General features: G+C 33.7%; 578 protein-coding genes, 9 tRNA genes and 2 pseudogenes (2 of these 589 cut by a window edge). 305 read left to right on the forward strand and 284 right to left on the reverse strand.

The genetic code is table 11. The features are described 5' to 3' along the window. The 3 genes from O5639_RS01200 to O5639_RS01210 all read right to left on the reverse strand — a co-directional run. Positions 1-3,082, reverse strand: the 5' portion of a protein-coding gene (locus O5639_RS01200) for a DUF4214 domain-containing protein (RefSeq protein ID WP_269624696.1). The gene continues 791 nt to the left of window position 1, outside the view; 3,082 of the gene's 3,873 nt are visible here — the first part of the coding sequence; it begins with the start codon at positions 3,080-3,082; the stop codon falls past the left edge of the window. Positions 3,083-3,637: 555 nt separating this feature from the next. Continuing rightward, positions 3,638-3,832, reverse strand: coding sequence for a hypothetical protein (locus O5639_RS01205; protein WP_269624697.1), 195 nt, complete (start codon positions 3,830-3,832; stop codon positions 3,638-3,640). A 492-nt stretch (positions 3,833-4,324) separates the two neighbouring features. Further along, complete coding sequence (locus O5639_RS01210) at positions 4,325-5,005, reverse strand: GIY-YIG nuclease family protein (RefSeq protein WP_269624698.1); 681 nt, start codon at positions 5,003-5,005, stop codon at positions 4,325-4,327. Between the two features lie 262 nt (positions 5,006-5,267). Here O5639_RS01210 and O5639_RS01215 point away from each other — a divergent pair, with 262 nt between their 5' ends. The 3 genes from O5639_RS01215 (at position 5,268) to O5639_RS01225 (ending at position 7,374) form a co-directional block, all read left to right on the forward strand. Next, the gene (locus tag O5639_RS01215; protein WP_269624699.1) at positions 5,268-6,092 is read left to right on the forward strand and encodes a M28 family peptidase; all 825 of its coding nucleotides are present in this window, start codon (positions 5,268-5,270) and stop codon (positions 6,090-6,092) included. Further along, on the forward strand, positions 6,092-6,724 hold the full coding sequence (locus O5639_RS01220) for a hypothetical protein (protein WP_269624700.1): 633 nt from the start codon (positions 6,092-6,094) through the stop codon (positions 6,722-6,724). The genes O5639_RS01215 and O5639_RS01220 overlap by 1 nt, the downstream gene beginning before the upstream one ends. Positions 6,725-6,789: 65 nt before the next feature. Continuing rightward, positions 6,790-7,374 carry an RDD family protein gene (locus tag O5639_RS01225; RefSeq protein ID WP_269624701.1) on the forward strand — a complete coding sequence of 195 codons (585 nt, stop codon included), beginning with the start codon at positions 6,790-6,792 and terminating at the stop codon, positions 7,372-7,374. A 10-nt stretch (positions 7,375-7,384) separates the two neighbouring features. Here the strand turns inward: O5639_RS01225 and O5639_RS01230 are convergent, their stop codons facing one another. The 8 genes from O5639_RS01230 to O5639_RS01265 all read right to left on the reverse strand — a co-directional run bounded on the left by O5639_RS01230 (position 7,385) and on the right by O5639_RS01265 (position 12,544). Further along, positions 7,385-7,825: a hypothetical protein gene (locus tag O5639_RS01230; protein WP_269624702.1), complete on the reverse strand. Its 441-nt coding sequence runs from the start codon at positions 7,823-7,825 to the stop codon at positions 7,385-7,387. Positions 7,826-8,126: 301 nt separating this feature from the next. Beyond that, positions 8,127-8,203 (reverse strand) — tRNA-Met (locus O5639_RS01235). 26 nt (positions 8,204-8,229) lie between these two features. Next, positions 8,230-9,918, reverse strand: coding sequence for a glycosyltransferase family 4 protein (locus O5639_RS01240; RefSeq protein ID WP_269624703.1), 1,689 nt, complete (start codon positions 9,916-9,918; stop codon positions 8,230-8,232). 38 nt (positions 9,919-9,956) lie between these two features. Then, positions 9,957-10,033 (reverse strand) — tRNA-Met (locus O5639_RS01245). Positions 10,034-10,085: 52 nt separating this feature from the next. Next, positions 10,086-11,048: an asparaginase gene (locus O5639_RS01250; RefSeq protein WP_269624704.1), complete on the reverse strand. Its 963-nt coding sequence runs from the start codon at positions 11,046-11,048 to the stop codon at positions 10,086-10,088. Positions 11,049-11,051: 3 nt separating this feature from the next. Next, positions 11,052-11,549 carry a CGLD27 family protein gene (locus O5639_RS01255; RefSeq protein ID WP_269624705.1) on the reverse strand — a complete coding sequence of 166 codons (498 nt, stop codon included), beginning with the start codon at positions 11,547-11,549 and terminating at the stop codon, positions 11,052-11,054. Then, the gene (gene rsfS / locus O5639_RS01260; protein ID WP_269624706.1) at positions 11,542-11,916 is read right to left on the reverse strand and encodes a ribosome silencing factor; all 375 of its coding nucleotides are present in this window, start codon (positions 11,914-11,916) and stop codon (positions 11,542-11,544) included. The genes O5639_RS01255 and rsfS overlap by 8 nt, the downstream gene beginning before the upstream one ends. After that, on the reverse strand, positions 11,909-12,544 hold the full coding sequence (locus tag O5639_RS01265) for a DUF3318 domain-containing protein (RefSeq protein ID WP_269624707.1): 636 nt from the start codon (positions 12,542-12,544) through the stop codon (positions 11,909-11,911). Before O5639_RS01265 ends, rsfS begins: the two co-directional genes overlap by 8 nt. 120 nt (positions 12,545-12,664) lie before the next feature. Here O5639_RS01265 and carB point away from each other — a divergent pair, with 120 nt between their 5' ends. Continuing rightward, positions 12,665-15,973 carry a carbamoyl-phosphate synthase large subunit gene (gene carB / locus O5639_RS01270; RefSeq protein ID WP_269624708.1) on the forward strand — a complete coding sequence of 1,103 codons (3,309 nt, stop codon included), beginning with the start codon at positions 12,665-12,667 and terminating at the stop codon, positions 15,971-15,973. Positions 15,974-16,196: 223 nt separating this feature from the next. After that, positions 16,197-17,303 carry a magnesium-protoporphyrin IX monomethyl ester (oxidative) cyclase gene (gene acsF / locus O5639_RS01275; RefSeq protein ID WP_269624709.1) on the forward strand — a complete coding sequence of 369 codons (1,107 nt, stop codon included), beginning with the start codon at positions 16,197-16,199 and terminating at the stop codon, positions 17,301-17,303. 15 nt (positions 17,304-17,318) lie between these two features. On the opposite strand, the gene O5639_RS01280 is transcribed toward acsF, so the two are convergent. The 3 genes from O5639_RS01280 to O5639_RS01290 form a co-directional block, all read right to left on the reverse strand. After that, positions 17,319-17,705 carry a 2Fe-2S iron-sulfur cluster-binding protein gene (locus O5639_RS01280; RefSeq protein ID WP_269624710.1) on the reverse strand — a complete coding sequence of 129 codons (387 nt, stop codon included), beginning with the start codon at positions 17,703-17,705 and terminating at the stop codon, positions 17,319-17,321. Between the two features lie 7 nt (positions 17,706-17,712). Then, a complete protein-coding gene (locus O5639_RS01285) occupies positions 17,713-18,048 on the reverse strand; it encodes a hypothetical protein (RefSeq protein WP_269624711.1) in 336 nt (111 codons plus the stop codon). Between the two features lie 201 nt (positions 18,049-18,249). Next, positions 18,250-18,468: a hypothetical protein gene (locus O5639_RS01290; protein ID WP_036907367.1), complete on the reverse strand. Its 219-nt coding sequence runs from the start codon at positions 18,466-18,468 to the stop codon at positions 18,250-18,252. 136 nt (positions 18,469-18,604) lie between these two features. Here O5639_RS01290 and O5639_RS01295 point away from each other — a divergent pair, with 136 nt between their 5' ends. Next, entirely contained in the window at positions 18,605-19,468 is an 864-nt protein-coding gene (locus tag O5639_RS01295) for an NAD(P)-dependent oxidoreductase (protein ID WP_269624712.1), read from the forward strand. A 98-nt stretch (positions 19,469-19,566) separates the two neighbouring features. Further along, complete coding sequence (locus O5639_RS01300) at positions 19,567-19,695, forward strand: hypothetical protein (RefSeq protein WP_269624713.1); 129 nt, start codon at positions 19,567-19,569, stop codon at positions 19,693-19,695. Here O5639_RS01300 and O5639_RS01305 read toward each other — a convergent pair. Further along, the gene (locus O5639_RS01305; RefSeq protein WP_269624714.1) at positions 19,687-20,091 is read right to left on the reverse strand and encodes a hypothetical protein; all 405 of its coding nucleotides are present in this window, start codon (positions 20,089-20,091) and stop codon (positions 19,687-19,689) included. The genes O5639_RS01300 and O5639_RS01305 overlap by 9 nt on opposite strands. Before the next feature lie 96 nt (positions 20,092-20,187). Here O5639_RS01305 and O5639_RS01310 point away from each other — a divergent pair, with 96 nt between their 5' ends. From O5639_RS01310 to O5639_RS01320, 3 genes are read left to right on the forward strand one after another with little or no spacing between them, the layout of a single operon-like run. After that, positions 20,188-21,186, forward strand: coding sequence for an ABC transporter ATP-binding protein (locus O5639_RS01310; RefSeq protein ID WP_269624715.1), 999 nt, complete (start codon positions 20,188-20,190; stop codon positions 21,184-21,186). Further along, on the forward strand, positions 21,183-21,980 hold the full coding sequence (locus O5639_RS01315; RefSeq protein WP_269624716.1) for an ABC transporter permease: 798 nt from the start codon (positions 21,183-21,185) through the stop codon (positions 21,978-21,980). Before O5639_RS01310 ends, O5639_RS01315 begins: the two co-directional genes overlap by 4 nt. Before the next feature lies 1 nt (position 21,981). Then, a complete protein-coding gene (locus O5639_RS01320) occupies positions 21,982-22,770 on the forward strand; it encodes an ABC transporter permease (RefSeq protein ID WP_269624717.1) in 789 nt (262 codons plus the stop codon). A 58-nt stretch (positions 22,771-22,828) separates the two neighbouring features. Here the strand turns inward: O5639_RS01320 and O5639_RS01325 are convergent, their stop codons facing one another. Continuing rightward, the gene (locus O5639_RS01325; protein ID WP_269624718.1) at positions 22,829-24,142 is read right to left on the reverse strand and encodes an NRAMP family divalent metal transporter; all 1,314 of its coding nucleotides are present in this window, start codon (positions 24,140-24,142) and stop codon (positions 22,829-22,831) included. A gap of 149 nt (positions 24,143-24,291) precedes the next feature. On the opposite strand from O5639_RS01325, the gene O5639_RS01330 reads away from it, so the two are divergent. Next, positions 24,292-24,798, forward strand: coding sequence for a josephin (locus O5639_RS01330; RefSeq protein WP_269624719.1), 507 nt, complete (start codon positions 24,292-24,294; stop codon positions 24,796-24,798). 4 nt (positions 24,799-24,802) lie between these two features. Here the strand turns inward: O5639_RS01330 and O5639_RS01335 are convergent, their stop codons facing one another. Both O5639_RS01335 and O5639_RS01340 read right to left on the reverse strand, forming a co-directional pair. Beyond that, positions 24,803-25,189 carry a phosphoribosyltransferase gene (locus tag O5639_RS01335; protein WP_269624720.1) on the reverse strand — a complete coding sequence of 129 codons (387 nt, stop codon included), beginning with the start codon at positions 25,187-25,189 and terminating at the stop codon, positions 24,803-24,805. 327 nt (positions 25,190-25,516) lie between these two features. Continuing rightward, positions 25,517-25,684: a hypothetical protein gene (locus tag O5639_RS01340; RefSeq protein ID WP_269624721.1), complete on the reverse strand. Its 168-nt coding sequence runs from the start codon at positions 25,682-25,684 to the stop codon at positions 25,517-25,519. A gap of 136 nt (positions 25,685-25,820) precedes the next feature. On the opposite strand from O5639_RS01340, the gene O5639_RS01345 reads away from it, so the two are divergent. Next, positions 25,821-26,111: a hypothetical protein gene (locus O5639_RS01345; RefSeq protein ID WP_269624722.1), complete on the forward strand. Its 291-nt coding sequence runs from the start codon at positions 25,821-25,823 to the stop codon at positions 26,109-26,111. A gap of 1 nt (position 26,112) precedes the next feature. On the opposite strand, the gene O5639_RS01350 is transcribed toward O5639_RS01345, so the two are convergent. Together O5639_RS01350 and O5639_RS01355 are read right to left on the reverse strand one after the other, a co-directional pair. Then, complete coding sequence (locus tag O5639_RS01350; protein WP_269624723.1) at positions 26,113-26,511, reverse strand: DUF2862 domain-containing protein; 399 nt, start codon at positions 26,509-26,511, stop codon at positions 26,113-26,115. Between the two features lie 125 nt (positions 26,512-26,636). Further along, a complete protein-coding gene (locus O5639_RS01355) occupies positions 26,637-26,831 on the reverse strand; it encodes a hypothetical protein (RefSeq protein WP_269624724.1) in 195 nt (64 codons plus the stop codon). A gap of 154 nt (positions 26,832-26,985) precedes the next feature. On the opposite strand from O5639_RS01355, the gene O5639_RS01360 reads away from it, so the two are divergent. Beyond that, positions 26,986-27,195 carry a hypothetical protein gene (locus tag O5639_RS01360; RefSeq protein WP_269624725.1) on the forward strand — a complete coding sequence of 70 codons (210 nt, stop codon included), beginning with the start codon at positions 26,986-26,988 and terminating at the stop codon, positions 27,193-27,195. A gap of 49 nt (positions 27,196-27,244) precedes the next feature. Continuing rightward, positions 27,245-28,018, forward strand: coding sequence for a sulfite exporter TauE/SafE family protein (locus tag O5639_RS01365; protein ID WP_269624726.1), 774 nt, complete (start codon positions 27,245-27,247; stop codon positions 28,016-28,018). Between the two features lie 22 nt (positions 28,019-28,040). On the opposite strand, the gene O5639_RS01370 is transcribed toward O5639_RS01365, so the two are convergent. Beyond that, positions 28,041-29,228 (reverse strand): glycosyl transferase, encoded by a 1,188-nt coding sequence (locus O5639_RS01370; RefSeq protein ID WP_269624727.1) that lies wholly within the window; start codon positions 29,226-29,228, stop codon positions 28,041-28,043. 72 nt (positions 29,229-29,300) lie between these two features. On the opposite strand from O5639_RS01370, the gene O5639_RS01375 reads away from it, so the two are divergent. The 4 genes from O5639_RS01375 (at position 29,301) to O5639_RS01390 (ending at position 33,370) form a co-directional block, all read left to right on the forward strand. After that, positions 29,301-31,052, forward strand: coding sequence for a sugar phosphorylase (locus tag O5639_RS01375; protein WP_269624728.1), 1,752 nt, complete (start codon positions 29,301-29,303; stop codon positions 31,050-31,052). Between the two features lie 4 nt (positions 31,053-31,056). Then, positions 31,057-31,863 (forward strand): mannosyl-3-phosphoglycerate phosphatase-related protein YedP, encoded by an 807-nt coding sequence (gene yedP, locus O5639_RS01380; RefSeq protein WP_269624729.1) that lies wholly within the window; start codon positions 31,057-31,059, stop codon positions 31,861-31,863. Then, the gene (locus O5639_RS01385; RefSeq protein ID WP_269624730.1) at positions 31,853-32,857 is read left to right on the forward strand and encodes a uridine kinase; all 1,005 of its coding nucleotides are present in this window, start codon (positions 31,853-31,855) and stop codon (positions 32,855-32,857) included. The genes yedP and O5639_RS01385 overlap by 11 nt, the downstream gene beginning before the upstream one ends. A 135-nt stretch (positions 32,858-32,992) precedes the next feature. Continuing rightward, positions 32,993-33,370: a GIY-YIG nuclease family protein gene (locus O5639_RS01390; RefSeq protein WP_269624731.1), complete on the forward strand. Its 378-nt coding sequence runs from the start codon at positions 32,993-32,995 to the stop codon at positions 33,368-33,370. Positions 33,371-33,649: 279 nt separating this feature from the next. On the opposite strand, the gene O5639_RS01395 is transcribed toward O5639_RS01390, so the two are convergent. Next, a complete protein-coding gene (locus O5639_RS01395) occupies positions 33,650-33,931 on the reverse strand; it encodes a hypothetical protein (RefSeq protein ID WP_269624732.1) in 282 nt (93 codons plus the stop codon). 87 nt (positions 33,932-34,018) lie between these two features. On the opposite strand from O5639_RS01395, the gene O5639_RS01400 reads away from it, so the two are divergent. Next, entirely contained in the window at positions 34,019-34,858 is an 840-nt protein-coding gene (locus O5639_RS01400) for an undecaprenyl-diphosphate phosphatase (protein WP_269624733.1), read from the forward strand. A 233-nt stretch (positions 34,859-35,091) separates the two neighbouring features. Here the strand turns inward: O5639_RS01400 and O5639_RS01405 are convergent. The 5 genes from O5639_RS01405 to O5639_RS01425 form a co-directional block, all read right to left on the reverse strand. Beyond that, positions 35,092-35,165 (reverse strand) — tRNA-Pro (locus O5639_RS01405). A gap of 8 nt (positions 35,166-35,173) precedes the next feature. Then, the gene (locus tag O5639_RS01410) at positions 35,174-35,530 is read right to left on the reverse strand and encodes a hypothetical protein (RefSeq protein ID WP_269624734.1); all 357 of its coding nucleotides are present in this window, start codon (positions 35,528-35,530) and stop codon (positions 35,174-35,176) included. A gap of 204 nt (positions 35,531-35,734) precedes the next feature. Then, on the reverse strand, positions 35,735-36,484 hold the full coding sequence (msrA, locus tag O5639_RS01415) for a peptide-methionine (S)-S-oxide reductase MsrA (RefSeq protein ID WP_269624735.1): 750 nt from the start codon (positions 36,482-36,484) through the stop codon (positions 35,735-35,737). 4 nt (positions 36,485-36,488) lie between these two features. Beyond that, complete coding sequence (locus O5639_RS01420) at positions 36,489-36,734, reverse strand: hypothetical protein (protein ID WP_269624736.1); 246 nt, start codon at positions 36,732-36,734, stop codon at positions 36,489-36,491. A gap of 90 nt (positions 36,735-36,824) precedes the next feature. Then, complete coding sequence (locus O5639_RS01425) at positions 36,825-38,576, reverse strand: ABC transporter ATP-binding protein (protein WP_269625500.1); 1,752 nt, start codon at positions 38,574-38,576, stop codon at positions 36,825-36,827. 74 nt (positions 38,577-38,650) lie between these two features. Between O5639_RS01425 and O5639_RS01430 the strand changes: the two genes are divergently transcribed. The 9 genes from O5639_RS01430 (at position 38,651) to O5639_RS01470 (ending at position 48,913) form a co-directional block, all read left to right on the forward strand. Then, a complete protein-coding gene (locus tag O5639_RS01430) occupies positions 38,651-38,962 on the forward strand; it encodes a DUF3288 family protein (RefSeq protein ID WP_269624737.1) in 312 nt (103 codons plus the stop codon). Between the two features lie 111 nt (positions 38,963-39,073). Then, positions 39,074-40,111, forward strand: a complete 1,038-nt coding sequence (gene trpD / locus O5639_RS01435) for an anthranilate phosphoribosyltransferase (RefSeq protein ID WP_269624738.1) — start codon at positions 39,074-39,076, stop codon at positions 40,109-40,111. Between the two features lie 29 nt (positions 40,112-40,140). Continuing rightward, positions 40,141-41,295 carry a glutamine-hydrolyzing carbamoyl-phosphate synthase small subunit gene (gene carA / locus O5639_RS01440; RefSeq protein ID WP_269624739.1) on the forward strand — a complete coding sequence of 385 codons (1,155 nt, stop codon included), beginning with the start codon at positions 40,141-40,143 and terminating at the stop codon, positions 41,293-41,295. A 51-nt stretch (positions 41,296-41,346) separates the two neighbouring features. Continuing rightward, the gene (locus O5639_RS01445) at positions 41,347-41,712 is read left to right on the forward strand and encodes an STAS domain-containing protein (RefSeq protein ID WP_269625501.1); all 366 of its coding nucleotides are present in this window, start codon (positions 41,347-41,349) and stop codon (positions 41,710-41,712) included. Beyond that, on the forward strand, positions 41,709-42,107 hold the full coding sequence (locus tag O5639_RS01450; protein ID WP_269624740.1) for a Mini-ribonuclease 3: 399 nt from the start codon (positions 41,709-41,711) through the stop codon (positions 42,105-42,107). The genes O5639_RS01445 and O5639_RS01450 overlap by 4 nt, the downstream gene beginning before the upstream one ends. Before the next feature lie 17 nt (positions 42,108-42,124). Beyond that, positions 42,125-43,375, forward strand: a complete 1,251-nt coding sequence (gene rlmB, locus O5639_RS01455) for a 23S rRNA (guanosine(2251)-2'-O)-methyltransferase RlmB (RefSeq protein WP_269624741.1) — start codon at positions 42,125-42,127, stop codon at positions 43,373-43,375. A gap of 227 nt (positions 43,376-43,602) precedes the next feature. Continuing rightward, entirely contained in the window at positions 43,603-43,833 is a 231-nt protein-coding gene (locus O5639_RS01460) for a DUF1816 domain-containing protein (RefSeq protein WP_269624742.1), read from the forward strand. Between the two features lie 29 nt (positions 43,834-43,862). Next, positions 43,863-45,323, forward strand: a complete 1,461-nt coding sequence (gatA, locus tag O5639_RS01465) for an Asp-tRNA(Asn)/Glu-tRNA(Gln) amidotransferase subunit GatA (RefSeq protein WP_269624743.1) — start codon at positions 43,863-43,865, stop codon at positions 45,321-45,323. A gap of 71 nt (positions 45,324-45,394) precedes the next feature. Beyond that, positions 45,395-48,913 (forward strand): DNA polymerase III subunit alpha, encoded by a 3,519-nt coding sequence (locus O5639_RS01470; protein ID WP_269624744.1) that lies wholly within the window; start codon positions 45,395-45,397, stop codon positions 48,911-48,913. Positions 48,914-48,921: 8 nt separating this feature from the next. Here O5639_RS01470 and O5639_RS01475 read toward each other — a convergent pair whose 3' ends face one another. From O5639_RS01475 to O5639_RS01495, 5 genes are read right to left on the reverse strand one after another with little or no spacing between them, the layout of a single operon-like run. Then, positions 48,922-49,362: a PAM68 family protein gene (locus O5639_RS01475; protein ID WP_269624745.1), complete on the reverse strand. Its 441-nt coding sequence runs from the start codon at positions 49,360-49,362 to the stop codon at positions 48,922-48,924. A 27-nt stretch (positions 49,363-49,389) separates the two neighbouring features. Beyond that, a complete protein-coding gene (gene rpsO, locus O5639_RS01480) occupies positions 49,390-49,659 on the reverse strand; it encodes a 30S ribosomal protein S15 (RefSeq protein WP_011293801.1) in 270 nt (89 codons plus the stop codon). A gap of 50 nt (positions 49,660-49,709) precedes the next feature. Continuing rightward, positions 49,710-50,384 (reverse strand): Holliday junction branch migration protein RuvA, encoded by a 675-nt coding sequence (ruvA, locus tag O5639_RS01485; RefSeq protein WP_269624746.1) that lies wholly within the window; start codon positions 50,382-50,384, stop codon positions 49,710-49,712. A gap of 39 nt (positions 50,385-50,423) precedes the next feature. Further along, positions 50,424-50,810 (reverse strand): cAMP phosphodiesterase, encoded by a 387-nt coding sequence (locus tag O5639_RS01490; RefSeq protein ID WP_269624747.1) that lies wholly within the window; start codon positions 50,808-50,810, stop codon positions 50,424-50,426. Beyond that, positions 50,807-51,715, reverse strand: coding sequence for a DMT family transporter (locus tag O5639_RS01495; RefSeq protein ID WP_269624748.1), 909 nt, complete (start codon positions 51,713-51,715; stop codon positions 50,807-50,809). The genes O5639_RS01490 and O5639_RS01495 overlap by 4 nt, the downstream gene beginning before the upstream one ends. Positions 51,716-51,763: 48 nt before the next feature. On the opposite strand from O5639_RS01495, the gene dnaG reads away from it, so the two are divergent. Next, a complete protein-coding gene (gene dnaG, locus O5639_RS01500; RefSeq protein ID WP_269624749.1) occupies positions 51,764-53,791 on the forward strand; it encodes a DNA primase in 2,028 nt (675 codons plus the stop codon). 19 nt (positions 53,792-53,810) lie between these two features. Then, positions 53,811-54,110, forward strand: coding sequence for a hypothetical protein (locus O5639_RS01505; RefSeq protein ID WP_269624750.1), 300 nt, complete (start codon positions 53,811-53,813; stop codon positions 54,108-54,110). A gap of 13 nt (positions 54,111-54,123) precedes the next feature. Here O5639_RS01505 and O5639_RS01510 read toward each other — a convergent pair whose 3' ends face one another. The 5 genes from O5639_RS01510 to O5639_RS01530 form a co-directional block, all read right to left on the reverse strand. Beyond that, positions 54,124-54,582 carry a serine hydroxymethyltransferase gene (locus O5639_RS01510; protein WP_269624751.1) on the reverse strand — a complete coding sequence of 153 codons (459 nt, stop codon included), beginning with the start codon at positions 54,580-54,582 and terminating at the stop codon, positions 54,124-54,126. 95 nt (positions 54,583-54,677) lie between these two features. After that, positions 54,678-55,955, reverse strand: a complete 1,278-nt coding sequence (locus O5639_RS01515; protein WP_269624752.1) for a Y-family DNA polymerase — start codon at positions 55,953-55,955, stop codon at positions 54,678-54,680. A gap of 2 nt (positions 55,956-55,957) precedes the next feature. Then, a complete protein-coding gene (locus O5639_RS01520) occupies positions 55,958-56,392 on the reverse strand; it encodes a LexA family protein (protein WP_011293809.1) in 435 nt (144 codons plus the stop codon). Positions 56,393-56,454: 62 nt separating this feature from the next. Beyond that, entirely contained in the window at positions 56,455-56,892 is a 438-nt protein-coding gene (locus O5639_RS01525; RefSeq protein WP_269624753.1) for a 23S rRNA (pseudouridine(1915)-N(3))-methyltransferase RlmH, read from the reverse strand. Between the two features lie 10 nt (positions 56,893-56,902). Further along, positions 56,903-57,268 carry a hypothetical protein gene (locus O5639_RS01530; protein WP_269624754.1) on the reverse strand — a complete coding sequence of 122 codons (366 nt, stop codon included), beginning with the start codon at positions 57,266-57,268 and terminating at the stop codon, positions 56,903-56,905. 110 nt (positions 57,269-57,378) lie between these two features. Here O5639_RS01530 and rsmA point away from each other — a divergent pair, with 110 nt between their 5' ends. The 6 genes from rsmA to secF all read left to right on the forward strand — a co-directional run bounded on the left by rsmA (position 57,379) and on the right by secF (position 63,202). Continuing rightward, on the forward strand, positions 57,379-58,254 hold the full coding sequence (gene rsmA, locus O5639_RS01535) for a 16S rRNA (adenine(1518)-N(6)/adenine(1519)-N(6))-dimethyltransferase RsmA (RefSeq protein WP_269624755.1): 876 nt from the start codon (positions 57,379-57,381) through the stop codon (positions 58,252-58,254). Beyond that, the gene (gene ispE, locus O5639_RS01540) at positions 58,232-59,191 is read left to right on the forward strand and encodes a 4-(cytidine 5'-diphospho)-2-C-methyl-D-erythritol kinase (RefSeq protein WP_269624756.1); all 960 of its coding nucleotides are present in this window, start codon (positions 58,232-58,234) and stop codon (positions 59,189-59,191) included. The genes rsmA and ispE overlap by 23 nt, the downstream gene beginning before the upstream one ends. Continuing rightward, positions 59,178-59,540 (forward strand): DUF3082 domain-containing protein, encoded by a 363-nt coding sequence (locus tag O5639_RS01545; RefSeq protein ID WP_269624757.1) that lies wholly within the window; start codon positions 59,178-59,180, stop codon positions 59,538-59,540. The genes ispE and O5639_RS01545 overlap by 14 nt, the downstream gene beginning before the upstream one ends. Positions 59,541-59,734: 194 nt before the next feature. After that, positions 59,735-60,724 (forward strand): alpha-ketoacid dehydrogenase subunit beta, encoded by a 990-nt coding sequence (locus tag O5639_RS01550; protein ID WP_269624758.1) that lies wholly within the window; start codon positions 59,735-59,737, stop codon positions 60,722-60,724. 2 nt (positions 60,725-60,726) lie between these two features. Next, on the forward strand, positions 60,727-62,217 hold the full coding sequence (gene secD / locus O5639_RS01555) for a protein translocase subunit SecD (RefSeq protein WP_269624759.1): 1,491 nt from the start codon (positions 60,727-60,729) through the stop codon (positions 62,215-62,217). A gap of 19 nt (positions 62,218-62,236) precedes the next feature. Then, positions 62,237-63,202, forward strand: coding sequence for a protein translocase subunit SecF (gene secF, locus O5639_RS01560; RefSeq protein ID WP_269624760.1), 966 nt, complete (start codon positions 62,237-62,239; stop codon positions 63,200-63,202). A gap of 310 nt (positions 63,203-63,512) precedes the next feature. Here the strand turns inward: secF and O5639_RS01565 are convergent, their stop codons facing one another. Further along, positions 63,513-63,710, reverse strand: a complete 198-nt coding sequence (locus O5639_RS01565) for a hypothetical protein (protein ID WP_269624761.1) — start codon at positions 63,708-63,710, stop codon at positions 63,513-63,515. A gap of 342 nt (positions 63,711-64,052) precedes the next feature. Between O5639_RS01565 and O5639_RS01570 the strand changes: the two genes are divergently transcribed. Together O5639_RS01570 and O5639_RS01575 are read left to right on the forward strand one after the other, a co-directional pair. Further along, positions 64,053-65,507 carry an ArnT family glycosyltransferase gene (locus O5639_RS01570; RefSeq protein WP_269624762.1) on the forward strand — a complete coding sequence of 485 codons (1,455 nt, stop codon included), beginning with the start codon at positions 64,053-64,055 and terminating at the stop codon, positions 65,505-65,507. Positions 65,508-65,547: 40 nt separating this feature from the next. Further along, complete coding sequence (locus O5639_RS01575; protein ID WP_269624763.1) at positions 65,548-65,706, forward strand: hypothetical protein; 159 nt, start codon at positions 65,548-65,550, stop codon at positions 65,704-65,706. Here O5639_RS01575 and O5639_RS01580 read toward each other — a convergent pair. Further along, entirely contained in the window at positions 65,703-66,047 is a 345-nt protein-coding gene (locus O5639_RS01580; protein WP_269624764.1) for a hypothetical protein, read from the reverse strand. The genes O5639_RS01575 and O5639_RS01580 overlap by 4 nt on opposite strands. 223 nt (positions 66,048-66,270) lie before the next feature. On the opposite strand from O5639_RS01580, the gene O5639_RS01585 reads away from it, so the two are divergent. After that, positions 66,271-66,540 carry a hypothetical protein gene (locus O5639_RS01585; RefSeq protein WP_269624765.1) on the forward strand — a complete coding sequence of 90 codons (270 nt, stop codon included), beginning with the start codon at positions 66,271-66,273 and terminating at the stop codon, positions 66,538-66,540. Positions 66,541-66,899: 359 nt separating this feature from the next. Here O5639_RS01585 and O5639_RS01590 read toward each other — a convergent pair whose 3' ends face one another. Then, positions 66,900-67,202: a DUF2103 domain-containing protein gene (locus O5639_RS01590; RefSeq protein ID WP_269624766.1), complete on the reverse strand. Its 303-nt coding sequence runs from the start codon at positions 67,200-67,202 to the stop codon at positions 66,900-66,902. A gap of 103 nt (positions 67,203-67,305) precedes the next feature. On the opposite strand from O5639_RS01590, the gene petN reads away from it, so the two are divergent. Then, on the forward strand, positions 67,306-67,407 hold the full coding sequence (petN, locus tag O5639_RS01595; protein WP_071841048.1) for a cytochrome b6-f complex subunit PetN: 102 nt from the start codon (positions 67,306-67,308) through the stop codon (positions 67,405-67,407). A gap of 147 nt (positions 67,408-67,554) precedes the next feature. Here the strand turns inward: petN and psb29 are convergent, their stop codons facing one another. Then, positions 67,555-68,154 carry a photosystem II biogenesis protein Psp29 gene (gene psb29, locus O5639_RS01600; RefSeq protein ID WP_269624767.1) on the reverse strand — a complete coding sequence of 200 codons (600 nt, stop codon included), beginning with the start codon at positions 68,152-68,154 and terminating at the stop codon, positions 67,555-67,557. A gap of 58 nt (positions 68,155-68,212) precedes the next feature. Here psb29 and clpP point away from each other — a divergent pair, with 58 nt between their 5' ends. Continuing rightward, complete coding sequence (gene clpP / locus O5639_RS01605) at positions 68,213-68,830, forward strand: ATP-dependent Clp endopeptidase proteolytic subunit ClpP (protein WP_269624768.1); 618 nt, start codon at positions 68,213-68,215, stop codon at positions 68,828-68,830. Between the two features lie 10 nt (positions 68,831-68,840). On the opposite strand, the gene ftsH (O5639_RS01610) is transcribed toward clpP, so the two are convergent. From ftsH (O5639_RS01610) to pyk, 3 genes and pseudogenes are all read right to left on the reverse strand, one after another. Next, positions 68,841-70,763, reverse strand: a complete 1,923-nt coding sequence (ftsH, locus tag O5639_RS01610) for an ATP-dependent zinc metalloprotease FtsH (RefSeq protein WP_269624769.1) — start codon at positions 70,761-70,763, stop codon at positions 68,841-68,843. A gap of 140 nt (positions 70,764-70,903) precedes the next feature. Next, a complete protein-coding gene (locus O5639_RS01615; protein WP_269624770.1) occupies positions 70,904-72,133 on the reverse strand; it encodes an ABC transporter permease in 1,230 nt (409 codons plus the stop codon). A 36-nt stretch (positions 72,134-72,169) separates the two neighbouring features. Further along, positions 72,170-73,597, reverse strand: a pseudogene (gene pyk, locus O5639_RS01620) (pyruvate kinase); the annotation flags it as partial. Positions 73,598-73,675: 78 nt separating this feature from the next. On the opposite strand from pyk, the gene O5639_RS01625 reads away from it, so the two are divergent. After that, on the forward strand, positions 73,676-74,005 hold the full coding sequence (locus O5639_RS01625) for a nucleoside triphosphate pyrophosphohydrolase family protein (protein ID WP_269624772.1): 330 nt from the start codon (positions 73,676-73,678) through the stop codon (positions 74,003-74,005). Between the two features lie 11 nt (positions 74,006-74,016). Here O5639_RS01625 and O5639_RS01630 read toward each other — a convergent pair whose 3' ends face one another. The 3 genes from O5639_RS01630 to ilvA are packed head-to-tail and all read right to left on the reverse strand — an operon-like array spanning position 74,017 to position 76,439. Then, positions 74,017-74,316, reverse strand: coding sequence for a YggT family protein (locus O5639_RS01630; protein WP_269624773.1), 300 nt, complete (start codon positions 74,314-74,316; stop codon positions 74,017-74,019). Between the two features lie 24 nt (positions 74,317-74,340). Then, entirely contained in the window at positions 74,341-74,847 is a 507-nt protein-coding gene (gene scpB, locus O5639_RS01635) for an SMC-Scp complex subunit ScpB (protein ID WP_269624774.1), read from the reverse strand. Positions 74,848-74,894: 47 nt separating this feature from the next. Continuing rightward, the gene (gene ilvA / locus O5639_RS01640) at positions 74,895-76,439 is read right to left on the reverse strand and encodes a threonine ammonia-lyase, biosynthetic (RefSeq protein ID WP_269624775.1); all 1,545 of its coding nucleotides are present in this window, start codon (positions 76,437-76,439) and stop codon (positions 74,895-74,897) included. 119 nt (positions 76,440-76,558) lie between these two features. Here ilvA and dxs point away from each other — a divergent pair, with 119 nt between their 5' ends. Next, positions 76,559-78,445 (forward strand): 1-deoxy-D-xylulose-5-phosphate synthase, encoded by a 1,887-nt coding sequence (gene dxs / locus O5639_RS01645; RefSeq protein ID WP_269624776.1) that lies wholly within the window; start codon positions 76,559-76,561, stop codon positions 78,443-78,445. Positions 78,446-78,513: 68 nt separating this feature from the next. Here the strand turns inward: dxs and psaK are convergent, their stop codons facing one another. From psaK to O5639_RS01685, 8 genes are all read right to left on the reverse strand, one after another. Continuing rightward, positions 78,514-78,774: a photosystem I reaction center subunit PsaK gene (psaK, locus tag O5639_RS01650; RefSeq protein ID WP_269624777.1), complete on the reverse strand. Its 261-nt coding sequence runs from the start codon at positions 78,772-78,774 to the stop codon at positions 78,514-78,516. Between the two features lie 70 nt (positions 78,775-78,844). Further along, the gene (locus tag O5639_RS01655; protein WP_269624778.1) at positions 78,845-79,189 is read right to left on the reverse strand and encodes a DUF3593 domain-containing protein; all 345 of its coding nucleotides are present in this window, start codon (positions 79,187-79,189) and stop codon (positions 78,845-78,847) included. Beyond that, positions 79,186-79,494 carry a DUF2499 domain-containing protein gene (locus O5639_RS01660; RefSeq protein ID WP_269624779.1) on the reverse strand — a complete coding sequence of 103 codons (309 nt, stop codon included), beginning with the start codon at positions 79,492-79,494 and terminating at the stop codon, positions 79,186-79,188. Before O5639_RS01660 ends, O5639_RS01655 begins: the two co-directional genes overlap by 4 nt. After that, entirely contained in the window at positions 79,487-80,041 is a 555-nt protein-coding gene (locus tag O5639_RS01665) for a peroxiredoxin (protein WP_269624780.1), read from the reverse strand. Before O5639_RS01665 ends, O5639_RS01660 begins: the two co-directional genes overlap by 8 nt. 18 nt (positions 80,042-80,059) lie before the next feature. Then, positions 80,060-80,296, reverse strand: a complete 237-nt coding sequence (rpmB, locus tag O5639_RS01670; RefSeq protein ID WP_269624781.1) for a 50S ribosomal protein L28 — start codon at positions 80,294-80,296, stop codon at positions 80,060-80,062. Positions 80,297-80,341: 45 nt separating this feature from the next. Next, complete coding sequence (gene htpG, locus O5639_RS01675) at positions 80,342-82,246, reverse strand: molecular chaperone HtpG (protein WP_269624782.1); 1,905 nt, start codon at positions 82,244-82,246, stop codon at positions 80,342-80,344. A 129-nt stretch (positions 82,247-82,375) separates the two neighbouring features. Beyond that, entirely contained in the window at positions 82,376-83,551 is a 1,176-nt protein-coding gene (locus tag O5639_RS01680) for an ATP phosphoribosyltransferase regulatory subunit (RefSeq protein WP_269624783.1), read from the reverse strand. 42 nt (positions 83,552-83,593) lie between these two features. Then, positions 83,594-84,460 (reverse strand): inositol monophosphatase family protein, encoded by an 867-nt coding sequence (locus tag O5639_RS01685; RefSeq protein ID WP_269624784.1) that lies wholly within the window; start codon positions 84,458-84,460, stop codon positions 83,594-83,596. Positions 84,461-84,676: 216 nt separating this feature from the next. Here O5639_RS01685 and O5639_RS01690 point away from each other — a divergent pair. Continuing rightward, positions 84,677-84,763: transfer RNA gene (locus tag O5639_RS01690), tRNA-Ser, on the forward strand. A gap of 36 nt (positions 84,764-84,799) precedes the next feature. Here the strand turns inward: O5639_RS01690 and pstB are convergent. Genes pstB through pstC form a run of 3 tightly spaced genes read right to left on the reverse strand, consistent with a single transcriptional unit; the run spans position 84,800 to position 87,503 of the window. Next, complete coding sequence (pstB, locus tag O5639_RS01695; protein ID WP_269624785.1) at positions 84,800-85,603, reverse strand: phosphate ABC transporter ATP-binding protein PstB; 804 nt, start codon at positions 85,601-85,603, stop codon at positions 84,800-84,802. A 31-nt stretch (positions 85,604-85,634) separates the two neighbouring features. Further along, on the reverse strand, positions 85,635-86,549 hold the full coding sequence (pstA, locus tag O5639_RS01700) for a phosphate ABC transporter permease PstA (RefSeq protein WP_269624786.1): 915 nt from the start codon (positions 86,547-86,549) through the stop codon (positions 85,635-85,637). Further along, positions 86,550-87,503, reverse strand: a complete 954-nt coding sequence (gene pstC / locus O5639_RS01705; RefSeq protein ID WP_269624787.1) for a phosphate ABC transporter permease subunit PstC — start codon at positions 87,501-87,503, stop codon at positions 86,550-86,552. Between the two features lie 150 nt (positions 87,504-87,653). Here pstC and dnaK point away from each other — a divergent pair, with 150 nt between their 5' ends. From dnaK to O5639_RS01730, 5 genes are all read left to right on the forward strand, one after another. Further along, complete coding sequence (gene dnaK, locus O5639_RS01710) at positions 87,654-89,654, forward strand: molecular chaperone DnaK (protein ID WP_269624788.1); 2,001 nt, start codon at positions 87,654-87,656, stop codon at positions 89,652-89,654. Then, complete coding sequence (locus tag O5639_RS01715; RefSeq protein WP_269624789.1) at positions 89,638-90,564, forward strand: DnaJ domain-containing protein; 927 nt, start codon at positions 89,638-89,640, stop codon at positions 90,562-90,564. Before dnaK ends, O5639_RS01715 begins: the two co-directional genes overlap by 17 nt. 56 nt (positions 90,565-90,620) lie before the next feature. Further along, on the forward strand, positions 90,621-91,013 hold the full coding sequence (locus O5639_RS01720) for a DUF3110 domain-containing protein (RefSeq protein ID WP_269624790.1): 393 nt from the start codon (positions 90,621-90,623) through the stop codon (positions 91,011-91,013). Beyond that, the gene (gene murQ / locus O5639_RS01725) at positions 91,010-91,942 is read left to right on the forward strand and encodes an N-acetylmuramic acid 6-phosphate etherase (RefSeq protein ID WP_269624791.1); all 933 of its coding nucleotides are present in this window, start codon (positions 91,010-91,012) and stop codon (positions 91,940-91,942) included. Before O5639_RS01720 ends, murQ begins: the two co-directional genes overlap by 4 nt. Before the next feature lie 90 nt (positions 91,943-92,032). Beyond that, on the forward strand, positions 92,033-92,473 hold the full coding sequence (locus O5639_RS01730; protein WP_269624792.1) for a peptidylprolyl isomerase: 441 nt from the start codon (positions 92,033-92,035) through the stop codon (positions 92,471-92,473). A 15-nt stretch (positions 92,474-92,488) separates the two neighbouring features. Here the strand turns inward: O5639_RS01730 and ribBA are convergent, their stop codons facing one another. Continuing rightward, positions 92,489-94,174 (reverse strand): bifunctional 3,4-dihydroxy-2-butanone-4-phosphate synthase/GTP cyclohydrolase II, encoded by a 1,686-nt coding sequence (gene ribBA / locus O5639_RS01735; RefSeq protein WP_269624793.1) that lies wholly within the window; start codon positions 94,172-94,174, stop codon positions 92,489-92,491. Positions 94,175-94,261: 87 nt separating this feature from the next. Between ribBA and argC the strand changes: the two genes are divergently transcribed. After that, positions 94,262-95,341 carry an N-acetyl-gamma-glutamyl-phosphate reductase gene (argC, locus tag O5639_RS01740; protein ID WP_269624794.1) on the forward strand — a complete coding sequence of 360 codons (1,080 nt, stop codon included), beginning with the start codon at positions 94,262-94,264 and terminating at the stop codon, positions 95,339-95,341. Here argC and purN read toward each other — a convergent pair. Beyond that, positions 95,325-96,023 (reverse strand): phosphoribosylglycinamide formyltransferase, encoded by a 699-nt coding sequence (gene purN, locus O5639_RS01745; RefSeq protein ID WP_269624795.1) that lies wholly within the window; start codon positions 96,021-96,023, stop codon positions 95,325-95,327. The two genes, argC and purN, sit on opposite strands and share 17 nt — an antisense overlap. Positions 96,024-96,307: 284 nt before the next feature. Here purN and O5639_RS01750 point away from each other — a divergent pair, with 284 nt between their 5' ends. Continuing rightward, a complete protein-coding gene (locus O5639_RS01750; RefSeq protein ID WP_420063664.1) occupies positions 96,308-97,906 on the forward strand; it encodes a glucose-6-phosphate isomerase in 1,599 nt (532 codons plus the stop codon). Between the two features lie 3 nt (positions 97,907-97,909). Here the strand turns inward: O5639_RS01750 and leuS are convergent, their stop codons facing one another. Further along, the gene (leuS, locus tag O5639_RS01755; protein ID WP_269624796.1) at positions 97,910-100,498 is read right to left on the reverse strand and encodes a leucine--tRNA ligase; all 2,589 of its coding nucleotides are present in this window, start codon (positions 100,496-100,498) and stop codon (positions 97,910-97,912) included. A 135-nt stretch (positions 100,499-100,633) separates the two neighbouring features. On the opposite strand from leuS, the gene dapF reads away from it, so the two are divergent. Genes dapF through O5639_RS01775 form a run of 4 tightly spaced genes read left to right on the forward strand, consistent with a single transcriptional unit; the run spans position 100,634 to position 104,553 of the window. Then, positions 100,634-101,488 (forward strand): diaminopimelate epimerase, encoded by an 855-nt coding sequence (dapF, locus tag O5639_RS01760; protein ID WP_269624798.1) that lies wholly within the window; start codon positions 100,634-100,636, stop codon positions 101,486-101,488. A 12-nt stretch (positions 101,489-101,500) separates the two neighbouring features. Further along, entirely contained in the window at positions 101,501-102,682 is a 1,182-nt protein-coding gene (locus O5639_RS01765) for a cysteine desulfurase family protein (RefSeq protein ID WP_269624799.1), read from the forward strand. A gap of 7 nt (positions 102,683-102,689) precedes the next feature. Further along, positions 102,690-103,313, forward strand: a complete 624-nt coding sequence (locus O5639_RS01770) for a DUF1995 family protein (protein ID WP_269624800.1) — start codon at positions 102,690-102,692, stop codon at positions 103,311-103,313. A gap of 4 nt (positions 103,314-103,317) precedes the next feature. Further along, on the forward strand, positions 103,318-104,553 hold the full coding sequence (locus O5639_RS01775) for a D-alanyl-D-alanine carboxypeptidase (RefSeq protein ID WP_269624801.1): 1,236 nt from the start codon (positions 103,318-103,320) through the stop codon (positions 104,551-104,553). On the opposite strand, the gene coaD is transcribed toward O5639_RS01775, so the two are convergent. After that, positions 104,550-105,026: a pantetheine-phosphate adenylyltransferase gene (gene coaD / locus O5639_RS01780; RefSeq protein ID WP_269624802.1), complete on the reverse strand. Its 477-nt coding sequence runs from the start codon at positions 105,024-105,026 to the stop codon at positions 104,550-104,552. The genes O5639_RS01775 and coaD overlap by 4 nt on opposite strands. Positions 105,027-105,093: 67 nt before the next feature. Between coaD and O5639_RS01785 the strand changes: the two genes are divergently transcribed. The 4 genes from O5639_RS01785 to O5639_RS01800 all read left to right on the forward strand — a co-directional run bounded on the left by O5639_RS01785 (position 105,094) and on the right by O5639_RS01800 (position 108,838). Continuing rightward, positions 105,094-105,576, forward strand: coding sequence for a flavin reductase family protein (locus O5639_RS01785; protein WP_269624803.1), 483 nt, complete (start codon positions 105,094-105,096; stop codon positions 105,574-105,576). 18 nt (positions 105,577-105,594) lie between these two features. Continuing rightward, a complete protein-coding gene (gene uvrC, locus O5639_RS01790; protein ID WP_269624804.1) occupies positions 105,595-107,517 on the forward strand; it encodes an excinuclease ABC subunit UvrC in 1,923 nt (640 codons plus the stop codon). Between the two features lie 92 nt (positions 107,518-107,609). Further along, positions 107,610-108,173 carry a protoporphyrinogen oxidase HemJ gene (hemJ, locus tag O5639_RS01795; protein ID WP_269624805.1) on the forward strand — a complete coding sequence of 188 codons (564 nt, stop codon included), beginning with the start codon at positions 107,610-107,612 and terminating at the stop codon, positions 108,171-108,173. Positions 108,174-108,178: 5 nt separating this feature from the next. After that, the gene (locus O5639_RS01800) at positions 108,179-108,838 is read left to right on the forward strand and encodes a PHP domain-containing protein (RefSeq protein ID WP_269624806.1); all 660 of its coding nucleotides are present in this window, start codon (positions 108,179-108,181) and stop codon (positions 108,836-108,838) included. Between the two features lie 5 nt (positions 108,839-108,843). On the opposite strand, the gene cobN is transcribed toward O5639_RS01800, so the two are convergent. Further along, complete coding sequence (gene cobN, locus O5639_RS01805; protein ID WP_269624807.1) at positions 108,844-112,617, reverse strand: cobaltochelatase subunit CobN; 3,774 nt, start codon at positions 112,615-112,617, stop codon at positions 108,844-108,846. A gap of 71 nt (positions 112,618-112,688) precedes the next feature. Between cobN and O5639_RS01810 the strand changes: the two genes are divergently transcribed. Together O5639_RS01810 and metH are read left to right on the forward strand one after the other, a co-directional pair. Further along, positions 112,689-113,603: a branched-chain amino acid transaminase gene (locus O5639_RS01810; protein WP_269624808.1), complete on the forward strand. Its 915-nt coding sequence runs from the start codon at positions 112,689-112,691 to the stop codon at positions 113,601-113,603. Positions 113,604-113,666: 63 nt separating this feature from the next. After that, on the forward strand, positions 113,667-117,215 hold the full coding sequence (gene metH / locus O5639_RS01815; protein WP_269624809.1) for a methionine synthase: 3,549 nt from the start codon (positions 113,667-113,669) through the stop codon (positions 117,213-117,215). A gap of 34 nt (positions 117,216-117,249) precedes the next feature. Here the strand turns inward: metH and O5639_RS01820 are convergent, their stop codons facing one another. Then, on the reverse strand, positions 117,250-117,477 hold the full coding sequence (locus O5639_RS01820; RefSeq protein ID WP_269625503.1) for a hypothetical protein: 228 nt from the start codon (positions 117,475-117,477) through the stop codon (positions 117,250-117,252). 511 nt (positions 117,478-117,988) lie between these two features. On the opposite strand from O5639_RS01820, the gene O5639_RS01825 reads away from it, so the two are divergent. After that, entirely contained in the window at positions 117,989-118,825 is an 837-nt protein-coding gene (locus O5639_RS01825; protein ID WP_269624810.1) for an ATP adenylyltransferase, read from the forward strand. A gap of 20 nt (positions 118,826-118,845) precedes the next feature. Here the strand turns inward: O5639_RS01825 and O5639_RS01830 are convergent, their stop codons facing one another. Next, positions 118,846-119,025, reverse strand: a complete 180-nt coding sequence (locus tag O5639_RS01830; RefSeq protein WP_269624811.1) for a hypothetical protein — start codon at positions 119,023-119,025, stop codon at positions 118,846-118,848. A 192-nt stretch (positions 119,026-119,217) separates the two neighbouring features. Here O5639_RS01830 and O5639_RS01835 point away from each other — a divergent pair, with 192 nt between their 5' ends. Then, positions 119,218-120,255 (forward strand): molecular chaperone DnaJ, encoded by a 1,038-nt coding sequence (locus O5639_RS01835; protein WP_269624812.1) that lies wholly within the window; start codon positions 119,218-119,220, stop codon positions 120,253-120,255. Between the two features lie 713 nt (positions 120,256-120,968). On the opposite strand, the gene pheT is transcribed toward O5639_RS01835, so the two are convergent. Next, the gene (pheT, locus tag O5639_RS01840) at positions 120,969-123,443 is read right to left on the reverse strand and encodes a phenylalanine--tRNA ligase subunit beta (protein ID WP_269624813.1); all 2,475 of its coding nucleotides are present in this window, start codon (positions 123,441-123,443) and stop codon (positions 120,969-120,971) included. 116 nt (positions 123,444-123,559) lie between these two features. Between pheT and rpmG the strand changes: the two genes are divergently transcribed. From rpmG to lptC, 5 genes are all read left to right on the forward strand, one after another. Continuing rightward, positions 123,560-123,757, forward strand: coding sequence for a 50S ribosomal protein L33 (gene rpmG / locus O5639_RS01845; RefSeq protein ID WP_011823694.1), 198 nt, complete (start codon positions 123,560-123,562; stop codon positions 123,755-123,757). 27 nt (positions 123,758-123,784) lie between these two features. Then, positions 123,785-124,006: a 30S ribosomal protein S18 gene (gene rpsR / locus O5639_RS01850; protein WP_038652622.1), complete on the forward strand. Its 222-nt coding sequence runs from the start codon at positions 123,785-123,787 to the stop codon at positions 124,004-124,006. 23 nt (positions 124,007-124,029) lie between these two features. Continuing rightward, positions 124,030-125,316 (forward strand): ribonuclease catalytic domain-containing protein, encoded by a 1,287-nt coding sequence (locus O5639_RS01855; protein ID WP_269624814.1) that lies wholly within the window; start codon positions 124,030-124,032, stop codon positions 125,314-125,316. A gap of 64 nt (positions 125,317-125,380) precedes the next feature. After that, positions 125,381-126,925: a methionine--tRNA ligase gene (metG, locus tag O5639_RS01860; protein ID WP_269624815.1), complete on the forward strand. Its 1,545-nt coding sequence runs from the start codon at positions 125,381-125,383 to the stop codon at positions 126,923-126,925. Continuing rightward, positions 126,925-127,584 (forward strand): LPS export ABC transporter periplasmic protein LptC, encoded by a 660-nt coding sequence (gene lptC / locus O5639_RS01865; RefSeq protein WP_269624816.1) that lies wholly within the window; start codon positions 126,925-126,927, stop codon positions 127,582-127,584. Before metG ends, lptC begins: the two co-directional genes overlap by 1 nt. Here lptC and O5639_RS01870 read toward each other — a convergent pair. Continuing rightward, positions 127,570-128,187, reverse strand: a complete 618-nt coding sequence (locus tag O5639_RS01870; RefSeq protein WP_269624817.1) for a cofactor assembly of complex C subunit B — start codon at positions 128,185-128,187, stop codon at positions 127,570-127,572. The genes lptC and O5639_RS01870 overlap by 15 nt on opposite strands. A 135-nt stretch (positions 128,188-128,322) precedes the next feature. Here O5639_RS01870 and O5639_RS01875 point away from each other — a divergent pair, with 135 nt between their 5' ends. Beyond that, positions 128,323-128,880 carry a bifunctional adenosylcobinamide kinase/adenosylcobinamide-phosphate guanylyltransferase gene (locus O5639_RS01875; protein WP_269624818.1) on the forward strand — a complete coding sequence of 186 codons (558 nt, stop codon included), beginning with the start codon at positions 128,323-128,325 and terminating at the stop codon, positions 128,878-128,880. Further along, positions 128,877-129,377 carry a tRNA (cytidine(34)-2'-O)-methyltransferase gene (locus O5639_RS01880; RefSeq protein WP_269624819.1) on the forward strand — a complete coding sequence of 167 codons (501 nt, stop codon included), beginning with the start codon at positions 128,877-128,879 and terminating at the stop codon, positions 129,375-129,377. The genes O5639_RS01875 and O5639_RS01880 overlap by 4 nt, the downstream gene beginning before the upstream one ends. 10 nt (positions 129,378-129,387) lie before the next feature. On the opposite strand, the gene O5639_RS01885 is transcribed toward O5639_RS01880, so the two are convergent. Beyond that, complete coding sequence (locus O5639_RS01885) at positions 129,388-129,573, reverse strand: hypothetical protein (protein WP_269624820.1); 186 nt, start codon at positions 129,571-129,573, stop codon at positions 129,388-129,390. A gap of 231 nt (positions 129,574-129,804) precedes the next feature. On the opposite strand from O5639_RS01885, the gene O5639_RS01890 reads away from it, so the two are divergent. Further along, positions 129,805-129,984 (forward strand): hypothetical protein, encoded by a 180-nt coding sequence (locus O5639_RS01890; protein WP_269624821.1) that lies wholly within the window; start codon positions 129,805-129,807, stop codon positions 129,982-129,984. A gap of 525 nt (positions 129,985-130,509) precedes the next feature. After that, positions 130,510-130,725: a hypothetical protein gene (locus O5639_RS01895; RefSeq protein ID WP_269624822.1), complete on the forward strand. Its 216-nt coding sequence runs from the start codon at positions 130,510-130,512 to the stop codon at positions 130,723-130,725. Between the two features lie 1,160 nt (positions 130,726-131,885). Here the strand turns inward: O5639_RS01895 and O5639_RS01900 are convergent. Then, on the reverse strand, positions 131,886-132,041 hold the full coding sequence (locus tag O5639_RS01900; protein WP_269624823.1) for a hypothetical protein: 156 nt from the start codon (positions 132,039-132,041) through the stop codon (positions 131,886-131,888). Between the two features lie 747 nt (positions 132,042-132,788). On the opposite strand from O5639_RS01900, the gene O5639_RS01905 reads away from it, so the two are divergent. Both O5639_RS01905 and O5639_RS01910 read left to right on the forward strand, forming a co-directional pair. Beyond that, positions 132,789-132,995: a hypothetical protein gene (locus O5639_RS01905; RefSeq protein ID WP_269624824.1), complete on the forward strand. Its 207-nt coding sequence runs from the start codon at positions 132,789-132,791 to the stop codon at positions 132,993-132,995. A 16-nt stretch (positions 132,996-133,011) separates the two neighbouring features. Next, entirely contained in the window at positions 133,012-133,152 is a 141-nt protein-coding gene (locus O5639_RS01910; RefSeq protein ID WP_269624825.1) for a hypothetical protein, read from the forward strand. 777 nt (positions 133,153-133,929) lie between these two features. On the opposite strand, the gene O5639_RS01915 is transcribed toward O5639_RS01910, so the two are convergent. Beyond that, entirely contained in the window at positions 133,930-134,121 is a 192-nt protein-coding gene (locus O5639_RS01915; RefSeq protein ID WP_269624826.1) for a hypothetical protein, read from the reverse strand. A gap of 461 nt (positions 134,122-134,582) precedes the next feature. Here O5639_RS01915 and O5639_RS01920 point away from each other — a divergent pair. Further along, positions 134,583-134,656: transfer RNA gene (locus tag O5639_RS01920), tRNA-Met, on the forward strand. 122 nt (positions 134,657-134,778) lie between these two features. Here O5639_RS01920 and O5639_RS01925 read toward each other — a convergent pair. Beyond that, positions 134,779-135,192: a hypothetical protein gene (locus O5639_RS01925; RefSeq protein ID WP_269624827.1), complete on the reverse strand. Its 414-nt coding sequence runs from the start codon at positions 135,190-135,192 to the stop codon at positions 134,779-134,781. Between the two features lie 123 nt (positions 135,193-135,315). On the opposite strand from O5639_RS01925, the gene O5639_RS01930 reads away from it, so the two are divergent. Continuing rightward, positions 135,316-135,912, forward strand: a complete 597-nt coding sequence (locus O5639_RS01930; RefSeq protein WP_269624828.1) for a peroxiredoxin — start codon at positions 135,316-135,318, stop codon at positions 135,910-135,912. A gap of 18 nt (positions 135,913-135,930) precedes the next feature. Here O5639_RS01930 and ftsH (O5639_RS01935) read toward each other — a convergent pair whose 3' ends face one another. Continuing rightward, a complete protein-coding gene (gene ftsH, locus O5639_RS01935; RefSeq protein WP_269624829.1) occupies positions 135,931-137,658 on the reverse strand; it encodes an ATP-dependent zinc metalloprotease FtsH in 1,728 nt (575 codons plus the stop codon). A 172-nt stretch (positions 137,659-137,830) separates the two neighbouring features. On the opposite strand from ftsH (O5639_RS01935), the gene rpmF reads away from it, so the two are divergent. Beyond that, complete coding sequence (gene rpmF / locus O5639_RS01940; protein ID WP_269625504.1) at positions 137,831-138,010, forward strand: 50S ribosomal protein L32; 180 nt, start codon at positions 137,831-137,833, stop codon at positions 138,008-138,010. A gap of 5 nt (positions 138,011-138,015) precedes the next feature. On the opposite strand, the gene O5639_RS01945 is transcribed toward rpmF, so the two are convergent. Then, entirely contained in the window at positions 138,016-138,345 is a 330-nt protein-coding gene (locus tag O5639_RS01945) for a DUF565 domain-containing protein (protein WP_269624830.1), read from the reverse strand. A 3-nt stretch (positions 138,346-138,348) separates the two neighbouring features. Further along, complete coding sequence (locus O5639_RS01950) at positions 138,349-139,095, reverse strand: HAD-IA family hydrolase (RefSeq protein WP_269624831.1); 747 nt, start codon at positions 139,093-139,095, stop codon at positions 138,349-138,351. A gap of 61 nt (positions 139,096-139,156) precedes the next feature. On the opposite strand from O5639_RS01950, the gene recJ reads away from it, so the two are divergent. Then, positions 139,157-141,046: a single-stranded-DNA-specific exonuclease RecJ gene (gene recJ, locus O5639_RS01955; RefSeq protein WP_269624832.1), complete on the forward strand. Its 1,890-nt coding sequence runs from the start codon at positions 139,157-139,159 to the stop codon at positions 141,044-141,046. A gap of 4 nt (positions 141,047-141,050) precedes the next feature. Here recJ and psb30 read toward each other — a convergent pair whose 3' ends face one another. After that, positions 141,051-141,134 carry a photosystem II reaction center protein Ycf12/Psb30 gene (psb30, locus tag O5639_RS10705; protein ID WP_071813363.1) on the reverse strand — a complete coding sequence of 28 codons (84 nt, stop codon included), beginning with the start codon at positions 141,132-141,134 and terminating at the stop codon, positions 141,051-141,053. Positions 141,135-141,418: 284 nt separating this feature from the next. Here psb30 and O5639_RS01960 point away from each other — a divergent pair, with 284 nt between their 5' ends. The 9 genes from O5639_RS01960 to fmt all read left to right on the forward strand — a co-directional run bounded on the left by O5639_RS01960 (position 141,419) and on the right by fmt (position 150,205). After that, positions 141,419-141,766: a TMEM165/GDT1 family protein gene (locus O5639_RS01960; protein WP_269624833.1), complete on the forward strand. Its 348-nt coding sequence runs from the start codon at positions 141,419-141,421 to the stop codon at positions 141,764-141,766. 14 nt (positions 141,767-141,780) lie between these two features. Further along, complete coding sequence (locus tag O5639_RS01965) at positions 141,781-142,074, forward strand: TMEM165/GDT1 family protein (protein WP_269624834.1); 294 nt, start codon at positions 141,781-141,783, stop codon at positions 142,072-142,074. A gap of 80 nt (positions 142,075-142,154) precedes the next feature. After that, complete coding sequence (locus O5639_RS01970) at positions 142,155-144,443, forward strand: RNB domain-containing ribonuclease (protein WP_269624835.1); 2,289 nt, start codon at positions 142,155-142,157, stop codon at positions 144,441-144,443. Between the two features lie 10 nt (positions 144,444-144,453). After that, entirely contained in the window at positions 144,454-145,062 is a 609-nt protein-coding gene (locus O5639_RS01975; RefSeq protein ID WP_269624836.1) for a flavin prenyltransferase UbiX, read from the forward strand. After that, positions 145,059-145,613, forward strand: coding sequence for a hypothetical protein (locus tag O5639_RS01980; RefSeq protein ID WP_269624837.1), 555 nt, complete (start codon positions 145,059-145,061; stop codon positions 145,611-145,613). The genes O5639_RS01975 and O5639_RS01980 overlap by 4 nt, the downstream gene beginning before the upstream one ends. A 73-nt stretch (positions 145,614-145,686) precedes the next feature. Then, positions 145,687-146,229: a DUF2996 domain-containing protein gene (locus O5639_RS01985; RefSeq protein WP_269624838.1), complete on the forward strand. Its 543-nt coding sequence runs from the start codon at positions 145,687-145,689 to the stop codon at positions 146,227-146,229. 207 nt (positions 146,230-146,436) lie between these two features. Next, positions 146,437-147,807, forward strand: a complete 1,371-nt coding sequence (locus O5639_RS01990; protein ID WP_269625505.1) for a TldD/PmbA family protein — start codon at positions 146,437-146,439, stop codon at positions 147,805-147,807. 2 nt (positions 147,808-147,809) lie between these two features. Further along, a complete protein-coding gene (locus tag O5639_RS01995) occupies positions 147,810-149,198 on the forward strand; it encodes a TldD/PmbA family protein (RefSeq protein ID WP_269624839.1) in 1,389 nt (462 codons plus the stop codon). Further along, a complete protein-coding gene (gene fmt / locus O5639_RS02000) occupies positions 149,195-150,205 on the forward strand; it encodes a methionyl-tRNA formyltransferase (RefSeq protein WP_269624840.1) in 1,011 nt (336 codons plus the stop codon). Before O5639_RS01995 ends, fmt begins: the two co-directional genes overlap by 4 nt. Here fmt and O5639_RS02005 read toward each other — a convergent pair. Then, entirely contained in the window at positions 150,202-150,918 is a 717-nt protein-coding gene (locus O5639_RS02005; protein ID WP_269624841.1) for a TerC family protein, read from the reverse strand. The genes fmt and O5639_RS02005 overlap by 4 nt on opposite strands. Before the next feature lie 87 nt (positions 150,919-151,005). On the opposite strand from O5639_RS02005, the gene O5639_RS02010 reads away from it, so the two are divergent. The 3 genes from O5639_RS02010 to O5639_RS02020 all read left to right on the forward strand — a co-directional run bounded on the left by O5639_RS02010 (position 151,006) and on the right by O5639_RS02020 (position 155,521). After that, complete coding sequence (locus tag O5639_RS02010) at positions 151,006-151,674, forward strand: hypothetical protein (protein ID WP_269624842.1); 669 nt, start codon at positions 151,006-151,008, stop codon at positions 151,672-151,674. Between the two features lie 62 nt (positions 151,675-151,736). Then, the gene (gene mfd, locus O5639_RS02015) at positions 151,737-155,255 is read left to right on the forward strand and encodes a transcription-repair coupling factor (protein ID WP_269624843.1); all 3,519 of its coding nucleotides are present in this window, start codon (positions 151,737-151,739) and stop codon (positions 155,253-155,255) included. 17 nt (positions 155,256-155,272) lie between these two features. After that, a complete protein-coding gene (locus tag O5639_RS02020) occupies positions 155,273-155,521 on the forward strand; it encodes a hypothetical protein (RefSeq protein WP_269625557.1) in 249 nt (82 codons plus the stop codon). 7 nt (positions 155,522-155,528) lie between these two features. Here the strand turns inward: O5639_RS02020 and O5639_RS02025 are convergent, their stop codons facing one another. The 4 genes from O5639_RS02025 to O5639_RS02040 all read right to left on the reverse strand — a co-directional run bounded on the left by O5639_RS02025 (position 155,529) and on the right by O5639_RS02040 (position 157,904). Next, positions 155,529-155,837: a TlpA family protein disulfide reductase gene (locus tag O5639_RS02025; RefSeq protein WP_269624844.1), complete on the reverse strand. Its 309-nt coding sequence runs from the start codon at positions 155,835-155,837 to the stop codon at positions 155,529-155,531. Positions 155,838-155,889: 52 nt separating this feature from the next. Further along, positions 155,890-156,540, reverse strand: a complete 651-nt coding sequence (locus tag O5639_RS02030; RefSeq protein WP_269624845.1) for an SAM-dependent methyltransferase — start codon at positions 156,538-156,540, stop codon at positions 155,890-155,892. Positions 156,541-156,689: 149 nt separating this feature from the next. Further along, complete coding sequence (locus O5639_RS02035) at positions 156,690-157,298, reverse strand: DUF4335 domain-containing protein (protein WP_269624846.1); 609 nt, start codon at positions 157,296-157,298, stop codon at positions 156,690-156,692. A 9-nt stretch (positions 157,299-157,307) separates the two neighbouring features. Then, the gene (locus O5639_RS02040; RefSeq protein ID WP_269624847.1) at positions 157,308-157,904 is read right to left on the reverse strand and encodes a DUF3038 domain-containing protein; all 597 of its coding nucleotides are present in this window, start codon (positions 157,902-157,904) and stop codon (positions 157,308-157,310) included. Positions 157,905-157,985: 81 nt separating this feature from the next. On the opposite strand from O5639_RS02040, the gene O5639_RS02045 reads away from it, so the two are divergent. After that, the gene (locus tag O5639_RS02045; RefSeq protein ID WP_269624848.1) at positions 157,986-158,504 is read left to right on the forward strand and encodes an adenine phosphoribosyltransferase; all 519 of its coding nucleotides are present in this window, start codon (positions 157,986-157,988) and stop codon (positions 158,502-158,504) included. Here the strand turns inward: O5639_RS02045 and O5639_RS02050 are convergent. Genes O5639_RS02050 through dapB form a run of 4 tightly spaced genes read right to left on the reverse strand, consistent with a single transcriptional unit; the run spans position 158,501 to position 161,388 of the window. Further along, on the reverse strand, positions 158,501-158,710 hold the full coding sequence (locus O5639_RS02050) for a DUF2949 domain-containing protein (protein WP_269624849.1): 210 nt from the start codon (positions 158,708-158,710) through the stop codon (positions 158,501-158,503). The two genes, O5639_RS02045 and O5639_RS02050, sit on opposite strands and share 4 nt — an antisense overlap. 16 nt (positions 158,711-158,726) lie before the next feature. Continuing rightward, on the reverse strand, positions 158,727-159,839 hold the full coding sequence (locus O5639_RS02055; protein ID WP_269624850.1) for an FAD-dependent monooxygenase: 1,113 nt from the start codon (positions 159,837-159,839) through the stop codon (positions 158,727-158,729). Positions 159,840-159,871: 32 nt separating this feature from the next. Further along, a complete protein-coding gene (locus O5639_RS02060) occupies positions 159,872-160,519 on the reverse strand; it encodes a hypothetical protein (RefSeq protein ID WP_269624851.1) in 648 nt (215 codons plus the stop codon). 20 nt (positions 160,520-160,539) lie between these two features. Further along, the gene (dapB, locus tag O5639_RS02065; RefSeq protein ID WP_269624852.1) at positions 160,540-161,388 is read right to left on the reverse strand and encodes a 4-hydroxy-tetrahydrodipicolinate reductase; all 849 of its coding nucleotides are present in this window, start codon (positions 161,386-161,388) and stop codon (positions 160,540-160,542) included. A gap of 113 nt (positions 161,389-161,501) precedes the next feature. On the opposite strand from dapB, the gene O5639_RS02070 reads away from it, so the two are divergent. Continuing rightward, positions 161,502-165,515, forward strand: coding sequence for a magnesium chelatase subunit H (locus O5639_RS02070; protein ID WP_269624853.1), 4,014 nt, complete (start codon positions 161,502-161,504; stop codon positions 165,513-165,515). A 7-nt stretch (positions 165,516-165,522) separates the two neighbouring features. On the opposite strand, the gene folP is transcribed toward O5639_RS02070, so the two are convergent. The 3 genes from folP to O5639_RS02085 are packed head-to-tail and all read right to left on the reverse strand — an operon-like array spanning position 165,523 to position 167,311. Then, positions 165,523-166,302 (reverse strand): dihydropteroate synthase, encoded by a 780-nt coding sequence (gene folP / locus O5639_RS02075; RefSeq protein ID WP_269624854.1) that lies wholly within the window; start codon positions 166,300-166,302, stop codon positions 165,523-165,525. A gap of 37 nt (positions 166,303-166,339) precedes the next feature. After that, positions 166,340-167,083 (reverse strand): triose-phosphate isomerase, encoded by a 744-nt coding sequence (gene tpiA / locus O5639_RS02080; protein ID WP_269624855.1) that lies wholly within the window; start codon positions 167,081-167,083, stop codon positions 166,340-166,342. A gap of 9 nt (positions 167,084-167,092) precedes the next feature. Further along, a complete protein-coding gene (locus O5639_RS02085; protein ID WP_269624856.1) occupies positions 167,093-167,311 on the reverse strand; it encodes an RNA-binding S4 domain-containing protein in 219 nt (72 codons plus the stop codon). A gap of 38 nt (positions 167,312-167,349) precedes the next feature. On the opposite strand from O5639_RS02085, the gene O5639_RS02090 reads away from it, so the two are divergent. The 6 genes from O5639_RS02090 (at position 167,350) to O5639_RS02115 (ending at position 171,029) form a co-directional block, all read left to right on the forward strand. Continuing rightward, on the forward strand, positions 167,350-169,086 hold the full coding sequence (locus O5639_RS02090) for an ABC transporter ATP-binding protein (protein WP_269624857.1): 1,737 nt from the start codon (positions 167,350-167,352) through the stop codon (positions 169,084-169,086). 45 nt (positions 169,087-169,131) lie between these two features. Further along, entirely contained in the window at positions 169,132-169,359 is a 228-nt protein-coding gene (locus O5639_RS02095) for a DUF6447 family protein (protein ID WP_269624858.1), read from the forward strand. Between the two features lie 197 nt (positions 169,360-169,556). Next, complete coding sequence (locus O5639_RS02100; protein ID WP_269624859.1) at positions 169,557-169,847, forward strand: DUF1330 domain-containing protein; 291 nt, start codon at positions 169,557-169,559, stop codon at positions 169,845-169,847. 39 nt (positions 169,848-169,886) lie between these two features. Continuing rightward, positions 169,887-170,114 carry a DUF2862 domain-containing protein gene (locus tag O5639_RS02105; protein ID WP_269624860.1) on the forward strand — a complete coding sequence of 76 codons (228 nt, stop codon included), beginning with the start codon at positions 169,887-169,889 and terminating at the stop codon, positions 170,112-170,114. A gap of 98 nt (positions 170,115-170,212) precedes the next feature. Next, entirely contained in the window at positions 170,213-170,353 is a 141-nt protein-coding gene (locus O5639_RS02110; protein ID WP_269624861.1) for a hypothetical protein, read from the forward strand. Between the two features lie 61 nt (positions 170,354-170,414). After that, positions 170,415-171,029: a uridine kinase family protein gene (locus tag O5639_RS02115; RefSeq protein WP_269624862.1), complete on the forward strand. Its 615-nt coding sequence runs from the start codon at positions 170,415-170,417 to the stop codon at positions 171,027-171,029. A 58-nt stretch (positions 171,030-171,087) separates the two neighbouring features. On the opposite strand, the gene O5639_RS02120 is transcribed toward O5639_RS02115, so the two are convergent. Beyond that, complete coding sequence (locus O5639_RS02120) at positions 171,088-171,237, reverse strand: hypothetical protein (protein WP_011823748.1); 150 nt, start codon at positions 171,235-171,237, stop codon at positions 171,088-171,090. A gap of 290 nt (positions 171,238-171,527) precedes the next feature. Further along, the gene (locus tag O5639_RS02125) at positions 171,528-171,749 is read right to left on the reverse strand and encodes a hypothetical protein (RefSeq protein ID WP_269605689.1); all 222 of its coding nucleotides are present in this window, start codon (positions 171,747-171,749) and stop codon (positions 171,528-171,530) included. Between the two features lie 245 nt (positions 171,750-171,994). Here O5639_RS02125 and O5639_RS02130 point away from each other — a divergent pair, with 245 nt between their 5' ends. Beyond that, entirely contained in the window at positions 171,995-172,396 is a 402-nt protein-coding gene (locus O5639_RS02130) for a hypothetical protein (RefSeq protein WP_269624863.1), read from the forward strand. 20 nt (positions 172,397-172,416) lie between these two features. Here O5639_RS02130 and O5639_RS02135 read toward each other — a convergent pair whose 3' ends face one another. Beyond that, entirely contained in the window at positions 172,417-172,617 is a 201-nt protein-coding gene (locus O5639_RS02135) for a hypothetical protein (protein ID WP_269624864.1), read from the reverse strand. Positions 172,618-172,840: 223 nt separating this feature from the next. Between O5639_RS02135 and O5639_RS02140 the strand changes: the two genes are divergently transcribed. Continuing rightward, complete coding sequence (locus O5639_RS02140) at positions 172,841-173,878, forward strand: NmrA/HSCARG family protein (protein ID WP_269624865.1); 1,038 nt, start codon at positions 172,841-172,843, stop codon at positions 173,876-173,878. A 30-nt stretch (positions 173,879-173,908) separates the two neighbouring features. On the opposite strand, the gene O5639_RS02145 is transcribed toward O5639_RS02140, so the two are convergent. Continuing rightward, positions 173,909-174,079, reverse strand: coding sequence for a hypothetical protein (locus O5639_RS02145; protein WP_269624866.1), 171 nt, complete (start codon positions 174,077-174,079; stop codon positions 173,909-173,911). Positions 174,080-174,627: 548 nt separating this feature from the next. Here O5639_RS02145 and O5639_RS02150 point away from each other — a divergent pair. Both O5639_RS02150 and O5639_RS02155 read left to right on the forward strand, forming a co-directional pair. Then, the gene (locus O5639_RS02150; protein ID WP_269624867.1) at positions 174,628-174,795 is read left to right on the forward strand and encodes a hypothetical protein; all 168 of its coding nucleotides are present in this window, start codon (positions 174,628-174,630) and stop codon (positions 174,793-174,795) included. A 403-nt stretch (positions 174,796-175,198) separates the two neighbouring features. After that, a complete protein-coding gene (locus O5639_RS02155; protein WP_269624868.1) occupies positions 175,199-175,450 on the forward strand; it encodes a hypothetical protein in 252 nt (83 codons plus the stop codon). 23 nt (positions 175,451-175,473) lie between these two features. Here O5639_RS02155 and O5639_RS02160 read toward each other — a convergent pair whose 3' ends face one another. The 4 genes from O5639_RS02160 to O5639_RS02175 all read right to left on the reverse strand — a co-directional run bounded on the left by O5639_RS02160 (position 175,474) and on the right by O5639_RS02175 (position 178,982). Continuing rightward, entirely contained in the window at positions 175,474-175,656 is a 183-nt protein-coding gene (locus O5639_RS02160) for a Nif11 family protein (RefSeq protein ID WP_269624869.1), read from the reverse strand. 111 nt (positions 175,657-175,767) lie between these two features. Next, positions 175,768-176,985, reverse strand: coding sequence for a fatty acid desaturase (locus tag O5639_RS02165; protein WP_269624870.1), 1,218 nt, complete (start codon positions 176,983-176,985; stop codon positions 175,768-175,770). 482 nt (positions 176,986-177,467) lie between these two features. Beyond that, the gene (locus tag O5639_RS02170; protein ID WP_269624871.1) at positions 177,468-178,160 is read right to left on the reverse strand and encodes a peptidase E; all 693 of its coding nucleotides are present in this window, start codon (positions 178,158-178,160) and stop codon (positions 177,468-177,470) included. A 102-nt stretch (positions 178,161-178,262) separates the two neighbouring features. Next, positions 178,263-178,982 (reverse strand): short-chain dehydrogenase, encoded by a 720-nt coding sequence (locus O5639_RS02175; RefSeq protein ID WP_269624872.1) that lies wholly within the window; start codon positions 178,980-178,982, stop codon positions 178,263-178,265. A 309-nt stretch (positions 178,983-179,291) separates the two neighbouring features. Here O5639_RS02175 and O5639_RS02180 point away from each other — a divergent pair, with 309 nt between their 5' ends. Further along, positions 179,292-180,041 (forward strand): MBL fold metallo-hydrolase, encoded by a 750-nt coding sequence (locus O5639_RS02180; protein WP_269624873.1) that lies wholly within the window; start codon positions 179,292-179,294, stop codon positions 180,039-180,041. Positions 180,042-180,046: 5 nt separating this feature from the next. On the opposite strand, the gene O5639_RS02185 is transcribed toward O5639_RS02180, so the two are convergent. The 3 genes from O5639_RS02185 to O5639_RS02195 all read right to left on the reverse strand — a co-directional run bounded on the left by O5639_RS02185 (position 180,047) and on the right by O5639_RS02195 (position 181,162). After that, positions 180,047-180,229 carry a hypothetical protein gene (locus O5639_RS02185; RefSeq protein WP_269624874.1) on the reverse strand — a complete coding sequence of 61 codons (183 nt, stop codon included), beginning with the start codon at positions 180,227-180,229 and terminating at the stop codon, positions 180,047-180,049. A gap of 59 nt (positions 180,230-180,288) precedes the next feature. Beyond that, positions 180,289-180,621, reverse strand: a complete 333-nt coding sequence (locus O5639_RS02190; RefSeq protein WP_269624875.1) for a hypothetical protein — start codon at positions 180,619-180,621, stop codon at positions 180,289-180,291. Between the two features lie 325 nt (positions 180,622-180,946). Then, the gene (locus O5639_RS02195; protein WP_011293933.1) at positions 180,947-181,162 is read right to left on the reverse strand and encodes a Nif11-like leader peptide family natural product precursor; all 216 of its coding nucleotides are present in this window, start codon (positions 181,160-181,162) and stop codon (positions 180,947-180,949) included. 158 nt (positions 181,163-181,320) lie between these two features. Here O5639_RS02195 and O5639_RS02200 point away from each other — a divergent pair, with 158 nt between their 5' ends. Beyond that, positions 181,321-181,557 (forward strand): hypothetical protein, encoded by a 237-nt coding sequence (locus tag O5639_RS02200; protein WP_269624876.1) that lies wholly within the window; start codon positions 181,321-181,323, stop codon positions 181,555-181,557. Between the two features lie 49 nt (positions 181,558-181,606). On the opposite strand, the gene O5639_RS02205 is transcribed toward O5639_RS02200, so the two are convergent. Next, the gene (locus O5639_RS02205) at positions 181,607-181,804 is read right to left on the reverse strand and encodes a hypothetical protein (protein ID WP_269624877.1); all 198 of its coding nucleotides are present in this window, start codon (positions 181,802-181,804) and stop codon (positions 181,607-181,609) included. Between the two features lie 84 nt (positions 181,805-181,888). Here O5639_RS02205 and O5639_RS02210 point away from each other — a divergent pair, with 84 nt between their 5' ends. Further along, entirely contained in the window at positions 181,889-182,089 is a 201-nt protein-coding gene (locus O5639_RS02210) for a translation initiation factor IF-2 N-terminal domain-containing protein (RefSeq protein ID WP_269624878.1), read from the forward strand. Between the two features lie 121 nt (positions 182,090-182,210). Here O5639_RS02210 and O5639_RS02215 read toward each other — a convergent pair whose 3' ends face one another. Then, positions 182,211-182,432, reverse strand: coding sequence for a hypothetical protein (locus O5639_RS02215; RefSeq protein WP_269624879.1), 222 nt, complete (start codon positions 182,430-182,432; stop codon positions 182,211-182,213). A 157-nt stretch (positions 182,433-182,589) separates the two neighbouring features. Here O5639_RS02215 and O5639_RS02220 point away from each other — a divergent pair, with 157 nt between their 5' ends. The 4 genes from O5639_RS02220 to O5639_RS02235 all read left to right on the forward strand — a co-directional run bounded on the left by O5639_RS02220 (position 182,590) and on the right by O5639_RS02235 (position 185,105). Then, positions 182,590-183,630: a potassium channel family protein gene (locus O5639_RS02220; RefSeq protein ID WP_269624880.1), complete on the forward strand. Its 1,041-nt coding sequence runs from the start codon at positions 182,590-182,592 to the stop codon at positions 183,628-183,630. Between the two features lie 100 nt (positions 183,631-183,730). Beyond that, entirely contained in the window at positions 183,731-183,982 is a 252-nt protein-coding gene (locus O5639_RS02225) for a hypothetical protein (RefSeq protein ID WP_269624881.1), read from the forward strand. A gap of 265 nt (positions 183,983-184,247) precedes the next feature. Next, complete coding sequence (locus O5639_RS02230; RefSeq protein ID WP_269624882.1) at positions 184,248-184,499, forward strand: hypothetical protein; 252 nt, start codon at positions 184,248-184,250, stop codon at positions 184,497-184,499. A 252-nt stretch (positions 184,500-184,751) separates the two neighbouring features. Next, entirely contained in the window at positions 184,752-185,105 is a 354-nt protein-coding gene (locus O5639_RS02235) for a DUF7326 family protein (protein WP_269624883.1), read from the forward strand. Positions 185,106-185,162: 57 nt separating this feature from the next. On the opposite strand, the gene O5639_RS02240 is transcribed toward O5639_RS02235, so the two are convergent. The 3 genes from O5639_RS02240 to O5639_RS02250 all read right to left on the reverse strand — a co-directional run bounded on the left by O5639_RS02240 (position 185,163) and on the right by O5639_RS02250 (position 187,418). Continuing rightward, positions 185,163-185,705 carry a GIY-YIG nuclease family protein gene (locus O5639_RS02240; protein ID WP_269624884.1) on the reverse strand — a complete coding sequence of 181 codons (543 nt, stop codon included), beginning with the start codon at positions 185,703-185,705 and terminating at the stop codon, positions 185,163-185,165. A gap of 40 nt (positions 185,706-185,745) precedes the next feature. After that, the gene (locus tag O5639_RS02245; protein ID WP_269624885.1) at positions 185,746-187,038 is read right to left on the reverse strand and encodes a DUF2130 domain-containing protein; all 1,293 of its coding nucleotides are present in this window, start codon (positions 187,036-187,038) and stop codon (positions 185,746-185,748) included. A 146-nt stretch (positions 187,039-187,184) separates the two neighbouring features. Further along, positions 187,185-187,418 carry a hypothetical protein gene (locus tag O5639_RS02250; RefSeq protein WP_269624886.1) on the reverse strand — a complete coding sequence of 78 codons (234 nt, stop codon included), beginning with the start codon at positions 187,416-187,418 and terminating at the stop codon, positions 187,185-187,187. A gap of 233 nt (positions 187,419-187,651) precedes the next feature. Between O5639_RS02250 and O5639_RS02255 the strand changes: the two genes are divergently transcribed. Next, on the forward strand, positions 187,652-187,819 hold the full coding sequence (locus O5639_RS02255; protein WP_269624887.1) for a hypothetical protein: 168 nt from the start codon (positions 187,652-187,654) through the stop codon (positions 187,817-187,819). Between the two features lie 291 nt (positions 187,820-188,110). After that, positions 188,111-188,512, forward strand: coding sequence for a DCC1-like thiol-disulfide oxidoreductase family protein (locus tag O5639_RS02260; RefSeq protein ID WP_269624888.1), 402 nt, complete (start codon positions 188,111-188,113; stop codon positions 188,510-188,512). A gap of 525 nt (positions 188,513-189,037) precedes the next feature. Here the strand turns inward: O5639_RS02260 and O5639_RS02265 are convergent. The 4 genes from O5639_RS02265 to O5639_RS02280 all read right to left on the reverse strand — a co-directional run bounded on the left by O5639_RS02265 (position 189,038) and on the right by O5639_RS02280 (position 192,147). Continuing rightward, positions 189,038-189,253 (reverse strand): hypothetical protein, encoded by a 216-nt coding sequence (locus O5639_RS02265; protein WP_269624889.1) that lies wholly within the window; start codon positions 189,251-189,253, stop codon positions 189,038-189,040. A 539-nt stretch (positions 189,254-189,792) separates the two neighbouring features. Then, a complete protein-coding gene (locus O5639_RS02270; protein ID WP_011293945.1) occupies positions 189,793-190,149 on the reverse strand; it encodes an AbrB family transcriptional regulator in 357 nt (118 codons plus the stop codon). A gap of 1,059 nt (positions 190,150-191,208) precedes the next feature. Beyond that, the gene (locus O5639_RS02275; RefSeq protein WP_269624890.1) at positions 191,209-191,379 is read right to left on the reverse strand and encodes a hypothetical protein; all 171 of its coding nucleotides are present in this window, start codon (positions 191,377-191,379) and stop codon (positions 191,209-191,211) included. Between the two features lie 135 nt (positions 191,380-191,514). Then, positions 191,515-192,147 carry an NAD-dependent DNA ligase gene (locus tag O5639_RS02280; protein ID WP_269624891.1) on the reverse strand — a complete coding sequence of 211 codons (633 nt, stop codon included), beginning with the start codon at positions 192,145-192,147 and terminating at the stop codon, positions 191,515-191,517. Between the two features lie 277 nt (positions 192,148-192,424). Here O5639_RS02280 and O5639_RS02285 point away from each other — a divergent pair, with 277 nt between their 5' ends. The 3 genes from O5639_RS02285 (at position 192,425) to O5639_RS02295 (ending at position 193,268) form a co-directional block, all read left to right on the forward strand. Next, entirely contained in the window at positions 192,425-192,679 is a 255-nt protein-coding gene (locus tag O5639_RS02285; RefSeq protein WP_269624892.1) for a hypothetical protein, read from the forward strand. 67 nt (positions 192,680-192,746) lie between these two features. Continuing rightward, positions 192,747-193,001 carry a hypothetical protein gene (locus tag O5639_RS02290; protein ID WP_269624893.1) on the forward strand — a complete coding sequence of 85 codons (255 nt, stop codon included), beginning with the start codon at positions 192,747-192,749 and terminating at the stop codon, positions 192,999-193,001. Between the two features lie 39 nt (positions 193,002-193,040). Beyond that, positions 193,041-193,268, forward strand: coding sequence for a hypothetical protein (locus O5639_RS02295; RefSeq protein WP_269624894.1), 228 nt, complete (start codon positions 193,041-193,043; stop codon positions 193,266-193,268). A 671-nt stretch (positions 193,269-193,939) separates the two neighbouring features. On the opposite strand, the gene O5639_RS02300 is transcribed toward O5639_RS02295, so the two are convergent. The 8 genes from O5639_RS02300 to O5639_RS02335 all read right to left on the reverse strand — a co-directional run bounded on the left by O5639_RS02300 (position 193,940) and on the right by O5639_RS02335 (position 196,132). After that, the gene (locus O5639_RS02300; RefSeq protein ID WP_269624895.1) at positions 193,940-194,059 is read right to left on the reverse strand and encodes a chlorophyll a/b-binding protein; all 120 of its coding nucleotides are present in this window, start codon (positions 194,057-194,059) and stop codon (positions 193,940-193,942) included. Beyond that, positions 194,059-194,205, reverse strand: a complete 147-nt coding sequence (locus O5639_RS02305) for a high light inducible protein (protein ID WP_269624896.1) — start codon at positions 194,203-194,205, stop codon at positions 194,059-194,061. Before O5639_RS02305 ends, O5639_RS02300 begins: the two co-directional genes overlap by 1 nt. Then, a complete protein-coding gene (locus O5639_RS02310; protein WP_011294648.1) occupies positions 194,205-194,351 on the reverse strand; it encodes a high light inducible protein in 147 nt (48 codons plus the stop codon). Before O5639_RS02310 ends, O5639_RS02305 begins: the two co-directional genes overlap by 1 nt. Then, the gene (locus O5639_RS02315) at positions 194,351-194,470 is read right to left on the reverse strand and encodes a high light inducible protein (RefSeq protein WP_269624897.1); all 120 of its coding nucleotides are present in this window, start codon (positions 194,468-194,470) and stop codon (positions 194,351-194,353) included. The genes O5639_RS02310 and O5639_RS02315 overlap by 1 nt, the downstream gene beginning before the upstream one ends. A gap of 20 nt (positions 194,471-194,490) precedes the next feature. Beyond that, the gene (locus tag O5639_RS02320; protein ID WP_011125327.1) at positions 194,491-194,598 is read right to left on the reverse strand and encodes a high light inducible protein; all 108 of its coding nucleotides are present in this window, start codon (positions 194,596-194,598) and stop codon (positions 194,491-194,493) included. Positions 194,599-194,847: 249 nt separating this feature from the next. Continuing rightward, positions 194,848-195,120, reverse strand: coding sequence for a DUF4090 family protein (locus tag O5639_RS02325; RefSeq protein WP_269624898.1), 273 nt, complete (start codon positions 195,118-195,120; stop codon positions 194,848-194,850). An 86-nt stretch (positions 195,121-195,206) separates the two neighbouring features. Next, a complete protein-coding gene (locus O5639_RS02330) occupies positions 195,207-195,839 on the reverse strand; it encodes a DUF938 domain-containing protein (protein ID WP_269624899.1) in 633 nt (210 codons plus the stop codon). Continuing rightward, complete coding sequence (locus O5639_RS02335) at positions 195,827-196,132, reverse strand: hypothetical protein (protein ID WP_269624900.1); 306 nt, start codon at positions 196,130-196,132, stop codon at positions 195,827-195,829. The genes O5639_RS02330 and O5639_RS02335 overlap by 13 nt, the downstream gene beginning before the upstream one ends. 61 nt (positions 196,133-196,193) lie before the next feature. On the opposite strand from O5639_RS02335, the gene O5639_RS02340 reads away from it, so the two are divergent. The 5 genes from O5639_RS02340 (at position 196,194) to O5639_RS02360 (ending at position 198,761) form a co-directional block, all read left to right on the forward strand. Next, a complete protein-coding gene (locus tag O5639_RS02340) occupies positions 196,194-196,880 on the forward strand; it encodes a hypothetical protein (protein ID WP_269624901.1) in 687 nt (228 codons plus the stop codon). Then, positions 196,880-197,026, forward strand: a complete 147-nt coding sequence (locus O5639_RS02345) for a hypothetical protein (protein ID WP_269624902.1) — start codon at positions 196,880-196,882, stop codon at positions 197,024-197,026. The genes O5639_RS02340 and O5639_RS02345 overlap by 1 nt, the downstream gene beginning before the upstream one ends. Positions 197,027-197,139: 113 nt before the next feature. Next, positions 197,140-197,577, forward strand: coding sequence for a hypothetical protein (locus O5639_RS02350; RefSeq protein WP_269624903.1), 438 nt, complete (start codon positions 197,140-197,142; stop codon positions 197,575-197,577). Between the two features lie 524 nt (positions 197,578-198,101). Beyond that, a complete protein-coding gene (locus tag O5639_RS02355; RefSeq protein ID WP_269625506.1) occupies positions 198,102-198,392 on the forward strand; it encodes an MTH1187 family thiamine-binding protein in 291 nt (96 codons plus the stop codon). A 228-nt stretch (positions 198,393-198,620) separates the two neighbouring features. After that, positions 198,621-198,761, forward strand: a complete 141-nt coding sequence (locus O5639_RS02360) for a hypothetical protein (RefSeq protein ID WP_269624904.1) — start codon at positions 198,621-198,623, stop codon at positions 198,759-198,761. Positions 198,762-198,792: 31 nt separating this feature from the next. On the opposite strand, the gene O5639_RS02365 is transcribed toward O5639_RS02360, so the two are convergent. Then, a complete protein-coding gene (locus O5639_RS02365) occupies positions 198,793-198,963 on the reverse strand; it encodes a hypothetical protein (RefSeq protein WP_269624905.1) in 171 nt (56 codons plus the stop codon). A gap of 253 nt (positions 198,964-199,216) precedes the next feature. After that, a complete protein-coding gene (locus O5639_RS02370) occupies positions 199,217-199,357 on the reverse strand; it encodes a hypothetical protein (RefSeq protein WP_269624906.1) in 141 nt (46 codons plus the stop codon). A gap of 871 nt (positions 199,358-200,228) precedes the next feature. Here O5639_RS02370 and O5639_RS02375 point away from each other — a divergent pair. Further along, positions 200,229-200,375 (forward strand): hypothetical protein, encoded by a 147-nt coding sequence (locus O5639_RS02375; RefSeq protein ID WP_269624907.1) that lies wholly within the window; start codon positions 200,229-200,231, stop codon positions 200,373-200,375. 435 nt (positions 200,376-200,810) lie between these two features. Next, entirely contained in the window at positions 200,811-201,080 is a 270-nt protein-coding gene (locus O5639_RS02380) for a hypothetical protein (protein ID WP_269624908.1), read from the forward strand. A 46-nt stretch (positions 201,081-201,126) separates the two neighbouring features. Here O5639_RS02380 and O5639_RS02385 read toward each other — a convergent pair whose 3' ends face one another. Then, positions 201,127-201,630, reverse strand: coding sequence for an alternative oxidase (locus O5639_RS02385; RefSeq protein WP_269624909.1), 504 nt, complete (start codon positions 201,628-201,630; stop codon positions 201,127-201,129). A 109-nt stretch (positions 201,631-201,739) separates the two neighbouring features. Further along, on the reverse strand, positions 201,740-201,916 hold the full coding sequence (locus O5639_RS02390) for a hypothetical protein (protein ID WP_269624910.1): 177 nt from the start codon (positions 201,914-201,916) through the stop codon (positions 201,740-201,742). A 517-nt stretch (positions 201,917-202,433) separates the two neighbouring features. Here O5639_RS02390 and O5639_RS02395 point away from each other — a divergent pair. Together O5639_RS02395 and O5639_RS02400 are read left to right on the forward strand one after the other, a co-directional pair. Beyond that, positions 202,434-202,646: a hypothetical protein gene (locus O5639_RS02395; protein WP_269624911.1), complete on the forward strand. Its 213-nt coding sequence runs from the start codon at positions 202,434-202,436 to the stop codon at positions 202,644-202,646. Positions 202,647-202,937: 291 nt separating this feature from the next. Continuing rightward, entirely contained in the window at positions 202,938-203,198 is a 261-nt protein-coding gene (locus O5639_RS02400; protein ID WP_269624912.1) for a hypothetical protein, read from the forward strand. A 395-nt stretch (positions 203,199-203,593) separates the two neighbouring features. Here O5639_RS02400 and O5639_RS02405 read toward each other — a convergent pair whose 3' ends face one another. Further along, positions 203,594-203,749, reverse strand: coding sequence for a high light inducible protein (locus O5639_RS02405; protein ID WP_187152595.1), 156 nt, complete (start codon positions 203,747-203,749; stop codon positions 203,594-203,596). A gap of 149 nt (positions 203,750-203,898) precedes the next feature. Further along, a complete protein-coding gene (locus O5639_RS02410) occupies positions 203,899-204,006 on the reverse strand; it encodes a high light inducible protein (protein ID WP_011294533.1) in 108 nt (35 codons plus the stop codon). Between the two features lie 165 nt (positions 204,007-204,171). Here O5639_RS02410 and O5639_RS02415 point away from each other — a divergent pair, with 165 nt between their 5' ends. From O5639_RS02415 to O5639_RS02425, 3 genes are all read left to right on the forward strand, one after another. Further along, positions 204,172-204,348, forward strand: a complete 177-nt coding sequence (locus tag O5639_RS02415) for a hypothetical protein (protein ID WP_269624913.1) — start codon at positions 204,172-204,174, stop codon at positions 204,346-204,348. 2 nt (positions 204,349-204,350) lie between these two features. Further along, positions 204,351-204,527: a hypothetical protein gene (locus O5639_RS02420; protein ID WP_269624914.1), complete on the forward strand. Its 177-nt coding sequence runs from the start codon at positions 204,351-204,353 to the stop codon at positions 204,525-204,527. A 108-nt stretch (positions 204,528-204,635) separates the two neighbouring features. After that, a complete protein-coding gene (locus tag O5639_RS02425) occupies positions 204,636-204,773 on the forward strand; it encodes a hypothetical protein (protein ID WP_269624915.1) in 138 nt (45 codons plus the stop codon). A 224-nt stretch (positions 204,774-204,997) separates the two neighbouring features. Here the strand turns inward: O5639_RS02425 and O5639_RS02430 are convergent, their stop codons facing one another. Both O5639_RS02430 and O5639_RS02435 read right to left on the reverse strand, forming a co-directional pair. Continuing rightward, positions 204,998-205,216, reverse strand: a complete 219-nt coding sequence (locus O5639_RS02430) for a hypothetical protein (protein WP_219045868.1) — start codon at positions 205,214-205,216, stop codon at positions 204,998-205,000. Between the two features lie 90 nt (positions 205,217-205,306). Beyond that, positions 205,307-205,636 (reverse strand): ArsR/SmtB family transcription factor, encoded by a 330-nt coding sequence (locus tag O5639_RS02435; protein ID WP_269624916.1) that lies wholly within the window; start codon positions 205,634-205,636, stop codon positions 205,307-205,309. A gap of 138 nt (positions 205,637-205,774) precedes the next feature. Between O5639_RS02435 and O5639_RS02440 the strand changes: the two genes are divergently transcribed. Together O5639_RS02440 and arsJ are read left to right on the forward strand one after the other, a co-directional pair. Next, positions 205,775-206,806 (forward strand): ArsJ-associated glyceraldehyde-3-phosphate dehydrogenase, encoded by a 1,032-nt coding sequence (locus O5639_RS02440; protein WP_269624917.1) that lies wholly within the window; start codon positions 205,775-205,777, stop codon positions 206,804-206,806. A 4-nt stretch (positions 206,807-206,810) separates the two neighbouring features. Then, a complete protein-coding gene (arsJ, locus tag O5639_RS02445; protein ID WP_269624918.1) occupies positions 206,811-208,073 on the forward strand; it encodes an organoarsenical effux MFS transporter ArsJ in 1,263 nt (420 codons plus the stop codon). 41 nt (positions 208,074-208,114) lie between these two features. Here the strand turns inward: arsJ and O5639_RS02450 are convergent, their stop codons facing one another. Next, on the reverse strand, positions 208,115-208,294 hold the full coding sequence (locus tag O5639_RS02450) for a hypothetical protein (protein ID WP_269624919.1): 180 nt from the start codon (positions 208,292-208,294) through the stop codon (positions 208,115-208,117). Positions 208,295-208,412: 118 nt separating this feature from the next. Beyond that, entirely contained in the window at positions 208,413-209,384 is a 972-nt protein-coding gene (gene pstS / locus O5639_RS02455) for a phosphate ABC transporter substrate-binding protein PstS (RefSeq protein WP_269625507.1), read from the reverse strand. A gap of 474 nt (positions 209,385-209,858) precedes the next feature. On the opposite strand from pstS, the gene O5639_RS02460 reads away from it, so the two are divergent. The 9 genes from O5639_RS02460 (at position 209,859) to O5639_RS02500 (ending at position 213,867) form a co-directional block, all read left to right on the forward strand. Next, positions 209,859-210,089, forward strand: coding sequence for a TIGR02450 family Trp-rich protein (locus tag O5639_RS02460; protein ID WP_011294554.1), 231 nt, complete (start codon positions 209,859-209,861; stop codon positions 210,087-210,089). A 716-nt stretch (positions 210,090-210,805) separates the two neighbouring features. Continuing rightward, positions 210,806-211,000, forward strand: coding sequence for a hypothetical protein (locus O5639_RS02465; RefSeq protein ID WP_036904235.1), 195 nt, complete (start codon positions 210,806-210,808; stop codon positions 210,998-211,000). Beyond that, a complete protein-coding gene (locus O5639_RS02470) occupies positions 211,001-211,177 on the forward strand; it encodes a hypothetical protein (protein ID WP_011294556.1) in 177 nt (58 codons plus the stop codon). 33 nt (positions 211,178-211,210) lie between these two features. Continuing rightward, entirely contained in the window at positions 211,211-211,345 is a 135-nt protein-coding gene (locus tag O5639_RS02475; protein ID WP_011294994.1) for a hypothetical protein, read from the forward strand. Between the two features lie 128 nt (positions 211,346-211,473). Continuing rightward, positions 211,474-211,719 carry a hypothetical protein gene (locus O5639_RS02480; protein WP_269624920.1) on the forward strand — a complete coding sequence of 82 codons (246 nt, stop codon included), beginning with the start codon at positions 211,474-211,476 and terminating at the stop codon, positions 211,717-211,719. Between the two features lie 69 nt (positions 211,720-211,788). After that, entirely contained in the window at positions 211,789-212,199 is a 411-nt protein-coding gene (locus O5639_RS02485) for a DUP family protein (RefSeq protein WP_269624921.1), read from the forward strand. A gap of 87 nt (positions 212,200-212,286) precedes the next feature. Continuing rightward, positions 212,287-212,628 (forward strand): DUF1330 domain-containing protein, encoded by a 342-nt coding sequence (locus O5639_RS02490; RefSeq protein WP_269624922.1) that lies wholly within the window; start codon positions 212,287-212,289, stop codon positions 212,626-212,628. A 93-nt stretch (positions 212,629-212,721) separates the two neighbouring features. Then, positions 212,722-213,570, forward strand: a complete 849-nt coding sequence (locus O5639_RS02495) for an LOG family protein (RefSeq protein ID WP_269624923.1) — start codon at positions 212,722-212,724, stop codon at positions 213,568-213,570. A gap of 15 nt (positions 213,571-213,585) precedes the next feature. Further along, positions 213,586-213,867 (forward strand): hypothetical protein, encoded by a 282-nt coding sequence (locus tag O5639_RS02500; RefSeq protein WP_269624924.1) that lies wholly within the window; start codon positions 213,586-213,588, stop codon positions 213,865-213,867. Here O5639_RS02500 and O5639_RS02505 read toward each other — a convergent pair. Continuing rightward, positions 213,844-214,254, reverse strand: coding sequence for an MAPEG family protein (locus tag O5639_RS02505; RefSeq protein WP_269624925.1), 411 nt, complete (start codon positions 214,252-214,254; stop codon positions 213,844-213,846). The genes O5639_RS02500 and O5639_RS02505 overlap by 24 nt on opposite strands. 207 nt (positions 214,255-214,461) lie before the next feature. Between O5639_RS02505 and O5639_RS02510 the strand changes: the two genes are divergently transcribed. Together O5639_RS02510 and O5639_RS02515 are read left to right on the forward strand one after the other, a co-directional pair. Then, complete coding sequence (locus O5639_RS02510) at positions 214,462-214,626, forward strand: hypothetical protein (RefSeq protein ID WP_269605828.1); 165 nt, start codon at positions 214,462-214,464, stop codon at positions 214,624-214,626. A gap of 8 nt (positions 214,627-214,634) precedes the next feature. After that, positions 214,635-214,832, forward strand: a complete 198-nt coding sequence (locus tag O5639_RS02515; RefSeq protein WP_269624926.1) for a hypothetical protein — start codon at positions 214,635-214,637, stop codon at positions 214,830-214,832. Positions 214,833-214,844: 12 nt separating this feature from the next. On the opposite strand, the gene O5639_RS02520 is transcribed toward O5639_RS02515, so the two are convergent. Then, positions 214,845-215,009: a hypothetical protein gene (locus O5639_RS02520; RefSeq protein WP_269624927.1), complete on the reverse strand. Its 165-nt coding sequence runs from the start codon at positions 215,007-215,009 to the stop codon at positions 214,845-214,847. Between the two features lie 158 nt (positions 215,010-215,167). Next, positions 215,168-215,329 (reverse strand): hypothetical protein, encoded by a 162-nt coding sequence (locus O5639_RS02525; protein WP_269624928.1) that lies wholly within the window; start codon positions 215,327-215,329, stop codon positions 215,168-215,170. A 191-nt stretch (positions 215,330-215,520) separates the two neighbouring features. Here O5639_RS02525 and O5639_RS02530 point away from each other — a divergent pair, with 191 nt between their 5' ends. Continuing rightward, complete coding sequence (locus O5639_RS02530) at positions 215,521-215,655, forward strand: hypothetical protein (protein ID WP_269624929.1); 135 nt, start codon at positions 215,521-215,523, stop codon at positions 215,653-215,655. A gap of 124 nt (positions 215,656-215,779) precedes the next feature. On the opposite strand, the gene O5639_RS02535 is transcribed toward O5639_RS02530, so the two are convergent. Further along, a complete protein-coding gene (locus O5639_RS02535) occupies positions 215,780-216,046 on the reverse strand; it encodes a hypothetical protein (protein WP_269624930.1) in 267 nt (88 codons plus the stop codon). Positions 216,047-216,686: 640 nt separating this feature from the next. Here O5639_RS02535 and O5639_RS02540 point away from each other — a divergent pair. Then, the gene (locus O5639_RS02540) at positions 216,687-216,854 is read left to right on the forward strand and encodes a hypothetical protein (protein ID WP_269624931.1); all 168 of its coding nucleotides are present in this window, start codon (positions 216,687-216,689) and stop codon (positions 216,852-216,854) included. Positions 216,855-216,924: 70 nt separating this feature from the next. Beyond that, entirely contained in the window at positions 216,925-217,221 is a 297-nt protein-coding gene (locus tag O5639_RS02545) for a hypothetical protein (protein ID WP_269624932.1), read from the forward strand. A 113-nt stretch (positions 217,222-217,334) separates the two neighbouring features. Here the strand turns inward: O5639_RS02545 and O5639_RS02550 are convergent, their stop codons facing one another. Both O5639_RS02550 and O5639_RS02555 read right to left on the reverse strand, forming a co-directional pair. Beyond that, the gene (locus O5639_RS02550; RefSeq protein WP_269624933.1) at positions 217,335-217,853 is read right to left on the reverse strand and encodes a hypothetical protein; all 519 of its coding nucleotides are present in this window, start codon (positions 217,851-217,853) and stop codon (positions 217,335-217,337) included. Between the two features lie 439 nt (positions 217,854-218,292). After that, positions 218,293-218,493 carry a hypothetical protein gene (locus O5639_RS02555; RefSeq protein WP_269624934.1) on the reverse strand — a complete coding sequence of 67 codons (201 nt, stop codon included), beginning with the start codon at positions 218,491-218,493 and terminating at the stop codon, positions 218,293-218,295. A gap of 710 nt (positions 218,494-219,203) precedes the next feature. Here O5639_RS02555 and O5639_RS02560 point away from each other — a divergent pair. Further along, a complete protein-coding gene (locus tag O5639_RS02560) occupies positions 219,204-220,064 on the forward strand; it encodes a PD-(D/E)XK nuclease family protein (RefSeq protein WP_269624935.1) in 861 nt (286 codons plus the stop codon). Positions 220,065-220,121: 57 nt separating this feature from the next. Continuing rightward, the gene (locus O5639_RS02565; protein ID WP_269624936.1) at positions 220,122-220,760 is read left to right on the forward strand and encodes an SOS response-associated peptidase; all 639 of its coding nucleotides are present in this window, start codon (positions 220,122-220,124) and stop codon (positions 220,758-220,760) included. A gap of 58 nt (positions 220,761-220,818) precedes the next feature. On the opposite strand, the gene O5639_RS02570 is transcribed toward O5639_RS02565, so the two are convergent. Further along, the gene (locus O5639_RS02570; RefSeq protein WP_187152579.1) at positions 220,819-220,992 is read right to left on the reverse strand and encodes a hypothetical protein; all 174 of its coding nucleotides are present in this window, start codon (positions 220,990-220,992) and stop codon (positions 220,819-220,821) included. A 380-nt stretch (positions 220,993-221,372) separates the two neighbouring features. On the opposite strand from O5639_RS02570, the gene O5639_RS02575 reads away from it, so the two are divergent. Continuing rightward, positions 221,373-221,876, forward strand: a complete 504-nt coding sequence (locus tag O5639_RS02575; protein WP_269624937.1) for a hypothetical protein — start codon at positions 221,373-221,375, stop codon at positions 221,874-221,876. A gap of 125 nt (positions 221,877-222,001) precedes the next feature. On the opposite strand, the gene O5639_RS02580 is transcribed toward O5639_RS02575, so the two are convergent. Both O5639_RS02580 and O5639_RS02585 read right to left on the reverse strand, forming a co-directional pair. After that, positions 222,002-222,199, reverse strand: a complete 198-nt coding sequence (locus tag O5639_RS02580; protein ID WP_269624938.1) for a hypothetical protein — start codon at positions 222,197-222,199, stop codon at positions 222,002-222,004. 744 nt (positions 222,200-222,943) lie between these two features. Continuing rightward, positions 222,944-223,255, reverse strand: coding sequence for a DUF3764 family protein (locus O5639_RS02585; RefSeq protein WP_269624939.1), 312 nt, complete (start codon positions 223,253-223,255; stop codon positions 222,944-222,946). Between the two features lie 104 nt (positions 223,256-223,359). Between O5639_RS02585 and O5639_RS02590 the strand changes: the two genes are divergently transcribed. The 9 genes from O5639_RS02590 to O5639_RS02630 all read left to right on the forward strand — a co-directional run bounded on the left by O5639_RS02590 (position 223,360) and on the right by O5639_RS02630 (position 227,010). Beyond that, positions 223,360-223,581 (forward strand): hypothetical protein, encoded by a 222-nt coding sequence (locus O5639_RS02590; RefSeq protein WP_269624940.1) that lies wholly within the window; start codon positions 223,360-223,362, stop codon positions 223,579-223,581. A gap of 158 nt (positions 223,582-223,739) precedes the next feature. Next, positions 223,740-224,657, forward strand: coding sequence for an AEC family transporter (locus tag O5639_RS02595; RefSeq protein ID WP_269624941.1), 918 nt, complete (start codon positions 223,740-223,742; stop codon positions 224,655-224,657). 63 nt (positions 224,658-224,720) lie between these two features. After that, the gene (locus O5639_RS02600; RefSeq protein WP_269624942.1) at positions 224,721-224,921 is read left to right on the forward strand and encodes a hypothetical protein; all 201 of its coding nucleotides are present in this window, start codon (positions 224,721-224,723) and stop codon (positions 224,919-224,921) included. A gap of 268 nt (positions 224,922-225,189) precedes the next feature. Beyond that, entirely contained in the window at positions 225,190-225,381 is a 192-nt protein-coding gene (locus O5639_RS02605; protein WP_269624943.1) for a hypothetical protein, read from the forward strand. Between the two features lie 181 nt (positions 225,382-225,562). After that, positions 225,563-225,754, forward strand: coding sequence for a hypothetical protein (locus O5639_RS02610; protein WP_269605861.1), 192 nt, complete (start codon positions 225,563-225,565; stop codon positions 225,752-225,754). A gap of 28 nt (positions 225,755-225,782) precedes the next feature. After that, complete coding sequence (locus O5639_RS02615) at positions 225,783-226,085, forward strand: hypothetical protein (RefSeq protein WP_269624944.1); 303 nt, start codon at positions 225,783-225,785, stop codon at positions 226,083-226,085. Between the two features lie 59 nt (positions 226,086-226,144). Continuing rightward, positions 226,145-226,357, forward strand: a complete 213-nt coding sequence (locus tag O5639_RS02620; protein WP_269624945.1) for a hypothetical protein — start codon at positions 226,145-226,147, stop codon at positions 226,355-226,357. 51 nt (positions 226,358-226,408) lie between these two features. Further along, positions 226,409-226,612, forward strand: coding sequence for a hypothetical protein (locus tag O5639_RS02625; RefSeq protein ID WP_269605866.1), 204 nt, complete (start codon positions 226,409-226,411; stop codon positions 226,610-226,612). Between the two features lie 179 nt (positions 226,613-226,791). After that, positions 226,792-227,010: a hypothetical protein gene (locus O5639_RS02630; protein WP_269624946.1), complete on the forward strand. Its 219-nt coding sequence runs from the start codon at positions 226,792-226,794 to the stop codon at positions 227,008-227,010. Between the two features lie 91 nt (positions 227,011-227,101). Here O5639_RS02630 and O5639_RS02635 read toward each other — a convergent pair whose 3' ends face one another. Then, positions 227,102-227,689 carry a rhomboid family intramembrane serine protease gene (locus O5639_RS02635; RefSeq protein ID WP_269624947.1) on the reverse strand — a complete coding sequence of 196 codons (588 nt, stop codon included), beginning with the start codon at positions 227,687-227,689 and terminating at the stop codon, positions 227,102-227,104. Positions 227,690-227,862: 173 nt separating this feature from the next. Between O5639_RS02635 and O5639_RS02640 the strand changes: the two genes are divergently transcribed. Then, the gene (locus O5639_RS02640) at positions 227,863-228,189 is read left to right on the forward strand and encodes a hypothetical protein (RefSeq protein ID WP_269624948.1); all 327 of its coding nucleotides are present in this window, start codon (positions 227,863-227,865) and stop codon (positions 228,187-228,189) included. A gap of 73 nt (positions 228,190-228,262) precedes the next feature. Here O5639_RS02640 and O5639_RS02645 read toward each other — a convergent pair whose 3' ends face one another. Continuing rightward, on the reverse strand, positions 228,263-228,880 hold the full coding sequence (locus O5639_RS02645) for a hypothetical protein (protein ID WP_269624949.1): 618 nt from the start codon (positions 228,878-228,880) through the stop codon (positions 228,263-228,265). A gap of 581 nt (positions 228,881-229,461) precedes the next feature. Here O5639_RS02645 and O5639_RS02650 point away from each other — a divergent pair. The 8 genes from O5639_RS02650 (at position 229,462) to O5639_RS02685 (ending at position 235,378) form a co-directional block, all read left to right on the forward strand. After that, positions 229,462-230,223, forward strand: a complete 762-nt coding sequence (locus tag O5639_RS02650) for a PAP/fibrillin family protein (RefSeq protein WP_269624950.1) — start codon at positions 229,462-229,464, stop codon at positions 230,221-230,223. Between the two features lie 93 nt (positions 230,224-230,316). Next, a complete protein-coding gene (locus O5639_RS02655; protein WP_269624951.1) occupies positions 230,317-231,846 on the forward strand; it encodes a phytoene desaturase family protein in 1,530 nt (509 codons plus the stop codon). A 43-nt stretch (positions 231,847-231,889) separates the two neighbouring features. Next, a complete protein-coding gene (locus tag O5639_RS02660; RefSeq protein WP_269624952.1) occupies positions 231,890-232,153 on the forward strand; it encodes a hypothetical protein in 264 nt (87 codons plus the stop codon). Between the two features lie 134 nt (positions 232,154-232,287). Continuing rightward, positions 232,288-232,461, forward strand: a complete 174-nt coding sequence (locus O5639_RS02665) for a hypothetical protein (RefSeq protein WP_269624953.1) — start codon at positions 232,288-232,290, stop codon at positions 232,459-232,461. 214 nt (positions 232,462-232,675) lie between these two features. Beyond that, a complete protein-coding gene (locus tag O5639_RS02670; protein ID WP_269624954.1) occupies positions 232,676-233,236 on the forward strand; it encodes a CIA30 family protein in 561 nt (186 codons plus the stop codon). 199 nt (positions 233,237-233,435) lie between these two features. Then, positions 233,436-234,911, forward strand: a complete 1,476-nt coding sequence (locus O5639_RS02675) for a glycosyl hydrolase family 57 (protein ID WP_269624955.1) — start codon at positions 233,436-233,438, stop codon at positions 234,909-234,911. Positions 234,912-235,002: 91 nt separating this feature from the next. Continuing rightward, positions 235,003-235,194 carry a hypothetical protein gene (locus O5639_RS02680; protein ID WP_269624956.1) on the forward strand — a complete coding sequence of 64 codons (192 nt, stop codon included), beginning with the start codon at positions 235,003-235,005 and terminating at the stop codon, positions 235,192-235,194. 49 nt (positions 235,195-235,243) lie between these two features. Continuing rightward, positions 235,244-235,378 carry a hypothetical protein gene (locus O5639_RS02685; protein WP_269624957.1) on the forward strand — a complete coding sequence of 45 codons (135 nt, stop codon included), beginning with the start codon at positions 235,244-235,246 and terminating at the stop codon, positions 235,376-235,378. Positions 235,379-236,363: 985 nt separating this feature from the next. Here the strand turns inward: O5639_RS02685 and O5639_RS02690 are convergent. From O5639_RS02690 to O5639_RS02705, 4 genes are all read right to left on the reverse strand, one after another. Next, on the reverse strand, positions 236,364-236,543 hold the full coding sequence (locus O5639_RS02690) for a hypothetical protein (protein WP_269624958.1): 180 nt from the start codon (positions 236,541-236,543) through the stop codon (positions 236,364-236,366). 1 nt (position 236,544) lies between these two features. Further along, positions 236,545-236,808 (reverse strand): hypothetical protein, encoded by a 264-nt coding sequence (locus tag O5639_RS02695; RefSeq protein ID WP_269624959.1) that lies wholly within the window; start codon positions 236,806-236,808, stop codon positions 236,545-236,547. A gap of 5 nt (positions 236,809-236,813) precedes the next feature. Next, entirely contained in the window at positions 236,814-237,017 is a 204-nt protein-coding gene (locus O5639_RS02700; protein WP_269624960.1) for a hypothetical protein, read from the reverse strand. A 171-nt stretch (positions 237,018-237,188) separates the two neighbouring features. Next, positions 237,189-237,341, reverse strand: coding sequence for a hypothetical protein (locus O5639_RS02705; protein WP_269610529.1), 153 nt, complete (start codon positions 237,339-237,341; stop codon positions 237,189-237,191). 214 nt (positions 237,342-237,555) lie between these two features. Here O5639_RS02705 and O5639_RS02710 point away from each other — a divergent pair, with 214 nt between their 5' ends. Together O5639_RS02710 and O5639_RS02715 are read left to right on the forward strand one after the other, a co-directional pair. Next, on the forward strand, positions 237,556-237,717 hold the full coding sequence (locus O5639_RS02710) for a hypothetical protein (protein WP_269624961.1): 162 nt from the start codon (positions 237,556-237,558) through the stop codon (positions 237,715-237,717). A 99-nt stretch (positions 237,718-237,816) separates the two neighbouring features. Continuing rightward, positions 237,817-238,114, forward strand: a pseudogene (locus O5639_RS02715) (DUF3764 family protein). Here the strand turns inward: O5639_RS02715 and O5639_RS02720 are convergent. From O5639_RS02720 to purT, 7 genes are all read right to left on the reverse strand, one after another. Continuing rightward, positions 238,111-238,284 (reverse strand): hypothetical protein, encoded by a 174-nt coding sequence (locus O5639_RS02720; protein ID WP_269624962.1) that lies wholly within the window; start codon positions 238,282-238,284, stop codon positions 238,111-238,113. The pseudogene O5639_RS02715 and the gene O5639_RS02720 overlap by 4 nt on opposite strands. A gap of 79 nt (positions 238,285-238,363) precedes the next feature. Then, positions 238,364-238,696, reverse strand: a complete 333-nt coding sequence (locus O5639_RS02725) for a DUF1499 domain-containing protein (protein WP_269624963.1) — start codon at positions 238,694-238,696, stop codon at positions 238,364-238,366. Between the two features lie 258 nt (positions 238,697-238,954). Further along, positions 238,955-239,506 carry a nitroreductase family protein gene (locus O5639_RS02730; protein ID WP_269624964.1) on the reverse strand — a complete coding sequence of 184 codons (552 nt, stop codon included), beginning with the start codon at positions 239,504-239,506 and terminating at the stop codon, positions 238,955-238,957. A gap of 152 nt (positions 239,507-239,658) precedes the next feature. After that, positions 239,659-239,928 (reverse strand): hypothetical protein, encoded by a 270-nt coding sequence (locus tag O5639_RS02735; protein ID WP_269624965.1) that lies wholly within the window; start codon positions 239,926-239,928, stop codon positions 239,659-239,661. A gap of 721 nt (positions 239,929-240,649) precedes the next feature. Continuing rightward, on the reverse strand, positions 240,650-240,820 hold the full coding sequence (locus tag O5639_RS02740) for a DUF4278 domain-containing protein (protein ID WP_269624966.1): 171 nt from the start codon (positions 240,818-240,820) through the stop codon (positions 240,650-240,652). Positions 240,821-241,439: 619 nt separating this feature from the next. Then, entirely contained in the window at positions 241,440-241,631 is a 192-nt protein-coding gene (locus tag O5639_RS02745) for a hypothetical protein (RefSeq protein WP_269624967.1), read from the reverse strand. Between the two features lie 58 nt (positions 241,632-241,689). After that, positions 241,690-242,853: a formate-dependent phosphoribosylglycinamide formyltransferase gene (gene purT, locus O5639_RS02750; protein WP_269624968.1), complete on the reverse strand. Its 1,164-nt coding sequence runs from the start codon at positions 242,851-242,853 to the stop codon at positions 241,690-241,692. Positions 242,854-243,296: 443 nt separating this feature from the next. On the opposite strand from purT, the gene O5639_RS02755 reads away from it, so the two are divergent. The 3 genes from O5639_RS02755 to O5639_RS02765 all read left to right on the forward strand — a co-directional run bounded on the left by O5639_RS02755 (position 243,297) and on the right by O5639_RS02765 (position 244,340). Further along, a complete protein-coding gene (locus tag O5639_RS02755; RefSeq protein ID WP_269624969.1) occupies positions 243,297-243,512 on the forward strand; it encodes a hypothetical protein in 216 nt (71 codons plus the stop codon). Between the two features lie 144 nt (positions 243,513-243,656). Next, the gene (locus O5639_RS02760; protein WP_269624970.1) at positions 243,657-244,049 is read left to right on the forward strand and encodes a DUF3804 family protein; all 393 of its coding nucleotides are present in this window, start codon (positions 243,657-243,659) and stop codon (positions 244,047-244,049) included. 114 nt (positions 244,050-244,163) lie between these two features. Then, a complete protein-coding gene (locus O5639_RS02765) occupies positions 244,164-244,340 on the forward strand; it encodes a hypothetical protein (RefSeq protein ID WP_269624971.1) in 177 nt (58 codons plus the stop codon). Between the two features lie 145 nt (positions 244,341-244,485). Here the strand turns inward: O5639_RS02765 and O5639_RS02770 are convergent, their stop codons facing one another. The 9 genes from O5639_RS02770 to O5639_RS02810 form a co-directional block, all read right to left on the reverse strand. Further along, a complete protein-coding gene (locus O5639_RS02770; RefSeq protein ID WP_011294605.1) occupies positions 244,486-244,611 on the reverse strand; it encodes a chlorophyll a/b-binding protein in 126 nt (41 codons plus the stop codon). Beyond that, positions 244,611-244,757, reverse strand: a complete 147-nt coding sequence (locus tag O5639_RS02775) for a high light inducible protein (protein WP_038653026.1) — start codon at positions 244,755-244,757, stop codon at positions 244,611-244,613. Before O5639_RS02775 ends, O5639_RS02770 begins: the two co-directional genes overlap by 1 nt. After that, positions 244,757-244,876 (reverse strand): high light inducible protein, encoded by a 120-nt coding sequence (locus tag O5639_RS02780; protein ID WP_269624972.1) that lies wholly within the window; start codon positions 244,874-244,876, stop codon positions 244,757-244,759. Before O5639_RS02780 ends, O5639_RS02775 begins: the two co-directional genes overlap by 1 nt. Before the next feature lie 20 nt (positions 244,877-244,896). Then, positions 244,897-245,103 (reverse strand): high light inducible protein, encoded by a 207-nt coding sequence (locus tag O5639_RS02785; protein ID WP_269624973.1) that lies wholly within the window; start codon positions 245,101-245,103, stop codon positions 244,897-244,899. Positions 245,104-245,235: 132 nt separating this feature from the next. Next, positions 245,236-245,436, reverse strand: a complete 201-nt coding sequence (locus O5639_RS02790; protein ID WP_219045872.1) for a hypothetical protein — start codon at positions 245,434-245,436, stop codon at positions 245,236-245,238. A gap of 34 nt (positions 245,437-245,470) precedes the next feature. Continuing rightward, positions 245,471-246,202, reverse strand: a complete 732-nt coding sequence (locus O5639_RS02795; protein ID WP_269624974.1) for a type 1 glutamine amidotransferase — start codon at positions 246,200-246,202, stop codon at positions 245,471-245,473. A 7-nt stretch (positions 246,203-246,209) separates the two neighbouring features. Next, complete coding sequence (locus O5639_RS02800) at positions 246,210-246,380, reverse strand: non-structural protein (NS2)-like protein (protein ID WP_269613092.1); 171 nt, start codon at positions 246,378-246,380, stop codon at positions 246,210-246,212. A 235-nt stretch (positions 246,381-246,615) separates the two neighbouring features. Continuing rightward, complete coding sequence (locus O5639_RS02805) at positions 246,616-246,861, reverse strand: hypothetical protein (RefSeq protein WP_269624975.1); 246 nt, start codon at positions 246,859-246,861, stop codon at positions 246,616-246,618. A gap of 190 nt (positions 246,862-247,051) precedes the next feature. Continuing rightward, complete coding sequence (locus O5639_RS02810; RefSeq protein WP_269624976.1) at positions 247,052-247,420, reverse strand: hypothetical protein; 369 nt, start codon at positions 247,418-247,420, stop codon at positions 247,052-247,054. A 193-nt stretch (positions 247,421-247,613) separates the two neighbouring features. On the opposite strand from O5639_RS02810, the gene O5639_RS02815 reads away from it, so the two are divergent. Continuing rightward, the gene (locus O5639_RS02815; RefSeq protein WP_219045883.1) at positions 247,614-247,898 is read left to right on the forward strand and encodes an inward rectifier potassium channel; all 285 of its coding nucleotides are present in this window, start codon (positions 247,614-247,616) and stop codon (positions 247,896-247,898) included. 66 nt (positions 247,899-247,964) lie between these two features. On the opposite strand, the gene O5639_RS02820 is transcribed toward O5639_RS02815, so the two are convergent. The 3 genes from O5639_RS02820 to O5639_RS02830 all read right to left on the reverse strand — a co-directional run bounded on the left by O5639_RS02820 (position 247,965) and on the right by O5639_RS02830 (position 249,205). After that, positions 247,965-248,441 carry a hypothetical protein gene (locus O5639_RS02820; RefSeq protein WP_269624977.1) on the reverse strand — a complete coding sequence of 159 codons (477 nt, stop codon included), beginning with the start codon at positions 248,439-248,441 and terminating at the stop codon, positions 247,965-247,967. A 347-nt stretch (positions 248,442-248,788) separates the two neighbouring features. After that, positions 248,789-248,995, reverse strand: a complete 207-nt coding sequence (locus tag O5639_RS02825; protein ID WP_269624978.1) for a hypothetical protein — start codon at positions 248,993-248,995, stop codon at positions 248,789-248,791. Positions 248,996-249,001: 6 nt separating this feature from the next. Next, positions 249,002-249,205, reverse strand: a complete 204-nt coding sequence (locus O5639_RS02830) for a hypothetical protein (protein ID WP_269613101.1) — start codon at positions 249,203-249,205, stop codon at positions 249,002-249,004. A 235-nt stretch (positions 249,206-249,440) separates the two neighbouring features. Between O5639_RS02830 and O5639_RS02835 the strand changes: the two genes are divergently transcribed. The 3 genes from O5639_RS02835 (at position 249,441) to O5639_RS02845 (ending at position 250,734) form a co-directional block, all read left to right on the forward strand. Beyond that, positions 249,441-249,611 (forward strand): hypothetical protein, encoded by a 171-nt coding sequence (locus tag O5639_RS02835; protein ID WP_269624979.1) that lies wholly within the window; start codon positions 249,441-249,443, stop codon positions 249,609-249,611. A gap of 191 nt (positions 249,612-249,802) precedes the next feature. After that, complete coding sequence (locus O5639_RS02840) at positions 249,803-250,216, forward strand: DUF1499 domain-containing protein (RefSeq protein WP_269624980.1); 414 nt, start codon at positions 249,803-249,805, stop codon at positions 250,214-250,216. A 137-nt stretch (positions 250,217-250,353) separates the two neighbouring features. Further along, complete coding sequence (locus O5639_RS02845) at positions 250,354-250,734, forward strand: hypothetical protein (RefSeq protein ID WP_269624981.1); 381 nt, start codon at positions 250,354-250,356, stop codon at positions 250,732-250,734. Between the two features lie 66 nt (positions 250,735-250,800). Here O5639_RS02845 and O5639_RS02850 read toward each other — a convergent pair whose 3' ends face one another. Beyond that, entirely contained in the window at positions 250,801-250,962 is a 162-nt protein-coding gene (locus tag O5639_RS02850) for a hypothetical protein (protein ID WP_269624982.1), read from the reverse strand. Positions 250,963-251,323: 361 nt separating this feature from the next. On the opposite strand from O5639_RS02850, the gene O5639_RS02855 reads away from it, so the two are divergent. From O5639_RS02855 to O5639_RS02865, 3 genes are read left to right on the forward strand one after another with little or no spacing between them, the layout of a single operon-like run. Continuing rightward, complete coding sequence (locus O5639_RS02855) at positions 251,324-251,653, forward strand: hypothetical protein (RefSeq protein ID WP_269624983.1); 330 nt, start codon at positions 251,324-251,326, stop codon at positions 251,651-251,653. A 22-nt stretch (positions 251,654-251,675) separates the two neighbouring features. Next, entirely contained in the window at positions 251,676-251,924 is a 249-nt protein-coding gene (locus O5639_RS02860; protein WP_269624984.1) for a hypothetical protein, read from the forward strand. Beyond that, entirely contained in the window at positions 251,924-252,064 is a 141-nt protein-coding gene (locus O5639_RS02865; protein ID WP_269624985.1) for a hypothetical protein, read from the forward strand. Before O5639_RS02860 ends, O5639_RS02865 begins: the two co-directional genes overlap by 1 nt. 200 nt (positions 252,065-252,264) lie before the next feature. Here the strand turns inward: O5639_RS02865 and O5639_RS02870 are convergent, their stop codons facing one another. Continuing rightward, positions 252,265-252,543 carry a hypothetical protein gene (locus tag O5639_RS02870; RefSeq protein ID WP_269624986.1) on the reverse strand — a complete coding sequence of 93 codons (279 nt, stop codon included), beginning with the start codon at positions 252,541-252,543 and terminating at the stop codon, positions 252,265-252,267. Between the two features lie 187 nt (positions 252,544-252,730). Then, complete coding sequence (locus O5639_RS02875) at positions 252,731-252,964, reverse strand: DUF1651 domain-containing protein (RefSeq protein ID WP_269624987.1); 234 nt, start codon at positions 252,962-252,964, stop codon at positions 252,731-252,733. Positions 252,965-253,253: 289 nt separating this feature from the next. On the opposite strand from O5639_RS02875, the gene O5639_RS02880 reads away from it, so the two are divergent. Beyond that, complete coding sequence (locus O5639_RS02880) at positions 253,254-253,400, forward strand: hypothetical protein (protein ID WP_269624988.1); 147 nt, start codon at positions 253,254-253,256, stop codon at positions 253,398-253,400. A gap of 24 nt (positions 253,401-253,424) precedes the next feature. Here O5639_RS02880 and O5639_RS02885 read toward each other — a convergent pair whose 3' ends face one another. Continuing rightward, the gene (locus O5639_RS02885) at positions 253,425-253,601 is read right to left on the reverse strand and encodes a hypothetical protein (protein WP_269624989.1); all 177 of its coding nucleotides are present in this window, start codon (positions 253,599-253,601) and stop codon (positions 253,425-253,427) included. A 711-nt stretch (positions 253,602-254,312) separates the two neighbouring features. Here O5639_RS02885 and O5639_RS02890 point away from each other — a divergent pair. Further along, positions 254,313-254,537 (forward strand): hypothetical protein, encoded by a 225-nt coding sequence (locus O5639_RS02890; protein ID WP_269624990.1) that lies wholly within the window; start codon positions 254,313-254,315, stop codon positions 254,535-254,537. 92 nt (positions 254,538-254,629) lie between these two features. Here the strand turns inward: O5639_RS02890 and pip are convergent, their stop codons facing one another. Then, a complete protein-coding gene (pip, locus tag O5639_RS02895; RefSeq protein WP_269624991.1) occupies positions 254,630-255,580 on the reverse strand; it encodes a prolyl aminopeptidase in 951 nt (316 codons plus the stop codon). A 100-nt stretch (positions 255,581-255,680) separates the two neighbouring features. Here pip and O5639_RS02900 point away from each other — a divergent pair, with 100 nt between their 5' ends. Both O5639_RS02900 and O5639_RS02905 read left to right on the forward strand, forming a co-directional pair. Next, positions 255,681-255,902, forward strand: coding sequence for a hypothetical protein (locus O5639_RS02900; protein WP_269624992.1), 222 nt, complete (start codon positions 255,681-255,683; stop codon positions 255,900-255,902). 116 nt (positions 255,903-256,018) lie between these two features. Further along, entirely contained in the window at positions 256,019-256,336 is a 318-nt protein-coding gene (locus O5639_RS02905) for a hypothetical protein (protein ID WP_269624993.1), read from the forward strand. A 777-nt stretch (positions 256,337-257,113) separates the two neighbouring features. Here O5639_RS02905 and O5639_RS02910 read toward each other — a convergent pair. The 5 genes from O5639_RS02910 to O5639_RS02930 all read right to left on the reverse strand — a co-directional run bounded on the left by O5639_RS02910 (position 257,114) and on the right by O5639_RS02930 (position 258,683). Then, positions 257,114-257,290, reverse strand: coding sequence for a DUF4278 domain-containing protein (locus tag O5639_RS02910; protein WP_332299737.1), 177 nt, complete (start codon positions 257,288-257,290; stop codon positions 257,114-257,116). Between the two features lie 241 nt (positions 257,291-257,531). After that, positions 257,532-257,795: a DUF1651 domain-containing protein gene (locus O5639_RS02915; protein ID WP_269624994.1), complete on the reverse strand. Its 264-nt coding sequence runs from the start codon at positions 257,793-257,795 to the stop codon at positions 257,532-257,534. A gap of 2 nt (positions 257,796-257,797) precedes the next feature. Beyond that, positions 257,798-258,013 (reverse strand): hypothetical protein, encoded by a 216-nt coding sequence (locus O5639_RS02920; protein WP_269624995.1) that lies wholly within the window; start codon positions 258,011-258,013, stop codon positions 257,798-257,800. Between the two features lie 31 nt (positions 258,014-258,044). Beyond that, positions 258,045-258,257, reverse strand: coding sequence for a hypothetical protein (locus O5639_RS02925; protein ID WP_269624996.1), 213 nt, complete (start codon positions 258,255-258,257; stop codon positions 258,045-258,047). A 279-nt stretch (positions 258,258-258,536) separates the two neighbouring features. Next, on the reverse strand, positions 258,537-258,683 hold the full coding sequence (locus O5639_RS02930) for a hypothetical protein (RefSeq protein WP_269624997.1): 147 nt from the start codon (positions 258,681-258,683) through the stop codon (positions 258,537-258,539). Positions 258,684-259,497: 814 nt separating this feature from the next. On the opposite strand from O5639_RS02930, the gene O5639_RS02935 reads away from it, so the two are divergent. Next, a complete protein-coding gene (locus O5639_RS02935) occupies positions 259,498-259,650 on the forward strand; it encodes a hypothetical protein (RefSeq protein ID WP_269624998.1) in 153 nt (50 codons plus the stop codon). Between the two features lie 28 nt (positions 259,651-259,678). After that, positions 259,679-260,476 (forward strand): TIGR01548 family HAD-type hydrolase, encoded by a 798-nt coding sequence (locus tag O5639_RS02940; protein WP_269624999.1) that lies wholly within the window; start codon positions 259,679-259,681, stop codon positions 260,474-260,476. 159 nt (positions 260,477-260,635) lie between these two features. Here the strand turns inward: O5639_RS02940 and O5639_RS02945 are convergent, their stop codons facing one another. From O5639_RS02945 to O5639_RS02955, 3 genes are all read right to left on the reverse strand, one after another. Next, complete coding sequence (locus tag O5639_RS02945; protein WP_269625000.1) at positions 260,636-260,920, reverse strand: hypothetical protein; 285 nt, start codon at positions 260,918-260,920, stop codon at positions 260,636-260,638. 56 nt (positions 260,921-260,976) lie between these two features. Continuing rightward, the gene (locus tag O5639_RS02950) at positions 260,977-261,159 is read right to left on the reverse strand and encodes a hypothetical protein (protein WP_269625001.1); all 183 of its coding nucleotides are present in this window, start codon (positions 261,157-261,159) and stop codon (positions 260,977-260,979) included. A 197-nt stretch (positions 261,160-261,356) separates the two neighbouring features. Further along, positions 261,357-261,569 (reverse strand): hypothetical protein, encoded by a 213-nt coding sequence (locus tag O5639_RS02955; protein ID WP_269625002.1) that lies wholly within the window; start codon positions 261,567-261,569, stop codon positions 261,357-261,359. Between the two features lie 391 nt (positions 261,570-261,960). Here O5639_RS02955 and O5639_RS02960 point away from each other — a divergent pair, with 391 nt between their 5' ends. The 7 genes from O5639_RS02960 (at position 261,961) to O5639_RS02990 (ending at position 265,861) form a co-directional block, all read left to right on the forward strand. Beyond that, on the forward strand, positions 261,961-262,410 hold the full coding sequence (locus O5639_RS02960) for a hypothetical protein (RefSeq protein WP_269625003.1): 450 nt from the start codon (positions 261,961-261,963) through the stop codon (positions 262,408-262,410). Positions 262,411-262,520: 110 nt separating this feature from the next. After that, positions 262,521-262,685, forward strand: a complete 165-nt coding sequence (locus O5639_RS02965) for a hypothetical protein (protein WP_269625004.1) — start codon at positions 262,521-262,523, stop codon at positions 262,683-262,685. Between the two features lie 63 nt (positions 262,686-262,748). Continuing rightward, positions 262,749-262,820, forward strand: a tRNA-Gly gene (locus O5639_RS02970). 106 nt (positions 262,821-262,926) lie between these two features. Then, positions 262,927-263,271, forward strand: coding sequence for a hypothetical protein (locus O5639_RS02975; protein WP_269625005.1), 345 nt, complete (start codon positions 262,927-262,929; stop codon positions 263,269-263,271). A gap of 140 nt (positions 263,272-263,411) precedes the next feature. Continuing rightward, on the forward strand, positions 263,412-263,696 hold the full coding sequence (locus tag O5639_RS02980) for a DUF3764 family protein (RefSeq protein WP_269625006.1): 285 nt from the start codon (positions 263,412-263,414) through the stop codon (positions 263,694-263,696). Between the two features lie 7 nt (positions 263,697-263,703). After that, on the forward strand, positions 263,704-263,955 hold the full coding sequence (locus O5639_RS02985) for a hypothetical protein (protein WP_269625007.1): 252 nt from the start codon (positions 263,704-263,706) through the stop codon (positions 263,953-263,955). Positions 263,956-264,166: 211 nt separating this feature from the next. Next, entirely contained in the window at positions 264,167-265,861 is a 1,695-nt protein-coding gene (locus O5639_RS02990) for a protein adenylyltransferase SelO (protein WP_269625008.1), read from the forward strand. A 180-nt stretch (positions 265,862-266,041) separates the two neighbouring features. Here the strand turns inward: O5639_RS02990 and O5639_RS02995 are convergent, their stop codons facing one another. Then, on the reverse strand, positions 266,042-266,173 hold the full coding sequence (locus O5639_RS02995; RefSeq protein WP_269625009.1) for a hypothetical protein: 132 nt from the start codon (positions 266,171-266,173) through the stop codon (positions 266,042-266,044). A gap of 8 nt (positions 266,174-266,181) precedes the next feature. Here O5639_RS02995 and O5639_RS03000 point away from each other — a divergent pair, with 8 nt between their 5' ends. Then, positions 266,182-266,316, forward strand: a complete 135-nt coding sequence (locus O5639_RS03000) for a hypothetical protein (protein ID WP_269625010.1) — start codon at positions 266,182-266,184, stop codon at positions 266,314-266,316. Further along, the gene (locus tag O5639_RS03005; RefSeq protein ID WP_269625011.1) at positions 266,316-266,480 is read left to right on the forward strand and encodes a hypothetical protein; all 165 of its coding nucleotides are present in this window, start codon (positions 266,316-266,318) and stop codon (positions 266,478-266,480) included. The genes O5639_RS03000 and O5639_RS03005 overlap by 1 nt, the downstream gene beginning before the upstream one ends. 108 nt (positions 266,481-266,588) lie before the next feature. Here the strand turns inward: O5639_RS03005 and O5639_RS03010 are convergent, their stop codons facing one another. Then, on the reverse strand, positions 266,589-266,834 hold the full coding sequence (locus O5639_RS03010; RefSeq protein ID WP_269625012.1) for a hypothetical protein: 246 nt from the start codon (positions 266,832-266,834) through the stop codon (positions 266,589-266,591). Between the two features lie 53 nt (positions 266,835-266,887). Next, positions 266,888-267,061, reverse strand: a complete 174-nt coding sequence (locus O5639_RS03015) for a hypothetical protein (RefSeq protein ID WP_269625013.1) — start codon at positions 267,059-267,061, stop codon at positions 266,888-266,890. A 194-nt stretch (positions 267,062-267,255) separates the two neighbouring features. Between O5639_RS03015 and O5639_RS03020 the strand changes: the two genes are divergently transcribed. Further along, the gene (locus O5639_RS03020; protein WP_269625014.1) at positions 267,256-267,468 is read left to right on the forward strand and encodes a hypothetical protein; all 213 of its coding nucleotides are present in this window, start codon (positions 267,256-267,258) and stop codon (positions 267,466-267,468) included. Between the two features lie 50 nt (positions 267,469-267,518). On the opposite strand, the gene O5639_RS03025 is transcribed toward O5639_RS03020, so the two are convergent. The 4 genes from O5639_RS03025 to O5639_RS03040 all read right to left on the reverse strand — a co-directional run bounded on the left by O5639_RS03025 (position 267,519) and on the right by O5639_RS03040 (position 268,866). Next, positions 267,519-267,701, reverse strand: a complete 183-nt coding sequence (locus tag O5639_RS03025) for a hypothetical protein (RefSeq protein WP_269625015.1) — start codon at positions 267,699-267,701, stop codon at positions 267,519-267,521. Between the two features lie 224 nt (positions 267,702-267,925). Then, a complete protein-coding gene (locus O5639_RS03030) occupies positions 267,926-268,177 on the reverse strand; it encodes a hypothetical protein (protein ID WP_269625016.1) in 252 nt (83 codons plus the stop codon). Between the two features lie 10 nt (positions 268,178-268,187). Continuing rightward, positions 268,188-268,343: a hypothetical protein gene (locus O5639_RS03035; protein ID WP_269625017.1), complete on the reverse strand. Its 156-nt coding sequence runs from the start codon at positions 268,341-268,343 to the stop codon at positions 268,188-268,190. A gap of 58 nt (positions 268,344-268,401) precedes the next feature. Next, a complete protein-coding gene (locus O5639_RS03040; protein ID WP_269625018.1) occupies positions 268,402-268,866 on the reverse strand; it encodes a hypothetical protein in 465 nt (154 codons plus the stop codon). A 160-nt stretch (positions 268,867-269,026) separates the two neighbouring features. On the opposite strand from O5639_RS03040, the gene O5639_RS03045 reads away from it, so the two are divergent. Continuing rightward, a complete protein-coding gene (locus O5639_RS03045) occupies positions 269,027-269,194 on the forward strand; it encodes a hypothetical protein (RefSeq protein WP_269625019.1) in 168 nt (55 codons plus the stop codon). A gap of 14 nt (positions 269,195-269,208) precedes the next feature. Here the strand turns inward: O5639_RS03045 and O5639_RS03050 are convergent, their stop codons facing one another. Next, positions 269,209-269,349, reverse strand: coding sequence for a hypothetical protein (locus O5639_RS03050; RefSeq protein ID WP_269625020.1), 141 nt, complete (start codon positions 269,347-269,349; stop codon positions 269,209-269,211). Between the two features lie 252 nt (positions 269,350-269,601). Here O5639_RS03050 and O5639_RS03055 point away from each other — a divergent pair, with 252 nt between their 5' ends. Next, positions 269,602-269,790, forward strand: coding sequence for a hypothetical protein (locus tag O5639_RS03055; RefSeq protein WP_269625021.1), 189 nt, complete (start codon positions 269,602-269,604; stop codon positions 269,788-269,790). A gap of 148 nt (positions 269,791-269,938) precedes the next feature. Here O5639_RS03055 and O5639_RS03060 read toward each other — a convergent pair whose 3' ends face one another. Then, positions 269,939-270,271, reverse strand: coding sequence for a hypothetical protein (locus tag O5639_RS03060; RefSeq protein ID WP_269625022.1), 333 nt, complete (start codon positions 270,269-270,271; stop codon positions 269,939-269,941). A gap of 531 nt (positions 270,272-270,802) precedes the next feature. Between O5639_RS03060 and O5639_RS03065 the strand changes: the two genes are divergently transcribed. Then, positions 270,803-270,964, forward strand: coding sequence for a DUF3303 family protein (locus O5639_RS03065; RefSeq protein ID WP_269625023.1), 162 nt, complete (start codon positions 270,803-270,805; stop codon positions 270,962-270,964). Between the two features lie 259 nt (positions 270,965-271,223). On the opposite strand, the gene O5639_RS03070 is transcribed toward O5639_RS03065, so the two are convergent. After that, a complete protein-coding gene (locus tag O5639_RS03070) occupies positions 271,224-271,397 on the reverse strand; it encodes a hypothetical protein (RefSeq protein ID WP_269625024.1) in 174 nt (57 codons plus the stop codon). 121 nt (positions 271,398-271,518) lie between these two features. Next, entirely contained in the window at positions 271,519-272,073 is a 555-nt protein-coding gene (locus tag O5639_RS03075; RefSeq protein ID WP_269625025.1) for a hypothetical protein, read from the reverse strand. A gap of 679 nt (positions 272,074-272,752) precedes the next feature. Here O5639_RS03075 and O5639_RS03080 point away from each other — a divergent pair. Next, positions 272,753-272,923, forward strand: coding sequence for a hypothetical protein (locus O5639_RS03080; protein ID WP_269625026.1), 171 nt, complete (start codon positions 272,753-272,755; stop codon positions 272,921-272,923). Between the two features lie 47 nt (positions 272,924-272,970). Here the strand turns inward: O5639_RS03080 and O5639_RS03085 are convergent, their stop codons facing one another. Beyond that, positions 272,971-273,132, reverse strand: a complete 162-nt coding sequence (locus tag O5639_RS03085) for a hypothetical protein (protein WP_269625027.1) — start codon at positions 273,130-273,132, stop codon at positions 272,971-272,973. Between the two features lie 671 nt (positions 273,133-273,803). Between O5639_RS03085 and O5639_RS03090 the strand changes: the two genes are divergently transcribed. Continuing rightward, positions 273,804-273,968 (forward strand): hypothetical protein, encoded by a 165-nt coding sequence (locus O5639_RS03090; RefSeq protein ID WP_269625028.1) that lies wholly within the window; start codon positions 273,804-273,806, stop codon positions 273,966-273,968. Positions 273,969-273,990: 22 nt separating this feature from the next. Here the strand turns inward: O5639_RS03090 and O5639_RS03095 are convergent, their stop codons facing one another. From O5639_RS03095 to O5639_RS03140, 10 genes are all read right to left on the reverse strand, one after another. Next, positions 273,991-274,311, reverse strand: coding sequence for a hypothetical protein (locus O5639_RS03095; RefSeq protein WP_269625029.1), 321 nt, complete (start codon positions 274,309-274,311; stop codon positions 273,991-273,993). 310 nt (positions 274,312-274,621) lie between these two features. Continuing rightward, on the reverse strand, positions 274,622-274,819 hold the full coding sequence (locus tag O5639_RS03100; RefSeq protein ID WP_269625030.1) for a hypothetical protein: 198 nt from the start codon (positions 274,817-274,819) through the stop codon (positions 274,622-274,624). A gap of 152 nt (positions 274,820-274,971) precedes the next feature. Beyond that, positions 274,972-275,100 (reverse strand): hypothetical protein, encoded by a 129-nt coding sequence (locus tag O5639_RS03105; protein ID WP_269625031.1) that lies wholly within the window; start codon positions 275,098-275,100, stop codon positions 274,972-274,974. A gap of 69 nt (positions 275,101-275,169) precedes the next feature. Then, positions 275,170-275,301: a hypothetical protein gene (locus O5639_RS03110; protein ID WP_269625032.1), complete on the reverse strand. Its 132-nt coding sequence runs from the start codon at positions 275,299-275,301 to the stop codon at positions 275,170-275,172. A gap of 63 nt (positions 275,302-275,364) precedes the next feature. After that, positions 275,365-275,661: a DUF3303 domain-containing protein gene (locus O5639_RS03115; RefSeq protein ID WP_269625033.1), complete on the reverse strand. Its 297-nt coding sequence runs from the start codon at positions 275,659-275,661 to the stop codon at positions 275,365-275,367. A gap of 143 nt (positions 275,662-275,804) precedes the next feature. Continuing rightward, positions 275,805-276,194: a hypothetical protein gene (locus O5639_RS03120; protein WP_269625034.1), complete on the reverse strand. Its 390-nt coding sequence runs from the start codon at positions 276,192-276,194 to the stop codon at positions 275,805-275,807. A gap of 238 nt (positions 276,195-276,432) precedes the next feature. Continuing rightward, positions 276,433-276,636 (reverse strand): hypothetical protein, encoded by a 204-nt coding sequence (locus O5639_RS03125; protein ID WP_269625035.1) that lies wholly within the window; start codon positions 276,634-276,636, stop codon positions 276,433-276,435. Positions 276,637-276,807: 171 nt separating this feature from the next. Further along, positions 276,808-276,939 (reverse strand): hypothetical protein, encoded by a 132-nt coding sequence (locus O5639_RS03130; RefSeq protein WP_269625036.1) that lies wholly within the window; start codon positions 276,937-276,939, stop codon positions 276,808-276,810. Positions 276,940-277,099: 160 nt separating this feature from the next. Continuing rightward, positions 277,100-277,297, reverse strand: a complete 198-nt coding sequence (locus O5639_RS03135; protein ID WP_269625037.1) for a hypothetical protein — start codon at positions 277,295-277,297, stop codon at positions 277,100-277,102. Positions 277,298-277,459: 162 nt separating this feature from the next. Next, positions 277,460-277,750, reverse strand: coding sequence for a cytochrome oxidase (locus O5639_RS03140; protein WP_269625038.1), 291 nt, complete (start codon positions 277,748-277,750; stop codon positions 277,460-277,462). 983 nt (positions 277,751-278,733) lie between these two features. On the opposite strand from O5639_RS03140, the gene O5639_RS03145 reads away from it, so the two are divergent. Both O5639_RS03145 and O5639_RS03150 read left to right on the forward strand, forming a co-directional pair. Next, positions 278,734-279,006 (forward strand): DUF3303 domain-containing protein, encoded by a 273-nt coding sequence (locus O5639_RS03145; RefSeq protein WP_269625039.1) that lies wholly within the window; start codon positions 278,734-278,736, stop codon positions 279,004-279,006. A 244-nt stretch (positions 279,007-279,250) separates the two neighbouring features. Continuing rightward, a complete protein-coding gene (locus tag O5639_RS03150; protein ID WP_269625040.1) occupies positions 279,251-279,532 on the forward strand; it encodes a hypothetical protein in 282 nt (93 codons plus the stop codon). 76 nt (positions 279,533-279,608) lie between these two features. Here the strand turns inward: O5639_RS03150 and O5639_RS03155 are convergent, their stop codons facing one another. The 4 genes from O5639_RS03155 to O5639_RS03170 are packed head-to-tail and all read right to left on the reverse strand — an operon-like array spanning position 279,609 to position 280,226. Then, positions 279,609-279,734, reverse strand: coding sequence for a chlorophyll a/b-binding protein (locus tag O5639_RS03155; RefSeq protein ID WP_011294605.1), 126 nt, complete (start codon positions 279,732-279,734; stop codon positions 279,609-279,611). Continuing rightward, complete coding sequence (locus O5639_RS03160) at positions 279,734-279,880, reverse strand: high light inducible protein (RefSeq protein ID WP_038653026.1); 147 nt, start codon at positions 279,878-279,880, stop codon at positions 279,734-279,736. The genes O5639_RS03155 and O5639_RS03160 overlap by 1 nt, the downstream gene beginning before the upstream one ends. Beyond that, positions 279,880-279,999 carry a high light inducible protein gene (locus tag O5639_RS03165; RefSeq protein WP_269624972.1) on the reverse strand — a complete coding sequence of 40 codons (120 nt, stop codon included), beginning with the start codon at positions 279,997-279,999 and terminating at the stop codon, positions 279,880-279,882. Before O5639_RS03165 ends, O5639_RS03160 begins: the two co-directional genes overlap by 1 nt. 20 nt (positions 280,000-280,019) lie before the next feature. Beyond that, entirely contained in the window at positions 280,020-280,226 is a 207-nt protein-coding gene (locus O5639_RS03170; protein ID WP_269624973.1) for a high light inducible protein, read from the reverse strand. Positions 280,227-280,512: 286 nt separating this feature from the next. On the opposite strand from O5639_RS03170, the gene O5639_RS03175 reads away from it, so the two are divergent. Further along, on the forward strand, positions 280,513-280,641 hold the full coding sequence (locus O5639_RS03175; RefSeq protein WP_269625041.1) for a hypothetical protein: 129 nt from the start codon (positions 280,513-280,515) through the stop codon (positions 280,639-280,641). A 170-nt stretch (positions 280,642-280,811) separates the two neighbouring features. Further along, positions 280,812-281,438: a hypothetical protein gene (locus tag O5639_RS03180; protein ID WP_269625042.1), complete on the forward strand. Its 627-nt coding sequence runs from the start codon at positions 280,812-280,814 to the stop codon at positions 281,436-281,438. 735 nt (positions 281,439-282,173) lie between these two features. Here O5639_RS03180 and O5639_RS03185 read toward each other — a convergent pair. From O5639_RS03185 to O5639_RS03195, 3 genes are all read right to left on the reverse strand, one after another. Beyond that, positions 282,174-282,560 (reverse strand): putative quinol monooxygenase, encoded by a 387-nt coding sequence (locus tag O5639_RS03185; RefSeq protein WP_269625509.1) that lies wholly within the window; start codon positions 282,558-282,560, stop codon positions 282,174-282,176. A gap of 540 nt (positions 282,561-283,100) precedes the next feature. Further along, complete coding sequence (locus O5639_RS03190) at positions 283,101-283,460, reverse strand: hypothetical protein (RefSeq protein WP_269625043.1); 360 nt, start codon at positions 283,458-283,460, stop codon at positions 283,101-283,103. A gap of 651 nt (positions 283,461-284,111) precedes the next feature. Continuing rightward, positions 284,112-284,348, reverse strand: coding sequence for a hypothetical protein (locus tag O5639_RS03195; RefSeq protein WP_269625044.1), 237 nt, complete (start codon positions 284,346-284,348; stop codon positions 284,112-284,114). Positions 284,349-284,544: 196 nt separating this feature from the next. Here O5639_RS03195 and O5639_RS03200 point away from each other — a divergent pair, with 196 nt between their 5' ends. Further along, positions 284,545-284,919, forward strand: coding sequence for a cupin domain-containing protein (locus tag O5639_RS03200; protein ID WP_269625045.1), 375 nt, complete (start codon positions 284,545-284,547; stop codon positions 284,917-284,919). Between the two features lie 275 nt (positions 284,920-285,194). Beyond that, a complete protein-coding gene (locus O5639_RS03205) occupies positions 285,195-285,377 on the forward strand; it encodes a hypothetical protein (protein ID WP_269625046.1) in 183 nt (60 codons plus the stop codon). Between the two features lie 227 nt (positions 285,378-285,604). Here the strand turns inward: O5639_RS03205 and O5639_RS03210 are convergent, their stop codons facing one another. The 6 genes from O5639_RS03210 to O5639_RS03235 all read right to left on the reverse strand — a co-directional run bounded on the left by O5639_RS03210 (position 285,605) and on the right by O5639_RS03235 (position 289,127). Continuing rightward, a complete protein-coding gene (locus O5639_RS03210; protein ID WP_269625047.1) occupies positions 285,605-286,147 on the reverse strand; it encodes a hypothetical protein in 543 nt (180 codons plus the stop codon). A 58-nt stretch (positions 286,148-286,205) separates the two neighbouring features. After that, positions 286,206-286,547, reverse strand: a complete 342-nt coding sequence (locus O5639_RS03215; protein WP_269625048.1) for a hypothetical protein — start codon at positions 286,545-286,547, stop codon at positions 286,206-286,208. A 1,437-nt stretch (positions 286,548-287,984) separates the two neighbouring features. Further along, a complete protein-coding gene (locus tag O5639_RS03220) occupies positions 287,985-288,413 on the reverse strand; it encodes a hypothetical protein (protein WP_269625049.1) in 429 nt (142 codons plus the stop codon). 94 nt (positions 288,414-288,507) lie between these two features. After that, complete coding sequence (locus tag O5639_RS03225) at positions 288,508-288,765, reverse strand: DUF3104 domain-containing protein (RefSeq protein WP_269625050.1); 258 nt, start codon at positions 288,763-288,765, stop codon at positions 288,508-288,510. After that, a complete protein-coding gene (locus O5639_RS03230) occupies positions 288,752-288,910 on the reverse strand; it encodes a hypothetical protein (RefSeq protein WP_269625051.1) in 159 nt (52 codons plus the stop codon). Before O5639_RS03230 ends, O5639_RS03225 begins: the two co-directional genes overlap by 14 nt. A gap of 91 nt (positions 288,911-289,001) precedes the next feature. Next, a complete protein-coding gene (locus O5639_RS03235) occupies positions 289,002-289,127 on the reverse strand; it encodes a hypothetical protein (RefSeq protein WP_269625052.1) in 126 nt (41 codons plus the stop codon). A gap of 378 nt (positions 289,128-289,505) precedes the next feature. On the opposite strand from O5639_RS03235, the gene O5639_RS03240 reads away from it, so the two are divergent. Continuing rightward, a complete protein-coding gene (locus tag O5639_RS03240) occupies positions 289,506-289,793 on the forward strand; it encodes a hypothetical protein (protein WP_269625053.1) in 288 nt (95 codons plus the stop codon). On the opposite strand, the gene O5639_RS03245 is transcribed toward O5639_RS03240, so the two are convergent. Further along, positions 289,775-289,996 carry a DUF2839 domain-containing protein gene (locus O5639_RS03245; protein WP_269625054.1) on the reverse strand — a complete coding sequence of 74 codons (222 nt, stop codon included), beginning with the start codon at positions 289,994-289,996 and terminating at the stop codon, positions 289,775-289,777. The genes O5639_RS03240 and O5639_RS03245 overlap by 19 nt on opposite strands. A gap of 96 nt (positions 289,997-290,092) precedes the next feature. On the opposite strand from O5639_RS03245, the gene O5639_RS03250 reads away from it, so the two are divergent. The 3 genes from O5639_RS03250 (at position 290,093) to O5639_RS03260 (ending at position 290,999) form a co-directional block, all read left to right on the forward strand. Beyond that, the gene (locus O5639_RS03250) at positions 290,093-290,248 is read left to right on the forward strand and encodes a hypothetical protein (protein WP_011294667.1); all 156 of its coding nucleotides are present in this window, start codon (positions 290,093-290,095) and stop codon (positions 290,246-290,248) included. Positions 290,249-290,590: 342 nt separating this feature from the next. Then, positions 290,591-290,755 carry a hypothetical protein gene (locus O5639_RS03255; protein ID WP_269625055.1) on the forward strand — a complete coding sequence of 55 codons (165 nt, stop codon included), beginning with the start codon at positions 290,591-290,593 and terminating at the stop codon, positions 290,753-290,755. Positions 290,756-290,810: 55 nt separating this feature from the next. Next, the gene (locus O5639_RS03260) at positions 290,811-290,999 is read left to right on the forward strand and encodes a hypothetical protein (RefSeq protein ID WP_269625056.1); all 189 of its coding nucleotides are present in this window, start codon (positions 290,811-290,813) and stop codon (positions 290,997-290,999) included. Here O5639_RS03260 and O5639_RS03265 read toward each other — a convergent pair. The 4 genes from O5639_RS03265 to O5639_RS03280 form a co-directional block, all read right to left on the reverse strand. Next, complete coding sequence (locus O5639_RS03265; RefSeq protein ID WP_269625057.1) at positions 290,994-291,143, reverse strand: hypothetical protein; 150 nt, start codon at positions 291,141-291,143, stop codon at positions 290,994-290,996. The genes O5639_RS03260 and O5639_RS03265 overlap by 6 nt on opposite strands. Positions 291,144-291,224: 81 nt before the next feature. Further along, entirely contained in the window at positions 291,225-291,557 is a 333-nt protein-coding gene (locus O5639_RS03270) for a hypothetical protein (RefSeq protein WP_269625058.1), read from the reverse strand. A gap of 729 nt (positions 291,558-292,286) precedes the next feature. Next, positions 292,287-292,643 (reverse strand): hypothetical protein, encoded by a 357-nt coding sequence (locus O5639_RS03275; RefSeq protein ID WP_269625059.1) that lies wholly within the window; start codon positions 292,641-292,643, stop codon positions 292,287-292,289. 246 nt (positions 292,644-292,889) lie between these two features. Beyond that, entirely contained in the window at positions 292,890-293,072 is a 183-nt protein-coding gene (locus O5639_RS03280; protein ID WP_269625060.1) for a hypothetical protein, read from the reverse strand. 201 nt (positions 293,073-293,273) lie between these two features. Here O5639_RS03280 and O5639_RS03285 point away from each other — a divergent pair, with 201 nt between their 5' ends. Both O5639_RS03285 and O5639_RS03290 read left to right on the forward strand, forming a co-directional pair. Then, positions 293,274-293,567, forward strand: coding sequence for a hypothetical protein (locus O5639_RS03285; protein ID WP_269625061.1), 294 nt, complete (start codon positions 293,274-293,276; stop codon positions 293,565-293,567). 68 nt (positions 293,568-293,635) lie between these two features. After that, complete coding sequence (locus O5639_RS03290; protein ID WP_269625062.1) at positions 293,636-294,118, forward strand: cupin domain-containing protein; 483 nt, start codon at positions 293,636-293,638, stop codon at positions 294,116-294,118. Between the two features lie 286 nt (positions 294,119-294,404). Here O5639_RS03290 and O5639_RS03295 read toward each other — a convergent pair whose 3' ends face one another. Further along, a complete protein-coding gene (locus O5639_RS03295) occupies positions 294,405-294,587 on the reverse strand; it encodes a hypothetical protein (protein WP_269625063.1) in 183 nt (60 codons plus the stop codon). 643 nt (positions 294,588-295,230) lie between these two features. On the opposite strand from O5639_RS03295, the gene O5639_RS03300 reads away from it, so the two are divergent. The 3 genes from O5639_RS03300 to O5639_RS03310 all read left to right on the forward strand — a co-directional run bounded on the left by O5639_RS03300 (position 295,231) and on the right by O5639_RS03310 (position 296,701). After that, entirely contained in the window at positions 295,231-295,449 is a 219-nt protein-coding gene (locus O5639_RS03300) for a hypothetical protein (RefSeq protein ID WP_269625064.1), read from the forward strand. Positions 295,450-295,612: 163 nt separating this feature from the next. Continuing rightward, on the forward strand, positions 295,613-295,801 hold the full coding sequence (locus O5639_RS03305) for a hypothetical protein (RefSeq protein WP_269625065.1): 189 nt from the start codon (positions 295,613-295,615) through the stop codon (positions 295,799-295,801). Positions 295,802-296,527: 726 nt separating this feature from the next. After that, on the forward strand, positions 296,528-296,701 hold the full coding sequence (locus O5639_RS03310) for a hypothetical protein (protein WP_269625066.1): 174 nt from the start codon (positions 296,528-296,530) through the stop codon (positions 296,699-296,701). Between the two features lie 905 nt (positions 296,702-297,606). Here the strand turns inward: O5639_RS03310 and O5639_RS03315 are convergent. Then, the gene (locus tag O5639_RS03315; protein ID WP_269625067.1) at positions 297,607-297,831 is read right to left on the reverse strand and encodes a hypothetical protein; all 225 of its coding nucleotides are present in this window, start codon (positions 297,829-297,831) and stop codon (positions 297,607-297,609) included. 635 nt (positions 297,832-298,466) lie between these two features. On the opposite strand from O5639_RS03315, the gene O5639_RS03320 reads away from it, so the two are divergent. Together O5639_RS03320 and O5639_RS03325 are read left to right on the forward strand one after the other, a co-directional pair. Continuing rightward, positions 298,467-298,637, forward strand: coding sequence for a hypothetical protein (locus tag O5639_RS03320; protein WP_269625068.1), 171 nt, complete (start codon positions 298,467-298,469; stop codon positions 298,635-298,637). A 55-nt stretch (positions 298,638-298,692) separates the two neighbouring features. Then, complete coding sequence (locus tag O5639_RS03325) at positions 298,693-298,989, forward strand: hypothetical protein (RefSeq protein ID WP_269625069.1); 297 nt, start codon at positions 298,693-298,695, stop codon at positions 298,987-298,989. A 314-nt stretch (positions 298,990-299,303) separates the two neighbouring features. Here O5639_RS03325 and O5639_RS03330 read toward each other — a convergent pair whose 3' ends face one another. The 6 genes from O5639_RS03330 to O5639_RS03355 form a co-directional block, all read right to left on the reverse strand. Next, positions 299,304-299,762, reverse strand: coding sequence for a hypothetical protein (locus O5639_RS03330; protein WP_269625070.1), 459 nt, complete (start codon positions 299,760-299,762; stop codon positions 299,304-299,306). A gap of 440 nt (positions 299,763-300,202) precedes the next feature. Beyond that, complete coding sequence (locus O5639_RS03335) at positions 300,203-300,397, reverse strand: hypothetical protein (RefSeq protein ID WP_269625071.1); 195 nt, start codon at positions 300,395-300,397, stop codon at positions 300,203-300,205. 141 nt (positions 300,398-300,538) lie between these two features. Beyond that, complete coding sequence (locus O5639_RS03340; protein WP_269625072.1) at positions 300,539-300,685, reverse strand: hypothetical protein; 147 nt, start codon at positions 300,683-300,685, stop codon at positions 300,539-300,541. Positions 300,686-301,254: 569 nt separating this feature from the next. Then, the gene (locus O5639_RS03345; RefSeq protein WP_269625073.1) at positions 301,255-301,437 is read right to left on the reverse strand and encodes a hypothetical protein; all 183 of its coding nucleotides are present in this window, start codon (positions 301,435-301,437) and stop codon (positions 301,255-301,257) included. Positions 301,438-301,452: 15 nt separating this feature from the next. Then, positions 301,453-301,617, reverse strand: coding sequence for a hypothetical protein (locus O5639_RS03350; protein WP_269625074.1), 165 nt, complete (start codon positions 301,615-301,617; stop codon positions 301,453-301,455). 175 nt (positions 301,618-301,792) lie between these two features. Continuing rightward, entirely contained in the window at positions 301,793-302,140 is a 348-nt protein-coding gene (locus tag O5639_RS03355; RefSeq protein WP_269625075.1) for a hypothetical protein, read from the reverse strand. 158 nt (positions 302,141-302,298) lie between these two features. On the opposite strand from O5639_RS03355, the gene O5639_RS03360 reads away from it, so the two are divergent. The 6 genes from O5639_RS03360 (at position 302,299) to O5639_RS03385 (ending at position 304,880) form a co-directional block, all read left to right on the forward strand. After that, positions 302,299-302,496 carry a hypothetical protein gene (locus O5639_RS03360; RefSeq protein WP_269625076.1) on the forward strand — a complete coding sequence of 66 codons (198 nt, stop codon included), beginning with the start codon at positions 302,299-302,301 and terminating at the stop codon, positions 302,494-302,496. Positions 302,497-302,719: 223 nt separating this feature from the next. After that, a complete protein-coding gene (locus O5639_RS03365) occupies positions 302,720-302,848 on the forward strand; it encodes a hypothetical protein (RefSeq protein WP_269625077.1) in 129 nt (42 codons plus the stop codon). Between the two features lie 333 nt (positions 302,849-303,181). Continuing rightward, positions 303,182-303,394 carry a hypothetical protein gene (locus tag O5639_RS03370; protein ID WP_269625078.1) on the forward strand — a complete coding sequence of 71 codons (213 nt, stop codon included), beginning with the start codon at positions 303,182-303,184 and terminating at the stop codon, positions 303,392-303,394. 255 nt (positions 303,395-303,649) lie between these two features. Beyond that, positions 303,650-303,814, forward strand: coding sequence for a hypothetical protein (locus tag O5639_RS03375; RefSeq protein WP_269625079.1), 165 nt, complete (start codon positions 303,650-303,652; stop codon positions 303,812-303,814). Positions 303,815-304,190: 376 nt separating this feature from the next. Beyond that, positions 304,191-304,331: a hypothetical protein gene (locus tag O5639_RS03380; protein WP_269625080.1), complete on the forward strand. Its 141-nt coding sequence runs from the start codon at positions 304,191-304,193 to the stop codon at positions 304,329-304,331. Continuing rightward, a complete protein-coding gene (locus O5639_RS03385; protein WP_269625081.1) occupies positions 304,332-304,880 on the forward strand; it encodes a S41 family peptidase in 549 nt (182 codons plus the stop codon). A gap of 91 nt (positions 304,881-304,971) precedes the next feature. On the opposite strand, the gene def is transcribed toward O5639_RS03385, so the two are convergent. Then, on the reverse strand, positions 304,972-305,505 hold the full coding sequence (def, locus tag O5639_RS03390) for a peptide deformylase (protein WP_269625082.1): 534 nt from the start codon (positions 305,503-305,505) through the stop codon (positions 304,972-304,974). 160 nt (positions 305,506-305,665) lie between these two features. On the opposite strand from def, the gene O5639_RS03395 reads away from it, so the two are divergent. The 4 genes from O5639_RS03395 to O5639_RS03410 all read left to right on the forward strand — a co-directional run bounded on the left by O5639_RS03395 (position 305,666) and on the right by O5639_RS03410 (position 307,003). Then, positions 305,666-305,944: a DUF3764 family protein gene (locus O5639_RS03395; RefSeq protein WP_269625083.1), complete on the forward strand. Its 279-nt coding sequence runs from the start codon at positions 305,666-305,668 to the stop codon at positions 305,942-305,944. Positions 305,945-305,949: 5 nt separating this feature from the next. Beyond that, positions 305,950-306,213: a hypothetical protein gene (locus tag O5639_RS03400; RefSeq protein ID WP_269625084.1), complete on the forward strand. Its 264-nt coding sequence runs from the start codon at positions 305,950-305,952 to the stop codon at positions 306,211-306,213. A 181-nt stretch (positions 306,214-306,394) separates the two neighbouring features. Then, positions 306,395-306,649 carry a hypothetical protein gene (locus O5639_RS03405; RefSeq protein ID WP_269625085.1) on the forward strand — a complete coding sequence of 85 codons (255 nt, stop codon included), beginning with the start codon at positions 306,395-306,397 and terminating at the stop codon, positions 306,647-306,649. Between the two features lie 174 nt (positions 306,650-306,823). Continuing rightward, positions 306,824-307,003 (forward strand): hypothetical protein, encoded by a 180-nt coding sequence (locus tag O5639_RS03410; protein WP_269625086.1) that lies wholly within the window; start codon positions 306,824-306,826, stop codon positions 307,001-307,003. Between the two features lie 567 nt (positions 307,004-307,570). Here O5639_RS03410 and O5639_RS03415 read toward each other — a convergent pair. Then, a complete protein-coding gene (locus O5639_RS03415; RefSeq protein ID WP_269625087.1) occupies positions 307,571-307,786 on the reverse strand; it encodes a hypothetical protein in 216 nt (71 codons plus the stop codon). A gap of 34 nt (positions 307,787-307,820) precedes the next feature. Continuing rightward, complete coding sequence (gene clpS / locus O5639_RS03420; RefSeq protein WP_269625088.1) at positions 307,821-308,117, reverse strand: ATP-dependent Clp protease adapter ClpS; 297 nt, start codon at positions 308,115-308,117, stop codon at positions 307,821-307,823. 168 nt (positions 308,118-308,285) lie between these two features. On the opposite strand from clpS, the gene O5639_RS03425 reads away from it, so the two are divergent. Continuing rightward, entirely contained in the window at positions 308,286-308,588 is a 303-nt protein-coding gene (locus O5639_RS03425) for a DUF3303 domain-containing protein (protein WP_269613288.1), read from the forward strand. Positions 308,589-308,766: 178 nt separating this feature from the next. On the opposite strand, the gene O5639_RS03430 is transcribed toward O5639_RS03425, so the two are convergent. Both O5639_RS03430 and O5639_RS03435 read right to left on the reverse strand, forming a co-directional pair. Beyond that, complete coding sequence (locus O5639_RS03430) at positions 308,767-308,916, reverse strand: hypothetical protein (protein WP_269625089.1); 150 nt, start codon at positions 308,914-308,916, stop codon at positions 308,767-308,769. Between the two features lie 81 nt (positions 308,917-308,997). Continuing rightward, positions 308,998-309,294 (reverse strand): DUF1330 domain-containing protein, encoded by a 297-nt coding sequence (locus tag O5639_RS03435; protein ID WP_269625090.1) that lies wholly within the window; start codon positions 309,292-309,294, stop codon positions 308,998-309,000. A gap of 250 nt (positions 309,295-309,544) precedes the next feature. On the opposite strand from O5639_RS03435, the gene O5639_RS03440 reads away from it, so the two are divergent. From O5639_RS03440 to arfB, 7 genes are all read left to right on the forward strand, one after another. Beyond that, positions 309,545-309,820 (forward strand): cupin domain-containing protein, encoded by a 276-nt coding sequence (locus O5639_RS03440; RefSeq protein ID WP_269625091.1) that lies wholly within the window; start codon positions 309,545-309,547, stop codon positions 309,818-309,820. A gap of 131 nt (positions 309,821-309,951) precedes the next feature. Beyond that, entirely contained in the window at positions 309,952-310,125 is a 174-nt protein-coding gene (locus tag O5639_RS03445; protein WP_269625092.1) for a hypothetical protein, read from the forward strand. Next, a complete protein-coding gene (locus O5639_RS03450; RefSeq protein ID WP_269625093.1) occupies positions 310,122-310,262 on the forward strand; it encodes a hypothetical protein in 141 nt (46 codons plus the stop codon). The genes O5639_RS03445 and O5639_RS03450 overlap by 4 nt, the downstream gene beginning before the upstream one ends. After that, on the forward strand, positions 310,263-310,472 hold the full coding sequence (locus O5639_RS03455; protein ID WP_269625094.1) for a hypothetical protein: 210 nt from the start codon (positions 310,263-310,265) through the stop codon (positions 310,470-310,472). A 5-nt stretch (positions 310,473-310,477) separates the two neighbouring features. Further along, complete coding sequence (locus tag O5639_RS03460) at positions 310,478-310,663, forward strand: hypothetical protein (RefSeq protein ID WP_269625095.1); 186 nt, start codon at positions 310,478-310,480, stop codon at positions 310,661-310,663. Between the two features lie 396 nt (positions 310,664-311,059). Beyond that, complete coding sequence (locus tag O5639_RS03465; RefSeq protein ID WP_269625096.1) at positions 311,060-311,209, forward strand: hypothetical protein; 150 nt, start codon at positions 311,060-311,062, stop codon at positions 311,207-311,209. 50 nt (positions 311,210-311,259) lie between these two features. Continuing rightward, a complete protein-coding gene (arfB, locus tag O5639_RS03470; protein WP_269625097.1) occupies positions 311,260-311,682 on the forward strand; it encodes an alternative ribosome rescue aminoacyl-tRNA hydrolase ArfB in 423 nt (140 codons plus the stop codon). Between the two features lie 55 nt (positions 311,683-311,737). Here arfB and O5639_RS03475 read toward each other — a convergent pair whose 3' ends face one another. Next, positions 311,738-311,908, reverse strand: coding sequence for a hypothetical protein (locus O5639_RS03475; protein ID WP_269625098.1), 171 nt, complete (start codon positions 311,906-311,908; stop codon positions 311,738-311,740). A 1,342-nt stretch (positions 311,909-313,250) separates the two neighbouring features. On the opposite strand from O5639_RS03475, the gene O5639_RS03480 reads away from it, so the two are divergent. After that, a complete protein-coding gene (locus tag O5639_RS03480) occupies positions 313,251-313,358 on the forward strand; it encodes a high light inducible protein (protein ID WP_011125327.1) in 108 nt (35 codons plus the stop codon). Positions 313,359-313,591: 233 nt separating this feature from the next. On the opposite strand, the gene O5639_RS03485 is transcribed toward O5639_RS03480, so the two are convergent. Then, the gene (locus O5639_RS03485) at positions 313,592-313,984 is read right to left on the reverse strand and encodes a hypothetical protein (protein WP_269625099.1); all 393 of its coding nucleotides are present in this window, start codon (positions 313,982-313,984) and stop codon (positions 313,592-313,594) included. Between the two features lie 85 nt (positions 313,985-314,069). Here O5639_RS03485 and O5639_RS03490 point away from each other — a divergent pair, with 85 nt between their 5' ends. Then, the gene (locus O5639_RS03490) at positions 314,070-314,408 is read left to right on the forward strand and encodes a hypothetical protein (protein WP_269625100.1); all 339 of its coding nucleotides are present in this window, start codon (positions 314,070-314,072) and stop codon (positions 314,406-314,408) included. Between the two features lie 112 nt (positions 314,409-314,520). Here O5639_RS03490 and O5639_RS03495 read toward each other — a convergent pair whose 3' ends face one another. Both O5639_RS03495 and O5639_RS03500 read right to left on the reverse strand, forming a co-directional pair. Next, positions 314,521-314,670, reverse strand: a complete 150-nt coding sequence (locus O5639_RS03495; RefSeq protein ID WP_269625101.1) for a hypothetical protein — start codon at positions 314,668-314,670, stop codon at positions 314,521-314,523. 69 nt (positions 314,671-314,739) lie between these two features. Continuing rightward, positions 314,740-314,958, reverse strand: a complete 219-nt coding sequence (locus O5639_RS03500) for a hypothetical protein (RefSeq protein WP_269625102.1) — start codon at positions 314,956-314,958, stop codon at positions 314,740-314,742. 1,308 nt (positions 314,959-316,266) lie between these two features. Between O5639_RS03500 and O5639_RS03505 the strand changes: the two genes are divergently transcribed. Both O5639_RS03505 and O5639_RS03510 read left to right on the forward strand, forming a co-directional pair. Continuing rightward, a complete protein-coding gene (locus O5639_RS03505) occupies positions 316,267-316,413 on the forward strand; it encodes a hypothetical protein (protein ID WP_269625103.1) in 147 nt (48 codons plus the stop codon). Beyond that, a complete protein-coding gene (locus O5639_RS03510; protein WP_269625104.1) occupies positions 316,414-316,554 on the forward strand; it encodes a hypothetical protein in 141 nt (46 codons plus the stop codon). It abuts the gene before it with no gap. A 211-nt stretch (positions 316,555-316,765) separates the two neighbouring features. Here O5639_RS03510 and O5639_RS03515 read toward each other — a convergent pair whose 3' ends face one another. The 3 genes from O5639_RS03515 to O5639_RS03525 all read right to left on the reverse strand — a co-directional run bounded on the left by O5639_RS03515 (position 316,766) and on the right by O5639_RS03525 (position 317,882). Next, positions 316,766-316,900, reverse strand: coding sequence for a hypothetical protein (locus tag O5639_RS03515; protein ID WP_269625105.1), 135 nt, complete (start codon positions 316,898-316,900; stop codon positions 316,766-316,768). A gap of 557 nt (positions 316,901-317,457) precedes the next feature. Beyond that, positions 317,458-317,592 (reverse strand): hypothetical protein, encoded by a 135-nt coding sequence (locus O5639_RS03520; protein WP_269625106.1) that lies wholly within the window; start codon positions 317,590-317,592, stop codon positions 317,458-317,460. 2 nt (positions 317,593-317,594) lie between these two features. After that, positions 317,595-317,882: a DUF3104 domain-containing protein gene (locus tag O5639_RS03525; protein ID WP_269625107.1), complete on the reverse strand. Its 288-nt coding sequence runs from the start codon at positions 317,880-317,882 to the stop codon at positions 317,595-317,597. 311 nt (positions 317,883-318,193) lie between these two features. Between O5639_RS03525 and O5639_RS03530 the strand changes: the two genes are divergently transcribed. Beyond that, positions 318,194-318,502: a hypothetical protein gene (locus O5639_RS03530; protein ID WP_269625108.1), complete on the forward strand. Its 309-nt coding sequence runs from the start codon at positions 318,194-318,196 to the stop codon at positions 318,500-318,502. An 82-nt stretch (positions 318,503-318,584) separates the two neighbouring features. On the opposite strand, the gene O5639_RS03535 is transcribed toward O5639_RS03530, so the two are convergent. After that, the gene (locus tag O5639_RS03535) at positions 318,585-319,376 is read right to left on the reverse strand and encodes an SIMPL domain-containing protein (RefSeq protein WP_269625109.1); all 792 of its coding nucleotides are present in this window, start codon (positions 319,374-319,376) and stop codon (positions 318,585-318,587) included. A gap of 280 nt (positions 319,377-319,656) precedes the next feature. Here O5639_RS03535 and O5639_RS03540 point away from each other — a divergent pair, with 280 nt between their 5' ends. After that, positions 319,657-320,313: a hypothetical protein gene (locus O5639_RS03540; RefSeq protein WP_269625110.1), complete on the forward strand. Its 657-nt coding sequence runs from the start codon at positions 319,657-319,659 to the stop codon at positions 320,311-320,313. After that, on the forward strand, positions 320,313-320,867 hold the full coding sequence (locus tag O5639_RS03545) for a hypothetical protein (protein ID WP_269625111.1): 555 nt from the start codon (positions 320,313-320,315) through the stop codon (positions 320,865-320,867). The genes O5639_RS03540 and O5639_RS03545 overlap by 1 nt, the downstream gene beginning before the upstream one ends. A 156-nt stretch (positions 320,868-321,023) precedes the next feature. On the opposite strand, the gene O5639_RS03550 is transcribed toward O5639_RS03545, so the two are convergent. Further along, on the reverse strand, positions 321,024-321,506 hold the full coding sequence (locus tag O5639_RS03550) for a hypothetical protein (protein ID WP_269625112.1): 483 nt from the start codon (positions 321,504-321,506) through the stop codon (positions 321,024-321,026). A gap of 242 nt (positions 321,507-321,748) precedes the next feature. Here O5639_RS03550 and O5639_RS03555 point away from each other — a divergent pair, with 242 nt between their 5' ends. Both O5639_RS03555 and O5639_RS03560 read left to right on the forward strand, forming a co-directional pair. Then, positions 321,749-322,651: a GIY-YIG nuclease family protein gene (locus O5639_RS03555; protein WP_269625113.1), complete on the forward strand. Its 903-nt coding sequence runs from the start codon at positions 321,749-321,751 to the stop codon at positions 322,649-322,651. A 124-nt stretch (positions 322,652-322,775) separates the two neighbouring features. Next, a complete protein-coding gene (locus O5639_RS03560; protein ID WP_269625114.1) occupies positions 322,776-322,925 on the forward strand; it encodes a hypothetical protein in 150 nt (49 codons plus the stop codon). 98 nt (positions 322,926-323,023) lie between these two features. On the opposite strand, the gene O5639_RS03565 is transcribed toward O5639_RS03560, so the two are convergent. Next, positions 323,024-323,097: transfer RNA gene (locus tag O5639_RS03565), tRNA-Pro, on the reverse strand. A gap of 1,021 nt (positions 323,098-324,118) precedes the next feature. On the opposite strand from O5639_RS03565, the gene O5639_RS03570 reads away from it, so the two are divergent. From O5639_RS03570 to O5639_RS03600, 7 genes are all read left to right on the forward strand, one after another. Next, on the forward strand, positions 324,119-324,517 hold the full coding sequence (locus O5639_RS03570) for a hypothetical protein (protein ID WP_269625115.1): 399 nt from the start codon (positions 324,119-324,121) through the stop codon (positions 324,515-324,517). Between the two features lie 472 nt (positions 324,518-324,989). Then, positions 324,990-325,490: a hypothetical protein gene (locus tag O5639_RS03575; RefSeq protein ID WP_269625116.1), complete on the forward strand. Its 501-nt coding sequence runs from the start codon at positions 324,990-324,992 to the stop codon at positions 325,488-325,490. Positions 325,491-325,860: 370 nt separating this feature from the next. Then, positions 325,861-326,154 (forward strand): hypothetical protein, encoded by a 294-nt coding sequence (locus tag O5639_RS03580; protein WP_269625117.1) that lies wholly within the window; start codon positions 325,861-325,863, stop codon positions 326,152-326,154. Between the two features lie 611 nt (positions 326,155-326,765). Beyond that, positions 326,766-327,011 (forward strand): hypothetical protein, encoded by a 246-nt coding sequence (locus tag O5639_RS03585; RefSeq protein WP_269625118.1) that lies wholly within the window; start codon positions 326,766-326,768, stop codon positions 327,009-327,011. A gap of 528 nt (positions 327,012-327,539) precedes the next feature. Continuing rightward, on the forward strand, positions 327,540-327,812 hold the full coding sequence (locus O5639_RS03590; protein ID WP_269625119.1) for a hypothetical protein: 273 nt from the start codon (positions 327,540-327,542) through the stop codon (positions 327,810-327,812). A 236-nt stretch (positions 327,813-328,048) separates the two neighbouring features. After that, the gene (locus O5639_RS03595) at positions 328,049-328,294 is read left to right on the forward strand and encodes a hypothetical protein (protein WP_269625120.1); all 246 of its coding nucleotides are present in this window, start codon (positions 328,049-328,051) and stop codon (positions 328,292-328,294) included. Positions 328,295-328,398: 104 nt separating this feature from the next. Continuing rightward, positions 328,399-328,542, forward strand: a complete 144-nt coding sequence (locus O5639_RS03600; protein WP_187152606.1) for a hypothetical protein — start codon at positions 328,399-328,401, stop codon at positions 328,540-328,542. 420 nt (positions 328,543-328,962) lie between these two features. On the opposite strand, the gene O5639_RS03605 is transcribed toward O5639_RS03600, so the two are convergent. The 6 genes from O5639_RS03605 to O5639_RS03630 all read right to left on the reverse strand — a co-directional run bounded on the left by O5639_RS03605 (position 328,963) and on the right by O5639_RS03630 (position 332,435). Further along, positions 328,963-330,507, reverse strand: a complete 1,545-nt coding sequence (locus tag O5639_RS03605; protein ID WP_269625121.1) for a SulP family inorganic anion transporter — start codon at positions 330,505-330,507, stop codon at positions 328,963-328,965. A 79-nt stretch (positions 330,508-330,586) separates the two neighbouring features. After that, complete coding sequence (locus O5639_RS03610; protein ID WP_269625122.1) at positions 330,587-330,766, reverse strand: hypothetical protein; 180 nt, start codon at positions 330,764-330,766, stop codon at positions 330,587-330,589. Positions 330,767-330,880: 114 nt separating this feature from the next. Continuing rightward, positions 330,881-331,177, reverse strand: a complete 297-nt coding sequence (locus O5639_RS03615) for a DUF3303 domain-containing protein (protein ID WP_269625123.1) — start codon at positions 331,175-331,177, stop codon at positions 330,881-330,883. A 36-nt stretch (positions 331,178-331,213) separates the two neighbouring features. Next, a complete protein-coding gene (locus O5639_RS03620; RefSeq protein ID WP_158466806.1) occupies positions 331,214-331,537 on the reverse strand; it encodes a hypothetical protein in 324 nt (107 codons plus the stop codon). Positions 331,538-331,976: 439 nt separating this feature from the next. Further along, complete coding sequence (locus tag O5639_RS03625) at positions 331,977-332,327, reverse strand: hypothetical protein (RefSeq protein WP_269625124.1); 351 nt, start codon at positions 332,325-332,327, stop codon at positions 331,977-331,979. Between the two features lie 36 nt (positions 332,328-332,363). After that, positions 332,364-332,435 (reverse strand) — tRNA-Lys (locus tag O5639_RS03630). A gap of 212 nt (positions 332,436-332,647) precedes the next feature. Between O5639_RS03630 and trmFO the strand changes: the two genes are divergently transcribed. Next, the gene (gene trmFO / locus O5639_RS03635) at positions 332,648-334,051 is read left to right on the forward strand and encodes an FADH(2)-oxidizing methylenetetrahydrofolate--tRNA-(uracil(54)-C(5))-methyltransferase TrmFO (protein ID WP_269625125.1); all 1,404 of its coding nucleotides are present in this window, start codon (positions 332,648-332,650) and stop codon (positions 334,049-334,051) included. A 17-nt stretch (positions 334,052-334,068) separates the two neighbouring features. Further along, entirely contained in the window at positions 334,069-335,631 is a 1,563-nt protein-coding gene (crtH, locus tag O5639_RS03640; protein ID WP_269625126.1) for a carotenoid isomerase, read from the forward strand. A 22-nt stretch (positions 335,632-335,653) separates the two neighbouring features. Here the strand turns inward: crtH and O5639_RS03645 are convergent, their stop codons facing one another. Next, the gene (locus O5639_RS03645; protein WP_420063665.1) at positions 335,654-336,418 is read right to left on the reverse strand and encodes a response regulator transcription factor; all 765 of its coding nucleotides are present in this window, start codon (positions 336,416-336,418) and stop codon (positions 335,654-335,656) included. Positions 336,419-336,506: 88 nt separating this feature from the next. Between O5639_RS03645 and O5639_RS03650 the strand changes: the two genes are divergently transcribed. Next, a complete protein-coding gene (locus O5639_RS03650; RefSeq protein WP_269625127.1) occupies positions 336,507-336,773 on the forward strand; it encodes a DUF6761 family protein in 267 nt (88 codons plus the stop codon). A gap of 24 nt (positions 336,774-336,797) precedes the next feature. Here O5639_RS03650 and grxD read toward each other — a convergent pair whose 3' ends face one another. The 3 genes from grxD to O5639_RS03665 form a co-directional block, all read right to left on the reverse strand. Beyond that, complete coding sequence (grxD, locus tag O5639_RS03655) at positions 336,798-337,121, reverse strand: Grx4 family monothiol glutaredoxin (protein ID WP_269625128.1); 324 nt, start codon at positions 337,119-337,121, stop codon at positions 336,798-336,800. A 10-nt stretch (positions 337,122-337,131) separates the two neighbouring features. Beyond that, positions 337,132-337,362, reverse strand: a complete 231-nt coding sequence (locus tag O5639_RS03660; protein ID WP_269625129.1) for a BolA family protein — start codon at positions 337,360-337,362, stop codon at positions 337,132-337,134. 79 nt (positions 337,363-337,441) lie between these two features. Then, a complete protein-coding gene (locus O5639_RS03665) occupies positions 337,442-338,122 on the reverse strand; it encodes a lysophospholipid acyltransferase family protein (RefSeq protein WP_269625130.1) in 681 nt (226 codons plus the stop codon). Between the two features lie 138 nt (positions 338,123-338,260). Here O5639_RS03665 and O5639_RS03670 point away from each other — a divergent pair, with 138 nt between their 5' ends. The 8 genes from O5639_RS03670 to O5639_RS03705 all read left to right on the forward strand — a co-directional run bounded on the left by O5639_RS03670 (position 338,261) and on the right by O5639_RS03705 (position 352,527). After that, the gene (locus O5639_RS03670) at positions 338,261-338,998 is read left to right on the forward strand and encodes a pyridoxine 5'-phosphate synthase (protein WP_269625131.1); all 738 of its coding nucleotides are present in this window, start codon (positions 338,261-338,263) and stop codon (positions 338,996-338,998) included. 27 nt (positions 338,999-339,025) lie between these two features. After that, positions 339,026-342,319, forward strand: a complete 3,294-nt coding sequence (locus tag O5639_RS03675; protein WP_269625132.1) for an exodeoxyribonuclease V subunit gamma — start codon at positions 339,026-339,028, stop codon at positions 342,317-342,319. A 13-nt stretch (positions 342,320-342,332) separates the two neighbouring features. After that, positions 342,333-342,893 carry a methyltransferase family protein gene (locus O5639_RS03680; RefSeq protein WP_269625133.1) on the forward strand — a complete coding sequence of 187 codons (561 nt, stop codon included), beginning with the start codon at positions 342,333-342,335 and terminating at the stop codon, positions 342,891-342,893. 96 nt (positions 342,894-342,989) lie between these two features. Beyond that, positions 342,990-346,778: a UvrD-helicase domain-containing protein gene (locus O5639_RS03685; RefSeq protein ID WP_269625134.1), complete on the forward strand. Its 3,789-nt coding sequence runs from the start codon at positions 342,990-342,992 to the stop codon at positions 346,776-346,778. Positions 346,779-346,786: 8 nt separating this feature from the next. Next, positions 346,787-348,496, forward strand: a complete 1,710-nt coding sequence (locus tag O5639_RS03690; RefSeq protein WP_269625135.1) for an AAA family ATPase — start codon at positions 346,787-346,789, stop codon at positions 348,494-348,496. A 148-nt stretch (positions 348,497-348,644) separates the two neighbouring features. Continuing rightward, positions 348,645-350,411 (forward strand): DEAD/DEAH box helicase, encoded by a 1,767-nt coding sequence (locus O5639_RS03695; protein ID WP_269625136.1) that lies wholly within the window; start codon positions 348,645-348,647, stop codon positions 350,409-350,411. 46 nt (positions 350,412-350,457) lie between these two features. Then, the gene (locus O5639_RS03700) at positions 350,458-350,715 is read left to right on the forward strand and encodes a hypothetical protein (protein ID WP_269625137.1); all 258 of its coding nucleotides are present in this window, start codon (positions 350,458-350,460) and stop codon (positions 350,713-350,715) included. A gap of 21 nt (positions 350,716-350,736) precedes the next feature. Beyond that, on the forward strand, positions 350,737-352,527 hold the full coding sequence (locus tag O5639_RS03705) for an ABC transporter ATP-binding protein (protein ID WP_269625138.1): 1,791 nt from the start codon (positions 350,737-350,739) through the stop codon (positions 352,525-352,527). Between the two features lies 1 nt (position 352,528). Here O5639_RS03705 and psbP read toward each other — a convergent pair whose 3' ends face one another. After that, positions 352,529-353,074 (reverse strand): photosystem II reaction center PsbP, encoded by a 546-nt coding sequence (gene psbP, locus O5639_RS03710; RefSeq protein WP_269625139.1) that lies wholly within the window; start codon positions 353,072-353,074, stop codon positions 352,529-352,531. Between the two features lie 119 nt (positions 353,075-353,193). Between psbP and recR the strand changes: the two genes are divergently transcribed. After that, a complete protein-coding gene (gene recR, locus O5639_RS03715; RefSeq protein ID WP_269625511.1) occupies positions 353,194-353,793 on the forward strand; it encodes a recombination mediator RecR in 600 nt (199 codons plus the stop codon). 11 nt (positions 353,794-353,804) lie between these two features. Further along, positions 353,805-354,728, forward strand: coding sequence for a lipoyl synthase (lipA, locus tag O5639_RS03720; protein WP_269625140.1), 924 nt, complete (start codon positions 353,805-353,807; stop codon positions 354,726-354,728). Here the strand turns inward: lipA and O5639_RS03725 are convergent. From O5639_RS03725 to lysA, 6 genes are all read right to left on the reverse strand, one after another. Beyond that, positions 354,725-355,249, reverse strand: coding sequence for a hypothetical protein (locus O5639_RS03725; RefSeq protein WP_269625141.1), 525 nt, complete (start codon positions 355,247-355,249; stop codon positions 354,725-354,727). The genes lipA and O5639_RS03725 overlap by 4 nt on opposite strands. Then, positions 355,246-356,205, reverse strand: a complete 960-nt coding sequence (locus O5639_RS03730; RefSeq protein ID WP_269625142.1) for a rhodanese-related sulfurtransferase — start codon at positions 356,203-356,205, stop codon at positions 355,246-355,248. The genes O5639_RS03725 and O5639_RS03730 overlap by 4 nt, the downstream gene beginning before the upstream one ends. 6 nt (positions 356,206-356,211) lie before the next feature. Beyond that, a complete protein-coding gene (bioB, locus tag O5639_RS03735; RefSeq protein WP_269625143.1) occupies positions 356,212-357,255 on the reverse strand; it encodes a biotin synthase BioB in 1,044 nt (347 codons plus the stop codon). A gap of 93 nt (positions 357,256-357,348) precedes the next feature. Next, positions 357,349-358,119, reverse strand: a complete 771-nt coding sequence (locus tag O5639_RS03740) for an isoprenyl transferase (protein WP_269625144.1) — start codon at positions 358,117-358,119, stop codon at positions 357,349-357,351. Next, the gene (gene cdaA, locus O5639_RS03745) at positions 358,116-359,018 is read right to left on the reverse strand and encodes a diadenylate cyclase CdaA (RefSeq protein WP_269625145.1); all 903 of its coding nucleotides are present in this window, start codon (positions 359,016-359,018) and stop codon (positions 358,116-358,118) included. The genes O5639_RS03740 and cdaA overlap by 4 nt, the downstream gene beginning before the upstream one ends. Before the next feature lie 29 nt (positions 359,019-359,047). Continuing rightward, positions 359,048-360,412 (reverse strand): diaminopimelate decarboxylase, encoded by a 1,365-nt coding sequence (gene lysA / locus O5639_RS03750; RefSeq protein ID WP_269625146.1) that lies wholly within the window; start codon positions 360,410-360,412, stop codon positions 359,048-359,050. A 97-nt stretch (positions 360,413-360,509) separates the two neighbouring features. On the opposite strand from lysA, the gene rimI reads away from it, so the two are divergent. The 5 genes from rimI (at position 360,510) to O5639_RS03775 (ending at position 366,407) form a co-directional block, all read left to right on the forward strand. After that, positions 360,510-360,965 (forward strand): ribosomal protein S18-alanine N-acetyltransferase, encoded by a 456-nt coding sequence (rimI, locus tag O5639_RS03755; RefSeq protein WP_269625147.1) that lies wholly within the window; start codon positions 360,510-360,512, stop codon positions 360,963-360,965. Positions 360,966-361,153: 188 nt separating this feature from the next. Next, positions 361,154-363,721, forward strand: coding sequence for an ATP-dependent Clp protease ATP-binding subunit (locus O5639_RS03760; protein WP_269625148.1), 2,568 nt, complete (start codon positions 361,154-361,156; stop codon positions 363,719-363,721). Between the two features lie 19 nt (positions 363,722-363,740). After that, positions 363,741-364,859 (forward strand): iron-containing alcohol dehydrogenase family protein, encoded by a 1,119-nt coding sequence (locus tag O5639_RS03765; RefSeq protein ID WP_269625149.1) that lies wholly within the window; start codon positions 363,741-363,743, stop codon positions 364,857-364,859. A 5-nt stretch (positions 364,860-364,864) separates the two neighbouring features. Then, positions 364,865-365,773: an alpha/beta fold hydrolase gene (locus tag O5639_RS03770; protein WP_269625150.1), complete on the forward strand. Its 909-nt coding sequence runs from the start codon at positions 364,865-364,867 to the stop codon at positions 365,771-365,773. 1 nt (position 365,774) lies between these two features. After that, positions 365,775-366,407: a hypothetical protein gene (locus O5639_RS03775; RefSeq protein WP_269625151.1), complete on the forward strand. Its 633-nt coding sequence runs from the start codon at positions 365,775-365,777 to the stop codon at positions 366,405-366,407. A 4-nt stretch (positions 366,408-366,411) separates the two neighbouring features. Here O5639_RS03775 and O5639_RS03780 read toward each other — a convergent pair whose 3' ends face one another. Together O5639_RS03780 and O5639_RS03785 are read right to left on the reverse strand one after the other, a co-directional pair. Continuing rightward, a complete protein-coding gene (locus tag O5639_RS03780) occupies positions 366,412-367,299 on the reverse strand; it encodes a phosphatidate cytidylyltransferase (RefSeq protein ID WP_269625152.1) in 888 nt (295 codons plus the stop codon). A gap of 98 nt (positions 367,300-367,397) precedes the next feature. Beyond that, positions 367,398-368,792: a lysine decarboxylase gene (locus O5639_RS03785; RefSeq protein ID WP_269625153.1), complete on the reverse strand. Its 1,395-nt coding sequence runs from the start codon at positions 368,790-368,792 to the stop codon at positions 367,398-367,400. A 95-nt stretch (positions 368,793-368,887) separates the two neighbouring features. Here O5639_RS03785 and O5639_RS03790 point away from each other — a divergent pair, with 95 nt between their 5' ends. Next, on the forward strand, positions 368,888-370,534 hold the full coding sequence (locus O5639_RS03790) for an ABC1 kinase family protein (protein ID WP_269625154.1): 1,647 nt from the start codon (positions 368,888-368,890) through the stop codon (positions 370,532-370,534). A 144-nt stretch (positions 370,535-370,678) separates the two neighbouring features. On the opposite strand, the gene O5639_RS03795 is transcribed toward O5639_RS03790, so the two are convergent. Continuing rightward, a complete protein-coding gene (locus tag O5639_RS03795; RefSeq protein ID WP_269625155.1) occupies positions 370,679-370,963 on the reverse strand; it encodes a hypothetical protein in 285 nt (94 codons plus the stop codon). A gap of 160 nt (positions 370,964-371,123) precedes the next feature. Between O5639_RS03795 and O5639_RS03800 the strand changes: the two genes are divergently transcribed. Next, entirely contained in the window at positions 371,124-371,837 is a 714-nt protein-coding gene (locus O5639_RS03800; RefSeq protein ID WP_269625156.1) for a pseudouridine synthase, read from the forward strand. Between the two features lie 14 nt (positions 371,838-371,851). Beyond that, complete coding sequence (locus O5639_RS03805; protein ID WP_269625157.1) at positions 371,852-372,385, forward strand: helix-turn-helix domain-containing protein; 534 nt, start codon at positions 371,852-371,854, stop codon at positions 372,383-372,385. Here the strand turns inward: O5639_RS03805 and malQ are convergent. Next, the gene (gene malQ / locus O5639_RS03810) at positions 372,370-373,884 is read right to left on the reverse strand and encodes a 4-alpha-glucanotransferase (protein ID WP_269625158.1); all 1,515 of its coding nucleotides are present in this window, start codon (positions 373,882-373,884) and stop codon (positions 372,370-372,372) included. The two genes, O5639_RS03805 and malQ, sit on opposite strands and share 16 nt — an antisense overlap. Positions 373,885-374,510: 626 nt before the next feature. Between malQ and O5639_RS03815 the strand changes: the two genes are divergently transcribed. Then, a complete protein-coding gene (locus O5639_RS03815) occupies positions 374,511-375,506 on the forward strand; it encodes a ribose-phosphate pyrophosphokinase (RefSeq protein WP_269625159.1) in 996 nt (331 codons plus the stop codon). A gap of 10 nt (positions 375,507-375,516) precedes the next feature. On the opposite strand, the gene pepN is transcribed toward O5639_RS03815, so the two are convergent. The 3 genes from pepN to O5639_RS03830 all read right to left on the reverse strand — a co-directional run bounded on the left by pepN (position 375,517) and on the right by O5639_RS03830 (position 379,303). After that, positions 375,517-378,138, reverse strand: a complete 2,622-nt coding sequence (pepN, locus tag O5639_RS03820; protein ID WP_269625160.1) for an aminopeptidase N — start codon at positions 378,136-378,138, stop codon at positions 375,517-375,519. A gap of 48 nt (positions 378,139-378,186) precedes the next feature. Continuing rightward, positions 378,187-378,654 carry a hypothetical protein gene (locus O5639_RS03825; RefSeq protein ID WP_269625161.1) on the reverse strand — a complete coding sequence of 156 codons (468 nt, stop codon included), beginning with the start codon at positions 378,652-378,654 and terminating at the stop codon, positions 378,187-378,189. Between the two features lie 91 nt (positions 378,655-378,745). After that, on the reverse strand, positions 378,746-379,303 hold the full coding sequence (locus O5639_RS03830; protein ID WP_269625162.1) for a hypothetical protein: 558 nt from the start codon (positions 379,301-379,303) through the stop codon (positions 378,746-378,748). A gap of 107 nt (positions 379,304-379,410) precedes the next feature. On the opposite strand from O5639_RS03830, the gene O5639_RS03835 reads away from it, so the two are divergent. The 6 genes from O5639_RS03835 (at position 379,411) to O5639_RS03860 (ending at position 386,549) form a co-directional block, all read left to right on the forward strand. Beyond that, positions 379,411-380,556, forward strand: coding sequence for a histidine kinase (locus tag O5639_RS03835; protein ID WP_269625163.1), 1,146 nt, complete (start codon positions 379,411-379,413; stop codon positions 380,554-380,556). Positions 380,557-380,605: 49 nt separating this feature from the next. After that, positions 380,606-380,678, forward strand: a tRNA-Glu gene (locus O5639_RS03840). Positions 380,679-380,990: 312 nt separating this feature from the next. Next, positions 380,991-382,142 carry an FAD-binding oxidoreductase gene (locus O5639_RS03845; protein WP_269625164.1) on the forward strand — a complete coding sequence of 384 codons (1,152 nt, stop codon included), beginning with the start codon at positions 380,991-380,993 and terminating at the stop codon, positions 382,140-382,142. Between the two features lie 169 nt (positions 382,143-382,311). Continuing rightward, the gene (zwf, locus tag O5639_RS03850) at positions 382,312-383,835 is read left to right on the forward strand and encodes a glucose-6-phosphate dehydrogenase (RefSeq protein ID WP_269625165.1); all 1,524 of its coding nucleotides are present in this window, start codon (positions 382,312-382,314) and stop codon (positions 383,833-383,835) included. 37 nt (positions 383,836-383,872) lie between these two features. Then, positions 383,873-385,180 carry a glucose-6-phosphate dehydrogenase assembly protein OpcA gene (locus O5639_RS03855; protein ID WP_269625166.1) on the forward strand — a complete coding sequence of 436 codons (1,308 nt, stop codon included), beginning with the start codon at positions 383,873-383,875 and terminating at the stop codon, positions 385,178-385,180. Positions 385,181-385,193: 13 nt separating this feature from the next. After that, entirely contained in the window at positions 385,194-386,549 is a 1,356-nt protein-coding gene (locus O5639_RS03860) for a cobyrinate a,c-diamide synthase (protein WP_269625167.1), read from the forward strand. Between the two features lie 33 nt (positions 386,550-386,582). On the opposite strand, the gene O5639_RS03865 is transcribed toward O5639_RS03860, so the two are convergent. The 4 genes from O5639_RS03865 to folD are packed head-to-tail and all read right to left on the reverse strand — an operon-like array spanning position 386,583 to position 390,405. Next, positions 386,583-388,043 (reverse strand): ATP-dependent DNA helicase, encoded by a 1,461-nt coding sequence (locus tag O5639_RS03865; RefSeq protein WP_269625168.1) that lies wholly within the window; start codon positions 388,041-388,043, stop codon positions 386,583-386,585. Beyond that, entirely contained in the window at positions 388,040-388,555 is a 516-nt protein-coding gene (locus O5639_RS03870) for a divergent PAP2 family protein (RefSeq protein WP_269625169.1), read from the reverse strand. The genes O5639_RS03865 and O5639_RS03870 overlap by 4 nt, the downstream gene beginning before the upstream one ends. Continuing rightward, on the reverse strand, positions 388,552-389,451 hold the full coding sequence (gene crtE / locus O5639_RS03875) for a geranylgeranyl diphosphate synthase CrtE (protein WP_269625170.1): 900 nt from the start codon (positions 389,449-389,451) through the stop codon (positions 388,552-388,554). The genes O5639_RS03870 and crtE overlap by 4 nt, the downstream gene beginning before the upstream one ends. Before the next feature lie 42 nt (positions 389,452-389,493). After that, positions 389,494-390,405 carry a bifunctional methylenetetrahydrofolate dehydrogenase/methenyltetrahydrofolate cyclohydrolase FolD gene (folD, locus tag O5639_RS03880; protein WP_269625171.1) on the reverse strand — a complete coding sequence of 304 codons (912 nt, stop codon included), beginning with the start codon at positions 390,403-390,405 and terminating at the stop codon, positions 389,494-389,496. A gap of 73 nt (positions 390,406-390,478) precedes the next feature. On the opposite strand from folD, the gene O5639_RS03885 reads away from it, so the two are divergent. Next, complete coding sequence (locus O5639_RS03885) at positions 390,479-392,566, forward strand: HDIG domain-containing metalloprotein (RefSeq protein WP_420063666.1); 2,088 nt, start codon at positions 390,479-390,481, stop codon at positions 392,564-392,566. Between the two features lie 33 nt (positions 392,567-392,599). Here the strand turns inward: O5639_RS03885 and O5639_RS03890 are convergent, their stop codons facing one another. The 3 genes from O5639_RS03890 to O5639_RS03900 all read right to left on the reverse strand — a co-directional run bounded on the left by O5639_RS03890 (position 392,600) and on the right by O5639_RS03900 (position 395,034). After that, positions 392,600-392,977, reverse strand: a complete 378-nt coding sequence (locus tag O5639_RS03890) for a hypothetical protein (RefSeq protein ID WP_420063667.1) — start codon at positions 392,975-392,977, stop codon at positions 392,600-392,602. A gap of 65 nt (positions 392,978-393,042) precedes the next feature. Continuing rightward, entirely contained in the window at positions 393,043-393,282 is a 240-nt protein-coding gene (locus O5639_RS03895) for a hypothetical protein (protein WP_269625173.1), read from the reverse strand. A 132-nt stretch (positions 393,283-393,414) separates the two neighbouring features. Then, positions 393,415-395,034 (reverse strand): 2-isopropylmalate synthase, encoded by a 1,620-nt coding sequence (locus tag O5639_RS03900; protein ID WP_269625174.1) that lies wholly within the window; start codon positions 395,032-395,034, stop codon positions 393,415-393,417. 316 nt (positions 395,035-395,350) lie between these two features. Between O5639_RS03900 and O5639_RS03905 the strand changes: the two genes are divergently transcribed. Continuing rightward, the gene (locus tag O5639_RS03905; RefSeq protein WP_269625175.1) at positions 395,351-396,916 is read left to right on the forward strand and encodes a glycoside hydrolase family 57 protein; all 1,566 of its coding nucleotides are present in this window, start codon (positions 395,351-395,353) and stop codon (positions 396,914-396,916) included. Here O5639_RS03905 and crtL read toward each other — a convergent pair. Beyond that, entirely contained in the window at positions 396,913-398,154 is a 1,242-nt protein-coding gene (gene crtL, locus O5639_RS03910) for a lycopene beta cyclase (RefSeq protein WP_420063668.1), read from the reverse strand. The genes O5639_RS03905 and crtL overlap by 4 nt on opposite strands. Further along, the gene (gene gyrA, locus O5639_RS03915; protein WP_269625177.1) at positions 398,151-400,772 is read right to left on the reverse strand and encodes a DNA gyrase subunit A; all 2,622 of its coding nucleotides are present in this window, start codon (positions 400,770-400,772) and stop codon (positions 398,151-398,153) included. The genes crtL and gyrA overlap by 4 nt, the downstream gene beginning before the upstream one ends. 253 nt (positions 400,773-401,025) lie before the next feature. On the opposite strand from gyrA, the gene O5639_RS03920 reads away from it, so the two are divergent. The 4 genes from O5639_RS03920 to rsmD all read left to right on the forward strand — a co-directional run bounded on the left by O5639_RS03920 (position 401,026) and on the right by rsmD (position 404,051). Next, the gene (locus O5639_RS03920; protein ID WP_269625178.1) at positions 401,026-402,189 is read left to right on the forward strand and encodes a GuaB3 family IMP dehydrogenase-related protein; all 1,164 of its coding nucleotides are present in this window, start codon (positions 401,026-401,028) and stop codon (positions 402,187-402,189) included. A gap of 216 nt (positions 402,190-402,405) precedes the next feature. Next, entirely contained in the window at positions 402,406-402,729 is a 324-nt protein-coding gene (trxA, locus tag O5639_RS03925) for a thioredoxin (protein ID WP_038653576.1), read from the forward strand. A 55-nt stretch (positions 402,730-402,784) separates the two neighbouring features. After that, positions 402,785-403,414, forward strand: a complete 630-nt coding sequence (gene hisH, locus O5639_RS03930) for an imidazole glycerol phosphate synthase subunit HisH (protein WP_269625179.1) — start codon at positions 402,785-402,787, stop codon at positions 403,412-403,414. Between the two features lie 13 nt (positions 403,415-403,427). Continuing rightward, on the forward strand, positions 403,428-404,051 hold the full coding sequence (rsmD, locus tag O5639_RS03935) for a 16S rRNA (guanine(966)-N(2))-methyltransferase RsmD (protein ID WP_269625180.1): 624 nt from the start codon (positions 403,428-403,430) through the stop codon (positions 404,049-404,051). Here rsmD and petG read toward each other — a convergent pair. Beyond that, positions 403,999-404,118 (reverse strand): cytochrome b6-f complex subunit V, encoded by a 120-nt coding sequence (gene petG, locus O5639_RS03940; RefSeq protein WP_011294783.1) that lies wholly within the window; start codon positions 404,116-404,118, stop codon positions 403,999-404,001. The genes rsmD and petG overlap by 53 nt on opposite strands. 55 nt (positions 404,119-404,173) lie before the next feature. On the opposite strand from petG, the gene O5639_RS03945 reads away from it, so the two are divergent. From O5639_RS03945 to O5639_RS03995, 11 genes are all read left to right on the forward strand, one after another. Then, entirely contained in the window at positions 404,174-404,563 is a 390-nt protein-coding gene (locus O5639_RS03945) for a c-type cytochrome (protein WP_269625181.1), read from the forward strand. A 3-nt stretch (positions 404,564-404,566) separates the two neighbouring features. After that, positions 404,567-405,304, forward strand: coding sequence for an RNA methyltransferase (locus O5639_RS03950; RefSeq protein WP_269625182.1), 738 nt, complete (start codon positions 404,567-404,569; stop codon positions 405,302-405,304). 53 nt (positions 405,305-405,357) lie between these two features. Beyond that, positions 405,358-406,431 (forward strand): serine hydrolase, encoded by a 1,074-nt coding sequence (locus tag O5639_RS03955; RefSeq protein ID WP_269625183.1) that lies wholly within the window; start codon positions 405,358-405,360, stop codon positions 406,429-406,431. Positions 406,432-406,542: 111 nt separating this feature from the next. Further along, positions 406,543-407,631, forward strand: a complete 1,089-nt coding sequence (gene bchI, locus O5639_RS03960) for a magnesium chelatase ATPase subunit I (RefSeq protein ID WP_269625184.1) — start codon at positions 406,543-406,545, stop codon at positions 407,629-407,631. Then, positions 407,632-408,096, forward strand: coding sequence for a crossover junction endodeoxyribonuclease RuvC (gene ruvC, locus O5639_RS03965; RefSeq protein WP_269625185.1), 465 nt, complete (start codon positions 407,632-407,634; stop codon positions 408,094-408,096). 27 nt (positions 408,097-408,123) lie between these two features. After that, on the forward strand, positions 408,124-408,720 hold the full coding sequence (locus O5639_RS03970; protein WP_269625186.1) for a 5-formyltetrahydrofolate cyclo-ligase: 597 nt from the start codon (positions 408,124-408,126) through the stop codon (positions 408,718-408,720). Positions 408,721-408,762: 42 nt separating this feature from the next. Further along, complete coding sequence (locus O5639_RS03975; RefSeq protein WP_269625187.1) at positions 408,763-409,227, forward strand: SufE family protein; 465 nt, start codon at positions 408,763-408,765, stop codon at positions 409,225-409,227. A 34-nt stretch (positions 409,228-409,261) separates the two neighbouring features. Further along, the gene (locus O5639_RS03980) at positions 409,262-410,578 is read left to right on the forward strand and encodes a homoserine dehydrogenase (protein ID WP_269625188.1); all 1,317 of its coding nucleotides are present in this window, start codon (positions 409,262-409,264) and stop codon (positions 410,576-410,578) included. A 91-nt stretch (positions 410,579-410,669) separates the two neighbouring features. Then, complete coding sequence (locus tag O5639_RS03985) at positions 410,670-410,888, forward strand: hypothetical protein (RefSeq protein ID WP_269625189.1); 219 nt, start codon at positions 410,670-410,672, stop codon at positions 410,886-410,888. A gap of 42 nt (positions 410,889-410,930) precedes the next feature. Next, positions 410,931-412,508, forward strand: a complete 1,578-nt coding sequence (locus O5639_RS03990) for an ABC transporter substrate-binding protein (protein WP_269625190.1) — start codon at positions 410,931-410,933, stop codon at positions 412,506-412,508. A 2-nt stretch (positions 412,509-412,510) separates the two neighbouring features. Continuing rightward, a complete protein-coding gene (locus O5639_RS03995; protein WP_269625191.1) occupies positions 412,511-413,533 on the forward strand; it encodes an ABC transporter permease in 1,023 nt (340 codons plus the stop codon). Here O5639_RS03995 and O5639_RS04000 read toward each other — a convergent pair. After that, positions 413,527-415,128: an alpha/beta hydrolase gene (locus O5639_RS04000; protein ID WP_269625192.1), complete on the reverse strand. Its 1,602-nt coding sequence runs from the start codon at positions 415,126-415,128 to the stop codon at positions 413,527-413,529. The two genes, O5639_RS03995 and O5639_RS04000, sit on opposite strands and share 7 nt — an antisense overlap. Between O5639_RS04000 and O5639_RS04005 the strand changes: the two genes are divergently transcribed. Further along, positions 415,107-416,345: an MFS transporter gene (locus O5639_RS04005; protein WP_269625193.1), complete on the forward strand. Its 1,239-nt coding sequence runs from the start codon at positions 415,107-415,109 to the stop codon at positions 416,343-416,345. The genes O5639_RS04000 and O5639_RS04005 overlap by 22 nt on opposite strands. A 7-nt stretch (positions 416,346-416,352) precedes the next feature. Here the strand turns inward: O5639_RS04005 and O5639_RS04010 are convergent, their stop codons facing one another. After that, positions 416,353-416,721 carry a DUF2834 domain-containing protein gene (locus tag O5639_RS04010; RefSeq protein WP_269625194.1) on the reverse strand — a complete coding sequence of 123 codons (369 nt, stop codon included), beginning with the start codon at positions 416,719-416,721 and terminating at the stop codon, positions 416,353-416,355. A 132-nt stretch (positions 416,722-416,853) separates the two neighbouring features. On the opposite strand from O5639_RS04010, the gene O5639_RS04015 reads away from it, so the two are divergent. Then, entirely contained in the window at positions 416,854-417,696 is an 843-nt protein-coding gene (locus O5639_RS04015) for a PfkB family carbohydrate kinase (protein WP_269625195.1), read from the forward strand. A gap of 396 nt (positions 417,697-418,092) precedes the next feature. Next, entirely contained in the window at positions 418,093-418,362 is a 270-nt protein-coding gene (locus O5639_RS04020; RefSeq protein ID WP_269625196.1) for a hypothetical protein, read from the forward strand. Positions 418,363-418,608: 246 nt separating this feature from the next. Here the strand turns inward: O5639_RS04020 and O5639_RS04025 are convergent, their stop codons facing one another. Both O5639_RS04025 and O5639_RS04030 read right to left on the reverse strand, forming a co-directional pair. Continuing rightward, positions 418,609-418,848: a hypothetical protein gene (locus tag O5639_RS04025; protein WP_269625197.1), complete on the reverse strand. Its 240-nt coding sequence runs from the start codon at positions 418,846-418,848 to the stop codon at positions 418,609-418,611. Positions 418,849-418,946: 98 nt separating this feature from the next. Next, positions 418,947-419,513 carry a pentapeptide repeat-containing protein gene (locus O5639_RS04030; protein WP_269625513.1) on the reverse strand — a complete coding sequence of 189 codons (567 nt, stop codon included), beginning with the start codon at positions 419,511-419,513 and terminating at the stop codon, positions 418,947-418,949. Between the two features lie 494 nt (positions 419,514-420,007). Between O5639_RS04030 and O5639_RS04035 the strand changes: the two genes are divergently transcribed. Further along, positions 420,008-420,349 (forward strand): phenylpyruvate tautomerase MIF-related protein, encoded by a 342-nt coding sequence (locus O5639_RS04035; protein ID WP_269625198.1) that lies wholly within the window; start codon positions 420,008-420,010, stop codon positions 420,347-420,349. A 65-nt stretch (positions 420,350-420,414) separates the two neighbouring features. Here the strand turns inward: O5639_RS04035 and O5639_RS04040 are convergent, their stop codons facing one another. Beyond that, positions 420,415-420,747: a DCC1-like thiol-disulfide oxidoreductase family protein gene (locus O5639_RS04040; RefSeq protein WP_269625199.1), complete on the reverse strand. Its 333-nt coding sequence runs from the start codon at positions 420,745-420,747 to the stop codon at positions 420,415-420,417. 200 nt (positions 420,748-420,947) lie between these two features. Here O5639_RS04040 and O5639_RS04045 point away from each other — a divergent pair, with 200 nt between their 5' ends. Next, on the forward strand, positions 420,948-421,607 hold the full coding sequence (locus O5639_RS04045) for a hypothetical protein (protein ID WP_269625200.1): 660 nt from the start codon (positions 420,948-420,950) through the stop codon (positions 421,605-421,607). Between the two features lie 74 nt (positions 421,608-421,681). On the opposite strand, the gene O5639_RS04050 is transcribed toward O5639_RS04045, so the two are convergent. The 3 genes from O5639_RS04050 to O5639_RS04060 form a co-directional block, all read right to left on the reverse strand. Next, on the reverse strand, positions 421,682-422,737 hold the full coding sequence (locus O5639_RS04050) for a chlorophyll a/b binding light-harvesting protein (RefSeq protein WP_269625201.1): 1,056 nt from the start codon (positions 422,735-422,737) through the stop codon (positions 421,682-421,684). A gap of 178 nt (positions 422,738-422,915) precedes the next feature. After that, positions 422,916-424,028: a chlorophyll a/b binding light-harvesting protein gene (locus tag O5639_RS04055; protein WP_269625202.1), complete on the reverse strand. Its 1,113-nt coding sequence runs from the start codon at positions 424,026-424,028 to the stop codon at positions 422,916-422,918. Positions 424,029-424,410: 382 nt separating this feature from the next. Next, a complete protein-coding gene (locus O5639_RS04060) occupies positions 424,411-425,457 on the reverse strand; it encodes a chlorophyll a/b binding light-harvesting protein (RefSeq protein ID WP_269625203.1) in 1,047 nt (348 codons plus the stop codon). A 178-nt stretch (positions 425,458-425,635) separates the two neighbouring features. Between O5639_RS04060 and O5639_RS04065 the strand changes: the two genes are divergently transcribed. Both O5639_RS04065 and O5639_RS04070 read left to right on the forward strand, forming a co-directional pair. Beyond that, entirely contained in the window at positions 425,636-425,830 is a 195-nt protein-coding gene (locus O5639_RS04065) for a hypothetical protein (RefSeq protein ID WP_269625204.1), read from the forward strand. A gap of 115 nt (positions 425,831-425,945) precedes the next feature. Then, positions 425,946-426,152 (forward strand): hypothetical protein, encoded by a 207-nt coding sequence (locus O5639_RS04070; RefSeq protein WP_269610939.1) that lies wholly within the window; start codon positions 425,946-425,948, stop codon positions 426,150-426,152. Between the two features lie 93 nt (positions 426,153-426,245). On the opposite strand, the gene O5639_RS04075 is transcribed toward O5639_RS04070, so the two are convergent. Further along, entirely contained in the window at positions 426,246-427,334 is a 1,089-nt protein-coding gene (locus O5639_RS04075) for a chlorophyll a/b binding light-harvesting protein (protein ID WP_269625205.1), read from the reverse strand. Positions 427,335-427,600: 266 nt separating this feature from the next. Next, on the reverse strand, positions 427,601-428,665 hold the full coding sequence (locus O5639_RS04080; protein WP_269625206.1) for a chlorophyll a/b binding light-harvesting protein: 1,065 nt from the start codon (positions 428,663-428,665) through the stop codon (positions 427,601-427,603). Between the two features lie 482 nt (positions 428,666-429,147). Here O5639_RS04080 and O5639_RS04085 point away from each other — a divergent pair, with 482 nt between their 5' ends. From O5639_RS04085 to O5639_RS04110, 6 genes are all read left to right on the forward strand, one after another. Continuing rightward, positions 429,148-429,390: a TIGR03643 family protein gene (locus O5639_RS04085; RefSeq protein ID WP_269625514.1), complete on the forward strand. Its 243-nt coding sequence runs from the start codon at positions 429,148-429,150 to the stop codon at positions 429,388-429,390. Beyond that, positions 429,387-429,518, forward strand: coding sequence for a DUF2256 domain-containing protein (locus O5639_RS04090; protein ID WP_269625207.1), 132 nt, complete (start codon positions 429,387-429,389; stop codon positions 429,516-429,518). Before O5639_RS04085 ends, O5639_RS04090 begins: the two co-directional genes overlap by 4 nt. A gap of 103 nt (positions 429,519-429,621) precedes the next feature. Continuing rightward, positions 429,622-431,112 (forward strand): cryptochrome/photolyase family protein, encoded by a 1,491-nt coding sequence (locus O5639_RS04095; protein WP_269625208.1) that lies wholly within the window; start codon positions 429,622-429,624, stop codon positions 431,110-431,112. A gap of 124 nt (positions 431,113-431,236) precedes the next feature. Then, positions 431,237-431,701, forward strand: coding sequence for a peroxiredoxin (locus O5639_RS04100; protein WP_269625209.1), 465 nt, complete (start codon positions 431,237-431,239; stop codon positions 431,699-431,701). 13 nt (positions 431,702-431,714) lie between these two features. Continuing rightward, positions 431,715-432,827: an FAD-binding domain-containing protein gene (locus O5639_RS04105; RefSeq protein WP_269625210.1), complete on the forward strand. Its 1,113-nt coding sequence runs from the start codon at positions 431,715-431,717 to the stop codon at positions 432,825-432,827. A gap of 101 nt (positions 432,828-432,928) precedes the next feature. Further along, a complete protein-coding gene (locus tag O5639_RS04110; RefSeq protein ID WP_269625211.1) occupies positions 432,929-433,831 on the forward strand; it encodes an oxidoreductase in 903 nt (300 codons plus the stop codon). Between the two features lie 55 nt (positions 433,832-433,886). On the opposite strand, the gene O5639_RS04115 is transcribed toward O5639_RS04110, so the two are convergent. The 5 genes from O5639_RS04115 to O5639_RS04135 form a co-directional block, all read right to left on the reverse strand. Further along, on the reverse strand, positions 433,887-434,432 hold the full coding sequence (locus O5639_RS04115; protein WP_269625212.1) for a hypothetical protein: 546 nt from the start codon (positions 434,430-434,432) through the stop codon (positions 433,887-433,889). Positions 434,433-434,590: 158 nt separating this feature from the next. Next, entirely contained in the window at positions 434,591-435,439 is an 849-nt protein-coding gene (locus tag O5639_RS04120) for a transglutaminase family protein (RefSeq protein ID WP_269625213.1), read from the reverse strand. Then, positions 435,436-436,410 carry an alpha-E domain-containing protein gene (locus O5639_RS04125; RefSeq protein WP_269625214.1) on the reverse strand — a complete coding sequence of 325 codons (975 nt, stop codon included), beginning with the start codon at positions 436,408-436,410 and terminating at the stop codon, positions 435,436-435,438. The genes O5639_RS04120 and O5639_RS04125 overlap by 4 nt, the downstream gene beginning before the upstream one ends. Before the next feature lie 5 nt (positions 436,411-436,415). After that, positions 436,416-437,849, reverse strand: coding sequence for a circularly permuted type 2 ATP-grasp protein (locus O5639_RS04130; protein WP_269625215.1), 1,434 nt, complete (start codon positions 437,847-437,849; stop codon positions 436,416-436,418). Between the two features lie 287 nt (positions 437,850-438,136). Next, a protein-coding gene (locus tag O5639_RS04135; protein ID WP_269625216.1) for a DUF4214 domain-containing protein crosses the window boundary here: on the reverse strand, positions 438,137-441,966 show its 3' portion. The gene runs 1 nt beyond the window's last position; 3,830 of the gene's 3,831 nt are visible here — the last part of the coding sequence; only part of the start codon is in view: it crosses the right edge, with 2 bases visible at positions 441,965-441,966; the stop codon is at positions 438,137-438,139.

Here is a 441,966-nt window from a genome sequence, read left to right on the forward strand (position 1 = left end):
TGTCATTACCAGATGTTCCTGAAATGATTCCTTCTATTTCTTCAACATCGGCCACTGAGATGGTGACTGTTTGATCGGAGGTATTACTAGCTGAGTCGGTTGCTCTTACGACAACGACATAGTTGTTGCCTGAATCACTATCAGTTGGAGATTCATAGTTAGGAGCGGAACTAAAACTTAAAGCACCCGTTGAGGTATTGATTGCGAATTTAGAAGCATCGGCGCCACCATTAAGAGACCAGGTAACGGTTTCATTGGCAGAAAAGGTATGAACAGTAGTTGTGTTTTCATTGATGGATTTTGTACTGGATGAATCACCAGCACTACCAGAGGGACCAGTGATATTAGGATCTAGTTCATCAACATCGACCACTGAGATGGTGACTGTTTGATCGGAGGTATTACTAGCTGAGTCGGTTGCTCTTACGACAACGACGTAGTTGTTGCCTGAATCACCATCAGTTGGAGATTCATAGTTAGGAGCGGAACTAAAACTTAAAGCACCCGTTGAGGTATTGATTGCGAATTTAGAAGCATCGGCGCCACCATTAAGAGACCAGGTAACTGTTTCATTGGCGGAAAAGGTATGAACAGTAGTTGTGTTTTCATTGATGGATTTTGTGCTGGATGAATCACCAGCACTACCAGATGGTCCATCAATATTTGGATCTATAACATCAAGAATGGATTCATCAACATCGGCCACTGAGATGGTGACTGTTTGATCGGAGGTATTACTAGCTGAGTCGGTTGCTCTTACGACAACGACATAGTTGTTGCCTGAATCACTATCAGTTGGAGATTCATAGTTAGGAGCGGAACTAAAACTTAAAGCACCCGTTGAGGTATTGATTGCGAATTTAGAAGCATCGGCGCCACCATTAAGAGACCAGGTAACGGTTTCATTGGCAGAAAAGGTATGAACAGTAGTTGTGTTTTCATTGATGGATTTTGTGCTGGATGAATCACCAGCAATACCAGATGGTCCATCAATATTAGGATCTAGTTCATCAACATCGGCCACTGAGATGGTGACTGTTTGATCGGAGGTATTACTAGCTGAGTCGGTTGCTCTTACGACAACGACATAGTTGTTGCCTGAATCACTATCAGTTGGAGATTCATAGTTAGGAGCGGAACTAAAACTTAAAGCACCCGTTGAGGTATTGATTGCGAATTTAGAAGCATCGGCGCCACCATTAAGAGACCAGGTAACGGTTTCATTGGCAGAAAAGGTATGAACAGTAGTTGTGTTTTCATTGATGGATTTTGTACTGGATGAATCACCAGCACTACCAGAGGGACCAGTGATATTAGGATCTAGTTCATCAACATCGGCCACTGAGATCGTGACTGTTTGATCGGAGGTATTACTAGCTGAGTCGGTTGCTCTTACGACAACGACATAGTTGTTGCCTGAATCACTATCAGTTGGAGATTCATAGTTAGGAGCGGAACTAAAAGTTAAAGCTCCGGTGGAACTGTTGATTGCGAATTTAGAAGCATCGGCGCCACCATTAAGAGACCAGGTAACGGTTTCATTGGCAGAAAAGGTATGAACAGTAGTTGTGTTTTCATTGATGGATTTTGTACTGGATGAATCACCAGCACTACCAGAGGGACCAGTGATATTTGGTTCTGTTCCGTCCTCCTCTGAAGTATCTGAGATCGTAACCGTTGAAGTGCTACCAACTTGATTAGTGCGATTTGAATCAGAAAAGAGTTTGATATTTAATGTCTCATTCCCTTCTGTAGTGACATCACTGGCAAGTGTATGAGAGAAAGAGAAATCACCATTACTATCAACCGTTCCAGAACCTAACAATGCACCACTTGAAAAATCACTACTGGTGATTCCCGTGCCACTTAATGAGTAATAAAGTGTCGTACCAGTAAAAACGTTTGTACTATTGACGCTTGTAGTTAAGGTGTCTCCTTCATTGATAGAACCACTTGAGGTCGATAATGAATATGAAGGTGCAGGAGCAGATGTGTCATTAATGGGGACACTTACTGATGCAACTTGAGTTGTTCTATCTGAATCGGTGAAGCATTTTATAACTAAGGTCTCAGGCCCCTCAACTTTGTTATCGCTTACTAGACCAGCAAATGTACTAAATTCTCCATCATCATCCCAGCCTTCGAAAGGGCTACTAAAGTCAGCACTATCAATTCCAGTTCCACTGTATGACCAATAGAGAGGGGCAACTCCATCGCCACTTCCAGGTTGTCCAAATGTGACAGTAAATCCTGAACCTTCATCAAGAGAAGAAACTACCTGACCACCACTTGTTACTTCAATCGAATATCCCTCAATCGTGATAGTTGCGTTCCCATCAGTAATTTGTGCGGGAACAGTATCTGTATTTGAAGCAGTTAATGTAAGAGCAAAAGTTTCATTACTTTCATTAGAACTATCTTCTGTTGTTGATATCGAGAATGTTTTAGATGTTTCTCCCGCCGCAAAGGAAATCGTCGTATTAATTGCGGTGTAGTCAGAACCAGCAGTAGCTGTCCCATTACTAGAAACCAAACTTAAGGTTTGAGCTGAATTTGTTCCTCCTGTTCTGGAAATAGTTACGTTGCCACTATTTCCCTCTGTAATCGTGAGATCGGAAATAGAGAAATAAGAAAGAGGAACCTCGGCGATTCCGTAGTTGTATAACCAATAATCAGTGCCATAATAATCGGGTCCAGATATTGGCTCTACCCACCAATATCCATCACCCGCCCCTCCTGGCTCTAACATTATAAAAATGTAACCACCATGATAGGACAAGGTTTCAATATCTTGACTTGCATGAATATTGGAATAACTACTGGTTTCACCAGAAGACCAACTTCTATTTTCTTTCGATATATTTTGATTTAATCCAATCCAAGCGCCAGCTCGTGGTTGATTGCTCCAGTTTTTATCAGATACAGATAATGAGCTCTGAAAGTTAGTAATTAAGAAATTATGCTCAGATTCACTATTAATAGTTACTAAGTTTCCTCCAATGGATAAAGCATTATTCTTTGCTGTAGTCCAGGAAGAACCTGCTACTAATTGATAATAACTACTGCCATTTATGACTCCCATTTAAAAACGAGATCTTTTTAGTCTCTAAAAAAATAGATCGTATAGATACTTTATTCCAAAGAGGGCAGGATTAACCATTACAAATTTTGCAGCACTATTTCCGTCTTAGCTAAGTACTTATCTATTAAGTGATATAGCATTAAAAAGTCAGCCAGAGACTGGCTTTTAATTGGTGGAGGGGAGAAGATTTGAATTTCAGTCCTTCGGGCTAATAGCCCGACGAGGTTAATTTAAAGATGTCAGTCGCAGAGATGTTTTTGGGATAATCAGATGATTTTGTTGAACAAGAAGTGTACATTTAGAAAAACCCGATCAAGTTATGACTTACATCTCTCATGTTTTATTCTTTATATAATTCCCTCTCTTATGTATAAAAAATAGCATTAAAAAAGCCCGTTAGGGCTTGGTTTTTAATTGGTGGCGGGGGGAAGATTTGAACTTCCGACCTTCGGGTTATGAGGGTTTCTCCTACACGTTTTTTTGAAGCTATGACTGGTCTGTAAAACAAAGTGAGTATTTTTTTTGAGTTTTTATTTTTTTTTCAGGGTTTGTTTTTTAAGTTTGAACCCGACTAACTTTTCTCCTGAGAACGTTGTCTGGTTGTGAAAGCATCTGATCAACGGCAGCCCGTTTCCACATCTTGTGGCTTTTGGGGTTTAGAGGATCTTTGAATCGATAATGAGTACCTTTAGAAAAATATTTTTCATTGCGCTTTAAAGTTCTTGTGCTAATTCCCAAGTACTTACTCATTTCCGAGTTAGAAATCCAAGGTTCTAAATTTCTCACGACCATTGATCTCCTAAGTAATATTCATTGGATCTAATGTGCATTAAAATAATAATTTTTCAAGTCTCAAAATATTAAATTATTGTATAAATAGTGCCTGCTATTTATTAATCAATTTGCAAGATATATCTTGCAAAATATTAGTAAATACTTATTCTAGGTCTCCTTTCCTGACTCTTTCCTTGATCAATTTGATAAGTGTTTTGGCATTTTCTTCTGGACCATCACTGTATCCACCTCCCCACTTTTCAGCTCTTTGTTGAAAAAATAACGCACAACGAAGTTCAGTTAAGTTTGCATTCGAAGGGTCCTTTAAAACTTTTTTTGATAAATCAGCACAGGCTTCTGATCCACCTGAAACGTCATATCCATTAATCGTAAATGCAAATTTAATCCAGTTCCAAGAAGGATCTTCTGGATTAGGAATCTTTTCTAAAACAAGCTCATGATTAGAAATCAGTTTTTGGTTTCCGTTAGTGTGTGGTTTTTTTTTTCTGATCTATCTGGAAAGCCCGCATCCTCCCATTCGTCATATAACTCGCTTAATGTTTGTCCCTTATATGTCCAAAATGGTTTGATATTTGGTCTTGCATCGGATGGAAGAGATAGCAATTGTTTTGTATAGCCTGTTAATGAAACTTTCCCGTCTTCTTCTTTATAACCTTCTGGTTCTATCCAGCCGTCATAAACGACTTTGGCTTTTGTCGTTCCATCTTTAAAGACAATTTGTTCTCCCATATATCCCATTGTCCAGAGATTCACGTTAGGTCTTCTAGCTTTTTTGAATTTCTCAGTTGATGCTTTGGCTTCTATATCGACATTTTCTGCTTCTTCTTGAACGACTGGAGTGACATCTTCCAATGCCATCAATTTAAGCAAAGTAATTGCTTGTTCTGGCTCGATATTGAAAAACTCTCTTCTTGGATTCACTCGATAAGGTCCAAAAGCCAAATGAAAAGCTGATTCAACCTCATTTTGATCTTTGACTCTTGCTGCATATTCACATTCAAAAGGAAGTGGGACTCCAGTTGTATATAAATCAGATAATCGGGCACCAATTTCTCTTCCTGTCCTGCCAATTTTCACCATCCTTGGCATTGCAGGATTAGTTAATACGTAGACAATTCCTTCGCTCATATCTTTATTATGCCTTTTGGTTCAAAACTTGTTGATACCAATCCAAAATATTTGTTTCCCTTTAGAGAAATGCTTAAACAACAATTTGTATAGCTAAAAAATGACAAATTCAAACCAAGTAATACATAATCGACTCACAGAAAATCTTTTAAAAGCAAATTCAAAATCTAATCACTCTTAAGTGAGCCCTCTTTGCGAGGGCTTTTTTTATTGCTCAAATCCTAACGCCTAAATCTAGTAGCTATTTCATTAGTAATTAATCATGAATAAAAAACAGCTCCTGGAGGACATAAAGCAGATAGCTATTCCTCGTCATTCAAAATGGGATCCTCTTGGATTAATGAGTGTTCGTATTTATGTCAAAAATCGCCTCTCTTCTTATGGCAAAGTTCTAGAACATTCATTTAAAGAAGGTTCAGAAGAAGGAATTAATTACATTCTTAAAATTCAAGGAATAAATCCAAAACTAGATCCCCTTCTTATAGGTGCACACTATGACGGACCAATTAAATCTCCAGGTGCCGATGACAATGCAAGTGGATTAGCTGCATTATTTGCACTTGTTGAACATTGCAGAAAAACACCTCATGATAGACCTATTTGGTTTGTGGCTTTTGATCAAGAGGAATGGGGACTACTTGGAAGTAAAGCGCTATCAAAAGAGTTAAAAGCAAAAGGTCAAAAGCTCAAGCTAATGATCAGTCTTGAGATGCTTGCCTTCACATCTGATAAACAGGATTATCCATTGCCTGTAATGAAAAAGTTGTTTGGTGAAAAAGGAGATTTCATTGCATTAGTTGCGAATACGGGTTGTTCTTTAATGTTGCCTAGTTTGTCGTCAAGCATGGGTAAGTTTCTTCCAACTAAAGTTCTCCCTGTACCTTTGAAAGGTGATGTTCTGGCTGATGTTCGTCTTAGTGATCACAGTCCTTTTTGGGATCAAGGTTTTAACGCGATGATGATTACTGATACCTCATTCTTGAGGAATCCTAATTATCACGAGCCTACGGATACTGTTGAAACTCTTGATTTGGACTTCTTTTATAATGTGGTTAGAGGATTAACTGAAAGTTTGGAGAAAATATAATGAAACGCTTCTTTCTTCTTGCTTTAAGTGCAGGCCTTTTGGTTAAACCTGTATTTAGTGATTCCTCTTTGAAAGAGAAAGCATATGCTGCAGGGACTTTAGGTGCAGCACTTTGTCATCATTCCAATGGTTTAATATCTATGTCCGAAGTATTATTTTTGACAAGGAAGAATTTAAATAAAAAAGGTTATAGCACTGAAATTATTAATAACCCTAAAGTTAAAGAAGCAGCTGAATATATAAAGAATTTTTCAGGTGATGATTGTTTTAATTCGCCAGGATATGATCCAGAATTTAATGCCAATTTAATGAATATATTGCAATCTAACGTAGACTATTTTAGGGATAAATCATATTTTAATAAAGACGAGAAAGTAGTTTATTGTAAGGAGCCTCTTCCTCAGTTCACATTAAATTATTACTCAAATCCAAATGATAATGAAGTTTCTAATCTTTGTACCTGTGTATGGAATAAGTTTCCTGATACAAGTTGGCAGAAAAAAGAAATGTTAAATGGCTTTAATGTTATGAGAAAGGCTAAAGAAGATTCTTGGCGTGCAAAATCTCTGCAAGCAGGGTTCTCAACAATGTTTGGTAAAGCGATTAAAGAATGTGGAGGAAATCAATTATAGAAAAGATTAGCCAGCTAATCTATAAGTTTTTAGGTTACTATTAGAGAATAAACAAATGAAAAGCTATGCCTGTTAGAGATATTGATAGTGATGATTCTTCTAATGATAGTTCAAGTGAGAAAAAGTCTTTAAATAATAGAACAATACCCTGGGCTAGATATTTTGCTCGATTATTTGATTTGATTTTAGTTGGTTTTATATGTTATGTCCCAGTACTCATTATTTGGGGATCTAGAAATACAAATATTACACTATTTCAATTCCTAATTGTAATACCATTTATCTACATATTCTTTGAACCTTTTTGTTATGTGCTTTGGGGTGCGACACCTGGTAAGTTTTTATATTCAATTAAAGTTCTCAACGAAGATGGTTCTAAATTAAGTCTAAGGAAAGCTGTTAAACGTTCTTTACAAGTTTTGATTAGGGGTAATGCTTTTGGAATACCTTTTCTTATTGTTCTAGCAAATTTTATTGCTTTTAGGTATTACGAGGATAACAAACAAACTCCTTGGGATAAGCAGCTGAGAATTAAATATGCGATTGGAAATATTAGTAATCAAAGAATATTAATCACGAATATTATTATCTTACTTTTATCTTCCTTTCTTAGATTTATTGGCCAGTATTCTAAAGACTATATTAGTTAAAAAATTTTTCTTACTTCTCTTCTGGTTTAAAGATTAAACTAAATATTGAACCTATAGCTGAAAGTATTCCTATGAATAAGGACACTTGAATTGACCATATAAAACCACCAGCGATTGCTCCAACTAGAGCCCAAATAATTAAATTACCTCCAAAATAATTATAAACAATTGGAGATAGCTTTACTCCTAGTGGTCCTCCTCCTAGAAAGCCAAGTAACTGTTGTGTTCCTTTGGATACTGAGTCTTTATTTTGTCTTTCGTAGTTAATTTTTTCAGTTTGTTGTTTATTGATATTGAATTCTGCATCTCGCTCTTTGTCGTTAAGTTGAAGATCGTAATCCCAATCTTTAATGTATTTTTGTTGATTTAAGTTCGCATTCGCTTCACCAATAAAGAAAGTTACCGACAAGGCAGTTGTTAGAGCAATTTTTTTAAAAATATTATTTAGCATAATTTTTTTTTCTATTTTAGCTATCTTGCCTATTTTTCCAATAATTGTCGTAATTCGTTCTAAGAAGACTTTGAACTAATTTCTCTTTTTATAGGGAGTTTTTTACTCCAGACCTTCGGGTTGCGAGCCCGACGAGATGATCATTTTATATAATTAGCTATTAATCCAATTGCTGGAATAGGTCTACTATTGCTAATTACTATATTTTTAATTCTATAGAGCTCAAAATATATATATTTAACGAGTCTAAAAGTATCATATATGCATAAAAAAAGCCTGTCATAACAGGCTTTTTTGGAATTGGTGGCGGGGGGAAGATTTGAACTTCCGACCTTCGGGTTATGAGCCCGACGAGCTACCAGACTGCTCTACCCCGCGAAGATTAAAAATATTCTATAGCAGAATCAGACTCGTTTGGATTTATTTTTTGCAATACCTAATTTTTCTATTAATGCCATTACTTCCTGCCGCTTATCTTTTTCAATCCCAATAATCTCTAATTCTTTTTCTTTAATAGATTTGTTCTGCTTGATTAATTCTATTATTTGCTTTGTTTTTTTACTTGTAATAATTTCAACCAATTTTGAATGTAAGGGGAATAATAACATTTCTGGTTTTGTAGAATCGCTATCAACAAATAACTCTTTCTCATTATAGATTGCAGTTGAATAGTCTTTAAAGATGTAGTCGATAGAAGGATGAAAACGAATAGAAGTATTTATTTCATTGTAACTATCTCTTCTTTCTTTTAAGTTAAGCCATAGTTTTCGATATTGATGGCTTACAACTTGCCAACTAAATAATTCTTTCCACCTTTGCTTACTTTTATAGCCCATATTTTCTCTGATTTCTTTGTTATCAATTAGAAACTTTAATTTATCATTTAAAGCGTTCTCATCTATAACCGTTTTCATTGATTTTAGACCTATCATATAATCAAAGTTTATTTTTTCGATTTTATAATCTAATTCTATATGATTTATTGCTTCTTTAGATCCAACGGCATATTTAGTCGGGATAAGATATCCAGTTTCGTTCTCTTTTACTAAGTCTTTATATCCATTCCAATCACTCACAATACATGGAAGCTCCGCAGCCATCGCTTCAATTACTGTAAGGCCAAATGTTTCTTGAATATTATCTGACAGTGAAATAAAAATATTTGCGGCATTAAGTGAGTCTATCTTTGCCTCTTCTGTCGCTTGTTCTATACCTCCGACTCTTTTTATGGTTAGATTTCTAAATGAGAAAATGAGACTATTGTAGAGTTTTTCAATAGTCTCATTTGCAAAAGTACCACATTCCAATAATACTATTTGTTTATCCTTTATCTCTGTACTTAGCTTGGATATTGATCTATAGATGGCTAAGGGATGTGCCTTCCCGTGAAATGATAGACGGCCTAGAAATAAAATTACAATTGCATCTTTAGAAATTCCTAGCTTATTCCTTGCCTTTAATCTCTTTTCTTTTCTTGTTAATGATATATCATATGTAATATCATTGACAGCAAGAGGAATGGTATATAATTCAGGACGTTTTTTCTTTGTGAGTTTTATATTGTACTTCCTTTCAAATGATTCATGAAAGAAATCAATCGTTCTATTTACTACTTCCCTCCCGCATGATGAGGTACATACTAGAGCATCCCAAGACTCTAAACCTCCAAAAATATATTCTTTAAAACCATTTATTACTTTGTTTGAGCAAAGTGTGTGGATTATCCCTGTAATTGAAAATTTATTGGGACTGTAATTTGCTCGTATAGCTGACCATTTTTCTAAATCTGGACCTGGGATATGTATATTCTCAATTTCATTAAGATTGAATTTACTAATTTTTGTATGTATATTTAGCGAAGTATTTTTAATTAGATATGGATTTAGAATTGTGTTTAAATATTCTTTTTCTTTCACTGAATTAACTAAGATATCTAATTCTTCACCTTGGTACAAATTATTCACTATTCCTTTCGCGAATTCTTTGCCCGCAACTCTTCTGCCCATTAGTTGATATCTTTCTGTATCAAATGCATCTCCAGGTAGGATTAATGCCGCTGGATATTTTCTTGAAATAGATTTATTAATAGTCATATAATTGAATATAAATAATTATTCAATTAACTAAATTTTGGTGGCGGGGGGAAGATTTGAACTTCCGACCTTCGGGTTATGAGCCCGACGAGCTACCAGACTGCTCTACCCCGCGTTGTTAATAAAGCATACATCTTTATGTGACATTAATGACTGCTTTGTTTGTCTTAAGGGACCTGTAATTTCCCCTCAACCTCTATATAGATTCCTGGATTTTTCTGAAGGATGATTTCATCTAGTTCTTCAATTGCCGATGGGGTGATCCACTCTAGCTGTCGGAGAAGATGTATGGCTACAGCATGTTTTGCTCTTTTTGATCCATCTTCAACCTTTATTGAGAGTCCAATACCTTCCCCCATTAAACCAATACATTGGATCCCTTCACTTCCACCTTTGCTAATTATTTGCTTATGACTTCTTTTTATTAATTCCGAATCAAAATATCCTTCTCCAGCAAGTAGGTCTGGATGGTTTATCATTGCACGCGTTATTTTTTCAAATTCAGGTTGGTCAGATCTAGATAAATGAGCATATAAAATAGCCATTTGAGATAAACGCAAAAGTAAAGTTGGTGCACCACAGTCATCTCTTTCGGCAATTAATTCTTCAGCTGGTATTTTTAGTAACTCGGAAACTCTTCTGAAAATTTCTATCTGCAGTGGATGATGTCCCATTAAATAGCTATCTAGATCCCAGTTCATTTTTTTGCAGGTTGCGAGAAATGCTGAATGTTTTCCTGAGCAATTGTGTTGAAGCCTACTTTCTCTGTTTTGTGGGATTGGGCATTTCAGTTCTTTTATATCTATATCTGAATTCCAAAGGAGCTTGAATGCTGTTCTCGCATGAACTGATGAACCACAATGAGAACCACATGCCAGAGCTAATGTCTTGTTATCTAAATTATATTTTTCCAAAGTGCCACTTGTGAGGAAAGGCAATGCTTGGAAAGGTTTTAAAGCTGATCGAATGAAAGTTTCATATTCAGGAAATCCTGCTTTCATTAATGTTCTGCCTTTCGTATCACATATTGAAGCGTGGGCTCTATGAATGGATTCAACACTTGAACCCCTTTTTACTAGAACCTTTATAGAATTTTTGTCGTGGTTAGATATATTATTTTGTAAATTCATATATTAATTCATTCCTAAAAATATAAATAATAATGAAACTATAACAACTGATACTAAGAGTATTATTATTACTTCTAAATGATTTAAAATAGGTTTGATTTGATTTTGAGCTATGAGTAAATCTTTTGCTCTCCAATTGATTGGTTTTTCCCAAATCTGTCCATCGTACCAACCAGATTCTTCATATTCAATTTTTTCGGAATTAAGTCGTTTATATATATAAGTCCAACTTAACCATTGTCTGATAAGTAATAATATAGGAAAAGCAAGAGATACAGTTAGACTTACAAATAAAAGTTCAAAAATGTTGTTTTTCAAGTGATTGCTTCCATAAGATATTGTTAAGCTAACTGGTGTGATAAATAACCAACAAACTGTTAATTTCCGGTAGAAGATATTTCTTTCTAAAAAAGGCCAGGAGATTAACCACGAATTTCTAATGTTATTAAATTCATTCAATGGCCTTTGGCTCTCAGGCACAGGGCATATTATTTTATTCATCTATTAGTTTTATTAATTTATTATTTATAAAATCATGAATAATGCCATTGCTCCAAAATGATTCTAAATCATAGAATTTTCTTTCATTAGGTTGAAAAACATTAATTATTAGATCTCCATAATCTAATAATGCCCATTTAGCTTCATTTATTCCTTCTTTACGGAGAGGTAACAGATCTGCTTCCTCTCTCATTGTCTTCTCTACATTATTAACTATCGCCCTTACTTGAACATCAGAAAGTCCTTCAGTAATTAATATCCAATCAGCTATACTTGAAACTTCATCAACTTTTAAAAGTTTTATATCTCCTGCTTTTCTATCATCGCAAGCAACTGCAGCTAGTTCAACTAACACACTACTATCCATAAACATTTTCACTCGTAACTGATTTTTTAGACCCCTCTTGAGATGCCATTTCTGCACGCGCTCTTTCAGCACTTTTTCTGAGTGCTTCTAATCTGTCTTCATAAAATGTTCTCTTTTTTTTCTTTCTTGATTTTTCTACTAAATCTTTTAAAGCCCCACCAAGACTTTTATAAGCATTTGGAACGCTATATCCGAATCTACATGCGAGATCAATCGCTCTCTCGTCAGCTGATATAGAATCTTGTAAACGTTTCTCAGAATTATTTTTTAAGTAAAGTCGATAACCTGCAAAGCCTGATAATCCAATTGCCATTAAAAGTAACAATCCATCTTGAACCCATAATTCTCCAATAGCACCACCTAATCCTATTGCCAGAGCTGCCATTTCCCAGCCATCTCTAGGAATTGTGTCATTTTGAATGCGTCCTACCTCATGCCAAAACAACAAATTTCTATGATCTTGAGCTAAATAGTCCCATTGCTCAAGATCAATTTGAATCTCGACTTCATCTCGCCCAATTTCTTCAAGCGTGATCAAGGGGGGGTCTATTGCTGCTGCGGCTTCAATGAATACCCAGCTTTGGTTTTCTGGTGGCAGCAGCCCTTTAAGGCGCTGTAGTTCGCTCATACTCTTTGTTTCTTATTCGGAAAGTTGGTTAAACTTTAATAGTAGTTTGCCGATCTAGACAGTAGATGATAAACAGATACCTAGAATGCGTGACATAAATGAAGTTTACAAGAGATTCACATGCCACGGCGTAAAGATATACGTCGAATTTTGATACTAGGTTCTGGACCAATTGTTATTGGACAGGCCTGTGAATTCGATTATTCCGGTACTCAGGCATGTAAAGCGCTAAGAAGCGAAGGCTTTGAAGTTATTTTAATTAATTCTAACCCCGCTTCAATAATGACGGATCCTGAAACGGCAAACAGGACCTACGTTGAACCTCTTACAGCCTCAGTTGTTGAGCAAATTATAGAAAAAGAAAGACCTGATGCTCTTTTGCCCACAATGGGTGGGCAAACGGCTTTGAATATTTCAGTAGAATTAGCTGAATCTGGTATTTTAAAAAAATATAATATTGAATTAATTGGTGCAGATCTTAAAGCAATTAAAAAAGCTGAGGATAGAAATTTATTTAAAATAGCCATGAATAATATTGGAGTTGAAGTATGTCCATCTGGAATTGCTTCTGATCTCCAAGAAGCTGTAATAGTGGGAAATGAAATTTCTTCATTCCCTAAAATCATTCGTCCTGCTTTTACATTAGGTGGAAGTGGAGGCGGTATTGCTTATAACCAGGATGAGTTTTTAGAATTATGTAAAACAGGACTAGATGCTAGCCCTGTTTCTCAAATACTTATAGAAAAATCTCTTTTAGGTTGGAAAGAATTTGAGTTAGAGGTTATGAGAGATTTATCAGATAATGTTGTAATTATATGCAGTATAGAAAATGTTGATCCTATGGGGGTTCACACTGGAGATTCGATTACAGTAGCTCCTGCACAAACTTTAACTGACAGAGAATTTCAACGTTTAAGAGATTATTCAATTTCCATAATTAGAGAAATTGGCGTAGCAACTGGTGGTAGCAATATCCAATTTGCAATTAATCCACATAATGGTGAGATTATAGTGATTGAGATGAATCCTCGTGTAAGTAGATCTTCAGCTTTAGCAAGTAAAGCTACAGGTTTTCCTATTGCTAAAATTGCTGCCCTTTTGGCTATTGGTTATAGATTAGATGAGATTATTAACGATATTACTGGCAAGACTCCCGCATGTTTTGAACCTTCAATTGATTACGTAGTTACTAAAATACCCCGTTTTGCATTTGAAAAATTCTCAGGGAGTTCTTCAATTCTTACTACTTCAATGAAGTCAGTCGGGGAGGCAATGGCAATAGGAAGATGTTTTGAAGAATCTTTTCAAAAGGCAATACGATCTTTAGAAACAGGACTAAGTGGTTGGGGGTGTGATCGAGTTGATCAGAATCTATCTTCTACAGAAATAGAAAGACTATTAAGGACGCCTTCACCAGAGAGAATAATGCATGTTCGCTTAGCAATGAAGAATGGAAGAAGTGATAATGAAATTTTTTCTTTTTCTAAAATAGACCCTTGGTTCTTATCAAAACTTAGGAATATAGTAAATGCAGAGGATCAATTACTTAAGTTTGAAAATATTAATCAATTAGAGCATAATTTTTTATTAAAACTAAAACAACTAGGATTCTCTGATCGCCAGATTGCTTTTGCTCTTAATACTGATGAATTAACAATTAGATCTAAAAGAACTTCCCTAAAAATATTACCTGTTTATAAAACAGTTGATACATGTGCCTCTGAATTCTCATCGAATACACCATATCATTATTCTACATATGAAAGACCAGTCTACAGGGTTGATAATGATGGAAATATAATCAAAAATATTAATCTTAACGAAATTAAAAATGAAAATAAAAATAAAATCTTAATTCTGGGAGGAGGTCCAAATCGTATTGGACAAGGTATTGAATTTGATTATTGTTGTTGTCATGCTTCTTATCAAGCACAAGAGGAAGATTTTACAACAATAATGATAAATAGTAACCCCGAAACGGTTTCTACTGATTATGATACAAGCGATATACTTTACTTTGAACCTTTAACTCTGGAAGATGTTCTAAATGTTATTGAATTTGAGGAACCTTGTGGAATAGTTGTTCAATTTGGAGGTCAAACCCCTTTAAAACTCTCTTTACCTATAGTCAATTGGTTACAAAAAACGGAAAACTCAAAGTTACAAACAAAAGTTTTAGGTACATCCCCTATCTCAATTGATTTAGCTGAAGACAGAGAGCAATTTGACAAGGTTTTGAGAAAATTGGATATTAGGCAACCCAAAAATGGTCTTGCTAGAACTTTTGAAGAATCATTGGTTGTTGCCAATAAAGTTGGCTATCCATTGGTTGTTAGGCCTTCATATGTTCTTGGTGGTAGAGCTATGGAAATTGTCTATGAGCAAGATGAGTTGGAACGATATATAAAAGAAGCTGTAAACGTTGAGCCTGATCATCCAATCCTTATTGATCAATATTTAGAGAATGCAATTGAGGTCGATGTTGATGCTTTATGTGATGAAAGCAAAAATGTTGTGATTGGAGGCTTAATGGAGCACATTGAGCCCGCGGGTATTCATTCTGGTGATTCAGCTTGTTGCCTTCCTTCCATAACGCTATCTGCTAAATCATTAAATACAATTAAAGATTGGACAAAATCACTGGCTACTGAACTAAATGTGGTTGGTCTAATTAACCTTCAATTTGCTGTTAAAAGAGATGATGATGGTAATGAAGTCGTTTTCATTATTGAGGCAAATCCAAGGGCATCAAGAACAGTTCCTTTCGTTTCTAAAGCTACTGGAATCCCTCTAGCAAAAATTGCAACTCAGTTACTTTTAGGTAAAAAATTAAAAGATATTGGTTTAAATCAAGAACCAACTCCACCACTTCAAGCAATAAAAGAGGCTGTTATGCCTTTTAGACGTTTTCCTGGCTCAGATAGTGTTTTAGGACCAGAAATGCGTTCAACTGGAGAGGTGATGGGATCTGCAAATACTTTTGGAATGGCCTATGCAAAATCCGAACTCGCAGCCGGTGAGGGATTACCTACTTCCGGTTTTGTTTTCTTATCTACTCATGATCGTGATAAACCTGCATTGATACCCGTAGCAAAAAAATTAATTGAGCTAGGGTTTTCAGTCTTGGCAACATCTGGCACTTCTAAGTATCTTGAAAAATTTGATTTAAAGGTAGAAACGGTTCTGAAGGTTCACGAAGGAAGACCAAATATTGAGGACATGATTAGATCAGGAAAGGTTCAGTTGGTAATAAATACTCCGATTGGACGTCAAGCAATTTATGATGATAAATATCTCAGAAAGGCAGCTCTTGACTATTCTGTCCCAACTTTGACAACCTTGAAGGGTGCTAGTGCTGCTGTAGAGGGGATAGAGGCATTGCAGAATCAAATTCTATCAGTTTCAGCTTTGCAAGATATTCATTCCTAAACACCTTTTTGCTAATTATTTAATTCAATTTTTTTCATATTTCTATGATAATTAATATTAATTTTCTAAATCTGATTTCTATAAATTGTTAAATATAAATTTGAAATATCAATTTTTAGCTCCTTTTTAGTCGTTTTAAGCAAAGCTCTATTACTACCTGATTAAAAATTCACCTTTTTTTCAAATAAAGACATACAATTATGTTCTTGCCTGATAATTAGGAATGACCGCAACAGCTTCTTCTTCCCCAAAACTAAGAGTTGATACACGCGGAACAAATGAGTTGCCGCCACATCTAGATGAAAACCTTTTAACTCCTCGTTTTTACGTAACTGAATTTAAAAAAGCAGCTAAGACAGAATTAACTGATGCGCGGGAAGAGTTTGAAGCAATGCTCTCAGAAATGAAAGCAGATTATAATTGTACTCATTTTGATAGGAAGGCAAGTCTAGATAGATTGCAAGAATTGCCTCAGAAGGCTAAAGAGACTTATGAAAGTTATTTAGTTAGATCAGTTATCTCAGAGTTTTCTGGATTCCTTCTATTCAAGGAGATTTCAAATCGTTTGAAGAAAGAGGGAAATAGGGATCTTGGCAAACTATTTCAGTTTTTAGCTAGAGATGAAGCTAGACATGCAGGCTTTCTAAGCAGAGCATTGGTTGCAGAGGGTATTGAAGTGGATCTCCCTCATTTAGGCGGTAAAAGGGCAGCGACTTGGTTCCCAATTAGTTGGGTTATATATTCTGTTTATCTTTCAGAAAAAATTGGATATTGGAGATACATCTTGATGGATAGGCACCTTAAGGCTAATCCAGATCAGGCTTTTGCTCCTCTTTTTGATTTCTTTGAACCATGGTGTCAAGACGAGAACAGACATGGTGATTGTTTTACAGTAATGATGAGATGTTGGCCAGGAATTACCAAAGGATTTAGAGGTAAGATATTAAGTCGTTTCTTCTTGTGGAGTGTCTTCCTTACACACACTTTGACAGTTTGCGAAAGAGGTGAGTTTTATGAATTGCTTGGTATTGATCCAAAGGAATTTGATGAGGAAGTGATAAAAAGAACAAACCACACATCTAAAAATGCTTTCCCTTGGGTGTTTAATCTTGAAGACAAAAAGTTTTGGGATTTGAGAAACAAAATTATTGAATCTTTCAGAGCTTTTGTAAGTGCTAAAGGTTTAACAAAACCAGTTAAATTTGTTAAATTCGCAACCTTGATATTTAAGCAATTTGCGCTCCCAATGGAGAAGACAAATGCTTTGAGATATGATAAAAATGTTAATTTTACAGGTCAGGATATTTTAAATTTTTGGACAGATAAATAAGACTATTAAGAAAAATCAAATATCAAATGGATTACCAGCTTGTGTGTCCAATCCTTTGAAATATTTTCCGAATTGAGCGTTATAGACTTCGTCCTCATCTTGAGTCACGCATTCCAATGGCCCAATAGCTTTTGAAACGCATAACAATCCGTATCCCTTATCCCTCATCTCTTTAGAGAGGCCAATACAAGCTTGTTGATCCAGTTGCCCTGAAATTATCTTAACTGCGCACTCAGAACAACATCCATTTCTGCAAGAGAATGGCAATGTGTCTCCGATAATTTGTCCATTTTCATCTTTTGATTCAAAATTTCTCAATATATAATCACCTTCAGGGACATCAAAGGTATATGTTTTTCCCTCCTGTTTATGATGAATAGTTATCTTGTGAATTTGTTTCATTGAATATTTATTTTGGAGGTGTTATATCTCTTCTTTCTGGAGGTTCAGGGGGCTGACTTGCATGCTGCCAAAGCTCTTCAATATCTAGTGATTTAGTTAACCTTTCTCCACCAAATCGAAGTTTTAACCAAGCAATCGTTGTTGAATCTTCCGCTATAACGGCTTCAAAACCTTCATCTTCAGTAATTTTGAATTTGTTAACTAATGAAGAATTTAAGAACCACATAGGATAGTCCTCACCTTTGCGACTCCTTCTCTCATGAAAGGATTCTCTTAATTGTCCATTACCCTGTAATTGACCTTCTGGGGCTAGAAGAACATTTAGGGTTTTGGTCTTCGACATTATTTAAGAATCAAAATTGGTCTTGATCTTAGGTTTTATATTTCCTAAGATCTTAATCAGATAACTTTAGTAAAAGGAATTACATACACGGAAATAGTTTGATAGATCTTCACAAGATTTTCTTGATTATCTGTAAGTATTAATCCTAATTATTTAAAAAGCCTATACATATAAGGTTTTTCTTAATTGATAATTAATTATTTAAGCCTCTTTTTTGGGTGCCTCAGCCTTTGCTTTAAGAGCTTCAGCTTCTGCTGCTTTCTTAGCTTCTTCAAAATCAATTCTGTTTTGAAGTTGCCCTGAAGCTCTCATCCAGTCGTTTACACTAGCTTCCTTCCCAGCTGCTTCACATTCCTCTTGATACTTCAAGAATGGATACCAATGATGAGTTGCATTCTTGGAATCTGTAAAATTAGTCAATTTCTTAAGTATTCAATAAATTAATTATCGCATCATATTTTCTTCTTTTGGCAGCATATTAATTTTTTATCGTAATAGTTAAAACGTTTGTTGAATTTATTACTCTTAGTTCGTTTTGAATGAAAACCCGATTTTGATGAAACTAGCTTTTATTGGTCTTGGCGCTATCGGGAAGCCCATGTCTGAGCGTCTCATTGATAATGGCTATGAATTGAATTTATATAAGAGAAATAAACAAAAAAAGGACTACAATAAAAAATATTTTGTTGACCCTGTAGAGGCTGTTACTGACTGCGATGGCCTCTTGATTTGTGTTACTGATGATGATGCGGTTGAATCTGTTCTATTTGGTGATAACGGAGTAGCAGACAAGCTGAAGCCTAACTCTTTTGTTATTGATTTCTCTACAGTAAGTCCTAATAAATCTATCTCAATACATAAACGATTAGCTCAACAAAATATTTTTTATGTTGACTGTCCAGTTTCAGGAGGAACAGAAGGTGCTCATAATGGATCACTCTCTTTATTTATTGGTGCAAGTAAAAAAGAGTGTAAGTCTTTTGAAAAGATCTTTGAAGTGCTCGGTAAATCAATAAATTACTTTAATGGAGTTGGTAAAGGTCAACAAGTCAAAGCTCTTAATCAGATATTAGTTGCAGGAACATATGCAGCTGTAGCTGAGGCAATCGAATTAGGAAAATTGCTTGAGTTGCCCATGGATGATGTGATTACTGCTTTAAAAGTTGGAGCAGCGAATTCATGGCCATTAGAAAATAGATCAAAAGCAATGTTGATTGATAAGCATCCCTTAGGATTCAAATTAGAGTTACATCATAAGGATTTATCTATTGCCATTGATATGGCTAAATCTATAAATATTGATTTACCAATAGCCTCTAGAGTAAAAGAGATTGAGCAACGATTAATGCAAGCTGGTTTAGGTGAACTAGATATTTCCGTGCTTCATAGGTACATTTCAAATAAAAGAATAGAGCACTAAAATTCATTTAAATAGTGGTTTTTGCTAACTTATTTTATTTACAGATTCAAAAAAGTATGTTAATATTATGTATATTGTTAAATGTCTAAGTCTGATTTATGAAACTGGAAAAGCAGCACGCGAAACTTATAAAGTTGCAAACTAAAGCTGAGTCTTGTATGTCTCGTGACGAGGCTCAGAAGATTATTCGCAAAGCTGAGAAAGCTCAATCAAAGATTTCAGGATAGTTTCTTTTTTATTAAGTCAAAAAACATAATCCCTTCATGTTTTTTGAATTGAACACTCCAAAGATTGGAGCATTTTGGCTTTAATTTCTCTATTAAAGTATCTGTATCTCCACTATTAATCCAATTTGATTTAATTTCTGGAATATTATTATGCATACTTTCAAAACTCATTTCTGCTAGTAATAAGCCAGTTTCATCATTCGATATTTTAATACTACCTTCAGTAGTTCTTTGAAATAATCTTAGTAATAAATCAAGTATTATCTTTTCGACTTCTTTCTTAGACGATTTACTTAAAATATCAACTCCAGAAATGGTTTTCCCTCCAAGTGGCATTAATCTTTTATTATTTTGCTCTGCAAGAGCTATAGCTATTACATATTTTTGTTCTTCCATTTAATTTTAACAACCTATAGATTTTTCTTTACGTTGATTTTATCTGCTATGTAGGCAAAAATGTTTTATCTTAATGTTGAAGCATTTGAAAATTAATTGCGTAGTAATCCTAGTGACTTGATCGTTGTAGATCAGCTGAGTAAATATTATCGAGTTGCAAACAAACAGCCTGGTTTTAAGGGTACTCTTAGGCATTTTTTCGATCGAAAGACTTATGATGTACCTGCCGTAACTGATATAAGTTTTAAAATTTCACGGGGAGAAGTAGTCGGATTTCTTGGGGCTAATGGAGCTGGTAAGACCACATTATTAAAAATGATGTGTGGTCTTATTCATCCATCGACAGGGTTAGTTGATGTTGGTGGCTTTTCTCCTCAAAGAAGGCAAACGGCTTTTCTAAAAGAGATAACTTTGGTTATGGGGCAAAAGCAGCAGTTAATTTGGGACCTTCCTCCCATGGACTCTTTGTATGTCAACGCAGCTGTATATGGTTTGTCTGACCACGAAGCAAAAGTAAGAATTAATGAATTAGCAGAAATGCTTGAACTAGGAGAAGAACTTACAAGACCTGTAAGAAAGTTGTCGTTAGGACAAAGAATGAAATCTGAAATTCTTGCTGCTTTATTGCATAAACCATCTGTCCTTTTTCTAGATGAACCTACTCTTGGTCTAGATGTAAATGCTCAAGCTAGAGTTCGTAGTTTTTTATCCGAATACAACAAAAGGACTGGTGCGACAATTTTGCTAACTAGTCATTACATGGCAGACATAACAGCATTATGTCCAAGAGTTATTTGTATTCATAAAGGAAAGCTTTTTTATGATGGTGACCTTGATTCACTGTCTAATTCATTATCACCATCAAGAGAGGTAAAAGTTGAATTGAAAAATCCATGTGCAAGAGAAAAATTTGAAAAATATGGTGAGATTCAAGATTTAAAAGATCGTTTTATATGTTTGTTAGTTTCAAGGGATAAATTGACAGCTGTAGTAAGTAATCTATTAACTGATTTCGATATTATCGATTTAGAGATTAGTGATCCTCCTATTGATCAATTAATAGGAGAATTATTTATAAAGGGAGAAGTCAATTGAGAATATTTGGATTGTCTTTCAAGGTTATTAAGACCTTACTTACAACACAATATGCATACATGTTGGAATATCGCATCGAGATAGCTTTGTGGGCTTTATCTGGAGTACTACCATTTATTATGTTTTCTCTTTGGAGTCAAAATGATGTTGGTAATTCATTTGGTCTAAATGATATTGGTTTGGCAAGATATTTTTTAAGTGCTTTTCTAGTTAGGCAATTTTCAGTTGTTTGGGTTGTCTTCTCTTTTGAGGAAGATTCTCTTTCTGGTCGATTATCACCATATTTGCTTCAGCCTTTGCATCCTCTCTTTAGATATGTAGCATCTCACTTGGCAGAGCAGGCAACAAGACTTCCTTTCGCAATAGCCATAGCTATTACCTTCTTTTTATTAAATCCATCATCTTTTTGGCTTCCTTCATTACCTCAATTTTTACTGGCGTACTTATCAACTCACTTTGCTTTTACTATCGCGTTCCTTCTTCAAAGTTTAGTCGCTGCACTTTGTTTTTGGACTGAAAAATCTAGTGCTCTTGAGAGATTAATATTTGTTCCTTATCTTTTTCTTTCTGGTTTATTAGTACCTTTATCAGCCTTTCCTTCTAACGTTCTAAAAGTTTCAATGTTAACGCCATTTCCCTATCTAATTAATTTTCCAGCAAAGATTTTATCCGGGATGCCAGTTGATATTTTTAATGGCTTTTTAGCTCAGATTTTGTGGATTTCTATACTGGTACCTTCTGTAAACATTCTTTGGAAACTTGGTGTAAAAAGATATACAGCTATGGGAGCCTAATATGCAGCGTTACTTTAAAACGATTAGATTATTTTGGTCAACAGCATTTGCTTCTCAACTTGAATATCAATTAAATTTTTTGATTGAGTTGTTAGCTATGTTAGGAACTCTTTTGGGAAGTTTATTTATATTATCCCTTTTCTTTACTGGAGGAAGGCAATTAGGAGATTGGACTTGGGAATCAGCATTAGTTATTCAGGGTGTTTATACATTTCTTGATGGTTTAACGAATGCTCTTTTAAGACCAAATTTAACAGAAATCGTTAATTACGTTAGAGAGGGTACTCTCGATTATGTTTTGTTAAAACCAATTGATAGTCAATTTTGGCTATCAGTCAAAAAGTTTTCTTTTGCAGGATTGCCTGAAATTATTTTAGGACTTTCAATTGTTTTTTGGGCGACCATTCAATCAGTTTCAACTTTTTCAATTTACTCATTATTTGTATTTATTATTTCCTTATTGATTGGTTTTATTATTCTTTATTCTGTTTGGTTCCTAATTGCTTCATCAAGTATTTGGTTTGTTAAGACATGGAATGCTACTGAAGTTCTTAGGGCTTTGTTAGCTGCAGGTAGATACCCTATTTCAGCTTATCCTGTTATTTTGAGATTCATATTTACTTTGGTTTTACCTGTAGCTTTTCTTACCACTTTTCCTGCTGAGGCAATCCTCGGAGAACTTAAATTTAATATTTTATTTTTTGGCCTAATATTAAGTAGTATGTTTTTTATTTTTAGCAGACTCTTCTGGAAATTTGCTCTTAGACATTATACTTCTGCCTCAAGTTAATAATTAATTAATTTCATTAACTATATTTTATTTTTAAAGATATTTATAAATTATGAGCTTATTGTCCAATACCAAAGAAGGAATTGAATATGAACAATAAACTAAAGACTGTGAGGAATGAAATCCCAAACCAGCAAAGTGTTTTTAGAGCAATTCCGTAACGAAATTGACTTTTGACTAATGAGCTATTCATTGTATCCATAGCCATCCAGGCAAATAAAGGAGCTGTCAGGAAACTACCGGTCATAGCGCCGAAGACATAGTCTTTAACTCCAATTCCTCCAGACTTAGCAATAAGAAGTGCAAATAGTGATGCAAAAACATGAAATATGATCCATTTTTTGAGACGTTTTTTCTCAGTCAAAGTAGAGTTATTTCCCTTGTCTGTGCGAGCTGTTAAGCCATGAGCTGATGAGATGCTCCTGGGATATGCATCTAGACATGTAAGCGTGGTGCTAAACATTGCTGCAAAAGCTGCAGGTACAATGATCCACTTTGCCCAGCTACCAATGGATTCTGTATATAAGCGGATTAAATTCTGAGCAAAACTAACTCCAGATCCTGTAAGCATTTCATCGCCAGTCCCATACATCGTGAATGCACCAAGAATTAGAAAGAAAATTGCAGTAAGAACTGTAATGAAATATCCAATATTGAAATCAAATTCTGCTTCTTTCAAAGTAGCTGTATGCTTTGTCTCTTTGGCTCTGGAGAACATCCATAGAGATGGCCATATGCAAAGTTCTACTGGACCGGGCATCCACCCCATAAGTGGGATTAAGAAACCTAGATTTGAGAGAGTCCAGGGAGAGGGACTGCTATTCAAAAATGAAATATTGATATCACCGGCAGGGCCTTTTATTAATAAAGATATAACAGCAAAAAATGTTAATAATGTAAGCAAAAATACAAGAATCTTAGATATCCTATCAAGGGCTTTATATTGCCCAATAAATAATATTAATGAACATACTATTAATATACCTATAGCTAAATCTAATTCAGGAAAGGATGAAAAAATTACAATATTTTTTAAAAGAAGACCAGTAACAAAGCTTACGGCCGAAATAGTTAATGTACCTGTAATTAATCCAACTATCAAATATATAGGTAAATAAAATTTATTACGTTTTTGAAATCCCTCTAAAAGTGATAGACCTGTAACTGCTGTAAATCTTGTTCCGACAAGTAAAAATGGATATTTAACTAGATTTGTTAGTAGAATAAGGCCAAGAAGCGAAAATCCAAATTTTGCTCCTGCTGTGGTGGATGACATCAGGTGAGATCCACCTATGCATGCTGCTGCTAAAAGAATTCCAGGGCCAAGGCTTTTTCGATAACCCATGGATTTACTTGAGACTACTTTTTCCATTTATTTATGATGTTATGTTTATTTTTACAATAAAAATAATTTTTTCAAATTAAGTACATAAAGATTATTATTTTATAGTTAGATATCTTTTTATTAAATTGCTTTTTTCTAAGCCCTATTTATTGCATAACGTCTATAGAATTTAATTAATGACTAAATCTGTAAATCTATATTTGGCGTCAGGAATAGATGATGATAAAAGCTTTTGGGTTGTTAATTTTACTGAGGATGATGATATTTTGAATTCTTCAGGTATCGATTTGCTTGAATGCTATAGGAAGGAATTATTTGGTATTAATGCGGCAAGTGAAGTTAAAGAAGCAATTAATAGCACATTAGATATTCTGGCTTTTGATTCGAAATTTGATCGATATCAATTAGATGATTCTATTACAGGTTATTCTTCCGAGATTCCCATTAATATAATTGAGGATATTTTTGATCTATGGGCATATAATTATAATAATGAAAACAACTGGAAAAAATGTATCGGTTTATTGAAATTCAGAAAAAAAATAAAAAAAAATAATGATTATATTAATATAGGATTAAAGGGAGATACTTATGAGTTTGCAAAGAAATTAAACAAATTATTGAGTTTAAACTCAGTTGATTTATCATCTAGGCTAGATCATAACAATGAATTAATGTGGTAAAAAATTAATTTCTAGATTTATTGTATAAATCTCTATCTTTACTAGCTTCATTTATATTCTCCCAAGGAAAAATAATCCATTCATTATCTTTGATATATTTATATGAATTCCACCATGTTGGCTTTTTTTTACTAACCCATACATGAGTTTCTAAACCTTTTATATTTTTTATTTTTTCAAGCGTATGTCCAGTATCATAAATATCATCAACTATGAGTGAATTATTTTTAGGTCTATCTAATAACGGAAGTCCAAGTGAATGACTTAATGCAACTGCAAGACACAAACCTCCCCTAGGGAAACCATAAACTCCTTCAAAATTTTTGTTTTTGCATTTTTTATATATTGAATAAATGCATTCATCAAATTCTAGCCAGCTTAACTTCTTCATTTATAGGTTAAAATATGTTTTCTTTACTATTAAGCTATAATTTTAAAACTTCCTAGATAAACTGTAGTAACCCATAAAGCCACCTATAGTTAGTATCCCAGCTATAGGAGCCGATAGATTTAATGGCGTTGCCCAATCATGAACCATCAATGAAGCTAACATAAGTAACGATTAATAGATAGCTAACAAATTACTACATCTCATATAGTTTTGTTATTTTAGTTCGCAATAATTCACAACTATATAGAATTATTAGTTGATTTATAAATAATTTTGATTCAAATATGTTTGTTTTTATAGATAAACATATCTTTAATTCATGATTTTTTATAAATCATTTTTATTCTTCTTCTCGAAAATATTAGCTACTTGTTCATATATTTTTCCAAAAAGCCATGAAATAGCAATAATACCAACAATTCCTACAATTATTGTTATCGCTGATATGCCCGCATCATTTGGACCATAATTTATAGCTGGGTCAAAACCTTCCACGATGATTCCAATTCGCTTTTATTCATATTAATATTAATTTGATTAGTTTTCTGAATTTTAACTTTTTTGAAATCTGAGATCATCATAATTGCTTATTCTTCAATTATGTATAATAAAAACATCTTAAATCATATTTATGAAGTGGGAATATCATGTGGTCCATCTAAACGTAGATTATTCATTAAGTGAAATTGAAGGATCTAGTAATCCAGAGGTTGCAAGCGAAAAACTTAAAGGTTCACTTAGTGCAGATTTTCTTAAAGATCAATTCCCAGAACAATTTCAGGATGATGAAGATTCTGAGCATCCTGCTATTCAAATAAGTAAATTCCTTAATAAAAAAGGATTGGAAAGTTGGGAGCTTACAGAAACAATTAAACTTGGAAAAATGTTATTTCTTATTTTTAAACGAGAAGTTAATTATTAGCTTAGACAATATCTTTTAGCGTATATATCAACCAGTTAATTAAATTAATTGGGTTTATTATTATGCTTATATCTCTGTTTCCATTTATCGGATAAGCAACTTTATATTTCCCTGCTGTGAAATCACCATTTTGGTTTTTGTGATATTTATTCGTATCTTCCATTTTATATTCTCTGATTGTTTGTTCATTTAATTCTGTGTTGAAAATCCATATTTTTAGATTATTTTCTGTCATTAACACATATCCAATTCCCATCCCATCTGTCATTTTATAATCTACGATTTCTGCATTTATATGTAGAGGCAAGTTATCCAACAATTTTTTTTGTAGAAGATTTTCGATTTTCGATTTATCTACTTTTATCTTTGCCCCAATTGGTATTAGTGGATTTACTTCCATTATGGATAACTTAGATCTCAATAAATTAACATATTCTAGCTATTAATGAATTAACTATCCATTTACTATTAATTTCTTTATATCTTGGAAAGAATTTCTTATGATTTTTTCTTTATATATCGACTTTAAAAACCTTTCGATTCACTTTCGTTTTCCTTTTTCTCCTTGTCTTTTTCTTCTTCTTTTAAATAATTAACCTTTACATAGTTAATTCCTATTATCGTTAGTCTTACAAAGACAAAAGCCGTAGCTATAAACCCTAATAAGATAAAAGTTGATAAAAGTGCAGATCCTAGATCTATTTCAGATACTTTGACCATGTGAAAAAAGTTTACTAATTTATTTAATCTTTTATAAATCGATTTTTAATTTAAAATCCGATTCTAAATAAATTTTAATTTATATTGGTTACAAGACATCTGTAGAAAAAAAAATCATATGGATGCATAACTGAAATAGGAATATAAATTGAAAATGAATCAAACTCAATTTAAAATCCCACTTACAAGCTTAAGACCTTACACGGTTCATTATAGGGACTGTGATAATCAACGTCTTGAGAATTGCTTCTACGCATGTGATGCATATGAAGCTAGATTACTTGCAATGGAATTTAATAGGTATATTCATGAACATCCAAATTGTATTGATCTAATTAGAAGGGAAATGATTAAGAATATCTAAATCGATTGTTAGAGATTATTTTGGTATTAAAAGTTACATTTAGATTTATATGTTAAATAATGATATTCTTTCTCAAATTAGTTTGGGATTTATATCACTTTTTTCTAATTTTATCTCTGCTTTATCTGGAGGAGGTGCAGGTTTAATACAACTTCCAGCTCTTCTTTTTTTGGGATTGCCATTCTCAACAGCTTTGGCAACTCATAAAGTTGCTAGTGTTGCGCTTGGATTTGGCGCATCAATCCCTCACCTAAAGAAAAATAGATTACAAATAAAATTTGCTTTTTTGATATTAATTTCTGGTATCCCTGGTGTTTTATTAGGCGCCTATACGTCATCCATTTTACCTAATGATTTTTCTACTAGCATATTAGGGGTTTTGACTTTATTTCTTGGCTTTTATTCAATTAAGCAGAAACAACTTGGCAGCTCAACTCAAGAAATTGAAATTAATAAGTTAAGAAAAATTATTGGCTTATTAGGTCTTTTTATTATTGGGTTCTTAAATGGCTATCTTTCTTCTGGTACAGGACTATTTGTAACAATTTGGATGATAAAAATGTATAATTTATCTTTTTCTGTTGCGGTTGCTTATACCTTGATTTTTGTAGGTATTTTTTGGAATGGAATTGGAGCACTTTCTTTAGGATTAACGGGAAATATTATTTGGAGCTATATCCCTGTTTTAATTTTAGGCTCTCTTATGGGTGGTTATTTTGGCGCTTATTTTTCAATAATTAAAGGTTCCAAATTTATTAAATTTGTTTTTGAATTAGTGTCTTTTGCTGTTGGCATTTCATTACTAATTAAAGCCTTTTTATGAGTATTTATTTCTTATAAGATTTTTATATGCATCCGGCCTTTTCTAAATCATCTTGCAATTTACTCTCACAGTCTAAAACCCTTGCCCAGCAAGGTAATTGCTGCTTTACAGGTGATTCAAGGAATTTATTGATTGCAGGTCTTAATAGTTTTCCAAAAGTATGAACTGCTAACTCTTCTTTATGTCGACTGTAGGGTAATTGATTTACTGAGGAATCTAAACTAAATTGTTTTACCCTATCTTCCCCTGCTCTTCTATACAAAACCTCCAAATTTGCTAATTGAGAACTAGTAAGTGTTCTTGCTTCATGCTCCATTAATCCTCTCAGAACACTTGATAATATTTCTGTTGACATTTTTTGTAAGCCCTCACTAGCTTTTGAACCTATTTCTTTGTGCTTATGGTCAAAAATCCCTAAATCAACTTGTGCGATTCTTGATATTCTTACATTTTTATAGACCTCTGAGAGAAGCCCTATCTCTAAGCCCCAATCGCATGGGATTCTTAAATTCATTGCTAAGTCTGTAGTAAATGCAAACTCCCCAGCTAATGGATATCTAAAAGACTGTAGATATTGGAGGAATGGGACGTTCCCGATTAATTGTTCCAAACTTGAGAGGAGTGGACCTACAAATAATCTTGTCGCTCTACCTTGTAGTGCATTTGTCTCAAGGGATAAACGGCTGTAAAAAGCTTTTACGTATGAAATCCCATTTGACTTTTCGAGTAAGGGGCTCAGCATTCTCGATGGATAATTAGAGTTGAATGTTCTGATGTCAGCATCAAAAAGTGCTACGACTTCAGAGCTTTTTGTCGCAACACCAACTCCTTGCCATACTGCCCAACCTTTGCCAGGAACACCTAAAAGATCCAGACCGTTCTTTTCCTGGTTTTTTAGTAATTCAATAACTCTTGGACTATTAGTCCATTGGACGTGAACTGGGAAGGGCATTTCTTTAAAGAAATCCCTTGCATTAGCTACCTCATCTTTATTACTTGCAGATAGGGCTATGACTAATTGGTTTAAATTTTTTAATTCTTTTAAAGTGCTTCTTATAAGTTTTAATGCTGGCCTACTGAACTCGTCGAATAGGCATGGAATTAGTATTGATGTTGGCCGTTTTAATAGGTCTTTGTTTAATTGAGATACTGGATCTTTTGCTAGTCCGTACTCATGAATAGTTGTGATTAAACCCTGCTGAAAGTCCATTCAAGAAAAAAGTTTTACAGATTCAATGTGGGAGCTACGATGAGGTAGAGAAGATTGTTTTCCTTTTAAAGAGTGTCTGAGCTGGATAGTGAATTAGATGAGTTGAGATTGTCTCTCAGAGAAATTTATCCTGAGCATACTGAACAAGAAATCAATTCAGTGTGGTCTCAATTGTTGCAGATTCTAGATCCATTTCGTGTTGTTCAAGACACCCATGAATTAAATAATGAATCAATTTGGGATTCTTCAAGTGTAGTTTTGATTACTTACCCAGATTCAATTTATAGGAAAGATGAATCAACTTTAAAAACATTAACTGAATTCGTAAAAAATAGATTAAGAGGCCTTTCTTCAGTCATACATGTTTTACCATTTCTTCCTTCTACAAGTGATGGAGGATTTGCTGTCTCTAATCATGAAAAAATTGAAGATACATTTGGAAATTGGAATGATTTAAAGGATTTATCAAGTAACCATAAAATAATGGCAGATCTTGTTTTAAATCATGTCTCTTCTTCTCATCCATGGGTTCATCAATTTATAAAATCAGAGGACCCTGGCTCGTCGTACATTGTTGCGCCTTCTGAGACTCATATTTGGGAGCAAGTGATAAGGCCTAGAAATTCATCTCTTTTCACTCAAATCAATACAGACAAGGGCTTTAGGAATGTTTGGACAACTTTTGGGCCAGATCAGATTGATGTTGAGTGGAGAAATCCATATGTTTTTTTAGAATTTTTGAAATTATTGGTTAGATATGTAACTAATGGAGCTGAATGGATTCGACTTGATGCAATTGCATTTATTTGGAAGGAGCCATATACGACGTGTTTGCATTTGGAGCCAGTTCATTTAATAGTCAAGCTTTTAAATAAATGCTTGAAGATTATTAAGCCAACCGCTGTATTAATTACCGAGACAAATGTTCCTGAGAAGGAAAATCTTTCTTATTTGATCGAAGGTAATGAAGCAAATCTCGCTTATAACTTTACTCTACCTCCTTTATTATTAGAGGCTATTTATACAGGTAAAACAGATTTACTGAATGATTGGTTATCTAATTGGAATGAGTTGCCAAAACATACATCTCTGCTTAATTTCACTTCTTCACACGATGGCATTGGGTTAAGAGCATTAGAAGGAATTATGGACGAGAAGAGAGTCCATAATCTCTTGGTAGAATCAGAGAAGCGAGGAGGATTAGTTAGTCATCGCCGCCTGTCGAATGGAGAAGACCAGCCATATGAATTAAACATTAGTTGGTGGAGTGCTATGACTCATAATGGATCTGATATTACTTTATTTCAATTTGAACGTTTTTTGCTCAGTCAGTTATTCACTTTATCTTTGAAAGGAGTTCCAGCTTTTTACCTTCCATCTATTTTAGCATCGCCTAATGATCTTGATTCTTTTAGAAAAACAGGGCAAAGAAGAGATTTAAATCGAGAGAAATTTGAGGCTAATAAATTACTTGAGGAACTTAAGAAATTTGATTCTCCATCCAGTAAAAATATTTCATATCTTACTCATATAGTTAAAGTTAGATCACGACTTAAAGCTTTTCATCCGGAGGAGAGTATGAAATGTATATCAACTAATATTGATAATTGTGTAATTATTCAAAGAGGTTTAGATGAAGAAAGTGTTTATGTCTTTTGTAATATGTCTAGCAAATGTATAAATATTTCTACATTAAACGAACTTGATTTTTCTGAATTTTCTTCGAATAAACGTTTGATGGATAATATTACAGGCTCCTATTTTAATACTGATACATTTAAGCTTAATCCATATCAAGTGGTTTGGTTCTCTTTAGTTGAATAGTCCCATGAAAAATAACTCTAAATATTGGATAGTTACAGATCTTGATGGAACATTAATGGACGATAGTTACGATATTTCTCCTGCAAAGAAAACATTGAATATGTTATCAGGAATGGCTATTCCTGTAATACCTTGTACAAGTAAAACAGCTTCTGAGGTTAGATATTTTAGAGATGAGAATGGATTAACAGATCCTTTTATTGTCGAGAATGGTGCGGCTATTTATGGGAACAATTTAAATAATTCTTCTGAGTGGGAATTGATCTTAGGTAAAAGTTATAAGGAATTGAGAATTACATTAATGAATATATCTAAAGAAGTTGGCTACCATTTAATTCCTTTGAATGATTTAAGTAAAAATCAAATATTTAGACTTACTGGTTTATCAGATCAAGGTATTATTAGAGCCTTAGATAGACAGTGGAGTGTTCCGTTCTTAAATCCTCCTGATGAAATCTTTGAAAAAGTAAAGCTTATTTGTGATTCTTATAATGTTCATGTTTTCAAGGGGAATCGGATGAGTCATTTACTCTCTAGTGAAAGTCATAAAGGACAAGCTGTTAATAAATTAAAGGTATATCTACAGAACAAAGATGTAAAGATTATTGCACTTGGCGATTCTCAAAATGATCTTCCTTTACTTGAATATGCAGATATATCTATTGTTATTCCTGGTAAGAATGGTCCAAATAAGTATCTACAGGACGGCATTGACAAAGGTTCTTTTAGATTAGCGAATGCGCCTCATGCAGAGGGGTGGTCAAATAGTGTTGAAGATGTTATTAAAAGCTTTGAGAATTATGCTAAATAAGCATTATGATATAAGCGATATTTTTCCAAAGGATATAAGGAATGATTTCCTTTTTCCTCTTGATACATATCGCTTATTTCTTGAAGGTTTATCGATTAACCCCTCACTTTTTTTTCATAAATGGTCTGATATTAATAGGCAATCAAATATTGATAAATATTGGAAACCAAATACAAAATCAGATTGGAAATGGTCATTAACATTTCCATTTTTTTCTGTCTTAGAAAATTATATTAATTGTATCAATAATCCAATAATAATAGGCTTTTCAGGCCTACCTGGTTCTGGTAAGTCTACTTTAGGATTTTGGATTGATAGTGTTGCAAAAGAATTATCTTTAGATATTAAAGTTATATCTTTGGATGATTTTTATTTGCCTGGACAAGAAATGGATATTGCTATTAATGGTAATCCATGGAATGTTCCTAGAGGCTTCCCTGGAAGTCATTCTTTAGATTTATTGCATCAATCACTAGACACCTTTTTAAATACTGGTGTTTTATGTAGCCCTACTTTTGATAAATCTTTAAGAGATGGGAGAGGAGATAGGTCCGGGTGGTGTGAATTAAAAACTAGAGTTTTAATTTTGGAGGGATGGTTTGTAGGCTGCGAACCAGTTTCAGATTTATTAAAAATTGATGAATTGGCTGAGGACGAATTTAACTTATCATTGACTCAGAGTGAAAAAGACTATCGTATTCTGATTCAAGAATCACTGCGTGAATATAGTAAAATATGGAAAAAATTTGAAAAGATTTGGCATCTTAAATCTTCTCAATTTAATAATACAATTTTATGGAAATCGCAGCAAGAAGATGAAATGATTAAATCAAAAGGATCAGGTTTGAAAGGCAATAATTTAACAGATTTTATACGCATGATACAAACTTCGATTCCGCAGAATTCTTTATCCTATATTAATTCAGATACCACTGTTGAAATCAATCAAAACCGTAGGATATATAAATTAATGACTAATGACTACCATTTTTAATACTCTTAGATTGTATTAAATATTATAGATTATATGATCTATTGTTTGTTTGTTTTATCTTTTGTTAAACTTTTATCTTTTATTCTTTTTATACACTATCATTAAAAACTATAAAAACTTACTCATGCCTATAAAATGGCTTCTTATGTTTATTTGATTCAAAATGGTGATTTATTCAATATTGGTATTACTAACAACCTTGAAAGAACAAGAATTGATTTAAGACCTGGTGAATTGGTTGCTTTTTTAATTACTGAAAAGCCAGAACCATTAATTAAGAACCTTAGGAAAATATATATAGATAACAGATTACCTGGCTCAGACTATTATCGACTTGCGAATTCTCAGGTTAAGGAATGCAGGTCTTTCCTAGAGGGAGATGGATCGAAAAATTATTTCCAACCTTTTCTCAAGGGTCCAAGCTTAATGATATTCTTTTTGTTTGCCTGGTTTATAGTAACTTATATTATTATTGAGCTTGCTGTAAATCCTGTACTAAATCGGTTTAGTTAACTCTTTGTTTTTGGTTTAATAGATTAATTATTAATAAAGAATGTTTGTGTCACTATTTTGATTTCCTTGTTAGATTGTATCCATAGAATTGAATTTAAGTAATTTGAATTTATCAAATTTTTTGATTTTTGTAGCATTACCTTTTGTTATCTCGGCTGTTTTTTTTGGCACTAAGAATGGATACTACAATAGTGATGACTATGAAGGAGATGGCTGCGCTCATGACGTACAGCGATGATTTTTCTCTATCTGATATTTTAAGTGACGTATGATTATCTTTTAATCACTTCGATTTTTAATGCATGTCCATTTGCTATCAAATTGCCAGACAGGTTTGTAGATATCATTCTCAATTTTTCTTCCAGCCTCCTTACACATCTTTTCGGAACCAAAAGGTATTGCAAATAATGATGGACTGGTGATACCGCTTACTTGTGGTTTCCCTCCAGGACCTTGTCTATAGCTACCAATTACTAACCAGTAATCTGCTTTGGCCTTTGTTTGGAATCCGCCTAAGGAAGCCAATGCAAGAATTAATGAGAATATAATTTTTTTTCTCATGATTTATTTTTATTTATGAAATCATATCTATACTAATTGAAAATTTATAGAAATTTATTGGGCTTGTGTTTTTATTATTTTTTAAATATGTCTGAAGAAATTATTCCGTTTATATTTATTTGCATTAAATCTTTTTTCTTAGGCATAGTCCAAGGTTTTACTGAGTTTCTTCCAATTAGTAGTACAGCTCATTTGATAGTAATACCTCATATTTTTGGATGGAATGATCCTGGGGTGTCTTTTTCTGCTTCTATACAATTAGGTAGCGCAGTAGCTATTATTTATTATTTTCGAAATCAACTTAGTTTAATTGTTGGTTCTTTTTTTTCAATTTTTAAACATCATAATGTTTTCAAAGATCATAATACAAGACTATCTACATACATCTTTATAGCTAGTATACCAATATTTGTTTTTGGTTCACTTATTAAATTATATTGGCCGAATTACGCTGATTCGAATTTCAGAAGTTTATTTTCCATAGCTATAATCTCTATTATTATGGCACTATTGCTAGCTCTTTCGGAAATCTATGGCAATAGAAAAAAGTTATTTAAGGACATTAATATTAGGGATGTTATACTGTTAGGCCTTGCACAAGCTTTAGCTATATTTCCTGGGGTTTCAAGATCTGGTATTACTATGTCATCAGCATTGTTTTCAGGTATCGAAAGAAAGACAGCAGCTAGACTTTCTTTTCTAGTTGGTATTCCGGCTATTTCAATTTCAGGACTTGTCGAATTAATTACAATATTTAGAACGTTATCTTTAATCGATATTCTACCTACAATCATTGGGATTATATCATCTTTCTTTTCTTCAATATTTGCTATTGATTTTTTTCTAAAGTTCTTAGCTAAAAATAATACTTTTGTTTTCGTGTATTATCGTTTAGCTTTTGGTGTTTTTATATTGTCGGCTTTATAAATATAAGTTTCCTATATTCGTTGGTTTATTATTGATTTATGATATGTATTTGCTTTGATGAGATTTTTATTTACTTTATTCATTGTTTCTTTTGGTGAAATTGACATCCCACCAGCTCTCTTTGCGTTAATTATTTTTTTAACTCTTTTTGTTTTTTTGGCAGTTCTGATTAGTACAGCGAAATTAATTCAATCTTTAGTCCACGACTCAGATTAGTAATACATTCGATTTTATCGGAACGGCGGGATTTGAACCCACGACCCCCACTACCCCAAAGTGGTGCGCTACCAAGCTGCGCTACGTCCCGTTTTTAAATTATAATAAGGTCTTGCGGATATTTTGAATTTTTGATGATTTCCATTTAATTCTTTTCTTTGATTTCTTAATTATTCGTCTAATGAGTGAATTCCTATTCTCATTAGAATATCCATGAATAGATAGTCTTTTAGCCATTAATCTTAACTCATAGATATTCATCTTTGAGAGTTTTAATTCAGCATCTTCTTCCCATGCATCTCCCTCATCCGGTAAAATAGATTTATGTTGCGATACTTCGATTGAATAGATTAACTCGGCAAAGTATTCAGGAATAATTACAATTAAAATTGCAAGAATATTGTATAAGTTTATCCTGGCTCTTTCTATGTTTTTTTCTAATTTATTATTTTTCATATTTTAAAAGAAATATAATCCAAGTAATATATATTTCTCTTCAGCTTGGATAAGTATATTCAGTATTTAACGAGCTATCCATCCATTGAATTGTTTTTTCTTGTTCAATCTTCTCAGATTTGAAACTAAATGCTAAAAAGAATACTAACAACAACGTAGCTAATATTATAAGCAAAACTATTCTATCTGGTAATTGATCATTCATTATAAATTAGATTTAATCGGTGTATTCTCGCCTCTAAGAATACAATGACTTATGTCCCAATTATAGTTAGTCCAAATTTCCTCATTTAGCTTAAAGTTTGCGCCACTAAAGTCTTTAAACTTTACCTTTGTTGGCATCGCAGAGCAATATGGTCTGCTATCAGGTTTTGCTAAATATTGTTGATGATAATCCTCAGCAAAATAGAACTTAATATCATTTTGAATCTCTGTAGTAATTTCTCCAAAGCCATTATTTTGTAGCTCTTTTTGGTAGCTATTTTTGCTTTGTATTGCTTTACTTAGCTGATCTTTGCTTGTCGTATAAATGGCAGATCTATATTGGCTTCCACTATCGTTACCCTGACGATTGCCCTGTGTTGGATCATGGCATTCCCAAAATAACTTTAGTAAGTCGCTTAAATCAATTTTATTATTATTCCAAACAACTCTTACGACTTCACTATGACCTGTTAGGCCAGAACATACTTCTCTATAGTTTGGGTTGTCCTTCTGACCGCCAGCATATCCCACGGCAGTATTAACAACTCCTGGCAACCTCCAGAAACCTTTCTCTGCTCCCCAAAAGCAGCCACATCCAAAAAATATTTCTTGCTCATTCTCTTTTGGTTTTGCGCTTAGATCAATTTTTAATATTGTATGAAGCACTTTCTTCTTTAGCTTTTCTGTACTTTTATCAGAATATAGCTTATCAATTATTATTGTTAAATAGTCACTTATCTTTTTAATCATAACTTTAATTTATAGTTTCTATTTTTATATGATTTATTAGTGTAGTAACAAATGCAAATAACAAGAAAGGGAGGCTTAATACAAGGATTAAACCAACACCTAAAAGAGCGAAAATTGGTCTTGATGAGCCCATTAATGCAAGACCTGCAGCAAGACTTACAAAAATCACACCCATCCATGCAAGGATTTGAATGTAAATATCGCCAAATGCTAGATCGCAAATAAGTTTATATTTTGTTAATTCGCTCATGATTTCATAATTATCTTAATGAACATAATTGTTTTTCTATCTTATATCTAATTAAGTTCGAATTGATTAAAAAACTTTAATAAGTAATGATTAATCATCTGATTGAAGTTGCTCTTTAGCTTTTTCTCTCTCCCACATGCTTTTATATAAACCATCTTTCTTAATTAAGAATTGATGAGTTCCCTCTTGTACAATTTTTCCATCACTCATTACTAATATTCGATCACACGCAGCAGCAGCTGATAGTTGATGACTAATCATTAATACCGTTTTACTATATTGGTTTTTTATCGTTTGAAGTATTGCCGAAGCTGTTTTATTGTCCACACTTGCTAAAGCATCATCAAGAACAATTATTTTTGAATCTACAAGTAATGCTCTACTTAGAGCTGTTCGTTGTCTTTGTCCACCGCTAAGTGTTATGCCTCTTTCACCTACAAGTGTTTTCAGACCATCTGGAAAACCTTTTATGTCATCTGTCATTCGCGCTTCATAGGCTGATTGCTGGACTTTATCTAAGGAGGCTTCTGGATTTCCGTATTTTATATTTTCAGAAAGTGTTTCTGTAAAAAGATATCCCTCTTGAGGCACTAGCGCGATATGGCTTCTTAATTGTTTTAGCTTTATTTCCAGAACATCATTCTCATCTAAAAACAATGTTCCTTCCTCGATTTTAATCATCCTTCCAAGAGCTCTTGCCAATGTTGTTTTACCGCAACCTACAGGGCCTACTAAAGCAACTATTTCTCCTGGATTTATTATGAATGAAATTTCATCAAGTATTTTTCTAGGAGAATCTTCATACTTTATTGAGAGGTTTCTTGCTTCTAACTTTCCTGAAATAGGTTTAGTTATATTTATAGTCTTGTCTTTATCTTTGATTGTTGGTTCATGATTTAGTAGCTCTTCTACTCTCTCTAAACTTACTTGGCCTAATTGAAAAGTATTAAGTGTGAATCCTAGTAAGGCTGTTGGGAAAACTAGTCTTTCTACATAAAGAATTAAAGCTACTAATCCTCCCACTGTAAGACTTCCACTGCTGAGTTGCCCACTACCTATTGCAATAAGAAGAAGCAAAGAGATTGAGGATAAACCTTGAAGTAATGGAAATAAAGTACTTGCAGTTCTTGCAAGGTTAATTGCAGCGTCTCTGTATTTAATATTTAATTTCGCGAATGCTTTTTGTTCAGCTTGTTCTTGACCATAAATCTTAATGGCGCTAATACCAGATAAATCTTCTTGGATTAATTCACTTAATTCTGATAATGCCTGTTGCTGCCGCTTTCTTTGTTTAACCATTCTTCCCCCAAACAAACCAACGGTGCCAAGTAAAACTGGATAGACGGATATGGCAAAAAAGGTTAAAAGTGGATCGATTGACAGCATCGCTGGCAATGTAAATGTGTATGCCAATAATGTGTTTGTAAGACTAAGGACAGTGAAACCAAGCAATCTTCGAATGTTTTCTAAATCGCTAGTAGCTCTTGTTATTACTTCTCCAGTCCCTATGGTTTGAACCCATCCGGGATCTTGTTCCAACATGCGATCAAATAATTTTTGTCTTAATGAAACTTCTACTTGTCTACCGACACCAAATACGAGTTGCCGAGATATCAACCTTGCTCCCCCCATCACTGTTGCCAAGAGTATTAACCATGTCGACTTATTTATGACGTATGAAAATGTAAATCCTTCCTTTAGATCATCAACGATACTTCTAACTTCCATTGGAATTGCAACACTTAAAATATTTACAAAAATTAGACAGAATGCACCAATTATTAGCTCCTTCTTGTGTGGTCTTAGGTAGTTTTTTATTAGATCTAGTCTTAATGCAGCCATTCTTTTATTAATATGCACACTAACCTAGGCAATATAAGCCCATGGACGTGAGTAAAATCCAATTTAACTAATTTATGAACGAGGCTCAAAATCACCCACTGTATTCAACAGATAGAGAAAATCTTGATCGTTTATGTGCCATAGATTCGCCAACTTCTAACAATTTTGTTGAACTAGCTAGATTAATAATTCGCTATCAAGATTTTAAAGGTGCTGAAGATCTTAATTCTGACATGGAAAAATTATTAAAAAAATGGAGCATTAATCGTGAGAAATTAGAGGCAATAACAAGAAAACTTTGGTCAGAGGGATTTCGTCCTACAAGTCATTCAAGTCCTGAAAACGTTGGTTCTGGGTTTGATACGTCCGATTCCTCTGAAGCTTAATGTTAGGAAATTATTTTTTTATTTAAACAACTTATATAGTTGATATATTAATGATTAAGTTATGAACAATATTCTGCTGGGAATGCTTAGCATTCAGCCACTTTCTGATAAATGACCCCATTAAATCCTATATCTTTTTCAGTAATCCTTGAATCACTTCTTTCAGCCAATGATTTAACTGAAGAGCAATCTAATTTTTTAATGAATTCATGGCTTGAAGATAAAATTGAACCAGTTCAAACGGGGGCATTATTAGCGGCATTTAGAGCAAAGGGTGTTTCAGGTGATGAGCTTTCTGCAATGGCAAAAATCCTTCAAGATGCCTCGATTACACCATCGGATTTGCCACCTTTTGACTTGGTTGATACATGTGGTACTGGTGGAGATGGAGCTAACACATTCAATATTTCTACAGCAGTTGCTTTTGTCTCAGCTGCATTAGGAGTGAAAATTGCTAAACATGGTAATCGTAGTGCAAGTGGGAAGGTTGGATCAGCTGATGTGTTAGAAAAATTAGGATTACCTTTAAATGTTCCTTCCGAAAAAATTGTTCAAGCTTTAAAGAATTTGGGCATTACATTTCTTTTTGCTCCTTCTTGGCATCCTTCATTGGTAAACCTTGCTCCTTTAAGAAAAAGCTTAGGAGTTAGAACCATTTTTAATTTGCTTGGTCCATTAGTTAACCCACTTAGACCAAAGTCTCAAGTATTGGGAGTAGCAAAAGCTGATTTACTTGATTCAATATCAGTAGCTTTAAAAGGAATGGGGCTTAAAAGAGCTGTAGTGGTTCATGGTGCGGGTGGTCTTGATGAGGCTTCTTTGGCTGGTCCTAATCAATTTCGGTTCTTAGATAAAGGTGTCATTAGATCTGAAATTATTAAACCCAGTGATCTTGGACTTACTGAAATCTCTAATGAATGTTTGAAAGGTGATGATTTGAAAAAAAACTCTCTAATTTTAATGTCTTTACTTAAAGGAGAAGGAAATAAATATCACAAAGAAGTCGTAGCATTAAATACCGCTCTTGTTTTATGGGTATCTGGAGCTGAGGATGATTTGTATTTAGGTGTCAAACGATCATTAGATTGTTTGAATACAGATAAATCATGGCTCCTTTTCAAGCAGTTAAGAGATTTTTTAGCCACCTAATTCTTTTAACCTGATAAACCGTATTTCTTATGTTTTTTGATACTGATTGCTCTGCAATATTGTTATTAGAAGATGGGACCTATTTTGAAGGATTGTCTTTTGGTTCAGTAGGGACTGTTTCTGGAGAAGTCGTATTTAATACTGGTATGACAGGATATCAGGAAGTCATAACTGACCCAAGTTATTACGGACAGTTAATTACTTTTACCTACCCAGAAATTGGAAATACTGGATTCAATTCTGAGGATAATGAATCATCAAATCCTTCAGTTAAAGGAGTAATAGCTCGTCAAATATCTAAAACTTCAAGTAACTGGAGACATGAAATTTCGTTTGAAAAATGGTTAAAGGATGAAAATGTTGTTGGAATTCATGGAATAGATACAAGAGCACTTGTTAGACATATAAGAGAATCTGGGTCTCTGAATGGAGTTATTTCATCAGAGTCAAACTATTCAATTGCTGATTTATTTTCACTTTTAGAAGAATCTCCTTCAATGAGTGGTCTCAATCTTGTTGATAAAGTAACAACTAAAAGCTCTTTTAAAGTTAATTCAAGTTGTCCTGTTTTATTTGATAAGAGAATTAAAAATATTCAAAGAATTCCATACAAAGTTGTCGCTATAGATTTTGGTATAAAGAAATCGATATTAGATCGATTAGTCGCTCATGGTTGTGAAGTAACTGTTTTGCCTGCAAATGCTGAAATATCAGATGTTTTAGCTTTATCCCCTGAAGGTGTTTTCCTTTCCAATGGACCTGGCGATCCATCCACAGTTGAGAGTGGTATTAACCTTGCTAAAAATTTAATTGAATACAAAAAAATACCTGTTTTTGGAATTTGCTTAGGTCATCAGATCCTTGGATTGGCTTTGGGTGGAAAAACATTTAAACTTTCTTACGGGCACAGAGGATTAAATCATCCATGTGGATTGAATGGAAAAGTTGAAATTACCAGTCAAAATCATGGTTTCGCTTTGAATTCAGATTCTCTTAATACCGACAAAGTAAAAATTACACGATTTAATTTAAATGACCAAACAGTTGCAGCTATTTCAGTAATTGATATGCCTTTCTTTGGGGTTCAATATCACCCTGAGGCAAGCCCAGGCCCTCACGATGCTGATCATCATTTTAATCATTTCGTAACCTTAATCGAAGAACGGAGAAGAATCGTGGATTAATTTGGTTTCTATCACTACACTTCCATCATGAAGACATAGGGGACTAATTCCATAGCTGAATTACAACGACTTACTGTTTCTCTTAGAGGTGGTTTTAACCAGCAAAATGGTTGTTTGGTGATAAATTTCACTGGTCAACTAGATGCCTATTCGGAGAAGCAATTCACTACATATATCAATGAAGTTTTAGCTTCTAATCAACTTTCAGTCGTTATTGATTTATCTAATATCGATTTCATTGATTCTTGTGGCCTAGGTGCAATGGTTCAAGCTGTTAAAAAATGCACTCAATCCAAAAGAGCATTTAATGTTGTTGGCAATCCTAGAGTTGTTCAAACAATTAAACTAGTTCGCTTAGAGGAATACCTACACCTTGCACCAGATCTAAATACAGCAATTGCTAAATTGTCAGCTTGACTGATTGGATTCGCTCTTACAAATCAACCATCTCTCCAGATGGCTTAGGTCCTTTGCAATTAGCTTGGCTTGGTGATTCTGTATGGGAAATGCATCAAAGGTTGAGATATTGCACTAGTCCAATGCGATCAAAGGATTTGCATAATGCTGTTGTTAATGAGGTGAATGCATCCAGTCAAGCTAGAGCAATCCGAAAAATCGAACCTTTTTTAACTGATGTTGAAAAGGATTTCCTCAGAAAAGGTAGAAACAAAGCAGGGAGAGGCCCTAAAAATGTAGATGCAGCCACATATGCAATTGCTACAGGATTTGAGACTATTGTTGGATGGTTGTTTTTGAAAAATCCAAATCGGCTTGCTGATTTATTCGATCTTCTTGATCGACCCATTAACTAGACAATAGTTCTTATAAAATGAGTTATCGTTTCAATAAAGACACAAGGAATTCAAAAAACTCTTCATTTAATAAACGAAGTAGTAATTATTCTCGTCAAGATAATGACATAAAAAAGTCAAACTTTAATGATCAAAGAAGAGCAAACAATAAAATCAATCGTCTTTCATCTGATCAAGTAAATCAATACTCATCAGATAAAGAATCATCTGAAAGATTAAGAAGTAGTAACCATTCAAATTCTAATTACAGAGGATCTAATCGATTTGAACGAAAATCGATTAACTCTTCATACAGAAAGCAAAATTCTCAAGAAACTAACAATTACAGAGGATCCAATCGATTCGAAAGGAAATCGACAAAACCTTCATTCCGAAATCAGAATTCTCAGGAAACGAACAATTACAGAAGAGAAGAAAATAAAACACCTCTTTCATATTCGGAAAGTTTCACCAAAACATTAAGTGATGATTTAATTTGGGGCCGGCATTCAACTGAGGCAGCTCTTTTAGGTGGCAGAGCAATTCATAGAATTTGGTGTACCTCTGAATTACGAAGTTCACCAAAGTTTTTTCAACTTCTCAAAGAATCAAAATCTTCTGGAGTCTTGGTTGAAGAAGTTTCCTGGTCAAGGCTTGGCCAGCTTACAAATGGCGCAGTTCATCAAGGAATAGTTTTACAAATTGCCGCATCCAAAACACATGACTTGAAGAATTTAATAGATGCTTGCAAAGCTTTTGGTGATTCATCATTGCTTTTGGCCTTAGATGGATTAACTGATCCTCAAAATCTTGGAGCAATAATTCGATCGGCCGAAGCTCTTGGTGCTCAAGGCTTAATCCTCCCACAAAGGCGCAGTGCAGGTTTAACTGGATCTGTTGCAAAAGTCGCTGCTGGAGCTCTGGAACATTTGCCGGTGGCAAGAGTTGTTAATTTAAATAGGTCTTTGGAAAAGTTAAAAGATGAAGGTTATACCGTTCTTGGCCTTGCGGAGGAAGGGCCTTCTACATTATCTGAAATCAAATTTATAGGACCTTTAGTTGTAGTCGTTGGGTCCGAAGATAAAGGAATTTCTTTAATAACTAGAAGGTTATGTGACCATTTAGTAAGGATTCCTCTTAAAGGGGTGACTACAAGTCTTAATGCATCAGTCGCTACGTCTATTTTCTTATATGAAGTGGCAAGATCTAGATGGATGCGCTCAATCTCTGGGCAAGATCCTTCTCCTAGATTATTGAAACCTCAGATTTCATCTGAAAATAACAACTAATCTCTTTAAATTTAATCTTTAAAAGAAGCGTATATTTTTTATAGTTTTATTAGGATTTATAAAACATCATAATTAAATTAGATTATTAATTGCATCACCCACAGCTTTTTATACTCAACATTTTTTGACTTCAAATATATGTTTCATCATCAAGTGAACATAATATTCCATTTTTATTTGATAAACATCTAGTAAAGAAAGTATAGTAAATTAAATGCAGTTTACTTATGGGTCCCATTAGGGCTCTTCGAAGCTTAGGTAATAGTTTTGGCTTGGCCTGGTGGGCCAAGGTTGAGACAATTCAACCAGAGGTAACTTATTGGTTTGGTCCTTTTCTAACTCGCCGTAGCTTGAAAGTCAGATTAAATGCTTTTATAGAAGATCTTTCTGCAGAGTCACCCAAGAAAATTAATCATAGTTTAATTAGGTGTCGCCGTAATGAGCCTCTAACGTCATAAGCTTAAAAATATTTTTTTATAATTTAATAATGACTTTTGAAGACTTACGCCAGAAATTGAAAAGTGGTGAGGTCTCTTCTAAAGAGCTTGTTCAAGAAAAAATAAACCGAATAAAACAATTAGATCCAACTCTGAATTCCTTTCTAACAGTTAATAGTGAGCTAGCCCTAAGCAAAGCTGACCATATCGATAAACAAATAGCTTCTGGCGACCATTTACCTCCTTTGTCAGGAATACCCATTGCTATAAAAGACAACCTTTGTACAAAAGGAATTAAGACAACTTGCGCAAGCAAGATTTTAGACAACTTTGTACCGCCATATGAGTCAACAGTTACAAAAAAACTTTTGAACGCAGGAGCAATAATGATTGGCAAGACAAATATGGATGAATTTGCTATGGGCAGTTCTACAGAAACCTCTGCATTTGGTCCTACTTTGAATCCATGGAACATTACAAAAGTACCAGGAGGCAGCTCTGGTGGTAGTGCAGCTTCTGTTGCTGCTGGATTATGTTACGGATCTCTTGGTTCTGATACTGGCGGCTCAATTCGACAACCTGCTTCTTTTTGTGGCGTTGTTGGCATGAAACCAACTTATGGCCGAGTAAGTCGATGGGGGTTAATAGCTTTTGCTAGCTCTTTAGATCAGGTTGGTCCATTTGCGAATAATGTTTCTGATGCAGCTGAAATCTTGCAAGTAATATCAGGCAAAGATGAGTTTGATTCAACTACTGTTGATATTCCTGTTCCCAATTATTTAGAGAGCCTGTCTAAGTCAATTAAGGGTATGAAAATAGGCTTAATCGATAACTGCTTTGATCATGAAGGCTTAGCCACTGATGTTAAAGAATCTGTTCTTGGCTCTGCCTCGCTTCTAGAAAACTTAGGCGCAGAAATTGTTAATGTTTCTTGTCCTCGTTTCAATGATGGAATTGCTACCTATTACGTTATTGCCCCATCTGAAGCTTCAGCGAATCTAGCTAGATACGACGGTGTCAAATATGGATTCCGCTCGGAAGATGCACAATCTCTTATAGAAATGACCTCCAAAAGTAGAGCACTTGGTTTTGGAAGTGAAGTTAAACGAAGAATTCTTATTGGAACCTATGCCCTATCCGCTGGTTATGTTGATGCTTACTACAAGAAAGCCCAGCAAGTTCGAACTTTGATACGGAGAGACTTTGATGATGCTTTTAAAAAAGTAGATGTTTTGTTAGCTCCAACAGCACCTACTACTGCTTTCGGCTCTGGAGATAATATGGATAATCCAATGGCGATGTATCTATCGGATTTATTGACGATTCCGGCAAATTTAGCTGGATTGCCTGCAATCAGCCTGCCATGTGGTTTTGATAAATCCGGTTTACCAATAGGCTTACAGCTAATAGGAAATGTTTTTGAAGAAGGGAAGCTTCTTCAAGTAGCTAATCAATTCGAGAAAGCTGCTGAGGTTTATAAAAATAGGCCTAAAACAGATTTCACGTTATAAAGTTTGAACCACTTCATGTGGAGAATATAATTATCGCTACACTATATGCAGTGTAGTTCCGTGGAATATTAATGGCTTTTGTTCCTATTCATAACCATAGTGACTACAGCCTTCTTGATGGAGCCAGTCAACTCCCTTTAATGGTTCAAAGGGCAAAGGAATTGGGGATGCCAGCTTTAGCTCTGACTGACCATGGAGTAATGTATGGCGCGATCGAATTATTGAAGTTATGTAAGGCCGCGAATATAAAGCCAATTATTGGGAATGAGATGTACGTTATCAATGGTTCAATTGATGACCCTCAGCCCAAAAAGGAAAAAAGATATCATCTTGTTGTCGTAGCTAAAAACCAAATTGGTTATGAAAATCTCGTAAAGTTAACTACGCTTAGTCATTTAAACGGTGTTAGAGGAAGAGGGATATTTTCAAGACCTTGCATAGATAAGTATTTATTCAAAAAATATAGCGAGGGATTGATTTGTTCAACAGCTTGCTTAGGTGGTGAAATTCCACAAGCGATTTTAAAAGGAAGAAATGACGTTGCTAGAGAAGTAGCAGCTTGGTATAAAGAGGTTTTGGGTGATGATTTTTATCTTGAAATTCAAGACCATGGATCAATTGAGGATAGAATTGTTAATAGTGAAATAGTTAAAATATCCGAAGAACTTGATATCCAAATCATCGCTACTAATGATGCACATTATGTATCAAAGAATGATATTGAAGCTCATGATGCATTGATTTGTGTTTTGACTGGAAAATCAGTTAGTGATCACAAAAGATTACGATATACAGGGACTGAATATATTAAATCTGAGGAGGAAATGAGAAGTTTATTTACTGATCATTTAGACAAGCATGTCATAAATAGTGCAATAGAAAATACAGTTAAACTATCAAATAAGGTTGAAGAATATACGATATTAGGGACTTATAAGATGCCTAATTTTCCTATACCTGATGGTTATCAACCAATTGAATATCTTAAAGAGATAACTATCAACGGTTTGAAGGAAATTTTAGATATTACTAAATTTGAACATTTTCCAATCGAATATAAAGAACGACTTGATTATGAGTTAAAAGTAATAGAAAAAATGGGCTTCCCAACCTATTTTCTTGTTGTGTGGGATTATATAAAATTTGCAAGAGAGCAAAATATTCCTGTAGGTCCAGGTAGAGGTTCAGCAGCAGGCTCTTTAGTCGCTTTTTCTCTTCGCATAACTAATATTGATCCAGTAGAAAATGGTTTGTTGTTTGAAAGATTTCTCAATCCTGAGAGAAAGTCAATGCCTGATATTGACACTGATTTTTGTATTGAAAGGCGTGGCGAAGTTATAGATTATGTAACTAAAAAGTATGGTGAAGATAAAGTTGCACAGATAATTACATTTAACAGAATGACATCTAAGGCTGTTTTGAAAGATGTTGCCCGAGTACTTGATATTCCCTATGGAGATGCAGACCGCTTAGCGAAATTAATTCCAGTTGTAAGGGGTAAGCCTGCAAAATTGTCAGCCATGATTTCAAAAGAATCCCCCAATAAAGAATTTTATGAAAAATACAACAATGATTCAAAAGTAAAGAAATGGGTTGATATGGCAATGAGGATAGAAGGGACAAATAAGACTTTTGGTGTTCATGCAGCAGGTGTGGTTATTGCGGCTAATTCACTTGATAATTTAGTTCCTCTTCAAAGAAACAATGATGGACAAATAATTACTCAATATTTTATGGAAGATATTGAATCACTCGGTCTTTTGAAGATGGACTTTTTAGGACTTAGAAATCTTACAATGATCGAAAAGACAATTAATTTAGTTGAGAAATCAATTGGTAAGAGATTAGATCCTGATTCTTTGCCTTTTACAGATGAAAAAACATTCGAACTACTTTCCAGGGGCGATTTAGAAGGAATTTTCCAACTTGAATCTAGTGGAATGAGGCAAATAGTAAAAGATCTAAAGCCCTCATCTCTTGAGGATATTTCTTCGATTCTTGCTCTTTATCGTCCAGGTCCTCTTGATGCAGGATTGATTCCTAAATTTATAAATAGAAAACATGGGAAGGAGAGTATTGATTTTCAACATCAATCACTTGAGCCAATTTTAAGTGAGACTTATGGAATCATGGTTTATCAAGAGCAGATCATGAAGATTGCACAGGATTTAGCCGGATATTCGCTTGGGCAAGCAGATTTATTGAGAAGGGCAATGGGTAAGAAAAAAGTATCCGAGATGCAGCGCCATAGAACGCTCTTTGTTGATGGAGCTGTTAAAAATGGTGTCACAGATGTCATCGCTGAACAGTTATTTGATCAAATGGTTTTATTTGCTGAATACTGCTTTAACAAAAGTCATTCAACTGCTTATGGAGCTGTTACTTATCAGACTGCTTATTTAAAAGCACATTATCCTGTCGCTTATATGGCGGCATTGCTTACCGTTAATGCTGGATCGGCTGACAAGATTCAAAGATATATTTCTAACTGTAATTCAATGGGCATAAACGTAATGCCTCCAAATATCAATACCTCTGGTGTTGATTTCACTCCAAAAGATAATTCAATTCTTTTTGGTTTTTCGGCTGTCAAAAATTTAGGTGATGGTGCAATTAGAAAAATTATCACCTCTAGAGATGAAGATGGCGAATTTACTTCTTTAGCACAATTATGTGATCGAATTTCACTTGGTTCCGTTAACCGAAGAGGACTTGAGGCGTTGATACATAGTGGAGCGCTTGATTGTCTTGAAAAAAATGCAAATCGCGCTCAGCTTATTGCTGATTTGGATTTAACTATTGAATGGGCTTCTTCTAGAGCAAAAGATAGAACTAGCGGTCAAGGTAATCTCTTCGATTTATCTAATTCCACAAATAATGAATCATCACCGACTGATGATTATTCATCAGCTCCAAAGGCGAAAGAAGTCCAAGAGTATCTTCCTTCAGACAAACTTAAATTAGAAAAAGAGCATGTTGGATTCTATCTATCTGATCATCCTTTGAAGCAACTTTCAGAACCAGCAAAATTGATTGCTCCTATAAGCCTTAGTTCTTTAGAAGAGCAAAAAGATAAGTCAAAGGTTAGTGTTATTGCAATGATTCCAGAAATGAGAGAAGTCACAACTAGAAAAGGTGACAGGATGGCAATTATTCAACTAGAGGATTTAACTGGTTCTTGTGAAGCTGTTGTTTTCCCCAAAAGTTATGAACGATTATCAGATCATTTGATGGTTGAAACGAGGTTATTGATATGGGGCAGCGTAGACAGGAGAGATGAAACTGTTCAATTGCTTATTGATGATTGTCGTGAAATTGATGACTTAAGATTTCTCTTGATTGATCTTCGTCCTGATCAAGCTACAGATATCAATATTCAGCATAAATTAAGAGAATGCCTTTCTAAAAACAGACCTAACAGAAATGAATTAGGTGTACGTATCCCAGTAGTAGCATGTCTAAAGGACAACACTAATACTAGGTATGTAAGGTTGGGTGATCAATTTTGCGTAAAGGACACTGACCTGGCTTTGGAGGCACTATCTAAGAATTCCTTCATTGCAAGATCAAGTAAAAGCCTTGTAATTTAAACTTATTTTCAACTTGAAATATCTTTTTGACTTGTTTTGAATGCATCTTTCATCCTATTGATGTTTGGCTTTATGTTCTCAAAACCAAGAAAACTTCCAGTATTTAAATCCCAACTAGCTGAGAGTATTCCATAACTTAATCCTAATAAACCTATAAGGAAACAAAGCGCTGAACTTACAAGAGTGACTGTTGGAGATATTTCAGCAATACCTTTGCTTATTAAAAAATAACTCCCAATAAATACTCCCATGCCACTTAGGGTTGGAATGCCTGTCGTAAAAGCTATTCTTCTTGCCATTCTATTTGCAACATAGCTTGGTATTCCTGAGTTCTTGCTACTACTTTTTGAAGATTTCTTTGAAACTATTTTTGGAGCCGAGTTATTGCTGGAGAATCCTATTTTTACTTCTTTAGGTTGGTCCTTTTTGTTTTTCTTTGAACCTTTCATTAGCTTCTAGCAATCTAGTACCAGCAATTATCCTCTAATAGCTAATTTTTCAATGAGCTCTGTATATCTTTTTTCACTTTTAGAACGTACATAACCTAAAAGTCTTTTTCTCTGCCCAATCATTTTGAGCAATCCTTGTCTTGAGGAGAAATCATGGATATTGCCTTGAAGATGTGTGCTTAATTTTGAGATCCTTGTGGTAAGCATCGCAACTTGAACTTCTGCTGAGCCAGTATCAGTTGGATGTACTTGATGTGTGTTGATTAGATTTTGTTTCTCTTCTGTGCCAAGTGACATTTGTTTAACTTTTCTTATTCATCAATTCTAATTTAATCCCTAGCCTTCTATCAAGTACTCTTTTCACTTAATTTCATAAGAATCTCTTTGAGATGTTTATCCATTAGCTCTGCTTTTTCTTCTGCAGATGAAGAATTCAATAACAAAGAATTTTCTTTTTCATTGATTGTGATTATTTTAATTGATTCTTTTATTTCATTATCTACATAGCCAAGTGAATTTAGAATTAAATATATTTCATCAATATATTTGGAGAATTGATTAGCCTCTATGTCATTTTTGTTTTCATGAATTGTTTTATCATTATCTGTAAATCTTTGAAGTTTATTTCTTAGCTCAACTATTAATCTCTCTGCAATTCTTTTACCTATGCCTTGGGTTTTTGTTAATAAATTAGATTCTTTATTTTCTATTGCATTAACTAATTGAGGAACTTCAAATTCCTCTAACATAGCCATACCTATTTGAGGGCCTATTCCATTTACACTGATGATTTCTCGAAATAGATCTCTTTGATTAACCTCTATAAAACCATATAAACTTGTGCCATCTTCACGATCTATTTGATGAATCCATAATTCAAACTCATTTAAAAATTCAGCTTTATCTATTTGTTTTGGTAATAGTTGTATTTCATAGCCAACACCACCAACATTTAGAACGACTCCTTTTCTTGAGGATATTTTCCAAGTATGAACTTTTTCGCCTTTTAACCAGCTAATCATTATTTATTTTGATTAAATTTCTGAAAATATAAAATATTCTCAACCACCATCAATCTGACATCCAACCATTGACCCTCCTACCAAACCAGCAGGAATTGCCCACCAACGATCTTTTCCTCTGGATATTGCTGTAGCGAAGCCAGCTCCTAAAATCCCTCCTGCAATTTTGCCTTCAGAGCAATCATTGTTATCGAATTCATTGTTATCGAATGTTGATCCAGCACCTGGGCAAGGAACTTCAACTGTTTCCTCCCATTTTTTGACATATCCAGGATCTTTTCTTGTCCCAGGAATATATTCTTCTCTATATTCGTTTCTCGTGCAAGTTTTACTAGAAGAGTAGCCTCGCTGATATTCATCTGCAAGAATCGATGTTGATCCAGTGCAAATAAAAACTATTGAAAAAATTAAAGATTTATAATTCATATTTTTGATTGTGTTCTCTTGGATGCACTCATACTAATAATAGTAGAAATAAGAACGCAAAATCCACCTAAGTATATTGAACTTGTTATTTTTTCTTGAAATATCAATACTCCCCATATACTTGCAAATATAACTTGTGAATAATTTAGTGAAGTTGCTTGGCCAGCTGGTAGTAGTCTTAACCCCTCTGTTATACAGAGTTGTCCAATCTGTGTAAAAATACCAATACCTATTATCCAGAACCAATCTGTACCAGAAGGTAATACAAAATCACTAATAATAAAAGGAATAGATAAGGGGATAGAGACCAAAGGAAAGTAGTAAATTATTACAAGAGGGTGTTCTTTGGAAGAAAGCTTCCTTACACATATATATGCCAATGATGTCATCAGCGCACCAAATATTGCAATGATTATTGCTAATATTGTCTCTTGAATATTACTGTTGCTGGTGAATTCCGGCTGACTAACTAAAACAATTCCTATCCAACCAATAATGATTGAATATACTATTCTTCTTAATATATATTCCTTTAAAATTATGTAAGCACATATCACTGTAAAAGTTGGATAAATGTATTGTATTACTGTTGCCGTTGCAATAGGTAATATTGTAAGAGCTTTGAAAATACAGAATAGTGCAACTGTTCCTAGTAAACCCCTTATGATTAATAATTTTTTCTGATATCCCCAAGGGTTAATGTTATTTTTATATAAGTAAAATCTTGTTATTATTATACTTATTGTAGCTCGAGCAAATACAAGTTCTGAAATAGGGATCCTTCCCCCAATCGCCTTCACACAAACAGTCATAAGGCTAAATGCAAAACCGCTTCCTATTAAAAATCTGATCCCTTTAAAATTTTTTTCTATATTTAATTTATTGGTAAGTAGTTTTTCTCTCAATTCCTAAATCTCTTAACTAAATATTTAAATATCAATTAAAATTATCATATGGCTTCTGCTCGACTACATCCTAAGACAATTGAGTCTGTAAAAGAGCGCGTAGATATTGTTGATGTTGTTGGTGAACACGTCGTTTTAAAGAAAAAAGGTAAAGAATATGTTGGAATATGTCCTTTTCATGATGATAGTAAACCTTCAATGTCAGTAATTCCTGGCAAGCAATTTTATTATTGTTTTTCATGTGGAGCTGGTGGAAATGCAATTAAATTCTTAATGGAGTTTCAGAGACAAAGTTTTAGTGATGTTGTTCTTGAGCTGGCTAAGAAATATCAAGTACCAATTGATACGATTGAAGGACCTCAACAAGAAAGACTCAAGCAACAGCTTTCACGTAGAGATACCCTTTATCGTGTTTTAAAAACCGCTACTGGTTGGTTTAGAAATCAATTGAATTCTCCATGTGGAGAAAATGCACTTAATTACCTTAAGAATAAGCGTAATTTAAGTGATGGAACTTTAATCAATTTTGAACTTGGTTTTGCTCCAGATAATTGGGATTCACTACTTAAATATTTTGTAGACATAGAAAAAGTCAGTGTTGAAATCCTTGAATCAGCGGGATTGATTGTTCCTCGAAAGGGTGGTAATGGTTTCTATGACAGATTTCGCAATCGAATAATTGTTCCTATTCACGACAGGCAAAAAAGAGTTATTGGTTTCGGCGGACGAAGTCTTGATGGTTCAGAACCTAAGTATTTAAATTCACCTGAGACTGAAATCTTTGAAAAAGGAAAAAATCTTTTTGGTTTTGATAAATCCACACTTTCCATTAGGAAAAAAGATTATGCAGTTGTTGTAGAGGGATATTTTGATGTGATGGCACTTCATGATTCGGGTATTACAAATGTTGTCGCTTCTTTAGGAACAGCATTAAGTCGCAATCAAATAACGCTTCTTTCTCGTGCCACCGATAGTAAAAAGATTCTCTTAAATTTTGACTCAGATAATGCTGGAATCCGTGCGGCTAATAGAGCCATTAGTGAAGTAGAAAACCTCGCTATTCAAGGTCAACTAGATTTACGAGTCCTTCAATTACCTTCAGGTAAAGATCCAGATGAATTTCTTAAGGATAATTCTCCATCCGAATATGAAGCATTAGCGGCAAAATCACCTCTTTGGATGGATTGGCAAATTGATCAATCATTGAAGGATTTAGATTTAAGTAAATCTGATCAATTTCAGGAAGCCGTTAGCAGCTTAGTAAGTCTCCTTGGAAAGCTTCCTCAAACTGCAATAAGAACTCATTATCTACAGAAGGTTGCTCAGCGTCTTAGTGGAGGTCAAGGTAGATTCGCTCTAAAACTAGAGGAGGATTTACGTAATCAAATAAGTGGTCAAAGATGGCACGGTCGCTCGAAAAAAATTGATAAGCCTCAAGAAATTAGTCTCAGAGAAAGAAGTGAGGCAGATATACTTTTTACTTATATTCACTGTCCTAATTACAGATCTTTTATTCGTTATGAACTTCGCTTAAGGGATCTTGATGATTTTGCGATTAATCATCATCGTGCAATATGGTCTACAATAAGTAACATTGAGGAAAAGATTTTTGGTCCTGAAATTGTTGAGAAGATTAATCGTTTTAATGATTCTAATAATATTTTAGCTGATGTTGATTTAATTAAAAAGTTGTTAGATAATTTCCTATCCAGTGATAATGAGCATCTTCCTAAACTTACTCCTTTACTAGATGTTAATGAACTTCGTTTGGCAACATTAAATGACCCCGAGTCGCTCATCCGTGGGGCCCTGGCTGCTCTTGAAAAGCAAAAATCCTTAAAACGTTGTAGACATTTAATTGATGCATGGAGTTCTCAAAGATTGCAAACTCTTGAGAACTGTATAGCCTCTCTTATTGTTCAGGAAAAATCTGAGCCTAGCGATTCATCTGATATGGAACAGAGAGTTATTAGCATGTTTGAAGAATTAAATAATGATGCTATCAATTTTCAACAGCTTTACTATGCCGAGAGAAAACACATACTTAATCTAGATCAACAGAGATGTTATAAATAATTTTATATGGTTTTTATCAATGAAAAATATTTCACCTTTTAATTTGGATCAATGTTCTTTATCTAATGATCTATGGCCAGATTTTATCAATAAAATTGGTCTTATTAAGGCAAATTTAGCTGTACGACAATCTCTCGATCTTCAGAGAATGCAGGGATCGACTTCCACTCTACCTGTACTTATTCTTGAAACATGTGGAACTGCTTTAGTGAATTCTGAAGCCGTTAAGATTTATATTGGTCTTTCATATTTGGAGCAAGGAATGGTTTTAATTTTCAGTAGTAAATTAAACGCTATTCAGTTACTTAGATACAATTAATATTAATAAAGTATTATAGACAATATTTTATTAATTCATTTTTTACTAATCTTGGTTTATCTTCTAATATATATGCTTGTCTTTCTTTTTCTTCCTCTCTGGATATTCTAATAGATCCATTAAAAGCATTTATCTTTGATGGATTCATTGATAGCTTTCTATCTATTTTTAATAACTTTCCATTATTGCACTCTTGTGCGACATGAATAGCTTCATGTCTTAAAGCTTTTTTTATATGTAAGGCTGTTCTTTCAAACACATCCTTATTTTTCTTTCTTAGATGCGTATATCCTTCTCGCTTCTTTGCGTTATTTGTACAAATAATAATTTCCTTTTTTACGCGATTAAAAAAACCCACATAGTTCTCACCTAACAAACATAATTTTGTATTTTCTGCTGTCTTATATCCCGCCTTTTCAATCACCCTTATTATTTCTACTTCTGTTCTATCTATAAATTCTATGAACTCCACTATATTTTTTCTAGGACTTCTCTTCTTTTCAATGTAGCATGACACTCAGTTTGAATTTTAATATGTAGCATCATTGTTAAATATTATACTAACTTCTAATTAGCATATATAGTTGGAATATTTTCTATATTTGTTGTTTTTATACTAGATAGATTTTTTCTTCGGGGTCTCCATTCTGTATCCATCATTGATGATCCCCAATTTATTGTATCTATACCATTTTTCGAATTAATATTATCTATTACATTATCCAGTCTCTGTCGGTATAATTCTTCTTTAATATTCTGTGCATCAAATATTAGGTTTTGTTTATATTGATTGCTTTGAAGTTTATGCAATATTACACCTGCTTTTATAAATTTTTTATATGGTTTAAAAATTTCTTTTGTTAGTAATAGACTTTTTTCAATCATGATCTTTGAGTTAGAAGTTGGAACGCTTATTTTTGCTGTTGCTTCACTCCTAAAAAAATCTTTTGAATGAGTATTTGTATTCGTAAAAAGCGTAATAGCTGAAGATAATTGATTGTATTTTCGCAACTTAGCACTTGCGATTAAAACGTATTTAATAATTGCTTGGCTCAAATCATCTAAGCTATCTATGGGATGTGCAAAACTCCTGCTTACGCAGATTTCTTTTCGATCTGATGAGTTCTCTTTTATAGGGATACAGAGGTTTCCTTTTAATTCATTTTGAATGCGTAGACCAACTACACCATACTTTCCTTTAATTTGGTCGCTTGACATATCTCTAAGTTCTCTCGCATTAGTGATGCCTCTGTCTTTTAGCCATTTAGACATCCTTTTGCCGATACCCCAAACTTTATCTATATTAATTAGATCAAGATAATGATCTTTATTTTCAACAAGACCTATATCAAATATGCCTGAATTCGTTTGTATTTTTTTTGCTAGATGATTAGAAATTTTTGATAGAACTTTTGTCTCACCAATACCAATAGATATTGGTATTCCTATGTTTTGATAAACCAAAGCCCTTAAATCTTTTCCCCATTTGTATAAGCACTTTTCTTTTGGACGTTTTATAGTTCCAAACGCTTCATCTATAGAGTAAATTTCCAGTTCTTCACAATTTTTTCTTAGTAGTTGCATTAATCGATTACTTATATCACCGTAAAGTTCGTAATTTGAACTTCTTACATTTATATTTAATTGATTTAGTTTATTTTTTAACTTGAAATAAGGCTGTCCCATAGGAATTCCCATTCTTCTGGCCTCTGAACTGCGAGCTATTATGCATCCATCATTATTCGAAAGTACTACTAATCCCTTTCCTTTTATGGAAGGATCGATCATTTGTTCACACGAAGCATAGAAATTATTCCCATCAATTTGAAGTATTACTTTGGACATAATTAGACTTTTGATTGTTGTAGTTCATGTATCGAATAAATCGCTACTCCCCATATTTGTATATCTATATATTCATATAAGTTTATTGCTGGATAATTTTCTTTATCTGCTTTCAGATAATAACTATCTTGCTTTTTGATAAGTCTTTTTAATGTGAATTCTCCATCCAAGAGAGCAACTACAATATGCCCAGGATTTGGGTTTATACTGCGATCTATGATTAATAAATCGTTGTTATAAATTCCTGCGTTATTCATTGAATTACCGCTTACACGTAGAAAGAAGGTACTTATTGGATTCTTGATTAAGTATTTGTTTAGATCGATACCGAGCTCTATGTAGTCTTCCGCAGGAGAAGGAAAGCCTGCAGAAATAGTTGGAATTAATAGTGACGACAAGCCTTCTGTTGATGAAGAGCGAGAGCGATTTGAACCCATAGGACCAGATCAATACAATGCATTATAGTACACTTGAACTATTACTCCTCCTTCGGATCTGCTTATTCCTTGTGGTAAGGGCCTCCTTGGGTGATTGTTTTTGCGCGGTAGAGCTGTTCTATTAGTAATAGGCGAGCTATTTCATGCGGAAAAGTTAGAGGTGAAAGACTTAATTGCCAAGAGGCTAAATTGTTAAGGGAAGAGGTAAGACCTGAAGCACCTCCAATAACAAAAGTAATATTTTGATTGTGAGAATTTAGAAGTTTTGTTGCTAGTTCTTTTGATGTAAATGATTGACCATTTTCGTTAAGAGTTACCAGAAATTCATTTTTGCTGATAATTTCTTTGATCGTATGTTCTTCTTTTAATTGTGTGCTGTCTTTAATTTCTTTAACTTCTAAACCAGGTAATCTTTTTAGGTACATTTCTATACCCTCTTGAATCCACTTTTTTCTTATTTTTCCTATAGCAATGATTTTATAGTGTGAAATATTAAGCATAAAGTTTTTTCTAATCGATATCATCTTCGAGTAGAAATTGTTGAAATTGTGTGTATAGGTTTAGGGCATCTTCAGCTGAAAGATCTTTAGAATTTTCATTGATCTGTGGATCTGAATTGGAAGAAATTTTCACATTATTTGATTCAAGTTTTTTTAGTCTTTCTAGTAAATGAGGTGGTACGTTCCCATCTGGACTTATTTCCATCAACTCTCGAAAAAGTTGTTCAGGGTTAGTTTCGGTTTCAACTGGATGTAACTGTTGTGCTTTAGTTTCTTTTTGATTATTTAATTCATTTGTTTGAGGTTTTGATATCTCTTTGGGAAGTTTACGTCCTAGCTCTTTTAGACGCTCAAGGCTATGGCTATCAAAAGTCATTTTTAAAATGTATATTGATTGAAGATCTTCTTGTGAGTATATTTTAAATAATTTATTTTTATTTGAGTGAGATATGTGATCGTTTCTAATGTGGTATGGAGTTTATGCGTATGTGTGGTGATAACACTTTGAATGATTTTAGGCACATCCCAAGAAAACGCTTTGGACAACATTGGTTGAAAGATCAGGGCGTTTTGGATCAAATAGTCAAGGCGGCCGAATTGAATCCTGAAGATTGCGTATTAGAAGTTGGTCCAGGTAAAGGTGCTTTAACAGAAAAATTAATTGAATCCCAAGCAAGATTTATCCAGGCAATTGAGCTAGATAGAGATTTAGTCATTGGTTTGAAAAAGCGTTTTCATCATCAAAATAAATTTAGTTTGAGAGAGGGAGATGTTCTATCTGCCCCACTGGATGCTGAGAATGGACTCACTATCAACAAAGTTGTAGCTAATATTCCATACAACATCACCGGTCCACTATTAAAAAGATTGATTGGTGAATTAAGAAAAGCGCCTGAAAATAGTTTTGAAACTTTAGTTTTACTTATGCAAAAAGAAGTTGCACAAAGACTTTTAGCTAGACCTGGGAATAGCAATTTTAGTGCTTTAAGTGTACGGATCCAGCTTTTGGCTAAATGTCAGGACGTATGTGATGTGCCTTCTATATGTTTTCAACCAGCACCGAAGGTGGATTCTAAAGTAGTCATGATTAAGCCCTTTGCATCTATTGATCCAGATTTTTATGAGGTAGGGAATTTATTAGAGAAACTTTTGAAACATGCTTTTGCTGGTAGAAGAAAAAAATTACGAAACACGATTGGAAGTTTTGTTACTTCCAACGATCAAATAAAGGAATTTTTCGCCTACAGAGGTATTAGTCTTGATCAAAGACCACAGGAAATTTCACCTTCCAATTGGTTCGGCTTGGCAAAAGCTTTAAAAGAAACTTGTGTTATTGAAAATGGTACCTTCCAAAGCAAATGAAGATTTTCTTATCGCAAATGCACATGCAAAAATTAATCTACATTTAGAGGTTTTAGGTATTAGGAGCGATGGCTTTCATGAATTAGCAATGGTCATGCAAAGTATTAATTTAAGTGATCAATTGAAGATGATAAAAAGAGTAGATAATACTATTAATCTAAAATCTAATAATAAAGAAATTAGTAATGGTGACGATAATCTAATAATAAAAGCTGCAAAGCTGTTGAGAAATAAAGTAGAAAATCAAGAATTAGGTGTTGATATTGAACTTGAGAAAAACATTCCTATTGGAGCAGGATTGGCAGGGGGATCTACAGATGCAGCTGCAACATTACTTGGATTAAATAAACTTTGGAAGCTAAATCTTAAGACTGATGAATTAGAGAACCTATCAAAAGAAATAGGATCAGATATCCCTTTTTGCATATCAGGAGGGAGGCAAATATGTTTTGGTAGAGGTGAAATTTTAGAAAAATTGAAATTTGATCAAATTCAGTTAGGTCTTATTTTGGTTAAAGACCCTTCAATACAAGTATCTACTCCAGTTGCATACAAAAAATATAAAGAGCAGTTTGGTGAAAGCTATCTTGAAGATGATAGGGATTTTGAAATCAAAAGAAACTCTATTAGATCTATTGACTGGTCTGATCAGTCGCTTTTTGATAATCGTAAAGAAATACAAAATGATTTACAAAAAAGCGTTCGCCCTATGACACCAGAGGTTGAGAAGTCATTGAATTTATTGTCTAGGTTGCCAGATTCACGTCTTGTTTCAATGAGTGGTTCTGGTCCAAGTTGCTTTGCCTTGTTTCAAAATTATGACCAAGCAAATAAAGTACTCAAAGAACATGTTAATGAATTTGAAAGGGCTGGTTTATCAGCTTGGGCATGTTCAATGATGTCTAATGGAGTTGAATTAAGAAATGAATTCACCTAGTAATGGGTTTAAAAATGAATCTGATGAATTAGCTAATCAATCATCAAGTTCTTTAGATCCCAATAGCCCTGAACCACAGAAAGGCCCCATAAGCTTTCTCTCAGGTTCGATTACAAGTTTATCTTTTAGCATGTTAAGCCTTTTTATTAGTAAAAAAATAGTTTTATATTTTTCGATCCATACTCCTAATTATTCTTCTCCCATTGCTCAGAGTATTGCTTCTGGTTTTAAAACACTAATTATTGGAATTAGTTTTCTTGCAACTTTTACCTTTGGTTTTATTGGACTTGGTTTGTTTTTAGTATTTATTCGAAGTTTAATAGAAGGCAACAAGGACAAAACTGACTAGTATTTAACTATTAAATTGTAATATTTAGATCTTTCTATGACTCTTCATGACTTAGGACTTCTCGTTTTATTACTCTCTCCTGGAATGTTGCTTTCCATTTTGCTGTTATCGACTTTTGCAGCAGGTGGGTAATTAGGCACTGTTTGAGATAGTTTGGAAGAACAAACCGGTAATCCGGACGATCTGTTAATTCTGTGAAAGGGACTCTTTTATTTAATGCTCTTCGTGAAGCAATTGATGAAGAAATGGACAGAGATCCTTTGGTATGTGTAATGGGTGAGGATGTTGGACAATATGGAGGCTCTTATAAAGTTACGAAAGATTTGTATGAAAAATATGGTGAGTTCAGGGTATTAGATACACCAATTGCTGAAAATAGTTTTACTGGTATGGCTGTTGGCGCTGCCATGACTGGTTTAAGACCAATTGTTGAAGGGATGAATATGGGTTTTTTGTTGCTTGCCTTTAATCAAATATCCAACAATATGGGAATGCTTAGATATACGAGCGGTGGAAATTTCACTATTCCAACAGTTGTTAGAGGTCCTGGTGGAGTTGGAAGGCAATTAGGTGCTGAACACAGTCAAAGACTTGAAGCCTATTTTCATGCAGTTCCTGGCATCAAAATTGTGGCTTGTAGTACTCCCACGAATGCTAAAGGCCTAATGAAAGCTGCTATTAGAGATAATAATCCTGTTCTTTTCTTTGAACATGTTCTTTTATATAACCTCACTGAAGAACTGCCTGAGGGTGATTATGTCTGCGCCTTAGATCAAGCCGATCTTGTAAAGCAAGGAAGTGACATTACGATTTTAACTTATTCGAGAATGCGTCACCACTGTTTGAAAGCAGTTGAGCTTCTTGAAGGGAAAGGAATTGATGTTGAATTGATTGATTTAATAAGTCTTAAGCCTTTTGACATGGAAACAATATCTAAATCTATAAGAAAAACTCATAGAGTAATTATTGTTGAAGAATGTATGAAAACAGGTGGAATTGCTGCTGAGTTAATGTCTTTGATTACTGAGAATTGCTTCGATGATTTAGATTCTCCTCCTGTTCGTTTAAGCAGTCAGGATATTCCAACGCCTTATAATGGAAATTTAGAAAATTTAACTATTATTCAACCTCATCAGATAGTTGATGCTGCGGAAAATATTATTAATAATGGTGGAGTAGATTAATAATGGGTAGAAAGAACTATTGGTTTCTTGTTGTCATTATTTTTGCAGTATTAAGTATTTTTATATGCACCAATATACCTTTCCAATTAGGACTGGATCTACGAGGAGGTAGTCAACTAACTCTAGAGGTTAAGCCTACTCAGGAAATTACAAAAATTACCTCCAATGAAATCGAAGGAGTTAAGGCTGTTCTTGATAAGAGGGTAAACGGATTAGGAGTTTCAGATTCACAACTTCAAACTATAGGAACAAATCAATTGCTATTAGAACTTCCTGGGGAACAAGATCCTTCCGGAGCAGCGAAAGTGTTAGGAGAAACTGCTCTATTAGAATTTAGGATTCAGAAAGATGGTACAGCTGCACAATTAAGAGATTTACAAACTCAACGAAACAGCGTTGAATCTATTATTAAATTATTAGAAGAGAATAATAATTCAGCCCAATTAATAAAGGAGGTTAATATTAATAACGAAATTAATCAATTATTCGAAAAATATAATATTCAATCTGACCAGATATTAGATGTAGATCAATTCAATCTTTTAAGGAATAAAATAAGTACGGACATTGCAGGTCTGTTTGACAGAACATCATTAACTGGACAATATTTGACAAATGCAGGCAGACGACAAGATCAAAATACTAATAATTGGGAAGTCACTTTAAGCTTCAATAATCAGGGAGGAGAATTATTTGCAGACCTCACAAAATCCATTGCTGGAACTCCTCGATTGCTTGGAATTGTTATTGATGGTATTTCATATAGCGAAGCTAGTGTTGGTAAGCAATTTGAAACTGCTGGCATTACTGGTGGTGCAGCGACTATAAGCGGAAATTTTACTGCCGATGACGCTAGAAATTTAGAAGTTCAATTAAGGGGAGGAGCTTTGCCTCTACCTATTGACATTATTCAGATAAGAACAATAGGACCTTCTCTAGGGACTCAAAATATTCGTCTCAGTCTTTTTGCTGCTCTCACAGGCTTGCTTCTTGTAGGTATTTTTATGATCTTTATATATAAACTTGCTGGATTAGTTGCCGTCTTGGCTTTGTCTTTTTACTCGCTCTTCACTCTCTCTATTTATGCACTGCTACCAGTGACGCTTACTCTTCCAGGCATAGCTGGCTTTATATTAAGCATAGGAATGGCTGTTGACGCTAATGTTCTAATTTTCGAAAGATTAAAGGAAGAATTACGCAATGGAAACACCTTGATTCGTTCAATAGACGCAAGTTTTAAAAACGCTTTTTCATCAATAATTGATGGTCATTTAACTACTTTAATAAGCTGTATTACGTTATTTTATTTGGGCACTGGATTTGTAAAAGGTTTTGCAGCTACCTTGGGTATTGGTGTCGTCTTGAGTTTGTTTACGGCCTTAACATGTACAAAAGCAATATTGAAGTTCCTAATGAGTTATCAAGGCCTTAGAAAAATTACTAACTTTATTAACCCTAATCAGATTCCATCCCCATCTATCAACGTTCAATAGCAACTAATTAAATTAAATTATGAAAGCTAATTTTAATGTTCAACTCTATAAAAACAGAAAAAATGTTTGGCTTGTTTCATTCTCTTTATGTTTAATATCAATAATTGGAATGCTAATTTGCCTTAAAAGTACTTCTATTAAGGCCCCTTTGAATCTTGGTTTAGATTATACCGGAGGAACTCAAATAACATTAGAGAGGAGTTGTACTGATGAATGTATTGACTTAAATACAAGTGACATATCTAATAATATAATCGCTTTAAAAAACAATAATAAAAATTTTAGTTCAAATACATCTCCGAATTTAACTAGATCACAAATACAATTACTTGATAATTCACAATTAATATCCATTAGGCTTCCATTTTTATCTGCAGTTCAATCTGAGTCTGTAGTGGCAGAGGTTAATAAATCTTTCGGACCATTAAACAATGAAAATACTTCAGTCGAAATTATTGGTCCAAGTCTTGGGAAGCAGTTACTTAAAAGTAGTTTAATTTCTCTTCTCTTTGCTTTTCTTGCTATAGCTTTATATATTAATTTTAGATACGATCAAAGATACTCATTCTTAGCTTTATTTGCTCTTTTGCATGACATACTTATTGTTTGTGGTGTATTTGCATGGCTGGGATATTTTTTTAATGTAGAGGTTGACTCCTTATTCGCTGTTTCTCTTTTGACCATTGCAGGCTATTCAGTAAACAATACTGTTGTTGTCTTTGATAGGATTAGAGAAAAAAGTTTAATAGAGAATCAATTAAGTTTTAAATATCAGATTGATAAAGCTGTTGGTGCAACATTAACAAGGACAGTTTATACAAGTTTAACAACACTTCTCCCATTAATTTGTATATTGATCTGGGGCGGATCAACATTGTATTGGTTTGCCTTTGCTTTAGTAATCGGCGTTATAGCCGGTTCTTGGTCGAGTATAGCTTTAGCCCCTTCATTATTATCAATAACAAGAAATAAAGAGTTTGATTGATTTAACATGGCCTTTATTTCTATAGATAGATTTTTTAATTATATAAAATACAATTGGTTACAAATTCTTCTAATTACACTTTCAATATATGATTTAAGAATTGACCTTCGAATTCTAATCGATTTTTTTACTTTTTCGACACTTTTTTATACTATTTCTAATCACCCTTTGGCGATTACCATATTAATTACTAGCCCCTCACTTTTTAAAACTATAAATAAGGTTTGAATAATATCAACTAATCATTAGATTCTATATTGAGTTATTTTATTTATGCCTAAGTCCTTTTTACAAGGAAAATGGGCTTTCCTTATTTTTTTGCTTTTCTAGATGACTTTGGTTCAATTACAACCAATAGCGCCTCCATTTGAGTCATCAATTTTTTGACTTCCGTTGGCTCTGGGAGTGAAAGCTCTTCTGTTACTCCTAGATGCATTTTTCTCAGTTCAGATCGTAAAATCTTTAGAGATGCTTTTACTTCTTCCTTCTTTTCCTTAGCGGTTGCCATCTTTTATAAGTCTTAAAATATTTTTATTATACATGATGTTATTAATTAACAGTCTCTTAAATTCCCAAATCAAATTACTAAGGATATAATTTGATTAAAATGTAGTTCATTAAAATTGAACTTAAGAATTTATAATCATATTCGACCATGAGAATTCTTCCATCGAATATAATCAATTATAAGAAGATTAAAGTAGTTATTAATAACTATCTCTTACAAAATAAAAAGATTATTGTCCCTGTTCTGTTTTTTATCTCTTTTATTTCACTTTATTTCCTTATTGATCTTTCTACTCAAAGTCTCGTCGCCCATGATGAGGGTCTTTACGCTAGAAGAGCAAGATTGATTGAAGAATCTGAAAACTGGTTTTCCCCCCCATTCTTATCTCCTCACCATAAGACATTAGGAAGCTATTGGTTTATAGCATTATCTATTAGGTTGTTTGGATATAGTGAACTAGCTATAAGGCTTCCAAGTATTCTTTCTTCTTTCCTTTGCTTAATTAGCTCGTACTTAATTGCATTAAAAGTTACAAATAGAAAGTCTGCATTAATTTCTGTATGCTCACTTTCATCAATGCCATTATGGATTCAATATTCAAGATACGGTAGTCCAGATATACCATTCGTATTGTGTATACTTTTAGTTATTTTATTTTTCCTCAAATCTCTTGATTCATCAGAATATATAAGGCAGTATTTTTATATATTTTTGTCTGGCCTTTTTATTTCTATATCTTTTTTTATTAGAAGTTATATGGCCTTTGTACCATTTATAGGACTAGCACCTTTTATATTTTATCATTCCCATAAAAAAGAGAATACTTTTAATATTTTATTTTTTATAGGAATCTTTCTTGGTGCAATACCAACTTGCCTAAATCTTTATTTTTCATTTCAAAAGTATGGATTCCTCGGAATTACAACCCTTTTTGATTTCGCTAGGAAACAGGCAGTCGGCGATGTTGGTTTTAATAATTTATTACTTTCACCTTTGAATTTTCTGTATTTTACTTTTCCCATTGGAATATTTTTCCTTATACTATTTATTTTTACTCGACCCAATACTAAGACTAATTATCCATTATTGATTTATTTCTATCCCGCTTTATCTTTAATATTATTATTATGTATGTCTACTTCATATCCACATTATTATCTTTTCCTCTTACCTTCATTATCTATTATCTTTGCCACTTACTTATCATCTAACTCTTTTAGATTTTCCTTTTCTAGCTCTACTATTAAGTATTTACTGTTTATAATAAATCTATTCGTATCATTTATCCTCATATTTTCTATTATTAATTTCAAAGACAAAATAATTGCCTATTCTCCTGCTAATACATTGATAATTTATATACTTTCTACATTTCTATTATTATCGTATTTAAAATCAATTATATTATTATTTGACAATAAAAAGAATAGTTTTAATTTAATTAACTTCTTATACAATATTATTATACCTCAATATATTTCTTTGTCATTATTATTTAATTTTGGTGTGCTAGGTAATCCAAACTATAAAACAAAACTATTCCTAAAAGATGATAATGTATTATCAATTATGAATTCTAATACCATTTACTTATCAAGTCTTGACAGTAAAACTAAGACTTTATTATCATATTATTTGCCTTCGTCTAAGATCGTAGATGATTTTGATGATGTCAGCAAGTATAAGTATGTAATTACTTCTAAGAATAATTACATAGCAAAATCAAATTTTAAAAAATTCTATGTTACTGTTAAAAAATCTGACGATCTGTTTTTACTAATGAACATTAGCGAATAGCATTGCCTTAATTTTATTTATATATTATAATAGAATAAAAATGAATAAAATTCTTAATAATGCCTATATAAAATTTTGGGTGCCGGTAATGGGAAGGTTGGTTACTAAATTGATTCCTTTGTTTGAGGGTAAGCCTCCTGAAAAAGCTCCAACATATGAGATTGATGGTGAAAAATATAAAAAGCGAACTGCTAATTAATCAGGTAAGGAACCACCATGACAATATCCAACAGCTAAGGAATTTATATCCATTTCAATTTGAGATGTATTTATATTATTTGATTTTAGATACTTTATAGTCTTATTTATGCATGAGGAACTTGAAGATGTATATCTTACTATTGGATATATGTATAATATCCCTGCAATTATGATGGCGGAATAAGCTATATTTTTTTTGTTTTCATTAATTAAATTCGCTGCTTCTTTTTTCTTTTTTAGATATTTAGAAAGCCATGCGTCTGGTAATCCGATTTGAACAAACAACAGTTCAACCCACCATGGAAGTTTTGTATGGTTTTTATCTGAATTACTTTTCATAGTGATAGTTAGATTAGTTAGCCCTTTAATAAAAATCTTTTGGTCTATTATCACATTGTTATTGTACCAAGTAAAATATATCCCATTTTTATAAAAATGGTACACTCATATACTCGTTTTATGAGTATTTACCCTTATTCGAGTGGTTTTAAGATCCCCTTACTCGATTGATTGATTTTTCCTTTTAAAATGGTGTATTATTTTTGTGGATGAATTGTATTCAATGGCAAAAAGAAGACGTAAACTTAGTCCTGAATTAGAGAAAAACATTTCATTAGCCAAGAAGCAAATAGAATTAATTACAGCCATAATTCACGATATAGATGAAGATGATATACAGGAAGAATATAAATCTGCATTTTTACCTGTAATGAGTGCCTACATGTCTCTTGAGCAAATGTACAATGACGTAGGCTTCAATGATGAAACTACTAATCTTCATCAACTATATTTGACGAATTTAGATAAATTTAAAAACGAATATGAACTTTAGGTTTATATTCGGTTGCTTTTTTTATGCTTATTTTTAGCTCTCTTTCTTAGATTAATTACCTAACAAATATTCTATATCTTTAACCTATATTATTTTGCTTTGAAACTCGTCTAATAAATATTTTAATCTTTTTATTATTTATAAGTGTTTTACTTTTCACTTTATATAAATCTGATTATTTTATTAATTATTAGAGCTTCTTTGATTTACGCATTATATTAAAAAAAAATTCTTTTTTATGGCTGAACACCTATGCGAAATAGATTTAGCGATGAACATGATCAAAGAAGATATCATAAAGGAACTTTCTGAATCTGTATCTAGGCAACATAAAAACACCTACTTTCGTCAAGCTTCATCTAACAACCTTTCTTTTTCCGACAAGACTTTGGATTAGTTTTTTCAATTATTTTTATAATTTCATTCACGTCCAAGTTTGTAACCAGAAAGACCTCTTGTACAAGTTTCCCTTTCCTTGCTAGGAGCTTATAACCTTCGTTGGTTTTGATGGTAACTTTTAGACCAAGATTTGCACCTCTACCGTTAGTCTTTGATAGCGAGGCAGGTGTTACTGTCTTAATCTCGTCTGTTGCTGCTATCTTTTTCAACCATTTGATCAGTCCTTCTATGTTTGTGCTGTGGTTTTGGACGAGTCTTCCCATTTTTCTGATGCTGTTTGTCTAATTTCTTATTCGCTTTTAATTTCTCTAAAGTACATGATTTAAACCTTTTTAATAAGTTATAATTTAGAAAATAATTCTAGTCATGATCTTCACTTTAGGTTGGGCTTCCTTAGCTGCTATTTTCACTTTTTCTATTGCAATGGTGGTATGGGGTAGAAATGGAGATGGTTCAATTGATATTTAGTGATACTTACTGATGCCTATAGACTTCAATCTCTATAGTTTTCTATCTTTTCTTTCTATTTTTCTACTTTCGTTTATCACAATTGGTGTGATATACATAACCTATATTGATTTTAAAGATAAAAGAAGAAAAAAGTAAAGACTACAATTATTTTGATGTTAGGTTTAGAGCGATAATTTCTAAAGCTTGTTTCATCTTCTCAATATTTGACTTATACATGCTTATGTCTTTTTCCACTCTTGAATATTGATAACCAAGTAATTCGGAAATCTTACTTATCTCTTTATTTACATCTTCTTCTTTCATATTATTTATGAATGGTATTTCATTAGTTAACTTATATATACCAATAGCATTGATGCGACTATAGTAATTATTTTCTTTGTTCTCGTTTTTTACTTGTGTTATATATGCATTTAAATCTTCATTTGTAAATGATTTTGCCTTATTTACTAATTCTTCAGAGCTGTTAGTTATCTCTACTGGATTAAATCCATTGCTATTGCAAATTGCGTCGAAAAGCTTCTTAATATGTTCATTGGGTTTATACCCATTAGTGAACTTAATAAATATTTCTTTTAATCCAATAGCAAAAATTGAATCCCTCTTGAAGTTCTTTTGATGACTCAATAGATGAAGTTCTACAAGCAACTCATCTGCAAGCTTTCTATAAATTGGCGGTATCACATAAGGAAATTCCTTATGGAAATCAGATTTGCTGTCTGAAATTGTTGCTCTAACGCTCAATGCCAAACCTAGATAATTCTTAAGAGACCTTAGCTTACCCCGTGACTTAGCTAGGATCATGAAAACCGACCATCATCATAGTTCAATGATTCCAATAGTTATTGAAGAATCTGGAAGAGGAGAAAGAGCCTTTGATATTTATTCCAGGCTTTTAAGAGAAAGAATAGTATTTTTGGGTGAACCAGTAACGAGTGATTCAGCGAATCGTATTGTTGCTCAACTCCTTTTCCTAGAGGCGGATGATCCCGATAAAGATATTTTTCTCTACATCAACTCGCCAGGTGGATCTGTTTATGACGGCCTTGGTATTTTTGACACTATGCAACATGTTAAGCCAGACATTCACACAGTATGTGTTGGACTTGCTGCAAGCATGGGAGCGTTTCTACTTTGCGCTGGTGAAAAAGGAAAGAGAAGTAGCTTGCTTCATTCAAGAATAATGATTCACCAACCATTGGGAGGTGCAAGAGGCCAAGCAAGCGATATAAGAATTCAAGCTGATGAAATATTATTTATTAAGGATAAATTAAATAAAGAATTGTCGGATAGAACTGGCCAACCTATTGAAAGAATTCGTGAGGATACAGATAGAGACTTTTATATGTCCCCTTCTGACGCTGTAGAGTACGGAATTATTGATAATGTTTTTAATAAAAGACCAATAAATTCAGTTTGATATTTTTCATTTATTTTGGGTCCTGGAGAACTGGGATAAATCTATCTTTTTCGGGAATAACTGTGAATTCAGATAATATTTTGCAAAATTCTTCTCCGTCCATGGTTTCTTTTTCGATTAAAATTTCAACCAATTTATCCATAGCAGATCTATTATTTGCTACTAATTCAAGAGTTTCTTCATAGCATTGTTTAACTATTTTTCTAACTTGTTCATCAATTTGTTTTGAGATTTCATCTGATATGTCAGATGTATTCATTAGACTTCTTCCCACAAAAACTTCTTGACTATCTCCTTCTAGAGAAACTGGACCAAGGCTGCTCATCCCAAATCGAGTTACCATCTGACGCGCCATTGAAGCCACTTGCTGTACGTCACCACCTGCACCTGTAGTAACTTCTTCTCTACCAAAAATTATATCTTCTGCAGCTCTTCCACCTAAAGCTCCCATTATTCTGGCTTTTAACTGTGCTCTGCTAATTAACGTTTGATCATCATCTGGTGAGAACCAAGTTAAACCTTTTGCTTGCCCCCTTGGAATAACAGTAACTTTTTGGACTGGATCATGATCTTTGACAAGCGAACCTATCAAAGCGTGACCTACTTCATGATATGCAATCAACCGTTTGCTTCTTCCATCAACTAATGGTTGACCTTCCATTCCAGCGATGATTCGATCAACTGCGTCATCTATTTCTGAAAGTCCTATTTGATCTTTTCTCCTTCGCGCTGTAAGAATTGCAGCTTCATTTAGCAAATTTGCTAAATCTGCACCAGTAAAACCTGGCGTTCTTCTAGCGATACTTTCTAAAGTTAAATCTTTCTGCAATTTTTTATTTCTAGAGTGGACTTTAAGTATCGATAATCTTCCTGAAATATCAGGCGCGTCAACAGTTACCTGTCTATCAAATCTTCCTGGTCTCATTAATGCTGAATCAAGAACATCTGGCCTATTAGTTGCTGCAATGATAATGATTCCACTATTTCCTTCAAATCCATCCATTTCGGTTAGAAGTTGATTGAGTGTTTGCTCTCTTTCATCATTACCACCTCCTATGCCAGCACCTCTTTGTCTACCAACTGCATCAATTTCGTCGATAAAAATTAGGCATGGACTGTTTTCCTTTGCTCTTTTGAATAAATCTCTTACACGACTTGCGCCTACACCTACGAACATCTCAACAAATTCTGATCCAGAAAGTGAGAAGAAAGGAACATCTGCTTCTCCAGCAATTGCCTTAGCTAAAAGTGTCTTACCAGTTCCTGGAGGACCAACAAGAAGAACGCCCCGTGGAATTTGAGCTCCAACAGATGTAAATCTTTCAGGTTGCTTTAAAAAAGTTACTACTTCTTCTAAATCTTGTTTGGCTTCATTTACCCCAGCCACATCATCAAATTTCACGCCTGTCTCGGCTTCCATGGCAAATCTTGCTTTCGTCTTGCCAAATTGCATAGCTTGACCTGGCCCGCCTGGCATTGAATTTGATCTTCTTGAAAGTAGAATTAAACCACCAATAAGAATAAGTGGGAAAAGGAGATTCCCAAGAATTCCTATTCCAGCGGGGGCAGTTTTAGGAGGGTGTATATCAAAACTTATTCCCTCGTCTTTTAATGAAGAAACTAATTCAGGAGCTAATCCTGGAAGGTCAACTCTTAGTCTTTGTACTCTGTTATCAATTTCCGGATCAACTGATTCGACTATTGCATTTCTGCCTCCTTCGTAAATATCAACAGATGTTACTCTTCCTGCTTTCACATAATCGAGAAATCTGCCATAGCTAATTTTGGCAACTGGAGCATTTCTTGATGCTGAAGTGGTATTGGTTTGATTAACTTGGTTGTTGCTTGCTGATCCAAGGATTTGCCAAGTAATTAAGACAACGATTGTTATCGGTAGCACCCAAAGAGCTATAACTTTCCATTTCTTATCCATGAATCTTTAAGTTTTAGGTGTGATTCTAATGGTGTAACACCCCTTTCTGTTGGATAATTTCACCACTTCTCTCACGATTTTTAAAAAATTTATTTAAAAATTTTTTAAATTTACTAATAATATTATTTAATAAGTTCTATTTATAAACTTCTCAGTGCTGTAATTGGATCTAGTTTTGCTGCTCTTTTTGCTGGTAAAACACCAAAAGTTAAACCTATTGTACCAGAAATTATAACAGTAATAATAACAGTCCCAAAACCAATTGTTGCAGGTAATGGTGTTAATAATGCTACAACTTTTACAGTTGTTAATCCTAAACCGGTTCCAGCTATTCCACCTAGACTAGAAAGTATTAATGATTCAATTAGGAATTGTGTTGATATATCAAGCCTCCTTGCACCTAGTGCTTTTCGAAGGCCTATTTCTTCAGTTCTTTCACTAACAGATACCAACATAATATTCATAATTCCAATACCGCCAACTAATAATGATATCCCGCCGATTGCTGCTAGCATTAATGTTAATCCACCCGTAATTGTAGATACTATTTGCAAAGCATCTTTTTGAGATCTAACAGCGAAGTCATCATCTCTGATTATTTTATGTCTTTGTCTTAATAAGTTTGTTATTTGAAATTTTGCTGCTTTTGTTGATTTTTCATTTATTGCTTCAACACTTATGAAACTTAGACTTACTCCATAAGTTGGATCTTTACCAGTAATTCTGCTGACCATGGTGGATATTGGAATGTATGCGTTTTCATCTTGATTGTTTCCAAATACAGCACCTTTAGGCTTCATCACTCCCACAATTTCAAAAGACTGATCCTTTATTCTGATCCTCTCTCCCAAACCTTCTCTGTCATTAAAAAGCTTCTCTTCAAGATCTGGTCCAATAACTACTACATTTTTGGCCCCTTTTGTATCTTGATCATTGATAAAACGACCTTTAGCAATCTCAAAGCTTCTTACAACTAAAAAATCTCTTGTTACTCCTGAAATGGAAGTACTTGTACTTTTAGAGCCAGTTTGAATTACTTCATTTGATGAGATTTGTGGCGCTACTCTCTTAACAGTTGGGACTTGTTGTTCAATAGCCTTGGCATCTTTAAGAACTAAATTTTTCGGAAACGCAACACCTCGTCTTCTAGTGTCATTATTTCCTGGAACTACAAATAATACATTTGCGCCAAGATTGCTTAATTGATTTTCTGCAAGGTTTTGTGCTCCTCTCCCTACGCCTACAAGTGTTATTACAGAAGCATTCCCAATTACTATTCCTAGCATTGTTAATAAGCTTCTAAATTTATTAGATTTAAGATTATTTATTGCCATTCCCGAGGTTTCAGCGAGCGGGAGTTTTCTTTTCATATGTTTTTAGATAAAAAGAGTTTCATTGTCATCTTCTGAACTAACTATCCCAACTTTTACTAAATCTGTTGACCCACTTACTCCTGACAAGGTTCCTGCTGTCTCAACTACCAGATCACCTTGCTTAAGGATGTTCATTTTTTTTGCCATAGCCATAGCATCATCAAATGTTTTTGATGTACTGGTTTGATTTTCTATCAGAAGTGGTGTGACTCCCCATACAAGCTGAAGTGTACTTGCAACACTCTTTTCGTTTGTTACTGCTAAAACAGGAGTAGCAGGTCTAAATTTACTTACATTTTTTGCGGTAGCACCACTTTTTGTTAGTGGAATTATCGCCGCTGCGTTTATTTGTCGGGCAATGCTGCTTACTGCTGCACTAATTGCATTTGGAATAGTGCTTGGAAGATGACTTTCTAATGCTTTCTGTGGATAATCTCTTTCTATCCTTTTCGCAATAGTGGCCATAGTTGCAACAGCTTCGATTGGATAATCGCCTACAGCGGTTTCATTAGAAAGCATTACAGCATCTGTACCATCAAGAATTGCATTTGCTACATCACTTACTTCAGCTCTAGTAGGTCTTGGACTTGAGGCCATTGAATCAAGCATTTGTGTAGCTGTAATGATTGGTATGCCAAGGCTGTTTGCTTTTTTAATTAGTTGCTTTTGTAATAATGGAACTTCTTCTGCTGGCATCTCTACGCCAAGATCACCCCTAGCCACCATTACTCCATCGCAAAGTTTTAAAACAGAGTCAATTTGATCAATTGCTTCAAATTTTTCTATTTTGGCAACTACTGGAGTGTCAAAACCATGATTTCTAATTAGATCTTTAATTTCTATTAGATCTGATGGGTTTCTTACAAAACTGAGTGCTACCCAATCAACACCTTGTCTTAAGCCAAATGCTAAATCTTCTTTGTCTTTGTCGGTTAAGGCTCTAATAGATAGCTGAACATCAGGGAAATTAACACCTTTATTATTAGATAAAACACCCCCCACAGTTATTGAGCAAATCAATCTTTGTTCTTTTAAATCTACTTCTTCAACTTTCATTTCTACCCTTCCGTCGTCTAAGAGAATTCGATTCCCAACAGTCACTTCTTCAGCTAGTTTGTCATAAGTGACATTTGCCTGGTCTTTATTACAGTCAATATTTTTTGATGTAAGAATAAATTTATCGCCATTTTTAACATTAACAGGACCATTCTTAAATCTACCAAGTCTGATCTTAGGCCCCTGTAAATCTTGAAGTATTCCTATGTGAATGCCTAGATCAACTGAAACTTGTCTAATTGTTTTTATTCTTAGTGCATGTTCATCATGGTCTCCATGACTAAAATTTAGACGAAAGGTAGTTGCACCAGCTTCCACTAACTTAGTTATTTGACTCGCACTTTCCGTTGCGGGCCCAATTGTAGCTACGATTTTGGTCCTTCTAGCTAGGTCGAGTATTGTCATTTATGTGACTTGTGATAACAAAAAACTAGCACTTGATTGTGTTTTATTAGTCAACTTTGCTTTTTCAAGAAAATAAACATGGAATTAAATGATTATCAAAGAGAATCTCGTAAGACAGCTCTTTATCCTGAAGTAGGTAGCAATGCTATTTATCCAACTTTAGGTCTTGTTGGTGAAGCTGGTGAGGTCGCTGACAAAGTAAAGAAAATTCTAAGAGATAAAAAGGGTGTGTTTGATAAAGATAGTAAGGATGCAATTAAATTTGAACTAGGTGATGTTCTTTGGTACATATCACAACTTTCTAGCGAACTTGGATATGAATTGGAAGAGGTCGCAAATGCAAACTTACAAAAACTTAACAGCCGAAAATTTCGTGGAAAAATCCAAGGCAGTGGCGACAATCGTTGATCTTCAAATTATTAATACATTTGAAATCCTCCCATTGCTAGTAACGTTGCATTTCTAAGAATTGATTGAACAACATTGATAACTACAAAAGCTAAAATGGGTGATAAATCTAAACCTCCTAATGGAGGTATAATTCCTCTGAAAAAATTTAAATAAGGGTCAGTGATAGCGCATAAATTTACAAGTATGGGATTACTCATATCAAGATTTGGAAACCAGGTCAACAAAACCCTAATTATCAATATTGTTGAATAAATTCCAAGAGTTTTTACTAGTACAAGCAGAATTGTTGGAATAATTTCGTAACCCATTAGCCTTTAATTTTTAGTATTATATTACGCCGCTTTTTTGTCTTCTGCTTGATCTGGGTCAGGTAAGACAGAAAATGTTTGATGAAATTTTTCTGAGAGAGTTAACCAGAAAGAACGTCCATCCTTTTGTCGCCTTCTTTCCACGAAGTTTTTCTCCACAAGTTCTTTAATGTGATCGTATGCACCAGATCCTCTGAGATCAACCAATTCTGATTGAAGTATCTTTTTCTTAAGTGCAACAGTAGCTAGGGTCCTTAGTGTTGCTATGGATAAATCAGCTGGAAGTAGATTTTGAACCAACTGACCCAAACCTTGCCTTAATTCCAAACTGTAATAATTTTTACTTTCGTTTATTTCTAAAGAAGTGTCACGCTGAGCATATCCAGCCTTAAGTTCCCAGAGTGCTTTTTCTACTTCTGCAATATCTTTATCCAATAATTCAGCCATTTCTTTTGATGATGTTGGCCTCCCTTTGAGGTAAAGAATCGCCTCTATCTTTGCTGGTAATGATATTTCTATGCTTTCATTCATGATCTTACTTTTAGAAGCTATTTTTTTTATATCCAAAATTAACGCGTCTAATAAAAGTCTGCACCTAAAAATAATTTATAAGCTGGATTATCGGTCTCTTTCCAATTCTTATAACCTATTTTTCGAACAAATTCATTCCAAGCTGGAATATCGGAATTGTTTACCAGCACACCTATTACTATTCTTCCGGTATCAGCACCATGGTTTCGATAATGGAAGATGCTTATTGTCCACTCTGGTCTCATTGAGTTAACAAATCTCATTAACGCTCCAGGCCTTTCTGGAAATTCAAATCGGTATAGTAATTCTCTGTAATCTTCTTTGGATACTTGATTTAGTGTTCTTGGTAGCCTGCCCCCAACCATATGTCTGAGATGAGCCTTTGATAATTCATCGTTACTCAAATCATGACAATCAAATCCTCTTTCCTTGATTTCATCAATTAATAATTTTCGATCATCGATATTTGATACTTCTACTCCCATAAATATTTGAGCTGTTGTACCTTCTGACATTCTGTAACTAAATTCGGTTAAGCTTCGTGATCCAAGTGTTTCACATAAAAGCTTTAAACTTCCAGCTCTTTCTGGAATTCCTACAGCAATCATTGCTTCCTTGTCTTCACCTAATTCGGCTCTTTCTGCAACAAATCTTAGTCTTTCAAAATTCATATTTGCACCACAAGCAATCGCAACAAGGTTTTTATCTTTTAACTGATTTTTAACAATATGTTTTTTCAAACCAGCAATAGATAATGCTCCTGCTGGTTCAAGAATTGAACGTGTATCTTCGAAAACATCTTTGATAGCCGCACAGATTTCGTCAGTATTTACAGTAACCATTTCATCAACATGTTTTTGACAAATGGTGAAAGTATTTTCTCCAACCTTTCTTACCGCAACACCGTCAGCAAAAAGTCCAACATTTTCAAGCTCTATAGGTTTATTTTCTTTTAGTGAAAGCGTCATTGCGCAGGCATCTTCAGGCTCAACTCCAATAATCTTTGTATCTGGCCATATTGACTTTACGTATGCACTTACTCCAGCTATTAGTCCACCCCCTCCTACTGCAATGTATATGGCATTAGGTGGCTTATGACTTTGTCTAAGTATCTCTAGACCTATTGTTCCCTGTCCTGCAATAACTTCGGGATCATCAAATGGATGGATGAAAGTTAGATTTTCTTTTTTAGACATTTCCAGTGCTTTTTCGTAACACTCATCGTAAGTTTCCCCAAAAAGAATAACTTCAGCTTTGTGTGACTCAACAGCTCTTACTTTCATTATGGGAGTTGTCATAGGCATCACAATGACTGCTCTGCATTTAAGAAATGATGCACTCAAGGCAACTCCCTGTGCGTGGTTACCAGCGCTTGATGCAATTACTCCTTTAGAAAGCTCTTCCTTGGTCAGCTGAGACATGCGGTTAAAGGCACCTCTTAATTTGAATGAAAAGACAGGTTGAAGGTCTTCTCTCTTAAACCAGATGTTGTTTTTGAATTTTTTGCTTAAATTTTTTGCCCTTTCTAGTGGGGTTTCTTCAGCAACGTCATAAACACGAGCTCTTAGTATTTTCTGTAAATAGTCCTCCATAGCTAGTTTTTCACCGATTTTTGGTTTATGTATTTTCTACATTCCATTTGTTCTTGTGCAAGTTTTATCAAAATGTACGTTAGACCTCGTAGATTAGAGGGATTCAATCTCAGAGTTATATGCGTCTGAGCCAGTTAAGTCATCCGAATGAGCTTCATGGCTTAGCCATTAGTGAATTGGAAGATGTTGCTTGCCAAATTAGAGAAAGGCATCTTCAAGTAGTTTCTACTAGTGGTGGCCACTTAGGTCCAGGTCTTGGTGTTGTTGAGTTAACAATTGCTCTTTATCAGACTTTAGATTTAGATGTCGATAAAGTTATTTGGGATGTTGGACATCAAGCCTATCCTCACAAATTAATAACTGGAAGATATGACCGATTCGATTCACTTAGACAGCAAAAAGGAGTAGCTGGTTACCTAAAAAGAACCGAAAGTAAATTTGATCATTTTGGAGCAGGGCACGCGAGCACATCAATTTCCGCCGCTCTTGGAATGGCGATTGCTAGAGATCGAAAAGGAGAAAATTATAAATGTGTAGCTGTTATTGGCGATGGTGCATTAACTGGTGGAATGGCTTTAGAGGCCATAAATCACGCTGGCCATTTACCAAAAACTCCCCTTTTGGTTGTTTTAAATGATAATGACATGTCGATTTCCCCTCCTGTGGGAGCATTGTCGACATATTTAAATCGTATGCGTCATAGCCCACCTGTTCAATTCATATCTGACAGTGTTCAAGAAAGTGTCAAAAATCTTCCTTTTATGGGCGATGCTATACAAGAGGAATTTAAATCTCTTACAGGAAGCGTTAGACGTTTGGCAGTTCCAAGTGTGGGTGCTGTTTTTGAGGAATTGGGTTTTACTTATATGGGTCCTGTAGATGGTCATGATATCGCCGAATTGACCAGGACATTTAATGCTGCGCATAAAGTTGGTGGGCCTGTAATGGTCCATGTCGCTACTACAAAGGGAAAAGGTTATCCATATGCGGAGGCTGATCAGGTTGGTTACCATGCACAGTCTTCTTTTGATTTGACTACGGGAAAATCTATTCCTTCTAAAACACCTAAACCTCCAAGTTTTAGTAAGGTTTTTGGTCAAACTTTAGTAAAGCTTTGCGAGCAAGACAGCAAGATTGTTGGAATTACTGCAGCGATGGCAGAAGGTACTGCTTTAAATCTTTTACAGAAAGCTATTCCAGATCAATATGTAGATGTTGGTATAGCAGAACAACATGCTGTAACACTTGCGGGTGGAATGGCTTGCGAAGGCATCAAACCAGTTGTAGCTATTTACAGTACTTTTTTACAGCGAGCATACGATCAGTTAATTCATGACATTGGTATACAGAATTTACCTGTAACTTTTGTATTAGATAGAGCTGGAATTGTTGGCGCAGATGGACCAACCCATCAGGGACAATATGACATTAGTTATTTAAGATGTGTTCCTAATTTTACTGTTATGGCTCCAAAAGATGAGTCTGAATTGCAGCAAATGTTAGTTACGTGTATTAATCATAATGGTCCGTCAGCTCTAAGAATACCAAGAGGATCTGGTGAAGGAGCAGCGTTGATGGAAGAAGGATGGGAGTCTCTTGAAATTGGTAAGGCCGAGATACTTGAAGAGGGTGATAATTTATTAATAATTGGTTATGGCTCTATGGTTTGCCCAGCAATTAAAACAGCTGCATTACTTAAAGAGTCTGGAGTGAATAGCACTGTTATAAATGCTCGCTTTATCAGACCATTAGATGAGGAAACGATTCATAAGGCTGCCAAAAGAATTGGTAAAGTAGTTACAATGGAAGAAGGAACATTGTTGGGGGGCTTTGGATCAGCGGTAGTTGAATCTTTTAATGATAATGATATTTTTGTTCCTACATTAAGAATTGGAATACCGGATAAATTAGTAGATCATGCAACTCCACAGCAAAGTAAAGTATCACTTGGTTTAACACCAGAAATGATGGCTGAACAAATAAAAAATAAATTTAATTTTAATTAATTTCCAAACAATAAAAAAAGGATTATTGATTAATAATCCTTTTTTCTAACTAAATTTAGAAACTTAATTTATAAAACGCCTCTCGCAGCAAGACCCAATATCGATCCTATTCCTAATACATGACCTAGGCAGTTTGCAGCCACAACAGAACCATGACTTAGACCACCAAAAAATTGTGAATTAGGAATTGGGAACCCTTCGTTTGGCTTTTCAATATTTGATCTTGCAATGGCATAAGCAAGTAAATTGCAAATGATCATCACAACGGCACATTTTGGAGACCACTGAAATGTCACTGGATCAGCAGCAGCTAGTAATGTTGTGAACATCTTTTATCCCTATTGAATATATTCATTATCGACCATAAAGAATGCTTTTGCGTAAAATGTTACTCACCTCTTAAGAGTTTTTTACTTCCGTTTTATTTTTGAATGACTGCAGCATCAGAACAAAACCGTAAACAACAAATGCATCGCTAATCGTTAAAAACGATTCTGCTAGACCATGCAGTACATCTACATTTGTTAACTCATCCCCAAAATAAATTTGTGCGATTATTGCAAAAACTATCGTCATGAATACAAATAAGAGAGTTAACTTAAAACCAATAAATGATATTTTAGGTATCGCTTTTGTTTTGCCAGCGTAACGTAGAAATACTAGATAAGGAATTAGTGAAAGGACGAAAAATGGACTAGGATCAATTCGTGCAATTGACTCTAAACTAAGTATGGAAATATTCATTGGTTTGGTTGTGATGACTCAGTTCTAAACAAGTTCCAAGCAGCAAATGCAAGACATATATTACCTACAGTTGTAAGAGCTGCCTGTAGTACAACTAATCCTTTTAATTCAATACTGTTATCAAATATATGCCAGGTGATTGCAGCCATAGCACTAGCTAGATTTGGCAACATTGCTAAAGCAAAATAACCCAAAGCCTTGTTATTAGATATTGATGAAATATAGTCAATTATTATTATTGCAATCCCCCACTCAAATAGAGTTGCAATGTGGATAAACCATGTTCCTAAGGAAAGTTCATGCATATATTTTCTTTTGTTTAATAAGCTCTTCTAAAACTTCTTGAGCGTGTCCTATGGGTCTTACTCCTATCCATTTATATACAACTATACCCTTTGGATTGATCATAAATGTATTTCTTTTGGAATAGGGATCCAACCATGAATCATATGATTTACTTATTTCCCCTGTTGTATCTGAAAGTAGGGTGTATCCAAGTTTTGCGGATGTACAAAATGATTCATGTTCTTCTTCATTGTCAGCAGAGATTCCAACTACTGAGGAATCAAGTCTTCTAAACTTAGAAAGATTATCTTGAAATCCTTTGGCTTGTAATGTACAACCACTTGAGAAATCCTTAGGATAAAAATATAAAATTAACCATTTACCTGAAAAATCCTCCAGAGTCCATTCTTTTTGATTCGGATTGTTTCTGTTGAAACCATTTAATAAAAAATTAGGTGCTTTCTGACCAAGCTTAACGGAATTTATACTTGCAAATAATCTTGAAGGTTTAAAAAATAAAATACTAGAAAATAAAACAAAAAATTTTATAAAATTTCTTCTTTTCATTTGATTAACAAATCAAATTTAAAGTTTGTTTAGATCTACTCCTAATGATTTGGCATACTTTCCCAATCCCTTCTTCTGAATAGTTTTTAGTGCTCTTGTCGTTACTCTTATATTGATCCATTTGTTTTCTTCTTCCCACCATAATTTTCGCTGCTGCAAATTTGCTTGCTGCAATTTTTTGGTTCTAATATGGGAATGGCTGACTGACATTCCGTTGTTAGCTCTTGTGCCTGTAAGTTGGCAAACCCTAGACATTTTTCAAACTTATTCGTTTTTTTATTCTATCAAATGAGGTCGAGATTAAACGAATTTTTGAATTAATTTCCCTAAGACCTCCGCATTTCTAGTTTGAAAAGCTGCGATATCTTTATTCTCAAGACCTCCAATTGACAGTTTTGCCATCTCATAAACATGAATAGCTATGTCATTAGCTAATTGGGCTTCCTCTGATTTATTAGATCCTTCAATAACTATTGTGTTGGAATTTAACTTTAGTAATCCTTGAATAAGTGGATGGTTTGAATTGACGATTAAATTATGATATTCAGGCAGACCAGGAAGTTTCTGTTCCATTAATGCTGTTATATCATTAATTCTCCTCATTTGTTCTGGTAATAATATTAATGAAGGTGGGGAATTCTCACCTTTAAGACTTTGAACTTGTACCGTCACTTTTTCATTATTTAGTGCTGAACTAATTATCTTTTTAAGTGTTTCTGACTTGGTATTTCCATCTTTATCTGCGATTTCAGGTGAATCATCTTTAATACTTTCATCAAGTTCGGAGTCAACTCTAACAAAATTAATTTCTTTATTTTTTTCCTCCAACCAAGGAATAAATTGGGTATCAATAACAGTATCAAGTTTTAAAACTTCTTTGCCCTGCGAAGTCCACATATTGAGTGCTGTTGATTGAGAGACTTCATCAGTTGAATATAAAACCTTTTTGTTCTCATCAGTTAGCCTATTCTTATAAGCATCAAGGGTTGTAAAAGTCTTTGAACCAGATTTTATTATTTCATTAGTGTCTTCATTATCTTCTGATGTGTTTTTTGTTGTTGAATATAAAATTATCTCTTTTACTTGTTCTGCAAATTTTTCATCTTCCATAGCTCCTATTTTTATAAATGGTGATATGGAGTCCCAAATATCAGCATAAAATTGGGTTTCGTCTTTCTTTAACGTTTTAAGCTTATCGGCTAATTTCTTAGCAATAAAGTTACCGATAGATTTAACTCTTCTGTCTGATTGTAATGCGCTTCTGCTTACATTTAAGGGAATATCTGGTGAATCTATTACTCCTCTCAAAGGTAATAAGTATCTAGGAACAATTTCTTTAATTGAGTCACTAACAAATACCTGATTGCAGAATAGTTTGATTTCGCCACTTTCCCAATCGGCTCTTCCACTTATTTTTGGAAAATATAAAATACCTTGCAGGTTATATGGATAGTCTGTGTTTAGGTGAACCCACAATAGAGGATCGCCTTGAAAAGGATAGAGATATTTATAGAGTTCAATATAATCTTCGTCTTTTAGATTTTGTTTGCTTTCTCTCCATGGTGGATTCATTTTGTTGATAACTTCCGCTTCAAGAGAGATTTCAATAGGCATGAAATCACAATATTTTTTTATTAATGTTTTAATCCTGCTTGGTTCAATGTATTCAATTTCTTCATCCATTAAATGTAAAATTATATCTGTACCTATTTCTTCTTTATCTGACTCATCAAGTGAATATTGAGGTGAACCATTGCATTTCCATTTAATAGCTTGTGAATCATTCTTTGCTGATTTAGTTATTATTTCAACTTCTTCAGCAACCATAAAACTTGAATAAAAACCGAGGCCAAAATGGCCTATAAATCCATCATCAGGCTGTTTATATTTTTCAAGAAATTCTTCTGCACTAGAGAATGCTACTTGATTAATATATTTCTTAATTTCATCACTAGTCATTCCAATTCCATTGTCACTAATTGTCAATGTCTTATTTTCTCTGTCAATTGAGATTTTTATTTTTTCATCTTCAGAAGCAACACAATCACCTGCAAAGGCGGCCATTTTCCTTTTCTTGATCGCATCTACCGAGTTACTTATTAGTTCTCTAATGAATATTTCATGATCTGAGTAGACTGCTTTTTTTATTATTGGAAATATATTTTCTGTGTGAATAAGAATTGTTCCTTCTTCTTTAACAGGCATGACTTATCAAAATTTCTATCATCATAGCGATTCGAATTTCTATTTAGGCGTTAAAAGCAAAAGTATTATTGATTACAGCTCAATAGTTATCGATCCCTGACAATTTTAAAAGGTTATAGTTAATTTATTTCAATCTATCCATTCGATTTTAGTGCATCTGTTGGATTTTAAAAGTTGATTTGTTGCATCATTGTTTTTTAGAGGTTCATGTGAAATTACAGAAATAATTCCTTTGTTGTGCCATTTCTTTTGTTGTCTTAATGCTTTATATAAACCTGTACTTTGTTTATATGCAATTAAAACCTTTTCACTATTAGAGGAAATTTCTTTGCTTGAGGTGACTAATTCCCTTACTTTATCAATACTAATACTAAATCCAATACCGAAGCAATTATTATCGGTAGAACTAAATTTCTTTACCAAATCATCATATCTACCTCCTTTAGCAATAATAATAGGAGCACTTGGGGATGATGAAACAAGTGAAAAGGTTAAACCACTATATAATTTATATTTAGTACCTAATGTAGGGTCTAGTTGCACTTCTATGCCTTTCTCTTTGGCTAATGGTTCAATAATTGAAAATAATTCTTTTAGGTTTTCAATGTACGAATTCGATCCATAGATATTTTCTAGACTGGTTAATACTTCTTCTGGTGTTCCTCTCATATTCAAGATCTTTTTTATAAACATTCTTTGTTTATCTTTTACATCTAGTTTACTCAATGCTATGTAATCAAGATTACAGAGAATTTTTTTTATTTCATCTATTTTGGTTGAATCAAATGAGCTTAAAATAAGTTCCAATAGATATGTATTACCAATAAGCAATGTCATTTTATATTCCTTGTCAATTTCAATTATTTTTAATGATTCAATGAGCAGAGATAGAAGTTCGATCTCTGCGTTAATAGCTTTAGTTCCTATCAACTCTACTCCGCTTTGGAATGACTCCTCAATATAAATACCACCATCAATACTTTGATTGCATTTAAATGATGTACCTGTCGACCAGAATCGAAGTGGTCTTTCATCTTCATTAAATCTACTTGAAGCAGCACGTACAATTGAAGCTGTTATTTCAGGTCTTAATCCAAGAGGTTCATCAGAAACAATTTTTAGTATTTCATTGTTCGATATCCCGCCAGCTGCCATAAGTGTGTCTAGACGTTCAATATGTGGCGGTGATATTCGCTCATATCCCCATAGTTGATATAAAGATGAAAGTTTTGATGCAATGAGATGGTTCTTTCTTACTTGCTGAGGATTTAAATCGCGCGCACCCGAGGCAGGTTGCAATGTCATTATTTGAATCTTTTTATTACTTAAGGATCACATAAATTAGGACTATTTTCCACCATAAGAGTTAGGAGTTAATGGTCTAATTTTTTCAAGTTCTTTTATGAGCTCATTTTGTATCTTTGGATTGCAGGCAAGAATTCTGCCGCTATTCAGATCAAAATCTCCGAAAGGATAGTTCGATACTATTCCACCTGCCATTTCAACTAGTGGTACTCCTGCTGCCATATCCCATTTCGCAAGCCCGCGTTCCCAATAACCATCTACTTTGCCTGAAGCTACAAATGCTAAATCTACAGCGGCTGCTCCTCCTCTTCTGACGCCATGAGTACGATGTGTTAGCCAACAAAATTCTGAATAATTATTATCTAATACTTCTCGTCTGTCATATGCGAAACCAGTAACTAAGAGTGAATTAGATAAGGAATTCGTGTCCGTGACATATATCTTTTCGCCATTACAAAATGATCCATGCTCTGGAGAGGCATAATAAATTTCATTTAAAGAAGGTGCAGATATTGCTCCCAAAATTGGATGGCTATTCCAAATTAAACCTATTGAAGTTGCAAAAAATGGATATCCATGGGCATAGTTGGTTGTTCCATCAAGAGGGTCTATACACCATTTTAATTCTCCATCTTTTGACTTATATCCACTTTCTTCAGCAAGAATAGAAATATTAGGAGTCTCTTTTTCTAAATAATCTATTATTAACTTTTCGCATTCTATATCTGCATTAGTAACAAGATCTCCAGCAGTTCCCTTACATTTTATTGTTTTAATCCTTCCATAATTTTTCATTAGTGATGCCCCTCCTCTTTCTGCCGCCAGTTTGGCAATATCTAATAATTTGTTAATGTCATCTTTAGTTAAGCCTGCATTCAACGATGCGGTTTTACAGGAGGGTATTCTCATAACTATTGTTTATAATTATATTAATCATCTTCTATTGGAAGAGTCTATTTATCTTTAAATCAATTTATTCTCGTAGTAAATTATTTACTACTTGACTTTTTTTTTACCATAAAAATATTTAATAAATAAATCCGACATTTAAATTTTTAACAATTGCTCTTTTGTGGTATATATTTAAATTCAGCAATTGAAAAAACATTTTCTTTGCTGATTTAAGGAGAGGTGGCCGAGTGGTTGAAGGCGCAGCACTGGAAATGCTGTATAGGGGCAACCCTATCGAGGGTTCGAATCCCTCTCTCTCCGTTCCGCATGGTAACTTTTATAAAAAAACCTTAGTGGTTATCCAAATTTTCCAGAAATATAGTCTTGAGTTGATTTTTGCTTTGGTGAATTGAACATGTTTTTTGTTTTATCAAACTCAACTAAAAAACCAATTTTCCCACCTAAATCTTTATCTTTTTTCTCTGTGTTGAAAAAAGCTGTGTAATCACTGACTCTATTAGCTTGTTGCATATTGTGCGTAACAATAATGATTGTAAAATTTTTCTTTAATTCATGAATTGTCTCTTCAATTTTTAATGTAGATAATGGATCAAGTGCTGAGCATGGCTCATCCATTAAGATCACATCAGGTTCAATAGCAATTGTCCTTGCTATGCATAATCGTTGTTGTTGCCCCCCAGATAATGAATAACCACTTTCGTTTAATTTATCCTTGCATTCATCCCAAACAGCTGCCTTTGTAAGAGATTCTTCTACTAATTGATCCATATCACCTTTATATCCATTAACTCTTGCACCAAAGGCAATATTTTCGTAAATACTTTTAGGAAAAGGATTGGGTTGTTGAAAAACCATTCCAATTCTCCTTCTTACTTCAACTGGATCTATATCTTCTGCATATATATCTATTCCTTCAAAAATAACACTGCCTGATAATTTGCAATCTTCAATTAAATCGTTCATTCGGTTGATTGCTCTAATGACGGTTGATTTGCCGCATCCTGATGGACCAATAAAAGATGTAACTTGATTCTTTTCAATATCACAAAACACATTTTTAACTGCAACTGAATTGCCATATTTTATAGATACATTGTCTAGTGAAACTGAATATTTAGGTTTTATATTTTTTTTATTCATTAGCAAATCTTATTATTAGTTTCGCTCATAATTATACTTTATTTTTTGAAAAAGTACCAAGTGTGCCTATCCATCTTGAAAGGATATTAAGGCTTAAAAGTACAACAACTAATATGAATGATGCTGCCCATGCTAGTTGGTTTTGTGCTTCGTATGGTTCAATAGCGAAATTGTAAATTAAGACTGACAACGAACCCATTTCATAGAATAGATCATCAAAACTTGTAATATAGTAACGGGAGAAAAGTGCTGTAAATATTAATGGAGCTGTTTCTCCTGCAGCTCTAGCGAGTGCTAATAATACTCCTGTAGAAATTGATCTAAATGCAGCTGGTAATGTGATATTTGTTATCATTATGAATTTTGAGGCACCAACTCCAAATGCAGCTCTTCTCATGTCATTTGGAACTAATTTAAGTGCTTCATCAGTAGTTTTAATTATTGTTGGAAGCATTAAAATAGACAGTGAGAATCCGCCTGCAATACCACTGAACATTGATCCAAACAATATTTTGGTAGAGACTATAATTGCATATATAAATACACCAGCAATTATAGAAGGAACTCCTGCAAGTACATTTGATCCAAACCTTATAAACTTTGCAAATTTTCCTGATTTTGAATATTCAGCAAGATATATTCCACCTCCTACTCCAACAGGTATTGATATTACTGAAGCAATAAATGTCATTATAAAAGTTCCAGTTATTGCTGGCCCTATTCCTCCCGCTGAGAGAAGATCATCTCCGGGTGGCTCGGGTTCAAGTATTAAGGTGTCTAAGTTTATATAACTTCCACCTTTAATTAATACATAGCTTATGACTAATATTAAAGGAAGGACGGAAATGATAGCAAAAAGAGCAGAAATAATAGTTAATGCTTTGTTCCCAATATTTCTAGATAGAGAGGGGTTATAAGTTAGTGATTTTTGTGAAGCGTAATTCATTTATTGATACTTTAAACTTAATTTTTTTACAATCCACTGGGCAAATACATTAACTATTAATGTTAATATCATTAGGATTAATGCTGCATACATTAATGAAGAGACTTGGCTTCCATCTGCTTCACCAAATTGATTTGCAAGCATTGATGAAATTGTATATGAAGGAGCAAATATTGACCAACTAAAGTTATTTGAATTGCCAATAATCATTGTGACTGCCATTGTCTCACCCATAGCTCTTCCTAAAGCAAGTAAAACTCCTCCTGTTATCCCAGAAACTGCGGCTGGAATAATAACTTTAAAAATAGTAGTCCATCTTGACGCTCCAATTCCATAGGCAGCTTGCCTAAGTTTAGATGGAACTTGATTTAGAGAATCTTTTGAAATAGATGTAATTATAGGTAATATCATTACCACAAGTATTAGTATTGCTGGCATCATTCCAGCACCTAAAGGTTGGGTGCCGAAAAATGGTATAAATCCAAATAGCTCGTAGATCAAGTTCAAAAATGGTCTAATAAAAGGTTCCATAATGAATACTGCCCATAATCCTAAAACTACTGATGGAATAGCAGCTAAAAGCTCAACCATTATTCCAATTACATCTCTTATGTATTTAGGAATTATATTTTCTGTTATAAATATTGCAGTGCCTACGCCTAATGGAATAGCTATTAATAATGAAGCAAGTGATGTAAAAAGGGTTCCATAAATTGCAGTGAATGCCCCATACTCATCGGTTACAGGATTCCATGCAGAACTAACTAGAAACCTCAAACCATATCTTGAGATCGATTCGGTTGATTCATAGTAAACAACTGCAAATATTGAAAAAAGTACTACGGCTACCATTGAAGCCATAGCAATAACAAAATTTTTAAAGCCTATATCCACCAACTTCTCCGAAGTTGGTCTTCTTCTTAGTAAAAATTTCGATGTAGTTGCTTTGTCCACGCGCTAAAGCATTTACTTTATGAATCTATATCTAATCTCAAATTTTTCACTAAGGTAGTGTTAAGGATTGGCTTTAAGTGTTGAAGGGTACATAATAAGTATTGAATACCCTTAAATGCTAGTTACTGTGGGGCTTAAATAAGTATTGCCATGGGGAGAATAGTTGGCATTGACTTGGGAACGACAAATTCCGTTGTAGCGGTGTTGGAGGCTGGTAGGCCTGTTGTTATTGCTAGTGCTGAAGGGGCTAGAACTACTCCATCAGTTGTTGGGTTTACAAAGGAATCTGAATTATTAGTTGGTCAACTTGCTAGAAGACAATTAGTTCTTAATCCAAAAAATACTTTCTCAAATTTAAAAAGATTTGTTGGTAGAGCATGGGATGAACTTGAAGAAACAAGCCTCTCAGTTCCTTATAGCGTTCGTTCAAATGATCAGGGAAATGTTCGAATTACATCTCCTATTACAAAAAGAGAATATGCCCCCGAAGAATTGATTGGAAATATCATTAGGAAGTTAATAGATGACGCTGAAACCTATTTAGGAGAAAATGTTGATGCTGCTGTAATCACTGTTCCCGCTTATTTCAACGATTCACAAAGACAAGCTACCCGAGATGCTGCGATTTTGGCTGGTATTTCTGTTGAAAGGATTCTGAATGAACCAACATCTGCTGCTCTAGCTTATGGATTTGATAAAAGCTCTTCTAGAAAAGTTTTGGTTTTTGATTTAGGTGGCGGAACATTTGATGTTTCATTAATGTCCATTTCAAATGGTGTTTTTGATGTAAAGGCAACCTCAGGCGACACACAGTTAGGTGGTAATGATTTTGATCAAAAAATTGTTGATTGGCTTGCGGAAGATTTTTTAAAAAAAAATAAAATAGATCTAAGAAGAGACAGACAGTCATTACAAAGACTTACTGAAGCGGCTGAGAAAGCGAAACAGGAACTTTCAGGTGTTCAAACCACTCCAATATCACTTCCTTTTATTTCTACAGGAAAAGATGGTCCGTTACATATAGATACGACTCTTAGTAGAAAAAATTACGAGAGTCTTTGCAATGATCTTTTAGATAGATTATTTGATCCTGTTAATACTGTAATTGATGATTCAGGTTGGGATCCTGAGGAGATTGATGAGGTTGTTCTTGTAGGAGGGAGTACACGAATGCCAATGGTAAAACAATTAGTTAAAACTTTAGTTCCAAATCCACCTTGTCAATCTGTTAATCCTGATGAAGTAGTAGCTATTGGTGCTGCAATTCAAGGTGGGATTCTTTCCGGAGAGTTAAGAGACCTTTTGTTAAATGATGTCACCCCTCTTTCTCTAGGACTTGAAACTGTTGGAGGTTTAATGAAAATTCTTATTCCTCGAAATACTTCAATTCCAGTAAGACAATCAGATGTTTTTAGTACCTCCGAGTCCAATCAATCATCAGTTGAAATACATATTTGGCAAGGAGAGAGGCAAATGGCCTCAGACAATAAATCATTGGGTAAATTCAGATTATCGGGTATCCCTCCTGCCCCAAGAGGTGTTCCTCAAGTTCAGGTGGCTTTTGATATTGATGCCAATGGTTTATTAGAAGTTAGTGCAACTGACAGAACTACTGGAAGGAAGCAGTCTGTAAGTATCACTGGTGGTTCAAACTTGAATCAAAATGAAGTTAACAAATTGATCGAGGAGTCCAAGTTAAAAGCATCTGAAGATAGAAAAAAACGAGCTTCTATTGATCAGAAAAATAATGCTTTGACACTTGTTGCACAAGCCGAGAGGCGACTAAGAGATGCTTCACTTGAATTAGGTCCCTATGGTGCTGAAAGACAACAAAGATCTGTGGAAGTAGCTATGAGGGACGTTGAAGATTTGCTTCAAGATAATGATTTGCAAGAACTTGAATATGCAGTTGGTTCTCTGCAAGAAGCATTATTTGGTTTGAATCGTCGCTTGTCAGCGGAAAGAAAAACAGAATCTAATCCCATACAAGGCATAAAGAATACTTTTGGATCTTTAAAGGACGAATTATTTTCAGATGATTACTGGGATGATGATCCCTGGGATTATTCACAAAGAGGGCAAAACAGAAATGGTGATAATAGTTATGGCAGAAGGGATATAGATCCTTGGGATAATGACTACTACCGTTGATCCTAATTATTGGTCTTTATTAGGAGTATCTCCTGAATGTGACGCTAATGAACTTAAATCTGCCTTTAGAAAAGAGGCAAGAAAGTGGCACCCTGATTTAAACAAAAATGATGTTAACGCAGAGGAAAGATTTAAATTAATCAATGAAGCCTATGCGATTCTTAGCGACCCAAAGAAGAGAAGAGAATGGGAGAAACAAAATGAAAAATACACTGATATCTTTGATAATAGATTTCCCACTTATGAAGAATATTTAGAGGTTATATTAGGAGTAAGAACAAATCTAAATATTGATAATGATGATATAGAAGAGCAATATTCTGAGATTTCTGAAGACGATAATGAATACGTTGATCGAACTAATTATAATGAATATATTCCTACAACAAGTGAACCATCACCACCACCCACATTAATTTATGAAGATCAAGAATCCATTGTAGAAATCTCACCAGATCAAGCTCTTTACGGCTCTTCTGTTGAAATTCAATTGCAAGACGGTACTCTTGTTGAAGTGTTAACTCCCCCCTTTGCAGGTGATGGATGGAGATTAAGAATAGAAGGTGCAGCAATTGGTTGTCGTGATCATTTTGTTCAATTAAAAGTCCAAACTGAAGATGGCTTATGTATTGATGGCTTAAGGGTTAAGTATCGTCTTGAATTATTTCCACATGATGCTTTATTAGGATGCGCTGTGGATATCCCAACTCTAAACGGCACGGTAACTTTGCAAGTACCTCCTAATTCATCAACCGGTAGATTGTTAAGATTAAGAGGCCGTGGGTTGGAATACGAAGAATATCGAGGTGATCAGATTGTAGAAATAATTATTGTGTTACCTGACAATCTAAGTGACTCCGAAATTGCATTATATCAGCGTCTAAATGAACTATCTATGGAAAATTATTAGGAATATATTGTTTATTCACTTAATCGATTTATAATTCAATAGGTTATTTAATTCTTATGTTAGTTCATGTCCTTTTGTATGAACCGGGGACTGAAAGTGAAGGTATACATTCCCTCGAACTAAAAGGATCAACAGTAATCCTTATGTTCGAAGATAGAGACGATGCTGAGAGATATTGTGGTCTTTTAGAGGCTCAAGACTTCCCAACTCCTTCTGTTGAAGAGTTAACAAGGAGAGATATTGAAGCTTTTTGTGTCGAAGCTGGATATGAAGCCCGATATGTGGAAAAAGGATTTATTCCAAGCACTGATGAAGAACGCCTTATGATATCCCCACCCCTTTCAAATTTAGAAGTAGGTAATTGGCATAATAATGATGATAGAAATGAACAAATTTCCTCTAATGATCAACTTGAAGAGATAAAGAAACGTTTAGAAAATCTTTTATGATAAATCGTAATAAAGATTCCAAAAATAATAATTATCGGATACTTACGGAGCAGATTAATTTAACATCTAATGAATTGGATATTAAATCGACTAATGAAATTGTAAATATTTTTTCTGAAGCTGATAAAGAACCTCAAAAGGCTGTGGAGAACGCTATTCCAGAGATAGTTAATGCTATTGATGAAATTACAGTAAGACTTAAATCAAATGGTAGATTGTTTTATATTGGCACGGGTACTTCAGGAAGATTAGGTGTTTTAGATGCCTCAGAATGCCCTCCAACTTTTTGCACGAATCCAGATATGGTTCAGGGCATAATTGCTGGAGGCATCCCATCATTAACAAAAAGTTCTGAATCTCTAGAGGATTTATCTGAGATTTCTGTTGCTGATCTTAAAGATAGAAATTTTACAAATAGAGACGCATTAATAGGTATAACAGCAAGTGGTCGAACTCCATATGTACTAGGAGCATTAAACTATTCAAAAAATATAGATGCACTAACTATTTCTATTTCATCTGTTCCAGAATGTGATTCAACGTTAAATAATGATATCGATATTAGGCTGATTACAGGACCAGAGATTCTTGCAGGCTCCACAAGATTAAAAGCTGGCACAGCTACAAAGATGGCGTTAAATATAATTTCTACTTCTGTGATGATTAAATTAGGAAAGGTTTATTGCAATAGAATGATCGATTTATCAGTAAACAACGATAAATTAATGGATAGAGCAATTGGTATTTTATGTGATATCGGTTCAGTTGATAAAGAATCTGCTTTTCAACTTTTAAAGAAGACAAATGGATCCGTAAAATTATCTTTATTAATTGCTTTGTCTGGGATGGATGTTATTGAGGCTAAGCAATTACTCAATGATTCAAACGGGAATTTAAGAACCGCACTAATTACTATTAAAAGTTATTGAATTAAATTTAAGTTTAATTCTTGTTATTCTGAATATACTTTATGCATTAAATTTAAAAAACAGTTATTATAAAAAAAATCAATTAGAGTTATGTCTAAAGTATTGATGAACACAGATAAAGGCCAATTGACTATTGCCCTGTTTGATAATGATGCTCCCAAAACAGTTGAAAACTTTTTGAAACTTGTTAAAGAGGGTTTTTACGATGGCCTTTCATTCCATAGAGTTATTAATGGCTTTATGGCGCAAGGCGGATGTCCGAATACTAGAGAGGGAGCAAGAGGGATAGCTGGAACTGGAGGACCTGGATATTCCATTAATTGTGAAATTAATTCAAACAAGCACGTTGCTGGATCGCTTTCTATGGCGCATGCAGGAAAGGATACAGGCGGTAGCCAATTCTTTTTAGTTCATGCTCCACAACCACATTTGGATGGAGTACATACTGTCTTTGGTAAAACAGATGACATGAAAATACTTTTATCTATTACTAATGGTACTAAGATTATTAATATTAGCCTTATAAAATAGAATTTATATTTATTATTAACTCCATTCAATAGTACTGGTTTTATCTTTTAAATCCCAATCAAATAAAGGCGAATTCTCAAAATTTGAAAGTTCGCTAATTACTTTCTGTTCAATTAATATATTTTCAGATGGATGCAACAGTCTTTCATAGTTATCTGTTTTAATTATTCCAATTCTTTCTGTATTTTCCCAGTTACTTAGTTCTTTAAGAAGTGACTCAAGCAATCTTTTATCTATTAAGTTTCCTTCTAAAAATGTCTTAATATCTCTATGTCTTACATTCCATATAAATAATGGGTTTTTACATAAAGCTATTAACCTTGGAGAGTTTTGAATAGAAATATTTAAAAAATGGTTTTCTGACCATTTATTAGCTTTATCTTCAAAATGTTTTAATTCGTTATTATGAACTTTACCATCCCAATAGACAACAATGTTTTGTCTTTCATTGCTTAAATTTGATTGGGTATTATTACCAATTAAGTGGCCAAGTTTTTCTCTTTTTACTTCAAGATAAGCTGCATTATGATCTCCAGGGCAAATTACTAATGGGACCCTAGACTCAACCTGAAGACCATATCCACCAAGACCTGCTATTTTTCTTGGATTATTGGTTAATAACTTAAGTCTGTTTATTCCTAAATCTGTCAAAATTTGTGCTCCTACTCCATAATTTCTTAGATCTGCCGGAAAGCCTAACTTCTCATTAGCTTCAACCGTATCTAATCCTCCATCTTGGAGGTTATAGGCTTTTAATTTATTCACTAAACCTATACCTCTTCCTTCCTGCCTTAGATATACAACAACTCCTTCCCCTTCTTCAGAAATCCTTGATAAGGCTGCTTCTAATTGAGGTCTGCAATCGCACCTTAATGATCCAAATGCATCACCTGTTAGACACTCTGAGTGCATTCTTACTAATACCGGCTCTTTTAAATTTTCAAGATCTCCTTTTATTATCGCGACATGTTCTGAACCATCCAATTCGTTCTTATAACCTATTGCCTTGAAATCACCAAACAGGCTGGGTAAATTTGCAATTGCTTGTCTGTAGACAAATCTCTCATTTTCAAGTCTGTAATGAATTAAATCTGCAATACTTATCAACTTTAATTTTCTTTCCTTCGCATATTTTTTTAATTCCGGCAGTCTTGCCATTGATCCATCTTGATTTTGGATTTCACAGATAACCCCTGCTGGAGATAGACCCGCTAACAAAGATAAATCTACTGCTGCTTCGGTATGTCCAGCTCTTTTTAATACACCACCTATTTTTGCTCTTAAGGGAAAAATATGACCCGGTCTTCTCAAATCTATTGGTTTTGTTTGACTATTAAGAGCAACTTGAATTGTTTTAGCTCTATCTTCAGCAGAAATACCAGTAGATACTCCAAATTCTGGACCTGCATCGATGCTTACCGTGAAGGCTGTTTGGTTTGAATCGGTATTTCTGTCGACCATTAAAGGTAGATCTAACTGATCTAATCGATCTCCTTGCATCGCTAGACATATCAAACCTCTAGCCTCAGTGGCCATGAAATTTATTTGTTGAGGAGTCGCAAATTGAGCAGCACAGATTAAATCTCCTTCGTTTTCTCTCTTTTCATCATCAACTACAACAACACATTCACCGTTTCTAATAGCAGCAAGAGCATCCGCTATATCATCAAATTCAATTTCATAACAATCTTCTGATTTCAACTTATTCCTCGTGTTTGTGGTGAAATGGTTCTTTGCTACTTATTCTCAAATGAATATCTCATCATTCTACGAAATAACCTTGATGTTATGGCAATTAGTACATTGAAAGCTGGGAAGATCGCAATTATTGGAGCATCTGGATATGGAGGACTTCAACTCGTAAAGTTAATCAATGAGCATCCAATCTTTGAGATTTCTACTCTAAATGGAGAGCGATCAGTAGGTAAAAGCTGGAATGCAATAAACCCTTTTTTGAAACTCCTGAGTGACAAACAGATAACAAAAAGCAATATTGATGAAATTTCTCAAGATTCGGATTATGCAATATTGAGTCTGCCAAACGGTTTATCATCGCAACTAACCCCTTTATTATTAGAAAAAGGTATTAAAGTACTTGATTTATCAGCAGATTATAGATTTAAGTCATTAGACAAATGGAAGGAAGTATATTCCAAAGAGGCTGCAAAATTTCAAAGATATGACTACGAATTATGTGAAGAGGCTATTTATGGCTTTTCAGAGGAATTTAGTAGTGAAATCTCAAAGTCTAGATTAATTGCTTGTCCAGGTTGCTACCCAACCTCATCTCTTAGTGTACTTATTCCATTTTTAAAACAAGGATTAATAGATAGTGAAGGAATTATCATTGATGCCAAATCTGGTACATCCGGAGGAGGGAGAAATCCCACTGAACAACTTTTACTGTCTGAGTGCTCTGAATCTATTAAGCCTTATGGCGTTATTGGGCATAGGCATACGGCTGAGATAGAAACGATTGCTAGTTACTTTGCTGGTCATGAAGTGAATTTGCAATTTACGCCTCATTTAGTGCCAATGGTTAGAGGGATTTTATCGACAGTTTATGCTCGTTTAAGAGATCCTGGATTAACAGCAGAAGACTGCAAAGTTGTAATTGAAGCTTTTTATAAAAATCAACCATTTATTGATATTTTGCCTGTAGGAACTTATCCAGCAACTAAATGGGTTAAAAATACAAATAAAGTTATGATTTCAGTTGAAGTTGATAAACGTAATGGAAGAATAGTTCTAATGAGTGTGATTGATAATCTTATAAAAGGTCAAGCAGGACAGGCTATACAAAATTTAAATATTATGCACGGACTTGAATCAGATATTGGTCTTCCTAAGATTACTTATTATCCATAAAGCTAGTTCTTATATTCTTTGCTACTTTTGCTATCGCTAAAGGTAATATTATATGTTCCATGCTTTGAATCCTTTTTTTTAATTTCTCTTTACTTTCCTGTTCTTTAAGAGGTACTGCAGCTTGAATAATTATTGAGCCAGAATCAACTTCTTTTTGCACATAGTGAACTGTACATCCAGTAATAGTTACCTTCTTTTCTATTGCCTGTTGTATTGCGTCAACCCCTTTAAAAGATGGTAAAAGTGATGGATGAATATTAATTATTCGGTTTTTAAAACTATTAATTATTTCTTCACCCACAATTCTCATCCATCCAGCCATAACAACTAATTCTACAGATAAATCCTCAAGTTTTTTCTTTACCAACATGTCGTGTTCATATCTCGAATTACAATCTCTATGATCAATAATTGCATAAGGTATTTTGTATTTGAGTGCTTTGTTTATTGCTAAGCATTTAGGATTATTGACAATTAATATTGAAATTTCCGCATTAAGTTGCTTGTTTTCTATGGATTTAACTATGTACTCAAAATTAGATCCATTACCTGAGGCAAGGATACCTAATCTTATTTTTGGCGAAAATAGAGAGGTTTCTGAATCTAATGGACTAATTAGGCTCTGTTCATTTAAATCATAAGATAAATTGTTCTCCATATATTCTTTATTATCTTGTTTCATCAAATAAGAATTATTTACAACTAAATATATGACCTTTAGGAGAAATTACAATATATAAATATAAAGACATATTTAACAGTAATGAAAGTTAAATCAATATTTAGATATCGTCAACGTTGCAAGAAAATTACTATCTAGTTTATTTACATCCCTATTTGTCAATTACTAAACATTCGCCATTTGAAACCATTCTTGCCTAATATAAATTAAATCAATTTGTTTAACGGTTCTCTTTTGAGAATACCTGCTAACAGAACTCATTAAGGAGTATTCTCTTATCAATAATGGCAATAACTGACATCTTCCAGATGAATAACAACGATAAATGGATAAGGTACTGTGACCTTTTATTTAGCGATGATTTATTAGGTTTTTGGTTAGACATAAGCAGAATGGATGTCGAGAAGAGCGATTTTGAAAAATTTAAGGACATTTATTCCAAAGCTTTTGATTCTGTAGAAAGTCTAGAGAATGGTTCGATTGCCAATATTGATGAAGGTAGACAAGTTGGTCATTACTGGCTTCGAAATCCGCAGATTGCTCCAACTCAGGAAATGTCAGATTCTATTTCCCATGAAATTCAAGCTATATCAAAGTTTGGGGCATCAATATTAAATGGTGAGATAACTAACAGCGATGGACAAAATTATACAGATGTTTTTTGGATAGGTATAGGTGGTAGTGGTTTAGGTCCTTTACTTATTAAAGAGTCATTTAAGAGAGAGTCAATTGGATTGAATCTACATTTTCTTGATAATGTTGACCCTGAGGGGATTTTCCACAAATTAAATTCAATTCTTCCTAATATTGAATCAACTTTGTTTGTAGTTGTTAGTAAATCTGGGGGTACTCCCGAACCTTTAATTGGAATGGAGCAAGCTATGAAGTTTGTTTCTGATAACAACCAGAACTGGTCATCTCGGGCAATAGCAATTACATCAAAAGGTAGTAAGTTGGATCTTTTAGCAGTTAATGAAAATTGGTTAGATGTTTTTGATTTACCTGATTGGGTTGGCGGAAGGACAAGTATTACCGGAGCTGTTGGATTATTACCTGCTGTCCTTATAGGCGCTGACATAAACAAGTTTTTAGATGGTGCGTCCAAAATGGATGCACTAACTAGAGTAAAAGACATTAAAAATAATCCAGCAGCACTTTTATCCTTAGCTTGGTTCAAATCCGGAGATGGAAAAGGGTTAAGAGATATGGTGGTACTTCCCTATAGAGACAGATTAGAAGTTTTCAGTAGATATCTTCAACAACTTGTTATGGAATCTTTAGGCAAGAAGTTTGACAGAGATGGAAATCAAGTTAATCAAGGTATTGCAGTTTATGGAAATAAAGGTTCTACTGATCAGCATGCATATGTTCAGCAATTAAGAGATGGTGTTGATAATTTCTTTGTGAATTTCATTGAAATTCTTCACGATCCTTCAGAGATAGTTGAAGTTAAAAATAAAAGACCAGGAGACTATTTATCAGGATTTCTTCAAGGAACTCGTTCAGCATTGACTGAAGGAGGAAGACAGAATCTTACTATTACATTTAAATCATTTGATGAATCTAGTCTTGGAGCTTTAATTGCATTATTTGAACGAGCAGTAAGTTTATATTCAGAATTGATCAATGTTAATGCTTACAATCAACCTGGAGTTGAAGCGGGGAAAAAAGCCGCAACAAATATAATTAATCTTCAAAAAGAAATTGAAGATCTTTTGGATGATGGTAAGGAAAGAACATTAAATGAAATCAATAATGCTTTGTCTTCTGATTCAACTGAGTCGATTTATTTAATTCTTAGAAAACTTTCAGAAAATTCTGATCATTATTCAATGAGTGGTAATCAATCAAATCCAGATAAACTAATTATTTCAAAAAATTAAAATCTAAATAACTATATTTACTAATTTATTTGGAACAACAATTATTCGTTTTGGCTTTTTCCCAGCTATCCATTTTACAGCTGCCTCACTTTTAATTGCTATATCCTCTAATTCGTCTTTAGATAGATTTTTACTAGCATCGATTGATCCTCTAACTTTTCCATTTATTTGAATCATAAGCTTAAAGATATCTTGTTCAATTGCAGTTGGGTCATATTTTGGCCACAACTGAAGATGAATACTTTCTTTCTTTCCGATAGCCTTCCATAGCTCCTCTGCAATATGAGGTGAGAATGGAGATGTTATTTTGATTAATAATGAAATAACTTGATTTAATGTTTCATCACTACAGTAATTTACTATTGAACTTAGCCCATTTACAGCTTTCATAAGTTCAGATATTGCTGTATTAAATTGAAGATTATCTAGATCATCACTAATTTCTTTGATTGCAATATTTATGAGACGTAATGCTTCATCGTCTTTTAACTTTTCTTTATCAATTTTTAATCTTGAATTACTCTTAGTTAGTTTTAAAGTATTAATAACAAATTTCCATAGTCTTTGTATAAATCGATATTGACCTTCAACATCTGAGTCATCCCATTCTAAATCTTTTTCTGGAGGTGCTTTAAAAAGTATAAACATTCTCGCTGTATCTGCTCCATATTTATCTATAACTAATGATGGGTCTACTCCATTATATTTTGACTTTGACATCTTTTCATAGATGATATCGATTCTCTCTCCAGTAATTGGATCTTTTGGATCATTAATATCACTAATTTGATCTTTTGAAAAATATTTATTGGTATTTGGATTTTTATAGGTTACAGCTTGAACCATACCCTGAGTTAATAGTTTCTTAAAAGGTTCATCGATATTTATTAATCCACAACTCTTTAGGGCCTTGGTTAAAAATCTTGAATATAGTAAATGTAAGATTGCGTGCTCAATACCACCAACGTATTGTTTAACAGGAAGCCATTTATCAATTTCACTTTTTATAAATGGAATTTCACTATTTTTTGGGTTTATGTATCTTAAAAAGTACCAAGATGAACACATAAAAGTATCCATTGTGTCTGTTTCTCTTGTTGCTTCAATTCCACATTTAGGACAGCAAGTATTTATCCATTCTGTATTTGTAGTTAAAGGTGACTTTCCTTTTCCAGTTAATTTAATATCAACAGGTAGAGAAACTGGAAGATCTTTGTCTGGGACTCTTACTTGACCACACTTCTTACAATTAATAATCGGAATTGGGCAGCCCCAATATCTTTGTCTAGATATAAGCCAATCCCTTAATTTATATGTGATTCTTTGTTTTGCCCAATTAGCATTGGAACCTAATTCAAGTATCTTTTTTTTTGCAATATCAGAATCAATTCCATTGAATGTATCAGAATTGATCATGATTCCCTTATCTACATACTCAGAATTTAAATAACTATTATCTTCATCATTTTTGGGTTTTATTACATAATTAATTGGTAAATTATATGATTTGGCAAATTGATAATCTCTACTATCATGTGCTGGAACTCCCATGACTGCTCCAGTTCCATATTCCATTATGACATAATCGCCAATCCAAATAGGTATCTCTTTATTATTTGCTGGATTTACTGCATTTACTCCTAAATACATTCCATTTTTTTTTCTACTATCTGAATTACGTTCTAAATCACTTAGCTTTTCTTGAGTTCTTCTAAATTCTTTTAATTTATCAATATCCTTATTATTTATTAATTGATCAATTAATGGATGATCTGATGCTAGTACAAGATAACTTACTCCATAGACTGTATCGATTCTTGTAGTGAAAGCGGTTATTTTCTGATTATAATTTTTTAAATCAAATGTAATTTCTGCACCGATAGATTTACCAATCCAATTTTTTTGCATAACCCTTACTCGATCTGGCCAGTCTTTAAGCTTATCTAAATCCTTATTTAGATCTTCGGCGAAACTAGTTATTCGTAGAAACCACTGGTTTAATTCTTTTTTCTCAACTTTTGCTCCAGATCTCCAAGATTTACCATCAGCATCAACTTGTTCATTAGCGAGAACAGTTTGGTCAATTGGGTCCCAATTCACTGTTGCTTTTTTTTGATAGGCTAGATTATTTTTATGTAATTGATTAAATATATATTGAGTCCATTTATAATAATCTTCTTTGCAAGTGGTAACTTCTTTAGACCAATCTATTGATAATCCAAGTCGATCTAATTGATCTTTCATTTGTGTAATATTTTTATCTGTCCATGTAGATGGACTTGTTTCTCTCTCTATTGCTGCATTTTCAGCTGGTAAACCGAATGCATCCCATCCCATTGGATGAAGAACGTTATAACCTTGCATTTTTTTATATCTAGCCAGTACGTCTGTGATCACATAATTCCTAACGTGCCCCATATGTAAAGAACCGGAAGGGTATGGGAACATTGACAAGGCGTAAAAAGTATTTTCTTTGCTTACCTCAGTATTTGTTCTATATAGCCTTTGATTAGCCCACTCTTGTTGCCAATAAGCTTCTATTTCACGAGGCTCGTAATTCTGGTCAATAATCTCTGAAGTAGTATTATTCAAGGAAGATCTCCTTCAGTAGTTGTTTTGCCAATCAAATAATGTTCTCATAAATTGATGCCCAATATGCAAATAGTTCTGAAATTACTACCAAGAACGCTTAATTTCCTAAAAACTTAGTTAAACAAACTTTAAATCATGAAAAATAATTTCTCAAAATATCATGGACTTGGTAATGATTTTATTATATTTGATGCTCGTGATAATAACTTAGACAACTTATTTACTGAAAATAAAGATAACTTTATTGAACATCTATGTAATAGAAATTTTGGCATCGGAGCTGATGGAATTATTCTTATATTAGAGTCCAATGATAAATGTTTTGTGAGAATGAAGATATTTAATTCTGATGGCTCTGAACCAGAAATGTGTGGCAATGGTATAAGATGCTTGATTGCTTATCTAAATGACAATAAGGAAATTAAAAATTCTTCTGCGATACCAATTGAAACTAAAGCTGGTCTGATTCATACCTCTATTCAAGATAATCAAAATATTAAAGTAAATATGGGAGAACCTATCCTTTCTCCTCAAGATATACCTACAAAATTGTTAATGAATAATTTAACAGTTCCTAATGGAAAGATTAAAATAAATGATCAAATATTAAATATTTATGCTGTTAGTATGGGGAATCCACATATGATCGTATTTGTTAATAAAATTGACAATATACCCTTTAAAGCTTGGGGAAGATCACTTGAAAAACACAATACATTTCCCAACAATACAAATGTTCACTTTGTTGAATTAATTGATAAATCAAATATTAAAGTTAAAGTATGGGAAAGAGGTTGCGGGCCAACCTTAGCTTGTGGTACAGGAGCTTGCGCGTGTGTGGTCATAACATCTAAGCTAGGTAAAACATTAAATAAGGCTAATGTTTATTTACCCGGCGGCAAATTAGAAATTGAATGGCCCAATCAAGCGGGTCCAGTTTTAATGCAGGGCCCTGCATTAAAAGTATTTAGTGGAGAGATAGATATTTAATCACTCTTAAAAATGAACAATATTTATCTCGACGCATCAGCGACAACTCCACCACATATAGATGTTATTAATAAAATAAAGGATATTCAATTTGAATGCTGGGGGAATCCATCAAGTATCCATAAAGTTGGGCTTATAGCAAGAGAGATTTTGGAAAGATTTAGATTATCAATTGCTAATAAATTAAAAGCTTCATCTGACGAAATTTTTTTTACATCTGGAGCAACTGAGTCAAACTATCTTGCTCTTAAAGTTGTATCTAATAATCTTAATAAAGGCAGACTTATTATAAGTAGCGTTGAACACCCTTCTATTAATTTAATTGCCAATCAACTACTTAATGACGGATGGGATATTCAATACTGGCCTGTAGATCGTTATGGAATTATTGACTTAGATCATTTGGAGGAGATGTTATCTCCTCCAACAAAATTGGTTTCTATAATCTGGGGCCAAAGTGAGATTGGTTCCATTCAGCCCATAAATCTCATAGGTAAGGAATGTAAAAAACGAAATATACTTTTTCATACTGATGCTACACAGGTCCTCCCTAGCGGCCTTATTGATTTGAGTAATTTAAATGTTGATATGCTTAGTGCCTCTGCTCATAAACTTCAAGGCCCTAAAGGTATTGGATTATTAATGTTGCGAAAGGGAGTTCGAGATTTATTACTGAATGATCCTTCATATGGATTTAAGAATGGCTCTATAAGATCAGGTACTGAGTCAGTTCCCCTTATTGCAGGTTTTTCGACAGCAATTGACCTACTAAATGAATATATAGAAGTTACTGATTATCAAACTTTATTTCCTGAGAATAATGTTTCCAAGATGACTTCTCATTTAAAAAAAAATCTTGTTAAAAATGAACAACTTACTTTTATTGGCCCTCATAAAGAACGACTACCAAATAATCTTTCATTTCTTTGTCATACAAAGTCAATGATTCCAATACAAGGTAGAGAAATTGTTCGATTATTGTCACAACATGGCGTTTATATAAGTAGTGGTAGTGCCTGCTCATCATCTAGTCAAGGGCCAAATCCCATACTGGTAGCAATTAATGTTGACAAACCACTTCAAGAATCTGGATTAAGAATAACTATTGGTCCATGGATTTCAAATGATGATATTAACTCTGTTTCAAATATAATATATCAATCATTGCAATCTTTAGAACCTAAAAAACAATGATCATCAAATGAAGAATAAGCTCCCCTCAGACCTTAGAGAGGCAGAATCAAATGTATATGAATCAATTCAAAGTTATTTTTTAAGTAATTCTGAACAATCTTTTCTTTCTATCAACCTTAAATTTGAAGGATTAAGAATTAATCCAATAATTTTTCGTTTATCTAATAAACTAACTGAAATTAAATTTGATAATATTTTATTGTGGGCAGACGCTGGTGGAGCGGCTCTTGCTAAAAGAGATAATCCTGAATTGGCCAATAAGATTTTTACATTTAAGGAGTTTATTAATTCTACAGAGTTATTAAATTCAGTACTATTAGTTTGTTCCCCTCAACCATACGATATTGAGATGTTTGAGCAAGTTTGTTCCCGAACTAATTCAACGGTAATTATGATTAATGGTAAGTTGGAAGATCCAATAGTAGGAATAGGAAGTGTCGGTAGGGAAATGAGAAAAAGGTTCGCTGAAAAATGGAAAGTAATTTATTATGTTCAACCATTATCTTTGGGTGCATTATTAAAAAGATTTCCTGGTAGTTGGGAGCTTTTTAAACTCAACTCTAATGGATATTCCTTTGTTAAGTCATTTGATAAACGTCCTGACGATGAAACTATAATCCTAAACTTATAACTCCATGAATAAGAAATTTTGTTTTTATATTGGGTTAATCTTATTATCAATAAATATAGTTAACGGTAATTTATTCTCATTATATTCATACATCAGACAAAGGCATAATATTAATACTATAAGTCCTGAAAAGTTTAATATATGTAAGTCTTTGCAAAATAAACTGGAGGATTATACATATAACTTTAACTCCAATATCAGTATCAGTATTCTAGAAGATTCTGGCGATTTTATTGTAGATATTAATGGCGAAATACCCAGAATACCTGCTTCTAATCAGAAGATTCTTTCTAGCGCTTTTTCTTTAGATATTTTAGGACCTTATTATACTCTAAATACATCTTTAAATGTTATGAATGATGGAGGCTTATACATAGAAGCTTCTGGGGATCCAGATTTTAATAAACGTCATCTAGAAGAATTAATTAATGATCTTAATAATACGAATTATAATCCTAATTTAAAAATTCCAATAGTAGTTAAAAGTAGTAATCCAAAAAATTGGTGGCCTTCTAGCTGGTCGTATGCCGATAGAAAAGAAGAATATGGTGCACCTATTACTAAGTATTCAATAGCTAGTAATGCAAGTATTAATTCTTTAAATAATCCAATTGATCATTTCATTTATGAGTTAGAGAATGCTCTAAGAAAAAAGAACTTATCTACAAAATATTTTGTGAAATCCGTACATGAAGACTATCCTATTGATTATATTTCGACAATTAAAGTTATCAATTCTGCTCCTTTATATATTTTACTAAATCTTGTTAACTCTGAAAGTCATAATTTTACATCTGAAGTTATTTTTAGACATTCATTAAATGACTGGTCTCATGATTTTCCAAATCTAAAATACAGTAATTGGATAAATGATCAAAACTTTAATTCTGATAATTTTATTTTTGCAGATGCTAGTGGTTTATCAAGAATGAACAGAGTAACTACATATGGTTTATCTCAGTTTTTGAGAAGAATGAAACTCAACAGATTTTCTGACTATTATTTCTCATCATTTTCACTATTAGGTGTTAGGGGCTCGTTAACTAATGTAAATGCTCCAGTAAATCTTAAGGGAAGAATTTTGGCTAAGTCCGGAAGACTTAATAATGTTAGATCCGTTTCAGGTATTATATTAGGAGACGGTAAAGTTTTTAGCATTATAGTTAACAATATGGATAATTCGACAAAACATATAATGAACATATTATCAATAGTAGATAATACTGAAAATTGTAATTAATTAGTATTTAGTTCCAAAAGATCTTTGGCTATAAATTCAGGCACCATATGCCGTATTTCGCCACCAAATCTTGCGACTTCTTTAACTACAGAACTACTTAAAAAACTATGATGTGTTTCTGTCGCGAGAAAAATTGTTTCGTATTGATTATTTAGAGACCTATTTGTATGAGCAACCTGTAATTCATATTCAAAATCACTCATGGCTCTTAAGCCTCTTAAAATAAGATCCGCATTATGTTCACGAGCACAATCCACAGTTAGCCCTTTAAAAGCTATTGTTCTACAACCTGGTATATCTCTGGTTGCATTTTTAATCTGCTCTATTCTTCTTTCGCAGGAGAAAGTAGCTTTTTTTGAAGGATTTTCTAATACTGCAATGAGAACTTCTCCAAATAAATCACTTCCTCTTTGAATTAGATCAAGGTGTCCAAACGTTAAAGGGTCGAAGCTGCCAGGATAAAGTGCCTTCATGGTTTTTTAACTTTAAAAAAGTCCATTTCTTTCATAGAATCTCATATATATAAACGTATCAAAGCGCATGACTCTTGATCAGGATGCCAAAAAAGTTCTTTTGCGCAAAATCCCTCATGGATTATTTATATGTGCAGTAAGAGAAGGAGATGAAATAAATGGTTTTACTGCTAGCTGGGTAACACAAGGATCATTTACGCCACCATTAGTTGTAATGGCTGTTCGCGCTGATGGATCTAGTCATGGAATTATTCAAAGAACTAAGATGTTTTCTCTCAATGTTTTGAGAGAAGATCAAAAGGATCTAGCAGCTGTGTTCTTTAAGCCGCAAAAAGGATTAGGTGGACGATTTGAAGCTTGTAAATTCTCTTATGGAGAGTTTGGTATGCCCTTAATCGAAGATGTAATAGGTGGAGTTGAATGTGAAGTTATTTCGGGGGTAGAACACGGTGACCATACAGTCTTTGTCGCTGAAGTAAAGAGTGCAGTATTGAATAAAGATGGATCTGCTTTAAATTTAGCGAGTACAGGTTGGAACTATGGCGGCTAATTTAACGAGACATGATCGGTGGAATTAACGCCGTTAATTAAGGACAAGTCAAGACTAACGAATTTTTTGAAGGATATACCAAACGATCCTGGTTGTTATTTGATGAAAGATCGTGAGGATAGATTGTTATATGTTGGTAAGTCAAAAAAGTTAAGAAATAGAGTTAGAAGTTATTTTCGATCCAGTGATGAATTGAGTCCAAGAATCTCTTTAATGGTTAGGCAAGTTGTAGATATTGAGTTGATAGTTACTGATACCGAAAGTGAAGCCTTAACTCTTGAATCAAATTTAATAAAATCTAATCAACCCTATTTTAATGTTCTATTAAAAGATGATAAGAAATATCCCTATATTTGTATAACCTGGGGTGATAAATATCCAAGAATTTTTTTAACTAGGAAAAGACGGGAAAGACAGAAAAAAGATAAATATTATGGTCCATATGTTGATGTTTATTTACTTAGACAGACCCTATTTAGTATAAAAAAACTGTTTCCTCTTAGACAAAGAAGAATTCCTCTTTACAAAGATAGAACGTGTCTTAACTATTCAATTGGAAGATGTCCTGGCGTTTGTCAAGAAGAAATTAGTTCAGAAGATTATAAAAATACACTAAAACGAGTTGAAATGATATTTCAAGGGAGAACTGAAGAATTGAGACTTTTATTAGAAAAACAGATGCATTCTTTATCAGATTCATTGAAGTTTGAAGAAGCTGGATCTGTCAGAGATCAGTTAAAAGGTATAGATAAATTGTATGAATCTCAAAAGATGATTATTCCTGATTCATCTGTATGCAGAGATATAATCGCATTGGCAACAGAAGAGAATATATCCTCTATTCAAATTTTTCAAATGCGCTCAGGAAAATTAATTGGAAGACTTGGATATTTCTCAGATAATAATAATCTCAGTACTTCTCACATACTTCAAAAAGTTGTAGAAAATCATTATTCAAATGTTGATCCGATTGAAATACCTTCAGAAATATTAGTTCAACATCAATTACAAAATACAGATATAATATCGGATTGGCTAAGTGAATTAAAAAAGCAAAAAGTTAATATAACAATCCCAAAAAGATCTAAGAAGGCGGAAATTATTAAATTAGTAGAAAAGAATGCAAATATGGAGTTACAAAGAATTAGACAATCTCATGACAAAAATTTAGTTGAGCTTGACGATTTAACCAATATACTAGAGTTACTAAAAATTCCAAAAAGAATTGAATGTTATGATATTAGTCATATTCAAGGTAGTGATGCTGTCGCTTCTCAGGTAGTATTTATTGATGGTATTGCGGCTAGACAACATTACAGAAAATATAAAATTAAAAGTTCAAATATAAAACTAGGGCATAGTGACGATTTCGAATCAATGGCTGAAGTTATTACTAGGAGATTTAAAAGATGGGCTCGTTATAAAGAGGATGGAGGTGATATGAATAAACTATCAAGTAATGAATCTAGTGTTTTAGACAAGGATAATTTGAATGATTGGCCTGATTTAGTTGTAATTGATGGAGGTAAAGGTCAATTAAGTTCGGTATTAGAGGCTTTAGAAGAGTTGAATCTAGATCAAAATATAAATCTCATATCTTTAGCCAAGAAGAAAGAAGAGATATTTATTCCAAATGTTAAACAATCATTAGACACTGACCCTAATCAACCTGGAATGCTTTTGTTAAGAAGAATTAGAGATGAAGCTCATAGGTTTGCTATTACCTTTCACAGACAAAAAAGAAGTCAACGTATGAAACGCTCTCAATTAAATGAGATACCAGGATTGGGACCACAAAGAATCAAATTATTATTGGAGCATTTTAGATCAATAGAGGCTATTCAAATGGCATCTCTTTCCGAACTTTCATCAGCACCAGGCTTGGGATCATCTACTGCTGGTGTTATTCGAAATTATTTTCACCCAAATGAAAATAAATAATCTATTGATAAATTATTAACGAAAATGGGACAGTTAATCTTTATTATAGTAATGTATAGAGTGATATGAAGGTACGAAACATTTTATAGAATATGATTTTTTCACCAGAGACATATTTATGGTTTAAATCTTTTCATATTATCGGTGTAGTTGTTTGGTTCGCTGGCTTATTTTACCTAGTCAGATTATTTATTTATCATGTAGAAGTCCAAAATGAGAAAGAAGAAATAAGGGATGTATTTAATAAGCAATATACATTAATGGAAAAAAGACTAGCTAATATTATAACAACTCCTGGCATGATTTTAGCTGTCATTATGGCATCTGGATTATTATATATGCAGCCTGTATATCTTACACAAACATGGATGCAGATTAAATTATTGTTTGTCACTTTTTTACTTATTTATCATTTTTATTGCTATAAAATCATGAACGAATTAACTAATAATCAATATAATTATAGTGGACAGCAACTCCGCGCTTTGAACGAGTTGCCGACACTATTATTAGTAGTTGTTGTAATGCTTGTTGTATTTAAAAACCAGTTTCCAACTAGTGCAGCAAGTTGGTTAATATTTGGCTTAATTCTCTTTATGGCTGCAAGTATACAGTTTTATGCTAAATGGAGAAGAAATAGGAAACAATTCACTTAGTTAGTATGTCTGATATTGATTCTACTGAATTAATTAACATAATTAAATCAATTACTAAGAATAGTTGTCCAAATTCTATCAACTTTCACATGCATTCAACATTTAGTGATGGAAGTTTGACTGCTAAACAAATTTATTCCCAAGCAATTGAATTAAATATTGATCATTATGCAATTACAGATCATCATTCAGTTAATGCATATATTGAATTAAGCAAAATTAGCGACTCTATATATAAGGAGAGATCAAATTTTCCTAAACTTTGGACTGGTATAGAAATTACTTGTCTATTAAAGGGGTGTTTAGTTCATGTTTTAGGTCTTGGTTTTGATCATAATTCAAAATACTTATTACCTTATGTTGATCATAAGGCTGCCATTGGTAATGAGTTATTAGCTTCGACAGTAGTAGATTCTATTCATAAAGCTAATGGAATTGCCGTTTTAGCTCATCCCGCTAGATATAAGCTTCCATTTGATCTCTTGATTAATGAAGCATCAAAACTTGGTTTTGATGCTGTTGAAACTTGGTATAACTATGAAAGAGCACATAATTGGATCCCATCAGAGTTTGTATGCGATAAAATATTTGATTGCGCAAACTCTTATTCATTATTATCAACCTGTGGTACCGACAGCCACGGACTATCTCTTCTTAGGCGTTAAATAATTTATAAATTATTATTAGAAGTATAGTTTTCAATTTTACTATCTATATCTGATAGTAATTTTTTTATAGATGATATTTCTTCAATAGTTGCATTTGTCCAAAGTTTTCTGTTGGATGCTTCTAGTAATCTTTCAGCGATATCTCTTAAAGCCCAAGGATTGTTTTCACTAATAAAATTTTTCGTATTATTATTCATTAACCAATTATTCACTATAGATTGATAACACCAATTTGGAACTAAGTTTGTAGTTGCATCATAAGAAAATAAATAGTCAAGGCTAGCTGACATTTCAAAAGCTCCTTTATATCCATGTTCTTTAATCCCCTCTATCCATTTAGGGTTTAATAATCTGCTACGAACAACTTTATCAATTTCTTTTGAGAGTTTATGAATTCTTGGCCGTTGATACCTTGAATTATCTGCAAAATAGGCTTGAGGATTTGTTCCACTAATTTTTTTAATCGCAGAAACTAATCCACCCTGAAATTGATAGTAATCATCTGAATCAAGTATGTCATGTTCTCTATTGTCCTGACTATGAAGTACTACTTTTACCTTTGATAAATTACTTTCTAATCCATCTTTGTCTTTTATGATTTTACTTGAACCTTCATATCTCCATTTACTCCATTCGATAAATGCATCAGCTAGTTCTGATTGATTCTCCCAAGATCCACTATTGATTATTTCTTGTAATCCTGCTCCGTATGATCCAGGTGCAGATCCATATATTCTTGATTTTGTATTTCCATTTCTATATGACTCAGCAAGTGGATTATTAGAAGAGGATTCTTTTAAATTTCCAATAAGATTTTGACCTCTTCGAATCAATTCAATTATCTGTGGAAATGCATCCCTGAATAAACCAGAAATTCTTAATGTTACGTCTACTCTTGGTCTGTTCAATACACTGAGGGGAATGACCTCAACGTCAACTACCCTTCTTAAAGTACCGTCCCATATTGGCCTTAAACCCATGAGAGCAAAAAGCTGACAAATATCTTCTCCACCATTTCTCATTGTTGAAGTACCCCAAATTGAAATAGCAAGGTGTGAAAGGTGTTCACCATTTTCTTGTAGATAAAGTTCCATTATTTGTTCAGCACTTCTTTTCCCTAAGTCCCAAGCTGTTTCAGTTGGTATTGCTCTGATATCAACCGAAAAGAAATTCTTGCCTGTGGGTATAACTTCTAATTTTCCTCTTGTAGGAGCCCCAGAAGGACCGCTAGAAATTCTTTTACCGTCTAAAGCCTTGAGAAAATTTGTTTTTTCGTTGCTTGAACTATTTAATAGTCTGGGTAAAATGTTATTTAGTAAATGATTTATAAAAATATTAGGTTTTTCATGATCTAGGTAATTTAAAATTTTACTATCAAGTTTTATCTTCTTTTTTGATCTATTCTTGAAATTAAGTATGTTAAAACAATGAAACTCTATTATATATTTCCCGATGTCATTCAACCAGGCAACTACTTTGCCGACTTTCCTTGCATTAATAGCTGTATATTTTTTAAATAAATCAATATCTACTTGTTTTAACTTTTTACTCTCTTCGTCACTCCAAGGGTCAAACGTAAAACCTAAATCTTCTGCTAAATATTGAGTAAGACCTAGAGTTATTCCTGTCGGGACATTGGAAATAGCGAGTGTTAACTCTACTAATTTATCCATACTCTGATTAACTCCAAAAACATGAAGACCAGTTCTTATCTGCGAATTCTTAATTTCACATAAATAACTTTCTGCATTATCTATTAGATCTTGTATGTTTAATTTATCTTTTTCTGCTTTTAATTTATTTGATTCAATGCCTGGCCATGAATTTTTAATTAAAAGATCTATTATCTTATTCTCTAATAATTCATTTCTATTATCGTTAATTAGTTTAGATTCATAATATTCATCAATTAGGTTCTCAATCATTAATAGGTCATTAAAACTACCGGCATGAGAAAGTGGTGGGGTTAAATGATCTATAATGATTGCATGTGTTCTTCTTTTTGCTTGGGAGCCTTCGCCAGGATCATTTACAATAAATGGATATATATTTGGAATAGGAGGACAAAGAATAAATGGGAAACAATTATGACTTAAACCAACCCCTTTTCCTGGTAACCATTCCAAACTTCCATGTTTACCTAGATGTACAATTGCATTCGCTTTAAATGTATTATATAGCCAGCAATATTGTGCAATATATTTATGTGTAGGAGGTAAGTCGGGCGAGTGTAAATCAGATAAATTATCGCTCTCATACCCCCTATTTGACTGAATTAGAATTGTTATATTTCCAAAGTTTATTCCATTAATAGGAAATCCAGATTTTTCTAATTGACAAGAATCAAGTGGTTCGCCCCATCGATTTGATATCTTTTCTTTAACGTTAGATTCGAGCTCTTTCCAATAAATTAAATAATCTTTAATATTTAGATATGATTGAGGTTCATTTGAGATTGTCTCTTCAGAATTCGTCCTATGACTTAATATAAGGTTAATTAATTCATTGCTATTATCAGGAATATCTTCATTTCCTAGATTATATCCCTCGTCTTTAAGCCAGTTCAAAATATTAAATAGGCTTTCGGGTGTATCTAAACCAACTCCATTCGCAATTCGTGAGTCTTTTACTGGGTAATTTGCTATAACGAGAGCTATCTTTTTGTTAGAATTATTCGTTTGTTGTAGATAAGTTAGATTTTTTATATATTTTATGCACCATTCAATATGTTTTTCATATGGCTCTGTTTTATATACAGCAATTGATAATTCATCATCTGTATAAGTAAGGTTTTTAAATGCAACTGGAATTGTACAGATTCGACCATCAACTTCTGGTAAAACAACTTGAATTGATAAGTCAATGGGGTTAAGACCTACAGTAGATTCTTTCCACTCAGTTATTGATGAGCTAGATATTAGTAGTTGATATACAGGTATATCTATTCTATCCCATAGGTTTTTCTTCACATCATCATGTTTATATTCAACTGATGAAAATGAGGTTGTAGTTATTATTGCTTTTATGTTCTCTTTTTCTAATAAACTTACTATATGATTCTCTATATTTTTAGATTTAAAACTTGTAATCCATATTATTTTGGCATTTAATTTGTATTTATTAGATATTTCATTTATTTTATCAGCTAGCTCTGTATTGCCCGATTGTAAAAGTGATTTATAGAGAAATACGGCAATAGATGGATTATCATTATTTTTCCATTTCCATTTTATTAACTCATCATGATATTCAATTAAATCTGAATTTAAATTAATTTCTTCAACATCAATTATTTTCTCTAAGGTTTGAAGCATATAATTATAGTTTTTTATACCTCCTTGATTTAAAAGTGTTTGAAATAAATCAACTTTCTCTTGATTTAAGCTACTAATTTCTTGAACATCATTTGCTGTACTTTCAATTCCCGAGACTACTATCAGATGTCTATTTGGTTTCTCTAATTGCCATAAACCTAATTGTTCAAATCCATAAGACCAGTATGATTTTGATCCTAAAAACCTAACAAGAATAATTTCAGCTGTATTACATGTATTAGTTATATAATGATCAATTGATGCATTTGAAGATAAATAAGCTATAGGTAATGCTCTTATTTTATTTTTCCACTTACTATTGTCAGGGACCTTTAATACTGTAGATAAACAGGTTATATCAGATGTAGCGCTAGTTAAGAAGATAACTGGAGCTGATGGCTGTTCGATAAATGTATTTTCTTCTTGAGGTTCATTCCCTGGAAGGGTGGAAATTCTATGCATTCATTTATTATGTGTAATAAGAGCAGTAAAAACTGAAATGCTGATTGTTTTCATCTTAGCTGGAACTAATAATGCATAATTTTCTTCCATTCGCTTGGTTTGAGGGGCAATGTATCCCATTTAATGAGGCGAAGCTATCTATAGCTACTCATGCACTTCATTATGGAACTGCAGCTTTTGGAGGAATGCGCGCTATTCCTGATCCAAATAATAGTAAATCATTTTTATTATTTAGAGCAGACAAACACGCAAAAAGATTATGTCAAAGTGCTAGATTTTTGATGACTGAATTAGATGAGGATTTTGTATTAAAGTCTCTTGAAATATTTCTTGTTAAAAACAAACCGACTCAACCTGTATACATCAGACCATTTGTATATACTAGTGACTTAGGAATTGCACCAAGGTTACATAATATAGAAACTAATTTCTTTATTTATGGAATAGAACTAGGTGATTATCTATCACCTGATGGGGTTACTTGTCGCGTTAGTAGCTGGACTCGTCAGCAGGACAACTCACTTCCATTAAGAGGTAAAATTAGTGGAGCTTATATCACCAGCTCCTTAGCCAAAACTGAAGCTGTAAAAAGCGGATTTGATGAAGCACTATTATTAAATAGTCAAGGAAAAATCAGTGAAGCTAGTGGTATGAACATTTTTATAGTACGTAATGGTGAATTAATTACACCTGGTGTTGATCAAGATATTCTTGAAGGTATAACTCGTTCAAGTGTTATAGAACTGGCAAAAAAAGATGGTATAAAAGTTATTGAAAGACCAGTAGATAAAACAGAATTGTTTATATCTGATGAAGTATTCCTTACAGGAACGGCGGCTAAAATTACCCCTATAAAAATGATTGAAACTACATCAATGAGCAAAGATATGCCAATAATGAATTCATTAAGAACGAAGTTGACTAAAATTACAGAAGGTTTAGATCCTGAATATGAAAATTGGGTTAAACGTGTACAGATAGATTAAAATAAGATTATATAACTTATGTAAATTAATGATTTTCATTTTTATAAGTTATATATATAATTTATGACTGATTTTTTAGGCTATCTCAACTCTGAAAAGAGACCGATATTAGTCTTTGATGGCGCTACCGGCACGTCTCTGCAAGATCAACAACTTAATGCAGATGACTATGGCGGAGCTTCATTAGAAGGTTGTAATGAAAACCTTGTATTGACATCAGTCTCCAGCGTCGAAAAAGTACATGAATCATTTTTAAATGCAGGTTGTGATGTAATTGAAACAAATACATTTGGTGCTACTTCAATTGTTCTAGATGAATATGGAATTGGTAATAAAGCTTATGAGATCAATTTAAAAGCAGCACAAATAGCAAGGAATGTTGCAAATAAATATCAATCTGAGGAAAAACCACGATTTGTAGCTGGATCTATTGGACCAACAACCAAGCTACCAACCCTTGGTCATATTAGTTTTGATGAGCTTAAAAATTCTTATCTCGAGCAAGCTAAAGCACTAATTGAAGGTGGAATTGATCTTTTTATTATTGAAACTTGCCAAGATGTCCTTCAAATCAAGGCTGCTCTGCAAAGCGTAAATGAAGCTATTGGTTCTGGAAAGAGAATTCCATTAATGGTGTCGGTAACCATGGAAACCACCGGCCAGATGCTTATTGGTAGTGATATTTCCTCTATTACAACAATACTGGAGCCATTTAATATTGATATTTTGGGCCTTAATTGTGCAACTGGCCCGGAAGAAATGAAGGATCATATTAAATATTTATCCCAACATTCACCATTTCATATAAGTTGTATACCAAATGCAGGACTTCCAGAGAATGTAGGTGGGAAGGCTCATTATCGATTAACTCCAATGGAACTTAAGTTCCAACTTAGTCATTTTATTAATGATTTAGGAGTTCAACTAATTGGAGGTTGTTGTGGAACTAGACCGGAACATATTAAGCAACTTTCAGATTTATCTAAAGAGCTTTTATCTTCTGAGCGAAGATTGGATACTCTTTCAAAAGAAAGATCTATAATTCCAGCTGCATCATCAATATATGAGTCTATTCCGTATGTGCAAGATAACTCTTTCTTGATCGTAGGTGAGAGATTAAATGCTAGTGGATCTAAAAAAGTAAGAGAACTCCTAAACGATGAGGATTGGGACGGACTTGTTGGAATTGCAAAATCTCAACTGAAGGAAAATGCTCATATATTAGATGTAAATGTAGATTTTGTTGGAAGAAATGGGATCGAAGATATGTCTATGTTAGTCAAAAGACTTGTAAATAATATTAATTTGCCTTTAATGCTTGATTCAACAGATTATGAAAAAATGGAGAGTGGGCTAAAACATGCTGGAGGAAAATGTATTTTAAATTCTACTAATTATGAGGATGGACCAGATAGATTCTATAAAGTAATTGATCTTGCTAAACGATACGGGTCAGCCGTCGTAATTGGAACAATTGACGAAGATGGAATGGCTAGATCTTCTGATAAAAAAGCAGAAATAGCAACAAGAGCCTATAAGGATGCGACTGATTCTGGATTAAAATCTTATGAACTTTTTTATGATCCGTTAGCATTACCTATCTCAACAGGATTAGAAGAAGATAGAAAGAATGGTTTAGAAACTATAAAAGCAATTAAGTTAATAAAAGATAAACATCCTGAAGTTCATTTAATCCTTGGAATTTCAAATGTAAGTTTTGGTTTATCTTCTAGTGCAAGAATTGTTCTTAATTCTATCTTTCTTAATGAAGCAATTAAGGCCGGTCTTGATTCTGCAATTGTTTCTCCTTCCAAGATTTTACCTCTAAACAAAATAAGTGAAGAAGAGATAAAAATTTGTATGGATCTTATTTATGATAGAAGAATATTTGAAAATAAAGTATGCACATATGATCCTTTAACAACCTTAACTAGTTATTTCGATGATTCAAAGACAATTTTAAATAAAAGTTCTAATAATGATGATATTAAATTACCAATAGAAGAAAAACTAAAGAATCATATTATTGATGGTGAAAAAACTAATTTACATTCAAATCTTGATTTCGCATTAAAGAAATATAAACCTTTGGTAATAATTAATGAATATTTATTAGATGGAATGAAAGTAGTTGGTGAATTATTTGGGTCAGGTCAAATGCAATTACCATTTGTTCTCCAATCTGCAGAAACAATGAAATTTGCTGTTTCATATTTAGAGGATTTTATGGATAAATCTGAGGTTAATCAATCAAAAGGAAAATTTATTATCGCTACAGTTAAGGGTGATGTTCATGATATTGGCAAAAATTTAGTAGATATAATTTTATCAAATAACGGTTATGAAGTTATTAATTTAGGAATTAAGCAAGAAGTTAATTCAATAATTAATGCTCAGAAAGAGCATAACGCTGATTGTATCGCTATGAGTGGACTACTAGTTAAATCAACTGCATTTATGAAAGATAATCTTAAAGCATTAAATGAAGAAGATATATCTGTGCCTATTATTCTTGGTGGAGCAGCTCTGACTCCAAAATTTGTTAATCAAGATTGTGCAAGTGTTTATAAAGGGAAAGTTATTTACGGTAAAGATGCTTTTACAGATTTGAAATTTATGGATTCATATATGAAAGCAAAGGAACTAAATAATTGGGATAATTTCTCAGGTTTTAAAGAAGGTGCTCCCGAGGGGATTACTATTGGTAATTATAAAAATACAAATATTCATCAAGAAATTAATATCAACAAAATCAAGGAAAAGTCTATTGAAGATACCTCAAGATCAAAAGATATATCTCAAATAGATTCTATTAAACCACCATTCATTGGCCCAAAGTTTTTACTAGAGAAAGACATAGACATAACTAAAGTTTATAAATTCTTAGATCGTAATGCTTTATTTGCTGGCCAATGGCAAATGAAACGTTCTAAGCAAATGTCTGCTTCAGATTATAAGGACTTTTTACATGAGAAGGCAGAACCAAAGTTAGATTACTGGATGAATAAAATAATCAATGAAAAGCTTATTAATCCATCATTAGTGTATGGTTATTTTCCCTGTGGTAGAGCTGGTAACAATTTAAAAGTATATGATAAAGATCACCAAAGTCTTTTAGGCGATTTTTTATTACCTAGGCAGAGATCTGGAAAAAGATTTTGTATTGCAGATTTTTATAATGACCTAAATAATAATCAGCCTACAGATTATTTGCCAATGCAGGCTGTAACAATGGGAGAATCAGCTAGTGAATATTCTCATAAATTATTTAGTCAAGATTCATACTCAGATTATCTATTTTTTCATGGTTTAACCGTCCAGCTTGCAGAAGCACTTGCTGAATATATACATTCTCTTATTAGAATTGAATGTGGATTTGGAGACTTTGAACCAAATAATATAAAAGATATCTTAGATGTTAAATATCGAGGATGCCGATATTCTTTTGGCTATCCTGCTTGTCCTGAAGTTTCAGATTCTAGAAAACAATTGTTATGGCTTGATGCTAAAAAAATTAATATCTCTATGGATGAAAGTGAGCAACTTCATCCTGAACAAAGTACAACAGCTATTGTTGCATTACATCCAGTTGCTAAATACTTTGGTATTTAAATATTTTCCTATACTTATATATTAATTTTGAAAATTAGTTATTCATTTCATCGATAGTTTCTAATACTTCCATCTGAAACTCAGCCATTGATTCTGAGTCACTTAAATCAATGCCCTCTCCAGCAGCATTTTGAGTTAATTCCTGAAAGTGAAATGCACCCTCACCCGTTGCCAGGAATTCCATGGCAGATGTTTCCCCGCTCTCGCGAAACGCATCGCATAGAGCTAAAAAAGCTTCGTCTTCAGAAAAGTCCCAATCCATTGAGGAGACATTACTGAATGAGGTTTTACCTCTTTCCCCCCTGCTTTCGTCAACCTTATTTGCTAAAAATCTGAAACTATTTTGCAAATTGATAAATTTGAATTTTTAGTTGTTGTCTTAAAACCTTTCCAGCACAACCGATCTCGAGAGTTTACTCAGTTGATTACCAATTAATGAGTTTGAACTTTTATTTTTTTAATCTTCATAAAGAATTCTTTTACAAGAATTCTTTACTCGAATATGTCAAAAGATCTTTCAAGCAATCAATCCGTCTCTAGAGGCCCGCAAATCGTCTCTAATGCGTCGAATCAATTGTGTGAATGCAATTGATCATTCATGCGTTGGTTGGCTTGCAAAGCATAAATTTCATGATCCCTAGAATATTGATTAGCTTCATTCAGGTTTTTAAATTATTGATTAGGCATTGGGTAATAAGCTTTTATTTAAATTTTAAATTTATAGATTATTAATTATATAATCTATAAATATATTTATCAAAGGTCTATTTGAGGTGAAGAGCCAATCTATATGGTCAAAAGCTCTGGACATTAGTAGACAAGCTGTTAATTGCGGTGCAGTAATTCCTCTTAATACTATAAAATATAAATCCAGTGAAGCATGTTGTGATTTTGAGCTTCGTTTTCTTAAAAGTCCAATACCCAAGTCTTTAATAGAATATGGTCCAAAACGAAATCCATTTATTCCTTGGGATTCTAGATTAGAAATACAGCCAATAAATGACAAACATACATTAATATTAAATAAATATCCAGTACAGATAGGACATATGTTATTAATTACCAATTCCTGGAAACCACAAAATGGCTGGTTAAATAAAGATGATTTTGAGGCTATTCAAAATGTTGACAATGATACTACAGGTTTATGGTTTTTTAACAGTAGTAAAGAGGCTGGTGCCAGTCAGCCTCATAGACATTTTCAATTATTACCAAGACGCCACGATGAGTGTATTTGTCCTAGATTTGACTGGTTTTGTTCCTTATTAAATAACACTAATAGCAATAAATCTGAAATATCACACTGCATTTCAATTAGACAAAGGAATAATAATATAAACTCAAACTCATACGATTTATTCTGCTCCTATAAATCTATGATTAATGAAATGAATTTAGGTGATATAGATATAATTAAAAAACCTTTAAAACCATATAATTTACTTATAACATCTGAGTGGATTGCTCTAATAACACGTAAAACAGATAGATCAAACGGTTTTAGTATAAATGCTCTTGGTTTCGCTGGTTATTTTCTTGGTACACAAAGATCTGATGTTGATGCTCTTATTAAATTTGGTCCAGAAAAGATATTAAAAGATGTAATTTAAGAACTAGCTTTAAGGTTGATTTAGCTTTCCACACTAGGAGTTGTTGAATTCATTTGTTCTTCAAGCATTGATATTGATGCTGTAATAGCAGCAAGCTTTCTTTCATAAGATTCTTTAACGGATATTAAAAAATTTAATTTTCTAGCTTGAAACAATTTTTTTCTTTCACTCCAATTTTTGGAAGAATCGCAAAAGTTCATTTTTGATTAATATTTGATCTACTTTGCAAATGATACTTAATTGTGTTGTTCTATGTGGCCATAATTTAATTTTAAGAAAAGATTACAAAATTTTTTCATATTTTGTAATTAGATATTAATTATATAAATTCAAAGCTAAAAGTGTGTTGAAAATAAAAAGGCTATTATTATGTGACTAGATATTAGGATCTTGTGACGGAAGGGGAAGGAAAGGAAGTTAAGAGAATATCAATTGATTTACCAATTGATCTAGTTGATGGCGTCGATCGACTTCGCAAAGAATGGGGATTTAGGGCTAGAGGACTAGTTTTCGAGAGATTATTAGAGGTTATTTTATCTAATGATTTAGATGATGAAATAATCGAGAATGAACAATTAGATTTTAAACATAATAGTAATAATGATTCATCAACTCCTCATAACGGAATAGATAATGGTAAACAGGAAGAAAAAGCACTTGTGATAGTTGGCAATAAGAATATTGAAATAAAAAATGTTGCTGTCAATGATGTCAAAGCTAATGATGTTCTAATTAATAAAAAAAATACTGTCTCCACAGGCATTGAATTACCAGGCTTTATTAGAAAACAAACTACCAACCTAAAGAGAAGTTTGAGTAAAGATAAAACTTTTAAAAATATGGAAGATACCTCAATTACCACTATTGATATCGATGATCTATTAAAGGCGAAAGATGCTGCAGAAAAACATTGGATATATCTTTATGGACAAAAACCTACTGAAAGTGTTATTGAGGCTTCAATGATTTGGCTTGCTAGAGATATCTGGCCAAATGTAGATGGCACTGAAAGTATACCTTTCACCTGGAATGCGGCTTGTAAAATGCTTAATTCCTATTGCAGTGAATGGAAAATCGACTCGGTAACTTTTGATGATGTTGTGATATTGGCCGGAGCTCTGGAAGACCCTTTTTCTGCTAAGAACCTAAGAAGTAGAATACCAACTCTTATTCGTAGATTCGTTAATAAATTCAAACGTAGTCAAAATGTAACTTCATTCCAAACACTTGAGTCTACGATGACTGTTCATGGTGCTCTCAAGTTGTTGGGTTTACCAACTAAGGCTGGATCATCTCTAACACTTTCTTTTATTAGAGATGCCTATAAAGAAAAAGCTCTTTCAAATCATCCTGATGCTGGAGGATCAAACGAAACAATGAGAAAACTAAATGAGGCTTATCAATTACTCAAAGATTTATATAAGAATTAAATTCTCAAGTGTCTTAAATTCGTCTAATAGATAGTCCAGTATAGAGACTCGTTGGAGACTGAATAGATTAAGTCGGATAAATTTTCTTTCGTTAATAAGCCAACGAATTAGGTAAGAATAGATCGGTAAAGTATAAATATTATTGAATCTTCTCTATATAAAAAATACATTAAAGGTATATGAAGTCATCAATTGCAATTTTAAATGCATAAAAATTGGCTTTTATTATTAGCAGTCTGATTAGATCCATTCGTTTTTGATGTAGCTAGACGTTATAAATGTCCATCTGATGTCCATTCGTTCTTTCGAGGCTATAATACACTGGTACAACATGCTTTACAACTCAGCATAACTGCTTGATAGACAGTTATGCAAATAAACCCAATAAGAAATCTCTGGGATTTGAATTAATTAGAAATACTTCCGGAACTAGGATTAAACAATTCTAATGAATCTACTATGAGATCATAAGTGAGTCTAGGCTTGAGTCCTTTATCGGACTATTAAGACTATTTCTTTTTGGTTTGTATGTGTTTATCGAGCTTAATTTTAAATTTTATTCATCCTAGTGTAGTTCTAACCAAATAAACAATCTGTTTGCTTCTACTGGATGCAATGAAATTTTTAATATTATTGCAAAAAATACCATCCAACTAGTCTAATACAGGTCTTAGCATGAGACTATTAGTGAGTCTTATGATAGACTTGATAGACTAGCTTCTGAGGTCCGCATTTAATTTTTCTTTAAGAGCACTTCTTATTTTTTCGTGTATTGGATTTATATCTTCTTCTATTAGGGTTTTCTTTGGATCTCTGTATTTTATTCTAAAAGCCTGGCTAACTGAATCATGGGGAATAGAAGATCCCTCGTAACGGTCTATCAATTCCACTTTTTCTAAAAGTGGTCTACCAGATTTCTTTATTAGATTTATTATTTCTAAGGAACTATATTTTCTTGAATGAATAAGCGCAATATCCCTTTCCATGTAAGGAACAGTTGGGTAATCCTTGTAAACTCTTGTCCAATTTGTTTTCCTTGTCGAGGCCTTAACCAATGAATCTAACTCAAGGTTATATAAGTAAGTTTCTTTAATTAGATCATATTCCTCGGATAGAGAAGGGTGAATTTGTCCGAAGAAGCCGATACTTTTTCCCTCAACAAATAATTCAGAAGTTCGACCCGGATGCATGAATTTTTTTTCGATAAGTTGCTTATCAATAGTTTCAATTCCAAGAACGTCAAGTGATTGCTTGAGTTTTCCTCTTGCTTCAAAATAATCTAAAGAAATTTGTTTTGATGCTGAGCCCCACCTACTAAATCGTTTATTTCCAGTTAAAGCACCTGCTAATAAATTTGTTTCAACAAAGCTTTCTTTATCTTTTTTGTATGTCTTTGCTATTTCAAAGATCCAACACCCTTCAGATCCAAATGATACATTTCTCTGTAGAATTTTAAGATGTTCATCCCATACATTTGTTCTTAATCTACTAGTCTCTGATAGTAATGGATTTTTGATTATTACAGCATTTTCATCAGTGTTATCAGGACCAACAAGTGATGAAGTCACTACTTCTTGAAAACCATTATGGATAAAGGAATTTCGTAAACGTCTTTCAACCAAATTTGCAGGTGTTAGTACTCCTGGCTCAAGAGGATCGGGCATATTTGAATCAAAATTATCATATCCAATTAGTCTTGCGATCTCTTCTATCAAATCGATTTCTCTAGTTAAATCTAATGATCTGTAAGGAGGAATTTGTACATCCCAACCACTAGAAGTTTGAGTAATTAGGCAACCAAGTTTTATTAGAAGAGACTCAATCTCATCCTTATTAAGATAACGGAATGTATTAGAACTTTTATCTACTTCATTACTATCTATACAACTTAATTTACCTAGAACCTTATTTATTTTGTCTATTCTAATATTTACACTAATATCTTTTCTAATAAACTCATTATTGACATGAGTCGATTTAACATTACCGCCTAATTCTAACGAAATAAGATCACTAGCTCTTAGTGAAACAGCAGTTGTCATGTTAGGTGATATACCCTTTTCGTATCTACTACTTGCATCTGTTCTTAGCCCTATTTCTCTACTACTATTTCTAACTGACGTAGGAGTAAATACAGCTGCTTCCAACCATACTCTTGTAGTTTTAGCACTTACGGAACTGTTTTTTCCTCCGATAACCCCTGCTATTGCAATTGGAATATCGCCGCATGTAATCACCTTTATATTTTTATTTAACTTATATTCTTTTTTATCGAGTGCAATAAATGATTCACCTTCTCTTCCATTTCTAATACCAAAATCATTTGGCATAACTATTCTACCAACTATATTATCTAATAGATCTGCATCAAAGGCATGTAGAGGCTGGCCTTGCTCAAGCATTAAAAAATTTGTTATGTCTACAACTGGGTTTATACAATTTTGCCTTAATGAATTTAATTTATTAGATATCGATTTATTTATCTTTCCAGTATTGTCTATATTATCTATATACGTAAGTGAGTAAATAAAGTCTGATCCTATCGTTTCTTTTTCTCTTATTTGTGGCTCAAATTTTTCAAAGTCTTTTTTGAAATTTAAAGTTGGTAATGTTAATTTTGAATTTGTTATGATTGATATTTCTCGTGCTATACCAGCCATAGACATACCATCAGGTCTGTTAGCAGTAATAGCTAATTCAATAATGATGTCATTCAAACCAAGATAATCGACAGCATTTGAGCCAATTGGAGGGATATTATCTTCACTTTCTTCAAGAATTTCTATACCTTCATTACTACTTTCAATCCCTAATTCATCCAATGAACAAATCATTCCTGCGCTTTCTACGCCTCGTAAATTAGATAATTTTATTTTTAATGACTTTGAAGATAAATAGGCTCCAACCTTCGCAACAAGGACGTGGTATCCGGGCTTTACGTTTGGTGCACCACAAACAATACTTAGTTTTTTGGGTAAACCAACATCTACTGAACAAACTTTAAGCTTTTCGGCATTTGGATGTGGTGTGATTTCGTCTACATAACCAATAACAACATTCTTTGCTTGCGCTGATAAGTCTTCTAATGATTCAACTTCAAAACCAGTCATTGAAAGCTTTTCAGCCAATTCATCAATATCATTGTTAAATACGACAAGATCTTTTAGCCAGGAAACTGATACCTTCATGATTTGCTCTTACAGGAGTTAAACATAGGTGCTCAAATGAATTTATAAAAAAGGGTGCTTAGCCTAGTAAGATTGTACTTCGTTCCCTAGACTCACAAAAGTTGAGCTGAGTTCATATGGCTAAAAAAGGTACCAGAATAGTGGTCACTTTAGAATGTACTGAGTCTAGATCTGTACCTAGCTCAGAAAAGCGTTCTGCAGGTGTATCTAGATACACCACAGAAAAAAATCGTAGGAACACTACTGAGAGACTGGAACTTAAAAAATTCTGCCCTGAATTAAATAAGATGACTATTCATAGAGAAATCAAATAATCATCCCCTTTTATACACTTTTTAAAAATGACTAATTCAGTATTCAAGCAAAAGCTCTCTCCAATAAAGCCTGGAGATCCTATTGACTATAAGGACGTAGAATTATTAAAGAAATTTATTACAGATAGAGGAAAAATTTTACCTAGAAGACTTACTGGATTAACAGCTAAACAACAAAGAGATTTAACCACAGCAGTTAAAAGAGCACGAATTATTGCCTTACTTCCCTTTGTTAATCCAGAAGGGTAAGTTAATATTCTATTAATAATAGAATGTGCTCTAAAATTATAGATAATGAAGTTAAAAATATAATTTCTAGATTTAAACAAACAAGTAATGTAAATACTTCAGTTAAAGACCTTACACATCTTAATACTTATTCTATAGATGATTCTCAAACTTTTGAAATTGATGATGCTATTTCTTTAGAAAAAATTTCTTATCAGCATAAGTTATGGATCCACATTGCTTCCCCTACTTCATATTTTGAATATCAATCAGCTATTGACAAGAAGGCAAGGGAGCTTATTTCAACTGTTTATTTATCAAATAATACTTATTATATGCTTCCTGAAATTTTAATAAATGATGTTTTTAGTTTATGTGAAAGAGAAAAGAGACAATCATTAAGTTTAGGTGTTATTTTTAATGATGACGGTAGTGTTTCTTCTACAGAAATAGTCCAGAGTATTATTAAAGTAGACTTCAGGTTAAATTATACAGAAGCTGATGAACTAATAGATTATGCGCCAAAAGAAGAAGAAGATTTAAGTATTATCTCTGAAATATTACAAAGTAGAAAACGTTGGAGAAAGAATTCAGGTGCTATGGAAATATTAGAATCATTTGGAAAGATTATTGTAGAAGATAACAATCCCACCCTTAAGATAATAGATCCAACGTTATCGAGACAATTAATAAGTGAAGCAATGATTTTGTATGGAAGCTTAATTTCAAATTTTACTAAGGTCAATAAAATTCCTGTTCCATATAGAGTCCAACAACGTATAGATAAAGTTTCTAATGATAATATTCAAGAATCTGATAATAATGTTTTACACAATTTTGTACTTAAGAAAACTATGGGTAAGTCATATTACTCTGTAACTCCCATGCCTCACTCGAGTTTAGGATTAACATCTTATCTACATGCCACATCACCGATAAGAAGATATGCTGACTTGTTGGTTAACTACCAACTAAATAGATATCTAAATAATAAAGAACTTATATCTAAAGAAGATATTGAACAAATGACTCTTAAGATTAATAATCAAGGAAGACAAAATATTATGAGATATAGAGAGGATCAAAAATATTGGCTAATTAAATGGTTCAAAACATATTCATTTAAGGAATATAATGTACTTTTATTAAATTGGATAAACAAACATAAATGTATTTGTATTTTATACTTTATTGAATATCATTTTTCTACTATATGTAATCTAAAATCAAAAAAGAGCTTAAATATCGGCGAGAGCTTTAACGTTCAAAATATAGTCAATAATAATAATAATGATATAATATATTTTGAATTAATTTCATTATCAAAATAAGCGTTCATCATAAGTGTGCAAGAGTTTTAAAAATACAATATAATAATTAGAATATATATTGAATATGAAATACACAATTACAACACCACTATATTATGTTAATGACAAGCCTCATCTAGGTAGTTCATATACAACAATCGCTTGTGATGCAATAGCTCGATTTCAAAGACTAAGTGGAAATACTGTACTTTTTCTTACTGGAGTTGACGAACATGGTCAAAAAATAGAGCGAACCGCCGAAAGTAAAAACCTTCAACCCCAACTACATTGTGATGAAATCACAGAAAAGTATAAGTATTTATGGGATAAATTAAATATTAGTTATGATCGTTTTGTCAGAACAACCTCTAAAGATCACACATCCTTAGTTCATCAATTTTATTCAAAAGTTTTGAATGCTGATGATGTTTATATGGGTAGACAAAGTGGTTGGTATTGTGTTGGATGTGAGGAATATAAAGATGTAGACGAGGATGAACAAAGCCCAATATGTTCTATTCATAAAAAGGAATTAGAATGGAGAGATGAAGAAAATTTATTTTTTAAATTATCAAAATATCAAGAGCAAATTGAAAAATTAATTCAAATTGACGGTTTTATTTCTCCTAAAAGCAGAAAAAATGAAATTATCAATTTTGTCTCAAAAGGGTTAAGGGATTTCTCAATTTCTAGAGTAAATTTAAAATGGGGTATAAGTGTTCCAGGAAACAATGATCACACTTTTTATGTATGGTTCGATGCTTTATTAGGTTATATTAGTGGATCTCTTCGTGATCAAAACTCTCCTGAACTAACCGATGAATCGCTATGTAATTGGCCTGCAAATATACATGTAATTGGAAAGGATATACTCAGATTTCATGCAGTTTATTGGCCAGCAATGCTACTTTCTGCTGGTATGAATCCACCTGGCAGTGTTTTTGGGCACGGGTTTTTAACACGAGAAGGGCAAAAAATGGGTAAATCATTAGGTAACGTTCTCGACCCGATTGAACTCTTGGAATATGGGGGTATAGACGCGATGAGATGGTATCTTTTGAGAGATATTGAATTTGGTGAAGATGGTGATTTTCAAATGAGAAGATTTGTGGATATTGTTAATAGTGATTTAAGTAATACCATTGGTAATTTGTTAAACAGAACAATTACAATGTCTAAAAAATGGTTTAATGATAAAATTCCAATAGATAATTCTTTATTACCTGCATCTCCTCTTAAAGTTCAATCAGAGATAAAAATAAATGAATATATGCAATCATTTAAAGATAGAAATTTCAAAAATGCAGCAAATGCAATTATAGACCTAGCTAATAGTGCAAATCTTTACCTAAATGATCGTGCACCATGGAAGCTAATTAAAGATATTACAAATAAAGATATTGTTGCTCTTGATATATATTCTGTACTTGAATCCTGCCGAGTTATTGGAATATTGCTAAATCCTTTTGTACCCAATTTAAGTATTAGAATTTTAAATCAATTAAATATTGATTCTTCAGCTATTAATTTTAAAAAATCATTACATTGGGGTTTGTTAGATCCTGATAATGGACTACAAGACCCTTGTCCTGTAATGGATAAAATTGAATTTAATGAGAATTCTTTCTAGTGAAGTATTTACCGATTCATTTTCTGCTAATAATTACTACATTAACTCTATTTGGCTGTCAAAAATCAAACAAATCTTCTACTCAGATAGATAATAAAAGCTACATTAATGATTTTGAACTACTTCAAGAAAATCCTAATAATGAAACCAGCGTAAGAATCACTAGTCCTAAAGCCATAATTGACCCAACAAATAATGATATAGATATATTTGAAAGCTCAATAGAATTACTTAATAAAAAGGGTCAAGACTTTAAAGTTAAATCCGGCAATTCAACTCTCAACAATTTAACTAATTCTATTAGCGTTTTTAATAATGTACGAATATCATTTCTTGACAAACAGGATTACTACATCACTACTAATTCCTTTGATTGGGATTTAAATACCTCTATTATTGATATTAATAATCCAGTTAATATTAATTTTAATAATACTAGAATAAAAGCAACTAATGGATTCTATGATATTGATTCGAGCCTACTTAAAATAGACAATAGTGAATTCAATAGATATATATATAATGTAAAAGGTGAAGAGGAATATTATGTAAAAATCAAATCTGACTTTGCAAAATGGTTTAAAAAAGATAATACTTTAGTATTTACATCTAATGAGAAACAGGTAGAAACAACTATTAATTTCCTACTTACTGAGTAGTACGTATAACTTATCAGACCATCCTGATATCCATTTTTCATCTGAATTAGTAAATGATCTCTTTGACCAACCTCCAACTATTGTGAGGCCTCTATTTTTAAGAGGATAAACAATCACTGCTGGTAAATTATTTAAAACGCCATCAAACTCATCTCTACCAGGAAATAATTCAGTATTAACTAACGAGATTAATCGGTTTTGATCAATTGATCTTTTACATATTTCTCCAGGTTCAAATATTTTTTCAGAAATCAAGCCTCTTCTAAGTATTACTTTATTGTCCCAATATATTAATACTGTACTAGCTGCTGTTGCAGTAAGTATTTGCTTGCTTCCCCAGGCTAATTCATTCCTTTGATCGTCAGTTAATTTCTTACAAAGTTCGAAACCCTCCTTTCCATCCAAGTTAGCCTTAGAAGGTTGTTTAGGGTTAATTTCAGTCCAGAGATAACCAATAGTTATTAAAGCTATTGAAGCCATTCCAGATATTGTCTCAGCTCTTACTAATGTTGGATTCACTTGATTAGCAGTAATAATATTTATAATTGATAAAATTAATAAAAAAGATCCAAATATTATGACTAAGCTAGAAATTTTATACATTTAACTATTCAATCAAGTTTAAATAAATATATTGATTCTTTATTATACATATCAATATCTAACTTTAATCTTTATGCTATATCAATATAGTTTATAAAAAAACACTATTAATAGATTTTTTTAATAGCTTAGAATATGATCACACCAATAGCCCATAACTATAAAGGACTCATATCAATTACTGGACCGACAAAAAGTGGAAAAAGCAAATTAGCTGAGTTTTTAATATCGGAGCAAGAACTTGTCACTTACATAGCGACATCAAAACCAAGACCAAATGATTCTGATTGGCAAGTTAGGATAGATATTCACAGGAAGAGAAGACCTGATAGCTGGACGCTCATTGAGCATCCAAAAGACATCTGCCAAGCAATTGAATCGATTGAAGGAAATGAGTCAATATTAATTGATTCATTAGGTGGCTTAGTTGAGCAGCACCTAATAAAAGATGACGATCAATGGAATAATTTCCAAATGAAATTTCTTAATTGCCTTTCAGAAGATAATTTATGCATTGTTGTTGTTTCTGAGGAAGTTGGCTGGGGAATTGTTCCTGCCACACCAATAGGTCATTTATTTCGTGAACGTCATAGCACCCTAACCTCATTGATAAGTCGCCAATCAAAAAAAAGGTGGCTTGCTATCAATGGGACTGCAATTGACTTAGATAAATTTGGTGATCTCATACCATGAATGATTTTATTACTTCTAGACCTCGTGTCGCATTATTTGAACCAAGAATTCCACAGAATACAGGAACAATTGGTAGATCTTGCTTAGCATTTGGTATGTCCTTAGATATTATTAAGCCTACTGGCTTTAGCTTTGAAGATAAATATTTAAAAAGAGCAGGTTTAGACTACTGGGCAAAAGTAGACCTACATTTATATGACTCATTTGAACAATATAAAAATACGTTTAACAATTCAAGAATTATCGCTCTTACCAAAAAAAGTAGTAATTCAATCTCAAATCTTGTTTATAAAGATACAGACATACTTTTATTCGGACGAGAGGATACAGGTTTACCCAATGACATAATGAATAATTGTGAAATAGTTGCGGGAATACCTATGCCAGGGGGTGAGACTCAATTGAAGACAGGGGGAGTAAGAAGTTTAAATCTATCCGTTGCATGTGGGATAGTTTGTTATTCAGCATGCTTACAATTGAATTTATTAAGCAAATAATTCATTCTATTTATCCAAGGAAATTACAGTATAAAACTCCATCATTTATTACATTATTATCATCTACCTCTAACCACTCTTTGTATTCATCATATAGAGCTTCCCGGTTCTTGCCTTTCAACTTATTGAGTCGTTTAAGTGATCCGTTAAGCATTACCTCAACAGCCTGTAAAGCTCCAGATTGCCTTGAAGACATAGAGGATATATATTTTCTATAAAAGTAAACCATAAACGTATATATTTCAGTTTCATTTATTACAGAATTCAAAACTTTAGTATCAGAAAAGAAAATAATTTCTACAAAGCTATCTTATTATTTTTCTTAGGATTAAGATAGCAATTTATTTAAATCATTTTTTGAATTACGGGATTTACTAATTAACAGAAGCCAATACACGAAATAAGATAAAAAAAACAAAAAAATTAAATGTCAAAAACAAGCTTAAGAGGGAGTTGCGAAGTCACAATTAACACTGCAATTAATAGGCTATCGAAAATTGAGGGTAAAAACAAAAAAGCCCTCGAAAGTGAGTTTAGAGAATGGATAGATGCAATTGAAGGGGATAATAAAAACTATGATGTTCTTTATATTAATAAGATCGATTAATAAATTGATTCCTCAGGCACGTGGGTGTAGATCAGGGTATCTGGTATTTTGATCTTTTATTCTGCTTGGATTTTCACGGTCAGAACTTCTAGCTGCATTAAAAATGATTAGAAATGGGGTAAAAATTGCAAAAAAGTAAAAGTGTAAAAGGATTAAATCCCAAGGAATACCAGCATTTCCATAATCTGGAAAAAACAAAGCGGTTGCTAATAGAGACATGTTAAACTAATGTATTCAATTAATTTAACTAAGATGGCTTTACACCGTGAATTACTTATTGGATCAAGAATTTATTAATAGCATGAATTCATATATACGTTTATCTGTAGCTCTGATCTTTTAATTGTTCATTTATTAAATGATTATATTTTTTTAAAGAAGTGTTAAAAACGTAGAGTTGATAAATATATTCTTTTTAAATATGATTAACTATCTATTAAATTACATAGTTAAAGAAAACAAGGACTTTGCACAAAAACAGATTCAAACTATAATAAATAAATAAAATAATAGATTTAGAAACGAATGAATACTATATCTAATATACTTAAGTGGCTAAGAAATCAGATGCCGTATTTACTATTAATAGCGATTTATTTCTTTTTTGTTAATATTGAAGCTAAGAAAGAAAAAAATAAGAATCTAAAATCATATGAAAAAAAAATATTGCATAATAATACATCTGACTCTGACGATAAGAACATAAGAATTGAAATCCCAGTGGTTCCATTTAATGAATAAATTCCTACCTAATAATCAATTTAGAAGTTCTTAGTTTAAATAAGTCTGCTTGTCTTTGTGCTGCTCTGTCATGTTGTTTTTTAATTTCAATACAATGCTGGCAGTTGCAAGTCATTTTTAATGAAGAGAAGTTAGGAACTTAGTTTGTTTCAGTAGAATAACTATTGTTTCTCTAATTAGTTTGTTAAAGAATAAACTTATCATTAATATTCTAACTAATTTATTAGCAATTGCAAGTTGTTCATATATCCAAGAATATTCCTAGAGAGGTGGATTGTTTGGGGTTATAAAAATCTATAAAGTGACTTTGACAGCATAGGGTTGATGTTCATCTATATTAAATAAATAAGTGTTTTTAATTATTGTGGTTTATTACAGAATCGTGTATTGAATTTTTTAGGTTAAGTACAATCATATTTTATTTATAGTGTGCAATTTGAATAATTCAATTGTGTGTGTTTTTTGAATTAGTATTATCAATGGTGATATTGTTCTAGAATATTAAAGAATACCTATAGCTGAGATATGAGTAGAAAATTATTTAAATTAGACGGCAACAAAACCTACTCCCTAATAGGCTTTGATAAAAGAGCCGCACTCGCTATTCAAAACCATTTTCGTTTAAGCAATTATCAAATGTTAGTCCTGAGCTGGGTTAAGGGTATATGGACCGGTATTTTGATTTCACTTGTTGTCCACTATTTTATAAATCATTAACTTCTTACAGCTGTATGAGATTAAATGAACAATAAAATTATATATCCTCAATTAAGATATAATCATCATTTATTTCATCTAAAATTAATTCAATCCTAAATATTTACTTATTACAGATTTCATATCTTATTAGATAGTAAAGTAAAAGCTACAAATTATCAAAATTTCACGTATTTTGTCGATTCGATAAATAATTTGATTACTTATTTTCACCTTTGGCTTAAAAATTCATTATCTTTACCTTCTTTACCTTTAGTTCTTTCTTGTCTATTACTACTATTTTTTTATCTATTGAAGATATTCAATATAATTTTTTTTTATTTAATATACGTTGCTATATATAGGGTTTCCAGGCATAGGTAAAAGCTTAGTAAAAATATATATAAAAATTTTTAATATGTTTCTATTAAAGTTAGTGCTTTGATCGATACAGATTGTTTTGCTTATTTATTGTGTGCCTTCTCTATTACTTTTTGGGATTCAGCTCTTGAAAGAGTAGCCTCAATTCGTGCCAAAACTTGCTGTAATTCAGCTGTCTTATTCAATGAGTTCTCAGCCATCGATCTAAGCTTTTGAAGTTCTTTAGATGCTGTTTTCATAAAGAAGGTAAAAAGATTGAAATTTCCTAGATAACAAAGATAATTACCTAAGGAATCAATAGGAATATCACACGAACCAAATTGCCAAATATTTTCATGATGTCAATAGATGAAATCTTGATCTCTTGATAAATTCATAATTACATAGTAGTAATTATGAATAGTAGTAATTAGTTCTTTATTAAGGTAATTAGTTAAAATTAAAGAGTATATAAATAAATAGAAATTTAAAATAACAAAAAAACACAGATCTATTCGGACCTGTGTTTTTCACATTAATTAGGTTCTAAATCAATTAATAGATAAATATAAAAATTAATTGTCCTTACCTTTCTTCTCTGAATCTGTAGGTCTTACTGGTTTAGGCAAAAGCATGATGAAAATCTTATCTCTATCTTTATTTATAGTTGGTTTTCTGATTTCGTAAATAAGAATTATCAGTTTGAAACTTCTTGATACATGTAAATTTATGTTTTTCGATGCTTGTCAGTAAACTTATGATTTTTTCTGTATACGGTTTCCTCTTGTTGAGCTAATTCTTGTTGTGACTGAGCTCTCTTATCAATTCCGGGCTCAGATTTTGCCCTGAGCATCTCAATTTCTTCTAATGATAATTTTTTTTAAAAATCACTTTAACTGTAACCTTTCAACTAATTGAAGAAACCAAGACAGTCTTAAGCTAAGTTAAAGCATGATTAGATGGATTATGAAATATTCCATTGGCAATCCTTATTGAGGAAATTATCTATGAAAGAAGATTGGAAGCCTGTAGATTCTCAAGTCCTGGTAGATTCTTGGGAAGAAATTAAAGACTGTGCAGAAGGTATTCAAAGAGATCTAGCTTGCCCTGATGAAACTATTTCAAAAATGTTGAGGTCAGTGGCTGAAACTTTTGATAATACTGTTGAAGATCTGCTGGATAAGGCTGAAGAAGATTGGGAAGAAGAGAAATAAGATGTATCATTAATTTATGATTCCAAATTTTTTTCAAACTCCTGAGCCAGTAACTCATATTGGCCTATGGAAATCTATAATTGGATTGATAATTGTTTTGTTTGGAACATTTGTAGGTGTTGAAATTAGACTTGGTAACGAAGAGGATGAAAAATGATTTCTTTAGCCTAATTTTTACAATATTAATACTTAATAATTCTTAGCTTTATTAATTCTCAAAATGAGCGATTAATTCAAATATAATTTTAAATTAAATTAATAGCTATATCAGAACACCATGTTTATCTGATATTTCAATTGCTCAGAGAAAAGAATCAAAATTTAATTCTTCACGATTGGGTGAAATTGCACAAAAGGAATTGACAATACACGAAGAGTTAAAACAGTTTTATTTAGTGGATGTAGAGTGAATCTATTAAATTGGAAATATATTCAGATAAACGAAGTAAAATATTTAGATCTAAATTTGAATATTAACTTTTAAATATGATTTCTTTTTTTTGATTTAGATGTCAATTCTGATTTTGAGAAACTTAAATAATTTGATTTATTATGGATAAACAAAGTTATTGGGAGCAGCTATGTGAAAAATCTAAATCAACTTGAGTTACCAAAGCCTAGGAGATCAATTTTTCTATGGAAATGAAGATGGTAAAGTGTATAAAGACAAATTTAAAATAATCAGATAATTTGATGCTATTAAAGATTAATATCATTAATCTTTATCTTTAAATTCTAAGTAACTATAACCATTGAAGAATATGCTTATAAAAATGAGTGCTCTGAATAACCTATTAAGCCTTTAATAAAAAGAGGATGACGAAGCTCTCTGTTGGGGAAGCTTCATATGTTCCGATCATCCTCATTTTCTTGATAGCAATTTTTATTTATAATGGCAACAATATTTATTTTGTTTCTGAACATATAAAATTGACTAATGATCTCTAAATTTATTTGATATGAGTTGTTTTTGGCCCCATTCTTTGTGCTTGCTCTCTAGATCAGATAATGAATTACTTTGAGCTTTTAATTTCAATAGATATGAAACTTTCGAGATTTTTGTTGAAATAATCTTGTTGGGATAGTCAATATGAGTTTGGTATGCTTGTAAGTAATAATTACTCATTAGATTAAATACTTGCTTTAATTAGTATTTACTACGCAACTCATAAGAATTATAATTCTTTAATATTTTCTTTCTCTTTGCTTTACAACATTTAGGCTTAATAGATAAAACTGTTTCTAATTTTTTTTTTAATAAAACAAGTATGCTAGTGCTAATTTTACTACTAGAAGAATTACAAGTATTTATATTCTTAAATTCATTAGAAGGTGGTGTAACTGCTTTATGAAATTGAGTATTTATGGTATGTGAAATTCATATTTCAAACTTACCCAGAAATCCACTTTCGGTATAAAAGCCAATTAACAGTCAAAAAAAGTTTAGATCTAAAGATTTCTTCCTTTGAAGACCATCCTGATTTAATATGGTGAATGTAACCATGATAAATCAGATTTGATTACTATTTCAAGGACTTTCTTCCTTGGGAGGCAACTAAATCTTCTATTTATAAAGGTTTCATTATTGTCAGTGTAGCTCAGCCGGTTAGAGCACAGCATTCATAACGCTGAGGTCGAGAGTTCAAGTCTCTCCACTGACATTAAGTTCAATTGCAGAAAAATATTAAAAAACACGAGTAATCTTTTTTTTAGTCAACTTAGTAAAATGGAAAATTTCTCATCAGTCTATTCTCAACTTTAAGTATATGTAATTAGTAAATAACTATTTCATATCTATTTGATTTAGGCGTTCTTTAAATGTTGATGTAGAATCATTCTCAAATGAATTATTACGAGGATTTATTTTAGTATCATTAGTGGTATTATTCTGATTTTTACTAGAATTATTATATATAGAGAAATCAGTTGCATTATTAAAACTCACATTTGATTTGTTCACAGTATGTACATTTATCTGATTAGGTATTTTGGGTGAAATTGCGTCTTGTTTGTGTGAGATATCTGATTTAAGTTTATTAACTATATTTGTATCCTTGTTCTGTATTAATGAAAGTTCCTTTTTATTCTTTAATGGATATTTTACAACTTCTTTTTTAAGCTGATTTAACAACTTAGAATGATTAGATGTACTAAATTTTTTAACAAGGGATGGATCCCAACTTATTGGATCATTCATTTTTATAGATTATTCTCGGCAAGATAGAAAGAGTAAGTTTCTTGGTCTTTACATGATAAATTATAAAAAGGAAAAGGGGAAGTTCACTACCCTCCATACCAATCAAAATACGCAACAAATTCCATGACGACAAATGAGTGCCTTAGGGTAGGAATGCAAGCACCAGATTTTTCTGCTACTGCAGTCGTTGATCAAGAATTTAAGGACATCAAGCTTTCTCAGTACAGAGGCAAGTATGTGGTTTTGTTTTTTTATCCATTAGATTTCACATTTGTTTGCCCCACTGAAATTACTGCCTTTAGTGATAGGTATAGCGATTTCAACAGTAAAAATACCGAGGTTTTAGGTGTTTCGGTAGACAGCAAATTTTCTCATTTAGCTTGGATTCAAACACCAAGAAATGAAGGAGGAATTGGTGATATTAACTATCCTCTGGTTTCAGATCTTAAGCGGGAAATATGCCAATCATATAATGTATTAAACGAAGATGGAGAAGCTGATAGAGGACTATTTATTATTAATCCTAATGGAATCATTATGCATTCAACAATCAATAAAGCACCTGTTGGCAGAAATATTGACGAAACACTAAGAATTTTACAAGCATATCAATACGTAGAATCCCACCCAGATGAAGTATGTCCTGCAGGATGGACTCCTGGTGATAAAACTATGAAGGAAGACCCAAAAGGAAGTAAGGAATACTTTTCAGCACTGTAAAAAAGACAATATCAATAACTAATTATCAGCAACGTAAGAGTTAAGTGTACTAATAATATACTCAGATTCAAGTGACTCATTGAGTATTAATTCATCAACAAGAATATCCATTAAGTCCACTTTATTTTCTAGTAGTTTGATTGCCTTATTAATACCCTTGTTTGCTATGGAAATGATTTGCTTGTCAATCTCCATACTAGTTTTCTGTGAATACTCTTTTCTGTTTTTCATAATATCCTTACCAAGAAAAATTGAATTTTTTTCTGAGTCAAATGCGATCGGTCCAAGATCCGAAAAACCGAATTTTGTAACCATTTGATTAGCCCAGAAATATACATTCTCAAGATCCTTTTGTGAGCCTTGCGTAACCTCCTTGGAGCCAAAGACAATAATTTCAGCGGCCCTTGATCCTAGTGAAATTACGATTTTGTTGAAAATGTAGTCTCTGGTTAATAGACCACTGTCTATGGTTTCCTCATTAGGGGTGAAATAAGTAGTTCCAGAAATATCTGATAATGACTTAAACAAAGAAACTTTTTCTAATTTATCTTGAGTAGGAATTAATAACGCAACTAATGTTTTACCAATAATCTGATAGGCAATTTGTCGTTTTTTGGTGCTATCGGTAAGAGGTTTAGATAATAATCCAAACCGAGCTTTTTCTAGAGCCTTATCAAGTTCAATATTACTTATGCTTGATTTGTCATTTCTAGCAGCATATATAGCTGCCTCATTTAGGAGATTTTGTAAGTCAGCTCCTGAAAAACCTGGAGTCTTTGATGCCCACTCTGCAAGATTAACAGAATCAGATAAAGGTTTTGTACGAGCATGTACAGACAAAATCTTGTGTCTAGCTTTTCTATCTGGAAGAAATATGTCGATACGACGATCAAATCTGCCCGGTCTTGTTAACGCTTCGTCAAGTATATCTGGCCTGTTCGTTGCAGCAATAACTATAACTCCGTTATTTGTTTCGAAACCATCCATCTCTGTTAAGAGTTGATTTAGTGTTTGCTCTCTCTCGTCATTTCCTCCTCCTATGCCAGCTCCTCTTTGACGTCCAATTGAATCGATTTCGTCTATAAATACAATGCATGGAGATTTTAATTTTGCAGTATTAAATAAATCTCGAACCCGTCCAGCTCCAACACCAACAAACATTTCGACAAATTCTGATGCGGATATAGAAAAGAAAGGGACATTTGCTTCTCCTGCTATTGCTCTTGCTAATAAAGTTTTACCTGTACCTGGAGCACCCACTAACAAAACACCTTTTGGAGTTTTTGCACCAAGGTCAATAAGTAACTGTGGATGTTTTAAGAAGGTTACTATCTCTTTTAATTCATCAGATTCTTCATTCAACCCAGCCACATCATCAAAAGTATATTTTCTAATATCATCTTCTTTTACTTGAGAAGATCGCCTAGAAAAGCTCTGCATATTGTTCAATAATTTAGATGATCTCCTAATTAAAAATGAAAGAGATAAGGTAAAAATCAATACGAGTCCAAATCCAGTAATAAAATTTGCTAATTGCTTATCAGATCTTATATCTTTTACAGTAAGAGGAACATTATATTCATTAGACATGCGAAGTATTTTCTGATCGTTATAAAATATTGGTATTAATTTTTGGTCTCCATTAATAAATTCAACTATTACTTCTCTTCTATTAGGTATTAAAATAATAGAAATAATTTCACCACTTTCAATATCCTTTAATAGTTGACTATAACTTTTACTCATTTGAAAATTAAATCAATTAATTTAATAGAGTTTATATATTAACTATAGTCAAAATGTTAGCTAACTTGAATTTATATAGAAAAAGAGACAAGAACCTATTTTTTCCTAAAGGCTTTTTGAAAAGTAGGTGCATGACGTTATAAACTATAATATTAGTAAATGGAAAGCAGAAATGGCGGTTCCCAAGAAAAAAACCTCTAAAGGTAAAAGAAATCAAAGGCATGCTACATGGAAAGGGAAAGCTGCTGTTGCAGCTGAAAAGGCTTTGTCAATAGGAAAATCAGTTCTTACTGGAAGAGCTCAGGGATTTGTATACCCTATGAATGAATCTTCAGAAGAAGAAACAGATTAACCAAGCTATGAACCAAGTTTAAATGCTTCAAGGATTAGTGCATAACTTGAGCCAATTCTTAAATTATCAATTGAACGTATCATTAATGATAATTGTTTATTGTTAGAAAATAACGATAAGCGAATAGCTAACTCCATAATTAACAAAATAATTAGGGCTAAGAAAATTGTATTAATTGATTTATCTAATAAAAAGGAAAGTAAGCTGTTGGTAAAATAAAAACCAGACAATAAAGAAAGAAGCAAGATACTTCTCTTACTCCATGAATCGCTGACGATCGGATTTATAACTCTAATTGAAGAATTTATAAATTTTTTAAATTGGGTGTTCTGCATTTTTTAATTGATAAGATGTGTAAGATATTTCACATCGACATAAGTACTTATTAAGTTCTTACCATAGATTAATTTTGATGGACTATCATCACCTCCAAGGCTATTTACACAAGCACAGGCTTTTTTAGAAATGTTGTTTATTGAAATTGGCCACGGGGGCAAAGTCAAAAGGCAATTAAGCCCTGCGGAATTTGCAGCCTCTACACCAATCGAGGAATCTTCTATGGCTATGCAATTAAAAACTGATTTTTTGCTTAATTGAATTGCTAATTTATAAGCCTCTGGAGAGGGTTTATGCTTACTAACATCTTCGTAGGTAATTATTTTAGAAAAAAGATTTAAATGTGAACTTATTGAGTTATATAAAAAAGGCTCTAAGGAATCTCTTCCACTTGTGGTAACAATGTATTGCTCAATATCGTATTTTGAGAGCTCATCAAAAAGTCTCAGGACACCTTCTCTCACTTTTATTTTTCCAGATTTAATTAAATTCTTGTAATGGAAACGCTTTCTAGTTTGGATTTTTGAACATTGACACTCACTTAAATCGCTTTTTATTTCGTTTCGATAATGGAGAATTCGGTTTAGACCACCTGATATCTTTAGAAGATCCAAATATTTGATCTCATTCCAGTTCCAATCCAAATCATAATCCTTAAAAGCTAAATTAAAAGCTATTCTGTGACCACACAATTCAGTGTCGGCTATTGTTCCATCGACATCCCAAAAAACCGCTTCTAAACTATGCATGTATTTTCTGTATATATTAAATCTAATTCTGAAAAGTATTAAATCAATATAGGATAAGCTTTTGCAAACAGATAACAATCAAATTACAAGATGGGTATTACCAAAGCCTGTAACCCAAAGGGAAATAGAAAATTGCTCTATAAATTACACCTTACAGAAAGTTTTAATTAGAAGGGGTATTGATTTAAATAAAGAATTAGATGATTACCTAACACCATCAGATCTGCCAAATCCTGAAGATCATTTTGGTGATTTAAATATAGCAACTGAAAGAATTATACAAGCATGTACTAAAAACGAACAGATTGCGATATGCGGAGATTATGATGCAGATGGTATTACTAGCACAGTACTTTTATTAGAATTATTAACTAAACTTGGAGCTAAAGTTAAGCCTTATATACCATCAAGGCAAGAGGAAGGATATGGATTGAATTTAAACATGATAAATGAAATTAATAAAAAAGAGATTAAACTAATTATTACTGTAGATAATGGGATCTCGGCGTTCGACGCGATTAAAAAATCTAGAGAACTTGGTATTGATTTGATTATAACTGATCATCACAAAATACCAGATATAGAATTAGATATATTTTCACTAATTCATCCAGAGAATAGCCCTACCAATTCTCCTTATAGATACTTGGCTGGAGTTGGAATTGCATATCTTTTAGCAAACAATATTTGTAATAAAATTAATTATGATATAAATAATACATCAGCTAATGTATTATTTTGTATTGGTACTGTAGCAGACATGGCTCCTCTTAAAGGAGCTAATAGAAAATGGCTTAAAGAATTTTTACCCAAAATAAATACAACAAGCAATAAAGGAATTAAATCTATTATTAATACTCTAGCAATTGATAAAGTTACCATCACTTCAGAGGATATCGCCTATAAGATTGCACCATTAATAAACGCAGTTGGAAGAATAGGTGACCCAAAACTTGTAATCGATCTTTTGACAAATCAGTCTTCAGACTCTTTATTAGAACTCACAAAAGAATGTTTCTCAATTAACAAACAAAGAAAAGAGATTACAACGTTACTACAACAAGAAGCCATGGAAATGGCACTAAGTCAATTTGAAATTAATAGAAAATTTCTTGTAATTACAAATAAAAAATGGCATCCAGGAATCATTGGTATCGTTGCTGCAAGAATAGTTGACAAATTTAATTTACCTACAGCAATACTAGCTATGGCTAAAGATGGTAAATTTAGAGGTTCAATAAGATCTAATAAACTTTTAAAAGTAAATCTGGCATTAGATGAATGCAGTGATCTTCTAATTTCTTATGGAGGACATTCCGCAGCTGCAGGTTTTTCAATTCAAGCTGAAAATATTCCTATGCTTGAGGAAAGGCTTAATAACATAGCCAAGAGACAATTTAAAAATAAAAATTTAAATGTGTCAATAAAGCCTGATGCATACATTTGTTTTTCTGAGATTAATCTAGAAATTTATAAACAATTATGTTTGATTGGCCCTTTTGGAATTATGAATCCTGCGCCAATCTTTTGGACTAGGAAATGTAAAATTTTAGATATTTACAATCTTAGAGGTGGCCATATAAAAATGACTTTAGATGATGGAACCTCGATCATAGAAGCAATTAAATGGAACCAAACTACAGACCTAAACAAAAATGATTTAATAGACATATCTTTTCTCATTGAATTAAATAGATGGAAAAATAGAAATAACCTACAATTAAATATTATAGACTTCAAGAAACATTCAAATATTGTTGAATTGCAAATACATAAAAGAGTTTATAGGTGTCATTCTACTAACAATAAGGAAATAATAATAACAAACTCAAATGGACAAACTATTTGCTCAGATTTATCAAAAAATTCTGAGAATCTTGATAAACAAAAATTAGCATTCGCAAAAAAAATTTTTACCTTTGCTGAAATTGCTCTTGGTCAAACGGCTTAGCCCTTTAAACGCCTCTTCTATAGAAGATCAAAGCAATGATTGCAGGTCCTGCAAGAAAGACTGCTACAAGAGGCAATAGGTTTCCCATGTCGTTTTAAATATTTTATTTATCCTACTAAACAAACTGACAATCCTTCAAATTATTTAAAGAACTTTGACTATCATCTTTACCAAAATGGATATTTTTTAGCAAAACACCACTTCTTCATCATAAAAAGAAGAAAAAAAAGTGATCGAATTTTAATGAGAAATCTCTTTTATATGGAAATAATCTTGCACAAATAGTGATTTTATTGATAAATTGAACTTTTAGATGTTATATATAGTGGATGTATAGGAATAAAAAAAGTTAACATCACTTAATTGGAAGTAATGGGTCAGCCTAAATCAAATTCAAAAATAGGAAGTAGTGGTGCAGAGGATTCTGATACATTTTTAAGCATATTAATTACATCTTTTAGCACAATTTTTTTGGCAGAGTTGGGAGACAAGACTCAACTTGCGACACTAATGCTTTCTGCGCAGTCTGGTCGGCCATTAATAATTTTCATTGGAGCAGCACTTGCTCTTATCTCAACTAGTCTTCTTGGCGTTCTAATAGGTAGATGGATAGCGAATAACCTTCCAAGGAAAAATTTTACAGTGGTTTCAGGAATAATTATGTTAAGTTTAGGTATATACCTTGTTACAGACTGTTTGATTGACTTTTTTCAAAATTAAAATCTGAAATATTTATGCTTCTAACACTTCTTTTTACAACTTTTGTCACTGTGTTTTTAGCTGAAATGGGCGACAAAACACAATTAACAACTATATCTTTGAGTAGTACAACTAATAATCCCTTAGCAGTATTTATTGGGTCGTCTGTTGCTCTTATATCAGCTACTCTTTTAGGGGCCTTGGCTGGCGGCTCAATTGCAAATCTTATCCCCGCCTATCTACTAAAACTGCTCTCTGGAATAGTATTCTTAATTATAGGAATTAAACTTCTGGGACAAAGCAGAGAATATTATGATAGTGATGCATAGTAAACAAACTTTATTTTTAAGAATATAGCCTTTTTTATTCAAAGACTTTATCAAATAAAAATTAAAATGTGCCTATTACTATGACTTCTGTTTTAAAAATTCTTGAAAGTCTTGAGAGAGAAGATGGTTTGGAAGTTTCCAAACTTGAGAAATCATTAAAACTCACTAAAAAGCTTGATAGAGATAATTTGCAGATAGCGATTAAAGCTCTTAGTAAGCTAGGTATAATTCAAAATACTAGTGACGAGAAACTGATTATTAACGATAATAATGATTTTATTCAAGGTAGAGTCCGTTGTAGCAGTAAAGGGTACTGCTTTGTAGTTAGAGAAGATCAAGGCGAAGATATTTATATTAGAGAAACCAATCTGAATAATGCCTGGCATGGTGATTTAGTAATAGTTGTAATAACAAGACAGGGTATTAAAAGACGAGCCCCTGAAGGATCTATTCAATGCGTATTAGAAAGATACAATGATAAATTACTTTCAAAGGTAGAATCTGATAAAACAACTGGTGAATTAAGGGCCTACCCCTTGGATGACAGGATTCCAGCAATTATTGATCTAGAAAGTGATAACGAATTTTGTAAAAAGCCAATAAATAAAGATCTTATATATGAAATAAAAATAAGTAGATATCCTATTGCTCAATTTAAAGCAAAAGGCTCAATAATTAGAGAGTTTTCAATAAACTCTGGAATTGAAGGTGATATTGATTTATTACTCTCAAAGAATAATATTTCCACAAATTATGAGGAACCAAAAGTATCTCCCAAAAAAGTTGCATTAAAAGGAAGAGAAGATTTGACGTCTCAACCTGCATTATTGTTTAGAAGTTGGGAATCTGCAAAGTCTCCATCACTACCTGCATTATTTGCAGAACCTTATGAAGGTGGTAATAGAATATGGGTTCACTGTCCAACTGTTGCAGAAAGAATAAATTTAGGGAGCAAATTAGACAAATTCCTCAAAGAGAAAGGTGAAGCCATTTGCCTTGGAAATGATTGGTTTGAATTCCTTAATGACTCGCTTAAATCAGCATCACAATTTATTCTAAACGAAAAATGTGAGGCAATCTCATTAAGGATAGATATTAATAGCGAAGGGAATATTGCTGATTGGGAATTTATTCTCAGTATCATTAAACCCGTAAATATTATTACACCAAAACACCTTAACGCTATTAATAATAGAAAACCAAATTCCAAATCTGTTCCTATTGCACTTAAAACTGTTAAGGAAAATCTTGAAGTAATTTACACCATCATATATTCTTCAAAATTAATTAATACCAGCAATAAAACAACTATTAAATTGGATGAAAACATACCTAAATTTGAGAGATTAAGTGAATTGCAGAAAACATATCCAGGTAGAGATTTCCATGGTTGGTCAAAGACTTTTGATAGCAATGACCCTCAATCAATAGTTGATTTATACATTAGACTTTCTAATAATATTCTTGCTAATCATTTAATTGGATATAAATTACCATTTATATATAAAGAACATGAAGAAATTGAATCATCATCTATTAATGAGTTAACCAAATCTGCTCTTACTTTAGATAATAAAGTAGCTGTAAATATTGATGGAAGTTTAACCGCACATGAGTTGATAAAAGCATTTGAATCAAGTACTGAAAAGAAAATCCTTCATAAATTAGTGAAACATATAATTCCCGGAATACATTTAAAACTTTATAAGTATAATCCGCAAGCAGAAAAAGAAGATATGAATTATGCCATTTCAACTACTAAAATTGAATCACCGTGGTGCTGTCCATCCTTAAATTACTGGAATATTTATAATCAGTTTATAATATGCTTACTCCTATCCGAAGGTAAAAATAAATCTACAAGTCGAAGTAAGGAATTAATTGAATTAGGTAAAATGAATAGCTGGCTTGAAGTTAATTGGGAGATATTTTCACAAAAGGTAAAAGATAATATATATAATAGTTCAAATTTACGGCTAATTCAGAATTTAAATGATATCAGAAAGAAGTCAAAATCATTTAGAAATAATATTATTGCAATAGCACAGGGTAGAGAAGCTCAGAAGATTATCGGTGAAGAAGTAACAGCAATCATCACAGGAGTTCAAAGTTATGGTTTTTTTGCTGAGATAGAAGATATAACTGCTGAAGGTTTAGTTCATGTAAGTACTCTTGGTGATGACTGGTATGAATATAGATCAAGACAAAACCTATTAGTAGGAAGGAAAAGTAAAAAGACGTATCAACTTGCCCAAAAAGTAAATGTTAGGGTATTAAAAGTTGACATCCTAAAAAATCAAATTGACTTAGAGCTTGTTAAGGAAAATCCTGCAGATTTGATAGGTAATAATGATAATGAATCTGAATGATTAACAATCAATGAATAGTATTGTTATTGCTATCACAGGTGCTTCAGCCATGCAAATAGCTGAGAGATCAATACAGGTATTATTAGAAAACAATCAATCTGTGGATTTAATACTCAGCAAAGGCGCATACGAAGTTGCCAAAAGTGAACGAAATATAAATATTCCTGTTGAACCGAACTCTCAACGAGATTTTTGGAGACAAAAACTCGATACTAAATCAGGCAAATTAACTTGTTATAGATGGAATGATCAATCCGCGTCAATTGCGAGCGGGAGTCATAAAACAAGGGGTATGGTAATTGTTCCCTGTTCAATGGGAACATTAGGGAGAATTGCCTCTGGCTTCTCATTAGATTTAGTAGAAAGGTGTGCCGATGTTCACTTAAAGGAAAATAGGCCCTTAATTATATGTCCAAGAGAATCACCGTTAAGTTTAATTCATATAGATAACTTAAAACGTTTAGCAATTGCTGGAGCATCAATTGTGCCTCCAATTCCTGCGTGGTATACAAATCCTCAAACAATTGATGACATAATTGATTTTATTGTAGTTAGATTATTTGACTCACTAGGCGAAGACTTTAATTATGTAAAAAGATGGAATGGGCCTAATAAATGAAATTTAATTATCTCCTTAAAGCTATCCCTTTTTTATCCACATTATTATTAGTAATTATATTAGGTACTAGCAATCAAAAAGAAGATACAAAACTCAGGATCCTTATTTGGAATACGCCATCTCTCACATTAGGTACATATCTTGCCATTTCAACAGGGACTGGTTTTATATTTTCTTACATTGTAAACACCTATTTTGCGAGCAACATTAACATGAATTTAACAAATAAAATTAAGTATAAGACTATAAATACAATCGACGAAAATAATGATACTTTTGAATCTAGTAAAAGTACTTCATATGATAGAACCCTAATAGAGAGAGATTTTAAAGATCCTAGCCCTACTATTAAAGCAAGTTTTAGAGTAATAGGAAAAACAGAACCATATAATAATAAATTTATAAAATATACTAATAAAAATAATATTGAATATGATGAATTAAATGAGGTAGATCCTGAAAATTATGAACAGGATGAAAAAAATGAATTTAATAATCCTGTAAAGGGAATTGAATCAGACTGGAATGATTCATCATTCTCAAGCTGGTAAACATTAATTTAGTCAATATTTTTAATCAATAATAACTCTTCAACTTTCTAAATTAATTTGCTAATATTTTTATATGAAAAATAAAAACCACTCAGACGAAATAGATTCGAATAAATTAACTGAATCTAAATCATCAGATTTGAAAACTCAAGCTATTGGCAATAAAATCGACACGAAGGGGCTAGCAAAACCACTATCACAACCCGAAAACCAAACTGACAATACTATCCCCCCAAAGAAAGCAGTCAAACCGCCCAAACTAGAAGATAAGCCTTTTGAAGAGTTTATAACTAAACATTTCATACCAGGCTTAGAGGCTTCAATACAAGAGAAAGGGATCGCAGTTAAAAATATTAAATTAATTGAAGGAGAAAGACCTGTAGTAGGTGGAAACTGTTGGATGGTTTTCTGTGAAATTTCCCAACAACGTCGGTTTTGGCTTTGTTTTACTAAAGAAATTATTACTTCAGATAAGACAATATTATTAGCTGAAACTAATACTAATCCCAGCATTGTTGAATCATTTCTAATAGATGAAAAAAAGACTACTTTACCTTTGTTAATTTCTAGAGTACTTCAAAGATTAAATGGCCAAAAATGGATAGGTGCAAATTGATTAATGTTATTTAAAATTAAGCAACTCATCATATTTTTAATTTACTTAATACAATAATAACAATATTCATTGCTTCTGAATATTCAAATACACAGTTAAGCCAATCAAATGCCATAATAAGAAAAAAAAAAATTGACTAATTCATTACTAACTAAAGATAGTGAGAAACTTCTATTTCATACTTTTGATGTCACATTAAAGCCTCAGATTGAAGAGTTATTATCGCTAGGTAAATCTGCTGGTGCAGATCTAGTTGAGATATTTCTTGAAAAGTCAGATAATATTTCACTTCTAGCCGAACAAGATGACATATCAAATGTAAGCCCATCATTTGGTATTGGTGCCGGTATAAGAGTATTTGCTGGAACAAAAGATGGTTTTGTTAGCACTAATGATTTATCCAAAGAAGGTCTTCTATTTGCTCTTAACCAAGCTTTAGGAATGCTAGGCCTGGTTATAGGCTCAAATAATAATTGCAAATTTGATGGATTAGGGTACTTAAAAGACTATGGAGCTAAAAAGAATGAGTGGTTAGATTCTTCCCCTAATCTAAATGAATCAACTATTAAATTATTAGAAGCTACTAGATCACTATCAGTTAAAAATAAAAACCTTCAAGTTAGAAGAGCAAGTTATTCAAGAAATTGGCAAGAAGTTTTAGTTGCTGCCACCGATGGAGTTTTTGCCAGAGACATTCGCCTTCATCAAACAGTAGGTTTAAACGTTATTGCTCAAAAAGATCACCACAGATCAACTTCAGCCAGAAGATATGGAAGTTCAGGCAATCCAGACGACCTTAGAAATTGGGATATTGAAAAAAGTTCGCTCGAATTGAATGAAAGTGCACAGAAAATGTTGTATGCAGAATATGTTGAAGCAGGTCAAATGCCTGTTGTACTCGCTAATAAATTTGGAGGAGTGATATTTCATGAAGCTTGTGGTCATCTTCTAGAGACAACTCAATTAGAAAGAGGGACATCACCTTTTCATGATTCTATAGACAAACAAATTGCTCACAAGGCTGTTAGTGCTGTAGATGAAGGTATTTCAAACCATGCTTTTGGTTCCCTTTCGATGGATGACGAAGGAATGGAACCTGAAAAGACTTTACTAATCGAAAATGGTATTTTGAAAAAATTTCTTTCTGATAGAGCTGGCTATTTAAGAACAGGTCATCCAAGAACTGGAAGCGGAAGGAGGCAAAATTTCTCATTTGCTGCGGCAAGTCGAATGAGAAATACATACATTAAACCTGGTAATTTCTCACCAGAAGAGTTAATAAAAAGTGTTGACAAAGGTCTTTATTGTAAATCGATGGGTGGAGGTAGTGTTGGACCAACAGGTCAATTTAATTTTTCAGTTGAGGAAGGCTATTTGATAAAGAATGGAGAACTTGATAAACCAGTCAAGGGGGCCACATTAATAGGAGAAGCAAAAGAAATTCTACCCAGAATCTCTATGTGTGCTAATGATTTAGATCTTGCAGCTGGTTTTTGTGGATCTGTCAGTGGAAGTGTAAATGTCACTGTAGGTCAACCCCATATAAAAGTTGACTCAATTACTGTAGGAGGAAGGTAAAAATGAACAATTCACTTACTAATCCACAGATAGGCGAGTTAGATCCAAAATTATTGAATACTCTTTTAAAAAGATTTAGTAACGATTCAGAAATTAAAAAATGGGATATGGGTGCCTCCTCAAGTAGAGATATTTCTGTTCAAGTACAACATGGCAATGCTAAACAACTGAAAGGTTCTCAAAGAAATTCAATGACATTGAGAGTATGGAATAAATTTAATCAAGTAGGCATAACTAGTACTTCTGACTTAACAAGTGATGGCATTCATAAAGCAATGAGAGGAGCAATTGAAGCGAGCCTTTTTGGAAACGAAAAAGAATCTCCAGAGTTTTCTCCATTAGCTAAAACAAAATTAGATGTAATAAACTCAAAAATTTCGAATCCTCATAGTATTGATGAGTTACTGAGAATTCTTAAATATGCTGAAAAACAACTAATAAATACGCATGAATCAATTGACTCCGTTCCATATAATGGATTGAACGAAAGTTATATGGAAAGGATATATATTAATAGTGACGGCGCTAATAGATATATGAAAATATCGCAATCTTCTATATATTTGTATGCAAAGGCGGAGGAAAAAGACAAAAAGCCAAGAAGTGCAGGGGCTATTAAAATTAATTCTAATTTAGAAGAACTTGATATAGATTCTTGTATAAAAGAAACATCTGAAAAGTTAATTAGTCATTTAAATTATCAATCTATAGAGACGAATAAGTATCTAATTTGTTTTACTCCAGAGGCCTTTATTCAATTAATAAGTGCTTTTAGTTCAATGTTTAATGCACGATCAATTATTGATGGAGTAAGTTTGATGAATAAAGACTCAATTGGCAAACAAATTTCTGTTTCTAATCTAAATATAAGTGACGAAGGTCTTCATCCTAAAAACGTTGGAGCGTTTTGTTTTGATGGTGAAGGAACACCAACACAAAATATAAAATTGGTCTCAAACGGTATATTAACTAACCTACTTCATTCAGAGGCTACAGCAAGGAGGTTTGGTGCAACCCCAACTGGGCATGCTGGATTAGGAGCAAAGGTGTCGGTTTCCCCCGATTGGCTAGTTATAAGCAAAAGTGATTCTGAATTCGATAAAGATGAAAACCTAAGTGTTAAAAATACACTCAAGGAATACATTTTAATTGATGAACTATCTGCGATTCACTCAGGAGTAAAAGCTAGCCAGGGTTCATTCTCCTTGCCCTTTGATGGTTGGATTGTTAATGATGGCAAGAAGACTTCAATTGAAGCAGCAACAGTTGCAGGTGACATCTTAAATGTCTTAAAAAGTATCGTTAAAATTGAAGATGATCAGACCGTTACACATCAAGGAATTAGTCCCCACGTTTGGGTTGAGAACATGTCCATAACTGGTGAAGCGTGAAAATAGTTTTTTGGGGAACGCCTAAATATTCTGCTGAAAATTTAATAAGCATCGTTAGCTCGGGACTTGATGTAATTGCCGTCGTTACTCAACCGGATAAAAAGCGAGGTCGTGGAAACCAATTGTCTCCATCCCCAGTAAAAGAAGCTGCAATGGAGTTAGGTATACCCGTCTTTACAACAAAGTCAATAACTAAGGATCAAAATACCAAAGACATTCTCAAAAAATTGAAAGCTGATGTTTATGTAGTCGTTGCTTTTGGACAAATTCTACCGAGAGAAATATTAGACCTACCAAAGCTGGGATGCTGGAATAGTCACGCATCTTTGTTACCTGTTTGGAGAGGAGCGGCACCAATCCAGTGGAGCATTATTAATGATGATGCAACGACAGGTATATGTATTATGTACATGGAAGAAGGGTTAGATACAGGACCCGTTATTGAACAGGAGGTAACGGTGATCAATGATTCAGATAATCTAGAGTTACTTACGAATAGACTTTCGAAAATATCCTCAAAGCTATTAGTTAAAGCACTTGAAAGGATAAGTCATACCAAATGTATTAATAAATCAACAATGCTAGATGAATTAAATGCTGTTGAACAGTCTAAATTAAATGGTAATCCGAGTTATGCAAGGCAAATTAAAAAAGAAGATTATCTAATAAATTGGAACAAGAATGCAAGACAAATCATAAAGAAAATACAAGGGTTATATCCAAATGCATATACTCTATATAAAGGTAAAAGAATAAAAATCCTGGAAGCTACAACAAATATTAATAACGATCAATTGCTTGAAAGTCAAAGTATAGATACTGAACCTACAGAAGATAACATACCAGGAGAAATAACTATGATCGATAAACAGGACGGCATAAAAATAATGACGAATGATTTTCCGATCCAAATTAAATGTGCTCAATTAGAAGGGAAAAAGCCAACAGATAGTTATACTTTTTCGGTTCAATGCAAACTTCGAATTAATAATATATTGGGTAACTAGAGATAATTAATATTATTTATTTTGCTTGAAAAGCCCCATAGAAAAAGGATTAACATAACTAAGAAGAATAAATATTCGGGAACGACTAATTGTGAGAATATTAATTGGAGGATTAACTTTATCCCAATAATGCCAACTGCAATATAACCTGCTTTTTCCAAATTTGTATATATCTCAAGCCATTTAATAAATAACCCAGAAGTAAAACGTAATGCAATAACTCCTATTATTGCGCCTGTTATAACCAATAGAAATTGATCACTTATAGCAACTGCTGCAGTAATACTATCGATAGAAAAAGCTAAATCAGTTACTGATAATAGAAGGATAACTTTTACTATTGAACTTTCAGTCTTTTTATTATTATTATTTTCATTAGTGGAAATTTCATTAATGGAGATAAGCTTTGATATTGATAGAGATATCAAATAAGTACCACCAATAAGTTTTACTGGCCAGAAATCCAGGATGAATTGTGCAGCAAGAATTACAAGTATTCTAAATATTAAAGCAATAAATATCCCTATGTTTAGTGATCTTTTTTGAAGATCTATATTATTTAAGTTCTTTGTTATTGAGGCTAGAGCTACAGCATTATCAGCAGACAATACGAGCTCTAACGAAACAATAATTGGTAAGAGAGGGGCTAGCTCAACCCATCTATCTATACCATCAAGTAAAGGAGTTAAGGATCTGAGAGATGCTGAATCCATTAAATTAAGAAAAAAAGAGCTATTTATTCTGCCTGTTTGGTATATGTTAACTCTAATAATTCTTATTAGGGTAAATTCAGAAGGGTTATGCGAATTGATTCAAAACTTTGCCATATATCCGAGAATAAGGCTGTAGTTCAAGTTATAGGATGGCATAATGACAAAAATCTAGGAAGTGCTTTAGCCGAAGGGCCCACAGTTGAAGTTGCCGAGGACAATGCAATATCAAGACTAAAAAAAAGGTTAAAGTCAGTCACAAATAATGATACATATATAAGTTCAATTAATGAAGAAATAACTAAATCTACATTGAAAGTTCAATTACCAAATAGTAATAAAATTGAGAAAAGTAATGTCAATCATGAACCGAGTGATTGGAGCAACGAATTAACTGCAATTGATTTAGAAATTCAACGTTTAAATTGGAGTCGAGATGATGAAATTAGTTTTCTAGAAAAAAAATTAGGATACAACAATCGAAACAAAATAACTAATTATAGTGATATTGTAAATTATTTAAACCTTTTAAAAAATGAGAACCAGCAAAAACAACATAAGGGTTTTGAAGTAAATATTAATAGTTTAATTGATGAGTCAGATATGATACTTAGGGATCTATCATGGGACAATATACAGGGAAGAGAATATTTACAAAAGGAGTTTAATGTTTCAACTAGGAAAGAACTTAATGAAAAACAATTAATCTCATTTGTTGAAAAGCTTAAATCAATTAGAAGTCAGTATCTACCTCATTAATACTTCTCAATGCGATAAACAAAATGATATAGTAATATGAATATATAAAGTAACGAAGAATAGTGTCTTTAGAGTCAATAGCAAATTATTTAGAAAATCATCAGTTAACAAATGAGTTGATTGTAAGAACAAATAGAGAAGATAGATTAATATTAACTGGAGCATCACGTACAGCAAAAGCATTAATTACAACTTCGCTTGCTAAAAAAGGATCAAAAATATTATTAGTAATAGTACCTACATTAGAAGATGCTACCAGGTGGTTTCCTCTAGTAAATGAATGTGGATGGAGCAAGACATGTTTGTATCCAACGAGCGAAGTATCACCATATGATTCTGTACAAGTAACCTCAGAAATCATATGGGGCCAATTGCAAGTTCTTAGTGATATATTAGAGTTGAAAGAAGATGAAAATATTGCAATAATTGCTACTGAAAGGTCATTGCAACCTCATCTCCCTCCATTTGAATATCTAAAATCAAAGTGTATTAAATTAAATGTAGGGGATGAATTAAACCTACGTGAATTATCTTTAAAATTAAGTGAATCTGGTTATATTAAGTCTAGTAATATTGATCAAGAGGGGACATGGACACGACGTGGAGATATTATTGATATCTATCCTGTTAGTAGTGAACTACCAATTAGATTGGAGTTGTTTGGTGATAAATTAGAGAAGATTAAAGAATTTGATCCAATATCACAACGATCATTGGATCAAATTGATAACGTATGTATTACACCGACAGGTTTTGATCCACTAATCATCGATAAGCTTTTATCAATTAAAGATAAGGATCTATCAATTTTGTTTTCGGATGATGAGTACTCTGAGTTAGTAAATTCTAATTCTTTAGAATCAGCAAAAAAATATTTAGGTGTTGCATTTGATAAGCCTTCATCGTTGCTAGATTATTTAGATGATAGTACATTTATTGTAGTTGATGAAAGGTTACAAGGTTTATCCCATGGAAATGCATGGTATAACATAGTTAATGAAAGTTATACGGAAATTATTACAAATTCAATAGAAAAAAAATCATTACAAGATATTTTTAAACCTAATCTTCATAATAAAATTAATAATATTTATAATTCATTAAATTCTTATCAAGGTTTCGATATAACCGATTTAGATGATACTACAGGAAAAGAAAATGTATTTAATATTTCTAGTAAAGTTCATCAATGGCTTCCTAATCAATATGGTAAAATAAGTCTTTCACTAAAAGACTATATAAGAGATAAATTTTCTATCTGGATAATATCAGCTCAACCTAGTCGTGCAGTTTCTCTCTTAGAAGAACATGAACTTATATCTAAGTTCATACCCAATAATACTGATCTATATGGTATTAAAAGTGTTATTGAAGACAATATACCTGTTGCTATTAAAAATACTAATGAGGGCGAAATTGAAGGGTTTTATCTTCCAGCTTGGAAAATTGCCATAATAACAGATAAGGAATTTTTTGGACAACATAATATTTCTAGTACAGGCTATATAAGAAGAAGAAAGCAGGCGCAGAGTAAAAAAATAGATCCTAATAAAATGAAGCCTGGGGACTACGTAGTTCATAGAAATCATGGTATAGGATTATTTCAGAATATCCAAAAATTAAATATTAATGGTGAATCTAGAGATTATCTTGTAATAAGATATATGGATGGAAAATTAAGTGTTGCTGCAGATCAACTTGGTAGTTTAGGTAGATATAGGAACTCCAATTCAAACACTCCCACAATAAGTAAATTAGGTGGTGCAAATTGGAACAAAATAAAGGCTAAAGCAAAAAAGTCTGTTAAAAAAGTTGCTATTGATTTAATCAAGTTATATGCAGAAAGAAGTAAAGAAAAAGGATTCAAGTTTCCAAATGATGGTCCTTGGCAAAATGAATTAGAGGACTCATTTCCTTATGCATTAACAGCTGATCAAGCGACCGCTACTACTCAAGTCAAATGTGATATGGAAAGTGATAAACCTATGGATAGATTAATTTGTGGTGATGTTGGTTTCGGCAAAACAGAGGTAGCAATAAGGGCAATATTTAAAGCAATTACATCTGGGAAACAAATAGCATTGTTAGCACCAACTACAGTATTATCTCAACAACACTGGAGAACTATTTCTGACCGATTTGCACCTTACCCTATAAAAGTATCATTACTGAATAGATTTAAAACATCTAGTGAAAGAAAACAAATCATAAGTGGCCTTAAAGAAGGAAAAATTGATGCTGTTGTTGGTACACATCAACTCTTAAATAAAAAATTAGTTTATAAGGACTTAGGGCTTCTAGTTATAGATGAAGAGCAACGCTTTGGAGTTAATCAAAAAGAGAAGATAAAAGAATTAAAAAAGAGTGTAGATGTATTAACTCTCTCTGCCACTCCCATTCCAAGGACTCTATACATGAGTCTTTCTGGTGTTCGTGAAATGAGTCTAATTACAACACCACCACCATTACGTAGGCCTATTAAAACTCATTTATCACCAATTGATAATGAAATAATTAGAAGCGCAATATCGCAAGAGATTGATAGAGGTGGCCAGATATTTTATATAGTTCCTAGAATAAAGGGGATTGAGGATGTAGCTGAAAAATTAAAAATAATGATTCCAAATGTTAAATTATTGATTGCTCACGGTCAAATGGAAGAAGGAGAATTAGAAAATGCAATGCTGGCATTTAATGCTGGAGAAGCTGATATTTTACTATGTACAACTATTGTGGAAAGTGGTTTAGATATTCCTCGAGTAAACACTATTTTAATTGAAGATTCACACAAATTTGGTTTATCTCAACTTTACCAATTGAGAGGCAGAGTAGGTCGCAGTGGTGTACAAGCGCATGCATGGTTGTTTTATCCAAGTAATGAGAAATTAAATGAGACTTCCAGGCAACGGTTAAAGGCCATAAAAGAATTTAGTGACTTGGGTAGTGGTTATCAGTTAGCTATGAGGGATATGGAAATTAGGGGCGTTGGAAATATTTTAGGTATTGAACAAAGCGGACAAATGGAATCTATAGGATTTGATTTGTATATGGAATTATTGCAAGAAACTATCGCTGAAATACAAGGACAAGACATTCCAACTGTTGACGATACACAAATAGATTTGCCTGTTACAGCCTTTATACCTGGAGATTGGATTACTGATCCAGATGAAAAAATAAACGCTTATAGATTAGCTAGTCAATGTGAAGATAATGAAGCTTTAGTTCAATTTGCTAGCAATCTGATCGATAGATATGGAGCATTACCAAAGGCAGTTGAATCACTAATAGAAGTAATGAAATTAAAAATAATCGCCAAAAAGTGTGGCTTTTCGAGAATTAAATTGTCAAAACCAAACGTTGAGCTTGAAACAATGATGGATGAGCCAGCTTTTAAGTTATTAAGAAAAGGTTTGGCAAACCATCTTCACGGAAGATTTATATATAAAAAAGGAGCTCGGCATTCAACTGTTACGATTAGAGGTCTTGGTATATTAGACAGCGACAAACTTTTAGATCAACTTACGGAATGGTTAAAATTAATGAATTCTGAAATAAGCACTCAAGAAATCCAATCATAAATTCTAAAAGAAAAGACATGTCAATTTTTCAATTGGTTGAAGAAGACGCTTCTAGATTAAAAAATTGCTATAGTCACCAAAATTTGGTTGTTATTACCTTGGGTGAAGTAATAGAAGTCAGTACTAACCAATATGGGCTAAGTCTTTTTAGCGGCATGATAAGTCTTTTAGCGTTAGGGATCTATACACTTTTGACAGTTGACCCAGGAAATGATGATGATGATTCCGACTCTGGAAGCGGTGGTTTGATGCAACCAGTAAATTAATCTGAAGTCAACCAGAAATTATTTTTGAAAGTCTTTCTCTAAAATCACCCTTAGCAATCCCCCCTTTTAATTCCCCAATAATTTTAAATTCCCCCTCAGGGTTATCAACTAATAGATAGGTCGGCCACCCCATACCTTCTTTTGTAGGATATTGTTTTAATAGTATTGGTCTATATTTTCTATAAACCATTGTATCCTGAAGTTTTACACTTATAAATTCAATACCTAATTCATTTGCAACCTTAGAGTCAAAGAAGCTCATCCTGTGACAAGTACCACAATCCTCAGAACTAAACTTAATTAGAGAATAGGGCATGAATAAATCCTATTGAGAACTAATTCTTATTATAGCTTTTAATAAAAATAGTTCAGTTATTAGACTTATTATTTCTTGCAATAACTGAAAAGAATGGATCACTATCTGCAGAATAAAACCCAAAAACCTTTTTAACTTTTGTTTTTTCATTGAATGTTTTTTCAACCCTCCATCCATTAGCATTAAGAACACTGATAACGTATTCAATTCTTTTTTGCTCTGATGAATAAGTCCAGATATTTGGAGCCTTGGTCCAGAATGCTCGATTAGTGAATGAGATTATCAATAATGAATCAGACTTGATAATCCTTGATAGTTCTAATGCAACTCTTTCAGGATATTGAAGGTATTGCCATCCTGCAACAATTAATCCAATATCAATGGAAGAATCTTCAATAGGGATATTTTGTGTCTTATTTAAATTTTGCACCCAGAAATTATCAAGTCTTTTATTAGAGATTAACTCAGCTTCATTCATTCCATGACCAATAACTTTTTTATATCTAATATTTGATGGTAAATGGCTTACCCAACTACTCATTAAATCTAAAATCACATGGTGATCACATAAATACTCTGAGTATAAATTCGTAAGTCTTGATCTAAATGGCTCACTGAGGTGATGAACGTATCTAGGCTGTTGATAAAAGATATGATCATCAGCAATATCGATTTTCGCTCTATCATAAATAGACAGTTTCATATAAACATAGATTTATGATAATTTTAGAAGATTTTTAATTTATTGGCGAATAAAAGAAAACTTTTTTGAAAAATATAAAATATTATATAATCAATCAATAAAATCATTGATAATTATTTTTATAATATTTAGTTGCTATTAATTTCATATTATTCAGTTTGCGTAAATGAGGGTTGAGAGTTATTAGTGTTCTCTCTTAACTCTATCTTATTATTTGTAGGAATAAATAATAACAGACTACTAGTAAATATAAAAATAATAAGAGCATAATAGAAATTAGAATTATTCTTAGAAACAGGTAAACTATTTCGTATAAGTTTCTTGGTAAAAGGTTTATCTTGATTTATGTTCCATCTAATATTAAATCTAGGATCATATCTTAAGAGATCGAAACATCTTGTTAAGTCTGACAATTCAGAATCATCTAAAATAATTTCTAAAGGCGAAACCCCCTTCTTTGTGCTTTTAAGTATTAATTTGTGACTAATACCGAAAGGAGATAGTGTCACAATTTTCTTATTAGATATGAATGTTTTACGAATTCCAGAGATATATGATCTTGAATATTTAAGTATTACTTGCATCAAATCATCAAGATGTTCCTTCTCTCCTTCTAACAGAGGTGAACCAATGATGTTCAATGTCCATGAAGATAGAATTCCTATAGTCTCTTCTGAATCTCCGTTTGAAACATCTGGCATCCCTGATAGTTCAAGGGAAGAAGAGTCTTGATCAAATCTATAAGTTAAATTAATCATTTATAAATACTATGATTGATAATACAATGATGCTTTTAATCGATTAGCCCCCGCCTTTCCACAGGATAGAGAGAGTATGACTAATAGATGTCTAAAAAATTCATTATTATCTTCGCTTAGTAAGGTGGAAATAAAACTACGTTGTATATTCATCCTTTCACGAATAAGTGACTTAAGACGTGAACTAAATAAATCCCATCTCTCTTTATTAAGTGTCTGTGATTCTTTTGAGGATAGTAATTGCCTAATAAGTGGATAAAGATTTTCGGCCATGCAAGATATAAGTTCAATAATGGAATCAATCTGTTCGGATGATAGAGATGTAAATGAATATGTATTCCTCAATGGGTTTGAACATCTCATTTTCCAAAATTCAACTCTACTTGAGTACTGATCAGGCAATCCAATATCTTTGGCCTTCAATAATAGGGAATCCGAAGCATTGATTTGCAGTGTTTCTATAACTAATATCAAAAAATCAAGTTTCCTCGGAGTATCACCAGAGATTACGCAATTTACAAAAGTCTTAGCTGAAGAAATGTTTTTATACTTTGAGCCACTATCAAGGTATTTATTCTGCTCAGCAACATAATTGGATTTGATCATACTTTAAATAATGACAGGACTTGGATGATTGGCTAGCTTTATTGTTAGTTTTATAAAACCGCACACCAATATTTGTAAAGAATGGAAAACTTAAAAAAATATATAAATGAAATAAAAGATTTTCCAAAAGAAGGAATTATTTTCAAAGACATAAACCCTATATATAAAGATCCCAAGAGATGGAATGAATTAATGTTGCCTTTACAAAAGCTAATATCTATATCTAAACCAGATTATATAGCTGGCATAGAATCTAGGGGATTTATATCTGCATCTGCTTTAGCCTTTAAACTTGAACTTGGTTTTATTCCAATTAGAAAACCAAACAAATTACCAGGGAGAGTAATAGGTATTAATTACAAACTTGAATATGGCGAAGATAGATTAGAAATACAGCAGAATTCATTTGAAAAAGAAAGCAAAATCATCGTTATTGATGATTTGCTTGCGACAGGAGGAACTGCAAGTGCCGCAGGTAAGTTGATCACCAAGGCAGGTGGAAATTTAATCGGATACGCTTTTCTAGTCGAGCTAACAAAACTGAATGGTAGAAATAATTTAGATTGTAAATTATTGGTAGAAAGCCTAATAAAATATTAATTTTCCTTTAACCACAAAAGTATTATCTGTAGTTGTTTGATAGTTATCAAACCATAACTCCTCATGACGATAGGTAATGGAGAATTCTCCAAAGAAGATCTTTTTACACCTAATTCCAATGCGCTTTGACTTATGCCAAGTTTGTCAATAATAAAATTGCACAATTCGTCTGAAGGTGGATTAATAGAATTAGTAGTATATATCATTTATAAATAAGACAGCTTAAATTCCATTAGTCATTATATTAAGAATAAATTTTCTAGTTAATGCAGATTTTTTTAAAACAAAGAATATAAATAATCTAGGTATTAGGAAAATATTAAAATTACTCCGAGAATATCTAACCAAAATGTCTGTAAATAAAGAGATAGATATAACATCAATTAATCTAGATACTGAATATAGTAAGGGAATAATACTATGATTATTCTTTAACAGTGGTATGGAAATCAATCTAGAAAGGCAATCAACATCTCGCCAACATAGATTCAACCCTTGTCCTCCTACAGGATGAAACTTGTGAGCTGTTTCACCTAAATAAATATATTTTCCAGAAAAAAATGAATAATTAATAAGAAAATTTATCGGAAACGATTGAGGTTCATCAATAATAGTATCTGGCTCAATACCATATGGAAGGATTGTTGATAAATAATCTAGAAACATTGACTTTGATAAGCTCATATTGTAATTACCTTTTTTTATTGATTGACTACAAATGATTTGAAATAGATCACCACCAAGAGGTAAAACAGCAAATGGCCCTTCCGAGTTTAGGATTTCAAATGCTTCATTAGATTTAACTCCTCTTAATAGAACCTTAGTGGTTATACACATTTGATCATAGTTAAAATTAAAAGAAGGCGTTTTAAGTTTCTTCTTAGTATTTGAAGTTGACCCATCTGCTGCTATAATTATCTCATAATTGTTTGTATTAGGTATAACAGATGTAGGGATTTTATTAATTTTATCAATGTCAGATATAAATTCTAAAATTGCTAACATGATATTTTTATGTTCAGCAATCCAACCTACAGCCGCGTATTTTTGGTCTATAGTTTTTAAATCATTAATAAGAAATTGAAACTTTTTATTTAATTCATAATCGATTACATTTAAATATTGAAAAGGAACTAGATGCGATACTAAGACAGACCATAATCCAATTTTTTGCAATAACTTTCTAGATGAATGTGTTATCGCGTATGTTCGATCTCGATTAATAAGTTCTTCGTCAGATAATCTTTCATATAGGTCTACTCTACAGCCAGCATTTGCTAATGATATTGCTGCTAATGATCCAGTTAATCCAGAACCAATAATTGCTACATTCATAAGAACTATTATATCATTTATAAAAAAAATATTTAGTTTAAAACTTTCATATTAACAAATTCTTCAAATGCTGGCCGAAGAAGAAATGGATAAGAACCAATCCACAAATTTATTTCAGGACACCACGCATCACTTATCGATTGTATCCGATCAAAATCTCTTCTATTACTAAAAACCACACAGTTAATTCTCATACCTTTAGTAAGTATATTGAATTTATTTTGTAATGGAAAACTTATATTACCTATAAAGCCATCTTCATCATCTATATCCAAAACGACCCATGCTCGTTTTTTTTCTAACACCTCTAACCTCCCATCTTTATTTGCTTGTTCCTGTTGATTTTCTACCCTATCTTCAACATAAACATCAGATATATAACCATCAACTAATGCTGAGAAAGAGAAACTTTTAAACTTATAATTTTTTCTACTAGCTTCAAGTATTGGTCCCCATAAAATATATAAAAGGAAAACTACACCTAATACGAGCCATAAAGAGTAAAACTGGCTTGTTATTTGACTTTGGCTTATAAGTAAAGTTATTACACCTCCAATTGATGAAATCATAAGACGTTGAAAAATCTTCTGAGGGTTGCCCAACGCTGCATTAAATTGCTTCCCTGTAGCTACAGAAGGAATTAATTTATCTATCTCATTTTGCTTAATTGGAAATAACATATGTATGTAATGAATGAAAACTATAAGATTTCCTCTAATCCATAAACCAATTTATTGAAAGATCTGATTTTTTTAATCACTAATAGTACTCCAGGCATATAAGCAGACCGGTCAATAGTGTTATGGGCTAACTCATAAGTCTCGCCACTGGAACCAAACATGACTTGTTGATGAGCAACAAGTCCAGGTAATCTTACAGAATGAACCCTAAGGCCACTAGGACGAGATCCACCTCGAGAACCTTGGATAGATTCTTCTTCAGTTACTAGAGGTTTATTAAAAGCTAAGCGTTGCGCCTCCATCAATTCAGCTGTTTTAATGCATGTTCCACTTGGGGCATCTGCTTTTTTATTGTGATGCATTTCAGTTAATTCAGCGAACTCATAAAAACGAGCCGCAGCTGCAGCAGCTTGCTGTAGCAAAACCATCCCCACTGAAAAGTTAGGAATAATGGCTGAACCAAGAGAGGCCTTTTCTGCAAAATTAGAAAGATCTTCTAATTGGTCTCTTGTTATTCCCGTAGTACCAATTACAGGGTGAACTCCATAAGCAATAGAGGTGCGAGTGTGTTTATATGCGACTTTGGGATGAGTGAAATCAACTAGTACAGCACCATTATTTGAACCATCTTTAGGGACGTTCTGACTTGCAGCACACAAAGAACCTTCAAAATCACTTGATATAAATACATCAAGTGTTCCTAAGCCTAATAATGAGCCTATGTCTTGACCTTCTTTTTCCTTTTGATTATCTATTGCTCCAATAAGTTGATACTCTTTAGATGAATTAACTGCTTTAATAACCTCAGATCCCATTCGACCTAGGGCACCTGCGACTAAAACTGGTATTGATTGATTAGCAGAACTCATTGAATTACTTTTTTTACAATCATATTTGATATCCCTTGTAACACGCATTAACTAAATAACACACTAAAGGACCACTGAACACTAGGCTTGGTCGAATTCCGATAGATGAAAAGATGTTTACACAGGTTCGCTCAGCCAATCGCAGAGTTTCACCTGTCGAGAATCACAAGCATAAAGCTGTGATGAAGGCCGTTTATGTTGTTCTTGAGCCTCAATATCAAAATGCCCTTACACAAGCTGCAAACTCATTAAATTCTCAAAATGGTCCTATTGGAATTGAGCTTAATGGATATTTAATTGAAGAATTAAGAGATACAGCAAATTATGAAAGCTTTAAAAAAGATATAGAAAATGCTGATTTATTCGTAGCTTCATTGATTTTCATTGAAGATTTAGCGCAAAAAGTTGTTGAAGCAGTTGAACCTCATAAGGAAAATCTTAAAGCTGCAGTTGTATTCCCATCAATGCCAGAAGTGATGCGACTGAACAAATTGGGCACTTTTTCTATGGCCCAGTTAGGTCAAAGTAAAAGCATTATTGGCGACTTCATGAAGAAGAGGAAAGAAGCAGGCGGTGCTGGTTTTCAAGATTCAATGTTGAAGCTTCTAAATACTCTTCCATCAATTCTTAAGTATCTACCTGTAGACAAGGCACAAGACGCTCGTAGTTTTATGCTTAGTTTTCAATATTGGTTAGGTGGAACTCCAGATAATCTGAGAAATTTCCTACTAATGCTTGGTGACAAATACGTATTTCCAGAACTTAATATAGAAAAAGAGAATATTGAAGTTGCAGAGCCAGAAGTTTTTCCAGACTTAGGAATTTGGCATCCTTTAGCGCCAAATATGTTTGAAGATAAAAAAGAATATCTAAATTGGACAGCTTCTAGAGATGATTTATCAAATAAGGCGAAAGAAGGACCAGTAATTGGTCTTGTACTTCAAAGAAGTCATATTGTTACTGGAGATGATGCTCACTATGTCGCTGTAATTCAAGAACTGGAATATCGGGGAGCAACAGTCATTCCAATTTTTTGTGGTGGATTAGATTTTTCTAAGCCTGTAAATGAATTTTATTACGATCCAATAAACCCTGACAAACCAATTGTTGATGGGGTTGTCTCACTTACTGGCTTTGCACTTGTAGGAGGTCCTGCGAGGCAAGATCATCCAAAAGCAGTTGAGGCATTAAAGAAACTCAATCGACCATACATGGTTGCTCTACCTCTTGTTTTCCAAACGACTCAAGAATGGGAAGGTAGTGACCTTGGTCTTCATCCAGTTCAAGTGGCTCTTCAAATTGCAATTCCTGAATTAGATGGAGCTATTGAACCAATCGTTTTATCAGGACGTGATGATGCCACTGGAAAAGCTCATACACTCCAAGACAGAGTAGATGCAATAGCTGAAAGAGCTATTAGATGGTCATCACTAAGAATAAAAAAAAGAGACCAGAAGAAATTAGCGATTACTGTCTTTAGTTTTCCACCTGATAAAGGAAATGTTGGAACAGCAGCATATTTAGACGTCTTTGGCTCAATTTATAGGGTTTTAGAAGAAATGAAGCAGAAAGGTTATGACATAAAAGATATGCCTAAGAATCCAAAAGAACTAATGGAGACATTAATAAATGACCCTGAAGCATTACAAGGTTCTCCTGAACTATCAATAGCTCATCGAATGAGCGTAAAAGAATACGAACAATTGACTCCCTATTCTGAAAGGCTAGAAGAGAACTGGGGAAAGCCACCTGGAAATTTAAATAGTGACGGTCAAAATCTTCTTATATATGGTAAAGAGTTTGGGAATGTATTTGTTGGAGTACAACCAACCTTTGGATATGAAGGCGATCCAATGAGATTACTTTATTCCAGAAGTGCTAGTCCTCATCATGGTTTTGCAGCTTATTACACTTATTTAGAAAAAGTTTGGAAGGCAGACGCAGTTCTACATTTTGGTACCCATGGATCTCTTGAATTCATGCCTGGGAAACAAATGGGTATGAGTGAGACTTGTTATCCCGATTCATTAATTGGAGGTCTACCTAATCTTTATTACTACGCAGCAAATAATCCTTCGGAAGCAACAATCGCAAAAAGAAGAGGATACGCATCAACAATTAGTTATTTAACTCCTCCTGCTGAAAATGCTGGATTATATAAAGGACTAAAGGAACTTGGAGAATTAGTTGGTTCTTATCAACAGTTAAGAGAGAGCGGAAGAGGAATTCAAATTGTTAACGCAATAGTTGAAACATCAAAAAAATGCAATCTAGACGAAGATGTAAAACTTCCTGAGAAAGATGCCTCCGAATTGGATATAGATGAAAGAGATTTGGTAGTTGGAAATGTTTATAAACAATTAATGGAAATAGAAAGTCGATTATTACCTTGCGGCTTACACACTATTGGAAAACCCGCCACTGCTGAAGAAGCTATTGCAACGTTGGTAAGTATCGCATCTATAGAAAGAGAAGATGATGGAATCAGATCTTTACCAGGTTTATTAGCTGAATCAAAAGGGAAAACCATTGAAGAAGTCTACGAAGGCAATAACAAGGGAAAATTAGAAGACGTTGAACTTAATAAATTAATTACAGAAACATCTAGAGAAGCTGTTGGTTCAATGGTTAAGTCTCTTACAGGAAGAGATGGCAGAGTAAATATGAAGAAGAATATTTGGACTCTAATTGTTGAATTTTTAAGAGGAATTGGATTCTCAATTCCTTCGCCATGGCAAGCATCAGCTAAGAAAGCAGGTTTTGAAAATGTAAATGCAAATTCACTGGATAAATTGTTTGACTATTTGAGATTTTGTTTAGAGCAAATATGTGCAGATAAAGAAATGGAGAGTTTGTTAAAAGCTTTAGATGGTGATTATGTTATTCCTGGCCCAGGTGGAGATCCAATAAGGAACCCTGGAGTATTACCAAGTGGTAAAAATATTCATGCTCTAGATCCCCAATCGATACCAACAGTAGCTGCGGTGGCTTCGGCTAAAGGTGTTGTTGACAAGCTTATTGAAAGACAAAAAGAGGAGCAAGGTACATGGCCTGAAACTATTGCTTGCGTACTTTGGGGTACTGATAACATAAAAACCTATGGAGAATCACTTGCTCAAATTCTATGGTTCGTAGGTGTAAAACCAAAGCCAGACTCTGTTGGAAGGGTCAATAAATTAGAGCTCTTATCTCTGGAAGAATTAGGAAGACCAAGAATCGATGTAGTAGTGAACTGTTCTGGTGTATTTAGGGATCTATTTATTAATCAAATGGCATTAATTGATCAAGCTGTAAAAATGGCGGCTGAGGCAGATGAACCACTTGACCAAAATTTCGTAAGAAAACATGCACTTGAGCAGGCAGAAAAGGAAGGTAAAAGTATTAGGGAATCTGCAAGCAGAGTTTTCTCAAATGCGAGTGGAAGTTATAGCTCAAATGTCAACTTAGCTGTAGAGAACTCTACATGGGAAGAAGAAAATGAGTTACAAGAAATGTATCTTTCAAGGAAGACTTATGCTTTTAACGCTGATAATCCAGGGGAAATGAATCAGAACAGGGATGTATTTGAATCTGTTATGAAGACAGCTGACGTTACTTTCCAAAACCTTGATTCTTCAGAAATATCCCTCACAGATGTAAGTCATTATTTTGATTCTGACCCAACAAATTTAATTAAAAATCTTAGAGATGACGGTAAAGCTCCCAGCAGTTACATAGCAGATACAACTACAGCCAATGCTCAGGTCAGATCACTAAGTGAAACTATTAGATTAGATTCTAGAACAAAATTACTTAATCCAAAATGGTACGAAGGAATGCTGAAGTCTGGATATGAGGGAGTAAGAGAAGTATCAAACAGACTTAATTACACATTAGGATGGAGTGCAACTAGTGGACAAGTTGATAATTTCGTATATGAAGAGTCAAATGAAACTTTTATAAATGATCCAGAGATGAGGAAAAGATTAATGGATTTGAATCCTCATAGTTTTAGAAGAATAGTCGGTACATTATTGGAAGTTAATGGGAGAGGATATTGGGAAACATCCGATGAAAATATTGAACAGTTGAAAGAACTCTACCAAGAAGTAGAAGATAGAATTGAAGGAGTCAATACAGAAGATTAGTTAAAGATTAAATAATTGACTTGGTCATTATTATTACCTGAGAAATCTGTTTAATATCATGAACTCTTAAAATATCAACGCCAGCAATCACACATCGAGAGGCTACTGCAGAGGTTCCAAATATTCTTTTAGTAGGGTCAGGTTCATTAATAACTGACCCGATAAATCTTTTTCTGGAAGCTCCTATTAAAATTGGATAATTCATAGAAACAAATTCTTCCAAATTTTGCAGCAAAGTTAAGTTTTGATCAACATTCTTTGCGAAACCAATTCCAGGATCAATAATAATTTGTTCATTTTTTATGCCTTTAGATAATGCTATATCTATTTGATTGACTAATTCATCTTTTACATCTTTAACCACGTTTGTATATTTAGCTAATGAATCCATTGTCTTGCTATTTCCACGACTATGAGTCAAAACATAAGGACATCCTTTATCAGCAATAACACTAAAGATTTCAGGATCATGACGTCCACCACTAACGTCATTTACCCAATCCGCACCAACAGTTAATACATTCTCAGCAACAGAATGATGAAAGGTGTCTACAGAAATTGGAATATCCGGATGTAATAATTTCAATTCTTTTATTAAAGGAACTAATCTTTTAATCTCAATTTCTGCTCCAACCTCAGATGCGCCAGGTCGTGTACTCTGTGCTCCAATATCTAGAATATGTGCTCCTTGTTTAATACATAACGATGCATGATTTATTGCAGAGGGTAAGTCAATATAAAGACCACCATCACTAAATGAATCTTCAGTAATGTTTACTATTGCCATTAAGTGGGTTTCTCTTCCCCAATGTTTTGGCAGATAATTATTGTAAGGTTTTGAAGTTAGCAATTCTCGCAAAATTTGTAGGATCTAAAGAAGCACCTCCAACTAAGACACCATCTATATCTGACATAGACATAATCTCATCAATATTACTTGATTTAACTGATCCTCCGTATTGAATAATCACATCGTCGTAACCAGTCCATTTCCGAATCAGTCCACAGATTCTATTGGCTTCATTTGCTTCACATGTTTTCCCGGTTCCTATAGCCCAAATTGGTTCATAAGCGACAATCAGCTTTTTTACATCAATGCCTTCAAGACCCTGATCAATTTGCCTTCTAATAACTCTTTCGGCTTCACCCAGCTCTCTTTGTTCAATAGTTTCCCCAACACAAACAATTGGAATTAATTGATGATCTTGAGCCGATTTGGCCCTCTTATTTATTTGCGCATCACTTTCACTGAAATATTTTCGAGGCTCACTATGTCCAACAATTGCACATTTAACCGAAAGCTCGTTAAGCATGAGAGGAGAAACCTCCGCTGTATAGGCTCCACTATCCTCCCAATGAACATTTTGGCTAGATAAAGAAAGATATTCAGTTTTGCCCTTAATAAACTCAGAAAGAGGGTATAGGGCTGTAAATGGTGGTGCAATAACAACTTCCCTATCTTTTTTTTGTATATCTTCTAATAATGGGATCAATACACGCATGTACTCAATCGCCTCAGTACAAGTCATGTTCATCTTCCAGTTCCCTGCGATGACCGGTTTACGCACGCTAGCTCCTCATTTTTCGCTTCTTGCCAACTTACGGCCTAGAGGATCAGAATTTGGCACAATGTATGTTTCATTTGCAAAAATAATTTGATCTCCATCAATTAATTTTCTACCTCTTCTACTTTCGACTATGCCATTTACTGATATTTTTCCTGACTTAATAATCATTTTGGCTTCTCCCCCAGTCTGAACTATCCCTACAAATTTTAGGAATTGATCTAATTTCATTTAAGTACTTTTAAATTAAACATTGATAGTTTGATGGAATGAAACAAAAAAACAAAATAAATTTCATTTACCTGATACGGAGACTTAAGGGACATTTGCCAAGCTTGCTGCTGGGTGGAATCAGTATGTTTGTATATGTAATTTGTTGGCCAATACTCGCATGGATATCAGGCAAGTTAATACCTGCGATTGGACAAGGAAATACAAAACAAGTTTTAACTGTAATTTCACAAGCCCTAATTATTTTCATAATTCAAAAAACAGCACAATATTTACAAGATAGTCTCCTGGCCAAACCCGCATTAGCATTGAGCCAGGATCTTCGAACAACACTATTTAGAAAACTTCAAAAAAGTAATATTCTTTTCATAGAGACACTCTCATCTGGAGATATTGCTTACAGACTTACAGAGGATGTTGATCGAGTTGGGGAAGTTATTTATAAATCTATTCAAGATACGGCACCATCGATATTTCAATTACTAGCAGTATTTGGTTATATGGTATTTATTGACTGGAATTTATCATTTGCCACCATTATATTAGCTCCCTTGATTGCATTGTTAGTTAGTAACTTTGGAGGAAGAGTATTAAAAGCATCCGAAAAAAGTCAAAACAAAATTAGCTCTTTGGCAGGTTTGCTTTCAGAGGCTATTCAAGGACTTCCCATGGTTAAAGCATTTGCGGTAGAAGACTGGCTACAAAGCAATTTTGATAAACAAGTTAAATTACATAAAGAAGCTAAATTTAATATGCTTAAACTTGTAGCTCTTCAACATCCAATAGTGGGATTAATAGAAGTAATAGGTATTTTAAGTATCCTCGCAATTGGAACTTATAGAATTCAAACAGGTGGAATGTCTAACGAAGAATTTGGAAGTTATTTTACAGCATTAATAATGTTAATTGATCCAATAAGTCATATAACAACAAACTACAACGAATTAAAACAAGGTCAAGCATCACTAAAAAGATTAAACGAAATAACAACTAATCCGCAGGAAATATTGACAGGAGATAATGGTATTATTCCTGAAAAAATAGAAGGAAATATTTCATTCAATAATGTATTTTTTTCGTATAGTAATAATGTCGACGTAATAGAAGACATAAGTTTAGATATAAATAGTGGAGAAATTCTCGCCTTAATAGGTCCTTCGGGAGCTGGTAAAAGTACAATTTTCTCACTAATATTAAAATTCATAGAACCTAATAATGGATCTATTTTTATTGATAAATATAATTTAAAGAAATTAAATACAAATTATTTAAGAAGATTAATAGGTATAGTTCCACAAAAAACGTTTATATTCTCTGGCACCATTGCAGAAGCGATAAGATTTGGAAGGCCAACAACCAAAGAAAACATTGTAAATGCTGCAAAAATTGCAAATGCCCACGATTTTATTCAACAACTACCTGATGGTTATGAAACATTTATAGAAGAAAGGGGAACGAATCTTTCTGGAGGTCAACTACAAAGAATATCAATTGCAAGAGCTTTACTAGGAAATCCAACAATTTTATTATTAGATGAAGCTACTAGTGCCTTGGATGCCGAAGCGGAAGAATCCGTTCAAAAAGGTCTTAAACAAGCTATGCATAGACGAACAGTCTTGGTAATTGCTCACAGATTATCAACAATACAAAAGGCAGATAAAATAGCTGTGCTTGATAAAGGCAAAATATGTGAAGTTGGTAACCACGATGAGTTAATTATCAGACAAGGGAGATATAAAGAGTTTTGCGAAAAACAATTTATTAAGAGCTTTTAAAGATGTAATAAATGCTATATTATACTACAATTATATATTAATTAAATGGCAAATAGCGCATCAAATGAAAGGGAAGCAGTACTAACATTTGAGGATAAAAAATACGATCTTAAAAACTTACCTAAAGAAGTGCAGGAACTCGTTAAAGGAATGCAAGTTGCAGATGCACAATTGAGGATGCATGAAGATACCCTCAAAGTACTAGCAGTAGGTCGACAACATCTTGCGATGCAATTAAAGTCAAAACTTAAAACGATAAATCCAATAAATTAAGCTATAAAATGTAAACAACTTTCAATTAAATTTAAACTAAAAACATATCTAGATTGATTAAATATTAAAACTAGTTTATTACAGCCATAATACACAAAGGATAGTAAATATACTTATAAATTATAAACAGTAAAGAATTTGAATAATCGAGCCAAAAGCTTCGAACTCATGAGAGAATCTAAAGAAAAAATAAAGACATGGGAACCAAGGGCTATTGGCTGAAGCAGGCCAAAATTGAAAGCACAGCACAATTCATTGAATATGTAAAAACCGTGGTTCCATGGCTTAGATCAGTAGGTGGAACAATAATTGCTAAAGATGTAAATCAAAATTCAGATCTAAATGAATGGGATGGTGGTCAATTAGGCGTAGTAGTTGAATTTGAATCTAAAGCTGCTGCTCAAAAAGCATTTAACTCGTCAGAATTCCAAGAATATATTAAATATAGTGGAATTGAAAATCAATTATCCCTATCAATAATTGGATAACTGAATTAACATTATTCTTGATTAAATAGGATATTAATTATGATTAGAGATTCTTCAAAGCTGCAAAAAGGACAAAATTTAAGAGTAGAAATAAATGAAGTAAATGACCGAATACCACAAAATATTCTAGAAATAATTAGGAAGGAGCCCATAGTCGAACTAGTTGGATATAAAATGGTAGATGGCAATCAATTTGGTCTAGTAGTAAAACTAAGGAATGGTGAAATAAATTGGTTTTTCGAAAATGAATTATCTGAAATAATGTAATTTGTACCTAAATTCAAAATCACTTATATGACTAAAAGATACATATTAAGATAACAAATGATTAATAACGTATAGTTAAATTAACTATAGAAAAGATTATGCCTTACAACCAAATCACCGTTGTACTTGGTGGTCTTATGCATATTCCTGTAATAATAGTAGTTTTAAGGTTTGTTGAAAATAGATTTAACAATAGAAACTGGACTACCGAAGAACTTAATTACAATAAAATATCCTAATACATTATCGTTAAGAAAAATTAATTATTAGACTTTAATAAATTAATTAATAAAGTAAATAATGAAAACTATAGTAATCACTGGGCCATCTGGTTCTGGAAAGACGTATTTAAGTAATAAAATAACTAAATTATTTAATAATTCAATAATAATTAATACTGATTCATATTATAGGGATAATTTATTTATTAGATTCTTATCAATATTTCTATACGATATTTATGATAGGCTTTTGAGTATCAAGAAAAATGAATTAAATAAAACACTTAGATCTATATATAATAAAGATAGCTTAATTTCACATTATAAATATGACTTCAAGAGAAAACATTCATCTAAATCAAACATAAGCATAAACTATAAAGAAGATAATCAATTCCTGATATTAGAGGGAATATTTTCTCATAGATTAGATTTAAACTATAGTGAGACAATAAATATTATATGTGAAGACCAAAAAGAAATTTGTTTTGAGAGAAGATTAAAAAGAGACCAAATGGAAAGAAATAGAGATAGCAGAGAAGTCTATCTAAAATTCGACAGGTCATGGTATTTATATTATTTAAATGTTAAGAAGTATTTAAACAAAAATAATGTATTGTCAATAAAACCTAGAGAAGAATTTTGTCTAAATAAATTAGTTTTTTATTTACAAAGCCAAAAAAAAAATAACTAAGAAAAATAATTCAATTATATCTCTTAGTTATTTTTTAAATAGTAATGTTTTTTATTGACTACTTTTTCACCTCTGGAGCATTCATGCCATCGTAGTCAGGACCAACCATTAATCCGACAATTGCAAATAATGCGATTGACGCAACTCCAACTAAAACTGCTGTTGGCGCTGGAGTACTAGTTAGTCCAGCAAATAACAAATTTCCCATAAAAGTTAATTAAAGCTAGTTATAAATAGCAGAAAAAGGAATAAATTAACTAATTAGTTACTGGTTTTGAATCAAAAAGGTTAAAATAGACATTTTGATACATAGATAAGAAACTATTGTTTAAATGCAAGAAAATATTCTATACATTATTATTTAGTAATCGTACACATAAGATTAAAAAAATGAATATAGTTGGAATCATTGCATGAACATGTGATTATTTTAGACCAAAAAAAAGTGGGTAAACATGAAAAACATATCAACCCACCTAATTTAGCCAGATAATCTAATTATTTAGATGTATTTGGGTCATTAAATCCATCGTAATTAGGGCCAACTACTACAGCCATAATTCCGAATAAAGCCATAAACGCGATACCTATGATTGGTGCAGTAGGAGCTGGTGTACTTAGCAGTCCAGCGAAAGTTAAAGGAAGCATGTTCTTTAGTAAGACCCAATATAAATACCAGTCATCAGGGAATATGACCATTGATATTTTAATTTGTAACATTTAACTCTAGCGAAAGTAAGCTATGACTGGGTTTAGAAAGAGAATCATGAAGAGATCTTAGTGAATCTCAAATTCAGGAAAGATTACCAAATGCTGTTTGTCGAACTGTTTTATTTGTTCAACAAAAATGAAGAAAAATGGGAAAATAAAAAATTTAAATTAATGGCATATGACATTCGAAAATAATATTAGCAAAATAAAAATTTGGTAATATAAGAAAATAATAGATAATTTAGAGCGTCGAAGTGATTTCTAACTTACGTCCAATAACTCCCGTCGATGAATTCGAAGAAGCTTGTATAAAAGCCAAGTTAAATAATAAAGAACAAAAGATTATTGATCATATTAGATATGTTGGTGTATTTACTCAACCATCACTCACTAAAGATCTAAAATTAGATTCTAAACCTCCAATATTATCAATCCTATGTGAAATTTGCAGAAAGATAGGTAAATACATGCCTGAGCATTTTACACGTGTCAGAGACTGGTCAAAGGAAATTAATGAGCACAAAGTAAAATGGGATGGAGACCTGATCTGTTCACTTGCTTGGAATAAAGACGGAGAACGATTATCACCAGAGAATGGCACTTGTTTGTACCATACATTCGCAGTACACAAAGAATTATTCCAAGGTCTAGATTAAATTGCTAATTTGATTAACGGTTATCCCTGACTTAGGTACTCAAATAACACGTTATTAAAACCTAACTCTTCGGCTGAATATTCAAGCATCAAATTGTCAGATTCTATCTGGGAGCGGAAGGATCTGATTTCATCGGATTCATCCTCTGATGGAGGAATACCGTCAACAACATCAAAGATAATGTTTTGTCGAACATTTTCTGCGAGAACTTCATTTGCCATAATGACTAAACTTAGTACTTATAAATACATAGCCAATATTTGTAATCTATAAAAGCAAATAAAACATTCCTTTACGAAAGCTCAACAAGAGGTTATCAATTATGGGTGATTGGCAAAAGCCCCCTTAGTCACCCAATCAACTATCATTTACGAACAGCAAAGCACAACAACTTTACATAAATTCACTTATGATTTACATTCCTTAATCGATAGGCTTTGAATCGTGCTTGAAAAAGGAGAAATTTTCGAAAAAGGTATAGGGAAGAAGACTGTCATAGCAGTCACTATGGCTACAAGCAGGCAAGGTATGGGAGTTGTTAAAGAGCTAAGCAAAACAAATAAATATCAAATACGTGCAATCACGAGAAATTTAAAAAGCTCAAAAGCAATTGAGCTTGGAAAACTTAAGAATGTTTATCTAGTTAAAGGAGATTTAATGGATCCTGAAAGCCTCAATAGAGCTTTTGAAGGTGTAGAGGTAATATTTGGTAATACAACTCCTACAAAAGGTTGGAAATTATTTAGAGGAAGTATTGTTAGATCCTATGAAATGGCACAGGGTTTTAATCTGATAAATCAAGTTAAAATTGCATACGAAAAGGGGAAGCTGAATCATTTTATATTTAGCTCAATAAGCAAAGGAAAAGATCCACTAAAAAATGATTTAGCTCCAGGACATTTTACGAGTAAATGGGATATAGAGGAATATATCGAAAAATTAGAACTTAATATAATCACTACAACATTAAGGCCAGTTAGTTACTTTGAAAACTTCGAAAATAAAATACCCGGCTATATGATTTCGAAGAAAATATTCCCTGGAATAGTTGGGAAAAATTTCAAGTGGCAAACGATCGCGGTAGAGGATATAGGTAAGTGGGTAAGAGGGGTACTATCAAAACCAGACAAGTATAAGAATCAATCTATCAATATTGCCGGTGAAGAGCTGACAGGGCTTGAAATGGCGATGACTCTCCAAAGATTAGTTTCCTCAGAAGGAATTCAAACTAACTATTTAATGATACCTAGAGCAGCAATTAAGTTCTTGGAATACGACATAGGAGTTATGGCAGATTGGATTGAAAGCTCAGGATATGGTGCAGATATGGTTAAACTGAAAATGATTCAGAAAGAATTAGATATTGTTCCTACATCTCTTAGAGACTGGTTAAATACAAAACTTAAAAATGAGAATAAGACTCGAAAGTCATGGACAAAACAATGGAAATCATCACAATGGAAACTTCAATGGGATAAGTAATAAAGTTTATATCATTCTATATCTATAAACTTATAAACCATTTACATCAATTGATTTTGCTATAGATCTGAGCAGTTCAACTATTTCACTGTCATCGCAAGAGGTATCTTCCTTAAGCTCTATACATAAATCTCTAATAGAAACATTAGTAGACCACCAAATTCCTGATGTTTCCGTATCATCAAAACTAAACTTCGACATTAGATAAATCCAATTAAAGATTATGGATATTTTTGAGGATCCGTCGACGAACTATCTAAAGATTTCAATTCATCGGGTAAATCCACATCTAAACTTTCTAATAAGTTCTTTAAAACGATTTTATTATTTATTTGATTCTTGCCAGATCTTAAATTGAAAAACAAGTAAATGAGAGAACAAATGCCAAATAATATAAAAAAGGAATATAAATAAGAACTGTTGATCATTCAAAAATACAATAACTTTTTTATATTCATACCAAATCGGATAAAAATCAATAGAAGTTAAAATAATTATAAAAAAATGGTAGAACAAACACAATCATTGAACTCAAAAAGATGGAGTAAGTATTTATAACTAGCTGGCTAGGTATTGATACGCTCAGCATGATATCCGAGAGATCCTGTAGAATTAGTTAAGCACCAAAAAATAATTAAAAAAAAAATATGTAAAATTTTAAAATTTAAGAAAATAATTCATTATTTGTATTTATATAGAAAAAGCTATCAAATAACATTAAAATATATATTTAAATTATTATAAGATGCATGATTACAAACATAAGCTATATATTTTTAATCTCAGTCCTATTAATTTTTGGTGGGTGGGCGTTTAAAGCAATGATCTCATTAGCTCAAGGGAAACGTGTCGAAATAAATCTCAAAAACCCTCTCAACTTAAAGGCAAGATGGCCGAAAGAAACTAAAGAGAAATAATAATTATCTAAGAACTAAAACATATAGTTTCCATTGACATATAAAGCCTTTTGTTCAATTATCATAAAGAATGTTTAATTAGTTTAATCCAAATAGAAATGCTTGAATCCTTAGATCCATTTCAACAACTATTATTAGGTGTATCTAGTATTGGTTTACTTATGATAGTTTTAGTAATTTTCCTTACTGCAAGTCCTAACTTTGAAAATACAGATAGATTGAAAAAAATCCTAGATTTTTTTGAGAAAAAGAATTAAATCGTTTGTTAAAGAAGAACGTTCACTAACAAATTAAGTTATTGAAAATTAAAATTGATAAAGTACCTAATATTTTCAAAGGATAACTTAATCAGATAAATTTCTAAAACATAAGTAAAGTTTTTAATGAATACTAAATTCTAGAGATGCTAAAAGAATTAATTGACAATAATAAATACCTGATTTGTGCAGGGTTGAGTACTCTGTCTCTCGTACTCACTTCTTTCTCAATTATTTCCGTATCTAAATCCGTTAACGAGATATCAACGGATTTAGAACCTATTTCAGCATGGGCTGACTCACAAAATGAATGCATAACGAAAACATTTCGTATCGACGGACAAAATACACAAGGAATGCCCTCTAAGGTTTGGAGCTGTAATGGAGGAGGGCAGTAGCTTCGCTGCTTTGCCTTTAAAGCCTAATATTCTCCCCATCTCTTTCCAATTTCATATCCCCACTTCTTTGCAAGCTCAACAACTTCTTCATGCGTGTTACAGCTAATCATTAATTTATACTTTTCAGGTGATTTATTAATTAGTTCAACCAATCTATTTAATTGATCAATTTTGTATAGAAATCTTTCAAAATCTTGTTGTGACATTTTAAATTTTTACATTGAAAAAAATAAGCTATTTTACATATAGAATTAAATAATTGAAATAATAAGAAGGAAATAGTTTAATAAGGAGTACAAAAATGCTTAGATTGATAATTAAGATTGAGAATGTTTGGGTTGTTTCCAAATATATCTATCAATAGCATATTCTTTCTTTACTGCAACACAATTTGTAGCTATGTGCCAAAGTGACCTGTGAATTGGAGTGGGATTGTATAAATATACTTTAGGAAATTTATTTTTTAATATTTTCGTAGCTAGTTTTGCATGATAGTGAGGTATTGTAGGTTCAATATGATGAATAGCGTGCGTAGAACCTATAGAGTGATGAAGAAAATCTAATAATCTTCCATAGGGTCTATCAATAGATAAAAATGCCCCTCTCATATAGGAAAATTGACTAGCACCAAGATGAGGAACATCAGTATCTGTGTGGTGGAGCCATGTATAGATCACTAACCAAATGTTAACAACTATTAGAGGCCCTAGATAGAGACTAATCATTGATTTAATGCCAAAAGTTAAAGACCAAAAAGTCAATAAAAGCAACATAAACACAATCCCCCAGTCTGATATCCATACCTTTCTTGCCCATACTGATGGCCAAAGTTTGTTCGAGAAGGGTGCTTTTGGCCAGAAATGATTACTGGTGCCATAGCGAGGTCCACCTGTTTTACCAAGAAGTAAATAAGCTGGCCATCCAAGAATCAAGTGAAGAAATAATTGATTAAATCCATAAAGAATTTTCCCAAAGAATATTGATGATTCCATTTCCTCTTCACCACCCTTTTTTTCAGATTTACCATCTCCGGAGATCACAACTGGTACATGAGTCTCGCCATCAGTTATGTGATTGGTAAAAGCATGATGAACAGCATGTGACCTTTGCCACGAAAAATATGGAACTAGTAAAAAAGAATGAAGACAATATCCGACAATTGTTTCTAAATTACGATTATCTGAAAATGCACCATGTCCGCATTCATGAGCTAAAACCCAAAGCCCCATTGAAGTTGTACCAGAGACTAATGCATATAAAATCCAAACTGGAATCATCTCTTTAGTAGTAGGAATAGAGAGACCTACCAAAACCACAAAGATCTGAATTACTACTGTCCGAAAAAGATAAAAAAGAGATTTATTCGTCTGACGAGTGAAACAGTGACTGGGTATCGTTTCTCTAACTTCCTTTCTAGAGGGGATATCATCCAGTGAAATTTCTAATGCTTTGCCCTTTAAACCAGAAGGAAGATAAGTCCTATTGTTTTTTTCGTTATTGACACTCTCGAAATTAGTAAGCAAACTTTTTTCCAATTTTTTATAACATGATTAAGGTTCATATACGACGTTACTCTTCAATAGTGCATTGAGGCTATAGGAATTTCTAACTTTGATAAAAGATAGTTCCTGAATGGAGAATAAAATCTAATTAAAGTCTACTTATATCCACTTATTATCAATGAAAAAAGGACCAAAAAAATCATCACAAATCCTAATATGCTTGAAATTTAATTATTCCTACCTTCAGGATACTCAACCGATCCATCAGCCCTCCTAACGGGTTTTGAATATAGAACTCTTAATAAACCTTTGGTATCCATATTAGGACTCGTTATAAAAAAGCTAATAAGAAAGAAACCACCAAATATAACTAATATTAGTACAAGGGGTAAACTTAGACCCATCTCTGAAAAAGATAATAAAAAAAGATACATTTTTATTACTAATAAATATAACAATTCTAATATTAAACGATTAAAAAAAAAGATAAACAAATGTAAATGAATACTAATTATTTATAATTGAATTTTTTCGTAGGGACGCTCAACTATATCTTTGTTATCTAGAAATACATTATAAGTATTCTTATTATTTTTGAAACTTACATTTTTAAATGGTTTACCGTCAATAAAGTGCATCGCAGAACCGCCTTCAATAGAAATGCAACTAGTTACTTTTTCTTCAAGTAGTATTTTTTTTACATAAGGAATACGTGAAGGTTCCTCATCATAATGAGGACAGCAAGTCCCGCTAATAAAATTTAAACAAGGTAATATCCTTAATTCGTTATCCCATGAATCGGTAATTCCACTTGTAAACCAACAAATTGCTCCTGCACTTACCCCGCTCATGATTACTCCATTATTGTAAGCATCTTTAAGTAATTGACTCATTCCCCATTCATTCCAAATCGCAAGCATGCTCTTTGTATTTCCACCACCAACAAATACAATATCTTGATCCATAATATGATTTTCTATATTGATAGTTCTATTAAAAAATTCAATGTGACTAGGAACGCACTTTAGACGAGTAAAAATCGAATAAAAACGTACTATATAGCTGTCATTATCACCAGTTGCTGTTGGTAAGAAGCAAATTTTTGGGTAATCTTTACGAGAAATACTAAGTAAATATTCTTCGATCAAGTGAGATGAATTCTTTCTCCCAAAGCCACCACCACCTATTGCGATAATATGTTTTATCAAGGGTTAATAATATTACTTATTTTATATTACACCGAATAAATACATAACAGAAAAAAATCAAAATTTTAAATAGAAAGATTTTTATTAACTAAAATATAAAACTTACCATGGAATAACACTACTATCCCAAGCTAAAAACTTACCTGAATCAGATGGTTTTTGCGAGGAGATAATATTAATTAAGTATTCTGTTGATTGAGCAGGAGTAAAAAGTTTATCTTTAGGAACAGCAGATTGAAAAGGTTTTGATAATTTCGTGTCACAAGTCCCTGGATGCAAAATAGATACAATTGATAAAGGGAATTTTCGACGCCATTCAATACTGAGAGTTTTTAATAATTGATTCTGAGCAGCTTTAGAAGCCCTATAGGAATACCAACCACCAAGCCTATTATCACCAATACTACCTACTCTGGCACTTAAACTGGCATAGGAGAATGGAAATTTTGAACTGATAAATTTTTCTATACTTTTAGCTATCAAAATGGGTGCAATAGCATTAATAGAAAAATTCTTGATAATATTAGGCCGATTGATATGTGAAAGTCTCTTTTCAGGTTTTAAATGACTTGAGTGAAGAAAACCACTGGTATTTATGACTAGACGAAGCGGCTTATTAAATAGTGAAATTTGTTTTTCAAAAGATATAAATGAATGATCATTCTCTAAGTCTAAATAAATCGAATTTTGACTTTTTAGATTTCGCCCACATACAAAAACATCCAACTTGGGTGATATAGTTGTCAAATAATCTGACATACATTTACCAATATCGCCAGCACCAATAATTAGAGCTACCCCATCCCAATCTCGAATTGACATGATATTAAGAGATTAAACTCAATACTAGAGAAATCTTTTCACAATCGAGAGTTCAAAGAAACTAAATTTATCTACATAAATCATCTAATATAATAATTATTGTATATAATGATAAAAATATATTGATTTCATGGAAAATGACTGGTTGTATGAATTTCAAACATATATAAAGAAATTTGCACTTCTAATATTTATGATTTTGATTATATTATTAATAATATCAGTGATATATTGATATCGTAAAACAAAGGAAATCAATAGACTAATCCACCATATAAAAAATCTACAGTTATATTGGAAGAAAAAAAAATGACGATAAAAGCTACTTACTATGGAGCGAATGGTTGGCTTATTGAATTGGATAAAACAAGAATTTTGATTGACCCTTGGTTAAATGGCGATTTAACGTTCCCTCCTGGAGATTGGCTAATAAAGGGGGAACTCGCTAAAGAAGTTGAGATTCCAAGAAGCATTGATTTTTTATTACTAACTCAAGGCCAGCCTGATCATGCCCATCCTCCAACACTAGAGAAAATAAATAAAAGTATTCCTGTAATAGCTTCACAAGCAGCTAGTAATGTTGTAAGTAAAATTGGTTTTGCAGAAATAAACACACTAAAACCAGGTGAAGCTTTTAAAAAGAACAATATAAATATTCAAGCTACATCAGGTGCATCAGTTCCAAATATTGAAAATGGATACATTATTGAATCAGGCCAAGATTCAATTTATATCGAACCACACGGTTTTCTTGATAAACAAATTAAGCGTAGAAATATAGATTTATTAATAACACCAGTAATAGATTTTTCCTTACCACTAGCAGGTAAATTTATTAAAGGTAAAACAGTACTACCTCAATTATTAAAGTTGTTTAATCCAACAACAGTTTTAGCAAGCACAACAGGGGGAGATATTACTTTTACAGGTTTAATAAATAATTTAATCAAAGTTGATGGTTCAGTTGAAGATAAGACCCTGTTGAAAGATAGTAGTGCTACTTTAATAAGTCCTGAACCATTAAAAGAATATAAATTCGAAAAAGCTAACCAAAGCTAGGTCCTCTATATATTATTTTTCTCGACTTGAGTAATATAAAATTGAGATACTTCATTTAACATTTTTATGACGACTTCGTTACTACACCTTGTTCTTTCTTGAAGTCTCATACAAGCTTCTTTAATATTTACAAAGGCATCTTCCCTCATTTCAGATAGTTGTTCTTCTGAATATTCTGCTTTACTCATTTTGACTTATTAAATATATTAATATTAGTATACCGCTACGTCAAAGTACCAAAATCGAACTAAGTATTAATTAAATCTGATAATGACTTAAATTGCTTACGATATTTGACAAGTGTTTTTAAATCTGGAAAACCTTCTGATGATAGTTTATTTATGAATGATTTCTCTAAGCCTAGTATTGACTGTGCAGAAGCCTTCTCAGCATCACTGCTAAATAAAGGCTTTGTCTTCTCATATAGCTTCTTATAAACATCTAGATCAGATTCATTATCAAAAACAGAACCGTCTTCTGCTATAAAAGATTTTTTATTAATACTTTTAAACAAATATAGTCCAAGAAATACTATTGCAACCAAGATAAAAATAGCTATAGCTATTAATGTAATATCCATAAAATTAGTAAGAATTTCATTTTATCTTAGTTGAAAAAGAAGGGAAATGGGAAAATATCATTATTAAATTGGATAGGATCACTTAATGCCAAATAAAAGATATGTGTAATTGATTTTTACTGACATATTAAATATATATATATATAATAATAAAGTATGAATATTTAAGTAAAGTGAATTTAAACTTTGTAATAGTTATTATATTTATATTAACAATCTGTATTTTTATTTATTTAATCAACAGGCATAAGAGAAATTCTTATCTTAATGCCGGTAAAAAGTGGGATAGAATAGTTAATGAGCTAAGAAGAAGAAAATAGACTTTTTAATTATATTCTCCTGGTACATCATTCTTTTGTACTGTAACTCTTCCAACTTTTTTACCTGAAAATCGAAGCAATTCATCGCCTGAGAATTCATACCCTTTGCGTAAGGCAATCAGGGCAACATCATCTGCGGTTGAGGAAGAAAGAACTTCATCTTTTAAAATGTCGTCATTCTGCATTTCCTTTAAAAATCTTCTTAAGTGATCTAATGACATTTAAGAAAAGCAAATACATCAATTAGCATAAACACATTAGATTATCAATGACCTATTTAATTAAATATTAATAAAATAACAACAAACTATAAATATTTAAATGGTGTCTTAATTAAGAATCCATATAAAATGTATAGTTAATAAGTTACTATATAAAAATGAAAGCAATCCTAATTATATCTATTATACTTCTTACTTACTCTGGAACAGCTAATTCATACCCTAAAAGTCAAATGGATGACTGCGTTTCAAGTGCTTTAAGCAATCCCGCAACTAAGTCTATATCGGAAATCGCAATAAAAAACTATTGTGATTGTGCTCTTAAAGCAATCATTGATGAAAACAAAGATATTAGAGAATCAGGTTATAAGTGTGCTCAAGAAAACTTTAATTAATGCTCTTAAATATAACCAATTCTAATTATCAAATTAAAGATAAATAAAACTAATCAAAATTCACATCAGATCTACCCCAATCGTTAGGCAACGCCAAAACCCAATCATCAATAGAAGTTCCTAACCATTCCTTATATTCTTGAAATATACATCTTCTTATATTGACATCTGATGCAGCTTCCATTCGAAGTACCGCATAAGAGACAACCTTGTGAAGTGTCAACTTCAAATCAGTGTCATCACTCATTATCTAATTCGAAACTAATATCTCTACACATAGCAATAAAATAAAAAAATAAACACATAGATCTTTATAAGATCATTAATTAGAATGACTTTTAATGTGGCTAGATTGAGAGTAAAGGAACTTGCAGAAGCCCTAAGCGTTGACTCTCCTGAAATAATTGCGACATGCACGATCTTAAAAATACCTGCTTCATCACCGCTATCATCATTAACAGTAGAGCAGAGCAAAGAAATAATTGACTATATTCAAAAGACAAACTTCAAGCAAAATATTGATGGGGAATAATTGTCACGAGTAAAATGACTCATAACAAAATTGTAAAATTAAATTTTCTTGAGTAACAAAGCAAAAATATGCTCTCACAAAGTAATTAAATTACTAAAAGAAAAAAACAATAAGAATAAATCTAAAGATCATTAGCTTCTCGGAACAAAGCATCTTGATAATCTGAATCTTTTTTTAAAATTTCCATTTTAATTGGGTCAAAATGATCTATGAGTGACTTGCCAAACTCAAAAATTTCCAAATCAGATAAACCCTGATCGCGTAAACCTGCAAGAATTGAAGATATGTCTTGGAACGCATCCTTACATAGTTCTTTTTTATCTTCAGCTGTAAGAGATTGCATATCAGATGATTACCAACATTTAATTCAATAATACTATAAGTATGATTGAAAATGGATGATTATATAATAGGCTAGATTTATACCTATAGAAATAAAAACGAAAAAATATTTAATGTAATTTTTACTATACTATAATAATTAAGACTAAAGAATTAAATTGAATCTGATAAAAACAAATAAATTTAGAGGCTATTTAAAAGTTTGGGCAGCGCCAATATCTTTACTTATGTTCTTATTTTTATTTGGTGCTTTAGGCTATCGATTAACAGAAGGTTGGGATTGGGGAGATTGTTTATGGATGGTACTGATAACAATTACCACAATAGGTTTTGGTGAAGTTGAAGTTTTGAGTTCTGCTGGTCGGATTATCACTTTTTTAATCATCGGAGGGGGATTATTTGTAGTTCAATTAACTCTTCAAAGATTTATACAATTGTCTGAACTAGGATATTTCATAAAATTAGAGGAGCTCCAATTAAGGAGATTAATTAGAAGAATGAAAAATCATGTAATTATATGTGGGTATGGACGCACAGGTAAAGAAATTGCTGACCAATTAAAGTCTGAAAAAATATCTACTTTAATAATAGAAAACGACTCTACAAGAAAAACCGAAGCAGAAGAAAAAGGATTCAACGTCCTATTAGCAGATGCAACTATGGACGAAACATTATTACTAGCGGGAGTAAAAAATTGTCGGAGCTTAGTGGTTACACTTCCAAATGATGCAGCGAATTTATATGTTGTTCTCAGTGCAAAAGCACTAAATGATACTTGCAGATTGATCGCCAGGGCAGCGAACGAGGAAGCTGCTAGTAAGTTAAAACTAGCTGGAGCTGATGCGGTAGTTAGTCCGTATGTTGCGGCGGGAAGAACCATGGCTGCCTCTGCCTTAAGACCAATAGCTGTAGACTTTATTGATTTACTTGCAGGCTCAGATTGCGAAATAGAAGAATTCAAACTCACTGAGGATATTGATAAAATTGAGATTTACAGAAGTCAACATGAAACTTTTTTTGACTTCTCAAATCGAGGTGAAGCACTACTTTTAGCCACTAAAGTCTCGGGTCGGTTAATGGGCAATCCCAAAAATAAGGTATCAATCTCTCCAGGAATGATTTTGATATTCCTTGGCAGTCAAGAGCAATTAAACAGAATTAGAGTTCGCCTTGCAGAAGTTTTAGTAAAAGCAACATAGTCAATCTTTCAAAACAATCATGCGAGGGTTAACACTACAAGAAACACTTAACAACTTAAAAAAATAATGACTAGAACAAAATGAATTGATTTTTATGTAGATGCCATTACAAACAAAAGATGAGTTAGCTGCCGAAATAGGAACAAACATTGATTCATCAAAGATCAATGGGAACATATTTTCGAAAGACTATGTAGATTTCTTGAGCGAAGCTGGTTGGAGATTAGAAAAAAAACTTCCATCAAATAGTGATAAATATTCTGACTTGCTAGAAGATACCGATTGGAAATCAAATGAATTTGATTTTAGATCCTCAAAACATTACAGAAGAGATCTTGATGCCTTGAGTTGATACTTTCCGTATTCACTTACAGCTAAAATTTATCTATACATCTGTATATTGATCTAAGCTCAAATTTTATCAAAATATATGGATACAGAAAATCAAGCATGGAAAGTATGGGTTTTTGTCTTTTGCCTCAACGTAGTTGCTATTGGAGGAGCTTTTTACCTTAAATCAATTGGTATTGACCTTTATGCCTTCAGGGGTACTTCCTAATTTTTAGTCTGTTGGCTTTTAACAATACAAAATCAAATTTAATAGGAATTGAGATAAAATGAATAAAGAAAACAAAGCAAAATGGAAAGAAAACTTAGATAATATATTAATTTATAATCTATATATTTTAATAATAGGCTCCTTATATCTAGCTTTTAGTTTTGTGTTAAGTGCTAATGGGAACTCTTATTTCTATAATGTATTTCAAAAACTTTGGTATCCAGTATTTATTCCATCCCTAAGTTTATTCTTTACAGCCATATTGATTGAAGCTGTAATAAATTCTCTAGTTGATCGTAAGAATAAATAAATTCAGCCAAGGTTAAGCTTTCAACATTTATGACCAATCAATTGTTTTAAAAAATAAATGGCATAAAATAAAAAAGATTTAAATTCAAAATGAGATTTAAAGTTTCTATGATTAATGATCAAGGTAATCGCCATGAAGAGACTGTTATTGCAAATAATGAAGAGGAAGCAAAAAGGAATGTGCTGGATTTTAATCCCCATTCAACAGTATTAGAATCTACTTGTGTCTATAAATAATTTTATATAAAAAATAATGGAAGAACTTACCTATAAGGATCTGAGCAACAAAGAATTAGACACACTTAAAGATATCTATATATCAAGTCGAGTTAACTCTATGACCGAAAGTGATCTAAGGAAATTTGTTAAGGAAATAATTATCGATCAAATAAAAGGTACTGTAGGTAATGCTGAAGAGAAGGAAGCATGGGAAGAAATAAAAGATCATTTCTCAGAAGACTTAAGTAAAAAGATTATTGAAGTGAAAGAAAAATGCAATAAAAACCCTAAAGTTGAACAAAAAAGTCAAGAAGAGATTGAATTTGACAGAAGACTTGGTCTTCTAAAGCAACAACAAGAAGACGAGTCAAACAAAGACATGTGGTAAGTTTAAAGATCATAAATGTTGTTTAATTATGATATGTACAATGATATTGAATATATATTAAGAGAAAAAGATAGCGGCAAGACGAAATAAGAAAGAAAAGAAAAGAAAAATAATTAATCTAGTGGATCTATATTTTAATTCATTCCAAAAACTTAAATATTTCCCTGAATTAACAAATAAAGAAATAAAGGCTAGTCCAAATGAAATTCGCTTAATCCAAAAAAGTGACTTATATATAACCATATTTAAGTCATTAACATACAAAGATACAATTACTACTGTAAGAAAAAAAAATAATAATAATAATAATATTGATTTTATACAAATTCCGAAAGTTAAACTTAAAGGATAATTAAGTATGTAAATTCTTTGTTTTATCTCTTTAACATGAGAATTTTCTAATCTAAAATATTCCGTTTGAGGGATTCTGAACTTTTTATAGCGATTATGGAACTCTCTTTCTAATTTCACAAAATCAGCAGTATAAAATTTAGCAACAACATTATCTGGCTTAAGTTGTCTCATCCTATTCTCAAAATTTTTTGTTATGCCAATCTTATATAAATCTCTATTCCTTATTAAGTAAAGCCAACCACTCATATAAACTTAGACCCTTAGTTATCCAAGATTAATAAGGGAATTATGCCGCATCACTTTTTCTCATTGAGCTAAATTTTTCTCTCATCGTAGGATTATTTCTAGTCAATCTTTTAACCGAAACATCTTGAGCTTTATCATTAGCTAATCTAAGGTTTCTATCAGCGCCAAGTAATGCATCTTTGGTTTTTTGCAAGTGATTAATAGATTTATCTATCTCCATAATTGCTGTTTCAAAACGTTTTGAAGCTAGAGAATAATTCTTACCAAAAGAATCCTTAAATAGTTCAAGGCTATTTTCAAAATTTGTGATATCAATATTCTGCTCTTTAATAGCTGCTAGTTCTGATTTATACTCAAGAGCCTTAAGTGAAGCATTCCTTAATAAAGAAATTATTGGTAAAAAGCATTGCGGACGAACAACATACATTTTTGGATACCGATATGAAAAGTCAGCAATTCCAGAATTAAATAAGTCATTGTCAGATTCTAATAAAGAAACTAATACAGCATATTCGCAATTTTTTTCTATACGATCTTTGTTTAACTCTTTAAGAAAATCCTCATTCTTCTTCTTGCTAGAAGTGCTATCACATTCGTTTTTCATCTCAAACATAATAGATACTATTTCGTTCCCTTCACTATCACAGTCACGGAAAATATAATCACCTTTACTACCAAAACTAGCATCATTATCTTTCTCAAAATAGGCATTTGGAAAGGCTGTAGCCCTTAGCCGATTAAATTCATTTTCGCAATGTTGCTCAAGAGACTCGCCAACCATTTTTGTGGACAATTTTGTTTTCATATCACGAAGTCTCTCAATTAAATCATCTCGATCTTTTAACTGAATCTCATATTTCATTTTTATAGATTTTTCAGATAACTCTTTTTGCAACTCAACTTTATCTAAGTTATTTTTGAGTTTTTCATACCCTTCTTTTAATTCAGTAATTGCGGTATTTACGGCAAGTTTTTTATCAAATTCATTCTTTTCTCTTGTTTTCTCCAATAAATACTCTAGTGAATCTCTCTCTTTTTCGAAGGTATGCTTAATCTTATTGACAGCCATGGTTTTTTCAGCCTGGGCAGAAATCAATTGAGACTGCAGGCCTTGCATTTTTTTTTCATTTACAAATGCTACCTCTTGCATTTGTAATCGAAGATTTTGAATTGCAAGATCAACGGATTTCTGTTTATCCCTTTCATGAATTTCAAGTCTTTTCTTCATTTCATCTTCAAACTCCTGATCTCTTACCTGCTTAATAATATTTGAGTAACTATCTTCATCAATTCTGATCGTACTACCACATTCAGGACATTTGATTTCATTCATATCTGAGCAAATGAGACACACAGGCTATTATTACTTTTTATCTTGTTTCGATTCGACAAGCAAGCATTATGTTAAACCCAAAAACCTGTATCCAAAAAGGATGAGCTTAAGACTGGATAGTTAGAGAAAGAAGAACTCGTATTAGATTATTCCTTTGAACTTGGGTAGATTCCAGATAGATCTCCTTTATTTGCCTTAATAGCCGAAGATTTCCATTTGTACCATTTTTTGTTTCTTGAATAGTCTTCCTCCTCCCAAATCTGATTTTGAAATATCAAGATTCCACAAAGTATAAAAAAAATGAGGACACCCAAAAAGATATGCCAGTCAAGCATTATTGATGCATTTGAGTAGCGAACATAGGCAAAGAATTTCAACATAATGTCCCCTATGAACGAATAAGTCCAAAAAATTTACTTGATAAATACTAAAGTACATTGAGTATAATTGAGGTTTTTTACCAACACTTCATTAAAAGGTTAAAGATGTTTGAGGAATTATATAGTTATCAACTATTAGTAAAATCTTTTTGTGTTCGAGCAATAATTTTTACTACACAATATATATTTATATACAAAATAAAATAAGATTGAAAAGTATTAAAAGCAACAAAATGTCATTACTCAACTTTGCTCTTGCTCACTCAGAGCTAGGAATAAGCCATTTTACAACAGATTTAATTCTTGTTCTTTCATTCGCAATAGTAACAGCACTTCCTATGTCTTTATTACGACCTCAGATACAAGAAGAGAATGTAAAGAGCAATGTATTCAAAAGCTGAAGCAATGAATCATAAGGTTAATAAATTTGAATAAATTATCAACTAAAAGCACAAGTTAATATAAATCAATATATTAATTAAATATTACTAGAGAAACTTTTGTTATTTTATATTTTTCGCTAATTTCTGTTAATATTAGAAAACCAGTAAATAGCAATTGAGTCAAACCCCAAAATTAGTTATTGTCAAATGTGATTACTGCTTATTTTTTTAGGCTTCATCTTAAAATTTTACTTTTTTGACACGTTATCAGAGTTAGTGTATGTACAATACTTATACAATTAAGTTAACATGTCAGATCAAAGTTTATTCATATACGATGGTGAATGCCCATTTTGCAATCACTTTGCTGAATTAATTGAAATAAAAAGCTTTCTGCCTGATTTCGAAATATTAGATGGAAGAAAAAATCTACCCCTATTAACTCAACTCTATAACCAAGGATATGATTTAAATAAGGGTGCAATTCTAATCAACAATGAAAAGATAATGCATGGTGCTGATGCAATTAATTGGATTTGCTCTGAGATCAAAGAGCCAAGCGACTCACTTTTAGAAGTACTCAGGATTATTTTCACCTCTAACAAGATGACTAATTTATTATTTCCATTCCTTTTATGGGGAAGAAGGTTATCACTGACATTAAAAGGAAAGTCACACCAACCAGTTAGCGAAAATAATCAATTTTTCTGAATGTGTCATACAACCTGAGTTCAAAATCGAAGTTGAGCAAATATTTTAAATTATAATAGTTTGATAATAATCTCAAAATCAACAAAGGCTGAATTTGAGATTAATAACCAATAGGAGCAATTAGAAGAAAAATTTTTATTGATTAACTTAAAGATCTCAGAAGATTATTCAAGTATTAAAAAACTAATTAATGCTTTAGATAAAACTTGTCTCAAAACTTTGGCTGAATTTTGTCAAATACTTTCAATTTATATTCTGTTTGTAACATCAGTTGATGAGATGATAGATCCAATACCTAGGACGAGTTTAGATATGTAAAATAAGAATTAAGATATCTAAGCAAAATATGCTTATAGAAATCCTTGGGAATAGCACTTCATTACTAGTTATCTTTTTGATTGGTTTATCAATATATTTCGGAATACAAGCTAAGACAAAAAAGATAAAATGATCTTTAGTTTTTTATGTAATTAAAAAGGAAGCTGATAACCAAGTAATGTCCCTGAAAAATAATTAAAACTTAACTTATTCAAGTAAATGCTTTTTAAGTACCTCTAGACTCGGACCTCTTTCACTCTCAATATTTGAAATAGGTATCCAACTCCAATCCACATACAGAGAAAGCATTACAGTAAAAAAGATTGACAATGGAAAAACAAGCTCAATAAAAACGTGTCTAACCACATAAACCATTAAGTCAGAAGTATTAGTAACAATTTCTTCATAAAGCGGATCAAACATGAATCATATATACAAGTAAGTCATAAGGTTAACGAAATTAGATATCAAAATGTGAATATAAAAAATTAATTGCAAGATAAAAAAGGTTGTATACACGACGAAATAGAAGGTGCATTGGGCAAAAAAATGGAATGCTAGACAAGGATGAATCTAAAATCAAAGGAACTTGAGAATTAAAGACCTAAGATTTTATCAAGAGAAGAATCAGCATTTGCAAAAAGGATATTACTAAAAAACTCAGTAGAAAGAATCATGAAACTAGAAACAAACGATATTTAAAAAAGGTATATGTAATTGGTTTTTACGAAAAAAATACTGTATTTTAAGAAAACTAAAAAAAAAAAGCGTTTAAAAAGGAAGAATCCTATAAAGAAAAAATAAGAAACGAGGTGAAAAAGAGAAGAAAGATCTCACTCGGTAAATAAAATATAAACAAATAATCAGACAAACTTAACTAGGAGAATTTAGTAAATAAAAAAGCCAAGAGGCAGATATGCTTCTCGGCTAAATCTAAATATTATGAATCAGTTTAGGAGTGATTAACCTTCTCCTTCTGGAACCAAACGAAAACCTTTACGTCCCATCTTAATCTCAAAATTATCTCCGGGTTTGAGATCTAAAAGAGCTGTATAGGCCTTTCCTATCAACAGGTTTCCATTTCCTTGAACGGTAGCCACATAGCTAAGCTTCCTTCCACCTTTACCAATACCACCAGCACTTTCTGCCGCTAGGTTTACACCTTTAGCCTCTAAAAGCGCTTCGTAAAAGGCAGTGTAGTTAAGACGCTCTCCGCCTCCTTTCTTTGTGGATACATATCCACAAGCTTTAACAAGATCAGATTTTGAGACATCTCCCAAGTCTTTGACCTTGGCTAATAAATCCTTACCAGTGAGCATGATAAATAAATGGTTGTACTTATAATACTAACTTATAATTAACAAACTTACAATATTTATATTAGTCCTAGACATTAAAGCTAAAAGTTATGGGAACAGAAGCATCTAGATTAAACTCAGTATTTCAAGGTTCGAGGCTAAATTAATCAGAGATGAATGCATAGATTTATAGGAAAGATCCTTTTTGGCATGTCGTAAAATAAATGATTCGGAACATCATTTCTCTTTTAGAAAACCCTCAATCGCCAGCAATAGCAGTATTATTTTATAAAATAAGGAGAAATGTATAGAAGCTTATAGACAGCTATGAGCAAAATGAAAAGTTCATACAATCAAATTGATCAATATATAAAGGTTTCCACTTGAGTATTTGTTAAAGCATGAATCAGAATAAAATTACTTATTACAACAAAAAATGAATCTCTCTAAAATAGTCCTGATTTGTATTGAATCTATATTCAACCTTTCGCATTTACTGAGTTATTTGGAACTCTATTAAATTTCTAGTATCAAAAAGAAATAATTACTTTGAACCTTTCCTTGAGATTTATTCTTCTTCATAAATCAGACGAAGAACTATAGAACGTAATTTACAAAGATCACAGGAAATAAAATCTTCTAGAAATAAATACAGATACTTTGTTGAATATTCGTCTTAAATTTGCGTTCAAATACAGCACCATTACTTATCATCACTGATAATACTTGCTTACTCTCATCATTCATTGTCGTAACAGCTTGGACTTGACTTAATGTCTCCGTTGCTTTAATTAAGCATCTATTCCAGCTTGAGCCCTGATTGGAGATAGGGAATAATAGAATAGATAGTGTAGTAAAACCAACAGTTAGAAGTCCTAGATAAAGTCCAGAGATATAATCATTGATTTTGTCTAAAAAGACATATCGATAAGTTTTATTTAAACAGATGAGTCAATACCTCTACATAAAATTTCCAACTAAACAGTATTGTCAGTTGAAAGGATAAAAATTTAAATATCCGATTAACCCTAGTGAAAATTGATGATATTGCTAAAGACGTATAAATTAAGATGTTCAATTTTAATCAGCCCACTTACCAATTGCAAATTCAAGAAATCGATCAACATCATCATTAGGGCAACCAGTCTTGCTTTTTAATTCCTTACATGCGTCAGAAATTTTTTCAAAACAAATTTTGACATCCCCATTTGCATCGATTGCTTGAAATATTTGCTTGTCAGTAAAGGTCATATGAGGAAGAGGAGCAACTAGTCAAAGCGTATTTTCCTTGGGCTATTTTCGCAATCTAAATAAGAAAAACAAAATCTATACTTGGTAAAAGAAAAAGTAATTTTAATATCAATGCTCTAAAAGTTAATCAAATAGTTATTTAGTTAAAGCCAAAGCCCAATTAGGTGATGATGGGCTAACACCCAAAATGTTCTTAGTCAATGAGGAATTGCATTTAGCGACAATCCCATTGGTAGGAAGATTTGAAAACAATTCATTCTTGATCCATTGAGAATGCCATCTTTTAACCTGCTTAGGATCATCAGTTCTTAGAGTCACAGGAACATCAAATCCCCAGGATTGAAGTTGGGTCAAATCTGACAACTCGTCACTGTTTGAGCAGAAAATTTGGAATGCTTTAAAAAAAAGATAGGAACTGTTATCAATTTTCGAAGATGAGTTCGATAGCAATTGCTGTATTGAAATCTTGGAATTAGATGAAGGTGAATATAAAACACCCTCCAACTCAACTTCAACTTTTAGAGAGTCATCAATCCTCAAAGGTATAGCATTGATATTCCTAATATTTTCAATAATCTCACTGTCTTGACGAGAGTAGGCATCTACTAATTGGCCATATTTATATCTAAGTGCTACTGCACAACCAACAATTTTCGGTTGTACAACCATGGTTGATCCCTCTGGTAATTTTGCACACCAGCTAGAGAAACAATCCTTATCAAGTCCAAGTAATCTCATATATATATCAATAGGAAAATATGGAGTCAAGTCGCCTCAATAACTTCTTTTCTTAAGGAATCAATGAAAACTCGTTTAATGTTATCAACATCTGAAAAGCAAAACGGAAACGGAAAAGTAATTAATCTAAATTAAAAATACTATGCTTATATTCCTAAGAAGAAATTAACCTCGCAGTCATTGAATTTAATAGCTGGAATAAAATGAATAAAGCATCAACAAATAAATCTCTTTTAAACAAAAGCAGTATTTATTCTCATGTCTACAAAATTTTTATACCATAACTTGAAAAAATAGATCTTTTCGAATGACACTACCAGAGAAATATCCGGAAAATATTCCATGGGATTTAACAACTATCGATCAAAGTAAATATAAATCAATTCAATGGATGCTATCCAAGGCAGATATTGTTTATACATTTACAAGGAGTCGTATAGACGATAAATATGTATACATACAAAAGAATGATGGTAAAAGTAAGGCATATAAAGAATATGAGGCTAGATTTACTTACCAAAGATTGTTTGATGAAGGATATTCGTTGGCTGCCATTTCCTGATTAAAAAATTATTTCTTGACGTTCAAGAGCATAAGTGTAGGCTTAAAGCTATATTCACTTTTAATACATGCCAAGGGTAAAAAGAGAGAAGTATCCAGAGAAGGCTCCATGGGATTTAGGACCATTATCTGAGCATAAATCTCAGGAAAATTGGAGGTTAGTACGAGGATCAGAAATTGTTATTTTTGCGAGGAAAGGTGAAGACAATCACTATTTCATTATGCAAAGAGACGATAAAGAACCGATAGAGATCCTTGCATTTCAAGCAAGACTCACATATCAACAACTTTTAGACAAAGGTTTCAAACTTGAAGTCTCTTAAATTTATTGTTAAAAAATTATTAACTACATAATAATTCATATGACTGAATTAGAGGAACTAGAAGAGATAGTTGGAAATCTAGAAAGCATAGAGCCATTTGGAATTGAACCAGACTTCAGTTCATTAGGTTTAGAGCCAGCAGATGTCTTAGGATTTCAATCAGACGATGAAATGGAAAATGCAATTATACCTCTAACATTGGACGTTAATCATAGTCAATTTCTACTACTTGATATTCAAAAAATCAATGAGTCTCAAACAAGATAAAATTCGACTAATTTTCTAGAGCTGTCTTTCTTCAATAAACTCATTGTCATAGTCAACTACTGGACCAGACCAAAGAGACCAAAAGAAGATAATAAAGACAGGGCAAAATATACAACCAATAAAAGGGGAAAGGTATTTTAACCAATTAATTTTACATTTCACATAAAAAAATAGCAACAATTTAATGTCGATAAAAATATATCACTATTCCCAATGTTATAGGACAATTAAAAGTTTTTTGAATAAAAACTAAACTTAGAATTGCAAAAACTAGTAAGAGTTTAGTTTAAATTAAATATACGAGCCTAAAATTAAATTGAAGTATAAAGGTTAGTAAGATAGTTAATTTAAAAATTTATTTTAGATAGAGAAATAGAGGATAAAAACAGGACATTAAGTTTCAGTCTGATTCTTATGGAGTCTATAGAAACATTGCTTGCACATAATTAATCCTTTCCTTCTCCACCAAGTTTCATCTGACGTTTTTTTGCATAATTCACAACGAAATGATCTAATCTCCATTATTAGATCATAACAATACCTATGCCCAGTCGGTATCTTCTAAGAGACATGAATAATCTGAACTGTCAAAGAAAGTATCTTCATTTAGAAGATCGTCGACTTCTGCACGAAGCCAATAACTTAAAGCCATTGTGATAAAAAAATAGTAATTAAACAAAACCTGGAATGATCCAGCCTGTGAATCCGTAATTAACTACAGCCGCAAGAAGGCCAATCATCGCAAGACGAGCGTTCATTATTTCAGCTGTCTTCCAAAAGTTGTCTCCCATTAAACAAATCCTGGAATAATTTGACCAGTTGTTGCATATGCTCCAATAAGCGCAATACAACCAAAAAGTGCTGCATAACCATTCAGTCTTTCAGCTGTAACTTTTTCTGGATCGATGTTTCTCGAGGTGCTGTTTTGATTAGACATTACACAACACCTGGAATGATTTGACCGGTTGTTAGATATGCACCAATTAGTGCCCAGCATCCAACAAATGCTGCGTAGCCATTGAGTCTTTCAGCAATTACTTTGCCTTCTTCGACTCTTGGAGTTTCTGTAGTTTGGTTTTTCATTAAACGACACCTGGGATGAGTTGACCGGTTGATAGGTAGATACCTGTTAGTAGAACGAATGCCATCATGGCTGGTCTGCCGATGCTTCTTTCTAGGATTGTTTTGTTAGATGGTTGCATTGTTATGGATAGTTATTGGTTTAGAAAATTCCAGGAATGATTTGACCTGTTGTTGCGTATGCCCCGAAGGCTGCTACGAAGCCAAGCATTGCTGCCCAACCATTAAACTTTTCTGCTTCTGGAGTCATGAGGTTTCAAAAATGTGTATGTAAATAAATGTAAACTAAGTATTAACTTATGTAAAGACGTCAAAGTACGGCTTGCCTCATAAATGCGGAATACAGTTGCAACGGATACATAAAAGTAAGTTATGACAATAACTTTGAGAACATAAATTTTAAACTAACAAAACAATATTCAAAAATATACATTCAGAAGCAACGGAAAAGTGTGACACTAGTGTCACTGATTTAAAAAGAATAATTTTTTTTTCGAATTCAATTATAAAAAAAGTCTATTTCTTTGGTTTTCAATCCATCCCAGCCAGCTTTAATCAGACGTGAATTAAGAGTGTCTTGGTCAAAATGTTTCGCTCCAGTTTTAACAATACGGTTTCGCATTGATTTCTTAACACCACTTCTTTTTCGCGCATTTTCTTTATCCATGACCTCTCTATAGAGTTCTAGCATCTCTAAAGGAATAGGAGTTCCATCAAGATCTAATCCAGCTTGGATAGCTTTATCAATTGCATCTGGGCCAGAATAATCCACAATAAAAAAGCATTTAATATCTATTTTCCTATCGTAGCTAACTGGGATATGTATTTATCTAGTAAAAGAAAAAAGTTATGGGAATATTAATTCAAGCGATATACAATTGAAAGGTTATTAGCGGGCATTTCTATAGTTTTCTCATGCTTAAACCCATTCCTAATTGCAATGTTATTAACATCCTCTAAATGGCGAAGACCCCAAAGAGGGTTTTCTAATTTTAATGATTGATCAAAATACAAGTTGCTTTTAGATGTTTGTATTTTATTTCTTATGAAAGGTCCATAGAGAATCAAAAAATTATTCTGATCTAAATAATTTTTTGATTCTTCAAACAAAGCTTTTGTACAAGTCCATGGGGAGATATGAATCATGTTTATACATACAATTCCTTTAATTAGAGATTTAATCTGTTCAGTTATTGGCCAAGGACGAATTTCTACATCAAGATCAAGTGGTTCAGGCATTTTTGAAAAAAGCTCCTCATGCTTAATCCATGAATTAATACTTTTTCTATGTACGAATTCAGGATCACTAGTTTGCCAGATAATTGATGGGAATATTTTCTGGAAGAATACTCCGTGTTCTCCACTACCACTAGCTATTTCTAAAACCAAGCTATTAGGAGAAATATAATTACTCAAGACTGCGGCAATGGACTCACGATTTCTCGTTGTTGCAGGGAAATTGAGTCGATTGTCTTGATTTATATTTTCCATGTTTTTTCAACAGTTAATAGGGCTAATGATTCAGGATTACTTGGATATTTTTCATTGGTGAAATCTTTAAAAACAAAAATAATCATTATTAGTAAAGGAGCTAGAAATGCGGATGCAGCAACTATTCCAATAATTCGTCTTGAATTTAATAAAGGTTTTTTTACTAATGGGTCTCCGCAGAGACCACAAATGAAAAGACCATCACTCCTGGTTTTATGAAATTGATAACGAGAAGAGCAGAAAGGGCAATAATATCTACTCATTTCAGATCTTACAAAAAAATTTATCAACATTAAATATGCCTAGCTAAGATTAATAAAAACAAACTAAGTTGATTAAATCTAGGCCTGAAGGATGAGGAAAGAGACTGATGGATCAGATCACCTTATAAGAAATCTTGAGAGAATCTCTAAAGAAAATTCTATCTTTAATTACAAATCTGGAAGAAAAGCCTTATTAACATTAGGACAAGGAAATATTCATGAATGGTTGGAATCACTTCTTCCCAATACGAGAATAATTTTAGAGCCGAAAATCATTGGATCAGGAATTGGAATTCAATATTTCAATGGAAAAGTAAATAAGGCAATAAATGAAAATAATCAAGACATAACAGAAAGCGTAAGATCTTTAAAAAATATACCTAACACAATACCGATTAAAAGCAAAATAGAAATCCGAGGAGTCCTATACGACGATGAAAATACATCAAATAATAATTTTGAAACTGAATTTAGAAAAATTGAAAATTTTAAACCGCAGTTAATAAGGACTAGATTCTGTGCTTTTCAAATATTTCACTGCAATATCAATCATTTTCAATCACTTCAAGAATTGAAAAATCTAAATTTTGAAATTCCTCAAACCCAATTCACAAACTTTATTTCAGATATAGAAATCTATCTTCAATGTTGGAAAGAGGGTAAATTATTTAAACGCTATCCAACAAACGGAATAGTATTAAAAGTCAATTCAAGAAAATTGCAAAAGTATCTTGGAGAAAATAATCTATCAATACATTGGGCCTACGCAATGTATTAATGATTTTTACTACGCCACATCAAGCATCACATATCATGGGAGGAGTAGACATCCTTTCCCCAATGGGATTGACCATCCTAGCCATAGGAATACTATTTACAGTAGGCGTTCCATTAACAATGATTTTAAAAGGAAAGAAAGAGTAAATTATTTTCTCTTACTATTTTATCGGTTAACAAATTGTGAGTAACTAAACAAACAACTACAAAATAGGGATTTAGATTAAAATCATAAAAAGTAAATTTAATACAAGAAATATATGGATAAAAACATTCAAATCTTAGTTCCTAATTTAAAAAATTTAATAATCTCTGTCAAACCTCAGAATCTTCGTTTCCTTATCGTGTTTCTTTCAGGAATACTCTTGCTACCATTACAACAAAGCAAATCTGAAGAAATTTTTCTAAAATGTATTGGTAAATATGAAATAAATAGAGGTGCTCTAATCAAACCAGATTGGGAAACGAGCTATCTAACAATTAATTTGGATGGATTAATATCTACCATTGACGAAAAAGGAATAAAAAAAGAAGGCAGGACTTTGATTAGACGTAATTCATACACCATTACTGACAGAGATAATAGAAATAGGGTTAAAAATATCTACAAAATAAATGGAACCCATGGTACATATACAGTTGAATCCCCTCAAAGTAATAGAACATTGATAGGTACTTGTCAAAAAGGAAGAGGTTAAGAAGATTTATTTACAAAATAAAAAAAATACTAATTTAAGTATTTTATAAATCCATTATTTATCACTTGTTTTATTTTTATCAAGACCTTGAGCTCTGCGGTTTTTTGCTATACCACCAACTCCCAGCATTAAAAAAATTATGTAGAAAGATACAGTAGAAATAAATGTGATTATGGCTATCGTAGCAAAGTTCATTTAAAAACATTGATTTGACTAGATTTCTTACTCTAACAGGAGGTATAGATACAAACACTTAGGTAAAGACAACAGTTAAACCGCTGATAAAAATAGAGAATGTAATGATGAAAAATGGAAGAACCTTAATTTTGTTGTTATCCATAAATCAGAAAAATTTTTCTGAATGTTAATAAATTCACAGATAAGAAGAGTTAAATATCTGGGTAAAAACATGCGTAATAACCGATCTACGAAAAATTTTGTGATTTTAATCTATTAGTTAAGAAGACATAAAGTAAAAAGTTTTGAAGCTAGAATTTCAAAAATCCTTTCATTCTTCTTTTCATATGTGGGTTAGCATAGATCTTTGCTTGGTACCAATAGGAGTAGGTGTTTCATTATCTCCATACATAAAGGAATGTTTATCGATTATTGAAGAAAATAAGCTGGAGTATGAACTGGGTCCAAATGGTACTGCAATTGAAGGGGAGTGGGATAAAGTTTTTGAATGCGTAAAGAGTTGCCATGAGGTGGTTCATAGCAAAGGTGCACCACGTGTTTATACAACATTAAAAGTCAATACACGTACAGATAAGAAGCAATTATTTAAAGAGAAAGTGCAAAGTATAAGAGCCTGATAGCAAAAGAATTTAAAAGCATTGAGCAAAAGATTAAAAACCAAAAACAAAAGAAAGATCACAACAATTACCCATGCATATTTAGAGAAGTAGTGATATAAAAAGGATACCAGCACGGTAATTAATGACTATCTTTGCTCGCCTAAGCAGATCAGAAGTTATTCACGGAAGAGCCGCTATGTTTATCGTTGGTCTCTGGTTATTAACAAACTATCTAATTCTCTAAGAATGCCTAACCCTATTAAAACATGGTTTTTTGAATTAATCGAAGATGCAATAGGCAGTAAAGCTATGAAGCAATTTGAAAAAGAAGAAGAAGACAAAAAGAAACCAGAATCAAATAGAAACCCAAAACAAGATTATAAGTAAAAAAATCCTAAATTTTTAGATGGCTAGATAATCAATCCCACTCAGCAGCGACGGCTCTTAACCCACTAGCAATGATCTCGTTGGGACAATCAGTATCTTCTTTCAAGGCCTTGGCTGCAAGATGAACGTTCTCCCAAAATACTGATACTGCTCCTTTTTTTTGATCATCAGAGAATTTAAATTCCTCAAAAGCTTTTGGCATTTTTCTATTTTTTTATGTTCTAGCAAATTATTCATTCATTAACTTTTATTTTGACAGCTTCAATGTAATTATCTTTTTTATTGTCTAAAAAAAATTCTCTCTGGAAATAAAAAATCTCAAAGTCAATAGAGAAAAAACCAACACTTTCTACAAAATCTATATATGTCGCAAAAAAAAATGATTCATTAGAAACATATTTTTTCAAATGTAGGAAAAAAAATTTTTTAACAACAAAACAGTAATAAATGGAAACCTAATAATCTGAAGAAGTCAAATAACTATCACCCATTAAAGTACCTGTACCTAAGTCATAAACATTATCGAGATCAGATAGGAGTTCTCTTAATTCTTCTCCACTGATTCTTTTAATTTCTTGGTAAGTTTCTTTAGACATTAATAAAGTTAAAAATCAGATGCAAATTTAACCACTCACAATTGGCCTCAGAGACCGTAAATACCGATAGGGGTAATTGCCTTTCGATATACTGAATTAAAAAAATGATAGAGAAATTTATCCTACATAAATTTACTAATCAAAACGATAACCAAAATATGGATGAGTCAATGAATTAGACATTAAGTACATATTCCTACACGGCTGACAGTGGTTTGTTCTTATATTTTTTGAACTTCTCAGGACAACCTTCTTTTTATACTGAGCTTTAGAAGGTTGTTTCTTTGAATAAAAAACGTCAGTGCTCCTCCCCAGAAGCCAATCAATTGATGACCAAAACAATTGATTGCCTGACGTACATTTATCCTAAATTTTCCTTTTCTTCAATGGTTCTGTAGGACCGTACGTCTTGGGTAGGGAAACCGTAGAAATAATAATCACATTTAATTAGACATTTAAAAAGGGCCTCAGGGGGCCCTTTTTCTTTACCGATTCTTTGGAAGCTTCTGGATATTGGTGGCCTGGGGCCAAGTGTCTAGTAGAAAGGCTTTTTTTCTCCGTTAGGGCACCTAAACGATGCAGAGGAGTTTCGACTGAATTGACGCACCTAAATCATTGATCCTTGTCGCATCAGACGAATAGCCTACTTATTCATTGAGAATGTTGGAGCAGGAACCAGAATTCAGTTCGCTTCTCTTAAATACTCAGGTGGAGTGTCGACCATCAATGGTGCCTCTGAGCTCAACAAACGTATCTTTGCTCTATTCGCACCTCAACGCAATCAGCCTTAATGCCCATTGCATTTCCACTTAACCTGATCAAAAATAGTAAGTTTGGGGTCTATAATTTTTTCTCATATCAAGTCGCAGATATGTCGAGAGATAAAACAAGTAAACAAGAACAAATAAGCATTTTTGGAGAAATAGCTAAAGGATGTACAACTGATCCTCAAAAAATTAAATTTTTCAATTCATCTAAGGAAGCATTCTTCATTGATGCAGTTTTAGAATCGCTCTAGGTTAATGAAAATATTCCTAAAGATTTAGACGACGGATTTAACGTTTACGCAAATATGAAAAAACCAAATGAAACGCAGCTTAAAGAATTGAAAAGTCTAAATTGGTACGAATACCCAAAAAACCTTAAAATATTTTTTGATTTTTGCATCATAAATTGAGATGCATATTCAAAATACTTCCACTATTGAAAGTAAGCGTAGTGATTTTCTAATACGATCCGTTTAGGGAGGGAACATGACAAGTTCTTGGATTGGCTTACGGAAATTCCTCTAACACGAAATTATTAATGGCTCGCGATAATGTATTAGATAATTTAGATAAAAAATCATGTGTTACGAGAACTGCAGAACCTTGTCTCTAGTCTTGAGGATCCACATTGATTTGGTATAAATAAAGAATTAAATCAAAAGATGAGTCTCAATAAAATCTGAACAATGATTAGAAATCTGTTTTTCATAATTCTCGGAGCATTTAGCGGACTTTGGTTAATATGGCCTCAAATCATTACAACCAAAGGTTGGGAATGCACAAAAGATGTTATTGCTTCATCCAATGAAGAATTAACGGATATTGAATCATTAGTTGAATCATTGCCCAACAGAATCAAATTAGGCTTAGCTCTTTCCCCTAAAACCTTGCTAAAGAGAGAGGACCTTACTCGCATTGAGAAGCTTAGAATTGTTGGAGATGCTTGCTTTAGATAATGAAATAACCACAAAGAAATATGAATACCAACAAAGTGTTGGCGTATTAACTAATCAAAGCGATTGCTTCTTTTAATTCTTTCGCATGATTGATCTCATCTTGAGCAATTTCACGTATCCTCTGATCGTTTGGATTAACGGTTAGATACTTTGCATAAGTTTCATACGCATGCTCTTCAATTTTTATATTGATATCGTATGCATTGGATGGAGATAGCAAGTAATAAAAAACCATTACCCAGTAATAGAAGAGCACTAAATGCCTAGCAAGAAATCGATCAACCCAATATCTATTGCCGCTTCGTGATTCCATCTCTTCTAAATGCTCCGTCTCATTGATTGCTTGGTAAAAATGAGCCTTCATGAGCTTGTTGCTTAAAGGAGTCTTTAGGCCAAGCGATTCTTGTAAATGCAAAACTGATAAGAATGCAAAATAAGGTGCTCTAGCGATTACCTCAAGAACCCAAAAACGTTGAATCGGTCTACCTTCGTAGATCCGATCAAGAATACTTACACTAAAATCTAAAACAAATGAATTAAAACCTTTCATAATTCCTTATCTCACCATTTAAGTATAAATACTTAACAAAAGAAGTTGGGTAATAACTTATTTATTTAATTATCGATAGCTGAATATGGAAGTGGACTAAAGATTAAATCTACCTTGCTCGAACAGGTTGGTAAGTAGGAATCATCTTTCCTCCACCGAAATCGTCATCATCATCTGGAAACGCTCTTGAAATTAGTTCTACGAGAACTAGAGCAGCCATAGGATAGAAACACCATAAAACAGCTTTCCAGATGGGGAAAGAGTCAACTAGCTGAAGCTCAGACATGTATCAGAAAATTGTTTGCATAAACCTAACTGATCTAAAAATATTTAGTGTTACGGTTAGCACGAAGTGAATGTTTATCTAATCGAAACTTGTGTAAAAAAATTACTTCAAGCTGTCTAAGTTTTCCACAGCCGCAGAGTCACTAAATAACTCCAAGATCTTAATAAAAAGCAATTCCAATAAAAAAGACCCTAGGTATGGTGTCCTTCGGGCCTGGGTGATGGGGATCTTATTTTTAACTGTTTTTCATCCAAATTGCAACCCCTACCATATCTGGTGTTAGAAAGATTAAAAAAACAGAAAAAAAGGCCCATATCTGGAATTATTAGCTTGCGTAATATGTACACAGCGAGTAGTATTTTCAAATTACTGGGTGATGGGGATCTCTCAGTATCTTCTCCCTCAAATTTGAGGGTTTTTTTATGCCAAGAATTTTTGCACATAATTCCCAAGATGGATTAAGGCAAAATTAGTAAAAAACTGCTCTGATCCTTATTTTTTTCACAAAATCGAGAAGATGGAACAAGTAACTGATGCAATTGGTAATCCGACAACACTCTTAGTAGAGAGAATTTTTTGGTTGGGGTTAGGAGCATTTTTAGGACTGGCAATAATTACTTCTTTACTAAGAGGATTAAAAGAAGGAAAAAACAAAACGACACCAGTTTCACCTGATCAATTAGAAAATCTTGCAAAAAAAGCGATCCAACAAAACAGTGATAGCAATTGATATTGGTTATCAGATATTTTTATAGCCACAAACAAATTTACTTATAGTCGTTGGGGCGAGAACCGTACAATCAGCTACCACTTATTAGATGATGAGCATATATGCTTAATACATATTTCACAAAAACAATGAAATTAGTTCCTTACATATTCATGGCTGTTGCAATCTTCTCAGAAGTTTCAACAATTGCTACGACCCCTATTATCTAAATGATTCTGATTAATTAAGTATTCAGACCTAACACGTTCGGGTGAATGCCGACGTTAGATTGTACATAACTGATTTATATCCATGTTCAAAAAGATTTTTAGAACTGTTAGCTTTTTAGCTTTGTCTGTTTTTATATTTTCAACAACTGTTTTTTCAGGAATCAACCCTGTAGTTGCCGCTCAAATGGCATCTGATATGAACGAAGACAACTCTATGGGTATTGTGATCGAAGAATCAAGTGATGCCTTGAATGGCTCGAAAACTAGTTCTGCGCCAGACCTTGGAGATGATCAAGCATTTCCTTTTATTCCAGGTTTTGGTAAAAATTCAGGTAAAGACTGATCAATTATTTGTTTAAAAGTATTGATTTATAATAGATTACTAATTTTTTCAAAAGTTAGTAAAAATCCACAGCTATAAGTGATCATTAGATAAGCGATTTTCATGGAAAAATGGGAATCAAAAATAATTATTTTTATCATGTTTGCAGTGCTTGCGATTTGGTCAATCGCGCCATTGATAAGGATGATCAGTGATCGTATTTCCTAAGAATGACTTTGCTTGGACAATCTGATATCGTTGAAGGAAATGCTCCTAAGATGATTACTTTTAGCATTTTTTGCTTGTAAATTTCTTATTTTGAAAAAACAGAAATATGTATTAAATGCATGGTGAAACATAAAAAATCTAGAGACAAACCTCTAGATTTATATGAAGATTGATTTGTCTAAAGCTATTTAAAAAATGCCAGGAATAATTTGTCCAGTAGTGATATAAGCGCCTAGTAAAGCAATCATTCCGATCATTGCCCAACGACCATTCGTCTTTTCCGCTTCTTCGGGATAGCTGGAATAGTTTTCAACTAATTGAGTTTGTACTTGGGTAGCAAACATGTTTTGCTTGCCATATTCAGTAATGATCTGGTTAGAAGCAGAACTGTAAGCAGGGATTCCTGTTGGATCAACAGATTGACCTTCTGATTGATTATCAATTGGAACTATTGATTGATCAGAAACTGGGTTACTAGAAGTCATATAAGAACCTAAAAAATACCTGGAATGATTTGACCTGTTGTTGCGTAAGCACCGAAAGCAGCAATAAAGCCGATCATTGCCATCCAACCATTAAACTTTTCTGCTTCTGGAGTCACGAGATTAAACTCAAATAATGGCAATGAATGTAAAGGAAAAGTAAAGGAATGTAAAGGGGTCACCCGTACACAGCAAAAGTTATCAGGGTTATTAGCTGAAGCAATATTTTTTATCCACGGTCTAAATAATAATTCCACTAACTTTGTTGAACTTAATTCAACTAGATGTATTTAATACCAGGTGTAGTTCTTTTCTTTGGAGCCATTGGAACTGTGGCTTTACTTGGTTGGGATACTTTCCAAAATCGTAAGCCAATTACTAAAGCTGAAATGCAGCAGTCTCGTGGAACTAGAGCAGCTAAGCCACAACAAAAGAGAAGAGGGTTATTTAACAGAGGATAATTATGGGTGAAATTCAAACATACGCTTCAAACTCAGGAGATTTTAGTTTCCTTTTCGTTCTAATAATTGTTGGGACTTTTCTTCTTTATGAGGTTGGAAAGGCAATATTGGATAACAACGATGATGATGACATGGATGGAGGAATGACGATGCGTGTAGCAGATGGAGCACAAGCCTGAATTGACTACCAAAATAATATGTACTTATTGACTACATAAACATGTCGACTTTAAACAGGTTTAAGGGGGAATTGAATATATAATTAGTCATCTAGTTAATTAAAAATTTTGAGCGAAGAAAATATCAAAAGAAAAATAGATGCTTTATTAAAAGAACTTCAGGAGAAAACAGGTGTTTCGGATGAGGAGATGCTCGAATTTAAAAAAATAATGGAACTAGCAGATTTTTCACAAGACCAAGAATAATTTATGTATAAGTCGGGATGAATGAAGGTTTAGCGAGATGCGAGTTTTGACCAAATAAATAGTACCAACACGTTAAACAATGCATATCCAACAGCAATTTGCAGTTGGTAAAAATATCCAACAATCGAAGAGGATCCCAAAATGATCAAACTAGTAATAAAAATATCTCTTGAAAAATTCACCTAAAAATATCAAGCACTATAAATATTGGATTGAAAATAAAATCATGAAAGTCTTATTTGATTTTCAATCGAATAAGCATTGCTTGTGCAGGCCTCATTGCCTGTAACTTGAGAAACAGCAATAACGAGAAGGCTTAGAGAACCAACTGCTAAAGAAATTGTTCTAATAGCACTGGCTTTCTTAGAGATTTTCTTGCTCATATCAAAAAATCTTGATGTAATAAGAATATGATAACTATCCAAGCATAAAAGAGTATCCATTGATACCTAGTAGAAATAATTACCTAAAAATTATTAGAACAATTCTGAATAGAGCTAAATCAATTGGAAACTAGATTTAAATTAATTGCTTTATTTACAAGCTTGCGATGGTTGTTGCGAGCTTTCTTTTAACAGTTCAATCCAATCTTGCAAAGAAATTAATGAGTCAATATTCAATTGGTAATAAACCCATCTACCAGTTTGCCTATCGGTAATCAAACCTGCGTCTTTTAAAACTTTTAAATGAAAAGATATTTTCGATTGCGCCAAGCCAATTTCATTAATCAAATCACAAACACATCGCTCTCCTCCTGAAAGAGACTCAATGATTTTCAATCGCAATGGATCAGATAAAGCTTTTAGCAATTTCCTGGCCATTGCATTTTCAAGAACTACTTCGCTATTTATCGCTGTGGCCATCACAGAAGGAAAAATATAATCACATGATAAAACAAACCTCAGAAAAGGCTTGCATCGACGAACCTCTATACATCAATATAAATTGATATGAGGAATCTTATCCTTTATTGATTCACTCAATCAACTCAATTACAGGTTATGCGAATCGGTATTAATGGTTTCGGTCGAATAGGAAGACTTGTTCTAAGAGCGCTCTGGGGTAGGGAAAATATCGAGATTACACATATCAACGATCCATTGGGTGATGCAAAGGGAGCTGCGCATTTAGTTGAATTTGATTCAGTGCATGGTCGTTGGAACAAAGCGATAAGCAACGACCAAAACAACCTGAGTATTGAAGATCAACCAATATCTTTTTCAAAGGAAAGCGATTTTATAAAAGTCCCATGGAAGGTAAAAGGAATAGAACTAATTCTCGAATGTTCAGGAAAATTCAAAACCCCTCAAACATTAAATCCATATTTCGATACTCTTGGAATGAAAAGAGTTGTCGTTGCATGTCCTGTTAAAGGTGAAATACAGGGAGAGGATGCTCTAAATATCGTCTACGGTATTAATCATGATTTATATGAGCCCAATAAACATCGCTTAGTAACAGCAGCATCCTGCACAACTAATTGCTTAGCTCCAGTCGTTAAGGTCGTTAATCAAAGCTTTGGTATTAAGCATGGAAGCATCACTACACTCCATGACCTAACAAATACTCAGGTAAACGTTGATTCATTTAAGCCAGACTTAAGAAGAGCCAGAAGCGGATCACAAAGCTTAATTCCAACAACGACAGGATCAGCAAAAGCGATAGGGATGATATTCCCTGAATTACAAGGAAAATTAAATGGTCATGCAGTTCGAGTTCCTCTCCTCAATGGATCTTTAACTGATGCTGTATTTGAATTAGAGAAAGAGGTCACGCAAGAAGAAGTCAATCATGTGTTCAAAGAAGCCTCTCAAGGAGAGCTAAAAGGAATACTTGGTTACGAAGAAAAGCCACTTGTATCAATCGATTATGTCAATGACTCGAGAAGTTCAATCATTGATGCTCTCTCAACCATGGTGGTCAATAAAACTCAACTGAAAGTCTATATTTGGTATGACAATGAATGGGGTTATAGCTGTCGAATGGCAGATCTCGTTTCCCATGTCATAAATCTCGAAAAAGGCAAAAAATAAAAACATGCGATTAACGGCATTGCAACAATATGGAATAGTAACGACCAACTATTGGGCATTCACACTGACAGATGGTGCTCTAAGGATGCTAGTGATTTTTCACTTTCATAGCCTTGGATATACAACCTTAGAAATTGCATTCTTATTCCTTTTTTATGAGTTCTTTGGCGTCATCACTAATCTTTACGGAGGTTGGATAGGAGCTAGATATGGATTACGTCTAACACTATGGGGCGGGACTCTTTTACAAATCGGCGCCTTATTGATGTTGATACCAGTTTCGAGTGGTTGGTCGAAACTTTTGAGTGTCATTTATGTCATGGTTGCTCAAGCAATTAGTGGTATAGCAAAAGATCTCAATAAGATGAGTGCTAAAAGTGCCATCAAAACTGTCGTTCCAGACTCCTCAGAAGACAATGGTGGAAATAATCAATTATTTAAATGGGTAGCTATCTTAACTGGATCAAAAAATGCACTCAAAGGAGTTGGCTTCTTTCTTGGTGGATTGTTGCTGACCAGTTTCGGTTTTAATAAAGCAGTTGAATTAATGGCTATCGGTTTAGGTCTGTCATTTCTAATGACATTAATTTTGCCTGGAGATATTGGAAAGATGAAAAGCAAACCCATCTTTAAAGACTTATTTTCTAAATCTCAAGTGATCAATGTCCTCTCTTTTGCACGCTTTTTTCTCTTTGGAGCAAGAGATGTATGGTTCGTCGTAGCACTTCCTGTTTTTCTTGAAACGTATCTAAATTGGAATTTTTCTGAGATTGGAGCTTTTCTAGGATTGTGGGTTATTGGTTATGGTTTTATTCAAGCGTTTGCGCCGTCTCTAAGAAATTTATGGGGAAATAAAACAAGCCCAGGAGTTTCTTCTGTTCAATTCTGGAGCGCTGCCTTAACTGCAATACCAGCGCTAATAGCAATAGCACTATGGCGACAAAGCAATCCAGAAATAGCAATTACAGCTGGATTGATATTATTTGGGTTCATTTTTGCAATGAACTCATCAATACATTCATATATGGTTCTTGCTTATACGGACAAGGAAAACGTGAGTCTAAACGTCGGCTTCTATTACATGGCAAATGCGGCAGGGAGACTGACTGGTACTCTCCTATCAGGAGTTTTATTCATGATAGGAGCTAATGCCTCTATAGGAATGCAACTATGTTTATGGTGTTCAAGCCTATTTGTATTTATCTCATTGTTGACTAGTTTACGACTACCTCCGATATCAAATACAAAAGCTATAAAAAATTCCTAAGACCTTCAATTAAAAAATTTAAATATCAAGGGAAAGAAGGACTACTGAACCTCTGATTCTCTGTCATATTCAAGTCCAACTTCATTCATCCAAGCTGCTTTCGTTTTACAGTTTTTACCATGTTCGGCTAGATGTAATCCCTCAATCGAAATAAATAAAACTAGTAGTGAAACTGGAACCCACCAAATGGGTGATCCAACTATTTCATTCCAACTATTCATTGATTCTTTTTTTTTCATATTAAAGATTTTTTTCAGCTTAAGTTAGGAAGTGACTGGCTAGCAAAAAAGACATTAAAAAGGAGGCTATTGCCTCCTTTTTAATGTATAAGGAATTAATTCACTTACCAATACGCTTTACAGCAGCGCGAGACTTGGAAAGAATATCACCTTTTAGAGGAACAAAGCCAAGAGAAGGAGCCTTAGCCTGGGCTTTATCACTTAGTAGGTAGTTAAGTGAATCTCTAATGGCATCAGTGTTTCTACCATTACCAGTTTCGTAAGCAAGAATCCATGTAAGGGTTGCGATTGGGTATGCACCCTTGGCCTTAGGGTTAGGGTTATTACCGGCTAAATTTTCATCTAGTTGTATTCCATTAAGAGCAATCGCACCAGCCTCAGTAGTTGGCTGTAAAAATTCTCCTGATAAATTTTGGAGAGCGGCTGCTTTGATTTCACCTCTAATATATGACTGGTTTACATAACCAATTGCACCAGGAGTGTTACGAATAACGCCAGCAACACCAGCATTACCTTTACCACCAACACCAGCAGGCCAGGCGACAGATTTACCTGTTCCTAGAGTCCATGTCTTAGAGAAAGCCTGCATGGAATTTGTAAAAGCCTTCGTAGTACCGGAGCCATCAGAACGATGTGCCCAAGTTAGTTTTCCTTCAGTGCAACCAACCTCTTTCCAGTTTGTAATTTTACCCATAGCAACACGAACAGCTTGCTCTTGAGTAAGTTTAAGATCGCAATCGTAGTTATAACCAAAAGCAATAGTGCCACCAACCATTGGGATTTGAACTAATCCCCGCGTAACTTTTGCAATATCTGTTGCTTTCATCGGATCATCAGACGCACCGAAATTAACGGTTTCATCAATGAAAGCTTTACGGCCAGAACCTGAACCAACAGCTTGATAGTTAACACGAGGTCCACGCTCTTTAGCTAAGTCAGAGAACCATCGAGTGTAGATCTTAGCGGGAAAAGAAGCTCCAGCTCCGCTGAGTCGAGCACCCGCAAAGGCACTTCCACCTGAGCCAAGAATAATTAAAGAGGAGAGGACAAGACTCTTCTTAGCTAAGCTCATCAAAGGTTTGCGACGTAAAAGCAATGAAAGCATAGGACGTGAAGGCACTGACATTGATCAATATTTATTGATATAATCAATATAGCTTGATATAGGACTTACGGCAAAAAAAACTAATTCAAAATAAACATATCTGTTTGATGGAGCGAAGCGGTATATTTATGAGCAATATTAGGGCTGATGCTTGGATGAAAACCAATCATTAGATCAATCAAGCATTTAATAAGAAGTTGAAAAACAAAGTAAAATATTTTCTAATAATTCTAGTCTTAATGATCGGCACATCTATATCTATTAGCCAATACAAAAACACATATCCAGATCCTAGTGAGAGAAAAGATTTATCTGTTAAAGGAATCTTTCTAGATTAAAAATGTTATGTTTACAAAAATATAAAACATAAATAAGGTTTAAGTGTATAAATTTAGACTAAAATAAATAAAGAGTGAAGGCTTGAAGAAAAGAGGAAACTAAATGAGATGGCCACCGAATGCAGCTTGGACCTCAGCCGTAAAAAGAGAAGGTTATCGACATTTTGAAGTTAAAAGCTATGGAGGCAAAAAAGATGAACGGTGGGTAGAACTATTTCCGGTTAACAACAACGAAATTCTTATAAAAGTTCCATGGTCGGAATTAAAAACATACTCAAAGTGGACGAGTGGATGGCTTCAGTTGCCAAAAGATGAAGATTGCGATGGCAACTAATCTTTAGAGAAAATAAAAAACAGATATTTAGGTAATTATTCCTACACGGCTGACAGTGGTTTGTTCTTATATTTTTTGAACTTCTCAGGACAACCTTCTTTTTATACTGAGCTTTAGAAGGTTGTTTCTTTGAATAAAAAACGTCAGTGCTCCTCCCCAGAAGCCAATCAATTGATGACCAAAACAATTGATTGCCTGACGTACATTTATCCTAAATTTTCCTTTTCTTCAATGGTTCTGTAGGACCGTACGTCTTGGGTAGGGAAACCGTAGAAATAATAATCACATTTAATTAGACATTTAAAAAGGGCCTCAGGGGGCCCTTTTTCTTTACCGATTCTTTGGAAGCTTCTGGATATTGGTGGCCTGGGGCCAAGTGTCTAGTAGAAAGGCTTTTTTTCTCCGTTAGGGCACCTAAACGATGCAGAGGAGTTTCGACTGAATTGACGCACCTAAATCATTGATCCTTGTCGCATCAGACGAATAGCCTACTTATTCATTGAGAATGTTGGAGCAGGAACCAGAATTCAGTTCGCTTCTCTTAAATACTCAGGTGGAGTGTCGACCATCAATGGTGCCTCTGAGCTCAACAAACGTATCTTTGCTCTATTCGCACCTCAACGCAATCAGCCTTAATGCCCATTGCATTTCCACTTAACCTGATCAAAAATAGTAAGTTTGGGGTCTAGCTAAGATCTAATCAATAAATCAAAAACATGAATCAGTCTCCAGAGAAAGAGAAGGGAATGAGCTTTATTAAAAAAGCTGGTAAATGGGCTCCATTAGTTGGAGGAGCGTGGATTGTTCTAAATATTGTTGTTCCATTAGCTCTACTTCGAATTCCAGCAGTCCAAAAATACTTAGTAGTACTGGAAGACAAACTCCCATTTGATATTCCAGGTATTGGTTAGATGGCAACAGAGATTATTTGTTTTTTCTTGCTTGGTATTGCAGCACTGCTTCTAAATGCTGGACTCGACGCTCAAGTTCTTCCACTCTTTTGGTTAATTCTTCCATTAGTAATCAAATTAAGTTTCGACAATATAACCAGAAAGAAAGCTCTCCTCATCAACAAAAAAACGAAATAAGGGCTAAGGTCGTGAAAAATTAGCCGAAAAGCTTTGAACGAGTTACAAGCATTGACGCTATCAGGGGCATTAGCTGTATTTGCTATTACCTGGCTATTTTTTGGCTTTGGGGATGATGATGATGATGGAGGCGGGATGATGAGACCTGTCAGACAAAATGCTGATTAAAATCAGTTGCCAATAAGAAAGAGAAAGGCCTCGATTTAGCTTAGACAAACCCAAAGGTATTTTTACAACTTCTAAAGCTAAACAAGCTTCTGATCAAGCATTAGCCTAGGTAATGAGAGCATGGTTATATGAAAAATTTTCTAATCAAATTAGTTTTATTCGTATTCATTGTTTTCTCTGGATTGAATAGTGCTGAAGCTGTAATACAAGGCTGGGTTCCACCAGAAGATTATGGAGAAGGTGATTCATATGAAATGGGAATGGAATCGGAAGAAGAAGCTGTAGGAATGGAGTCACAAAGTGAAGAGTTGAGTATGGAGGATATTTTTGGGGATGAACAAGTTTTTCCTTTTCCACCAGGCCTAGGCAATTAACCAAATGCAAACATTCTCTTTAGTAATGTATATGCAGATAACCATCTAACTTTTAAGTTTGTTGAACTAATGGCAGCAATAAAAAAAGACTCAGAGCCTCTAGATAACTTATCCAGTCAAGAGATAGAGGATATTGTCAGATCAAATGAAATCTTAGATCAAGAAAATGAAAAACTAATCAAAGAAGAAGAAATAGAGGCACAAAGATTCTCAAAGACAAAATCTACAAAAAGATTGCTTAGACGATTAAGAAGATCTCCACTTGAAGTAATAAATCGATCACTCTTTTTTGTATTCATTGGTAGTTTTATCTTCTCCTTTGTCTCTGTGTACTCAATCAACAAGTTGTGGTTTGTCTTTTATGTCATCAGTGCCTTCTCATGTGTGTTATACACTCCAAATAGACAAGCCCTCAAGGAATTAATTGCAGCATGGCCAAATATCGAAGATCTTTTAAAAAAAAGAAGTCTATGGAAATAAATTATTGAAACTTATAGGCCATTGATTTGAAAATTATTTTTTGACCTAAGTCTGATCTATCCTAAATTTATAATTAATTAAAAGGTAATGGATAAGAAAGGAGCCAAAGGGTACTGGATCTCAACTGCAAAGGTTATTAATCAAGAATTATTTAATGAATATGTTGAAAAAGTTGTGCCATGGCTCAAAGAAAATGGTGGGGAGGTATTTGCGAAAGATACAGACCCAATAGGAAAAGAAAAAACTGAAGATTCAAACCTAGCTGTCATTTGTGAATTCCCATCAATGCGAATAGCATTAGAAGCTTATGAATCCAGTGAATATCAAGAGCTATCAAAGCTCCGTACAGCCGCGACAGTTAATTCTACTTTCACAATCATGGAGGGAATGGACGAGGCGACAAAACTTAGAAGAGCAATGGGAATGTAGATAATGGCATCGGCTACTTCACCATTCATTTCACATGGTTGGATGAATTGATCTAATTCCTTACCGCATTAAAACTCAAGGAGGCATATTTTGATGAGTACTCAAAATAGAAGTGACGATCTAGGACTAGTCAGGAAAAACCTTGAATTAATTATTAGTTCGAACAATTACCAATTAGCCCATGAAGATAGAGAGTTACTCAATAGTGATGAAATGAGAGGAGTGCGAATGCTTCTAGAAATTAATAAACCAGAAAAAATCCTAGAAGAACAAAATATTTTATCAACAATCATCGTCTTTGGAGGAGCAAGCCTTACCGATAAAAGCTCTATAGATCACAGACTTGCACTAGCGATGAACTCACTCACCAAAGATCCGAGCTCATCTAATTTACATAGAGAAGTAACACGCCTAAAGAATTTACAATCGATATCTCATTACTACGATTCAGCCAGAGAATTCGCAAAGATTGTCTCCAGACAAAACCAAAAAGAACACTGCAATTCACATGTAATTGTCACTGGTGGTGGTCCTGGGATCATGGAGGCTGCGAATCGAGGTGCTTTTGACGCCGACTGTAAATCCATAGGATTAAATATAAGTCTCCCAAATGAACAACATCCCAATTCATATATCACGCCTGGGCTTTGCTTTAAATTTAATTATTTCGCCTTACGAAAATTTCATTTTGTAATGAGATCAGTTGCAGCAGTGTTTTTCCCAGGAGGATTTGGAACATTTGATGAACTATTTGAATTACTTACTCTACGTCAAACAGGAATGAAAACACAAATTCCAATTATTCTATTTGGTCGAGATTATTGGTCGAAAGTTATCAACTTTCAATTCCTTTCAGACCACGGACTTATCTCAGATGATCACATGAATCTCTTTCAATACGCCGATAGTGCTTCAGAAGCATGGGACATTATCAAACAATAAACGTATCATCAGAAAATGGATTGGAAAACATCACTAGATTGGTATTGTTCAGGCAACATTCTCGAGAAAGAGGATGTTGAGCTTTTAGAAAAACATTATCAACAGGTAATCAATGAAATCGATACGAATCTTTCTCTTGAACTAGCTCCAAAACATATTTGTAATCAAACCAATATTCCAGAGGGAAGTTCTTGGATCACTGCTGTTGCGGTAATACTTGATCGATTAAATCCTGTTAAGACTGGCAAGCCAAGAAGTTTAATCGTTGATCAATTAAGAAGAAAGCAAAGCAGTTAAGCCCTCTTTATACAAAAGAGTTGAACATAAAAGGCCCGATGCCCAACAAAGTCCTCTAGCAGGAGGAATATCACCAACATAAGCACCGATATAAATAAACCTCACGAATGGGTGAACCCACGCAGCTATCACTGCTACAGGAGAGACAACACCGGCAATCAGACATAGTAAACACGCAGGCGCGTGAAGAGCTATGCTCTCCCAGCAATTTTGATGACACCAAACAGCTCTTTTGCCAAAATCGGGGAGCTCATCAAATAAAGCTCTTGGAGCACTCATATTCTCGGCCGAATATCCAGCTTTGACTCGGCCATAAGTTAGTGGCCCAATTGAAAGCAAAACAACAACGGCAGACAGACAAAGGCTCCAAGCAAACGCTATTTCCATGGAATAAAAAATGATATTTCGAGCTTAAGTGAGGCAGAGTAAAAATGAGGATCAAAGGTGGGGGTTAAAATGATATCCCCAAAGTTAATACAAATAAAGTTTTCAAAGAGAAGATAAAAACACAATATTTAGTTCATAAACTTGTTATCCTCTGGGAGTAAAAGAGTTCTGCTCGACCAAATCACCCATTATTAAAGCAATCCAACCATGGACTGGGATTCTGCAAAACAACATTGCAACGAGCGAAACTGGCAATGGTCATTGGAATTAATCAATCAGGCTCAAAAGGAGATGGAAGAGTTAGAAACGAAACTAAAAAAATGTGAGGATCAACAGAAAGCTAATCGTTTATATAACGCCTGTAATTACTAATGGAAGAAATGAGCGCAACAATAGTTCCATTGGGTTCACTTGCACTTATATTTGCAGTGATTTCAATCCTTGTCTTCCTTAGAAAAGCAAGTATCGCAAGACAAGCTGATGAGTCTATAAAAAATAGAATGGAGGCAAAAAGAAATGAAAAGACCGAATCTCTTGAAGAACAAAAAAAACGTTTAGAACTTTTGCTTAGAAAATAAAAAGATACTTACTTACAAATTATCATCGCTTATTTTACCAATTCTTTTAATCGGATTAGACCCGTCTCTATGATTTGCTGGATCAAATGGAAAATTTGTATCTGGGCCTAAAAGATCATCAATACTTTTTGAATCCATTGAGCCTTCATCATTTTCAATATCAACATCCGATGTCATTAACACCTGCTGGGCTTCAACTGACTGGAAGCAAACACTAATTACTAAAAATAGGGAAAGTAATAATCTAAACCAAAATTTTATAACACTTTTCATTGAGAAGTAAAAGATAAACTATTTGCTAAAGGAAAATATATTTCCTTATGTCCTATCAACTACTAGTCATCAAAAATAAGACATGCAGGTGAGGAAGGATTTAAAGCACACTCTCTCTCCCAGTATGAAGCTATCGCTGTCATTCCTCTTTTGACTAACTCGTGCTTTCTACCTATGTCACCCATATTGTCTCTGGGGACGCTAAATGAAGTTTGAAGTTTCATAGATTTCTCTTCAATTATTATCGGTATAAGCCATCAAGAAGGCCTATGGCAAGTGAATTTATCCTCATCTTTCTTTTAAATTATTTTAGAGTCATCAATTAAAATATCTTTAATCAGGGAAAATCAATTTTTGACATCTAATGAGCTGTTTAAAAAGCAAAATCAACCCAAGCAATTAAAGGTTATAACAAGTGAATCCAACAATAATTTCAATAATGACATTAGGCATCGCCATTGCAGGAATTTCAGTTTGGTGGGTCAGAACAACCCTCAAAGAGGGTAACAAGGCACTTGAAGAAAGCCAAAAAAAGAATCTAGACAATTAACACTTTCATCGATTTAGGTACAAACAATGCTTTGAGAAAAATCATTTGTACATTTACTAAAAAAAAGCACCTCCACTTAAATAGTAGAGGTGCTAAAAAACACATTCTTCAGACCAACTAACAGCTACTTCTTATTAAGGGCAGCCTTAACCTTTGTAGGAGACAAAGCCTTAAGTTCCTCATTTATCTCATTTTGACGTTCATCAAGAACTTTAATACGAGCTTGATAGCTCTCTTCTAGTCTTTTTCTGGAGTCCTCGATATTGTCGAGTTCCTCTTGACGTTGATTACGCTTAAGCTCTTCAAGCTGACTATCAGAAACCACATAAACAGTTCTGGTAGGTGCAATTAAAGAATCAGAGAAAAAAGTGTCGAAGAGTGAAGTGTACATAACTTTTCTTTCGGAGTACACAACTACTCTGTCCTAAATTGATTTAGTTAGGGATGAGGCATACCGTAGAAAATGATTCGGTAAATACAACTCACTTCGGTTGCTACTACTGAAAAGTTAGGTATACCGACCTCTAAAATTTTTCACAAAGCGTCTCTTGAAAGAGATAACAAAATAATGGCTACATATTCACTCTTACTTGGAATCCTCGTGATAATCATTTCATGGAAATTCTTCAATGACTGGGCTTCTGGCCTGGCAGGATTTATTTATGGTGGCATCTTATTTTGGAGTCTCAAATTATTTGTTCAAATCATTAAAACTTTATTTGGATAAAAAATGATGTCTCCATTGAAATCAAATGAAACTACTGAAACCATGCTTTAAGCCCCAAAAGATAGTCACCAAAATTGCTGACAAAGGTAGTGCGATGGCGAGTGTGATATTGATTGTTCTAAAAATCTTCCCAACTCCATTACTCGTATCTTTAGAAGGATCTACGATAAGAGGCATAGCAAATACGTATTTTTTATATTTATAGGCGCAATTTCCATTCAATTGGTTAGATTGTCGTAATTATCGAGACAGTCTCATGTATTTATTAGGTCTTGGACTATTAGTTTTAAGCACTTGGTATCTGATGAAGCTATACACAAATTTCAAAAACGATCCGATAGCAAAGAAAGAAATCGACAATGCATGGCAAGAAGCAATGAAAGAAGCAAAAGGTAAAAATCCTTTTGCGCCAGGAAGAATTAAAGAGGCTCTCAATGCATATAAAACCGATATGAATAAAAAAGACAACTAAAAGATAAAAAATCCAAAGAGATCAAAATATTTCTAAAAAGCAGCTAAATTATTTTTTTGTAGATTTAGTAGTGACTCCCTCATTAGTTCTAATGGATTATGTAGACAGAAAGACATTGAATAACGAACAACTAGAATATCTCGAGCAAGTTTTAAAAGCATCAATTCAGAAATTGAAATTCACTGGTATCGAACCTGTAATTGCTAATAATGAAATATGTGATGCAGCACTCATTTCCCAGGGTTCCTATGAAATAAGTTGTATTGCGTCCATACTTGATATGCTTCAACCAACAGAAAAAACAATGGAGCGCAAAAAAAAGGTATTCAACGCTCTATGCAATGCAGGTTTAATAGTTACTGATTAAAGAAAGAGGCCTACCTGAGGAAACAGATCCAAACAAATATAAACAAGATATCTACCAAAAATACCAGTGAGAGGCATTGAACCTCTCATGCCGCCTGACGGTCTGGGTAAGCTTTATTTAGCAGCTTCAGGTGCTTTTCTGGCTTTGCGTGCTCGTCTAGCAGGTCTACCAGCACTTGGCTTAACAACTGCAGAAACCTCCGCTTTAGCTTTGGCTGCAGCCTTTTTAGCTACTGGCTTTTTAGTTACTGCTTTCTTTGCTGTTGCCTTTTTAGCTACAGGCTTTTTAGCTACTGCTTTTTTAGCTGTGGTTTTTTTTGCTGCAGCAGCTTTTGGAGCAGAGCCTTTACGTGTGCGATGAGAAAGAATTAAAGCCCATTCATCAGCGCTAATATTTGCTGGCTTATTTCCATGAACCTCAGAAACTTTAGCTGCTTTTTCAATATCTTTAATTAGATTTTTCCAAGAAGCTGCGTAACGTTTATCAGACTGAGATTTAGCACCGCTTTCAACAAGGGTTTCAACGACTTGAGAAGCAGTAACCTTCTTACGACGTCTGTTAAAGATCTCCTTTTGCAAGGTAGCAATTAAGGCATCACCTTTAGCACTAACTTTGATGGATAACTGAGACATAACTCAAAAATTACTTTCTTAATACATCTATCACATATAGGGTATTCAATTCAATAGTCAATGGTTAACCGACAATTAAATTTTTATATATCTATCAATATCATTTAAAGTGATACCTTCAAATAATTCGATCTTAACTATAAAGCCATATCTAGTGGGCGAGAGAAAAACAAAAAACTAATAAAAACAATGCTAGTCAATAAAGCTAATAGACCTCATATGCTGATCAAAGATGGCGTAGTAACACTAATAAACAAATTAATCTATTCAAAGTATCAGGCTACCTCTGGACACCAACCAATCTCTTTCTCTCGTTGCCGCATCCAAAGAAGACAACGTGAAATCAAATGGTCTCCATGAGGAGTAAGACGACGATGAACATGACACGAAAGAATTGTTCTGCAATACTTGTCGCTGGAATAATTGAAATGTTGACATGTCATGCAAACGCAAGCTGAATATGTTTTTTTGAGAGTCGCTTTCTCAAGGAATTGCCACACTTCTTCTTGACCGAAGATCTGATCGGTGCAAGTTTCTTTGGGGTGAGTCGTAGACATTGACCAATTCCAATAGGTTGGGCTACGGCAGATACCCATTCTTCAGCCTTAAAGACAGCATACGGGGAAGCAGATGGAGTCATTTACGTTTAGCAGTACACTTGTACTAGCAAAAACCAATAGGTAATGTCAAGTCATATATTTCAAAACATCTAAAATATGTCGCCTGCAATACCAACAATCAAACAAAGAACATGCTCAAACACGATGAATACTTCAAGGATATAAAGGCTAATTAAAAAAATAAACGGATAAGTCCACCACAAAACAAAAAAGCAATAAAAAAGCCCTCATCTCATGAGGGCAAAATAAACTGCTGAAGGATCCCCATCACCCAGCTTTTCAAAAATAATAATCATATCAATCAGATTAGGCAACATTAAAGCACCATATGTTTTATCTCAGGCTTAAATGAACACCATCTGTAGGGGGGGTTGATTTATATGGAAAATAGGGTTAGAAATAGTATCCCCATCACCCAGACCCGTAGGACACCATACCTAGGGTCTTTTTTATTGGAAAACCTTTTATAGAGGGATTTCGTCAATATTAAGCACATATGATCTGTGGAAAACTTTTGTTATTTGAATAAACTTGCGAGCGAAAAAAATATGTCCTTACCTAAATCTTAGAAAAAGTAGCTTATAAAGGTTTAAAAACGATTAATTGAAAAATCCTTCTCTATTAAGTAAAAAGGTTCTAAATCTGTTAATTGGTAGGAAAAAGACAATTGCGCTAAAGAAATTAAATCTATCGAATAAAACCAGTTGAAATCTTTATGTGATTACACAAAATGATTGATCTCAAAAGAAATAGCAAAAAAGAACCAATTGAGGCCACAGGCCTTCGAAGTCGCAAATCTTCTCTATATAAGCCAAATCAACAAGAAGATTTCAAAATTAGTAGAGGTCGTTTCTCAAATTTTCTGACGTGTCAAAGGTGCTTTTATCTCGATAGGGTAAGAGGTCTTGATCCTCCTGGGACACCAGGTTGGACTCTCAATGAAACTACTGACCTATTACTAAAAAAAGAATTTGACGATTGCAGACAAAAACAGGTTCCACACAGAATATTTGCATCTAATGGACTATCTCATGTTGTTCCATTTGATCATCCTGAAATAGATAACTGGAGAAACTCACTTCATCGGGGACTAATGCATCGTTACAAGGATACCGGAATAATTTTGACTGGAGGTGTAGACGATATTTGGCAAGACACTATTACAAGACAACTAATAATTGTGGATTACAAATCACAAGCAAAAAACGGACGAGTTGATAAGAAAGATTATTTAGAGGATCCTTTTCACGAGGCCTATAAAATTCAAATGGACTTTTATGCTTACATACTCTCGGGGATGGGTTTTAGTGTTCATCCAATATCTTATTTTCTAGTTTGCAATGCAAAAAGGGATGAAGATGAATTTAATAAGACCATGCGTTTTGATGAATATCTTGTTCCCTACAAATGGAGGAATGATTGGATAGAGAGTCGACTAGATGAAATGGTCTCACTAATGAATCAATCAGAGATTCCAGAATCAAATCCTTCATGCAAGAACTGCGCCTATGCAGATCAATATTCGAAAATACTATTTTCAGGAAATTCAAGTCAAAAAGAAATTAAACAAGGAACTTTGCCATTATTTTAAAAACGCTAATAGTTTTAAAAATGATTCTTATCAAAAAACGTCTAAAGGATTAATGGTATGTGCGGAAGATATCAGCTATTAACAAAATTCATAAATTTACCTGATCTTTTAAAAAAAGATGTGCCAAAGGGATTGGGTAAAAATTATGAACCACAATTATTAATCAAACCAGGTTCTCCAATTCTTGTACTTAAGAATGAAGGCAAGACACAAACATCCATAATGCTTTGGGGATTTATATCTGAGTGGAGTAAAGACCCTTTTGACAACACAAGGCCAAAGCCATTTAACGCGAGATCAGAAAGTGTTGAAGAGAAGAAACTTTTTCGTGCAAGCTGGAGGCATAAGAGATGTTTGATACCAGCCAGTGGTTTTCTAGAAAAAGGTCACCTAATAGGTAGAAAAGATTCTCAAACTTTCTGGTTAGGAGGACTTTGGAATCGATGGATGTCTAAGGAAGGTTGTGAACTAGAGAGCTGTTGTGTGCTAACGACAGAACCAAATGATTTAGTCAAACAATTTCATAACCGTATGCCCGTTATTATTCCAAATGGGCTAGAAGAAGAATGGATCTCTTCAGTTAAAAATGCTCAAGACCTTAAAGCTTTAAAACCGCTAATGACTAAATGGGACCCAGAAGAATGGACAGCCGAGCCAATTAACAAACCTAATGCCGACCAATTATCCTTCCTATAAAATCATACAAAAAAAGGGCTTATACAAGCCCTTTTATACATTTTTTAAGATCAGGACTTCAATGATCATGATGCACTTCTGCCGAACTAGGCATTTCATGGGCAGAAGACAATTTCTTCAATGATTGAGATCCACAAATAGCAGACAGAGCGATCACAACCAAGGATGCAGTGCTTAACAACTGAAGCACTATCGGGAGATGTGAATTAATTCTTTCTCTAAAGGTAGTCATTTGGGAAGTTAATTAACACTCCATTCAAACAAAAAGAATAAGCACCGTCCATAGCTTGAATATTATGACCTAAATAGCTAAAAGCAAAAAAATAAGCATAAATAAATTTAGTCCTACTGTTAAGAGTGATGTACTTGCTTTACATTCATTAGTCAAAACTAGGGACTCACTCTCTTATTGGTTTCTAATTATGACCTAAATATTTAAAAGTCTCATAAGATACATAATGAAAGTTAGATATTGAAAGAAAACATATGAATAAATAATTGTACAATTAAGCCAATAATTAACTGAAAACTACTCATGGCTGAAAAATTAAAAAGGTTAAAACCACTCGACGTCTGATAGCTGATTAAAATTATCTAAACGAATTTATTGAAATGGACGGAAATAGAATGGATCTTCCTTCTCTAGACAAACTTAGAGAATTAGAAAAAAACGCAAGAATAGAAGGGAGTGGCATTGAATTTGAATCTCTATTAGGGCTGTGGAAATTTAATTCAGTTTGGAAGCAGGGATCAGATAAAGAAGACTCGATTTCAAGCACTTTGCTACAGGTTCTCTCAGCCAGTCTAGAGTTGAAAAAGGATAGACAAAATGCAGAAGAAGAGAATTTTACTATCGCCAACTCAATTAAATTTGGATTATTAACTCTGAGATTTAGTGGCTACGCAAATTTAGAAAGGAAGCAGCCATTATTACCCTTTTCTTTTGATTGCATCCAAATAAAACTAGCTTCGTTGACTATTTTAAATAAATCTCTACCGGCACCGGATCAAAAGAAGAAACCATTTTTTGCACTAATAGCTATCGATCCAAATGGTAAATGGTTGTCAGCTAGGGGAAAGGGTGGAGGACTTGCTCTTTGGATAAAAGATAAATAAGCTAGCAACTTTGAAAAACCCTTAGATATTTTGTTGAGCAAATTCTTCTAAAAGTGTTTAGTTGAAAAATCAATCCCTCTAGACATATATTAATAATTACCAAACGTCTTAGAAGCGTAGAGGCATCAAGCAACAACTTTATTTCTGAGAGAAATCCTATCAATAGAATTTGGATGTTCACGAACAAATTTATTGAACTCAATTGCTAGCTGTCTAGCCTCAAAAGCATCAATAGCATAAAACCCTAACTCATGTCTTTTGTTAGACAAATCGCGGTAGCTAACAGCATATCTTTTACAGGAGGTAATAGGTCTTGAGGACATGTTTCAAAAATTCAATGAATTCAATACTAAAAACAACAAAATAGTTCTGAAAGATATCTACCGAACAATTTTTGGACAGGAAACCGAATCTAAAGTCTTAATGATTTAGACCTAGTAGATCTCAGATAACTTCGAATCTAACTTCTTTATAAAAATATGCGCTAAATTATGTAAGCTAAACTACGTTTTATAGATTTTACGTAAATCTTAAAAGACTTAAAAATAACGAGGTTAATAAATAATCAATTATTAGATAAACTAATTACATTAATAATTTTTACTTTATATATTTTGTATTTCTCCCTACATACAGCAAGTGATTAGAAAGGTAACTTAAAATTGTTATTCGATTTAATTAAAGTTATGACTTTAGATATTTACAAAGCAATTGTAAAAGCTTCAGACCAAGGACATTTATGGGGACTCAAGCGTACCGATTACTAGCTATGTTTAAATTCACCAAGTTTAAGTCTATTCAGTTAATTATATTGTGGAACCTCCCGATTCTAATTTTATTTATTGGAATAATATCAATACCCATAGAGTTATTTAATACAATTTCAATTTTTTAATAACTCAACATCTCTATGCACAAAAAATTCTTAAATAGAGAAATACTTAATCAATATAGCAAATCTTGATAATTAAGATATGCACAACTATTAATGAATTAAACTGACTGGTAAGAATAAAACTCTGGATTATGATATGTAGCTAGGACATAAGTACACGGCCTATATTTTATTAAGCGGCTTTACACTGAACACTTCTGTTGTCGGTCCAAGTCCAAGCAGACTTCTCCATTGTAGATAAATCGACTCTGTGGCTTGCCATCCAGTCTCCATTGGCTTCTATAAATTTCTCAATATCCCCCTCTGGGTGCTGATGTATAACAATTATTTTTTGAGGGTCTTCATCACTACACCCTCTGTACAAAGGCTGAATATTAAACTCTCTATGCCTTCTGGTAGCTTCTTTGCTGTCGAAGATTGCAGCCCACTCATCAAAGGTGCATTCGACCTTAAAAGTAAAAACTGAGGTAACAGTAGAAGACATCGATAATCTTTAATCTGCGCGAACAATACTCAAACAAAACACAAGTGACTAACAGTTGTTGTAAAAACTAGATAAAAAAGAAAAGTTTCTGCTAGAAATAGCTTATGCAGATAACAAGAAAAAACCTCAAACGAATCATCAACTTGATTGTTGTTTTATCAGTAGCCACTGTTGGGTTCATCAAAGTAAAACACCCATTTAGTTATTTAGTTGGTGTTCCTCTTGCCAGTTGGGTCGTTTATCTTTTATGTAATGCAATGTGCACAGATATTCTTTTTGGAGAAACATTGGGATGTTCAGAAAAAAGTATTTACAAGGAGAAATAAGGTTATTGCGAATTAAAACTTTCTCAATCAGTGAAAAATAAAATGTGTGCAAAACCTAATAGTACAAGCAAAGATAAACTAAAGTTAAAATAAAGAAATGAATCAATAGAACTACTCATAAATTTCAGAAAAAATAAAATGCTATTTGCTTTACTCAGTTGGAAATAATCTTTCTTTTAGCTGAATTAATACCATGTCTTTTAATAGGATATTTGCTAGGACGATTTAAAAAAGATTTATCCCTAACGATATCTCGTCCTTTAATGAGCTATGGAATTCCTATCAGCTTGATGGGGATATTACTTAAGTCTGGCCTTGAATTCCCTTTAATACAATCTGCGTCTTTAGCACTGGTAGCTATTGGCTTTGTAATGACTCTATTAAATCGCATTCCTGGTATAAAAAACTTAATACCAAACAGATCTCTTCAATTAGGTAGTGCATTCGGAAATACTGGGTATTTCGGAATACCAGTTTCTCTAGCACTGCTTCCAAATCATGCTTTGATTTACAGCATAGGTTTTGACCTTGGTGCGACATTAGTAATTTGGAGTATCGGTCCAATACTGCTAACAGATCCTTCAAAAGTTTTAAGTTCTAATAGATATTGGCAGAATTTCATAAAAGCAATCTTTAGAAGCCCTGCTGTAAAAGGACTGATTGGCGCATTAATTGTTCATTCATCACCATGGAATAAACAATTAACAGCCTTACTATGGATACCTTCAAGGGTTGTAATTGTTTTAGCACTTGTAATTGTTGGAATGCGTCTAAGTTGGTTAAGAAAAGCAAATCTCTCAAGAATAAAAATCCAAATAACATCCATTAAAAATGCTTTAATCATGAAACTGGTTGGATTGCCAGTCGTTATGTTGATCATTTCCCTAGCGATCAGATTACCCACCGTTATGCGAGAGGCTTTAGTACTTCAATCAGCTGCGCCAACAGCAATATCTGTCTTACTAATATCCCAAGCAGCGTCAAGAAATGAAGATGAAGCCACATCGCTTGTTGTCTTAAGTACGATTATCTCGCTCATATCAATCCCTGCTTGGTTGATGATTTTAAGATTGTAAAAAGTTAACAACTATCGCCTTTTAACTCAGTTTGTCTAAGTTGTAAGAAATACAATTTTTTTAATGACCTCAGCTACAGCAACAAAAGCGACAGCAAAGAAAACAGCGGCAGTAAAATCATCATCAGTAAAATCTCAATCAATTTATTCATCAACCCAATCAAGATTTGCCAGTTCAAAGCTAATTCAAAATCTAGGTTCATCTAATGATGGGGTTCAATTCGATTTTTCAAGTTCGTTAAGAACTGCATTTGGAAGGGACTAAAAGGATATGGACCTTTTAAAAACACTTTTTACAGTTGCTATATGTCTAGGTATTGGATGGGCAATCTCAAAAGGGATCATGTTTGGTTTAACTCATATTTAATATTCCTGAAGAATGGCATCTTACAAATGAAGTAAGTGAAGTGATAGAAAGTGCATGGATGCAAGTCAAGATCACATGCGAAAAAATAAAAGCGCAAACAACTGCAAAATAAAAAATAAATTTCAAATATGCTTAACAAAATAACAGATCATTATCAAGAAAATTAATGGCTAAAGAATGGGAACCAAAAGAAGAACATCAAGCAGTTATTGCAAGGAGTATAGAGTTTATTTCTGATGAATTAGCTGAGTTACAAGAAGCTTTACGATGTCCAAATTCATTTATTGTTGAAATAGCTAATAGGGTAGTATCTGCATATAAAACAAACCAAATCATCATTAGAAGAGATGAAGAATAAATGGAATTTCTGCAATCGCATGATTTAAACCAATTGGGGCTTTGGACCCCTCTTATTGGAGGTATTCTTCTTTACGTTGGCTTAAATCTAAAAATCACTGAAGTTGATCCTAATGAGTAATCAATACATGAAAAATGAGTACAACGATGAGAAAAGGTTCAATTTATTAGAATAGTTTGGGATGAAACAAGGAACTCTTGAACTAATTTTCTTTGCTCTGATTTTCTTGAGTCTTCAATTTTGGTGGATAAGGATGACAATTAAAAATGGTCGAACTGGAGAAGTAGATAAATGGGGGCAAAAAACAAACCCAAAAAAACTAAATGAATTGGAGAAAGTGAAGCAAGATTTAGAAAAACTTTTTCGATCTTAGTTCTCAATACTACAAAACTATTTAAATAATGAACTATCAAATTTTGCTTGAAAGCTACGCTGCTGGTGAATGGATTAATAAAGACGAAATATCGTTACTAGAATTAGAACTTGATTGTCAACTAGAATCTATTAAATTTTCTCGCAATCAAGGTTGCACAGAAAAAGCACCAAAGCACATTTGCGAGGCAGCTCAAGTTTGCGAGGGTAGTAGTTGGCTCACTTGCTTTGCTTCAATACTAGATAAGGCCAATCCCCTTTCTCTTGGGAATAAATCAAGAGGAGCAAAAGTCATTGATGCACTTCTAGATAACAATTATTTAATGAATTAAAATAGTAAAAACAATTATCAATTCATTATTAATAGACAAATTATTATTAAACAAATCCAATGAGCAATAGTGAAAGTCGTGAAGAAAGGAAAAAACGTTTTAAAAATCTCTCAAGTGCAGAAAGAAAAATGTTGATTAGAAAGAAACTAGAATTACAAGGTTTAACAGAGGGAAGCGGTGTGAGGGGAAAGGATCAATCTTCTTACGACAAAGAAGAAATGATAGATTTAATTCTATTAACAAGATGTTTTCAAAAGAATAAAATTCAATAAGTCATCCAAGCAAATTTTGTTTTACGAAGTTAGTCCCTGCAAAATGGGCATATGAATAAACCTATTAAAAAAAAGAAAATTACCTTTGCAAGGTTTGCTGTTCGTACTCTTGCTATTTCTGCAAGCACCCTCGCTCTATTTGATTTTCTAAAAGGAGACTATCAAGCTGGAGGGCTTCTAGCACTTGGATGGTTAACCATCGTGATCGGGGAGAAAAGGATGTTTAATGGGGAAAAGACAAATGAAGAAACCTAAGAAAATTTCCAACTGTTAACTATCAATAAATAGATCTATAAAATTCATTCAGCTTTTATTCTCTATGCCACCATAAAAGAAGTAACAGTATATAAGACTTTAAATATTGAGGCATTTTATTCCACCCCATTAGTTCTATGAGTGAGACAAAGAAAAATATGAACTTCAATCTGACAGAAATGAAGTTCAAGTTTAATGATCTATTTACTGGAATTGCATTGCTGTTGTGTGCATTTTTATGTGCGTTTAGCCTTGCACTAATTTCAATAAGGCTAGGGCCAATAGCTAAATGGGCTAATTATCAGACTATTTGTGTTGAACAAGAAAGTTTAAAATCTCCAATCGAATGGGCGGTGCGTAAGTGCAATGGGAGGTCAAAAGTTTATCAAGTGAAGTGAAGGCAACTCAATTAAAGTTGAGTTGAGGCTTTTTACTATTCGGAAGATAACGTTTGTCGTAAGAACCAATAACATCAAATCAATAGTTTGTTTAGAGCCAAAACAATAGAAATCCTGCCAAAAGTCCAGACATATGACCTAACAAACTAATTCCAGGTAAGAATGACCAAATAATTCCAATACCTGTAAGCACAGAAATAGATTTAAGTAATCTTGGATCTTTGTTTAAGTGACATCCAATGAACAAGAATCTTTTCTTTCCATAAATTGTAGTCATTAGAATAAACGCGTCGATACCAAATAAAACACCACTAAAGCCAATGGCTAGAGACATAGGATTTCTATAAATTAAAATATCTACGCACCAACAAATGAACGCTTGGAGAGGCATTATCAATACAATAAAAGCCAGAAAGAAATAGTCACTTTGAAGGCTTAAAGATTTAAGAAAATATCTAGCTACGATGATTCCAGAGATATTTGCCAATAAATGATTAACATCACCATGAAAAAAATGGGATGTAATAATCCTGTATGGCTCATAAAACAAACGTCCAGACCAATAAGCAATGGAAGCCTTATCAATTATTCCAAAGAAATCTGTTGCAAAGAAGCAAATAGTGCAAGCCAAAAAGGGGACAAAATATTGCCAATCATCTTTTGAAATCTTCTCAAGCATTCGTAAATAGATTTACCAATAATCCAATCGTACTTCGTGAATATGATCTATTGAAAAACGAATAGGGCTAATTCTTTAACTATGTGAATAAGCTAAAATATTTACCTATCAAGAACATCACCCATAAAGAAAAGGACTAAGGCCTAAGGTGAACAAATCTATTATTGATATAAATGGAAATTGATGTAAAAAAGAGACTAAATCTCAATAGTTATGAATGGTGGAGAAACCACCGAAGGTTTGTAACCCTTGGATTATTTCTTGCAATTTTTGCAGGCTATGTCAGAGGTCCTTCAGCGAAAGACTTCAAAGTGAATGATATTTGCGGACGTCTAAGCGCTGATTTGATTACAGGGGAAAAGGCTGCAAGAGAATTGAAATTAGGCAAGAAAAGAATCGATGGACTAGAAGGAGAGAAAGCTGATATTACTAATCACTACTACCATGCCAAGTACTACTGCCAAGGCTACACAAAAGGCAATGTAGGATTGGGATACTAATGACATCTTTACTAAAATAGCCAGAGAAAAGCATTGCACTTTTCAGGCCGCTTTAACGGATCTGGCTTTTTGACTAAGCTTTTACAGCTTTAAGACTAACTTTTCTTGCACGCTTCGCAGGTCTTCCTGCTCTAGCCTTAGATGCTCTCTTTGAAACTGAGTTTGCGCTTGAAGTTGCTTTTTTAGCTTGAGCAGAAGCTACTTTCTTAACTGCTGATTTAACTTTAGAAGTCTTAACTTTTGCTTTTGCAGCGCTCTTGGCTGGAGCTGCTTTAGTTACTGCTTTCTTTGCAATTACTTTTTTAGCAGCAGTTTTTTTGATAACGGCCTTTTTAGCAACAGTTTTCTTGACAGCAGCCTTTTTAGCTGAGGGTTTTGCTGAAGCTTTTTTAGCACTCGTAGTCTTACGAGTACGGTGAGAGAGAATCAAAGCCCACTCATCAGCACTAACATTTGCAGGCTTATTACCATGAATCTCAGAAACTTTTGCAGCTTTCTCAATATCCTTTATTAAGTTTTTCCAAGAAGCAGCATAACGCTTATCAGATTGTGACTTAGCACCGCTCTCTACAAGAGTTTCAACAACTTGTGATGGTGTTACTTTTTTTCTTCTTCGGTTAAAAATTTCCTTTTGAAGGGTAGCGATCATGGCTTCGCCTTTAGCGCTAACTTTGATACTTAATTGAGACATTGAATTAAGAATTACCTATATACAACATCTAGCACATTGTGGGTATCCAAACCGAACAACCTATTTACATGTAGATGTAAATAGCATCTGCATCTTATAAATTTACATAAAAAACTATTCATTTAAAGACATAAGGAGCGCAAAAATTAAGTTATAGGCTTGTTTAGAAAATAGATAGGTAAAGTCTCACTTAAGGAGAAAATGACTATCAAGATGGAATTAAGTTTTATTGATTATCTAAAAAGTAAGCAAAAATCGCTATGAAACACAAAAAACAAAAATTCGAGCAACAACCTAGCTATCTATTGAAAATGTTCTTTCTAATTTTGCTTTTATTTGCTTTAAAGACGGTTCTGAGACCTTGAGTATTTTTTTATAGAATCCAAAAATTTTAAGACACGCCAAGGGAACAAATATTGTCAATAGTAAGGTTTTAGTTGTAATCATATAAATGTTATAAGCCAAATCGATGAGAAACGCACAAATATTACTTGGTAAACGTATATGTATATAAACTCAAGGTCTTTAGAAAATTTTAGTTAAGGTCAAGGTGTTAAGTACGAATTAACCAATTCAATAAAATGCAGGACAGGAAGGATCTCAAAGCCCTTATTTACCAGGTAGCAGCAGCAACAGATAGAGGTCAAAGGATGAACGCGATGATTGCTCCTATGTACCAAAATAAATTAGTAGAGATGAATAAACTAGTTGAAGATCTACTACCCCTATCAGATGAAATATCTCAGGATTCTATTGAAGGTGAATGGGAGCTTATTTACTCATCAGTTGAATTATTTAGGAGCTCTCCATTTTTTTTAGCCATAGAAAAGGCTCTAAACGACAAATCAAAAAGCGATTTATTTTTCAAGCTTCATCTTTTACAAGTTGGATCATTTGGTTTATCAACAATAGGAAGAGTCGGTCAATATCTCAATTTTAATAAAGGAGAAATGATCTCCTCCTTTGATACCACTATCTTTGGAATTACAACCATCCCAATTCTTGGTTGGTTCAAGCTTTTACCTACCTTTGGTGGTCGAGTCATAACGCTGGCTAAAAGGCTTCAACTAAAAGACAACATTCTTTCAATGGAGTTAGAGAAGACTAAAGTATCAGAGGTGGATGGACTGGGAAAAATTCCTTTTTTAGACAGTATTCTCATGGAAAGGTGGTATCCAGTTAAAACCATATGGAAGCTTCTTCCATGGAACAAAGAAAATCCAATTTGTGAGATTAGAGTGATCTATGTTGACGAAGATTTAAGAATCATTCGAGATATGCACGGAGCATTATTTGTTTACATACGTCCATCAATTCCTCTTCTTAACCAAACAAAAAATTAAGTAAATTCCTTCTTAAAACTTACTTCATTTAAGCAGTTCTTTAGAATTTGTAGTAGAAATTCTAAAGAAGAAAAATTCCTTTTAAAAAAATAAATGAAAAATCCAGAAGTAATAGTAATTGGAAGTGGTATAGGAGGATTATGTTGCGGAGGCTTGCTAGCAAAAGCTGGCAAAAAAGTCTTAATTCTTGAGGCTCACTCAAAACCTGGAGGAGCCGCTCATGGCTTTCAGAAAAATGGATATACATTTGAATCTGGACCATCTCTTTGGAGTGGAATAGGTACTTGGCCTACGACAAATCCTTTAGGTCAAGTCCTAAAAGCTCTTAACCAAAAAGTTGAATTAATTAAATATCAGGATTGGAATGTTCAAATTCCTGAAGGCGACTACACAATTGGAGTTGGAGATAGAAGATTCTTTGATCAGATCAATTCAATAAGCGGAAATGATGCCATTAAAGAATGGGAACATTTTATTCAAGTGATTAAACCGATTGGTGCAGCAGCTAATGCAATTCCCCTAATAGCGCTAAATCAAAACAAGGAAACTATTTTTCAGCTCTTAAGACGTAGTAAAACACTCCTCTCTCACTTGAAATCTTTTAAATACCTAGGAGGTGCTTTTGGAAATTTAGTAGATGACCATCTTAAAGATCCATTTTTACGAAATTGGGTTGATTTACTTTCCTTTCTAATAAGCGGTTTATCGAAAGACGAAACCAATGCAGCTGCGATGGCAACCCTTTTTGATGATTGGTTTAAACCAGATGCCTACCTGGAATATCCAAAGGGAGGAAGTGAATCTATCGTTAAAGCTCTATTAAATGGAATTTACTCATTTGGAGGAAAGCTCCAACTTAATTCAAAAGTTAGTCAGATAATTATAAAAAGGAATAAAGCAATTGGAATTGAGTTAAAAAATGGTGAGAAAGTCTTTGCAGAACATATTGTTAGCAATACAGATATTTGGAACACCATTGATTTAATACCAAAAGATATATCTCAAAAATGGAGAGAAGAAAAGTCTATAACTCCAAAATGCAAGTCATTTCTTCATCTACATCTTGGGTTTAATGCAGAAGGACTAGAAAATATTCCACTCCATTCAATATGGGTTGATGATTGGGCTAAAGGTATTACTGCCGAAAGAAATGTAGTAGTTCTCTCTATTCCATCTGCCTTGGATCCAACAATGTCTCCCCACAACAAACACATCCTTCACGGATATACACCTGCTAATGAGCCATGGGAAATATGGGAAAATCTTAAAATAGGTACTAACGAATATGAAAAAACAAAAGAGGAGCGATGCTCAGTCTTCTGGAAACCAATTAAAAAATTGGTGCCAGATATAGAAGAAAGAATCGAAATAAAAATGCTAGGGACACCACTTACACATCAAAGATTTCTAAATACTAAACATGGAAGTTACGGTCCAGCATTATCAGCTGCAAAAGGGCTTTTCCCAGGGAATAAAACTCCAATTAAAAATCTTTTAATGTGCGGTTCAAGTACATTCCCAGGGATCGGTATTCCACCAGTAGCAGCCAGTGGCGCTATGGCCGCCACTACAATTCTTGGTTCCAAATTCCAAAGAGATCTAATCAAAGAGCTAGACATATAAGAAAACAGCTATTGTTAATAGACAATATGAAAACACAAATCAAATGAGTAACTCACTCAATCAAGCTTTTACAGGAGTAATCGCTCTAGCTCTGATTGTGATATCTGTAGGTCGTATCCCATTTTCAAGAGAGAAAGAGCTATCAAATTTATGCAGGGAATACTACACAATGTACCTTAATCAGAATGACTACTCACTAAAAGAAAAAAATACAAAGATCAAAGTGATTGCAAAGAAAACAGGTCTTAAAGCTGAGACAAATAATATTGGTAATTTTTGTAATTCGTTCTATTTCAACCAAAGATAGATTTAAATAAGAAAATAGAAAAGTTCTCTGAATACATTTATTCAATTTCTAATAGGAACAAATACATCCGTAATTATATCGATAGATTTAATATCAATTTAGTAGTTAAATAAGAATAGTAACGAGGAAAAATCATGAAGAAAGAAGCTTCATCAAATATCCTTGAAAAAATTGATGTCGCTAAAGAAAGAATCAAGGAATTAGAAACAATGATTAATCATTGGGAAGGTGTCGAAGTTGAAGGTTTTTGGGATGCTGAATGCTCTATAAATCCATCATCTCCGGCTTGCCTTCTCTTTAATAATTGACCTTCAATCGGTAAAACTTAAAGCCAGATCAAGCAAATCATCTCAGATCAAAAGCTATTCTAACAGCCTTATTAGTGAATAAAAATTAACTCAAAGACAAAAAGAATCACTTAACGAGACGCAAAGGTATTTTTCTTTAACTATTGAAATCTACATTTTTAAACTCATGATTCACAAAAAATTTTTATAGAGTAAAAAAAATTGTAGATAAAAAATGACGGAGCCATCAAAAGTCGTGTCATCCAGTGACTTTGATGATTGGTTTTCTTTGAACGACACTGTTATGGGAGGTTCAAGTAAGGCAGTTTGTAGATCTTCCTCAAAAGGCCTCTCCCTGGAAGGTGTTGTAGTTGAGGAAAAAGGAGGTTTTGTTAGTTGCAAATCTCCAATATTTTCACCTGTTCTAAATTTATCCAATTATCAAGGTTTTGAATTAAAAATTGAAGGTAAAGGTCGAACTTTAAAATTTGGAGTGTCATGTAAATATGGAATTTTTGGATTAAGAGGATTTTTCTTAGACAAATCACCTGGTGGGCTCAGATGGGTAGCAGAAATAGAAACAAAAAGATTTGGGACAACAACTGTCAAAGTACCTTTTGAAAGCCTTGAACCAACTGTTCTAGCAAAAAAAATTTCTTTTCCAATCATATTTAAATCAGAATCTATAACCCAATTTCAATTACTACATTCCAAATTTGGTAAACCAGGAGAATTGAATCCTGGCTTTAAGCCTGGAAAAATAAATTTTGTTTTACAATCGATTAGTGTCTATTAGCACAATTAAAAAATAACTATATTTATATTGTTCTGGTTCCATAGGTAATAAAAATACAACGTATAGTAAAAGTATTTCTCAAAGGATTGGACCGTAAAACAAACTAAATCTATGAAAAACCTTTTTTATTGTATATACTCCAATTAATTCAGAAAACTTCCTTTCAATGGGATTGCTTTAAATATATAACCTCAATAAAATGAATAACAAAGACTTACCACCGATATGTGGTTTTGAATTTGAAATTAATAAGTTAGTAAATAAGGAAAGAGATAGTAGACAATTCGAAAAAAAGTCAAGGTTAGAGAATGTTAATTCAGCATTTGCATGTGCCCTCCATATGCATCAACCAACAATTCCAGCAGGTAACAATGGAGAGCTCATTTCACATTTGCAATATATGTTTGAACACACTTCAGAAGGAGATAATCACAATGCCGAACCATTTGCTCAATGCTACAAACGTCTAGCTGAAATCATTCCAAGCCTGATAGATGAAGGATATGACCCCAAAATAATGCTTGATTACTCCGGTAATCTTCTTTGGGGAATCGAACAAATGGGTCGCGAGGATATTCTCTCATCATTAAAGCTCCTAACGTGTGATTGCACAGTTCAACCCCATGTTGAATGGCTAGGAACCTTTTGGAGTCATGCTGTAGCCTCTTCAACTCCACCTTCTGACTTTAAATTACAGATAACAGCCTGGCAGCATCACTTCTCGTCATTATTCGGTGAAGATGCATTGCATCGAGTGAAAGGATTCTCTCTCCCCGAGATGCATCTTCCAAACCAACCTGATGTTCTTTTTCAATTAATCAAAGCTCTAAAAGAATGTGGATATTGTTGGGTAATGGTTCAAGAGCATAGCGTTCAAAATCTTGATGGCTCATGTCTTAGAGACGATCAGAAATATGTTCCAAATATGCTCAAAGCACAAGGAAGTCATGGAGAGACTATCTCTATTCTTTCACTAATAAAAACTCAAGGGTCAGATACCAAGCTTGTTGGACAAATGCAACCTTATTACGAGGCCATAGGGCTAAAAAAACAATATTTAGGCCAACATATTATCCCCTCGTTAGTCTCCCAAATTGCTGATGGAGAAAATGGCGGTGTAATGATGAACGAATTTCCTCAAGCTTTTATTCAGGCTTATAAAAGAATTGGTCCGAAAACCGACAAAAGTCCCACAATTGCTATGAACGGATCTGAATACCTCGCGTTCCTGGAGACTTTAAATATTGATGAAAATAGTTATCCATTGATACAAGCAGTCGGTCAAGACAGAATATGGAAAAAAATCTCAGGGCCAATAACTCCTACTTTGGTTAAAAAAGCAATAAATGAATTAAAAGAGGAAGATCAATCTTTTTCTTTGAGTGGAGCCAGTTGGACTAACGATTTGAGTTGGGAAGATGGATATATAAATGTTTTAGAACCAATTTCAAAACTTAGTTCCTATTTTCACGAAACATTTGACCATTTATTAGTTCAAAATCCAGCGTTAACAAAAACCCATGACTATCAAGAAGCACTCCTATACCTTTTGCTATTAGAAACTAGCTGCTTCCGTTATTGGGGACAGGGGAAATGGACTGAATATGCTAAAACAATCTTCAGAAAGGGTGAAGAGGTGATTAAAAACTTTGAAATTTCAGCACAGAGCAGTTAATCAATTTTGTAAAAGCATCAATAAAGAAAAAGAAATAACTAGCAAAAAATAATTTTTTGCGTTAAGGTCACCGACCAAAGCTTTAAAGAAAATGACTAGTACAAGTTTTGACAAAAATGGACTGGATAAAGCAGGTATTCATTGGATGCAATATCTTTCAATGACATCAATGTCATTGCTTATATTTCTCATAGCATTAGACAAAGCCGTTCCTAGCTTTCATCATTTTGTTTTAATTTCAATGGCCAAAGCAGGAATTATTTGTAATGCGATAGCTGGATAACATACTTTGACAGATCCACTGATCTCGCCAAAGAAAAAAATATTAAACTATGAAAGGAAAAATCAATCCAGACAACGATGGTTACGATCCATCAGAGGAATACTTCAAAAAGAAAGGTGACGCATATGAAAATGAAACTGAAGAATATTTCCCTAAAGAAACTTCTAAGCCACCCCATTATTAAGGCAACCAAGAAAGAGCTGATGATAATTAAAATCAACTAATGATTATTATCTATGTGAAATGTACGTACCTTCTGGATAGAGCCTTGATATTGCATTAAATCGCTTTGATATTTGTCGTTCTTTGTCAATATTAACTTTACGATTAAGAACCAAAACGTTGTGAACCATCCATAGAAAAAAGCCAACAAGCCAATACCAAGATATGGGATGAGCCAAAATGTTTATATATCATCTAATTTTAAGATGGCAATTATGTCCGTTTTTTTCATAAGTATTTAAACCTTTTGTTATTACCCCAACATCAAAATTAGATTTTTAAAAATGATTACTCAAGTCTATTGCTCTTTTAACCACATCAACAGCTAAGTAGGACTAGGTAGAACTGCTCAAGTCATATATTAAACATGAAAACATTTGTTATCAATCAAGCGAATGTATACTTATTTCTACTGGATTATTCATAGATTTTTCGACTATTATTGCTCGCCAGATAAGAGAGTGTATTTAGGGCTCTAATTTGAGATTCCAAAAATTAATTGCATTAGTAAAGAGCTGTAATTTTCTCTAGTTTTAATTTTTGGTGAATAAGTCTAAAAATATGAGCTTTTCAAATGCCTTTCCATACATATAGTTTGGCAATCGTTCTCTTCCGCACTGCTAGATATTGAACAATATGTTACACACTCAAGATAATCTTCAATTGGATCAACTTGGTCTTGAGACATTTTCTTAGCATCAATCGTATTCATAAAAGTTTCCTACAATTAAATTTAATCTATCCTTTCTTTTTATTTTTTCTATCGGTATTACTTACTAACTTATACGCATAAGAAAAACTGATATATGAATCATTTTTAACTAAAACGAAATGGCGAAATAGGAATTAATTTTTATTTTAATAGCTCATATTAATAGTTATATAAAAATAATCGAAAAAAAAGAAAAGCTGTAAACAACTAACTCAAAATTAAAATAATTTTCATCCTATCTTCTCAATTTTATTCTTATTCCTATTCTTTCTCTAATAGCTTTTATCGGAATCATATCTTTCATTTGATCATCTATTTGCTTTCTAATTAAATTTCTAAATAATTGAGAAAGCAACACCAAACTAAAAAGAGATAATATAATGCTCCCCAATGCAATTAATGAATAAGTATCCATTTCAAAGTTCTCTATATATTGCCCATTCATCACCATCAGCAGTGACTTCAGAAAGTAACGCAACAGCTATGTCGGACTGATCAGAGCGCTTAACAATAATCTCTTTACCACCCATATATGGATCATTGAACTCTGATTTTGAACGGCTAGCCTCTAGCTGCTCAGATGGTGTCAAAACTTCAAGAATTTTTATCCATATCTCATCATCTGAAGCGAAAGGTGGAACAGAAAATTTACTCGGGCTACTTCCTTTTTTTTTATCCATATTATTTAATTTTTAGCTTTAATCTCTTTAACTTCATTAATTAATCGCTCTTGTCGTTCAGGGGTAATAAATCCAAGAGATCCACACTCATTAATATCTTGAATTGGATCTGATAGTCCATCGTGTTTCTTTAGCCATCCCTCCGTGCATCCTTTACATGCTAATTCATTTAATTCATTAGCTAAAGACTTGGCTTTCAAGCTATCCATCAATAAAAATTTAATTACTTCTTTCTTCCTACTCTACAGTCATTCTATAACTCAAGGGGAAAAAAAATTGATAACCTTATTCAACAAAATTGTAAAGTTGAATAATTTACACCCTATTAATAGATAAGTGGAATCAAAGAAAATAAGAACCAAAACGATCTACTTGGAAACTCATGCAGCTTCTTTTTTAAATTCCCGATAAATAGAAATGTCTATAGGTCTATTCACATCGGATTGAAAATCAACAATGTCTTGATAAATCTCATTAGGTAAAGGTTGCATTTCGCATCTTGAATAACATTTGCTGTTATCAAGCTTTTTCATTGAAAACCTGTTGCCTAAGCGCTTAAAGATAGACAATGTCACAATGCAACTTGAGTTAGTTATATCGTTAGAAGCTGTAGATGCAATACGCAAAACTACTAGCCTTCTCTATTAATTGAGTGAGTAGTTATTACTAATATTATTTTTTTGTAGCAGTTGCCACTTCATATCATTTTGTATAAAAAGCAAACTTTAATAAGAGTATTAAAAAAAGATGTCTTTATCTCCAAATGAGATGACTCCGTACATAAAAAAAATTCAACAGAAATTTGATAAAGCTCAAACGTTTTTAGTGAAAAATGGTTTTCACCAAGCTACAAAAGGGCTTTTAGAAGACATCGAAAACGCTAACGGCATAAGTAAAAAAACAAACTAATCTCTATCCTTCCTATGAGATGAAATCAAAAACAAAGTCTTTAGTGAGACAAGTAAAATGGTAGGCATGTATATCCTCTAAAATTCAGTTACCCTTTCCATGGTAACTGAAATCATTGTTTTAGACTTCAAGCTTAGTAATGTTTTTTCAGAGTATTGCACTCATATGAATGCCCCAGAGCAGCAGGCGATGTTTAAAGAAATGGGTGTTAAAACTTTTTATATCGGTGAGTGTATAGGAGACTCTAAAAGAGCAACTATTATGTTTGAAGGACCTGAGAATGTTTTATATAACATTTTTTTTAGTCCGGAAACAAAGCCTATTCTTTGAAGCCTCTGGTCATATTTATGAAGAAACAAAAATCACAAGATGGAAAAACAATTGTCCGAAATGCTAATTTTTAGGCGTTGAACTTCCTAAAGAAATCGTATTTGGAATCATAGGTATTGAATGTTTTTTGCCGTCTGGGCTTACATAAATATTCTCTTTCCCATATTCTGTATCAATGATTTTTTCAAAATGAGTCCCCTTTGGAAGATGTAAAAAATATTTTTGTGCTCTGTTCATCTTCTTTATATAGCTATTTAAAAATAACTGGGATATTTCCCAACGACAACAAATTTATTATTTTATGAAAGTTTGGTAGCTAACTATTGAATTCTTCTAAAGCAGTTAATAATCTACCAACTCTAGTTCCATTAACTCCAAGATCGCCACCACCATATCTTGATGCCGATTTGATTTGAATCTTCTTATCTATTTTTAAAATCTCCAAGTCATCTGGAAATCTAAAAATCAAACTACGACAAACCCCTTTCCAATAATGTTCATTACTCACTAAAACCTTGGTTCTAGGGATTTTCTGGGCAATCGTGACAAGTTGATCAAAGGTCTTGTCAACATCTTCAAATTCTTTTTGAAAGAAAACGCAATTTAGTGGATTTAAGCAAGAACTAAGACCTGATTTAGGACCTGGCATATTTTCTATTAGTTCATATATTGATCATGACAAAAAGTTTATTCCACCTGGTCTTGTTTTTCATTAACTTATTACTCAGTTGTTTCTAGTTCTCCCTACCTAAAACACCCATGGGAAAAAGCTTCTTCAATTAGGTTAATACAAAAATTTTTGAATATGAAACGATTAGATAAGACAGGGATGATGGTAATTATTTTCAGTGTGGCCTCAACACTTCCTTACCAGTTTCATTATCTCTCTTCTATGAGTTAAATAAAGTTACCCCCTCTCCCGATAGATAGTGCTCATTAAGGGTCTTTTGATTAAAGGCGGCTCAGTCCCATACCCAATCCATATAAAGCCAATAATTTCCTCCTCGCTTGAGTTTATTTGTGCAATTTTATAGGTATTAGGGTCTTTAGTGATTTTTCCTGTTGACCACTTGCAACCAACATCATCAGCAACAAGTGAAAGAGAGAGGTTTTGAATCGCGCAAGCACAAGCAGCATAATCTTCGAGTTTTTGAACTTGATTATCAGTACATAATTGAGTGGCAATAAGCAAATGGGAAGGGTTTAGCATTTTGTCTCTTATTTTTTTCATACTAGATTCATCTATTGTCATATCACCAAACTTCAGAGTCAGCTGTAGTTGATATAGTTGTTTCCTTTTTTTTATCCCAATATTGGTAAAACGCCATGGGAAAGTCCTTCTGTGGCAAGGTGCCTGATTAGCTGCAAATATTGATTTTTTAATTACTTCTCTAGGAACACGTTTTTTTGAAAAAATGTGAAGTGTCCTTCGTTTTGTAATTGCATCAGCTATTTCCATGATTTTTTCTTGACGTTATTAACTACACTATTAGCCATAGTGACAATTTTACAAAAAGTTAGTTTAGAGACCTGTATTAATAAAAGGCGTTTAAATCATCTCCAACTTGAATCTCACATCTAAAAAAACCATGATTTGTTGAAAATCACTTATTAAGCAACTTTGTCAAGAATTACATTTGATTTTTCTGAAAATAACGAGACGACTTGGCCCATAGGGGTCTTGAATACGCGTTCGACAATTTCTCCATCATTGATAATTATCTTCGTATTCAAGGACCCAGAAGGTAGATTTACAGATCTTTTTTTTAGTAGAATCTCCAGCTCTGGAAACTGATCATTAGGTTTAAGAAACTCTTTTAACTCAGGATGCAGATCTAAGATTGCGTCATCAAAGGCCTTAAACTTTTTCGTTAAAACCATACTTTGAGAAAGCTGTTACTTATGACTTGTAACCTACTGATCTCACGACGTAAAGAGTATTTAAACCAAGATCGGGATAAAATTAATAAGACTTTAAATAAAGCTTTAATGAGCAAAGAATAAATTCACATAATAAATTTTACTTGTAGCTCAATGTACAGATTAGTAATTAATGTCTAGTAGCGTCAAACACTCGCTGTTCATGATGAGAAATAGACGTTACCTCAGAACTTCTGTCGCTTAAAACTGACTGTGTGAATACAGTAATAGCTGCAATACTTGGTGTAATAGGTAAAAACATAACCAAAGCCAACACACTACTGTTAGGTTTAAATAATCTTTGCATTAATAAATAATGGTTCAATTATTATTCTCAATAATTTGTAAGTGATTTGCGTGTTCGGTTTCCCTTGAATAAAGCAATTAGTTTGACCTGTAATAGCATCTAAACACCTTTGGTCTTTTCCAGAGCATTGAATAAATAGCTTCAAGTGCCTTTTGAGTTTTAGGCAGCTTGCAACTAGGCCATGACTGTTGAGTAATCATTGTGATTAATTCGGAGTCATTCTTATTTCTACATCGGATGTGACCCATAAAACCAGAGTAATAGAACTCAGGCAAAAATACATAGAACAAAAACTATTATTCAGCTAGTTATTTATTGGGAAAATAAGCATAAAAAAAAGGGGTAATTTATTACCCCTTCTGTATATCCTATAAATTACTTTTGGTAAGTATTACCTCTGTAAGTTAAGGATGCTTGCATCTGCTTTTTAGCTTCTGCTTGCCTAGTTGTGTAGATGTTACTTCTGTAACTAAGTTCTACAACTTTTTTTGGAGTAGCTTCTTTGTGTTGAAGGTACTCTTGGCCTCTGTAAGTAAGAACAGTCATTGCTCTTTCTAGTAGCGCTCAAGACCCCGTTCCATGTCTCGAGTCATACTGCAGCTTGATATTTAGCTGAACGTGTATCAAAAATAACAGAAATTATCTTTAAACGATGTTCCTCATGATACATAAAACAGTGAATTATGTAGTGTTAACCGAAATAGTTGCATTTCTTACTAAAAAACCCTTAAATCACTAAGAAAGTTAATTATTTATCCTCTTTTTTCTTTTTTTAAACTAAACCAACATTCCTCCTTTTCCCTCTTCTTACAAAAGTCATTAAAGAACAAAAAAGGATCCTAATATGGCAAAAATTATCAAAGTAATTAACGACTTAACTCCAGATGAATCAATATTTTGAAAATCGAATCAAATGCTTTCAGAAAATTTCAAGAAGGTAAACCATATAGTAACCACACAAAAGCCTCGTTATTTAATACCCAGTATCTAAAAAATACTATCACTATTAAATTGATCAAAAAAGCATGAATAAACGAAATTTCGGATCCTCTATCACCATAAATCTGTTGTAATTTAGTTTTTGTTAGGCAAGGCAAGATACAAAAATGTTAACAATTACGGTGCTACAGGAAGTTGCTAAGAAGTTAAAGAATATGTATGTTTTTCAATCCGCTTTAAAAGGCCTACCACCTTTACTTAAATAATCCATATATTTATCAGACTCTTTGAGGTAATACTTCCTGCTTTGACCAATATATCTAGCTTCGATTAAGAGATCGGTAACTTCAGGCCAAAAAGATTCAGGGACCAACTCAAGAGGATTAATAGCACTTGGATTCCAATTTAACTCAGTCAAAAATAGAAACCAAATCGACTTGCACTTAATGAAATCGGATAAACAATCTGAATTAAAATTATTCATTTATAAATCGGACTGATTGAGCTGCTTTATCAGCTTTGATTCTTGCCTCATCGAGGGTTTCAGCTTTTGCTACAGCTACTCCCATTCGACGACCTTCAGTAGAGCTCGGCTTGCCAAATATAAATATACCTGTATTCGATTGACTTAAGGCATCTTCAAGTCCCGTAAAAGCTATGTTTGAAGTTTTCTGGGAAGCCAAAATCACTCTGCTCGCAGACGCTCCATGACAAACTATTTCTGGAATTGGGATACCTAAAACAGCTCTAAGGTGTAATTCAAACTCATTTAAATTTTGGCTAATCAAAGTTACTAAGCCTGTGTCATGTGGTCTTGGTGACAGCTCTGAAAAAATCACCTCCTCACCCTTAATAAAAAATTCAACGCCAAACAAACCAACTCCACCAAGATTATCAGTGACACATTTGGCTATCTTTTTAGCCTTATCTAAAACACTTTCAGTTAATTTAGCTGGTTGCCAACTACATTGATAATCTCCATTCTTTTGCTCGTGTCCAATCGGTGCACAAAATAATGTTTTGCCATTAAATTGTCTAATAGTTAATAAAGTAATTTCTAAATCAAAATCAATAAATTCCTCTAATATAATTTTATTTGATTTACCTCTTGATTTTTCAATAGCCAAATTCCAAGCCTGGACTAAATCATTTTTATTATTAACTAAACTTTGTCCTTTACCTGAAGAACTCATAACTGGCTTAATTAATAATGGATAACCAATCGACTCTGCATTCAAATAAAGCTCGGATTGATTCATCGCATAACTAAATTTTGCAGTTCTTATATTTAATTCGTTAGCAGCTAAATCTCTGATTTTATCTCTATTCATAGTTATTGCAGTGGCTCTTGCATTTGGTATTACTGTTATTTCTTGTTCGATTTCCTTTAATACATCTACTGCAAGGGCCTCAATTTCAGGAATAATTATATCAGGTTTACATTTATATATTACTTCTTTTAAGTCACTAGCATTATTCATATTTAATACTTCAAATTGATCAGCTATCTGCATGGCTGGCGCATCATTATATCTGTCACATGCAATAACATAACAACCTAATCTTTTAGCTGCTATTGCCACCTCTTTCCCTAATTCTCCACTACCTAAAAGCATTATTTTCTTTGGAAAAACGTTCATAATCATATCTATAGGTCAAAAATATAAATTAATATAATATCTCTTAAACAGAATTGAAAATAAAAAAAAGAAGTAGAAATTAACAGAGACACTGAAAGGAAAAAATTATTCTTAGTACAACAGAGCGCTTGTTGTAGATGGATAAAATCAATTGATCATTCGTGATTGCTTTTCGACTCAATAAGATAGAAGAAAGATATTTCCACGACAACAAGTAATTTTTGGATACCTGCTTTTGAGTACTGCAATGGTATTGATTTTGGACATCAGATACAACACTTTTGAAAACAATGAAAACAAGCTTATAAAAGCAATTCCTAATCCAAAAAATATATCTAATTTTTTCACGTTAGTCCTATAGAGTGAGGATTAGCCATACAAGCTCTTTACGAATGTAGAGAAGTTAGTTAAAAGGAAGGGATAATTTCGTCTTATTTATTGGAATGGTTTCTAAGAAGAAAATTAAAGACTTCAAGGATTTGGAGCAGTTCCCTGATTTAAAAGAAGCTCTTGTCCCAGCCATTAAGACATTGCCCTCAGGTTCAATGAATACTAAAGTAATCATCACTGAAGGTGAAATTGTAGAGAGAGTTTATAAAACACCAAAAGGTGAAATTATATCTCTTTCCGCCAATGATTTATCGAGAAAAGCTGCCTAACTATTCTATGTAAACTCATTTATTTTTGTATTTCCCAAGTAGGAGAGTTAATTATTATTGTCAGCACAATAAGAAAAAATGGCAAAGGAAACATCCATTATTTAGCAAATCTGTAATCCTGAATTTAGTGTTTTTAATTGATCAATGTCATCTAAAGAAGAAATCCTCTCCATCCTCGAAGCGTTTGCTTCTACAGAAAGAATGGGATCATTCTTTTTAGACAATGCAACCCCTGACTTTTTGTTTATAAGACCAAGTGGGAATCCGATAGATGCAAAAGGTTTTCAAGATATGTGGTCCTCAGGAGATCTTGTACTAGAAAGCGCAGAAATCACAAAGGTACACAAATTTGAACTTTTAGGTTCAAATGCTGCAATGTGCGTATTCACTTTAGGCTCAAAATTCACTTATAAAGGGGCTCAAAACGACGACCTCCCGACAGTAACTTCGATTTTTAAAAAGATAGATGAGAAATGGAAAGTAGCATGGATGCAAAGATCCTCAGGTCAAGCAGATATGAGTCTGTGGAACGACTAATTTATATTTCCTACATATTGGTTAAGTATTCGTAAATTCTATTTATATCCTTACGTCTGAAGTAATCATTCAACAAGATAGATAATTTATAAGAGAAATAGTTAATAGTCGTAAATGCAAGAAAAGCCAAATGTTGAAGAGCTGATTGCAGATTCAATGACATTGCTCTTAATTAGAGCCCAAAAGCTACCTAAAAGGGAAAGACTAGCAATTGCTCAAGAGTTTAAAGAATGGCTTAATGGTAGTTGCAAAGTAGAAGATATATTGATCCTCGATACAAGAATCAAATAGTAATAACTACATCAAGTTGATAATCATCAATATTACTGAATTAATTTGTATGGCATTAATCACTCGCTAATTAAATAAAAACCCATTAAAAAAACCCCTTCCGTAATGACAGAGAAGGGGTTTTTTATCAGATTGAAAGTTAGTTTTAAACAATTCCTGGAATGATCCAGCCTGTTATTCCGTAGTTAATCACAGCGGCAAAGAAGCCCATCATTGCTAGACGGCCATTCATTTGCTCTGCTGTTTTCCAGTAGTTAGTTTCTTTGTTCATTACACCACACCTGGAATGATCTGACCGGTTGTTAGATATGCACCGATTAGTGCCCAGCATCCAACAAATGCTGCGTAACCATTCAGTCTTTCAGCAATTACTTTGCCTTCTTCGACTCTTGGAGTTTCTGTAGTTTGTTTTTTCATTAAACAATACCTGGAATAAGTTGACCGGTTGATAGGTAGATACCTGTTAGTAGAACGAATGCCATCATGGCTGGTCTGCCGATGCTTCTTTCTAGGATTGTTTTGTTAGATGGTTGCATTGTTATGGATAGTTATTGGTTTAGAAAATTCCAGGAATGATTTGACCTGTTGTGAAGTATGAAACTAAAAGACTGATCATTCCAATCATTGCCCAACGGCCATTTGTCTTTTCAGCTTCTTCTGGATAGCTGGTGTAGTCCTCAACAAGCTGGGGCTGTGTTTCACGGCCAAAGATGTTTTGCTTGCCGTACTCAGTGATTACCTGAGAAGAAGATGATGTCGTCATTACTGGAATTGCGTTGATGTGAACAAATGTAAAGTATGAATTTTCTAAATGGAAGATACGGTCGGGTACGGCTTACTCACTTTATGAAGATCTTAACGTCGATTATCAATAAAAATTTCCAATTAAGATTACTTAGTGAATTAAATACAGAATTGCTAAATCCTGATTAGATTCTGCGACTTTCCTTCTTAAAAAAGTTAATGCCTCATCATTCATATTTGACTCAGCAATCATTTTTTCGGCTTCATTAATACCATGCTCAAGATTTTTAATTTTTAATTGAAGAACCTCCCTATCTTTTCTGCACTGCGCAAGTGTGAAGTCATCAATCATTTTAGTAAATATTTTAAGCGGCTAAAAATCTTACTTAGATTAATAGGTCAAATAAAGTGTTTAAAAACTCTAATCTAGAATCTAATGTTTTATGACCAAATTCTTTTTGTTGTTGTTTTATAATGGATTGACCGTCTGCCCCTAATGCTGAAGAAATAAATTTATGATCTTCTGAAATCCACGTATTAACCATCTCATCGTCAATCTCAACGTGAAATTGCATCCCATAAGCTAATGGACCAATACTAAATAATTGCTCCTTACATCTACAACTACTAGCGATAAGCTCTGCAGAATTAGGCAATAAAATTCTATCTCCATGCCAATGCAAAACAGGGAAAGGATGTCTTAAAAGTCTTGTCAATTTAAAGTTATCCTCTAGTGATTGAGGAAAGATATTGTCCCACCCTATTTCAGCTAATGGTTGATGGGATACCTCCTCCTGAATCATTTCAACATCACCACCAGCTGCATAGGCTAAAAGTTGAGCACCCAAGCATACTCCTATCAACCCAACGCCTTGATTTAAGGCTTCTTTTATTAGACCAATTTCTTCAAGAAGCCATGGATAAGTTGAAGTACCAATGTCTCTTATACCCATAGGTCCACCCAACACCAAAAGTAAATCTCCTTCACTAAGTTCTGGTAGAGAGTCTCCTAGATCCAAACGAAAAGTACAAACACTAAATCCTCTTTCCTCAGCAAGGTGGACAAACAATCCGGGGCGCTCGCGTTCTAAATGCTGAAGAACAAGTAAACGACTCATAAATAAATTAAAAATCTACATTTTCATTTGGCGTAAAAACCGAGCAATACAACTTGATAAACAGCTCTGCCTCACTTTCATCTTTACCCTCATATTTGAGTTTAAGGTCTTTTATTGCGACTAAAGCAGTTTTCTCTTTCAACCTATATCTTGCACAAGTATCTAGAACTTTAAACATTCGGGTTGTTACTGCTCCCGAAGGAGTGCTTAGGCCCAAAAAGAGAGTAAATAATAATAGATATTTCATATAGATAATTCAATCATCTTTTTTAGATAAAGCTCTAGAACGTTGGAACCATTTATTGCTTCTATACAAAAGGAGAAACATTATAGACAAAAGAATAAAAGTAAGCGCTTCTAAATAAATAATAAAATGATCATTCAAATTCATATTTTTCTTAATTTACATTTGATTAAAGTTGCTTGAGTTCTTCATCTGTTAATGAGCAAAGACCACCTGAGCATCTTTCAGATTTATTTAAATCTGAAACGGACACCGATCCACCGATAATTAAATTATGATTTGACGTTTTATAAAATTTCTCGTGAACAGAATCACTAAACTTTTTTTCCTTCTCATACTCTAATTTGCACGGATCAATGTTGTCATCAAACCACTCATCGTATTGAATATAATTTGGCTTTGCATAATATGTCATATACCTAGACTAATACGACATAGGAATAAATACCACCCATTCAAGTCAAAGCAAGTTTGGTTGTTTTTCAACAAGTTCCTTAAGATATTTCTTTTTGAGTAGCTTTTTTCTTGCTTTCAAGAACCTTTTTAATTGTTGTAACTTCAAATCAATCGGTGAAGATATTCAGCAGATTCAATGTACATCAAAGTTATTTTGATGAAGTGCATTTTGGAGAACTATCATTTCCATCAAGCTTTTGAATTTTGGAAATATCCAAATCAGATATCGCCAGCCCATAAAGTTCAGCGATCTTAGTCATCGCCAAACCTTCTGCACCTGTCCATGCTTCTGCTAATACCGACCAGGTTTTTTGACTAAATTCAACTCCCAGATTTTCGTTGTTAGCTCTTTTTTTGTCTATCTCCACCACTTTCTTTAGCCCCTCCGTAGACAGGTGACTTTTAATCCTTAAGAAAACAACCTCCAACATTGAGTAATAAAACTTTTCAATTGCTTTTTTATATGCCCATTCAGCTTCCTTTTGCGCCTTTTTTGCAGATTCAGTTGTAATCTCCATACTCATTTTTTCTTTAAGGAAGTGAGTTCTTTCTTATATTGTAGTTATCTGAGTCATGTCTTTAAGAATAAAATTTGAAAATCAGCTCGTAAAAAAATAATTTAAATAAGTGCTATCCTCAAAATCAAATAAATTTTTACTAACTGCTCTTTCCATTAAACCTATGGTTTTGCCGATTACATTAAATTGAAAAATGTCTTTAGAGCTTACAGATTTAATCAAGGATTTTATAGCAACAAACCTCCTCTCAAAAGTTGAACTAGATTTCTTGGAGAGTGAACTGTGGGAGACCCTCGAGCATATCGATGAAATAACTTCCTTAACCTCTGCTCCAGTCAATATTTCTAAAGAATTGAAATTAAAAGATGGTTCATCATGGCAATTATGTTGTGCAGCAGTACTTGATGATGCCAGACCACAAAAAAACTCTCGAACAGAACAACTTAGAAAATTAATAGAAAAATTTTCTCTCCAATAGTTATTCTTCTCTAAAATTTAAATTTAAATTTAATAGATTTGAAATGTTTCACAAGAGATAAAAATCTCACTTATTTGATAAAATTATCTTTCTAAATTTATAAAAAAACATTCCTGTTTTCTCATAAAGATGTTTTGGTTCTTTTTTAAGTTCTAAATCATATGGATTGAAAAAAATAGTGAACAATATTCTAAAGGCAGTATAAAGATTTTTACTAGACTTTATATCCTGATGTTTTTCATTTCTCAATTTATTAATTATACGCTTATCTAACAAAGCCTCTAGAGAGTTAAGGACTATATCTTTCTCCCTTTTACTTATTGTAGATAACAAAACCATCAATCCTTTTATTGATGAATCATCACCACTAATAACGTTATTAAGAACACTTTGATAGAGATTCTCCCATTTGTAGGGTTCGTTCCTAAAAAGGTTAGAAGCAGGCTCCTTTGAATTAAGCTTTAACAATCTCTTTTTTTCATCGTTATCGTCTTGAGCAGAATTCCAATATTCATACAAAGGCGATGATTGAGCGATATTCATATCTGTTTAGTGAGAATAAAAATTAAGTAAAATTAGAAATTACTTTTACTTGGGTATGCATTTTTACATCAGTGAATTGCATACAGAACTATTATCTCACAAGTGTATAAATCTGTTTCATTATGCGCTATCCATTTAAAATAAAATGAGAATACTGTTTCTAAATCAATATTTGATCTACTTCGTGTAACTAGTATTAATAAAGGAAGAATGAATAATATACTCAGAAGTATTGAAGTCTATATTATTTGGATAAACATCAACTTTTTTTACAACCACAATTTCTTAGTCAAAGATCAATAATTATCTAAATGTAGTAGCTATAAATAATAAAAAGAACTCAAAAACTACGCACAAATTATTTTTGCAGTATTATTCACGCCTATTGAAAAATTATCAATATTTAGATCTAAAGCCTCTAAGGTTTTTGCGGCATCAATTTTACCAGCCGCAAAACTTTCACAAACGGAACTAACTTTATCAGTTCTTGATGATTGCGTTTTTGTGGGAAATAAAAAGCAAAAGGATATTGGTAAAACAAGAAGTAATTTCATTTGGTTTTAGCTATTTTGAAAAGTTTTCTCCAATAAACTCACTTGAGTCCGATATGCATCACCTTTAGAGCCGCATAATTTCTCATGATCCGTTAACGGAATCCAAGACCAATCAAGTCTTACAGTTAAAGACCAGAACATAATGATGTGACCAAAAAAAAGGATGGGCCAATCAAGACCTATAAATTCAGAATGAAAAACAGGATGCATTACTAAATCAAACAGAAATTGAAGAACTAACTTGGTATGAACCCGCCAGGAGGAAAAGCGAAAAAAGGGAAAAAATACCTAACAAAAGTTTAACCACTTCTACTCTTTCTAAATGGATGGTAAAGGTAGGGACAACCAGCAAGAGTGATGTAACGCAAAAAGAAAAAAAACCTTAAAAACCACTGCTTCTAGTTGATTTCATCCTAAAAAACCAATGATTTAAAATTTTTATTTAATGAGCGGCGACAATTTGCTTGGAGAACAACCTCTAAAGTTTTACTCAGAAGAGGTAACTGAAACCAAAATCGAGCTAGTTCAACGCTTACTAATACTTAATGCTCAAAAAAATTCAATAGTAGATTTAGATAGAAAACACAAAGACTGGAGAAATGAATTAGCAAGTTAAAAAAATGCTCAGATGGGTTTAAAAAAGTCTTTTTATCAATAATTATCCATAATTCTTTTTTACAGCTTTGATAGATCTAATTCTCAAGCCATAAAACCCTAAAAAAGGTAGAGTTAAATCACATTTAATTTTTACCTAGGATATATTCATTTGTATTGTTTTTAAATTAATTTACTAGATCTTTTGGATCAATGATTAATCAATTTTTAACTTTCTTCTTTTCAATTCTTATTCTTCTCACGATTACCCCCCATAAAGCAAATGCAATAATAACTGATCTGCCAGAGTGTGTTGTCGTAACGCACTGCGTGAGAGAAGACTTTAAAGTAAAAGATTTAGAAAATGCTTTTAAGAAAGCAACCAAAATAGTTTCTGAAACAGCCAGAACAAAAATAGTTGAAAAGACTGATTCATTTATTCATGCTGAAGCGAAGACAAAATGGAGAAGATATACCGATGATCTACTGCTCAAAGCAATTCCAGAAAAAGGTATTATTCAAGTCAGATCAGAATCAAGAGTAGGAATTGGAGATAATGGTGTGAATCAGAAGAGAGTTGATGATTTTGCTTATCGTCTAATGACAGAAAGAGACATCACTAACTGACATAAAAACATCAATTTAAATACCCCTGAAAAGTCATTGATTTTGAACATAATAAATTTTTCGATTAAGTTTGTTTGCGAAGGTATGGCTTAAGGATAAAAAGTAAGTGATTTTTTATACAAATTGCTTTTCTTTTTATGCTTCTAGCAGCATTTGAACCTGGTAGAGAAATGGCCATCGCCAACTTTTTCCTAGCCATTTTTTGTATGTTTACCGTTGCCCTTCCTTTGTTACTCATCACCCGTGGAAACAAAACAGAAGCAAATCGGGAGTTTATTGCAGCAACAGTTAACCCATGGTCTCAAGTTGTTAAAGAAGCTGAGTTAGCACAAGTGGTTCTATCTGAAATTACCTCGTCAGTAAAAATGGGACCCAATCCGGAAATAGCTTCTGACCAAAATGTCGAGCCAAGTCTAGAATCAGGAGACGTTATTTCTCTAGAAATAAAGGGAAGTGATGAATTGGATGAGTCAACGACACAAATATTACCAGCGGAGGAAGAACTGTTAGCTGCTTGAAAATCTAAACACTAATAGTAAATTCTCATTGTCAGATCATTAAAAAGGGGCAACTTAAGTCCCTTTTTAATGATCTTTGTAACTTTTGGGTTCAATTTGATTCATATATAGAACATGAGGGTGTTTGTTCCCACCTTCACTAGCGTCTATCCATTCTTTGTATTCCTCTCTTAATGCTTGACTGTCTTTCTCACTTAATTCTTGTATCCTTCGGAAAGCTTCCTTCATGGTCACGTCAAGTGTTCTTTTTAAACTTATCGAAGGTACCTTGATACTAAATTACCCACCAAAGAATCAGTAATGAAAGTACAAACCACAAACGCAAATGTTATTGCCAAGAGGTTGTTAAATAGTTCATTTGGTGAGTTCATTTAAATATCTATCAACTAGCGAAGTATTCTAATGAAGCACAATAAATAAAAAGTAAACACATTTCTAATGGTTTACGTGAAAAAACGGAGAGGTAAAATTGATTTGATTTCACATAAATATCATTTAAACATTTTATTCGTGCTGCGTGTTCGGGTTCCCCATATAACATTGCATATAAATTGGTTGTATGGATTAGCAAGATCGCCATTATGAAAATATGAAAAGCTTATTTCCTCTATTATTAATATCCTTGGTTCTCTTATTTTCTTCAGTCATATCAGCTAATGCTGAGTCTGAATTTGAGATGTATTTAAGTGATTTTTATCAAAAACAAGAGAAAGCAAGCAAAATACTGAAAGAAATTGAGACAGATTTAAAAGATGGATCTAGAGACAGAGTTTGTGCAAGGCAAAGAGAAGCTGCTAGCTATGGAATCGAAGCAACAGAGTCGTTGATTAAAGCATTTAAAACAAATGGTTCCAAAACTGAAATGGAGAATCTTCAAGCGGGGCTAGATAAATGGAGAGAGTTGAGAGACTATTGCTAACAACTTTTCTCTTGCAAAATAAATGGATTTATTAGTTATTGTTTTTTTTATTGCCGCAATTTGGCTCATAAGAAAATTGGCATGGAATGTAGAAGAGGGAACCAATGAACAAAGAGAACGAAATCCAGAGTTAAATACAAAAAACTTCGATATGCATGAAAGAAGACTTGAACAATTTTCAAAGTCAAAATACAAAAACCGTATGTTTTATATCGGCGCTGGTGGTACTTGCTACTATTACTCAGCTACTGGAAGGAAAATTTTTTGCTAATGGATGAAATATCTCAATGGGTTATTGCTGCTTTAATTGGAGCATCTATTGCCGCCTTCTTGGCTTGGTTTAACAAATCCGGTTCGGACTTTAAAGACGGATTTGAGTCAAAAAGCAAAAGGACGAAAAAGAAAAAATAAATTACATCCTCTAGAAAATTAAAAAGTTTGTGCGTGCATCATTTAGAAGTCAATGAACCTAGAGGCAACAAGCATCTGACGTATTACTAGAGCAATGATAATAAAAAAAATCAATCTACTTAAAACGAAAAGTGGTAAATTATTCAAATGAATAAGCGCCTAAATATTTTTTAATCCCAGATTAATCAGTATTATTTACCTCACACCCCAGTAAAAACAAATCCATTAAGAATACAGAAATCATATGCAAAAAGCTTTAATTTTACTGGCATCTCAATCCATTTCATTTCCTCAATTTTATTTAATTGCTCTGAACTTAGATTCTCTGCTTTAGCATATTCCAGCATCATCTTTGACCAACTATCAGAATAAATATCTACGTAAAATGCCTTTTGATTTTGATCAAAGAAAATAATTTTATCTTGCGTTGTACTAACCTTTCTAGACAGTTGCTTATAGTATTCAATGTCCGATGTCATGATTATTTGTTTATTTGAAAATCTAACCTAATGAATTTACTTTTAAATAGTGATGAGATGTTCAAAATCTATACATTAAGTAGTCCGCTAAATCAAACATTATACAGATCTTCCGTTTGAAGTGGAAAAGATAAAGTGTAAAAACTAATTTAACTTGGAAATAATAAGAACTTCATCATTTCAATTATTAATCCCACTGTGGGGGAATACGTCTCCATCCAGTTGACAATAATTCCCTCCATAGTTTTATTGCCAACCCTCTTCTCATCCTCTTACGATTTTTTAAAAGTGCGGGTCCATTTGATTCAAGCCTTCCCCTCTCAATCCAAACCTTAGGGTTTTGATCCCAGCTCTCCCAATCATATCGAAACCTAAGTATCCATATTCCATTTACTTCCCTAATCCAACCATCTCGCTTCATATTAGCAAACAAGTTAACAGTACGACTGTACTACAAAACGTTGTTGGTGTTTTTAATGAGACTTTTTGGATGTAGCTTTATTTGTCCGTTTCGGTAGAGCTGTCATATCAGACTTAGGAATGCTGAATGGAGTAAACAATTTCATAGTGTTGATGGATATTTCAGATATTTGAATTTTAAGATCACAAAAAAATTTAATGCATGGGTGAAACCACCTCAAAAATATTCGCATTGCACTACAACATCAGATGTGTAGTAATAGATAATTTAGTCTAAAAGCAAAATCACAATGTTTTCTCCCTACCATGTAATTATGTTTGGAATTTTATTAATAACAGGTTTTGCATCAATTCTTCAGATGTCAGAAGGAGAAAACGGTTTAAGAAAAAATCAAGGAAAGATTTCAAAATCAAAATTCGATTTGAATAGTTATTAAATTATTTTGGACAAGAAAAACTATTTAAGCAAAGAAAGTCCAATCTAGGTTTCGATGATTTGTTAAAAACGGAGCTGGTGTGCAAACCTTCTCACCATCTGGTGTTACGTAGCACCTTTCAATGCCCCAACTTCGTTCAATGATTTTCACCTCAGTAGAGCCTTTTAGTAAAGGAGGTGCCGCAATTTGAGCTCTGTTCATATTAATCTGTAACTATACATTTTTAGCTCGTAAAAAAGTTTTATCAATCAGTAAATAAATCCATTGACATTGAATCAAGTGCAAAACATATAAACTTAATAAAAATAAATTTTAAAGCCAACTCAAAGACAGCGGATCATATAAATGCTTCTCATGAACTTTCACGAAACAAGTAACTTAGCTCAAATTTAAATACTCCCACTACTAATAAAATTCCTGAAATAGCCATAACTGGCTTTAACTAAAAGGGCAAAGAATCTAAGCCGTTTCAAAAGAAATATTCTTATGATTAAGTAAAAGGGAAATGTCACCTCTCCTCCTATAACTATAGTCAGAGAGTGAATCAGAAGTTTTTTTACAAAGAAGCGAAATGAAAAGAATAAAGCTCAATCAAAAATCTGAGGAAGTTGGAAACACTTATAAGGTGATCGCAATATCTTTAACAGTTGGTCTAAATATAATTATCTTTACTTGGTTCTTTCTCTTTTCAGGGTTGACCAAATAAAAAATCTAAAATAAAAGACGTGCAAATATGAATTTAATCAGAGTATCAACAAGTCAAAGGAAGGGGTTAAGAAAACTTAAATCACCTAAAGAATTAGCTTTATTTACTTATACAGGTATATTTTTTACATACAGATCACAAACAAACGAGTCAAAAGAAAATACGCATTTTTTTTTTATAAGGTTCAGAAATAATGCCTTAAAAAAATGCAAGTAGATCTAAATGAACTAGTAAATTCATACGAGGTCGTTCCCGTATCTCTTAGTGATCCTTTTAAATCTTTAGTTGCGGAACCTTCCACGATGGAAGTACTTAGATTCATACCCATTATTGCTTTCATTGCTTTAATAATTACAGCTGTATGGAGACAGGGTATGAAGTTCCCAGTAAAAGCTATTGGCGAATTAAAAAAAGACAGCAAGCAAGATTAAAACAATGAGTGAATTTAAACGATTTTCTTGTAATTTCTAATGGGTGTAGGATTAATTAAATATCATTGAGATCAAGTAACAGCTAATGAAAATTAGATGTTAAAGGAGGAATTAGCTAACTCATTCGTCAACTCAATTAATTTTTTAGAGATTCCAATCTCTTTCATTGAGTGTCCTGCACTATCGATTACATAAAGTTTTGAAGAGGGCAATGATTTATTAAGATCCCATGCACTTCTCATGGGACAAACCACGTCATATCTTCCCTGAACAATCGAAACAGGAATATCTTTTAGCTTAGAAATGTTTTTTAAAATATAATTTTCCTCTAAAAAAATGTTATTAACAAAATAATGACATTCTATACGCGCAAAAGAATCTGAGAAATTATCATTTGCAGCTTTTTTAATGGATAATTCCTTTGGCATGAGAAAGCTTGTTGACATTTCCCATCTCGTCCAAGCATGTGCCGCTTTGGCTCTCTCAGACCTATCTTGACTGGTTAATCTCTTATGGAAAGCATTAATCAAATCGCCTCTCTCATTTTTCGGAATAACAGACTGATAAAGATCAAATTCTTCAGGAAAAATCTCACTAGCACCTTTTTGATAGAACCAACTTAATTCGGTTTTTCTGCACAAAAATATACCCCTAAGAGTAAGACTTAAAACTTTTTCCGTGTGTTGAATGGCATAAATCAAGCTTAATGTTGAGCCCCATGACCCCCCAAAGACATGCCATGATTCAATTTTTAAGAGTTGTCTTAATTTTTCAATGTCTTCAATTAAATGATGAGTCGTATTTTCTTTTAACTCAGAATGAGGAGAAGATCTACCGCATCCTCTTTGATCAAATTGAACAATATTGAATTTCTTTGGGTCAAAATATCTTCTATAAGAAGGACTACTCCCACCCCCTGGGCCTCCATGAACAATCAAGACAGAGGATCCATTTGGATTGCCGCTTCTTTCCCAGTAGATTGAGTGTAGTGGGCTCACTTTCAATATCCCTTGTTCCTTAGGTTCTATTTCTGGAAATAACATTTTTAATTAAATTTTCGTCTTTTGCTTTTGAGACATTTCATTCAACTCAAGCATACATAACAAAATTAGCTATAAAGGATTATTAAAAAGGAATTGATCAATGCGTAAGAAAAATTGGCTCAAAAGCTTTCGATTAAATATTCATGCCCCTGGAACAGGTTTTGCCCTAATGATCTTGGCTTTAACTCAAATACCAGTAGGAATAAAAAATGCAGCTGAAGTTGCTTGTATTGGTCAAACTTCAAATAAGATTTGGAAATCAGAAAAGAATCATGCTGATGCAAACATGCTTGCAGTTCAAAGATGCAATGGAAGAAATTAACTGGAATCATGTGTTCGTCTTCAAGCATAAAAAGATAAAAACAAAAAAATGTAACTTTGGCCTAGTACTTGATTTTTAACACGATAAAAAGGGGGATATTTGAAAATTGTTTTTTTATGACTTCAGCGCTAAAAATAATCGATCAAGAACTAGCTCAGTTTGGATGGGTTGAGTCAATAGCAACTAATTCAATAAGCGATTTCAAATCAAAGAATATAGATGTTGAAGAACAAACAACTAATGAAAAAGAATCTGATCTCATTGACACATTCATATGTCATTTGATCTTCTATGTGGTTTTTTGCTATTCCCTATTACTTTATATTTTTATTGACCTTGGTTTTGGTTCCTTTTTAAAAAATAACGTGAATTCATTAATTAAACTCCAAAAACAATTTGAGCCAACTTCCTTTGTCATTGCTCATTCCAATTAATAAAGAATAGGCTCCTCCTTAAACAAATCAATTGGGTATTACTTACTATCGCACTAACTTAAATAATGTATTTATATAGGATCGAGATAGTTCGCTAACGGTCTGAGTCTGCACAGACCGTTTTTTCATTCTAAATGCAAAATTTCTTGACCAAAATTACAAAATATTTTTATGGAATTGAAGTTGGTCAATTCCATGAAGAGCCTATAGGAGAGGATTACTTCTATCCAGATTGGTAAATAGACGTCAGAGCGTTTATTATCGTTAATTTATAGATTTTTCATGACTACACAACCATTTAGAAAATAATCCAATCAATTATTTATTTGAAGGGTGAGAACCACGGACTATATTTATTAAACTTCGTAAAGATTTACGCATAGACGCTACTCCTGCAATTGTTATCTTTGAATCGTTAATCAACTACTAGGAAATTCTACTTGAGTAAAAGCCGAGGTGTATGAATTTAACAAAATCGATTAGAACAGCTATGTACAGAATTGGAGGTTTATGAAACTAAAAACTCCTTTCAACATAATCAAAAATGCATTAATTGATATTCGAACAATGCATGACTTCTCTTACACGGTTCCCAATGAAACTAGAGATGAGTTCTGGGACAAAGAATGTAGTAACCACCCAACAGCATCTACATGCAAAGTTTATGAGGGCTAACAACAATAAACTTTTTAGTAGATAATATCTTTTCAAGCCAAGCAAGAATCATCTAAGCAAAAAAACCCTGCCTAGCAGGGCCTTCTAAAACGAGGTGTCAAACTAATGCTGATAACGATGACCGCGATAAGCTAATTCGAAATTTAGCTCCGACTTGGCTTCGCTTCTGCATGTGTTGTAGTGATTACGCCTGTAAGTCAACTCAACACAATCTTTTTGTGATTTGGGCTGCTTGTGCTGGACATAGTTTTGTCCACGATATAGAAGAGTAGTCATCATCCATACTCCGAATGTTGATTTAAGTCCCCGTTCCTTGGCTTAAATCGAAATGCGGCTCGCTATGTAGCGAGTTGAACGTTTTGGTAGCGGTTGCTACAAAAAATATTATGTTATGAATGCATAGCACATGTAGTTCATCTTGATACAAAACTATCTAGTGGTATTTACTCAAATTTTTAAATCTTTTTAGTAGATATCAAAACTGAAAGATAATTCGGCAAAAAAGTTTTTTTAATAAGCTTTAAGAGGTCTCCCATAAGGGTTTCATAGAAACTTCCCATTCTCTTTCTACTGACAACATCCATAGGGCTCTTGCTTTTTCATAAGTTAACTTCTTACTTTCATATAATTCAACATGAGGAGTAATCCCGTGTAGGAACCTGTGCCTGCAGCTAGCGTAGTGAACTCTTATGTAATTAGTTCCGTCTTCATCAGGGTGCTTATCTTTAAAAAACCTGATGGCCCAGACACGATCTTTTTTTACAAGCCAACTTTCATTTTGCATTTTTAGTAGAAGCTTGGATTATCTCTTTTATGCTGTCTTGCCTTTGAATGACAACTATCTGGTGACCAACGATTTTTAATAACTTCAAGAAAATCACATATGAATTCATCTGGGCAATCAAGTTCATCCTGCAATTCAGCTAACTCATCAATAAAAAATACGAATGTTCTACTTATTAAACCTGACTTTTGCTTTTGGGACGGAATCCATTTGGCCATAACTAGAAACAATAATTAGCTAAAACAATAATTAAACTATTACTGCAGAACCTATTTGGTAAACACCTGCTATTAAAAGCAAAACAGGAAGGTTTATTAAAACTAAAAGCTTAGCTGCAGTAATTTTATTAATTGATGTCATTGCTAAAATGTTTTTAAAATATGAATCAATAATTGGGAATATAACCAGGAATAATCTATCCCTAAAGGTCGGTTCAGGTAGGGCTAACCAGTTCGGGTACAAAAAGAGGAAATCCCTCCAAAAACGTAGATTAATTCTGAATAGAGTTGAACACTAGGAGAAGTTCTATGAAACGAAATTTATTATTTTTTCATCGGCTATGTTTTTGACAGCTATGAATGCACAAGCCGAAAGTTTTTGGTTGATCCTACAAAACAGTACTTACGGAATAGAAAAAAATAGAAATGAAAAACATGTCTCAAGGCAAGGAACAAGGCAAGCAGTACACAAAAAGTTCGGGTATTCCTCGTTACTTGTGCTTAATAGGCAAATAAAAAAGTATCAAACAAAATAGCTTATTGGTGCAACTGGATAGTTAACTTGCTGGCTTTTGATTAGGAGACTAATAGAAGGTGGTTTAACAACAATCACAACCTTTGTCTCTATTATTGCATTTTCTTCAAAAGTATCAGCAATATCTCGAAGCATTAGTGCGATAAATGCAGGAGGAAATAGGGTTTATTGCATATTTAGAGTATTGCTGAGCAGTTCCCTGCATTGGTGGAATAATGATGTTATCGATTTGATCTTCAGTAGGTGACCACTTCGTTCCACATTTTTGTCACAGTTTACAGTCACCTAACAACAAAAATATAAATTGTTTTGCATGGAGTCAATATTGTAAATCCATTTACTACTTGCTTAAGCATTTGATCAAACGACACCCAATTTCATTCCACTTTTCACCTTTGCAAGAATCTTATCGTCTAAATCATTGTCTGTTTGAAGAACTAGCCACTCAATTGCACTGATAATAAAAGCTTTCATTTGCTTTTTAAAAAATTTTTTCAACATCAAAAAGAGTACTGGCTTAAATATCAAGAAAAGGAAACTAACCATTACATTACATTTATTCAGTATGGTTTTACCTCATATTCTCAAATATTGGTGTAACCACCCCAAAAAACTTCGCATTGCACTACAACATCGACTTATTTCGTTGGTTAGATTCTCTAGTACTTTGATTTTTTATCATGCTTACTCCATATCACATAATTTTATTCGCAGTCCTTTTAGTAGTTAGTTCTGCTTCAATTTTTCAAATGTCCACTGCAGAGCAAAACTAATGACATCTTTTTTCATCATTGCTATGGCTGGTTATTTCTATTTGATGGCCTGCTTATGGAGAGATTTAAGAAGAACCAAAACAAGTTGAAATTCACTTAATATTTTAATTTTCAAAATTGCTTGTTAACTTCAAAGAAGACTCAAACAAAATCTTCTTCATTATTGAGAAAAACGAATGAATAGTATTACAAGATTTTCAGCTATTGGTATACCCGCGATAATTGGGATGGGAATTGCCTGGGTCGGTAATCGAATTATTAAAAATGAAAAAGGACTCAGAGATCGCGAATTAGAACTTAAGCTTCAACTAAACAACAAATTCGATTGAACATTTTTGATTAGAAAAAAACTCAATAATGAATAATATTGGCCTAATTTTATTTGATATCGATGGGGTTATTCGTGACGTAACCAACAGCTATCGATTAGCTATCCAAGAAACTGTACATTTTTTTAGTGGGTGGAGACCCTCGATAGAAGATATTGATTCTATAAAAAGTGAAGGCTGTTGGAACAATGATTGGGATTTGAGCCTAGAAATGATCAATAGACATGTACAAAAAAACAATCTTTCTTTTTCAGCTCCGTCTAGAAAAATATTAATTGAATGCTTTGAAAACTTTTATTTTGGTGGTGATCCAAACCATGACTCTAGTGAGTGGTCAGGTTTTATTAAAGATGAAACGTTATTAGTCAAACAAACACTTTTTGATGAATTAACCCAGCGAAGAATTGGTTGGGGTTTCGTAAGTGGAGCTGAATTACCATCAGCGAAATTCGTCCTAGAGCAGAGGCTCGGCTTAGCCTCTGCACCCTTGATTTCAATGGGTGAAGCGCCAGAAAAACCTGATCCAACAGGATTTATTTCACTATCTTCTAAACTTTCAAAAAAACCATTAGGCCTTTCCAATCCTCCAATTGCATATATTGGAGATACTGTTGCAGATGTTAAAACAGTTATAAATGCTCGAATTAAGATCCCTGATCAGAAATTTATCAGTCTCGCTATTGCCCCCCCACATTTACATGTAGCTTCAAGTCGAGAGAAACGTCTCAGATATGAGGAAGAGTTGAGAAAAGCAGGTGCAGATTTGATTATTAAATCGATGGACAATTTAAAAAATGAAATTCTAAATTTATTCACAAACCAATAGACAATTCAAAATCTAGTTTTTAAATTCACGCAATTGTTCAGTTTCCCAAAGAAAAATCGATAAAAGATAATTTCTTAAATTGAATTTGTTAAAAAGGTGCTTAAAACAATTAGTTAATTTTGCTTTATAAGTCTAAAAGCACGTAACTGCAAAACGAAATCAAGCTGAAACTGCTTCAGCATTAATTACATCGTCGTCAGACATCTTTACTTCATCATCATTTGATTTCTTTTTTTGAAGAATGTAGTAAGCAGCTCCGCCAGCAACTGTTGATGAGACAATTAATCCAGAAATAAGTGTAAGTGCAACGAGTCCGCCTATCAGTCCACCTTTCAAACGAAGAAGGTTTGATTTAATTAAAAGAAGTAAAAGTAATGTTGCAGTTGCTTTTAATGAAGCGATTCTTAAAGCTGTTAAAGGCCAAAATGGATTAAAGAAAAACATTTTAAAATTTCTTTATTCAAATGTAGAGGTTTTTTTGACTTATTGAGGAATAAAAACTAGAAAATGGTGAAATTGCTTGTAGTTCCTTTAGGTGTAGCAAAGTCTTGTACAACTTCTTCGCTCATACATTCAGTTGGATAGGAGATCACATTCTTTGCCGTGAATCCTGCACCAATAGCAACGACACCAATCACAAAAATCCATTTGGATCTTTCACTTGAAATAAGTCTGTTGATCATTTACGAAAAATCATTGATTTTTATTCTGTCAAATAGTCTGAGAATTGGGTGGAAAAGATATTGATCGAGAGTTTTATCAGCATTTTGAGAAGTCATTACCCAATAAATAAAAGCCCCAATACAGAGAAGAGTTAATATTTTCGGCCAAAAGTTTTCTGGATAATTCGAATCGGAGCTGAATTGATTTTCTTTTCTCATTACTTCCAACGTATACGTTCTGGATGATCTTTTTCAATTTTCCTAAGTAGCAAAACCAAACCCACAAGACTCAATGGTCCAATGACAAGTGCAACTTGCATAAAGGTTTTTATTAAAGGATCTAAAACCGCAAAAAAATTCATTATCTCAACAACTGTCGCCACCATTACAACCAATAATCTTGAAAGTGAGTCTGGAGGAATTAAGAACATATCTTCTTACTGATTTACTTGTTGCTTTTATCTTAGTATTAGCTTGAATTTAGAAATACATTTTAATTATTTTTGGAATGTGCGGTCAACGTCCAAATATTCGCCTAGTCCGTCCTCGGGTTCCCTCTGTTAAACAACTAACCCGGTTTCAATCATTGGTAAGTTTCTTTAAAAAATATTAGTTCTTGTATTAGGAAGATTTCAATATAGTTGCTAATTTCGTATTAGCTCCAAATTAACTTAATTGACCTTCAGATCATTATTGTTATTAGCACATCTACAAGCATTTCTCATACCTATCCTTATTGGAATTAAGTCCATAAACAGATTCAAGCAAATTAGATTTCCTCTGCTACCACCTTTTGCCTTTATCTCAATAGGCCTTGCTTCAATGTTTGAGATGTTCGATCATACGACTACGGATTGGATATATGTAGATCACTCATCAATATATAATTGGCTGTTTTATTCATTTCTTTCTATTGGATTATCGTTATTTACTATTTCAGTAGCTAAAAACAAGTCGATCATAACTAGCAATATTTTGTTAATAATTGCCGCGGTTTTTTCTTATTGGTTACTAGACAAGTCAACAACTCTTTTAATTCAAGTATTAATAAGTATTCTACTTATATCGCAATGGTGGAACCGATTTAAAGATTGGGTCTTCTTTATATATCCCATCACGGGAGTAATCTTTACTACATTCTTTGGGATTCTACTTTCAAGTTCAGGCGAACAAATATGGCATGTATTTATAGGTCCATCTGGAACGATAAGTGTCTTAGCTTTTTACGCAGTTTTAAAGAGATCAAGAAAAAAAGAAATCATTTCTACTTAATAAGATATTGATCAACTTCAAGATCGCCATGACTTATTAAAATTACATTTGCAGTTATCATCTTAGGTAAGATGATTCATCCCATTACGTTGATTAATGTTTAAAAGCTAATGAGTCTGAGTTCTCATAGACAACACAAAATTTATATTGCTGCAACGATGGGGTATGGACTTGGTTCTGAAGATCCAGAAGAATTAGCGCTTTATGAGATGATCAAAAAAGAAATAGAAAAAGACTGCAAAAAAAGAAATATGGGCATTCAAAGAACTGATTAGACTCTCATTTCAGAAAGTGTCTAAAGATAGGGTAGGCATTTAACTTCGCTAACTTAAAGATCTGCGGGTGTAGTTCAGTGGTAGAACGTCAGCTTCCCAAGCTGAATGTCGCCAGTTCGAGTCTGGTCATCCGCTTAAAAAAAATTGAAACTAAATTCTAAGTGTGTGGTGTAACTCACAACAGCAAGTTCAGGTCACAGAAAACAATTGATATTGACATAATTTGATTTTAGAGATTTACATGGATAACCCCTCTAAGGAACAAATTCTTGCTGCATCCAGTGGATGGGTTGCTACAACATTAAATTTCCTTCCTGGCTTAGGTGCTGGATACCTTTACCAACGTCGCTGGATTCCTTACTTTGTAACTGTAGGAGCAGCTACAGCTTGGTTCGTTCTAGGAGCCATCTTAAATGGTGATACAGAGCCAACAAAAGCCGAACAATTAATTGGAATAGGAGGTTTATTTTTGATCTCAATCACAACAATGGTTGAATCTAAAATTGCTCATAAGAAAGCAAGATTAGTCGTAGAAGAACAGCTTCAGGCAAAGACTCCAAAGAAAAAAGGAGGTCTTTTTAGATAATCAGTCATTTAGAAAATTAATAGTGATAACAATAAAAATCATAATTGAGTTAGGAGAGGTTGAAGATATGATTAATGAGACAGAATTTTAGATAAAAATATGCAATGCTCTTTTTGTTTCATAATCATCTAATCAAATAAGTGGCTCTAGAAACAACCGTATTCAGCTTTAAGATTTCTGTTCCGTTTGAACAATGGGCAGAGGTCTATGACAGTGAAGAAAACAAACAACTTATGAAAGAAGAAAAAATTGTTTGTCTTTATAGAGGGATAAATAAAGATGATCCAAGTAGTGCCGTTGTTATAGAGCAAGCTGAAGAAGGTAAATCAATCGCAATGTTTTCCAATCCTGAAGTAAGACCTTTAATTGAGGAAGCTGGACACATTTATGATTCAACCGTCATCACTAGTTACTTACAAAGCTAATTAAAAGATGAAAAACTTTCTTTCTCTTGTTGTATTTGCTGTATTTATAAGTGGCTGTACCAAGAACACTTCTCAAGTCAGTTCCTTAAAACCAAATGTAATCTCTGAGACTCAAAGACAAAGAGATCTTTGCCTAGATTGGTATGCTTACAGAATTGAAACTGCTAAAGCAATTTCAGACCTAAATCTCAAAACAGAAAAAGAGTCGGATTTAATGGTTTATTGTGAGTTCTTTAAAAATGTAGCTGATACGAATTAACTTTTTACATGGAATTGAATTAGCATTGTAGTTTTATGTCTTGCAACCTTCTCAAGGATACAGCCTAATCAAACATACTTTACTATTCATTTTTTAGACTTATCGGCTAGTTAAAAACAAAATTTAAGAACATTAAAACTTCGAATCTATGCTAGAAATATAAATGAAAGAATCATCAAATTAAAGACTTAACCAAATAAAAAAGATCTAAATGAGCAGTACTAAAGCTATGCAGACAACTAGAACTTTCTCTGAGTTTGCAAAACAAGCTGACTACTCATTCATGGATTCTCTCGAACCTGATCCTCAGGCAACAGATGATGGTGACGACCACCTAACAAGAGAGGTCTTTTCTGGTCACTATGTACCTGTCACTCCAACAGCAATTCCAAAACCAGAATATATCGCACACAGTAAAATATTATTTAACGAGTTAGGCTTGAGCCAGGAACTTGCTCTAGATGAGCTTTTTCGTCGTCTATTCTCCGGCGACATAAGTGTTGCAACAACACCGATGAGACCAGTTGGCTGGGCTACCGGTTACGCACTATCAATCTATGGAACTGAATATACTCAGCAGTGTCCATTTGGGACAGGTAACGGCTATGGAGATGGGAGAGCTATTTCAGTATTTGAAGGTCTCTTTAATGGCAAAAGATGGGAGATGCAACTTAAAGGAGGAGGGCCAACACCATACTGCAGAGGAGCTGATGGACGAGCAGTGCTTCGTTCAAGTGTTCGTGAGTTTTTAGCGCAGGAATATATGAATTCACTCGGAGTACCAACATCACGATCTCTCACACTATATGTCTCTAAATCTGAAACAGTCCGCAGGCCTTGGTATACAAAAAACTCTAATTCAATCGATCCAGACATATTGGTAGAAACACCCGCTGCAATCTCAACACGAGTCGCACCATCATTTTTACGAGTAGGTCAGATAGAACTCTTTGCACGTCGAGTACGCAACAATGAGCATCAGGGTGCAATGAAAGAGCTCGAGATGATTGTGAAGCACTTAATCATAAGAAATTACAAGGAGGAAATTGATCCGATCCTTAGCTTTAGCGATCAAGTCGTTGAGCTCGCAAATTCATTCCGAGAACGACTCACATCATTAGTAGCTAATTGGATGCGGATTGGCTACTGTCAAGGTAATTTCAATAGTGACAATTGCGCTGCAGGTGGTTTCACCTTAGATTACGGTCCATTTGGTTTTTGCGAACTCTTCGATCCCAGATTCCAACCTTGGACAGGAGGGGGTGAGCATTTTGCATTCTTTAACCAACAAGTTGCTGCCGAAGCAAATTATCAAATGTTTTTGGGGGCGATTCGACCTCTGCTTACCGGCAACGCAAAGGCACTGGACAGGCTAGATAGCATCCGCGATGGATTTACTACAGTAATGAATCAGAAAATGGAGAACATGTGGACAAAGAAACTAGGCTTAGCCACCTATGACGCTCTTCTAGTAAATGAAATGCTACAGCTCATGGTTCACACAAAGCTCGACTACACAATCTTTTTCCGAAAACTTTCAAGTATCCCCAAAAATCTTAACGACTTAAAAGACAGTTTCTATCTACCAATTTCAGAAGAAATTGAGACAAAATGGATCAGTTGGCTACAAAGATGGCGGAATCAATTAATTAACAAAGGTGATCAAAATGAAATATCAGCAAAAATGAAAGGCATTAATCCAAAATACACATGGCGGGAATGGCTCATCACACCAGCATACGAAATGGCAGAGAAAGGCGACTATGGTCTCATAATGGAACTACAAGCTGTTTTAGAGAAACCTTACGAGGAACAATCATTAGAGGTACAGCAAAAATACGACAGACTCAAGCCCAAGAAATTCTTTGGAGCCGGTGGGATTTCCCATTACAGCTGTTCCTCATGAATCAACACCAAAATTTAAAATCTACATAGTTACGGCTTTAGAATTTAAAAACAAAGTTTAATTATCTTCAATAGGAACAACAAACATAAAAAGATTCTTTGGATGAGTTTTTTATATAGTTAACCGAACCAATCATTCTCTCGTTAAAGAAATAATTGACACATGATTGATTAGCTGTATTTAAACAATGTCCGAAGATACAAAATCTAAAATAAGAACTTTTCTTCCATTTAGTTGGTTCATTCCCGCTCTCATTTCTTTTGGAGTGATTAATTTCCACCAACTTTCTGCGGGCATTCCACCCATATCCATTTAGAACCATGTCATCACATATTCCTGAATTCTACGAATCAATAGTTGAAGCTTCCGATAGAGGAGAGTTGTGGGGGCTAGATCAATTTTCAAATAATATTAATCAACTTGAAATTAACTTTGATCCTTCTGTTTATAAATAATGCAAAACGATAAAATAAATCCTATAAACCAAGAAGATAGAGAATTACTTTCTGATTTAAAATCCACCTTTGACCTTGGGACCCAAACTATCATTGGACTAGATGAAGATGAGATAGTTGATGACCTAATAGATTTAATAACTGAATATAATGAAGATCTATAACTAGTATTAACACCTTAAATATTAATTTGTTGGATTCAGAAATTTATTTTTTAATACGATCGAATTGTAAAAATTTATTGAACTCCCGAAAGTTAAAAAGGGAAAATCTCAACTATTAATTTTTTGCCAAATAATTTCAGCATCTCTAAGAAGGTAAATAGCTTCTTTCCTGCCAACGGCTCTTTCAGCATCATTCATCAACTTAATATACCTCTCTCTCAAAGCCTGCTTTTCCATAACAACTTTGGTGAACATATGAAGCTTTTCATTTCGATCATCAAATTTGCTTTTAGCTACATTCTTTATGTAGCCATTCAAGTTTTTAGCTTTTACCCGAACGTTGTGCCTACTCATTTAACAAGATCTTGGTTACTGAATTAATTCAAATATTCTGAGAAGGGAAAATATCAACCGCGTGTAGGGTTAACCTCCAATTTTTTATTCAAAGAGTAAGCTTTACCCACTTCCACTCCATAGTCGTTCGCGAGTTCAATTAACTCTTGCAGTGACAAGTCAACTAGATAATTTCGGATACATTGATAAGCATTAAAGCTCTCAATACTTTTTCTCTCATTGAACATTGCACGAGAGATTCTTAGAGCTAAGGATTCTTTAGTGAAGAGTGCACAAAAACAACTATTAAAATGTTATTCAATTTCTGGATCTGAGTGTGTACAAATCATCTTAAAAAAAACCAAAAAATAAGCTCAATACAGCTACCCTCAAAGTCACACTCTACAGATTGACCTTCTACTATTTTATCAAAGGAATAACTATGACAGAATTAAAGAAAAACAAAAAACTTGGATTTATCCCAAAGACGTCAAAGACTTCAGAAAAAAATGAGGTAATTAAAGAACCCAAAGGAAGACTTATCTCCTGGTCTCCCTGGCCTCCTGCTAATTTCAAAACCCGTTACCCAGCATTCCCTTTAGTTACGACTGTTTTGATTTTAATAATTTTACGCTGGCTAACCTTGGCTAATTAGGAAAGAAAGTACTAGTAAATAGTGAAAAGTTATATAAGGGAAGTTGTTTTTCAAAAGTGAAAATAGGGTATTTCTCTTGGGGGGGCAGTACGCGTAGAACAGATTCCAAATTGCAAGCACTCCATCACATCATCATCATATTTTGGCTTGTAATTAGAAAACAAATCAGACATTTCACTTCCTTGAGTAGAAACCCCAGAAAAATTTCGAAATAATTGCTTTGAGAATGGCATGATTAGACATCTAAACAACCTACTTAATTTCTACTCATATTGGTTTAAGAAATCTATGGGAAGGAACACTCAATTATTTATACAGTCACGTAAAACTAATTCAATACATAGAGACAATTATCGAAGAATCAACAAGTCCTTATCTTGAAAGGCATTGTTTTATTAATACGAGGCGACTTTATCTCCACACTTTTCTTTGGCTTTTCTCGATAATAAAGGTTCCATTATTTAGATTTTTCTCTTTGACTAAAGCCATCCGGAGACTGAAGATAAGAAGTTTGTCCTAAATATGGGTCTTCTCCAAAAAGATCATTCATTTGCTTTTCTGTCATTTGTCTAGGAGCTTGAACTGTTTCAGTAGGATCTGACTCGACAAGCGTGGAATCTATTTCAACTGCATTACCAGCCGGAGGACAAAAAATGAGAAAAAGACCAAGAGAGAAAGAAACAATTCGAATTAGAAAGAAGTCATTCATTTTCTTAAAATTACCTATCGAAAGAATCGGAACTAGCGACTTGCTCAGCCGTCTTATCTTGACTTGCTTTGTCCTTATTAGATAAAGAGCATCCACCGTCACTCAATGCCAAAGCAGGCGCTTTCGTAAACGAAATGGTAAATACTAAAGGTAGAATTTTATTCATAAAAAAAATTGGAAGCAACGCAATATTAAAACCTTTTAAGAAAGTTCGTTTAACTGACTTAATTCATATCCATTCCCATTTCCATCTCATTCATAGAAACCTCACTCTGATCATTATCTAATGTTCCTACACTGATTTCAGGCAAATTTTCTTCGCTTACTTCAGGCAAGGATGGTTCAATAACTATCCCGAGAGGATTATCACCATTGTCTTCTAGAATTGACGACTCATCTATAAGAGACTTGTCTTCTTCATTAGTCAGCAATTCTGATTCTGTTAAAAGATTTTTATCTTCACTAGCTATTCTTTCACTTTTACCTTTTATTAATAATTTGGAAAGATCAACAACGTCTATGATTACTGACTTCTGACTCTTATACATATCTTGTATAACATTAATTATGTCACCAGATTTTGTGGGTTGGGAAATAAAAGCAAAACAAGACCAGCCAGCCAGAATAATTGAGATTAAGACAATAGAAATAAAAGCAGAATACATTGCTCTTATTATTGTTTTGATCATTCGATAACTTTAGATATTGTTAAATCTAGGCACATCATTTGATACTTAAAACGGTTTCTTCACACCCTGTAAAGGCGTATAAATACTTTGCGGTTTACTCTCTAGGTTTTTGTTACACGACTAGAGTAGTAATGTTAGAAGAAATTTAGGGAGCTTAATTATGTCTTTAAATCCATTTAAATATTTAATACACAATATCCAAGCATTATTCCTCAGTGATTTTCAAACTGTAAAACAAAGAAAAAATGAGGAACAGGAATGCTTACAGTTTGGTATTTGTGGTGTACAAGCCAAATCACCTAGACCAGAAGAGTTGTATTTTGGATGATAATATATTCAGCACTATGCTACTTCAGGAATATTTTCAATAAATTCATCTAATTCTTGAAATCTTCGTTCTAAATTAATGATCTTTTTGGTTTCCGTCATTTCTTCAGAGTAAAATTTTATTGGCAAATGAGAAAGCAGGTTATCACCACTCATCAATCAAGTTCCACTTAATTTTCAATCTATTAAACCTAATAATCTAAAAAAGCCAATCTCTATAACCATTAAAATGTTGTATGCCTCACTTAAAATCTTCACGGAATTCACAGAAAAATAAATTTATTAAAATAAAAAAGATCTTGAGTATTTAGTATTGAGCATTGAAACAGCATAAATACTTAGGCGTTTATTCTCTAGGTGTCATTAACCCCATAGGAGTAGAAATAAATTGTGGATCTTAGACCTCCTATGTCCTACGGAAATCGCTTTGCTCAATTGACTACAGAGGCTGCAGAAAATGCCGCTCGACTAGTTCTTAGTCAACTATCTGAAAGACTCAGTTTTTCAAAGCATACATCAAACAACGATGAAGAAATGGAGTGCTTGCAATTTGGCATATGTTCTTACCAATCTCAACCACAAAGAGTAAATTTCTAGAGTGTCTCAAATGAAATACATTGAACTGATTCTAATATTTTCGTCATTATCATTGACGTTTTTAGGTTTCTCTTTTCTCGCTATTTAAGAAAAAGTAAACCTTAAAAAATATTAGAATGAATCATTAATTGCTGAAAAGCTTAATAAGTCACTCATTATCAGAGTCCTCCAAAAGATCAGAATATTCTTGTGATTTTGGTATCGGCAACACAGAAGCGCTATTAGTTGATCTCACTAACAAGGCAGTTAATTTTGCTGTCCTTTTATTATTAATAACGTTGCTACCATGAGCTGAAACTGCTGCCCCAGCAATGAGGGCAGAGATTGGCTTCCACCAAGGCAAAGTTTTTAAGTCATTCTTTTGTACTTCAGCCATGAAAAAAGCTATCCCGATCAAAATACCAAATACAGCACCTGACCATTGGCATATTTCAGCAGAAATAGATGTGCTTTTTTCGGCGGCATTAATTTGGTCTTCCATTTCGTGAAAAATCGAATACAAGTAGTGATTTCTTAATTAATATGAAAGCACTTTTTAAACCCAATGAACATAAGTAATTAGTCCAATACAAGTTATCTGTATAACAAATGATGAGTAAAATCTAATAAAAAACAAGTAAAGATATTCCTAAAAATGAAAATGACAATGTGAAAAATATCAAAAGTAATTCAGTAGTTTTCATAACCACTCAGAATCTACTAAAAAATTTGAGTATTGTTTTTTAATTGAAATAAATATCTTCTTCTATAACTTCTTCAAAAGAAACTCCTAAAATAGGACATTTTCACTTAATCATTTCTATAACCATCTAGCATTAGAAACGAAAGCGTGAGTAAGTATTATTCGGTTTACATGGTTCGGTTTAATTTGCTCATTGCTCTATAACCTTCGTCTTAAGATCAGACAAAGAGATAGCTTTGATGTAACTAATTTGCTTATATGCACATCATGGACACCGAATAACATTTTTATTTTTAAAAGTATCTTGTAATAATTCTTTCTTATTACTTGATGCAAACCTATTTAATTCATTGCAAGTTTCCTAATCAAGAGGCACACATGAAGGGAGCTGAGGTTTTTGCTCAATATATTGAAAGTGGTTGCGAATCAGACAAGTTTGATGGTTTCGAGGTCATCAATAGAGTCGTCAATCCTGAAAGGGCAAATGGATGAGCAATTGTAAAAACTTCTGATCACAAAGCAGTTTGGGAATAGTGCCAGCATTGGTGCAAAGGGTTGGGAAATAATGTTGAGATCATTCCTCTTCTTACCGATGGTGAATATCTTGCTGTTCATAAAGAGTTGGATTAGCAATCAAAGCTTGAAATCAGAGGGGTTGTTTAAACAAACCCTCCAAATAATTTGTACTCGAAAAATAAAATTTTTTTGAAAGGTGTTTCTCGTAGAAGAAATTTTTGATAGATACTAAGTCTTAACTCAAATGGAATACCTTATCGCTAAGTACAAAAATTAAAAGTCCGATCGAAGTCATTGCAAGTAAAATTCCACCAAAAATAAGAGTATTGTTTTTGTCAGGTTTTTGTTGTTCAAAAACTTTTTGAACATTTTTGGTATTTGATTTTTTTGTCTTCTTTTTCTTACTCATCAGCTTCAGGGTTAATTATTTGATGGCCTGAAACTATATATAAACACAACTTCTCATGGCTCCCAACTTTTCTTCTAATACCAATATTATTCAACAATTAATTGTATTAGAAAAATACACTTCATTTCCCAATAATTTTGACTTGCCCCATTTTTAAACCACTAATTTCAGCTAAATCGTTTTTAATTTTCTTGGAAGTTTTCCTTTTAAGCGTTCTAAAATTCTGAGCAACAGTGCTACCCTCAGAATTCTGACCAATGACTGAAAATAAGAAATTTTTCCCTTCCCCTACTTGAGATCCCAAACGTCCACCTCCATACACGCCTCCAAGTAGAGCTGGTATACACAATATTCCTGCACTTGCACCACATACTGCAATGCCGACAACTGCTCCTGTGTAAGTACCACCAGCCGCACCTGCAACACCGAGGAGAAGATTATCTTCTTGTCGAACTGAGTACCACTGAGAAATACTATCTTTGGGAATGAAATCGGTCGGTCCTGAGAACCCCTCCTCTGAAAGAGTTATTTGACAATTAGAAACCTCAGTAATATAGTCGTCATTACTTGAAGTGGATTGACTAACATCACATAAAGCGTTATATAATTCTGCCTTTGTAGCGACTGGAGCCAATAATCCTACGATTAGCAAAGGAGAGATTAACAGTTTTGCCATTTATTACGTGAGTCGAAGTCACTATATTATTAAGTTACTTTTTGATATTACCCAACAAGTTTAATACGACCACTTAATACTTATTAAACTTTCAAACAAGTGTTACCCCTCCCCAACTCTACAGTTAGGGGACTTTGAAATATGTATGTCGAGGCAAATAGTGAGGTTATTAATCCATTTCCACTTCATAACGATAAAAAGTGAGGCATCTATATCCCTCGGAAAGATCAAAAAAGACTGTGAGCTAAAATCAACAGCAATCTTATATGATTTAAATTTCTCCTAAAAAAGGTTTTAGATCCGCAACTGTGCGTTCAACTCTATGGTTATTAAGAACTGTAATTATCTTTTTTAGAGTTAATAACTGTTTCCTCTAACGATATTTTTTATGCCTATGAGTTGACGTAGGTTTGAATCTAAAACAAAGATGAATCAATTAAATTAACTCAGAAATTATGAGAGTATGCATGTCAAAATTTTCCAGCAAATTATTCAAATAATATTGATGTGTTTCAAAATCCTATTATTATATCTACGAAATATTGAAATCTGTCATTGACTGTGGTCCGTAGTCACTGCGATTGAAATGACTCCAAAACCTCTCAATAACTTTTACTAAGCCAATATTCTAAATTTAATAATCTCGTATAAATTTGGTTCACAAATATCAAGAATCAAGATGCAAATCACCCCTTTAGCTTTAGCTTTCTCTGAGTGGGGAATAGGTAGATTCCCATTGGATTTGATTGTGTTCCTATCTGTGGTACTGATTTTTGCTTTGCCAGCAGGTATTAATCGAAAAAAGATTTTTGTTGAGGGTGATGCGTTCACTACTAGGTTAAAAAGCTAGAAAGGAACTCATCATGGTCCTATCAAATCAATAAGAATAACAAGCGCTTAGATAGTGGTCATGTAAGAAAGAAAACCAATAGGGATAAAAAGTAAGGCAGCAATAGTAAAACGAACAAATTTTCCTGTGCCTGAATCTCTTGAATAATCCGTAAAATGCTTGGAGTTGTTCCATTCGGACCAATTTTTAGGGCTCTTAGATGAGGTCATGTTTTAATAATTAAATTACGTAAAACTACAGTCAAGATTAAAGGTATTTAACCTAATCTCACATACACAATAAAAACAACATTCCCTACAAGGTGGTTCGGTCGTGGTAGTGCTAACCCTAGAGATGAATTCATTTTATTAAGACTTTAACTTTCCACAAAATTTGGATCTAATCACTAGAACGGCTATTTATGACTGTTTTTATTGACCATGACAAATACATTTACCACCCTTCCAGGCAGAGCATTTCTTCTTTTTGCACTTCTTTTTTTTCTTCTTATCTCCCATAAGAATTAAAATTTATTTTTTGATTTTAGTAGACGATAATGTGCTTGTTAGAGTATCAAATTTAAAGTTTTTATCAAGAAATTAATCTATCAACTTTATCAGTAATAAACGAACTCCTTTAATAAATAAGTTGAATTCAATTTTTATTGGCTGGAATATTGAACACAGAATCAATCACACAAACCACAAAATAGAAACAAAGAGTCAAGAAAAATATTTATCTTTAACTACATATGGCAGATAAAAAATATCTGATGAAAAATTAGTAGCTAATCAAATAACTGCAATGACTGCTGTTTCATTAGAAAAAGTTCATATTGTTACTTTCAATACAATCAATTTTACTAGTTTGATACATCCTTCTATCCAAGGACATGAAGATTATGACTAAAAAACTCACCTATCGGTATGCATTCACATTATTGAAGATGAAGAATGCTGAAGGCAGAAACGAATATATGGATTTAGCAAAAGAAGCAAATCTCATATGGCATCAAATAGTTAGCCAAAAATCAAAAAACACTCCTCGTATTAACTGCAGAGCATAGTTGCTTGATTAATATTCTTTAATCAAGCAAAAGCAGGATTTTTCTCTACAAAAGTATTTTTTGCAATTTCAATAAATTGAAGAAATTTATTTTTGACAAAGGACCAAAGGCCAAGATCAAAAAGGATGTGCAAAACAAGGGAAATGCAAAAAACCGCATAAAAAATCAGGTGGCAAATAAAAGTATTTATAAAATCATTTACCTCGTTTTCCTTAATTACTTCTGTTTCATTCAAATTTGATGAAACGAAATCAGCAAATGAATTTACACTTGCTGATTCAACCAACCCATACTGGATCAATTCCTGATCTTTTACTGTTTCAGTAGCAGTAGTAGCAGTCATCACCTAAGCCTTAATTAGATCTACCATACTTTCTTATTCATAAGTTTGGCTTATGCCTTAATTATTTCGTTTTAAATCTTGTTCAAATAAGTCATTGTTTCTAGATCTTTCTGCATCATCATTGGAACTTTTTGCACATCAAACCTGTTTTTTATTTTAGAAATCTTTTTTTTCAAGAAAGCTGTAATGGACATAAAATCATTAAATTTGTTTCTATTAAATCAAGAGATCAAAAAGATTCAATCCGTATGAATTACCAAAAAAAATGGGGGATTAGCCCCCCAAAGAAATCGTCTGTAAACTTCTTTTTCTACTTTGTAAAAAGAGAGCTCTTAACTCCAGCTTGTTCCCACTTTTTGATAGTTGGCCTTAAGAATGACATGGGTAGAGCTGTCAAAATTGCAAATGAAACAACAAGAATTAAGTCAGTGGTGAAATGATTTATTCCTAGATCTGTTCCAGCAAGCCAGAGCCAAGGAAATGCAGAAGCAAATAAAGTAGTTAGCATAAATTCTCTTAAATTAAGCCAGAGCATATAAGAGCATTGTGTTAATTTTATTCATTGCTTAGTAAAAATTATCACTACCTTTACTCATTGTTCGGAATGCATTTACAGATATACAAAAGGTCAGACTTCATTTGATCAACAATTCAGACCTTTCAGAAATCCATAGGTACACAAAAAAGGATTGCGATTAGAACAATCCCAAAAGGTGGGAGCAGAGCAGCATCAACAAGAATACCTGCATTTATTATGTTAAAGACAGCAACTATTAATAAGCAAGACATCAAGACCAACTCACTTAACTAAATTTTTCTAGCAGAATGGAAATCTCTTATGGAACTGGAAATAATTAATTAAAAGCCCATACATAAATCTAATGCTGCAACAACATCAAATAAGCCAATAACATACAACAATGTTTCTGCTGCAAAGGTGAAGCAATCCTTTCCACTGAGAAAACCAACAAGCTTGCAAAGTACACTCAATAGCTAATGAAAAACCAAGTGGCTTTAATAATTGTTTTTATTTTGGCAACAATAGGATCTATTCTATGTCCTAGTTGTTTTTATCATTGAGATTGTTTCTTCTAGATCTAAACAAGGTTGAATAGTTATATCCATCAATTTTCTCCAAGGATACCATAGTTTCCATATCGTATCTAAAGAATCTGCCCTAACCACGCAGTGACCAGTACCATTCTGAATCATGAAAACCCATGAATGAACCTCATAGGTTTCTGGTCTATTCTCTACTCCTCCAGTTTCATACCATTTAACCAACATATCCCCACCTATTTCTTGATCTTCTCCATCATTAAATTCATAAGAGATCAAATAACGCTGCATAACAGAAGGGGAAGCAAACCAATATATCTACTTTGCATAGAGTTATACAAAATTCAATTAAATATCATCTTTCTAAAACTTAAAGCTAGCAACATTTGACCAGCAGATTTAAAGAAATATTTTTGTATTTTCATACCAATCAATTAGAATTTACAACTATTTATAATAGATTTCTTAATCAACTTATTATTAATGGGGGTTTCCCAACTTTTTACTTGCTTAACATCAGAATTTACTGGAAATTTACTAAATAATCTATTCTCACAATCAATAGCCATTAAAAAGGAATCACTGTTTACAATGGATTCATTATCTGGGTCTATCTCAGAGTATTTAGCAAGAACTGAAAGAAAGCCATTATTATTATATTTGATTGAATCAGGGTTTATAGATAGTAATTCATTATTTGTCTTAGATACTTCTAACCATTCGATTTCCTCCGCAAATAAATTATAAGAAGAAGAGAAGAAAATTAGAAAAATGATACAACTTAAGAGTAATCCCTGATGTATAAAATTTCGTATAGCAGTCATTATTTATAGCTATTTTTTTAATTATGCCTAATAGATTCAACTAATAAAAAAATATGAACTATAGCTTATCGTAAATATACATAAATTATCTTTTCTTAAACAGTTTAGGAATAAGTCTGGACTCATTCTCAACATAGATTAAATCAAAAACATGCGACCTAAAAATCATGCTTATTTTATTTCTAAGCACAATGGAATAAATCATTTTGATTTAAATACAAATCTCAGGGATTTACAATTACTTATAAAGCTGATTATATGAAAAGTGTTGCTCCATTTCTCTACCCAAAGAATAAAGAACTTCATTAACTATTTTTAGCTGCTTCTCCAATTCACTTCTCTTGAATTGCAGATCCACAAATCTTCTTTGCATCTCTGCTTGAGACCTTTTTACATAATCATCATTTTGATTAGATGGGTTTGTTGAAGATTTGTTTTCCATTGTTATAACATTTGTTTTTAGAGAAGAGAAGCTTTAAATCCTCTTCTACGCGTTCAGTAGTTCTTAACGTTAGTAGTGTTTCTATATCTGATTAAAAAGAAATACACGCCAACAGTAAATCCGTCTTAATGCGGGAGTATTAAGACCTCCGTTTTCTTACCTCAGTATTTACTAGGACAAGAAAACCCCTGGAAAAATTTGTCCGGTAATCGTATAAGCACCTATGCCAGAAATAATTCCAATCATTGCAGGCCAACCATTATATTTTTCTACTTCATCAGGATTAAAATTCGCAGAAAACAATTGGGTAATAATTTTTTTCATTAGTTATTAAGAAGTTAACTCAAGATTAATAAAAAATTACAACAACATAGCATTAATAGCTACATTAATTAGTTAGTAAAAGCTTTTACACCTATAAATAAATTAAATATCTACTTTAAAAAGGTATTCTTAAATACCATCATAAAGCAGAAGACTTGAACTTTGACTTGAAATACGTAGATTCTGGAAAGTCATTGATTAATGATTTAACCTTCTTGGTGATTTTATTACTAGAAATCAAAGCTAAGTCATAAGTAGACAAACCAATCTCATATTCAAAAGAAAATTGCTTAGCTATTGCCTTGGGTTTGGTAATGATAAATTTTGAAGTACCCATACAAATCAATTAATATATTATCAATAAAATCTAGATATAAAAACTTTCAAGGAAGATAAAGACACTTTAACAAGTGTTCATCAAAACAAAGTACTATAAAAATCCTCAAATGTTATTGATAAAGATTAAGAATTTCTTCCTCAAACAAAATAGTAGTAGAACTCAAGTTGAATTATCAGAAATCGCTTTTGTCTTTGATTTTTTTCGCTTTGGTTTTTGGAGCTTATAACCAAACTCAAGAAGTTGATGATAGGTCAATTTAGCTTGTAAAGCACTTAAAGATAGACGTTTCTCATCATCTTTTTGAAGAAAGATATTTCCTCTATTATTGTTATCAGTCTCTATAGTAATAAACTCTTTTCCTTTCTTAAGAATCCAAGGCTCTTCTAGGTATTTATCGTCGCCCTCCTTTACCTCCCATGGTACTGGTGCTGGCTTTTTCTTTAATGGCATTTTGAAAAATCACATACCATAATCTTAATTTTACATGCAAAACTTAAGATAATCCAGTTAAAGCTAATAATGCCAAAACGATTGTGATAATAACGAGTAACTAGTCCCTTAGAAGAAAAAATTTTGACACATTCTATGATTTCTTATTTAGATCTATCTTTTGCTTGCAAGCTATTAATTCAGAAGCAATGGGGTTAACTCTATTCTCATATTTTCTTGACCTATAGATTTGGAATTTACAAATTTCATCACCACTGAGAAAACAATCATCAATAAAATCATCAAGTACTCGTGATTGCATTTTAAAAACATAATAAAACAATTAATGCGTCATTAACGACAATAAACAAGTGCGTCTTAACACCTAATTTCTTGCTTATGGAACAATAAATTCATGACACTTGAATCAATCGAAAGGATCACCAGATATGAGCAAATTCTTCGAAATTAAATTCATCCATAAACAAACGAAGTTGGAAATTCATACTGTCCAAAAAAATATGTTGTAGTAGATAGAGATTTCAAATTCAAAATAGCAGTAGCATCCCGTATCGTTTTTAAAATCAGCAACATTTTTTCTGAATGAGGAAAAGCATTTAAGGATGATCTAGCTAATCAAGAAACAGCAGGAATAAAGTCTTTTATCAATGAGATCAATAACCTGAATCTCATATAGAAATGGTAATTCTTAAGACAGAACAATGTGATCCAGAGAGATACATGAAAGTGAATTTAGAGGTCGAAGCTTAAGGTCATATTCAAGGCAGTGAAGAATTTTCTAATTGCTTGGCATAACAAGCAAAATAATGCCTATCTAAAAATTAGTTACCGACTCTCCTCACTAACCAAAGACACCCAAAGTTCTTACCTTTGTAGTATTAGTTAGGTGTTGAGAAAAGAAAGGTAAGTATCTAAATATGATGATCTTTACGAGCATTAAGAACAAAATTCGTTTATAAGGTTCAAGATTAACCAAATGATTCATGCTTTACATACAGCATTGGAAATTCAAGCCTGATTACCACCAAAAAGGTGCAGAAAGATTTTTAGCCACAGGAGCTCCGTACGCAGGTGCAGAGATGCTTGGTAGATATCACGCTCCAGGTTCACTTGAAGGTTGGATAATTGTTAAAGCAGAAGATCCAAAAGCACTTTACGAGCATGCAGCTGAATGGGCTGAATTTCTAGATTGGGAAACTACTCCAGTATTTACAGATGAAGAAGCTGGTCCGATTTGCGCAAAAATCTACAGTTAAAAAAACCTGATTCATTAATCGTAAGTAATTGAGCTAAAAGGCGGCAAACATCAGTCTTTTAGCTCTTCTATTTAAGACTATTCAAAATTATTCTATTTAATGGAAAAAAGAACAGCATAAGTAAATAAAATCTCTGATACGTCGGCAAAAGGTAAGCTATTAAAAACTGTTGAACTCCTTGATGGTGCATAGGATTTTTATTTGTTTATAGCTAACTTAAGAAAAAAGAAGGCCTAATTAGGTAATGAGCAGATTAGATGATCTAAAAATCTTGCTTAATAGCTTTTTCAATAGGAGAGAATCTACGCGAAGAGAAATGAAGAGGGTTTTTCAATGGAGAAGGTATCTTGAATGGAAAGAGTTAACACCTGAAGAAAAGCTTTCAGCTAAAAGATTCTTATTAATTCCTATATTTACTTATCTCATAATTGGAATTTTTAATCAGAACTTTTCCTTGATTGTTCTTTTTCTAGTTGGATATGTTCTTTATAAAAAATTTGAAAAAGGTGATATTCTCAAAAAATAAAGAATGCACTATTAACCAATAAAAACCCCTTCCGTAATGACAGAGAAGGGGTTTTTTATCAGATTGAAAGTTAGTTTTAAACAATTCCTGGAATGATCCAGCCTGTTATTCCGTAGTTAATCACAGCGGCAAAGAAGCCCATCATTGCTAGACGGCCATTCATTTGCTCTGCTGTTTTCCAGTAGTTAGTTTCTTTGTTCATTACACCACACCTGGAATGATCTGACCGGTTGTTAGATATGCACCGATTAGTGCCCAGCATCCAACAAATGCTGCGTAACCATTCAGTCTTTCAGCAATTACTTTGCCTTCTTCGACTCTTGGAGTTTCTGTAGTTTGTTTTTTCATTAAACAATACCTGGAATAAGTTGACCGGTTGATAGGTAGATACCTGTTAGTAGAACGAATGCCATCATGGCTGGTCTGCCGATGCTTCTTTCTAGGATTGTTTTGTTAGATGGTTGCATTGTTATGGATAGTTATTGGTTTAGAAAATTCCAGGAATGATTTGACCTGTTGTGAAGTATGAAACTAAAAGACTGATCATTCCAATCATTGCCCAACGGCCATTTGTCTTTTCAGCTTCTTCTGGATAGCTGGTGTAGTCCTCAACAAGCTGGGGCTGTGTTTCACGGCCAAAGATGTTTTGCTTGCCGTACTCAGTGATTACCTGAGAAGAAGATGATGTCGTCATTACTGGAATTGCGTTGATGTGAACAAATGTAAAGTATGAATTTTCTAAATGGAAGATACGGTCGGGTACGGCTTCTTCTAATCCTTAATAACTTTAAGCCTCAAAAACTAAATACAGCAACTAATTAGAGCGATGTTAATCCAGTGATTAGATTAATTGATCATTCTGATAAGTATAAATAGCCCGACCTAGTTAGCACTACTTCAATCAATTTGTAGTTAAGACTTCATGCAAAGTTGGAAATACCTATGTTGATGAGGATGAACTTACTAGTGCAAACCTTCGAATGGAAGTAATACATGAGCGTAATGCTCACAAATTCCCATATGACCTAACAGCTCCTGATTTTGCTTCTATCGTTCTTATTACAACTGCAATCGGTAAAGCCATCAATTTGTTTTCAAGCCCTCTTTAGGAGTTCTTCAGGCCTTTATGGGTTTAGGAAAAGTTAAAGGAAAGCCACTAACAAGTTCATTGGAAGACCTCTAAAATGTCAAATCCTATTTCTATAAATCCATTCAAAACCTATTAAAACTTCATAAAAAAATGAATGTGTATTACCGCTTCTATTCATAGCTCACCAAAATGAATATACATAAATTCCTAATAATTGATTCTGCTTTAGTAATTGCCGCAATACCAATTATATTTTTGCTTCAAGGTGGCAAGAAAAAATATCCCCTTTTAAGAAATTCCAATAAAGAAAGACTTTTAAATAAGACCTCTACCAAACTCCCACAAAAAGAAAAGCTTATTGAACTTGAAAAACTTGCAAAGATTCAAGGTAGTGGAATTAAAATTGATTCGATTGTAGGTAATTGGAGGTTTATATCAGTGTGGAAAAAAGACATCGACGAAGAAGATCTGATTTTCAGTTCAATGCTTAAAATCTTCGCGGCAAACATTGAGTTCAAAAAGAATCCCCCTACAAATGGCTTAGCTAAATTCTCTGTTATCACGTCCATCAAACTAGGAATTTTAACCATTGAGTTTTCAGGCTCTGGTTTTTTAGAAGGGGACCAACCCTTGTTAACATACTTTTTTAATCTAATTGAACTCAAATTAGGTTCAAAGATTTTATTGAGCAGATCACTTAAAGAACAGGTAGACGAGGATAAGTCATTTTTTTCTTTGATTGCATTAGAAGAAGATGGTGAGTGGCTTTCAGCCAGAGTACAAGGAGGTGCCCTAGTGATTTGGTTGAAAGATTGAAATCAATTAATCAGTTTCTGCTTATATCGAATAAAGAGAGTAAATAGTCTTCACTAAGCTCACATGAACATATGAAGTATCTAAAGTTCATTCAAGATTGGAATTTAAGTTCATCAGGTTTTCAGGTCTTGTCAGATCAACCCTCACTTCTAAACGGGGAGTTATAGTAAGCCTTGTTAACGGTATATAAAGTATAGAGAGAAACAGCTATGCCCAAAAAACCAACGACTAGAATTGGGGAGAAAGATGGGAAAGCATAAGTAGGGATTGAAGTCATGATGAGATATAAATGACATGTGTGTTCTAAAGGATCTAGATATTATTTGGCAGGGGTTTGCACGAAAGTTAATCACGGTTATCCCTCTAATGATTCCAAGTGTATCTAGTTATTTAAAAATGATTGCTATTCCAATAAGTCACGGATTCTTTTTTAGGTTAGGAGGCATCCTAAAAAAGTGGTCAAAACATTATTAAACAAGCTCAAGCTTATAAACAATATCTTTGCAGTTGTTTTGCTTATCCCACTTCCTCGCAAATAGAGTATCAAGTATTTCTACCAAAGTATCTAAGCTTGTGAGGTTATGGAAGGAATGTGATTTATGGTAATTAATTTTGTTTAAGTCATAGTCAATAACGACCACATCACCATATTCGTTGACGAACTTTTTAATCGTTTCTTCGTAGTATTCAAAGGAACAATCAAATGTACATACAATAAAAAGTTATTCCATTTAATTAGACCCTGCTGTAACCAAACTTGCTTTCAAAAATTTTCAATGGCAATCCAGTTGCTTGCATGGCGGCTTTACATTGATGTCCGACTGTTCCATAGACCTCGACAGTGAAGTTATCTCCAAGTTCTGCATGTCCCTGTAAATATTCACCCACAGATGGATTTGCTAGATGAGCAAGGAAAGCATCGTCATTTTTATAAACTTCGGACCAAACAAAACGAAGAGGGTTCTCTGGATCTTGATCAAAAGTATGGTGCAACATTCCTGGTTCTGAATCTTCAACGGCCTTATCAGTTTTAGCTGCAAGTAATAAATATTCTTGAACTTTATCTGGCTTAACTTGAATACGAGCAAGAAGAAGGAAGGGGGTATCGGCTCCGAATGACATTAAGTTTTCTCCTTTAGAATTTACCATTATATATTTCTGGCAAGATTGTTGTATTAGGAGGACATCTCATCAGCCTTTTCTGACATAACCAATTAATTTTTAAGACTGTTCGGTCATTCAAGTTGAGGGCGTTAAAAACGAAAAGGATAAGAACAAACGGTTACTGTTGTAATGGATAAAGCAGGAGAACGATCACTGATTTATACGATATATTTCCATAATCAGAACATTTCCGCTACCAACCAAACAGCGTTAATAGTCAACTTTCTTTTTTATATGGACAAAATCTGTTTTCAATTGCAAAGATGTTTTATAAGCAACTACTTCGACTATGGATTCTTATACAAAGGATACGCATAGGTACGCTTTTGAGCTCGTTAAAGCCGCAAGATCAATGCCAGTCGATTTAGCCGAAAAGTTGCAACATATAAAACAATTGAGATTTAATTACCAACTAAAGACTTTAAGAAAAAGAATCAATAAAAGAATCACCTAAATAGAAGCTAATAGTCCATTTTATTGTTGTTGCCACTGGGATTTTTATGAAGTCCTTTCTTTAAATTGATCAGGTATTGGAAAATCTTCTCGTATTTGTTTTAAACGTTTTTTATAAATAGTTTCATAATCTGGATCCCGGCTTTTATAGGCGTTGTAATTTTGCCCTTCAAAATCTTCTTCTTTAATTAATTCTTCAACTTGCTTAATGAGGTCTCTATAGATATCTGCTCCTACAATCTGTTCTTTAGTAAGTTCGCTTCCATGAGAATCAGCGTATTGAATAATCCCTTTGTAAGTAAAAAGCCATTGCCTCCTTGCTAGTGGATCTAATGCGATAACTTCTTTGACTATAAAGCTTATACAAAGTTTGAACTTTACTTCTAAATCGTTAATTTCAATCACAAAGGAAGGAGCTTATCTTCCATAAATTGTAGATGGCTATTTTGGAATTCATTCATTCGGTTTGAATCCCTCAACAGGAATGGATTTGATTTTGGTATAAATTCAGTAATTTTGATTAATTTTTTTCTGCATCTCCGAATTACTCGCCAAAAAGAAAATCCCAAGTGCAGCAATAAATGGGAAAAAAGTTTTTTATTATTTTCATAAGTTTTTCCAGTAGAAATGATCTATTTAAACTTCAGAGAATTACTTATACAATAAGATCAAGCGTATAAACAATATCTTTGCAGTTATTTCATTGGTCGAACTCTTTAGCTTCATCGCTTTCTAATGAGGCTCCAAATTTATCCATATCGGTGATATGAATTAATTTATGAGCTTTATGGTCGTTTACTTTTACACACTCATAATTACTTACAAAATCCTTAACCAAGCAACAAAAGAAATTCTCAGTAATTTCCTTTTCAAATTCTTCAAAAGTACAGCTAAAGGTTGAATATTTAGGGTATTCATAAAAATGATCAGAAAAATAGTTAGCATTGCATTTTTTTATAGCTTTTCTGTAGGGATGGACATCTCTTTAGGTTCCTCTGACATATAAGGATATTTGATACTTTCAATCCTAATAGAGTATGACGCTCGGAAATTTAATTAGATTTTCATAGCTTCCTCAATAATAGAAATCTCTCTGGTGTTTCTTCTGTTAAGTCCACGCAGGTCTAATTGAAAGCGTATTACCTCCAATGCAAGCTTGTTAAATCGAAAGGTGGCTTGTACATATCCATGTGAGTAATCAGATTCAAAATATCCAAAACCTTTCAAGTCTTTTACAAGTAAATAACTATCAAAGATTTTGCTATACCATCTGATCAGCATACTGTTGTCCATAATATCAGCTATAGCTATACGAGATATAGTTTTAGTTCTAACAGCAAGGTAATCATTAAGGTCCTGGTAGATAGGTAAAAAGAATTTCATTAACCCTTTCTAGCTGATCTTTCTCAACTCATCTTCTTGCTCTAAGCAAAGTAATAAAAAGGGACCATATCAGTCACAAATAAATCAATAGAATTAACATTATTAGTTGGACTCTTATCTAAAACGCACTAACCTTAAAATTAAAAATTCACTAATAAACATCTTTAACCCTCTTTTTCTGTCAGCGATAACTTTAACAAGTGTTTTTATAATTCTTGAACCAGCAAAGTCTCAAGAAAAGCTAGAAGTTAGTTCATTAATTCAATCATCGAGGAGACTTAGCGGAGAGAATATCTCATATCCGAGATTGAAACAAGCTGTACTAAGACTTTTAAAAGTCAATATTCCAATCGGATTAAAGACTCCCTTACATATACATCCAGCACAGATGCTGGTTTATAAACAACAAGGAAAACTAAAATACTTAAGCGGTGAGACTATTAATATTTTAGCGCTGGAGAATGATTTATTGAAACAATAGTGCTTCCCCTCACTTTGTTTAGAGCGTAGAAAAAGACAGCAGTTCTTTTTATCAGTGTTTCATCTGCTATTGATCTACCTACAACAATTACTAAATAGTTAAATCCAGTTTTGATATCAAAAATCAAATCATATATTTATAAATCCTGAAACCAAGTAAGGAATATGAAAGCTGATCTTTATCTCATAACATATGTAATCTGTTTTCTCCATTTTAAGGCTATAAAAAATATAGGAAGCTAATCAGCTGCCACTAATTTATAGGACTATTGATCGATGGTTTCATTTGCTAGAGCAAGAACAAGATCATTGCTATCAAGGCTATGGCCTGTGTCAGAAAAGAACCTAAACAATCAAACAGTTGAGTCGCACAAGTCCAAAAAGCTGATTGAAGATATTGCCGAGCAAAACAAGTGCTTCTTTGAAACAAGCAAGAATGGTGGAATGTGGTTTTCTTAGAGCATTGACTTAAAAGCAGGGTGGAGACATCTCTCTGAATGATATTGACGGAATGATTAGGAGCTGAGATCAAGCTCTCCAAAAACAAGATAATAGTTTTAGTGAATATATTTAATTAGAATATAAAAATAGATAAAAAACTATTTGGCTGATTCATCAAATCAAGCAATGCATTGAAACTTGAAATATCGAATTCTTTAACAAGCAAATAAATTATTGAACATCAATTATTTATTTGCCTCTTCTTCAATGTATTTTTTAAGGGTATAGCCATGACAATCAAATGGATATTCTGCCCTAGTCATCTCGCTGGCCTGAGTCTTATCAGCATCATTACCTCTAAATTTTCGACAATCACATATAAAGTCCATCTTGGTTCCATCTTTATAATCTATCACTCTTGCATCTAGCCATTCTTTTGCTTGCTCTGGCATCTCATTACAAGCAATCCATGAACCCCAGAACAGTGCATCAAACATTTGTATTGCTTCTGCTCTTTTATTTGGCCCTGCCAAGTCCTCACAGAAATTACTTACTGGGCAGTCTTTTCTACTGATATAAAACTTTTTAGCTTGATTCTCATAACCTCTGACATATGTTTTTTTATTATTTACTGCGTCCAATGCAGCATTTAATTGATCTCCTCCAAATGTATTGGTTATTCTCGCTTTATCAATTGATATCTGACCAGTCAGATCCTTTTCACTTTTTGAAGTGACATCATCTCTTCTGACATCAAATTGTCCAAGCACTTCAATTTGTTCAGTCATCTAGGTGAATTATCTTCCATTAGATTGAATGATTTTATTCTAATTTATTCAAAACGATCTATGGCTTAAAGAAAAAAGTCCTTTTAATTATTAATTGATGTTTCTTCCCAATTATCTCGTTTTTTGAAAGAACGTTCCCATTTCTGATTTGGTACTCTAGTCCAATAAATTGATTGCTTAATTGATCCATTTGACAGACTCTTTTGGAAACTCTCTTTATTTTCCATTTCCTTTGCAATCCACCATCGACTTGTTTCCAGTCTTTTTGCCACATGAGGTAAGTTCCTCCTTCATGAACCCATTTAGCACATTCCCTTTTAGCTTCTATTTCATCAAAAGTGTCTGCATTCAGAGGAGGAAAAAGAATCAAAAATATTGCGAGCAATAATGAGCGTTTCATAAAACAATCATGATTTGAAAGTTCATATCTCAAATCAAATCATGTAATCGAACCCCAGATAAGAAAAAGAAGAGTTAGCAAAACCATATTTTATCTAGCTTCTAAACAAAAGTTAATTTGCTTCCGAAGGTTATATCAGATTAACTTCACAAATTTTCAGATGACTGTTGATGCTGCATTTCAACTAAAAAGCTATGACTAATTGATTTTCACACCATTACAGTTGAAGCCACAGCACTGAAGCTTGAAAAAGAGAGATAAAACAAAGCGATGTAAACTTGGCACAGCTTTATCTAGGCCATTAAAAAAAAATCAACAAAGAAATCAAAGTCATTGAGAGGTATTGCATCCAATGAATACAAAAGCTGTCAAATCAATAATTATTAAATTCTTTTATCTCGATTGAATTTTTGAAAATCCTAACCAAAAAAATTTTTCGTGGTGAATTTACCTAAACGGAACTTTAGATAAAATTTGTATAACGGATTCTTTATTGAAAGATTTTTTCCATAAAATATATCAAAATGTAAAATTATCAGCCTAAATAGATTTATTTTATTGTCTTGAACTAAATCTAAGCGATTACTGAAAAGCCAATTTGTAATGCACCCGCAAGGAGAAGCAATGAAGGAAGGTTCCAAAGAAGTAAAATTTTCAAAGCAGTTTTTTTATAAGTTGCAGCAGTCATTTTGATATTAAGAGGAAGTGTTTCAGAGAAATGCAAATCTATAACTCTGATGAAAACAAGATAAGAATGTATGTGGCTTGAGCGAGGTTCGGTCGGGGTAGGGCTAACCGTGGAATTAATTTATTTTATGAATTCGAAGAACTATTAGCCCTGCATCATGTAAATAAGGAAGCCAGAAAAAATCGTAAGCTTCCCAACTACAAAATAAGGAATAAACTTTTTGATTCTTGCTTCAGATATTGATTTAGTAGTTGAAGTCATATGAGACCTAAGCTCCCAAAAGTAAAACCAACTCCGCAGAAGAAGGCGAATTCAACTAAATCTCTGCATCCTGGTGGGATTGAATTTAAAACAACGTTAATTCGTTGAGCCATTTGACCTTGTACTCGCAGGTGAAGGTGGAAAGATACTACAAAAGTAAGAACAAATACTCAGACACGTGACAGTTCAAAGGTGGGGTTATCGAGAATTAGTTAAACTTATGATTCAGAATCTTTTTCACTTCAAAATAATTGAACAAACCAGCAAAGAAACTGCTCAAAAATAATTAACCATAGAGCAGCATCCTTTAAAAGCTCTTTCCCATTTTTTTTCATTAAAATAGCAAAACCTAATTAGCAATAGCTTGATAAACACAATCATGCAGATTAAAAGTTTAGTTCTTTCGACTTATAGGTAAGCAGTTATAACTCGATGAATAAATTATATATTTGTGGTAAGTCCTCAAAAGTCGGGAGGTCCTGTCTTCACTAGATTTCTTTAGCTAAATATTCAATATAATTTTTCAAAGTAAACCCATGAGAATCATCATTCCCTTTTACATAATCAATATCATCAATAAGATCTATATTATGTCCCGCCATTAGCTCCTTTACTCTGGCATTAAACCAATCCTTGAGGGGTTTCTCTATTGCATCTTTTTGATGTTGGGACCATAGATATGTATCAAAAGCTTGTACCGCATCCTCTCTGCTCCACTTTGGTAGATCAAGAAAATGATTTTTGACAGGACAATCTTTCCTATTGATGTAATGCTTTTTTGCAGTCTTAGACATTCCTCTTATGTACCGTTCTCCTGAATGTATATTTTTAACTAACAACTGACCTGCCGTATTTTCATCTTTAACTTGAATCTCTCTCCTAAGATCCTTTTGGCCTAAAACTTGTATTGGATCCATAACTAGTTGTCTTTTTTAAGACCACTGAATTTAGACCGAAAATTATTGAATACATTTTTCCAGTAATTTATAACAGAATCTGGAATAGGTTTATTTAAGGGCATTTGGTAAATAAAGATTCAAACATTATTTTTAGCCGCAATTCACGCTTAGACAGAATTTGTTTCACTTCCTCACCTTGAACAAATTTGATTTCACCTGAATAAACGTTTGCGACTTGAAAAAGTGAAGTGGCATCTGGATCTCTTGCACCTCCAACAAATGAGAGAACTTTAGCAATCTCATCTTCTCCAACAAGAACAGTATCTCCAGGTTTAACTTTAAGAAATTCAGGCTCATTAATCTTTATCATTTTTGCCGTTTCTGATTAATGGGTTTTTTGGAAAAAAGAACGTGACTAATCGACCAAAGAAAAAACTTCCTAATAAAACGAAACCACCACCGCCAACATAAAGAAGTAAGTCAACTTGTGTAGAGGATGCGAGGATTGGATTCATTCTTTTTTTTATTTCCTTGCGATTAAAACAAAAGATAGTGCTCCTGATACAAGAACAATATCAATAAGCAAGTGATAGTTCATATCCATACTTATTTAAGAAAAGGGAGAAATTTGCTAAAGGTTTCAGGAAATGATCCAACAATCAGAGCCAACACACCAACTAAAACAGACAAAATCGCAGCATTTACTAAAAGATCTTTCCAGTTGTATTTCATAACCGATTGTATTGCCTTTGCTATTGAATTTTTGTGGGCTTAAAGACCAGTTGCACCTACTTAGAAATCATGCCTCACTGTCTAACTCACCCTAAATTGTGCAAGCAATAGTGATTTCTTAAAGCAAGAACCGATGATGATCCCCCATGCCATCAAGTGGGTAGTCATTTTCAAACTGTTCAACAACTTTAGTTGAAACATTAAATTTACTAATTAAGTTAGAGATCCTTTTGTTAATCAAACGAGAAATGAAAGCCATAAAACTTTTCAAGTTGTGCTCGTTATAACGACAGGCCACATACTTTCAAGTGATTAATACGGAAAAGAAGTTTTATTTAGGTACAACAAAAATAAAATTAAGTTTTTGCAACCACTGTTATGCATGGCCTATTTGCAAGACGAGGTTTATATATATGTGAACGAGCTTCGGCAATCTTTCGTAATTTACTTTTTCGCTCTTTCTTTATATTACTTACTCGATGCATCGCTTCTAGAGGAAGAGCTGGAGGAAGCTATCCAGCAGGTGGGAATCCAACTTTTCTTGGTCACCCAGGGATATTCACTTGTGATGGTACTTCTGGCCAATATGGAGAATTCTATTGCGAGACAAGTGAACACCCCAACATGTGTGATTCTTGGGGAATTGTCTATGACTTAATTAATTGATAACCTTTCACCAGATTATATAGCCCCCAACAAAAAGCTCCAAGCACAAGGCCATAAAAAACAAATGGAACAATTGGATTCTTATACAAAAAAGACCTAACTTTTTTTTGAATATTTTCTTTATCAAGTATGGGCAACTTTAACTCAACTGGTTTTTCTCTTGGAGGTAGTCCCAATTCTTTTCTTCTTTTAGCTTCTCCCATAAAAAAAGAGGACGTAATCCTCTAAAGATAAATCGGAGTTGGTCTTTGGCTTGAAAAGTTTTAGACGGTTTAATAAAAAAAAATCATTCATTAAGTATGACTGAAAAAGTAGACCCCAAAGAATATGAAGCAGCATGGGAATCTGTTTTAGATTGCGTGGATGGGATGAAAGAAGAGTTCAGTTGGTCAAAAGATGTAATTGCCAAGATGCTTAGAGAACTTGCTGAAAAAGTAGAAAGCGAAGAGGGTTAAAAAAAAACTATGATCATTTCATCAAGTTAATGACCTAACTTTACTAGCAACTGGTAGCTCAGGTCTAAGAAGTAAAAGACCTCCTCTAAAAAGGAGGTTTTTTTGCGGATGTTGCTCAGGTTACTGATATGAATTGACGATTTCTTTGATTTTCGAATCAAGAACCAAACCTATTTCTCCAGTATCAAAATTTATTCGTATTAATGAATCGCATAGATTTTTAGAGACACCAAGTCTTTTTAACTAGCAAATTTGATACATGCGAAATACATTATGTGAATACCCTCTAAGTAAAACTAATAATTAATTCTAGAAAGGGATAATTAAATTTATTCTAAGCAAATGAGACAGGAGTTTAATCATCAGGAGATAGCGAGAAATTTAGCAAAGGCTATGGCAGACAAAGCAAATGAGAAGGAACTTAGACGGTTGTACGAAGAGACAATGTTTCAGCAGTTCATCTCAATGGAAAAAAGTGAATTATCTGAGCTTTTATGGCATGGGTAATCAAACTCACACACTTAAATTTTAGAATTTCAAAAAAACCTAGTATTCACAAATCATGCAATATCTTTTTGGTCTAACTCTTTCAGAAATGGGAATAAATCCTATATTAGTTGCAATAATAATTACCTCTAGCTTTTTGTTTATCGTTGCCTTTGGTCTTAGTTCAAAGAATATGGATAGTGATGGAATTATGAATTGGATGATGAAAAAGCCTGAAGACTGGATAGGAAATAAAAAGTCATAACGCATCATTCAAACTTTCATGTTCTATTTCCTTTAACTTTAGGTTGATATCTTTCAATCTATTTTCAGCCATTGATATATATTCTTCTGCAGCGTATCTACCTTCAAAGGTTTTAGTTTCTCCTTGAAGAAAATCCTTATACATTCTTATATCCCTCTGCCATTGATTTCTGGCCTCAATTTAAGATTTATATTGACTACACATTTTAGATATTTTTAAATTAATTTAATTGACCTTAGAAAGAACAAGACATGAAACAAATGAAATTATGTTTGCACTCAAACGACCCATAGGAGTTGAGATTAAAAAAGATCTTTCAAAATTCCTAACTAAATCTAATCTTGACTGCTTGATAGTTTTTTCACCTCTGGTATTCAAAATGTTTTCAATTATTTCATGCATTTCCTCATGCATGTGGTGTGAGTTGTAAATACTCCAATATCTATCTAAAGCATGAAGCTTGCTATTACTAAAACATTCCGCTCGACTCTTAAAGAAGATAAAATCAGTAGAGGACAAGAACATATATATCCTAGGCTTGAAAAATATGTTTTTCATTTTCGCTCCTATAGGCAAAAACAGTCTAGAAGAAATGAAACAATGTCTTGTTTCTTATTTACATTCAGGCTTATAAAGTGTTTAATTTAAGGAAATCAGAGCGAATTGTATTTAAATTAGTTGCATATCATATCGAAGATTTATTCAACCATCCTTCAACTTCATTTTTATAGCCATACCAATCTTTACCAAAATCTTTTCAATGTGCTGTTTCTTTCATCACTACTTTCCATGTGCCAATTAATAATGCTGATTCTTTAGGGACTAGTCGAACGCCTATCTACATATCAACATCATAGTAGAAAATCGCGTTAAGTAATTGTCATTTCTAAATTAAAAGCAATTAAATTTTAGATTATTAGTTGCATCGCAATAAAAAACTCTCTCCATAACAACAGATCAGTAATGTTATTTAGATTTGAAAGTTAGGATTAAATAATACAAATGTCTATAAGAGACGACATTTAGTAGCAAATATCACTCCGTTTTTAAGAATGTACGTAAGAGGATAAAAAAAAGTCCAAAACAAATATATATTCAACTTATCTTTGTAAAGTTGAATATATAATGGCGACAAAGAACACCGACAAGAAGGCAGCTGTATCAAACCCTGTTTGGGTTTCATCGGTTGTACGAACAGGGACAACAGTACGAATCCACATGGTTTCTAGCAACCGTAACAAAAAATGAATTAGTTACTACTAAAAAAAAGAATTGTCTCTCCACCAATTAACTCTCTTTGTTTGAGGTGGTTCCCCATTCACAAGAAAGTTCACATTCAGTCAAATTTGTTTGCTCAAGACGACTTAATATCCTAGCCATATCTAGAGAAGAGAGACTTCCATCAGAATTCCATTTAAGTGTTGTTTTACGTTGAAATGGAATCTTATCCTTAATTACTGATGATGGTAGAAATTTAACACTATTGTTTTCGATAAAGTCCAAATATGATTTTGCACCATGTAGATTCCCTGTGTAAGTGCAATGATTTGCAGAACAAGCTCTAAAGATTCTGCCTGACAAGCCTTCTATACAATGTATAGATCCGCCATGATCAGTTACGTAGAATGGGTTTGTAAGGGGCATAACTAATGCTCCATTTCTTTAGTGAGCAACATTTTTGTATCAACAGCTACAAAATAGCAATAGGTCTTAATGCCCAATATAAAGTTTAGTCAACCCGACTTTTACTCTAATAGCTTCAATATCAGCTTATTTGGTCTGAATTATTAACAGTTAACTCTTTCGTTGTATCAATGGTGTAAATAGGAACTTTGAAGCGTTTGATAAAACTCCGCTAATAGAATTTAAGAAATTATTCAATCCATACTTTTATTTGTAGTAATTCACAAGATCAACAATAAGGACAATCAAAAGTAAGCCTCCGAGAATGAACGGCAAAAATGGATACTTGGCTGAGAGATTACTTATAAAACCAGCTTTCTTTTGTTCTTTATTTATCTTCTTTTCTCTAGGAGGCAATCCCAAATCTTTTCTTCTTTTAGCTTCTCCCATATCTAGCAAAAAGGGCTAATACTTCCAAGATAAATCGAATGTCAACCTAACTTCAACTGTATAAAACATCAAATATATTAATTCATTCAATCAACATACATAATGGTGATGCCGGTAACCGTTGAATAAGGACCCAAATAAATACCGATTGCGATGTAAATTATTTTTGTAAAAATATATACAAAATTGGAGTAATACAAAGTGGTCCTCAAAAAAAAAATTATTACAACACCAACTCAAGTCAAAGCTGGGACATCTGAGGCAAGAATAAGAAATGACCGCCAAGCAGTTTTTCAACTTGTACGAGACTTAGTGCAGGCTCAATTCAATCGAGGTGACGAAGAATTAACCAAGAGACTTTGGCAGGATGTTGCAGACAGAGAAATTGACCTAGACCGTGTGATAAATCTTATGTACACCTGTTCTTTTCATGAAGACGATTATGAAATGACCAAAGTGGATGAAATTTATCAAAAGACAGGTTTGGTTGGTTAAATTAATTCCTATCCAATAGCCTATTGCGATAGGAATCAATGGGCCTTGCTTAATTCAGTCAATTTTTTATGACTGATTCAGTTAAATCAGGTATAAAGAGTTTGTATTTACATAGCTTTATGCGCCGTTTTTTATTTCTTGCACTAACAGCAGGAATTTCTATCCCATTAGTTGGTTGTAATCCAAATCAAAAATACTCCCTTGAACCTGTGATTGTAGAGACTCTTATTAGTGCCAATGAATCGTGGAATGGAGATTCTTTTAAGTATCCAAGAGGGCAAGCTGAGATGAAACTCGAAAAAATAACTGCACAACCTGGTTTTAAAACACCTCTTCATTTGCATCCACAACCTGGGATTGTTTACGTACAAAAAGGATCTCTTTATTGTGAAACTAGTGACGGAGAATCCCTGACAGTGAAGTCTGGTGAAAGCTTCGCTTCATCCCAGGACACACCTCATTTTTGTCAAAACAATGGTAATGGAGAGTTGGTGGTTTTTAGCGCCTCAGCAGGGGCCAGAGGAAAGGAAACAACAGTTCCGACTGAATAAATCTTGTTGAGAGTCGATCAGTAGAGGGCCATTAGCCCCCTCCTATGAAATTATTCCTTGACTAAAACAAAGCAAACATAAAAAAACAAGTTAAATAATATAATTTCTGATAAATAACTTTTCAACAGAAAACCACTTATTGAAAAGGTGTATAAATCTTCGTAGACATATAAGAACTAAAAACAATGCTAAAATTGGTAGTCATCATCTTTTATTTGAGTCTAGTAATCAGTTCTAAATCGATGAATTGACTAATTAGGTCGTTTGTTAGTAGTCGATTGAATGCTTAATTGTTACTAATACGACAACCAATTTGAATTAAGCCTCGATCTAATAGTCGACCAAGTTTCAAAGCTGTCGCTTCTTCAACTCGTGAAAAATGAGGCTGATTTGATGTAACCCAATTCATCTCATCTGAAGTGATAACTCCAGTTGAAATTGATTCAAGAAAAAGCAATCCAAGATTCATAAAATTTACCAAAAAGAACAAAGGTCAAGCGTCAATTTAAATACTGACGCTTAAGCCTTTATGAACCAAAAGACTGAGACCCATCACCCAGTCATTGAAACCTTAGTAAAGACAGAGAAACTTTCAAATTCTCGTAACACCATATACAGATTTATTTAACAAAACTTTATTTAAAAGCCCTAGATATGGAGGGGTTGGTCATTAAGAAAGGCTAGCAAAAATATCCGAATCCCTTGCCCCCGCAGGAACCATCGCTAAGGTTTTTTATTGATAAGAATGTTCATTTTTTCAACCTGCAAAGTAACTCATTGTGGGGGGAGCATCATATATGTCTTATGAAGTTTATGTTGGAAAAGTCATCCATTCAAGCTCTTCTGACAAAAGCATTTTAAAAATTATGACATTAAAATTAGCTTAGGCATAACTTCACGTTGTGCTCAAGGTTGCTCTAATGTTTTATATCTGGTGATAAGTCAACACAACCAAAAGCCAAGATTATAGAAGGTGTCGCTGGAATAAAAAAATTCCCTGATATTTCTAGCGTAAGTCCTAAAAATGATGAAGTTAAGCTTGGCTTGATTCATCTTGACTTCTAACAAGATTTTCTTATTCTTCTTATATACATCTTGATGTTTTTTAAAGGATGACATTTGCGACTACATATAGCTATAGCGACAGAGAAATCTTTGATCTTAAGACGTTATTAGAAGCAATTAGATTTATTATTGCTAACTCTGTTTTGGCCTTTATATTTTTATTTCTTATTGTTGAAGAATTTGAATGGGCAATATTTTCAGCTAGAGAAGGAATTAGAGATAACGTTATTGACAAAACATCGTGGAATATCAATACATTAATTTAAAAGAAGTTATGAATAAAGCAGGAGGAAAATGGCTGATGCAATAGGTCAAATTTTATATACTCACCTTTTGAGCTATTCCAGATTCCAAACGACACATATTTTTACTGCTTTGGATGAAACGCTGAAGAGAAATGTCTAGTATCTTTTTATTAATAAATTTCTAATGACTTCTCCATTATTTGCAATACCTCTAAACATGGGTACAGGTACATGGATTGTGACGATTATCGCGGGATTAAGTTTTGTTGTTATGTTTGGTCTCGCCTCAGCAGGTGGAGACTATCAAGGTTTGATAAATACAACGCTTGAAAATGATGCACTTGCTCGAGAAAAGAGGAAGTACAAGAAATAAGAGGGTCATCTTTCTAATAGAAAAAGCTAATGAATCAAATAAAAGCTATAAGTCCACTTGTTGCTTCACTTGGTATTTACTTTTTGGCTCTCTATTCGCCAATGTACGAAAAAATGAATCAACCCCACCCAGTCGAAAACGAAATCAAACCTATTCCTATAAAGGAATTTAAATAATCGATCTAAAAATGTTTTTTCAACTTGCCTTCTTTTATTAGTTTTAATCCTGCAAAGATCGCAATTATCTTTTTGAGGAATGGTGAAAGGAGTTAATAGTCTCATAAAACCTCCTTGCTACATCTTTGGTCTACTCCTCCTATTTTGAATAAGATAGCAAGGAAGAACTGCTTCAACCGACCATCAGACCATATGAAGGTATATCAGTAGAAGAATTCCAAGTATTTATTGATTGGCCCTACAGAAACTTGGTTTGGTTTAATCGCATTAATTAACATCAGCAAACCAATAGACACAGAACTAATGAACGGACAAAATCCATTGCCCAGAGTTTTCGCTTAAATCTGTCAAATTAAAAAGGTTGACAGCCCATTTTTATCGGAACCATTGGGGCTGACTTTGGTAAGTAATATTTATGGCTTGATAAAGTTCTTGCTACAAGCAAGTCCCATTTTTTTAATTCAATTACTGTTTTTTGCGAATAAGTGTAAATTCCGATTCCATTAAGGATCAATAGCACCATATTTAGTGGAGTCTTGAAGTAAAATCGATGACTTTCACGCTACATTCGCCGTCTATTTATCCAGAGATCATCATTCATACAACTCTCGACCTTATGACCAAGATGACTGAATACACTTCTCCAGCAAAGCAAATAGCAAAGATTGAAGCTCAAAGAAGAAACGCAGAAATGCGGGAGCTGAAAAAGCAACTTCGCATTTAAGAGACAGCACGCGCTAAGAATACTCTTCGATAGATAACGCTAAACAACATTTTTCGCTTTAAAAAATTTCTGCTATTTCAAGACGATAGGTTATCTTAAATTTTTCTCCAAAAAAAACTATGAAAATTTTCTAAGAGAAAAAAACCAAACACATCAAAAACTGATCAAATATAAATACTAAATCAACGAAACTAAGGCGTTATAGAAAACAATCAAGTTTATTTCCAAAATGATAAAACTTCCATGCCTCCTCTCCGATAAACCCTCAAGAAAGAAAACTTCGATTATAAATAAGATTGAAATGAAAGAACTTTAAAAAACTACAAGCCAAATTCATTGCCTTAAGATCATCAAAGAATGCAATTCTTTTAAAACAAACTGATAAAGGAATCAAATATCTTAAAAGAAAACCAGACATCAACCTGATCGCCAAAAAAGAACTTGAAAAACAACTTTAAATAAAACTAAACACAATGAAAGAATAAAATAGATTGATGATTAACAGTAATTAATACTTAATTGCCTCGCTTCTAATGAATAGTTGTTGATGGGGTTGGAAAATATTACTGATATTTATAAAGTTTGTAGTTAAAAAGTTTAGTATTCGTCTATAAATTAAGAATTAGTTATTTATTATGAATTACTTACAAAATCTTTCTCCAATCAATCAACTTGTTGTTTTAGTCGATTTTACCGGTCTTTTATTTGCTTCCTAGTTGTATACCTTGATAACAGCAAAGACTATGTATTAAAGCGAGATTGACGAGATAAAGATATTAAATAATCTCCAAATGAACTTAAAAAGAATTAATTGCTGTCGCTTTTATGCATGGGCCTAGAAAAGATTGCAGATAAACACAAATAAACTCCTTCATCAGTGAGAAGATGTCAGATGACTTAGCTGGTTATTTTTGTTCTTGATCTTCTTGTTCCCATACCTGAAATTGGAAATAAAATATCGAGGCTAATGCTATAAAGATTGAAAGAAGTCCAGCCCAACCCCAAAATTTATGCTCTGTAAAAAGATTTGTCAGCGATGACTTTTCTTCATATCTAGCATCCATCTCGTTTTGAATATTTCCAACCCATAAATAAGCAGCAAATAAAATTTTCTCAATTGAATTAATCATTCCAGCCATCTGATTAAGAATACTGTTAGGTATGAGAAAGCCATCTTGTTATGAAGGGTTAACTAATGATGGCGTGCGGAAGTATTCGAAGAGACGAGGCTGATCATTTGAGCTCTTCGAATTTTTGCGGACAATGGCACAGGTTTTTACCAACTGCCCCTTGCTCTTACCTAATATTCTAAATAGAAGTTCTTTAAAATTGATGTTCGGTTGGAGTAATGCTTTCCTACTCCCTTATTAAAACAGGAGGAGTAGACCAAAAAGAAGGCTACATTGTTTATGGTTGCATACACTCTTACTTATTTGTATACAATCCCTATGTAGTAATTAATATTAAAATTATGATTTCAAAATTCCAAGAACATTACAGTTCAAGACTTTGATGATTATTTTCGATCATGCTTTTACAGAGAAAACAAAATAGAAGATAACTTTCGTATAAAAAGATTTCCTTTCGTGTAATAAATTAGCCATAATAAGGCAAGCTTCTTCTTTGCTAAATTGTCTGATCTCTTATTCTCGATAAATATCGAGATCGATCAAGTTCAGAAAAGTTTTAATTGCAAGTAAGACTAGACCGTATTAGAGGCTGATGCCGATGCAAGTGGAGCTAACGAGTTTATTGCCTTGTAGGCATGTGTTGTTCATGTGCCGCCTTTCTCAAAGAAGGTTCAGTCGATATGGAAGCAATGGGGTTGAAGAGTGAATTACAAGATCAAGTCTATGTCCTTTTATGTCGGGCCTATTCCAAATCAGATTTAAAAATAATTGCGAATCAATTTGATGCTGTTTGGGATCAACGATAAATTTAAAAATAATCCTAATATTGAATTAAAAATAGTAAAAAAGTTCTTTCATACCATGACTGTTCATCCAGATTACGAAATTAAAATCAACATAAATGAGTTGATAGAAAAAAGAATTCCTTGCTGTGATTTACTACATCCTGATCATTGCTTAACAGAACAACAAGTTTCGGAGATAGCACATGGTGTTAGTAAGGACTTGAACCTTCATGACATTTATAAACAAGTTGATCAGCACATTATGAAATATGCAACTGCGGCTGGTGTTGATAATAAATCTCATTGGATAGAGCCAAATCTTCCAGACCTCGATAGGGATATGAAAGAAGAAGTGGAAATTGACTTTGAATAGTTAATTTGATTGTGTAGTTATTAATGCAATCAAATTATTAATACGCTTATATAAGAGAGAGATGTTCTAGAAATTGTTTAATGAGTGGAGACAATCAGTATGTTTCTCAGACTTTGAAATTCTATTCAGAAGAAATGACAGAAACAAAAAGAATTGCAATAGCTCACTTAGAAAAGAAATTATTTCCTGTCGCTAACTCTGTAATTTATTTAGACCAAAAGCGCAACGAAAAAAGAGTTACTGAAGCTGCATAGCATTACAAAGTAGAAAAATTATTAGGAAATAGAGCCATTTCACTATGGCCATTTCTTTTTTTACAATTTCTCCTTGTTCATCTCTTCCCTAATTTTTTCTTCGTTCTTAGTAACGATTGCTTCAGCTCCTTTTTCATCATTTTGAGTTGAGATATGTCGAGAGGAATATAAAGAACTTTGTATATCGTCATTTCCAGGAACCTTTACCTTTTTGTTGAAATCTTTCAACAAATCAGAGAAGGTTTTCCTAGCTTCTTCTTCATGCTTGCTCACTATTTCTTGTGCACCCATTTCAACCTCTGGTGTTGAGGTATGACGAGAAGAATAGGAAGATACCGTCTGATCGACTTTTGTTCCATCTTTAAAGTTGTCTGCAATAGATATCAATAATCCTTCTGCAAAACTTCGTGGACAACCAATATCTTCAATCATTTCTTCTATTTGATCATTTATGTCCTTATAAACAGCTGTAATAATGTCTTTGTTTAGCTCATCTGTCGTATTCCAGTCTTCAGTCATTTGTATAAGCTATTCGAAATAGATGATCAAGAGTTGCAATCGACCCTACCAACTAATCTTAAATTCCAAATAACAAATGAGACCTTTTAGTTGAATTAGTAATATTAATCTTTAATTGTAATTTCAATCTTAGGGTTTCGTAGCTTATATCCAAACTCAATCAGTTGATGATATGTCAATTTAGATTGTAAACCGTTAAGAGATAGACGTTTCTCTTCATCCTTTTGAAGGATGAAAAAAGCTTTATTATTTTTGTCTTTCTCAATAGTTACATATTCCTTCCCTTTCTTGAATATCCAAGGCTCTATTTGATAATTCTCATCTCCAATTTGATACTCCCATGGAAACTATTCCCTGTTTTTATTTTTTAATGGCAAATTAAAAGACTAATCTTCTTATTGCTTGAGCCTAAAGTATTGTTGTCTCCTTTTGAGTGGACTTTATTTATCTAGTTCGTTTTGAATTATCTCTGTGGGAATTGCTAAGACTTCATCATCAATACTTTCTCCTAGCCATTCCTTGTATTCATGGAATAGACAACGACGATCAGCAGGACTTCTTAAGATTTTCATTCTTGAAACTGCGTTCTTTGTTGCCATATGCAATATGTCTTTCAGCTCCTTATTAGAATTCATTCGTGTAATAACTTATCTATTTATTATTCAATAGCTAGTAATCTTGATATTGAAATTGGAGTTAATACTCTTTGTGTCTATACAAGGACCTTAGATAATTTATAAAGTGATTTAGTTTCATCTTATTCTTCGTGAATTGGTTTATTTAACAGTAAGGGTTTCATTGTCAAAAACATCTGCCATTAAGGGGATTAAGGCTGTTTCTATTTGTTCTTCTGTTTTGAATCCAAGGACCTCTGCAGGTTCATTCCCTAACGAGATAAGAATAGATTCAACTGAATTAGTCATTAGTTGAGTAGCTGTCTTCTATAAATATGTATGGAAGTTACCTCTAAAACATTTGCAATTAATAGCTTTGTGTTGAAGAGAAGTTAATTAATTAAAAACATTCACAACTACCTTCGCCTTTGGGTCTAAGAAGTTTATTTAAAGATAAGCAGCTCCCAGCCTGTATTTTTTAAATGCCAAGTTTTATTCTCTCCAAAAATTAGATGGAAGAAGTGAGGTTAAAGGGTTCTCTAATATTTCTATCCAAACCAGATGGAGTATGTAAAAATTTCTTGAATTGATTTTTATTTGATGGCTAAGGGTCTTTGGCTTGTTACTACAACAGTTACGAATCCAGCTTTTTATGTTCATGACATTGAATAGCTGGAATGTTCAACCTTGTTTCTTCGATAATTTCCTCACACAATCTTTAGTTAACCCTCCGCTGAAATGGTTTTCTTATATGGCTTCATTTAATAAAGCATCATAGAAAAAATATAATTCACCCCTACATATTTACAAAGGACCATATATATCTTTATCGACTCCAAACTGGCTTATTTAGATTAGAGACTTAAAAAAGCAATTGCCTAGTCTTGCTTCTCTTTCTCTTGGTTAAATTTAAACCAACCGTTTTCTTTTATTCCCCTTCTAATCGCAGTAACAAGTGCTCCAAGGAAAAAAGATCCTAATCCAGCAAATATTGCCAGAGTCAGTAAAGGCCTAACTCCGGATACGGCAGTGCTTTGAAGAGCAGGATCTAACGGACCCATTAAATTTTTGTTTTATTAGTCGTCATAAACTTTGCATGTTGAAGAAGTTGGGTGGATTTCACATTCTTCTTTCCAATACTCCTCTCTTGTTTTAACAGGGATTTCGTAATTGAAATCATGCATTACTCGAATATCACTCAACGCGTTTTTGATGAATGAAAATGGGGTTCTGATCTTCATAAACCTCCTGTTCGGGTGTATATGTTCTACTTGATTCCTGTTAATTTAAACACCTCGGTTTTTACTCAAGTACTACTTCCTATCCATTCGATAGGGAACAAATAAAGGGGTCGACCTATGTCAGCCCCACTAGTTCTGATAGCAATCAGCTGTCAACCTTTTCATTTTGACAGGTTTAGGAGAAAACTCTTGGGTATGGAGTTTGTCCGTTCATTAATGATGTGTCTATTGGCTTGCAGATATTCATTAATGCACTCAGTCCAAATCCAGGCCCTGAAGGACCATCAATGAATTCCTGGAATTCTTCTATGGAAATCCCTTCTTTTGTTTCCCAAATACAGAAGATAGGACCATTTGCAGTAACAGCATTGGCTGAATGGTTGAAAAACCCTTTTTCTTTGTTAGCTGCTACAGCCTCATCCCATCCTCCACCAGGAGCCATTGCTGCATAAGCAGTTTCCCACCACCTAGAGGAAGTACCAGCTCTGAATTCGTGATGAACGATATAAAAGTTAGAGGACATTGAGAATTTATTTTGCAGCATATTTTTAACTTAAAAAACGTTTTTTCTGTTTATTCATCCTGCTTTCATGACTTTGATGTTGTTAAAGGTAAAAATTACTACATGCATTAACTTCCGCCTAAGGATAGCTATAAACAAGGAGTAAATGATTGATACGCATGTCTAAGAGAACATGGATGAGCGGTTTTAAATTAAATATTCATGCACCAGGGACTGGATTTGCACTGATGCTTTTAGCTCTAACTCAAGTTCCAGTAGCAATTAAAACCACAGCGGAAATTTATTGTATGGAAAAGCTAGGTCAGAAATTTAATTCAGCAGTCGTAGCAATTATTCAATGTAATGGTGGTAAATGAATCTTTATTTGTTTTCTAGTTTCTTTTAGCTGATCTAGTACAACTCATCTTCTTGCTGTAAATAAAGTTACGCTGAAATTTAAGGAATTAATCCAAATACTGCTAGGCGGTGGTCAATTGCTTAGAAACGGGCGTAAAGGGCAAACAAAATTCCACCAATAAACTCTCCTAGTCAGAGTCATGATTTCTTCTTTGGTTGTAGTGAAGTATATGTTGGCATTACATGCACTGGCGAAGTCTATTAACAAGGATTGTTGAAAAACCAATGAACAGTCCCGCTGGAATAGCCAAGCTGGCAATAATTGTTGCTTCGTTGATTCCGTACATAGTTTTAAGCGTTGGCTTTGCTTAGACGTAGTTTTAAATAAATATTGTTTAGTGGCTCTTTTATAGAAAGTATTTTTCCGTAGAAATCTACGCAATGTTGAATTAAAGGCTTGAAAGGATTCATGTCCATTTTTCTAGTCCTAAACGATTACTGGATTGGCTACATCAAATGAGCCTGATGCAAGAATTAGCGAAGGGAAGACTGGGATTTCGACGACCGTCCTCCGATCTAGCTTGATGATGCTTCCGTATCACGCCATCAATATGAGACCATTTTAAAAAGGATTTATTGATTCCTGATGTTCGGTTGAGGTAGGGCTTCCCCTTCTATTTTTTCTTTTTCTTGCTGTAATCCCTCTTGATTTCAACCTTGTTGCCTCGCAAATCAAGAGGACCTAAATACATTTCCTCACCCAGTAGATCGTTTAGTTGCTCTTCCGTCATTGGTTCAAGTGCAGGTGCTTCAGCTATTTACTCTTGCGGTATTAGCGCAACATCATCCGCTTGGACTGCTAAAGGAAAGAGAAACAAAAGCAAAACAAGAACAAAAGCAAAAAGTTTTTTCACCTAATCCAACCTATCTGCATAATCTCTGAGAATTTCTGCAATCACATTTGGTGGGATTTCTTCTTGAGCGTCCTTGCAAAGATCAAAGAACTTGTCCATGAACTCTTTTCTGGTCATGTTCCTGAATGGGCCAAATTTTCTCTATTAAAGGCTCAAACTCTCTTTTGTAGCTCTCGGCACTAATACTCAAATTTTATTTACATATGGACAAATGGTTATCGTTTTCGCTTGAGTGTACATACAAGTCCTTACTTCGACTATGGATTCTTTTTCTAAAGATACACATAGGTACGCTTTCGCGTTAGTTAAAGCCGCTCGAACAATGCCTGTAGATATGGCTGAAAAGCTCAATCATATAAGGCAATTAAGATTCAACGTTCAATTAAAGGAATTGAGAAAAAGAATCAACAGAAGAATCACTTAGCACTGAACTTTTTACGAATACTATGTCTCTTTTATTAAGGATAATTAGTAGATGTCTTTCTATTACTTAACTCAGTATTTGTATATGTGGACGAGCTTCTATGCTTTTTCCTTAAGCTATTACGCCTGAATAAGCAATGGCTGTGAATATTGTTATCTTTGATATCAAAAAGAAATTTATACGCTTATTCACTTTTAGGACATTACATGGAATAAAAAAATCTGGAAAAAGCTAATTAAAAACAATGATGTGGTAGCTGTTATCGACATAAAATGTTGCAACTACAAATTTAGATATTGCTTTCTTATTGATAATTTCTAGTTCCATCAGAGATCACGAATCTGCCAAAAAAGTTATATTAGGTGAATTGGTATTGATGCTTTGCCTCTTAATAGTTGCAGTATTTAATACTCTTAATGCAGGAGTCATTGTTGATGCTGGTCCACCTCCACCGTTTTGGATTGTTCTAATTACAAACCCAATTTTGTGTACTTATGGATTACTAAAAGGTGAATAAATGAAACGCTTACTACTTCCACTACTCGCTGCTCTTGCTTTCCCTACTACTACACAGGCTGAAATAAGTGATGAAATTCATAAACGCTGTCTCGATGCTAGAGATTATTCAGGCTGCGTAAGAACAAACCAAAGTTCAAGTCTTAAGCTCATAAAAGAAATTACTGGTATAGGCGTTAATCTTTTCCTAAATACTGAAACTTCTGAAATAATAATAAAATCAATTATTAATGGAACTCCTGCCTCTAATGCAGATATTGAATCAGGTGACGTAATTCTTGAGGTAGATGGGAAGTCAACTAAAGGAGTGGGTATAGAAGAAGTAATTGAATTAATTAAAGGACCAAAAGATAAACCAGTAAAATTAGTTCTTGGAAGACCAAACCAAAAAGGAAAAAGGAAAAAAATTAAAATTCGCTTGGTTAGAGATACTTTTGAAATTCCAAATAACGAATATCTGAATCAAATGAAGATAAGAGAATGGTTGAATCGAGAGTTGCCATCAGACTTAGACTCGATGTTGCAGCGAAACGGAAAATCATTGAGATAACAGCGATCATCAGGGTCCTTTATTGACGGGATGATGTGGGTCATCCGAAGAGACATTTGCTATCTAGCATCAACTATCCCTAAATAGACAACTAAGGAATCCGTCCATGAGCCTGTAGCTCATCCGTAAATCCAAAAGCCAGTGGACTGGTAAGACGATCAGGGAAAAGAACACCATCCAAGTGATCATTTTCATGCTGAACGACCCGTGCATGGAAGTCTTGAAATTCTTCTGTATGGGAAGCTCCCTCTTGGTCTTGCCATCTCAGGTGAATATGTCTCCAACGCTGCACCTCACCGCGCAAGCGAGGTACGCTGAGGCAACCCTCCCAACCAGCGATCAATTCCTCTCCAATTGATTTGATAACAGGATTGATCAATACAAGTTCAGGTAAAGGAGGAGCATCGGGGTATCGAGGGTTTTGGTCCATACCAACAACAAGAACCCTCCAAGGTTCATCGATCTGTGGTGCAGCTAGCCCTGCTCCAGAACAAGCCAATTTAGTATCGAACAGATCGTCTATCAGGTCCTGTAGACGTTGACTGCCAAACCAGTCATCAGGGACTTCTTCTGCGCGACTGCGCAATGCCGGATGACCAATTCGTAGAACATTCCGAATCCCCATATACCAATCATTTCATCAGCAATAGTTTACCTCGACTAGGCGCATGTGAATGATATTAGTTTTGAAGAATACTTATGTCAGAAGAACCTAAAAGGATGGCCTTTCGCCTAGAGAATCTAGAAGATATATGCGAAGCTCAGTTGACTTGTAATTATTTTGGATGGCTCTGGAGACTACAGTATTTACTTTCAAGATTTCTGTTCCGTTTGCAGATTGGTCTAAGGGATTTGATAGTCCTGAGGTTGTTGCAATGCACGAGGCTAACGCAATAAAGCCCTTATACAGAGGTGTTTGCAAAGATGATCCTGAATCAGTTGTTGTGATCCATCAAGCAGAAGAGGGTATTGCAAAAGCTTTTTTTGAAGCAAGTAGAGGAGCTGTTGAAGCTACAGGTCATATATATGACTCAACCGTTATTACCAGTTACTTAGCAGGTTAAGAGAAATGGAAAAACTCTTTATTGTATGTACTTTTGACTGTTCCTTTGAGTACTACGAAGAAACTATTGAAAATTTTGTCAAAGAATATGGAGATGGAGTTGTTATTGACTATGACCTAAACAAAATCAATGATCATAAATCACACTCTTTCTATAACGTCACAAGCTTAGATGCTTTTGCGAAAATCCTCGATAATCCTTTTGCTAGGGAATGGGACAAAGCTAACAACTGCAAAGATATTGTTTATAGGCTAGAAGGACCTTTGTAGGGTCTTGTTAGACCAAATATAAATTTTCATAAGCGTCATTTTATTTATATTTCGGTATACTCAATTAATCAGTAGTAGCAAGCGATCTTGGTCGTAAAGGCCGTATCTAATTCTTCGGTTTAGAACATTTTAAATTCCATGTAGTCGAGTCAAAGTAAATATGTCCTTTGAAATGAATGTAATGTATTCCTCTTTATTTGATGCAGTATTCGCTGATTCATTCTTATCTCCTGTGAGAACAGTTTATGTAGTTTCTGATAGTCAGTTGGAAGAAATCAAACGAAGCCAAAGAGAAGAAGAACTCGAGAATATCAAAACTTCGCGAAAGAGATTGGAGGAGAGTTATCAGGCTCGTGTAAAGGTTCTTGATGATCGTGAGCATGAGCTTCAAGAGGATATCAAATCTCTTGCTCCAGCTAAGAAGGAGAAAGAGTAAGTCACTGCTTAGTAAATACAGTCAGTGGATGAGAGACGATCATGAGGGGGCACTTTGCCCCCTTTTTCTATTGCTTTCTCTCTGTAATACGAAAATTCCAGTTTGTATGAGAAGAAAGTCTTCGACACTTTTGCGTAATTTATTTTTTCTTCCCCTGGCGGTATTACTGACTGGATGCATGGTGCTGGAGGAGGTGGTAGCGGCTATGGAATAGGTGCTTTAGATTTTATGGATATAGATGGCGCAGGCAATTTCACTTGTGATTCTGTAAAAGGTAGTGGAGGTTCTACATCAGATTTTTGTACTACAGGAGAATACTCATATCTACGTGACTTCGATTCAGTCCTAGAATAAGTTGGGCGATGGTTTATGGCCTAGAAAGTTTATGGAGAGCCTTATCAGATTTTTTTAAAATTTTTAGAGCCTCTTTTCTTGAAGTACAAGCATCCGCTTTGGCTTGAAGTTTTAAAACTTTCGCGTGTTGTTTCTCTAAGTTCATCCAACATTGGATAAAAACGAAGAAAGCAAACTAGCAGCTTTAGACCATAACCGAGGAAAGCTGACACGTAAGGTTTTCTAATTAGTATATTTTGAGCTCTCCAATAGACTCCCCCTTTTTTCAAGGGGGGCACTAACTTTAATAGTTACTTTAAGCTCCTAATTTGAGTCTCGAAGTGAATTGGTTACGCCCTGTATGTAGGAAATGTAAGGCTTAACATTAGTTTTTGTTGACAAAAAAAGTAAAGACCCAATGAGCTTTTTATGATTTGCGAGGAAAGGAACAGGATTTCGACGACTGTCCCCTTCTCTGACTGGCTTGATCCGCAACACAGCCTTAAACCCTGTTACTTACTCTCGCATTTGATTAGTCCAAGTAGAAGTTCTCTAAACTGATGATCGGTTGAGGTAGGGCTTTCCTATCTATTTTTTCTTTGGCTTGTCGTAATTAAATTTGGTCAAAGCTTTGTTGCCTTGCCAAGAAAGAGTGCCTTGATAAATGTCCTCCCCTTGTAAAAATCTAATTACCTCTTTCGACATTGGATCAGGTGAAGATGAATCAGCTATTTCCTCTGATTGAACTTCTAAAGGACAGAAAAACAAAAGAAGACCAAGAGCAAGCGATAAGAGTTTTTTCATTGCTTTTGTAAGGGTTTCAATTCAATGAGAAAAATTATGTTTTTTCAATTGGTGCCATTGTTAATCCTTTGCTGACAAGCTGCTGATGATATAGCTCTGCCTGTTCAAGAGGGCCTCTCCATACTTTCGCCGAACCTTCCCTATCTACTTCGAAGGCAAGTTCCCATGATCTTTTTTCACTCATTCCTGGGATGATTGTCTCAAGACAATTAGCCACATGTTCAAACGAATTAAAATTGTCATCAAGAACTATTACCCTTGCTTCTGGATATTTCTTTTTTGTTGTCTTTGGATCTATGACTGTAGTAGTTATATCAGTAATTTGATCCATAAAGATGGGGGCCAAAGCCACAAGATAAATCAGCTTTCAGCCTGGCTTTCAGCTTAACTGCTAGGAGTTGATCTGCAAGAAAAATAGTTTACTTTTCAGCATCTTCTTTTTTAAAGAACATCCTTTTTTCATAAACTGTGGTCTAATAAATTTTTATAAATTTAATTGATGCAAACTTACGTAGTTCATTGGCAGTTCCCTAATCAAGAAGCACACATAAAAGGCTGTGATGCATTTGCTGAATATCTTGAAGGCGGTGCTGAGTATGACAAATTTGAAGGTTTTGAAGTCGTTTTAAGAGTTGTAAATCCTGAGGGTGCTAACGGATGGGAAATCGTTAAAGCCTCAGACCACAAAGCTGTTTGGAAATCTTGTCATCCTTGGTGTGCTGGATTTGGAGTTGATATTGAAGTGGTTCCAGTACTCACAGATAGTGAGTTTCTAGAAGTTCACAACGAAATCAAGTCGTAAAAGTTACTTGGCTATTAGATAGGGGTATTAAGTCCCCACAAATAAATCAACTGACAACCGAGCTTTAACCTTCTAATCTAGATACTCCCTTTGAGATGGTTCTTCATAGAAAGCTACCTTTTTTCATACCAGAAAATATTCAATTAAAAATTCTGGCTGCTTTTCTTGTTCTTCCAACTTATGCGTCAGTTTCTTTTGCTTGTTCAGTTTTTGTTTCTTGATTGGTTTTGTCTTTTGAACCAGAACAGCCACCTTCACCCCAACCCCATGCAAGAGATGGACTTCCAATAACTGAAAGAGCAAAAAACAATGAAATAACCTTTTTCACTTTGTACTTAAAAGTAGGCTCAACATCTTAAGAGCATTTTTCTTTAGCCGTTAAATCCATTCTAATCACACTAAACATTCATTAATGAGTTACTCCGCCATCAATGATGGTGATATTAGTATCTGTTGAATTTGCCCAACGTAATTTGCTTAGTTCTTGATATTCAGAACTATTAAAAGCATCAATTGCATCTTGCTTTGAGGGAAACTCAATAATGACTCCTAATTTTCCACCCTTTCCTTCAACAGTTTCGGCTTCCATATCTTTGGCAAAAACAGAACCACCTACCGAGTCAACCCAAGGCTGAAAGGCTTCAACATATTCAGCAAAAGCTGGATTCGTAACTGTTGTAGTAACAAGCCAAAGACCCTTAGCCATCAAATAAAAATCAATTCAAGAAATTTTTACATACTCCATCTGGTTTGGATAGAAATATTAGAGAATCAAATAGCGAAGCTCGCAGTTTCTTCAAATAACAAAAAGCCTCAAGCTAAATCGCTTCTACAGGAATGGCTTTTATTCCCCGTATGACATAAATAGGCTTTAGACATTTTTGCTAAAAATTTAATTAGCTATAGACAACTGTTTCCAAGAGAAGCTAAAAAGAAGTTCACTAGATTTTCACCTCTTGTCTATATCAGTAACTTCTCCTTGTCCTGAGACCACTATTGAGGAACTAGGAATTAAAAGCTGGCCAATCTGGACTTGTGAAGCAAGCTCTTTTGATTGGACTTATGACGATAAAGAGACTTGTTTGTTGCTTGAGGGTGAAGTCACAGTCACTCCTGAGGGGGGAGAAGCAGTAAAGTTTGGTGCAGGAGACTTAGTTGTCTTCCCAGCTGGAATGGACTGTAGATGGGATGTTCATAAGGCAGTCCGAAAGCATTATCAATTTGGTGGTTAAACTAAGTAAGCACTATCAAATCAGATGAAAAACATATCTAAAGTGATTGCAATCGGTATCGTTGCAATTTTTGTCCTTTCTGCCTTTGCGGGATTGTTCGGAACTCTTTTATCAAGCTAATCAATCTCACCATGATTTATAAAATCGTTAGACAAGATAAAAAATCTGACGAAATTACTCAGCAATCTTTCAACAGCTATGACGAGGCATACGATCTATTAGAAGAAATTTATTCCGATGTTTGTTGCTCTGATGCTGATTATGGGGACCGTCCCTATTATGAAATTATTGATATAAAAGAATGAAACTTATAGACAAGAATAAGCAACTAATTGCTTGGTATAAAAAGAAGCTTGGTCTGACTGATTATGGATTACTTTGGCTTGTCTTTTTTAAAGGAGTATTTGTAGCTCTATTACTAGAAAGATTGATTGTTCACTAAATGTTTAATCAAGAAGTCCTATTTGAATATCTAAGTTCACCTGAGGGAATTAATAAAATTATTGTAGGGATTATTATCGTTGGAGCCATTAATGCAATCTTTATAACTTTTAGCGTTCGGAGTACTTATGGAGCTGCAAAAATAGAAAGAGAAAAACTAAAAAATCAACAAGCTAAAATCGATAGATTATCCCCTACTAAACAGGAATAGAATATATGCCTTTTATAAAACTATGGAGAAGAACATCAAGAGGTAGACGTCTAAATATTAAACGTGTAATGTTTTTCCCTTTAATTGTTTATTCAGCCTATTTACTGCTCGATAGTTTTATGCCGTTGTTTATGGTTGGATTTGTGATTTGGTTGTTGTATAACTGGACTGGTAAAAGAAAATTTTGGTGATGAACCAAGTAGATTCATTGAAATGAACAAGTGAGAATATTCTTTTTGATTGCTATTCTTTTTGGTCTTACTTTCCCTAGCGTGCGAATAACCCTTGCAGCTTTATTGGAAGGGACATCTGACTATTTATATGATTCAGCGAAGAAGGAAAAGACTTTTATTCCCTATTGGCTGAAGAAGGTAAGAGATAACTAATCTTCCTTCTTCTTGTCGCAAACTTTTTGGTAATCCTTCTTGCAGTAATCGAGCACATGCTCAAGGTACTTGTCAGTCGATTCTTCGCACTTGGCTCGTTCAAGGATATAGAACATGATCTCATCTAATATTTCTGATCTACTTTTCATTGCGTTTTAGGAGTTCAATTTCTTTTATTATCTCTTGCATGGAATCATCTAAGTGGAAACCTACAGAAGAGAACGGGAAGTGATGGAAGCAGTTTGGATGCAAGTTAAAGGTGCATGTGAGAAATTAAAAAAAGAAACTAATGCCAAAGATGCGCACATCAGAAAAATGCTCAAAGAGATGGCTGATCGTTATTACTCATAAATAATGTTGAAGTCTCTAAAAGTTATGACGAAAAAAAAATAAAAAGACAAATGAATCTAACGGTTAATTCTAAACTTGAAATACCAGCCAACGAAATACAGTGGAGATTCTCTAGATCATCAGGAGCAGGTGGACAGAACGTAAACAAGACAGAAAGTCGAGTTGAAATTGTATTTAACGTATCTGAATCAAAAACATTAACTCCATATCAGAAGCAAAGGATCTCAATTCAGGATGAACTTAAGTTAACCAATGGGTGTATTTGTATAGCTGTTCAGGATAAGAGAACTCAATATCAGAACAGACAACTGGCTTTAACCAGGCTTGCTTCAATCTTACGAGAGATATTAAAGCCGCCTCTAAAGAAGAGAAGGGAGACCAAACCAACACGCTCCTCTAAAAGGAAGAGGGTTGAGTCAAAGAAGAAAAGAGGTGAACTAAAGAAGAGCAGACAATCAAATATAGATTACTGAAAACAATAATAAGATCGAGGAAAAAACTTCTCCTACATTCTTTACTCCTTACATCTCATAAGTCTAAGCAGCCTCTGGACTCCATCCAATCTTTCTCTCGAGTCGCTGCATCCCACACAGACACTTTGAAGTCAGATGGTCTCCATGAGGCATAAGACGTTAGTGTAGACGACAAATAAGAATCGTTCTGGAATGCCTCTCGCAGCAATAATTGAAATGTTGACATGTCATGCAAACGCTAGCTGAACCTGTGTGTTTAAGAGTCTCTTCTTCGAGATAGTCCCATTCCTCTGCTGGGTTGCAACGCTTCTGGGGTAGAACTTTTTGGGTGCGATACTAAGACATTGCCTTAATCCCATAGGTTCTGCTACCACTGAATTCCAGTCTGATGCACGAAAAACGGCATAGGGTGAAGGACATTGGAGCCATATGCATCTAGCAGCACACCTGTACTAACGACGACAAGGAGGCGTTGTCAAGTAGCTACTGAATCAATTAATTAAATTGATAAATAATATTCATCTCATGGGGCTTTGCGTCCTCGCTTATACGTAATTAGGCTTCACACATTTTTGATAAAAATATATCAGGTTCTAGATTGACATAAATTTCACTAATAAAAAATTTCGCATGATATTTATGCAGCTTCTACCTTTTTGAATGCTTTCTCGTACATTTCACCTGTTCCATCAGGTTGGAATTTTGCGCAATTAGCATCGTGAACCTCTTTTGCATGGCCCATCGCCTTAGCTATGTTCTTTGTGGGAAACCCACTTGCATGACAAGCTTTTGCATATCTATGCGGAAGGGTGCTTGTTTATTCGAAAATAATTTTGCTATCTAATGATCATGACCATGATGATGTCCCTTCTGGTCATCTTTGTTATCGTGTTCTTCTGTCTATTCTTCCGAAGCCATTTGGCAAACAGTTACAAGAAGAGGTGTAAATAGAGAAAAAGCAGCGAACAAAGAGATCGCGAACTTACGCATTGAAAGATTCTGAAAATAGCATTCATTTTAAATTTATATACTTTTTGCATCCATGACTTTTATTGTGGCAAATTAAGTATTTCACTTGATCGCATAAAACGGTATCAACCGCTACACTTTATGTACGTTCGATTTCCTCAGGGAAATGCATGTTTAGGTAACAGGGAACGGGGTTACCTCTACCGAGAAACGTGATGAATCACCTTCCTTTAATCAGAAAAAGCCTTTGCAAGAAAAGCTCACTCCACAACGCTGAGTTGTTTCTATCTTCCAGACCAAGTCATTCAAGCTCAACCAAATTAAATATTCGGCTACTTGAGCAAAAGGCAAAAAGAAAAGCAATACATCAGTCCGAACTGAATCTTGCTTCTAGATGCAGCACTAACTCCTCCAGCTTGAATAGCCACTTAGCCAGAAAAAAAGAGCGAGAGCAAAGATTGCACTCAGCACAAATCATCTCGATGATTAAATAAACTTTTCTTATAAGAAGCATCAATTCCCATAATCAAAAACTGTGAGTAAAAACTCACAGCATGGCTAATTGTTCTTTATATTTGCTTCATATTTCATTTTTTGCCATGACTCCTGAAGCAGAAAAGTTTAACGGTTGGGCAGCAATGCTTGGCTTCGTTGCAGCCTTTGGTGCATATGCAACAACAGGTCAAATTATTCCTGGAATTTTCTAAGTGGAGCTCAATCCATTTAAACCCTATCAACAATTTTTTCAAAACCTATTGAAAAGATCTAACAAAAGTTCTTAGCGGTCTGGTTAAGAACTTTTTTTTTTCAACTAAAATTTTGTTTTAATTAAACGTCTGTTCCGTAGTAGTTGAATTGATTAAAATTTCATAAATCTATTTCTGGCCTCTAATGGCTTTTCTCAGCTATGGAAGCTATAGAGAGGAGAGAACCCCTGCGGTTAAGACGAGTAGTAAGAAGTAGTCCATTGCTTATCTTTTAGTAATCCATATGTACCCAAAACAGGGTTAACAATAAGGAGGATCCAATACAGCAAAGGTTGACCAGAATCGACAATAATTCCCACATTAAGAGTATTGAATACTGCAACTATCAATAAGCAAGACATCAAGCCCAACTCACCTAATAACACTTTCCGAGCAGATTCATGTTCTCTAATGAAACTTGCAACTATCAATAAGAATCCAATACCTATATTGCTTGCAGCGACGACATCAACAAAGTCTCTCACAAATAACATTGTTTCGCCTGAGACTGATGGGACAATGGTATCAACTGAGAAAATCAACAATGGGATGAGTATTACAACCCAATACAATTTGAAGAGATCCAACGGTTTTTAGAATCGTTTTTATTCATATATATAGAATTTTTGAGTCGAAGTTGCAGGACTTGTTGGTTCTCACTTGACATTAGCCATGAATTTTAAAAACCAAAACGACTCCTTAATCAAGGAAAATACATTGAACCTAAAAAACAAATTCACATCAAAGTCATCGCAAGCTCAAATAGGAACCCAAGAGACAAGAATAAGAAATGACCGCCAAGCAGTTTTTCAGGTTGTACGAGATTTAGTACAGGCTCAATTTGTTCGAGGTGATGAAGAGTTAACTAAGAGGCTTTGGCAGGATGTTGCAGATAGAAAGATTGACTTGGACCGTGTGATAAATCTTATGTATACCTGTGCTTTTCATGAAGACGATGAAGAAATGACCAGAGTTGATGAGACTTATCAAAAGACAGGCTTGGTTGGTTGAAATGATTTTTATCACCTACGGTCACAAAATATAAATAAGACAAAATCTTGGACATCGACAACGTTGTGGAGTTGTATCATTTGTATTTCATATTTTTCTCTTTATTAGGCGATTATTTAGTATCTTTATCTCGCCAATCTCTTTTTAATGCATAGTCTTTGCTGTTATCTAGGTAAACCACCAAAAAACCAAATAAAAGTCCAATAAAAGCAACTAAAATTACAAGTTGATTAATCGGAGAAAGATTTTGTAAGAAATTCATTAAAAATATCTAATTATTAATTTATAGTCCCCTTTCATATTTTTTAATGACTCACTTTATAAATCTTGTTTAGACCTTTCGAGTCTTTTGATTGGATGAATTCCTATTTGAAGGATGAAACCTAAGCTGATCTCTAAAATCCTCATCACTCCAATAGTAATCATCGTAAAAGGAAAAAGCTGACATAGCGACACCAGCTGTAAGGAGCGCTCCCACGATCAAAACAATATATAGAAGGGAATAAGAAGGTACCCAATTACCTGTTCCAGAAATAAAAGCAAAAGGCATAGTGGCGAGACAAATTAGATTTCCATACAACTACATTCGCTAAGGTAATGATTTTTACTACCTGAAAGAAATACCCAATTTTAAATTTCTAATAATTGCTCAAGAAAGATACTTCCTCTCTCCTTTGGATTCAAACCAAATGAACTTCTGGATAACCTCTATTTTAAAAAGCAGACCTGATCCAGATGTTCTTTATGAAAAAGATTAGATGGGAAAAGTTTTCTCATTTTTTTTAGTTTCTTAGTCGTATAGCGAAACTTTTTATGATTTGCGAGCAAAGGGACAGGATTTCGACGACTGTCACCTCTCTGACTAGAGTTTGATCCGCAACGCAGCTTTTAACCTTGTTACTCGCTCTTATGTGATAAAAATATGAAGTTATTTAAAACTAATGTTCGGTTGAGGTAGTGCTTTCCAAACTTTGCTTGTTCTCTGGTTGATGTTCACCTATAAATCAATTGAGGCCAAACCTCATCAAGACATAATTGACTTTATATAGTACGAGTCAATTAATAACCCCTTTAGTTATTGGAATTTCTAGAGGGGTTTCTTGTTTTAACCTTTTTTTACTTGATCCACAAAAATGGGGGCTAATGCCCCCAGGATAAATCGACTATCAACCGAGCTTTTAGTCTATAAGAATGAAAAGCCTAAGAAAATCAAAGACAATGATGAGAAAATCAAAAGCATTTCAGTAAATTTCATTTAAAACCTCCTAAAGGACTACTCTTCTAGGCTGTGGGAAGGATTCAGGCTTAGAGCAAAAACCATACGTTAGGCACTCCAACTCTTTATCGTCCCTGATCTTCCACAAATAAGGTGAATCGAACATTTCAACCATAATATTTTTAAGCATATGGTTGAAGGGGTTTCCGCAGGTCATAACTAAACCTCCTGAAAATCCTTAATACATTTCTACTCCCGAAGCTAGTAAAAATCTATATGGAGACCACTAAAGTATTTACTATTGTCGTTGCTGATTGCTATCGAAGTTAAAGGGGGGGGTGGGAGACTCAACACAGCCCTTAAAAAAAGAATGATCTATTAAAGTCACAGTAAGAAAAAGCATCTTTTATTATCTTGCTTTTACTAGATCAGAATCGGAGAAGCAAAAAGAAGAAGAGAACCTGGTTTACCTCCAAAAGCCAAAAAAGAAAAGAAAACAAGAACTAACGAAAGTCAGTTCTCATGGTCACAATTTTCGATTAACAAATTAAAGAGTCAATACCCGGCTGCACCGTTTGTAACCACTGCTTTGATTTTAATAGTTTTACAATGGGGGTTCTCGCTAAATAGCTGAATACCTAAATGGAATTCTTTGATGAGTTCGAAATAATTGGTGGAAGCATTCCTAATTTGATCGGTTTAGCGGTTTTCTGCGGTGTAGTTATTTATTTTGAACAAACTAGAAAAGCAAAAGTCAGACGAGGAGAGAAAGTACCTCCTCATCAATAAATGATTCTCTTCGCTAAAGCTCAAATCATTGGTGGAATCGTTCCCAATCTGATTGCTTTTGCTTTTTTCCTTGGTGCGATTGGATACTTTGCTTCAACGGGGAAAATGGCTGAAATGTTCGGCTGGAAAAACAAGAATTAACAGCTATAAAAGTTACGGCGGGGTTGGAAAAAGATTGCAGATATTTACTGTGTTAAGCCTACAACTGTTAGGCGGTGGTCAATGGCTTAAAAATTAGAGTTTCACCAAGTAGGAAATGAACCAAGCGGCAAAAATAACTTTTCCAAAAATGAGATAAGGAAGAAACTTAAAAGCCTTCTTTTCGAATGCTGCTTTATCAAATGTTGGTTTATCAGTTGAAGTCATGAGAAAGGAGCAACTGAATTTCTAGCGGGGTTAAATCACTATTTTCTATTCCCCAAAGCTCACCTATATCTGAAGCTTCAAGGATGGATTCGTAAAAATCGGGTGAAAAATTTGAAGGCATTATTCTAATTAAACGATTACGGAAGAAGCAACATTAAATGAACCAGATGCTAATAGAAGGGCAGGGATACAGAAAAGAGCTAAGAACTTAACTGCTGAAGAATTATTGATTGAAGTCATGGCAGAGAGAGGGTTAAAAATTTTCGGTGATACAAGGGTTGAACATTCCATTCACCGATTTGACAAATATAAAGAGTACTCTTGAAGTAATGATGTTCGGTTGGGGTAGTGCTTCCCTACTCCCATCCAATAAAAAGAAGGGTTAGACCGAAGGTGTAAGAAAGGAGGCTTTATGAAACTCTTTACTCCCTTCACCATCCCCAAAAGAGACAACTGCGATCTTTGCAGGATTAAAAGGAATAATCAGAAGAGGGGCAAATAGCCTCTCTTTTTTATTACTGCTGCAAAAATGTATCCGAGGATGCGGCACCCTAAAAATGCGTGCGATACAAATAAATCAAGAGTTACCTCTCCACAATGGCAAAAGAACTTAAGGTTTCTTCGTCCTTTATAAGGGTTGGCGTGAGTGTACTTCTTTCGCTGGGAAAGCTACATTCTCTAACTATTTAAATTCCTCTCAGGAATAGATTTGATTTCGTTTTCGACCATTTGTTTCCACATAGGTGAATTACTTGCCAAGAAGAGAACTCCAATAGCAGCGATAAAAGGGAATAGATTTTTAAATTGCTTCATTTCTACTGTTGTTGCTGCTGAATTTGCTCATAGAAAGTGGAAGGCTTTTTGATTGTTGTCCGATATTCGCTAACGATGTCAGTAACTTCTTCACCATGAATCCAACGGATTTCGCCAGAATCTACGTTGGCAATTTGAAAGAGTGAGGGTGCATCAGGATCACGAGAGCCGCCAACAAAAGTAAGAACTTTTCCAATTTGGTCCTTTTCATATAGAACAGCGTCCCCTGGTCTGACTTTTAAAAATAAAGGTTCATCCATAAGTCCATTCTGTCCAAATCCATCAAGCAAGGGAAGTATCCTTTTAGACCAAATTTCTAAGTCTGTTAAGTCAAGTAGTTTCAGACAGTATTTGCCTAAGAAATAAAGCTATCACTAGCGAGTAAAGACTCAGGAGATCCCGCTGAGATCCCAGTCTCACTTTCCCATTAAAAAAGACAGGCTGGGAAACCTGTCTCTGACTGATCGGGGCGACAGGATTCGAACCAAGAAGAAAAGGAAGACCTTCTATAGAAGAGATACCTCTGCCTCCTCACGTACAACGAGCACTTGTTCTTAGAGGTAATGGATCGTCATGGAAAGATGCTGCTGAATCAGTTGGAATGGATTATCGAACACTCAGGAAATACGTACGAGATCATCCTGATGCAACTGATTTCCTGGAACGTCAAACGCAAGATGCACTCGATCAAAGCCATAGCAAACTCATTGCAGCAGCACCTGCAGCGGCACAAAGACTAATCGATGTTATTAATGACGAGAACAATAGAGGTTATGTTGTTGTTCAAGCAGTAGAGAGTTTATTTAGGATTATTGATCGAGGTATTACAGATCGAGAGAACGCTGAGCAACTAAGAGAAATTAAAGAATCTATCAATGCTCTTGAAGGAGGGAGAGTTGTTGATATGTAGCTTTCCCTTCCGTGTCAGTGCCATCAATAAACATGACGATGCGCCAGTCACCTGTTTCCATGAACGTCATTTTTAAACCTGTTTAATTGACTTCGAATGTGACTCCCATCACAGCAGTAATGTCTTTATTAATTGTGCTTGTGTCATAAGACCCCCAGCTACTTACTCTTGTTGAATTAGGTACTGTTATTTGGAAAACGCCAGTATCAACCTTCCTTACATTGCCAAGTTCTGAACCCGTTTGATAGACAATAGCTTCAGCTCTTGTATGTGCATCTTTTGTGGCTTTTGCAAGCATATCTACCCGTTTTGCTGCGAGTGTTGTATATGTATACTCTGGTCGACTTGGCCTTACAAGAACTCCTTTACCCAGTAGTTCACTCATCTGTCTATATGTTTGATCAATATTAAAAACATCATTGCTTTCAATTTCGATCCATTGTGTAGTGACCCATTTCTTAGAAATTATTTCACCTGTTTTAGGGTTTTTATTTATTTCTTTTGAGGTTGAGGCAGGTAATAGAGCAACTGATTGGTAGTCATTGTTCTTAACGTCATAACGATCAAGAAAAGTCATTGTTTTTTCGATAGATACTTTATGTTTTTTATATGAATCAATCTGAGAATTTCCTGTCGTTTCAACCTTAATGTCCCATTTTGCAAAATCACTTTCTATTCGCTCTGTACTTGCTCCAGTAACTGTGATGCTGTTTGCTGCAGGTTTTAGACCATCAACCAAAATCTTTGATGCACTTGTAAATCCAATAAGCCCACCAATTGATAAGACTGTTGTAGCAAAAACTAGAGGAGGAGTGCGTCGAATAATTTCAACCGCATTAAAAGGTAAAGCTCTTATGAGAGATAGAACTTTCATTGGATTCAATTGTGAGGAGTTGTATCTAGCGAAAAATCAATTCAATTTGAATAGATGAATCTCTGGCTTTCTTTGATTGACCAAGGAACTGGTATTTCGCTTCCCATCGGGACATCATTAGATGGCGTTCCGATTTGTGAGTTGGTTCCTGATGATGCAATACCTTGATCCAGCCCGCAAGAGTTTGAATGTACTAATTGATCGATATATACATTTTTTACTTGATGCCTAATAGAACCAGATCAGCTAGAAAGGTAAGAAGAAAAGAAGATGAAGGCTGATGGCTGAAAAGCAGACAGCGACAAAAAAGGTTCTTGAATTGATTGGAGATTCCTTGAAGAAGGGGAAAAACTATTCTCTTGAGAAGGAGCAACTCAAAGAACTTTTTGATGATTTTGGGGATGAAATCCTTGATCCAATGAAGTCAAAGCATGGCGAGAAATACATACAAAAACTATCCAAGGAACATGAAAACTTAGAAGCTTTCAGAGATTACATTATTAATAGATTCGTTAGCTTAGTTGCGCAAAAATCATTTAATGAATACGGGATGTTTGAGGAACCAGAGTATGTCAAACTCATTCTCGCCCTCGCTAAAACCGATGAGGAAGTGCTCATTAAAGAATTTTCTGAAGATATCCTGACTACATACGATCTGGAAACACAGCGTGAGATCGTAGAGCATGGCTGCATGAATGGCAGAGCTTATAATCATGCTTCCCTTGAAGAAATTATTCCTCTCTACGATAAATATGAAGAAGACATGGTGAAGTATATCGATAAAAAATGTGGGGAGAAGGCTCTTACCTCGATGTTTGAGCAAAACAAATATTATCTTAACCAATATAAAATTGATGTAGTTTGGTCATCTATAGAGCTCATAGCAAAGGCAAACCTAGAAAAATTAGACGAGGAAGACGAGGAGGAGGAAGACTAATGACTCAAAAGCAGACAGCGACAAAAAAGGTTCTTGAATTGATTGGAGATTCCTTGAAGAAGGGGAAAAACTATTCTCTTGAGAAGGAGCAACTCAAAGAACTTTTTGATGATTTTGGGGATGAAATCCTTGATCCAATGAAGTCAAAGCATGGCGAGAAATACATACAAAAACTATCCAAGGAACATGAAAACTTAGAAGCTTTCAGAGATTACATTATTAATAGATTCGTTAGCTTAGTTGCGCAAAAATCATTTAATGAATACGGGATGTTTGAGGAACCAGAGGGGATCGAACTCTTTCTCACCCTTATCAAAACGGATGAAACTGATAAGAAAATTGAAAGGAACGTGAACGTCTCTATTGAGCATTACACACCAAGCAATTCTTTAACTAAAGAAACTAGCTCTTTCTTTAGAAGTTGCTCAATGGGCTTAGGAGGTGGTGTAACTCCATTTTTTTTAAGCAAAGCTACTAAGCCCGATTTATTTAAATTCCAGAAACCTTTTATTCCATTCTTTTTACATAATTCTTGCAAGGTTTTATTAGTTTGATTCCAGCTTCCTTGTCCGAGTAGAGCCTTAACCTTTTTACTTTGAGTAAGTTGAGGAGTTCCAGAGAGTTGAGTTGCAGATCTCAATTCCGCATCCATTTCTTTCAGACTTCTAGCATCAGATTTAGCTACTTCTCTCAAATTGGCACGTAGAGAATCAGCTATCCGTCCCATGATCTTCCTGAAGTTTCTTGTTCATTGATTCTTGTTTTTTTATTAGTACATCAAGTTTCTCCTTTGAGCTAGTCCAACGATTAATAAATTTGATCACTGCTCTTATTAAACGTCCAATAAATGATCCCCCTTGATATGTTTTTCTCCCTTTTTCATATGCTTGATATTCTGCAACCAACTCATCACCAGCATCTTCTAATTCACCAATAACACCAGTCACAATATCAAGCATTTCATAAGCTTCTGCTCTGACTGAAGCTTCCCGTTCTGCTATTGCGCGAAGTTTTTCCTCAAGGACCTTCATTGCTTCCTGACTTTTTCTTGCCTGTCCCTTATAAGCTCCACGACTTCTCATCAGGCTCGAATAATTCTTTCGAATTTCCAAATAGGATTCTTCTAAAGCAGTTCTATCAAGATTGAAAACATCAGAAGGGTATGCAGCAGTAGAGGGAATTGTCTTTGGCATTAGAGAAAGATTAATTGAACCTTGATATCAAAAAAATTTCCATAAGATAATCTCATGATTTACCCAAAATAATCAAAGATAAAACCAATGCCTTACAAGTGTTTACTTATCTCGAGAAATCATATCAACGAATTTCATTTATAGAACTTTAAAGGCCTCCTAGATTACAAATTCAATTTGATTATCATTCTTTTTGGCTACGTTTTTGATACTCAGTCAGGAACATGAATTAACCTATAAGCGTGAAAAATGCCAGCCCAAAATCGATTCTTAACGAGATTCGACGAATTGAGGATATACCAGGATTTGTATATGTAATTAGGAACAAAGATCTCTATAAAATTGGTATTACTGTCTCTATCAAGAGAAGAGTAAAGGAACTAAAACCAGATGAAGTTGTAGCAGTTAAAGAAGCTTCCAATATTCGTGGAATAGAAAAGCTCCTACATAAGCGCTACAAGCATTGTCGAGTTCCTCAAACGGAGTACTTCAGGCTAAACAATGAAGAGGTAATTGAGGTTATAAATCTTCTAGGTGGAGAAGTTGCGAGTTCCTATTCCATAGCTCCTTCAATACAAAAAGAACTTCAGCAACTTGAGAAAATAGCCAAAAGAAAAGTCAAATTTAAGCTCACACCTGAAATTCAAAGCGTTATTGATGAGCTACAAGACACTATATTCAACAGCTATAGCGGCGAATCTCTTTGGGAAGAAGTACCACTAATAGAAAACGGAATAGAGATTGGAAGAGAGTCCTCCTATTTTGCTTATGCAAAAATCAAAGCAGAAAGTCCTGATATAGATATCAAGGTTCCACTTTCTGAAGATTTACTAAATGCGATTGAAAGACTTTGGTCAAGAGAAGACTTGTTCTTATCAGTTGCACGAGCAGAGACAGCCGATGAAGCTCAAGAATCAGCGAACGAAATATTAAGGGACTTCTTGCTAATTCTTTGCTGGGGCTATTGGGAAGGATCTATTACGCTTAGCTCTGATGGGGAAAGTTCTGCTCGGTCTCATGTAGAAATAATGGAAGACACCTTGAGAAGCCTGGGGGTTTGGTACACGACAGAATCACCAGCTAAGCGTAGAGAGTTAGAAGCTCTTAAGGGTTGGAGAAGCAAAAAACTGAAAAGTCTCTTTTGAAAAGATGGACTTTTTGGCTTTGTTGGATACTTGGATTAATAATTTTCCCTAATCCCTTATTTGGCTGGATCTTATTTTCTCCTCTTATCTACTTGCTTTGGTCCTGGCTAAAAAATAATTTGTTGTGATTACTCTTCTTACTTTTGGAGAGGCTCAGATTATTGGTGGCATCGTTCCCAATCTGATTGCTTTTGGTTTGTTCCTTGGAGCTATTGGATACTTCGCTTCAACTGGAAGAATGGCTGAGATGTTCGGCTGGAAAAACAAGAAATAAAGCTATTACTAGCGAGTCAATACTCAAGAGGGACCCGTGAGGGACCTTGAGCGTATTCCCATTAAAAAAGACAGGCTGGGAAACCTGTCTATGACTGATCGGGGCGACAGGATTCGAACCTGCGACCTAGTGCTCCCAAAGCACCCGCGCTACCAAGCTGCGCCACGCCCCGCCAACTAAGATTGTAGCCCCTGATAGCTGCTAAGAGAATAAATCATCTAAAATTTGACTCGATTTTGATTTTTTCTTATAACAATTCCAATATTAATCGAACCTGTGTGAATAAACACTAAACGGTGAGAAACTAAAGCATTGCTAGCAAAGGTTAAAAATGATTCCTGGAGAGATTAACTCAAATCATTAGATAAAAAAGAAATATTAACCCTATGGATAAATTATATAAGGATATTATTTAACTCTCAGTAATGGATTTGTATTACTGAATATATATTGAGTCTAAATAAAAGAACTCGTGAGAATTCTAATAAATGGCTAGGATAAAATTTATTCATAACGAATCCTTTGACTCCTCATTTAGATCACCCCTTTTTAATATTGATTTGGCACATACTCGTTGGGTACCTTCTCACTGTTAGTTGTGACTGGAACTGGATTCCATTGACTAGGGAAGAGAAAAAAAGAGGACCATCTCTTGATCAAATCAGAGGCAAGATATTTAACTGAAATTAAAAGATGAAAGCACCTAATTTGAAAGATTGACACATAGTTAAAATAGGACTTGATGTTTTCCTTGGAAGTCGAAAAATAAAATTGTTAATCAAACAAATACAAGCCAACTTAATTCAACATATATCTAGGTCAAATAAAAAGAAAATACAAATATATCTAAAAAGCTTCTTATTTTAAGTTAATACATATAATTAAAATAACTTTACGCATTTATATTGTTTAGAAATTATAAAAACAAAAAGAAACATATCCAGTGAATATTAGATTGTATAGATATTCATGATAGTAGATTATGGAGAATGAAAAACTCTTTCTGTTGTTCTATCAGAGAGCTAAGTAAAGTCGGTTTTTATATTTGATTTTATACATCCTTTATTCTAAAGTTTCTATAGGATAATATTATAGGATCCTTTAACATACATTTAAAATAGTAGAGCTAGAACACACTTGCTTTCTTCGTAGAAAGGATAGAATCTTTTCATAATTTAAGCTTAAATTAGTCCGTGAAACTCATACCAAATTTTGCTGAGTTACTGCATAAGATCAAATTACCATCCGCAGAGAAATGCTTTTTTATTGAGGATGGTGATGAAAAATACATCGAGAAATGGATGAAAAATGGAGAAATCACATGTGAGTTGGAACAACTTTTCGAATGGATAAACATAGAGTACAAACTTAAGAAAAAAAATCCAAATCACGAAGAGAAGCAACTTGCTCAGGAAATTAAGAAGAGGTTTCCTGTAGAACAATGGCGTGTTATAAAAATCTTTAGCGATCACCAAAGAAAGTATCGATACTACAAAAAGGCAATAGAGGACGTAAAACGACGTACTACTCCTCGCATGAATGAACAAGCAATTATGACTATCTTCAGCCCAGGCTGGGGTATAAATACCTAGTATGGTATAATTACCTATAACCACAAAGTATTTAAAGTCTCATGATTGAAAAGTACCCATTGATTCCTTTCATTATTTTTGCCGGAGCATTAATAAGCACAGCAACAATTGGTTTGCCAGTATTTGCTGGATAATTTGAATATAAATAAAATAACTTCAGTCAAAAATAAGATTTCCTAACAATTAAATATTAAATATATAAAGAATCAATAAGTAGTATTTCCAAATGAATAACATTATTTTCCAAAAATTGCTAACCAATAATTGAACAAGAAATAAGAAGAATATAAAAATATTAAAAGATAAACCCAATTAAGCCACGCAGGACGATTATTAGCATTATTCATTGAATTTAATAAATCAATGTTATATATAATATACTTACTAAATCCGATATTGACATAAAGCTTCTAAGGCTTAATGTTAATTCTACAAATTGAAACTCAAAAGTAATTACATAAGAGATCTATTTATGAAAAGACAGTACAAGTTTCTCGAAAAACACTTGAATGAATTTAGTAAAACATACAAAAGTTTAGGCGGTATCAAATGGTCTTTGAATTTTCCAGTTTATCTCTTTGATAGAGATTGGTTCAGACTTAAAAAAGTCACTGTCTACGATTTAGCTAAAGAACTTAAACCAGATAACTCACAAGAAGCCCCTGAATTGATTCAATATCAACAGTTACTCAAGGAAGGTCACGATCATTTACTTGCTATTCAGGAATGTTGGAATGAATTTGGAATGGAAGATTTTCATCGATCTCTTAGAAACTCTTCAAAATCGAATACAAAAGGGAATAATGGATGGACTTTTAAAAAATACGTTGAACTCCTAGTTGGTTATAGACAAATTATTGAGGATAAAAAAGTTCGCATACCAATCATTATTCTAGGAAGAACTCCAAACGAAGATCACCAACTTGAATGGATAAGCGATGCTTTTATTTCTGAATTAACTTTCGCAGATTAAAAATATAAAATCGACTCTATCCAAAAAGTTTCAAGCAATAGTTAAATCGTCAGATCTTGTACCCCACTCCGTATCTTCTAGAAGATCAGAATAACAAGACGCATTTACCAAGTTATATTTCTGAAATTTCCAATCTGAATCTTCAAGATAATCTGAGTACTCGAATGTTTTGGCAAGAAGAGAGAATTCCTTACTAAAAGGGCACATAAATCTTATGTATATTTTCAATCATTCACACTGCTAAAGGTAAAAGCAAGAAAATATTATATTTCCTAAAGATTTAGATATAAGATTTAAGTTCAAAGACATGAAAAAAGAGCAAAAAAACATCAGTAATGAGATATTGTATCTATAAAAAATTTAAATAATAATGGGTTCAATCAGAAAGGGGAAAGATGGTGAGTTAGATGTCAATAACTTACCTGAAGGTGTTTATTTCTTTTCAGGTCAAGAGGGATTTGTAAAAATCGAGGTAGATCAATACGGTCATCAAAGTTGGGATCTTCATAATTGGTTTGCCTCCTTAGACCCAGACTCAAATGAAATTCAGCATCAAAAAACAATTGAAGACATCAAAAGAAGACTAAATGCAAAGACAGGAATTATTAATCCACCTAAAAATTTAGTAAAAAAATTTTTCACTAATCCTTTTAAAAAAAAGTGAACTAAAAAACTTATTTAAAAAATAAAAAAATTTGATTTATTGCTAATCCAATTAGAGAATATCTTAATAATGTACACCATGCATATAAATAAACACATTCATAATCTGACTTAGAGATTTCTTCTCCTTTTGACTTCAACAACAGATTAAATCGATAATTTGCATTATTTTTAATAATAAAAACTATGCTTAATGCTAATAGTAGTAATAAATTTGAGTTCATCAATAAAATGAAAGCAATAAAAAAAGAGATATTTGAGATGAAGTCAAAAAAAGGAACAAATGTAGCAGGTAAAACAAATAAATTAGATAAAATATAAATAACTCTCATTTGATTAATACAAGAAAACATCTTAGAATAATGTTAGAAATATTTATATCTTTAGCAAACAATTACATAGATGGCAATTGTTATATCGAAATTTAATAAAAACGAAAATAAAAACCTAAAAATAATCTAGTTAAAGTAGTATGGATAATGAACAAATAAGTAATCCAAGGGCACCTCTAACTTTATACTGCGATGATCTGAATTAAATTTATATATTTTTTTTTCATATTGTAACATAGGATTTTAAAAAAGTTATCATTAAATAACTAGACATAAAAAAATGAAAATAGTTCTTCTACTTTCTATATTTATATTAGCCTTTTTATTAATTGGAAAAAAGATATTTTATTTTGCACAAAGGAATCTTATCAAAAATCAATCAGCATGGTCTGGTAAAGATATAACAATTAAATATAGAAACTCAAAAGATATTGATGAATCAAAAGGAAATGATAACTATTTAAAAATAATTGCTGATGAATCCAAAGTCTATTTAGAAGACCAAACTAAGGGAGAGGATTCATGAAATTAAAACAAATCAAACTAGCAAAAAGAAGAATGCCTAAGATTAAATAAAAAAATTAATTCACACCTACACTTTTACTGATCCTAAAAAATTAACAAAAATGCCGTATAAGTTATTATTAATCCATAATATATATTTTCTATTAGTAAAAACTACTATAGTTGATATGACTATAAATAACCCACTTTTTATTTTTGCTGTAATAACAGTCATTTGGTTTATTCCTGGAATTATACTTAGAAGATATAATGAATTAAATCAGATAAAGAAAAAGAAAAAAAAACAAGCTGATGCTATTAAAAAACTATACCCTAAGTCCAATGATTGATCTGATTAATACTTATAAACATATTTGAATTAATAAACCTATCAAAACTTTATATATTAATAGCAAGTTATACACTAAGTTATTTCATGAAATATCACTAGCTATTACTTAGACTTCGCAATAAGTCATCAAATTAGCACCTTTTATGTATTAGCAGTAGTATTTTAGATACAATAAGTTAGTGTTTTAAAAACTCTTTGATGATAAAGAAATTGGGTCAATATGGTGGCTATTTACTAAGTGGAATATTGATAGCATGGCTAATAAATCCAATAGCAGCGCTAGCATTCCTTGAGATTTTTTTTAAAATGAGCTTACTAATATTTATCCCCATCGGCGGAGCTTATGTCTTAGATAAAATAATACTTCTAAAATATCAAAAGGCATGGAACATCCTTTTACCAGCTTGGATAATAGTTAGTATCTACTTTACTTTTAAGCTAGTTAAATTCATAGAAAGACTTATTAGTTAAATATTTAAGGGTTTTAATTTAATTATTTTTAAGATAATATTTTTCTAATTATTCTTGGCTAAAGGGCTCAGTCCATTCTAAAAACATTCAAAACTCACTTCAAAAAGCTTAGAAATCAAGACCTCATCATAAGCTTTTCCAAAATACTTAGCATTTCTAGAAGTTAAAATATTCAACCTTATCGAAAAAATTAATCCTTTATGGATAATGATTATTACAGTTGAAACTTGAACAACATGGTGCTCCCTTTTATTACTGCAATATTTTTCCCTGATTATGGTTACCAAGGGATTCCTTGGGATTTGTATTTACTTCATTTCTTTTTCTTTGCGATTGTGATTCCATTCCATGTAATTATTTTTGCTGCGCGTAGTGCTCAGAAGGTAAAGCCTAACGGCGTAAAGGACTGGCTCAAGTGGGAAACAAATGCTAGTCAAGACGAATTAGCTTCAAGATTTCCAAACAATTTCCCTACTGCTTAACTCTCGTTAAAGCCTTTTAAAAATGTCTGAATTTATCAAGGTGCTACAACTTCATTAAATTTGGGCAATTTTAGGTTTATATATATACCTGCTTCTAAAAAAAAATGCTTCATTTGCCATTCTTAACCTTTGCTTTGGGAGGAGGAAGCCTCTCAGCAACAATTGTCGGTGTTGTATCCCTTGTTCTTTTTGGACTAGTTGGTGTAATTGCTGGTCCTAATCTATCTAAATTTGATTCTGAAGCTTAGGAAGATAGCTTATAGACAAATATCTATTAGCCAAATTTCCTAACTAATATTATAGATTTTCAAAAATCTATCTTGGGACTCAAACTAAAAAAGATCTAAATTCATCAGGTTTTATAAACCTAGATGGATTTAGATCTTTTTTTTAACTTAATTCAAATTACAAAAACATTTTCAAATACCATGGCTTAAGACATTGCTACTATCAAAAAAATCGAATTTATAACGACAATCAAGGAACAACATATAAGCAAAACTTATAGATTGTATGACTATAAGATATGAAGGTTGATTATTTGAGACTCAGCCTTATACATTTATATGTATAAAATTTACAATTTACAGTCAAATGGAAATGAACCCTTATAAGCCTTTTATGCAAGCTATTAAAAAAATCTGCAAAAATTTCAAATAGAAGTTTAGTTAATGTGCAGATTTAAATTCTCCTCCTCTTCCTCCAGCTTCTGTTGCTTGTCCTATTCGAGAAAATAAATTCAAGCTTTCATCATTTAAATTAATCACTTCAACCTCAGATCCACCTAATTTTATTCTTCTAATTACTTGATCAAGAACGGTTACACCACTTTGGTCCCAAATATGAGCTCCGGCCATATCGATGGTAATTTTCTTAGGATGTTCATGAAGTTCAAATCCTTGCCTAAAGTAAATGCTGCTAACAAAGAATAATTGACCTTTAACTTTATATATCCTGTGATCTTCACCATTTAGCGAAGACTCAACCTTAATAACCTTTGCAACCTTTCTACTAAATAGTATTGCGGCAAGTCCTACCCCTGCAAGAAGACCCAAGGCTAGATTATGAGTAATAACAGTTACAAATACAGTTAAAATCATAACTGAACTATCACTTCTAGGGATACGGCGAATATCTTTTATTGAGATCCAATTAGCGGTATTGATCGCAATCATTATCATTACTCCAACCAATGTTGCCATTGGGATTTGATTCACCCAATCTTTAGCAGCAAGAATCATTGCTATTAAACAAACCCCTGAACTTAATGTTGAAAGTCGCGTTCTTCCCCCATAGCCCACATTCATAACTGATTGTCCAACCAAAGCACATCCAGCCATACCGCCAAAAAGAGAACTAACAATATTCCCTATACCTTGACCACGAGCCTCAACATTTTTATTTGTACTTTTATCAGTCATATCATCAAGAATATCTTGAGTAAGAAATGTCTCCATAAGACCTACCAAAGAAATTGCCAAAGCTGTTGGCAATATCAAACCAAGAGTTTCAAAATTAAAAGGAACTTTTGGAAAGCCAAAGCCAGGCAATCCATTTGGAAGAATTCCTAAATTCGACACAGTTGGAACATTTAATTTAAATCCAATAGAAATTGCTGAACAAATAAAAATTGCTATCAAGGCTGAAGGCAAAATCTTGGTAACTTTTGGCAGCAAATAAATAATCAACAATGTAAGGATGGTCAATCCCCAAACTGCAGGTACTTGTGTTGCAGTAACAACTTTTGCAGAATGCGCTATGTCAATTCCTAAATGAGGCAATTGAGCAAGGAAGATCAATATAGCCAAACCATTCACAAAGCCATCCATAACAGGTTGAGGTACAAATCTCATCTGATGTGCAAGTCTTAGATACCCCCAAGCGATCTGAAGAACTCCCGTAAGCAATCCAGCAGCTAAAAGATATTGCAGACCAAGCCCAGGGCTAATATTTTCTCCTTGTTGAACAATCCCAGTCATCAAAAGGGCGGTTGAACCAGTTACGGAGGTAATCATGGCCATTCTGCCCCCAAAAATTGCAAGGGTTACAGAAAGCAAAAAAGCACCAAATAAACCAACTCTTGGATCAACACCTGCAATACCTGAAAAAGCTATAGCCTCTGGAATCATTGCGAATGCAACCACTAGCCCAGCGAGGACATCTCGAGAAGGAGAGACTATTCTCTCCTTTGTGAATAAAGTGATCAATTTCAAAACTACGCTTCTACCATCCTGCCTTATTAGTCATGAAAATTCAGATTAGCAAGCAGATCTTCTTACTAATCTGAATAAATCAATCAGATTCCTCTTTCCTTTCAATAAATGAATCCATCAACTTTTTGTATTCATTCTCTCTTGAGCTTTTTGCAAAGCCAACAATAAAAACGATAGATGACACAACAGTTAAGGCTATTATTGTCGGACTAAGACCCATTTCACTAGCAGTCAAAGCAAAGAAAATATGAGTTATCATCAAATACAAAAATACTTTTAAAAGGCTAGGTTGAATAGCACGATCTTGAAAGTTTTTTAGACAGAAGTTTATTTTTTATTTAAATGAGATCAAATGAATACAAGCAATTTATACCTATTTTTCTTTTATTAAAGTAACAAACTCCTCAGTAGTTAAGGCAGGTTTATACTCCCAAGTCATTCCGAATTTATCTCTCCAAGATCCAAAAACCTTAAATAAAATTGATGCACTTGAAGCCCTACAAATTATAACTCCTGTACCATCTTGTGGCGTATGAGCCCATGAAATCCTCTCATAGCCATCAATAAGATTCTCAGATTTTCCACTTTCAACATAATCTACAAATGCTTCAGATGAATAATTTTGATCTTCAGATGATTCGAATTTCCAAGTGACTACATACAACTGCATGTTTTATTTTCGGAGGGCTTTTATTCTATCTGAGAATCATTTTTTATTTCTAAAGCCAGGCTCAAATTGTCTTCTCGCCGCCTGTGTTCTTAGTATTAACTGCCTACCAGAACTCGATAGAGTGAACCGCAATGCTTTGCCAGACTTAAACATTGCCTCTCCAATTGCCTTCGTTCTTGATAATTCAATTTGGTATGCCCTAGAAACAGCCCTCTCAGCATCAACGTTTGCCAGCTTTGCCTGTTGGGCCAATCGTTTCGTTTTTGATTTAGGAATTACTGAGAGTTCGCTTTCAGGTTCTGCCCACCTCCACAACCAATTAGAATTGGATTTTGTAATTGAAGAAGATTTCTTAACCATGCCCCCATTTCCATAAGACAATAAGGCGTTTCACACCTCACAAAGACCCTAACCGCTATAGGTAAAGAAAAAGGTTTGAGATTGCAAAAAAAAAAGAAAGTTAAAAAAGTGCTTCAAATTACAAAAACTAAAAAATTAATAATTTCAAACCTAAAATTTTTACGTACTTATAATCATTAGAAGAAAAATGAATTCTAAAAACTATAGTTTTTAAAATTTAGGAAGTCAGCGTAAAAAATAAAAATATTAGCTTTTTTACTGATTAAAATTTAAAGGGTAATTCTATTAAAGCCCAAACATACAAAGATATATTTAATGCAATAGCTGCTCCTACTGTTAGCTTCTTCATATAAAAGTTAATTACTACATTTTTAATTCAGCAATAAAATGTCTTTTGAGAAAGTATTTATACTCTCATCAACACATTGGTTTTTAACTTTTATAGATTTTCAGGAAGGAAAAGAAGTCCAGACCTGCAATCATCAAGAAGTTCTTTAATCTTAGTTAATTTTGAATCAGCTACTTGGTCAGCCTTAACAGAGATCCAAATAGGTTTTATCAATTCATTACTTGGTCCGAGTCTTATACGAGCTCCAAACCAATTTGCATGCGAAGGTATTGAGGCTCTGCATTTTGTCTCATTAATAGTTAAATCAACCTTCCTCTCGATAAGCCAATCTTCAACGAAAATCAAATTAGTAAAACTATTTAAACCAGCATTTACAGATGTAAAACTGAATGTCAAAAGGATCACAAACAAATAATTCTTCAAATTTTCAGAAGTGGCCATCACTTCAAGTTATCTAGAAATAGTCTTAAACAAAAATGGGTCGCCTGAGATTCGAACTCAGGACCAGCCGGTTAAAAGCCGGATGCTCTACCACTGAGCTAGCGACCCCTAATACACAATAATAATGGTCCAATATGAAAAATATCACGTTGTCGAAGCATTAATGACCTTAATGTTCCTTTTTGAGGACTAAAAAACAATTTAAAGATATTTTTTTTCCATCCTCATTGATTTTTTAGATAATTTTGAAGTCTTAATAAATAGTTGAGGGACATCAGAATATTATTTAATTAAGCTTTTAAAAAGAAAAACACGACAGTTTGAAAGAAAATCCATCGGTAACCGTAATAGGCGCTGGTCTCGCAGGTTCAGAAGCAGCATGGCAAATAGCAAGTGCTGGAGTAAAAGTAACTCTCTTTGAAATGCGACCAAAGAAGAAGTCTCCAGCTCACCACTCATCGGAATTCGCTGAACTTGTTTGCAGCAATAGCTTTGGAGCGCTTAGTAGTGATAGAGCGGCAGGACTTTTACAAGAAGAGTTAAGAAATTTAAAATCTATTGTTATTGCAAAAGCTGATCAACACTCAGTCCCAGCGGGAGGAGCACTTGCCGTAGACAGAAGTCAATTCAGCCTATCAATCACAAATGAACTTTCCTCTCATCCCCTAATAAGAATCATTAGAGATGAGTGTCCGTGCCTACCAAATGCGCAACAAATTACGATTCTGGCCACAGGTCCTTTAACAAGCGAATCGCTAGCTGAGGACATCAAAAAATTCACAGGAGAAAATGAATGTCATTTTTTTGATGCGGCTAGTCCAATAATTACTGGTGAAAGCATTGATTTTTCAACAGCATTTCGGGCTAGTAGATACGACAAAGGCGATGCTGATTACGTTAATTGTCCGATGAATGAAGAGTCATATTTTAAATTTCACTCTGCATTAATCAAAGCTGAACAAGCTGAACTAAAGGATTTTGAAAAAGAATCAGCTCTTTTTTTTGAAGGCTGCCTTCCCATAGAAGAGCTTGCGAAAAGAGGCCTAGAGACTATGCGTTATGGCCCATTAAAGCCCATAGGTCTCTGGGATCAAAGGTGGGGAGATGTAAACGACAAAACCCTCCGAAGGCTTAAAAGAGCTCATGCTGTCGTTCAATTAAGACAAGAGGATAAAGCAGGTCAACTATGGAATCTCGTAGGTTTTCAAACAAATTTAAAATGGGGCGAGCAAAAACGTGTATTCAGAATGATTCCTGGCTTGTCGAATGCAGAATTTATTCGCTTGGGAGTAATGCATAGAAATACTTTTCTTGAATCTCCAAAGCTATTAGAGCCAACACTTCAGTTTATAAATAGAAAAACTTTATTTGCTGCTGGACAGCTCACTGGTACAGAGGGGTATGCTGCAGCTATAGCTGGAGGCTGGTTAGCAGGAACTAACGCAGCACTGTTGGCAAAGGGATTCAATACAATTACTTTGCCATCGTCTACCATGATTGGGGCGTTGACAAACTTTGTCAGTAATAGTCAAGCAAGCTTACGAATTCAAAATAAAAAACACTTTCAACCTATGCCAGCTAATTTCGGATTACTACCTGAACTCGAGAATAGAGTTCACAACAAACGTGAAAGATACAAAAAATATAGAGATAGAGCTCTAAGCCAAATAAAAAAGTTAAGAGAAACATTATTAGATAAAAACTCTACTCAACCGTCCAATTAAAAAATTTCTTTTAAATCATGACTCAATTAACAAAAAAGACTAAAGCTTCTTGCAACTGGGATTCGATAGTTATTGGTTCGGGTCTTGGTGGATTAGTGACTGCAAGTCAACTAGCAAGTAAGGGTGCAAAAGTTCTTGTGCTGGAACAGTACAAAATTCCTGGTGGAAGTGGTGGTTCATTTAAAAGAAAAGGATTTACGTTTGATGTTGGAGCATCAATGATTTTCGGCTTTGGTAAAAAGGGGTACACCAATTTGCTAACACGAGCCCTCAATGATGTTGGGCAAGAATGTGAAACGGTCCCAGACCCAACACAATTGGCATATCATCTACCTAATCATTTAGAAATTACAGTTGATAGAGATTATACAAAATTCATTACTAAGCTAATTGATTTATTTCCCCATGAAGAGAAAGGAATAAATTATTTCTACGAAACATGCTGGGATGTATTTAATTGTCTGAATTCGATGCCATTACTTTCAATAGAGGACCCAGGATATCTAATGAAAGTTTTTTTCAAATCACCCTTATCATGCCTAGGCCTCGCTAGATGGTTACCAGTTAATGCGGGAGATGTTGCTAGACGACATATCAAAGATCCCGCACTTTTAAAATTTATAGATATTGAATGTTTTTGCTGGTCAGTCATGCCCGCCGACTTAACACCTATGATAAATGCAGGAATGGTTTTTTCTGATAGACATTATGGGGGTATTAACTATCCAAAAGGAGGTGTTGGTATTATTGCAGAAAAGTTAGTTAAAGGAATTGAAAAATTCAAAGGAGAAGTTAGGTATAGAACTAAAGTTAAAAAAATAATTTTTGAGAACGAAAAGGCAATAGGTGTTTCATTAGATAATGGTGAAGAAATTTTTGGTAAAACAATAGTCTCTAATGCCACAAGATGGGATACATTTGGTGGCCAAGGAATCAATGATCCACTTGTTGAGCCAGGCAAAACTCCAACAGCTGAGACAAAATGGAATAATAGATACATTCCTTCTCCTTCATTTTTATCCCTTCATTTGGGAGTAAGTAAAAACTCAATTCCTTCGAATACACATTGCCATCACTTACTTCTCGATAAATGGGAAAAAATGGAACAAGAACAAGGAGTTACTTTTCTATCAATCCCTACTCTATTAGATCCATCATTAGCACCTTCAGATAGCCATATTGTTCATGCCTTTACTCCTTCTTCAATGGATTATTGGGAGGGATTAAGCAACAAAGAATATCTTGACAAGAAAAAAGAAGATGGAGAAAAACTTATATCTAAGTTAGAAAAATTGTTTCCAAACCTTAGTCAAAATATTTTACATAAAGAGATAGGTAGTCCAAGAACACATAAAAGGTTTCTTTCTAGAAATAAAGGCAGTTATGGGCCAATACCTTCAATGAGATTACCTGGTCTTCTTCCTATGCCATTTAATACTACAAAGATAAAAGGACTCTATTGTGTTGGTGATTCTTCTTTCCCGGGTCAAGGATTAAATGCAGTGGCCTTTAGCGGCTATGCCTGTGCTCACAAAATAGGATCAAAGCTTGGGATGAACAAATGGGAGCTTCCTGAATAAATTATCAAAAACCTACCAAAAGCTACGAAGGCAAATTATCAAGACTAAATCTATAACCTTGCTGTCGAACTGTTGTTATTCCACCGCCATCACCTAGGCCTGCTTGTTCTAGTTTTCTTCTAAGCGTCAAAACTTGTGTATCAACAGAACGAGGACCTCCACTAAATGGAGGCCAAGCCATTCGAAGTAGCTCATGACGACTTCTTACCATGCCAGGTGGCATCAACAAGGCACACAACAAAGCAAATTCCCTAGGACTTAATTCTACAGGTTTTTCTCGCAACGTGACCTGTCTGAGAAGCAGATGAACCTCAAGTGGACCAACAGCGACACGTTCCTGTAAACCAATTCTTCCTCGTTTAAGTAATGTCCTGCATCTAGCAGCTAATTCCTCTAAGCCAAAGGGTTTCCTTAAAACATCATCAGCTCCGTCATCTAAAAGTCCTACTACGGGTTCAACTCCCGTTCTTGCTGTTAAGACAATCACTGAACATCCCAACTGTTGTGCAAGTCGAAGAGCTGAACTTTTTTCCAATATCTCTGCACTAACTAATAAATCTGGAGATTGATCCCTACAAAGATCAACTGCCTCCTCAGCAGAACCTACTGCTGCTGCCAATTGTCCATCTTGCCTTAATCTCTGAACCAAAACAGTTCTGAGAGTCGGATGTGGTTCGACAACAAGCACCTTTGAAGGTGATTGCGTGGTTGCTTGAGTAGGGGAAGAACCTGAGGAGGATCCTTGAATTTGCTCAGTAGCAAGCTGATCTGCAGGTATTAATGTCACAAGTCGGAAATGTAGACCCTTAGACTGGAGAAGATATTAAAGCAAACTGTTCGCTGACTATCAAGAATAGTTTGTGTCTTAGCAAACCATGACATCTTTTGATACTCCAGAAGCAATAAAACACTTTCAATCAATTTGTGATGCCTGTCAGGAGCTAATAAGTCGATACCACAGTCCTTCTGAGCTTAGGATCTATGCAGACGGATATTTGCATTCTCTCAGGAATTGCAAGAGATTAGGCTCTAGGGATCAAGAGAAGTTAGAAGCATTAATTGATAGATGGATAATGGATCCTTCAAGCTTTATTGGTCCTGATGGCGATATTAATAACCTCTTTTTTCAAAAAGAAACCTAGATAATGAATCAAAAAAGTAACAAGTTATGAAGCTAGTGCAATTTCTAATTTTTCCTTCAATTCTCCAGAGTTATACATGCTTATCAAAATATCGGATCCGCCAATAAATTCCCCCTTTACATAAACTTGAGGAATTGTCGGCCAATTTGAATATTCTTTAATCCCTTCTCGAATCTCCATATCTGAAAGTACATCAAAAGTCTCAAAGCTCATTCCCAATGAATTGAGGATTTGAACAACATTGTTTGAAAAACCACATTGGGGCATTAACTTATTACCTTTCATGAAAACAAATATTGGTTTTGAATTTATTAAGAGTTCGATTTTTGAACGAATTGTGGAATCCATATCTGAAAAGTTATTGAGGAGTTGAGGTTTTCAAGGCCAAAGCATGAATTGTTTCTGTTTTCAATTCATTTTTTAACGCACCATAAACAAGTTGATGTTGTTGTACAAGAGATAGGCCAAAGAATTCTTCAGATACAACATTGACTTCAAGATGATCACCACCGCCCATATCTATTACATCAACGTGAGCATCGGGAAGTGATTGCTTAATTAAAAGAGTAACTTCTTGGGCTGTAATCATTTTCAAATAAGTAATTAAAGTGAATTTGGAGAAAATAATTTCAATGTAAGTACTAAATATTCAACGAAGTAAAATCATATTATCTTCTACCCACAGCTAACAAAGCCGATTGTTCAGCACTTCTCATACTTTTAGAAAGTTCAATATTAAATTCATTTGTTGATTGCTTAAAATCCCTCGAAATAATTATTGGTTTAGAGAAACAAATGGATGCCGATCCATAAAACTTCGGAATAACATCACTGTAGGCCAAGCCTACTGGAACGATTTTAATTTCCAAGCCTTTGTTAGAGGCAAGTTGAGCTAGGCGGATCAAGCCTTTTTTCAGTTTTACAGGCTCGCTAAATCGATTTATCTTTCCTTCTGGAAATACAACTAATTGCTGACTTGAAATCAACAAATCCACTGCATATCTAAGAGTAATTAAAGAAGGTCTTCCTTGATCAATTGGGAAACAACCCAACCTATTTAAGAACCAACCTTGTAACCCTTTCATTTCTGATCGAGTGACCATATATCTACAATCTCTATTTGTAATCCTTCTCCCAGCTGCCATAGTCAACATCAAAGCATCCCACCTAGATCTATGAGTGGGAGCAAGTACAACAGAACCACTTAAAGGTAAATTCTCTCCCCCAATAACTATTCTTCTTCGAAAAAAATTGTTCAACGCAAAATCTTGCGTAGCAAGCATCGCTAATCGACTCCAGAAAGGATCAATCCCAAGGCATATTTTTTTTTCTCTATGAAGAAGGGGCAAAAAATCCCTCTTTAACAAACCATGTAATGAAGTTAACTCCGAAAGCTTTATGATTAACGGTCGGACTGGGCAGTTACTCCAGCGGCTAAACCTTATTTTGCTTTTGATGAATACAATCAAAGTATATTTTAAATACCTATGGCAAGTCTTGGTGTAAACATTGATCACATAGCAAATGTCCGAGAAGCTCGTAAGACATTTGAACCTGATCCAGTAAAAATGGTTCTTTTAGCGGAATTAGGTGGGGCTGACGGCATAACAGTTCATCTAAGAGAAGATAGAAGGCATATTCAAGATAGAGATCTAAATCTTCTAAAAGAGACTGTGCATACGCGACTAAATCTGGAAATGGCTGCAACTGAAGAAATGACTTCAATAGCACTTAATCTCAAGCCAGAGATGGTTACATTAGTTCCTGAAAAAAGGGAAGAGGTCACTACAGAAGGAGGACTCGATGTCATTAAACACAAAAACAAATTAAAGGAAATAATCCAACGTCTTTCAGATGAGAATATTCCGGTTAGTCTTTTTGTTGATCCAGTTCAAGCTCAATTAGAAAATTGTGCTGAAGTAAATGCCGCCTGGATTGAACTGCACACAGGTAAATATGCAATCACAAAAAACAATGCAAGAGATTTGGAATTATCCATTCTTCAAGAGAGTACAGCCAAAGCAAAATCCTATGGTTTGAGAGTAAACGCAGGGCATGGATTGACATATCAAAACGTTGAACCGATAGCAGCTATTGAAGGGATTGAAGAATTAAATATTGGCCATACAATTATTTCTAGAGCCCTTTCAGTAGGTTTATCTCAGGCAGTAAAAGAAATGAAATGCCTAATCATCAATCCAAGGAAAGACAACTTCTTACTTTAAAAATATTTTTAAATCGCTTTTTGACTCTTGCTAACAATTTATCGAAGTAATAAAGCTGAATGGTTAGCAGAGATACTAGGCCAGGAGCTCCGATTAAATCCTCCTGAAATAACTGAAGAAGTTAATATCATTGTAAGTACATGGCCATCAAGCAGATGGCTAGGTGAAAAACTTTCAATAATTAATAATATCAATGCATTAGTTAAATACCCTTTCCCTGGTACATATTTAAAAAGGTTAGTCAAGGGAATTATTGGTATTGATCCTAATGAACAAGATCCATGGGAAAAGAATCATCTTGTTTGGAATATTTTAGAATTATTACCAGAATTAATGAAAAAAGAAGAAGCACAGTTAATTAGATCCTGGATAAACATAAGCGAAAAAGAAAATAAGCATATCAATCTGAATTTATGGGATCTAGCAAACAATATTGCAGAGATATTTGATGATTACATACTTTATAGGCCTGAAATTATCAAGCAATGGTTAAGCAAGAAAGCAAAGATAAATTGTAGAGAAATTAGTGTTAATAAAAATATCTTATGGCAAGAAGTATTATTTAATTTATTATATAAAAAGATAAATAAAGATCCTTTCTGCATTCAAGTCGAAAAAGCTATTAAATGTTTAAAGAAAGATGATATTTCTAAACTGGATTATCCAAAAAATCTATACATCTATGGACTTAGCACTCTTGCACCATTACAAATAGATTTAATTCAAGCATTATCAAAAGTAATAAATATAAAAATTTATTTAATTTCCCCTTGCAATGATCTTTGGCAAAGATGTGAAGCAAGAAGACTGAAATTTAGAAACACGTGGAATACTCCTCCTGACAGACAATGGTTACTAGAATCTCCAAGACTTGAAGCCTTCCTTGGACGGATGGGGGCCGAATTTCAACAGTTGCTAGAGGGGAGTGGTGAATATCAATTAGGAGATAGAAATGAGGAAGATATTTTTTCTCTTACAGCAAATATCGCCACCAACAAAGGGGCCAAACCAAATTTATTAGAACAACTACAACAAGAATTGTTATCCACAAAAAGTGAAAGTATTTTAACCAAAGAAAAATCTGATAAATCACTACTTTTCCTTAAGGCACCAGGAAAGTATCGGCAAGTAGAATTGATACGAGACCATATATTGCAGCTCTTCGCCAATGACAAGGAACTTAAACCTAGAGACATTTTAATAATGACACCACAGGTTGATAGCTATGCGTCAATATTTACCTCAGTCTTTAACAATATAGATAAAAATACTACTCAGCTACCCTGGGTAATTACAGATAGAAGTCAAGAAGACAAAGTAGGTTTAATACATTTTGTGTTAAATCTGTTAGAGATTTCTGCATCTCGTCTAACCGCATCAACTTTTGAAAATTTATTAACTAATCCAGCATTACAAACGCAACAGAATATAAGTATTGACGAGGTGAATGACATAACCAAAAGCCTTCAATCCGCTGGCTTTACTTGGGGACTTGATTCTTCAGAAAGATTTGGGGAAGAAGCTCATAGCCTATGTTGGTGTTTAGAGAGATTTCTCCTTGGTCTTGTATTACCAGATGATCCATTTAATGGGATAAGAAATATCTCCCCTTATTCAGAGAATATTTCAAGTACAGAGTTTATAAAAGCCTGGGGTATACTTTCAAAAATTTGCAATTATATCGATGCGATTCGCTGTAAACGTTCATGTAAAGAATGGATAAAACTTATAACATCACTCATAAAGGATTTATTTGGGGATGGTGGGGAATGGGCATGGGAAGAGAAACAACTACTAACTATTGTTAATTATTGGGGTCTCATAACAGATAATTGTGAACTAGAAATTGAATGTTTAGTAGTCAAAGACATTATCACCAAAGCATTAAGTGCTTCAAATGGCAAATTTGGTCATAGGACAGGGAAAATCACGATCAGCGCCTTAGAACCAATGAGGGCAATCCCTCATAAAATCATCATCGTTATGGGACTAGAAAGTAGAACTTTTCCAAGAATAGATAATAGAAGAAGTTTTAACCTCCTAGAGAGAAAAAGAGAGCTTGGAGACCCTAACCAATATGACAAAGACCGCTATACATTGTTAGAAGCTTTAATCTCAACTCGTCATAATCTTTTATTTTCTTGGAATTCCAAAGATGAAAAAACAGGAGAAGACCTCGAACCTCCCAGCCCTATTCAACAATGGCTAAATTACTTAAAAATCAAATTAGGAGCTAATACTTATCAAGACATTCTCATTGAGCCACCAGCAAATCCTCTTGATCATTTGAACTTTATAAAAACCGAAAATTCACAAATCATGAGTTGTGATAGGAAGAATCTAGAAACTAGAGAATGGCTTGAAAAAGCAATACCGACTAAAAATATCTCACTAGCATTACCGATAAAGTGGAAAGAACTAAACGTAAGCGTATTAAAATCTTATTCCTTCGAGAAAACCAAAGAATGGTTGCTTAATCCACAAATAACATGGCTAAAAGAGAATGAAATCCAATCAAAAGAATTTGTCAATCTTATGGAAGACAATGATTTACTAGAGCTTACAGAATTAGAAAGATATAAACTTCTTAAACATCGACTAGAAAATAGTGATCTCGTAAAAATTAACGGCACAAAAAATAATTCAAACTACTGGAAAAAAACCTATTCAGGAAAAGGTGTTTTCCCTCCAAAAAGCTCTGGTTTAATAGAGGAGGAACTTCTTGAGGAGCGATGGAATAATTTAATATCCGCAATATGCGCAAACGGAGAAATCACGAAAAAGAGTATTGAGATGCAAGAGTTAGAGGGTGAATTTTACTTTGGAGGGAAGAATTTAATACAGATTGAAATTGGAAGTTTAAAATACAAAACTCTTATGAATGGATGGCTAAATCATTTATATTTATCTGCTAATAGTTCATTTAATTGTAAAACACTGATTATTTCTAGAAAAAAATGCTATGGCAAAAAAATTGATTTCGAAGTAAGCAAGGAGATTTTACCAATCAATACAAAAGAAGCGACTGAAACTCTAAGACAAATACATCAATTAGCAGCCTCAGGAAGAAATACTTGTTGGCCCATACCACCAGAAAGTGGGATGGCTTATGCCATTGCTACAAAAGATAAGAATAAGAATGAGCAAGATTTATTTCAAAAGAGATGGGAAGGTGATTTATATATGCAAGGAGAACGCGAAACTCTAACAATGGAACTTTGCTTTGGCAAAAAATGCAAAGCCTCTACTTTTTTAGACAATGAATCATTTCATAATATATTAATGAGTCTTTATGAACCACTCCTAAAAAGAACCAACTAATCTAGTAAATAAAATGAAGCTAAATAAAGGAAATCTCTTTAAGGATATTAAAACTATCTTATCAAAATGGGGATTTAGCAAGAAGGGGCTACTGAATAATACAAAAGGAGAGTGGTATTTATTTTCTCAAATATTTTTAATCCTCCTACATTTAATACCTCCCTACCCCAAAATAGAGCACATAACATATTCAATAAATACTTTTTGTACAATTCTTGGATTAGCAATTTCAATTCAAGGTCTATTCATTGCCATTAGAGCTTTCATAGATTTAGGAGAAAATCTTACACCACTTCCTTATCCAATGAATGAATCGAGTCTGATAAAAAATAATTCATACCAAAGTGTTCGGCATCCTCTTTATAAGGGGTTATTATATATTTCATTAGGAATATGTATTTTATCATTGAGTTTACTACATCTATCTCTACTCATTTCATTAGCTTATATTTTAAGAGTAAAAGCCTTAAAGGAAGAAGAAAGACTAAAAATTAAATTTCCTGAATACAAAAAATATATGAAAGAAGTGCCAGCTATTATAAAAAAAATAAAATATTTAGATTGGAGATACTGAAATGGTAATTATAAACAATTTACAACATCAAAGCCAAGAGGAAATAGAGATAAAAAGGCTTAGTTCTTATTTTATTATTATACCTATGAAATAATCATGACTAATATAGAATTATTTCAAGCGAATAAATATCCTTTAACGAATGGAACACGTCTGATAGAAGCAAGTGCTGGAACAGGAAAAACATTTGCTCTTTCTCATCTTGTCTTAAGGTTATTGACTGAACAAGAATATTCAATAGACGAAATACTAGTTGTTAGCTTTACAGAAGCAACAGCTTCAGAAATAAAAGGCAGAATAATTGAAAGATTAATTATTGCATTAAAAACTATTGAATCAATAAATACAAAAGTAAAACAATATCAAATTGACAGCGTATTAAATGAATGGGTCGAATTAAATATAACATCTAAAGAAAAAGCTTTACATATAGCTTCCTTACTCTTAGAGGCATTAGAGCGAATTGACAATGCAGATATCACAACAATTCATGGATTTTGCAGCAAAACACTTCGTAGAGAAGCTATTGAGAATGGAAATAATTTAAACCCAACCATCGAAAAAGATTCAGCATATCTCATAAAAGAAATTGTTGAAGAATATTGGAAAAAAGAAATATTAGAAATAGAAATTTCAGAATTAAAAGGTATATTTAAAACTAATTTCAATTGTCAGAATTTAATTCATGTTCTTAATTCTCTGGATAATGATCCAAATAATATTTTCAAACAAACATTTAATAACTTAAAAATAGAAGAAAGTCTTTCAAATCAATTAAACAGCTATATTGAATCATTATGGATAGAATTTACGACTGTTTGGGAAGAAAAGGGACAGGAGCTTGAAGATTGCTTGAGGCAGATTGCTAAGGATCTAAGATCTCAGGGTATTACAGAGACAAAACCATACTCTTCCAAGCCTAGAAAAAATCGTTATGAGCTTTTAAGTAACTGGATTGAAAAATATAAAGATAAAAAGCGACCATCATATGAAGAGATTCAAAATCAAACTCTTATAAATAAATATTTTCATCCTAAATATATTTACCAATTAGATATGAAGTATAGAATTGATTCTTGTTCAAAAGGAATGATGTCAACTCTTGATATTATAGGGGATTTATATGATGGTCCAGGTGAATTCGTATGGGAACATGCTTTGTTATGGACTAAGAGAGAACTTGAAAAAAGAAAATCTAAAAAGGGTTTGATAAATTATTCTGATCTGCTTAAATTACTAGACCCCAAGAAATTAAATAGTAATGGAATTAAAGATGAAGTTAAACCTAATAATATCTATAAAAACTTAAAGCTTAGATATAAAGCAGCCTTGATCGATGAATTCCAAGATACTGACCCAGTCCAGTTAAGATTACTAAATGAAGCCTTTGGAAACCGATCAACGCACCTACTACTAATGATTGGAGATCCAAAGCAAGCAATCTATAGTTTCAGAGGCGGAAGCTTAAATACATATATGAAAGCCAGAGAAGCTTGTGATCAAATTCATATAATGAATTCTAATTATAGAAGTACAAAACCACTAATTTTAACACTCAATAAATTATTTCTTGATGGTTTAATAAGGTCAAATCTATCAACTCAAGAACTTAATTCTTGTTCACAAGAAGATCTACTAAAACTGAATGGAATAAAAGCACCCTTTAAGATATTAAATCTATTAGACGATCATAAAAAAGAAAAAATACAACGAATAAAATTAGAATCGAAAAGCAAAATAGAGGATAAGATACCGCAAATTATAGGATATTATTTATTAGAACTGTTAAGCAATAATCCCAAAGACTTAACCCCCTCAGATATTTGCATACTAGTCAATAGACACGATCAAGCTAAAAACATACATAGCTATTTATCAAAAATAAAAATTCCTTCACAACTCCTAAGCAATGAAAATATATTTACTAGAGAGGGTGCTCAAATCCTACAGATTTTCATTAACTGTATTGTTAGTCCACATAACCAACAAAAACTTGCCCTGCTAGCTTGTTCTGAGCTAATGCAATGGCAAAAGGAACAACTAATTGAATCAAAAATTAATGGAGATTTTGATACATTATCTTCAAAGTTCTATGAACTTGCAAAATTATTTCCAAAGATTGGATTATTAGGTTCTTTATCAAATTTTCTAGAAGGGAAATCAATAGCTGATCTTTCTAATAGAGGAACTTTATTAGGGGATCTATACCAAATCTCTCAGCTAGTAGACGAACAAATCCATCGACAGAAATTTAATGCTTTAAGAGCATCACAGTGGCTGGGTAGTCAACGGTTCCAGTCCACTAAGCCAATACCTGAAGAATATCAACCTAACAGTGCCATTAGTAATAGCTCCGTAAATATAATTACAATCCACAAGAGTAAAGGACTTCAATTTAAAATAGTAATTTGTCCATACTTATGGCAAAAGCCTCCAGATAAAAAAAGTCATTTATGGAGAGATAATCAAAATCTATTAATTTCTAAAAAGTATAAATGGCAAAACAAATATTGTTTATATCAAGATTTCATTAGAAAAGAATCATTAAGTGAGGCAGAGCGATTAGCATACGTTGCTTTTACAAGAGCTAAAAAACAATTAATAATCCTGTGGGCAAAGGCTGCTGGTCAAGAAGGGAACCCTCTTTCAGGATTTTTATTTGGATCTGAGGCAATAAATCTAAATATAGAAGAACATACAAAAGAAATGATGGAAAAGTCATTCAAGAAAAGGAATTTAAAAGTTGATATTCAAGATATAAAAGTAATTGAAACCAATAAAACATTGACTCAGCCTAAAAGTGAACTCAAACTGTCACTTGGAGCAATCCCTAATCATCAGTTTGAGAATAATTGGGGAAGATATAGTTTTTCAAAATGGATCAAACAAAAAAATGTGGAATTAATTCTTGAAAACCTATCAGATGAGTTGAATGAAGATCATGAATTTAAAGATGAAATTGAGGATGTTTCTCTCCAAGAAATTGATCAAGTATATATAGAAAAAGATCAAAGTATTGATAGATTTGCAGATAAAAAATGGTTTGAAGAAAGTCCTATAAGTGAATTTCCTAGAGGACCAATAGCAGGGACTTGTCTTCATAAAATACTTGAAAGAATAGATTTCAATGATATTGAAAATCAAATAAAAGTTTCATCTATAATAGAAGAGGAATTAAATTTAGTTAATATAAGTAATTCATTTATTGAACCAATTAATATTTTATTAAGGAGAATTGCAAATACACCTTTAGGCGGTCCATTAGGTAACTTTAAAATGAAAAATCTAGCTTCAAGAAGCTCTATCAAAGAATTAAAATTTGATATTCCACTTTGTCATGAAGGTAATCCAATAAATACTCTAGAATTATCATCAATATTTAGAGAAGATATCCAAAATAAATATGGCTCAGACTATATAAAGAAACTGATGAATCTAAATATTTATAGCAGCGGTTTCTTAACCGGATCCATAGACCATGTTTTTGCAGACAAACCAAATCACGAAATTGCTAAATGGTGGGTTTTAGATTGGAAAAGTAACTGGATAGGAACTCCCTTATCAAAAGAGAATGGTGCTTCTTCTTGTGGCCCCTCAAATTATTCAATTACCAGAATGGATGAAGAAATGTACCATCATCACTATCCACTACAAGCCCATATATATTTACTTGCCTTACATAGATTTTTAAATTGGAGGCTCCCTGATTATTCACCTCAAAAACATCTTGGAGGTTACATTTATGTGTTTTTGAGAGGACTTCCAGATGAAGAAGTTTTAAAAGAAAATAATTTCCCTAAAGGGACTCCAGGCTTAATCGTCGAACCAGCTCCTATAGAAAGAATAAAAAAATTAGATTTATTGATTAAAAGACGACATATATGAGAGAACCTTTGAAAAAAAAATTTTCACCTGATTTAAATAAATCATTATTAGCTACTCTAATTCGCTATTTCCCACCTCTAGAGTTTAATGAGGCTTTAATTGATGTCGTAAATGTATTAATGGAAGGATTATCAAGAGGTGATGTTTATATAGACATGAAGGAAATCCCTAAAAATCTTGCTCTTAAATATAAAGGTTGGCCCAGCAACCATATGAAAGCCTTATTAGAGAGTGGCTGGACTAAAGGGAATAAATCCCCAATAGTTTTAAATGGGGATTTAATCAGTTGGCGTCGAACACATAATGAGATAGTTGAAACCATTCATAGAATACTCGAAAGGAATCAACCTATTAATCACCTATCAAAAGAATTACCTGATCGAATTGGTGCTAAAAATCTAGAGCATCTAAATATTCAACAAATAGAAGCTGTTGAGCTTGTTAAAAGTAAACAAATCATCTTATTAAGTGGTGGTCCAGGAACAGGTAAGACTAGTACTATCCTTCAAATGCTTTTACAAGCACTAACAAGAAATCCGACTCTTAATATTGCAATGGCTGCTCCAACAGGGAAAGCCGCAAAAAAACTAAAAGATACTATTCAATCAGGTATTCAAGATTTTGAAGATCCTTTTAAGGATAAGCTTTCTAATATTCCTTCTAAAACATTACATAAATGGTTAGAAGCAGGACCAAATGGCTTCAGAAGAAACTCTCAACGACTATTAAATTTAGATCTAATAGTCGTAGATGAGATGTCAATGGTTGACCTGTCAACCATTAATGGATTACTCGATGCATTAAGAAAATCATGTCAAATAATCTTAGTAGGTGACCCTGACCAATTATTGCCTGTAGGAAGCGGTGGTATATGGCAAATTTTGCAAGAGAAAGAAACGAAAACAAACTTACAAACAAACTCAGTCAAACTTACAAAGGCATATCGAAACAAAGGAGATATCGCTTTATTGAGAAATAAACTAAAAGATGAAGGAGTAGATGCCTTTTGGCAGCTGCTTTCAATAAAAGAAGATTCATCAAATATAAGTCAGTACATTTCATCCCTAAAAAATATTCCAGATCCCGTAGTAAGAACCCTTTTTAACTATAGAAAGAAACTTAAACAATTAACAGAAAATTGTATTAATTATATTCCTACTGAAGCATGGAAATCAAGCATGATTCAGGTAAAGCAATCCGCTGAGATAATAAAACTCTTTAAATTCATAGATAATCTTCTTATACTTTGTCCGCAAAGATATGGGCCCTGGGGTGTAAATAAAATCCATGAGATCATTTTAGGAAAGAGATTTGAGAAGGAAGCACACAAGTGGGAGGCAGGAACACCGATCATGGCAAAAAGTAATCAACCTGAGATAGGTTTAGCAAATGGAGACGTTGGGATAATTATTGGCAACGGCGAGCAAAGACGTTTTTTATTTAATGTATTTTCGGAAGAACAAAGACTAGTAACTCGATTAATAAACCCATCAAGGGTAAATATGTATGATGCAGCATATGCAATGACAATTCATAAATCTCAGGGGAGTGAAGCTGATCAAGTTCTTTTACTTTGGCCAAGTACCTCAAAAGTTTCAGAAGACAATAATCTCATAAAATTGTATTCTGATGATTATGAAAAAAGAATGCTTTACACAGCAATAACCCGTGCAAAAAAACAATTACTAGTAATCACCAATCAAGAAGAAGACTTTTAAAGATGTGGTCAACTTATTCCTAAAAGGATTTTTGAGATGATAAAATTAATTTTATATCCCTTTAACAAGGCGAGTCAGCAAAGCACGGTTATACACCGATCGGAAGTTGTCTGCCTAATTTGAAGGACAAAAAGGCAACCATTATTAGATGACAAATAAAAATCTACATGAGGATACATCATGTCCAGGAGATCAAGACGTTCTCGAGGAATCTACTGAGAAAATATTGGATGAAGGTAATCAAAATTCAGAAAATGGATTTTCTGAATTTAACTTTAGTGAAGAACTAATTCAAACAATTTCTGATAAAGGCTACTCATCACCCACTCCTATTCAAAAAGCTGCAATTCCTGAATTACTTCTTGGTAGAGATTTAGTTGGACAAGCTCAAACAGGTACAGGTAAAACAGCTGCATTTGCATTGCCAATCCTTGAGAGACTTAAAAAGAATGTTGGACATCCACAAGTTTTAGTTCTAGCTCCCACTCGCGAGTTGGCTATGCAAGTGGCTGAATCATTTCGCACATATTCCGCAGGTCATCCGCATTTTAAAGTTCTCGCTATATATGGAGGTTCTGATTTTCGAAATCAAATCAACACTCTTAGGAGGGGGGTTGATGTAGTCGTGGGAACTCCTGGGCGAGTCATGGATCATATGCGTCAAAAGACTCTCAATACTAGTCATTTAAGTTGTTTAGTTCTAGATGAAGCAGATGAAATGTTAAGAATGGGATTTATTGATGATGTTGAGTGGATTTTAGAACAATTGCCAGAGGAGAGACAACTGGTTTTATTCTCAGCGACAATGCCATCTGAGATAAGACGATTATCAAAAAAATATTTAAATAGTCCTGCGGAAATAACTATAAAAGCAACTGAATTGAAGGAAAGGCTTATCAGGCAAAGGTATATAAGCGTTCAAAATGTGTATAAAGTCAATGCACTTCAAAGAGTACTTGAAGCTGTTTCAGAAGAAGGAGTAATCATATTTGCGAGAACAAAAGCTATTACAATTGTAGTAGCTGAAAAATTAGAATCACATGGATATAATGTAGCTGTCTTAAATGGGGATATTCCTCAAAATCAAAGGGAGCGAACAGTTGAAAGATTAAGACAGGGTTCTATCAATATTTTAGTAGCTACAGATGTCGCAGCAAGAGGTCTTGATGTGGATCGAATTGGTTTAGTAATTAATTATGATATGCCATTTGATCGCGAAGCCTATGTTCATAGAATTGGCAGAACTGGTCGTGCGGGGAGAAATGGTGAAGCTATTCTTTTTGTTAATCCAAGAGAAAGATCATTTTTAAGTAATCTTGAAAGAGCTGTAGGTCAAGCAATTGAGAAAATGGATATTCCAAACAATGAACTTATCAACAGCAACCGAATTAAGAAGCTTCAAGCAAAATTAATAAAAGCCGCCTCGACGGAAAGAGACAACCCAGAAGAGGCAGATATTTTAGAAGAATTAATAAAAAATGTTGAAAAGGAATTAGATATAGATCCAAAAGAATTAACTCTTGCCGCATTAAATTTAGCGGTTGGTTTTAATCCACTCCTTGAGAACGGGAATGAGGATTGGATCAGGCAATCAGCTCATAGGAACACAAGAAATGATCGACGAGACAATAAATTCAAGCAACGTCGAAGAGGTGATTTTGATAACAACAGACTTGACGATGAAATGGATAGATTCAGGGTTGAAGTTGGGCACCGAGATAGAGTTAAGCCTGGGAATCTAGTTGGAGCAATTGCCAACGAAGCAGGACTTAAAGGAAGATCTATAGGCAGAATAAGAATATTTGAAAACTACAGCCTAGTAGATTTGCCAAAACAAATGCCTGATAATGTTTTTCAAGCTTTAAAGAAAGTCAAAGTAATGAATAGAGAATTACAAATAAACAGAGCTGACTGATAGAAAAAATACCAATAATATGCTTAGTAAATTATTATTCAGAAGCATGATCATATTTCTTCTCATAGATATGAGTAGCAATTTGGAGGCTCAAGAAAAAACAATTAGTAATAAAAATAGTCTTATTAATAAATTCTGTATTGCGACATTAAAATCAAAACTTGAGATCGAGAATAAACAAGATATAAATGAAATTAGTGATTATACATGTGAATGTTTTTTTAAAGAATATAATTCTGGCAATTCTTTAAAAAGCTCTCGAGCTTACTGTAGAAATAAAGCTTCTGAGAAATATAACCTCTAAAAGAATAGCAATTTAAATCAAATGAATACATCGAATTTAAAAACAAACAGAAGACCATTAGCAAGACTTTTAAGTAATCTTATAAGTCAAAAGCGTCTAATATATTCAGCTATTACTTGCTCTGTATTAAATAAATTTTTTGATCTTGCACCACCTGTATTGATAGGTATATCTGTTGATGTAGTAGTAAGAAAAGAAAGTTCATGGTTAGGTTCAATTGGCTTTAATACTGTTCCAGATCAGTTGATTGCACTTGCAATAATTTCATTTTTAATTTGGACAGCTGAATCATTCTTTGAATATTTATATGGATTATTGTGGAGAAATTTAGCTCAAAAGACACAGCACTATTTGAGAATCAAAGCATATGACCATTTACAAAAATTAGAGATGACATTCTTCGAATCAGATAATACAGGAAGGCTTTTGACCGTACTGAACGACGATATCAATCAACTAGAAAGGTTCTTGGATGAAGGGGCTAATAAAATTATTCAATTAATAATTACTGTTTTTATTGTTGGTGGGGCAATGATTTTATTAGCTCCTGGAATTGCATTGCTAGCATTCATCCCTATTCCATTTATTCTTTGGGGTTCGATTAATTTTCAAAAGAACCTAGCTCCTCGTTACCGTGAAGTCAGAGATAAAGCTGGAGATCTTGCTTCAAGACTTAATAATAACCTCAGTGGAATGCTTACTATTAAAAGTTTCGCTACTGAGGATTGGGAACTCGAAAGATTAAGACTCGATAGCAATTTATATCAAGAAAGTAATAGAAAGGCAATTAAATTATCAGCAGCATTTATCCCATTAATTAGATTCGCAATACTATTTGCATTCCTTGCAATATTAATTGCTGGAGGTTTCCAAACTTGGAAAGGATTAATGCCAGTGGGAACTTACAGTTTTTTAGTATTTATTACTCAAAGATTATTATGGCCCTTAACGACATTAGGTCATATTTTGGATGATTATCAAAGATCAATGGCCTCAACAAATAGAGTTTTAGATTTAATAGATACTCCAATAAAAATTAAAACTGGAAAAATCAAATTAGATCCTAATAATGTTCAAGGTCAAATCAAATTTAAAAATATTGATTTTACCTATAAAGGTCGGGCTCAAGTTATAAAAAACTTTAATTTAGATATTTTACCTGGGAAGAAGATAGGCATTGTAGGTGCCACCGGTTCTGGTAAAAGTACACTTGTAAAACTATTATTAAGGCTGTATAAAATCAGTAAAGGTTCAATAGAAATTGATGGGAACTCAATTGAAACATTCGATTTAAAAAGTTTACGAAGATGTATTGCATTAGTAAGTCAGGAAACATATTTATTCCAAGGAACAATTGAAGAGAATATTTCTTATGGATCACAAAATATTGATAAATCAAAAATCAAAAATGCTGCAGATATTGCCGAAGCAACAGAATTTATTAATCAACTTCCAGATGGGCTAAAAACAATAGTGGGAGAAAGAGGACAAAAATTATCTGGTGGACAAAGACAAAGAATAGCTATCGCAAGGGCAATCTTAAAAAACTCCCCAATATTAGTATTAGATGAGGCAACTGCATCCGTGGATAATGAAACTGAAGCCGCTATTCAAAGGTCTCTGAAGAAGATTACAAATAGTTGTACCACAATTGTTATTGCACATCGTTTAAGCACAGTAATAGATGCCGACGAAATCATAGTTTTGGATAAAGGAAAAATCATCGAGAAAGGAACACATGCTTCTCTCCTAAAAAATAGAGATTTCTATTACTACCTTTGGAAAATTCAAGCTGGTGAAAATAATACTTAAATTATATGAAAAAAGTAAAAGAACTAACAACTCTCTTAAAAGTATCTTGCATTTTTGACCAGCGTTGTTCACTAGTGCTAGCAGCAAGTGTATATAAATAACCTCTATCCACTACGACACTAGCGATTTCGTGCCTACTATTTTCTCCTAAATTTACAGAGTATTCAAGATCATAGAATTTGCGTTCATCAACTTCTCTCTCTGAAGCATCAATTAATTGAATAGGATTATTAGCATTTTTTTCACCGAAAAGTCTTTCCCCTACGGCATCCGCTCCACCCAAATCATCTAAAGCCACTTCTTTTTCCAATTTAGAAATAACAAGACTGAGAGTCTCATCGGAGTTGATCAAGTCATGGTAAACAACCTCTGGTCCATTATCGACAGCCACTCTCGTCCACCCTGTTGGGAAAAGGAAACCATATTGCCCATCTTGACTTTTAAAAGGTTCCAAGCCTGCAGCCCCCCCTGTAGAGCAAGCTCCGAGCGTCAAGATCAACGCTATAGCCATAATTGATTTAAAAGATGTTCGAAAAAAGTTGATCATTTTGGAGACTCAAGCATCACTATTTTGATACATTTCTAATTTAACTGACGGTAAACTTCTTTAAATTAGTGCAACCCAGATAAAACTCTGACTACATTCAAGTTAATTGCTTTTGAACTCTGAGCGGCTTCACTAAACCATTATCAAAATTAATTGATCAGTTTGAGCAATTGCCTGGTATCGGCCCAAGAACTGCTCAAAGATTAGCTCTTCATCTTTTGCGTCAGCCAGAAGACAAAATAAGATTATTTTCAGAAGCTCTAGTTAATGCGAAAAGTCAAGTAGGTCAATGTAAGACGTGCTTTCATTTAACTGCAGGAGAACAATGCGAAATTTGTTTAAACAAACAAAGAAATCATGAACTCATTTGCGTTGTTGCTGAGTCAAGAGATTTGCTTGCTCTTGAGCGCACTCGCGAGTACAAAGGTCTTTACCATGTAATTGGTGGATTAATTTCTCCGATGGATGGGATTGGGCCAGAAATGCTTGAAATATCAAGTCTTATCAAAAGAGTCGATAAAGAGAATATCAAAGAAGTCATCCTTGCACTCACACCAAGTATTGAGGGTGATACCACTAGTCTTTATGTGGGTAGATTATTAAAACCATTCACAAAAGTCACTCGTATTGCTTATGGACTTCCTGTTGGAAGTGAGTTGGAATATGCCGATGAGGTTACACTCTCGCGTGCTTTAGAAGGTCGTAGAGACTTAGATTAAACATCAAACATATGACAACAACAACAAGAAAAACAACAAAATATAGTAGCTTCCTCCCGGAAGAGCGTTTACCTAATTGGATCAAGCCATCTATAGGTAACGCAACTCAACTGGAAAAAGTTCAAAAGCTCGTAAAGGAAAACAGATTACATACAATCTGTGAGGAAGGTAGATGCCCGAATAGAGGAGAATGTTATGCCGCTGGTACAGCTACTTTTTTATTAGGCGGTTCAATATGTACAAGGAGCTGTGCTTTTTGCCAGGTAGAGAAAGGAAAGTCCCCCGAAAAAGTAAATATTTTTGAAGCAGAAAAAGTTGCAAATGCTGTTCAGGTCTTGAATCTCAAATATGTGGTTCTAACCGCAGTCGCAAGAGATGATTTGCCAGATCACGGTGCAAGTCTATTCACGACAACAATGGATGCAATTAGATCATTGAATCCTGATGTTGCAATAGAGGTACTAACACCTGATTTCTGGGGTGGAAGCAATAAGGACAATGTCGAAAAGCAAAGAGAGAGACTTAAGCTAGTTCTCTCAGCTAATCCTATTTGCTTCAACCATAATCTTGAAACTGTGAAGCGGCTTCAAAGTGACGTCAGAAGAGGTGCTACTTACGAACACTCACTCAACCTTCTCAAATTTGCTAGAGAAATCGATCCAAAGATTCCAACAAAATCAGGAATAATGCTTGGGCTGGGAGAAAAATTTTATGAAATAATTCAAACCCTTAAAGACCTTAGAGAAGTCGACTGTCAATATTTGACTATTGGTCAATATTTACGACCGTCACTTGCTCATATTCCCGTTTCTCATTATTGGTCGCCAACAAAATTCAATGATTTTGCTGAAATAGCAAAGGGATTAGGTTTTAAAAAAGTAAATAGCGGTCCTTTAGTAAGAAGCAGTTACCATGCGAATGAGACCTTAGATTAGTCTCCTTTAAATAGTTTTACTGACTCCGACCAACTCCTATAACTTCTTTCAAACACCTTCTCACAATTTGCTACCATAAATGCACCTGCACCTCCCCAAACAAGTCTCAAAGGTAAATCCAAGGGAGAAGATCCAACTTTACGTACAGTATTAAATCCACGCATACGAAAATAACGTTGCAAGATTTCATGCTGATTATTGTCATCGTAAATAGCCAATAATCTCGCACTGCGACATGGAGTCTCTTCTAAAGCCCATGCCATAGTTGCGGTCCAAATTAAATCACCTACTTTAAAGTTGGCATTACTTGCAACCTTCATCGTATCAAGCTGAAGACCTTTAGTATTTTGATAGGCCCATCCTTTCATTTCACCCAACAATTGGATTTTAGTATTACTAGTTTTTTGGCCAACAACTAGCTTAAACGACCAAATATTAAGAGGCCTCCTAACTTGTATTCGCAGCAACAAGCCCATATTAGATGCTTCTTTTTCTAATTGAGTTAAATTAGGATTAGTCATGAAGATGGCCATATAGAGTTTTCAGGTAGACGTTTCATTAATACATCAATTTGACGTTGTCTCTCTGCAAATCTAGCCCTATCGCTATCTGTAAATTTGTCAACACAAGCCTCACATTGCAACCCCTTAATGTACGTTGTTTTTTTTATATCCTCCGGAGATATGGGCAATCCACATGCATGACACATACGATATGAACCGGGTAATAGCTCATGGTCTAAAGAGACACGTTGATCAAAAACAAAGCACTCACCATTCCATAAACTATTCTTTAAGGGAACATCTTCTAGATATTTTAGTATTCCACCCTCAAGATGATGTACCTCGGGAAAGCCCTCTTCTATCAAATAAGAGGTAGCTTTTTCGCATCTTATACCACCCGTACAATACATCCCTATTTTTAGAGAGGGATTCTCTTCGATTAAAGGTTTTAAATGCTTTTGTACCCAAGCCGGAAATTCACGAAATGAGCTTGTATGAGGATTTAAAGCACCTTCAAAATTTCCAATTTTAATTTCATACTCATTGCGGGTATCAATAACGACAGTATTTGGATCTTCTAAAAACTCATTCCATTCCCCAGCTTTTATATATTTACCTACAGATTTAGTAGGATTAATTTGTTTTAGTCCAATCGTGACAATTTCTTTTTTCTTACGAGCTTTAAAGCGACGAAAAGCCTGCTTCTCACTCCAACTATATTTGACATTAATATCCGATATCTTTAAAAGTTTTTCTAAGGTTTCAATAAATTGAACTATCGCATTTTCAGTACCACAAACCGTACCGTTAACACCTTCACAAGCTAATAAAATAGTGCCTTTTATTTCCTGATTAGTTGCTAAGTTCGTTAGTTCTTCTTTGATTAAAAGAATTTCTTGGTCAATAATCGATATAAAATTGTAAAAAGCAGCAACTTTATATTTGAATTTCTTGAGGCTATCCTCTGTTTTCATACTTACTTATTCTTGAGAGAAATTGGCAGCGACTCCAGCATCGGCTAAAAGCTTACGGTCTGCCTCCACCTCCGGATTGCTAGTAGTCAAAAGAGTATCTCCATAAAATATAGAGTCCGCTCCTGATTGAAGACATAGTATCTGAGCTTCCCTACCTAATTGTTGTCTTCCTGCGCTAAGTCTAATTCGACTTTTAGGCATAATGATCCTTGCTGTCGCGACCATGCGCACCATCTCTAATGGATCAATAGAAGACAGATCCTCCATAGGTGTCCCCTTCACTGCAACTAACGCATTAATAGGTACACTCTCAGGATGAGGATCTAAAGTTGCTAAAACTTTAAGTAAAGATGCTCTATCGGAAACAGATTCGCCCATACCAATAATTCCACCACAGCACACTGTAATTCCTGCCATGCGTACTCTACTCAATGTTTCAAGTCGATCCTGATATGTTCTTGTTGAAATGATATTGGAATAATGTTCAGGACTAGTATCTAAATTGTGGTTATAGGCTGTTAAACCTGCTTCTGCCAATCTAGAGGCTTGAGAATCAGTAATCATTCCAGCTGTGACACATGCCTCAAGGCCAAGTTCTCGAACACCTTTGACCATTTCAAGCATTGAATCGAATGCTTTTCCGTCTTTAATCTCACGCCAAGCCCAACCCATACAAAATCGATCTGCTCCTGCATCCTTAGCCGCTCTTGCCCTATCAAGAACTGACTCAACTTGGAGTACAGGGTTAGGTTGAACCGTTGTTTCGTTATGTACAGATTGGGGACAGTATGCACAGTCTTCTGAGCATCCTCCTGTCTTCACACTTAGTAGGGAAGCAAGTTGAACTTTATAACCTGGATTGTAAGACCTATGAACTATTTGAGCTCTCCACAATAAATCCATCAATGGTAAATCAAGTATCTCTTTGATTTCATCTAAAGACCAATCATGTCTAATATCTCCACCCTTTATGGAATTAAAATCTAAGTATGATTCATCTTGGAAAGTGAATTTATTAGATTCCTGAATATTAGGATTAATTAACGTCATAAAAGAATTTGAATATGAAAAATTTAACTGCTATATAGTTTTAGCTGATAATCTATAAAAAATCATAGAAATCAAAATATTCAATTGTTTTAGTTATACCCCACCAAATCGCCTTCTTCTAGACTGATAGTCTAGTAAAGCATTCGCAAGAGTATCTGCATTAAAATCTGGCCATAACACATCTGTGACATGGATTTCAGCATAAGCCAATTGCCACAATAGAAAATTACTTATTCTTTTTTCACCACTAGTCCTAATAAGTAAGTCTGGATCAACCTCACTGGCAGTAAATAATTCCGAAGCAAATACATTTTCATCGATTAAAGAAGGATCTAATTCACCTTTAACAGATCGCTCTGCCAATTTTTGAGCAGCACGTACTAATTCTCGTCGTCCTCCATAGTTAGTACAAACATTAAGATGAATACCCTTATTACTAGAAGTTGATTCAACGGACTCTTTTATTAAGTCCTTTAATGAAATGGGTAATGGGTCGAGGTCACCCAGAAAATTAATTTTTACTTTTTCAAGTTTTAAATTACTCAATTCACGCTTAAGAACACTTTCAAAAAGTGTCATCAAAAAATTAACTTCTTCACTAGGTCTGGACCAATTTTCAGTTGAGAACGCATAAACAGTTAAAGCTCCTATTCCCCAATTACTACATAAATGCAAAGTGGTTTTTAGAGCCTCAACGCCAGCAGTATGTCCAATTGTTCTTGGCAAACCTTTTGCTTTTGCCCATCTACCATTTCCATCCATGATTACCGCAATATGATCGGGCATGCGAAGACGGTCTAAATCTTTAGGCAATGGGGATACCTGTCTAGAATTCTCAGTTCTTGTTACTGAAGGGTAAGTCACTTCAACGACTCCTTGCTGTCATTGATTGTTCCAAGATTAGCTCTGGATTGAGCAACTTTAGATTCAATATTAGAGGAGGTTGTTTTCAATGAAGAATTAATGTTGGTGGACTTAGATGATGATGAATTTGAAGGATCCAACAATTCCTTCAAAAGGTCAAGCAACCGACTACTCGTAATAGGTCTTTCGAGTCGTCCTTGACTAGCTAATGACAAGGTACCTGATTCTTCTGAAACTACAACACAAATACATCGATCGAATCGTTCTGTTATCCCTAGGGCCGCCAAATGTCTAGTACCATATCTACTAATTCCTTGCCTTGAAAGAGGCAAGATTACTCCTGCTGAAATAATTCTATTTCCCTTTACCAAAACAGCTCCGTCGTGAAGAGGAGTATCTGCCGCAAAAAGATTTAATAACAATTCAGATGACAACTGAGCATCTAACGGCACTCCTGGGAAAAGGAAATCTTCAGGACGTAAATCACTACCCATATCAACAACAATTAATGCTCCTTTTCTATTTTGAGACAAACGTCCCGCTGCTTCGGTTAATTGAGCGAAAGTATTAGAACTTGCCCTAAATTCTTTTTGAGTATTTCCAAGAATCACAGCTAAACGTCCAGTACCTAATAATTCCATTAATCTCCTTAATTCTCCTTGCCATAGAATTGCCAAAGATAATGAGCAAGCCAAAACCAAAGCATTAACAAGTTCTGAAGTAATTGGTAAATTTGCAAACCTTTGAACAAACCAGGCTAATGAAACCAAAAAGAGATAACCTCTCAAAAGCCATAATGTTCTTTGTTCTTTAACTCTTGTAAAAAGAAGCACTCCAAAAGAAGAAGCAAACAAGACATCAAGGAGAACACGCAAGTTTATAAGCCACCAAGAATTCACTCCTACACTCCAACGTTATTTCAACTTACCTAATACTTGGGAATAAAGCGATCAGGTAATACATCTAATTGCAATAGATCTTCAGGAAGCTCTCTCCTTTGCATCAACTCGGCGGAACCTTTACCAACCAAAACTGTCGCAGGTCTAGGAATTCTGTTGTAATTGGAACTCATTGAATAGTTATATGCACCTGTTCCAAACACAGCAAGAAAGTCTCCGCTTTTACAAGACGGAAGTAGAAAATCTTTTAATAAAACATCTCCAGACTCACAATGCTTACCAGCGATAGTAACTTTTTCAAAATTCTTACTTAATGGTTTATCTACTAAACAGGCACTATATAAAGACTGGTAAGTTATTGGACGAGGATTATCACTCATCCCTCCATCAACAGATAAATAAGTCCTAATACCTGGAACAACTTTCTTAGCTCCAATCTTATAAATAGTGAGCCCTGAATTAGCGACAAGAGATCTTCCAGGTTCACACATTAATCTTGGCAAATCTAGATTTCTTTCCCTGCAGGCCTCAACAACAGCATGAGAAATAACTTCGACCCATTTTTCAATAGAAGGAGGTTTATCTTCTTTCACATATTTGATCCCTAGACCACCGCCAACATTGAGATCAACTATTGGATGACCAATTTCCTGAGCAAGCTTTAAAGCATCAGCCATAACTCCAGCAAGATCAATATGGGGTTGAACCTCAAAAATTTGAGAACCTATATGTGCATGTAAACCAGCTAAATATGCCCAATTATATTTTTTTAATTCTTCTAAAACTGACTTAAGTTCATCGGGGTCGAAACCAAATTTACTATCTAAATGACCAGTCCTTATATACTCATGAGTATGGCATTCAATGCCAGGAGTAAACCGCAACATTAACTTTGCTGGTTTTTTATCAGAAGCAATGTTTTTTAACAACTCAATATCGTGATAATTATCTAAAACAATCGTCACATTATTTTTGTAGGCAAATTTCAATTCATCATGAGACTTGTTATTTCCATGAAAAACAATATTTTTCCCTTTTACACCGCCCTTTAAGGCAGTAAGTAATTCACCTTCTGATACTGCATCAAGTCCAAACCCCTCAGAAGCAACAACGGCACAAATAGCTAGTGAGCTATTAGCTTTTGAAGCATATAAAGGGAGTGATTCTCCTGGATAATGTTTTTTTAAGGAAGAAATATAAGTTTTGCATGCAGTCCTAAGTGACAACTCATCAAAAACATATAAAGGTGTGCCATATTTTTTTGCGAGTTCACTAAGTTGACATCCACCAACAACTAATTTTTTATTCTCATTAATTTCTGAAGAAAGAGGAGCTATATTTCGATTTGGACTATCTATATCAAGATTGGGTTCAAAAGCCTTTGATCCGTGCATAGAAATTTTTTACTTTAATATCTAACTAATCTAGAGATCAATCAACCAATTAGTATTCTTTTTAAAGAAAGAAGGATTAATTAATTAATAGTTAGATATGAATCTCACAATAATTGAACTTGGGATAATGAATTTAAATGAATGCGTGGATCTAGATCAAAAATCATTAAATGGTCTTTGGACAAAACCTCAATGGGAAAAAGAACTCATTGACCCTAAAAGGATTTGTCTTGGAATCATAGAATTGAAAACTAAAAAACTTTTAGGCATATGTTCCGCATGGTTAGTAATAGACGAATTACACATAACTTTTATAGCCGTTCATCCATTTCATCAAAGAAAAGGACTAGGAAGATTTCTTTTGACAAATTTAATCAAGCGTTCAAAATCACTTCAAACAAATAGCATACATTTAGAAGTTAAAAACAATAACGAGACAGCTAAAGCTTTTTACAAATCCATGGGTTTCAAAACAGTGGGTTATAGATCTAATCTTTATAAAGATGGAAGTGATGCTCTTATTCTCAAAAAAGAAACCAATAACAAATCATAAAATCAATAATTAAGTACGGTTTACCGAAATCCAAAACAAATAAATAGGCTTTTCATTGCATCAATTAATACTTTTAATTATTTTTCAACGAACACTTAATATTTACCCTTTATAAAAAAAAACCTAACCGTACACATTTCACACTTAACCCTGATAAATTAGATTAAATAGTTATCGGCAAAAGGTAAATGTTTGAGAGGTTTACAGAAAAGGCAATAAAAGTGATCATGCTTGCGCAAGAAGAGGCAAGGCGCCTTGGGCATAATTTTGTTGGAACAGAACAAATCCTTCTGGGTCTAATAGGTGAAGGTACTGGGGTGGCAGCTAAAGTTCTCAAATCAATGGGTGTCAACTTAAAAGATTCAAGAGTAGAAGTTGAAAAAATAATAGGAAGAGGATCAGGATTCGTTGCGGTAGAAATCCCTTTCACACCAAGAGCAAAACGCGTATTAGAACTTTCATTAGAAGAAGCCCGTCAACTCGGTCATAATTACATTGGCACCGAACATTTATTACTTGGGCTTATTAGAGAGGGCGAGGGGGTTGCGGCAAGAGTTCTTGAAAATTTAGGTGTTGATCTAACAAAAGTCAGGACACAAGTTGTACGAATGCTTGGTGAAACCGCAGAAGTTACAACAGGGGCAGGTTCGTCTAAAGGGTCAGCGAAAACGGCAACACTTGACGAGTTTGGAACAAACCTTACTCAATTAGCTAGTGAATCAAAGCTCGACCCAGTAGTGGGAAGACATTCAGAAATTGATCGTGTAATTCAAATATTGGGAAGAAGAACAAAAAACAATCCTGTTTTAATAGGCGAGCCGGGAGTAGGGAAAACAGCCATAGCAGAAGGACTTGCCCAAAGAATTCAACAAGGAAATATTCCTGATATACTTGAAGAAAAAAGAGTATTAACTCTTGATATTGGTTTACTCGTAGCAGGCACTAAATATAGAGGAGAATTTGAAGAAAGACTAAAAAAAATAATGGAAGAAATTAAATCTGCCGGAAACGTAATTCTAGTAATTGATGAAGTCCATACATTAATTGGAGCAGGTGCCGCGGAAGGAGCAATAGACGCTGCAAATATATTAAAGCCTGCTTTAGCAAGAGGAGAACTTCAATGTATTGGGGCTACGACCCTTGATGAGTATCGCAAGCATATTGAAAGAGATGCTGCATTAGAACGAAGATTCCAGCCTGTAATGATTGGAGAACCTTCCATAAAAGATACAATTGAAATCCTTAAAGGGTTAAGAGAGAGATATGAACAACATCACAGATTGAAAATCACTGATGAAGCTCTAGACGCTGCTGCGAATCTTGGAGATAGATATATCTCAGATCGCTTTTTACCTGATAAAGCTATAGACCTAATAGATGAAGCAGGCAGTAGAGTCAGATTACTCAACTCCAAGTTGCCACCAGAGGCAAAAGAAGTTGATAAAGAATTAAGGAAAGTGCAAAAGAGTAAAGAAGAAGCAGTCAGAGATCAAAATTTCACCCAAGCAGGGGAGCTTAGAGAAAAAGAAGTTGAACTTAGAGATAAAATCAGAAATCTTTTGCAGAATATAAGACAAAAAAACTCATCAAACGAAAGTCCTGAACCTAATAATGTTCCAGAGAAAAACAGTGAAAATGCCGAACAAGTTATTGCTCAGTCTGATGAATTAAAAATTTCTCAGCCTGTAGTTAATGAAGAAGATATTGCTCATATTGTTGCCTCATGGACTGGCGTACCTGTCCAGAAATTAACTGAAAGTGAATCAGTCAAACTTCTAAATATGGAAGAGACATTACATCAAAGACTTATTGGTCAAGACGAAGCTGTCAAAGCTGTTTCAAAAGCAATTAGAAGAGCAAGAGTTGGCCTAAAGAATCCAAATAGACCAATTGCTAGTTTTATTTTTTCTGGTCCAACGGGAGTAGGGAAGACTGAACTTACTAAAGCGTTAGCGGCATATTTCTTTGGTAGTGAAGAAGCAATGATACGTCTAGATATGTCTGAGTTTATGGAAAGACACACAGTTAGTAAATTAATAGGCTCTCCTCCTGGCTACGTAGGTTTCAATGAAGGTGGGCAGCTAACAGAAGCTGTTAGAAGAAGACCCTATACTGTCGTGTTATTCGATGAAATAGAAAAAGCTCATCCAGACGTATTTAATCTTCTCCTTCAATTACTAGAGGAAGGAAGGTTAACCGATTCAAAAGGAAGAACTGTTGATTTCAAAAATACTTTAATAATAATGACCTCTAATATTGGATCTAAAGTTATAGAAAAAGGCGGCGGAGGTTTGGGATTTGAATTCTCAGGTGAGAATTTAGAAGATACTCAATACAATCGAATTAAATCACTGGTAAATGAAGAATTAAAGCAATATTTCCGACCTGAATTCCTTAACAGATTAGATGAAATAATTGTGTTCAGACAGCTCTCTAGAAACGAAGTGAAAGACATTGCAGAAATAATGTTAAAAGAAGTATTCTTAAGGATAAAAGAAAAAGGAATATCTTTAACTGTTTCAGATGATTTCAAAGAAAGATTAGTTGAAGAAGGATACAATCCTTCTTATGGAGCAAGACCTTTAAGAAGAGCTGTAATGAGGTTGTTAGAAGATAGTCTTGCTGAAGAAGTTTTATCTGGAAGGATAAAAGATGGAGATAAAGCAGAGGTAGATATTGATGAAAGTAAAAAAGTAATTGTTAAGCATCTTGGGAAAGATAGTTCCATGCCAGAATTAGCTAGTGCCTCTGTTTAACTTTAAATAGATCAGTTAAATGTCTATAAATAATCACAGCATTTCACCTTCAAAGGTAGTTAGAGGTGATGGGGCATGGTTTAAATCTTTGGAGCTAATAACTAAATTATGCAAAAGGCCTTTGATAATAGGTAGAAGTAGCTCTACCAAAGAAATAAGAACTTCATTTGAAAAAGATCTACTATTAAAAGGTATTAAATCAATTTCAATTGAGTTAAATCATGATTGCTGTGAATTAGATATCCAGAAAGCATGTCTAATCTCAAAAAACAATAATTGCGATGGGATTATTGCAGCAGGAGGTGGAAAAGTACTTGATGCCGGAAAATTAATTGCTGATTTACTTAGCATCAATTGTATTACTGTGCCATTAAGTGCTTCCACATGTGCAGGATGGACGGCTTTATCTAATATTTATACCCCCGATGGCAAATTCGTAAAAGATATAACTTTAAAAACCTGTCCAAACTTATTGATATTTGATCACACAATTGTTAGAGCCGCCCCACCAAGAACCCTTGCCAGCGGCATGGCAGATGCTGTCGCAAAATGGTATGAATCATCCTTAACAAGCACTACAAGTTCAGATGGTTTTGTACAACAAGCAGTTCAGATGGCTAGGGTTTTGCGAGATCAATTATTTTTAAACGGCTACAAAGCTTTCTTAGATCCATTAAGCAATTCTTGGGAAACTGTTGCAGAAGGATGTGCTCTTACTGCTGGAATGATAGGAGGACTTGGGGGTGCCAGATGCAGAACTGCAGCAGCTCATCCAATTCACAATGGATTAACACAACTTTCTTACACTAACAAACCACTTCATGGTGAACTTGTTGGATTTGGTCTGCTAGTACAATTACATTTGGAAGAGAGAAATTCAAACAGTCAATTACCGAAACAAGCCAAGTCACAACTTATAGATTTCTTCTCTAAAATAAATCTCCCTCTTTCATTTGAGTCTATTTGTCCTAGAAATTCGACCGCGAATGAAATCCATAAAGCCTGTAAATTTGCCTGCAATGCTAACTCTGATATACATCAATTACCTTTCCCAATAAATGAAAATGATCTCTTCGAAGCAATTCAAAGCTTTCAATCCTTACCTCCACGCTCCAAAATAATAATAAATAATACTTAAGAGAATTGAATCAAGAAAAAAATAAAAATATAGATAAAATAAATGCTACTAAGGCATATATCAATGAAATAAAAGATCAAATTATTGACAAACAAGCAAGTACACTTTTTGAAGATCTAAAATGGATACAACTGAAAGATATTTCACGAAATAAATCAGATTTATTTCCAATAGTTTTAACAGGTAAAGGAGAAAGAATTCTTCTTATTCATGGTTTTGACAGCTGCTTTCTTGAATTTAGACGCCTTACACCTTTTCTAAAAAAGAATAATAAACTAATCATTCCAGATTTATATGGATTCGGCTTTTGTCCTAGATCTAGTGGCAATCAATATGGATTTAAATATTTAATGAAACATTTGAATTCTGTTTTAGACTATTTTGCAAAGAATCAACCCATAGGCGTCATAGGTGCCTCAATGGGTGGAGCTTTAGCCCTTGAGCTCGCTAGACAGAACCCAAATAAAATCAATAAATTACTACTTTTATCACCAGCAGGTTTAGCAGGCAAAAACCCAAAAATTCCATGGCCCTTTAATCATTTGGGAGCCTTTTTCCTTAGTCAACCCTTTGTTCGTAGGGGATTATGTAGGCAGGCATTCGCAGACCCAACAAATAGTGTTGGTCCTGCAGAAGAACAAATCGCATCCATTCATCTAAAAGTTCCTGGTTGGCAATCATCATTAGCAGATTTTGCAGCAGATGGAGGCGTATCTGATTGCGGGCTCCCAAAACCAACTCAACCACTTAAAATTATTTTAGGGAAATTTGACAGAATCATTCCAAAAAATGAAAAGGAAAAAACCAACAGGAACTATAACTCGAACATAGAAATAGCAACAAATTCAGGACATCTTCCACATTTAGAAGAACCAAAATTAGTTTCTGAAGCTTGGGAAAAATTAAAAAAATAAAATGATTGAGAAGCAGATTAAAGAGAAAGGGATTCTTGCTAAATTATTAGAACAATGTATAAGGATCTTACTCATAAAAGAATGTAAAAAAGTAAGCAATATAAAAATAGATATCATCTCTAGTTCTACTCAAATAATTAAAGGTAAAATAGATCAAATCATTATTATTGCTGAAGATATAAATTATCAAGATCTTTTATTCGATAAATTTAAGTTAGAAGCTAATCAGCTTAAAATAAATTTTAAATTAGCTAATAAAGAATTATCCTTTATAAACAATCCTAAAATAAAATTCAATATTTCTTTATCTCAGAAATCACTCAAAACAATTATATTATCTGAAAATTGGAATTGGATTGGAAATATGATTAGCAAAAAAATATTAAACCAAGAAAAATTAGAAGATATAAAAATAAAGAATGGGGAATTATTAATGAAATCTGCTAAAGAAAAAATCATAAGTAACAATGGAGATCAGATTAATATTAAAGTAGAGGAAGGTAAAATCTATTTGGAAAATAAAATTTATAATAAGACTTTTCAGATCCCAATTGAAGATAAAATATATATTGAAAATATATATATTGAAAATAATTTGATAAATATTGCGGCAAATTCAGCTGTTAGTTTTTAAACTTTTAGGACATAATTAATGGTGATAATAAAATTACAATATAGAATACAATTGCTGGAGTAAATAAATAACTATCTATTCTATCAAGAATTCCTCCATGACCCGGTAGAAAATTACCTGAATCTTTTAATCCTGCATTTCTTTTTAACATAGATTCTGTAAGGTCACCAACCAGAGAAAACAATGCCACTAAAATACCAATAAATATTCCTATGAATATTCCAAATTCCCATCTAAGTAGATATCCAAAAAAGGCTCCTATAAATATTGAAAACAATAAGCCCCCAATAACACCCTCAATAGTTTTAGAGGGTGAGATTGGGGATAATGAGTGATTGCCAAACTTCTTACCGACAAAATAAGATCCTATATCAAATCCAACGATCATAAAACATGTAGAAAAAGTTATTAGCATTCCAAAAGTAATAGATGACGACCAATTAGCGGGAATCAAATTGACATTATTTGTTAGATCAGTCTCCAAAAGATTTCTTAACTTAATCCAATGACTTGGCAAGAAGCCTAAATAAAATAATCCAAAGATTGATGCTGCCACATCGGCAATAGAACCAGTAACAGGTTGCAGCAATAACCAACCACAAATAGCTGCCCCTGATAATGGCAAAATAGCATCAGATATTTCAATAGAGATATATCCAAGAGAAGATAATTGCGTAAAAAAAAGTAATATCTGACATGCCAATAATGTTGTCTTAGTAGCTGGTCTTATACCAGTAAATTCTGCCATCCTAAAGAACTCTAGAAGAGCCAAATGAACAATTAAACTAATTGCAATAGCAAACCACCAATTACCCAGAGAGACTATTAAAAAGCCAAAAGCGCCAATTAAAAGTCCACTTAATAATCTCTTTTTCGAAACAGCTAAAAACATTAAATCAGAAATAAAAATATAGCTTTCTTTTATAAAACATACTTAAAAGGGTCTATTAATAATAACTTTCATTATAGCTGATAAATAGATATTATTAATCAAGAAATAACTCTTACAAAATCAGGGATTTGCTCTGGCCAAAAGCCTTTTTGCTCTATCAACCAATCAATACGCGCTTTGTCCAAAATCTCCCCTGGAATCAATAAAGGTATCCCAGGAGGATAAGGGCAAACCATCTCAACTGAAATTCTTCCTTGAGCATCCTGAAGATTAACTTTCTCAAAATTAGAGCCCCAAGAATAAGAACATGACTTATATGGCTTAGAAACCATCTTGAAAGGTGGTCTTTTAAATAAAAAAGATTTTTGTTGACCAAAAGATGTAAGAATTTCGTTCCAAATTCTTAAAAATCTTTTTCCTAATTTCTTATGAGATGAAAAGCCAAGGCAAAAAGTTAGTGTCCCTGGCTCAGCTAATTCACCAATTATTCCTTTTTTTATAAAGCTTTTATCAACTTCAATACCACTTAAACCAAATCTTGATGTGTGAAGAATAATTCTGAGTGGATCGCTATTTTTAAGAATAGGGACTTGTTTATTAATCAAAAAATTCTTTAATAACTCAGCTTCTTCTATTCGGGAACTCAGTTTTTTTATCCCTTTAGATTCAATAAGTTCATTAATTGAACTTTCACATGAAGCTATCAACAAAGAACTTGGGCTTGAAGTTTGAAGCAACTCAATACTTCTCTGAATTTTAAATGGATCAACCTTTTCACCTTGAGACCATAAAACTGCGGATTGAACTAATCCTGGTGCAGATTTATGAAGAGAATGAACAACAAGATCTGCGCCAAAATAGATAGCTGACTTAGGTAAATCTGGTCTTATTTGACTGATTAGGTATGCTCCATGAGCCTCATCAACCAACACTGGTAAAGAATGTGAATGAATCTCCTGAATCAGAGATTCAATATCAGCAGAATATCCTTGATATGTGGGGTTCACTAAAACTACCGCTGCAATATCATTTTCGAGTTCATTTGCTTTTTTTAAAACCCTATGAAGCCATTTTCTATCAAAAACGGAGGCATGGCCTCTATCAGTTAAATAAGGGACATCAAAAAGCAATGGTATTAAGCCTCCAAACAGGCATGCTTGAATACAACTTTTATGAATATTCCTTGGCATAAGAACAGCTTGACCAGGACAAGCTAAAGCGAGCAATGAACTTTGAAGTAAACCCGTCGCACCGTTAACTCCGTACCAACATCTATCAACACCCACTTCGATAGCAGAAGACCTTTGACTTTCTGCTATTGCTCCTTCACGAATCAATGGGCCACCAATCTCAAAAAGCTCAGGTAAATCCCAAATACCTGGTCTTAGCTTCAATAGATTTTTTATCTTTTTGGGTAGAGCGTTACCTCTTCCATGGGCTGGCAAGAAAAGATTTTCGCTTCTATCTTCAGAAAGCAAGTTTAAAAGCCCCATAGAATAAAAGTATTACCTAAAATCAATGTAATTAATCAGTAAGCAAATCAAAAGAACTTCTTAGAAGGATAGCTAGAAGAACTTATTATGAATTCATGAAATACGACTTCAAAAGAGATTTAATATGGTTGATTTCAAAGCCATGGATATTGCTGCCAAGATTTATTCAGATAGTTGGCGCAATATCACTTCTATTAGCAAGACTTATTTTTCAAGGTTCAAGCAATGATGATAAAACTCAAAAAAATCTAGCTAAATTTCTACTTAAGACTCTTGTTGGATTGGGTCCCTGTTTTATAAAAGTAGGACAAGCACTTTCAACCAGGCCAGATCTTATAAGAAAAGATTGGCTAGAAGAATTAACAAACTTACAAGATAACTTACCGTCATTCCCTCATGAAAAAGCACTTGAAATTATTGAAAGTGAGCTAGGGAAGCCACCAGATGAAATTTTTGAGGAATTCCCATCTAAACCAATAGCCTCAGCTAGCCTTGGTCAAGTTTATAAAGCACAGTTAACTAGTAATTATTGGGTAGCAGTAAAAGTTCAGAGGCCTCATCTGATTTTCAACATTAGAAGAGATATCGTTATTATAAAAATACTTGGAGTTCTTAGTGCGCCAATACTTCCTCTAAATCTTGGGTTCGGATTAGGTGAAATAATAGATGAATTTGGAAGAAGTTTATTTGACGAAGTTGATTATAAAAAAGAAGCTAATAATGCTGAAAAATTTTCGAACCTATTCCACAACAATAAGTCAGTAACCATACCAAAAGTAGAAAGACATTTATCGTCTGTGAAGGTGTTAACCACAAGCTGGATTGATGGTACAAAATTAAAAGATAGAAATGAATTAATTCTAAATAATTTAAACCCATCAAAAATTATTAGAACTGGTGTTATCAGTGGAATACAGCAATTATTAGAATTTGGATACTTTCATGCAGATCCTCATCCAGGAAACATGTTTGCTCTTGAAGGTCATAATGGTGATTTAGGAAATATAGCCTATGTAGATTTTGGAATGATGGACTCAATTTCAGAGGAAGACAGATTAACTCTTACTGGTGCAATTGTTCACCTTATCAATAATGATTTTCACTCTGTTGCGAAAGATTTTCAAAAGCTAGGTTTTTTAAATGAAGCAGAAGACCTTAAACCTCTAATACCTGTATTAAAAGAAGTACTTGGAAGTGCAATAGGTAAAGATGTTGCTTCTTTTAATTTTAAAGAGATTACCAATAAATTCTCCGAATTAATGTTTGATTACCCCTTCAGAGTCCCTGCAAGGTTTGCTTTAATTATAAGAGCAGTAATTAGTCAAGAAGGACTTGCTCTTCGCTTAGATCCTGATTTTAAGATTATTGATTTAGCCTATCCGTACGTAGCTAAAAGATTACTTACTTCAGATACCAATGAGATGATAAATATATTACTAGACGTTATTTTTGATCAAAATGGGCACATAAGAGTTGAGCGAATAGAGAATTTATTTGATGTTCTAGTACAAGATTCAAGCACACCTGCAAAAGAGCTTATTCCAGTAGCAGGTGCAGGTCTTAAGCTCTTAACAAGCTCTAGAGGCTCATTAATAAGGAAAAACTTATTAATGAGTATTATTAAAGATGAAAGGATAGATACAAAAGATATGAAGCAATTAATCAAGCTAGTCCGAAAAACATTCAATCCTATAAGAATGGCTTCAGGTCTAACAAAACAAAATAATACACAAGTTGCATAGATTATTTTTATAAAATATAATATCGAAAAATTCAATAGAAATTGAAACCATGCTAAATAGCAATATTCAAAATATATTTACATTTATCTTAGTTAGTATAGATGATGCAAATGTGCCTAATATAGATCAATTTATTTCAGAATATCAACAAATAAAGCCTATTGAAGATCCTATTTTTTGGCTGTCTTGTGGTGCATTCATTTGCCTGATGTCTGGATTGATATTTGCCGACATAATGAAATCAAAATTAAATAATTGGTCGACAAAAAAGATATCACCAATCCCGCTAGAGAACCCCAGAACAATTTCAAGTTGGTTTTCATTCTTCACAGGGTTAACAATTATTTTCGTTAGCGCCTTAAGCATAATAAACTTTTCTATTATTAAATCTTTAATTTTTTCTTCAATAATCTCAATTCTTTTTGGCATAAGCATGTGGAAAGCTATTAAAGATTTATTAGCCCAAGTAGAGGCCGGAACAGTTAAAGAAATAGATGAATTTTTTTAGTACTAATATATTAAATCTATTGCATTTTTTTTTATCAACCTAATATAACAATGAATATAATAAATATATAGTTTAGGAATAATGTCACTTAATAGATTACAAAAGATAATATCTGAGTCGGGTCTTTTATCAAGACGTAAAGCTGACTTACTAATAAAACAAGGTAGAGTAACACTGAATGGTAGAAGAGCTATTCTAGGAGAGAAAGCAGATCCTGATACTGATCATATTTTAGTTGACGGGAGAGATTTACCTAAGAAGTTAGATCATAAAGTTTTTTTATTAAATAAACCTTATGGAGTCATATCTAGCTGCCAAGATAATCATGGAAGAAAAACAATTTTAAGTTTAATTCCATCACACTTACGTTTTGGAATGTATCCTGTGGGAAGGTTAGATTTTGATAGCAGAGGAGCCATTCTATTGACTAACAATGGAGACTTAACGCTAAGACTTACACATCCCAAGTACTCTCACACAAAAACATATCTAGTTTGGGTAAGTGGTCAGCCAAGTAAATCAATATTAGATAATTGGAGAAAAGGAATTTTACTGGATGGTAAAATGACCATGCCAGCGCAAATAGAAGTATTAGATAAAGTTAATCACAAGACTCTTCTAAAAGTAATTCTCAAAGAAGGCCGCAATCGCCAAATTCGTAAAATAGCAAATCTCATTGGACATCCCGTTCAAGATTTGCAAAGAACATCGATCTCAAATATAAATTTAAATGGACTGCAAGAAGGAAAATGGAGAGAGCTAAAGACAGAGGAATGGATTTCAATTATTAATTAAAATATTTGCATTTTATGGTTTTAAATTTTCCTTTTAAAAAATCCTCATCACGCTTATCAGACGTAGCAGATAAATCTGTTTCAGATAATGATTTTTCAGATGCAATTAATTTATTTAAAACTCAAAGAAAGAAAGCTGGGATTTCATTACAGCAATTGTCAAAGGAGACAAAAATTTCAAGAAATGTATTAATAGCTATTGAAAATGGATGGAAAAAATATTTACCAGAAAAAACTTATTTAATATCAATGATCAAAAGTCTTGAGATTAAGCTCAATTTAGAAAAAGGAAGTTTAAATGGTTTATCAACACAAAAAGATAATGTTAATAATACCCCTAAGTTTAAATTTAATTTTTTAAATATAGACTTCCTGAATAGTTGGATTGGGAGCTTATTGTATATTATCTTTATGCTTTTATCTATATTAGCTCTTAATAGTCAACAAAGATATCTTATAAAAATAAATAGTATTTCGACTGAACCCATAATTACAGAAAAGACTGTTATGAAAGATGTAAATACAATTAAGACTCAAAAAGAAGAGTGATTATATCTTTTATTTGCTTTAGCTAAATCACCATACCTATTTAAAGCTTCTTGAATATTCGAATCATTTCTCGACAATCTCCATGACCAATTATTTTCTATTGTGCCAGGTTTATTTAATCTAGAGCTATTATCAAGGTTTAATAAATCTTGCATAGGCGCTACGAATAATTTAGCTTTAGTTTCCATGCCAATTCGTATCAATTCCCAAGAAGTGAAATTCTCATAATCATGAATCCTTTCTCTTAATTGTTCTTTTCTGTCTTGATCCATTTCTCTCCACCAGCCTTGAGAAGTTGAATTATCATGAGTCCCTGTATAAACAACCCAATTTTCATCTTTAATATTCTCTGGCAAATAGGGATTATCTAAATTTCCATCAAAAGCGAATTGAAGTATCTTCATTCCTGCCAAATCACAATCATCGCGTAACTTTTCAACTTTTGATGTTATTAAACCTAAGTCTTCAGCAACTAAAGGAAGAAAACCACTACAATCTTTTTTTATTAAACCTAGTAGCTGTCTTCCAGGGGAAGGCAACCAGAAGCCATTCTCAGCTGTTTTATCTTTACCAGGAACTGACCAAAAAGCTTCAAGAGCACGAAAATGATCGAGACGTAAGAAATCAACCTGCTCTAGATGTCTTGAAATTCTTTTTCTCCACCATCTAAAATTACTAGCTTTGTGCCTGCTCCAACGATAAACAGGGTTACCCCAAAGCTGCCCAGTCTCAGAGAAATAATCAGGAGGTACGCCGCTTTGAAGGAATGTATCTGAATTACTTAAAATTGAAAATAATGATCTATTACTCCATACATCAGCACTATCTTTTGATACATAAAAAGGGGCGTCTCCAAATAAAAAAATTCCTAGATTGTTTGCAAGTTTTCTGATTGATTTCCATTGCCTGTCTAAATGCCATTGGAGCAGATTATGTCCTAACAACTCTCTCTGGTTATCTTTTTTCCAATTTTCTAATTCTTTCTTATCCCGAACTGCATATTTATCTGGCCATTCCCACCATGGAAGATCATTGTATTGAATTTTTAGTTCCATAAATATTGAATGGTCATCTAACCAAAATTGCCTTGAGCACCAGATTTTAAATTCTTCTTGAATAGTTCTATGCTGTTTGTCCCAATAATCAACCAAAGAATAACGTAAGGAATTAACTTTTGAATTAGCTAATTGAAAATCAACTCTATTATCAGAAGAATCATTTTCAGAAGATAAATTTTCTAGATTATTAGCTAAGAAACCGTCTCTAACTAAATCATCTTGATCAAGGAACCATGGGTTAAAAGCAAAACTTGATGGAGAACTATAAGGAGAACCAAATGAATCGGTAGGGGCAAGAGGTAAAAATTGCCAAACTCCTATACCAGCTGAAGCAAGTTCATTTAGCCATACTCGCGCAGGGTTACCAAAACTTCCGCAAACAGGACTATCAGGTAATGAGGTTGGATGAAGAAGGATTCCTGAATTTCTTTCCAATTTCACTTTTTGTTATCTCTAAAAATACGAAAGAAATACTAATAATTCTATTTTTTTATTAAATTTAAAATGGATTCCATTGTGAGATGGGAAATCTTTTTCTTAAAAATCAAAAAAAATAAATTTAGTAATTAGATATTAACAAATCAATTAATAACTTAAACATTTATATAAAAACCAAATTTTTTTATTGAGTTAAAAAAACTCCTGAATATATTTCTTTCCACCAATAGCATTATCTAATTGAAAAGCTGAATAGGATTTCAAGAGAAGCAATCCAGACGAGTCAAGAACCAGCCTTAGATTAGTATTTTTTCATTTCAAACAAATTCTTACCTTGTAAAGACCCAAATACCTAAATCAATCTCTCTTTAAATGTGTGTTTTCAGCAAAATCCCGGTTAAAAATCATTAAGCCTTTACCTGAAGTCAAATTATTAATGTTTTCAAAAGAAAATTCTTCAGAAGATATTTCATTTATTCAACCACCCCAAACAGAAGACATGACAGGGGTTTGCTGTTTCATAATAAGGAAAAATACCTTATGAGGAAAAATTTAAAAAAGCATTTAGATGATCATGGATCAACATAAAGGTAGATTAGTACATATTATTTCTCGCTTGCGTTGGAACCGTGACCAGTTTTATCACTGCAGCGCATCCTGAGTCTACTAGTCTCAAACATGACACTAATAGACTCAGATTAATTAGTGGGACATCTAATACAGCGTTAGCAAAAGAAATTGCGACTTACATGGGGATAACAAATGTCCCTCTAGTTTCAAAAAGGTTTGCTGATGGTGAACTCTATGTTCAAATCCAACAATCAATCAGAGGTTGTGACGTTTTTCTTATACAACCAACCTGTGCTCCTGTTAATGACAGCTTAATGGAGCTTATGATCATGGTGGATGCTTGCAAAAGAGCATCTGCCAGACAAATTACAGCTGTAATTCCATATTTTGGTTACGCAAGAGCCGATAGAAAGACAGCAGGTAGAGAATCAATAACTGCGAAATTAACTGCAAATATTCTTGTCAAATCAGGGGTAGATAGAGTTCTAGCAATGGATTTACATTCGGCACAAATACAAGGTTATTTCGATATTCCCTGCGATCACATATATGGTTCTCCGGTATTAGTTGATTATCTATCAACTATGAAACTTGATGAAATCGTAGTCGTCTCTCCTGATGTAGGTGGTGTAGCCAGAGCAAGAGCTTTTGCTAAGCAAATGAAGGATTCACCTCTAGCGATTATTGACAAGCGTCGTTCAGGGCATAACGTTGCCGAAAGCCTCACAGTTATTGGTGAGGTTTCTGGCAAAACTGCAATATTGATTGATGACATGATTGATACTGGAGGCACTATTTGCGCAGGAGCTGAATTACTTAGGGAAGAGGGTGCAAAAAAAGTTATTGCATGTGCATCTCATGCAGTTTTCTCTCCACCTGCTTACGAGAAACTTTCAAAAGAAGGCCTTTTTGAACAAGTTATTGTCACTAATAGTATTCCAGTTCCAAATAATTTAAATTTCTCACAATTGAAGGTCTTATCAGTTGCAAATATGCTTGGAGAAGCTATCTGGAGAATTCATGAAGAAAGTTCTGTTAGCTCAATGTTCAGATGATTTTCTAAATTTACTTCAAAATTAGTTCCACGACCTCTCTCGTATTTGAAGATATATTTGCATTATTAATTTTTAATATTGATTTATACATTGATTCTTTATTTTTATCTACATAAGTTTTCCATTTACTGAAAATTTTTACCATTCTTGAAGCCGTTATTGGATTAATTTTATCTACCTCTATTAATTTTTCAGCCATAAATAAATAACCTTGTCCATCAAGAGAATGAAATAATTCAATATTTTTACTAAAACCTCCAATAACAGCTCTTATTGAATTTGGAGTCTTCCAATCAAATTTGGAATGTGATAACAATTCTTCGATAACATCAATTCCTTTTTTATTAGGTCTTGAGGCCTCATAAGCGAACCATGAATCTAAAACCACAGGATTATCTTTCCAAAGATTATAAAATAAAAAAGAAGCTTCTTCTGTCTCAGGAATATCAAGTGGCTTTAATGCCTCTAGCGCTGCCCTTGCTATGGTCATTGAAGAATGACTTATTGAACCAACACAAATCTTTTGCACATTTCTATCGCCTGCAAGAGTTAAATAATACCAAATAGTTGCTAATAGTTTTCTTTCTCCTCTACCCATTGGCCATTCATGATTAATATTCACAAATAAATTTTTAGCTATTATTCTTAACTCTTGAAGAATTTCAGTACCAATTAAAACTTGAAAATTTAATGACTGTTTATAAATATTTATGGGGTCCACTTTTTCAAATAAAGATTCCAATTCTGCTAAACCAGGTACTGTTAAAAGTGTTGCCAAGAAAAAAGGATCTTTGATTTCTAAGGATTTTATGGATTCTTTAATAACATTAATAAACATATCTTCCAATATATAATTTGCCTTGTTGCAAAGCCTACTTTTTATGATTTCACGCATTAAAAATTGACCGGAGTCCCATTTAGAAAAATAATCATTATCATTTGAGAAAAGGAAAAGATAGTCGTCTATAGAAAAATCAGATTCCCAAACAACAGGTGAAGAGAAACCTCTAAAAATGGACAAGACTGGTGCTTCTTTTTCACCTGGAATAGTATTGATTTGTAAATTCTTTATATTTTTATCTAAAATAAATAATTTATCCTCAACAATAGGTGTGGCTTTTCTTTCTTTACTATAACAAGAATAAAGAATTGGAATCACCATTTCGATATTTTCATTAGTTTTTTCACTATCTATTTTCTGCTCAAAAGAAACATTCAAAATCGAATTTTTTGAATCCCAAGATTGATTTATATAAACTTTAGGTGTACCTGATTTATAATACCAATTTAGAAATTTTGTTACATCAAAAGGACAATTTTTTTCTTCTAAATATGCTCCTTTTATTAATGAATTAATGAAATCCTCTGTTGTAGCAGCACTACCATCAAAAGTTTCAAAATAAAGATTAATACCTCTATAAAAATTCTCTATTCCAAGCAAAAGCTCAAGCATTCTTATCAACTCAGCTCCCTTTTCATATATTGTTGTTGTATAAAAATTATCAATGGCTACATACTCTTTAGGCTTCACTGCATGTGAAGTAGGTCCCTTATCTTCAGAAAATTGAAAATTCCTAAGGAATGAAACATCTTCTATTCTTTTTAGTCCTTTATTATGAAGATCTGCAGTAAAAGATTGATCACGAAAGACTGTCAATCCTTCCTTTAAGGATAACTGAAACCAATCTCTACATGTAATTCTATTACCAGTCCAATTATGAAAGTACTCATGTGCTATTACGCTTTCAATTCTTTCTAATTCATCATCGGTTGCTGTCATTGAGTCAGCTAAAACCAATTTTGAATTAAAAATATTTAAACCCTTATTTTCCATAGCTCCCATATTAAAATGTCTGACAGCAACAATTTTATATTCGTCTAAATCATATTCCAATTGATATTTTTCCTCATCCCATCTCATTGCTTTCTTTAGAGATTTTATAGCATGTTGCGTATATTTCTCATCACCTTCCTCGACATATAATTTTATATCAATTGATTTTCCTGAATTAGTAATGTAATTATCAGAGACCTCATTTAATTTTCCAGCAACTAATGCAAATAAATAAGATGGCTTTGGAAAAGGATCCTCCCAAATAATTTCGTGTCTATCAAGATTTGTTTTTAATTTTCCTGAATATTTCATATTACCATTTGAAAGCAAGATTGGATATAAATTTTGATCTGATTCTATTCTTACTGTATATTTACTTAAAACATCAGGCCTATCAGGATGAAAACAAATTCGTCTAAAACCCTCCGCTTCGCACTGGGTTGCTAGCATTCCAGAACTCAAATACAAACCTTCTAATGATGTATTATTAAATGGATTAATATTTGATTTAATATTCAATACAAATTCAGATATTGGTGGTTTATTTATAATCAATGATTTGCCTGAATAGCTATATTTTTCAGAATCCAATTCTTTACCATCTATTGATACTGAAAGTAATTCAATTTCAAAACCCTTAAGAATTAATTTTGGAGATTCTTCTGACTTTGCTTTTATAACCATTGAAGTTTCTACAGAAACTTTATCTTCTCCAATATTAAAATCTATATTTATTTTTGGTATCAGGAAAGGGTAGGGTATATATTCTGATAGTTTTGTTGATATGTTTTCTTTCATATAGAACTATTTTCTAAATTAATATCATAACATCAAATTAAAAACTAATTAATTCTCTTTAATTTCTTTCTGAAGTGATTTTGCTCTTTGTTCAATAGTCTTTCTTACTTTTCGCTCTATCTTCTCGGGTACTTTATCAGGACAAGTTAATACAGCCGATTCAACTATCACATTAGATGAGCCGTTGAGCAATTGCTTAGGTGTTATCGTTTTTCCATCTAATTCCTCTAGAAGGCCTCCATGTTTATTAATTATGATTGCTGTTAAATTATTAGCAGCAATGGAAATAGCGTCATCAAATTTAACCTTAGATCTTCTAGCAATACAAAAATAATTAGAAAAAATTTGGCCATATAAAAGCATATCAGAACGACTTGCTTTTACAAGCCTATTTTCTTTACTTAAAGAAGAATTACTTGTAGAAGTAGAAATCAGAATGGTTAAAAAAGATATTGCTAAAATTTTTTCAGTTAAAGATTTAAGTAATTTAATCAAGAGAATCCAATCCAAAAACATCAATTAGCAAAAACCTAAAATAGATTCATAGTTGCTTATTAGACTATACAGCATTACGTTTGAGGTATATTAAATAATTTTCACTATTCAATTAGTTGGGATTCTGAATCCTTATTTCATGATGATTTTCAACTATTTTCAACTTATCATTAAACCAACTATAAATATTTCTAGATCTAAATTTATCTTGAGCTATTAAACGTGTATGTTCTAAAACGTGCCAATCATCGTAATTAGACTCAAAGATCAATTCATGTTCATCAACTTGTCTAATGTTTGATATGCATGAAGAATCAGATAAATAAGAACAATCACGTATTAGCTGATGACCTTGTAGTTGAGCAGTTATTTCACCTTCACTTTTATAAGTTGGTCTTTTAGTAAAAAAATCTTTTTCATCTTCGCACCACCACTTAAACCGATAGCTTTCAAATTCAGAATCGCTTTGAATCAACTTACTTACAGTGATATACATTTCCAAATTAATAGCCTTTTCATCATCAAAAAAATATTGTCGCCTAGAATGCCATAAGCCAATATTTCTGCCAAACCAACGCTTTAAATTACTATCAAAGTCAATCCTAAGCCTATCAATACCTACTGAAGAATTTCTAGTTCTTCCAATACCAGATGAATGAGATATTGCCATTTACTGGAACTGAGAATTTAAAAAAGTATTCACTTAATTATTAGCTAATACCTAAAATGAGTCTCATTACCTTAAGGTATGCGTAATTATTTAGATTGCTCGACACTGTGAATAGTGCCGAAGCTAACGACAGACAGCAGTTAAAACTGTTGCTTGTGGCATCACGCCACCATCTCTCAAGGGGAGATATTCGTTCGTTAATTGAATATTTGGAAAAAGAAGATTGTGGATTTAACGTCACGCTAGCAGTTTCAGATCCTTCTGATAATCCAGAATTACTTGAGCTTTATAGATTAGTAGCGCTTCCTGCACTAATAAAATTAGAACCTTCTCCCAAACAAGTCTTTGCTGGGAGTTCGATTTTTGATCAAGTTAAAACTTGGGTTCCAAGATGGAAACATGAAGGGCCAATTCAAGGTATGGGAATAAATCTTAGAGCCAAATCACTCGAAACCAATCAAACACAAAAAGAACTTCTACTAGAGGATGATCTATTAGTTCTTCGACAAGAAAACGAAACTCTTACTAAAAAAATACATTCACAAGAAAGTCTTCTAAGAATGGTTGCTCATGAATTGAGAACTCCATTAACGGCAGCTGGATTAGCTCTACAAAGTCAAAAACTTGGACAAATAACCATGACTAAATTTCAAGAGGTCTTAAAAAGAAGGCTGGAAGAAATTGAATTACTTTCAAAGGACTTATTAGAAGTAGGGAGTACTCGATGGGAAACTTTGTTTAATCCACAAAAAATTGATCTTGCAAACATATCTGCTGAAGCGATTCTCGAGCTTGAAAAGCTATGGCTTAATCGCAAGATAAAAATAAATACAGATATTCCAGCTGATTTGCCCTCTGTTTTTGCAGATCAAAGAAGAATGATGCAAGTTTTATTAAACCTCATAGAAAATGCTTTGAAATTTTCCGAAGACAAAGGCGAGATTTTTATAACAATGCTTCACAGAACAAATCAATGGGTTGAAGTAATCGTTCGAGATAATGGACCTGGTATCCCCCCAGAAGAACAACAGAGAATATTTGTTGATCGAGTGAGACTTCCACAAACATCTCAAGAGACTACCGGCTTTGGCATTGGTCTTTCAGTTTGCAGAAGAATTGTTGAAGTACACGGTGGCAAGATCTGGGTCGTTTCCAAACCGACTGAAGGTGCATGCTTCTACTTCACCGTTCCTGTATGGCGTGGCCAAAATAAGGATCAAGAAGCCTTGACGAGTGGCAAGGCGGGCCCGTAACTTTCAATTGTGATAAAAATTGCTTATTAAGTGATTTATCACCGTACATGGCCCCATCGTCTAGAGGCCTAGGACACCTCCCTTTCACGGAGGCGACAGGGGTTCGAATCCCCTTGGGGCTATAAAAAAAATTTATTTGAAACCTTTTATTGGACTAGACACAGTAGAAGGTTTTTTTAATGGCTTTTAATTCGCTTAGCAAAAATCTATTGATAAATCATTTACCACTAGTACATTGAGAAAAGAAATGTAGAAAAATAATATTAGATAATCAAAAAGACTAAAATCCTTAAAAGCCCTTTTGTTAGCTTGATATAAGCATCAACATGATCATGTGACGGTCTCAAAAGGTGAACTAATAAATTAGTAATATCGAGATAAAACAGCTAAAAGTTACTTCTTCTTGGTAATCTCAATTTCTAATTTAAGTTTTTATGGCTTACTCAGAGACAAAGGTAGTTATTGGTGGTCTTGCACATATTCCTATCATAATTGGTTTTTTCTACCTTATACGCAGGCAATATTCCTTTGGGGCAATGCTGCGAACTGGGAAGAATGCTTTAAGCGAAAAAGTTAAAGCAGCTCCTGCTAAAGCGTCTGCGGCAGCTCCTGCTAAACCGGCTGCGGCTGCTCCTGCTAAAGCGGCTGCTAAACCGGCTGCGGCTGCTCCTGCTAAAGCGGCTGCAAAGAAACCACATGCAGATGTACCAGTTAATACATATAAACCAAAAGCACCTTTCACAGGAACAGTAACTGAAAATTATTCAGCACTAAAAGAAGGAGCGATAGGGAAAGTTCAACATATAACCTTTGATATATCAGGTGGAGACCCAGACTTTAAATATGTTGAAGGTCAAAGTTGCGGAATACTTGCCGCAGGTGAAGATGCAAAAGGCAAGCCTCATAGAGCAAGACTTTATTCAATAGCTAGCACAAGATACGGTGATAACTTTGCAGGAAATACATTATCTTTATGTGTTCGCCAACTTCAATACGAAAAAGATGGTGAAACAATAAATGGGGTTTGCTCTACCTACCTTTGTAATCTATCTCCTGGAGATAAAGTAAAGATCAGCGGACCAGTGGGCAAAGAGATGCTTCTCCCAGAGGAAGAAGATTCAAACATAATAATGCTTGCCACAGGTACAGGCATAGCGCCAATGAGAGCATATTTAAGAAGGATGTTTGAACCTACCGAAATTGAAAAACACAAGTGGAATTTCAAAGGAAAAGCTTGGTTATTTATGGGAGCACCAAAGACAGCTAACTTGCTTTACGATGATGATTTTGAACACTACAAATCAAAATTCCCCGATAATCTTAGATATACCAAAGCAATCAGCAGAGAAGAAAAGAATAAAAAAGGAGGAAGAATGTATATTCAGGACAGGGTCCTTGAACATTCTGAGGAAATCTTCAATATGATTGAGAATCCTAAAACTCATATTTACTTGTGTGGGTTAAAAGGAATGGAGCCAGGTATAGATGAGGCAATGACAACTGCAGCTGCGGCAAAAGGTTTGGACTGGTCTGAACTTAGACCTAAACTCAGAAAAGCAGGCAGATGGCATGCTGAGACCTACTAAATAAATAAAAAAGTCTGGAAAGCGATAATTATTAATTACTTTAGAAATATTTTTTCTATATTTAATCAATCAATATCAATTTTGTTTTTGACATCCGACAAACAAAACATCGGACTGATTAGAAGCAAATTGGATAATATTTCTAATCTAATAGGCAAGGAATTTATCAATGAGCATGCCAGTAACAAACCCATTGAGAATCGGTCTTCGCCAAGAGCGGGTAGTTCCTCCTCAATGTCTGGTTATTTTTGGTGCCTCAGGTGATCTGACTCACAGGAAACTTGTTCCTGCTCTATTTGAGCTTTTTAAGCAACGAAGATTACCAAGTGAGTTTGCAGTTTTAGGCTGTGCAAGAAGACCATGGAATGATGAAATATTTAAAGAAAAAATGGAAGAAGCCCTTGCTTCTCAAATAAAAGAAAGTCCTAAAGAATGGGAACTATTTTCTCAAAATCTTTTCTATGAACCTGTAGACTTGCAGCAACCAGAACACCTAGTAAAACTTGGGGAAAGACTTGAAATAATTGATAAGTTAAGAGCAACTCACGGCAATCGAACTTTTTACCTTTCAGTATCTCCCAAATTCTATGGAAGTGGGTGTAGAGCTTTAGCAGCCGCAGGATTATTGAAAGATCCCAAGCGGAGCAGGGTTGTCATTGAAAAACCTTTTGGAAGAGACTTCAATAGCGCTCAGTCACTTAATTCTCTCGTTCAGGCTTGTGCTCAAGAAAGTCAAATATTTCGAATAGATCATTATTTAGGCAAAGAAACCGTTCAAAACATTCTTGTTCTTAGATTTGCAAATACAATTTTCGAACCTATTTGGAATAGGAACTATATTTCGAGTGTTCAAATTACTAGTTCCGAAACAGTTGGAGTTGAAGATCGTGCTGGATATTACGAATCTTCAGGCGCCTTAAGGGATATGGTTCAAAACCATCTAACCCAAATGCTTGCTCTAACAGCAATGGAACCACCTGGACATTTTGATCCAGAAGCCATTAGGAATGAAAAAGCCAAAGTTCTTCAAGCAGTCAAACTTGCTAATGAAGAAAAGCCTTGGGAATGTTGCGTTAGGGGACAGTACTCAAGGGGAGGTAGCAATGAAGATCCGCTTCTTGGGTACAGAGAAGAACCAGGTGTTAATCCAAACAGCACAACCGAAACATATGTAGCAATGAAGCTTTTCATAGATAATTGGAGATGGCAAGGAGTTCCTTTTTATGTGAGAACAGGGAAACGATTAGCCAAGAGACTTAGTGAGGTTGTTCTTACTTTTAGAGAAGCTCCTGTTCACCTTTTTGATGCAGCAGGTGGATGCCCAACATCAAACCAATTAATTCTAAGAATCCAACCCAACGAAGGAGCTGAATTTAGTTTTGAGGTGAAGTCACCAGGATCTGGCATGAGAAGTAGACCTGTGAATATGGAGTTTTCTTATGATGAATCCTTTGGCGAACCATCAGATGAGGGTTATGTAAGACTCCTTGCAGATGCAATGCTTGGAGATCCAACATTGTTTACTCGCAGCGACGAAGTAGAGGCTGCATGGCGTTTATACACTCCTTTACTAGAGAAGATTGAGGATTCACCCTGGGAATTACCTGTTTACCAATATGAATCAAGAACATGGGGGCCTACTGAATCAGACTTACTGATTGGCAAAGATCAGCTTCTGTGGAGAAGACCTTAAAAAATAGAATCTAAATCTTTTATTCAAACCAAATTAAATGTCTCCTCAATTAACGCTCCAAACACCTCTTCAGTTACCTCCAGCTGAAATTCCTACTTATCTTGAGCAGCTCTGGTCTCATGACGAGCGAGGAGATAAAGGTGCCAACACTTTTTGTTTGATTGTCTGGCAACCTGCTTGGATTGAACAAAAATTAGTCAAAACAGGAAAAATATCTGGCCCAGTAGTAGGTAGTCAAAGGAATGATCTTATAGAAGCTGCAAGAGAAATTATTTTAAAAGGAGATCTGCCTAATAGCACCTCACCACTAGATTTCAGAGTTCAATCTTCAATTCAATCTGAAAAGTTAATTAAAAATGTAGAAGACCTTAGGGGGCAACACATTGACACTTCAATAAGTAATTTGCAACCTCGAAGATTAATAACCATTGCGCCAACAATTGAAAATGAAAATAATTTAGAAACTTTAGTAGCAGCATATTGTCCTCTTCCTGAAGAAGGTGGCGGTAAAACAGCTTGTGGTGACGTAATTGTTTTAAGAGGTAATAACGCCGCAATTAATGATGGACTTGAAATTGTTGAAACTCTTGTTCCTGATGAACTTCCCTCTTGGTTGTGGTGGAATGGAAGAATTGATGAGGCCCCTGAATTCCTTAATGCTCTAGCACTCCCAAATAGAAGATTAATTATTGATACTGCGCTAGGCAAACCAAAAGTCTGCTTGAATTTATTGCTTCAAAGAATTCAATCTGGGCAAGCTGTTAACGACCTGAATTGGCTTCGTCTTAGAGGTTGGAGAGAAACTTTAGCGATGGTTTTTGATCCACTTCAAAGAAGAAATGCTCTTAATAATTTACAAAAAATTGATATAGATATTGAAGGTTCTCAAACAGTTCAAGGTCTTTTACTTGCTGCATGGATTGCAGATCGCCTCAATTGGAAACTTGAAAATTGCATATTCTCAAAAGAAGATCAGCTGAAAGTTAGTTTTATTCGTCCTGACAAAAATCTTGTTGAAGTTGGTATTACGTCACTACCTATTGGTAAGCCAAGCATAAATCCTGGACAAATAGTTGGTTTGAGATTGATTGCAAAAGCCAAAAGCAAACAAAACAACGATATTTGTGTAATCCTCGCATCAGAATCTGGGGAATGTATGAGATTAGAAGCTGGAGGCATGGCAAGGATGGAACTTATTGAACAAGTCGTTCCTATTCAAAAAAATTCATTAGAAAATGATGTCGCTCGTTTACTCTCCAGCAGTAGAGGTAATACAAGCCCTTTACTTGCTAGTGCAGCACCAATAGCGAAACAAATGCTTGATTTAATTAATCAAGCCAAATAAATATATTCATTAGATGGCATGCGTAATCTCTTCTATTTCTAGTAATAGTGGTAAAACTCTTTTAAGTCTTCTTTTAATTTCTTGGTTAAAAAGTATAAATAAAACAGTACAGACTTTTAAAGTTGGACCTGATTATTTAGACCCTCAACAACTCACCGCAGTTTCAAAAAAAGCTTGCCGAAATCTTGATTTAATTCTCTCCGGTGAAAATTGGGTTAAAGAAAATTTTAATCACTTCGGAGGGTTATCTGATTATTCTTTTGTCGAAGGGGTGATGGGATTATTCGATGGAATTGGAAGTACTTCAAAAGGGAGCACAGCAGAATTAGCTAAGGTTTTAAGTTTACCAGTAGTCCTTATTGTTGATGCAAGAGGTAAGGCAGCATCATTAGCAGCTTTAATAAAAGGATTTACAGAACATGATAAAGAATTAAAAATTGCAGGGGTTGTTCTCAATAATGTTCAAAGTCCTAGACATGAAAAAATATTATTGGAAGTTCTTAATCGCATCAATATAAAGTCATTAGGTTGCATTCCTAATTGCGAAGACTTATATCTTACAGGAAGTAATTTAGGTTTAGCTCCAGCTCATGAAATTCAGAATTTAGAAATTAAAGTTAAAAAGTGGGCATCGATAGCCAAAGATTATTTAGACATTGAAAGTTTTAGAAAACTTTTATCAGCGCCAGAATATAGCAACAAAACAATTAATTTCTTGACAAAGAAAGAATCAAAAATCATCTACCCAATTGCTATCGCTGAAGACAAAGCTTTCCATTTTAGGTATGAAGAAACAAAAGAATTATTAGAAGAAAACGGAATGCCAACAATTACTTGGAAACCACTAGAAAATGAGCTGATTCCAAAAGAAGCTAAAGGGTTAATAATACCTGGTGGTTTTCCTGAGAGACATGCAAAGCAATTAAGTAGTTCAACAATAAGCCTGAACTCAATAAAAATATTTTCAAAAAAGTTTCCTATATATGCTGAATGTGGAGGAATGATGCTTTTGGGTAAAAGTATATTTGATTTTGAAGGGAGAGAATATTCAATGGCTGGGATATTACCTTTTAAGGCCAAAAAGGGTAATTTAAAAATCGGTTATAGAGAAGCGAAGAGTAAAAATAAAAGTCCTATTACCTCACCTGGAAATAAAATAATAGGACATGAATTTCATCGTTGGGAAATAATTAATGAAAGCTATAATTCAGAAATAAATTGCCTATGGGATATCAAAGGATGGGATTTAGAAATTAAAAATGAAGGTTTTTGTAATCATTTAATTCATGCAAGCTGGATACATCTACATTGGGCAAGTTCGCCTCTTATACTAGAAAATTGGAAAAAATCTATTATTAAACATGCCTGAGAAAATCTGTTTTCAAACATAATATTTTTCAAATTAATCGATTAATAATTTCTCTAATAGAGCTTGATTCGTCTTGCTTCTATTATCCCCAACAATCCATACTCCATTACTCGCTCTACTTACAGCAACATATACAAGCCTTCTTCTAAATTCTAGATCTTTAGGCCAAAAGACATCAGAAGTTATGAATACTTCTCCAAAAGTACTTCCTTGACTCCTGTGAATTGTAAGAACAGAAGCAGGACCTAAGGATGCGAATGAATCTCTGATAAAAAAGAAAAGTTTCCAAATCGAAGCACTATTTTTTTTTCCTCTCTCTCTTGCAAGATTGCTCAACCCATTCAAAGAAAGGTCCAATTCACTACGAGATTTAGAACCTATATGAGGCATTAACCTCAAAGAAAATTCTTTTTGATCACAACTAACTTTAGCTATCTGAGTTTCAATCACAGGTAAAGGATTTTCTAAATCATGATGAGTTCCTAAAGAAGCCAAGTCAAAGCTATTTGGAATCACATCTTCTACAACCATCTCTCTATTTGAACTAATCAAAATATCTGGTTCTTCTCCAAGCTCGTCCTCATTTAATGAGGCATTTACCATTACAGCTTTACGGCTTATTAAAACCTCCCCAGGTAAAACCTGATACTGATCTGCCATTTCACCATGAATAGCTCTTCTTGCGTGAGGAACTAAATTATCAACAAATCGATTCGTAAAGCACAAAATTCTGGCTCTATCGTGATTGTCCTCTAAGGAAGACAACTTTAATGCTGTTTTGGCTCTTTCAAGCCAATTTGTTCTATCTAATATTCCAACATTACCTTTCTTAGAATTAATAACTGGAACTATTGGTGGCTGCTTACAAGGGATTTGCCCGTCTCTAATTATTTTTGCCAATTTCAAAACAGGCCCCTGATGACGAACAACTTCCCTAAGTTCAGTATTAACTGACCTTTTCATTAAAAAAACCGAGCTAGAACTTTCTCCTACTGGTGGGAGTTGAGCAGGATCACCAACAAAAACCAAACGAGTCGAGTTAAATCTTGCGCATTCAAGAGTTATCTCCAATAGTTTGGAATCAATCATTGATGCTTCATCAATTAGAACAAGTCCTAAATTCTCCAAAGAGTTCTCTGTTTGATCTGTTTTTTCACATATTTCTACATCCGCCTGTCTTTTCAACTTAAGTCGAAGCAAACGGTGAATGGTAGAGGGGAACCATGTGGGCTGAATAGATTCATTCTTTAACCCCTCCCTTAACACACCTACAGCTTTATGAGTTGGTGCAACTACGGTCCAACACAAACCTAATTCATCAACCTTTTTTAATAATTTCATCGATAAATATGTTTTGCCGCTCCCTGCAAAGCCTTTCATTACGAAGGGCTTAAAAGAATATGGGGCCTTTAGCCATTCAGTGAATAATTGAAGAGATTTTTCTTGATCCTTAGTTAAAAAAACACAATCCTCTTTTGCTATTACTTCTTTCACAAAGAAACTAATCCAATCATTTGCAAAATATGCAAAGGAGAACCAATGTAGAAAATACCTGGCAAAGCCACAATTGGACCAAGAAGACTTCCTACTAATACTTCGATTTTGGTATGCCCCAAAGATTCTTTTAAAGTGGTTTCTGAAGACACTTCCTTGGAATTATCTTTTGAAATTTGATTAACTTTTGCTGCTATTAAGCCTGCCGACCTTCTTATTCCAGAAGCATCGTACATCACAATAAAAGCAATTGCTGAAGCCAAGGCAAATACTGGATCATTAAAACCAAGCTGAAGGCCTACTCCTGCAGCGGTTCCTGTTACCAAAGCCGAATGACTTGAAGGCATACCTCCTGTTTCTAAAAGTACTGACGGTCTCCACTTTTGCTTAAAAATCAATTCAAATAATAATTTAGAAAACTGAGCAAGTCCACACGCTATTAGGCCCCATGCCAATACAGCATTATCAAGAATATAAATAAATTGAAATTCGAAACCTGGATTAAGATTCATCTATCTCTACTTGTAATGTAATCAGCCAATGCAAGAAGAGGTTTTGATTTTTCTGGCCAAGGATCAAGAGCATTTTTTGCTGTAGCGACTAAAAGATCTGCTCTCCTTCTTGATTCATCAAGACCAAGTAATTTGGGATAAGTAGTCTTATCAGCAATTAAATCCTTTCCTGCTGTTTTACCCAATACTTCACTACTTGCTGTTAAATCAAGAATGTCATCAATTATTTGAAATGCTAAGCCAATACCTCTCGCATAGACACTTAGTGCCTCCAGAAGTTTCTCATCAGCTCCTCCAATCAATGCTCCGCAAGTGACACAGGCCCTTAGCAGAGCGCCTGTTTTATGAAGGTGAATGTACTCCAAGGTTTCTAAATCAACTTCTTTCCCTTCACAGTCGAGATCAACTACTTGTCCTCCCACTAGTCCGGGAGCTCCTGCTACTAAAGAAAGCTCACCAACAATTTTCAATAGTCTCTCTGACGGTATCCCCTCTGTTCGAATTGAAACCATCTCAAAAGCTCTAGTCAATAGAGCATCTCCAGCAAGTATGGCTACCGCATCTCCGTAGACTTTGTGATTTGTTGGACGCCCTCTACGAAGATCGTCATTATCCATTGAAGGTAGATCGTCATGGATAAGAGACATTGTATGAATCATTTCCAGAGCAACTGCTGTAGGCAATGCTTTTTCAACTTCGCCTCCAGCAAGTTCGCAGGCAGCAAGACATAGTATTGGTCTTAATCTCTTCCCTCCCGCCAAAAGGGAATAACGCATTGACTCTCTTAATTTTTCTGGCTTTTCAGGGCCTAGAGACGCATCAAGCGCAACTTCAACGCGAGTTCTAGCTTTATCTAGATACTCAGCGAAGTCAAAAGAAGCGGTTGCTTCCTGCATGCAAAAAATCTATTCCTAATAATTCTCTCAGGACATTGTGATTCATGGAAGTAAATTACTAATAGTTAAAGGTAATCCACAATGTTTCTGCCACCTGTCAACCGTATTTGCTAGAAGCATTGTTACTGTCATAGGCCCTACTCCGCCAGGGACAGGCGAATAAGAAGCTACTTTATCTTCAATTTCAAATATCTTTACATCTCCACAAAGTTTAGTCTTTTTGAGCTCTTTTATATTTTCCTGATCAGGCTGAAGTCTATGTATGCCCACATCAATAACCACGCAATTCTCACTTACATGATTTTTACCAATCAAATAAGGCTTGCCAGCTGCTACCACCAGTAAATCAGCCTGCTTAGTCAAAGAAGGTAAATCTTTAGTTCTTGAATGAGCAATAGTAACAGTAGCATTTGCAGCTTCAAGCATTAAGGCCATGGGCTTACCAACAAGAATGCTACGGCCAACAACAACGGCTCTTTTTCCTTCGATTTTGATTTGATTTCGCTCAAGAAGAGACATAACACCAGCAGGCGTACATGATCTTGGGCCTTTTTCTCCCTTTATTAATTTTCCTAGGTTCAAAGGATGTAGACCATCAGCATCCTTATCAGGGTCAATGTTCCTCAGCAAGGTAGACTCATCAAGGTGGTCGGGTAATGGTAGTTGCAATAAAATTCCATCAACATTCTTATCATCATTCAAACTTTTAATGGTTTCTATAAGCTCTTCCAATGAAATATCTTCTCTTAAATGCTTTGCGAAACTTCTAACACCTATTCGATCGCATGCTTTTTCCTTGTAATTGACATAAACTCCACTGGCAGGATCATTCCCAACCCTAAGGACAGCAAGACCAGGTGGACGTTCCGCAACTTCCAAACCAGATTGGATAGCCTTTTGAAGTATGAGTTCAAGCTCCTGAGCAAGTTTTTTTCCATCTAAAATTTTTGGCATAAATAAAATGAAAATGAATAGAATTTCAATTAAAAACTCATTAAACCTAGCGTCAGGGTAGGTGATAAAGACTTTGGCCAAATTACCCAGTCCACAAAAAATTTGGAGGATATGGTTAGGGAGTCAATCTCCCAGACGTCCAATACTTCGCTGGTCAGCCACTGACAAGTTAGGTCTACTAATGGTCTGCCTATTATTAGCAATATTTTCAAGTTATAAGTTACTTGCTGTTCCCGATCTCAAACCAGGAGATATTGCTCAATTCAATGTAATAGCCCCTAGAGATGCAAAGATAATAGATACTAAGGATTTAAAAGAAAAGAAACAAGGCTTAAAAGAAAATTTTGTTCAAGTAATAGACAAGAATCAATCAAATAATTTAGAAAAGACTGTTTTAAAAAAAATCAATACACTTCGCACCTTAAAGGATAATAATTTTGAGGTAGATTTAAATGAAAACAGTTTAACAAATTCAGAGAAAAGTTGGCTTATTAATGTTTCCGATAATAAATGGGAAGAATGGAAAGAAGAGATAAAAAATGTTTCAAGAAAAATGCTTTCTCAAGGTATTATAAATACACTTGCGCTAGATCAACTTAATGAAGCTTCTTCACTTCAATTAATAGATCTAGGTGGAAAAGATTCTCCAAGTAGATCATTAGGTGCAAAAATATTATCAAGTAGCTTTCATCAAAAAAGTAACTTAATAGTAGATGAGTTAAAAACCAATATATTACTTGAAAATTTAATTCATCAAGATGGTATAAACACAATAAATGTTAAAGAAGGCAATTTAATATTAAAGAAAGGAGAGACAATAAGTTCACAAGATTTTGCTATTCTAGAACACTTTAATAAAGTAGGTCGAAGTCCGAGGCCTTTAAAGTGGTTAATTACTTTCTCCGAAGCAATGTGTGGTTGCGGATTACTTCTTATGATTATGAGAAGAGAGAAACCCAGGCTTAAGGCTAGACACGGATTGCTATCCTTAACTTTATTATTTGTAGTTCAATTGACGAAAGATTGGATTGGACCGCTAGCAAGTCCTATGCAATTAATATTACCTCCAACTCTACTTCTTTCACAAGGAATAGGTACGACAACTTCATTAGCTTGGATGGCCACTGCTAGTCTGTTGTGGCCATCATCACTTAATGAATTAACTGAAATTAGACTAATAATTGCTTGTGTTGCTGGATCTTTTGTTGCATTTTTAGGTAGAAGGATGAGAAGCCGTGCACAAGTTCTTCAAATAGCTGTATTTATACCTTTTGGTGCATTATTAGGTCAATGGTTTATTTTTAATCAATTAATTAAAGAGAAAAATATAGGATCAAACAACCTATCTATTGACCCTAATTCCCTTTTTAATGAAACAGTTATTATAAGTGCAATATTAATGATAACTATATTAATTATTCCAATATTAGAAAATACATTTGGATTACTTACTAGAGCAAGATTAATGGAACTTGCTGATCAAGAACGCCCTTTACTGCGCCGTTTATCTAGAGAAGCCCCAGGAACATTTGAGCATACTTTAACAATTTCAAGTCTTGCGGAGGAAGGCGCAAGAGTCATTGGAGCTGATGTTGACTTGATAAAAACTGGAGCTCTTTATCATGATATAGGAAAATTACATGCACCTAATTGGTTTATTGAAAATCAGAAAGATGGAATAAACCCACATGAAGAAATAAAAAACCCGTATAAAAGCGCCGATATTCTTCAAGCCCATGTAGATGAAGGATTGAAGCTTGCGAGGAGATATCGACTTCCATCGCCTATTGCTGATTTCATACCTGAACATCAAGGAACATTGAAAATGGGATATTTTCTTCATAAAGCTCGAGAAAGTGATCCTTCTGCATCTGAAAAACGTTTCAGATATAAAGGACCTATTCCTCATTCCAAAGAAACTGGGATCCTTATGCTTGCAGATGGATGCGAAGCAGCTTTAAGAGCTCTTGATGCTTCTTCTTCAGACAACGAAGCGTGCAAAACAGTTAGAAAAATAATTCAATCTCGTCAGCTTGATGGTCAATTAAAAGAAAGCAGTTTAACTAGAGCAGAAATAGAAATAATCCTTAGGGCCTTTGTCTCTGTATGGAGGAGGATGCGTCACAGAAGATTGAAATATCCAAGCTTTAATTCAAGATAAAAAATATCAACTTTATTGAAATATCAATATGAGTTAAAGTCTTATTCGCCTATGACCTCTTCTACACCAATAGAGTAAAGCTAATAAGTTAAGCAAAGCGATTAGCAACAATAATCCACTAATGCCAAAAAGATCTTTAACTTTAATTAATCTGATTATTCCATAAGGCAAAGTTCCTGAAAGAGTCATAGACAAAGCAACTATTGATAAAATCACACCCCATCCTCTTTGAGCAAAAAGACCTGCTGAAGCAACAATTCCAGTTACTGCAGCTGGCCAAGCAAGACTAATAGCAAGGGTGATATTGGCAGTTTGAAGGGGCGGTCCTGATACAACTACATAAGCAATAAAAGGAATTGCAAGTGTATTAGAGATCAAACCAAACCAAGTAAGCGTCCAGTAGCCGCGCATTCCTGAACCCATTTTTAAAAAAATATTCTCTTAAAAAAAATCATAATAATGCATTAATAATTTTTTCATGCGAGAGAAGGTTGCAAACAATTAGATGGATAACAAACAGTTCTCCAAGTTCCATTCCCTGCAAGCACTTGTACACCGATACCTCTATCTTTAATTGTGCATCTCAACCCTTGACCATTGCACCACACTTTTGCCGCCTTAAGTGCTGCATCAATACTTTCATATGGAGCATCCAGAACATGATGAGGTGAACCATCGAGGCCTGTAAGTCTGTAAAGATTTCTTTTAAAAGCCATTTATGTGCGCATATCAAATCGTCACAACACATATTAATCTTTAATTAATATGAAATAGTGATTTATCTAAAAAAATTTACGGAACACTTGGAATATTTCTAAATATAGTTGAAATAATTAATTGAAAAATTCTCATACCCCTTTTTTATCGACCTGAGCCAAATCATGTTGTGGATGAATGGATTTCCTTCCTTGAGCAGCTACTAATCTATTAAGAGCATTTATGTATGCTTGGGCGGCTGCAACAACAACATCAGTATCAGCAGAATGACCAGAGAAGAGGTTACCATCTCTTCTTATTCGAATCGTAACTTCTCCTAACGCATCTATTCCTTCTGTAACTGACTTTACGGAGAATTCAATCAATTCATTAGGTTCTTGGGTTAACGAATCTAAAGCTCGTACAACTGCATCAACAGGACCTGTTCCGAGAGAGACGGCAGTTTTCTCCACTCCCTCTTCTCCAACAACAGTTACTGTTGCAGTAGGCATTAAAGATGTTCCACAACTCACTTGGACCAATTTCAATTGGAACAAAGCCTCTGGAAGTTGAACTTGTTCACTAACAATGGCCTCTAGATCACGATCTGTTATCTCTCTTTTCCTATCAGCTAAGTCTTTAAATCTAGCGAAAGCATCATTAAGATCTTCCCTATTCAAATCGTATCCAAGGTCTTCTAATCTAGCTCGAACAGCACTCCTACCACTCAATTTTCCCAAAGAAATTTTGTTGTCGGACAGCCCAATTGTTTTTGCATCGATAATTTCGTATGTAAGCCTATTTTTTAAAACTCCATCTTGATGTATTCCAGATTCATGCGCAAAAGCGTTTGCTCCAACAATTGCTTTATTTGGTTGTACCACCATCCCAGTCAAATTGGAAACCAAACGAGAGGATTTAGTTATTTCCTCTGTTCTTACTGCAGTTAAAGGGGTGGGAGATTCAGGAGGTCTGCCAAAAAACGGATTAAAATATGATCTTCTTACATGAAGAGCCATAATCAATTCTTCTAAAGCAGCATTACCAGCTCTCTCACCAATTCCATTAATAGTACATTCAAGCTGCCTAGCTCCATTCTTGACAGCCTCAAGGAAATTCGCGACTGCTAATCCTAAGTCATTGTGACCGTGAACAGAGAGAACTGCTTCATTGATATTTGGAACATTTTTATTGATATTTAATATTAAACCTCCAAATTCAGAAGGTGTTGTATAACCAACTGTATCTGGAATATTTATAGTATTAGCTCCTGAAGATATGGCTAATTCAATTACTTCATAAAGAAAATCTAGATCACTTCTTGCTGCGTCTTCACAGGAAAACTCAACATCATCAACAAAACTTTTAGCATAACCAACCATATCTGGAACGATATCAAGAACTTCTTTTCTGGATTTTCTTAATTTATGTTCAAGATGAATGTCACTGGTTGCTATAAAGGTATGAATCCTTTTTCTTGGGGCTGGAGCAATGGCATCAGCACAAGCTTTGATATCAGATTTTGAAGCTCTTGATAAACCGCAAATAATAGGTCCATCTTCTCCTCCTACATTCTCAGCTATTTTCTGGACTGCAGCAAAATCGCCCGCGCTAGCGAAAGGGAATCCTGCCTCAATAACATCCACACCTAATCTTGCTAATTGTTGAGCAATAGCTAATTTTTCCTCTAAATTAAGACTTGCTCCAGGGGATTGTTCTCCATCCCTCAACGTGGTATCGAAGATTAAAACTCGGCCCGGATCTTTGGCCATAGCATGAAATATATAAAGATAATTAGACCTTTTTAAGATCTATATGAATTGAATTGATTGTAGTATATTTATCTCATATTTCTACAAAGTTTATTAAGTTTCTAATTATTTAGTTGATCTTTTTTTATTTATATAATATTAAAAAATAAAGATTGGATATCAAATTCAAAGAAAATTTTTAATTAATAAATAAAAAATAATTTTTTCAAAGTATCTAATTTTACCAGTTTTAGTTTATAAGTTAAAGTTTATCTTTTTCAATGCTTCTAAAGAGTATAAGTATTCAAGGATCAAATCCAACAATCTGGAAATTTTAATGACTAAAGGCAATCTCGCCATAGTCCTGCATGCCCATCTACCTTACGTGCGATCAGAAGAACCTGGCTCATTAGAAGAGGACTGGTTCTTTCAAGCTCTAGTGGAATGTTATTTACCACTGTTAGAGACACTTGAAAATAGCGCTAGTGCAAAAGATCAAGCGCCTAAAGTCACAATAGGCTTATCGCCAACTTTGCTTTCTCTTTTGGAAGATCAGGTGTTAAAAAATCGATTTGAGAAATGGGTAACTATAAGAATAGAAGTTCTTAATAATTTAGAGAAAGACAGCATAAAAGCAGTACAACACTTGAAAGAGAACTTTAAACGCCAGCTAGAAAGCTGGAAGAATTGTCAAGGTGATCTAATAGGAAGATTTAAAAAATTACAAATATCAGAGGTAATTGATATTCTCACTTGTGCAGCCACTCATGGATATCTACCACTTTTAAGAGAAAACCCTGAGGCCGTCAGGGCTCAATTAAAAACTGCCGTAACAGAACATAAGCGCCTTTTTACTAGTTCACCATTGGGGATTTGGTTGCCTGAATGTGCATATTACGAAGGCTTAGATGAATTAATGGCTGAATCAGGATTGAGATATGCAGTTCTTGATGGTCATGGCTTGTTAAATGCAGATCCAAGGCCAAGATATGGCCTATATGCTCCTATCTGCACAAGAAAAGGAGTAGCTTTTTTTGGTAGAGATAGTGAATCAACTCTTCCAGTCTGGTCAGCAAGAGATGGATATCCAGGCAATCCAAACTACAGAGAATTCCATAGAGACTTAGGCTGGGATTTATCGATTGAGAGTCTCAAAAAGATAGGAATTAATGAAAAAAGGCCTTTAGGAATTAAATTATTTAAAATTTCATCTAAAAATACATCTTTAGAAAACAAGCAAGAATATGAGCCAAATGCGGCAAAAGAGATTGTTGAAAAAGATGCAGAAAATTATTTAAAGGAGAGAAAGAAACAACTTATAAAGCTTGGAGAATCAATGCAAATAGAGCCATTATTAATCGCTCCTTTTGATGCAGAACTTTTTGGTCATTGGTGGTTTGAAGGTCCGCAATTTCTCAAGCATTTATTTATTAAATCTAAAGGGGAAGGTATCAAGTTAATTACCTTAAAAGAGGCTCTACAATTAACACCAAAAATCCAATTATGCAATCCTTCCCCTTCAAGTTGGGGACAAGGTGGTTTTCATAATTATTGGTTAAACAAGTCAAATTCATGGATTGTTCATGAGTGGAGTAAAGCTGGAAGAGAAATGGTAAGTGTTTGTTCCGAGGGGTTAATAAAAGAATCAAATATCAAAATCATTAAACAAGCTGGAAGAGAGCTTTTACTATGTCAATCTTCAGATTGGAGTTTCATTCTCAAGGCAGGAACAACTACAGAGCTTGCAAGAGAAAGAATAAATTTGCATCTAAAAAGATTTTGGATGTTAATAAATGCAATAAAAGATAATAAAATTATAAATGATACAAGTTTTGAAGAAATAGAAAAAGAAGATTGTATATTTCCTTTGATTTCTCCAATAGATTGGAAAAAGAAAATTTAAATAATTTCTTGCTTTTTTACTAGAAAACCAATCATTCCTAATCTGACTTTAGATGGAGCAATATAAAATAATCTGAGCATAACGATAAATAGTCTGGGCAAAGGAAGAGTATTAGTTAAATATCCATACCAATCTTTTTTAGGTAATTTAAAAAAGGTATCAAAAAAAGATCTTAATAAAGATTCATCAAAGCTCATTAGTCGTTGAAGACCGAACTGATAAAGACGATGTCTTTGAACTAATTCATATGTCCATAGGGTTTTCCATCCTCTTCTGGCTATCTGAGAAGTAGGCATATTAGGATCTTTCTTTATTACTTTTGCTATCTCCTTTGCTAATGAGGGTGCTCTCCTTAAAAGTGATCCAACTAGATATCCTGAAGCAGGATGGACCATACTGGCCGAGCCTCCAAAAGCCAAAAGAGGTTGATCTCTATAAGGCAATGGCAAATTCATTGGAAAAAGGCAATGTTCTTCATGGATGATTTCCTCAATTTGAATACCTTTATTAGCTAATCGTGAATTTAATCTTGCTTTCAATGATTCAAATGAAACTGGAGGTGCACATGCCAAAGATGTTTCTTCTACAAAATAACTCCCGTCTCCCAAGTCCATAGCATAAAGAAATGAAGGTGGCTCTTCTAATTCTTTAGCCTTTAAATGGTCCGGTCTAAAATCCATCAATACAAAACTATTCTTCTCTACAGGGGCAGAACTAAATTTTCCAACCACGCCATAGGCTGCCTGCTTAGCTATTTGATCATGCTTAGGTCGTCTAATAAAAGGCGTTTTATGACCGCTTGCATCAATAACAATCCTAGCGAAATATTTTTTCCCGGTAGTGCAAATCACAACGGTTTCTCTTTCCCTAAAATCGATATTTTTTACAGTTTCTACTTGCCATGCAAGTCCATTACATCTCTCAAGGAGAGCCTCTTGAAAATTAATTGAATTTAAAAGACCATAATCAAGATAATGATTTATAAAGTTATTGCCCTTTTTAGTTAATCCATCTCCAAAGAAGCTGACAGTATCTTTCCATCTATATTTCAATAATTCTTGCATATTTAGAGACTCAAGTTCTGATGCCCAAATCCCATAAGTATTTGGCCAAGGTTCTAAAGGAGACTTAGACGCAATTGCCTGAACATCAAGTCCTTGTTGTACTAACTCAGCAGTTATGCAAAGAGCCGCTGGTCCTGCTCCCATAACTAATACATCGGAATTATTCAATTTCAATTTTTTGACGTTGGATCAATAGTATTTATGGATTCATTCGTTGTAGATGATTCTTTTTCTTCATCATCATTACTTTGCTCTGGTGGGACTAAAACAACTTCAGACAACTTATCACCATTATCAAGCTTCTGAATTCTTACACCGGTTGCAGCTCTAGATTGTTGAGAGATTTTATCCGCACTAGTTCTTACAATTACTCCTCTTTCACTCACTAACAATAATTCTTCTCCTTTACCTAAAACCCTTAAACCTACAAGTTCATCTCCATCTTTTCTGAATTTTATTGCTCTTAAACCCATTCCTGCTCTTTTTTGCAACCGAAATTGTGTCACAGGTACTCTTTTCCCTAGGCCGCTTCCAGAAGCAACAAGTACCCAAGGTCCTTCAGATTCTGATGATTCATCGTGTAGTTCTTCTTCTTCACTTTTATCAACATGATCAGCTAACTCAGTAGATAAAACATCCATACTTACAAGAGAATCTCCAGACTTAAGATTCATTGACTTAACACCTCTTGCTGACCTGCCTAAAGGGCGTAATTCAGAATCATTTAATCTAAAATGAATAGTCATTCCATTTTTAGAACCAATCAAAACACTATCCCCAGACTCAGCCAACCGAACCCAAGTCAAAGCATCACCACCTTCTAATCCTATTGCGATAAGTCCATTTGCTCTAATCTTGCTGAAAGCTGAAAGAGGTGTTCTTTTTATATAGCCCCCCCTAGTAAGCATCAATAAATAGTTTTCATCATCAAAAGAACTCACAGAAAGTAATGAAGTAATAGCTTCTTCCCTTGGAATTGGGAGTAATTGAACTATAGGAGTACCTTTTGCAGTTCTACTACATTGAGGAACTCTGTAAGCAGGAAGAGCATAAGCAACTCCTCTATCACTAAAAAGTAGGAGGCTGTCATGGTCATTACAACTAATAAATTTTTTCACCTCTTCCTCTCCTTGGCTTCGCGTACCTGCTTTACCTCTAGTACCTCGACTTGTTGCTTCAAATTCATTAACAGGCATCCTCTTTAAATAGCCTGTCTCAGTTAACAAAACTACTGATCTTTCATTAGCAATTAAATCAATATCCTCAAGTCCACCACCAAGTTCAAGAATTTTGGTTCTCCTAGGGGTATTGTACTTTTCTTTTATTTCATTTAATTCAATATTTGTTATTTCAAATATCCTTTCTTTTTTATTTAAAATATCTTTTAAATCTATTATCTTTTCAACTAAATCCTCATGTTCAAGTCTTATTTTATCCGCCTCTAAAGCTGTCAGCCTTCTTAACTGCATCTGCAAAATAGCATCAGATTGTATATCTGTTAAACCATGCAATTCTTGTAATTTCCTTTTAGCAGTAGCGGAATCAGAGGCAGATCTTATAAGACTAATTATCTCATCTAGCTGATCTAAAGCTAATAATAATCCTAATAATATATGATCTCTACTCTCAGCCTTCTTCAAAAGATATTTAGTTCTTTTTTTAATGGTTTCAACTCTAAAATCTAAAAATACTTGCAACATCTTTCTAAGTGACAATATAACAGGTTCACCATTAACTAATGCAAGCATATTTGCACTGAAATTAGTCTGTAAAGGAGTAAGTTTAAATAAATTATTTAAAACAACTTGAGGATATGAATCTCTTCTTAATTCAACAACAATTCTCATTCCATCTCTATCACTTTCATCTCTAATATCTGCAATGCCTTCAAGTTTTTTATCATTGACCATATCAGCTATTCTTTCTATTAATCCTGCTTTATTTGTTTGATAAGGAAGTTCAGTGATTATCACTGCATCCCTATCTGGTCTCCCTGGATTTTCAATAGTTTCTATTTCAGCGACTCCACGCATTGTGATTGATCCTCTACCAGAAAGATATGTTTCCTTAATTCCACTTCTGCCAAGTATCTGACCGCCAGTTGGAAAGTCTGGGCCTTTAATTATATTCATCAACTCTATTTCTTCTAGCTGAGGATTAGAAATTAAAGCCATCAATCCATCAATCAATTCGACCAAATTATGAGGAGGTATGTTGGTTGCCATACCTACAGCTATTCCAGACGAACCATTTAATAACAATTGCGGAATTCTTGCCGGCAAGACTGTTGGTTCTTGAACAGATCCATCAAAGTTATCCGCAAAATCAACTGTTTCAGATTCAATATCTTCAAGCAAGCTATCAGTGGTTAAAGATTGCAATCTGGATTCTGTATATCTCATTGCAGCAGGGGGATCATTATCAACAGAACCAAAATTCCCATGCCCATCAATTAGAGGCATCTGCATGGAAAAATCTTGCGCCATTCTGACCAAAGCGTCATAAACGGCAGTATCACCATGGGGATGGAATTTACCTAAAACTTCTCCAACCACGCGAGCGCATTTTCTGTATGGCCTATCACTAGTTAATCCCAGTTCATACATCGCATAGAGAATCCTTCTATGAACTGGCTTAAGTCCATCTCTCGAATCAGGCAAAGCTCTTCCAACTATTACACTCATCGCGTATTCCAAGTAGGAACGCGACATTTCGTTTCTTAAGTCAGTCTGTATGATCCGATCGTCGGATTCCCCGGGACCAGTACTATTAGGTCCCAATGGATCAGCCATATATAAGGGTTTTACCAATTATAAGAATATTCGAGCATTAATAAACCTTTTAAAGTAAATAACCATATAACTGAAAGTAAAACACCTCTAACAAGATCAACGACTACAAACAAATGATAAAAAAACCCCTCATAGAATTCCTAAATCAGCAAGTTAATTCAGAAAAAACAAAAAATCTTGATTATCTATTCCCAACATTTGCTCAATTTGGCACTTCAGTTGGTAGTTTGACGAGAACTTACAAAATTTAGGGGTGAATATTCAACTAGGACGAACCAAAACTGTTCGAAGAGCATATGGAATTGATGAAATTGCATTAGTTCCAGGAGGAAGGACAGTTGACCCAGAAATCACAAAAACCAACTGGGAAATCGGTGGGATTGAAAGAGATATTCCCATAATCGCAAGTGCGATGGATGGAGTTGTAGATGTAAAAATGGCAGTTGCCTTGTCAAAATTAGGTGCCTTAGGTGTTTTAAATCTAGAAGGAGTCCAAACTAGATATGAGGATCCGACAGAAGTCCTAACCAAAATCCACTCAATTGGTAAAGAGCAATTTGTTCCACTAATGCAAGAAATTTATAAGAAACCAATCAAAGAAGAATTAATTTTAAAAAGAATTCAAGAAATCAAAAAAAGTGGAGGCATTACAGCTGTAAGCGGGACCCCATTAGCTGCGATTAAATATAGGGATCTAGTCAAAGAATCAGGTGCAGATTTATTTTTCCTTCAAGCAACAGTAGTTTCTACAGAACATCTAGGGAAAGAAGGCAGTCAAAATCTTGACCTTTATGAACTTTGTGAAAACATTGGCATACCAGTTGCCGTAGGAAATTGCGTTACTTATGAAGTCTCTTTAAAGCTAATGAGAGCAGGAGCAGCAGCAGTAATGGTTGGCATTGGGCCAGGAGCAGCTTGTACCTCGAGAGGCGTCTTAGGAGTTGGAATTCCTCAAGCAACTGCCATATCTGATTGCTCTGCGGCAAGGGATGATTTTCAAAAAGAAAGTGGGAAATATATCCCAATCATTGCTGATGGTGGCATTATCACTGGTGGAGATATTTGTAAATGCATAGCTTGTGGAGCAGACTCGGTAATGATTGGATCCCCAATTGCTAGATCCGAAGAAGCTCCTGGGAAAGGTTTTCATTGGGGCATGGCAACACCAAGTCCTGTCCTCCCTAGAGGTACAAGAATTAAAGTTGGAACAACAGGAAGTTTAAAAAGCATTCTTTGTGGACCTGCAATTCTTGATGATGGAACCCACAATTTATTAGGAGCAATCAAAACATCAATGGGAACTCTTGGAGCTACAAACATCAAAGAGATGCAGAAAGTTGAAGTAGTAGTTGCACCTTCTTTGTTAACAGAAGGAAAGGTTTACCAAAAAGCACAACAACTTGGAATGGGAAAATAAAGATACGGAAAGATTTCAGGATTTAATACATCGGTTAGGATTAGGTAGTGAGAGCCTTTGCTCTCACACTCCTCACACTCCACATAACCCGAATTATTCGGGTTTTTCTTATTAAAAGCAAACAAATTAATATTCAAACTTCATTTAAAAATGGCAGCAAAACTTTTTTTAGGCAAAATACAATTGTTATGATCTAGTTCTTAAGACTTCCAAGGTATGTCCACAGCTTCTGCAGTAACTGATTCCTCTTTCGAACAAGAAGTCCTCCAGAGCGATGTGCCTGTTTTGGTTGATTTCTGGGCACCATGGTGTGGGCCTTGCCGTATGGTTGCGCCAATTGTTGAAGAAATCTCTAAAGATTTCGAAGGTAAAATAAAAGTTTTTAAATTAAACACTGATGAGAACCCAAATGTGGCAAGTCAGTACGGGATAAGAAGCATCCCAACTTTAATGATTTTTAAAGGAGGACAAAAAGTAGATACAGTTGTTGGAGCAGTCCCTAAAGCAACGCTTTCAGGAACAATATCTAAACATCTTTGATCAAATTACAGAATTTAGTTTCATAGCACTTTAAAACGATTCTAGGGGAAATCCATTGGCAAAAATTGGATTAATAGATTATGGAATGGGAAACCTTTTTTCAGTTCAACAAGCATTCAAAAGGGTAAATCAACCTTTAAGTATTATTTGCAATATAAAAGCACTTAAATCATGCGATGCTTTGATTCTTCCTGGTGTAGGGGCTTTCGATCCTGCAATGATTAATTTAAGAAAAACTGATTTAATACCTTCAATAATTGATTGGGTAAATAATGGCAAACCGCTTATTGGCATATGTCTAGGGTTACAGCTCTTATTTGAGACTAGTGATGAGGGAACTTCAAAAGGTTTAGGGGTTATAAAAGGCCATATTCGAAGATTGCCTCAAGAAAAAAGTGAAAGAATACCGCATATTGGTTGGTCACCAGTATTCAAAACAAACAAATGTCCCATTTTAGAAAACTATCCAGATTCCAACTGGATGTATTTCGTTCATTCATACACAGCATGTCCTTTAGAACAAAAAAATACCGTAGCAATAACAAAATTTGGAAAGACCCACTTCTCATCCATCGTCTGGCATAAAAACACTGGTGCTTGCCAATTTCATCCTGAAAAATCTGGTCTTGCAGGACAAAAACTTATTTTAAACTGGATTAATTGGTTGAAAAAAACTAACTTTTAGTTTGAAAGGGAAATTGAGACTTATTTCTGGGAAACGGATAGAAAGTCCTTTAAACAAAAATACAAGACCTACGTCCTCAAAAGTTAGAGAGGCCATAATTAATATTCTTGGAAAGAAACTCGAAGAAGCAAGTTGGTTAGATCTTTGTAGTGGAAGTGGCGCAATGGCGTGTGAGGCCCTTCAAAAAGGTGTAAAGAGGGTTCTTGCCATTGAAAAACAAAGAGAAACCGCAAAAACATGTAAAAAGAACCTTATCGACATATCAAAAACTGTGGGTCATTCATTGCATATTGAAGTCATATGTAATGAATTGATCTCTTTTCTAAAAAAAGGGCCGGAAAACAAGAAAATTGAATTTATTAAAAATTTTCCTCGTTCTGAGCAAAAATTTGACTTTGTTTTTCTTGACCCTCCATACGAATCTGAGTTATATGAAATTTCTCAAGAACTTTTATTGGCAAAACAATGGATTAAAAAATCATCAACTTTGATATGCGAATGCTCGTCAAAATCATTGCCAACAATACATAATGGTTGGGAATTAAATAAAGAGAAATTCTATGGAAACACCTCTCTTCTTTTTCTTATTCCCAATCAGGCATTGAACTACTTCGACGATACTGATTCCATGCACTAACAAAAAGGCCTAATAATGTTATGGGAACAAGTCCAAGAACAATCCCACATAGCAGAGGCTCAATCATTTTTTCGCATATTTATGATTACAGTTAACAATTCTTTCATGTCAAAGAGGTTTTAGTGAATACTCCGTCATCAAAATCATTAATTGATATGGAGCAAAAAATCAGCTCTTGGAGAAGGTTATTTTTATCTATTACCACTGTCATCCTACTTATTATTTTTTGGACAATTGGAGACTTTAAACAAGAACCTTTTATATCTGAAACTTTATCTATTGAAGGTGAGGCTCTATCTGGAAGTAAATTATTCAAAATCAATTGTGTAGGTTGCCATGGGATTTCCGCTCAAGGTTTTGTAGGGCCTGACTTACATGAAGCAACGCAAGAAATGAGTGATAAAAAGATTATCAATCAAGTTATTCAGGGATTGACTCCACCAATGCCAAGTTTTGAAATTGAACCGCAATCAATGGCTGATCTATTGGCATATATGCACTCTCTAAACTAACTTGTGACTAACAAAAAAACTCTAAAAGTTGTACTTGTTGAACCAGCAGGAACAATAAATATTGGTAGCGTTGCAAGACTATGTGAAAATTTTAGTGTTAATGAATTGAGAATAGTTTCTCCTAAATGCAATCATTTAGATCAAGAAGCGAAAAAGATGGCTGTCAAGGGAATAAAAATTTTAGAAAAGGCAAAACTATTTAAGGATCTAAATTCAGCACTTTCAGACTGCACAAGAATTATTGCTACTTGTGGGAGAAAGGATCATGGAGAGATTCCGCTGGCTTCAAACAAAGACGCATTGAGTTGGGCACTTGAATCAGAGAGAGATGAAACCATAGCTTTGGTCTTTGGAAGAGAAGATAGAGGCTTAACTAACGAAGAGCTTCTAAAAGCAAATAAAGTAATTAGTCTTAATACGAGTAAGAGCTATCCATCATTAAATCTTTCACATGCAGTAGCAATAATCTTGCATCAATTTAATCTAATTAATGAACTTGATTTATTAAAACCCAATAAAATAATAAGATATCCCGCAAATTTTATTAAATTAGATGATTGCATGAATGATGCAGGTGGCCTTTTGCTTGATATTGGATTCTTAATGAAGCATACATATAAAGCAAAGATGGCGAAAATCAAACAGTTGCTTATAAGAGCCGAAATAAAAGATGATGAAGTTGCACTAATTAGAGGAATAATTAGCCAAGCACGATGGAAAATTAACAATACAAATGATTAATTAAGATATCAAGCTACAATAAATAGGAAATATTTATATTCTTTGATTTTAAAGTGAAAAGTTATCTAAAAGTAATCACGAATATATTTTTAACCAGCATAAGCCTATCAGTTCTACTTGGAAGTTCACTAAGAATCGTTGGGCCTATTACTCAAAGAAGTAACGCTAACAGAAAACTTAATCTTAAAGGCAAATCAAGAATATCAAATGAAAAACAATTACAAATTAGAAAATCAAAATTAAAATTATTTTCTAATGATAAATTAGAAAGATTTGAAAGACTAGAAACTTTAATCAATAAATGGGAGAATCTTATAATTAAGAATCCAGATCTACAAGTTAGTGCTTTTTTCTTATCATTAGATAATGAAATTTATGCAGAAGTAAAATCAGAAATAAAGCTTTCTGCAGCTAGTACTTTAAAGGTTCCTATTCTAATAGTTTTACTTACGATGTTAGATAGAGGTGAAATATTTTGGAATGAGGATTTGATTCTTACAGAAGAAACAATTGGTAGTGGTTCAGGCTGGATGGCTTACCAAGAAGTTGGTGAAAAATTTCCTGTTTTTGAAGTAGCTACGGAAATGATAAGAGTGAGTGATAATACTGCAACTAATTTATTAATTAAAAGGTTAGGAGGAATAAATATAGTTAATCAAAAATTCAAAGAAATTGGATTAAAAAATACACAAATAAATAACTATTTGCCTGATCTAGACGGTACTAATCTTACATCCACCAAAGATCTCTCTTTAGCAATGGCTCTTGTAGATGGCGGATATCTACTTAATGTTAATTCTAGAGATATTTTCAGGGAAATAATGCAAAAATCAAACACAAACACCTTAATTCCCTCTGGGATATTAAAAGGTCTTGGGAAAGAATCTAAAGACACTGACTATCATCTTTCATTAAAAGGTTATTTAGTTCACAACAAAACTGGTGATATTGGAATCTCATATTCAGATACTGCTCTGATTCAAGCTCCAGATAACACAAGGGCGTTCGCAAGTTTTATCGTCAAAGGTCCATTTAATGATCCAAGATCATCTAAGTTGATAAGAGATTTATCGGCAGAATTAGTCCCTTTTTTAATGCCAAGTCAAAATTCAAGTACTCGAGATTAGATTTTTTAGTGGTTAAAAAAAATCTTTGCTTTTCATTATCATTTTTTTTTTGAACTTTATCAATCTAAAGTGGCCTGGTTATGAAACAATCTTTTTAATAGTACTAAGAAAGTGAGTTCAACTAGAAAACGCAGAGTTTTTCCATTCACTTCAGTGATTGGGCAGGAAGAGATGAAGCTAGCGCTTCTTTTAAATGTTATTGACCCGAGAATCGGCGGGGTAATGATAATGGGTGATAGAGGCACTGGAAAGTCCACGACCATAAGAGCACTTGCCGATCTCTTACCTGCTATAGAGGTTGTTGAAGGAGATCCCTATAACAGCTCACTTGATGATCCAGACCTTCAAAGCAATGATGTCAGGGAAAGAATAGACAGTGGCAGTGACATTAAAAAAGGCGAGAAGCAGGTTCCAATGATTGATCTACCCTTAGGTGCTACTGAAGATAGACTCTGCGGAACTATTGATATTGAAAAGGCTCTTAGCGAAGGTGTAAGAGCTTTTGAACCAGGACTTCTAGCCAAAGCAAACAGAGGGTTGCTTTATGTTGATGAAGTCAACTTACTAGATGATCACCTCGTTGACGTACTTCTAGACTCTGCAGCATCAGGCTGGAATACAGTTGAACGTGAAGGGATATCGGTTCGTCATCCTGCAAGGTTTGTACTTATAGGTTCAGGCAACCCCGAGGAAGGTGAATTAAGGCCTCAGTTACTTGATCGTTTTGGGATGAGTGTAGAAGTTAGAACAGTAAGGGAAGCAAAACTTCGCGTTCAAGTTGTTGACCAACGCACAGCCTTTGACAATGATCCTGAATCTTTTAGCGATTCGGTTCAAGCTAATCAAGACTCCCTTCAACAAAAAGTGGTTGATGCTCAAAATTTACTTAATGAGGTTTCCATAGATGAAGATCTCAGACTAAGGATTTCAGCAGTTTGTGGTGAACTTGATGTTGATGGACTTAGAGGAGATATCGTGACCAATAGAGCGGCCAGAGCTCTTGCAGCCTTTGAAGGAAGGAAAGAGGTTACGGAAGAAGATATTGCTCGGGTAGTCTCGACAGCTTTAAGGCATAGACTTCGAAAAGATCCTCTAGAACAAGTGGATTCTGGAGATAGAGTAATTAAAGCTTTTTGCAAAATATTTGAAAGGAATGAAAGTACTGATGTATCTGAATTTGAACTAGCAGCAACAAACTAAGTGAGAATAATAGGAATAGATCCTGGCTTAGCAAGAGTAGGTTATGGAATTATTGATCAAATAGACGGAAAGAAAATAATGCTTGATTGCGGAATTATTGAGACGAAATCAATACAAAAAGAAGAAAAAAGACTGGTAGAGATTTCAAATGATTTAAGCTCAATAATTAACAGATGGAATCCAAATACTGCAGCAGTTGAAAAGTTTTTTTTCTATCGTTCTAGTACTACTATTAGTGTTGTTCAAGCTCGTGGAGTGATAATTATGACCTTAGGAAAGCACAATCTTCCAATTCAAGAGTTCCCACCAATGCAAATCAAACTTGCTGTGACCGGTTATGGTCATTCCGATAAAGATGAGGTTTTAAAATCTGTCATGCATGAACTCAGTATCACTTCACCGCCTAAGCCAGATGATGCTGCTGATGCCCTAGCAATCGCACTTACTGGAATCTATCTTAAATAAAATATCTATAGTTAAAAGCACCTTTTCATGGAAAATATATATGATGATATTAAATCAATAAAAGAAATTAAAAGAAAGGAATATAATTTAATCCGTAATTCAAATTCATTTTTAATAAATGAAAAAATAAAGTTAAATGTCAAATCATCATTAAATATACTGTTAAATAAATATCATTTTGAAGGGAAATATATAGGTATTTATTGGCCATTAAAAGGTGAGGTAGATATAAGATTTATAAAAGAAATTAATAATCAAAAAGTTGCTTTACCTTCGAGTTCTAAAAGTAAAGGCATTAGCTATCATCATTGGTCAAACAAGCAACTAGAGATAGATTCAAACAACATTCCTGCACCATCCCAAGAAAAAGCTATTAACCCTAATCTTATTTCTATCCTATTTGTACCCGCGATAGCTATCGATCAAGAAGGATACAGACTAGGCTACGGAGGAGGTTACTTTGATCGACTTCGAAAAAAAGATTTGTGGTTTTCTATACCATCATTTGTTGTCATCAGTAATAATTGCATTTCTAAAAAACCATTACCTAGAAACAGATGGGACGTTCCATTTAATGGTTGGATTAGCGAAAATGGTCTACATCAAATTGAAGCAACTAAATAAGTAGTTAAGCTTTAAGATAAATCAATTGCTTAATCTGAAGAGGTGACTGAAATCAAAGAAAAGTCTTTCATCAATACCTACGGAAGTGATTCATTAGATAATCTTATAGAGCGTCTACAATCAACTTCAGATCCCAAAAGGCGCTATGAATATATTCTATGGCTTGGAAAAAGCTTGCCGTTACTAAGTGAAGATCTCCACCTGGAAACCACTAAAGTAAAAGGTTGCATTTCAGAAGTATATGTTCTTGGGACTATTTTGAATGAAAGAATTCAATGGAAAGGATATTCAGACGCACTCATAACAAAAGGATTGCTGGCTTTTCTAATAAAAGGTTTAAATGATCTAACACCTTTTGAAGTACTCTCTATAAATGAAAAATTTATTGAGATGACAGGACTAAGCAAAAGCTTGACGCCATCGAGAGCAAATGGTTTTCTCAACATATTTCTCAAAATGAAAGCTCAAGCAAAAAACCTGTCAATACAAAGCAATGAGAATGACTAAATAGCATTTCAACAAATCATCACATTATAAAAACATGAAAAAAGTTGGTATCGGTTTACTTGGCCTAGGAACTGTTGGCCAGGGTGTTGCAAATATCATTAGTAGCCCAAATGACAGACATCCATTGGTGGGAGAACTTGAACTTATTGGTGTTGCAGTAAGGGATCTCCAAAAGAGAAGAGATATATCCATCTCAAATTCAATTCTTACAACAAACCCAATTGAGATAGTAAATAATCCCAATATTCAAATAGTTGTTGAAGTGATGGGCGGAATAGAGCCAGCAAAATCATTAATTATCCAAGCCATAAGAGCAGGCAAATCTGTTGTAACTGCAAACAAAGCAGTAATTGCAAGACATGGTGAAGAGATTTCCAATGAAGCAAAAGCCGCAGGGGTCTATGTCCTAATCGAAGCAGCAGTAGGAGGTGGGATCCCAATAATCGAGCCTCTAAAGCAATCTTTAGGAGGGAATCAGATAACTAAAGTAAGCGGGATAATAAATGGAACAACTAATTACATACTCTCCAGAATGGATAAAGAAGGAGTTGACTATGCTGATGTTTTAAAAGATGCCCAAGCTCTTGGATATGCAGAAAGTGATCCAGCCGCTGATGTCGAGGGGGCCGATGCCGCTGACAAAATTGCAATTCTAAGTGGCCTTGCTTTTGGCGGAGCAATTAATCGAGCTGACATACCAACAACTGGAATAAATCTCCTAGAAGGCATAGATGTTAATTATGCAAGAAAGTTAGGATATGGAATCAAGCTTTTAGCAATATCTGAAAAAGGCGAAACTCAATCGAAAAGTGAAAAAAGTCAACCACTATCTGTTTGGGTTGAACCAACATTGGTACCTGAAGATAATCCATTAGCAGGGGTAAATGGAGTTAACAATGCAATCCTTGTGGAAGGAAATCCCATAGGCCAAGTAATGTTTTTTGGACCAGGTGCAGGGTCCGGTCCAACTGCATCAGCTGTTGTTGCAGACATACTTAACATTGCTGGCATTCAGTCTATGAGTGGAGACAAAATCTTTAATTTAGATCCACTTCTATCAGCAAAAGGATGGAGAAATTGTCACGTAGCAGAAAAGAAAAAAATCACTAAAAAAAATTACATACGGCTTATTGCAGAAGATAATCCAGGAGTAATTGGAGAAATCGGGACTATTTTTGGAAAGAAAAAAATATCTATTGAATCAATAGTGCAATTCGATGCAATAGATAAACAAGCAGAGATAGTAGTTATTACTCACAAGATTAATCAAGGTCAACTGGAAGATGCTCTTTTAGAAATAGAAAACTTGTCACAAGTCAGGAGAATTGCAGCAACGATGGGTTGCCTTTAGCTAACGAAAACTAGTCAAATCCGAATTAAGTTGCTAACTATATAAATAGAAAAAGGAAATTTTATCTTAAATTTCTTTTCGGAACTAAACCATGACAACATCCAAAAACGTAATTGAGAAAGCCAAAAAAGAAACAGGAAAAAATATTAATCAAGGAGATTGTGTTTATCTAAATAATCAAGAAGAACTTTTTCAAGTATTAGGCATAGATAATGCTTATGAAAAATGCTGGGTTCGCGAATGGCCTCTCAATCCCAATGGATCTCCTGTCTTCGAGATATCAATCAAACAAGTTTCAACTAATCAATAAATATTTTGTTCACGTTGAGATAATCATAGAATTGTATACTAAATGTTAAAACTGAATTGCATTAAAAATATTTTAAAAGGCTCAGGTATTATCTTTATTTTATTACAATTATCTTGCGCCCAATACCAGGAAAGAGAAAAAATTATTGTTGCAAGTGCAGGTAAAATTGAATCTCTTGATCCTGCTCAAGCTAATACTCTTAGGACACTACAAATATTAAGCGCTCTTGGAGATACTTTATACAAAATAAATAAGGAAGGACATCTTCAGCCAAGTTTAGCTAAAGATTTACCAAAAATAAGTAATAATGGCTTGCTAATTGATATTTCACTCAAAGAAAATATTTCTTTTCACGATGGAAGTCTTTTCAATGCAGAAGCGATGGCATTTAGTCTTAACCGATTTAGGGAAATAGGAACTTTAAATTACCTATTAAATGAAAAGATAGAAGATATTGAAGTAAAGGATGAATTCCTTATAAGAATAAAATTAAAAAAGCCATCGAGTTCTTTAAAAAGTCTTTTAACATCTGTAAATTTAACACCTGTATCTCCTAATTCATATTCAAATTATAAAGATAGTTTCAATAATAAAAATTTCATAGGTACGGGTCCTTACTTCTTAGAAAGTTTCAACTCAAGTCAACAAATAATCAGGCCATTCAATAATTATTGGGGAGAAAAGCCTCTAAACAAAGGTATTGACTTTATCAATTACAGTAATTCTAGTACTCTTTTTGGAGCTATAAAAACGAAAGAAGTTGATGTCCTAATCTCAAATTCTATAGATGATATGCAGCGATTAGCTTTAAATAATATGGTTAATAAAGATCAACTTAGATCAGGAGAAGGTGACCCAATAGAGATAGGATATATTACATTTAAAAGTAATGAATTACCTTTAGCACATAAAACAATAAGAGAAGCTCTTTCCTACACAATTGATAGAGAACTAATTAGTCAGCAAGTAAGTTTTGGAACTAGAGAACCCTTAAGATCAATAGTTCCTCCTCAATTACACAAAAAGGAATTTTCTCCATGGCCTAAATATAATCCTAGTGTTGCAAGATCCTTATTAAAAAAAGAAGGCTACTGCGAATCAAATATTCTTTCTATTCCATTAACATTTAGATCTAATGTACCTGCTGATAAATTACTTGCACTTACATGGAAAGATCAAATAAAAAGAGATTTATCTGATTGTATAGAAATAACATTAAATGGAATTGAATCAACCACAGTTTACAAACAACTTTCCGAAGGGGCTTTTGATGCAGTCATACTAGATTGGACTGGAGCATATCCTGACCCGGAAGCATATTTAACTCCCTTATTAAGTTGTAATGAAATAAATAATAGTTCTTGCCTCAAGGGTGAAGCTGTATTCAGTGGTAGTTTTTGGGGTGATAATAAAGTTCAAGAACTTCTAGAGAAAAGTGAAGAGTTAGAAGGAGAAAGCAGGTTAAAGAAGTTAATACAAGTTGAGCAACTTGCTGCACAAGGAAGTGCCTACTTACCAATTTGGCTAGTTAATCCTAAAGCTTGGTCTTTAAAAGATATAAGTCAACCAGAATTCTCAAGTGATGGATTAATTATTCTAAAAAAATTAAAAAGAGACTAATTTTGTCATCTAAAAAGGAACTTTTCAAATATATCCTTTCGAGATTAACTCTATTGCCAATTATGCTTTGGATTATTTCGAGCTTAGTTTTTATATTGTTGAGAATTGCACCAGGCGACCCGGTAGACGCAATTCTTGGCACTCGAGCTAATGAATTTGCAAGGGAAAGCCTAAGAATTAAACTTGGATTAGATAAACCTCTTATTAATCAATATCTTGAATATTTAAATCAATTAATTCATGGGAATCTAGGAATTTCATTAAACACACAAGAACCTGTAAAAGTAATTATCTCTAAGGCTCTTCCAGCAAGCTTGGAATTAGCTATATTTTCAATATTAATAGCTTCACTTGTAGGTTATTTAATTGGTTTTTTAGGAGCAATTAAACCAGAAGGCAAAATAGATTTTTGGGGAAGAATTTTTGGCATTGGGACCTATGCTTTACCTCCTTTTTGGGCAGCGATGCTAATTCAAATTATCTTCGCTGTTTTGCTAGGTTGGTTACCCATTGGTGGAAGATTACCTCCTGGAGCTATTCCTCCTCCCCCAATTACTGGTTTTTTACTTTTAGATAGTATTTTAGACAAAAACATTGAAATCATTTTTAGTTCTATTAAACATTTAATATTACCCTCATTCACTCTAGGGATATTATTAAGCGGAATCTTTAGTCGATCATTAAGATTAAATCTTGAGGAAGTTTTAAAAAAAGATTATATTGAGGCCGCTAAAAGTAGAGGTATTAATAACTTAAGAATATTAATTAAGCATGCTTTTCCAAATACACTTCTTCCAATATTGACAATTACTGGATTAACCATTTCTTCTTTAATAGGTGGAGCACTTTTAATTGAAATAACATTCTCATGGCCAGGAATTGCTCTTGGACTTCAAGAGGCTATAAATCAAAGAGATTATACTGTTGTGCAAGGAATAGTTGTTGTAATATCTAGTCTTGTTGTCATGATTAGTGTTGGAATAGATATCGCTATTGCATATATTGATCCTAGAGTTAGCTATTGAATCTTGACAAGTTTTTCAATTATATTTCTATCCAAAATATGAAACCTAAGCTCACCTTTATTTAAATTAGTATTAGGAGGTATGGATTTATTCTCTTCTAATTTTTCTAGGAAGCTGATAATTTCAAAAGACAATAGGCTCTGAACTGAAAGTGGATGATATCCAACAATTGATTCTCCAAGATTAAATAAGTCCTTACCTTTAGACTGATCCATCTGTCCTTCTACTCTAATAGGTGAAAAATGACTAGCTCCTTCAATCAAAAGCACTCTACTCAAGGAGCTTGAACTTAAAGCAAGCAATAATCCGAGTTGTTCACTTATTGATGGAGTAACTAAATCAAAAGTTCCTCCGGTAAGAAAAAGAGGTATATTTATTTGGTTATCTGAATTTTTTTGCCACAAAAAACTCCCAAAACTATTCATACCAACAATAGCTGAGAGATTTTCTATGCTTTTCCTCTTTGACAAGGTAATATCAACTAATTGACATTGTAAAAGTGAAGATAAATTAGAAAGAGAAAGATTATCAAGTACCTTCTGACACCTATTTTCAAGCTTTTCATCTATTGTTACTCCTGAAGCCAAAATAGCAGTGAGGGCTCCTAGCGAATGCCCCATTAGTACAATATTCTCAGCTGAGATATCAATTTGCCCTAATTCTTTTGCCTTGAGGATATTATCGATATCGTTCAAACGTTCAGGAATAACTTCACCACCCGGTAGAGGAAGTCTTCCTTTCACCAAGGCTTCAAGTGCTAATGAATCACTACCTGGATGATCCAGGACGACAACAGGCCAACCATTGTGACTAAGACTTCTTGCAAGCCAATTAAAATGATTACGATCTCCTCCTAAACCTGGCATTAAAAGAACCCAATTTTTTCTGATGGTGTTCCTCGAAGAAGGGTTCCAAACATCTAAATTTAAAGGCTCATTTCGATGAGGAACATTTAAGGAAATCAATTCATATTCAGTTTCTTTTATTTCAAGAGGCAGAACATTAATTGCTTCTCTTTTAACTGATAACTCATTAATTGAGACCAAATCAGATGTGAGTTTTTGTTGTTTATTTAATTCACTTCTCCAGTTATTAGCAACTTCAATCCACCCATCCAAATCAATATGAATAGCTTTAACAGATAGTGAATTCAAAAGATCAAAAGTCGTCACCTCATCCTTTTCATTTAATAGTTTTTCCAAAGTATCTAGAACACTTTCGCCTGAGCTGTCTTCATCCATAAGAATTAGATCACTTACCTCATCCAGTAATTTTCGACCAGACCAACTTCGTAAAATTTGTCTTGCCATACTTTTATCTCTTACCAAAGGGGTACTTAAAAACTTTGCTAAACCTTCCCTTTCTTTAAAGCCTAGTAAATTAAGCCAGCTGGCTAATTCTGAATTTGTTTCCTCTTCACCATTACTCCAATCAATCAATTCTTTTATTGAAATTGGAATAGACATTCCATCAAAATGAATTTCAAATCTCTCTGCTGCTCGTAGTTTTGGATAAAAACAATAAGGAGCTAGTAAGCTTCCAACGGTTCCAAGAACAACTAATTTTTTAATGAATGAATTTGTTCTCAACGTCAAGTTTTAGCAATTACTGGGAGAGATTCCCGGTATCTCTAAGATTAATCATAAAGGCTCGTTTATGGACAGCAATAGGCGCAGGAGCGGTAATGTATTTAAGTCCAATAATTTTTTATAGTTTAGGTTTATCAGCAGAGCAAATCGGTAGCGGGATAACTACAGCTGCATTCGCTGGAATAACGACGAGGTTTGGAACAGGATTTTTACTTGACAGAAAATTTAACTATGGAAAAGCAATTAAGGTTGCATGTTTAATTGCAATATTATCGGATATCATACTTTTTTATTCTCAAAGCTTTTTAGCATACCTTTGTGGTCAGTTTTTTTTAGGAGCGGCAGCTGGAATTTATTGGCCTTCCGCAGAATTAGCAGTTCCATTAAATTGCCATAGCAAAATTAAATCAAGTGAAGGTTATTCTCTTGCAAGAAGTGCTGACGCTATTGGAGTTACATTAGGGGTCTTGCTAGGCACAATTGGAACGTATTTTGAATTCGCACGAATAATATATTTAATTGATATTTTATGCATGTTATATATATTCAATGTTATATTGAAAAATCTAGGAACATGTACAAGCGAAACCGAAATCGAGTCGAAAGATGATATAGAATTTAATCATAGGAATCTAGAGAAAAAAACTAATCTAAAATGGGTTATAAATTTATTTCCTTTATTTTTAGTAACCCTATTTGTAACAGGTATAATGAGTTTATTGCAAAGTATTCTTCCATTAGATTTAGCGAACGGTGGTATAATAAGGCCGCCATTCATAGAGCAAAGAGTAGCTACATTAGTAACACTTAAACTTGTTTTGCTTGCAATTTTTCAATGGCCAGTAGGTTTTATTTTAAGGAATAAAAATTCATCTTTTAAATTCAAATTATGCTTAATATCGTTACTAATAGGTTTTATTTTCTTATCACTTTCTAATCTATTGATTAATGGATATATATTAATACTTTTAGCTTTCATACCTCTAACAATTTCTCTATGCATATTCCTACCATCTGCTTCAGATGCAATCATAAAGTCTTCTCCAAATAAATATCAAGGTAGAGTAATAGCTTTATATTCTCAGTGTTTTGGAATTAGCGCTTTAACAGTTCCATGGATGGCTGGCAAGTTAATTGATAATTTCGATACAGCCTTTCATTTATGGTTAATTGTTAGTATTATTTGTTTAGCCTTAGTACCAATATCTAAATATATCAAATAAAAAAATCTCATCCTTTTAAAATAATTTGATTTCTATTCATTTCTTCAATTCTTAATTCCCTTAAATATAAAAAGAAAGGAGCTGCGAAGGCGAAGGCGATTGTAAATGTAGTTAATATTACAATCCATAGGTTTTTCATCTCTAGTCTCTTCGATTCTGAAAGTATCCAAATAAATACTGCTGTTGAGCCTATAAACAGATCTCTAGATAAAGACTGTGAAGCTGGATTATTATTAGCCAATTCTACAAATAATTGAATATCAAAACCAGGTCCATAGCTTTTTACAAATTCAATATTTGCGAGTGTAGGTAAAACGGCTCCTAATATAGACAATAATAAATAAACCCATTTCAACCATTTAATCTGTTTTATCATAAAAAATTTTATTAAATACAAAATAATATATCAGAAATATTCTCTGATTTGTCTATTTTATGAAAAAAAAAATATCATAGTTTTACCTATTAACTTAACTAACTATATTAGAAATAATATAGCTATTCAAGAATGAGAACTGATGCACCTAAAAAAATATTTAAACTCCCTAAACTTAAATTAGCTGTTATTGGTCATGTTGAATGGGTCACATTCTTAAAGGTAGATCAGCTTCCATTAGCTGGAGAAATTTCACATGCAAAAGATTGCTTTGAGGAAGCCGCAGGGGGGGCGGCAGTCGCAGCTGTTCAAATGGCAAGATTAATAAATGGACCTGTTGATTTAATAACATCATTAGGTAAAGACAATTATGGTGAAAAATGCTACGAAAGGCTTAGTAAACTTGGTTTAAAATTAAAAGTAGCTTGGCGTGAAAAACCTACAAGAAAAGGTATTAGCTTGATTAGCAAAGATGGAGAAAGAGCAATTACAGTTATTGGAGAGAGATTACAGCCAATCGCTTCTGACAAACTACCTTGGGGTGATATGAAAAATTACGATGGTATTTTTGTTACCGCAACCGATAAAGAAGGAATAAAACTTGCCAGGAAAGCTAAATTCCTATCTGCTACTCCCCGAACAGGCGAGAAAACCCTAAAGAATGCAAAAGTAAAAATCGATGCTTTAATTGGAAGCGGTCTTGATCCTGGAGAGGCAATAAATTTTGATGAACTTGAACCTAAACCAGAAATATACATTTCGACAAAAGGTAAATCAGGTGGGACAATTTTCCCTGAAAATATTAAATACAAATCCATTAAGCCTAGCTCAAAAGAGATCGACACCTATGGATGTGGAGACTGCTTCGCGGGAGCTGTCACTACAGCTCTCTCAGCAAAACTAAATTTAGAGCAAGCCATTAATATAGGTGCATATTGCGGTGCTGAATGCTCAACCCATTACGGACCTTACTAAAATGAAAAAGCAAGAAAATAAAAATCCAAAACCAAACAATAAAAATTCTATTACTAATAATTTTATAATCCTAATATTTTCAATTATTTCTCTTTTTGTTGAATCAATAATAATAATTATCAGTTTATTTAAAAAAGGTATTGTAAAAAAAGAAGTACTTTCAAAAAAAACGGATCTAGGCTTCGACTTGATAATCAAGAGAAAATAAAGAACCATGTCAAGAGAAATTAATTTCATATTTTGTAATCAACTGGTTTTATTTCTATAAGTTGCTTTAATTAGATAAGGTTATAATCCTCCATAGTGAAATTGATTCTAATATTTTTAATAATATTTTTTATCTATATATTATTAACTTTAAAAAAGAGAGCAAAGTTTACTAACAGAAAGAGTTTAATGGAAAGATTCAAGAAAAGGTTCAAAAATATAAATGTTCGTCGAAAAAGGATATCTGAAGAATTTACAAATTCTCTTTTACTTGATCCTTGTAAAAATATCCCTTTGGGGACATGGTATTCAGAGGATGAACTAAGAGAAAAAGCAGATATTCATAGATCTAGGTTAAGTAAATTTGGTAAATCAAAAATCAATGGTGAGATGCTATTTGTAGGACCAAAAGGGGGCATTTACAAAATAAGTAATGATGGAAAGAAAAAATATGTGTAAATCTTAAAAGACGAAATGCAATAATTATAAAAAATATAATTATTGCTAAAATCACATTGAAAACTTATTAGCAAATTAAACATTGATTTCATACCTAACAGTCTCATTTGGAGAATTAGAGCTATCTAATCTAACTTTTTGGAGCCTTGTTGGAATAACAGTATTATTTGTCATCTCTTTTATTTTATCAACAATTCCTCTTACTAAAAATATACAAGCTACAAAAAGTCCTTCAAAAAAATAAAATCAAGCTGCCTGCTTATACTCTGAAAAATCTCTATTCGCCCAATGTATTCTTTTTATAGATAGATTAACCGTCGATATCTTCTTACTTTCTTCTTTCATATTTATAACATTCCTATCATCTACAAATTGATTTGATATTTGATTAGAAGAGACGCTCGAGATCTTTAAACGATATTTACGCGCAAGATTTTGAATTGAGAACCCTTCTGCCTTTGATCGATGTGGCCAAAAATTCTTCACGATAAATTAAATCTCTATTTTTAGGAAAACCAATAAAAATAAAATTGCAACTAATTCTAATTTTTTATAACAAATATTGTTTGTACTATTCCTAGAAATTAAGCAGCTGGCATGGCTGGTTTATATGATTCTTTATCTCCTACGCATTCAAGACTTTCCCTGGTAGAAACACCTGTAGTTGGATTTACGCCATCCGCTATTTTACAAAGATTTCTCTGATCTTCACTATCAAGAATTGCAAATGTAAAATCAGCTCCCTCAATCTGAGCGCCAGCGAAGCTGCTACCCGAGGCGATCATGTTTATCAATACCGCATTTCTAAGATCAGTTTTCTGAAAGTTAACCCTGTCTGAAAGGGTATCAGTAAGGTCTATCCCATTAAGATTTGAACCTTTTAAATCAGACAAAGTCAATGTTGTTCCGTGAAGATCAACATCACTAAAATCAGCATCTCTTGCCATAGCACCAGCTATTGAAGAAAGATGTAAGTCTTCTCCATGAAAATTAAACCCAGTGATATCAGATCGAACGTAGCTTGGAACTTCGTCCCCTTCTCCCTTAACGGCCACGTTTGCACCCGCAAATGCTGGGTTAACTCCAAAAAATATGATTAAAAGGCTCAGTACATATTTAATTATTTTTGAAAAAAGAAGATCTAAATTCATGAGTAAAGATGATAATCCACCTGAATAATGCAATTATCTCTCCTATTAAAGAATTTTATATACATTGATAAGACAAATTAATGTAAGAGGAAATATCTAAATGATTATCACAAAAGAGGTCTGCCGGAGATAAATTCGTGCATTACTGGATTCATCCAATAAAACCCTACAAATAACATGACAAACACATTAAAAAATATCAAGGCTCCACTTAGTAAAAAAGTCTGTTCATTCGAAGAATTATCTTCTGAAGTTTCTTGGACAATAGCTTGAAAATTCTGATTCATTTTTCGTAAAAAGACATGACTAAGTTACTAGAAAAACAAAATTTTTGAGGCTCTAACAGGAGAATTAACAGGATCTTTCTAATTTTTTAAGATTTTAATAATATTTTTTACTGAGATCTCCTAATAAGGGCAGCTTAGATGTTTCTAGATTTAAAAAAAATCAATATCGCACACAAGTATTAGTATCTGATAAAGACTTATTCACTCATGCCATTCATACAAATCAACACATCCTCCAAAAGTGATGTAGAAAATGTTGATTTGCTCCAAAAAGATATTTCAAAAATGGTTGCTGATCTAACCGGCAAACCTGAAAATTATGTAATGACGATGATCCAAAGAGATAACAAGATGACATTCGCTGGATCCGATGAACCATGCTGTTTTATTAATGTTAAATCAATTGGCTCTCTAACACCCTCCTCGATGAGCAAGTCTTTATGCGAATTAATTGCATCTAAAACGAATATAAATAAGAATAGGATTTATATCGAATTTATCGACGTTAAAGCCTCAAATTGGGGATTTAATAGTTCAACATTTGGATAGTAAATTTATTATTTTTTTTAATTAAAACTGAAATTTAAGATTAAATAAATTAACCTTTCATATAATCAGTAAAGCTCACGACCGCTTTCGGCACATAACTTTTCGATAGAAGGGCGAAAAGTTATTTTCAATCTATGTTTAGACCACAATTCATAAATAGACTCAATACATTTATCTAAAATGGCCAATTTTGTTGGTTTATAAATCCACCCTAAACCAATCAAACTATAAGCCTCTTGAAAAACCTTAATATCCTTGATTACTGAACCATCACTCTTCAAAGCATGGATTCTCTCCATCGCTTGTTTATAAGAAATGCTGTATTTAAAGTCTAAAGAAAAATTAGAACTATTTATATCAATAAAGCTTAGGTATCCATTTTGATTTCTTGATTGCAAGAAATCAACCTCTCTTTTACATAAGGGGCACCACCCTCTATCAAAAAAAAATAGTAAGCTTGACTAGATTCAAAAAAATCTAGATACTGATAAACCTTAAATTTAAAAATGGAAGGCTATCTTCGTTGTTCAATGTAAATAAACACTTGATAGCATACGAATAACGAGCGATCTTAATGATATCTAACTGTTAAAAAAAAATGGGCGCACTATTTATTGTCATATTAATCTCAGTATTAGTAGTTTCGGCTTTGCTTTTCTTTAATAAAGGTGAAAAAGCTCAAGAAATCAAAAGCAGTCTCAAAGATATATATGTAAATTTCAAAGAACTCTTCTCAAATTTTAAAAAGCTTTTTTTGATAGTTAAAGAGGTCATTCAATCAAAATTAGATCAAAAGCCAACTCAACTGGAAGATGAATCAACCGTTTCACAATCAGAAGTGCCCTCTGAACCAGAGGTAACTACTGAAGCACCCTCTGAACCTGAGATAAGTAGTGAACCTGAAGCTGTCGCTGAACCCGAGGTAACTGCTGATCCTGAACCTGAAGCACCCTCTGAACCTGAGATAAGTAGTGAACCTGAAGCTGTCGCTGAACCCGAGGTAACTGCTGATCCTGAACCTAAAGCACCCTCTGAACCTGAGATAAGTACTGAACCTGAAGCTATCGCTGAACCCGAAGTAACTGCTGATCCTGAACCCAAATCACCCTCTGAACTTGAGATAAGTACTGAACCTGAAGCTATTGCTCAACCTGAGGTAACTGCTGATCCTGAAATTCGATTAACTAGCGAATTAGAAAAACCTTCTGATGATTCAATTAATGATGAAAATATTGATAAAAAAACGAGCAATTTTTAATTAAATATTTTTTCCAATAAAAAGCCTCATCAAATTTGATGAGGCTTTTTGATTGAAATTTGCGATTAAATCTACTAGCTCTCAGTTGATGCTAGAGAGGCGACTGATCCAACAACACGACGGAAATCAAAGCCCATTGCTCTAAGAGCATGCCAGATATGACCTTGAATAAAGAAAAATCCAAAGTAATAGTGAACATTGGACAATGCTGCTCTAGTTGTATGGCCTAAAAACGCTGTGCTATCTGAAACATCTCCTGTGTCTACCCAATAAGGAGAAATTCCAAATTTCAAAGCTAAAGGCTCTCCATACCAATCAATAGGATAAACAGTTGTATTTTGAGCACACCAGAATGCCGCAACAATTGCCATCCAACCAATACCAGCAAGAGACCATGAAAGTACAGCTTCTGCTGAGAGCAATCCTTTACCTTTGAATTCAGTGTATTCGCCTAGTTGTTTTGTAGCTATGTGCCATGCACCACCACTTATTTGAACGAATGCCAAGAATGCATGTCCGCTCATTACTTCTTCAAGGCTGTCAATGGTTAAGAAGTCGAACTGATGCCCGTAAACCATTCCAAAATCACCATATCCAGGGAAGATTGTTCTGATTTCGCCTATAGCCGGGTCATAAATCCCATGCCATCTTGCCCACTCAACGAACCAAATATTTGCAACCCCAAAGAAAATCAAATGATGACCAAGAATGAATGTCAAATTATCTGGATTGTCCCATTCAAGTTTGAATTTCTTAGTGGTAGGGACTGGACCATCTTTCAAGTCCGGATCAAATAAAAGTGAATGTGCTAATCCAGCAGTTCCATATACAGCTGAAAAAATCAAATGGAAAATAGCAATTGTTGCTACACCAGCGCCAGTCCATACACCAGCTTCATCAAAGCCAATTCCAAGAGAGGCTAAATGAGCAAGGAATATGGAACTTTGATGTCCCATTGGTATTTCTGGGTTGTAGCGAGCAAGCTCCCAAAGGGTGCTTCCACCGGCTGCAAAGCAAATAAGACCTGTGTGGCCTATATGTGACCCTATGAATCGACCTGCGCGATTGGTCACCACAGAATTACCAACCCACCACCCATAGGTGACGTCCGGATTTCCGTAGGTCTGCATAATTAAGGAATTAAAGTCGAAATTTTGGGTACCATACACTTATTGCAATTGTTTTTACCAGAATAGTTAGAGGTCTTTATAGGTATCTATCTTTTTTTACCAAAAAATCAGTTTTTACTGAAAAAAAACAAAAAAAAATACCCCCCAAAGGGAGGTATTTTTTATTTTTAAATTGAATTTATCTTGGTGCTCTTCCATTAAAACCTGCACCTTCAACTCGAACTGTTGCGCCTTGACTGTTACCAATAGCATCAGCAACTTTCTTGAAGTCAAATCCTAAAGCACGAAGAGCATGCCAAAAATGGCCTTGTAAGAAGAAGAAACCAAAGTAGTAGTGAACATTTACCAAAGCAGCTCTGGTTGAGTGACCAAAGAAAGCGGTGGAATCAGAAAGGTCTCCAGTATCAACCCAATAAGGGGCCACAGAGAACTGTAATTTCAATGGTTCCCCAAACCACTCTGTTGGATATACGGTTGTATTAGTTGCAGCCCAGAAAGCAGCAACAATAGCCATCCAACCAATACCGGCAAGAGACCATGAAAGTACAGCTTCTGCTGAGAGCAATTCAGCTCCTTTGAATTTACTCCATTCTCCAAGTCTCTTGTTTTCCCATTGAGTTGAACCAGCAACCATATGAATAGTTGCACCTGTCAATTCAGCAAAAGCCAAGAATGCATGTCCACCCATAACATCTTCAAGACTATCAATTTCAATGAAATCGAACTGTCTATCCCAAATCATTGTCAAGTCAAGGTTGTAATTGACCTGGCGAACAGCTCCTATCGCAGGATCGTATATGCCATGTATCCTTGCCCATTCCACAAACCATATACATGCAACACCAAAGAAAAACAAATGGTGACCAAGAATAAAAGTTTGATTATCGGGATTTTCCCATTCAAGTTTGAATTTTCTAGCGCGAGGCACTTCGCTTTCTTCAACGTCAGCCTCAAAATAGACTGCATGCAAGAGAGCTCCTCCTCCATAAACCATTGACAAGACCAAATGGACAATAGCTATTGCAGCTACTCCTACACCTGTCCATGCTCCTGCTTCATTGAAACCAATTCCAATTGAAGCCAAATGAGCCAAGAATAGTGAGCTCTGATGCCCCATTGCAATATCAGGGTTGTAGCGGGCAAGCTCCCAAAGGGTGCTTCCACCAGCCGCAAATGCGATTAAGCCTGTATGCCCTATATGGGAGGCTATAAATCGGCCTGAGCGGTTGGTGACCACAGAATTACCAGCCCACCAATCATAGGTAACATCTGGATTTCCATAGCTCTGCATAATTTTTTAAGCGATACAGGCGAAATATGCGTGCAGATTACACGCTGCTGAAATGATATGTGCAAAATAGTTAGAGGTCGTTATTTAGTTTGACTATTTTTGCCCATTTCAAAAATAAAAACGATTTTATGGATGCTGAGATATTAACTCGATGAAATAGTAAAAATCTTCCAAAGTCTAATCATAGCTTGATTTAAACAAGTCAAATCCTCCACTAATCATTCAAAAAAGCTCAATCCACAAGATCTAACAATATTTGATATTAAAAATTTCAACGTTGTAAAACCAATAATTTTTTTTTCGATCGAAATCAAAAGATAAAAATTTGCAAAAAAAAAGAGGAGATAAATCTCCTCTTTAAAAACATGTTGTTTTTTTCTAATCAATAAAGCTGAGCTGGAAGAGGTTCTTTAAGAACTTTCTTAAAGTCAAATCCCATAGCTCTTAAAGCATGCCATAGATGACCTTGAAGGAAGAAAAATCCAAAGTAATAATGAACATTTGCTAGAGCAGCCCTAGTTGTATGGCCAAAGAAAGCAGGACCTCCTGAAAGATCAACACTATCAATCCAATAAGGAGCAATACCAAACTTTAAGATCAAAGCTTCTCCGTACCAAGCTTCAGGGTAAACTGTTGTGTTCTGAGCACACCAGAAAGCTGCCACTACAGCCATCCAACCAATACCAGCACAAGAGAATGAAAGAATTGATTCTGCTGAAAGAAGACCAGCTCCTTTGAATTTGGTGTATTCACCAACTTGCTTGGTTGCGATATGAAAAGCTCCACCTGTGATTTCTATGAAAGCCAAGAAAGCATGCCCGCCTAGGACATCTTCAAGACTATCGATAGCCAGGAAGTCAAACTGATGGTTCCAAATGTTAGTCAAATTAAGGTTGTACTCAACTTGTCTAACAGCTCCTATTGCAGGATCATAAATTCCATGAATTCGTGCCCATTCAACGAACCATATACATGCGACACCAAAGAAAAGCAAATGGTGTCCAAGAATAAATGTCTGATTATCTGGGTTGTCCCACTCAAGCTTGAATTTTCTAGCTTGAGGAACCTCTGAATCTTGCATATCGCCAACGAATAGCACTGAATGCAATAAACCACCGGCTCCATAAACCATGGAAAGAACCAAATGTACGATAGCAATCGAAGCGACTCCTGCCCCTGTCCAAGCACCAGCCTCGTCAAAGCCAATACCAATTGAAGCTAAATGAGCAAGAAAGATAGAACTCTGATGTCCCATTGGGATCTCAGGGTTATATCTTGCTAGTTCCCAAAGAGTACTTCCACCTGCAGCAAAGGCTATTAGCCCAGTATGCGCAATGTGAGCAGCAATGAATTTACCAGATTTGTTAGTAACCCCAGCGTTTCCAGCCCACCAACCATAGGTGACATCCGGGTTTCCGTAGGTCTGCATGATTTAAGAATTTTGGCGTAATACGGTGAGCACACCTTACAGGCAGCTCAATTCAAAAACTACTATTAGTAATAAGGTCTTATTCAGAAGTAGTAAAGTTTTTTTTCTTCAAATTGGCTTAACCCGCAACTAAACTAGGTTTTCATGGAAATACTCAAGAAAAATTTAAATATCAAAAATGAAATCTGCTTTACAACTTGAACTACAAGATCTTCATGGACTTCCTTTCATAGCAACAATAATTTGGTTTGTGCTACTTGGAGTTTGTCTTTTAGCAGTGGTTTTTTATTTTTTTCAAAAGAATTACAGGCAAAAAGCAAAAGTTGATGGCGAACTCCCTCCTGAAAAGAAATCACGACCAAAAGGATTTTAAATGACTAAGAAAATTTTGTTTTTCAAAGTTAGTTCTCAAATTAATGTATTATCCTGAAACACGGGTTTGGCATAGTGGCCACCTGGGTTAACAATAAAAACAATTTTTTTACTCAATGATTGATTTTTCTCACCTTCTTGATTTTGCCACTCAACTTCCACACCCATCAGATATTGGTTTAATCAAACCATCCGGTGGATTTAATATAGCCGCAGCTCTTTGTGGTCTTGGAGCAGTATTTGGAGCATCTCAATTCTTCTATTATTCTGATGATTCAAAAAGGATCGATCCTTGGGCTAAGCCTGAAAACTATAAAAACTAAAGGAATTTAAAATCTTTTAATTTTTTTCAAATAAAAAAAGAGCCTCGTCTAATGACGAGGCTCTTTTTTATTTGGAATCTTAAAAACCAATTATCAATCAGAAAGAGTAACCCTAGCGTTATCAAGATTACTAATTGAATCAGTAACCTTCTTGAAATCAAAGCCTAAAGCACGTATTGCATGCCAAAGGTGACCTTGAATGAAGAAAAAACCAAGGTAGTAGTGAACATTTGTTAGCCAAGCTCTTGAAGTATGGCCACTAACAACACCAGTCATATCAGCAGTATCAATCCAATAAGGAGATATACCAAATTTAAGAGCTAATGTTTCTCCATACCAGGCTTCGGGATAAACAGTTGTATTTGTTGCACACCAGAAAGCTGCAATAATCGCCATCCAACCAATACCAGCAAGAGACCATGAAAGTACAGCTTCAGCAGAAAGAATATTCTTTCCTTTGAATTCGGTGTACTCGCCTACTTGCTTAGTAGCGATATGAAATGCTCCACCTGTTATCTCTACAAATGCTAAAAATGCATGGCCACCCATTACATCCTCAAGACTATCGATAGCCAAGAAATCAAACTGATGATTCCAAATGTTGGTCAAATTTAAGTTGTACTCGACTTGTCGAACTGCTCCTAAGGCAGGATCATAAATACCATGAATTCGAGCCCACTCAACAAACCAAATACAGGCAACGCCAAAGAAAATCAAATGGTGACCCAGGATAAAAGTCTGATTATCTGGATTATCCCATTCAAGCTTGTATCTTGCTGCCTGACGGTGCTCAGGGCGATCATCAGCAAACAAACCTGAACTATTTTGGGTATCTTCGCTAAAGATCAAAGAATGCAATAGGCCTGCACCCGCATATACCATTGAACAAATCAGATGGAATACGCCGATAAAAGCAATTGATGTGCCATCGAATACTGTTCCAGTTGGGTCAAATCCAATGCCAATAGAAGCAAGATGTGGGATACTCACCATTCCCTGGTGTCCCATTGGAATATCTGGGTTGTATCTAGCGAGCTCCCAAAGTGTGTTGGCACCAGCTGCAAAACAAATCAATCCTGTATGAGCAACATGCGAGCCAATAAATCGGCTTGACTTATTTGTTACAACAGAATTACCAACCCACCACCCGTAAGTGACGTCTGGGTTTCCGTAGGACTGCATAATTTAGGAAATTGAAGTCGAAATTCGACCTACCTTACATTTAGTGCAATAAATTTGCTTGAAATCGTAAAAGGTCTTCAATTTAATGCACAAAACTAATTAATAAAATAACTGTGATTGTTCATTGATTTTCCCCACAAAAGCAGTGACAGATGGAAACTGAGAATCCTCGATTAACATCAGTCAATTTTTTTTATTACATCAAAAAAAAAGCCCCGCAAAAAAAAATACGGGGCTTTTTATTAAATATTCAATAATTAAATCAACTAGCCATTAAGAGTAACTTTTGCGGTATCTAAGCTCGCAACAGCATTTGTAACTCTTCTAAAGTCAAAGCCTAATGCACGAATTGCATGCCATAAATGACCTTGTAAAAAGAAAAATCCAAAATAATAATGGACATTGGTTAATGCAGCTCTTGTGGTGTGACCTGCAAATGCAGTGCTATCACTTAGATCTGCGGTATCAATCCAGTAGGGAGAAATACCAAATTTCAAAGCCAGAGGTTCTCCATACCAAGCCTCGGGATAAACAGTTGTATTTGTTGCGCACCAGAAAGCTGCGACAATAGCCATCCAACCAATACCGGCCAAAGAGAAAGAAAGTACCGCTTCAGCAGAAAGAATATTCTTTCCTTTGAATTCGGTGTATTCGCCTACTTGCTTAGTGGCGATATGAAATGCTCCACCTGCTATCTCTACAAATGCTAAAAATGCATGCCCACCAAGAACGTCTTCAAGATTATCAATAGCCAAGAAATCAAATTGATGATTCCAAATATTGGTCAGATTAAGGTTGTATTCAACTTGTCTAACAGCTCCTATTGCAGGGTCATAAATTCCGTGAATTCTGGCCCATTCAACAAATGCTATGCAAGCGACACCAAAGAAAATCAAATGGTGACCAAGAATGAATGTCAAGTTATCCGGATTGTCCCATTCAAGCTTAAATTTTTCAGTTGTAGGTCCTGGTCCATCAGCTAAATCACCATCAAAAAGAAGAGAGTGAGAAAGAGCTCCTCCTGCATATACAAGCGAAGCAATAATATGCACAATTGCTACAGACGCAACATTCGCCCCAGTCCAGACACCTGCATCATCAAATCCAATCCCAATAGATGCAAGATGAGCAAGAAAAATAGAGCTTTGATGACCCATAGCGATAGAAGGATCAAACCTGGCCAACTCCCAAAGAGTGCTAGCTCCCGCAGCAAATGATATTAAGCCGGTGTGACCTGCATGAGCTGCAATAAACTTTCCGGCGCGGTTAGTAACCCTTGAATTACCAGCCCACCAACCATAGGTGACATCTGGATTTCCATAGGTCTGCATGTGAAATCAGGGGGGAGAATATATATTTTACAGGTTACAAGTTAGTAGACTATTTAACTATCTACAAAAGAAAGAAAACGTCGTTTGATTAATAATACAATATCATTTTACACCTAGATATAAGTAAAAGTTAACAGTCAAATTAGTGTTTATTAATACAAGTTTTACTTATAAGATAAGCAAATTGATTTAATTTAGAAAAATCAATAAGATATACTTAACCTTTACAACATTTTAATATTTACTGGAAGAGCGCAAGGACTCTTCCAGTGTTGACAGAGAAACGAACTTCGACTTCAATTCCCATCAACAGAAATGTCATAACAAAAATCAACTCATAGTGCGAGAACAAATAATTAATTTCATACAACCAAAACAAATTGGAGGAAATGGATTTTATAAATCCAAAAATATTTGAGGGTTATACGTACACAATGTTTATCTTAATCTCTTCTAGATTATAGATTGATTTGTAAAAAATTATACCTAAAGATCTAAGTTCGCTTGATATTGACCGCATCGTCGAAATGGCATGGGAGGATAGAACTCCTTTTGAAGCAATTCTCTTCCAATTTAATTTAAAAGAGAAAGAAGTTATTCATTTAATGCGCTCTAATCTAAAAGCATCTTCATTCAGAATGTGGAGAAAAAGAGTCTCAGGAAGAAAAACCAAGCACGGGTTCCCTAATTACGAGCCAAGGTTCAAGTCACCAAACCAAAAGTGAAAATTAAATCCACAAAAAATTGCCCAAAGTGCAACAGAGACTTTAAATGGAGAAAGAAATGGGCAAAAGATTGGGAAAATGTCATTTATTGCTCAGAAAGATGTAGAAGAAGAAAAAATCAAAAATAATTATATTGATTAATTTTTCACACTTAAAAAAGATTTGAGTTAATTTGAATTAATCAACTTCTTAATTATTTTCTAAGAAGTAATTAACTTATTAATCAAAAAAGTGAGAAAAATATTCCTGGTATTTCCAAATCAATTATTCAAAATAAAAAATCAATTTTCTGATATTAAACATATTGCTTTAATCCAAGATAACTTATTTTTTGGCTGTGATTCTCAATGGAAACAAAAATTTCATTGTCAAAAAATAATTTTTCACAAAGCCAGTATGGACTCCTACGAAGAAAATCTTAAAAGGAATGGCTTTAATGTGATTTATATAAAACATAAAAAAGAAAGCAGAACTGAAGAGTATCTAAATTATATTGCAGCAAAAGGTTTTAATTATTTCATTACTTATGAAATGTTTGATTGGTCGCTAGAAAAAAGAATTAATGATTTCTCTTTGAAAAATAATACAAAGTTAGAAATAAGAAAAAACGATATGTTCTTAACTTGTCCAGAAATATCTGATGAAATCCTTAATCAAAAAAAAATTAATGGAATGCAGAAATTCTATAAACTTCAAAGACTAAAATTAAATATTCTAATTGAGAAAGATGGTTCGCCAACCGGGGGCAAATGGAGTTTTGACAAAATCAATAGAAAGAAGCTACCAAATTCAATTAAAGTACCGAGAATCCCAATTATAAAAAATAACAAATTCTTAGATAAAGCAAAGAAAGAAGTTTCAATAAATTATAAAGATTATTATGGGAGGATAGAAAAATTTAATTATCCACTTTCTCATAAAGATGCTGAAGAATGGTTGGATGATTTTTTAATTGAAAGATTTAATCTATTTGGAGATTACGAAGATGCAATACATTCATATCATAGGAACCTTTGGCATAGTGTTCTTTCTCCATTAATTAATTCTGGCTTACTTACTCCAAGCCAAATAATAGATAAATCTTGCGATTTTTACCAATCAAATAATATTTCTATTAATTCCTTTGAAGGATTTATTAGACAAATTATTGGCTGGCGTGAATTCATCCTATTAATGTATAAACGAAATAGTTTAGAACTTAGAAATGGAAACTTCTGGAATTTTGAGGATAAACCAATACCATCTAGTTTTTACACTGGTCAAACAGGAATAAGGCCTTTGGATGACTCAATACAAAATATTTTAGAAACCGGATATGCACATCATATAGAAAGGCTAATGATAGTTGGAAATTTAATGCTTCTATGCAGATTCCATCCTAATCAAGTATACAAATGGTTTATGGAATTATTTATAGATTCATATGATTGGGTTATGGTTCCAAATGTTTATGGAATGAGTCAATTTTCAGATGGAGGACTATTTACAACTAAACCATATATTTCAGGTTCTAATTATGTCCTAAAAATGTCTAACTATAAATCTGAAGATTGGTGCTCAATTTGGGATAGTCTTTTTTGGACATTCATAGATGACTATAAAAATAAGTTTAAGGGCCAATATCGATTGTCTATGATTTTAAGAAATCTAGAAAAAATGGATCCTAATAAAAAAATGAATCATAGACGTAATGCTTATGACTTCATGTCTAAACTTACTTAATAATTTCAACTAAGATATTCAGAATTTTCAGTCCTTATTTTTCTTTGTCTAGGTGGTGTTCTTACACCAAAAAAGAGCTCTCGAAGAGAGAAGAATTAATTATAATTAATTTTTAATCTATATAGTGAAGCTTAAAATCGGGGATAGTATTCCATCGTTTTCTTTAAAAGATCAAAATGGAAACATCAGAACATCAAATAAATTGAAAAAGTCTCTGGTTTTATTTTTTTACCCAAAAGACGATACTCCTGGTTGTACTATTGAAGCTTGTGGCTTCCGAGACAAATATGATCTTTTTAAAATTTTAGGTGCTGAAGTTTGGGGAATAAGCAATGGTAATCGTCAAAGTCATCTTATATTTGCAAATAAAAATAACCTTCAGTATCCATTACTTTGCGATCATAATAATATCCTTAGAAAACAATTTGGGGTACAGAAAAAGCTAGGATTCATCGAAGGAAGAGTAACCTATATAATAAATTCTGAAGGAATTATCAAACATATATTTGAAGACCTTCTAAATGGTCCAGCTCATATAAAAGAAGCTATAAAAGCATTAAAAGAACTTCAATTATTAGAAAATAATTAAAATTAATACTCTAATGAATATTTTTAAAGAGGCTAATGATGTATTAGATGATTTTATTATCAACCGTCTTGTTTCATACCATGAGCTAAGAAATTACGATTACGGAATAGAAAACCGAACTAATGTTTCTAATATTTCTAAATATACATCTCATAGAATACTTTACGAATATGATATACTTGAAAAATTAAAAAAATTTGACAAGACAAAAAAGTATACTGATGAAATTCTCTGGAGGATATATTGGAAGGGTTACCTTGAAAATCATAAATCAATATGGTTTGAATATATAAATTTCAAAGAAAATTCAAATTTTTCTAACTTAAATAATGCTATGGATGGTAATACAGGTATAGATTGCTTTGATACATGGATAGATGAGCTTAGAGATAATAACTATTTACATAATCACTCAAGGATGTGGTTTGCAAGCATATGGATTTTTACTTTAGGACTTCCATGGCAACTAGGAGCAAGGTTTTTTATGAAACATCTTTTTGATGGGGACGCTTCATCAAACACCCTTAGCTGGAGATGGGTAGCAGGTATGCATACAAATAAGAGGCCTTACTTAGCATCCAAGAAAAACATCGATAAGTACACAATTAATCGATTCCGAAAGACTCACTTTAGCGTATCGAAAAATATTAATATCATAAAATATAATCCTCTTCAATCAAATAAAATTCCAGTTCAAAGAAATTTTACTATTAGTAAGATTCTACTAATGTTTGATAATGATATGAATATTCTGAACAGATCTAAGTTATTTAATTTATACTCAAAAGTTTATATAATTAGTAATGGAATCATCAATGATGGCTTTGAGCTAAGCGAGAAAGTAAGCAAATTTAAACTAGGTTTAATTGACAATATAAATAAGTTAATCCCAAACTCAGAAGTATTAAAATCAACTGACATAGAAATCCTTTTTTGTGATCACAATTTTATTGATGTTATCTACCCAGGAGTTGGGCATAATCTAGATTTAATAAATAAATTCGCTAGTCAAAATCAAATTATTATTAATTATATATACAGAGAAGAAGATCTTAGATATTGGAATTATGCTAACTCAGGCTTTTATAAATTTAGGACTTCATTTTATAGACTGAATATGATCTAACATCTTATAAATTTATATTATATAAATTCAAACATAATAAATTTCACCTACCACAAAAAAGTCAAATCATAATTATAGTAATTGAAGATATCGTGAGAATTATGGTTAGATTAAATGAAATTCAAATGCAATATGGAAAAATATTTTTAATCACTGGAGCAAATAGTGGTCTTGGTTACGAAACATCAAAATTCCTTTTAGAAAGGGGGGCAACAGTAATTATGTGTTGCAGAAATCTAATCAAAGGAAAGAAAGCCAAAGAAGAACTTTTAAGATTTAATTTTCCTGGAAAGATTGAACTAGTTGAATTAGATTTATCAGATTTAATAAATGTTAAAAACTTTGCTGAATTTATCAAAAATAAATTTGATTACTTAGATGTTTTAATTAACAATGCTGGGATAATGGCTCCCCCAAAGACTTTTAGCAAGCAAGGATTCGAAATACAATTTGCTGTTAATCATCTTGCTCATATGAGCTTAACGTTAGAATTATTGTCCATGCTTGAAGAAAAAAATAATTCTAGAGTTGTGACCGTAACCTCAGGGGTTCAATATTTTGGCAAAATACAATGGGAAGATTTACAAGGAAGTCTTAAATATGATCGGTGGGCTTCATATGCGCAAAGCAAGCTTGCAAACGTAATGTTTGGATTGGAACTCGATTCAAAACTTAAAGAAAGCAATTCAAAAAGCTCTTCACTACTAGCTCATCCAGGATTTGCACGTACAAACTTACAGCCAAAGTCCGTTGAGGCTAATCAATCATGGAAAGAAGGACTTGCTTATAAATTGATGGATCCCATGTTTCAAAGCGCGAAAATGGGGGCATTGCCTCAAATATCTGCCGCTACATTACCTAGCGCTAAAGGAGGAGAACAATATGGGCCTAAATTTAACTTTAGAGGTTTACCAAAAATATGTAGAAATGCGCCAAAAGCATTAAATCAAACCTCAAGAAGAAAATTGTGGGAGATAAGCGAAAAGCTTATAAAAGATGTTTAATATACAATTAAAAAAAAGGAAGTAACTCTTCTCCTTTATCACATATTTCTTGTTGTTAAGGGCATTCTATTTTTCCAGTCCAATTGATTAAGCCTCTTCTAATTGAACAATTACATTTATCCTCACCTGTTAATTCATTAAGTTCTTTACCTGTCCAAGGAGATGGCTTATCGCTTAGCATTATTTCTTTCAATCGATTAGAAAATGACTCGTTTAACTGATCATAAACTTCTACTGACTGAAGAAAATCATCAAACGCCTCAGATTTGTCATCATAATTTCTTTTTTCGAATTCCTTATCAAAAACACCTCTCATAAATCTTGTACAATTGATGGCCTCAGAGTTAGTAAATGGTTTTAACTTTTGACTTAAGTATTCACGATTACTCACTATAGATTCAAGAGACAACAATCTTTCTTCTAAATCCTTAATCTTTTTAACTGAAGGCAAATCATTATTTTGAATATCATCATCAGATAAGGACTTAGTAACTAAATGAGTAATATGCTCAGTTAGACTTTTACCCGACATCATTGCCTGTCGCTTAACTCTAATCAATAAGTCTTTTGAGATCTTTATATTAAACTGACTTTTAGTCATTTTTCCAGAGACATGACTTGGTCAATCATAATCATTTGTTTTATATTAGCAATAAAATGTTAACGAGAAATGATCATCTCCAAAGAAGAAGTTAGATTACTATTTAAACTATTTATGCTAGCATAAATAGTTTAAATAGTAATCTTGTTTTTTGTGAATTAAGTAATCTCGATATTCCACTGTAGTTCACTTTTTAATTTAGAAGGCCCTACGAAACTTCCTCTAACTGGTGCTACGAGTTCAGAGTTTGAAGAAGAAGCTAAAGCGACATAATTATGATTAATAAGTCCGGAACCAGTGGGGTCAAAACCTCTCCATCCAAAGCCAGGTATATAGACCTCTGTCCATGCATGTAGTTCATACTTTTCAGGAGGTTCATCCATAAATTGATATCCGCTAACAAACCGACTTGGTATACCAACACATCTACAAGTTTCCATCAACAATATTGCTAAATCTCTACAAGAGCCAACTCTTTCGCTCAAAGTTCTTCCAGAAGTCCATGCATGTCCAATATGCCTTGGAGTATATTTAACTCTATCTTTAATTAATTCAATTAATTGGTACAAAAAGTCCAATACATTATTATTATTTATTCCGACCAAAGCCTCTTGGGCGATTTTAATTGCGGCAGGATCATGTTGACCATTAGGGAACCATCCATTAATAAATCCAATCAATGAATTATTGGATTCAATCTTCAAAGGCAAACTTAAGTCATAATCATTTTTTAACTGATATAAATCTGAATGAATCTTTGTTTCTATTTCACTTTCTGCCTTTATGGTAAAAGAATTTGTAGACCCAGTGAAAACCACTTTAAAAATATCATCTCCGTTCTCTGAAAGCAAAGGGAAAATAGAATATGAAGAGGGGTATATTTTAAGTTCAAAATTTGATAATTTCTGAAAATTATTAGATCTTGGTTTAAGACAAATTAAATGATTATCAAGTGTTACTGGAATTTCATAAGTATAAACTAATGTATGAATTATTTTCTTTTTCATTCTTGTAAAGATTCAACATCAAATCTTTTATCATTTCTAAAATAAATCCCATGTATAAGATCATGTAATTTATTTAAATCAATTTGAAGACTATCTATAGCTTCATGTAAACCATCTTTAATCAAGTGATCGATTCTTACAAAGCTCCATTTTGAAAGCAATAAGCCTATTAAGCATTCAAGATCATTTGGCTTTTCAGAAACAGGAGCGTTTTGAATCTTACCCAAAGATTGATTAATGCCTTCAAGGCAAAACCTAACTGATCTTGGAAAAATAGGATCCAATAACAAAAAGCTAGCAATCGCATTCGGTGTTATTGATCCTTGCTCAGATATCCTAAACATCTGATAAGCTCCTGCTGATCGTAATAAAGAAATCCACTGAAGCTCATCTAAAGCTCCTCCAAGCTCTTTTAAATTTGGTAAAAGTAAAAAATATTTTACATCTAATATCCTAGAAGTTTTATCAGCTCGCTCAATTAATCTTCCTAATTTACTAAAATCCCATGCGATATCATGACTAAAAGTAGCATCAGTAACTCCATAAAATAATTGACAACCTCTTCTAATCTCAAATAATTGTTCTTGAGCAGGCTGATGCCATATCACTTCTCCTTCTTGAATACTCCAATATAAACTATTAATTTGTTCCCACATTTCAGAAGTAATCACATCTCTTATTTGACGAGCATTTTCTCTTGCCATACAAATACAACTTAAAATACTATTAGGATTTTCTCTATCTCTAATAAGAAAATTTGTTACATCACTAGGAGTTGTATTTATATAACTTTCATCAAACTTCTTTCTATCTCCACTAGCGTCGACCAGAGGCAACCAAGGCTCAGCACTACCAGGAGGACAATCTAGTGCCATAGACTCACTTACCTCAACAAATCTAGAAATATTTTCTGCACGTTCCAGATATCTATTAATCCAATAAAGTGATTCAGCGACTCTACTAAGTAACATTTTAATTATTTACTAACGACCCAAGTATCCTTACAACCTCCTCCTTGAGATGAATTAACAATCAAAGAATCTCTTTTCAATGCTACTCTTGTTAATCCACCAGGACTTACCCAAGTATTCTTGCCTCTGAGCACATAAGGTCTTAAGTCAACATGACAGGGATAAACTTCACCATCACTAAGTGATGGAACTGTAGACAAATCTAATGTTGGTTGCGCTATATAATTTCTTGGATTAGCTTTTATTTTAGCTGAAAATTTATTAATATCTATTTGAGAAGAGTGTGGACCGATTAACATTCCATAGCCACCTGCTTCTGATACACTTTTTACAACTAATTTATCAAGATTTTCTAGTACAAAGTTCAGGTCACTTGATCTTGCACAAACATATGTTTTAACATTATTAATTCGTGGTTCTTCATTTAAATAATACCTAATCATATCAGGAACGAAAGTATAAATTAATTTATCATCGGCAAGTCCTGTCCCAGGGGCATTTGCAATAGCAACTCGACCTTTTCTCAATACATCAATAAGACCTGGAACTCCAAGCATTGAATCTTTTCTAAAGAACTTAGGATCTAAATAATCATCATCTATTCGGCGATAAATTACATCGACTTTTTTGATACCAGAAGTGGTTTTCAAATAAACATTTTGATTCTTACAAACTAAATCACTTCCCTCCACTAATTGAATCCCCATTTGTTGAGCTAAGTAACTGTGCTCAAAATATGCACTATTAAAAACTCCAGGGGTGAGTAGAACAACTTTTGGAGTATCCGTCCAAACTGCTAATTCCTGGAGAGATTTCAATAAATAAGAAGGATAATCATCAATAGGTCTAACTACTCTTCCATTAAAAAGGCTGGGAAAAACCCTTTTCATAACTAATCTATTTTCTAAGAAATAAGCAACACCTGAAGGACAGCGAAGATTATCCTCTAATACGAGCCACTCGCCTTTGCCATCTCTAATAAGGTCTAGACCAGATACATGGCACCATTTTCCTAGTGGTAAGACAAAACCCCTCATCTCAGGTCGCCATCCATCAGAACTCTCTATGAGATCTCTTGGGATAATCCCATCTTTAATTATTTGTTGTTTTCCATATACATCGGCTAAAAATAAGTCTATTGCTTCGAGTCTTTGTATTAGTCCCCTCTCTAAATCTAACCATTCAGAAGAACCAATTACTCTAGGCAGAGGGTCAAACGGAAGAATTCTTTCAGAACCTTTGTTACCAGATTCATTTAGACGGAACGTTGCTCCATGGCGAAGAAGTAGCTTCCTTGCGATTTCATGACTTACATTCAACTGATCTAGACCCATCTTTCCTAAAGAGGAAAGCAAAGGTTTTAGAGATGTTCTTGGCAAATAATTATCAGAAGAAAAATATTCATCATATCCCTTTTTAGGTTGGTAATCTTTAAACATATCAACCCCAAATAAGTATATTGAATATGAATCAAATTATTAATTTCACAGGTAGCTAAAAATACAAAAAGAGTCTTAAAGGAATATGAAAGACTCAATATGTATATTTTAATACACTTTGAAAAATACAAAAAGAGTCTTTCATCCTCATGGAAATTTATAAATAAGTTAAAAACTTATAAAAGCAAAACGAATGTAATTAATACATCTAAATTTACATAAAGAAAAATACTTTTTGAAGATTCAATTTAGGTAATAGTTGAATTGATAAATATGTCTGATATTCCTCAAAACAATCCCGTTACTTCAGAAAACAGAGCCTGATTTTCTACCGATTCAGCAAAACCTAAGAGTAATTCACCTCTATTTTCCAGACCACTATCTAATTGCTCAACCCAGTAATCATAACCAGCTTGGTCTGCCTCTCGACCTAGGATATTTTTATATAAAGTATTCACATAGGTTCCTGTATCAACATTCTCTCCATAAGTTGATTTGAATTCATCAGAAGCCAAAAAGGAGTCTGCCACTTGGCGATTACTATTTTCTCCAGAGGCATTTTTTTCAATCCAATACTCAAGTCCGCCTGCATCAGGGAATCTTGCAAAAGCTGCGTTATAAACTCTAAACATTTGTCCAGTTGCGTCATCTTTTGATTTAACTTGATCAAATGTCTCTTGTATGTCTCTAATACCACTAAAAGATTTATCGTCAAATTCTAATTTCGGAACACCAGTAATATCATCAAATCCATCATCTGTTTTAACTTCGATAGTTCCATCATCCCTTTTATAAAATTTAAAATCTTTACTCTTACCTGTATATGTTTTAACGACATCTAATTTAGAGACGTCTACCTTTTGATCAGCAAATTGAATGTACTCAATATTCTTCAAGGTATCATTTCCATCATTCAGTCCTTCTCTTTGATCTTTAATTGAAATAGTATCTTTTGTTCTATCAAAATGATAATCCTCAAAATTTCCAGCATAAAAAGCGACATCTTTTCCTTCTCCTCCATCAATGAAATCTGAGCCCAAACCACCAAATAATTTATCTGAAGTTTCTCCGCCTTCCAGTCTGTCATCACCATCATCTTTACTCTTAACCAATGAAGCCCAATGACTTATCGAATCACTACTCTCCGTAGACGTAGGATCCCTTAATTCTTTAATATCCATCCAAGGATAAGCAACTTCACCAATCGGTTTTTTATCGAGATCTAAAGCAGTTGGATCAAGTTCTTCTTCCGCCAGCTCCACAGCGGTCGCTGCTTCTTTAATTGGATCCTTAGTTGCACCCCAATATCCAGCGATCTTGTTAGCTTCATTATCTAGTGACGTATCAAAAAAGCTGGCATCTGTAACCCAAGCGCCACTGGTGGACCGATAGCCACCTGCCAATTTAATTTCGTTTGCCGTAATACCCTCTGGAATTACAGGTTTAATTTCTGCTTCTGGCACTTTCCATCCTTCTGTCTGAAAAGATTCTGCTTTCACCCATTGGCCAAAGGGATCCCAAAAACCTCCATCGATTTTGATATCCTTTGCGGGTGGTGGAGCCCATGCAACGGTTTGCGCATCAGCGCTTCCTTCTCCGAAATGTGCTATTGAGGAAACCCATGTGTTATCGACATCAAAATAACCACCGTTTCTTTTGATTACATCTTTCTCAGGAACAATCCCTGTGTTATTTAAAAAATCCTTTGCGGTAACCCACTTTCCATTGGGATTCCTAAAACCACCATCCTTTTTAATCAATTCATCTGGAGGGACAGTCCATCCTGCAGATAATGGATCTTTAAAGTAGTCGTCTTCTTCAACAAAAGTTCCATCGGCTTTTGTAAAGCCTCCTGTCTTGGCGATTACATCTGCTTCTGGTGGAGTCCAGACAGTTGATATAGCAGGTTGATCACCACTTGTTCTTTTATTGAAGAAGGATTCCGCAGACATCCATGAACCATCAGGTCCTCTGAGTCCTCCTTCCCAACGAATAATATCGTCATCTGGAAGCACCCAATTCTTAAATGCTGCTGCTGCATCTGGAGCCATGTTTGCAGCTTGTTCTGGAGTTAAAGCTGCGAATGATTCTGGATCCAATTCCTTTAATTGATTTCCCCTAAATCCCGCCATAGCTTCTGGATCAAGCGCGGCAACATGCGTTGGCATAAATCCTTGCATTGCTGCAGAATCAAAAGCAGCTAAATGATCTTTTCTAAAACCAGCAACTGCAGTAGGAGCAAACGCCGAAATATATTTATCATCAAAACTAGCAACTGCCATTGGGTCAAAAGCTGCAACATGTTCCATACCCAGAGTTGTCATATAGCCGTAATCAATCGCAGCAAAATGATCAGAATTAAATCCTGCCATCGCTGATGGATCAAAGGCAGCAAATTGATCTTTATCTAAACCTGCTATTGCTTTTGCTTCTAAGGCCGCCACATGATCAGCATTAAATCCTGCGATCGCTTCAGTATCAAAAGCGGCGATATGTCTGTCATCAAAACCAGCAACTGCCATTGGGTCAAAAGCTGCAACATGCTTACTTTTAAAGCCAGCAATTGCAGTAGGATCAAATGCTGCAAAATGATGTTCACTTAATCCACCTATCGCAAGTGGGTCAAAATTTTCTATTTGATCACTTCCAAAGCCAGTCATTGCCTGAGGATCAAATGCTGCGAAATGGTTTCTATTTAAGCCTTGAATTTCTTCATATTTAAGATTGGCTATATCTGATACTTGAAAATCATTTACATCAATACCATTAACAGTTGAGGTAGGTGGAGAATATACATATCCTCCATTGCCATCATCGGCCCAATTTGGTGGGATGACGACATTTCCATCAGCGCCTCTAGACCACCCTGTTACTTGAGCCTCAGTCGCTAAGGTTCCAGCGAGAACAATATCTGATTCTGGAATCAAAGCACTCGGAACAGAATTAGCCAATTCATCTGGACCTAGATATCTATAATTGCCTTCTAAATCCACTTCCCATTCTGGTGGAGCATATGTAAAGCCCCCTAGCCCATCCCATTTCCAATCTGCCGGAACTTCGATATTTCCATTTATATCTCTAGTAAAACTTGCTATGACATGCTCAGGGGCCTTCGCTCCAATTGCTGGCCTAGCCATTCCCTGACCATCATCTCCTTCTGAGTTTGGTGGATTGTAATACTCCCCTGATAAAGGATCGAATCCACCACCATCTGCAACCCCAGTGCCAGTTAAAGGATCCCAAGCAAGTTGATTTAAAGATCGTAAAGTTTCATCTCTTCTCCTTTTAGCTTCTTCCGCTTCAATTGCTTCGCCACCTCGATAAGGGCCAGGGCCACCAACATCTATTACAGATCCAAAAGAAGGTGGAGAGTATACATATCCACCTTGACCATCAGCAGCCCAATCAGCTGGAGGCATTAAGGATCCGTCTGCGCCTCTTTGCCATCCGTCAATTTGATCTTGGCTGGCTTGAGTTCCATCAGCTATAGCTCCTTGCCCCTCTCCTTCAAAACCTTCTGGGGGTGAGTAAACATATCCACCTTGACCATCAACAGCCCAATCAGCTGGAGGCATTAAGGATCCGTCTGCGCCTCTTTGCCATCCGTCAATTTGATCTTGGCTAGCTTGAGTTCCATCAGCGAAAGAGGGTTCTGGTGGGAAATATTCTCCTCTTGCTCTTGCTCTTTCTTCTGCCCTTCTCCCCATTTCTTCTGCTCTAGCTCTACCTTCCGGGGTGTCTGAGTAATCTTCAGGAGCCATTCCTGCCTCTGCTGCTGCCGCCTCAAAAGCATCTCTTTCAGCTATATCTTCTGCACTTGGACCAGGTGGCTCTTCTGCACCTCGCCCTGGAGGTATGTAACCAGGTGAACCAGATCCAAAATCTCCTGGTGGAGGTGGAGCAAACTCTCCTGGTGGAGGTGGAGCAAACTCTCCTGGTGGAGGTGGAGCAAACTCTCCTGGTGGTGGTGGACCTTGTGGTGGTGGACCTTGTGGTGGTGGAATAAATTCTGGTGGTGGATCGAAATTTCCTTGTGGTGGTGGACCTTGTGGTGGTGGACCTTGTGGTGGTGGAATAAATGCTGGTGGTGGATCGAAATTTCCTGGAGTGCCAGTCA

The sequence above is a fragment of the Prochlorococcus marinus str. MIT 1214 genome, from assembly GCF_027359355.1.
GTDB lineage: Bacteria > Cyanobacteriota > Cyanobacteriia > PCC-6307 > Cyanobiaceae > Prochlorococcus_B > Prochlorococcus_B marinus_F.

What these genes read in the sequence shown, in the direction of transcription:
- O5639_RS01205 (WP_269624697.1), bottom strand. Translation starts at nt 3,832, where the DNA reads ATGAGTAAGTACTTGGGAATTAGCACAAGAACTTTAAAGCGCAATGAA.
- O5639_RS01210 (WP_269624698.1), bottom strand. Translation starts at nt 5,005, where the DNA reads ATGAGCGAAGGAATTGTCTACGTATTAACTAATCCTGCAATGCCAAGG.
- O5639_RS01215 (WP_269624699.1), top strand. Translation starts at nt 5,268, where the DNA reads ATGAATAAAAAACAGCTCCTGGAGGACATAAAGCAGATAGCTATTCCT.
- O5639_RS01220 (WP_269624700.1), top strand. Translation starts at nt 6,092, where the DNA reads ATGAAACGCTTCTTTCTTCTTGCTTTAAGTGCAGGCCTTTTGGTTAAA.
- O5639_RS01225 (WP_269624701.1), top strand. Translation starts at nt 6,790, where the DNA reads ATGCCTGTTAGAGATATTGATAGTGATGATTCTTCTAATGATAGTTCA.
- O5639_RS01230 (WP_269624702.1), bottom strand. Translation starts at nt 7,825, where the DNA reads ATGCTAAATAATATTTTTAAAAAAATTGCTCTAACAACTGCCTTGTCG.
- O5639_RS01240 (WP_269624703.1), bottom strand. Translation starts at nt 9,918, where the DNA reads ATGACTATTAATAAATCTATTTCAAGAAAATATCCAGCGGCATTAATC.
- O5639_RS01250 (WP_269624704.1), bottom strand. Translation starts at nt 11,048, where the DNA reads ATGAATTTACAAAATAATATATCTAACCACGACAAAAATTCTATAAAG.
- O5639_RS01255 (WP_269624705.1), bottom strand. Translation starts at nt 11,549, where the DNA reads ATGAATAAAATAATATGCCCTGTGCCTGAGAGCCAAAGGCCATTGAAT.
- rsfS (WP_269624706.1), bottom strand. Translation starts at nt 11,916, where the DNA reads ATGGATAGTAGTGTGTTAGTTGAACTAGCTGCAGTTGCTTGCGATGAT.
- O5639_RS01265 (WP_269624707.1), bottom strand. Translation starts at nt 12,544, where the DNA reads ATGAGCGAACTACAGCGCCTTAAAGGGCTGCTGCCACCAGAAAACCAA.
- carB (WP_269624708.1), top strand. Translation starts at nt 12,665, where the DNA reads ATGCCACGGCGTAAAGATATACGTCGAATTTTGATACTAGGTTCTGGA.
- acsF (WP_269624709.1), top strand. Translation starts at nt 16,197, where the DNA reads ATGACCGCAACAGCTTCTTCTTCCCCAAAACTAAGAGTTGATACACGC.
- O5639_RS01280 (WP_269624710.1), bottom strand. Translation starts at nt 17,705, where the DNA reads ATGAAACAAATTCACAAGATAACTATTCATCATAAACAGGAGGGAAAA.
- O5639_RS01285 (WP_269624711.1), bottom strand. Translation starts at nt 18,048, where the DNA reads ATGTCGAAGACCAAAACCCTAAATGTTCTTCTAGCCCCAGAAGGTCAA.
- O5639_RS01295 (WP_269624712.1), top strand. Translation starts at nt 18,605, where the DNA reads ATGAAACTAGCTTTTATTGGTCTTGGCGCTATCGGGAAGCCCATGTCT.
- O5639_RS01300 (WP_269624713.1), top strand. Translation starts at nt 19,567, where the DNA reads ATGAAACTGGAAAAGCAGCACGCGAAACTTATAAAGTTGCAAACTAAA.
- O5639_RS01305 (WP_269624714.1), bottom strand. Translation starts at nt 20,091, where the DNA reads ATGGAAGAACAAAAATATGTAATAGCTATAGCTCTTGCAGAGCAAAAT.
- O5639_RS01320 (WP_269624717.1), top strand. Translation starts at nt 21,982, where the DNA reads ATGCAGCGTTACTTTAAAACGATTAGATTATTTTGGTCAACAGCATTT.
- O5639_RS01325 (WP_269624718.1), bottom strand. Translation starts at nt 24,142, where the DNA reads ATGGAAAAAGTAGTCTCAAGTAAATCCATGGGTTATCGAAAAAGCCTT.
- O5639_RS01330 (WP_269624719.1), top strand. Translation starts at nt 24,292, where the DNA reads ATGACTAAATCTGTAAATCTATATTTGGCGTCAGGAATAGATGATGAT.
- O5639_RS01335 (WP_269624720.1), bottom strand. Translation starts at nt 25,189, where the DNA reads ATGAAGAAGTTAAGCTGGCTAGAATTTGATGAATGCATTTATTCAATA.
- O5639_RS01345 (WP_269624722.1), top strand. Translation starts at nt 25,821, where the DNA reads ATGAAGTGGGAATATCATGTGGTCCATCTAAACGTAGATTATTCATTA.
- O5639_RS01350 (WP_269624723.1), bottom strand. Translation starts at nt 26,511, where the DNA reads ATGGAAGTAAATCCACTAATACCAATTGGGGCAAAGATAAAAGTAGAT.
- O5639_RS01355 (WP_269624724.1), bottom strand. Translation starts at nt 26,831, where the DNA reads ATGGTCAAAGTATCTGAAATAGATCTAGGATCTGCACTTTTATCAACT.
- O5639_RS01360 (WP_269624725.1), top strand. Translation starts at nt 26,986, where the DNA reads ATGAATCAAACTCAATTTAAAATCCCACTTACAAGCTTAAGACCTTAC.
- O5639_RS01365 (WP_269624726.1), top strand. Translation starts at nt 27,245, where the DNA reads ATGTTAAATAATGATATTCTTTCTCAAATTAGTTTGGGATTTATATCA.
- O5639_RS01370 (WP_269624727.1), bottom strand. Translation starts at nt 29,228, where the DNA reads ATGGACTTTCAGCAGGGTTTAATCACAACTATTCATGAGTACGGACTA.
- yedP (WP_269624729.1), top strand. Translation starts at nt 31,057, where the DNA reads ATGAAAAATAACTCTAAATATTGGATAGTTACAGATCTTGATGGAACA.
- O5639_RS01385 (WP_269624730.1), top strand. Translation starts at nt 31,853, where the DNA reads ATGCTAAATAAGCATTATGATATAAGCGATATTTTTCCAAAGGATATA.
- O5639_RS01390 (WP_269624731.1), top strand. Translation starts at nt 32,993, where the DNA reads ATGGCTTCTTATGTTTATTTGATTCAAAATGGTGATTTATTCAATATT.
- O5639_RS01395 (WP_269624732.1), bottom strand. Translation starts at nt 33,931, where the DNA reads ATGAGAAAAAAAATTATATTCTCATTAATTCTTGCATTGGCTTCCTTA.
- O5639_RS01400 (WP_269624733.1), top strand. Translation starts at nt 34,019, where the DNA reads ATGTCTGAAGAAATTATTCCGTTTATATTTATTTGCATTAAATCTTTT.
- O5639_RS01410 (WP_269624734.1), bottom strand. Translation starts at nt 35,530, where the DNA reads ATGAAAAATAATAAATTAGAAAAAAACATAGAAAGAGCCAGGATAAAC.
- msrA (WP_269624735.1), bottom strand. Translation starts at nt 36,484, where the DNA reads ATGATTAAAAAGATAAGTGACTATTTAACAATAATAATTGATAAGCTA.
- O5639_RS01420 (WP_269624736.1), bottom strand. Translation starts at nt 36,734, where the DNA reads ATGAGCGAATTAACAAAATATAAACTTATTTGCGATCTAGCATTTGGC.
- O5639_RS01425 (WP_269625500.1), bottom strand. Translation starts at nt 38,576, where the DNA reads ATGGCTGCATTAAGACTAGATCTAATAAAAAACTACCTAAGACCACAC.
- O5639_RS01430 (WP_269624737.1), top strand. Translation starts at nt 38,651, where the DNA reads ATGAACGAGGCTCAAAATCACCCACTGTATTCAACAGATAGAGAAAAT.
- trpD (WP_269624738.1), top strand. Translation starts at nt 39,074, where the DNA reads ATGACCCCATTAAATCCTATATCTTTTTCAGTAATCCTTGAATCACTT.
- carA (WP_269624739.1), top strand. Translation starts at nt 40,141, where the DNA reads ATGTTTTTTGATACTGATTGCTCTGCAATATTGTTATTAGAAGATGGG.
- rlmB (WP_269624741.1), top strand. Translation starts at nt 42,125, where the DNA reads ATGAGTTATCGTTTCAATAAAGACACAAGGAATTCAAAAAACTCTTCA.
- O5639_RS01460 (WP_269624742.1), top strand. Translation starts at nt 43,603, where the DNA reads ATGGGTCCCATTAGGGCTCTTCGAAGCTTAGGTAATAGTTTTGGCTTG.
- gatA (WP_269624743.1), top strand. Translation starts at nt 43,863, where the DNA reads ATGACTTTTGAAGACTTACGCCAGAAATTGAAAAGTGGTGAGGTCTCT.
- O5639_RS01470 (WP_269624744.1), top strand. Translation starts at nt 45,395, where the DNA reads ATGGCTTTTGTTCCTATTCATAACCATAGTGACTACAGCCTTCTTGAT.
- O5639_RS01475 (WP_269624745.1), bottom strand. Translation starts at nt 49,362, where the DNA reads ATGAAAGGTTCAAAGAAAAACAAAAAGGACCAACCTAAAGAAGTAAAA.
- rpsO (WP_011293801.1), bottom strand. Translation starts at nt 49,659, where the DNA reads ATGTCACTTGGCACAGAAGAGAAACAAAATCTAATCAACACACATCAA.
- ruvA (WP_269624746.1), bottom strand. Translation starts at nt 50,384, where the DNA reads ATGATTAGCTGGTTAAAAGGCGAAAAAGTTCATACTTGGAAAATATCC.
- O5639_RS01490 (WP_269624747.1), bottom strand. Translation starts at nt 50,810, where the DNA reads ATGAATTATAAATCTTTAATTTTTTCAATAGTTTTTATTTGCACTGGA.
- dnaG (WP_269624749.1), top strand. Translation starts at nt 51,764, where the DNA reads ATGGCTTCTGCTCGACTACATCCTAAGACAATTGAGTCTGTAAAAGAG.
- O5639_RS01505 (WP_269624750.1), top strand. Translation starts at nt 53,811, where the DNA reads ATGAAAAATATTTCACCTTTTAATTTGGATCAATGTTCTTTATCTAAT.
- O5639_RS01515 (WP_269624752.1), bottom strand. Translation starts at nt 55,955, where the DNA reads ATGTCCAAAGTAATACTTCAAATTGATGGGAATAATTTCTATGCTTCG.
- O5639_RS01520 (WP_011293809.1), bottom strand. Translation starts at nt 56,392, where the DNA reads ATGGGTTCAAATCGCTCTCGCTCTTCATCAACAGAAGGCTTGTCGTCA.
- O5639_RS01525 (WP_269624753.1), bottom strand. Translation starts at nt 56,892, where the DNA reads ATGCTTAATATTTCACACTATAAAATCATTGCTATAGGAAAAATAAGA.
- O5639_RS01530 (WP_269624754.1), bottom strand. Translation starts at nt 57,268, where the DNA reads ATGACTTTTGATAGCCATAGCCTTGAGCGTCTAAAAGAGCTAGGACGT.
- rsmA (WP_269624755.1), top strand. Translation starts at nt 57,379, where the DNA reads ATGTGTGGTGATAACACTTTGAATGATTTTAGGCACATCCCAAGAAAA.
- ispE (WP_269624756.1), top strand. Translation starts at nt 58,232, where the DNA reads ATGGTACCTTCCAAAGCAAATGAAGATTTTCTTATCGCAAATGCACAT.
- O5639_RS01545 (WP_269624757.1), top strand. Translation starts at nt 59,178, where the DNA reads ATGAATTCACCTAGTAATGGGTTTAAAAATGAATCTGATGAATTAGCT.
- secD (WP_269624759.1), top strand. Translation starts at nt 60,727, where the DNA reads ATGGGTAGAAAGAACTATTGGTTTCTTGTTGTCATTATTTTTGCAGTA.
- secF (WP_269624760.1), top strand. Translation starts at nt 62,237, where the DNA reads ATGAAAGCTAATTTTAATGTTCAACTCTATAAAAACAGAAAAAATGTT.
- O5639_RS01565 (WP_269624761.1), bottom strand. Translation starts at nt 63,710, where the DNA reads ATGGCAACCGCTAAGGAAAAGAAGGAAGAAGTAAAAGCATCTCTAAAG.
- O5639_RS01575 (WP_269624763.1), top strand. Translation starts at nt 65,548, where the DNA reads ATGAATAAAATTCTTAATAATGCCTATATAAAATTTTGGGTGCCGGTA.
- O5639_RS01580 (WP_269624764.1), bottom strand. Translation starts at nt 66,047, where the DNA reads ATGAAAAGTAATTCAGATAAAAACCATACAAAACTTCCATGGTGGGTT.
- O5639_RS01585 (WP_269624765.1), top strand. Translation starts at nt 66,271, where the DNA reads ATGGCAAAAAGAAGACGTAAACTTAGTCCTGAATTAGAGAAAAACATT.
- O5639_RS01590 (WP_269624766.1), bottom strand. Translation starts at nt 67,202, where the DNA reads ATGGGAAGACTCGTCCAAAACCACAGCACAAACATAGAAGGACTGATC.
- petN (WP_071841048.1), top strand. Translation starts at nt 67,306, where the DNA reads ATGATCTTCACTTTAGGTTGGGCTTCCTTAGCTGCTATTTTCACTTTT.
- clpP (WP_269624768.1), top strand. Translation starts at nt 68,213, where the DNA reads ATGAAAACCGACCATCATCATAGTTCAATGATTCCAATAGTTATTGAA.
- ftsH (WP_269624769.1), bottom strand. Translation starts at nt 70,763, where the DNA reads ATGGATAAGAAATGGAAAGTTATAGCTCTTTGGGTGCTACCGATAACA.
- O5639_RS01615 (WP_269624770.1), bottom strand. Translation starts at nt 72,133, where the DNA reads ATGAAAAGAAAACTCCCGCTCGCTGAAACCTCGGGAATGGCAATAAAT.
- O5639_RS01625 (WP_269624772.1), top strand. Translation starts at nt 73,676, where the DNA reads ATGGAATTAAATGATTATCAAAGAGAATCTCGTAAGACAGCTCTTTAT.
- O5639_RS01630 (WP_269624773.1), bottom strand. Translation starts at nt 74,316, where the DNA reads ATGGGTTACGAAATTATTCCAACAATTCTGCTTGTACTAGTAAAAACT.
- scpB (WP_269624774.1), bottom strand. Translation starts at nt 74,847, where the DNA reads ATGAATGAAAGCATAGAAATATCATTACCAGCAAAGATAGAGGCGATT.
- ilvA (WP_269624775.1), bottom strand. Translation starts at nt 76,439, where the DNA reads ATGGAGGACTATTTACAGAAAATACTAAGAGCTCGTGTTTATGACGTT.
- dxs (WP_269624776.1), top strand. Translation starts at nt 76,559, where the DNA reads ATGCGTCTGAGCCAGTTAAGTCATCCGAATGAGCTTCATGGCTTAGCC.
- psaK (WP_269624777.1), bottom strand. Translation starts at nt 78,774, where the DNA reads ATGTTCACAACATTACTAGCTGCTGCTGATCCAGTGACATTTCAGTGG.
- O5639_RS01655 (WP_269624778.1), bottom strand. Translation starts at nt 79,189, where the DNA reads ATGAATATTTCCATACTTAGTTTAGAGTCAATTGCACGAATTGATCCT.
- O5639_RS01660 (WP_269624779.1), bottom strand. Translation starts at nt 79,494, where the DNA reads ATGCATGAACTTTCCTTAGGAACATGGTTTATCCACATTGCAACTCTA.
- O5639_RS01665 (WP_269624780.1), bottom strand. Translation starts at nt 80,041, where the DNA reads ATGAAAAGAAGAAATTTTATAAAATTTTTTGTTTTATTTTCTAGTATT.
- rpmB (WP_269624781.1), bottom strand. Translation starts at nt 80,296, where the DNA reads ATGTCTAGGGTTTGCCAACTTACAGGCACAAGAGCTAACAACGGAATG.
- htpG (WP_269624782.1), bottom strand. Translation starts at nt 82,246, where the DNA reads ATGCCTGTTAAAGAAGAAGGAACAATTCTTATTCACACAGAAAATATA.
- O5639_RS01680 (WP_269624783.1), bottom strand. Translation starts at nt 83,551, where the DNA reads ATGACATTGCAACCTGCCTCGGGTGCGCGCGATTTAAATCCTCAGCAA.
- O5639_RS01685 (WP_269624784.1), bottom strand. Translation starts at nt 84,460, where the DNA reads ATGAGAATACCCTCCTGTAAAACCGCATCGTTGAATGCAGGCTTAACT.
- pstB (WP_269624785.1), bottom strand. Translation starts at nt 85,603, where the DNA reads ATGAATAAAAAAAATATAAAACCTAAATATTCAGTTTCACTAGACAAT.
- pstA (WP_269624786.1), bottom strand. Translation starts at nt 86,549, where the DNA reads ATGAATTACGCTTCACAAAAATCACTAACTTATAACCCCTCTCTATCT.
- dnaK (WP_269624788.1), top strand. Translation starts at nt 87,654, where the DNA reads ATGGGGAGAATAGTTGGCATTGACTTGGGAACGACAAATTCCGTTGTA.
- O5639_RS01715 (WP_269624789.1), top strand. Translation starts at nt 89,638, where the DNA reads ATGACTACTACCGTTGATCCTAATTATTGGTCTTTATTAGGAGTATCT.
- O5639_RS01720 (WP_269624790.1), top strand. Translation starts at nt 90,621, where the DNA reads ATGTTAGTTCATGTCCTTTTGTATGAACCGGGGACTGAAAGTGAAGGT.
- murQ (WP_269624791.1), top strand. Translation starts at nt 91,010, where the DNA reads ATGATAAATCGTAATAAAGATTCCAAAAATAATAATTATCGGATACTT.
- O5639_RS01730 (WP_269624792.1), top strand. Translation starts at nt 92,033, where the DNA reads ATGTCTAAAGTATTGATGAACACAGATAAAGGCCAATTGACTATTGCC.
- argC (WP_269624794.1), top strand. Translation starts at nt 94,262, where the DNA reads ATGGCAATTAGTACATTGAAAGCTGGGAAGATCGCAATTATTGGAGCA.
- purN (WP_269624795.1), bottom strand. Translation starts at nt 96,023, where the DNA reads ATGAAACAAGATAATAAAGAATATATGGAGAACAATTTATCTTATGAT.
- O5639_RS01750 (WP_420063664.1), top strand. Translation starts at nt 96,308, where the DNA reads ATGGCAATAACTGACATCTTCCAGATGAATAACAACGATAAATGGATA.
- dapF (WP_269624798.1), top strand. Translation starts at nt 100,634, where the DNA reads ATGAAAAATAATTTCTCAAAATATCATGGACTTGGTAATGATTTTATT.
- O5639_RS01765 (WP_269624799.1), top strand. Translation starts at nt 101,501, where the DNA reads ATGAACAATATTTATCTCGACGCATCAGCGACAACTCCACCACATATA.
- O5639_RS01770 (WP_269624800.1), top strand. Translation starts at nt 102,690, where the DNA reads ATGAAGAATAAGCTCCCCTCAGACCTTAGAGAGGCAGAATCAAATGTA.
- O5639_RS01775 (WP_269624801.1), top strand. Translation starts at nt 103,318, where the DNA reads ATGAATAAGAAATTTTGTTTTTATATTGGGTTAATCTTATTATCAATA.
- coaD (WP_269624802.1), bottom strand. Translation starts at nt 105,026, where the DNA reads ATGAAGGCACTTTATCCTGGCAGCTTCGACCCTTTAACGTTTGGACAC.
- O5639_RS01785 (WP_269624803.1), top strand. Translation starts at nt 105,094, where the DNA reads ATGACTCTTGATCAGGATGCCAAAAAAGTTCTTTTGCGCAAAATCCCT.
- hemJ (WP_269624805.1), top strand. Translation starts at nt 107,610, where the DNA reads ATGATTTTTTCACCAGAGACATATTTATGGTTTAAATCTTTTCATATT.
- O5639_RS01800 (WP_269624806.1), top strand. Translation starts at nt 108,179, where the DNA reads ATGTCTGATATTGATTCTACTGAATTAATTAACATAATTAAATCAATT.
- cobN (WP_269624807.1), bottom strand. Translation starts at nt 112,617, where the DNA reads ATGCATAGAATTTCCACCCTTCCAGGGAATGAACCTCAAGAAGAAAAT.
- O5639_RS01810 (WP_269624808.1), top strand. Translation starts at nt 112,689, where the DNA reads ATGCATAATTTTCTTCCATTCGCTTGGTTTGAGGGGCAATGTATCCCA.
- metH (WP_269624809.1), top strand. Translation starts at nt 113,667, where the DNA reads ATGACTGATTTTTTAGGCTATCTCAACTCTGAAAAGAGACCGATATTA.
- O5639_RS01820 (WP_269625503.1), bottom strand. Translation starts at nt 117,477, where the DNA reads ATGGATTGGGACTTTTCTGAAGACGAAGCTTTTTTAGCTCTATGCGAT.
- O5639_RS01830 (WP_269624811.1), bottom strand. Translation starts at nt 119,025, where the DNA reads ATGAACTTTTGCGATTCTTCCAAAAATTGGAGTGAAAGAAAAAAATTG.
- pheT (WP_269624813.1), bottom strand. Translation starts at nt 123,443, where the DNA reads ATGAAGGTATCAGTTTCCTGGCTAAAAGATCTTGTCGTATTTAACAAT.
- rpmG (WP_011823694.1), top strand. Translation starts at nt 123,560, where the DNA reads ATGGCTAAAAAAGGTACCAGAATAGTGGTCACTTTAGAATGTACTGAG.
- rpsR (WP_038652622.1), top strand. Translation starts at nt 123,785, where the DNA reads ATGACTAATTCAGTATTCAAGCAAAAGCTCTCTCCAATAAAGCCTGGA.
- O5639_RS01855 (WP_269624814.1), top strand. Translation starts at nt 124,030, where the DNA reads ATGTGCTCTAAAATTATAGATAATGAAGTTAAAAATATAATTTCTAGA.
- metG (WP_269624815.1), top strand. Translation starts at nt 125,381, where the DNA reads ATGAAATACACAATTACAACACCACTATATTATGTTAATGACAAGCCT.
- O5639_RS01870 (WP_269624817.1), bottom strand. Translation starts at nt 128,187, where the DNA reads ATGTATAAAATTTCTAGCTTAGTCATAATATTTGGATCTTTTTTATTA.
- O5639_RS01875 (WP_269624818.1), top strand. Translation starts at nt 128,323, where the DNA reads ATGATCACACCAATAGCCCATAACTATAAAGGACTCATATCAATTACT.
- O5639_RS01880 (WP_269624819.1), top strand. Translation starts at nt 128,877, where the DNA reads ATGAATGATTTTATTACTTCTAGACCTCGTGTCGCATTATTTGAACCA.
- O5639_RS01885 (WP_269624820.1), bottom strand. Translation starts at nt 129,573, where the DNA reads ATGTCTTCAAGGCAATCTGGAGCTTTACAGGCTGTTGAGGTAATGCTT.
- O5639_RS01890 (WP_269624821.1), top strand. Translation starts at nt 129,805, where the DNA reads ATGTCAAAAACAAGCTTAAGAGGGAGTTGCGAAGTCACAATTAACACT.
- O5639_RS01895 (WP_269624822.1), top strand. Translation starts at nt 130,510, where the DNA reads ATGAATACTATATCTAATATACTTAAGTGGCTAAGAAATCAGATGCCG.
- O5639_RS01900 (WP_269624823.1), bottom strand. Translation starts at nt 132,041, where the DNA reads ATGAAAACAGCATCTAAAGAACTTCAAAAGCTTAGATCGATGGCTGAG.
- O5639_RS01905 (WP_269624824.1), top strand. Translation starts at nt 132,789, where the DNA reads ATGAAAGAAGATTGGAAGCCTGTAGATTCTCAAGTCCTGGTAGATTCT.
- O5639_RS01910 (WP_269624825.1), top strand. Translation starts at nt 133,012, where the DNA reads ATGATTCCAAATTTTTTTCAAACTCCTGAGCCAGTAACTCATATTGGC.
- O5639_RS01915 (WP_269624826.1), bottom strand. Translation starts at nt 134,121, where the DNA reads ATGAGTAATTATTACTTACAAGCATACCAAACTCATATTGACTATCCC.
- O5639_RS01925 (WP_269624827.1), bottom strand. Translation starts at nt 135,192, where the DNA reads ATGAATGATCCAATAAGTTGGGATCCATCCCTTGTTAAAAAATTTAGT.
- O5639_RS01930 (WP_269624828.1), top strand. Translation starts at nt 135,316, where the DNA reads ATGACGACAAATGAGTGCCTTAGGGTAGGAATGCAAGCACCAGATTTT.
- ftsH (WP_269624829.1), bottom strand. Translation starts at nt 137,658, where the DNA reads ATGAGTAAAAGTTATAGTCAACTATTAAAGGATATTGAAAGTGGTGAA.
- rpmF (WP_269625504.1), top strand. Translation starts at nt 137,831, where the DNA reads ATGGCGGTTCCCAAGAAAAAAACCTCTAAAGGTAAAAGAAATCAAAGG.
- O5639_RS01945 (WP_269624830.1), bottom strand. Translation starts at nt 138,345, where the DNA reads ATGCAGAACACCCAATTTAAAAAATTTATAAATTCTTCAATTAGAGTT.
- O5639_RS01950 (WP_269624831.1), bottom strand. Translation starts at nt 139,095, where the DNA reads ATGCATAGTTTAGAAGCGGTTTTTTGGGATGTCGATGGAACAATAGCC.
- psb30 (WP_071813363.1), bottom strand. Translation starts at nt 141,134, where the DNA reads ATGGGAAACCTATTGCCTCTTGTAGCAGTCTTTCTTGCAGGACCTGCA.
- O5639_RS01960 (WP_269624833.1), top strand. Translation starts at nt 141,419, where the DNA reads ATGGGTCAGCCTAAATCAAATTCAAAAATAGGAAGTAGTGGTGCAGAG.
- O5639_RS01965 (WP_269624834.1), top strand. Translation starts at nt 141,781, where the DNA reads ATGCTTCTAACACTTCTTTTTACAACTTTTGTCACTGTGTTTTTAGCT.
- O5639_RS01970 (WP_269624835.1), top strand. Translation starts at nt 142,155, where the DNA reads ATGACTTCTGTTTTAAAAATTCTTGAAAGTCTTGAGAGAGAAGATGGT.
- O5639_RS01975 (WP_269624836.1), top strand. Translation starts at nt 144,454, where the DNA reads ATGAATAGTATTGTTATTGCTATCACAGGTGCTTCAGCCATGCAAATA.
- O5639_RS01980 (WP_269624837.1), top strand. Translation starts at nt 145,059, where the DNA reads ATGAAATTTAATTATCTCCTTAAAGCTATCCCTTTTTTATCCACATTA.
- O5639_RS01985 (WP_269624838.1), top strand. Translation starts at nt 145,687, where the DNA reads ATGAAAAATAAAAACCACTCAGACGAAATAGATTCGAATAAATTAACT.
- O5639_RS01995 (WP_269624839.1), top strand. Translation starts at nt 147,810, where the DNA reads ATGAACAATTCACTTACTAATCCACAGATAGGCGAGTTAGATCCAAAA.
- O5639_RS02005 (WP_269624841.1), bottom strand. Translation starts at nt 150,918, where the DNA reads ATGGATTCAGCATCTCTCAGATCCTTAACTCCTTTACTTGATGGTATA.
- O5639_RS02010 (WP_269624842.1), top strand. Translation starts at nt 151,006, where the DNA reads ATGCGAATTGATTCAAAACTTTGCCATATATCCGAGAATAAGGCTGTA.
- O5639_RS02020 (WP_269625557.1), top strand. Translation starts at nt 155,273, where the DNA reads ATGTCAATTTTTCAATTGGTTGAAGAAGACGCTTCTAGATTAAAAAAT.
- O5639_RS02025 (WP_269624844.1), bottom strand. Translation starts at nt 155,837, where the DNA reads ATGCCCTATTCTCTAATTAAGTTTAGTTCTGAGGATTGTGGTACTTGT.
- O5639_RS02030 (WP_269624845.1), bottom strand. Translation starts at nt 156,540, where the DNA reads ATGAAACTGTCTATTTATGATAGAGCGAAAATCGATATTGCTGATGAT.
- O5639_RS02035 (WP_269624846.1), bottom strand. Translation starts at nt 157,298, where the DNA reads ATGATTAATTTAACTTATAGATTTGATCAAGACTCTTCTTCCCTTGAA.
- O5639_RS02040 (WP_269624847.1), bottom strand. Translation starts at nt 157,904, where the DNA reads ATGATCAAATCCAATTATGTTGCTGAGCAGAATAAATACCTTGATAGT.
- O5639_RS02045 (WP_269624848.1), top strand. Translation starts at nt 157,986, where the DNA reads ATGGAAAACTTAAAAAAATATATAAATGAAATAAAAGATTTTCCAAAA.
- O5639_RS02050 (WP_269624849.1), bottom strand. Translation starts at nt 158,710, where the DNA reads ATGATATATACTACTAATTCTATTAATCCACCTTCAGACGAATTGTGC.
- O5639_RS02055 (WP_269624850.1), bottom strand. Translation starts at nt 159,839, where the DNA reads ATGAATGTAGCAATTATTGGTTCTGGATTAACTGGATCATTAGCAGCA.
- O5639_RS02060 (WP_269624851.1), bottom strand. Translation starts at nt 160,519, where the DNA reads ATGTTATTTCCAATTAAGCAAAATGAGATAGATAAATTAATTCCTTCT.
- dapB (WP_269624852.1), bottom strand. Translation starts at nt 161,388, where the DNA reads ATGAGTTCTGCTAATCAATCAATACCAGTTTTAGTCGCAGGTGCCCTA.
- O5639_RS02070 (WP_269624853.1), top strand. Translation starts at nt 161,502, where the DNA reads ATGTTTACACAGGTTCGCTCAGCCAATCGCAGAGTTTCACCTGTCGAG.
- folP (WP_269624854.1), bottom strand. Translation starts at nt 166,302, where the DNA reads ATGGCAATAGTAAACATTACTGAAGATTCATTTAGTGATGGTGGTCTT.
- O5639_RS02085 (WP_269624856.1), bottom strand. Translation starts at nt 167,311, where the DNA reads ATGAAATTAGATCAATTCCTAAAATTTGTAGGGATAGTTCAGACTGGG.
- O5639_RS02090 (WP_269624857.1), top strand. Translation starts at nt 167,350, where the DNA reads ATGAAACAAAAAAACAAAATAAATTTCATTTACCTGATACGGAGACTT.
- O5639_RS02095 (WP_269624858.1), top strand. Translation starts at nt 169,132, where the DNA reads ATGGCAAATAGCGCATCAAATGAAAGGGAAGCAGTACTAACATTTGAG.
- O5639_RS02100 (WP_269624859.1), top strand. Translation starts at nt 169,557, where the DNA reads ATGGGAACCAAGGGCTATTGGCTGAAGCAGGCCAAAATTGAAAGCACA.
- O5639_RS02105 (WP_269624860.1), top strand. Translation starts at nt 169,887, where the DNA reads ATGATTAGAGATTCTTCAAAGCTGCAAAAAGGACAAAATTTAAGAGTA.
- O5639_RS02110 (WP_269624861.1), top strand. Translation starts at nt 170,213, where the DNA reads ATGCCTTACAACCAAATCACCGTTGTACTTGGTGGTCTTATGCATATT.
- O5639_RS02115 (WP_269624862.1), top strand. Translation starts at nt 170,415, where the DNA reads ATGAAAACTATAGTAATCACTGGGCCATCTGGTTCTGGAAAGACGTAT.
- O5639_RS02120 (WP_011823748.1), bottom strand. Translation starts at nt 171,237, where the DNA reads ATGGGAAATTTGTTATTTGCTGGACTAACTAGTACTCCAGCGCCAACA.
- O5639_RS02125 (WP_269605689.1), bottom strand. Translation starts at nt 171,749, where the DNA reads ATGTTACAAATTAAAATATCAATGGTCATATTCCCTGATGACTGGTAT.
- O5639_RS02135 (WP_269624864.1), bottom strand. Translation starts at nt 172,617, where the DNA reads ATGGCAAATGAAGTTCTCGCAGAAAATGTTCGACAAAACATTATCTTT.
- O5639_RS02145 (WP_269624866.1), bottom strand. Translation starts at nt 174,079, where the DNA reads ATGTCGAAGTTTAGTTTTGATGATACGGAAACATCAGGAATTTGGTGG.
- O5639_RS02150 (WP_269624867.1), top strand. Translation starts at nt 174,628, where the DNA reads ATGATTACAAACATAAGCTATATATTTTTAATCTCAGTCCTATTAATT.
- O5639_RS02155 (WP_269624868.1), top strand. Translation starts at nt 175,199, where the DNA reads ATGCTAAAAGAATTAATTGACAATAATAAATACCTGATTTGTGCAGGG.
- O5639_RS02160 (WP_269624869.1), bottom strand. Translation starts at nt 175,656, where the DNA reads ATGTCACAACAAGATTTTGAAAGATTTCTATACAAAATTGATCAATTA.
- O5639_RS02175 (WP_269624872.1), bottom strand. Translation starts at nt 178,982, where the DNA reads ATGTCAATTCGAGATTGGGATGGGGTAGCTCTAATTATTGGTGCTGGC.
- O5639_RS02180 (WP_269624873.1), top strand. Translation starts at nt 179,292, where the DNA reads ATGACGATAAAAGCTACTTACTATGGAGCGAATGGTTGGCTTATTGAA.
- O5639_RS02185 (WP_269624874.1), bottom strand. Translation starts at nt 180,229, where the DNA reads ATGAGTAAAGCAGAATATTCAGAAGAACAACTATCTGAAATGAGGGAA.
- O5639_RS02190 (WP_269624875.1), bottom strand. Translation starts at nt 180,621, where the DNA reads ATGGATATTACATTAATAGCTATAGCTATTTTTATCTTGGTTGCAATA.
- O5639_RS02195 (WP_011293933.1), bottom strand. Translation starts at nt 181,162, where the DNA reads ATGTCATTAGATCACTTAAGAAGATTTTTAAAGGAAATGCAGAATGAC.
- O5639_RS02200 (WP_269624876.1), top strand. Translation starts at nt 181,321, where the DNA reads ATGAAAGCAATCCTAATTATATCTATTATACTTCTTACTTACTCTGGA.
- O5639_RS02205 (WP_269624877.1), bottom strand. Translation starts at nt 181,804, where the DNA reads ATGAGTGATGACACTGATTTGAAGTTGACACTTCACAAGGTTGTCTCT.
- O5639_RS02210 (WP_269624878.1), top strand. Translation starts at nt 181,889, where the DNA reads ATGACTTTTAATGTGGCTAGATTGAGAGTAAAGGAACTTGCAGAAGCC.
- O5639_RS02215 (WP_269624879.1), bottom strand. Translation starts at nt 182,432, where the DNA reads ATGCAATCTCTTACAGCTGAAGATAAAAAAGAACTATGTAAGGATGCG.
- O5639_RS02225 (WP_269624881.1), top strand. Translation starts at nt 183,731, where the DNA reads ATGCCATTACAAACAAAAGATGAGTTAGCTGCCGAAATAGGAACAAAC.
- O5639_RS02230 (WP_269624882.1), top strand. Translation starts at nt 184,248, where the DNA reads ATGAATAAAGAAAACAAAGCAAAATGGAAAGAAAACTTAGATAATATA.
- O5639_RS02235 (WP_269624883.1), top strand. Translation starts at nt 184,752, where the DNA reads ATGGAAGAACTTACCTATAAGGATCTGAGCAACAAAGAATTAGACACA.
- O5639_RS02240 (WP_269624884.1), bottom strand. Translation starts at nt 185,705, where the DNA reads ATGAGTGGTTGGCTTTACTTAATAAGGAATAGAGATTTATATAAGATT.
- O5639_RS02245 (WP_269624885.1), bottom strand. Translation starts at nt 187,038, where the DNA reads ATGAATGAAATCAAATGTCCTGAATGTGGTAGTACGATCAGAATTGAT.
- O5639_RS02250 (WP_269624886.1), bottom strand. Translation starts at nt 187,418, where the DNA reads ATGTTGAAATTCTTTGCCTATGTTCGCTACTCAAATGCATCAATAATG.
- O5639_RS02255 (WP_269624887.1), top strand. Translation starts at nt 187,652, where the DNA reads ATGTCATTACTCAACTTTGCTCTTGCTCACTCAGAGCTAGGAATAAGC.
- O5639_RS02260 (WP_269624888.1), top strand. Translation starts at nt 188,111, where the DNA reads ATGTCAGATCAAAGTTTATTCATATACGATGGTGAATGCCCATTTTGC.
- O5639_RS02265 (WP_269624889.1), bottom strand. Translation starts at nt 189,253, where the DNA reads ATGTTTGATCCGCTTTATGAAGAAATTGTTACTAATACTTCTGACTTA.
- O5639_RS02270 (WP_011293945.1), bottom strand. Translation starts at nt 190,149, where the DNA reads ATGCTCACTGGTAAGGATTTATTAGCCAAGGTCAAAGACTTGGGAGAT.
- O5639_RS02275 (WP_269624890.1), bottom strand. Translation starts at nt 191,379, where the DNA reads ATGACCTTTACTGACAAGCAAATATTTCAAGCAATCGATGCAAATGGG.
- O5639_RS02285 (WP_269624892.1), top strand. Translation starts at nt 192,425, where the DNA reads ATGACACTACCAGAGAAATATCCGGAAAATATTCCATGGGATTTAACA.
- O5639_RS02290 (WP_269624893.1), top strand. Translation starts at nt 192,747, where the DNA reads ATGCCAAGGGTAAAAAGAGAGAAGTATCCAGAGAAGGCTCCATGGGAT.
- O5639_RS02295 (WP_269624894.1), top strand. Translation starts at nt 193,041, where the DNA reads ATGACTGAATTAGAGGAACTAGAAGAGATAGTTGGAAATCTAGAAAGC.
- O5639_RS02300 (WP_269624895.1), bottom strand. Translation starts at nt 194,059, where the DNA reads ATGGGAGACAACTTTTGGAAGACAGCTGAAATAATGAACGCTCGTCTT.
- O5639_RS02305 (WP_269624896.1), bottom strand. Translation starts at nt 194,205, where the DNA reads ATGTCTAATCAAAACAGCACCTCGAGAAACATCGATCCAGAAAAAGTT.
- O5639_RS02310 (WP_011294648.1), bottom strand. Translation starts at nt 194,351, where the DNA reads ATGAAAAACCAAACTACAGAAACTCCAAGAGTCGAAGAAGGCAAAGTA.
- O5639_RS02315 (WP_269624897.1), bottom strand. Translation starts at nt 194,470, where the DNA reads ATGCAACCATCTAACAAAACAATCCTAGAAAGAAGCATCGGCAGACCA.
- O5639_RS02320 (WP_011125327.1), bottom strand. Translation starts at nt 194,598, where the DNA reads ATGACTCCAGAAGCAGAAAAGTTTAATGGTTGGGCAGCAATGCTTGGC.
- O5639_RS02330 (WP_269624899.1), bottom strand. Translation starts at nt 195,839, where the DNA reads ATGGAAAATATAAATCAAGACAATCGACTCAATTTCCCTGCAACAACG.
- O5639_RS02335 (WP_269624900.1), bottom strand. Translation starts at nt 196,132, where the DNA reads ATGTTGATAAATTTTTTTGTAAGATCTGAAATGAGTAGATATTATTGC.
- O5639_RS02340 (WP_269624901.1), top strand. Translation starts at nt 196,194, where the DNA reads ATGAGGAAAGAGACTGATGGATCAGATCACCTTATAAGAAATCTTGAG.
- O5639_RS02345 (WP_269624902.1), top strand. Translation starts at nt 196,880, where the DNA reads ATGATTTTTACTACGCCACATCAAGCATCACATATCATGGGAGGAGTA.
- O5639_RS02350 (WP_269624903.1), top strand. Translation starts at nt 197,140, where the DNA reads ATGGATAAAAACATTCAAATCTTAGTTCCTAATTTAAAAAATTTAATA.
- O5639_RS02355 (WP_269625506.1), top strand. Translation starts at nt 198,102, where the DNA reads ATGTGGGTTAGCATAGATCTTTGCTTGGTACCAATAGGAGTAGGTGTT.
- O5639_RS02360 (WP_269624904.1), top strand. Translation starts at nt 198,621, where the DNA reads ATGCCTAACCCTATTAAAACATGGTTTTTTGAATTAATCGAAGATGCA.
- O5639_RS02365 (WP_269624905.1), bottom strand. Translation starts at nt 198,963, where the DNA reads ATGCCAAAAGCTTTTGAGGAATTTAAATTCTCTGATGATCAAAAAAAA.
- O5639_RS02370 (WP_269624906.1), bottom strand. Translation starts at nt 199,357, where the DNA reads ATGTCTAAAGAAACTTACCAAGAAATTAAAAGAATCAGTGGAGAAGAA.
- O5639_RS02375 (WP_269624907.1), top strand. Translation starts at nt 200,229, where the DNA reads ATGTCGAGAGATAAAACAAGTAAACAAGAACAAATAAGCATTTTTGGA.
- O5639_RS02380 (WP_269624908.1), top strand. Translation starts at nt 200,811, where the DNA reads ATGATTAGAAATCTGTTTTTCATAATTCTCGGAGCATTTAGCGGACTT.
- O5639_RS02385 (WP_269624909.1), bottom strand. Translation starts at nt 201,630, where the DNA reads ATGAAAGGTTTTAATTCATTTGTTTTAGATTTTAGTGTAAGTATTCTT.
- O5639_RS02390 (WP_269624910.1), bottom strand. Translation starts at nt 201,916, where the DNA reads ATGTCTGAGCTTCAGCTAGTTGACTCTTTCCCCATCTGGAAAGCTGTT.
- O5639_RS02395 (WP_269624911.1), top strand. Translation starts at nt 202,434, where the DNA reads ATGGAACAAGTAACTGATGCAATTGGTAATCCGACAACACTCTTAGTA.
- O5639_RS02400 (WP_269624912.1), top strand. Translation starts at nt 202,938, where the DNA reads ATGTTCAAAAAGATTTTTAGAACTGTTAGCTTTTTAGCTTTGTCTGTT.
- O5639_RS02405 (WP_187152595.1), bottom strand. Translation starts at nt 203,749, where the DNA reads ATGTTTGCTACCCAAGTACAAACTCAATTAGTTGAAAACTATTCCAGC.
- O5639_RS02415 (WP_269624913.1), top strand. Translation starts at nt 204,172, where the DNA reads ATGTATTTAATACCAGGTGTAGTTCTTTTCTTTGGAGCCATTGGAACT.
- O5639_RS02420 (WP_269624914.1), top strand. Translation starts at nt 204,351, where the DNA reads ATGGGTGAAATTCAAACATACGCTTCAAACTCAGGAGATTTTAGTTTC.
- O5639_RS02430 (WP_219045868.1), bottom strand. Translation starts at nt 205,216, where the DNA reads ATGGATACTCTTTTATGCTTGGATAGTTATCATATTCTTATTACATCA.
- O5639_RS02435 (WP_269624916.1), bottom strand. Translation starts at nt 205,636, where the DNA reads ATGGCCACAGCGATAAATAGCGAAGTAGTTCTTGAAAATGCAATGGCC.
- O5639_RS02440 (WP_269624917.1), top strand. Translation starts at nt 205,775, where the DNA reads ATGCGAATCGGTATTAATGGTTTCGGTCGAATAGGAAGACTTGTTCTA.
- arsJ (WP_269624918.1), top strand. Translation starts at nt 206,811, where the DNA reads ATGCGATTAACGGCATTGCAACAATATGGAATAGTAACGACCAACTAT.
- O5639_RS02450 (WP_269624919.1), bottom strand. Translation starts at nt 208,294, where the DNA reads ATGAATAGTTGGAATGAAATAGTTGGATCACCCATTTGGTGGGTTCCA.
- pstS (WP_269625507.1), bottom strand. Translation starts at nt 209,384, where the DNA reads ATGAGCTTAGCTAAGAAGAGTCTTGTCCTCTCCTCTTTAATTATTCTT.
- O5639_RS02460 (WP_011294554.1), top strand. Translation starts at nt 209,859, where the DNA reads ATGAGATGGCCACCGAATGCAGCTTGGACCTCAGCCGTAAAAAGAGAA.
- O5639_RS02465 (WP_036904235.1), top strand. Translation starts at nt 210,806, where the DNA reads ATGAATCAGTCTCCAGAGAAAGAGAAGGGAATGAGCTTTATTAAAAAA.
- O5639_RS02470 (WP_011294556.1), top strand. Translation starts at nt 211,001, where the DNA reads ATGGCAACAGAGATTATTTGTTTTTTCTTGCTTGGTATTGCAGCACTG.
- O5639_RS02480 (WP_269624920.1), top strand. Translation starts at nt 211,474, where the DNA reads ATGAAAAATTTTCTAATCAAATTAGTTTTATTCGTATTCATTGTTTTC.
- O5639_RS02485 (WP_269624921.1), top strand. Translation starts at nt 211,789, where the DNA reads ATGGCAGCAATAAAAAAAGACTCAGAGCCTCTAGATAACTTATCCAGT.
- O5639_RS02490 (WP_269624922.1), top strand. Translation starts at nt 212,287, where the DNA reads ATGGATAAGAAAGGAGCCAAAGGGTACTGGATCTCAACTGCAAAGGTT.
- O5639_RS02495 (WP_269624923.1), top strand. Translation starts at nt 212,722, where the DNA reads ATGAGTACTCAAAATAGAAGTGACGATCTAGGACTAGTCAGGAAAAAC.
- O5639_RS02500 (WP_269624924.1), top strand. Translation starts at nt 213,586, where the DNA reads ATGGATTGGAAAACATCACTAGATTGGTATTGTTCAGGCAACATTCTC.
- O5639_RS02505 (WP_269624925.1), bottom strand. Translation starts at nt 214,254, where the DNA reads ATGGAAATAGCGTTTGCTTGGAGCCTTTGTCTGTCTGCCGTTGTTGTT.
- O5639_RS02510 (WP_269605828.1), top strand. Translation starts at nt 214,462, where the DNA reads ATGGACTGGGATTCTGCAAAACAACATTGCAACGAGCGAAACTGGCAA.
- O5639_RS02515 (WP_269624926.1), top strand. Translation starts at nt 214,635, where the DNA reads ATGAGCGCAACAATAGTTCCATTGGGTTCACTTGCACTTATATTTGCA.
- O5639_RS02520 (WP_269624927.1), bottom strand. Translation starts at nt 215,009, where the DNA reads ATGACATCGGATGTTGATATTGAAAATGATGAAGGCTCAATGGATTCA.
- O5639_RS02525 (WP_269624928.1), bottom strand. Translation starts at nt 215,329, where the DNA reads ATGAAACTTCAAACTTCATTTAGCGTCCCCAGAGACAATATGGGTGAC.
- O5639_RS02535 (WP_269624930.1), bottom strand. Translation starts at nt 216,046, where the DNA reads ATGTACACTTCACTCTTCGACACTTTTTTCTCTGATTCTTTAATTGCA.
- O5639_RS02540 (WP_269624931.1), top strand. Translation starts at nt 216,687, where the DNA reads ATGAAGCTATACACAAATTTCAAAAACGATCCGATAGCAAAGAAAGAA.
- O5639_RS02550 (WP_269624933.1), bottom strand. Translation starts at nt 217,853, where the DNA reads ATGTCTCAGTTATCCATCAAAGTTAGTGCTAAAGGTGATGCCTTAATT.
- O5639_RS02555 (WP_269624934.1), bottom strand. Translation starts at nt 218,493, where the DNA reads ATGACTCCATCTGCTTCCCCGTATGCTGTCTTTAAGGCTGAAGAATGG.
- O5639_RS02560 (WP_269624935.1), top strand. Translation starts at nt 219,204, where the DNA reads ATGATTGATCTCAAAAGAAATAGCAAAAAAGAACCAATTGAGGCCACA.
- O5639_RS02565 (WP_269624936.1), top strand. Translation starts at nt 220,122, where the DNA reads ATGTGCGGAAGATATCAGCTATTAACAAAATTCATAAATTTACCTGAT.
- O5639_RS02570 (WP_187152579.1), bottom strand. Translation starts at nt 220,992, where the DNA reads ATGACTACCTTTAGAGAAAGAATTAATTCACATCTCCCGATAGTGCTT.
- O5639_RS02575 (WP_269624937.1), top strand. Translation starts at nt 221,373, where the DNA reads ATGGACGGAAATAGAATGGATCTTCCTTCTCTAGACAAACTTAGAGAA.
- O5639_RS02580 (WP_269624938.1), bottom strand. Translation starts at nt 222,199, where the DNA reads ATGTCCTCAAGACCTATTACCTCCTGTAAAAGATATGCTGTTAGCTAC.
- O5639_RS02585 (WP_269624939.1), bottom strand. Translation starts at nt 223,255, where the DNA reads ATGTCTTCTACTGTTACCTCAGTTTTTACTTTTAAGGTCGAATGCACC.
- O5639_RS02590 (WP_269624940.1), top strand. Translation starts at nt 223,360, where the DNA reads ATGCAGATAACAAGAAAAAACCTCAAACGAATCATCAACTTGATTGTT.
- O5639_RS02600 (WP_269624942.1), top strand. Translation starts at nt 224,721, where the DNA reads ATGACCTCAGCTACAGCAACAAAAGCGACAGCAAAGAAAACAGCGGCA.
- O5639_RS02605 (WP_269624943.1), top strand. Translation starts at nt 225,190, where the DNA reads ATGGCTAAAGAATGGGAACCAAAAGAAGAACATCAAGCAGTTATTGCA.
- O5639_RS02610 (WP_269605861.1), top strand. Translation starts at nt 225,563, where the DNA reads ATGAAACAAGGAACTCTTGAACTAATTTTCTTTGCTCTGATTTTCTTG.
- O5639_RS02615 (WP_269624944.1), top strand. Translation starts at nt 225,783, where the DNA reads ATGAACTATCAAATTTTGCTTGAAAGCTACGCTGCTGGTGAATGGATT.
- O5639_RS02620 (WP_269624945.1), top strand. Translation starts at nt 226,145, where the DNA reads ATGAGCAATAGTGAAAGTCGTGAAGAAAGGAAAAAACGTTTTAAAAAT.
- O5639_RS02625 (WP_269605866.1), top strand. Translation starts at nt 226,409, where the DNA reads ATGAATAAACCTATTAAAAAAAAGAAAATTACCTTTGCAAGGTTTGCT.
- O5639_RS02630 (WP_269624946.1), top strand. Translation starts at nt 226,792, where the DNA reads ATGAAGTTCAAGTTTAATGATCTATTTACTGGAATTGCATTGCTGTTG.
- O5639_RS02635 (WP_269624947.1), bottom strand. Translation starts at nt 227,689, where the DNA reads ATGCTTGAGAAGATTTCAAAAGATGATTGGCAATATTTTGTCCCCTTT.
- O5639_RS02640 (WP_269624948.1), top strand. Translation starts at nt 227,863, where the DNA reads ATGGAAATTGATGTAAAAAAGAGACTAAATCTCAATAGTTATGAATGG.
- O5639_RS02645 (WP_269624949.1), bottom strand. Translation starts at nt 228,880, where the DNA reads ATGTCTCAATTAAGTATCAAAGTTAGCGCTAAAGGCGAAGCCATGATC.
- O5639_RS02650 (WP_269624950.1), top strand. Translation starts at nt 229,462, where the DNA reads ATGCAGGACAGGAAGGATCTCAAAGCCCTTATTTACCAGGTAGCAGCA.
- O5639_RS02655 (WP_269624951.1), top strand. Translation starts at nt 230,317, where the DNA reads ATGAAAAATCCAGAAGTAATAGTAATTGGAAGTGGTATAGGAGGATTA.
- O5639_RS02660 (WP_269624952.1), top strand. Translation starts at nt 231,890, where the DNA reads ATGAGTAACTCACTCAATCAAGCTTTTACAGGAGTAATCGCTCTAGCT.
- O5639_RS02665 (WP_269624953.1), top strand. Translation starts at nt 232,288, where the DNA reads ATGAAGAAAGAAGCTTCATCAAATATCCTTGAAAAAATTGATGTCGCT.
- O5639_RS02670 (WP_269624954.1), top strand. Translation starts at nt 232,676, where the DNA reads ATGACGGAGCCATCAAAAGTCGTGTCATCCAGTGACTTTGATGATTGG.
- O5639_RS02675 (WP_269624955.1), top strand. Translation starts at nt 233,436, where the DNA reads ATGAATAACAAAGACTTACCACCGATATGTGGTTTTGAATTTGAAATT.
- O5639_RS02680 (WP_269624956.1), top strand. Translation starts at nt 235,003, where the DNA reads ATGACTAGTACAAGTTTTGACAAAAATGGACTGGATAAAGCAGGTATT.
- O5639_RS02685 (WP_269624957.1), top strand. Translation starts at nt 235,244, where the DNA reads ATGAAAGGAAAAATCAATCCAGACAACGATGGTTACGATCCATCAGAG.
- O5639_RS02690 (WP_269624958.1), bottom strand. Translation starts at nt 236,543, where the DNA reads ATGGATACTTATTCATTAATTGCATTGGGGAGCATTATATTATCTCTT.
- O5639_RS02695 (WP_269624959.1), bottom strand. Translation starts at nt 236,808, where the DNA reads ATGGATAAAAAAAAAGGAAGTAGCCCGAGTAAATTTTCTGTTCCACCT.
- O5639_RS02700 (WP_269624960.1), bottom strand. Translation starts at nt 237,017, where the DNA reads ATGGATAGCTTGAAAGCCAAGTCTTTAGCTAATGAATTAAATGAATTA.
- O5639_RS02705 (WP_269610529.1), bottom strand. Translation starts at nt 237,341, where the DNA reads ATGAAAAAGCTTGATAACAGCAAATGTTATTCAAGATGCGAAATGCAA.
- O5639_RS02710 (WP_269624961.1), top strand. Translation starts at nt 237,556, where the DNA reads ATGTCTTTATCTCCAAATGAGATGACTCCGTACATAAAAAAAATTCAA.
- O5639_RS02720 (WP_269624962.1), bottom strand. Translation starts at nt 238,284, where the DNA reads ATGAACAGAGCACAAAAATATTTTTTACATCTTCCAAAGGGGACTCAT.
- O5639_RS02725 (WP_269624963.1), bottom strand. Translation starts at nt 238,696, where the DNA reads ATGCCAGGTCCTAAATCAGGTCTTAGTTCTTGCTTAAATCCACTAAAT.
- O5639_RS02730 (WP_269624964.1), bottom strand. Translation starts at nt 239,506, where the DNA reads ATGGAAATAGCTGATGCAATTACAAAACGAAGGACACTTCACATTTTT.
- O5639_RS02735 (WP_269624965.1), bottom strand. Translation starts at nt 239,928, where the DNA reads ATGGTTTTAACGAAAAAGTTTAAGGCCTTTGATGACGCAATCTTAGAT.
- O5639_RS02740 (WP_269624966.1), bottom strand. Translation starts at nt 240,820, where the DNA reads ATGACTGTTCTTACTTACAGAGGCCAAGAGTACCTTCAACACAAAGAA.
- purT (WP_269624968.1), bottom strand. Translation starts at nt 242,853, where the DNA reads ATGAACGTTTTTCCAAAGAAAATAATGCTTTTAGGTAGTGGAGAATTA.
- O5639_RS02755 (WP_269624969.1), top strand. Translation starts at nt 243,297, where the DNA reads ATGGTTTCTAAGAAGAAAATTAAAGACTTCAAGGATTTGGAGCAGTTC.
- O5639_RS02760 (WP_269624970.1), top strand. Translation starts at nt 243,657, where the DNA reads ATGTCATCTAAAGAAGAAATCCTCTCCATCCTCGAAGCGTTTGCTTCT.
- O5639_RS02765 (WP_269624971.1), top strand. Translation starts at nt 244,164, where the DNA reads ATGCAAGAAAAGCCAAATGTTGAAGAGCTGATTGCAGATTCAATGACA.
- O5639_RS02770 (WP_011294605.1), bottom strand. Translation starts at nt 244,611, where the DNA reads ATGAACAAAGAAACTAACTACTGGAAAACAGCAGAGCAAATGAATGGC.
- O5639_RS02775 (WP_038653026.1), bottom strand. Translation starts at nt 244,757, where the DNA reads ATGAAAAAACAAACTACAGAAACTCCAAGAGTCGAAGAAGGCAAAGTA.
- O5639_RS02780 (WP_269624972.1), bottom strand. Translation starts at nt 244,876, where the DNA reads ATGCAACCATCTAACAAAACAATCCTAGAAAGAAGCATCGGCAGACCA.
- O5639_RS02785 (WP_269624973.1), bottom strand. Translation starts at nt 245,103, where the DNA reads ATGACGACATCATCTTCTTCTCAGGTAATCACTGAGTACGGCAAGCAA.
- O5639_RS02790 (WP_219045872.1), bottom strand. Translation starts at nt 245,436, where the DNA reads ATGATTGATGACTTCACACTTGCGCAGTGCAGAAAAGATAGGGAGGTT.
- O5639_RS02795 (WP_269624974.1), bottom strand. Translation starts at nt 246,202, where the DNA reads ATGAGTCGTTTACTTGTTCTTCAGCATTTAGAACGCGAGCGCCCCGGA.
- O5639_RS02800 (WP_269613092.1), bottom strand. Translation starts at nt 246,380, where the DNA reads ATGTTTAAAGTTCTAGATACTTGTGCAAGATATAGGTTGAAAGAGAAA.
- O5639_RS02805 (WP_269624975.1), bottom strand. Translation starts at nt 246,861, where the DNA reads ATGACATATTATGCAAAGCCAAATTATATTCAATACGATGAGTGGTTT.
- O5639_RS02810 (WP_269624976.1), bottom strand. Translation starts at nt 247,420, where the DNA reads ATGGAGATTACAACTGAATCTGCAAAAAAGGCGCAAAAGGAAGCTGAA.
- O5639_RS02815 (WP_219045883.1), top strand. Translation starts at nt 247,614, where the DNA reads ATGTCTTTAGAGCTTACAGATTTAATCAAGGATTTTATAGCAACAAAC.
- O5639_RS02820 (WP_269624977.1), bottom strand. Translation starts at nt 248,441, where the DNA reads ATGAATATCGCTCAATCATCGCCTTTGTATGAATATTGGAATTCTGCT.
- O5639_RS02825 (WP_269624978.1), bottom strand. Translation starts at nt 248,995, where the DNA reads ATGAAATTACTTCTTGTTTTACCAATATCCTTTTGCTTTTTATTTCCC.
- O5639_RS02830 (WP_269613101.1), bottom strand. Translation starts at nt 249,205, where the DNA reads ATGCATCCTGTTTTTCATTCTGAATTTATAGGTCTTGATTGGCCCATC.
- O5639_RS02835 (WP_269624979.1), top strand. Translation starts at nt 249,441, where the DNA reads ATGAGCGGCGACAATTTGCTTGGAGAACAACCTCTAAAGTTTTACTCA.
- O5639_RS02840 (WP_269624980.1), top strand. Translation starts at nt 249,803, where the DNA reads ATGATTAATCAATTTTTAACTTTCTTCTTTTCAATTCTTATTCTTCTC.
- O5639_RS02845 (WP_269624981.1), top strand. Translation starts at nt 250,354, where the DNA reads ATGCTTCTAGCAGCATTTGAACCTGGTAGAGAAATGGCCATCGCCAAC.
- O5639_RS02850 (WP_269624982.1), bottom strand. Translation starts at nt 250,962, where the DNA reads ATGAAGGAAGCTTTCCGAAGGATACAAGAATTAAGTGAGAAAGACAGT.
- O5639_RS02855 (WP_269624983.1), top strand. Translation starts at nt 251,324, where the DNA reads ATGAAAAGCTTATTTCCTCTATTATTAATATCCTTGGTTCTCTTATTT.
- O5639_RS02860 (WP_269624984.1), top strand. Translation starts at nt 251,676, where the DNA reads ATGGATTTATTAGTTATTGTTTTTTTTATTGCCGCAATTTGGCTCATA.
- O5639_RS02865 (WP_269624985.1), top strand. Translation starts at nt 251,924, where the DNA reads ATGGATGAAATATCTCAATGGGTTATTGCTGCTTTAATTGGAGCATCT.
- O5639_RS02870 (WP_269624986.1), bottom strand. Translation starts at nt 252,543, where the DNA reads ATGACATCGGACATTGAATACTATAAGCAACTGTCTAGAAAGGTTAGT.
- O5639_RS02875 (WP_269624987.1), bottom strand. Translation starts at nt 252,964, where the DNA reads ATGAAGCGAGATGGTTGGATTAGGGAAGTAAATGGAATATGGATACTT.
- O5639_RS02880 (WP_269624988.1), top strand. Translation starts at nt 253,254, where the DNA reads ATGTTTTCTCCCTACCATGTAATTATGTTTGGAATTTTATTAATAACA.
- O5639_RS02885 (WP_269624989.1), bottom strand. Translation starts at nt 253,601, where the DNA reads ATGAACAGAGCTCAAATTGCGGCACCTCCTTTACTAAAAGGCTCTACT.
- O5639_RS02890 (WP_269624990.1), top strand. Translation starts at nt 254,313, where the DNA reads ATGCAAGTAGATCTAAATGAACTAGTAAATTCATACGAGGTCGTTCCC.
- pip (WP_269624991.1), bottom strand. Translation starts at nt 255,580, where the DNA reads ATGTTATTTCCAGAAATAGAACCTAAGGAACAAGGGATATTGAAAGTG.
- O5639_RS02900 (WP_269624992.1), top strand. Translation starts at nt 255,681, where the DNA reads ATGCGTAAGAAAAATTGGCTCAAAAGCTTTCGATTAAATATTCATGCC.
- O5639_RS02905 (WP_269624993.1), top strand. Translation starts at nt 256,019, where the DNA reads ATGACTTCAGCGCTAAAAATAATCGATCAAGAACTAGCTCAGTTTGGA.
- O5639_RS02910 (WP_332299737.1), bottom strand. Translation starts at nt 257,290, where the DNA reads ATGATGACTACTCTTCTATATCGTGGACAAAACTATGTCCAGCACAAG.
- O5639_RS02915 (WP_269624994.1), bottom strand. Translation starts at nt 257,795, where the DNA reads ATGCAAAATGAAAGTTGGCTTGTAAAAAAAGATCGTGTCTGGGCCATC.
- O5639_RS02920 (WP_269624995.1), bottom strand. Translation starts at nt 258,013, where the DNA reads ATGGCCAAATGGATTCCGTCCCAAAAGCAAAAGTCAGGTTTAATAAGT.
- O5639_RS02930 (WP_269624997.1), bottom strand. Translation starts at nt 258,683, where the DNA reads ATGCTTCGAGATATTGCTGATACTTTTGAAGAAAATGCAATAATAGAG.
- O5639_RS02935 (WP_269624998.1), top strand. Translation starts at nt 259,498, where the DNA reads ATGAATAGTATTACAAGATTTTCAGCTATTGGTATACCCGCGATAATT.
- O5639_RS02940 (WP_269624999.1), top strand. Translation starts at nt 259,679, where the DNA reads ATGAATAATATTGGCCTAATTTTATTTGATATCGATGGGGTTATTCGT.
- O5639_RS02945 (WP_269625000.1), bottom strand. Translation starts at nt 260,920, where the DNA reads ATGTTTTTCTTTAATCCATTTTGGCCTTTAACAGCTTTAAGAATCGCT.
- O5639_RS02950 (WP_269625001.1), bottom strand. Translation starts at nt 261,159, where the DNA reads ATGATCAACAGACTTATTTCAAGTGAAAGATCCAAATGGATTTTTGTG.
- O5639_RS02955 (WP_269625002.1), bottom strand. Translation starts at nt 261,569, where the DNA reads ATGTTCTTAATTCCTCCAGACTCACTTTCAAGATTATTGGTTGTAATG.
- O5639_RS02960 (WP_269625003.1), top strand. Translation starts at nt 261,961, where the DNA reads ATGTTTGAGATGTTCGATCATACGACTACGGATTGGATATATGTAGAT.
- O5639_RS02965 (WP_269625004.1), top strand. Translation starts at nt 262,521, where the DNA reads ATGAGTCTGAGTTCTCATAGACAACACAAAATTTATATTGCTGCAACG.
- O5639_RS02975 (WP_269625005.1), top strand. Translation starts at nt 262,927, where the DNA reads ATGGATAACCCCTCTAAGGAACAAATTCTTGCTGCATCCAGTGGATGG.
- O5639_RS02985 (WP_269625007.1), top strand. Translation starts at nt 263,704, where the DNA reads ATGAAAAACTTTCTTTCTCTTGTTGTATTTGCTGTATTTATAAGTGGC.
- O5639_RS02990 (WP_269625008.1), top strand. Translation starts at nt 264,167, where the DNA reads ATGAGCAGTACTAAAGCTATGCAGACAACTAGAACTTTCTCTGAGTTT.
- O5639_RS02995 (WP_269625009.1), bottom strand. Translation starts at nt 266,173, where the DNA reads ATGGATATGGGTGGAATGCCCGCAGAAAGTTGGTGGAAATTAATCACT.
- O5639_RS03000 (WP_269625010.1), top strand. Translation starts at nt 266,182, where the DNA reads ATGTCATCACATATTCCTGAATTCTACGAATCAATAGTTGAAGCTTCC.
- O5639_RS03005 (WP_269625011.1), top strand. Translation starts at nt 266,316, where the DNA reads ATGCAAAACGATAAAATAAATCCTATAAACCAAGAAGATAGAGAATTA.
- O5639_RS03010 (WP_269625012.1), bottom strand. Translation starts at nt 266,834, where the DNA reads ATGAGTAGGCACAACGTTCGGGTAAAAGCTAAAAACTTGAATGGCTAC.
- O5639_RS03015 (WP_269625013.1), bottom strand. Translation starts at nt 267,061, where the DNA reads ATGTTCAATGAGAGAAAAAGTATTGAGAGCTTTAATGCTTATCAATGT.
- O5639_RS03020 (WP_269625014.1), top strand. Translation starts at nt 267,256, where the DNA reads ATGACAGAATTAAAGAAAAACAAAAAACTTGGATTTATCCCAAAGACG.
- O5639_RS03025 (WP_269625015.1), bottom strand. Translation starts at nt 267,701, where the DNA reads ATGCCATTCTCAAAGCAATTATTTCGAAATTTTTCTGGGGTTTCTACT.
- O5639_RS03030 (WP_269625016.1), bottom strand. Translation starts at nt 268,177, where the DNA reads ATGAATGACTTCTTTCTAATTCGAATTGTTTCTTTCTCTCTTGGTCTT.
- O5639_RS03035 (WP_269625017.1), bottom strand. Translation starts at nt 268,343, where the DNA reads ATGAATAAAATTCTACCTTTAGTATTTACCATTTCGTTTACGAAAGCG.
- O5639_RS03040 (WP_269625018.1), bottom strand. Translation starts at nt 268,866, where the DNA reads ATGATCAAAACAATAATAAGAGCAATGTATTCTGCTTTTATTTCTATT.
- O5639_RS03045 (WP_269625019.1), top strand. Translation starts at nt 269,027, where the DNA reads ATGTCTTTAAATCCATTTAAATATTTAATACACAATATCCAAGCATTA.
- O5639_RS03050 (WP_269625020.1), bottom strand. Translation starts at nt 269,349, where the DNA reads ATGAGTGGTGATAACCTGCTTTCTCATTTGCCAATAAAATTTTACTCT.
- O5639_RS03055 (WP_269625021.1), top strand. Translation starts at nt 269,602, where the DNA reads ATGTCCTACGGAAATCGCTTTGCTCAATTGACTACAGAGGCTGCAGAA.
- O5639_RS03060 (WP_269625022.1), bottom strand. Translation starts at nt 270,271, where the DNA reads ATGGAAGACCAAATTAATGCCGCCGAAAAAAGCACATCTATTTCTGCT.
- O5639_RS03065 (WP_269625023.1), top strand. Translation starts at nt 270,803, where the DNA reads ATGCAAACCTATTTAATTCATTGCAAGTTTCCTAATCAAGAGGCACAC.
- O5639_RS03070 (WP_269625024.1), bottom strand. Translation starts at nt 271,397, where the DNA reads ATGAGTAAGAAAAAGAAGACAAAAAAATCAAATACCAAAAATGTTCAA.
- O5639_RS03075 (WP_269625025.1), bottom strand. Translation starts at nt 272,073, where the DNA reads ATGGCAAAACTGTTAATCTCTCCTTTGCTAATCGTAGGATTATTGGCT.
- O5639_RS03080 (WP_269625026.1), top strand. Translation starts at nt 272,753, where the DNA reads ATGCAAATCACCCCTTTAGCTTTAGCTTTCTCTGAGTGGGGAATAGGT.
- O5639_RS03085 (WP_269625027.1), bottom strand. Translation starts at nt 273,132, where the DNA reads ATGACCTCATCTAAGAGCCCTAAAAATTGGTCCGAATGGAACAACTCC.
- O5639_RS03090 (WP_269625028.1), top strand. Translation starts at nt 273,804, where the DNA reads ATGACTAAAAAACTCACCTATCGGTATGCATTCACATTATTGAAGATG.
- O5639_RS03095 (WP_269625029.1), bottom strand. Translation starts at nt 274,311, where the DNA reads ATGACTGCTACTACTGCTACTGAAACAGTAAAAGATCAGGAATTGATC.
- O5639_RS03100 (WP_269625030.1), bottom strand. Translation starts at nt 274,819, where the DNA reads ATGCTAACTACTTTATTTGCTTCTGCATTTCCTTGGCTCTGGCTTGCT.
- O5639_RS03105 (WP_269625031.1), bottom strand. Translation starts at nt 275,100, where the DNA reads ATGTCTTGCTTATTAATAGTTGCTGTCTTTAACATAATAAATGCAGGT.
- O5639_RS03115 (WP_269625033.1), bottom strand. Translation starts at nt 275,661, where the DNA reads ATGCAGCGTTATTTGATCTCTTATGAATTTAATGATGGAGAAGATCAA.
- O5639_RS03120 (WP_269625034.1), bottom strand. Translation starts at nt 276,194, where the DNA reads ATGACTGCTATACGAAATTTTATACATCAGGGATTACTCTTAAGTTGT.
- O5639_RS03125 (WP_269625035.1), bottom strand. Translation starts at nt 276,636, where the DNA reads ATGGAAAACAAATCTTCAACAAACCCATCTAATCAAAATGATGATTAT.
- O5639_RS03135 (WP_269625037.1), bottom strand. Translation starts at nt 277,297, where the DNA reads ATGGGTACTTCAAAATTTATCATTACCAAACCCAAGGCAATAGCTAAG.
- O5639_RS03140 (WP_269625038.1), bottom strand. Translation starts at nt 277,750, where the DNA reads ATGCCATTAAAGAAAAAGCCAGCACCAGTACCATGGGAGGTAAAGGAG.
- O5639_RS03145 (WP_269625039.1), top strand. Translation starts at nt 278,734, where the DNA reads ATGCTTTACATACAGCATTGGAAATTCAAGCCTGATTACCACCAAAAA.
- O5639_RS03150 (WP_269625040.1), top strand. Translation starts at nt 279,251, where the DNA reads ATGAGCAGATTAGATGATCTAAAAATCTTGCTTAATAGCTTTTTCAAT.
- O5639_RS03155 (WP_011294605.1), bottom strand. Translation starts at nt 279,734, where the DNA reads ATGAACAAAGAAACTAACTACTGGAAAACAGCAGAGCAAATGAATGGC.
- O5639_RS03160 (WP_038653026.1), bottom strand. Translation starts at nt 279,880, where the DNA reads ATGAAAAAACAAACTACAGAAACTCCAAGAGTCGAAGAAGGCAAAGTA.
- O5639_RS03165 (WP_269624972.1), bottom strand. Translation starts at nt 279,999, where the DNA reads ATGCAACCATCTAACAAAACAATCCTAGAAAGAAGCATCGGCAGACCA.
- O5639_RS03170 (WP_269624973.1), bottom strand. Translation starts at nt 280,226, where the DNA reads ATGACGACATCATCTTCTTCTCAGGTAATCACTGAGTACGGCAAGCAA.
- O5639_RS03175 (WP_269625041.1), top strand. Translation starts at nt 280,513, where the DNA reads ATGGAAGTAATACATGAGCGTAATGCTCACAAATTCCCATATGACCTA.
- O5639_RS03180 (WP_269625042.1), top strand. Translation starts at nt 280,812, where the DNA reads ATGAATATACATAAATTCCTAATAATTGATTCTGCTTTAGTAATTGCC.
- O5639_RS03185 (WP_269625509.1), bottom strand. Translation starts at nt 282,560, where the DNA reads ATGTCATTCGGAGCCGATACCCCCTTCCTTCTTCTTGCTCGTATTCAA.
- O5639_RS03195 (WP_269625044.1), bottom strand. Translation starts at nt 284,348, where the DNA reads ATGGACAACAGTATGCTGATCAGATGGTATAGCAAAATCTTTGATAGT.
- O5639_RS03205 (WP_269625046.1), top strand. Translation starts at nt 285,195, where the DNA reads ATGGTTTCATTTGCTAGAGCAAGAACAAGATCATTGCTATCAAGGCTA.
- O5639_RS03210 (WP_269625047.1), bottom strand. Translation starts at nt 286,147, where the DNA reads ATGACTGAACAAATTGAAGTGCTTGGACAATTTGATGTCAGAAGAGAT.
- O5639_RS03215 (WP_269625048.1), bottom strand. Translation starts at nt 286,547, where the DNA reads ATGAAACGCTCATTATTGCTCGCAATATTTTTGATTCTTTTTCCTCCT.
- O5639_RS03220 (WP_269625049.1), bottom strand. Translation starts at nt 288,413, where the DNA reads ATGGATCCAATACAAGTTTTAGGCCAAAAGGATCTTAGGAGAGAGATT.
- O5639_RS03225 (WP_269625050.1), bottom strand. Translation starts at nt 288,765, where the DNA reads ATGATAAAGATTAATGAGCCTGAATTTCTTAAAGTTAAACCTGGAGAT.
- O5639_RS03230 (WP_269625051.1), bottom strand. Translation starts at nt 288,910, where the DNA reads ATGAATCCAATCCTCGCATCCTCTACACAAGTTGACTTACTTCTTTAT.
- O5639_RS03235 (WP_269625052.1), bottom strand. Translation starts at nt 289,127, where the DNA reads ATGAAATACAACTGGAAAGATCTTTTAGTAAATGCTGCGATTTTGTCT.
- O5639_RS03240 (WP_269625053.1), top strand. Translation starts at nt 289,506, where the DNA reads ATGCATGGCCTATTTGCAAGACGAGGTTTATATATATGTGAACGAGCT.
- O5639_RS03245 (WP_269625054.1), bottom strand. Translation starts at nt 289,996, where the DNA reads ATGGGAGAAGCTAAAAGAAGAAAAGAATTGGGACTACCTCCAAGAGAA.
- O5639_RS03250 (WP_011294667.1), top strand. Translation starts at nt 290,093, where the DNA reads ATGACTGAAAAAGTAGACCCCAAAGAATATGAAGCAGCATGGGAATCT.
- O5639_RS03255 (WP_269625055.1), top strand. Translation starts at nt 290,591, where the DNA reads ATGAGACAGGAGTTTAATCATCAGGAGATAGCGAGAAATTTAGCAAAG.
- O5639_RS03260 (WP_269625056.1), top strand. Translation starts at nt 290,811, where the DNA reads ATGCAATATCTTTTTGGTCTAACTCTTTCAGAAATGGGAATAAATCCT.
- O5639_RS03265 (WP_269625057.1), bottom strand. Translation starts at nt 291,143, where the DNA reads ATGTATAAGGATTTTCTTCAAGGAGAAACTAAAACCTTTGAAGGTAGA.
- O5639_RS03270 (WP_269625058.1), bottom strand. Translation starts at nt 291,557, where the DNA reads ATGAAAAACATATTTTTCAAGCCTAGGATATATATGTTCTTGTCCTCT.
- O5639_RS03275 (WP_269625059.1), bottom strand. Translation starts at nt 292,643, where the DNA reads ATGCCCCTTACAAACCCATTCTACGTAACTGATCATGGCGGATCTATA.
- O5639_RS03280 (WP_269625060.1), bottom strand. Translation starts at nt 293,072, where the DNA reads ATGGGAGAAGCTAAAAGAAGAAAAGATTTGGGATTGCCTCCTAGAGAA.
- O5639_RS03290 (WP_269625062.1), top strand. Translation starts at nt 293,636, where the DNA reads ATGACTGATTCAGTTAAATCAGGTATAAAGAGTTTGTATTTACATAGC.
- O5639_RS03295 (WP_269625063.1), bottom strand. Translation starts at nt 294,587, where the DNA reads ATGAATCTTGGATTGCTTTTTCTTGAATCAATTTCAACTGGAGTTATC.
- O5639_RS03300 (WP_269625064.1), top strand. Translation starts at nt 295,231, where the DNA reads ATGACATTTGCGACTACATATAGCTATAGCGACAGAGAAATCTTTGAT.
- O5639_RS03305 (WP_269625065.1), top strand. Translation starts at nt 295,613, where the DNA reads ATGACTTCTCCATTATTTGCAATACCTCTAAACATGGGTACAGGTACA.
- O5639_RS03310 (WP_269625066.1), top strand. Translation starts at nt 296,528, where the DNA reads ATGACTTTCACGCTACATTCGCCGTCTATTTATCCAGAGATCATCATT.
- O5639_RS03315 (WP_269625067.1), bottom strand. Translation starts at nt 297,831, where the DNA reads ATGATTAATTCAATTGAGAAAATTTTATTTGCTGCTTATTTATGGGTT.
- O5639_RS03320 (WP_269625068.1), top strand. Translation starts at nt 298,467, where the DNA reads ATGTGTTGTTCATGTGCCGCCTTTCTCAAAGAAGGTTCAGTCGATATG.
- O5639_RS03325 (WP_269625069.1), top strand. Translation starts at nt 298,693, where the DNA reads ATGACTGTTCATCCAGATTACGAAATTAAAATCAACATAAATGAGTTG.
- O5639_RS03330 (WP_269625070.1), bottom strand. Translation starts at nt 299,762, where the DNA reads ATGACTGAAGACTGGAATACGACAGATGAGCTAAACAAAGACATTATT.
- O5639_RS03335 (WP_269625071.1), bottom strand. Translation starts at nt 300,397, where the DNA reads ATGAATTCTAATAAGGAGCTGAAAGACATATTGCATATGGCAACAAAG.
- O5639_RS03340 (WP_269625072.1), bottom strand. Translation starts at nt 300,685, where the DNA reads ATGACTAATTCAGTTGAATCTATTCTTATCTCGTTAGGGAATGAACCT.
- O5639_RS03345 (WP_269625073.1), bottom strand. Translation starts at nt 301,437, where the DNA reads ATGGGTCCGTTAGATCCTGCTCTTCAAAGCACTGCCGTATCCGGAGTT.
- O5639_RS03350 (WP_269625074.1), bottom strand. Translation starts at nt 301,617, where the DNA reads ATGAAGATCAGAACCCCATTTTCATTCATCAAAAACGCGTTGAGTGAT.
- O5639_RS03355 (WP_269625075.1), bottom strand. Translation starts at nt 302,140, where the DNA reads ATGTCCTCTAACTTTTATATCGTTCATCACGAATTCAGAGCTGGTACT.
- O5639_RS03360 (WP_269625076.1), top strand. Translation starts at nt 302,299, where the DNA reads ATGTCTAAGAGAACATGGATGAGCGGTTTTAAATTAAATATTCATGCA.
- O5639_RS03365 (WP_269625077.1), top strand. Translation starts at nt 302,720, where the DNA reads ATGCACTGGCGAAGTCTATTAACAAGGATTGTTGAAAAACCAATGAAC.
- O5639_RS03375 (WP_269625079.1), top strand. Translation starts at nt 303,650, where the DNA reads ATGGATTCTTTTTCTAAAGATACACATAGGTACGCTTTCGCGTTAGTT.
- O5639_RS03380 (WP_269625080.1), top strand. Translation starts at nt 304,191, where the DNA reads ATGCTTTGCCTCTTAATAGTTGCAGTATTTAATACTCTTAATGCAGGA.
- O5639_RS03385 (WP_269625081.1), top strand. Translation starts at nt 304,332, where the DNA reads ATGAAACGCTTACTACTTCCACTACTCGCTGCTCTTGCTTTCCCTACT.
- def (WP_269625082.1), bottom strand. Translation starts at nt 305,505, where the DNA reads ATGGGGATTCGGAATGTTCTACGAATTGGTCATCCGGCATTGCGCAGT.
- O5639_RS03395 (WP_269625083.1), top strand. Translation starts at nt 305,666, where the DNA reads ATGGCTCTGGAGACTACAGTATTTACTTTCAAGATTTCTGTTCCGTTT.
- O5639_RS03400 (WP_269625084.1), top strand. Translation starts at nt 305,950, where the DNA reads ATGGAAAAACTCTTTATTGTATGTACTTTTGACTGTTCCTTTGAGTAC.
- O5639_RS03405 (WP_269625085.1), top strand. Translation starts at nt 306,395, where the DNA reads ATGTATTCCTCTTTATTTGATGCAGTATTCGCTGATTCATTCTTATCT.
- O5639_RS03410 (WP_269625086.1), top strand. Translation starts at nt 306,824, where the DNA reads ATGCATGGTGCTGGAGGAGGTGGTAGCGGCTATGGAATAGGTGCTTTA.
- O5639_RS03415 (WP_269625087.1), bottom strand. Translation starts at nt 307,786, where the DNA reads ATGAAAAAACTCTTATCGCTTGCTCTTGGTCTTCTTTTGTTTTTCTGT.
- clpS (WP_269625088.1), bottom strand. Translation starts at nt 308,117, where the DNA reads ATGGATCAAATTACTGATATAACTACTACAGTCATAGATCCAAAGACA.
- O5639_RS03425 (WP_269613288.1), top strand. Translation starts at nt 308,286, where the DNA reads ATGCAAACTTACGTAGTTCATTGGCAGTTCCCTAATCAAGAAGCACAC.
- O5639_RS03435 (WP_269625090.1), bottom strand. Translation starts at nt 309,294, where the DNA reads ATGGCTAAGGGTCTTTGGCTTGTTACTACAACAGTTACGAATCCAGCT.
- O5639_RS03445 (WP_269625092.1), top strand. Translation starts at nt 309,952, where the DNA reads ATGATTTATAAAATCGTTAGACAAGATAAAAAATCTGACGAAATTACT.
- O5639_RS03450 (WP_269625093.1), top strand. Translation starts at nt 310,122, where the DNA reads ATGAAACTTATAGACAAGAATAAGCAACTAATTGCTTGGTATAAAAAG.
- O5639_RS03455 (WP_269625094.1), top strand. Translation starts at nt 310,263, where the DNA reads ATGTTTAATCAAGAAGTCCTATTTGAATATCTAAGTTCACCTGAGGGA.
- O5639_RS03460 (WP_269625095.1), top strand. Translation starts at nt 310,478, where the DNA reads ATGCCTTTTATAAAACTATGGAGAAGAACATCAAGAGGTAGACGTCTA.
- arfB (WP_269625097.1), top strand. Translation starts at nt 311,260, where the DNA reads ATGAATCTAACGGTTAATTCTAAACTTGAAATACCAGCCAACGAAATA.
- O5639_RS03475 (WP_269625098.1), bottom strand. Translation starts at nt 311,908, where the DNA reads ATGTCAACATTTCAATTATTGCTGCGAGAGGCATTCCAGAACGATTCT.
- O5639_RS03480 (WP_011125327.1), top strand. Translation starts at nt 313,251, where the DNA reads ATGACTCCTGAAGCAGAAAAGTTTAACGGTTGGGCAGCAATGCTTGGC.
- O5639_RS03490 (WP_269625100.1), top strand. Translation starts at nt 314,070, where the DNA reads ATGAATTTTAAAAACCAAAACGACTCCTTAATCAAGGAAAATACATTG.
- O5639_RS03495 (WP_269625101.1), bottom strand. Translation starts at nt 314,670, where the DNA reads ATGAATTTCTTACAAAATCTTTCTCCGATTAATCAACTTGTAATTTTA.
- O5639_RS03500 (WP_269625102.1), bottom strand. Translation starts at nt 314,958, where the DNA reads ATGCCTTTTGCTTTTATTTCTGGAACAGGTAATTGGGTACCTTCTTAT.
- O5639_RS03505 (WP_269625103.1), top strand. Translation starts at nt 316,267, where the DNA reads ATGGAATTCTTTGATGAGTTCGAAATAATTGGTGGAAGCATTCCTAAT.
- O5639_RS03510 (WP_269625104.1), top strand. Translation starts at nt 316,414, where the DNA reads ATGATTCTCTTCGCTAAAGCTCAAATCATTGGTGGAATCGTTCCCAAT.
- O5639_RS03515 (WP_269625105.1), bottom strand. Translation starts at nt 316,900, where the DNA reads ATGCCTTCAAATTTTTCACCCGATTTTTACGAATCCATCCTTGAAGCT.
- O5639_RS03520 (WP_269625106.1), bottom strand. Translation starts at nt 317,592, where the DNA reads ATGAAGCAATTTAAAAATCTATTCCCTTTTATCGCTGCTATTGGAGTT.
- O5639_RS03530 (WP_269625108.1), top strand. Translation starts at nt 318,194, where the DNA reads ATGGATTATCGAACACTCAGGAAATACGTACGAGATCATCCTGATGCA.
- O5639_RS03535 (WP_269625109.1), bottom strand. Translation starts at nt 319,376, where the DNA reads ATGAAAGTTCTATCTCTCATAAGAGCTTTACCTTTTAATGCGGTTGAA.
- O5639_RS03540 (WP_269625110.1), top strand. Translation starts at nt 319,657, where the DNA reads ATGGCTGAAAAGCAGACAGCGACAAAAAAGGTTCTTGAATTGATTGGA.
- O5639_RS03545 (WP_269625111.1), top strand. Translation starts at nt 320,313, where the DNA reads ATGACTCAAAAGCAGACAGCGACAAAAAAGGTTCTTGAATTGATTGGA.
- O5639_RS03550 (WP_269625112.1), bottom strand. Translation starts at nt 321,506, where the DNA reads ATGCCAAAGACAATTCCCTCTACTGCTGCATACCCTTCTGATGTTTTC.
- O5639_RS03575 (WP_269625116.1), top strand. Translation starts at nt 324,990, where the DNA reads ATGAAAAGACAGTACAAGTTTCTCGAAAAACACTTGAATGAATTTAGT.
- O5639_RS03580 (WP_269625117.1), top strand. Translation starts at nt 325,861, where the DNA reads ATGGGTTCAATCAGAAAGGGGAAAGATGGTGAGTTAGATGTCAATAAC.
- O5639_RS03585 (WP_269625118.1), top strand. Translation starts at nt 326,766, where the DNA reads ATGAAAATAGTTCTTCTACTTTCTATATTTATATTAGCCTTTTTATTA.
- O5639_RS03590 (WP_269625119.1), top strand. Translation starts at nt 327,540, where the DNA reads ATGATAAAGAAATTGGGTCAATATGGTGGCTATTTACTAAGTGGAATA.
- O5639_RS03595 (WP_269625120.1), top strand. Translation starts at nt 328,049, where the DNA reads ATGGTGCTCCCTTTTATTACTGCAATATTTTTCCCTGATTATGGTTAC.
- O5639_RS03600 (WP_187152606.1), top strand. Translation starts at nt 328,399, where the DNA reads ATGCTTCATTTGCCATTCTTAACCTTTGCTTTGGGAGGAGGAAGCCTC.
- O5639_RS03610 (WP_269625122.1), bottom strand. Translation starts at nt 330,766, where the DNA reads ATGATAACTCATATTTTCTTTGCTTTGACTGCTAGTGAAATGGGTCTT.
- O5639_RS03615 (WP_269625123.1), bottom strand. Translation starts at nt 331,177, where the DNA reads ATGCAGTTGTATGTAGTCACTTGGAAATTCGAATCATCTGAAGATCAA.
- O5639_RS03620 (WP_158466806.1), bottom strand. Translation starts at nt 331,537, where the DNA reads ATGGTTAAGAAATCTTCTTCAATTACAAAATCCAATTCTAATTGGTTG.
- O5639_RS03625 (WP_269625124.1), bottom strand. Translation starts at nt 332,327, where the DNA reads ATGGCCACTTCTGAAAATTTGAAGAATTATTTGTTTGTGATCCTTTTG.
- crtH (WP_269625126.1), top strand. Translation starts at nt 334,069, where the DNA reads ATGACTCAATTAACAAAAAAGACTAAAGCTTCTTGCAACTGGGATTCG.
- O5639_RS03650 (WP_269625127.1), top strand. Translation starts at nt 336,507, where the DNA reads ATGACATCTTTTGATACTCCAGAAGCAATAAAACACTTTCAATCAATT.
- grxD (WP_269625128.1), bottom strand. Translation starts at nt 337,121, where the DNA reads ATGGATTCCACAATTCGTTCAAAAATCGAACTCTTAATAAATTCAAAA.
- O5639_RS03660 (WP_269625129.1), bottom strand. Translation starts at nt 337,362, where the DNA reads ATGATTACAGCCCAAGAAGTTACTCTTTTAATTAAGCAATCACTTCCC.
- O5639_RS03670 (WP_269625131.1), top strand. Translation starts at nt 338,261, where the DNA reads ATGGCAAGTCTTGGTGTAAACATTGATCACATAGCAAATGTCCGAGAA.
- O5639_RS03680 (WP_269625133.1), top strand. Translation starts at nt 342,333, where the DNA reads ATGAAGCTAAATAAAGGAAATCTCTTTAAGGATATTAAAACTATCTTA.
- O5639_RS03685 (WP_269625134.1), top strand. Translation starts at nt 342,990, where the DNA reads ATGACTAATATAGAATTATTTCAAGCGAATAAATATCCTTTAACGAAT.
- O5639_RS03695 (WP_269625136.1), top strand. Translation starts at nt 348,645, where the DNA reads ATGACAAATAAAAATCTACATGAGGATACATCATGTCCAGGAGATCAA.
- O5639_RS03700 (WP_269625137.1), top strand. Translation starts at nt 350,458, where the DNA reads ATGATCATATTTCTTCTCATAGATATGAGTAGCAATTTGGAGGCTCAA.
- O5639_RS03705 (WP_269625138.1), top strand. Translation starts at nt 350,737, where the DNA reads ATGAATACATCGAATTTAAAAACAAACAGAAGACCATTAGCAAGACTT.
- psbP (WP_269625139.1), bottom strand. Translation starts at nt 353,074, where the DNA reads ATGATCAACTTTTTTCGAACATCTTTTAAATCAATTATGGCTATAGCG.
- lipA (WP_269625140.1), top strand. Translation starts at nt 353,805, where the DNA reads ATGACAACAACAACAAGAAAAACAACAAAATATAGTAGCTTCCTCCCG.
- O5639_RS03725 (WP_269625141.1), bottom strand. Translation starts at nt 355,249, where the DNA reads ATGACTAATCCTAATTTAACTCAATTAGAAAAAGAAGCATCTAATATG.
- O5639_RS03730 (WP_269625142.1), bottom strand. Translation starts at nt 356,205, where the DNA reads ATGAAAACAGAGGATAGCCTCAAGAAATTCAAATATAAAGTTGCTGCT.
- bioB (WP_269625143.1), bottom strand. Translation starts at nt 357,255, where the DNA reads ATGACGTTAATTAATCCTAATATTCAGGAATCTAATAAATTCACTTTC.
- lysA (WP_269625146.1), bottom strand. Translation starts at nt 360,412, where the DNA reads ATGCACGGATCAAAGGCTTTTGAACCCAATCTTGATATAGATAGTCCA.
- rimI (WP_269625147.1), top strand. Translation starts at nt 360,510, where the DNA reads ATGAATCTCACAATAATTGAACTTGGGATAATGAATTTAAATGAATGC.
- O5639_RS03760 (WP_269625148.1), top strand. Translation starts at nt 361,154, where the DNA reads ATGTTTGAGAGGTTTACAGAAAAGGCAATAAAAGTGATCATGCTTGCG.
- O5639_RS03765 (WP_269625149.1), top strand. Translation starts at nt 363,741, where the DNA reads ATGTCTATAAATAATCACAGCATTTCACCTTCAAAGGTAGTTAGAGGT.
- O5639_RS03775 (WP_269625151.1), top strand. Translation starts at nt 365,775, where the DNA reads ATGATTGAGAAGCAGATTAAAGAGAAAGGGATTCTTGCTAAATTATTA.
- O5639_RS03780 (WP_269625152.1), bottom strand. Translation starts at nt 367,299, where the DNA reads ATGTTTTTAGCTGTTTCGAAAAAGAGATTATTAAGTGGACTTTTAATT.
- O5639_RS03785 (WP_269625153.1), bottom strand. Translation starts at nt 368,792, where the DNA reads ATGGGGCTTTTAAACTTGCTTTCTGAAGATAGAAGCGAAAATCTTTTC.
- O5639_RS03790 (WP_269625154.1), top strand. Translation starts at nt 368,888, where the DNA reads ATGAAATACGACTTCAAAAGAGATTTAATATGGTTGATTTCAAAGCCA.
- O5639_RS03795 (WP_269625155.1), bottom strand. Translation starts at nt 370,963, where the DNA reads ATGCCAAAAAGAATTGAGATTATTGAAGAAAAAATTAAAGATTTAATA.
- O5639_RS03800 (WP_269625156.1), top strand. Translation starts at nt 371,124, where the DNA reads ATGTCACTTAATAGATTACAAAAGATAATATCTGAGTCGGGTCTTTTA.
- O5639_RS03805 (WP_269625157.1), top strand. Translation starts at nt 371,852, where the DNA reads ATGGTTTTAAATTTTCCTTTTAAAAAATCCTCATCACGCTTATCAGAC.
- pepN (WP_269625160.1), bottom strand. Translation starts at nt 378,138, where the DNA reads ATGAAAGAAAACATATCAACAAAACTATCAGAATATATACCCTACCCT.
- O5639_RS03825 (WP_269625161.1), bottom strand. Translation starts at nt 378,654, where the DNA reads ATGTTTTTGGATTGGATTCTCTTGATTAAATTACTTAAATCTTTAACT.
- O5639_RS03830 (WP_269625162.1), bottom strand. Translation starts at nt 379,303, where the DNA reads ATGGCAATATCTCATTCATCTGGTATTGGAAGAACTAGAAATTCTTCA.
- O5639_RS03845 (WP_269625164.1), top strand. Translation starts at nt 380,991, where the DNA reads ATGGCTTACTCAGAGACAAAGGTAGTTATTGGTGGTCTTGCACATATT.
- zwf (WP_269625165.1), top strand. Translation starts at nt 382,312, where the DNA reads ATGAGCATGCCAGTAACAAACCCATTGAGAATCGGTCTTCGCCAAGAG.
- O5639_RS03855 (WP_269625166.1), top strand. Translation starts at nt 383,873, where the DNA reads ATGTCTCCTCAATTAACGCTCCAAACACCTCTTCAGTTACCTCCAGCT.
- O5639_RS03860 (WP_269625167.1), top strand. Translation starts at nt 385,194, where the DNA reads ATGGCATGCGTAATCTCTTCTATTTCTAGTAATAGTGGTAAAACTCTT.
- O5639_RS03870 (WP_269625169.1), bottom strand. Translation starts at nt 388,555, where the DNA reads ATGAATCTTAATCCAGGTTTCGAATTTCAATTTATTTATATTCTTGAT.
- crtE (WP_269625170.1), bottom strand. Translation starts at nt 389,451, where the DNA reads ATGCAGGAAGCAACCGCTTCTTTTGACTTCGCTGAGTATCTAGATAAA.
- folD (WP_269625171.1), bottom strand. Translation starts at nt 390,405, where the DNA reads ATGCCAAAAATTTTAGATGGAAAAAAACTTGCTCAGGAGCTTGAACTC.
- O5639_RS03890 (WP_420063667.1), bottom strand. Translation starts at nt 392,977, where the DNA reads ATGCGCGGCTACTGGACGCTTACTTGGTTTGGTTTGATCTCTAATACA.
- O5639_RS03895 (WP_269625173.1), bottom strand. Translation starts at nt 393,282, where the DNA reads ATGGCTTTTAAAAGAAATCTTTACAGACTTACAGGCCTCGATGGTTCA.
- O5639_RS03900 (WP_269625174.1), bottom strand. Translation starts at nt 395,034, where the DNA reads ATGGCCAAAGATCCGGGCCGAGTTTTAATCTTCGATACCACGTTGAGG.
- O5639_RS03905 (WP_269625175.1), top strand. Translation starts at nt 395,351, where the DNA reads ATGACTAAAGGCAATCTCGCCATAGTCCTGCATGCCCATCTACCTTAC.
- gyrA (WP_269625177.1), bottom strand. Translation starts at nt 400,772, where the DNA reads ATGGCTGATCCATTGGGACCTAATAGTACTGGTCCCGGGGAATCCGAC.
- trxA (WP_038653576.1), top strand. Translation starts at nt 402,406, where the DNA reads ATGTCCACAGCTTCTGCAGTAACTGATTCCTCTTTCGAACAAGAAGTC.
- petG (WP_011294783.1), bottom strand. Translation starts at nt 404,118, where the DNA reads ATGATTGAGCCTCTGCTATGTGGGATTGTTCTTGGACTTGTTCCCATA.
- O5639_RS03970 (WP_269625186.1), top strand. Translation starts at nt 408,124, where the DNA reads ATGGAAAATATATATGATGATATTAAATCAATAAAAGAAATTAAAAGA.
- O5639_RS03980 (WP_269625188.1), top strand. Translation starts at nt 409,262, where the DNA reads ATGAAAAAAGTTGGTATCGGTTTACTTGGCCTAGGAACTGTTGGCCAG.
- O5639_RS03985 (WP_269625189.1), top strand. Translation starts at nt 410,670, where the DNA reads ATGACAACATCCAAAAACGTAATTGAGAAAGCCAAAAAAGAAACAGGA.
- O5639_RS03990 (WP_269625190.1), top strand. Translation starts at nt 410,931, where the DNA reads ATGTTAAAACTGAATTGCATTAAAAATATTTTAAAAGGCTCAGGTATT.
- O5639_RS04005 (WP_269625193.1), top strand. Translation starts at nt 415,107, where the DNA reads ATGAATTTGTTCTCAACGTCAAGTTTTAGCAATTACTGGGAGAGATTC.
- O5639_RS04010 (WP_269625194.1), bottom strand. Translation starts at nt 416,721, where the DNA reads ATGATAAAACAGATTAAATGGTTGAAATGGGTTTATTTATTATTGTCT.
- O5639_RS04015 (WP_269625195.1), top strand. Translation starts at nt 416,854, where the DNA reads ATGAGAACTGATGCACCTAAAAAAATATTTAAACTCCCTAAACTTAAA.
- O5639_RS04020 (WP_269625196.1), top strand. Translation starts at nt 418,093, where the DNA reads ATGGAAAGATTCAAGAAAAGGTTCAAAAATATAAATGTTCGTCGAAAA.
- O5639_RS04030 (WP_269625513.1), bottom strand. Translation starts at nt 419,513, where the DNA reads ATGAATTTAGATCTTCTTTTTTCAAAAATAATTAAATATGTACTGAGC.
- O5639_RS04035 (WP_269625198.1), top strand. Translation starts at nt 420,008, where the DNA reads ATGCCATTCATACAAATCAACACATCCTCCAAAAGTGATGTAGAAAAT.
- O5639_RS04045 (WP_269625200.1), top strand. Translation starts at nt 420,948, where the DNA reads ATGGGCGCACTATTTATTGTCATATTAATCTCAGTATTAGTAGTTTCG.
- O5639_RS04050 (WP_269625201.1), bottom strand. Translation starts at nt 422,737, where the DNA reads ATGCAGACCTACGGAAATCCGGACGTCACCTATGGGTGGTGGGTTGGT.
- O5639_RS04055 (WP_269625202.1), bottom strand. Translation starts at nt 424,028, where the DNA reads ATGCAGAGCTATGGAAATCCAGATGTTACCTATGATTGGTGGGCTGGT.
- O5639_RS04060 (WP_269625203.1), bottom strand. Translation starts at nt 425,457, where the DNA reads ATGCAGACCTACGGAAACCCGGATGTCACCTATGGTTGGTGGGCTGGA.
- O5639_RS04065 (WP_269625204.1), top strand. Translation starts at nt 425,636, where the DNA reads ATGAAATCTGCTTTACAACTTGAACTACAAGATCTTCATGGACTTCCT.
- O5639_RS04070 (WP_269610939.1), top strand. Translation starts at nt 425,946, where the DNA reads ATGATTGATTTTTCTCACCTTCTTGATTTTGCCACTCAACTTCCACAC.
- O5639_RS04075 (WP_269625205.1), bottom strand. Translation starts at nt 427,334, where the DNA reads ATGCAGTCCTACGGAAACCCAGACGTCACTTACGGGTGGTGGGTTGGT.
- O5639_RS04080 (WP_269625206.1), bottom strand. Translation starts at nt 428,665, where the DNA reads ATGCAGACCTATGGAAATCCAGATGTCACCTATGGTTGGTGGGCTGGT.
- O5639_RS04105 (WP_269625210.1), top strand. Translation starts at nt 431,715, where the DNA reads ATGAATATTTTTAAAGAGGCTAATGATGTATTAGATGATTTTATTATC.
- O5639_RS04110 (WP_269625211.1), top strand. Translation starts at nt 432,929, where the DNA reads ATGGTTAGATTAAATGAAATTCAAATGCAATATGGAAAAATATTTTTA.
- O5639_RS04115 (WP_269625212.1), bottom strand. Translation starts at nt 434,432, where the DNA reads ATGACTAAAAGTCAGTTTAATATAAAGATCTCAAAAGACTTATTGATT.
- O5639_RS04120 (WP_269625213.1), bottom strand. Translation starts at nt 435,439, where the DNA reads ATGAAAAAGAAAATAATTCATACATTAGTTTATACTTATGAAATTCCA.
- O5639_RS04125 (WP_269625214.1), bottom strand. Translation starts at nt 436,410, where the DNA reads ATGTTACTTAGTAGAGTCGCTGAATCACTTTATTGGATTAATAGATAT.
- O5639_RS04130 (WP_269625215.1), bottom strand. Translation starts at nt 437,849, where the DNA reads ATGTTTAAAGATTACCAACCTAAAAAGGGATATGATGAATATTTTTCT.